The 461373-nt window shown below is 73.4% G+C and carries 286 protein-coding genes, 2 tRNA genes and 9 pseudogenes (2 of these 297 running past the window's edge); 153 read left to right on the forward strand and 144 right to left on the reverse strand.

From position 1 onward, the window contains the following. From ACQPYE_RS14940 to ACQPYE_RS14950, 3 genes are all read left to right on the forward strand, one after another. On the forward strand, positions 1-483 hold the 3' portion of the coding sequence (locus tag ACQPYE_RS14940) for a MarR family winged helix-turn-helix transcriptional regulator (RefSeq protein ID WP_498721791.1). 15 nt of this gene lie to the left of the window's left edge; 483 of the gene's 498 nt are visible here — the last part of the coding sequence; the start codon falls outside the window, past its left edge; its stop codon occupies positions 481-483. Positions 484-585: 102 nt separating this feature from the next. After that, the gene (locus tag ACQPYE_RS14945; protein WP_498721792.1) at positions 586-1044 is read left to right on the forward strand and encodes a DUF4383 domain-containing protein; all 459 of its coding nucleotides are present in this window, start codon (positions 586-588) and stop codon (positions 1042-1044) included. Positions 1045-1064: 20 nt separating this feature from the next. Next, positions 1065-1511, forward strand: a complete 447-nt coding sequence (locus ACQPYE_RS14950; protein ID WP_498721793.1) for a DUF6292 family protein — start codon at positions 1065-1067, stop codon at positions 1509-1511. A gap of 203 nt (positions 1512-1714) precedes the next feature. Here ACQPYE_RS14950 and ACQPYE_RS14955 read toward each other — a convergent pair whose 3' ends face one another. Continuing rightward, complete coding sequence (locus ACQPYE_RS14955) at positions 1715-2902, reverse strand: glycosyltransferase (RefSeq protein WP_498721795.1); 1188 nt, start codon at positions 2900-2902, stop codon at positions 1715-1717. A 222-nt stretch (positions 2903-3124) separates the two neighbouring features. On the opposite strand from ACQPYE_RS14955, the gene ACQPYE_RS14960 reads away from it, so the two are divergent. After that, positions 3125-3367 carry an acyl carrier protein gene (locus tag ACQPYE_RS14960; protein WP_498721796.1) on the forward strand — a complete coding sequence of 81 codons (243 nt, stop codon included), beginning with the start codon at positions 3125-3127 and terminating at the stop codon, positions 3365-3367. 11 nt (positions 3368-3378) lie between these two features. Beyond that, positions 3379-3879 carry a metallophosphoesterase family protein gene (locus ACQPYE_RS14965; RefSeq protein ID WP_498721797.1) on the forward strand — a complete coding sequence of 167 codons (501 nt, stop codon included), beginning with the start codon at positions 3379-3381 and terminating at the stop codon, positions 3877-3879. A 142-nt stretch (positions 3880-4021) separates the two neighbouring features. Here the strand turns inward: ACQPYE_RS14965 and ACQPYE_RS14970 are convergent, their stop codons facing one another. After that, positions 4022-4663 (reverse strand): class I SAM-dependent methyltransferase, encoded by a 642-nt coding sequence (locus ACQPYE_RS14970; protein ID WP_498721799.1) that lies wholly within the window; start codon positions 4661-4663, stop codon positions 4022-4024. Between the two features lie 207 nt (positions 4664-4870). Here ACQPYE_RS14970 and chrA point away from each other — a divergent pair, with 207 nt between their 5' ends. Continuing rightward, positions 4871-5998, forward strand: a complete 1128-nt coding sequence (gene chrA / locus ACQPYE_RS14975; protein WP_498721800.1) for a chromate efflux transporter — start codon at positions 4871-4873, stop codon at positions 5996-5998. Between the two features lie 28 nt (positions 5999-6026). On the opposite strand, the gene ACQPYE_RS14980 is transcribed toward chrA, so the two are convergent. The 6 genes and pseudogenes from ACQPYE_RS14980 to ACQPYE_RS15005 all read right to left on the reverse strand — a co-directional run bounded on the left by ACQPYE_RS14980 (position 6027) and on the right by ACQPYE_RS15005 (position 36516). Next, positions 6027-6218 carry an MbtH family protein gene (locus ACQPYE_RS14980; protein ID WP_123742152.1) on the reverse strand — a complete coding sequence of 64 codons (192 nt, stop codon included), beginning with the start codon at positions 6216-6218 and terminating at the stop codon, positions 6027-6029. Then, a complete protein-coding gene (locus ACQPYE_RS14985; protein ID WP_498721801.1) occupies positions 6215-7432 on the reverse strand; it encodes an MFS transporter in 1218 nt (405 codons plus the stop codon). The genes ACQPYE_RS14980 and ACQPYE_RS14985 overlap by 4 nt, the downstream gene beginning before the upstream one ends. After that, the gene (locus tag ACQPYE_RS14990; protein ID WP_498721802.1) at positions 7429-26313 is read right to left on the reverse strand and encodes a non-ribosomal peptide synthase/polyketide synthase; all 18885 of its coding nucleotides are present in this window, start codon (positions 26311-26313) and stop codon (positions 7429-7431) included. Before ACQPYE_RS14990 ends, ACQPYE_RS14985 begins: the two co-directional genes overlap by 4 nt. Before the next feature lie 6 nt (positions 26314-26319). Further along, positions 26320-33975: pseudogene (locus tag ACQPYE_RS14995) on the reverse strand (amino acid adenylation domain-containing protein); the annotation flags it as partial. 82 nt (positions 33976-34057) lie between these two features. Then, on the reverse strand, positions 34058-35329 hold the full coding sequence (locus tag ACQPYE_RS15000; protein ID WP_498721803.1) for a serine hydrolase domain-containing protein: 1272 nt from the start codon (positions 35327-35329) through the stop codon (positions 34058-34060). Between the two features lie 572 nt (positions 35330-35901). Beyond that, entirely contained in the window at positions 35902-36516 is a 615-nt protein-coding gene (locus ACQPYE_RS15005) for a GTP pyrophosphokinase (RefSeq protein WP_498721804.1), read from the reverse strand. A 208-nt stretch (positions 36517-36724) separates the two neighbouring features. Here ACQPYE_RS15005 and ACQPYE_RS15010 point away from each other — a divergent pair, with 208 nt between their 5' ends. Next, entirely contained in the window at positions 36725-37570 is an 846-nt protein-coding gene (locus tag ACQPYE_RS15010) for an EamA family transporter (RefSeq protein ID WP_498721805.1), read from the forward strand. 42 nt (positions 37571-37612) lie between these two features. Here the strand turns inward: ACQPYE_RS15010 and ACQPYE_RS15015 are convergent, their stop codons facing one another. The 4 genes from ACQPYE_RS15015 to ACQPYE_RS15030 form a co-directional block, all read right to left on the reverse strand. After that, positions 37613-38143 (reverse strand): hypothetical protein, encoded by a 531-nt coding sequence (locus tag ACQPYE_RS15015; protein ID WP_498721806.1) that lies wholly within the window; start codon positions 38141-38143, stop codon positions 37613-37615. 135 nt (positions 38144-38278) lie between these two features. Continuing rightward, positions 38279-38779 carry an ATP-binding protein gene (locus ACQPYE_RS15020; RefSeq protein WP_498721807.1) on the reverse strand — a complete coding sequence of 167 codons (501 nt, stop codon included), beginning with the start codon at positions 38777-38779 and terminating at the stop codon, positions 38279-38281. 467 nt (positions 38780-39246) lie between these two features. Beyond that, positions 39247-40200, reverse strand: coding sequence for a TIGR03617 family F420-dependent LLM class oxidoreductase (locus ACQPYE_RS15025; protein WP_498721808.1), 954 nt, complete (start codon positions 40198-40200; stop codon positions 39247-39249). A 228-nt stretch (positions 40201-40428) separates the two neighbouring features. Then, entirely contained in the window at positions 40429-40974 is a 546-nt protein-coding gene (locus ACQPYE_RS15030; RefSeq protein ID WP_498721809.1) for a YceI family protein, read from the reverse strand. 91 nt (positions 40975-41065) lie between these two features. On the opposite strand from ACQPYE_RS15030, the gene ACQPYE_RS15035 reads away from it, so the two are divergent. The 3 genes and pseudogenes from ACQPYE_RS15035 (at position 41066) to ACQPYE_RS15045 (ending at position 43425) form a co-directional block, all read left to right on the forward strand. After that, positions 41066-41560, forward strand: coding sequence for a MarR family winged helix-turn-helix transcriptional regulator (locus ACQPYE_RS15035; protein ID WP_498721810.1), 495 nt, complete (start codon positions 41066-41068; stop codon positions 41558-41560). A 103-nt stretch (positions 41561-41663) separates the two neighbouring features. Then, positions 41664-41987 (forward strand): annotated as a pseudogene (locus ACQPYE_RS15040) (universal stress protein); the annotation flags it as partial. A gap of 94 nt (positions 41988-42081) precedes the next feature. Continuing rightward, positions 42082-43425: an MFS transporter gene (locus tag ACQPYE_RS15045; protein WP_498721812.1), complete on the forward strand. Its 1344-nt coding sequence runs from the start codon at positions 42082-42084 to the stop codon at positions 43423-43425. Between the two features lie 1049 nt (positions 43426-44474). Here ACQPYE_RS15045 and ACQPYE_RS15050 read toward each other — a convergent pair. Together ACQPYE_RS15050 and ACQPYE_RS15055 are read right to left on the reverse strand one after the other, a co-directional pair. Next, positions 44475-44630: pseudogene (locus ACQPYE_RS15050) on the reverse strand (DapH/DapD/GlmU-related protein); the annotation flags it as partial. Between the two features lie 422 nt (positions 44631-45052). Beyond that, positions 45053-46096, reverse strand: a complete 1044-nt coding sequence (locus ACQPYE_RS15055; protein WP_498721813.1) for a LacI family DNA-binding transcriptional regulator — start codon at positions 46094-46096, stop codon at positions 45053-45055. Between the two features lie 289 nt (positions 46097-46385). On the opposite strand from ACQPYE_RS15055, the gene ACQPYE_RS15060 reads away from it, so the two are divergent. Next, a complete protein-coding gene (locus ACQPYE_RS15060) occupies positions 46386-47168 on the forward strand; it encodes a sugar phosphate isomerase/epimerase family protein (RefSeq protein ID WP_498721814.1) in 783 nt (260 codons plus the stop codon). A 45-nt stretch (positions 47169-47213) separates the two neighbouring features. Here the strand turns inward: ACQPYE_RS15060 and ACQPYE_RS15065 are convergent, their stop codons facing one another. After that, complete coding sequence (locus ACQPYE_RS15065; RefSeq protein ID WP_498721815.1) at positions 47214-47588, reverse strand: glycerate kinase; 375 nt, start codon at positions 47586-47588, stop codon at positions 47214-47216. Between the two features lie 176 nt (positions 47589-47764). Between ACQPYE_RS15065 and ACQPYE_RS15070 the strand changes: the two genes are divergently transcribed. The 3 genes from ACQPYE_RS15070 to ACQPYE_RS15080 are packed head-to-tail and all read left to right on the forward strand — an operon-like array spanning position 47765 to position 50534. Beyond that, entirely contained in the window at positions 47765-48676 is a 912-nt protein-coding gene (locus ACQPYE_RS15070; RefSeq protein ID WP_498721816.1) for a DUF6807 domain-containing protein, read from the forward strand. Further along, a complete protein-coding gene (locus tag ACQPYE_RS15075; RefSeq protein ID WP_498721818.1) occupies positions 48673-49419 on the forward strand; it encodes a cupin domain-containing protein in 747 nt (248 codons plus the stop codon). Before ACQPYE_RS15070 ends, ACQPYE_RS15075 begins: the two co-directional genes overlap by 4 nt. Next, positions 49416-50534 carry a Gfo/Idh/MocA family protein gene (locus tag ACQPYE_RS15080; protein ID WP_498721819.1) on the forward strand — a complete coding sequence of 373 codons (1119 nt, stop codon included), beginning with the start codon at positions 49416-49418 and terminating at the stop codon, positions 50532-50534. The genes ACQPYE_RS15075 and ACQPYE_RS15080 overlap by 4 nt, the downstream gene beginning before the upstream one ends. 46 nt (positions 50535-50580) lie before the next feature. Here ACQPYE_RS15080 and ACQPYE_RS15085 read toward each other — a convergent pair whose 3' ends face one another. Both ACQPYE_RS15085 and ACQPYE_RS15090 read right to left on the reverse strand, forming a co-directional pair. Then, the gene (locus ACQPYE_RS15085; RefSeq protein ID WP_498721821.1) at positions 50581-52578 is read right to left on the reverse strand and encodes a hypothetical protein; all 1998 of its coding nucleotides are present in this window, start codon (positions 52576-52578) and stop codon (positions 50581-50583) included. A 77-nt stretch (positions 52579-52655) separates the two neighbouring features. Continuing rightward, positions 52656-54059, reverse strand: a complete 1404-nt coding sequence (locus ACQPYE_RS15090) for a hypothetical protein (protein ID WP_498721823.1) — start codon at positions 54057-54059, stop codon at positions 52656-52658. Positions 54060-54230: 171 nt separating this feature from the next. Between ACQPYE_RS15090 and ACQPYE_RS15095 the strand changes: the two genes are divergently transcribed. After that, positions 54231-54608, forward strand: coding sequence for a helix-turn-helix domain-containing protein (locus ACQPYE_RS15095; RefSeq protein WP_498721824.1), 378 nt, complete (start codon positions 54231-54233; stop codon positions 54606-54608). 9 nt (positions 54609-54617) lie between these two features. On the opposite strand, the gene ACQPYE_RS15100 is transcribed toward ACQPYE_RS15095, so the two are convergent. The 3 genes from ACQPYE_RS15100 to ACQPYE_RS15110 all read right to left on the reverse strand — a co-directional run bounded on the left by ACQPYE_RS15100 (position 54618) and on the right by ACQPYE_RS15110 (position 57070). Further along, positions 54618-55208, reverse strand: coding sequence for a ClpP family protease (locus tag ACQPYE_RS15100; RefSeq protein ID WP_498721825.1), 591 nt, complete (start codon positions 55206-55208; stop codon positions 54618-54620). After that, positions 55205-55831 (reverse strand): ClpP family protease, encoded by a 627-nt coding sequence (locus tag ACQPYE_RS15105; RefSeq protein WP_498721826.1) that lies wholly within the window; start codon positions 55829-55831, stop codon positions 55205-55207. The genes ACQPYE_RS15100 and ACQPYE_RS15105 overlap by 4 nt, the downstream gene beginning before the upstream one ends. 156 nt (positions 55832-55987) lie before the next feature. Further along, positions 55988-57070, reverse strand: a complete 1083-nt coding sequence (locus ACQPYE_RS15110; protein ID WP_498721827.1) for a polysaccharide deacetylase family protein — start codon at positions 57068-57070, stop codon at positions 55988-55990. Between the two features lie 412 nt (positions 57071-57482). On the opposite strand from ACQPYE_RS15110, the gene ACQPYE_RS15115 reads away from it, so the two are divergent. Next, a complete protein-coding gene (locus ACQPYE_RS15115; RefSeq protein WP_498721828.1) occupies positions 57483-58226 on the forward strand; it encodes a carbonic anhydrase family protein in 744 nt (247 codons plus the stop codon). Between the two features lie 41 nt (positions 58227-58267). Here ACQPYE_RS15115 and ACQPYE_RS15120 read toward each other — a convergent pair whose 3' ends face one another. Then, positions 58268-59776, reverse strand: a complete 1509-nt coding sequence (locus tag ACQPYE_RS15120) for an IMP dehydrogenase (protein WP_498721829.1) — start codon at positions 59774-59776, stop codon at positions 58268-58270. Between the two features lie 235 nt (positions 59777-60011). Here ACQPYE_RS15120 and ACQPYE_RS15125 point away from each other — a divergent pair, with 235 nt between their 5' ends. Further along, on the forward strand, positions 60012-60887 hold the full coding sequence (locus tag ACQPYE_RS15125) for a hypothetical protein (RefSeq protein WP_498721830.1): 876 nt from the start codon (positions 60012-60014) through the stop codon (positions 60885-60887). 21 nt (positions 60888-60908) lie between these two features. Here the strand turns inward: ACQPYE_RS15125 and ACQPYE_RS15130 are convergent, their stop codons facing one another. The 4 genes from ACQPYE_RS15130 to ACQPYE_RS15145 all read right to left on the reverse strand — a co-directional run bounded on the left by ACQPYE_RS15130 (position 60909) and on the right by ACQPYE_RS15145 (position 64279). Then, positions 60909-62018 (reverse strand): glycoside hydrolase family 53 protein, encoded by a 1110-nt coding sequence (locus tag ACQPYE_RS15130; protein ID WP_498721831.1) that lies wholly within the window; start codon positions 62016-62018, stop codon positions 60909-60911. 166 nt (positions 62019-62184) lie between these two features. Then, on the reverse strand, positions 62185-62532 hold the full coding sequence (locus tag ACQPYE_RS15135; protein WP_498721833.1) for a Cif family virulence factor: 348 nt from the start codon (positions 62530-62532) through the stop codon (positions 62185-62187). A 1-nt stretch (position 62533) separates the two neighbouring features. Then, a complete protein-coding gene (locus tag ACQPYE_RS15140) occupies positions 62534-63247 on the reverse strand; it encodes an SDR family NAD(P)-dependent oxidoreductase (RefSeq protein ID WP_498721834.1) in 714 nt (237 codons plus the stop codon). A 108-nt stretch (positions 63248-63355) separates the two neighbouring features. Then, on the reverse strand, positions 63356-64279 hold the full coding sequence (locus ACQPYE_RS15145; RefSeq protein WP_498721836.1) for a LysR family transcriptional regulator: 924 nt from the start codon (positions 64277-64279) through the stop codon (positions 63356-63358). Positions 64280-64429: 150 nt separating this feature from the next. Here ACQPYE_RS15145 and ACQPYE_RS15150 point away from each other — a divergent pair, with 150 nt between their 5' ends. From ACQPYE_RS15150 to ACQPYE_RS15165, 4 genes are all read left to right on the forward strand, one after another. After that, positions 64430-65773 (forward strand): MFS transporter, encoded by a 1344-nt coding sequence (locus ACQPYE_RS15150; protein ID WP_498721837.1) that lies wholly within the window; start codon positions 64430-64432, stop codon positions 65771-65773. 99 nt (positions 65774-65872) lie between these two features. Next, entirely contained in the window at positions 65873-66544 is a 672-nt protein-coding gene (locus ACQPYE_RS15155; RefSeq protein WP_498721838.1) for a GntR family transcriptional regulator, read from the forward strand. A 180-nt stretch (positions 66545-66724) separates the two neighbouring features. After that, positions 66725-67624 carry a DUF6801 domain-containing protein gene (locus ACQPYE_RS15160; RefSeq protein ID WP_498721839.1) on the forward strand — a complete coding sequence of 300 codons (900 nt, stop codon included), beginning with the start codon at positions 66725-66727 and terminating at the stop codon, positions 67622-67624. A 238-nt stretch (positions 67625-67862) separates the two neighbouring features. Further along, entirely contained in the window at positions 67863-69062 is a 1200-nt protein-coding gene (locus ACQPYE_RS15165; RefSeq protein ID WP_498721840.1) for a cytochrome P450 family protein, read from the forward strand. On the opposite strand, the gene ACQPYE_RS15170 is transcribed toward ACQPYE_RS15165, so the two are convergent. Beyond that, positions 69049-70152 (reverse strand): serine hydrolase domain-containing protein, encoded by a 1104-nt coding sequence (locus tag ACQPYE_RS15170; RefSeq protein WP_498721842.1) that lies wholly within the window; start codon positions 70150-70152, stop codon positions 69049-69051. The genes ACQPYE_RS15165 and ACQPYE_RS15170 overlap by 14 nt on opposite strands. Before the next feature lie 156 nt (positions 70153-70308). Between ACQPYE_RS15170 and ACQPYE_RS15175 the strand changes: the two genes are divergently transcribed. Next, positions 70309-72006: a cholesterol oxidase substrate-binding domain-containing protein gene (locus ACQPYE_RS15175; protein ID WP_498721844.1), complete on the forward strand. Its 1698-nt coding sequence runs from the start codon at positions 70309-70311 to the stop codon at positions 72004-72006. A 6-nt stretch (positions 72007-72012) separates the two neighbouring features. Here ACQPYE_RS15175 and ACQPYE_RS15180 read toward each other — a convergent pair whose 3' ends face one another. Next, the gene (locus ACQPYE_RS15180; RefSeq protein ID WP_498721845.1) at positions 72013-72321 is read right to left on the reverse strand and encodes a hypothetical protein; all 309 of its coding nucleotides are present in this window, start codon (positions 72319-72321) and stop codon (positions 72013-72015) included. A gap of 147 nt (positions 72322-72468) precedes the next feature. Beyond that, positions 72469-73458, reverse strand: a complete 990-nt coding sequence (locus ACQPYE_RS15185) for an FAD binding domain-containing protein (RefSeq protein WP_498721846.1) — start codon at positions 73456-73458, stop codon at positions 72469-72471. A gap of 283 nt (positions 73459-73741) precedes the next feature. On the opposite strand from ACQPYE_RS15185, the gene ACQPYE_RS15190 reads away from it, so the two are divergent. Beyond that, positions 73742-76051, forward strand: coding sequence for a glycoside hydrolase family 95 protein (locus ACQPYE_RS15190; protein ID WP_498721848.1), 2310 nt, complete (start codon positions 73742-73744; stop codon positions 76049-76051). Between the two features lie 147 nt (positions 76052-76198). Here the strand turns inward: ACQPYE_RS15190 and ACQPYE_RS15195 are convergent, their stop codons facing one another. The 6 genes from ACQPYE_RS15195 to ACQPYE_RS15220 all read right to left on the reverse strand — a co-directional run bounded on the left by ACQPYE_RS15195 (position 76199) and on the right by ACQPYE_RS15220 (position 84462). Continuing rightward, on the reverse strand, positions 76199-78088 hold the full coding sequence (locus tag ACQPYE_RS15195) for a rhamnogalacturonan lyase (protein ID WP_498721850.1): 1890 nt from the start codon (positions 78086-78088) through the stop codon (positions 76199-76201). 284 nt (positions 78089-78372) lie between these two features. Then, complete coding sequence (locus ACQPYE_RS15200; protein ID WP_498721852.1) at positions 78373-79740, reverse strand: DHA2 family efflux MFS transporter permease subunit; 1368 nt, start codon at positions 79738-79740, stop codon at positions 78373-78375. Between the two features lie 108 nt (positions 79741-79848). After that, positions 79849-81075: a cytochrome P450 gene (locus ACQPYE_RS15205; protein ID WP_498721854.1), complete on the reverse strand. Its 1227-nt coding sequence runs from the start codon at positions 81073-81075 to the stop codon at positions 79849-79851. A gap of 93 nt (positions 81076-81168) precedes the next feature. After that, positions 81169-81492 carry a hypothetical protein gene (locus ACQPYE_RS15210; protein ID WP_498721856.1) on the reverse strand — a complete coding sequence of 108 codons (324 nt, stop codon included), beginning with the start codon at positions 81490-81492 and terminating at the stop codon, positions 81169-81171. Positions 81493-81590: 98 nt separating this feature from the next. After that, a complete protein-coding gene (locus tag ACQPYE_RS15215; RefSeq protein WP_498721857.1) occupies positions 81591-83696 on the reverse strand; it encodes a cellulase family glycosylhydrolase in 2106 nt (701 codons plus the stop codon). Positions 83697-84081: 385 nt separating this feature from the next. Beyond that, positions 84082-84462, reverse strand: coding sequence for an allene oxide cyclase barrel-like domain-containing protein (locus ACQPYE_RS15220; RefSeq protein WP_498721858.1), 381 nt, complete (start codon positions 84460-84462; stop codon positions 84082-84084). A gap of 343 nt (positions 84463-84805) precedes the next feature. Here ACQPYE_RS15220 and ACQPYE_RS15225 point away from each other — a divergent pair, with 343 nt between their 5' ends. The 3 genes from ACQPYE_RS15225 (at position 84806) to ACQPYE_RS15235 (ending at position 87631) form a co-directional block, all read left to right on the forward strand. Continuing rightward, positions 84806-85525 (forward strand): SDR family NAD(P)-dependent oxidoreductase, encoded by a 720-nt coding sequence (locus ACQPYE_RS15225; protein WP_498721860.1) that lies wholly within the window; start codon positions 84806-84808, stop codon positions 85523-85525. Between the two features lie 522 nt (positions 85526-86047). Next, positions 86048-86218, forward strand: coding sequence for a hypothetical protein (locus ACQPYE_RS15230; protein ID WP_498721862.1), 171 nt, complete (start codon positions 86048-86050; stop codon positions 86216-86218). Positions 86219-86281: 63 nt separating this feature from the next. Continuing rightward, positions 86282-87631, forward strand: coding sequence for a serine hydrolase (locus ACQPYE_RS15235; RefSeq protein WP_498721863.1), 1350 nt, complete (start codon positions 86282-86284; stop codon positions 87629-87631). On the opposite strand, the gene ACQPYE_RS15240 is transcribed toward ACQPYE_RS15235, so the two are convergent. Together ACQPYE_RS15240 and ACQPYE_RS15245 are read right to left on the reverse strand one after the other, a co-directional pair. Next, a complete protein-coding gene (locus ACQPYE_RS15240) occupies positions 87603-87770 on the reverse strand; it encodes a hypothetical protein (protein WP_498721864.1) in 168 nt (55 codons plus the stop codon). The genes ACQPYE_RS15235 and ACQPYE_RS15240 overlap by 29 nt on opposite strands. Positions 87771-87799: 29 nt before the next feature. After that, complete coding sequence (locus ACQPYE_RS15245) at positions 87800-88456, reverse strand: pentapeptide repeat-containing protein (RefSeq protein WP_498721867.1); 657 nt, start codon at positions 88454-88456, stop codon at positions 87800-87802. Positions 88457-88578: 122 nt separating this feature from the next. Here ACQPYE_RS15245 and ACQPYE_RS15250 point away from each other — a divergent pair, with 122 nt between their 5' ends. The 3 genes from ACQPYE_RS15250 to ACQPYE_RS15260 are packed head-to-tail and all read left to right on the forward strand — an operon-like array spanning position 88579 to position 92335. Beyond that, positions 88579-90051 (forward strand): ABC transporter substrate-binding protein, encoded by a 1473-nt coding sequence (locus ACQPYE_RS15250; protein ID WP_498721868.1) that lies wholly within the window; start codon positions 88579-88581, stop codon positions 90049-90051. Continuing rightward, on the forward strand, positions 90048-91874 hold the full coding sequence (locus tag ACQPYE_RS15255) for an ABC transporter permease subunit (RefSeq protein WP_498721869.1): 1827 nt from the start codon (positions 90048-90050) through the stop codon (positions 91872-91874). Before ACQPYE_RS15250 ends, ACQPYE_RS15255 begins: the two co-directional genes overlap by 4 nt. 29 nt (positions 91875-91903) lie before the next feature. After that, positions 91904-92335, forward strand: a complete 432-nt coding sequence (locus ACQPYE_RS15260; RefSeq protein ID WP_498721870.1) for a PPOX class F420-dependent oxidoreductase — start codon at positions 91904-91906, stop codon at positions 92333-92335. Between the two features lie 53 nt (positions 92336-92388). On the opposite strand, the gene ACQPYE_RS15265 is transcribed toward ACQPYE_RS15260, so the two are convergent. Then, on the reverse strand, positions 92389-95064 hold the full coding sequence (locus ACQPYE_RS15265) for an RNA repair domain-containing protein (protein ID WP_498721872.1): 2676 nt from the start codon (positions 95062-95064) through the stop codon (positions 92389-92391). Beyond that, entirely contained in the window at positions 95064-96740 is a 1677-nt protein-coding gene (locus tag ACQPYE_RS15270; protein WP_498721874.1) for an RNA ligase family protein, read from the reverse strand. Before ACQPYE_RS15270 ends, ACQPYE_RS15265 begins: the two co-directional genes overlap by 1 nt. A gap of 186 nt (positions 96741-96926) precedes the next feature. Between ACQPYE_RS15270 and htpG the strand changes: the two genes are divergently transcribed. The 6 genes from htpG to ACQPYE_RS15300 all read left to right on the forward strand — a co-directional run bounded on the left by htpG (position 96927) and on the right by ACQPYE_RS15300 (position 104059). Then, a complete protein-coding gene (htpG, locus tag ACQPYE_RS15275) occupies positions 96927-98747 on the forward strand; it encodes a molecular chaperone HtpG (protein ID WP_498722916.1) in 1821 nt (606 codons plus the stop codon). 159 nt (positions 98748-98906) lie between these two features. Further along, complete coding sequence (locus ACQPYE_RS15280) at positions 98907-99818, forward strand: SDR family oxidoreductase (protein ID WP_498721875.1); 912 nt, start codon at positions 98907-98909, stop codon at positions 99816-99818. 1 nt (position 99819) lies between these two features. Continuing rightward, a complete protein-coding gene (locus ACQPYE_RS15285; RefSeq protein WP_498721877.1) occupies positions 99820-100713 on the forward strand; it encodes an amidohydrolase family protein in 894 nt (297 codons plus the stop codon). Beyond that, positions 100710-101168 carry a MaoC family dehydratase gene (locus tag ACQPYE_RS15290; protein WP_498721878.1) on the forward strand — a complete coding sequence of 153 codons (459 nt, stop codon included), beginning with the start codon at positions 100710-100712 and terminating at the stop codon, positions 101166-101168. The genes ACQPYE_RS15285 and ACQPYE_RS15290 overlap by 4 nt, the downstream gene beginning before the upstream one ends. A 10-nt stretch (positions 101169-101178) precedes the next feature. Next, entirely contained in the window at positions 101179-102546 is a 1368-nt protein-coding gene (locus tag ACQPYE_RS15295) for an MFS transporter (RefSeq protein WP_498721880.1), read from the forward strand. Positions 102547-102571: 25 nt separating this feature from the next. Continuing rightward, positions 102572-104059: an acyl-CoA synthetase gene (locus ACQPYE_RS15300; protein ID WP_498721883.1), complete on the forward strand. Its 1488-nt coding sequence runs from the start codon at positions 102572-102574 to the stop codon at positions 104057-104059. A gap of 86 nt (positions 104060-104145) precedes the next feature. Here the strand turns inward: ACQPYE_RS15300 and ACQPYE_RS15305 are convergent, their stop codons facing one another. Then, a complete protein-coding gene (locus ACQPYE_RS15305) occupies positions 104146-104928 on the reverse strand; it encodes an IclR family transcriptional regulator (RefSeq protein ID WP_498721885.1) in 783 nt (260 codons plus the stop codon). 146 nt (positions 104929-105074) lie between these two features. Here ACQPYE_RS15305 and ACQPYE_RS15310 point away from each other — a divergent pair, with 146 nt between their 5' ends. Then, the gene (locus ACQPYE_RS15310; RefSeq protein WP_498721887.1) at positions 105075-106244 is read left to right on the forward strand and encodes a 4-hydroxybenzoate 3-monooxygenase; all 1170 of its coding nucleotides are present in this window, start codon (positions 105075-105077) and stop codon (positions 106242-106244) included. Between the two features lie 574 nt (positions 106245-106818). Continuing rightward, positions 106819-108222 (forward strand): endo-1,4-beta-xylanase, encoded by a 1404-nt coding sequence (locus ACQPYE_RS15315; protein ID WP_498721889.1) that lies wholly within the window; start codon positions 106819-106821, stop codon positions 108220-108222. 137 nt (positions 108223-108359) lie between these two features. On the opposite strand, the gene ACQPYE_RS15320 is transcribed toward ACQPYE_RS15315, so the two are convergent. Then, positions 108360-108779, reverse strand: coding sequence for a hypothetical protein (locus ACQPYE_RS15320; RefSeq protein WP_498721891.1), 420 nt, complete (start codon positions 108777-108779; stop codon positions 108360-108362). Positions 108780-108868: 89 nt separating this feature from the next. Between ACQPYE_RS15320 and ACQPYE_RS15325 the strand changes: the two genes are divergently transcribed. From ACQPYE_RS15325 to ACQPYE_RS15335, 3 genes are all read left to right on the forward strand, one after another. Continuing rightward, on the forward strand, positions 108869-109210 hold the full coding sequence (locus ACQPYE_RS15325; protein ID WP_498721893.1) for a PadR family transcriptional regulator: 342 nt from the start codon (positions 108869-108871) through the stop codon (positions 109208-109210). Then, positions 109207-109857 (forward strand): permease prefix domain 1-containing protein, encoded by a 651-nt coding sequence (locus ACQPYE_RS15330; RefSeq protein WP_498721894.1) that lies wholly within the window; start codon positions 109207-109209, stop codon positions 109855-109857. The genes ACQPYE_RS15325 and ACQPYE_RS15330 overlap by 4 nt, the downstream gene beginning before the upstream one ends. 154 nt (positions 109858-110011) lie before the next feature. Further along, positions 110012-111424, forward strand: a complete 1413-nt coding sequence (locus ACQPYE_RS15335; protein ID WP_498721895.1) for a cellulase family glycosylhydrolase — start codon at positions 110012-110014, stop codon at positions 111422-111424. A gap of 142 nt (positions 111425-111566) precedes the next feature. On the opposite strand, the gene ACQPYE_RS15340 is transcribed toward ACQPYE_RS15335, so the two are convergent. Then, complete coding sequence (locus ACQPYE_RS15340) at positions 111567-111872, reverse strand: Rdx family protein (protein ID WP_498721896.1); 306 nt, start codon at positions 111870-111872, stop codon at positions 111567-111569. Between the two features lie 108 nt (positions 111873-111980). Between ACQPYE_RS15340 and ACQPYE_RS15345 the strand changes: the two genes are divergently transcribed. Together ACQPYE_RS15345 and mmuM are read left to right on the forward strand one after the other, a co-directional pair. After that, positions 111981-112580 (forward strand): phosphoribosylanthranilate isomerase, encoded by a 600-nt coding sequence (locus ACQPYE_RS15345; protein WP_498721898.1) that lies wholly within the window; start codon positions 111981-111983, stop codon positions 112578-112580. Between the two features lie 127 nt (positions 112581-112707). Beyond that, positions 112708-113607, forward strand: coding sequence for a homocysteine S-methyltransferase (mmuM, locus tag ACQPYE_RS15350; RefSeq protein ID WP_498721899.1), 900 nt, complete (start codon positions 112708-112710; stop codon positions 113605-113607). Positions 113608-113672: 65 nt separating this feature from the next. Here the strand turns inward: mmuM and ACQPYE_RS15355 are convergent, their stop codons facing one another. Further along, the gene (locus ACQPYE_RS15355; protein WP_498721900.1) at positions 113673-114416 is read right to left on the reverse strand and encodes an SDR family oxidoreductase; all 744 of its coding nucleotides are present in this window, start codon (positions 114414-114416) and stop codon (positions 113673-113675) included. Between the two features lie 84 nt (positions 114417-114500). Between ACQPYE_RS15355 and ACQPYE_RS15360 the strand changes: the two genes are divergently transcribed. Continuing rightward, positions 114501-115163 carry a TetR/AcrR family transcriptional regulator gene (locus ACQPYE_RS15360; RefSeq protein WP_498721901.1) on the forward strand — a complete coding sequence of 221 codons (663 nt, stop codon included), beginning with the start codon at positions 114501-114503 and terminating at the stop codon, positions 115161-115163. 126 nt (positions 115164-115289) lie between these two features. Here the strand turns inward: ACQPYE_RS15360 and ACQPYE_RS15365 are convergent, their stop codons facing one another. Continuing rightward, complete coding sequence (locus tag ACQPYE_RS15365; RefSeq protein ID WP_498721902.1) at positions 115290-116243, reverse strand: alpha/beta fold hydrolase; 954 nt, start codon at positions 116241-116243, stop codon at positions 115290-115292. A gap of 606 nt (positions 116244-116849) precedes the next feature. Between ACQPYE_RS15365 and ACQPYE_RS15370 the strand changes: the two genes are divergently transcribed. Together ACQPYE_RS15370 and ACQPYE_RS15375 are read left to right on the forward strand one after the other, a co-directional pair. After that, complete coding sequence (locus tag ACQPYE_RS15370) at positions 116850-118244, forward strand: MFS transporter (protein ID WP_498721904.1); 1395 nt, start codon at positions 116850-116852, stop codon at positions 118242-118244. Between the two features lie 203 nt (positions 118245-118447). Beyond that, positions 118448-119173: an SDR family NAD(P)-dependent oxidoreductase gene (locus ACQPYE_RS15375; RefSeq protein WP_498721905.1), complete on the forward strand. Its 726-nt coding sequence runs from the start codon at positions 118448-118450 to the stop codon at positions 119171-119173. A gap of 3 nt (positions 119174-119176) precedes the next feature. Here ACQPYE_RS15375 and ACQPYE_RS15380 read toward each other — a convergent pair whose 3' ends face one another. Next, positions 119177-120433, reverse strand: a complete 1257-nt coding sequence (locus tag ACQPYE_RS15380; RefSeq protein WP_498721906.1) for a glycosyltransferase 87 family protein — start codon at positions 120431-120433, stop codon at positions 119177-119179. A gap of 271 nt (positions 120434-120704) precedes the next feature. Here ACQPYE_RS15380 and ACQPYE_RS15385 point away from each other — a divergent pair, with 271 nt between their 5' ends. Genes ACQPYE_RS15385 through ACQPYE_RS15395 form a run of 3 tightly spaced genes read left to right on the forward strand, consistent with a single transcriptional unit; the run spans position 120705 to position 123341 of the window. After that, positions 120705-121919, forward strand: a complete 1215-nt coding sequence (locus tag ACQPYE_RS15385) for a cytochrome P450 (RefSeq protein ID WP_498721907.1) — start codon at positions 120705-120707, stop codon at positions 121917-121919. Positions 121920-121947: 28 nt separating this feature from the next. After that, positions 121948-122148, forward strand: a complete 201-nt coding sequence (locus tag ACQPYE_RS15390; RefSeq protein ID WP_053719766.1) for a ferredoxin — start codon at positions 121948-121950, stop codon at positions 122146-122148. Further along, a complete protein-coding gene (locus tag ACQPYE_RS15395) occupies positions 122145-123341 on the forward strand; it encodes an NAD(P)/FAD-dependent oxidoreductase (RefSeq protein ID WP_498721909.1) in 1197 nt (398 codons plus the stop codon). Before ACQPYE_RS15390 ends, ACQPYE_RS15395 begins: the two co-directional genes overlap by 4 nt. 37 nt (positions 123342-123378) lie before the next feature. On the opposite strand, the gene ACQPYE_RS15400 is transcribed toward ACQPYE_RS15395, so the two are convergent. Both ACQPYE_RS15400 and ACQPYE_RS15405 read right to left on the reverse strand, forming a co-directional pair. Beyond that, on the reverse strand, positions 123379-124017 hold the full coding sequence (locus ACQPYE_RS15400) for a hypothetical protein (protein WP_498721911.1): 639 nt from the start codon (positions 124015-124017) through the stop codon (positions 123379-123381). 254 nt (positions 124018-124271) lie between these two features. Beyond that, positions 124272-125144: a poly(ethylene terephthalate) hydrolase family protein gene (locus tag ACQPYE_RS15405; RefSeq protein ID WP_498721912.1), complete on the reverse strand. Its 873-nt coding sequence runs from the start codon at positions 125142-125144 to the stop codon at positions 124272-124274. 626 nt (positions 125145-125770) lie between these two features. Between ACQPYE_RS15405 and ACQPYE_RS15410 the strand changes: the two genes are divergently transcribed. Both ACQPYE_RS15410 and ACQPYE_RS15415 read left to right on the forward strand, forming a co-directional pair. Further along, complete coding sequence (locus ACQPYE_RS15410; protein ID WP_498721913.1) at positions 125771-126748, forward strand: cellulase family glycosylhydrolase; 978 nt, start codon at positions 125771-125773, stop codon at positions 126746-126748. 162 nt (positions 126749-126910) lie between these two features. Then, entirely contained in the window at positions 126911-127999 is a 1089-nt protein-coding gene (locus ACQPYE_RS15415) for a histidine phosphatase family protein (RefSeq protein WP_498722917.1), read from the forward strand. 39 nt (positions 128000-128038) lie between these two features. Here ACQPYE_RS15415 and ACQPYE_RS15420 read toward each other — a convergent pair whose 3' ends face one another. After that, the gene (locus ACQPYE_RS15420; protein WP_498721914.1) at positions 128039-128554 is read right to left on the reverse strand and encodes a hypothetical protein; all 516 of its coding nucleotides are present in this window, start codon (positions 128552-128554) and stop codon (positions 128039-128041) included. Between the two features lie 136 nt (positions 128555-128690). On the opposite strand from ACQPYE_RS15420, the gene ACQPYE_RS15425 reads away from it, so the two are divergent. Continuing rightward, on the forward strand, positions 128691-129518 hold the full coding sequence (locus tag ACQPYE_RS15425; protein ID WP_498721916.1) for a peptidoglycan DD-metalloendopeptidase family protein: 828 nt from the start codon (positions 128691-128693) through the stop codon (positions 129516-129518). A gap of 47 nt (positions 129519-129565) precedes the next feature. On the opposite strand, the gene ACQPYE_RS15430 is transcribed toward ACQPYE_RS15425, so the two are convergent. The 11 genes from ACQPYE_RS15430 to ACQPYE_RS15480 form a co-directional block, all read right to left on the reverse strand. Beyond that, positions 129566-130309: an NPP1 family protein gene (locus ACQPYE_RS15430; protein WP_498721917.1), complete on the reverse strand. Its 744-nt coding sequence runs from the start codon at positions 130307-130309 to the stop codon at positions 129566-129568. Positions 130310-130727: 418 nt separating this feature from the next. After that, complete coding sequence (locus ACQPYE_RS15435) at positions 130728-131222, reverse strand: hypothetical protein (RefSeq protein ID WP_498721920.1); 495 nt, start codon at positions 131220-131222, stop codon at positions 130728-130730. Positions 131223-131546: 324 nt separating this feature from the next. Further along, entirely contained in the window at positions 131547-133010 is a 1464-nt protein-coding gene (locus ACQPYE_RS15440) for a sensor histidine kinase (RefSeq protein WP_498721922.1), read from the reverse strand. Then, entirely contained in the window at positions 133007-133696 is a 690-nt protein-coding gene (locus ACQPYE_RS15445) for a response regulator transcription factor (RefSeq protein ID WP_498722918.1), read from the reverse strand. Before ACQPYE_RS15445 ends, ACQPYE_RS15440 begins: the two co-directional genes overlap by 4 nt. Beyond that, positions 133693-134097, reverse strand: coding sequence for a hypothetical protein (locus ACQPYE_RS15450; RefSeq protein WP_498721923.1), 405 nt, complete (start codon positions 134095-134097; stop codon positions 133693-133695). Before ACQPYE_RS15450 ends, ACQPYE_RS15445 begins: the two co-directional genes overlap by 4 nt. After that, positions 134052-134876 (reverse strand): streptophobe family protein, encoded by an 825-nt coding sequence (locus tag ACQPYE_RS15455; protein ID WP_498721924.1) that lies wholly within the window; start codon positions 134874-134876, stop codon positions 134052-134054. Before ACQPYE_RS15455 ends, ACQPYE_RS15450 begins: the two co-directional genes overlap by 46 nt. After that, positions 134876-135670, reverse strand: coding sequence for an ABC transporter permease (locus ACQPYE_RS15460; RefSeq protein ID WP_498721926.1), 795 nt, complete (start codon positions 135668-135670; stop codon positions 134876-134878). Before ACQPYE_RS15460 ends, ACQPYE_RS15455 begins: the two co-directional genes overlap by 1 nt. Next, positions 135667-136575, reverse strand: coding sequence for an ABC transporter ATP-binding protein (locus ACQPYE_RS15465; protein ID WP_498722919.1), 909 nt, complete (start codon positions 136573-136575; stop codon positions 135667-135669). Before ACQPYE_RS15465 ends, ACQPYE_RS15460 begins: the two co-directional genes overlap by 4 nt. Positions 136576-136813: 238 nt before the next feature. Next, positions 136814-138649, reverse strand: a complete 1836-nt coding sequence (gene asnB / locus ACQPYE_RS15470) for an asparagine synthase (glutamine-hydrolyzing) (RefSeq protein WP_498721927.1) — start codon at positions 138647-138649, stop codon at positions 136814-136816. A gap of 418 nt (positions 138650-139067) precedes the next feature. Beyond that, positions 139068-140333, reverse strand: a complete 1266-nt coding sequence (locus ACQPYE_RS15475; protein WP_498721928.1) for a LacI family DNA-binding transcriptional regulator — start codon at positions 140331-140333, stop codon at positions 139068-139070. 308 nt (positions 140334-140641) lie between these two features. After that, positions 140642-141079, reverse strand: a complete 438-nt coding sequence (locus ACQPYE_RS15480; RefSeq protein WP_498721930.1) for a hypothetical protein — start codon at positions 141077-141079, stop codon at positions 140642-140644. A 237-nt stretch (positions 141080-141316) separates the two neighbouring features. Between ACQPYE_RS15480 and ACQPYE_RS15485 the strand changes: the two genes are divergently transcribed. The 14 genes from ACQPYE_RS15485 (at position 141317) to ACQPYE_RS15550 (ending at position 179888) form a co-directional block, all read left to right on the forward strand. Further along, positions 141317-142288 (forward strand): magnesium transporter CorA family protein, encoded by a 972-nt coding sequence (locus tag ACQPYE_RS15485; RefSeq protein WP_498721932.1) that lies wholly within the window; start codon positions 141317-141319, stop codon positions 142286-142288. A gap of 41 nt (positions 142289-142329) precedes the next feature. Continuing rightward, positions 142330-142668 (forward strand): DUF4342 domain-containing protein, encoded by a 339-nt coding sequence (locus tag ACQPYE_RS15490; RefSeq protein ID WP_498721934.1) that lies wholly within the window; start codon positions 142330-142332, stop codon positions 142666-142668. 1101 nt (positions 142669-143769) lie between these two features. Further along, positions 143770-146460: an aldehyde dehydrogenase family protein gene (locus ACQPYE_RS15495; protein WP_498721936.1), complete on the forward strand. Its 2691-nt coding sequence runs from the start codon at positions 143770-143772 to the stop codon at positions 146458-146460. 30 nt (positions 146461-146490) lie between these two features. Further along, the gene (locus ACQPYE_RS15500) at positions 146491-148233 is read left to right on the forward strand and encodes a thiamine pyrophosphate-binding protein (RefSeq protein WP_498722920.1); all 1743 of its coding nucleotides are present in this window, start codon (positions 146491-146493) and stop codon (positions 148231-148233) included. A 26-nt stretch (positions 148234-148259) separates the two neighbouring features. After that, positions 148260-149510 carry a beta-ketoacyl-ACP synthase II gene (gene fabF / locus ACQPYE_RS15505; protein ID WP_498721937.1) on the forward strand — a complete coding sequence of 417 codons (1251 nt, stop codon included), beginning with the start codon at positions 148260-148262 and terminating at the stop codon, positions 149508-149510. Between the two features lie 34 nt (positions 149511-149544). Continuing rightward, the gene (locus tag ACQPYE_RS15510) at positions 149545-160488 is read left to right on the forward strand and encodes an amino acid adenylation domain-containing protein (RefSeq protein ID WP_498721939.1); all 10944 of its coding nucleotides are present in this window, start codon (positions 149545-149547) and stop codon (positions 160486-160488) included. Beyond that, the gene (locus tag ACQPYE_RS15515; protein ID WP_498721941.1) at positions 160485-171398 is read left to right on the forward strand and encodes a non-ribosomal peptide synthetase; all 10914 of its coding nucleotides are present in this window, start codon (positions 160485-160487) and stop codon (positions 171396-171398) included. Before ACQPYE_RS15510 ends, ACQPYE_RS15515 begins: the two co-directional genes overlap by 4 nt. Continuing rightward, positions 171398-175282 (forward strand): amino acid adenylation domain-containing protein, encoded by a 3885-nt coding sequence (locus tag ACQPYE_RS15520; RefSeq protein WP_498721943.1) that lies wholly within the window; start codon positions 171398-171400, stop codon positions 175280-175282. The genes ACQPYE_RS15515 and ACQPYE_RS15520 overlap by 1 nt, the downstream gene beginning before the upstream one ends. After that, positions 175279-175491, forward strand: a complete 213-nt coding sequence (locus ACQPYE_RS15525) for an MbtH family protein (protein ID WP_498721944.1) — start codon at positions 175279-175281, stop codon at positions 175489-175491. The genes ACQPYE_RS15520 and ACQPYE_RS15525 overlap by 4 nt, the downstream gene beginning before the upstream one ends. Positions 175492-175520: 29 nt before the next feature. Then, a complete protein-coding gene (locus tag ACQPYE_RS15530; protein ID WP_498721946.1) occupies positions 175521-176294 on the forward strand; it encodes a thioesterase II family protein in 774 nt (257 codons plus the stop codon). Between the two features lie 11 nt (positions 176295-176305). Then, entirely contained in the window at positions 176306-177283 is a 978-nt protein-coding gene (locus ACQPYE_RS15535) for a TauD/TfdA family dioxygenase (protein WP_498721947.1), read from the forward strand. Positions 177284-177286: 3 nt separating this feature from the next. Beyond that, positions 177287-178096, forward strand: coding sequence for an enoyl-ACP reductase FabI (gene fabI, locus ACQPYE_RS15540; protein WP_498721949.1), 810 nt, complete (start codon positions 177287-177289; stop codon positions 178094-178096). Between the two features lie 41 nt (positions 178097-178137). After that, entirely contained in the window at positions 178138-179091 is a 954-nt protein-coding gene (locus ACQPYE_RS15545) for an ATP-binding cassette domain-containing protein (protein WP_498721950.1), read from the forward strand. Then, on the forward strand, positions 179088-179888 hold the full coding sequence (locus ACQPYE_RS15550; RefSeq protein WP_498721952.1) for an ABC transporter permease: 801 nt from the start codon (positions 179088-179090) through the stop codon (positions 179886-179888). Before ACQPYE_RS15545 ends, ACQPYE_RS15550 begins: the two co-directional genes overlap by 4 nt. A gap of 82 nt (positions 179889-179970) precedes the next feature. Here the strand turns inward: ACQPYE_RS15550 and ACQPYE_RS15555 are convergent, their stop codons facing one another. Beyond that, complete coding sequence (locus ACQPYE_RS15555; protein WP_498721953.1) at positions 179971-180180, reverse strand: hypothetical protein; 210 nt, start codon at positions 180178-180180, stop codon at positions 179971-179973. Positions 180181-180210: 30 nt separating this feature from the next. Next, on the reverse strand, positions 180211-180528 hold the full coding sequence (locus tag ACQPYE_RS15560; RefSeq protein ID WP_498721954.1) for a hypothetical protein: 318 nt from the start codon (positions 180526-180528) through the stop codon (positions 180211-180213). Positions 180529-180736: 208 nt separating this feature from the next. On the opposite strand from ACQPYE_RS15560, the gene ACQPYE_RS15565 reads away from it, so the two are divergent. Together ACQPYE_RS15565 and ACQPYE_RS15570 are read left to right on the forward strand one after the other, a co-directional pair. Continuing rightward, entirely contained in the window at positions 180737-181894 is a 1158-nt protein-coding gene (locus ACQPYE_RS15565; protein WP_498721956.1) for a sensor histidine kinase, read from the forward strand. Next, positions 181891-182538 (forward strand): response regulator, encoded by a 648-nt coding sequence (locus tag ACQPYE_RS15570; RefSeq protein WP_123742030.1) that lies wholly within the window; start codon positions 181891-181893, stop codon positions 182536-182538. Before ACQPYE_RS15565 ends, ACQPYE_RS15570 begins: the two co-directional genes overlap by 4 nt. A 53-nt stretch (positions 182539-182591) precedes the next feature. Here the strand turns inward: ACQPYE_RS15570 and ACQPYE_RS15575 are convergent, their stop codons facing one another. From ACQPYE_RS15575 to ACQPYE_RS15640, 14 genes and pseudogenes are all read right to left on the reverse strand, one after another. Continuing rightward, positions 182592-183293 carry an SDR family oxidoreductase gene (locus ACQPYE_RS15575; RefSeq protein ID WP_498721958.1) on the reverse strand — a complete coding sequence of 234 codons (702 nt, stop codon included), beginning with the start codon at positions 183291-183293 and terminating at the stop codon, positions 182592-182594. Then, a complete protein-coding gene (locus ACQPYE_RS15580) occupies positions 183290-183691 on the reverse strand; it encodes a MaoC/PaaZ C-terminal domain-containing protein (RefSeq protein ID WP_498721959.1) in 402 nt (133 codons plus the stop codon). Before ACQPYE_RS15580 ends, ACQPYE_RS15575 begins: the two co-directional genes overlap by 4 nt. After that, positions 183688-184134: an FAS1-like dehydratase domain-containing protein gene (locus tag ACQPYE_RS15585; protein ID WP_498721960.1), complete on the reverse strand. Its 447-nt coding sequence runs from the start codon at positions 184132-184134 to the stop codon at positions 183688-183690. The genes ACQPYE_RS15580 and ACQPYE_RS15585 overlap by 4 nt, the downstream gene beginning before the upstream one ends. Positions 184135-184323: 189 nt before the next feature. Beyond that, the gene (locus ACQPYE_RS15590; RefSeq protein WP_498721961.1) at positions 184324-185094 is read right to left on the reverse strand and encodes a DUF899 family protein; all 771 of its coding nucleotides are present in this window, start codon (positions 185092-185094) and stop codon (positions 184324-184326) included. A gap of 125 nt (positions 185095-185219) precedes the next feature. Continuing rightward, positions 185220-185543 (reverse strand): annotated as a pseudogene (locus tag ACQPYE_RS15595) (metalloregulator ArsR/SmtB family transcription factor); the annotation flags it as partial. Between the two features lie 5 nt (positions 185544-185548). After that, on the reverse strand, positions 185549-185980 hold the full coding sequence (locus tag ACQPYE_RS15600) for an SRPBCC domain-containing protein (RefSeq protein ID WP_498721963.1): 432 nt from the start codon (positions 185978-185980) through the stop codon (positions 185549-185551). Positions 185981-186087: 107 nt separating this feature from the next. Continuing rightward, on the reverse strand, positions 186088-186606 hold the full coding sequence (locus tag ACQPYE_RS15605; RefSeq protein WP_498721964.1) for a hypothetical protein: 519 nt from the start codon (positions 186604-186606) through the stop codon (positions 186088-186090). A 135-nt stretch (positions 186607-186741) separates the two neighbouring features. Continuing rightward, entirely contained in the window at positions 186742-188274 is a 1533-nt protein-coding gene (locus tag ACQPYE_RS15610) for a thiopeptide-type bacteriocin biosynthesis protein (protein WP_498721965.1), read from the reverse strand. Continuing rightward, on the reverse strand, positions 188271-189371 hold the full coding sequence (locus ACQPYE_RS15615; protein WP_498721966.1) for a hypothetical protein: 1101 nt from the start codon (positions 189369-189371) through the stop codon (positions 188271-188273). Before ACQPYE_RS15615 ends, ACQPYE_RS15610 begins: the two co-directional genes overlap by 4 nt. Next, the gene (locus tag ACQPYE_RS15620; protein ID WP_498721968.1) at positions 189368-191038 is read right to left on the reverse strand and encodes a TOMM precursor leader peptide-binding protein; all 1671 of its coding nucleotides are present in this window, start codon (positions 191036-191038) and stop codon (positions 189368-189370) included. Before ACQPYE_RS15620 ends, ACQPYE_RS15615 begins: the two co-directional genes overlap by 4 nt. After that, a complete protein-coding gene (locus ACQPYE_RS15625; protein ID WP_498721969.1) occupies positions 191035-192582 on the reverse strand; it encodes a hypothetical protein in 1548 nt (515 codons plus the stop codon). Before ACQPYE_RS15625 ends, ACQPYE_RS15620 begins: the two co-directional genes overlap by 4 nt. Next, on the reverse strand, positions 192579-193655 hold the full coding sequence (locus tag ACQPYE_RS15630; protein WP_498721970.1) for a lantibiotic dehydratase C-terminal domain-containing protein: 1077 nt from the start codon (positions 193653-193655) through the stop codon (positions 192579-192581). The genes ACQPYE_RS15625 and ACQPYE_RS15630 overlap by 4 nt, the downstream gene beginning before the upstream one ends. Beyond that, positions 193652-196069, reverse strand: a complete 2418-nt coding sequence (locus ACQPYE_RS15635; protein ID WP_498721973.1) for a lantibiotic dehydratase — start codon at positions 196067-196069, stop codon at positions 193652-193654. The genes ACQPYE_RS15630 and ACQPYE_RS15635 overlap by 4 nt, the downstream gene beginning before the upstream one ends. A gap of 63 nt (positions 196070-196132) precedes the next feature. After that, positions 196133-196309, reverse strand: coding sequence for a thiazolylpeptide-type bacteriocin (locus ACQPYE_RS15640; protein ID WP_498721974.1), 177 nt, complete (start codon positions 196307-196309; stop codon positions 196133-196135). Between the two features lie 325 nt (positions 196310-196634). On the opposite strand from ACQPYE_RS15640, the gene ACQPYE_RS15645 reads away from it, so the two are divergent. Beyond that, positions 196635-197420 (forward strand): AfsR/SARP family transcriptional regulator, encoded by a 786-nt coding sequence (locus tag ACQPYE_RS15645; RefSeq protein ID WP_498721976.1) that lies wholly within the window; start codon positions 196635-196637, stop codon positions 197418-197420. On the opposite strand, the gene ACQPYE_RS15650 is transcribed toward ACQPYE_RS15645, so the two are convergent. After that, positions 197407-198579 (reverse strand): ROK family transcriptional regulator, encoded by a 1173-nt coding sequence (locus ACQPYE_RS15650; RefSeq protein WP_498721978.1) that lies wholly within the window; start codon positions 198577-198579, stop codon positions 197407-197409. The genes ACQPYE_RS15645 and ACQPYE_RS15650 overlap by 14 nt on opposite strands. Positions 198580-198825: 246 nt before the next feature. Here ACQPYE_RS15650 and ACQPYE_RS15655 point away from each other — a divergent pair, with 246 nt between their 5' ends. After that, positions 198826-200187 (forward strand): cellulase family glycosylhydrolase, encoded by a 1362-nt coding sequence (locus tag ACQPYE_RS15655; protein ID WP_498721979.1) that lies wholly within the window; start codon positions 198826-198828, stop codon positions 200185-200187. A gap of 47 nt (positions 200188-200234) precedes the next feature. On the opposite strand, the gene ACQPYE_RS15660 is transcribed toward ACQPYE_RS15655, so the two are convergent. The 11 genes from ACQPYE_RS15660 to ACQPYE_RS15710 all read right to left on the reverse strand — a co-directional run bounded on the left by ACQPYE_RS15660 (position 200235) and on the right by ACQPYE_RS15710 (position 216292). After that, positions 200235-201095 carry an NYN domain-containing protein gene (locus tag ACQPYE_RS15660; RefSeq protein WP_498721981.1) on the reverse strand — a complete coding sequence of 287 codons (861 nt, stop codon included), beginning with the start codon at positions 201093-201095 and terminating at the stop codon, positions 200235-200237. 72 nt (positions 201096-201167) lie between these two features. Beyond that, positions 201168-202094 (reverse strand): RNA polymerase sigma-70 factor, encoded by a 927-nt coding sequence (locus tag ACQPYE_RS15665; RefSeq protein ID WP_498721984.1) that lies wholly within the window; start codon positions 202092-202094, stop codon positions 201168-201170. Next, positions 202091-203245, reverse strand: coding sequence for an NAD(P)/FAD-dependent oxidoreductase (locus tag ACQPYE_RS15670; RefSeq protein WP_498721985.1), 1155 nt, complete (start codon positions 203243-203245; stop codon positions 202091-202093). The genes ACQPYE_RS15665 and ACQPYE_RS15670 overlap by 4 nt, the downstream gene beginning before the upstream one ends. A gap of 280 nt (positions 203246-203525) precedes the next feature. Next, positions 203526-204587, reverse strand: a complete 1062-nt coding sequence (locus tag ACQPYE_RS15675) for a cellulose binding domain-containing protein (protein ID WP_498721988.1) — start codon at positions 204585-204587, stop codon at positions 203526-203528. 440 nt (positions 204588-205027) lie between these two features. Beyond that, positions 205028-205663: an SDR family NAD(P)-dependent oxidoreductase gene (locus ACQPYE_RS15680; RefSeq protein ID WP_498721990.1), complete on the reverse strand. Its 636-nt coding sequence runs from the start codon at positions 205661-205663 to the stop codon at positions 205028-205030. Next, entirely contained in the window at positions 205660-206049 is a 390-nt protein-coding gene (locus ACQPYE_RS15685) for a DUF6114 domain-containing protein (protein ID WP_498721991.1), read from the reverse strand. The genes ACQPYE_RS15680 and ACQPYE_RS15685 overlap by 4 nt, the downstream gene beginning before the upstream one ends. Next, the gene (locus ACQPYE_RS15690; protein WP_498721993.1) at positions 206046-206630 is read right to left on the reverse strand and encodes a DUF6230 family protein; all 585 of its coding nucleotides are present in this window, start codon (positions 206628-206630) and stop codon (positions 206046-206048) included. Before ACQPYE_RS15690 ends, ACQPYE_RS15685 begins: the two co-directional genes overlap by 4 nt. Positions 206631-206753: 123 nt before the next feature. Then, positions 206754-207743 carry an SDR family NAD(P)-dependent oxidoreductase gene (locus tag ACQPYE_RS15695; protein WP_498721994.1) on the reverse strand — a complete coding sequence of 330 codons (990 nt, stop codon included), beginning with the start codon at positions 207741-207743 and terminating at the stop codon, positions 206754-206756. Beyond that, positions 207740-209017 (reverse strand): cytochrome P450, encoded by a 1278-nt coding sequence (locus ACQPYE_RS15700; RefSeq protein ID WP_498721996.1) that lies wholly within the window; start codon positions 209015-209017, stop codon positions 207740-207742. Before ACQPYE_RS15700 ends, ACQPYE_RS15695 begins: the two co-directional genes overlap by 4 nt. Then, the gene (locus tag ACQPYE_RS15705) at positions 209014-211386 is read right to left on the reverse strand and encodes an SDR family NAD(P)-dependent oxidoreductase (RefSeq protein WP_498722921.1); all 2373 of its coding nucleotides are present in this window, start codon (positions 211384-211386) and stop codon (positions 209014-209016) included. Before ACQPYE_RS15705 ends, ACQPYE_RS15700 begins: the two co-directional genes overlap by 4 nt. After that, positions 211328-216292 carry a beta-ketoacyl synthase N-terminal-like domain-containing protein gene (locus tag ACQPYE_RS15710; protein ID WP_498721997.1) on the reverse strand — a complete coding sequence of 1655 codons (4965 nt, stop codon included), beginning with the start codon at positions 216290-216292 and terminating at the stop codon, positions 211328-211330. The genes ACQPYE_RS15705 and ACQPYE_RS15710 overlap by 59 nt, the downstream gene beginning before the upstream one ends. A gap of 340 nt (positions 216293-216632) precedes the next feature. On the opposite strand from ACQPYE_RS15710, the gene ACQPYE_RS15715 reads away from it, so the two are divergent. From ACQPYE_RS15715 to ACQPYE_RS15755, 9 genes are all read left to right on the forward strand, one after another. Further along, positions 216633-216800, forward strand: a complete 168-nt coding sequence (locus tag ACQPYE_RS15715; protein ID WP_498721998.1) for a hypothetical protein — start codon at positions 216633-216635, stop codon at positions 216798-216800. A 70-nt stretch (positions 216801-216870) separates the two neighbouring features. Continuing rightward, positions 216871-218040: a thiopeptide maturation pyridine synthase gene (locus ACQPYE_RS15720; protein ID WP_498722000.1), complete on the forward strand. Its 1170-nt coding sequence runs from the start codon at positions 216871-216873 to the stop codon at positions 218038-218040. A gap of 187 nt (positions 218041-218227) precedes the next feature. Next, positions 218228-219436, forward strand: coding sequence for a vanadium-dependent haloperoxidase (locus ACQPYE_RS15725; protein ID WP_498722001.1), 1209 nt, complete (start codon positions 218228-218230; stop codon positions 219434-219436). 231 nt (positions 219437-219667) lie between these two features. Beyond that, positions 219668-220429: a GntR family transcriptional regulator gene (locus ACQPYE_RS15730; protein WP_498722003.1), complete on the forward strand. Its 762-nt coding sequence runs from the start codon at positions 219668-219670 to the stop codon at positions 220427-220429. A 203-nt stretch (positions 220430-220632) separates the two neighbouring features. After that, positions 220633-220860: a 4Fe-4S dicluster domain-containing protein gene (locus ACQPYE_RS15735; protein WP_123741971.1), complete on the forward strand. Its 228-nt coding sequence runs from the start codon at positions 220633-220635 to the stop codon at positions 220858-220860. Positions 220861-220871: 11 nt separating this feature from the next. Further along, entirely contained in the window at positions 220872-222221 is a 1350-nt protein-coding gene (locus ACQPYE_RS15740; RefSeq protein ID WP_498722004.1) for an ABC transporter substrate-binding protein, read from the forward strand. Beyond that, positions 222218-222988 carry an ABC transporter permease gene (locus tag ACQPYE_RS15745; RefSeq protein WP_498722006.1) on the forward strand — a complete coding sequence of 257 codons (771 nt, stop codon included), beginning with the start codon at positions 222218-222220 and terminating at the stop codon, positions 222986-222988. Before ACQPYE_RS15740 ends, ACQPYE_RS15745 begins: the two co-directional genes overlap by 4 nt. After that, entirely contained in the window at positions 222985-223650 is a 666-nt protein-coding gene (locus ACQPYE_RS15750) for an ABC transporter ATP-binding protein (protein ID WP_498722007.1), read from the forward strand. The genes ACQPYE_RS15745 and ACQPYE_RS15750 overlap by 4 nt, the downstream gene beginning before the upstream one ends. Then, entirely contained in the window at positions 223650-226313 is a 2664-nt protein-coding gene (locus ACQPYE_RS15755; RefSeq protein WP_498722009.1) for a fumarate reductase/succinate dehydrogenase flavoprotein subunit, read from the forward strand. The genes ACQPYE_RS15750 and ACQPYE_RS15755 overlap by 1 nt, the downstream gene beginning before the upstream one ends. A gap of 128 nt (positions 226314-226441) precedes the next feature. Here ACQPYE_RS15755 and ACQPYE_RS15760 read toward each other — a convergent pair whose 3' ends face one another. Beyond that, positions 226442-227827, reverse strand: coding sequence for a pectate lyase family protein (locus ACQPYE_RS15760; RefSeq protein ID WP_498722011.1), 1386 nt, complete (start codon positions 227825-227827; stop codon positions 226442-226444). A gap of 341 nt (positions 227828-228168) precedes the next feature. Between ACQPYE_RS15760 and ACQPYE_RS15765 the strand changes: the two genes are divergently transcribed. Next, on the forward strand, positions 228169-229512 hold the full coding sequence (locus ACQPYE_RS15765) for an alpha/beta hydrolase (protein WP_498722012.1): 1344 nt from the start codon (positions 228169-228171) through the stop codon (positions 229510-229512). Here the strand turns inward: ACQPYE_RS15765 and ACQPYE_RS15770 are convergent. Then, positions 229470-230636 carry a serine hydrolase domain-containing protein gene (locus tag ACQPYE_RS15770; protein WP_498722013.1) on the reverse strand — a complete coding sequence of 389 codons (1167 nt, stop codon included), beginning with the start codon at positions 230634-230636 and terminating at the stop codon, positions 229470-229472. The two genes, ACQPYE_RS15765 and ACQPYE_RS15770, sit on opposite strands and share 43 nt — an antisense overlap. Before the next feature lie 148 nt (positions 230637-230784). Further along, a complete protein-coding gene (locus tag ACQPYE_RS15775; protein WP_498722014.1) occupies positions 230785-231063 on the reverse strand; it encodes a hypothetical protein in 279 nt (92 codons plus the stop codon). A gap of 166 nt (positions 231064-231229) precedes the next feature. Here ACQPYE_RS15775 and ACQPYE_RS15780 point away from each other — a divergent pair, with 166 nt between their 5' ends. Then, positions 231230-231511: a hypothetical protein gene (locus ACQPYE_RS15780; protein WP_498722017.1), complete on the forward strand. Its 282-nt coding sequence runs from the start codon at positions 231230-231232 to the stop codon at positions 231509-231511. A gap of 17 nt (positions 231512-231528) precedes the next feature. On the opposite strand, the gene ACQPYE_RS15785 is transcribed toward ACQPYE_RS15780, so the two are convergent. From ACQPYE_RS15785 to ACQPYE_RS15795, 3 genes are all read right to left on the reverse strand, one after another. Then, on the reverse strand, positions 231529-232716 hold the full coding sequence (locus ACQPYE_RS15785; RefSeq protein ID WP_498722019.1) for an MFS transporter: 1188 nt from the start codon (positions 232714-232716) through the stop codon (positions 231529-231531). Next, positions 232713-233489: a DeoR/GlpR family DNA-binding transcription regulator gene (locus ACQPYE_RS15790; protein ID WP_498722021.1), complete on the reverse strand. Its 777-nt coding sequence runs from the start codon at positions 233487-233489 to the stop codon at positions 232713-232715. Before ACQPYE_RS15790 ends, ACQPYE_RS15785 begins: the two co-directional genes overlap by 4 nt. A gap of 63 nt (positions 233490-233552) precedes the next feature. Continuing rightward, positions 233553-235064 carry a discoidin domain-containing protein gene (locus tag ACQPYE_RS15795; protein WP_498722023.1) on the reverse strand — a complete coding sequence of 504 codons (1512 nt, stop codon included), beginning with the start codon at positions 235062-235064 and terminating at the stop codon, positions 233553-233555. A gap of 325 nt (positions 235065-235389) precedes the next feature. Between ACQPYE_RS15795 and ACQPYE_RS15800 the strand changes: the two genes are divergently transcribed. Continuing rightward, positions 235390-236304, forward strand: a complete 915-nt coding sequence (locus ACQPYE_RS15800; protein WP_498722024.1) for a hypothetical protein — start codon at positions 235390-235392, stop codon at positions 236302-236304. Between the two features lie 72 nt (positions 236305-236376). Here the strand turns inward: ACQPYE_RS15800 and ACQPYE_RS15805 are convergent, their stop codons facing one another. Then, entirely contained in the window at positions 236377-237867 is a 1491-nt protein-coding gene (locus ACQPYE_RS15805; protein WP_498722026.1) for a cellulose binding domain-containing protein, read from the reverse strand. A gap of 397 nt (positions 237868-238264) precedes the next feature. Between ACQPYE_RS15805 and ACQPYE_RS15810 the strand changes: the two genes are divergently transcribed. Next, positions 238265-241447, forward strand: coding sequence for a LamG-like jellyroll fold domain-containing protein (locus ACQPYE_RS15810; RefSeq protein ID WP_498722029.1), 3183 nt, complete (start codon positions 238265-238267; stop codon positions 241445-241447). A 145-nt stretch (positions 241448-241592) separates the two neighbouring features. Here the strand turns inward: ACQPYE_RS15810 and ACQPYE_RS15815 are convergent, their stop codons facing one another. Beyond that, on the reverse strand, positions 241593-242381 hold the full coding sequence (locus ACQPYE_RS15815) for an MOSC domain-containing protein (RefSeq protein ID WP_498722030.1): 789 nt from the start codon (positions 242379-242381) through the stop codon (positions 241593-241595). Between the two features lie 401 nt (positions 242382-242782). Continuing rightward, positions 242783-243454: an AIM24 family protein gene (locus tag ACQPYE_RS15820; RefSeq protein ID WP_498722031.1), complete on the reverse strand. Its 672-nt coding sequence runs from the start codon at positions 243452-243454 to the stop codon at positions 242783-242785. A gap of 115 nt (positions 243455-243569) precedes the next feature. On the opposite strand from ACQPYE_RS15820, the gene ACQPYE_RS15825 reads away from it, so the two are divergent. Then, positions 243570-244265: a class I SAM-dependent methyltransferase gene (locus tag ACQPYE_RS15825; RefSeq protein ID WP_498722032.1), complete on the forward strand. Its 696-nt coding sequence runs from the start codon at positions 243570-243572 to the stop codon at positions 244263-244265. 36 nt (positions 244266-244301) lie between these two features. Here the strand turns inward: ACQPYE_RS15825 and ACQPYE_RS15830 are convergent, their stop codons facing one another. Further along, positions 244302-244571 (reverse strand): helix-turn-helix domain-containing protein, encoded by a 270-nt coding sequence (locus tag ACQPYE_RS15830; protein WP_498722033.1) that lies wholly within the window; start codon positions 244569-244571, stop codon positions 244302-244304. Positions 244572-244655: 84 nt separating this feature from the next. Here ACQPYE_RS15830 and map point away from each other — a divergent pair, with 84 nt between their 5' ends. The 5 genes from map to ACQPYE_RS15855 all read left to right on the forward strand — a co-directional run bounded on the left by map (position 244656) and on the right by ACQPYE_RS15855 (position 248433). After that, entirely contained in the window at positions 244656-245474 is an 819-nt protein-coding gene (gene map, locus ACQPYE_RS15835; RefSeq protein ID WP_498722035.1) for a type I methionyl aminopeptidase, read from the forward strand. 237 nt (positions 245475-245711) lie between these two features. After that, positions 245712-245784 (forward strand) — tRNA-Gly (locus ACQPYE_RS15840). Positions 245785-245794: 10 nt separating this feature from the next. Further along, positions 245795-245866: transfer RNA gene (locus tag ACQPYE_RS15845), tRNA-Ala, on the forward strand. Positions 245867-245890: 24 nt separating this feature from the next. Then, positions 245891-247285, forward strand: coding sequence for an SDR family oxidoreductase (locus tag ACQPYE_RS15850; RefSeq protein WP_498722037.1), 1395 nt, complete (start codon positions 245891-245893; stop codon positions 247283-247285). Positions 247286-247290: 5 nt separating this feature from the next. Then, positions 247291-248433, forward strand: coding sequence for a leucine-rich repeat domain-containing protein (locus ACQPYE_RS15855; RefSeq protein ID WP_498722038.1), 1143 nt, complete (start codon positions 247291-247293; stop codon positions 248431-248433). 76 nt (positions 248434-248509) lie between these two features. Here ACQPYE_RS15855 and ACQPYE_RS15860 read toward each other — a convergent pair whose 3' ends face one another. Further along, positions 248510-249235, reverse strand: coding sequence for an SDR family oxidoreductase (locus ACQPYE_RS15860; protein WP_498722040.1), 726 nt, complete (start codon positions 249233-249235; stop codon positions 248510-248512). A gap of 83 nt (positions 249236-249318) precedes the next feature. On the opposite strand from ACQPYE_RS15860, the gene ACQPYE_RS15865 reads away from it, so the two are divergent. After that, entirely contained in the window at positions 249319-250188 is an 870-nt protein-coding gene (locus tag ACQPYE_RS15865) for a LysR family transcriptional regulator (protein WP_498722042.1), read from the forward strand. A 125-nt stretch (positions 250189-250313) separates the two neighbouring features. Next, the gene (locus tag ACQPYE_RS15870) at positions 250314-250874 is read left to right on the forward strand and encodes an EF-hand domain-containing protein (protein ID WP_498722043.1); all 561 of its coding nucleotides are present in this window, start codon (positions 250314-250316) and stop codon (positions 250872-250874) included. Between the two features lie 212 nt (positions 250875-251086). Here the strand turns inward: ACQPYE_RS15870 and ACQPYE_RS15875 are convergent, their stop codons facing one another. After that, positions 251087-252097 (reverse strand): LacI family DNA-binding transcriptional regulator, encoded by a 1011-nt coding sequence (locus tag ACQPYE_RS15875; protein WP_498722044.1) that lies wholly within the window; start codon positions 252095-252097, stop codon positions 251087-251089. A 166-nt stretch (positions 252098-252263) separates the two neighbouring features. Here ACQPYE_RS15875 and ACQPYE_RS15880 point away from each other — a divergent pair, with 166 nt between their 5' ends. The 8 genes from ACQPYE_RS15880 (at position 252264) to ACQPYE_RS15915 (ending at position 266116) form a co-directional block, all read left to right on the forward strand. Beyond that, a complete protein-coding gene (locus ACQPYE_RS15880; RefSeq protein WP_498722045.1) occupies positions 252264-253505 on the forward strand; it encodes a sugar ABC transporter substrate-binding protein in 1242 nt (413 codons plus the stop codon). A 5-nt stretch (positions 253506-253510) separates the two neighbouring features. Beyond that, positions 253511-254389: a carbohydrate ABC transporter permease gene (locus ACQPYE_RS15885; protein WP_498722047.1), complete on the forward strand. Its 879-nt coding sequence runs from the start codon at positions 253511-253513 to the stop codon at positions 254387-254389. Between the two features lie 47 nt (positions 254390-254436). Beyond that, a complete protein-coding gene (locus ACQPYE_RS15890; protein WP_498722922.1) occupies positions 254437-255198 on the forward strand; it encodes a carbohydrate ABC transporter permease in 762 nt (253 codons plus the stop codon). 11 nt (positions 255199-255209) lie between these two features. Continuing rightward, on the forward strand, positions 255210-256910 hold the full coding sequence (locus ACQPYE_RS15895; protein ID WP_498722048.1) for an amylo-alpha-1,6-glucosidase: 1701 nt from the start codon (positions 255210-255212) through the stop codon (positions 256908-256910). A gap of 681 nt (positions 256911-257591) precedes the next feature. Continuing rightward, positions 257592-258647 (forward strand): LacI family DNA-binding transcriptional regulator, encoded by a 1056-nt coding sequence (locus ACQPYE_RS15900; RefSeq protein WP_498722049.1) that lies wholly within the window; start codon positions 257592-257594, stop codon positions 258645-258647. Between the two features lie 64 nt (positions 258648-258711). Next, the gene (locus ACQPYE_RS15905) at positions 258712-261633 is read left to right on the forward strand and encodes a beta-xylosidase family glycoside hydrolase (protein WP_498722050.1); all 2922 of its coding nucleotides are present in this window, start codon (positions 258712-258714) and stop codon (positions 261631-261633) included. A gap of 33 nt (positions 261634-261666) precedes the next feature. Next, entirely contained in the window at positions 261667-264027 is a 2361-nt protein-coding gene (locus ACQPYE_RS15910; protein WP_498722051.1) for a family 43 glycosylhydrolase, read from the forward strand. A 211-nt stretch (positions 264028-264238) separates the two neighbouring features. Beyond that, complete coding sequence (locus tag ACQPYE_RS15915) at positions 264239-266116, forward strand: CBM96 family carbohydrate-binding protein (RefSeq protein WP_498722052.1); 1878 nt, start codon at positions 264239-264241, stop codon at positions 266114-266116. A 52-nt stretch (positions 266117-266168) separates the two neighbouring features. Here ACQPYE_RS15915 and ACQPYE_RS15920 read toward each other — a convergent pair whose 3' ends face one another. Then, on the reverse strand, positions 266169-266531 hold the full coding sequence (locus ACQPYE_RS15920) for a winged helix-turn-helix transcriptional regulator (protein ID WP_498722053.1): 363 nt from the start codon (positions 266529-266531) through the stop codon (positions 266169-266171). Positions 266532-266609: 78 nt separating this feature from the next. Between ACQPYE_RS15920 and ACQPYE_RS15925 the strand changes: the two genes are divergently transcribed. The 13 genes and pseudogenes from ACQPYE_RS15925 (at position 266610) to ACQPYE_RS15985 (ending at position 295461) form a co-directional block, all read left to right on the forward strand. Further along, the gene (locus ACQPYE_RS15925; RefSeq protein ID WP_498722054.1) at positions 266610-267617 is read left to right on the forward strand and encodes a zinc-dependent alcohol dehydrogenase family protein; all 1008 of its coding nucleotides are present in this window, start codon (positions 266610-266612) and stop codon (positions 267615-267617) included. Positions 267618-267951: 334 nt separating this feature from the next. Then, positions 267952-269247, forward strand: a complete 1296-nt coding sequence (gene ccrA, locus ACQPYE_RS15930) for a crotonyl-CoA carboxylase/reductase (RefSeq protein ID WP_498722055.1) — start codon at positions 267952-267954, stop codon at positions 269245-269247. 5 nt (positions 269248-269252) lie between these two features. Continuing rightward, positions 269253-270797, forward strand: coding sequence for an acyl-CoA carboxylase subunit beta (locus ACQPYE_RS15935; RefSeq protein WP_498722923.1), 1545 nt, complete (start codon positions 269253-269255; stop codon positions 270795-270797). Continuing rightward, the gene (locus ACQPYE_RS15940) at positions 270797-270994 is read left to right on the forward strand and encodes an acyl-CoA carboxylase epsilon subunit (RefSeq protein ID WP_498722056.1); all 198 of its coding nucleotides are present in this window, start codon (positions 270797-270799) and stop codon (positions 270992-270994) included. Before ACQPYE_RS15935 ends, ACQPYE_RS15940 begins: the two co-directional genes overlap by 1 nt. 11 nt (positions 270995-271005) lie before the next feature. Continuing rightward, positions 271006-272004: a 3-oxoacyl-ACP synthase III family protein gene (locus ACQPYE_RS15945; RefSeq protein WP_498722057.1), complete on the forward strand. Its 999-nt coding sequence runs from the start codon at positions 271006-271008 to the stop codon at positions 272002-272004. Between the two features lie 80 nt (positions 272005-272084). Beyond that, positions 272085-272975: a 3-hydroxybutyryl-CoA dehydrogenase gene (locus ACQPYE_RS15950; protein WP_498722924.1), complete on the forward strand. Its 891-nt coding sequence runs from the start codon at positions 272085-272087 to the stop codon at positions 272973-272975. A gap of 14 nt (positions 272976-272989) precedes the next feature. Further along, on the forward strand, positions 272990-281122 hold the full coding sequence (locus ACQPYE_RS15955; protein ID WP_498722058.1) for a type I polyketide synthase: 8133 nt from the start codon (positions 272990-272992) through the stop codon (positions 281120-281122). A 124-nt stretch (positions 281123-281246) separates the two neighbouring features. Continuing rightward, positions 281247-285803, forward strand: a pseudogene (locus tag ACQPYE_RS15960) (type I polyketide synthase); the annotation flags it as partial. Between the two features lie 70 nt (positions 285804-285873). After that, positions 285874-289722: pseudogene (locus ACQPYE_RS15965) on the forward strand (type I polyketide synthase); the annotation flags it as partial. Continuing rightward, a complete protein-coding gene (locus ACQPYE_RS15970) occupies positions 289719-291185 on the forward strand; it encodes an FAD-dependent oxidoreductase (protein WP_498722059.1) in 1467 nt (488 codons plus the stop codon). The pseudogene ACQPYE_RS15965 and the gene ACQPYE_RS15970, both read left to right, overlap by 4 nt. A gap of 63 nt (positions 291186-291248) precedes the next feature. Next, positions 291249-292898, forward strand: a complete 1650-nt coding sequence (locus ACQPYE_RS15975) for an acyl-CoA dehydrogenase family protein (RefSeq protein ID WP_498722060.1) — start codon at positions 291249-291251, stop codon at positions 292896-292898. Between the two features lie 8 nt (positions 292899-292906). Then, positions 292907-294181 carry a cytochrome P450 gene (locus ACQPYE_RS15980; protein ID WP_498722061.1) on the forward strand — a complete coding sequence of 425 codons (1275 nt, stop codon included), beginning with the start codon at positions 292907-292909 and terminating at the stop codon, positions 294179-294181. Between the two features lie 14 nt (positions 294182-294195). Then, the gene (locus ACQPYE_RS15985) at positions 294196-295461 is read left to right on the forward strand and encodes a cytochrome P450 (RefSeq protein ID WP_498722063.1); all 1266 of its coding nucleotides are present in this window, start codon (positions 294196-294198) and stop codon (positions 295459-295461) included. 265 nt (positions 295462-295726) lie between these two features. Here ACQPYE_RS15985 and ACQPYE_RS15990 read toward each other — a convergent pair whose 3' ends face one another. Then, positions 295727-296443 (reverse strand): TetR/AcrR family transcriptional regulator, encoded by a 717-nt coding sequence (locus ACQPYE_RS15990; protein WP_498722064.1) that lies wholly within the window; start codon positions 296441-296443, stop codon positions 295727-295729. 173 nt (positions 296444-296616) lie between these two features. Between ACQPYE_RS15990 and ACQPYE_RS15995 the strand changes: the two genes are divergently transcribed. Together ACQPYE_RS15995 and ACQPYE_RS16000 are read left to right on the forward strand one after the other, a co-directional pair. After that, positions 296617-298038, forward strand: coding sequence for an MFS transporter (locus ACQPYE_RS15995; protein ID WP_498722065.1), 1422 nt, complete (start codon positions 296617-296619; stop codon positions 298036-298038). A 391-nt stretch (positions 298039-298429) separates the two neighbouring features. After that, on the forward strand, positions 298430-301021 hold the full coding sequence (locus tag ACQPYE_RS16000) for a helix-turn-helix transcriptional regulator (protein WP_498722066.1): 2592 nt from the start codon (positions 298430-298432) through the stop codon (positions 301019-301021). Between the two features lie 199 nt (positions 301022-301220). Here ACQPYE_RS16000 and ACQPYE_RS16005 read toward each other — a convergent pair whose 3' ends face one another. Beyond that, positions 301221-301766 carry a winged helix-turn-helix transcriptional regulator gene (locus ACQPYE_RS16005; protein WP_498722067.1) on the reverse strand — a complete coding sequence of 182 codons (546 nt, stop codon included), beginning with the start codon at positions 301764-301766 and terminating at the stop codon, positions 301221-301223. Between the two features lie 195 nt (positions 301767-301961). On the opposite strand from ACQPYE_RS16005, the gene ACQPYE_RS16010 reads away from it, so the two are divergent. Then, the gene (locus tag ACQPYE_RS16010) at positions 301962-303173 is read left to right on the forward strand and encodes an MFS transporter (RefSeq protein WP_498722068.1); all 1212 of its coding nucleotides are present in this window, start codon (positions 301962-301964) and stop codon (positions 303171-303173) included. 160 nt (positions 303174-303333) lie between these two features. Here the strand turns inward: ACQPYE_RS16010 and ACQPYE_RS16015 are convergent, their stop codons facing one another. Further along, complete coding sequence (locus tag ACQPYE_RS16015; protein WP_498722069.1) at positions 303334-304578, reverse strand: cytochrome P450 family protein; 1245 nt, start codon at positions 304576-304578, stop codon at positions 303334-303336. Between the two features lie 379 nt (positions 304579-304957). Here ACQPYE_RS16015 and ACQPYE_RS16020 point away from each other — a divergent pair, with 379 nt between their 5' ends. The 3 genes from ACQPYE_RS16020 (at position 304958) to ACQPYE_RS16030 (ending at position 307589) form a co-directional block, all read left to right on the forward strand. After that, positions 304958-306301 (forward strand): cytochrome P450, encoded by a 1344-nt coding sequence (locus ACQPYE_RS16020; RefSeq protein WP_498722070.1) that lies wholly within the window; start codon positions 304958-304960, stop codon positions 306299-306301. A gap of 114 nt (positions 306302-306415) precedes the next feature. Next, positions 306416-307033 (forward strand): hypothetical protein, encoded by a 618-nt coding sequence (locus ACQPYE_RS16025; RefSeq protein ID WP_498722071.1) that lies wholly within the window; start codon positions 306416-306418, stop codon positions 307031-307033. A 64-nt stretch (positions 307034-307097) separates the two neighbouring features. Further along, positions 307098-307589, forward strand: a complete 492-nt coding sequence (locus tag ACQPYE_RS16030) for a nucleotidyltransferase domain-containing protein (protein ID WP_498722072.1) — start codon at positions 307098-307100, stop codon at positions 307587-307589. Between the two features lie 27 nt (positions 307590-307616). Here the strand turns inward: ACQPYE_RS16030 and ACQPYE_RS16035 are convergent, their stop codons facing one another. From ACQPYE_RS16035 to ACQPYE_RS16055, 5 genes are all read right to left on the reverse strand, one after another. Beyond that, positions 307617-309014 carry a glycoside hydrolase family 10 protein gene (locus ACQPYE_RS16035; RefSeq protein ID WP_498722073.1) on the reverse strand — a complete coding sequence of 466 codons (1398 nt, stop codon included), beginning with the start codon at positions 309012-309014 and terminating at the stop codon, positions 307617-307619. Positions 309015-309039: 25 nt separating this feature from the next. After that, positions 309040-310398 (reverse strand): extracellular catalytic domain type 1 short-chain-length polyhydroxyalkanoate depolymerase, encoded by a 1359-nt coding sequence (locus tag ACQPYE_RS16040; protein WP_498722074.1) that lies wholly within the window; start codon positions 310396-310398, stop codon positions 309040-309042. A gap of 6 nt (positions 310399-310404) precedes the next feature. Next, positions 310405-311811, reverse strand: coding sequence for a glycoside hydrolase family 10 protein (locus ACQPYE_RS16045; protein ID WP_498722075.1), 1407 nt, complete (start codon positions 311809-311811; stop codon positions 310405-310407). Between the two features lie 447 nt (positions 311812-312258). Further along, positions 312259-313545: a cellulose binding domain-containing protein gene (locus tag ACQPYE_RS16050; RefSeq protein ID WP_498722077.1), complete on the reverse strand. Its 1287-nt coding sequence runs from the start codon at positions 313543-313545 to the stop codon at positions 312259-312261. Positions 313546-313629: 84 nt separating this feature from the next. After that, positions 313630-314997, reverse strand: coding sequence for a glycoside hydrolase family 10 protein (locus ACQPYE_RS16055; protein ID WP_498722078.1), 1368 nt, complete (start codon positions 314995-314997; stop codon positions 313630-313632). A 610-nt stretch (positions 314998-315607) separates the two neighbouring features. Here ACQPYE_RS16055 and ACQPYE_RS16060 point away from each other — a divergent pair. After that, entirely contained in the window at positions 315608-318007 is a 2400-nt protein-coding gene (locus tag ACQPYE_RS16060; RefSeq protein WP_498722080.1) for a glycoside hydrolase family 9 protein, read from the forward strand. Positions 318008-318013: 6 nt separating this feature from the next. Here ACQPYE_RS16060 and ACQPYE_RS16065 read toward each other — a convergent pair whose 3' ends face one another. Beyond that, a complete protein-coding gene (locus ACQPYE_RS16065; RefSeq protein ID WP_236594954.1) occupies positions 318014-319030 on the reverse strand; it encodes a LacI family DNA-binding transcriptional regulator in 1017 nt (338 codons plus the stop codon). A gap of 114 nt (positions 319031-319144) precedes the next feature. Between ACQPYE_RS16065 and ACQPYE_RS16070 the strand changes: the two genes are divergently transcribed. The 4 genes from ACQPYE_RS16070 (at position 319145) to ACQPYE_RS16085 (ending at position 323377) form a co-directional block, all read left to right on the forward strand. Then, positions 319145-319762, forward strand: coding sequence for a DUF7711 family protein (locus ACQPYE_RS16070; RefSeq protein ID WP_498722082.1), 618 nt, complete (start codon positions 319145-319147; stop codon positions 319760-319762). Between the two features lie 106 nt (positions 319763-319868). Beyond that, on the forward strand, positions 319869-320639 hold the full coding sequence (locus ACQPYE_RS16075) for a rhamnogalacturonan acetylesterase (RefSeq protein WP_498722083.1): 771 nt from the start codon (positions 319869-319871) through the stop codon (positions 320637-320639). Positions 320640-320869: 230 nt separating this feature from the next. Further along, on the forward strand, positions 320870-322063 hold the full coding sequence (locus tag ACQPYE_RS16080; RefSeq protein ID WP_498722084.1) for a rhamnogalacturonan acetylesterase: 1194 nt from the start codon (positions 320870-320872) through the stop codon (positions 322061-322063). Between the two features lie 36 nt (positions 322064-322099). Further along, positions 322100-323377, forward strand: coding sequence for an RICIN domain-containing protein (locus tag ACQPYE_RS16085; RefSeq protein WP_498722085.1), 1278 nt, complete (start codon positions 322100-322102; stop codon positions 323375-323377). A 53-nt stretch (positions 323378-323430) separates the two neighbouring features. Here the strand turns inward: ACQPYE_RS16085 and ACQPYE_RS16090 are convergent, their stop codons facing one another. From ACQPYE_RS16090 to ACQPYE_RS16125, 8 genes and pseudogenes are all read right to left on the reverse strand, one after another. Continuing rightward, positions 323431-325197, reverse strand: a complete 1767-nt coding sequence (locus ACQPYE_RS16090) for an ABC transporter ATP-binding protein (protein WP_498722087.1) — start codon at positions 325195-325197, stop codon at positions 323431-323433. 210 nt (positions 325198-325407) lie between these two features. Beyond that, entirely contained in the window at positions 325408-327651 is a 2244-nt protein-coding gene (locus ACQPYE_RS16095; protein WP_498722088.1) for a rhamnogalacturonan lyase family protein, read from the reverse strand. A gap of 486 nt (positions 327652-328137) precedes the next feature. Next, on the reverse strand, positions 328138-328311 hold the full coding sequence (locus tag ACQPYE_RS16100; RefSeq protein ID WP_498722090.1) for an acyl-CoA carboxylase subunit epsilon: 174 nt from the start codon (positions 328309-328311) through the stop codon (positions 328138-328140). Positions 328312-328328: 17 nt separating this feature from the next. Then, positions 328329-329900 (reverse strand): acyl-CoA carboxylase subunit beta, encoded by a 1572-nt coding sequence (locus ACQPYE_RS16105; RefSeq protein WP_498722091.1) that lies wholly within the window; start codon positions 329898-329900, stop codon positions 328329-328331. Beyond that, positions 329900-336088: pseudogene (locus ACQPYE_RS16110) on the reverse strand (thioester reductase domain-containing protein); the annotation flags it as partial. The pseudogene ACQPYE_RS16110 and the gene ACQPYE_RS16105, both read right to left, overlap by 1 nt. A gap of 39 nt (positions 336089-336127) precedes the next feature. Beyond that, positions 336128-341332 (reverse strand): annotated as a pseudogene (locus tag ACQPYE_RS16115) (type I polyketide synthase); the annotation flags it as partial. Between the two features lie 39 nt (positions 341333-341371). Beyond that, positions 341372-354829: an SDR family NAD(P)-dependent oxidoreductase gene (locus ACQPYE_RS16120; protein ID WP_498722092.1), complete on the reverse strand. Its 13458-nt coding sequence runs from the start codon at positions 354827-354829 to the stop codon at positions 341372-341374. A 500-nt stretch (positions 354830-355329) separates the two neighbouring features. Then, a complete protein-coding gene (locus tag ACQPYE_RS16125; RefSeq protein ID WP_498722093.1) occupies positions 355330-358581 on the reverse strand; it encodes an ATP-binding protein in 3252 nt (1083 codons plus the stop codon). Positions 358582-358940: 359 nt separating this feature from the next. Between ACQPYE_RS16125 and ACQPYE_RS16130 the strand changes: the two genes are divergently transcribed. After that, entirely contained in the window at positions 358941-361262 is a 2322-nt protein-coding gene (locus tag ACQPYE_RS16130) for an ATP-binding protein (protein WP_498722094.1), read from the forward strand. Between the two features lie 75 nt (positions 361263-361337). On the opposite strand, the gene ACQPYE_RS16135 is transcribed toward ACQPYE_RS16130, so the two are convergent. Then, positions 361338-362870: an aspartate aminotransferase family protein gene (locus ACQPYE_RS16135; RefSeq protein WP_498722095.1), complete on the reverse strand. Its 1533-nt coding sequence runs from the start codon at positions 362868-362870 to the stop codon at positions 361338-361340. Between the two features lie 25 nt (positions 362871-362895). After that, positions 362896-364089 (reverse strand): acyl-CoA dehydrogenase family protein, encoded by a 1194-nt coding sequence (locus ACQPYE_RS16140; RefSeq protein ID WP_498722096.1) that lies wholly within the window; start codon positions 364087-364089, stop codon positions 362896-362898. Between the two features lie 337 nt (positions 364090-364426). On the opposite strand from ACQPYE_RS16140, the gene ACQPYE_RS16145 reads away from it, so the two are divergent. From ACQPYE_RS16145 to ACQPYE_RS16160, 4 genes are all read left to right on the forward strand, one after another. Then, the gene (locus ACQPYE_RS16145) at positions 364427-366610 is read left to right on the forward strand and encodes an alpha/beta fold hydrolase (protein ID WP_498722097.1); all 2184 of its coding nucleotides are present in this window, start codon (positions 364427-364429) and stop codon (positions 366608-366610) included. A gap of 15 nt (positions 366611-366625) precedes the next feature. Then, positions 366626-367105, forward strand: a complete 480-nt coding sequence (locus ACQPYE_RS16150) for a flavin reductase family protein (RefSeq protein WP_498722098.1) — start codon at positions 366626-366628, stop codon at positions 367103-367105. Between the two features lie 79 nt (positions 367106-367184). Further along, complete coding sequence (locus ACQPYE_RS16155; RefSeq protein WP_498722099.1) at positions 367185-368045, forward strand: NAD(P)H-binding protein; 861 nt, start codon at positions 367185-367187, stop codon at positions 368043-368045. Positions 368046-368339: 294 nt separating this feature from the next. Next, positions 368340-369950, forward strand: a complete 1611-nt coding sequence (locus ACQPYE_RS16160; protein ID WP_498722101.1) for an FAD-binding oxidoreductase — start codon at positions 368340-368342, stop codon at positions 369948-369950. Positions 369951-370091: 141 nt separating this feature from the next. Here the strand turns inward: ACQPYE_RS16160 and ACQPYE_RS16165 are convergent, their stop codons facing one another. Continuing rightward, the gene (locus ACQPYE_RS16165) at positions 370092-370478 is read right to left on the reverse strand and encodes a MarR family winged helix-turn-helix transcriptional regulator (protein WP_498722102.1); all 387 of its coding nucleotides are present in this window, start codon (positions 370476-370478) and stop codon (positions 370092-370094) included. Between the two features lie 119 nt (positions 370479-370597). Between ACQPYE_RS16165 and ACQPYE_RS16170 the strand changes: the two genes are divergently transcribed. The 3 genes from ACQPYE_RS16170 (at position 370598) to ACQPYE_RS16180 (ending at position 373816) form a co-directional block, all read left to right on the forward strand. After that, entirely contained in the window at positions 370598-372223 is a 1626-nt protein-coding gene (locus tag ACQPYE_RS16170; RefSeq protein WP_498722103.1) for an MFS transporter, read from the forward strand. A 113-nt stretch (positions 372224-372336) separates the two neighbouring features. Beyond that, the gene (locus ACQPYE_RS16175) at positions 372337-373341 is read left to right on the forward strand and encodes a zinc-binding dehydrogenase (RefSeq protein ID WP_498722104.1); all 1005 of its coding nucleotides are present in this window, start codon (positions 372337-372339) and stop codon (positions 373339-373341) included. A gap of 142 nt (positions 373342-373483) precedes the next feature. Continuing rightward, a complete protein-coding gene (locus ACQPYE_RS16180) occupies positions 373484-373816 on the forward strand; it encodes a YciI family protein (protein WP_498722105.1) in 333 nt (110 codons plus the stop codon). Between the two features lie 18 nt (positions 373817-373834). Here the strand turns inward: ACQPYE_RS16180 and ACQPYE_RS16185 are convergent, their stop codons facing one another. The 11 genes and pseudogenes from ACQPYE_RS16185 to ACQPYE_RS16235 form a co-directional block, all read right to left on the reverse strand. Beyond that, entirely contained in the window at positions 373835-375205 is a 1371-nt protein-coding gene (locus ACQPYE_RS16185) for an oxygenase MpaB family protein (protein ID WP_498722106.1), read from the reverse strand. Between the two features lie 136 nt (positions 375206-375341). Further along, positions 375342-375926, reverse strand: a pseudogene (locus ACQPYE_RS16190) (LLM class flavin-dependent oxidoreductase); the annotation flags it as partial. Positions 375927-376026: 100 nt separating this feature from the next. Beyond that, positions 376027-376236, reverse strand: coding sequence for a tautomerase family protein (locus ACQPYE_RS16195; RefSeq protein WP_498722108.1), 210 nt, complete (start codon positions 376234-376236; stop codon positions 376027-376029). Between the two features lie 9 nt (positions 376237-376245). Next, positions 376246-377076, reverse strand: a complete 831-nt coding sequence (locus ACQPYE_RS16200) for a hypothetical protein (RefSeq protein WP_498722109.1) — start codon at positions 377074-377076, stop codon at positions 376246-376248. Next, positions 377076-377693: a hypothetical protein gene (locus ACQPYE_RS16205; RefSeq protein WP_498722111.1), complete on the reverse strand. Its 618-nt coding sequence runs from the start codon at positions 377691-377693 to the stop codon at positions 377076-377078. The genes ACQPYE_RS16200 and ACQPYE_RS16205 overlap by 1 nt, the downstream gene beginning before the upstream one ends. 44 nt (positions 377694-377737) lie before the next feature. Then, positions 377738-378781: a 3-oxoacyl-ACP synthase III family protein gene (locus tag ACQPYE_RS16210; RefSeq protein ID WP_498722112.1), complete on the reverse strand. Its 1044-nt coding sequence runs from the start codon at positions 378779-378781 to the stop codon at positions 377738-377740. Beyond that, positions 378778-379449 carry an HAD family hydrolase gene (locus ACQPYE_RS16215; RefSeq protein ID WP_498722113.1) on the reverse strand — a complete coding sequence of 224 codons (672 nt, stop codon included), beginning with the start codon at positions 379447-379449 and terminating at the stop codon, positions 378778-378780. Before ACQPYE_RS16215 ends, ACQPYE_RS16210 begins: the two co-directional genes overlap by 4 nt. Position 379450: 1 nt before the next feature. Next, the gene (locus ACQPYE_RS16220) at positions 379451-380263 is read right to left on the reverse strand and encodes an AfsA-related hotdog domain-containing protein (protein ID WP_498722114.1); all 813 of its coding nucleotides are present in this window, start codon (positions 380261-380263) and stop codon (positions 379451-379453) included. Positions 380264-380474: 211 nt separating this feature from the next. Continuing rightward, the gene (locus tag ACQPYE_RS16225) at positions 380475-381677 is read right to left on the reverse strand and encodes an MFS transporter (RefSeq protein WP_498722116.1); all 1203 of its coding nucleotides are present in this window, start codon (positions 381675-381677) and stop codon (positions 380475-380477) included. Continuing rightward, positions 381674-382072 carry a carboxymuconolactone decarboxylase family protein gene (locus tag ACQPYE_RS16230; RefSeq protein ID WP_498722117.1) on the reverse strand — a complete coding sequence of 133 codons (399 nt, stop codon included), beginning with the start codon at positions 382070-382072 and terminating at the stop codon, positions 381674-381676. The genes ACQPYE_RS16225 and ACQPYE_RS16230 overlap by 4 nt, the downstream gene beginning before the upstream one ends. Beyond that, on the reverse strand, positions 382069-383070 hold the full coding sequence (locus ACQPYE_RS16235) for an aldo/keto reductase (RefSeq protein WP_498722925.1): 1002 nt from the start codon (positions 383068-383070) through the stop codon (positions 382069-382071). Before ACQPYE_RS16235 ends, ACQPYE_RS16230 begins: the two co-directional genes overlap by 4 nt. A gap of 150 nt (positions 383071-383220) precedes the next feature. On the opposite strand from ACQPYE_RS16235, the gene ACQPYE_RS16240 reads away from it, so the two are divergent. Then, positions 383221-384111, forward strand: coding sequence for a helix-turn-helix transcriptional regulator (locus tag ACQPYE_RS16240; protein WP_498722118.1), 891 nt, complete (start codon positions 383221-383223; stop codon positions 384109-384111). Positions 384112-384157: 46 nt separating this feature from the next. On the opposite strand, the gene ACQPYE_RS16245 is transcribed toward ACQPYE_RS16240, so the two are convergent. Both ACQPYE_RS16245 and ACQPYE_RS16250 read right to left on the reverse strand, forming a co-directional pair. Further along, on the reverse strand, positions 384158-384991 hold the full coding sequence (locus tag ACQPYE_RS16245; protein WP_498722119.1) for a hypothetical protein: 834 nt from the start codon (positions 384989-384991) through the stop codon (positions 384158-384160). Between the two features lie 144 nt (positions 384992-385135). Next, positions 385136-385393 (reverse strand): hypothetical protein, encoded by a 258-nt coding sequence (locus ACQPYE_RS16250; protein ID WP_498722121.1) that lies wholly within the window; start codon positions 385391-385393, stop codon positions 385136-385138. A gap of 119 nt (positions 385394-385512) precedes the next feature. Between ACQPYE_RS16250 and ACQPYE_RS16255 the strand changes: the two genes are divergently transcribed. Next, the gene (locus tag ACQPYE_RS16255; RefSeq protein ID WP_498722122.1) at positions 385513-388839 is read left to right on the forward strand and encodes a glycoside hydrolase family 32 protein; all 3327 of its coding nucleotides are present in this window, start codon (positions 385513-385515) and stop codon (positions 388837-388839) included. An 89-nt stretch (positions 388840-388928) separates the two neighbouring features. Beyond that, positions 388929-389963: a LacI family DNA-binding transcriptional regulator gene (locus tag ACQPYE_RS16260; protein ID WP_498722124.1), complete on the forward strand. Its 1035-nt coding sequence runs from the start codon at positions 388929-388931 to the stop codon at positions 389961-389963. Between the two features lie 57 nt (positions 389964-390020). On the opposite strand, the gene ACQPYE_RS16265 is transcribed toward ACQPYE_RS16260, so the two are convergent. From ACQPYE_RS16265 to ACQPYE_RS16285, 5 genes are all read right to left on the reverse strand, one after another. Then, positions 390021-391451 carry a glycoside hydrolase family 32 protein gene (locus ACQPYE_RS16265; RefSeq protein ID WP_498722125.1) on the reverse strand — a complete coding sequence of 477 codons (1431 nt, stop codon included), beginning with the start codon at positions 391449-391451 and terminating at the stop codon, positions 390021-390023. Between the two features lie 23 nt (positions 391452-391474). Then, positions 391475-392374 (reverse strand): carbohydrate ABC transporter permease, encoded by a 900-nt coding sequence (locus ACQPYE_RS16270; protein ID WP_498722126.1) that lies wholly within the window; start codon positions 392372-392374, stop codon positions 391475-391477. Between the two features lies 1 nt (position 392375). Then, positions 392376-393230 carry a carbohydrate ABC transporter permease gene (locus ACQPYE_RS16275; protein WP_498722127.1) on the reverse strand — a complete coding sequence of 285 codons (855 nt, stop codon included), beginning with the start codon at positions 393228-393230 and terminating at the stop codon, positions 392376-392378. A 153-nt stretch (positions 393231-393383) separates the two neighbouring features. Then, positions 393384-394682 (reverse strand): extracellular solute-binding protein, encoded by a 1299-nt coding sequence (locus ACQPYE_RS16280; protein WP_498722128.1) that lies wholly within the window; start codon positions 394680-394682, stop codon positions 393384-393386. Between the two features lie 84 nt (positions 394683-394766). Continuing rightward, complete coding sequence (locus ACQPYE_RS16285) at positions 394767-395798, reverse strand: LacI family DNA-binding transcriptional regulator (RefSeq protein ID WP_498722129.1); 1032 nt, start codon at positions 395796-395798, stop codon at positions 394767-394769. A gap of 375 nt (positions 395799-396173) precedes the next feature. Between ACQPYE_RS16285 and ACQPYE_RS16290 the strand changes: the two genes are divergently transcribed. From ACQPYE_RS16290 to ACQPYE_RS16345, 12 genes are all read left to right on the forward strand, one after another. Beyond that, positions 396174-396614 (forward strand): hypothetical protein, encoded by a 441-nt coding sequence (locus ACQPYE_RS16290; RefSeq protein WP_498722130.1) that lies wholly within the window; start codon positions 396174-396176, stop codon positions 396612-396614. Continuing rightward, positions 396611-397921, forward strand: a complete 1311-nt coding sequence (locus ACQPYE_RS16295; RefSeq protein WP_498722132.1) for a sensor histidine kinase — start codon at positions 396611-396613, stop codon at positions 397919-397921. Before ACQPYE_RS16290 ends, ACQPYE_RS16295 begins: the two co-directional genes overlap by 4 nt. A gap of 436 nt (positions 397922-398357) precedes the next feature. Continuing rightward, positions 398358-399911: a pectate lyase family protein gene (locus tag ACQPYE_RS16300; RefSeq protein ID WP_498722133.1), complete on the forward strand. Its 1554-nt coding sequence runs from the start codon at positions 398358-398360 to the stop codon at positions 399909-399911. Positions 399912-400475: 564 nt separating this feature from the next. Then, positions 400476-415871, forward strand: coding sequence for a type I polyketide synthase (locus tag ACQPYE_RS16305; RefSeq protein WP_498722134.1), 15396 nt, complete (start codon positions 400476-400478; stop codon positions 415869-415871). Continuing rightward, positions 415861-426381, forward strand: coding sequence for an SDR family NAD(P)-dependent oxidoreductase (locus ACQPYE_RS16310; RefSeq protein WP_498722136.1), 10521 nt, complete (start codon positions 415861-415863; stop codon positions 426379-426381). The genes ACQPYE_RS16305 and ACQPYE_RS16310 overlap by 11 nt, the downstream gene beginning before the upstream one ends. Next, a complete protein-coding gene (locus ACQPYE_RS16315; protein ID WP_498722137.1) occupies positions 426378-436061 on the forward strand; it encodes an SDR family NAD(P)-dependent oxidoreductase in 9684 nt (3227 codons plus the stop codon). The genes ACQPYE_RS16310 and ACQPYE_RS16315 overlap by 4 nt, the downstream gene beginning before the upstream one ends. Beyond that, on the forward strand, positions 436058-436513 hold the full coding sequence (locus ACQPYE_RS16320) for a nuclear transport factor 2 family protein (RefSeq protein WP_498722138.1): 456 nt from the start codon (positions 436058-436060) through the stop codon (positions 436511-436513). Before ACQPYE_RS16315 ends, ACQPYE_RS16320 begins: the two co-directional genes overlap by 4 nt. A 270-nt stretch (positions 436514-436783) precedes the next feature. Beyond that, the gene (locus ACQPYE_RS16325; RefSeq protein WP_498722139.1) at positions 436784-437848 is read left to right on the forward strand and encodes a cellulose binding domain-containing protein; all 1065 of its coding nucleotides are present in this window, start codon (positions 436784-436786) and stop codon (positions 437846-437848) included. A 232-nt stretch (positions 437849-438080) separates the two neighbouring features. Continuing rightward, a complete protein-coding gene (locus ACQPYE_RS16330) occupies positions 438081-438896 on the forward strand; it encodes an ABC transporter permease (protein WP_498722141.1) in 816 nt (271 codons plus the stop codon). Further along, the gene (locus ACQPYE_RS16335) at positions 438893-439936 is read left to right on the forward strand and encodes a taurine ABC transporter substrate-binding protein (RefSeq protein ID WP_498722142.1); all 1044 of its coding nucleotides are present in this window, start codon (positions 438893-438895) and stop codon (positions 439934-439936) included. The genes ACQPYE_RS16330 and ACQPYE_RS16335 overlap by 4 nt, the downstream gene beginning before the upstream one ends. Then, complete coding sequence (locus ACQPYE_RS16340; protein WP_498722144.1) at positions 439929-440696, forward strand: ABC transporter ATP-binding protein; 768 nt, start codon at positions 439929-439931, stop codon at positions 440694-440696. Before ACQPYE_RS16335 ends, ACQPYE_RS16340 begins: the two co-directional genes overlap by 8 nt. 16 nt (positions 440697-440712) lie before the next feature. Next, positions 440713-441552 carry a TauD/TfdA dioxygenase family protein gene (locus ACQPYE_RS16345; protein ID WP_498722145.1) on the forward strand — a complete coding sequence of 280 codons (840 nt, stop codon included), beginning with the start codon at positions 440713-440715 and terminating at the stop codon, positions 441550-441552. A 73-nt stretch (positions 441553-441625) separates the two neighbouring features. On the opposite strand, the gene ACQPYE_RS16350 is transcribed toward ACQPYE_RS16345, so the two are convergent. The 4 genes from ACQPYE_RS16350 to rhaI form a co-directional block, all read right to left on the reverse strand. Continuing rightward, positions 441626-442936: an RICIN domain-containing protein gene (locus tag ACQPYE_RS16350; RefSeq protein WP_498722146.1), complete on the reverse strand. Its 1311-nt coding sequence runs from the start codon at positions 442934-442936 to the stop codon at positions 441626-441628. A gap of 274 nt (positions 442937-443210) precedes the next feature. Beyond that, complete coding sequence (locus tag ACQPYE_RS16355; RefSeq protein WP_498722147.1) at positions 443211-444662, reverse strand: rhamnulokinase; 1452 nt, start codon at positions 444660-444662, stop codon at positions 443211-443213. Next, positions 444662-446701 (reverse strand): bifunctional aldolase/short-chain dehydrogenase, encoded by a 2040-nt coding sequence (locus tag ACQPYE_RS16360; RefSeq protein WP_498722149.1) that lies wholly within the window; start codon positions 446699-446701, stop codon positions 444662-444664. The genes ACQPYE_RS16355 and ACQPYE_RS16360 overlap by 1 nt, the downstream gene beginning before the upstream one ends. Positions 446702-446759: 58 nt before the next feature. Continuing rightward, positions 446760-447920, reverse strand: a complete 1161-nt coding sequence (rhaI, locus tag ACQPYE_RS16365; RefSeq protein WP_498722150.1) for an L-rhamnose isomerase — start codon at positions 447918-447920, stop codon at positions 446760-446762. 210 nt (positions 447921-448130) lie between these two features. Here rhaI and ACQPYE_RS16370 point away from each other — a divergent pair, with 210 nt between their 5' ends. The 5 genes from ACQPYE_RS16370 (at position 448131) to rhaS (ending at position 454069) form a co-directional block, all read left to right on the forward strand. After that, a complete protein-coding gene (locus ACQPYE_RS16370; protein WP_498722926.1) occupies positions 448131-449141 on the forward strand; it encodes a LacI family DNA-binding transcriptional regulator in 1011 nt (336 codons plus the stop codon). Between the two features lie 235 nt (positions 449142-449376). After that, positions 449377-450891 (forward strand): sugar ABC transporter ATP-binding protein, encoded by a 1515-nt coding sequence (locus ACQPYE_RS16375; RefSeq protein WP_498722151.1) that lies wholly within the window; start codon positions 449377-449379, stop codon positions 450889-450891. Then, positions 450888-451925, forward strand: a complete 1038-nt coding sequence (locus ACQPYE_RS16380) for an ABC transporter permease (protein ID WP_498722152.1) — start codon at positions 450888-450890, stop codon at positions 451923-451925. Before ACQPYE_RS16375 ends, ACQPYE_RS16380 begins: the two co-directional genes overlap by 4 nt. Further along, positions 451915-452937: an ABC transporter permease gene (locus tag ACQPYE_RS16385; RefSeq protein ID WP_498722153.1), complete on the forward strand. Its 1023-nt coding sequence runs from the start codon at positions 451915-451917 to the stop codon at positions 452935-452937. Before ACQPYE_RS16380 ends, ACQPYE_RS16385 begins: the two co-directional genes overlap by 11 nt. A 49-nt stretch (positions 452938-452986) precedes the next feature. Continuing rightward, positions 452987-454069, forward strand: a complete 1083-nt coding sequence (gene rhaS / locus ACQPYE_RS16390; RefSeq protein ID WP_498722154.1) for a rhamnose ABC transporter substrate-binding protein — start codon at positions 452987-452989, stop codon at positions 454067-454069. Positions 454070-454118: 49 nt separating this feature from the next. Here the strand turns inward: rhaS and ACQPYE_RS16395 are convergent, their stop codons facing one another. From ACQPYE_RS16395 to ACQPYE_RS16405, 3 genes are all read right to left on the reverse strand, one after another. Then, positions 454119-455513 carry a family 43 glycosylhydrolase gene (locus ACQPYE_RS16395; protein ID WP_498722155.1) on the reverse strand — a complete coding sequence of 465 codons (1395 nt, stop codon included), beginning with the start codon at positions 455511-455513 and terminating at the stop codon, positions 454119-454121. A gap of 230 nt (positions 455514-455743) precedes the next feature. After that, the gene (locus ACQPYE_RS16400) at positions 455744-456787 is read right to left on the reverse strand and encodes a family 2 encapsulin nanocompartment cargo protein polyprenyl transferase (protein WP_498722156.1); all 1044 of its coding nucleotides are present in this window, start codon (positions 456785-456787) and stop codon (positions 455744-455746) included. Positions 456788-456822: 35 nt separating this feature from the next. Beyond that, entirely contained in the window at positions 456823-458001 is a 1179-nt protein-coding gene (locus ACQPYE_RS16405) for an ROK family protein (RefSeq protein WP_498722157.1), read from the reverse strand. A 106-nt stretch (positions 458002-458107) separates the two neighbouring features. Between ACQPYE_RS16405 and ACQPYE_RS16410 the strand changes: the two genes are divergently transcribed. The 3 genes from ACQPYE_RS16410 to ACQPYE_RS16420 form a co-directional block, all read left to right on the forward strand. Next, complete coding sequence (locus tag ACQPYE_RS16410) at positions 458108-459235, forward strand: Gfo/Idh/MocA family protein (RefSeq protein ID WP_498722159.1); 1128 nt, start codon at positions 458108-458110, stop codon at positions 459233-459235. Next, the gene (locus ACQPYE_RS16415) at positions 459232-460734 is read left to right on the forward strand and encodes a sugar ABC transporter ATP-binding protein (protein ID WP_498722160.1); all 1503 of its coding nucleotides are present in this window, start codon (positions 459232-459234) and stop codon (positions 460732-460734) included. The genes ACQPYE_RS16410 and ACQPYE_RS16415 overlap by 4 nt, the downstream gene beginning before the upstream one ends. A 125-nt stretch (positions 460735-460859) precedes the next feature. Further along, positions 460860-461373 carry the 5' portion of an ABC transporter permease gene (locus tag ACQPYE_RS16420; protein ID WP_498722927.1) on the forward strand. It continues 374 nt past the right edge of the window, so 514 of the gene's 888 nt are visible here — the first part of the coding sequence; the start codon lies at positions 460860-460862; its stop codon lies off the right edge, out of view.

A 461373-nucleotide genomic window follows, 5' to 3' on the forward strand; every position in this document is an offset into this window, starting at 1 on the left:
GTGGCCCGGATCCAGGCCGAATGGGCTCGGGAACGGCCGGACCTCGACGTCACGCCCCAGGGCGTGATCGGCAGGCTGCACCGACTCGCGGCCGTGCTGACCGAGCAACTGGCCGTGGTGTACCGGCGGCACGGGCTCGGTGAGGGCGAGTTCGACGTGCTGGCCGCGTTGCGCCGCGCGGGCGCGCCGTACGAGCGCGCGCCGGGGGAGCTGGCCCAGTACACGATGGTGACCACGGGCGCGATCACCAAGCGCATCGACCGGCTGGAGCGGGACGGCCTGGTGACGCGGAGGGCGGGGCAGGACGACGCCAGGCGGCGCGTGGTCGCGTTGACCGAGGCGGGCAAGCGGGTGATCGACCAGGCGTTCGCCGAGCACATGGCCAACGAGCGGCAGCTGCTCGACGCCCTCGACGCCGACGACGCCGGGCACTTGGAGCGGATCCTCACCACCTGGCTGGCCCGCTTCGAACCGCCGCGCTGACCGCCGCGCCCACCGCCGTCGCACCGGCGTCGTTTGCCCGCACGCGCGTCGGGTAGTCGGACGGCAACCGAAGTGGGTATCCGCGAGGCAACGGGAGTCGACATGTCCAGACCCGGCACAGCGACGACACGCACACCGGTCCAACTGGCGGCGACGGTGGTGGGCGCGGTGTTCCTCGTGGTGGGGATCGCCGGGTTCATCCCGGGCATCACCACCGACTACGACACGCTCCAGTTCGCGGGGCACGAGTCGCAGGCCAAGCTGCTCGGCGTGTTCGCCGTGTCCATCCTGCACAACATCGTGCACCTGGCGTTCGGCGTCCTCGGCCTGGTGATGGCCAGGACGTTGCGCAACGCGTTCCTGTACCTGGTCGCGGGCGGCGTCGTCTACCTGCTGCTGTGGTTGTACGGGCTCATCATCGACCACGACAGCTCGGCCAACTTCGTGCCGCTGAACGGCGCCGACAACTGGCTGCACCTGCTGCTGGGCATCGGCATGATCGCGCTCGGCTTCGCGTTGGGCCGACCGGCTCGGTCGAACCGGGCCGCCGGCAACGGGTAGGTCGGAGGGAGGCGACGACTGTGGCGACCGTTGATCCCGGTTCGGGGTCGGAGCCCAGGTCCGGGTCCGGGTTCGAGGACACGCCGACCGGGGGGCTGCAGCGGTACGTGCGGGACGTCGTGGTCGAAGTGGGGTCGGCGCGCGGGTGCTGGCGTGCCGACCCCGGTCCACCCGCGACGGCGTACCTGGTGGTGGACGGGGACCTGCCGTCGTTCCCCGGCCGGGACTTCACCCTGCTGTGGGACGAGGAGTACGGCTGGGCCGCCGCCGTCCGGACCCGGCCGGCCGAGCCGCCGGTGGTGATCACCTACCGGGGCGGCGACGTGCTGCCGCCGGTGCCGGAGGTGGCCGCGTACGTGGCGGCGCTGAGGCGCGGCGACCACCCCGGCGACCCGAGGCCGATCCGGCTGCGCGCGTACGGCACACCGGACGACCTGACCGACCGCCTGCGCACCTACCGACCATGACCGGCCTGTCGGGCGTCCGGCTCCGACTGACCGACAGGTAGACGTCGGGGTCCGGCGATCGGTGGCTGACCGGTCGCCGGCGCCGGCCGGTCGGCGTTGGCGTTCGGTGGTGGCTGACTGGCCGGTCGGCGTTTCGTGCCGGCTGACCGGCCAGTCAGCGTTCGTGCCTGGTGGCGCTCGGCACCAGGGTGGTGTGGCCGGTGCTAGCCGTCGTTGACCGAGGCCTCCAGCGTCTCCGGCCGGCCGGTGGCCTGGCGGTACAGGCGGACCGTCTCGGTGGCGATCCTGGTCGTGCTGTACCTCGCCTCGACGCGGTCGGTGGCGGCGATCCCGTAGGCGTCGCGGCGGGCGTCGTCGGACAGCAGGGGGCGCAGCGCGCGGGCCAACAGTCGCGGGTCGTGCGGTGGCACGAGGAGACCCGTGACGCCGTCCACGACCGTGTCCGTCGAACCGCCCACGCTCGCGGCCACCACCGGCACGCCGCACGCCATGGCTTCGAGCGGTGTGACGGCGGCGTGGTCCGAGGCGACGCCGTCCGCCCCGGCGCAGACCACCACGTCGGCGGACCGCAGCAACGCGGGCATCGCCACCTGGGGCACGCGGCCGACCAGCCGGACCCGGTCGCCGACGCCCGACGCGAGCGAGTGCTCGCGCAGCCTGCGGACGTCCTCGGCCCGCCCGCCCACGACGACCAACTCCGTGTCCCACACCGCTCGCAGCGCCGTGATCACGTCCTCGGCGCCGATCGGGGGCGAGACCAACCGGTGCCGCAGCGGCCGGTTCAGCCGGGGCCCGTCCGGCTTGAACCGCTCGACGTCCACCCCCGGCGGCACCACGGCGACCCGTGTCCGCGGCACGCCCATGCGCACCAGGTGCGCCTTCTCCTCCGTGCACTGGGCCACGACCCGGCTCGCCTCGCGTCCGATCAGCCGTTCGGTGGACAGCCGCGCCTCCGGCACGCCCTCGTCGCCCGCCTGCCGCGCCACCACGCCCAGCGAGTGGAACGTCTGCACCACCGGCACGTCGAGGCCGTTGGCGGCCAGCACCGACGCCACGCCCGACGTCCAGTAGTGGGCGTGCACGACGTCCGGCGGGTCGGCCCGCCACTGCGAGCGCAGGAACCGGGTGAACTCGTCCAGGTGAGGCAGCAGTTCGTCCGGGTGAATCGGACCGGGCGGCCCGGCGGCGACGTGCACCACGTCGTAACCGAGCCGGGTGCTCACCACATCGGGTGATCGGGGGGAGTCGCGCCGGGTGTGCACGACGACGTCGTGCCCGGCCGCGACCAGTGCCGCCGACAAGTCGGCGACGTGGACGTCCTGACCGCCCTCCTCGGCGTCGCCGAGCACGGGCAGCGGGCTCGCATGCGCCGAGACGACCGCGATCCTCATGGTTCCTCCAGCCAATGAAATGGCTCGCGCCAGACCAAGGCTGTCGTCTCAACCCGGTTCGCACGCTACAAGCAACCCACGACCCCTGCCACTCAGCGCGACCACGTCCGAGTGGCGGGTGGTGCGGTCGGTGGTGAGTTCGGCGGAGTGGTCGGCGCGGTGGATTGGCGGCGCGGTTGGCGGGTATGGCACAGGGCGAACCGACCAGACCGAGGAGGGGCCATGGCCACCGGCGAGACCGGATTCGACGACGTCAGCTACGACCTGATCTCCGTGCAGTACCACGCTCTCAAGGCCGGCCATGACTACGGCCAGTACGTCCGCGACGCGGAGAACGCGGGCAAGCAGGAGATCGCCGCCTTCTTCCGCCGGGTGATGGAGGAGGACTCCGCGCGCGCCAAGCAGTGCCACGAGTTCCTCAAGGAGCTGAGCGGGAGCGCCGACTCGGGCCCGGCCATGAGCTGACCCGACAGGTCATGCGGGTAGTCGTGCTGTCGGACACCCACGCGCCCCGGCGGTGGAAGTCCTGTCCGCCGGGGGTGGCGGAGCACCTGCGCCACGCGGACGTCATCCTGCACGCGGGTGACGTCTGCGTGGCGTCCGTGCTGGACGAGTTGGCCCAGTACGCGCCGGTGACCGCGGTGTGCGGCAACAACGACGGGCCGGACGTGGTCGAGTGGGGCGCGCCCGACACCGTCGAGCTCGACCTCGCCGGGCTGCGCGTGGCGATGATCCACGACAGCGGCCAGGCGACGGGACGTGCCGCGCGCATGCGCCGCCGGTTCCCGGAGGCGGACCTGGTGGTGTTCGGCCACTCCCACATCCCGGTGGACGTCACCGGTGACGGTGTGGGCGGTGTGCGCGTGTTCAACCCGGGCTCGCCCACCGACCGCCGTCGCCAACCGCACGGGACGATCGGGTTGCTCGACGTCGTGGAGGGGGAGTTGGTGTCGGCCCGGATCGTGCCGGTGACGTGAGGCGCGGGGCGCTCCCCACGCGGCTCACGCCCCCGCGGCCGGCGGAGCCTGGAGAAGGCGACCGCGGCGGTCCGGTCCGTGCGCGCCGGCGACGACGCCCAGCTCGTCCCCGGCGCGCGGGGAACGACGCGAACCGCGTCGGTCAGGACTTGGACCGGGCGATGAGCACTCCGCCGGGCACCTCGTCGTCCGGGCCGAGGAGGACCTGCGCCTCGATGGCGAAGCCCGCGTCGCGCAACCAGCCGGCCACCCGCTCGACCGGACGCCGGTGGACGTGCAGGGACATCGGGTGGCCGCCGTAGCCCTCGGTCTTGAGGCGGACGCGGTCGCCCACGTGGAAGCCGAGCATGGCGACGCCGCCCGGCCGGAGCACGCGGTGGAAGTGGGCGAGGGCGGTCGGCACTTCGGCGTCCGGCACGTGGATGATCGAGTAGAACGCCAGCACGCCGCCGACCGAGGCGTCGGCCAGGTCGAGGTCCGTCATCGAGCCGACGTGGAACCGCAGGTCGGGGTAGCGCTGTCCGGCGAGTTCGACCATCCGGGGTGAGAGGTCGACGCCGAACGCGTCCAGGCCCAGGCCGTGCAGGTGGGACGTGATGAGGCCCGGTCCGCAGCCGATGTCGGCGACGGGTCCGCCGACCTCGCGGACGGCCTCGGCGAACACGGCCAGGACGCCGCGCAGGAGCGGGGCCTTCGCCAGCGCCTCGCGCGCGAAGTCGAGGTAGCTGTCGGCCACCGTGTCGTAGGAAACCCTGGTGTCGGTCATCCAGTCGTCCGCGCGCACGGCGGTCACGGTAGCGGGACGTGGTCGGCTCCGGGCCGGCCGGGCGAAGGGCCGGGTGGGCGAAGGGCCGGGTGGGCGAAGGGCCGGGTGGGCGAAGGGCCGGGTGGTTCGAGGGCGGTGAGCGGGCCGGGTGGAGGATGGGGTGGTGCGACCTCCAGGTTCGGGAGCGGCTGCGGTGGGTTCGTCGGTTGGTCGGGTGGTCGTCCCGTGAGCGGTCGGGTCGGGTTGGGGACCATCGTCCGCGAGTGGGGGCGGATCGGGTGCGTCGGGTTCGGTGGGCCGCCCGCGCACATCGCGTTGCTGCGCGACCTGTGCGTGACCCGGCGGGGGTGGCTGTCCGATCGCGAGTTCGAGGACGGCATCGCGGTCACCAACCTGCTGCCGGGTCCCGCTTCGACCCAGCTCGCGATCCTCTGCGCGTGGCGGTTGCGCGGCGCGGTGGGCGCGGTGGTCGGCGGGGTGTGCTTCATCGTGCCGGGGCTGCTGCTGATCCTGGCGTTGGCGGTGCTGTTCCTGGCCGACGACGCGCCCGCGTGGGTGACGGGGGCGGCGGCGGGCGCGGGGGCGGCGGTGCCCGCGGTGGCGGCGCACGCGGCTTGGGGGTTGATCCCGGGCAGCTACCGGCGGGTCGGCACGGCGCGGGTGGCGCGGGCGCGGTGGTGGTCGTACCTGGCGGTGGGCGCGGTGGCGGCGGCGGTGACCGGGCCGTGGTTGGTGCTCGTGCTCGTCGCCGCCGGGCTGGTGGAGGTCGCGGCCCGGACGCGGCCCGGCCGCGCGGCGAACTGGCCCGTGGTGCTGGCCCTGCCCGCCGTGGGCGGGGGGTTGGGCGCGTTGGCGTGGGTGGCGGCGAAGGTCGGCGCGCTGTCCTACGGCGGCGGCTTCGTGATCATCCCGTTGATGCGGCAGGACGCCGTGCACACGTACGGGTGGATGACCGACGCGCAGTTCCTCAACGCGGTGGCGCTCGGGCAGATCACCCCGGGACCGGTCGTGCAGACGGTCGCGGTCGTCGGGTACGCCGCCGCCGGGCTCGGCGGCGGGCTGCTGGCCGCGTTCGTGGCGTTCGCGCCGTCGTTCGCGATGGTCATCGCGGGCGGCCCGAGGTTGCTGCGCCTGCGGGACGACGACCGGGCCCAGGCGTTCCTGACCGGCGCGGGCGCGGCGGCCATCGGCGCCATCGCGGGCTCCACGGCGCCGCTGGCCTGGTCGCTGTCCGAGCCGTGGCAGTTCGTCCTGCTCGGCCTGGCCGCGCTGTGGCTGCTGGCCCTGCGCCGGGGCGTGGTGAGCGCGCTGGTCGCCGCCGGCGTCGTCGGCGCCCTGGTCCCGCTGTTCTGAGCGGGACCAGGGCACCGACGACCGGACCTCAGTCCATCGCCGCGCGCAACGACGCCGGCCGCATGTCGGTCCACACCTGGTCGACGTGCGCCGAGCACTCGTCCTTGGTGCCCTTCGTGCCCTCGAACCGCCACCCGGCGGGCACGTCGTGGTGCGCGGGCCACAACGAGTACTGACCCTCGTCGTTGACCAGGACCTGGTAGGTGATGTCGTCCCTCATGCCTTGTTCTCCTCTTGTGCTTTCGCGTACCCGCGCAACGTCGGGCTGACTGTGACGAAAATAGTGATCGACAAGATGCCCACCGCGCACACCACGACGGCGGTGCGGGCCGACAGCGCCTCGGTCAGCAGGCCGCCGACCAGCGGGCCGACCGCACCCGCGCCACCCACGACGACACCCATCACCCCGCTGAGCCGTCCGCGCAGCTCGTCCGGGGTGAGCAGCAACTGGTGGGTGCCGATCGTGGTGTTCGCGGTCGGCGCCAGGAAGCTCATCAGGGCGAACAGCACCCCGACCAGGTAGGCCGACTCGACCAGCAGCGCGCACGGCACCAGCAGGGTCAGCACCCAGAACACCGACGCGATCGATCGGTGCGGCCCGAGGACGCGGTGCAGCGTCGGAGCGGCCAGGGCGCCGAGCACGCCGCCGACGCCGAGCATCGCCGCCATCACGCCGATCTCGCCGAACGACGCGCCCCGGCCCTCCACCAGCACGATGACGACCACGTAGAACGCGGTGAAGAACAGGTTCAGCACCACCGCGCACAGCGCCGTCACCCGGATCTCCCGCCGGCCCCACACCCACCGCAGGCCCTCGCCGATCGACCGCAGCAGGGGCGGGTGCGACTCGACCGGCGCGGCCGGCGGCACCCGCAGGAACAGCAGCGCCACGAACGCCACCACGTGCGTGAGCAGGTCCACCAGGAACGGCAGCCAGCGCGCCACGCCGACCAGCACACCGCCGAGCGCCGTCCCCGACATCTGCCCCAACGACGACCGCGCGCCGTTCATCGCCACCGCCGTGGCCAGTTGCGACTCCGGCACCAGCCGGGGCAGGCACGCGTCCTCGGCCGGTTCGAACAGCGCCCGGCACACGCCCAGCACCGCGGCGACCGCCAGCACGTGCGGGATCGTGACCGCGTCGGCCCACACCGCCACCACGAGCCCGCCCAGGGTGAGCACCCGGACGGCCTCGCAGCACAGCATGATCCGGCGGCGGTCCCACCGGTCGACCAGCGCCCCGGCCGGCAGGCCGACCAGGAGCTGCGCGGTGGCGTCCACGGTGAGCACCAGGCCGGCCAGCACCGGCGACCCGGTGATCGCCAGCACGAGCAGCGGCAGCGCGATCATCGAGGCGCTGAACCCCACCTCGGCCAACGCCTGACCGCCCCACAGCAGGGTGTAGTTCCGGTTGCGCGCCAGCGACGTCGTCACACCGCACCCCGGCAGTCCGCGGCGATGGCGCGCAGCGCGGCGGCGAAGTCGGCGGCCACGCCCTCGATCTCCGCGCCGGAGTGCACCGAGGGGTGGTAGTACCAGGTGAAGCCCAGCGTCTTGCCGGCGTCGCCGACCACGTCGAGCACGTGGTGACCGGCGTCGGCCGGGTCGTGCTCCAGGCCGACCGACGGCCGCACCTCCCGGTACAGGCCGGTCGACTCGGCCGAACCGCCGTCGAACTGGCCCAGGTAGTTGAACGACACCGCGGGCCGCCCGCCGTCGGGCACCAGGCCGTGCTGGCGCAGCGCGCCGTAGCCGAACCCGTTGCCCGGCACGGCCCGCAGCTGCCGCCGCACCGCCTTCACCCGGTCGCGCCACCCGCCGTCGGGCACCTCCAGCGTCACCGGGAACATCGTGGTGAACCAGCCGACGGTCCGCGAGAGGTCCACGTCCAGCACGTCCTCGCGCCCGTGGCCCTCCAGGTCCACCGCGACCCGCGACGTCCCCGTCCACCTCGACAGCGCCCACGCCAACGCGGCCAGCAGCACGTCGTTGATCCGGGTCCGGTAGGCGGCGGGGGCGCCGCGCAGCAACGCGTCGGTGTCCTCTTCGGACAGCTCCACGGTCACCGCTTCCGGCGTGCCGGTCGGTGTCGGGAACGGCGGGAACGACTGCTCCCAGTGCGCCACCTCGTCGTCCAGCGCGCCGCCGAGCACGTGCGCCTCCAGCCGCCGCGCCCACTCCTGGTACGAGGTGGTCTTGGCGCCCAGGTCCTCGCCCCGGTAGGCGGTCTCCAGGTCGTCCAGCAGGATCCGCCAGGACACCCCGTCCACCACCAGGTGGTGCGCCACCAGCAGCAACAGCGGCCGGTCGGACTCGGATCGGCCATCGGCCCGGAACAGCACGGCGCGCAACAGCGGCCCGGTGGCCAGGTCGAACGACGCGTGCACCTCGTCGGCGACCTCCTCCAGGTCGGCCACCCCGTCCACGACGGTCAGCACGTCGACGTCGCGGACGTCGTCGTTGTGCTGCCGCCACTTCCCGTCGACCGTCGTGAACCGCAGCCGCAGCGCGTCGTGGTGCGCCATCAGCACGCCCAGCGCCCGCCGCAGCGCCGCCACGTCCACCGCCGGGTCCAGCTCCACCAGGTGCGACTGGTTGAAGTGGTGCGGGCTGCGCCGCCGCGAGTTCAGGAACCAGTGCTGGATCGGCGTCAGCGGCACGTCGCCCACCACCGGCGCCCGGTCGGCCGACGACGCGTCCTCCACCGTCACGTGCGGCGCCAGCGACGCCACGGTCTGGTGCACGAACAGGTCACGGGTGGCGAACCGGTGACCGCCCTGCCGCGACCGCGCCACCACCTGCATGCTCAGGATCGAGTCGCCGCCGAGGGAGAAGAAGTTGTCGTGCGCGCCGACCTTCGGCACGCCGAGCACGTCGGCCCACACCGCCGCCAGCGCCTCCTGCACCGGCCCGGACGGCGGGACGTACCCGTCGCCGACGAGCGCGCCGAAGTCCGGCTCGGGCAGCCTGCCCCGGTCCACCTTGCCGTTGGGGCTGATCGGCAGGGCGTCCACCGGCACGAACAGCGACGGCACCAGGTAGTCGGGCAGCGCGTCGCCCAGGAACTCCCGGACCTCCTCGACCCGGAACCGGGCGGCCACCACGTACGCGACCAGCCGTTTGTGGCCGCGTGCGTCCGCCCGCGCCACCACGACCGCCTCGCGCACGTCGGGGTGGCGCAGCAGGGCCGTCTCGATCTCGCCGAGCTCGACCCGGAACCCGCGGATCTTCACCTGCTCGTCGGCCCGGCCGACGAACTCCAGCACACCGGTCGCGTTCCAGCGCACCACGTCACCCGTGCGGTACATGCGCGACCCGGGCGGGCCGAACGGGTTGGCCAGGAACCGCGAGGCGGTCAGCCCCGGCCGGTCCAGGTAGCCGCGGGCCAGGCCGACACCGGAGACGTACAGCTCACCGGCCACGCCGACCGGCACGGGCCGCAGCTCCGCGTCGAGCACGTGCACCCGCGTGCCGGGGATCGGCCGGCCGATCGGCGGCGTGCCACCGGGTTCCAGCGGCCCGCTCCACGACGTGACCACGGTCGACTCGGTCGGCCCGTAGGCGTTGACCATCCGACGCCCCGGCGCCCAGCGGCGCACCAGGTCCGCCGAGCACGCGTCACCGCCCACCACCAGCGTGCGGAACGTCGGCATCGCCACGTCCGGCACGGTGGCCAGCGCGACCGGCGGGATCAACGCGTGCGTCACGCCGAACTCGTTCACCACCTCGGCCAGCTGGTCGCCCAGCAGCGGCCCCGGCGGCGGCACGACGAGCGCCGCGCCCGCGGGCCACGCCATGCACAGCTCCAGCACCGAGGCGTCGAAGCTGGGGGAGGAGAACTCCAGCACGCGGTCGCCCGGCGTCACCTCGAAGTGCGCGATCTCGGCCGCCGAGAACGTGGCCAGGCCGGCGTGCGACACCACCACGCCCTTCGGCCGCCCGGTCGACCCGGACGTGTAGATCACGTACGCCGGGTGCTCCGGCCGCACCGCCACCCGCGGGTTGCCGTCGGGCTGCCCGGACACGTCGACCGGACCGTCCAGCACGACCAGCGGCCGGGCGTCGTCGAGCATGAACGCGATCCGCTCGGCCGGGTAGTCCGGGTCGACCGGCAGGAACGCGGCGCCGGCCTTGAGCACCGCCAGCTCCGCCACCAGCAGGTCCGCCGACCGGGGCAGCCGCAGCGCGACGATCCGCTCCGGACCGGCGCCCAGGCCGATCAGGTGGTGCGCCAACCGGTTGGCGCGGGCGTTCAGCTCGGCGTACGTCACGTCCGCCGCGCCCGTCAGCGCCACCGCGTCCGGCGTGCGCTCGACCTGCGCCTCGACCAGCTCCACGAACCCGGGGCCGTCGACGGCCGGGCCGGACGAGCCCCACGCCGCCAGCAGCTCCCGCTCGGCGTCGGGCAGCACCGGCAACGCCCACAGCGGGCGGTCGGCGTCGGCGGCGATGCCGGCCAGCAGCACGCCGAGGTGCTCCACCAGCCGCTCGACGGTGCCCGCGTCGAACAGGTCGGTGTTGTACTCCACCGAGCCGTGCAGCCCGCCGTCGTCGTCCTCGGTGAACTCCACCGTCACGTCGAAGCTGCTGGTCACCGCGGTCTGCTCGACGTCCTCCGCGTCGAGCCCGGGGAAGCCCGCCGCCTGCGGCGCGTTCTGCAACGCCACCACGGCCTGGAACAGCGGCGTGCGGCTGGTGTCGCGGTCGGGTTGGACCGCGTCCACCACCCGTTCGAACGGCACGTCCTGGTGCGCGAACGCGTCCAGCACGGTCTTGCGGGTGCGGACCAGGAACTCGCGGAACGTCGCCGACGGCTCGATGCGCGCCCGCAGTGCCACCGTGTTGACGAAGAACCCGACCAGGTCCTGCGTCTCCGGGCGGTCCCGCCCGGACGCCACCGTGCCGATCGCGAAGTCGTCCTGCCCGGACCACCGGTGGAACAGCACCTCGCACGCCGCCACCAGCGACATGAACACCGTGCCGTCCACGGCCCGCGCCAGCTCCCGCAACCGTTGCGCGACCTCGGCGGGCACGGTGAACTCGGTCCGCGCGCCGGGGGTCGTCTGCACGGGCGGTCGCGGCCGGTCCGCGGGCAGCTCCAACGCGGGCACGCCGGTCAGCTCATCGCGCCAGAAGGCGAGCTGGGCGTCCAGCGGCTGTTCCCGCTGCCAGGCCGCGAAGTCGCCGTACCGGATGGCTGGCGGCGGCAGGTCCCGGCCGCCGTACAGCGCGGCCAGGTCGGTCATCAGCACACCGCCGGACCAGCCGTCGGTGATGATGTGGTGCATCGTCAACGACAGCACGTGGTCGTCCGGCCCGCGGCGCACCAGCACCGGCCGGAACAGCGGCCCCTCGGCCAGGTCGAACGGCGCCGGCGCGGGCATCTCGTCCACCACCGGCAGCGTGACCTCGACCGGCCGCACCACGGCCACCGGCAGCCCGTCCACCGCCGGGAACACCGTCCGCAGCGCCTCGTGCCGCTCGACTAGGGCCACCAGCGCCCGCTCCAGCCGCGGCACGTCCAGTCCGTTGCGCAGCCGCACGGCCAGCGGCGTCACGTACTCGGTGCCGCCGGGCTGGAACTGGTCGAGGAACCACAACCGCTGCTGCGCGAACGACAGCGGCGCGGCGCCCTCGACCCGGGGGATCACCGCGTCGTCCGAGACGGACCCGGACAGCCGGGCCGCCAACGCCGCCACGGTCGGGTGGTCGAACAGGTCGCGCGGCGACACGGCGAACCACGACCGCAGCCGCGACACCACCCGGATGCTGGAGATCGAGTCGCCGCCGAGGGTGAAGAAGTTGTCCTCGGCGCCGACCTCGGACAGGCCCAGCACCTCGGCCCACACGTCCGCGACCCGTCGTTCGGCCTCGGTGCGCGGCGCGACGAACCCGCCGTCCGCCGACGCCTCCCGTGCCGGCGCGGGCAGCGCGGCCCGGTCCAGCTTGCCGTTGGCGCTGAGCGGCAGCCGCTCCAGCACCACGTACGCGGTCGGCACCATGTACTCGGGCAGCTGCCGCCCGGCGTGCTCGCGCAGCTCGGCGGCGGTCACCCCACCCTCCGGCACGCAGTAGGCGACCAGGCGGTTCTCCCGCATCACCACGGCGACGTGCGCGACGGCGTGGTGCGCGGCCAGCACGGCCTCGACCTCGCCCAGCTCGATCCGGAACCCGCGCAGCTTCACCTGCTGGTCGGCGCGGCCCACGAAGGCCAGCTGGCCGTCGTGCCGGACCCGGACCAGGTCGCCGGTGCGGTACATGCGCGACCCGGGCGTGCCGAACGGGTCGGCGACGAACCGCTGCGCGGTCAGCCCCGGCCGGTCCAGGTACCCGCGGGCCAGGCCGGCGCCGGTGACGTACAGCTCGCCGGTGCCGCCGACCGGCACGGGCCGCAGCGCGTCGTCCAGCACGCGGACCGAGGTGCCGGGGATCGGCCGGCCGATCGGCGGCGTGCCACCGGGTTCCAGCGGCCCGCTCCACGACGTGACCACGGTCGACTCGGTCGGCCCGTAGGCGTTGACCATCCGCCGGCCGGGCGCCCACCGCCGCACGAGGTCGGCCGAGGTCGCGTCACCGCCCACCACGAGGGTGCGCAGGGTCGGCAGCCCGTCGTCCGGCACGGTGGCCAGCGCCGCCGGCGGGATCAGCGCGTGGGTGACGCCGCGGTCGGTGGCGAACGCGGCGAGCTCGTCACCGAGCAGCGGTCCGGGTGGCGGCACGACCAGCGTCGCGCCGGTCGGCAGCGCCAGGCACAGCTCCAGCACCGAGGCGTCGAAGCTGGGCGAGGAGAACTGGAGCACCCGGTCGCCCGGCGACACGGCGAAGTGCTCCGCCTCGGCGGCGGAGAACGTGGCCAGGCCGGCGTGCGTCACGACCACGCCCTTGGGCTTGCCGGTCGAACCCGACGTGTAGATCACGTACGCCGCGTGCTCGGGCCTCAGCGCCACGTCCGGCGCCTCGGCGGGCAGCCCGGACACGTCCGGCAGGCCGTCGAGCACGAGCGCCGGCCGGGCGTCGCCGATCATGTAGGCGATGCGCTCCTCGGGGTAGGAGACGTCGACCGGCAGGTAGGCCGCGCCGGCCTTCAGCGTGCCCAGGACCGCGACCACGAGGTCCGGCGACTTCGGGATCTTCAGCGCCACCACCGCCTCCGGCCCGACGCCCGCCGCGACCAGGTGGTGCGCCACCCGGTTGGACCGCTCGTCCAGCTCCCGGTAGGTCAGCTCGACGCCCTCGCCGAGCACGGCGACCGCGTCCGGCGTGCGTGCGGCCTGCGCGGCGAACAGCGACGGGATGGTGTCGGCCGCGGACGCCCCGGACTCGGGGCCCCGCCACGACGCGAGCACCCGGTCGAGGTCGGCCTCGGACAGCCACGGCAGCTCGGACACGCGTCGGTGCGGGTCCGCGCCGATCGCGTCGAGCAGCCGGGCCAGCCGGTCGGTCAGCGCCGAGACCGTGCCCTCGTCGAACAGCCGGGGGTCGTAGCCCAGTTCGAGGCGCAACGACTCGCCGTCCACGTAGGCGCGCACGGCGAGCGGGAACGTGGTGGTGTCCAGCCCGTCGACCCCCTCGACCGACGGCCCGTCGTCCGGGCCGTCCTGGCCGACGGGGTAGTTCTCGAACGCGAGCAGGCTGTCGAACAGGCGGGTGGTCCCGGAGTCCGACCTGATCCCGGCCAAGCCCTGCACCTGCGCCAACGACACGAAGTCGAACCGCCGCGACTCCATCTGCGCTTCCTGCAGGCCGCGCAGCCACGTGATCACGTCGGCGTCGCCGTCGACCGACACCCTGGTGGGCACGGTGTTGATGAACATGCCGATCATCGACTCGATGCCGGGCAGCTCGGCGGGCCGGCCGGACACCGTGCTGCCGAACACCACGTCACGCTGACCGGACGTGCGCGCCAGCAGCACCGCCCACGCGCCCTGGACCAGCGTGTTCACCGTCAGGCCGTGCGTGCGGGCGACCGCGTCCAGCCGGTCGGCGGGCAGGTCGAGCGAGACCTGCGCGGACGACTCGGCGCGGTGCGCCTGCGCGGGCGGCCGGTCGAACGGCAGGGGAGTGGGATCGGTGAACCCGGCCAGCAGGGCGCGCCAGTGCGCCTGCGCGGCGGTCGGGTCCTGCTCGCCCAGCCACGCCAGGTAGTCGCGGAACGGCCGGCGCGGTGCGGGCTCGACGCCCGCGTACTCGGCCAGCACGTCACCGAACACCTGCGGCGTGCTCCACCCGTCCAGGATCAGGTGGTGCGAGGTCCACAGCAGGTCGACCTCGGTGTCGGACACGCGTCCGATCGCCAGCCGCATCAGCGTCGGCCCGGCCAGGTCGATCCCGGCCGCGGCGTCGGCGGCGACCAGCTCGTCGGTCACGTCCGCGTAGGTGACCGGCACCCGCACGTCGCGCCGCACGACCTGCACCGGCTCGTCCAAGCCTTCCCAGACGACACCGGAGCGCAGCACGGGGGTGCGGTCCACCACCCGCTGCCACGCCTCGCCCAGCCCGCGCGGGTCGGTCACCCCGGTCAACCGCACCCGCATCTGGTTGAAGTAGGCCGTGCTCTCGTCCACGAGGTCGTGGAACAGCATTCCCGTCTGGAGCGGGGTGAGCGCGTAGACGTCCTCCACGTCCAGGTCGACGATCCGGTCGACCTGCTCCTGGGTCAACCTCGCCAGCGGGAAGTCCGACGGGGTGCGACCCCAGGCGTCGGACCGGGCGCAGAACTCCGCGATGCCGCGCAGCGCGTCGAGCATCCGGTCGGCCAGCGCCCGCACCTCGGTCTCGTCGTGCGCCTCGGTGGAGTAGTCCCACTCCACCACCAGCTCGCCGCCCGACACCGCGGCGGTGATGTCGAGCAGGTGCGGGCGGGTGAAGTCGTCCGGCACCTCCCGACCGTGGTCGGCCTCGGCGACCCCGCCGTCCCACTGGCCCAGGTAGTTGAAGCACACCTGCGGCAGGACGCCGGTCAGGCCGCGGTCGTCGTACCGCAGCGCCTCGTAGCTCAAGCCCTTGTCGGGCACGGCGCGCAGCCGCTCCTTCACCGCCTTGAGCGCGGCGCCCCAGTCACCCTCGGGGACCTCCAACCGCACCGGGAACTGGGCGGTGAACCAGCCGACGGTGCGCGAGAGGTCCACGCCGTCGAACAGCTCCTCGCGGCCGTGGCCCTCCAGCGCCACCAGCGCCCGCCCGCCGAACGCCGAGGCGAGCGCCGTCAGCAGCACGTCGTTGACCTGCGTCCGGTACGCCTCGGGCACGTCGCGCAGCACCGCGTCGGTCTCGGCGCGGCTCAGCCGCACCTTGACGGAACGCGCCGTGTCCGCCCGGGTCGGCACCCGCTCCTCGACCGGCACCGCCTCCCAGTGCGGCAGGGCGGCGTCGAACCCGCCGGCGCGGACGTGCCGGTTCAGCCGCCGCGCCCAGTCGGCGAACGCCGTCGACTTCGGGCCGAGCGTGCCGCCGGCCAGCAGCACCTGGAGGTCGGACACGATGATCCGCCACGACACCACGTCGACCACCAGGTGGTGGGCGGTCAGGAACAGCCGCCCGCCGGGGAACAGCACCGCCCGCAGCAACGGGCCGTGCCGCAGGTCCAGCGACGCGCGGGCGCGGGCGCCCTCGGCGCGCGGGTCGTCGGTCGCGATCCGGAACACCTCGGCGCCGGTCGTCCCGGTGCTCCCGGCCTCGGCGACCTGCTGCCACCACGTGCCGTCCACCAGGCTGAACCGGGTGCGCAGCGCGTCGTGGTGGGCGATGAGGGCCTGCACGGCGTCGCGCACCGCGTCGGGCTCGGCCTCGCCCAGGTCCACGACCACGGACATGGTGAAGTGCGCCTGAGGTTCCCCGTCGACCGCGGCGCACTCGCCGAAGAACCAGCGCTGGACCGGGGTGAGGGGGACGGGACCGGTGACGGCTTCGTGGACCTGGCCGGTGTGCTCGGTGGCCACCAGGGCCAGGTCCTCGACCGTCTGCCGCAGGAAGATGTCCTTCGAGGTCAGCTTCAGCCCGGCCTGACGGGCCCGGGACACCACCTGCATGCTCAGGATCGAGTCGCCGCCCAGCGCGAAGAAGTTGTCCCGCGCGCCGACCCGCTCGACACCGAGCACCTCGGCCCAGATCTCCGCCAGCCGCGCGGGCACGCCCGGCTCCGGCGCGACGTAGCCGGCGTCGTCGGCGAACACCGGCGCGGGCAGGGCCCGCCGGTCCACCTTGCCGCTGGGCGTCAGCGGCAGCGCGTCCAGCGCCACGAACGCCGAAGGCACCAGGTAGTCGGGCAGCCGCTGCTTCAGCCACGACGACAGGTCGGTCGCACCGCCGACGGTGTAGCCGACGAGCCGGTGGTGGCCGTTGTGCTCGTGGGCGACCACGGCCGCCTCGGCGACCTCCGGGTGGGCCAGCAGCACGGCCTCGACCTCGCCGGGTTCGATGCGGTAGCCGCGGATCTTGACCTGGTCGTCGGTGCGGCCCAGGTATTCGAGGGCTCCCGACCGTGCCTGGTCGTCCGCTCCGCCGACCGCGACCCACCGCACGCGGTCGCCGGTGCGGTACATGCGGGCGCCGGGCTCGCCGAACGGGTCGGCGAGGAAGCGCTGGGCGGTCAGGCCGGGCCGGTCCAGGTAGCCGCGCGCCACCTGCGGACCCGACAGGTACAGCTCACCGGGCACACCGACCGGCAGCGGCCGGAGGTCGTCGTCCAGCACGTGCGCGGTGAGGTTGGCCGTCGGCCTGCCGATCAGCGCCCGGTCGCCGGCGACCCGCGTGGCGACCGAGTCGACGGTCACCTCGGTCGGGCCGTAGTAGTTGAACGCCGCGGTCCGCGACCCGGCCAGGTCGCGCCACAGCGGGGCGGGCAGCGCCTCGCCGCCCAGCATCACCACCGCGGGCGCGTGCTCGCCGTCGAGCAGCCCGGCCGGCAGCAGTTGGCCCGCGTAGGACGGCGTCAGGTCGAGCATGCCGATCCGGTGCTCGCGGACGTAGGCCACCAGGGCGTCGGGCTCCAGGCGCACGTCGTCGACGATCACGTGCAGCTCGTGGCCGGCCGCCATCAGCAGCGGCCCTTCCCACGAGGTGTCGAAGGAGAACACGGCGGTCAGCGCGACCCGCAGGCGACCGAAGCCGCCGAACGCCTCCCGGTGGTCGTGGAACAGGTTCGCGAGCTGCCGGTGCTCGACCACCACGCCCTTGGGCAGGCCCGTGGACCCGGAGGTGTAGATGACGTAGGCGGCCTGCTCCGGCAGCACCGGCGCCTCCGGCGCGGTGGCCGGGTACCCGGCCAGGTCCGGCACCGCGTCCAGCACCAGCACCGGGTTCGCGTCGGCGAGCAGGTACTCGACGCGGTCGGTCGGCAGGTCCCGGTCGACGGGCAGGTAGACCGCGCTCGCCTTGTGCACGGCCAGGATCGCCACCACGGAGTCCGCCGAGCGCGGCAGGGACACCGCCACGACCCGCTCCGGACCCGCGCCGTGCGCGAGCAGGTGGTGCGCCAGCCGGTTGGCGCGGGCGTCGACCTCGGCGAAGGTCAGCCGCGTCGGTCCGCACACCAGCGCCGTCGTGTCCGGGGTGCGGGCGGCCTGCTCCGCGAACAGCACCGGGAACGGCGTGCCCGGGACGGCCATCGGCTCGCCCCGCCCGTCCGGTTCGTCGCCGAGCAGCAGGGGCACCTCGGCCAGCGGCCGGCCCGGGTCGGCGGTGACGCCCGCCAGCAGCGCCACCAGGTGCCGGGACATGCGGTCGATCGTGTCGGCGTCGAACAGGTCGGTGCTGTACTCGACCGCGCCGCGCAGCTCGCCGCCGGACTCGCCGAACTCGAACGTCACGTCGCAGGTGGAGGTCAGCAGCGGCAGCGGGACCTCCTCGACCCGCAGGCCGGGCAGGTCCGGCAGCGCGTCGCCGGTGTTCTGCAGCAGCACCATCGCGTCGAACAGGGCGTTGCGGCTCGGGTCGCGGTCGGGGCGCACGGCGTCGACCACCCGCTCGAACGGCACGTCCTGGTGCGCGAACCCGTCGTGCACGGTGGTCCGCACGTCGGTCAGGAACTCGTCGAACGACCGCCGCAGGTCCACTGTGGACCGCAGCACGACGGTGTTGACGAACAGGCCGACCACGTCGTCCAGCTCGGCGCGACCGCGCCCGGACACCGCGGTGCCGACCGCGATGTCGTCCTGCCCGGTGTAGCGGGCCAGCAGCGCCTGCGTGGCGGCCACGAGCGCGGTGAACAGGGTGTCACCGCGGCGCGCGGCCAGCGACCGCAGCGCCTCGGCGACCGCCGCGGGCACGGTGAACTCGTGCATCGCGCCCGCCGCGCCGCGGACGGCGGGGCGGGGCCGGTCGGTGGGCAGCTCCAGCGGCGGCAGCCCGGTCAGCTTCCCGGCCCAGTAGTCGGTCGGAGGCGCCTCGTGCCAGGCCGCGTAGTCCAGGTACTGCACGGGCAGCGGCGGCAGCTCCCGGCCCGCGTACAGCGCGCCGAGGTCGCGCGCCAGCACGCCGCTGGACCAGCCGTCGGTGACGATGTGGTGCAGGGTCAGCACCAGCACGTGCTCCTCGGGCGCCACGCGCACCAGCCGCGTCCGCAGCAGGGGTCCCCGCCGCAGGTCGAACGGCGTGCTCACCTCTTCGTGGAGCACGTCCTGCCAGGAGCCCTCCTCGACGGTCAGCGGCACCTCGTGCGGCTCGCCCACGATCTGCGCGCCGTCGTCGAACGTGGTGCGCAGCGACTCGTGGCGGGCCACCAGGCCGACGAGCGCGCCGCGCAGCGCGCCGACGTCCAGCGGGCCGTGCAGGCGCATCGCCATCGGCGTGACGTACTCGGTGCTGTTCGGCTCGAACTGGTCCAGGAACCACAGCCGCTGCTGGGCGGTCGACTGCGGGTGGACGCCATCACGCGGGATCACCGGGATGGCGTCCACCGCGGTCGTTCCGGAGATCGCGGTGGCGAGGCCGGAAACCGTGGGGTGTTCGAACAGCGCGCGCGGCGAGAGTTGCACCCCGAAAGCCGCGCGCAACCGGGAGGTCACCCGGATGCTGAGGATGGAGTCGCCGCCGAGGGCGAAGAAGTCGTCCTCGGCGCCGACCTCGGTCACGCCCAGCACGTCGCCCCAGACCTCGGCGACGACGCGCTCGGCGTCGGTGCGCGGCGCGACGTGCTCGCGCACGCGGGTGGGCTCGGGGTCGGGCAGCGCCCGGCGGTCCACCTTGCCGTTGCGGCTCAGCGGCAGCTCGTCGAGCACCACGACCGCCGCCGGGACCATGTAGTCGGGCAGTTCGCGCCCGGCCAGCTCGCGCAGCCCCGCCACGTCGGGCGAGGTTCCCCCGGCGGCGACGACGTAGGCGACGAGCCGCTTGACGCCCCGCTCGTCCTGGCGGGGCGCCACCACGACCTCGGCGACCGCCGGGTACCCGGCCAGCACGGCCTCGACCTCGGCGAGCTCGACCCGGAAGCCGCGGATCTTGACCTGGTCGTCGGCCCGGCCGACGAACTCCAGCTCGCCGCGCGCCGTCCACCGCGTCAGGTCACCGGTGCGGTACATGCGCTCGCCGGGCACGCCGAACGGGTCGGCCAGGAACCGCTGCGAGGTCAGCCCGGGCCGGGCGAGGTAGCCGCGGGCCAGGCCGGCGCCCGAGACGAACAGCTCGCCCACGACACCCGGCGGCACGGGCCGCAGGTCCTCGTCGAGCACGTAGGCGCGCATGCCGTCCAGCGGCGTGCCGATCGGCACCGGCTCCGGCACCGGGTCGGCCGCGGTGAGCACCCGGCGGGAGGCGAAGGTGGTGGTCTCCGTGGGGCCGTAGCCGTCGACCACGGTGATGCCGGGGCAGGCGTCCAGCACCCGGCGCACCGCCGCGGCGGGCACCACGTCACCGCCGGTCCACACCTCGCGCACGGTCGCCAGGCAGTCCGGCGCCTCCTGGGCGACCGCGCGGAACAGGCCGGCGGTCAGCCACAGGGCGGTGACGCCGCCCTCGGCCACGACCCGGCGCAGCGACTCGGCGTCGAGGTCCTCGGGCGGGGCCACCACCACCGCGCCGCCGCGCAGCAGCGGCACCCACAGCTCGTAGGTGGAGGCGTCGAACGCCGTCGGGGAGTGCAGGAGGACCCGCTCGTGGCCGCGGTCGAAGGCGCGGTCGGTCGCCAGGGCCGCCACGTCGCGGTGCCGCACCGCCACGCCCTTCGGCGTGCCGGTCGAGCCGGACGTGTGCATGACGTACGCCAGGTTCTCCGGGTGCACGGCGACGCCGGGGTCGGTGTCCGGCTCGTCGGGCGACTCGCCGAGGAGCACCACGGGCCCGGCGTGGACCTCGCGGGCCACGTCGGCCCAGTGCGCGTCGGCCAGCAGGACCGAGGCCGCGGTGTCGGCCAGCAGCAGTCGCAGCCGCTCGCGCGGCGCGCGGACGTCCAGCGGCACGGAGGCGCCGCCCGCCTTGGCGACCGCGAGCTGGGCCACCACCAGGTCGACCGACCTGCCGGCCAGCAGGCCGACCCGGTCGTCGGGGCGGACACCCCGCCGCACCAGGGCGTGCGCCAGCCGGTTGGCCCGCGCGTCCAGTTCGGCGTAGTCGAGCGTGGTGTCCCCGCTCACCACCGCGGGGGTGTGCGGCGCGTTCCGGACCTGGGCGGCGAACAGGGCCGGGATGGTCGTCACCGGGCCGCCCGCGCCGGTGTCGTTCCAGTCGACCAGGACCGCGCGCAGCTCCTCGTCGGTGGCCATCGGCAGGGCGCGCACGGGTCGTTCGGCGTTCTCGGCGATCCCGCGCAACAGCACACCCAGGTGGGTGACGAGCCGGCGCGCGGTGGCCTCGTCGAACAACGCGGGGTCGTACAGCAGCCGGGCGCCGAGGCGGTCGGTCAGGTGCGCCACGAGCGTGAGGGCGAAGTTGGTGCCCTCCTCCACGTGCACCTCGCGGACCCACACGCCGGTGGTCTCGGTGACCTCGCTGAGCGGGTAGTTCTCGAACACCACCGCGCTGTCGAACAGCCGCGTGCCCGTCCACTGGCCGATCTGCGCCAAGGACACGAAGTCGAACCGCCGCGACTCGCTCTGCCCGGCCTGCAATTCCCGCAGCCACGCGACCGCTGGGGCGTCGCCGTCCACACCCACCTTGACGGGCACGGTGTTGATCAGCATGCCGATCATCGACTCGACGCCGGGCAGCTCGGCGGGCCTGCCGGACACCGTGCCGCCGAACACGACGTCGCGCTCGCCCGAGTGCCGGGACAGCAGCAGCGCCCACAGGCCCTGCACCACGGTGTTGACGGTCAGCCCGTGACGCCGCGCGGTGTCGCGCAGCACCGCCGACTCGTCGGTGGTCAGCTCCAGCCGCACCACCCCGGTCCGCCGCACGCGGTGCTCCTCGGTGGGCAGCCGGTCGAACGGCAGCGGGGTCGCGCCCTCCACGTCGGACAGCACCGACCGCCAGTGCGCCTCGGCCTCGGCCGGGTCCTGCTCGGCCAGCCAGCCCAGGTAGTCGCGGAAGGGGCGGCGGGCGGTCGGCGCGGGCACGTCACCGGTGGTGATCGCCCGGTAGTGCTCCAGCACCTCGGCGAACACCTGAGCGGTGCTCCAGCCGTCCAGCAGCACGTGGTGCGAGGTCCACACGACCTCGACCCGGTCGTCGGCCAGCGGGGTGATGCCCACCCGCATCAGCGGTGCGACCGAGAGGTCGAGCTCCGCCGGGTCGAACCGGTCGGACAGCTCGTCGGCGCCCGTCACCGCGAGCTCGACCCGCCGGCGCACCACCTGCACGGGCTCGTCCACGCCCTCCCACACCACGGAGGTGCGCAGGACCGGCGTGCGGTCGACCACCCGCTGCCACGCCCGCGCCAGCGCCTCCGGGTCGTCCACGCCGTCCAGCACGAGCCGCATCCGGTCCACGTAGGCGCCGGGCTCGACCAGGCTGTGGAAGACCATCCCTGCCTGCAATGGGGTGAGCGGGTAGATGTCCTCGACGTCCGGACCCGCGATGGCGTCGACCTGCTCCTGGGTGAGCCGGGCCAGGGGGAAGTCGCTCGGCGTGTGCCCGCCGGCGTCCGGACGCGCGCAGTGCGCCACGATCCCGCGCAGGCCGTCGAGCACCCGCTCGGCCAGCCGCCGCACGGTCGGCTCCTCGTGCAGGTTCGCCGAGTAGTGCCAGGTCAGCTCCAGCTCACCACCGTCGACCAGGCCGGTGACCTCCAGCAGGTGCTCGCGGGTCGTGCCGGGGTCGACGTCCGACCCCGCGCCGCGCCGCGCCCGGTAGAAGCCGCCGTCGGCCACGTCGAACCGGCCGTGGTAGTTGAAGGAGATGGCGGGCAGCGGCCCACCGCCCGCGCCCCCGTGGTCGAGGGCGCCGAAGCTGAGGCCCTTGTGCGGCACCGCGCGCAGCGACTCCTTGACCGCCTTGAGGGTGCGCCCCCAGTCGTCGGCGTGCGTGCGCAGCACCACCGGGAACTGGGCGGTGAACCAGCCGACGGCGCGGGACAGGTCCACGCCGGGCAGCACCTCCTCGCGGCCGTGGCCCTCCAGCGCCACGCTCACCTCGTCCCGCCCGGTCCACTCGGCCAGCGCCCGGCCCAGCGCGCTCAGCAGCACGTCGTTGACCTGCGTCCGGTACACCGGCGGCACCGCGGTCAGCAGCGCTTCGGTGGTCTCGCGGTCCAGTCGCACGGACACCTCGCGGGCCGAGCCCGCGGTGTTCGCGCCCTCGCGGTCCACCGGCAGCGGTCGCGGCTCGGGCAGCGCGTCCCAGTGCGCCCGCGCGTCGTCCAGCGCGCCGGAGCGGACGTGCTCGTCCCAGCGGTGGGCCCACTGCGTGAACGGTGTGCCGACGGGTTCCAGCGGCAGACCCCGGTAGGCCCGTTCGAGGTCGCCGAGCAGCACGCGCCACGACACGCCGTCCATCACCAGGTGGTGGACGACCAGCAGCAGCTCCGGTCGCCCACCCGGGAAGAACACCGCGCGCAGCAGCGGCCCCGCGGTGACGTCCAGGCTCCGCTGCACCCGCTCCGCGACGGCCTCCACGTCGGCGCCGTCCTCGACGCCGAACACCTCGTCCCGGTCGGCGCCCGCGGGCGCGACCTCCTGCGCCCATCGGCCGTCGACCTCGCGGAACCGCAGGCGCAGGGCGTCGTGGTGGTCGACCGCGGTCCGCACGGCGGCGCCCAGCGCCTCGGCGTCCACGCCCGGCTCCAGCTCCAGCAGCAGCGTCATGGTGTAGTGCGGCAGCGGGCCGTGCCCGTCGAAGAACCACCGCTGGATCGGGGTCAGCGGCGCGGGGCCGGTGAAGACCCGTTCCGGTTCGGCCTCGGCCTCGGTGGAGACGACCAGCGCCAACTCGGCGACGGTCTGGTGCCGGAACACGTCCCGCGAGGTCAGGCGCAGCCCGGCCTGGCGGGCCCTGGACACCAGCTGGATGGACAGGATCGAATCGCCGCCCACGGCGAAGAAGTTGTCCTCGACCCCGATGCGCTCCGCGCCGAGCACCTCGGCCCAGATGCGGCACAGCTCGGCCTCGACCGGCGTGCGGGGCGCGACGAAGTCGCGGTCGCCGACGACCTCCGGTGCCGGCAGGGCGGCCTTGTCCAGCTTGCCGTTGGGGGTGAGGGGGAGGTGGTCCAGCGCCACGAACGCCGACGGCACCTGGTAGTCGGGCAGCGACCGGCGCAGGTGGGCGCGGAAGTCCACCGGCCCGTCGGAGACCACGTAGGCGACCAGCCGGGTGTGGCCCTGGTCGGTGCGGGCGACCACGGCCGCCTCGCGCGCCGCCGGGTGGGTGAGGATCGCGGCCTCGACCTCGCCGGGCTCGATGCGGTAGCCGCGGATCTTGACCTGGTCGTCGGTGCGGCCCAGGTACTCCAGCGTTCCGTCGGTCAGCCACCGCACCTTGTCGCCGGTCCGGTACATGCGCGTGCCCGGCTCGCCGTGCGGGTCGGCCAGGAACCGCTGCGCGGTCAGGCCCGGCCGGTCGAGGTAGCCGCGGGCGACCTGGGGACCGGCGATGAACAGCTCGCCGGGTAAGCCCACCGGCGTCGGCCGCAGCTCTTCGTCCAGCACCCGGGCGGTCAGGTTGGCCACCGGGCGCCCGATGACCGGCCGGTCGCCGGACACGACCGTGGTCACCGCGTCGACCGTGGCCTCGGTGGGACCGTAGAAGTTGTAGACGCGCACGTCCGTACGCGCCAGCTCGCGCCACAGCGCCGCGCCGAGCGCCTCGCCGCCCAGCGACAGCACGTCCGGCACGTGCCCACCCGCCAGCAGCCCCGCCGGCAGCAGCTGCCGGACGTAGGAGGGGGTCAGGTCCATGAAGTCGATCCGGTGCTCCCGGACGTAGGCGACCAGGGCCTCCGGTTCCAGCCGCACCTCGTCGGGGATCACGTGCAGCTCGTGCCCGTCCGCCATCAGCAGCGGACCCTCCCACGACGTGTCGAACGAGAACACCGCGGTCAACGCCACCCGCATGTGGCCGCGGACGAAGTCGGTGACGTGGTTGTGGAAGAGGTTCGCCAGCTGCCGGTGCTCCACCACGACGCCCTTGGGCAGGCCGGTGGAGCCGGAGGTGTAGATCACGTAGGCCGCGTTGCCCGGCCCGAACGCCACCTCGGGCCGGGTCGGGTCGCACGCCGAGGCGTCGACCGGTTCGTCGATGACCAGCACCGCGCCCGAGTCGTCGAGCATGTGCCGCCGGCGCGCCTCCGGCAGACCGGGGTCGACGGGCAGGTACACCGCGCCCGCCTTCATGATGGCCAGGATGCCGACGACGTACTCCGCGCCGCGCGGCAGCGACAACGCCACCACCTGCTCGGGCCGGACACCGCGGGCCACCAGGTGGTGGGCCAGCCGGTTGGCCCGCTCGTCGAGTTCGGCGTAGGTCAGCCGCTCGTCGCCGCACACCAGCGCGGTCGCGTCGGGGGTGCGGCCGACCTGCGCCTCGAACAGCTCGGGGAACGTGGTCGCGGGCACCTCCAGCAGGCGACCACGTCCGTCCGGCTCGTCGCCGAGCAGCAGCGGCACCTCGCGCACGGGCCGGTAGGGGTCCGCGGTGACGCCGTCGAGCAGGGCCAGCAGGTGCCTGCCCATCCGCTGGATCGTGTCCGCGTCGAACAGGTCGGTGCTGTACTCGACCAGGACGTGCAGGCCGTCGTCGGTCGGGGTGAAGTCGATGCTCAGGTCCAGGATCGCCTGGTCGCGGGTCAGCGGGTGCTCCTCGACCCGCAGGCCCGGCAGCTCGGGCAGCGCGCGACCGGCGTTCTGCAGCGCCACCATCACGTCGAACAGCGGGTTGCGGCTCGGGTCGCGGGTCGCGCCCACCGCCTCGACCACCCGGTCGAACGGCACGTCGTCGTGCGCGAACGCGTCCAGCGCGGTGCGGTTGACCTCCGCCAGGAACTCGGCGAACGACCTCGACGCGTCCACAGTGGACCGGATCACCACGGTGCCGACGAGGAAGCCGACCACACCGGCCAGCTCAGGCCGGTTGCGCCCGCTGGTGACCGTGCCGACCGCGATGTCGTCCTGCCCGGAGTAGCGGGCGAGCAGGAGCTGGCACGCCGCCATCAGGGTGGTGAACAGCGTGGTCTCGTTGACGCGGGCCAGCTCGGCGAGGTCGTCCGCCAGCCGTGCCGGCACGGTGAACTCGTGCAGGGCGCCCGCGGTGGTGCGCTCCGCCGGCCGGGGCCGGTCCGCGGGCAGCTCCAGCGGAGCCACGCCCGCGAGCCGGTCGACCCAGAAACCGGTGTCCACCGGTCTGCCCCGCTGCCAGACGGCGTAGTCGGCGTACTGAAGCGCGGGCGGCGCCAGGGTGTCACCCCGGTACAGCGCGCCCAGCTCGTCGGCCAGCAGGCCGAGCGACCAGCCGTCGACCACGATGTGGTGCGAGGTGAGCAGCAGCACGCGCGCGTCGGCCGACTCGGTCAGCAGCGCCGCCCGGAACAGCGGGCCGCGGCGCAGGTCGAACGGCTGGTCCAGCACCTCGCGCAGGTCGTCGACGGCGACCAGGTCCACCTCGACCCCGTCGTGCACGACCTGCACCGGGCGCCCGTCCACCTGGTCGAACGTCGTGCGCAGCGACTCGTGCCTGCGGACCAGCCCGCGCACGGCCTCGGTCAGCCGGGCCACGTCGACCGGACCGGTGATCCGCAACGCCATCGCGCTGGTGTACTCGGTGCTCTCGGGCTGGAACTCGGCCAGGAACCACAGCCGCTGCTGACCCGCCGACAGCGGCAGCGGCGCGTCCCTCGGGGCGGGAGGGATCACGTCGGCCACGGGGGCGCCCCGACCGGCGAGCCGCGCGCGCAGCTTCTCCCGCAGGTGTTCCGGCAGCGCGGAGATGCGGTCGTTCTTGGAAGTGGTCATTACGGGTCACGCCTCCGTGTCGGCAGCGAGTGCTTCGAGGTCCGCCAGGACCAGTTCCTCGACCAGTTCCGCCAGGGAGGCGATGGTGCGAGTGGTCAGGACGTCCCGCGGTGAGAGGTCGACGCCGAACGCCGCCTTGGTGCGCGAGGTGATGTGCAGGCTGCGGATGGAATCGCCGCCCAGGGTGAAGAAGCTGTCCTCGACACCGACCCGCTCGACGCCGAGCACCTCGGCCCAGATGTCGGCGATGGCCTGCTCGGTCTCGGTCCGGGGCGCGACGTACTGGTCGGACGTGACCGCGTCGCGCTCGGGCGCGGGGAGCGCGACGCGGTCGAGCTTGCCGTTCACGGTCAACGGCATGCTTTCCAGTGCGACGAACGCCGCGGGCACCATGTGGTCGGGCAGGACCCTGGCGGTGTGGTCGCGCAGTTCCGAGGCCGTAGTCGGCTTGTCCGGCACGTAGTACGCGACCAGGCGTTGTTCGTCCGCCACTACAACGACCTGGGCGACGCCGGGATGCGCGGCGAGCACGGATTCCACCTCGCCCAGTTCGATCCGGTACCCGCGGATCTTGACCTGCTGGTCGTTGCGCCCCAGGTAGTCGACGGTGCCGTTGTCGTTCCACCGGGCCAGGTCGCCGGTGCGGTACATGCGGGTTCCCGGCGGGCCGAACGGGTCGGCGAGGAACCGCGACGCGGTCAGGCCCGGTCGGTCGAGGTAGCCCCGGGCCACGGCGGGACCGGCCACGTACAGCTCACCGGGCACCTCGGGCGGCACCGGGTTGAGGTCGTCGTCCAGCACGTAGACCCGCAGGTCGGGCATGGCCGCGCCGATGCTGCCGTCGGCCTCGGTGTAGGTGACGTACACGGTGGTCTCGGTGGGGCCGTACATGTTGACCAACTTGCCGGGGCCGTGCCAGCCGTCGAGCTTGCGGACCTCCAGCGCCTCGCCGGCGAAGACCACGCACCGCAGGCTGAGCCCGGTCGGCCGCTCCGGGATGAGCCGGTAGAACGCCGACGGCGTCTGGCACAGGACGGTCACGCCCTCGTCGGCCAGCAGCCGGGCGAAGTCGCGCGGTGCGCGGGCCACCTCGTGCGGCACGACCACGAGCCTGCCGCCGTGCAGCAGCGGCGCCCACAGCTCGAACACCGAGACGTCGAAGGAGTAGCTGTGGAACAGCGTGACCACGTCGTCGGGGCCGAACCCGAACCAGTGGTCGGTGGCCGAGAACAGCCGCACCACGTTGCCGTGCGGGACCACCACGCCCTTGGGCCGTCCGGTCGAACCCGAGGTGTAGATCACGTACGCGGCGTTGCCCGGCAGCAGCGCCGTCGTCGGCGCGGTCGCGGGCAGGCCGGTCAGGTCCGGCACCTCCGACAGGGTGGCCACCGGCGCCGCGTCCGCGATCGTGGCGGCGATCCGCTCGGCCGGGTACGCCGCGTCCAGTGGCAGGTAGGCCGCGCCCGACTTGAGCACGCCCAGCACCGCGACCACCTGGTCCAGCGAGCGCGGGAACCGCAGCGCGACGATCCGCTCCGGCCCGGCGCCGAGCCCGATCAGGTGGTGCGCCAACCGGTTCGCGCGCTCGTCCAGCTCGCGGTAGGTCAGGTGCTCGCCGTCGCAGGTCAACGCCACCGCGTCGGGTGTGCGGGCGGCCTGCGCGGCGAACAGCTCCGGGAGGGTGGTGGTCGGCTCGCCGACCGCGGCGCCGTTCCAGTCGAACAGCACCCGGCGGATCTCGTCCTCGGCCAGCCACGGCACGTCGGCCACCGGCCGGTCGGGGTCGGCGACCAGGCCGACCAGCAGCCGGCGCAGCCGTTCACCGAGCCGTTCGACGGTGGCCCGCTCGAACATCGCGGGCTCGTAGCCGAGCAGCAGGCCCAGCCGTTCCCGCGGGTAGGCGGTGGCGCTGAGCGGGAAGCTCGTGGTCTCGACCGCGGCCAGCTCCCGCAGCCCCATGCCCTCGGCCACGTCGGCCGGGTAGTTCTCGAACACCACCACGCTGTCGAACAGGTTCGTGCCGCGCTCGACCGCGCTCCAGCCCTGGATCTCGGTGAGCGGGACGTGCTCGAACCGCCGCGACTCGACCTGGGCGTCCTGCAACGCGCGCAGCCAGTCGGCCACCGGCGCGGCGCCGTCGACCCGGACCCGCACCGGCAGCGTGTTGATGAAGATGCCGGTGATCCCGTCCACGCCGGGCAGCTCCGCGGGCCGGCCGGAGACCGTCGCGCCGAAGCACACGTCACGCCGGCCGCTCGACCGCGCCAGCAGCAGCGCCCACGCGCCCTGCACGATCGCGCTGGGCGTGACGCGGTGCTCGCGGGCGAACTCGTACAGCCGCCCGGACTCGTCGTCGGTCAGCTCGACGGACAGCCGTGCCGAGGACGTGCCGTGCTCGGCCGGGTGGTCGGCGGGCAGCGGGGTGGGCGAGTCGAAGTCGCCCAGCACCGCGCGCCAGTGCGTCCGCGCCGCGTCCTGGTCCTGCTCGGCCAGCCAGGCGACGTAGTCGCGGAACGGCTGCCGTTGCACCGGCTCACCGCTCTTGAGCACGTCGGAGAGCACGTGGAAGATGCTCCAGCCGTCCAGCAGCACGTGGTGGAACGTCCACAGCACCTGCACGCTGGTCGGTGACAGGCGGGCGATGGCGACCCGCATCAGCGGAGGCACGGCCAGGTCGATGCCCTCGGCCCGGTCCTCGGCCAGCAGGTCGCGCATCCGGTGGGCGCGGGTCGCCTCGTCCAGACCGCTCCAGTCCAGGAACGTGAACGGCACTCGCACGTGCTCGTGCACGATCTGCAACGGCTGCCGCACGCCCTCCCACAGCACGCTGCTGCGCAGCACCGGCGTCCGGTCGACCACCCGCTGCCAGGAGGCGGCGAACGCGGCCGAGTCGGTCACGCCGTCCACCACGAACGTGGTCTGCTGGAAGTACACGCCCTTGTCGCCGAGCCCGTGGAACACCATGCCCGCCTGCATCGGCGTGAGCGGGTAGGCGTCCTCGCCGGTGATCCGGTCCACCTCGGCCTGGGTCAGGCGCGCCAGCGGGAAGTCCGACGGCGTGCGCCCGCCCGTGCCCGGCTCGGCGCAGTGCGCCACGATCCCGCGCAGCGACGCGGCGAACGAGTCGGCCAGCAGCGCGACCGTCGCGTGCTCGTGGGTGTTCCCGCTGTAGTAGAAGGTGAACTCCATCTCGTCGCCGCGCACCTGGCCGACCACGTCCAGCAGGTGCGGTCGCGGCGCGCGCGGGTCCGCGGACAGCTCCAGGTCGCGCTGGTCGGCGTCGAACCGGCCCAGGTAGTTGAACGACACCCGCGGGTCGCAGGCGGGCGCGGTGCGCGCGAGGTGGCGCAGCGCGCCGTACCCGATCCCGCGTCCCGGCACGGCCCGCAGCTGCTCCTTCACCGACTTCAGCGCTTCGCCCCAGTCGCCGTCGGGCACGTCGAGCGCGACCGGGAAGACGGTGGTGAACCAGCCGACCGTGCGGGACAGGTCCACGTCGGCGAACAGCTCCTCGCGGCCGTGGCCCTCCAGGTCCACCAGCACGCGGGGCCGGCCGGTCCAGTCGGCCAGCACCCGGCCCAACGCGGTCAGCAGCACGTCGTTGACCTGCGTGCGGTACACGCCGGGGACGTCGCGCAGCAGCGCCGCGGTCTCCTCGGCGGTGAACCGCACGGTGACCTCGCGCTGGGAGTCGACGGTGTTCGGGCCGTGCCGGTCCACCGGGACGTCGGTCGGCGTGGCGGCCACGGCCCTCCAGTGGTCCAGCTCGGCGTCGAAGCCGTGCAGCGCGTGCTCGGCGAGCCGGGTCGCCCAGTCGCGGAACGAGGTGGTCTTGCGCCCGACGCGGACGGTGTCGCCGGCGCGGGCCTGGCGGTAGGCCGTGGTCAGGTCCTCCACCAGCACGCGCCACGACACGCCGTCGACCACGAGGTGGTGCGCGGTGAGGCGGACCGACCCGTCGTCGAGGATCTCCGCCCGCAGCAGCGGTCCGCGGGTGAGGTCGAAGTGGGCCGGCGCCACCGGGTCGGCGTGCGTGACGGGGCCGACCACTTGGCGGTCGCCCTCGAACCGGGTGCGCAGCGCGTCGTGGTGCTCGACCAGCGCGGCCAGGGCGGTGCGCAGCGCGGGCACGTCGAGGTCGGCGTCCAGGTCGAGGACGACGGACTGGTCGAAGTGCTCCGGTCGCACGCTCTGGCTGTCGAGGAACCAGCGCTGGATCGGGGTGAGCGGCGCGTCGCCGGTGACCACGCCCTGGTCGGCGGCGGGCGGCAGGTCGCGGGTGACGTGCGGCGCGATCGCGGCGACGGTCTGGTGCGCGAAGATGTCCCGCGAGGTCAGCACCAGGCCCGCGCGGCGGGCGCGGGTGACCACCTGGATGCCCAGGATCGAGTCGCCGCCGAGGGCGAAGAAGTTGTCCCGCACGCCGACCCGGGCCGCGCCGAGCACTTCGGCGAACACGCCGGCCAGCACGGCCTCGACGGGCGTGCGCGGTGCGACGTAGCGGATTTCGGCGCGTTCGTCGGGCGGTGCGGGCAGTGCGGTGCGGTCGAGCTGGTCGAGGCCGACCACCGTCGTGGGCACGGCGTGCGCGGGCAGCACCTGGCCGAGGAACGCTTGCAGCGCCGAAGGGCTGACGGGCGGGGTCACGTAGGCGACGAGCCGCTTGTCCGCCACGACCACGGCCGCGTCGGCGACCTCGTGGTGCCGCAGGACCGCCTGCTCGACCTCGGCCAGGTCGACCCGGAAGCCGCGGACGCGCACGGTCTCGTCCGGCGGGAAGTCCAGGGGCACCAAGGCGCGCAACGGCCGGTCCGGGTCGTCCACCACCTGGCGCAGCAACGTCTCCAGGTCCGCGCCCAACGACTCGATCGTGGCCGCGTCGAACAGGTCGGTGTTGTACTCGACGGTCAGCGCCAGGTCGTCGCCGCGCGGCCAGAACTCCACCACCAGGTCGAACCGGGCCACCGGCCGGGGCAGGTCGTGCTCGGCCGCGGTCAGCCCGCCGAACGACGCCTGCTTCAGCAGCGGCTGCTGCAACGCCACCACGGCCTGCACCAAGGGCGTGCGGCTGGGGTCCGGGTCGGGGCGCACTGCCTCCACCACCCGGTCGAACGGCACGTCGTCGTGCGCGAACGCGTCCAGCGCCGTGTCCCGCACCTGGTCCAGGAACGCGGTGAACGGCAGGTCGGGGTCGACCCAGGAGCGCAGCACGAGCGTGCGGACGAAGAAACCGACCGCGCGTTCCAGGTCGGCGCGTTCGCGACCCGAGCTGACCGTGCCGACCGCGATGTCCCGCTGCCGGCTGCGCGCCGACAGCAGCACCTGCACGGCGGCGGTGAGCGTCATGAACAAGGTGGCGTCGTGCGCGCGGCCCATGCCCGCCAGCCGGCGGACCAGGTCGGTGGGCAGCGGACGCCGCAGCACCGCACCGGACGTGGTGCGCAGCGGCGGCCGGGGGCGGTCGGTGGGCAGCTCCAGCGCCTCGATGCCGTCCAGCCGTGCTTGCCAGTACGCCGGGTCGCCCTCGGGCCGGTCCCGGTCCCACGCGCTGAAGTCGGGGTACTGCACGGCGGGCTCGGCGGGCTGCCCGCCCGCGTACAGCTCGGCCAGCTCCTCCAGCAGCACCTGCACCGACCAGCCGTCGGTGACGATGTGGTGCTGCACCAGGACCAGCAGGTGCTCGTCCGGGCCGAGAGGTCTGAGCGCGGCGCGGGTCAGCGGGCCGTGCCGCAGGTCGAACGGCTCGTCCAGGCCGAGGTCGGCGGTGGTGGCCCGCCCGGTCAGCACCCGCAGCGGGATCGTGCCGTGCGCCGCGACGACCTGCACCGGCTCGTCGCCCACCACGTCGAACGTGGTGCGCAGGGCGTCGTGCCGGCAGGCCAGCGCGTCCAGCGCCTTCGCCAGCCTCGGCACCTCCAGCGGCCCGGTCAGCCGGATGCCCACGGCGGTGTTCTGCTCGGCCGTGCCGTCCAGCGAGAACAGCCGGCGCTGCGCCGCCGACAGCGGCAGCGGCCCGGTCCGCGGTCCGCGGGGTATCGGCGTGCCGTCCTCGGCGGGCAGGACTTCGGCGAGCGCGGCGACCGTGCGGTGGTCGAACATCGCCCGCACCGGCAGCCCGCCGAGCCGTGACAGCGCCCGCACGGCCAGGATCGAGTCGCCGCCGAGGGCGAAGAAGTCGTCGTGCGCGCCGACGTGCGGCACGCCGAGCACGTCGGACCACACCTCGGCGACGCGGCGTTCGGTGTCGGTGCGCGGTTCGACGTGGTCGTCCGGGACGTCCCCGACGACCGGGTCGGGCAGCGCGTCCCGGTCCAGCTTCCCGTTGGGCGTGAGCGGGAACGCTTCCAGCGCGACGAAGGCGGAGGGCACGAGGTAGTCCGGCAGGCTGCCGACCAGGTGTTCCCGGAGCCCTGCGACGTCACCGACCACGTACGCCACCAGCCGCTTCGGCTCGCCACGCGCGATGACGACGGCGTGCTCCACCCCGGGCCGCTGCCGCAGCAGCGCCTCGATCTCGCCGGGCTCGACCCGGAAACCCCGGATCTTCACCTGGTGGTCGGCGCGGCCGACGAACTCCAGCTGGCCGTCCGCGCGGGTGCGGACCACGTCGCCGGTGCGGTACATGCGGGCGCCGGGCTCGCCCACCGGGTCGGGCAGGAACCGCTGCGCGGTCAGCCCGGGCCGGCCGAGGTAGCCCCGCGCCAGGCCGATGCCGGTCACGTACAGCTCGCCCTCGGCGGCGGGGCGCAGGTCGTCGTCCAGCACGCGGACCTCGGTGCCCGGGATGGGCCGGCCGATGGGCGGCGTGCCGCCCGGCTCCAGCGGCTCGCTCCACGACGTGACCACAGTGGACTCGGTGGGCCCGTAGGCGTTGATCATGCGGCGACCGGGCGCCCACTTCGCCACCAGGTCGGGCGGGCAGGCGTCACCGCCGACGACCAGGGTGCGGAACGAGGGCAGCGCGACGTCGGGCACGGTGGCCAGCGCCACCGGCGGGATCAGCGCGTGCGTGACGCCGAACCCGGCGATCACCTCCGCGAGCTGCTCGCCGAGCAGCGGCCCGGGCGGCGGCACCACGAGCGCCGCGCCGGCGGGCAGGGCCATGCACAGCTCCAGCACCGAGGCGTCGAAGCTGGGCGAGGAGAACTGGAGCACCCGGTCGCCCGGTCGCACGTCGAAGTGGGCGATCTCGGCGGCGGAGAACGCCGGTAAGCCCCGGTGCGGCACCACCACGCCCTTGGGGCGGCCGGTCGACCCGGACGTGTAGATCACGTAGGCCGGGTCCTCGGGCCGGATCGCCACCTCCGGCGCGGTGGCGGGCCGGTCGGCGAGGTCGGCGGGGTGCGGCAGGTCGGAGAGCACGAGCAGCGGCTCGGCGTCGGAGACCATGAAGGCGATCCGGTCGGCCGGGTAGTCCGGGTCGATCGGCAGGTACGCGGCGCCGGTCTTCAGCACCGCGAGCCGCGCCACCACGTTGTCCACCGAACGCGGCATGGCCACGGCCACCACGCGCTCCCGCCGCGCCCCCTTGGCGACGAGCACGTGTGCGAGCCGGTTCGCGCGTTCTTCGAGTTCGCGGTAGCCGACCGCGCCCTCGGCCGATATGACCGCGGGTGCGTCCGGAGTGCGCAGCGCCTGCGCGGCGATCAATTCCGGCAGTGTGCGGGCGTGCGTCATCGCGAGAAGTACCTTTCTGGCTCGGGGGCGCGTGCTACCCATTACGGGTGAGGTTCAAACGTGTAATTCAAGACACTTTCGCGGCTTGCCTGCGCGCCAGCCGGCCGCCGATCTGGATCCACCGGATCCCGCCATCGCCCGGGTCCCGCAGGAAACGCCCGGTCTGGTTGGTGTCGCCGGTGTCCGAATCCCGCATCGCGAACACCAGGCCGTCGAACAACGACAGGTCCGCGAACGGCTCGCCGTCCACGGTGAGCGCCAGGCGCTCCCGGCCCACGGCCCGCACGGCGTATTCGACGTCCCCGTTGCGGAAGCTGCCGGTGCAGTCCGCCGGCGGGGCGATGCGGTGGTGCAGACCGCTCATTCCGTCGTAATCGGCCACCGGCAGGCCCGCGGCGACCAATTCCGGCACGAGCTCGCGCCACAGGCCCCACCCGCTGCTGCCGTTGGTGGTCAGCGCCACCGCGGTGCCGTCGGCCGGGTTGATCCGCAGGTGGCACGACGTGCCGTCGGCGGTGCCGTCGTGGCCGACCCAGCGGACGCCGTCGCGCTGGAAGAGGGCGAGGCCCAGGCCCCAGCCGTCGGCCATGCCGAACGGCTCGGCGTGCCGCACGGGCTCGCGCATCAGCTCGAGGTCGTCCGGGGACATGATGTGCGGCGCGGCGCCGCCGAGCATCCGGCCGAACGCCACCAGCTCCGTCGCGCTCACGGCCAGGGCGCCCGCGGGGGCGTCGACCGGTGCGAGCGACTGCGCCACCGGCACCACGCGGCCCGTGGCGGCGTTGACCGCGTGACCGGTGACCACGTCGGCGTCGGGGCTGGTGGTGAACCGGGCGCGCACCCCGAGCGGGCGCAGCAGGACCGCTTCGACCGCTTCCGACCAGGACATCCCGGTCGTCACCTCGATCAGGTGGCCGATCAGGGAGTAGCCGATGTTGGAGTAGGAGAAGCCCGCGCCGGGCTCGTGCAGGGGGTGCAGCTCGCGCAGCGCCTGCCGGACGTGGTGGCGCAGGGACGTGGTGCGCACGTCCTCCGGGGCCGACGGCAGGCCGCCGGTGTGGCTGAGCAGGTGGCGCAGCGTCAGTTCGCCGGCCGCCACCCCGGGCAGGTGGTCGGACAGCGGCGCGTCGAGTTCGAGGTCCCCGTCGGAGACCAGGGCCATGGCGACGGTCGCGGTGAACGTCTTCGTGATCGAGCCGATGGGCACGGCCGCGTCCGCGGCCAGGCCCACCTCGTGCGTCCAGGTGCGTCCCTCGTGGTGTACGGCGAGCTGCGCCCCGGGCACGAGGTGCTCACGGGTCAACGTCGCTAATCGGGTGGAGATCCGGTCGGTGTCCATGCGTGATCCTTCGAGAATGAGCCACGGTGTCGATGAGTAGCCGGGCGCAAGGGCAACGTTGACGGTCGCCGGGAGATCGTCGCGACCGCCGAACGGAGCATTTCACGAAAGGTCATTCCCTATTTTGAGGAGTCTGTAACCAGGTGTTAGAAGAGACACTTCCGGGATTCACTCGAACGGACGGTTTGGACCGTGGGGTCTCGTATATACGTGCAGTACGCGAGGGTTATTCGCAGTCGCGTGTCAACACGTGTGGTGGACGTGAGGTGGGGATTGCGCGCGTCCGGAGACGGTCCATCGGGGGCCCATGAAATAACTTCGTAGTCCGTTCAGACGGATTTTCGACGATATTTCTGGGATGGCCGTAACCTTCTCCGCCCGGCGTCGTTTGACGTTACTCGGACGTAGTGCTCTCGGCGGTCGCGCAGTGACCTCCGACACGTCCTTGATTAACTCTGCGAGTCCTACGTTCAGCGCGCGCGAGTCCTACGCTCAGGACGCGAGAGTCCTACGTTCAGGGCGGGAGAGTCCTACGTTCGCGTACCCCGAGTTCAACGCTCGGGGCGGCGCGGTCAGTCGCGCTGGACCTCGTGGTGCAGCGCCTGCATCCGGGCGTCCAGCTCCGCGGCGATGGCGGCGGTGGCGGTCAGCTCCTCGACGAAGCCCGCGGGCACCTGGTCGTCGTACTTGTAGTAGAGCTTGTGCTCCAAGGTGGCCCAGAAGTCCATCGCGATGGTCCGCAGCTGCACCTCGACCTTCACGTGCTCCACCCGGTCGGACAGGAACACCGGGATCCGCACGATCAGGTGCAGGCTGCGGTAGCCGTTGGGCTTCGGCGCGGCGATGTAGTCCTTGGTCCGCAGGATCTCCACGTCGTTCTGCCGGGCCAGCATGTCGCGCACCCGGTACACATCGGACACGAACGGGCACACCACTCGCACGCCCGCGACGTCGTCCAGGTGCTCGGCGGCCAGCGCCAGGTCCGCGGCCAGGCCCTTGCGCCGCAGCTTGTCGAGGATCGCGTCGGGCCGCTTCACGCGGTGCGTGACGTGCTCGATGGGGTCGTGCCGGTGGACGAGGTCGAACTCCTCGCTGAGGATCCGCAGCTTCGTCATGAGCTCGTCGACCGCGAACTTGTAGACCACGAGGGACCGCCGCAGCAGGTCATCCGCTACGCCGATGTCCATGATCCCCACGATACCGGCAGGCCGGTCGTCTACGATTCCGGCCGTGGACACCCACTGGCACGTGGTCCTTCCGCCGCCGTGCGCCTGACCGGGCGCACTCGCTGACGCACGCCTCCCCGCCTGCCTGACCCGACCGGCTCGACCGGTCCCGGTCACGCGGTGCGCCCGTTCGCGTCCTCTTCACCCTCGTCTCGCGAACGGAGACCTCGTGTCGACCTCTGCCGTGGAAACACGTGCTCGTTCCCCCCGCGGACCGCTGCCGATCCTGGCCGCGTGCGTCCTGTGGGGCACCACCGGCACCGCAAGCTCGATGGCGCCCGCCTCCGCACCGGCCGCGGCCGTGGGCGCGGCGGGGCTGGTGGCAGGTGGTTGCCTGCTGTTCCTGACCGCCCGCGGCACGCGCGCCGTGCTGCGGACCGCCGACTGGAGGTTGTTGTTGCTCGGCGCGGTGACCGTGGCGGGCTACGTGCTCGCGTTCTACCCGGCCGTCGCGCGCACCGGTGTGGCCGTGGGCACCACCGTGGCCCTGGCCGTCGCGCCGATCGTGCTGGGGCTGCGGTCACGGCCGCTGCCCACGTCGGCCGCCGTGGTCGGCTGCACGGCGCTCGTGCTGGGCGACGGCGACGCCCGCGTCGACCTCGTCGGAGTGGCGTTGGCGTTGCTCGCGGGCTTGTCCTACGCCGTGTACTCGGTGGTCTGCGCGCACCTGATCGGGCTCGGGCACCCGTCCCGGGCCGTGGTCGGCGTGGTGTTCGGCGGTGCGTCGGCGTTGACGTCGCCGGTGCTGGCCGTGGTGGGCGTGGGCTGGGTGGCGAGCTCGTCGGGGCTGGCGGTGACCGCGCACCTGGCCGTGTTCACCACGTTCGCCGCGTACCTGTTGTTCGCACGGGGACTTCGACACACGGGCGCGGCGGCGGCGACCACGTTGACGCTCGCCGAACCCGCGGTGGCGGCGGTGCTGGGCGTGGTCGTGCTGCACGAACGGCTGCCGCTGGTGTCCTGGTGCGGGATGGGCGTGCTCGCGGTGGCGTTGGCGGCGCTCGCGCGGAAGTGAGGTGAGGGGCCGGCGTCCCGGGCGGGGCGCCGGCCCCGGGCCTCACTCGTGCGGGGTCAGCTCCCACTCCTGGCTGCCGTCGTCACGGGGCAGCTGGATGTCGACCCGCGGCGGGTAGACCCACGCGGGGGACCTGTCGAGCCGCAACCTCTCGTCACCCTGGACCGAGGAGATGTGCACGCGGTCGGGCGCCGAGCCGACGCGGACGGACCACGAGTGGGGGTAGGGGGTGGCGACGACGAGCCGGTGCTGTTCCGGCGAGCCGCCCCCGAGCCCCAGGTAGAGACCGCTGTGCAGGTTCCTGATGAGCTGGGTGGTCCGGCTGTCCCGGACGATCTCCCACTCCTGATGACCGGGTGCGCCGAACGGTGGCAGGAGGACGGTCGGCGACCCCTCCTGGACCGAGAGGTGGGTCAGCAGGGCGTCCTCGTCGCCCTGGAACGCGATGCCGTAGACCCCGTCCGGCACCACCGTGGTGGCCGAGGCCGGTGGCGCGGCGGTCAGGCCCGTCACCACGCCGATCACGGCGGCCCACACGACCGTCTTCCTGGTGGCGCGTCGGAGGATCATCATCAACGGTCCCTTCCCTGGGGTGCGCTCCTCGCGGTGACGAGAGGCACCACAGGCATACCGCCATTCGGCTGCCGGGGCAGTAGGTCGAATGGTGGTAGTGCCGGTGCGGAAGTGGGAACTGTCGGTGACGGAGCGCTAGTCGGGCCGGTGCGCCCCGCCGCCCAGGCCGTAGAGGATGCGCTGGATGACCTCCGGGTCCACGTCCGGCTCGTCGCCCAGCGCCTCGGCGGCGGGCGAGCGGCGTGGCTCGCGGCGGGGGAGCGGCACGGCCGAGGCGTTCATGCCCGACGGCAGGGCCAGTTCGCACCACACCAGGTGGCCGCCAGCGGTGAGGTCGACCAGGCCCGCGCGGGAGCCGACCAGCTCCGGCGGCAGCGCGACGCGGTTGCCCTCGACCTCGACCACCAGGTGGGCGCCGGTCAGCCGCAGGCGCACGAGCAGGAAGCCGGGCGCACTCCGGTCGGCGACGTCGACCGCGGCCCCGACCAGTCGGCGGACCGTCTGCGCGGCCTCGTCCTGCATCGCGCGCAGGCGCCATTCGCCCAGCGAGAAGCGGACGAACAGGTCCGCCACGTTCACCGCGGTGGGCAGCGCGACGAGTCGAAGGTCGTCGACCTGTTCGGTCTGGGCGTTCACACCGATCCTCCTCGCCTGCGTCCGGCGCGTGCTGCGCCAGATGGTGCCATGAGTGCGTCCGATATCACCCACGTGGTCTACCGACCGTGAGCGGACTGTGTCCGCACCGAGTTCTACCGCTTCAGTGCCAATCGAAGCAAAACTCTGGTTCCACGGTCTACTACGGGTGGAGACGGCACGTGGTTCAGGCAGGTTGCGACGGCACGGCAGAAGTTACCGAAATGCGCGGTGAAATGGAATGACGCTCAGATTCGCTCGGCCTGGTGACTTGCCCCACGCAGAGTAGGTGCGGCATGAGGGCGTGGTGAAGCGGGGTCGACGCCGTGGCGGCGGGTGATCAGGGACCGTTCCCGACCGCTGGGGATCGACCGAGGACGACGCGGGCTGGGCGGAGGCGGTGGGTGGGACCGCGCGGCCGGGGGTGGAACTGCGCCGGACGCACGGCGACGAGCCGGGCGGGCGGCGCCTCACCCGGTCCTGACGGCCACCGGCACCGGCGTGGCGCTCCGGGTGACCAGGCCGCCGTAGCGGCGGGCGTACTCGGCGCGCGCCTCGGCGGGCGTGCCGACGACGGCGAAGGCGTGCAGCACCTCATCGGGCACGAGGCCGGTCATCTCGTTCCACCGCCCGCCCAGGGACAGCTGGTGCAGCTCCTCGTGCAGGTCGCCCCAGCCGTGCAGGTCCAGGACCTTGCGGTAGGCCGGGGTGGAGCCGTAGAACGCGATCAGCCGCCGGATCTTGACCACCGACCGGTCGTCGTGGGCGATCAGGGAGGGGCCCTGGATCTCCAGTGGCCGCAGGCCTTCCGCCCTGGCCCGGCCGCGGGCGAGCGCGGGCAGGGTCACCTCGCGCAGGTACCGCTCGGTGGTGAAGCTGTGGCAGAGGAAGCCGTCCGCGACCTCGCCGGCGACCTCGGTCATCCGCTCGCCCACCCCGGCCAGCCACACGGAGGGGTTGCCGAAGGGGTTGGGGCCCGGGTCGAAGACCGGTGTCATCAGCGTGTGGGTGTAGAACTCGCCGCAGAACCGGAGCTGCTCCCGGGTGGCCCAGCTGTGCCAGATCGCGCGCAGCGCGAAGACGAACTCGCGCATGCGCGCCGCGGGCCGTGACCACGGCATGCCGAACCGGTTGGTGACGTGCGCTTCCACCTGGGTGCCCAGGCCCAGGTGGAAGCGGCCGCAGGAGAGCAGTTGGAGGTCGTTGGCCGCCATGGCGGTGGTCATCGGGTTGCGCGCGAACGCCACCGCGACGGCCGTGCCCAGGTCCAGCTCCACCTCGCCCGCGACGCGGCCCAGCGCGACGAACGGGTCGCGAGAGGTCTCGGCCACCCAGAACCCGTCGCAGCCGTCCTCCTCGGCGCTGCGCGCGAGGTCGAGCACCCTCGTGGGGTCCGGGCCGGCTTCCACTCGGTCCGTTTTCATGGCGTGGAAGCTACTGGCGCGCCGTGCGGCCCAGGCGGTCATCGAGCGGGCACGGCGCGATGATCGCCTGATCGAGCGACGGGACGGCGCCGGGTGACGCATCGGCGGGCGTCCTCGGCGGCACGGTCGGCGGCGTCCTGGTCGGCACAGCGGTGTTCCGGTCGGGCCACGGCAGAAGGCCCGCCCACCCGGGAATCGGGTGTCGGCGGGCCTTCCGGGAAGCGTGGGTCAGACCTGCTTGACGGCCTCGATCTCGAGCAGGATCGTGATCTTGTCGCCGACGACCGCGCCCGCCGGGCCGCCGGTCACGCCGAACTCGCGGCGGTTGATCTCGGTGGAGGCGGAGAAGCCCGCGACCTTCGCGCCCTCGAACCCGTCGCCGAAGCCGTTGATCTCCAGCTCCAGGGACACGGTCTTGGTCACGCCGTGCAGGGACAGCTCGCCGTCGACGAGGAAGCCCTCGCCGTGGGCGCGCACGCCGGTGGAGGTGAAGGTCAGCTCGGGGAACTTCTCGACGTCCAGGAAGTCCTCGCCCTTGACGTGGGCGTCGCGCTGGCCGTTGCGCGTGTCGACCGAGGTGGCGTCGATCTTCGCGGTGACCGTGGACTCCAGCGGGTTCTCGGCCGTCACGATCGTGCCCTCGAAGGTGCCGAAGTGGCCGCGGACCTTGGACACGCCCAGGTGGCGGACCACGAAGGAGACGTCCGAGTGCACCGGGTCGATCGCCCACGTGCCCGCGAGGTAGCCGGGGATCTGCACAGTCTGCGAGGTCATTGATGGTCCTTCTGGGTTGGTCTGGTTGAACTCTCAACAGAACATAGCGCATCCTGGTTGAAGGTTCAACAACGACCGTATGATGGGAGGCATGAGCGACGTGCGGTGGCTGAGCGCCGAAGAGCAGCAGGTGTGGCGTGGCTTCATGACCGCCGTGACCAAGTTCACCGAACACCTCGACCGGCAGTTGCAGCGCGATTCCGGGATGCCGATGGCGTACTACGAGATCCTGGTCGCGCTGTCCGAGGCGCCGGAGCGCTCGCTGCGGATGAGCGAGCTGGCGGCGGTGTGCCACTCGTCGCGGTCGAGGCTCTCCCACGCGGTGGCCCGGCTGGAGAAGGAGGGCTGGGTCGAGCGCCAGGCCTGCCCGTCGGACCGGCGTGGTTCCAACGCGGTGCTCACGGACGTCGGGTTCGGGGTGCTGGAGGCCGCGGCGGCGGGGCACGTGACGGCGGTGCGGGAGCACTTGTTCGACGTGCTGACGCCGGCGCAGCTGCGATCGTTGGCGGAGATCAGCCGGGCCGTCGACGAGGGCTTGACGGTCGAGTGCGCGAAGGCGCGGCGGGAGGAGTTCGCCGACCTGTGAGACCGGCCCGCCGCTCGAACCGGGCGGGGGCGCCCAGGCCGGCAGGTCGTCCGGTGGGCGGCGGAGGAAGGCGCCCGGCGCCGGGCGCCGGGCGCCCCTCGAACTCGTGCACGCCTACCTGCTGCCGACGCGCGGCTACCCCGAGCTGGTGCTGACCGGGCACGAGGTGCGGGACGCGTTCGAGCGGCAGGGCGGGCAGTGGCCGGCGGAGGCGGCGGACTCCGTGCGCGACCTCGTGCCCGAGGTGAAGACGTCGCTGGTGGTCGACCAGCCCGCCGCCGCGATGATCGCCGCGTCCCGGCGCGCCCGGCTCGTCGTGCTCGGCTCGCAGGGGCTCGGCGGCTTCGCCGGGATGCTCCTCGGCTCGACCAGCCAGGCGCTGGTCCACCACGCGCCGTGCCCGCTGGTCGTCGTTCGGGCGGACTGACCCACCGCACCCGCCGGCCGAGGTGATCTTCGGGCATGATCGCACCGCGAGGTGATCGCCTCGGTCCGTACCGGCGACGCGGCGGGGGAGCGGAATGGTCGCAGTGCTCGGCGGTCTGCGGGACAACCGGGACCTGGCGGTGCTGGCAGGCGGGTCCGGGGTGGCCGGCCTCGGCGCGCAGCTCACGCTGATCGGGTTCACCACCGAGCTGGCCGGGGCCGGCGCGTTCGCCGTGGCCGGGCTGTTCGTGGCCGTCGCGTTCGGCGCGGTGCTCGGCACGCCGCTCGCCGACTGGGCGGTCGACCGGGCGCCCCACCGGCTGCTGCTCGTCGTCGCGGTCTTCGCGCAGGTGCTGCTGCTGGTCGGCCTGCTGCTCGGGTACGGGCGGCTGCCGGTGCTGTACGGCCTGGTGGCGTTGCTGGGCGTGTGCGGCGCGGTCGTGCGGACGTGCGCGTCCGCCCTGATCCCCGTGGCCACCGGTGAGGACGGCGCGGCACGCGGCCACGCGGCGTTGTCGTCGGCGCGGAACACCGGGGCCGTGGCCGGCATCGTGCTCGGCGGCGTGATCGCGGTCGGCCCGGGCGTGCAGTGGGCCGTGATGCTCGACGCGGTGTGCGCGTTCACGCACCTCGCGCTGGTCGTGGTGTGGCTGCGGGCGGACCGCGACCCGAGGCGGGACGACGGCGGCACGGCCGCGCCGAGCGGCCAGTGGAGCGGCTGGGTGCTGCTGCGCAGCGACCGGCTGCTGCTGGGACGCGTCGTCGCGCAGGCCGTGGTGGGTGTGGCCGTGGCGATCGCGCTGGTCAACCAGGTGTTCCTGGTCCTGGGCCCGCTCGGCGGCAACGCGTTCACCTACGGCGCCGTGCTCGCGTGCTGGAGCGCGGGCCTGCTGCTCGGCGCGAACCTGACCCGCCGCGTCACCACCACGCGGGGGCTGGTCGCGGCCTTCGCCGCCGCGAACCTGGTGCTGGCGCTGGCGCTGGCCGCACCGGCCCAGCTGCCGCACCTCGTGGTCAACGCGGTCGCGTGGCTGGTCGCCGGCGCGTGCGGCTCGGTGCAGAACGTGACGCTGAACGGCCTGGTCGAGGCCAGGACCTCGGACGCGGTCCGGGGACGGGTGGTCGCCACCGCCGGTGCGGTCACCACCTGCTCGGGTGTGGTCGGCCTTGTGGTGGCGGGCGTGGTCGTCGGCACGGCCGGCCCCCTGTCGGCGCTGACCGCGGCGTCGGGGTTCGCCCTGCTGGCAGCGCTGATGGCGGTGCTTGCGGTGCTGCGCCGCGACCACCTGCGCGCTTCCGTCGTCGCACCGGACTTCGACCACACGCCCGACTCCAGCCGCACGCCGGACTCGGACCGCACGCCCGACTCGGACCGCGCGACGGACCGTCAGGGGACGCTGGTCGCGGGCTCGGGCCGGTGGACGCCGCGTGGCCGGTAGGGCAGGGCGTCGGCCAGGCCGAGCAGGTCGGCGAGCAGCCACACCACCGCCAGCCACATCTCGGTGCCCTGGAGACCGGGTGCCGTGGCGGGGAGACCGGCGGTCGTGGGGTGCGGCGCCTGGAAGCCGAAGCCGGCGCCGTCGGACCAGTGGCCCAGCGCGTCGGTGAGCAGTCGCCGCGCGACGTCGAGGACCTCGCCGGCGCGGTGCCCGGTGTGGCGGGTCAGCCAGAGCGGGTGGGCGACGTCGAGCACGGTGCAGGCGTCCTGCCGCTCCGGGCGGAAGAAGCGGGCGTCGCGGACGTGCTCCAGGACCGTGTCGATCACGCGTTCCGGGTGCGGCACGGGCAGGCCGAACTGGGCGAACGTGCCGCGTGAGGCCCGGTAGCAACCGTTGACGAGTTGGCGCAGGCCGTCCTCGGGCGACGGCCGGCCCCACATGCCGGTGCGGGGGTCCGCGTTGACGACCAGCCAGCCGAACAGGGCCTCGGTCGCGCCGGGTGCGTTCGGGGTCCCGCGTCGCCGGTTCCAGTGCAGGGCGGTGCCGAGGGCGTCCACCCAGGCGCCGGCCGACCAGGCGTTGGTGGTCCACGGCTGCCGTGCCAGCCCGGCGACCACCTCTCCGGCGTCCGCCCGGGACACCACGTGGATCGGCTCGGGGAAGCCGCTGCCCAGCAGGTCGAGCGCGTAGCCGACGCACAGGACGTGGTAGGCGGCGTCCGGGTCGGCCAAGCCGTCCACCGGGTGCGTGGCGCCGTCGGGGCGGAGCCTGCCGACCAGGCCGGTTCCCGGGTCCTGCCAGCCGCGCAGCCGGTCGACCTGGGCCCGGGCGGGCAGCTGGTCGGGCGCGCGACCGAGCAGCAGGTCGGCGACCTCGATCGCGTCGCACTGGGCGCGGACGGTCGGCGCCGATCCCGGCTTGTCGGTGAACAGGCCGAGGTCGGCGTCCCAGCAGCGCGCCAGCACCCCCTGCCCCTGGGCGCGGGCGGTCTCGGCGAACGCGGTGAGCCTGCCGACGAGGTCGTCCCCGCGCGGTGCGGGCGCGGGCACGCGCCAACGCAGGACCTTGGCGGGGTTGCCGCCGACGATCGCGCCGGGCGGGACGTCCTTGGTCACCACGGCGCCGGCGGCGATCACCGACCGGTCGCCGACCGTCACCCCGTCGAGGACGACGACGTGCGACCCGATCCAGACGTCGTCGCCCACGGTGATGCCGACCGAGCGCAGCGGTTGCCGGAACACCTCGGTGTCCGGGTCGTCGACGGTGTGGTTGAACGCGAGGATCGAGGTGTGCGCGCCGATGCGCACGGCGTCACCCAGTCGGATGTCGCCGCGCACCACCGCGTACGGGTTGATCGAGCAGTCGCGCCCGGCGCGCAGCGACCCGCTCAGGTAGGCGCCCGCGGCGACGTAACCGCCGGGACCGAGGCGCAGCTCGTCGTTCTGCACGGAGGCCAGCTCGGAGAGGAAGCAGCGCTCGCCGATCTCGTAGCCGCGGTGCTCGACCAGGTGCCGCCGGACGTCGAGCTGGCGTTGCCGCGCCTGGTCGTCGGCCTCGTCCCAGAAGGACCAGGGCGAGTAGTCGAAGTGGGTGCGGTCGAACGGGCCGCCGACGCCGGGGAGGCCGGTCACGGTCGGGCGCCGGAACGCACGAGGGGACGCACCGAGTCGCGGACCACGATGTGGGTGCCGAGCATGACCCGTTCGGGCGGGCCCGACTTGTCCCGTGCGCGGTGGAGCGCCATGCGCACCGCGGTGCGGCCCAGCTCCTCGTGCGGCACGTGGACGGTGGTGAGGCCGATGTCGGCCGCCGGTGGCAGGTCGTCGAAGCCCACCAGGGAGATGTCGTCGGGGATGCGCAGGCCGTGCTCGATCAACGCCTGGCGCGCGCCGGCGGCGATGAGGTCGTTGCCGGCGAAGACGGCGGTGAAGTCGGCCGGCCCGGCGGCGAGCCGTTCGCCGATCATGCGGTAGCCCTCGTGCCGCTCCATGCCGCCCTCCACCTCGAGGCCGGGGTCGTGGTCCACGTGGTGGTCGGCCAGGGCCTTGCGGTAGCCGGCGACGCGGCTCTCCGGGGTGGTGTGGTTGTCGCGCCTGCCCAGGAACAGGATGCGCCGGTGGCCCGCCGACAGCAGGTGGCTGGTGATGGCGTGGGCGCCGCCGGTGTTGTCGTACTCCACGACCAGGGCGGGCACGTCGGGACCGAGCGGCGGGCGTCCGCACAGGACCAGCTGGGACCCGGCGAGCGCCAGCGCGCGGGCGTACTCGGCCATGCGGTCGCGGTACGCCTCGTCCGCCACGACGTTGCCGACCAGGATCACGCACTCGGCGTGCTCCTCGCGCATGAGCTGGACCGTGGCCAGCTCCCGCTCGGGGTCGCTGCCGGTGGTGCCGACGATGCAGAGCTTGCCCTCGATCGCGGCCTGGGTCTGCACGCCCTGCGCGACGTGGGCGTAGTGCGGCGACACGACGGAGTTGACGATGATGGCCACGCTGCGGCTGCTCGCGCCCGCCAGCCCGCGCGCGTTGGCGTTGGCCACGTAGTCCAGCTCGCGCACCGCCCGCAGCACCCTGGTGCGCGTGGCGGGCGCGCCGGGGTAGGTGCCGGAGAGGATGCGGGAGACGGTGGCGACGGACACCTTGGCGTGCGCGGCCACGTCCCGGATCGTCATCGCTCGCGGCCCATCGCTGTCGGACGCCGCTCGCCGAACCATCCCGCCTCCGTCTGCCCTGGTACGCCTCGCTGGTAAACGTTTGCACCCGATGCTTCCGGTGGACTGTCCCGCTGTCAATCACCATTCCGGCCGACGGCCGGGCGGATCCGGCCTCGCCCGACCGCTTGGCTGAAACCGCATACTCCTGGCGAGCGGTCTCTTGACAGGAACTGCTTCTCATGCTGACATTTACGACATGTAAACGTTTTCATTGCTTCATCAGAGTCCCGCTGGAGGTGGTGCACGGGTGAGCGGGTGGCGGTTCGCGGTGAGCACGCTCGGCGCGCCCGGCGTGCCCGTGGCGGAGAGCGCGCGCGTGGCGGCCGAGCACGGCTGCCACGGCCTGGAGGTCCGCGTGCACCCCGACGAGGAGGTCCACCTCGGGATGTCGCCCGTGCGGGCGGCGCGGGCGCGTGACCGGATCGCCGACGCCGGGGTGGCGGTCGCCTGCCTCGCGGGCTACCCGAAGGTGTGCCGGCCGGGACCGGACGGGCCGGTGGTCGGCGAGCTGCGGGCCCTGGTGGAGTTGGCGGCGCTGCTCGGTGCGCCGTCGGTGCGGGTGTTCCCCGGCGGTGAGCGTGCCGGCGCCGACGGGCGGGCGTCGGAGCGGATCGCCGCCGTGCTGCCCGACCTGCGCTCCGCCGGCGTCCGGCTGCTGGTCGAGACGCACGACTCCCACCCGACCGGCGAGGCGGCGAGGCGACTGGTCGCGCCGTTCGGCGACCCGGGGCGGGTGGCGGTGCTGTGGGACGCGGTGCACCCGTGGCGCGCGGGCGAGCCGCCGGAGCGCACCCGTGCGGTGCTGGGGGAGTACTTGGGGTACTTCCAGGTCAAGGACGTGGCCGCCGCCGACCCCACCCCCGTCCCGCCGGGTGCGGGCGACGTGCCGTTGACGCGGTGCGGTCGGCTGCTGGGGGACTGGTCGGGGTGGGTGTCGCTGGAGTGGGAACGCGCCTGGCACCCCCACATCGCGCCCCTCCCGGCGCCACTGCGCGCGGCGGCCGGCTGGTACGCCCGCTGGCGACCGTGACCCGCCGGCGGTGACCGCTGACCGGGGAACGCGGTGGCGACGTGCTCACCCAGGCGTTCCAGGAGCGGTTCGGCGCGGGTCAGGCAGGTGACGACGTCGGGCTTCACCTCGCTCAGCCGGGGGTGCAGGCCCGGACGTCTCGGCCGGCTCCACGACCGCGACCCCGGCGCGGACCGCGTAGCGAGCGTCGACCGGACGTCCCAGGGGATCGGTCGACCTCACCGGCACCGCGGTGAAACCGGCGGCGAGCAGGGGGTCGAGCGTGTCCTCACCGCCATCGGCGACCGGGCGCTCGTGCACGACCGCGCCGTGGCGGCGCAACCCCCGCGCGACGGCGGCCGTGGCCCGTCGTGCGGACAGCGAGCCCTTGAACGAGTCCAGGGCCACGAGGTGGACCGACTGCGGCGGGAGTGCGGTCACCGACCTGTGGAAAGCGCTTTCCGTAGTGGTGTCAAGCGCGGAAGCGACCTTGACTGGGTGTGAGCCGGGCCGGAATACTTGCCGGAAAGCGCTTTCCGAGCACAGGGGGTCCGCGTGGAAGAGGTCGTCATCGCGATCCGGGACCAAGGCGGGCCCGACGAGCCGGAGTCGTCGCGGTGAGCGCCCTGGCCGTGCGGCACGACATCGGGTCCGCGCTGACCCTCCGCGCCGGTGACGTCGACCTCGCGCGCTACGTCTACGTGCCCGACACGCCGGAGCTGGAGTCGCCCAAGCCGTTCCTGCACCCGGTCCGCACGCGGGCGGGGCGGGTGGTGAGCCTGTTCCGGCCGCACGACCACGTCTGGCACAAGGGGATCGCGTGGTCGTTGCCGAACGTCGGTGACGAGAACTTCTGGGGCGGTCCGACGTACGTGCACGGGCGGTCCTACGTGCAGCTGGACAACAACGGCACCCAGCTGCACCGGCGGGTGGTCGACGTCGGGGTGCAGGCGGAGACGGCCAGGTTCACCCACGAGTTGGACTGGATCACCCAGGCCGGGGACACGGTGATCACGGAGCGCCGGACGATCACCGCGTCCCTGCTGTCCGACGCGGCGTGGGCATTGACGTTCGACACGACGATGACGAACACCTCGGGCCGGGAGATCGCGTTCGGCTCGCCGACCACGCGCGGCCGGGAGAACGCGGGGTACGGGGGCCTGTTCTGGCGCGGGCCGCGCTCGTTCACCGGCGGCACGGTCGTGACGCCCGACGGAGCCGGTGGCGACGAGGTGCGCGGCCGGCGGGCCGGGTGGATGGCCTTCGCGGGGCGGCACGACGGCGACGACGCGCGATCCCTGGTCCTGATGGTCGACCACGAGGCCAACCCGCACCACCCGCCGCGGTGGTTCACCCGGTCCGAGCACTTCGCGTGCCTGAACCCGGCCCCGTTCTTCAGCGAGGAGCTCGTCGTCGCGGCCGGGGACGCCGTGCGGTTCCGCTACGGCATCGGGGTGGCCGACGGCGGCGAGGAGGACGCCGCCGCGCTGGCCGATTCGGTGCGGGGCGTGTTGGGTGAGTCGGTGTGAGCACGTTCCCCGGCGGGACGTCGTTGTCCTTCCTCGACGTCTACGACGACGCGGCGCCTGACGGTGTGGTGGGCGGCAGCCCGCACGTGCACCTGGCGTCGACCGAGTGCTACGTGGTCGTGGGCGGCGAGGGCGAGCTGCACGCGGTGACCCTCGACGGCTGCCGCGAGATCCCGCTCGCGGCCGGTTCGGTGGTGTGGTTCACCCCGGGCACGATCCACCGCGCGGTCAACCACGGCGGTCTGCGGGTGGTCGTGGTGATGGGGAACGCGGGGTTGCCCGAGGCGGGCGACGCGGTGATGACGTTCCCTCCCGAGGTCGTCGCCGACCCGGACCGCTACCGGGCCGCGGCGACGTTGCCGGTCCGGGACACCGAGGCCGAACGCGCCGTCGACGCCCGCCGACGCCGTGACCTGGCGGTGGCGGGTTTCGCTCGGATCCGGGACGCCCTCCGGGACGGCGACCGGGCTCCGCTGCGCGAGTTCTACGCCGCGGCGGCGGCGTTGGTCCGGGACCGGGCCGGCGCCTGGTCGGGGATCGTGCGCGACGGGCCGCTGAACCAGGCCGAGGCCACCCTCGCCATCACGGAGGACGTGTCGCGGGGCGTGGTCGCGCACTTGGCGCGGGCGGCCGTGACCAGGGCGCCGGCACCGGAGCGGGTGTTCGGCATGTGCGGCCGGCTGCGCCCGGTCGACGTGGGCTTCCACCTGTCAACCGCAGCGGACGAGGAGCACCTCTCGTGACCAGTCGTAGCTACACCTGCGCGATCGTCGGCACGGGCGCGATCGCCGGCGCGCACGCCGAGGCGGTCCAGCGGCTCGCCGGGCGGGCGCGGCTCGTCGGCGCGGTCGACCTCGACGCGGACCGGGCCGCCGCGTTCGCCGCGACCTGGGACGTGCCCGCCTACCCGACCCTGACGGCGCTGCTCGAGGACGGGCGACCCGACCTGGTCCACGTGTGCACGCCACCGGGCACGCACCTGCCGCTCGCGTTGGAGTGCCTGGCGGCGGGCGCGGTGCCGGTGGTCGAGAAGCCGCCGGTGCTGTCGTTGGCCGGTGTCGACCGGCTGCGCGCGGCGGAGGAGGCGACCGGCGTGCCGATGGCCACCGTGTTCCAGCACCGGTTCGGGTCCGGCGCGGTGCGGTTGCGGCGGCTGGTGGCCGAGGGCGCGCTGGGCCGGCCGCTGGTGGCGTCGGCGAGCACGTTGTGGTTCCGCGACGACGACTACTTCGCCGTCCCGTGGCGCGGGAAGTGGGAGCTGGAGGGCGGCGGGCCGACGATGGGGCACGGCATCCACCAGTTCGACCTGCTGCTGTCGATCCTGGGCCCGTGGAGCAGCGTCACCGCGATCGCCGCGCGCCAGGCCCGGCCGACCGACACCGAGGACGTGTCCGCCGCCCTCGTGCGGTTCGAGTCCGGCGCGGTGGCCACCGTGGTCAACTCGGTGGTCTCGCCGCGCCAGACCAGCCAGCTGCGCTTCGACTTCGAGCGGGCCACCGTCGACCTGGAACACCTCTACGGCTACGCGGACGCGAACTGGACGTTCACCGCCGCGCCCACGGCGCCCGACGTCGTCTCGGCGTGGGACAGCGGTCCGGCCGACACGCCCAGCGGCCACACCGCCCAGCTCGCCGCCGTGCTCGACGCCCTGGACACCGGCGGGACCCCACCGGTGTCCAGCGCCGACACCAGGACGACCATGGAGTTCGTCGCCGCCGTCTACGCGTCGGCGTTCACCGGCGGCACGGTCGACCAGGGCGAGATCACCGACGGCCACCCGTTCTACGACAGCATGGCCGGCACCGGCGCGCCCTGGCTGACCGCGTCCGACCTCCGGTCCTTCCGGTCTTCCCGGTGACGCGGGCCGTTCGTGACGGGCGCGGGGTCTGCCGCGCCCGTCGGGGTCAGGCGACCTTCGGGTGGAGCTGGGTCTCCCGGCCGGTGACGGCGTCGATCGCGAAGACCCGTTCGACCCGGGGGTTGGCCTGGAGGGTCGGGAAGTCCGCCAGCTCCACCGGGTCGTCGTCGGCGCGGTTGGGTCCGACGAGGACGTAGACGTCGCCGCTCGCGCTGCGCGCCGGGCTGGCCGCGACGTCGTCCGACAGTTCGCGTTCGGGCCGCCCCGCCTCCCCGGGGTCGGCACCCGGCTCGACGCGACCGTCCAGGTTCGTCATGAACTCGGCCAGGTCCATGAGGGAGTGCCGCTGACCCTCCGCGTCGATGGTGTCGCCCGCCCAGAAGAAGGAACCCTCGCCCTTGGTGGCGAGGATGTCGCGGATGTTCTCCTGCCAGCGCTCGCCTTCCTCCGCCGGGAGGTCGCGCAGGTCGAGGCAGGGCTTGCCGTCCACCGAGGTGATCGGGAACCCGTGCTGGTCACGCTCGCCCCGCACGACATCGTCCGCACCGCCACCGTGCCCGCCTTCGGCACGATCACCGCCGTCGTGGTCGCGGTGCTCGCCGCCTTCGCGATCACGGCCGGGGCGCTCGTGGTCCGAGCCGTCGCGACCACCCCGCTCCCCGGAGGACTGCTCACCGGGACGACGATCGTCGAGGTCCGGCGCCGACGGCGTTCCCGCACCGCCACCCGACGAGCCACCGGCCGTGCCCGTGCCGCCACCTGTGCCGAGGTCCGGGATTCCGGTTTGCTTGAACAGGTCTTTCGGCACTTCGGGGATCGGCGGCATGGGTGGAGGGGTGGTGCCGCCGGTCGGCGTCGTCGCGCCGCCGGTCGACCCGCCGCTCGTGCCGAGGTCGGGGGTTCCGGGCTGCTTGAACAGGTCCTTGGGGACCTCGGGGATGGGCGGCATGGGCGGCGGGGTCGTGCTGCCGGCCGGGGTCGTCGCGCCGGGGGTCGTCGGCGAGGGTGATCCGCCGCCGGTCGATCCGCCACCTGTGCCGAGGTCCGGGATTCCGGGTTGCTTGAACAGGTCCTTGGGCACTTCGGGAATGGGTGGCGTCGGCGGCGGGGTGGTGTTGGCCGAGGGGGTGGCGCCGCCGCCGGAGCCGTTGGGGACGGGAGGCGGGTCGGGGATCTCGGGGAAGTCGGGGATCGGCGCGGCTTGCGGAGTCGTGGCTTGTGGTGGCGGGGCCGAGGTCCGGGCGGCGGCGGTGTCGGGTGCTCCGGCGGAGCCGGCGCCGTTGGCGGTGGGCGCTCCTGCCGGGGTGGACGGCTTCGTCGGGGAGTCGGCGGTGGGGGTGCCGGGCATCGGGGGCGTCGGGGGCATCTGGCCGGTGGGGGTGCCGGCCGCCTGACCGGTCGGTGCGCCGCCGCCCTGGCCCGTGGGCGTGCCGCTGCCCTGACCTGTGGGCGTGCCGCTCTGGCCGGCGGGGGTTTCCGTGTAGGCCGAGGCTTGCGTGGTGCCGTTCGCTCCGGGGACGTCGGTCGTCGGCGGGACCTGCGGGCCGGGGGTCGGGGAGGCGTTGCCCGAGCCACTCCCGGAACCGCCGGGGATCTCCTGGGTCGGGGTGACCGGTGGACCCTGGGGCGTCGGGGTGCCGGCGGAACCGCCTGCCGGTGCGCCCCGGGGCCCTTCGGTGATCATGGCGGGTTCGACCGTGGCGAACTGCTCGCCGCTGGCGCGGTCGGCCTCCTGCTGCGTCTGCGCGGTGGCCTTGAGGCCGTCGCCGACGAGCCCCAACGTCGCGGCGGCCTTACCCGTGAGTTCGACCGACCTGGTGTTGGAGGCGTTGAACGCCTCGACGGCGAACGTGCCCGCGGTGCCGAAGGCGTTGCCGGCGAGGACTTGGCCGGACAGCTTGGAGGAGACCTCCTCGTAGCCCGTGCGCAGGTCGCCGGCCTGCTGCTGGAGGGTGTCCATCGCGGCCGGGTCCATCGTGAAGCCGGAGTCGCCGCCGGGAGGTGGTGGCGTGCTGATCGTGGTGGGTGTCAGGTTGGTGACCATGGCGTTGCCTCCGCGGAACGCAGGGAAGTGGACGGGGCGGGGAGTTCTCGGCCGGACGGTCCGGGGACCGTCCGCGCCTACTCGGTCTCCACGACCCGGGTTGCCTGCGACAGCGGCTCGGCCTGCACGTGGACCGCCCGCATCATGGGTTCGGCTTGGACGGCATGGCGCGCCTGGAGCGGCTCTTCCACGCGGCTCGTCTGGAGGAACGGCTCGGCCTGGACGGCGTGACGTGCCTGGACCGGCTCGTCCACGCGACTCGCCCGCACGAAGTGGGTGGGCTCGTCGGGCAGGAGCCGACCGGTGAACCGCTCGCTCGCCACGGCCTGCACGGGTCGCAGCGCCGCTGCCTCCTCGACCACCATCGCCCGAGTGGCCTGCATCGGCTGGAGGGCTTCTCTTTCCTCGACGGCCATGGCGCGAGTGGCTTGCATGGGCTGGAGCGCTTCCGACTGCTCGACGGCCATGGCGCGGCCGGCCTGCATGGGCTGGAGCGCTTCCGACTGCTCGACCGTCATGGCGCGAGTGGCCTGCATGGGTTGCAGTGCTTCCGACTCTTCGACGGCCATCGCCCGAGTGGCCTGCATGGGGCGGAAGGCTTCTGTTTCCTCCACGGCCATGGCGCGAGCGGCCTGCATGGGGCGCAGCTGACCCTGAACGGTCTGGTCCTCGCGCAGCAGGCGGGTGGACGCGGTGTGTGCCAGGGCCGCCTCCGAACCACCGCTCGCGGCGGCCTCGAACCGTTCCCACGCCCGGCCGACCTCGTCGGAGAGCTCGTCGAGCTGCTTGACCCGGTCGACCTGGCGGGTCAGGGCGGCGTTCAGGTCGTTCATCTTCGCCGCGATGCTCGCGCCGAGCTGGGTCGCGCTGTCCACCACCGAGGCCAGGAACATCGCGATGGACGCGCCGAAGGTGATCGGCGCGAAGACGTAGGCGCTGATCGCGCCCGGCACCAGCGAGTTCGAGTAATGGCCGACGGTGTGCAGCAGCGCCTCCCGCAACGCCCGCACCATCGCGCCGCTGTTCTCGACCACCACGCCCTTCGCCGCCACCGCGCCGGCCAGCGAGTCCAGCTCCCCGCCCAGGGTGTCCATGCTGGTCTGGTAGGCCTCCTGCGCCTTGCCCGTCCACCCCTGGGGTGTGGCCAGCGTGTCGCGCTGCGCCCCGGCCAGCTCGCGCATCCGCTCCGCGGCCGAGCGGATCGCGTCCACGGTGGCCTGCACGCTCTGCGGGTCGCCCTGCAACTGGTCGATCGGCTCACGCAGGAAGGTCACGTAGTCGACCGCCCACCCCGCGACGCCCCGCAGGCTCGCGAACGGGTCCTCCGGGAACTGCCCGCCGGTCGGCCTGCCCACCACGGAGTCCGGCTCGGCCGCCGCCTCCGCGCCGATCGCCTCGATCCGCTGGTCGACGTCGGCCCTGGCCGCGATCTTCCTCCGCGCGGTGCGCGTGGGGGCCAACGCGGCGGTTCCTGTTGCCATGAGCCGGACCTTCCTCGACAGCGCTGGGGTTCGAGCCGGACTGGATGCCTGGCCCTGGCAGTCAAATGACCACCGCCAACGTCGCGCCAACGTTGTGCTAACGATCAACGCGGTGTCCGCCGGCAGCGGAACCGCTGCCGGCGGGAGCCCGACCTGCGTCACGATGGCGACATGGCGGACATCCTCCCTTTCCACCAGAAGCGCGCGCGGGACCGCACGCCCGACCACGGGCCGGAACCGCTGTGGCGCGACCTGCTCGGCCGGAGCCTGCGAGCGGTGCGGGAGGAACGGGGCAGCCGCCTCGTCGACGTCGCGGAGCGGGCCGGCATCTCGCCGCAGTACCTCTCGGAGATCGAGCGCGGCCGCAAGGAACCCTCCAGCGAGATGATCGCCGCCGTCGCCGGCGCGCTCGGCGTCGAGCTGGTCGACCTGCTCGCCGACATCGCGGGCGACATCACGGGCGACGTCCGTCGCCGGCGCGGCACGGGCCCCGCGGTCGGACGCCCCGTGGTCGGACGCCCGGCGGGGCCCGTGCTCATGGCCGCCTGAGGCGCGGTCTCAGGCGCGGTGTTCGAGGACGCGGTCCGCGAGCCCGTAGCGGATGGCCCCCACCGCGTCGAACACCCGGTCGCGGTCGGTGTCGTGCCGCAGTTCCGCGACCTCGCGACCGGTGTGCAGCGAGAGGATCGACTCCAGCTGGGACCGCACGCGCACCACCTCGTCGGCCTGGAGGATGAGGTCCGGGATGGTGCCGCGACCCTGCGCCGCGGGCTGGTGCAGCACCACCCTGGTGTGGGGCAGCACGAAGCGGTGCCCGGCCTCGCCCGCCGCCAGCAGCACCGCGCCGGTCGCCACCGCCTGGCCGACGCACGTCGTGGACACCGGCGCTTTGATGTAGCGCATGGTGTCGTACAGCGCGAGCATCGCGGACGGGTCGCCGCCCTCGTTGTTGATGTAGAGGTTGATCTCGCGGTCCGGGTTGTCCGCCTCCAGGTACAGCAGCTGGGCGATCAGCGCGTTGGCCACACCGGAGTCGATCGCGGTGCCGAGGTAGACGATCCGCTCGGAGAGCAGGTGCGAGTAGACGTCCATGATCCGCTCGCCGCCCAGGCCGCGGGTGATGACGTTGGGGATGGTGTAGGTGCTCACGCGCGGACCCCCGTCCGCGAACCGAGGCCCAGCTCGTGCGTGCGCACGGGCACGACCTGGTCGAGGCGCTCGACGACGTGGTCGATGAAACCGTAGTCGAGCGCCTGCCCGGTGGTGAACCAGCGGTCGTGCAGGGAGTCGGTGAAGATCCGGTCGATCGGCTGGCCGGTGTCCTCCGCGATGAGCCCGAGCACCGTGTCCCGGGTGTGCCGCAGGTCGTCCGCCTGCACCTGCACCTCGACGGCCGATCCGCCGATCCCCGCCGAGCCCTGGTGCATCAGGATGCGCGCGTGGGGCAGGGCGTAGCGCTTGCCCGGTGTGCCCGCGGACAGCAGGAACTGCCCCGCGCTGCACGCCAGCCCCAACGCGAGCGTGGCCACGTCGCATGGCACGAGCCGCATCACGTCGCGGATCGCGAGCATCGCCGGGACCGAGCCGCCCGGCGAGTGGATCCACAGCGCGACGTCCTTCTCGGGGTCCTCGGCGGCGAGGGACAGCAGCTGCGTGGCCAGCACGGTCCCGTTGTCGTCGTCGAGCGGGCCGTCGAGGACCAGCACCCGCCGGCTGAAGAACCGGTCCCGCAGTCGGTGGTCGAACAGGGGTTGCTTGTCGTTGTCGCTCATGCCCCCGACCATGCCGCCGCGCCGGTGCGTCGCGCGGGTCTCGCTGCTGTGGGCAGATCAGCCCTCGGCAGTCGGTGAGGGCTCGGTGCCGCGCGCGGGCGGAGACCGGTGCGCCCCTCGACGAGCGGGAGGCGCACCGGCGGGTGACATCGCGGGTCAGGGGCTGGTGCAGCTCAAGGTCGCGGCTGCCGAGGTGCCGTTGGCGATGAACCCGAAGGTGGTGGAGGCGTTGGCGCCGAGCGAGCCGTTCCACGAGGCGTTGCGGATCGCGGCCTGGCTGCCGGAGCCGACGGACACGCCGCCCCAGACCTGGGTGATGGCCTGCCCGGAGGGCAGCGTCCACCGCACGGTCCAGCCGGAGATCGCCGAGCCGGCGGTCACCGTGACGTCGGCCTGGAAACCACCCTGCCACGAGTTGACCGTGCGGTAGGAGGCGGCGCACGCCCCGGTCGGAGGCGTGGTCGTCGTGGTCGAGGTGCTGGTTGTCGTTGTCGTCGTGGTGGTGCTGGTCGGCGGGGTGTCGGTCGGTGCGACGGCCCGGCCGGTGGAGGGGGAGATCATGCCGGCGCAGAGGTTGCGGGCGGCGAGGTTGGTGGCGATCTGCGGGATGGCGTTGATGGTGGTCTGGTAGCCGTCGTGCATGAGGATGACGCCACCGTTCTGCAGGGTGGAGGCGGCTTGCACGATCTGGGCGGTGCCGGCGTTGTTCCAGTCCTGTGAGTCGACGCTCCAGAGCACTTCGGTGAGGCCGAACTGGGCTTCGACGGTTTTGAGGGTGCTGTTGGTCTCGCCGTAGGGCGGGCGGAAGAGTTTGGGTGCGGCGCCGGTGGCCGTTTGGATGGCCTGTTGGGTCTGGGAGATCTCCGAGGTCATCTGGGCTTGGCTGAGTTGGGTCATGTGGGGGTGGGACCAGCTGTGGTTCTCGACCCACATGCCGGCGTCGCGTTGGCTGCGGGTGAGGGCCTGGTTGGCTTGGACGTTGTTGCCCTGGTTGAAGAACGTGGCGCGCAGTCCGGCCGAGCGCAGTGCGTTGAGCAGTGCGGTGGTGGTGGCGGCCTTGGGTCCGTCGTCGTAGGTCAGGGCGACGTAGCCGCTGGAGCAGTCGGCGGCGCTGGCCGCGTTCGGCAGCACGACGGCCACCGCGCCGAGCAACCCGACCGCACCGACCAGCGCGGCGACGCGGCGCCGCACGCCACGTGTCATCGGCCTGCCGGCACCGGTGGCAGCAGTTCTGGACATCACTTCCTCCAAGGGGTCGAACCGGGAGCGACCGGGTCGAGGCGTCGCCGACCGAAAGTTGCGATACATCAGGTGTGCTATTTCGGAAGCTAAGGCCGCCCAATCGCCGGAGTCAAGCGTGGGGTTCACCTATAGAGACGCAAGGCCGCAGGTAGAGCTGAGTGCCCTGGCCGGCCGGAGGTTTCCGAAACTATCGGAGTCGGTCCGCTTTGCCGCATTCTGGCCGGGTTCTCCTGGGTGGACAACCGCGTCACACCGCCGTGACGAATAGCACAAGCGGTTTCGTCTTTTCTGGCCCATTAGGGTGATTTGTTGACCTATTGAGCGTCACTCGAACGGGTGAAGGATGGTGCGGTCCCGCCGGGCAGGACGAACTCCGCCCGGTTTCCAGGTCCCCGAAGGGCTGCACCACGTGGCTAGAAAAGGCATTGTCGCCCTCGCCGTCCCCGTCGTCCTCAGCGCGCTGCTGACCGCCGGCGTCGCGCCGGCCCGGTCGCAGGCGCCGTCGCAGAGCCCGATCGACATCACGCCGGCGTCGATCCGCCTCGACCCGCACCTGCCCCCGTTGCAGATCTCCTACGGCCACCACGCCGCCGGCGACCTCCACTACGTCCGCAAGGACGCCGCCGCGACCGACGGCTGCGCCGTGCGCGACCACGAGGAGACCGAGGAGTTCGAGGTCGAGCCCGGCGCCGGCCACGTCACGCTCTCCGGCGTCCGGTACGACCTCGTGCAGCTCCACTTCCACACGCCGTCGGAGCACCGGTTCGCCGGGCACGCCGACCCGCTGGAGATGCACCTGGTGCACCGCAGCGCGGCGGGCGCCCTGCTGGTGATCGGCGTGCCGCTGCGCGTCGGCCCGGCGTCCACCGCGGACGAGGTGCTGGCGCGCCTCGCGCCCGAGTGCGGCGAGGAGGTGCACCTCGGCGACATCGACCTCGACACCCTGCTGCCGGTGAACCGCGCCACGGCCCGCTACACCGGTTCGCTCACCACGGCGCCGTTCACCGAGGGCGTGCGGTGGTTCCTGATGGGGGAGAAGACGGTCACCCAGGCGACCGTCTCCCGCTTCCAGGGCCTGTTCTACGCGGGCAACGCGCGCCCCGTGCAGCCGCTGAACGGCCGCACCGTGCAGGTCGAGCTGCCGCACCTGTGACGGGTCCGGTGGCGGCGCCGACCGCGCCGCCACCGGGCACCTCAGTCCAGGGTGGTGTCGGCGCTGTCGCGCACGGCGACCGCGGCGGCGTTCTCCTGGTAGCTCTGCTCCGACACGAGGGTCACCCGCGCGGTGGACTGGAAGACCGGGATGGTCGCCGCGCCGCAGGACGCCATCGTGGCCTTGATCTTGGCCACGGTCAGCGCGAGCGCGTCGCCGAGGTCGCCGACGTACGGCACGTAGCCGTCGACGCCCTCCTCGAAGTGCAGCTTGTCCTCGCCCTGGTCGTAGCGCTGCCAGTTGCGGGCGCGGCTGGAGCCCTCGCCCCAGTACTCCTTGAAGACCGAGCCGCCGATGCGCACCTTCTTGCCCGGCGACTGGTCGAACCGCGCGAAGTAGCGGCCCATCATCACGAAGTCCGCGCCCATCGCCATCGCCAGGGCCATGTGGTAGTCGTGCAGCAGGCCGCCGTCGGAGCAGATCGGCACGTACTCGCCGGTGCTCCGCGCGTAGGCGTCACGCGCCTCGGCCACGTCCATGACCGCGCTGGCCTGGCCCCGGCCGATGCCCTTCTGGTCGCGCGTGATGCAGATCGAGCCGCCGCCGATGCCCACCTTCACGAAGTCCGCGCCCGCGTCGGCCAGGAACCGGAACGCCTCGCCGTCCACGACGTTGCCCGCGCCGATCGGCACCTCCGGGAACTCGCGCTTGACCCACCGCAGCGCCTCGGCCTGCCAGTCGCTGTAGCCGTCCGACGAGTCCAGGCACAGCACGTCCGCGCCGGCCGCGACCAGCGCGGGCACCCGGTCGCGGTAGTCGTGCGTGTTCACGCCCGCGCCGACCCGGAACCGCTTGGCCGCGTCCACCACCGCGCCGGGGAACTGCTTGTGGTCGGCGTAGTCCGAGCGGAACACGAGGTGCTGCAGGTGCCCGGCGCCGTCCACGACCGGCAGGCAGTCGAGGCGGTCCTCCCACAGCAGCGTGTTGGCCTCGGAGAGGGTGATGCCCTCCTTGCCGCAGGTCAGGGTGTCCGCGGTGCGCATCCGGTCGGCGACCGGGAGGTCGAGGTCGTGCCGGTCGGAGTGGAAGTCGCGGGAGGTGACCAGGCCGACGAACCGGCCGTGCGGCGTGCCGTCCTCGGTCACCGCGGCGGTGTTGTGGCCGGTGGTCTTCATCAAGCCGACGAGGTGGCGCAGTGCGTCGGTCGGGCGGACCGTCGTGTCGCTGACCACGAAACCCGCCTTGAAGTTCTTCACGAACCGCACCGCGTCCGCCTGGTGCTCCACGGACTGGTTGTGGTGCAGGAAGCTCAACCCGCCCGACCGGGCCAGGGCCACCGCCAACCGGGGCGAGCTGACCGCCTGCATGATCGCCGACGTGAACGGCGCCGACAGCCGGATCGGCGACGACCCGCCGACGGCGTGCCGCACCAGGGGCGTGCCGAGGTCGACCTTCGCGGGTGTGCACTCCGCCGTGGTCCGGTTGGGCAGCAACAGGAACTCGTTGAACGTCCGCGACACACCGGGCACGATCTCGACCACGAGCAGCATCTCCGAATCGCCAGGCCGGGCATCCCCGGCTCCGCCTTGTGGGGCGCAGCCTCCCACACCGCGAGGGGCACGCCGTGTCGCGAGCGCGCCGGCCGCCGCCTATGCTCGACGGATCCCCGCCGCGCCGTACCCGCCGGTCGTGCCGCGTGCACGACTCCCGCGACCGGCCGTGTCGAGCCGGCCCTCTTGTCCCCCTGTCGGGGGACCACACGCCCACTATCGAGGATCGGAACACGTGACCTTGCCCTACGGGTCGGACGACGACCACGCCGCCGACCGCTTCATCAACAACGCGCTGCGCAGCCGTGACGAGGAGACCTGGCGACTCCTGGCCTCCGACGCCCGCGTCGAGCAGACCGACCGGGTGCTGCGGGCGATGCTCGACCGGATCGCGGCGACGCGCGTGCACCGCACGGCCGAGCGCGCCACCGCGCGGGCACGGGCGCTCGACGGGGAGATCAGCCAGGCCGAGTACCAGCGCGACGCCGCCGAGGACGCCAACCGCGCCACGAAGACCGCCCACTTCGAGACGTTGGTGCGCGAGCACCACCGGCTGATCGCGGCGGCGGCCCGGCGGCTGCGCGGCGACGACGTCCGCGACGAGCTGACGGACCTCGTGCTCGCCCTGGGTTCCGCCGTCGACGCCCACCGGTCCGCCGTGCTCGCCGGCGGGTCCGAGCCCTCCGAGGCCGACCGGGCGCTGTGGGCGCGGCTGGCGACGCTCGACGTGCCGGACACCTCCGACGGCGAGGGCCGCACCTCGGTGGAGGACCTGGTCCAGCGGCACTCGTCGCGGCAGGACGACTTCGGGCGCGTGCTGGCCGGGATCGTCCTGGACGTGGCGGGTGACGCGACGTCGGTGCCGCGCGCCGCGCTGCTGACGGCGTGGAAGAGGGAGGTCGCGCCGATGCTGGCCGCGGCGCAGAAGAACGAGTTCGCGGCCAAGGGCAAGGGCTCGCTGGTGACCGAGAAGCTCCGCAAGACCATGGGCCACCTGGAGCGCAAGGGTCTGGTCAAGCGTTCCGGCACGGCGGACGAGCAGCGGCTCGACGTGCTCGACCGGCCCGGCCTGGAGGCCCTGGCGGGCGGGAACGGGGAACCGCCGGCGTGACGGTCCCCCCGCCGCGTCGGGTCACGGCGTCCAGCGGATCTCGGGGTTGAGGCGGCCGGACCAGTCGAAGGTCGCCATGTTGTCCCAGCCGTTGCCGCTGTTGGCGATGTCGGCCGGGTCCCAGCCGTTGCCGGGGACGGCGTACCAGGTCGGCTCCCAGTAGAAGACGCCGATGGCGCCCGCGTTGCGCGCGGTGTTCTGCACGTGGGCGAAGTTCCTCGCCTGGCCCGCCCAGGTCAGCGGGTAGTCCGCGCAGCCGGAGGTGATGGAGTTGCCGGTGCCGTCGGCGTTCCCGCTGGTGAACGGGTAGGCCGTTTCCGCGAGCACGACGTCCTTGCCGTAGCGGGAGCGCACGTCGGTGATGACGTTGTGGAGGTTGCCCAACGTGCCGTGCCACATGCAGTAGTACGACAGCGCGGTGATGTCCCAGGCCACGCCCTTGGCCCTGATGCCGTCGTAGAACCAGCGGGCGTGCTCCAGGCTGTCGGCGTTCGCCGTGTGGATCATGACCTTGGTGCCGCCGTTGCACGCCTTGGTGGCGTTGTAGCCGGCCTTCAGCAGCAGGCTGAGGTTGGTGAAGTCGTTGTTGACGACCTTGCCCTCGTTCCACAGCATGCCGACGTTGATCTCGTTGCCGATCTGCACGCTGTCCGGCGTGGTGCCCTGGGCCTTGAGGCCGGCGCACACGTCGTGGGTGTAGTTGTAGACGTCGGTCTGCAACTGGCCGATGGTGTGGCCCGACCAGGCGGCCGGCTTGTACTGCTTGCCGGGATCGGCCCAGGTGTCGGAGTAGTGGAAGTCGACCAGCAGCTTGAGGCCCTTGGCCTTCACCGTCCTGGCGTAGGCCAGGACCTTCGCCTTGTTGTTGTAGCCGCTGCGCGGGTTGTTCCAGACGCGCAGGCGGACGTAGTTGACGCCCGCGCCCTTGAGGATGTCGAGCGGATCCCGGGCGGCGCCGGACGCGTCGTAGTACTTCGCGCCGAGGTCGAGGGCGCGTTGCGCGGTCGAGACGTCCGCTCCGAGCATGCTCAGCGAACCGGCCGCGGAGACCGGCGGGGTGAGCGTGGCCAGCGGGAGCACGGCGGTCGCCAGGGCGAGGGCGGTCTTGACCGCCCGGGTGGGTCCGGACATCCGATCTCCTTTGATCGAGGGTACGGCGCGGCGGCGATGGACTGTGCACGTGCACAACATGAAAGCGCAGAACTTGGCCCAGCTCAACCTTTCACTGGAGTTGCCTGACTGGGAACGTGCACAGCGGTGGCCCGCTCGTCCGGACGAGCGGGCCGCACCGGCTGCCTCAGTCGAGCTCGGAGACCTGGTAGTGGCTGATCAAGCCGTCCTTCACGACCACGCCGAGGTGCGCGCGCAGCGTGGGCCGGTCCACGAAGGAGAAGTCCACGTCCAGGTAGCCCAGCACCACGCCGTCGGCGAGGTCGCGGGTCTCCCGGATCCGGTACCGCGCGGTCAGCCCGAGCGGCTGGGAGGCGTAGTACCCGGCCACCGCCTCGCGGCCCACGCCGTAGGGGCGCAGACCTTGGAAGATCGCGTCCTCGGCGAAGTTCGCGGCCACGCGTTCGGGTTCGTGCGCGTCCACGGCCTCCTTCCACCGGTCCAGGACGTCCCGCAGGACCTCGTCGGCCGCCACGTCAGTGCCCCGCGTTCTGGCCGCCGTCGACGTGCAGGACCTCGCCGGTGACGAAGCCGGCCTGCTCCAGGAAGGCGACCGCCTCGACGACCTCGTCGATCTCGCCGAGGCGGCCGACCGGGTGCAGCGCGGCGAGGAAGTCGTGCGTCTCCGGCGCGTGCATCGGCGTGCGGATGACGCCGAGCGCGACGGCGTTGACCCGGATCTTCCTGGTCGCGTACTCGGTCGCGAGCGACTTGGTGACGGCGGTCAGACCGCCCTTGGTCAGCGCGGCCAGCGCCGACGGGACCTGGGACAGCGCGTGGTCGACCAGGCTGGTGGACATGGTCACCACGTGACCGCCCTCGCCGCGGTCGAGCATCGCCGCGATCGTGCCGCGGGTGATGTCGAAGAAGCCCCGCAGGTTGGTGCCCGCGACGGTGGCGAAGTCCTCGTCGGTGTAGTCGGTGAACGGCTTGGCGACGAACACACCCGCGTTGTTCACCAGCGTGTCGACCCGGCCGAACCGCGCGAGGGCCTCTTCGACGACGCGCGTGCCGTCACCCGGCTGCGACAGGTCGGCCCGCACGGTCAGCACCTCGGGGTCGTCCGACGCGTCGATCGAACGGGAGGTGGCGACGACGGCGTAGCCGAGCTTGCGGTAGGCCGGGACGAGGGCCGCGCCGATGCCCTGGGAAGCGCCCGTGATGATCGCGACCCGCTGGTTGGTGGTCATGTCGGATACCCGCTTTCGACGGATTCGAAGTAGCCGTGGACCTTGCTCCTCGATCCTGCGCGCGGATGGTCTGACCTGCCACGACTTGTTTCCTCCCGGCTGGGAGGCTCAGCCTCCCAGCGCCCGGTGGGGGTCGTCCGCGGGCAGCCACACGCCGTCCCGGCGCAGGCCGAGGTCGCCCACGTCACGCGTGACGGCGTCGGCGACGGCCAGCACGGAGGGCCGGACCTCGTCGTCGCGGCGGACGAGGGACCACGTCCACATCACCTCCGGGTCGACCACCGGGCGGTGGACCAGGTCCGGCGGCAGCGGCGTGGTCTGGCCCTTGGGCGAGTTGAGCACCGGGGTGGTGCACTCCCGCACGTGGTCGAAGAACGCCGGCCCCGTGACCGCGCCGTTGTGGATGCGCACCACGCGGGCGCCGGTGTCGCGGGCGAACTCCTCGGCGAACTCGTTCCAGGACGACCACGACGTGACGTCGTCGTCCACGAGCACGGCGGTGTCCGCGGCCCGCACCGGACCGGTGTCCGCGCCGGTCGACACGGCGTAGAGCCGGTCCGCGCCGAGCAGCCGCGCGGTCAACCCGTGGTGCGCGAGATCGGCGGCGCGCACCCAGCACACGGCCAGGTCGAGGCTGCCGTCGGCGACCCGGGCCGCCTGCGCGTGCGACGGCACGACCCAGGTGTCCACGTACAGCTGCGCGGCCCCGGCCGTGCGCGTGGTCAGGTCGGGCGGCAACCAGTTGACGTAGCCGAGGCGCACCGGATCGGCCCCGGACAGCTGCCGCGCCCGGCGACGCAGCTCGTCGGCCCGGTCGAGCAGCGCGCGTGCCTCGGGCAGCAACGCGGCGCCGGTCGCGGTGAGGGCGACCGTCCGGCGGTCGCGGGCGAACAGCGGCACGCCCAGGTCGCGTTCGAGCGCCTTGATCTGCTGCGACAGCGACGGTCCGGCGATCAGCAAGCGGGCCGCGGCGCGACCGAAGTGCAGTTCCTCGGCGACCGCGACGAAGTACCGGAGCTGCCGCAGTTCCACGGGACCGCATCCTAGGAGGCGGATCGCCGGCACGAGAGGCCGACCGGCTCGCGTCGTGGTCGTGGTGGGCGACTGACGCCCGACCTCCGGGCGCGGTCGCGGGACCCGCGCCGGGTTGACGGGCGACCCCGGAAGTCCTTGGATCCGATCATGTCGATGGGACCGACCGCCATGGGTGACCGGGTGCTCGCCAAGGTCGCCGTCCGGATCCTGCCGTTCCTGGCGCTGCTCTACTTCGTCAACTACCTGGACCGCGTCAACATCGGGTTCGCCGCGCCGAACGGGCTGAACGACGAGCTCGGGCTCACCGCGACGGCGTTCGGGTTCGCGTCCGGCGTCTTCTTCCTCGGCTACCTGCTCCTGGAGGTGCCGAGCAACCTCGCCCTGCACCGGTTCGGCGCGCGCCGCTGGCTGGCCCGGATCATGATCAGCTGGGGCGTGGTGGCCACCGCCATGGCCTTCGTGCCCAACGCGGCCACCCTGGTGGTCCTGCGGTTCCTGCTCGGCGTCGCGGAGGCCGGGTTCTTCCCGGGGATCATCCTGTACCTGACGTACTGGTTCCCGGCCGCGCAGCGCGCGAAGGCGGTCGCGCTGTTCATGGTGGCGGTGCCCGTCTCCTCGGCGATCGGGTCCACCGTGTCCAGCCTGCTCATCACGCACGGCGACGGCGTGTTCGGGCTGTCCGGCTGGCGGTTCATGTTCCTGGTCGAGGGCGTCCCGGCGATCCTGCTCGCGTTCGTCACCTGGTTCTACCTGACCGACCGGCCGGAGCGGGCCGCCTGGCTGACCGAGGACGAACGCCGCTGGCTCGCCGGGGAGCTGGAGGCCGAGCGCCGCGCTAAGGAGGCCGAGCACCACTGGCCGCTGCGCAAGGCGTTGCTGCACCCGCGCGTCCTGGGGCTGGCGTTCGTCTACTTCGCCATCGCCTACGGCCTGTACGCGCTGGGGTTCTTCCTGCCGACCATCATCGCCGGGTTCGGTCAGCAGTTCGGGACGAAGCTGACCGTGCCGCAGGCCGGGCTGGTGACCGCCGTCCCGTACGCGGTCGCGGCGACGGTCATGGTGTTCTGGGCGCGTCACGGCGACCGGGTGGACGAGCGGAAGTGGCACGTGGCGCTGCCGATGCTGGTCGGCGGCTGCGCCATCCCCGTCGCGCTCCACCTCGGCAACCCCTACGCCGCGATGGCCGCCGTCACCGTCTGCGCGGTGGGCGTGTGCTGCGCGCTGCCGACGTTCTGGGCGCTGCCGTCGAACTTCCTGTCCGGCACGGCCGCGGCGGGCGGCATCGCGCTGATCAACTCGCTCGGCAACACCAGCGGGTTCGCCGCGCCCTACCTCACCGGCTGGCTCCGCGACCTCACCGGCAGCCAACGCGCCGGCATGTGGCTGGTGGGCGGGTGCATGGTCGCCGGAGCGCTGCTCGCCCTCGCGTTGGGCGCCACACCGCGGTCCGGCGACCCACACCGCGGTCTCGGCGACCCGTCGGCCCGGTAGCGGGGACCACCGGACCGTCGGGCTCCGTCCAGCGTGCGCGTGCAGGTTATACTCTATAACCAGCCGTCATGGCCTCTCAGACCCCGGAAGTGGTGAACGGTGGCCGACCCGACCGGGCCGTACGAGACGAAGAGCGAGTACGCCTACGGCTACCTGCGTCGGCAGATCCTCGGTGGCGAACTGGCGCCGGGGGCGGGCATCAACCAGTTCACGCTGGCCAAGGCCATCGGGATCAGCACGACGCCGCTGCGGGAGGCGCTCAAGCGCCTGAAGAGCGAGGGCCTGGTCGAGCTGGACGCGCACCGCGACGCCCGGGTCACGCCGTTGCGGGCGGAGGAGGCCCGGGACCTGGTGGAGCTGCGGCGTGCGCTCGACCCGCTCGCCGTCGCGCTGGCGGCCGAACGGCGGACCGCCGCCGACATCGCGGCGATCCGCGAGGCGGCGGAGGGGCTGCGCGCGCTGCCGGGCGACCCCGACCACGAAGAGCTGCTGGCCCACCGGCGCTTCCACGCGGCCCTGTACCGGGCTTCGCACAACGTGCTGCTGGTCGAGACGCTGGACGGCCTGTGGGACAAGGCCGACCGCTACCGCAGGATGGCGCTGGAGGTCGACCGCGGTGACGCGGCGCGGGCGCGGAAGGACCACGAGCACGGCGCGCTGGTCGACCTGGTGGTGGCCGGTGACGCCGAGGGAGCGTCGGCCGTGATGCGCGAGCACGTCGACACGAGCCTCGGCGCACAGGCCGCGTGGCGCTTGCGCGAGCAGCGCTGACGGTCCCCGCCGGCCGGAACCGTTGCGGCGCGGGCACGACGGGCTCACCGGTGACTTCGGCGCCGGGGTTCGGTGCGGGGTTGGCGGGCCGGCGCGGCGCGAGGACGATCGACCCGGCACCGCCGATCGTGTGGTGGGAGCGACGCGCACCGTCCTCCCACCGCGGCAGAGGGGAGCACCATGCGAGGAGCGAGGAACCTCCGGGGCGTCGTGATCGGGACGGCGGCCGTGGCGTTGTTCTGCGCCGGGGTGTCGACCGGGACCGCGCACGCCGCGTCGGGGACGCCGGTGGGGCTGGCGCTGGACTACACGTGCGCGGTCGCGTCCGGGCCGGAGCTGACCGTCACGGCCGACGTCACGTTCGTGCTGCCGGACGAGGGGATGGCGGGCGGCGACGTCCCGCACTACGAGCCCGCGTTCATCGACGTGGACCTGGCGCTCGGCGGTGACCGGGCCGGGTTGGCCGCGCGCGGCGGGGTGCGGTTGGACGGCGACAGCACCGCGACGCTCGCCGCGAGCTTCACCGGTCCGGTCACGGTGCGGAGCGAGGCCGTGCTGGCGTTCGCGCCGACGTGGGTCACCGCGTCGGGCGGCGGGCTGCCGCTGGCGGCGGCGGGCGGGTTCCCCGCGCTGCTCCTCCAGCAGGCCGGCGACTACGCCATCCACCTCGGCGACCTGGCGCTGTCGCTGCGGCCCGAGCGGGCCGACGGCACGCCGCTAGGGACGATCACCGCCACGTGCACGCCCGACCCCGCGCAGAGCGCCCTGCTGGGCACGCTGACGTCCGAGTCGAGCATCGTCGAGCACCCGGTGCGGCCGTCCCGGCTCCAGGTGACGGCGGTGACGCCCACCAGCGTCTCGTTGTCCTGGCACGCGGTCCCGTGGTGGTTCGAGACCTGGGGCTACGAGGTCCACCTCGACGGCGTGAAGGTCGCGTTCGTCACCGGGAAGCAGGCGACGATCACCGGCTTGGCGCCCGACAGCCAGCACCGGGTCAAGATCGTGACCCGGGACGTGCGGAGCTTCTCGTCACCGCCCAGCCAGGGCCTGGTGTTCGCCACGCCGCCGGTCCGCGGCTGACGGCGGACCCGGGCGGCGGCCCGCCCTGACCGCGGATCAGCGCCACCGGGGTCAGGGCGGACGCCGAGTCGCCGCACCGGAACGCGTACAGCAGGCAGTCGCCCACCCGCCAAGCGGCCATGCGCGAACCCAACGGCGCGGAAAGCGACCGCACGGACCGCTGCCGACCTGGGTGCACCGGCCGCACAACCCGCACAGCCCATTGTACGGGCAGTGATCATGCGGTAGCGATGAGCGCATGGAAACCTACGTGCTCGACCCGACCGGTCGCGACATCCAGTCGGAGGCGGCGGAATTACGCGCCCGCGGCCCGGCGACGCCGGTCGGACTCCCGGGCGGCGTGCGGGCGTGGTGGGTCGGCGACCTCGGCCTGCTGCGCGGCCTGCTCACCGACCCGCGCGTTTCCAAGGACGCCCGCCGGCACTGGCCCGCCATGGCGAACATCCCGCAGGACTGGCCGCTGTACCTCTGGGTCGCGGCGCGCAACATGTTCACCGCCTACGGCGCCGACCACCGCAGGCTGCGGCTGCTGATCTCCAAGGGGTTCACCGCCCGGCGCACCGAGGCGTTGCGCCCGCAGGTGCGGGAGATCGCGGCCGGCCTGGTCGACCGGCTCGCCGCCGGACCGGACCTGGCCGACGTGCGCGCCGGGTTCGCCTACCCGCTGCCGATCGAGGTCATCTGCCGGTTGATGGGCGTGCCCGACGACGCCCGCGCGGAGCTGCGCCACATCGTGGACAGCCTCTTCGCCACCACGACGACGCCCGAGCAGGCGATCGCCAACCAGGGCCGGCTCTACGAGATCCTGCACGACGTGGTGGCCGCCAAGCGGGCCGCGCCGGGCGACGACCTGACCAGCGCCCTGATCGCCGCCCGTGACGAGGGCGACGCCGGGCTGGCCGAGGCCGAACTGGTCGACACCCTCCTGCTGATGATCGCCGCCGGCCACGAGACCACCGTCAACCTCCTCGACCAGGCCATCACCGCGCTGCTCACCCACCCCGACCAGCTCCGCCTGGTCCGCTCCGGCGAGCGCGCCTGGGGCGACGTGATCGAGGAGACGCTGCGGTGGCAGGCCCCGGTGGCGAACCTGCCGCTGCGCTACGCCGTCGAGGACATCGAGCTGGACGGCGTGACGATCCGCCGGGGCGAGGCGATCCTCGCGGGCTACGCCGCGGCCGGGCGCGACCCGGCGCACCACGGCGACACGGCCGAGCGGTTCGACCTCACGCGCGCGGACAAGACGCACCTGTCGTTCGGCCACGGCGTCCACCACTGCCTCGGCGCGCCGCTGGCCCGGCTCGAGGCCGAGGTGGCGTTGCCCGCGTTGTTCGACCGCTTCCCGGACATCGCGCCCGCCGTGCCCGCCGACGAGCTGGCGCCCGTCCACTCGTTCATCTCCAACGGCCACCGCACGCTGCCGGTCACACTGCGGTAGCCAGCCCCTGGTAAGCGGCGAGCACGAGACCGAGACCCCGGCTGTCGCCCAGCGCGCCCTGCTCCAGCATCTGGTTCATCGCGTACGCCACCGTCAGCCGGGTGTCCAGGTCGACCACCACGACGGAACCGCCCCACCCGCCCCAGGAGCACGTCCGCCCCTCGACCCGGTAGCCGAGGCCGTACCGGATCGGCACGTCCAGGTAGCGGTCCACGCCCCGGAACTGCTCCTCCAGCACGCGGCGGCACCCGGCCTCCGACAGCAGCCGCACGCCGCCGACCGCGCCGCCGGACGCCAGCACCGACTGCACCAGGCCGACCGAGCGCGCGTTGCCGTGCCCGCCCGCCGACGGGATCTCGGCCCGGCGCCACGCGGCGGTGTTGGCGTCCCGCGCCACGATGGAGGGGTTGGGCTCCTCACCGTCCAGGCCGGGCGCCGGGGCGTCGGACGCGCCCGGTGGCGGGATCACGGGCGCGACCCGGTGGTCGTGCTCGGCGGGCAGGCCGATGTGGAAGTCCGCGCCGAGCGGCCCGGCCACCTCCTCGGCGAAGAACGCGCCCAGGCCGCGGCCGGTGACCCGGCGGACCACCTCGCCGATCAGGAAGCCCTGCGTCAACGGGTGGTAGCAGCCGACCGCGCCCGGCGCCCACCGGGCGGGCTGCGCGGCCAGCCGCGCCGTCGCGTCCTCCCAGTCGAACAGCTCGGGCACGGTGATCGGGTCGGTCCACGTCGGCAGCCCGGCGGTGTAGCCGAGCACGTGCCGCACCCGCACGCCGCCCTTGCCCGCCGCGGCGAACTCCGGCCAGTACTCGGCGACCGGCGCGTCCAGGTCGATCACGCCCCGGTCGGCGAGCATCAACGCGCACAACGCCACCATCGTCTTGGTGGTGGACCAGACGTTGACGATCGTGTCCCGCTCCCACGGCGTGGTGCGCTCCGCGTCGACATGGCCGCCCCAGAGGTCGACCACCGGCTCGCCGTCCACGTACACGGCGACCGACGCGCCGACGTCGTCCGCGTCCAGGGAAGCCGCGAACGCGTCGCGCACGGGGCCGAACCGGTCATCGCACGTGCCCTGGATCTCCGCCACCGCCGGAACGTAACGCCACCCGCCCGGGTCGGGCGACCGGTTTGTTGCCCAACCGCGCGGTGGCCGACCCGGGCCAGGACGATCACGCTGCGCTGTTCGGCGCAACCTCCCCCCGGCGACGCGCAGCGCGCCACCGGCGCACCTAGGGTCTGGTTCATGAGCCACTCCGGCGATGCCATCTCCCGCCGCAACTTCCTCGGGGCCTCGGCCGTCGCGTGGTTGCCGGTCGGCGCGCTGCTACCGGGTGAGGGCGCGGGCGACCCGCCGCCCGCGTTCCCGGCGGGGATCGACCTGTACCGGCAGTCCTACCGGAACTGGGCGGGCGAGATCCACACCGACGACCTGTGGACGTGCGCCCCGCGCACCCCGCAGGACGTGGTGCTGCTCGCGAACTGGGCGCACGGCCAGGGCTTCACCCTGCGGCCACGGGGTTTCCGGCACGGGTGGTCGCCGCTGACCGTCACCGCGGGCACCACCGGCGCGGACCGGGTCGTGCTCGTCGACACCACCCGGCACCTCACGGCCATGGCGCTGCTGCCGAACGCGGTGCGGACGCAGACCGGCGCGTCGATGGACGACCTGCTGGCGTTCCTGGAGGACGCGGGCCTCGGTGTGACCAACACGCCCGCGCCGGGCGACCTGACCGTCGGCGGCGTGCTCGCGATCAACGGCCACGGCACGTCCGTCCCGGCCGTCGGCGAGACCCGGCCGCCGGGCCACACCTACGGCTCGCTCAGCAACATGATCATCTCGCTGACCGCCGTCGTCTGGGAGGGCGGCGAGTACCGGTTGCGCACGTTCCAGCGGCACGAGCCCGAGTGCGCCGCGTTGCTGACCCACGTGGGCCGCGCGTTCCTGACCGAGGTCACCCTCCGCGTCGGCGCGAACCAGAACCTGCGCTGCGTCAGCCGGGTCGACATCCCCACCAGCGAGCTGTTCGCGCCGCCGGGCAGCGGCGCGACCCGCACGTTCGCGAGCTTCCTCGACCAGGCCGGCCGGGTCGAGGCGATCTGGTTCGCCTTCACCGACCGCCCGTGGCTCAAGACGTGGAGCGTCGCGCCGACCAAGCCGCTCACCTCGCGCCACGTCGTGACGCCGTACAACTACCTGTTCTCCGACAACGTCCCCAAGCCCGTGTCCGATCTCGCGGACCTGCTGATCACCGGCGCGTGGGCGCTCACCCCGACCTTCGGCCAGTTGCAGTACACGACCGCGACCGCCGGGCTGACCGCCACGCTCACCACGGACCTGTGGGGCGCGTCGAAGAACCTGCTGCTCTACGTCAAGCCGACCACCCTGCGCGAGACCGCCAACGGGTACGCGGTGCTGACCAGCCGGGCGGAGGTCCAGCGCGTGGTCAGCGACTTCGCCGCGCACTACGAAGACCTCCTGCTGTCCTACAAGAGCCGAGGCCTGTTCCCGGTCACCGGCCAGGTGGAGATCCGCGTCGGCGGCCTGGACGACCCGGCGCACGTGGGCGTGGCGGGCGCGCGGAAGCCCGCGCTGTCGGCCGTCCGACCGCGCGAGGACCACCCCGAGTGGGACGTCGCGGTGTGGTTCGACGTGCTGACGTTCCCGACCGCCCCGGGCGCGGCGGCGTTCTACCGGGAGCTGGAGCAGTTCTTCTTCAGCCACTACACGGGCGCGTACGCGACGACCCGCGCCGAGTGGTCCAAGGGCTGGGCCTACACCGACGAGGCGGCCTGGGCCGACCACACCGTGCTCACGTCCACCGTGCCCGACAGCTACCGGCAGGGCCCGGACCCGAGTTGGGACGCGGCGCTCGCCACGCTCGACGCCCACGACCCGCACCGGGTGTTCAGCAACCCGTTCCTGGACGTGCTGCTGCCCTGAGAGTCCTTACCGGGAGACCTTGCCCAGTTCCTTCAGCACGGCCTTCAGCTGCGCACCGCGGAGCTTCCCGGAGAAGGTCCAGGTGTCGACCACGTCTGCGGCCTTGACGACGCTCATCTGGTCGAGCCGGACCCAGTAGACGCCGATCGAGGTCTCAACCTCGACGGCGCGGGCGCGGTCCGCCGGCTTGGGCCTGGTCGAGTCGAACCGGGCGATCCGCACCGCGTCCGCGCCGTCCAACGCCAGTCCGGCCTCGAGGACCGCGACCTTCCGGTGGTTGTGCTTCATGATCGTGCCGACGTGCTTCGTAGCCATCCGGCGAGCCTCCGAGTGAGGGGGAGCTTGCACCGTAGGCACTACGCCGCGTGGTTGGCGACATCCGAACGGACTAACTCGTCACCGTTCAGGCGGCAGAGAACGGGGTCGAGGGTCAGCGGTAGGTCACCGATGCGCGGCTCGACGTCATCGTTCCTCCCGGCTCAGGCCGCGCAGCGCCGACACCACGAGGGCGCGGGTCAGCGGGACCTTGAAACCGTTGCCGGCCAACGGCTCCGCGCCCGCGAGCTCCGCGTCGACCGCCCGCCGGAACACCTCCTCGTCGGCCGGTGAGCCGAGCACCACCTCCTCCGCCCGCCGAGCCCGCCACGGCTTGTGCGCGACACCGCCGAGCGCGATCCGCGCGTCGCGCACCACGCCGTCCTCGATCCGCAGCACGGCCGCGACGGACACCAGCGCGAACGCGAACGACGCCCGGTCGCGCACCTTCCGGTACGTCGACCGCGTGCCCGGCGGCAACGGCGGCAGGTCCACCGACGTGATCAGGTCCGACGGCGTCAGCACGGTGTCGCGATGCGGCTCTTCGCCGGGCAGCCGGTGCAGCCCGACCAGCGGGACCACCCGCCGCCCCGCCGCGCCGAGCACGACCACCCGCGCGTCGAGCGCCGCCATCGCCACCGCCATGTCCGACGGGTGCGTGGCCACGCAGTGCGCGGACGCGCCCAGGATGGCGTGGTGCCGCGTGCAGCCGCCGATCGCCGAGCACCCGGTGCCCGGCTCACGCTTGTTGCACGGCGCGGTGAGGTCCCGGAAGTACGCGCACCGGGTGCGCTGGAGCAGGTTGCCGCCGGTCGTGGCCAGGTTCCGGATCTGCCCGGACGCGCCCGACCGCAGCGCCAGCGCCAGCACCGGGTAGTCCCGCCGGACCACGGGGTGCGCGGCCAGGTCGGCGTTGCGCACGGTCGCGCCGATCCGCAGCCCGCCGTCCGGCAGCCCGGCCACGGTGTCCAGCGGCAGCCCGCTGATGTCGACCAGGACGTCGGGCGCGGCGAGGCCGCGCCTCACGTGGTCGACCAGGTCGGTCCCGCCGGCGAGGAACGCGACGCCCGCCGACCCGGCCGCGGCGGCGACGGCGCCCTCGGCGTCGGACGCGCGTCGGTAGTCGAACGGCATCACCGCGCACCGGCCGGCACCGCGAGCGCCGGGCGCGTGATCGCGCGCCGCCCGTCCACGCGCGGTTCGACCCCACCGTCCACGGCCCGGCTCCTCCGACTCGGCGTCCTCTTGGACTTCCCGTGCCCGGCCGGGTCAACCGACGATCCGTCGAACGGTTCAGCCCTCCGATGTATGAAGAGATTTCGTGCGCGATTCAGGCTTTCGCGCGGCGAGGGGTATCGACACTTCGGATGTCTTGTTATCTTCGCCACCGAAGACCGACGCAGACGAGGCGGTAGCCGAAGTGGACCAGCGGACGCTCACGCTCTGGTACGACGAGCCCGCCACCGACTGGGAGACCGAGTCGCTGCCCATCGGCAACGGCGCGCTCGGCGGCGGCGTGTTCGGCGGCGTGGCGGGGGAGCGGATCCAGCTCAACGAGAAGACGTTGTGGACCGGCGGCCCCGGCTCGGCGGAGGGCTACGACTTCGGCAACCCGACCGACCCGCGACCGGACGCGCTGCGCGAGGTCCAGGAGCTGATCGAGCGAGACCACCGGGTCGCGCCGGAGGCCGTCGCGGCGATCCTCGGCCGGCCGCGCCGTGGTTTCGGCGCTTACCAACCGTTCGGCGAGCTCGTCCTGGCCCTCACCGACCCGCCCGCCGAGGGCGCGGAGTACCGGCGTGACCTCGACCTGTCCCGCGCGGTGGCCTCGGTGTCCTACCAGGCGGACGGCGTCCGGTACACCCGCGAGTACTTCGCCAGTGCGGCCGACGGCGTGCTCGTGGCCCGGCTCTCCGCCGACCGGCCCGGCCGGATCGGGTTCACCGCCTCGATCACCGCGCCGGACAACCGATCGCGGCGGTTCACGGCGAACGACGGCCGGGCCACCTTCACCGGGGCCCTGCACGACAACGGCCTGCGCTTCGAGTCGCAGTTCCAGCTGCTCAACCAGGGCGGCACGCGCACCGACAACGCCGACGGCTCGGTCACCGCGACCGACGCCGACAGCGTGGTGCTGGTGTTCGCCGCCGGCACCGACTACGCCGGGCACCACCCGGCCTACCGCGGCCCGGACCCGCACGACCGCGTCCAGCGCACCGTCGACGCCGCGTCGGCGAAGGGGTGGGACCGGCTCCTCGACGCCCACCTGCGCGACTACCGCGCGTTGTTCGACCGGGTGCGCCTGGACCTCGGCCGGCAGCCGGTCGACGTGCCCACCGACGAGCTCCTGCGCGGTTACGCCACCGCGCCCGCCCCGGCCCGGCGGGCGCTGGAGGTCCTCTACTTCCAGTACGGCCGCTACCTGCTGATCTCCTCGTCACGGCCCGGTTCGCTGCCCGCGAACCTGCAAGGGGTGTGGAACGCCTCGGTCACGCCGCCGTGGAACGCCGACTACCACGTGAACATCAACCTCCAGATGAACTACTGGCCCGCGGAGACGACGAACCTCGCCGAGACCACCGGGCCGCTGTTCGACTTCGTGGACGGGCTGCGCGAGCCGGGCGCGGTCACGGCCCGGCAGGCGCACGGCGCCCGCGGTTGGGTCGTCAACAACGAGACCAACCCGTTCGGCTTCACCGGCGTGCACGACTGGCCCACCGCGTTCTGGTTCCCCGAGGCGGGCGCGTGGCTGGCGCGGCACCACCACGAGCACTACCTGTTCACCGGCGACCGCACGTTCCTGCGCGAGCGGGCGTACCCCGTGCTGAAGGAGCTCGCCGAGTTCTGGCTCGACGGGCTGAGGGTGGACCCGCGTGACGGCGGGCTCGTCGTCACGCCGAGCTACTCGCCCGAGCACGGCGACTTCTCCGCGGGCGCGGCGATGTCGCAGCAGATCGTCCGGCAGCTGTTCGCCGACGTCGTCTCCGCCGCCGACGACGTGGGTGACGTCGCGTTCGGGGCCGAGGTCCGCGAGGCGCTGGACCGCCTCGACCCCGGCACGCGGATCGGCTCCTGGGGCCAGCTGCGGGAGTGGAAGGAGGACTGGGACGACCCGGCCGACACCCACCGGCACGTGTCGCACCTGTTCGCGTTGTTCCCCGGCAACGGCATCAGCCCGCTGGAGACCCCGGAACTCGCCGCCGCCGCGCGGACGTCGCTGACCGCGCGCGGTGACGGCGGCACCGGGTGGAGCAAGGCCTGGAAGATCAACTTCTGGGCGCGGCTGCACGACGGCGACCACGCGCACCGGGTGCTGGCCGAGCAGCTGACCGGCAGCACCACCGCGAACCTCTGGGACACGCACCCGCCGTTCCAGGTCGACGGCAACTTCGGCGCGACGGCCGGCGTGGCGGAAATGCTGCTGCAGAGCCACGACGGCGTGGTGCACGTGCTGCCGGCGTTGCCGGGGGAGTGGCGCGACGGTTCCTGCACCGGCCTGCGGGCACGCGGTGACGTCACGGTCGACGCGCGCTGGTCCGACGGCGTGGCACGGGAAATCGCGCTGACCACCGGCCAGGACGGCACCGTCACCGCGCGCAGCACCCTGTTCGGCGGCGACTTCCGACTCGTGGACGCCCGGACCGGCCGCCGGGCGCCGGCGCGGACGGACGGCGACTCGATCACCTTCACCGCTTCCGCCGGCCACCGCTACGTCGCCACCGCCCGCTGAGCCGCTACCGGGTGAGTCGCCCCGGTGAACTCGGCGTCCGACGGGTAGTGCGGCGTGGTGTCCTCGCCGGCCGTCGAACAAGGCGGTCCCGTGCCCGACGGCCGGGCACGGGACCGCTCACTCGGTCACGTGGTCACGCCGGACGCCTCAGCCGATGGGGAAGCTCGGGTGCGGCGGCTGGTTGTAGGCGGTGTTCTGCCAGGCCACGGCGACCCGGTACTGCCGGTCCTGCATCAGCGACGGCCGTGAGATGCCGGTGGAGTCCGTGGTGGCGTAGATGCGCAGCTTGGTGTTGTCCGACGTGCGCCAGATGACCTCCTCGCGCCAGTCGCCGAGGATGTCGGCCGACAGCGCGGGGGTGGACTTGGTGCCGTTGTTGGAGGCCACCCCGGACCCGGTCAGCAGCCGCGTGTCGCCGCTCGTGCCGTACTTGTCGATGTGGGTGCCGTCGAGCAGCTCGCGCTGCGCGTCGCCGTCCCACCAGATCACGAAGTTCGCCGACGACGGGATGCGGCCCACGCTGGAGCCCGAGGCGTTGAGCAGGTTCGACGGCGCGCCACCGCCGGTCGCCCAGAACTCCGCGCCCGCGTTGCCCGCGTAGATGTCCGCGGCCACACCGCGACCGGGGCCTTCCGCGCCGGTGTTGTTCGGCTTCGAGAAGATGATCGCGCCGGTCCGCGCGTCGTGCAGCTCGAACCCGGTGCCGCCGCTCTCGTGGATGTCGAACACCTCCAGCCCGGCCCGGCTGGGCACGAAGTCGCCCACGTGCAGCGCGTCACCGTGCCCGAGCCGCGTGGTGTAGAGGCCGGAACCGTTGTCGTCCACCGTCATCGCGCCGTAGATGATCTCGTCCCGGCCGTCCGCGTCGACGTCGGCGACGGACAGGTTGTGGTTGCCCTGGCCCGCCCACGTCGAGCCGTTGGTGGAGCTGTTGCTGTCGAACGTCCACCGCCGGGTCAGCTGGCCGTTGCGCCAGTCCCACGCGGAGATCACGGACCGGGTGTAGTAGCCGCGGGCCATGATGATGCTCGGCCGCGAGCCGTCCACGTACGCCGTGCCCGCCAGGAACCGGTCCACCCGGTTGCCGTACGAGTCGCCCCACGACGACACCGTCCCGCGCGGCGGCACGTAGTCCGCGCTGGCGAGCACCGCACCGTCGCTGCCCCGGAACACCGTCAGGAACTCCGGCCCGGCCAGGACGTAGCCCGACGAGTTGCGGTGGTCGGCGCTGGAGTTGCCGATCACCTGGCCGGTGCCCGAACGGGTGCCGTCGGCGGTCTTCACGACCACCTCGGCCCGGCCGTCGCCGTCGTAGTCGAACACCTGGAACTGCGTGTAGTGCGCCCCGGCGCGGATGTTGCGGCCCAGGTCGATCCGCCACAGCCGGGTGCCGTCCAGCCGGTAGGCGTCGATGAAGACGTTGCCCGTGTAGCCGGCCTGCGAGTTGTCCTTGGCGTTGGTCGGGTCCCACTTCAGCACGATCTCGTACTGGCCGTCGCCGTCGAGGTCGCCGACACTGGCGTCGTTCGCGGTGTAGGTGTAGTTCTCGCCGGACGGCGTCCGACCGCCCGCCGGGATCTGAAGCGGCACGTCACGCGTGCTCGCCGCGATGCCGACGTCGTCCGTCGTCGCGGTGAACCGCAGCGAGGGGTCGGCGTCGGCCGCGGTGACCTGCTCGACGCCGTCGACGACCGGCCGGACGGTGTAGTCGGCGTTCGCGGGGGCGCCCTGGTCGACGTGGTTGGACGACCCGGCGATCGGGGTCGCGTTCACCTTGACGCCGTCGCGGTAGAGGTTGAAGGCGGTGCCCGGCGCGTCGCTCGCGAGCACCCGCCAGCTGATGTAGTTCCCGGCGCCGGTGTGGACGCTGACGACACCCCGGTTCAGGCGTTCGCCCTGCTGTGTCCCCGCGCTCTGCGGTATCCCCGTGCCCGGCGCCGATGTCGCGGCCGGGGCGGACACCGCGGCCGACGTCGACACCGACGCGGCCACGAGGACGGCCGCGGCCAGTCCGCGACCGATGGTCTTTGCGCGCACGCTACCTCCACCTGTGCGATAACTCCGTTGTTATGGCGTGGAAAGGACACGCGGTGACCGGACCGGTCGACCACGTGCGGCGGCGACGATCTCACGATCGGCCGCGACTCCGAGTAGCGGCCTGGATGGGGACCGTACACACGCCCTGGGGCGCGCGCAACGGTCTGAAACGTATCAGTGTGTCGGTGTCAGCATCTGGCTACAGCGGCGCGGCGGACCGGGGAAGCCGTTCCTTGACGGGTCACCGGAGCCTGGATAGCGTGACCGGCAGAGAATGAAACGCTTCATGGCCGACGCTGCGCCTTCGGGAGCATCGCGCCGAAGACCACGCCCACCACCGTCAGCCCGGCCGCGACGGCGATGGCCACCCGGAAGCCGTCGGTGAACGAGGCCGCCGAGGCGTACGTGCCCGACGCGCCGAAGGCGGCGGCCAGGACGGCGATGCCGAACGCCGCGCCCAGCTGCCGCATCGTGCCGAAGGCGCCGGATGCCTTGCCGATGTCACCGGGCGCGCTGGTGCTGACCACCGCCTTGGTCACCGCCGGGATGGCCAGCGCGAAACCGATGCCGCCCAACGTCATGGGGCCGACCAGCGACAGGTAAGGCGAATCACCGGCCGCCACGAGCGCCAGCCACGCCAGACCGACCGAGTACGACGTCAGGCCGGCCACGACGAGCGGGCGTTCACCGAGCCGGTCGGCGAGGGCGCCGGCGCGCGGCGCGATCAGGAACGGCGCCAGACCCCACGGCAGCAGGCGCAGCCCGGCCTCCAGCGGATCGTGCCCGAGCGCGACCTGGAGGTACTGGGCGATGAAGAAGATCGCGCCGGTCAGCGAGCCGTTGAGGAGGAAGATGACGGCGTTGCCCGCGGCGAACGCGCGCGACCGGAACAGGTGCACGGGCAGCATCGGCGTGGCCGCACGGGTCTGCCGCCGCACGAAGAGCCCGGCGAAGACCGCGCCGCCGACGAGCGCGCCGACGACCTCGGCGCTGCCCCAGCCCGCCGCCTCGGCGCGGACCAGGCCCCAGACCAGGCCGACCGCGGCGACGCTGAACAGCAGCAGGCCGGGCAGGTCGATCGCGACGCCCCCGCCGAAGCTCTCCTTGACGCGGGCCAGCACCAGCGGGATCGCCACGACACCGATCGGCACGTTGAGCCAGAAGATCCACTCCCAGGCCAGGGCCTGGGTGAGCACACCGCCGATGACGGGGCCGAGCAGCGCCGCCAAGCCCGTGACGCCACCGTAGATGCCCAGCGCCCAGCCGCGGCGGTGCGGCGGGAACGTGGCGTTGAGCAGGCCGAGCGCCAGCGGCATGACGACGGCCGCGCCGACACCTTGAACGGTGCGCGCGGCGATCAGCGCGCCGGCCGACGGTGCCAGCGCGCACGCGACCGAGGCCAGCGAGAACAACGCGAGCCCGCCCGCGAACAACCGCCGACGGCCGAACCGGTCGCCCAGCGACGCGCCCGTCATCAGCAGGACGGCGAAGCTCAACGTGTACGCGTTGACGGTCCACTCCAGGTCCGCCAGCGACGCGCCCAGGTCGCGTTGGATCGCGGTCAGGGCGGTGGCGACGGCCAGCAGGTCGAGCACCACCACGAAGGAGCCGACGGACGCCAGCACCAGCACCCACCGCTGTCCCGCGCTCACGGCCCGATCCTCTGCCACTGACGGCTCCTGTCGGACGACGCGGCACCCCGGCACCGAGCATGCCGCCCGACCGCCCGGAAGTCTTCTTCCCCGGTGCCGTCGTCGGGACTACCCGGCCGTTCCCGACCAGGTGACCGGCAGCTCGTGCACACCGTAGATGTTCATGTCCGACTTGAGCCGCACCTCGTCGGCGGGGACGGCGAGCGCCAGCGTCGGGAAGCGGCGCAGCAGGCCGCCGAAACCGGCGCGCATCTCGATGCGGGCCAGCTGCTGCCCGAGGCACTGGTGGATGCCGTGGCCGAAGGCCAGGTGGCCGCGCGCCTGGCGGCGGACGTCCAGCGTGCCGGCGTCCTCGAAGCGCAGGGGGTCGTGGTTGGCGGCCAGCAGCGACACGACCACGGTCGAGCCCTTAGCGATCGTCTCACCGCCCAGCTCGACGTCCTCCGTCGCGTAGCGGTAGAAGATGTCGGCCACCGACAGGTAGCGCATCAGCTCCTCGACGGCGCCGGGCAGCAGCTCCGGGTCCTCCCGCAGCGCCGCCAGCTGCTCGGGGTGCTCCAGCAGCGCGAACGTGCCCAGCGACAGCATGTTGGCGGTGGTCTCGTGGCCCGCCAGCAGCAGCAGGAACGCGATGCCGGTCAACTCCTCGACGGAGAGGTCGTCGTGGCGGGCCAGGTCGGACAGCAGGTCCTCGGCGGGCTCGGCCCGCTTGCGCGTGACCAGCCCGGTGAGGAACGCGTTCATCGCGCCGAACGCGGCCATCTTCTCCTCGATCGCGATGTCCCGCTCCAGGAACCTGGCCGAGTCGGCCTGGAAGTTCTCCCGGTCCTCGTAGGGCACGCCGAGCAGCTCGCAGATCACCAGCGACGGCACCGGCAGCGCGAACGCCTCGACCAGGTCGACCGGCGGCGCCAGGCGCGCCAGCTCGTCCAGCTGCCGCTCCACGATGTCGGCGATGTGCTCTTCGAGCTGCTTCATGCGCTTCACGGTGAACGCGCCGGTGAGCCTCCGCCGCAGCCGGGTGTGGTCCGGCGGGTCCATGCTGATGAACAGGCCGGGCATCTGCGGCGACGGCTCGGTGGGCGCGGGCATCCCGGGCGTCTCGTACGGCACGTGGATGACGCCGAGGTCCTGGCGCGAGCTGAACCGGGTGTCGGCCATGAGCCGGCGGACCGCGTCGTAGCCGGTGACGAGCCAGCCCTCGTGACCGTCGGGGAACAGCATCGGGCTGACCGGGTGGGCCTCGCGCAACTCGGTGATCCGGCTGGGCGGGTCGAAGGGGCCCGCATCGCGCTCCATGGGCAGACCGTGCGGGATGGGAACCGTCCGGCTCATCGGGTGTCCTCTCGTGGTGGCTGTCGCGACCACGATCACCGGCCGGCCGGACACCGCGCTGACACCGGCCTGACACGGCCCTGACACCGCGTCCTAGGTGGTCGAGGCCCACTGCGAGAGGACGGCGAAGAACACCGCGAAGGCCACGAGGACGACCACGAAGCCGAGCGTGCCCGCCAGTACCAGCCCGGTGCCGACCGAGTTCCACGGCGGCCGGAAGAACTTGAGCACGCACCCCAGCACGGTCGAGCCGACCGCGACCCCGATGAACGCGTACGCGTACTCGCCACCGCGCCAGCCCGCGTCCGCGAAGTACCCCGCCTGGAACGCCGCGAGCACCGCGACCTGCGCCGCGAACGGCGCCAGGAAACCCGCGAACGCCACTCCGGGTCGTTTCCGCCGCTCGACGTCGATCACGCGGCCAGTCTCGCCGACCACCCGATGCCGCGCATCAGTACGACTACGCACGCCGGCGGTCCGGAGCGAGGTGCTCCGGGCCGCCGGCGTGCGAGCGGTCAGGCGAGGGTGCCCGTGACCGACGTGCCGGACTTGGTGACGTAGTAGGTCACCGTGGCGCCGCTCCAGTAGTGGAACGTCAACGTGACCCGCGAACCGTCCGTGACCTCGGCGAAGAACTCGGGCTTCAGCGTCGTGGCGCTCGCGGTGTAGTCGGGCGCGAACGTGACGTCGAACTCCTTGTACGAGGTCCAGTTGTGCGGGCCGGCGTTGCTGCCGTCCGCGTACTTGGCCTCCATCGTCGCCAACTGGTCGCCGCGGAACTGGGTCGGGATGGCGAACGCGCTCGTCGTCCCGGTCGCGTTCTGCAGCACCGGCTTGTCGTAGGTGACCAGGTTGATCCGCCACGGCACGCCCGCCGAGAACCGGGCCGACAGCGTCGCGTTCGTGCCGTACGCCCGCGAACCGCTCAACCGGGTGATCGCCGCCGCCGTGATGGTCAACTGGTCGCCGCTCACCGAGTAGTCCGTGCCGCGCACCAGCTCGGTGCTGCCCTGGCGCAACCCGACGAACGACGTGCCGTTCAGGTTGAGCGTCAGCGTCTTCGCGGTGATCGCCGACGACTTGGCGCTGAACACCTGGTCCGACGACGCCGTGCCGGACCGGGTCGTCCAGCTCGACTTGATCTGCGCGATCAGCTCCGGGTCGCTCCACTGGAACGACGTGCGGCCGAAGTGCTGGCCGTTGTCCCACAGCATGGTGGTGATCTTCTTCGTCCGGGCGTAGTGGCCCAGGAACTCGAAGAACTTCAGCTTCTCGCCCTGCTGGATGGTGCCCGTGTGCCGGTCGAAGCCCAGCAGGCCGTACTCGCCCAGGATGACCGGGACGCCTCGCGCCACGAACGCGTTGGCCACGCGGTCGAACGAGTCGGTCAGGTCCTTCTGCACGGCCGCGTCGAACTTCGTGCCGCCCGCGACGTTCACGCTGAACGGCCAGTAGCCGTAGAAGTGGAACGTGGCGATGAGGTTCGGGTCGTTCAGGGTGGTGAACGTGGCCACCAGCTCGTCGACCCGCGCCTGCTCCGACGACGTGTGCAGGGTCGGCAGGACCAGCAGGCGGGTGGCGTTGTTGCCGCCCGAGCCGCGCACGATCCGGTGGAACGACGTGTTCAGCTCGTGGAGCAGCTGCGCGTTCTGCGCGTCACCCGAGCTGTTGGCGAACTGCGGCTCGTTGACGCTCTCCAGCATCAGCTTCGGCGAGGCGTCCCGGAACGCGGTCGCGATCTGCGTCCACGCCGCGTTGTAGCGGGCCAGCACGTTCGTGCGGTCCGTCGGCATGGCGTTGATCCACTGCCACGAGTCGTGGTGGATGTTGATCATGACGTAGAAGCCGTCCGCCAACGCCCAGTTCACGACCTCCTTCACGCGCGCCAGGTACGCCGCCTCGATGGTGTAGCCGGGCGCGCCGCCCTGGTGCGCGCTCCACGTCACCGGGATGCGGATGCTCTTGAAGCCCTGCGCCCGGACGTTGTCCAGCAGCGCCTCGGTGATGCGCGGGTTGCCCCACGACGTCTCGTCGGCGCCCGTGGCGTCGAGCGAGTTGCCCAGGTTCCACCCCGGCTGCATCTCCGCGACCCGCGCCATGGCGTCACCCGCCGGCGGGTTCGTGGTGGTGGTCGTGGTCGTGGTGGTCGTCGTAGTCGTTGTGGTGCTGGTGGTCGTCGTCGTGTCACCGGTGCAGGTGACGCCGTTGAGCGCGAACGACGACGGGTTCGTGTTCGTGCCCGTCCACGAGCCGTTGAAGCCGAACGACACCGAGCCGTTGGTCGGGATGGAGGCGTTGTAGCCGACGTTGACCGCGGTGACCTGGCTGCCCGACGCCGTGACGGTGGCGCTCCACGCCTGGGTGACCGTCTGACCGGACGGGAACGCCCACGTCAGCCGCCACCCGTTGGTGATCGGGTCGCCCAGGTTGGTGATGCTGACGTTGCCGCTGAAGCCGCCCTGCCACTGGCTCGGCACCGAGTACACGACCCGGCACCCCGCCGCCGCCTGGGCATCGGTCACCGCGACCACGCCCATGCCCGCGAGCAACGAGGCCATCCCGGTGGCCAGCAGGCCAACCCGCCAACGGATTTTTCTCAGCTTGTCTCGCATGTCGGCCATGACGCTCCTCGTAATCGCGTGCGGCAGCGGGAGGGGTGGGAACCGAACGCGCGCGAGCGGTGGGCCGTCGCAGTGGGATATCTCCGGATGCGCCGGTCGCCGCCCCGCGCACCCGCACGCCACGACCGTGGGAACCGGGCGTGGCGGCGTGTTCCAGCGCTGCCTCGCCATGATGTTGGCGGTAACGGATGGGTGACGCAAGGGTTTCGACGCGAATCGACTCCGGATGCGTCCCCGCCAATTCGCAATCGCCTCCGGAAGTCGACATCATTCGACGCTGGCGCCGTCCGCCGTTCGACGAATCCGTCGAACGAATTCGACATCGGACCACGCCAACACCTCACCCGACCGCCGCCGCCCCTCTCTCCTGTCTGCCTGCCGTCTCCTACTGCTCTGCGATGGTGAAGACGAACCTGTAGCCGACGTCCTGCGAACCCGACCGCTTCACCTCGCCTTCACCGCGTGCGACGGTGTAGGCGCCGGTGCCGCCCGTGATGGCCACGGCCGTGTCCTCGAAACCCGCCGCTATCGACTTGTACTTCCGCATGCCGGAGAGGTGGAGTTCGCCGTCGGGCAGTCGGAACGTCGACGTGCAGTGCGCGGTCACCTCCGGCGGCACCGCCGTCGAAACGGCGATCGCGGCGCAGTGCGAATAACCCTCGCCGATCCGCGTGGCGCCGTCGGCTTGGAACAGTTCGCCGCCGCTGACGAACCCGAGGCCGACCGCGGGCGCGACCGGCGCCGAGATGAGCGTTCGCTTCGTCACCACTTCCAAGGTCGTCTGCCGGGTCGTTTCTCCGGCGCGAACCTGGTCCGCGCCCACGAGACCGCCTACGAGCGCGAGGACGAGCCACGGGTTGACCTGCACGACGACACCTCCGGGTTGCGTGATGAAACCGTGTGTGCGTCGGAAGGTAGTTCGCCGCTGACCGCCACCCTCGGTCAACTCCACGTTGGGTTGAAGAATGGGCCACCAACGTGTGAGATCACTTCACCCGACCATGGTTCTGGTCACAAATGTGAATCGGGTCATGAATGTGAACCACATCGTTGATCATTGGTCCGAGAAGCGGATCGACCCCGGTCAATTCCACTGATAAGAAGCAGGCATGACGAGAACAGCGGTCGTGACCGGTGGTGGGACGGGTATCGGCAAGGCGGTCGCCACCGAACTGGTCAAGCGGGGTTTGGACGTCGTGGTCACCGGCAGGCGGGAGGACGTGCTGACCGCCGCCGCGGCGGAGATCGGCGCACGGGCGGTCGTGTTCGACGCCGCCGACCCCGAGCAGGTGCGGGAAGCGCTGGCCGAACTGCCCGACCGGGTGGACGTCCTGGTGAACAACGCCGGCGGCAACATGGCCCGCCGCCGTCCCGCGCCCGAGGGGCTGGCGGACGTGCGCGAGCTGTGGCTGGCGAACTTCGAGTCCAACGTCCTCAGCGCCGTCCTGGTGACCACCGCCCTGGAACCGCGCCTGGCCGACGACGCCAGGGTGGTCACGATCGGCTCCATCGCGGCCCGGCGCGGCTCGGGCAGCTACGGCGCGGCCAAGGCGGCGATCGAGGCGTGGACCGCCGACCTGGCGTTCGCGCTGGGCGGGCGCGGGATCACGGTCAACGTCGTGTCGCCCGGCGTCACCGAGGAGACCGAGTTCTTCGGCGGCACGCTGTCCGAGGAGCGGCGCAAGAAGCTGGTCGGCAACCCCGCCAACGGCCGCACCGCCACCCCCGCCGACATCGCCGCCGCGGTGACCTTCCTGACCTCCCCGGAAGCCGGCCACCTGACCGGTCAGGTCATCGGCGTCAACGGCGGCGCAGGCCTCGGCCGCTAACCCACCCCACCTCGCCTCCGCTCACCCCGCCTCCACCTGCGTCCGCGCCTGCCCACCCCGCACCACCCACCTCCGCGCCTTGCCCGCCTGCCTGGCCCGCGCCCTGACCCGCCCAGCCCTGCGCCCTCGCCTCGCCCTCGCTCCGGTTCAGCCCGCCCTGGCCCGGCTGGTCGGTGGTCTCGGCAGGTCGGGTGGTGACCGTGGTGGCGCTTCGTCGGGTGGTTGGGTGGTTGGGGTCGTGTCGGGCGGGTCGGGTGGGGCGTCGTACCGGGGTCGTGTCGGGGTATCGGGGCGGGCGGGGTGGGGTTGGGCACCTGTGGTCGCCGCCGGCCGGCCGTTTTATCCGGCTAACGTGAGTAATGCTGTTTGGGTTGTCGTAGGTTGCGTTCTTCGCCCGGTCGAGTGATCGGGGCTTGGCGTGGAGGTCGTCGCCCTGCGGCCGAAACCCTGATCTGCCAAGAGCCTGACCTACCGTGCGCCCATGCGGGTGTGTGTTCTGCGGATCTTCCACTGATCGACCACATGGTGGAGGAGGGGTGCCTCAAACCGCCCTACCGGGACGTGCTGCCGGCGGACCACGACTTCGATCGGCTCCTCGCCCGCTGCGCCGACTACCGGATTCCGGACTACACCTGGGGCGGCGAGGAACCCCTGCCGTGGCGGCGAAACCCCTGCCGCACCACGGAGAACTGAGTACGGTGTGGGTCAAAGCGAAGGGATTTCGCAAAGTTTCACGCCATCCGGGGGGAGCAGGCGATGGACATCAACCACTGGCGTCGGCGTTTGGCGGAGCTGTGCGAGGCGCACCGGGTACCCGGCGCTTCACTGGCGGTCCTGGTCGACGGCGAGATCCACGAGTGCGCGACCGGCGTGCTGCACCGCGGCACCGGCGTCGAGGCGACCGCGGACTCGCTGTTCCAGATCGGCTCGATCACCAAGCTCTACACCGCGACCCTGATCATGCAGCTGGTCGCCGAGGGCGCGCTCGACCTGGACGCGCCGGTGGTCTCCGTGCTGCCCGGGTTCGCCGTGGCCGACGCCGTGGCGACCGAGACCGTGACGCCCCGCCACCTGCTGACGCACACCAGCGGCATCGACGGGGACTTCTTCCGCGACACCGGGCGCGGCGACGACTGCGTGGCCGCCTATGTCGCGGCGTGCGCGAACCTCGGCCAGAACCACCCGCCGGGCGCCACGATGTCCTACTGCAACAGCGGGTTCACCGTGCTCGGCCGGATCGTCGAGGTGCTCACCGGCCAGGTCTGGGACGACGCCCTGCGCGAACGCCTGCTCGACCCGCTGGGCGCGCACGACACGATGACCCTGGCCGAGGACGTGCTGAGGTTCCGCTCCGCGCTGGGCCACCTCGGCGAACCCGGCGACGAGCCCGTGCCCGCGCCCATGTGGGGCCTGGCCCGCTCCGCCGGACCGGCCGGGACGATCAACGCCACCGCCGCCGACGTCGTCCGCTTCGCCAAGCTGCACCTCGACGGCGGTCGCGCCCCCGACGGCACGGTGATCCTGCCCGCCGAGCACGTGGCCGCGATGCGCCGGCCGCTCGTGCAGCTGCCCGCGAGCCAGGCGCACCGCATGTGCTGGGGCCTCGGGTGGATCGTCTACGACTGGCCCGGCGGCCCGGTGATCGGGCACGACGGCGCGACGGTGGGGCAGAAGGCGTTCCTGCGGGTCGTGCCCGGCGCGGGCGTGGCGGTCGCGCTGCTGACCAACGGCGGCGTGCCCGCCGAGGTCTCCCAGCGGTTGTTCACCGAACTGCTGGCCGAGCACGCCGGTGTCGTGGTGCCGGACTTCGAACCGCCCGCCGAGCCGCCGGCGCTGGACGTCTCCCGGTACGTCGGCTCCTACGTGCGCGAGGGCTACGACGTGGAGGTGACCGAGCGGGACGGCGTGCTGCACCTGCGCGGCGAGAGCGTCGGCGAGCTCGCCGAGATCAACGCGGTGACCAACGCGGTGCTCGTGCCGGTGGAGGAGGGGTTGTTCGCCGCACGGCGCAACGAGCACGAGCCGTGGGTGCCGGTGGTGTTCTACGCGCTGCCGGACGGCTCGCCGTACCTGCACTTCAGCATGAGGGCCACCCCGAAGAGCTGAGGTGCGCCAGGCCGCCGTCGCGGCGACCGATCAGCGGCTGGTGGCGCTGCCGGCGGAGGAGCCACTGGTGCGGCAACGGCTTGTGCACGACCTGCACGACCTGGCGCAGGCGGACGCGGAGGGCCACCTTCCGGATCACGCTGCCCGTGCCCTGAGCCCCGCCGTGGGTCAGCTGTCCTTGATGGTGATCCCGAGCGTGTGGGCGAACGCCGGCGCGAGGTCGATCGCCTGGGTGGAGGTGATCGTCGCGCCCCGCAGCGAGGCGAAGCCGCTGCGGATGCCCAACTCGGCGGCGTCGCGGAGGTCCACCTCCTTCAGCTTCACGTCGTCGAACCGGAGGTCTTCGAGCGTCGAGCCGGGGAACGTGACGTCGGTGAGCCGGGCGTCGGTGAAGTCGACGTCGCGCAGGACGCAGCCGACGAACGCGACGTCGCGCAGCACGGCGCCGCGCAGGTTGACCGAGACGAGCTTGCAGCCGTGGAACGCGACGCGGCTCAACCCGGCCTCGAACATCGCCACCCCGGCGAACGCGCTGTTCACGACTTCCGCGTCGAGCCACCCGGTCTCGGCGAGGTCGGTGCCGATGACCTGGACGCCGTGCAGCCACACGTCGTTGAACCGCGCGCGCCGCAGCGACCCGTCGGTGAACCGGACGGTGGACAGCGCCGACTCGCTGAACCGCGCGTTGCCCGCGGTGAGCTCGGGGAACTCCCGGTCGGCGATGTGGACGACGTTGTAGTCACCGCCCGACTCCAGCGGCCCGCCGTCGTGGTCTTCGAGGTAACCGGTGAACGGCAGGTCGGCGAGCGCCCGGGGTTCCGACATGCGGGGATGGTAGCCGGCGGTCGACCGGTCCCTCCCGCGTGGCGGTGCCCACACCTCATACCGATAACGATAATCATGTTGCTAGGTTCGGCGTGCTCTGTCACCGAACGCTGGGACGACCCGTGCGCCACCGCTCCTCCACCGCCCTCGCGGCGTGTGCCCTGCTGCTGACCGGGTGCTTCGCCCCTGGCGCGGAACCGTCCGACGGGCGGATCAAGCTCGCGATGCTGCAACCGCCCCGGTCGGGCCTGACCCCGTTCAGCGACGACGCGTTCAAGCTCTCGCGCTGGTCCACCGCGGAAACGCTGGTCACCCTCGACGCGGCCGGCGACGCCCGACCCGGCCTGGCCACCGGGTGGCGGCGGATCTCCGAGCACGCCTGGGAGTTCACCGTCCGCCCGGGCGTGACCTTCCACGACGGCACCGCGTTGACCGCGGCGGCCGTCGCCAACACCCTCACCCGTGCCACCACCGCCTCGCCCAAGCCGCGGATCCTCGACGGCGTCGAGCTGACCGCCGAGCCGGCGGGGGAGGACGTCGTCGTCACCACCGCCACCCCCGACCCCCTGGTGCCGCAACGGCTCTCGTCGCCGCAGTTGGCGATCCTCGCGGAGAGCGCCTACCGCGCGGACGGCGTGGTCGACCCGGTGGGCACCGGCACCGGGCCGTTCCGGCTGGTCGCGGTGAACGGCACGACGACGGCCACGCTCGACCGCCACGACGGCTACTGGGGACCGAAGGCCGCCGCCGAGGGCATCGACGTGTCGTTCGTCCCCGACGGCGCCGCGCGTGCCGCCGCGATCCGCAGCGGTGAGGCGCACATCGCGGAGGCCGTGCCGGTCTCGCAGGCGGCGCTGCTCGACCAGGCGACGATCACCGAGGTGCCGATGCCGCGCACCAACACCCTGTACCTGAACACGGCGGCGGGACCGTTCCGGGACAAGGGGCTGCGCGCCGCCGCACGGGAGGCGATCGACGCGGCCGAGATCGTCCGGAGCGTCTACGAGGGCCGGGCGGACGTCGCCGAAGGGCTGCTCGGACCGGCCCTGCCGTGGGCCGCCGCCGGACGCGTCCCGCTCGCCGACCGCGTCCAGCCCGCCGAGCCCGGTGGCGTCGCGATCACCCTGGCCACCTTCTCCGACCGTGCCGAGCTGCCCGAGGTCGCCTCGGTCCTGCAACAGCAGTTGCAGGACGCGGGGTTCACCGTGACGCAGGTCGTGCGCGAGTACGCGCACATCGAGGAGGACGCGCTGGCCGGGAGGTTCGACGCGTTCATCCTGTCCCGGGCGACCGTGCTGGACTCGGGCGACCCCGTCGCGTACCTGCGGTCGGACTTCACCTGCGCGGGCTCCTTCAACCTCGCGCGGCTGTGCGACGGTGACGTGGACGCGACCGTGCGGACCGCCGCCGCCACCGAGGCGGGCGACCAGCGCCGCGCCGCGATCCTGGCGGCCGAGGCGGCGGTGCTGCGAACCGACGCGGCGATCCCGATGCTGCACGAGCGCGTGATCCAGGGTGACGCGACGTCGGTGGTCGACTCGGCCAAGGACCCGCGCGAGCGAACGCTGGTCACGTCCGCCACCCGGCTGCGGTGACCACCCCGGTCTCCCGCTTCACGCGGCACAGCGCGCTCGTCTCCCGCGTCGGACGGCACGGTGCGTCGGTCTCCCGGGTCGGTGGGGTCGTCGCGGTCGTCGCGGTGATCGGGCTGCTGCCGTGGTTGTCCGGGCGCGACCCGGCGCTGTCGGTGCTGCGCGCCCGTTCCGCCGAGCAGGAGCCGACGGCGGAGGCGCTGGGCGCGGTGCGCCGCGAACTGGGCCTGGACGCGGGTCCGGCGGCGTTGTTCGGCGACTGGCTGGGCGGCGCGCTGCGCGGCGACCTCGGCCGGTCGTGGGTCGGGGGCGGCGAGGTGCTGCCCTCGGTGCTGGCGGCGCTGGGCGTGTCGCTGGCGTTGACGGGCGCGGCGCTGGTGGTGGCGCTGGCGCTGGCCGGCGCGCTGTCGGCGTCGTCGTTCGTGCGCGGTGCGAGGGGGACGGCACGCGCGCGCACCGGTGCTCCGGCGGCCGTCCTCGCCGCGTTGCCCGAGTTCCTGGCAGCCGCGGTGCTGCTGGTGGTGCTGTCGGTGTGGCTCGGCTGGTTCCCGCCCTACGGCTGGCAGGGACCGCGGCACCTGGTGCTGCCCGCGTTGGCGCTGGGACTCCCGGCGGGCGGCATCCTGGGGAGGCTGGTGGACGACGCGCTGCCCGCCGTGTTCGAGGAGCGCTGGGTCGTGCTGTGGCGGTCGTGGGGGTGCTCGCCGCGGGTGATCGGCCGGGCCGCGGCACGTCGTGCGCTGCCCGCCGTGCTGCCGCAGTTCGGGCTGGTCGCCGTCGGGTTGACCGGGGGAGCGGTCGCGGTGGAGGTGGTGTTCGCCGTGCCGGGCCTCGGCCGGACCGCGCTGGGTGCGGCGCGGGCGCAGGACCTGCCGCTGCTGCAAGGGTCCGTGCTCGTCCTGGTGCTGCTGGGGCTGGTGGGCGGTGCGCTCGTGGCCGGTGTCCGGCGGCGGATGCTCGGCCGGGCGTTGCGCGACGAGGCCCTCTCCGCTGCGCCGCCCGTGACGGCGCCCGTCGGTCGGCTGCACCGCGTGGTCGTCGTGGTCAGCGCGGTGGCGTCGGCGGTGGTGGTCTGCTGGGGGCTGTCGCGGGAGCCGCTGCGGGTGGACCCGGCCGCCCGGCTCGCGCCACCGGACTGGGCCCACCCGTGGGGCACCGACGCCCTGGGCCGTGACGTGCTGGCCAGGGTGGGGCACGGCGCGGCGGCCACGCTCGGCGCCACGGTGTCGGTGTGCCTGTGCTCGTTCGCGGTGGCGGTGGTCGTCGGCTTCCTGCCCGGCCTGGCCGAGGGCGCCGCCGAGACCGCCAACGCCGTGCCGCCGGTGATCGCGGGCATCCTGGTCGCGGCGGTCGTCGGACCGGGCACGGTCGGCGCGTCCATCGCGGTCGGTCTCGTCTCCTGGCCGCCCCTCGCCGCCCACGCGGCGGCCCTGGTCCGGGAGAACCGCGCGGCCACGCACGTCACCGCGTTGCGGGCACTGGGCGCCGGGCCGTCCTGGATCGTGACCCGGCACGTCCTGCCCGCGGTCGCCGGTCCCGTCGCCCGGCACGCCGTGCTGCGCCTGCCCGGTATCGCGTTGGCCTTGGCGTCGTTGGGTTTCCTCGGCCTGGGCGCGTCGCCGCCGACGCCGGAGTGGGGCCTGATGCTGGCCGAGTCCCTGCCGTACCTGGAGCGCGCGCCGTGGGCGGCCCTCGCCCCGACCGCGATGCTGCTGCTCCTGGCCACTTCGGCGGTCTCGCTCTCGACCCTGACGGGGCGACGGCGTGACCAGTCCACTCAGGACTCCCGATTGTTCACCCGGAAGAATGGCGCGAAACGGGAATAGGCGGCTGTGGACCACGGGTTGGTGCGGGCATGACCGACACAGGGTTCGACCCGCACGCGCTGCTCGCGAAGAGCCGGATCGGCGTGCTCGCGACGATCAAGGCCGACGGCCGCCCCCAGCTCTCCCCGATCATGCCCTCCTACGACCAGGCCGCGGGCGTCATCCGGGTGTCGACCACGGACCGGACCGCCAAGGCCGCGAACCTGCGCCGCGACCCGCGCGTCGCGCTGGAGGTGACCAGCGAGGACGGCTGGGAGTGGGCCACGGTCGAGGGCACGGCCACGCTCACCGGTCCGGGCACGGACCCGCACGGGCCGGAGGTCGAGGCGCTGGTGGAGTACTACCGCCTCGCCGCGGGCGAGCACCCGGACTGGGACGAGTACCGGTCGGTCATGGTGTCCGACCGGCGGGTGCTCGTGACGATCGAGGTCGACCGGGTGTACGGCCAGAAGGCCAACTGACCGCCTCGCCCGTGCGGTCCACCGGGAACCGCACGGGCGTTCGCCGGGCCGGCTCAGCGCAAGGTCGGCACGTCGCCGTTGCCCACCCGGACGACGTCGACACCGCGCAGCCCGCTCCGCCACGAGGCAACCACATCGGCGAGCACGGCGGCGGACACCGGGTGGCGGCCCAGCCCGATGGCGTACCGCACCGCGTCCGGCGTCCGCTCGACCGGCCGCGGCCACGCGTGCGCGTCCGGCGTCCCGGCCACCTCCAACGCCGTCAGCAACGCCCGCACCCGGCCGCGTACCGGCCCGACCACCTCGTGCGGCACGGTGAGCAGCGCCCACGCGGCGTGCGTCCGGTGCGCGTCGGGTGGCGCGGTCAGCCCGGGAGCGCCGGCCGACACGATCTCCCACGCCCGGTACAGCTCGGCCGTCAGCAGGTCCCGGAAACCCGGGCCGACCTGCTCGGTGCACGACCGCACGGGCGCGGTCGGCGTCATGATCGTCACCGGCGCGCCGGTGCGGCCCGGCGACGTCGTCAGACCGATCGGGTCGCGCCAGTCCCACGCCGCCCACGTCGCGAAGAACCCGGTCGGCAGATCCGGCCCGTCCCACTCGCGCACGGTCCGCGCCGCGAGCACCGACCACCCCAGCCCCGGCACGCCACCGAACGGCGCCGAATCCAGACCACGCGCCCGCGCCCACGCCTTGACCACCCGCGCGAGCCGCGCGAAGTCCTCGGCCCGCCCACCGACCGCCGCCGTCACCGCCTCCGCGTCACCGACGGCGCTCAACGCCACCCCGTCGTCGGCGGCCACCGCGAGGTCCACCCCGAGCCCGTCCACGACCAGGCGGAACCCGGGCGACCGGGCGCCGACCACCGGCCGCACGACCACCCCGGGCAGCGCGGCGGCCACCCGTCCGGCCACCGCCGCCGGCTCCGCGGCCTCGGCGACCAGGTCCAGGTCGGCGTCGGGCAGCCCGCAGCCCATCCGCCGCGAGCCGACGACGTGCACCGCGTCCAGCGCGGCCGACAAGGCGCGGGTGACGCGGTCGGCCACCGCGTCCAGCGACGGTCCCGGCGCGGTGGCCGGCTCCTCGAACCACCGCACCTCGCCCGTGCCGAGCGCGACCGCCGCGCGGGGCAGCACGGGACCGTCGCCCCGCCTCGACAGCAGCACCACCTCGTCCACCCGGTCCGACCGCGCGCCGATCCGCTCGGCCGCCTGCCGGGACCCGCCGACGGTGAGGTGCGGGGTGAAGTCGTGCCCGGTCCGGCAGGCGGGGAACCGCCGCCGCACCGCGTCGTGCAGCGCCGTCCACGGCGTGCGACCGGCCGCGGCCGGGTCGAGCCACACCACGCCCCGCCCGAACTCCCGCACGCCGTCCACCCGCACCGGGAACGGCGGCACGCCGGCGACCGCCTCGGCCAGCAGCGGCACGGCCCGGTCGAAGTCGGACTCCGGCACGAACCCGAACAGCAGCGTCACGTGCGGCGGCCACCGGTCGGCCCGGCGGTCGTGCTCCCGCCGCACCCGTTCGACCTCCTCCCACGGCCCCGGCAGCCACACCACGGCGGTCCGCGGCGTCGGCGGCGAGTCGAGCACGTCGGCGGCCGGCACGACGGCCGCCAACCGCGCCAGCACCCCGTAGTGGTCGGAGGCGAACAGGCCGTCGACGGGCCGGTCACCGACCAGTTCCGCGCCGACGCACCTCGATCCGCCGCGCACGAACACCCGGTCCAGCCGCGACCGCCGGCCGGTCAGCGAGGACACCGCGGCCAGGGGGTTCACCACCGGGTCGAACGTCGGCGGCTCGTCGTCACACGCCTCCAGCCACGCGTCGCGCATCCCGAGCGCGGCGGCCGGCCGCCGGCCGCCGTCGTTGAAGTCGCCGACCAGCACCACGTCGCCGGCCACCCCGGCGAACGCCTCCGCGACCCGCCCGAGCTGCGCGCGCCGCTTGGCGGGCCCGTTCGCGGTGTGGTCGCTGGTCAGGTGGGTGGCCGCGACCACGAGCGGTCCACCGCCGGTCTCGACCACGACCGCGCCGACGGCCTTGTGCGCGCCGAGGGGGAACCGGGCGGCCTCCAGCACGGGCAGCCTGCTCAGCAGCAGCAGCCCGGTGCGGTCGACGTCCGGTCCGGTCGGGTCCACGTCGAGCGTGTAGCGCGCACGCACCCACGGCTGGGCGAGGAGCGCGGCGAGCAGGTCGGGCTCGACCTCCTGCAACGCGATGACGTCCGCGTCGGCCGCGGCCAGCTCGCCGAGCATCAGGGGACGGCGGCGGGCCGTGTCGATGCGGTCGCTGTCGTAGCGGTCCCACAACACGTTCCAGGTGAGGACCGTCGTGGGTCGCACCGCCTCCGACGTCACGGGCGAGGTCGCGTCGGTCGGGGTCGTGGCGGCGGGGGTCGTGTCGGCGGGCGACCAGCCGTGCAGCGGATCCCAAGCGTGCGGGGTGCTCGCCGTGAACACCGGCGCACGCAGGCGGCGCGGCGCGCGCACCCGTCCCGCGCCCGACTCGCCGACGCGGTCGAGCCCGGTGGCCCGGTCCCACACCACCTCGCCGTCCGCCTCCACGAACAGCACCCGGTGCCACGGCACCTCGCCGCCCGGCGTGAACGAGGGCAGCGCGACCCGCTCGGGCCCCGCCCCGCGCCGCCGCACGCCGAGCACGAACCGCGCCGGGTCGAACCGCGGGTCCCAGCGGACCTGGTGGTAGACCTCTTCACTGGTGCGCATCACGACTCCCCGGCGGCGTCCACGTCGTCCACGGCGCCGCCCGCGCCGACGTACCAGGTCCGGTGGGCCTGCCACGGGTACGGCGGGCTGAACCGGCGGACCTGGGCTTCGAGCACCGGGGCGGGCACGGCGTGCGACCGCGACCCGTTGCGCCGGGCGACCTCCCGTTCGTCGACCAGCAGCACCGCGTGCGTCACCATCGCATCGTGCCGCCGCGCGACCGCGTGCACCAACGCCCGTTGCGGCCCGACCAGCGAGGTCGCGTCCCAGACCACGGTCCGGTGCGCGCGCAGCGCCGCGTCGAGCCGGTCGAGCCCCGCCCGCAGCACCCGGCCGTCGGCCCGCTGGTCCGCCCGGTCACCCGCCTCCTCGCGCAGGTCGTCCAACGACACCCGGGCGTCCGCCGCCACCCCGGCGGCGAACGTCGACTTGCCGCTGCCCGACAACCCCACCAGGTGCACCAACGACGGGAAGTCGCCGGAACGCCACCGCCACGTCGCGGGGACGGCCTCCGCCACGTCCAGCACCCGGCCGGCCCGGATGCTCGCGTCCCGCGCCTCGGCCCAGCACCGGTCGGCGGCCGGCCCCGTGCGACCACCCGTGCCCGACCGCTCGCCCAGCCCCGACCGCAACCGGTCGAACGACCCGACGTCCTCGGCGTGCAGGGCGGACCAGGCCACCTGGTCACGCGCGTCCGCGTCGGGCGTGACGGCGGCCGACACGGCGTGCAGCGCGTCGAGGTCCACCGCCGTGGCGAAGCGCAGCAACCCGGCCCGCCGCGCCTCGTCCGGGAACGGCTCGTGCAGCAGCCGGTGCAACCCCACGAGATCGCCGACGCGCCGCGCCACCCCGACCCCGAGCGGACCCGCCAGCAGCGACACCACCCGCCCGCGCCGAAGCCGGTGCGCCGCCGCCGCCAGCACGCCCACCAGCCGGGTCTCCCCGCTCAGCTCCGCCGCCACGGCCGCGGCCGGCTCGACGTCACCCTCGATCCCGACCGCGTCGAGCAGCGCGGACACGTCGAACGGCGCGCCGGACCGCACGTCCCACAGCACGGCGCCGGGCCCGAGCCCGTTCGCCACCACCGGCGCCGTCATCCAGTGCGCGTCGGTCCGCACGTGGTGCGGGCGCACCCACTTCGCCACCCGCCGCCCGAACTCGGCCCGCCCGAACCCCTCGGCGGTCCGCACCACGAACCCCTCCTGCCGCGCCGGGTCGACGCGCAGCCGGCGCAACGCCCGCTCGTCGAACACCCCGCGCCACAGCACCGGGGGAACCGGCACGCCCAGGTCGCGCAGGAACCGCGCGGTCCGGTCCCAGTCGAGGCAGTGGTCGCCGTCCCACACGGAGAACCCGTAGAACCAGCTCTCCAGCTCCGCGTACCCGATCGAGTGACGTGCGTAGACGTTCTCGCCGCAGATCCGCCACCCGCCGGGCAACCGCGCCCCGATCCGCCCCTGGAGCCCCTTGACCCACGACCGGGACGGGTGGTGCCCCGAGTCGAGCGACCGCGCGTGCACCCCGTCCGCGTACAGGGTGGTGTTCTCGCCGTCGAGCTTCTCGGTGACCACCACCTCGCGACCGCGCCACGCGGCGAGGTCGGCGACCCGCACGTCGTCCGCCGCCGCGCCGGGCGACCACGGCAGGTGCGGCGTGCGCGGGTACGGCGTGCGCATGACCCCTCCGACCACTGGATTCGGGTGAACCATAGAGATCGCCCGGCCGGGTCATCGACCGGTTTTCGGCGGTGTCCCGGCCGGCCGGGCGACTGGATACGATGACGATTCGACGAAGGTCGAAGAGAAAGGACGAACGTGGAGACGCTCGAGTTCCAGTCGGAGGCGCGTCAGCTCCTGCGGCTGATGATCCACTCGGTCTACTCGAACAAGGACACGTTCCTGCGGGAGCTGGTGTCCAACGCCTCCGACGCGCTGGACAAGCTCAGGCTGGAGACGTTCCGGGACAAGGACCTGGTCGCGGACACGTCCGACCTGCACGTCGCCATCGACGTGGACCGGGAGGCGCGCACCCTCACGATCCGGGACAACGGCATCGGCATGACCCGCGAGGACGTGATCGGGCTCATCGGCACGATCGCCAAGTCCGGCACCGCCGAGTTCCTGCAGAAGCTGAAGGAGTCGAAGGACTCCGCCGCCTCGCAGGACCTCATCGGCCAGTTCGGCATCGGCTTCTACTCCTCGTTCATGGTCGCCGACAAGGTCACGCTCGTGACCAGGCACCCGCGCGGGGAGGGCGTCCGGTGGGAGTCCGCCGGCGAGGGCACCTACACGATCGAGGATGTCGAGGACGCGCCGCAGGGCACCTCCGTCACCCTCCACCTCAAGCCGGCCGACCCCGAGGACCACCTCGCCGACTACACGTCGACCGCGAAGATCACCGAGGTGGTCAAGCGGTACGCCGACTTCATCACCTGGCCGATCAGGATGGCGAAGGAGGACGGCGCGGAGCCGGCCACGATCAACTCGCGCAAGGCGCTGTGGGCGCGGCCCGCCTCCGAGGTCACCGAGGACGAGTACGCCGAGTTCTACCGGCACGTCAGCCACGACTGGAACAAGCCGCTCGAGACGATCCGGATGCACGGCGAGGGCGTGTTCGAGTACCAGGCGCTGCTGTTCATCCCGTCCCAGGCGCCGCTGGACCTGTTCATGCGCGAGCGCAAGCGGGGCGTGCAGCTCTACGTCAAGCGCGTCTTCATCATGGACGACTGCGAAGAGCTGATGCCGGAGTACCTCCGGTTCGTCAAGGGCGTGGTGGACGCCCAGGACCTGACGCTCAACGTGTCGCGCGAGCTGCTCCAGCACGACCGCCAGATCCAGCAGGTGCGCCGCCGGTTGGTGAAGAAGGTGCTCTCGACCGTCAAGGGCATGATGGCCGACAAGCCCGAGTCGTACGAGACGTTCTGGCGGGAGTTCGGCGGCGCGGTCAAGGAAGGCCTGCTCGCCGACCCCGACAACCGCGAGGCGATCCTCGACATCGCCTCGTTCGCCTCGACTGCCGACGCGGAGAAGCCGACCACGCTCGCCGGCTACGTCGAGCGGATGAAGGACGACCAGCGGCACATCTACTACATGACCGGCGACTCGCGGGCCACGGTGGAGAACTCGCCGCACCTGGAAGCGCTGCGGGCCAAGGGCTTCGAGGTGCTGATCCTCACCGACCCGATCGACGAGATGTGGGTCGACGCCGTGCCGGGGTACCGGGACAAGACGTTCCAGTCGATCGCCAAGGGGCAGGTCGACCTGGAGACCGAGGAGGAGAAGGCGCAGGCGCAGGAGCGGCAGAAGGACTTCGCCGACTTCCTGGCCTGGCTGACGACCACCCTGGCCGACCAGGTCAAGGAGGTGCGGCTGTCCTCGCGCCTCACCACGTCGGCCGCGTGCGTCGTCGGCGACGCGCACGACCTGACCCCGACCCTGGAGAAGATGTACCGGGCGATGGGCCAGGAGCTGCCGCCGGTCAAGCGGATCCTCGAGCTCAACCCCGACCACGCCCTGGTCTCGGGCCTGCACCAGGCCTTCGCCGACCGCGGCGGGGACGACGCGTCGCTCGCCGAGTCGGCCGAGCTGCTGCACGGCATGGCGCTGCTCGCCGAGGGCGGCGACCTGCCCGACCCGTCCCGCTTCGTCCGGCTGATGTCGGACCACCTGGAGCGGGCGCTGTGAAGTCGTGACCGGCGCGGTGGCCCCCACCACCGCGCCGGTCACCGTTCTCGCGGTCGGCGGCTGCGCCGACCGGTCCCCACCTCGACCGCGGCTTCCGCGCCGAACTGATATTGGGCAGACTCTGGACCGCCGTCACGAAACTGCCGTATGTTCGCCGTCATGGAGCTGCGAGGGAAGGTCGCCCTGGTCACCGGCAGCGGCCGTGGCCTGGGCCGGGCGTACGCCGAAGCCCTGGCCCGGGCGGGCGCGGCGGTCGTGGTCAACGACGTGGACGCCGAGGCGGCGGGCGCGGTGGTGGAGGCGATCGTGGCCGGGGGAGGACGCGCGGTCGCCGCGGTCGCGCCGGTCGGGCCGACCGCGACCGCCGACCGGCTGGTCACGGCCGCCGTCGAGGAGTTCGGCGGGCTGGACGTCCTGGTCGCCAACGCGGGCATCCTGCGCGACCGGGTGCTGTGGAAGATGTCGGACGACGACTTCGACGCCGTGCTCGACGTGCACCTGCGCGGCACGTTCACCTGCGCCCGCGCGGCGGCGGTGCGGATGCGGGAGCAGGGCCGGGGCGGCAGCCTGGTGCTGATCTCGTCACCGGCCGGCCAGCGCGGCAACTTCGGGCAGACCAACTACGCGGCGGCGAAGGCGGGCATCGTCGCCATGGCCCGCACGTGGGCGCTGGAGCTGGCTCGCGCGGACATCGCGGTCAACGCCGTGGTGCCGGTCGCCGCGACCGGGATGACCCGGACCATCCCGGCCTTCGCGCCCGTCATCGAGGAGGCCGAGCGCACCGGCGCGCCGTTCCCGGACTGGCTGCGCCGGGACGAGGGCCTGGGCACGGTCGAGGACGTCGCGTCGCTGATCGTCTACCTGGCCTCCGACGCGGCCCGGCACATCACGGGCCAGGCCATCGGCATCGGCGGTGACCGGCTCGCCCTCTGGTCGCACCCCCGGGAGAAGGCGGTGGCGCTCGCCGACGGCGGGTGGACCACGGCCGCCATCGCCGAGTCGTGGGCCACCGGCGTCGGCGCGGAACCGGAGACCTACGGCATCCCCGCGCCCACCCCGCCGGCGGCGTGACGTGGTCCTCGCCCTGGACGACCTCGTGGCCATCGACGTCCACACCCACGCGGAGGTGTCGAGGGACGGCCACCCGTCGTTGAGCCCCGAGCTGCTGGCCGCCTCCGCGAAGTACTTCGGCGCGCACGGCCACCGCCAACCGACCGTCGACGAGATCGCGGCGCACTACCGGGAGCGGCGGATGGCGGCGGTCGTCTTCACGGTCGACGCCGAGCACGCCACCGGCCACCCGCGCATCCGGAACGAGGAGGTCGCGGAGAACTGCGCCGAGCACTCCGACGTGCTGATCCCGTTCGCGAGCGTCGACCCCTGGAAGGGCCGGGCGGGCGCGCGGGAGGTGCGCGGGCTGGTCGAGCGGCACGGCGTGCGCGGCTTCAAGTTCCACCCCAGCCTCCAGGGGTTCGCGCCGAACGACCCGATGGCCTACCCGTTGTACGAGGTCATGGAGGAGCTCGGCGTGCCCGCGGTGTTCCACACCGGGCAGACCGGCATCGGCGCGGGCGTGCCCGGCGGCGGCGGGATCCGGCTGAAGCACTCGAACCCCATGCTGGTGGACGACGTCGCGGTGGACTTCCCGGAACTGCGGATCGTCCTGGCGCACCCGTCGTTCCCGTGGCAGGACGAGGCGCTGGCGGTGGCCACGCACAAGCCGCACGTGCACATCGACCTGTCCGGGTGGTCGCCCAAGTACTTCCCGCCGACGCTCGTCCGCTACGCCGACTCGCTGTTGCAGGACAAGGTGCTGTTCGGCTCGGACTACCCGGTGATCACCCCGGACCGCTGGCTGGCGGACTTCGCGGCGCTCGACCTCAAGCCCGCCGTCCGCCCCAAGATCCTCAAGCACAACGCGGCCAGGCTGCTGGGCCTCGGCACGACGGACTCGGAGCGCACATGACCACCACCGTCAACGGGTCGGCGGAACTCCTCGCGCTGGCCGGGCACGACCTCGGGCGCACCGGCTGGCGCGAGATCGTCCAGGACCGGGTCGACACCTTCGCCGACGCCGCCGACGACCACCAGTGGATCCACGTCGACCCGGCACGGGCGGCCGAGGGGCCGTTCGGCACGACCATCGCGCACGGCTACCTCACGTTGTCGCTGATCATCCCCATGTTCGGGGAACTGCTGGCGGTCGAGGGCGTCCGGCTGAGCGTCAACTACGGGCTGGACAAGGTGCGCTTCCCCAGCCCCGTGCGCGTCGGCGACAAGATCAGGCTCGCGGGCCGCGTCGTCTCGGTGGACGAGGTCGCGGGCGACGGCGTCCAGCTGGTGCTGGACTTCACCGTCGAGATCGACGGCTCGGACAAGCCGGCGTGCGTCGCGCGCGCCGTGTACCGGCACTACCCCTGAGGGGGCCACCATGTCGAACCCGCCTCACCCCCCGGACTTCCCCGACACCACCGGCGTGCCCGATGGGCCCGGCGCGTCCGGCGCGTCCGGCGCGCCCAACGTCCAACTCCGCCGCGCCGTCGCGTCGAGCTTCGTCGGCAGCGTGATCGAGTACTACGACTTCCTGCTCTACGCCACCGCGTCCGCCGTGGTGTTCAACAAGGTCTTCTTCTCCTCCCTCGACCCGCTCGTGGCCGTCATCGCCAGCTTCGGCACGTTCGCCACCGGCTACCTGGCCCGCCCGGTCGGCGGGGTCCTGTTCGGGCACTTCGGCGACCTGCTGGGCCGCAAGCGGATGCTCGTGCTGACCATGGCGCTGATGGGCGTGGCCAGCTTCCTCATCGGGCTGCTGCCGACCTACGCCCAGGTGGGCTGGCTCGCACCGGTCGGCCTGGTCGTCCTGCGCGTGGTGCAGGGCATCGCGGTCGGCGGCGAGTGGGGCGGCGCGGTGCTGATGTCCGCCGAGCACGCCACCCGCAGGCGCGGGCTGTGGGCCGGGTTCACCAACGCCGGCGCGCCGTGCGGGATGGTGCTGTCGACGGTGGCGCTGACGGCGACCGCCGCGCTGGTGGGCGAGCGGGCGTTCCTGGAGTGGGGCTGGCGCATCCCGTTCCTGATCAGCGTCGTCCTGCTCGGCGTCGGGTTGTTCGTGCGGCGCCGGGTCGAGGAGACGCCCGCGTTCCGGGCCGTGCGGGACGCGGGCGGCAAGCGCCGGGCGCCGGTGGTGGAGGTGCTGCGCGACCACCCGCGCGTGCTGCTGCTGGGCATCGGGGTGGGGCTGGCCGCGTTCGTCTCGCAGTCGACGTTGACGACGTTCGTCCTGGCGCACGGCGTGGCGGCCGGTCACGCGCGGCAGACCGTGCTCAACGCGCTCACGCTGTCGTCCGCCTGCGCCGTCGTGGGCATCCTGGGGTGGGCGGCGGCGTCGGACCGCTTCGGCAGGCGGCCGGTGGTGGTGGCGGGCGCGGTCGCGATGGGCGCGTACGCGTTCGTGCTGTTCCCCTTGGTGGACAGCGGTGACGCGGCGTTGCTGACGGTCGCGCTGGTGCTGGGCCAGGGCGTGATCCACCCGATGATGTACGGGCCGCTCGCGGCCCTCTACAGCGAGCTGTTCAGCACCGGGCACCGCTACACGGGCGCGTCCCTCGGCTACCAGGTCGCCGGGCTGGGCGCGGGCCTCGCGCCGCTGTTGTTCGCCGCGATCCAGCGGGCGACCGACGGGCGGGGGTTGACGCTCATCTCGTCGACCATCGCCGCGTTCTGCGTGCTCACCGTCGTGTGCGTGCTGGCGTTGAAGGAGACCGGCACGCGTGACCTCAGGTCGGTCGCCGCTTCCTGAGCCCTTCGCTGACAGGAGGACCGAAGTGCGGAACTCGGGGCTCGGCAGTTGGCCCTACCGGCGGGCGCTGATGTCGCCGGGACGGGTCGCGATCGTCCACTCCGGACAGCTGACCTACGCGGAGCTGGCCGTGCGCGTCACGCGCCTCGCGCACCGGCTGCGCGCGGCGGGCGTGGGCGGGGGTGACCGGGTCGCCTACCTGGGGCCCAACCACCCGTCGTTCGTGGAGGTGATGTTCGCCGCGCACGTGCTGGGCGCGATCTTCGTGCCGGTGAACTTCCGCCTCACCACGCCCGAGGTGGAGCACGTGCTGGCGGACTCGGCGCCCTCGGTGCTGGTGTGCGCGCCGCACTGGGCGGACGTCGCGCGTTCGGCCTTCTCCGGCGTGGTCGTCGCGGTGGACCCGGACTACGAGGAGTGGTTGGCGGAGGGGCCCGCCGCCGCGATCGACGAGGCGGTGGCGCCCGAGGACGTGGCGCTCATCCTCTACACGTCCGGCACGACCGGTCGGCCGAAGGGCGCGATGCTCACGCACGCGAACCTGATCTGGAACACCTACAACCTGTTGGTGGGCGTGGACGTCACCAGCGACGAGCGCACCCTGGTGTCCGCGCCGCTGTTCCACGTCGCCGCGCTCGCGCAGACGTTGCTGCCGACGTTCATCAAGGGCGGCACGGCGGTGATCACCTCGTCGTGGGACGTCGACCAGGTGTACGACCTCGTCGAGCGGGAACGGGTGACGCTGACGTTCGGCGTGTCCACGATGTACGCCGACCTGGCCGCGTCACCGCGCTGGGCCACGGCCGACCTGTCGTCGTTGCGGCACCTGCTGTGCGGCGGCGCGTCCGTGCCCGACTCGCTCATCCGCGCGTACCAGGAGCGGGGGCTGACGTTCTGCCAGGGCTACGGCCTCACCGAGACCGCGCCCGGCGCGACGTTCCTGGAGGCGGGGGAGAGCGTCCGCAAGGCCGGGTCGGCCGGGGTGCCGGTGTTCTTCGGCGAGGTCCGGGTCGTGCGTGACGACGGTGTGGACGCGGGGGCGGACGAGCCGGGGGAGGTGCTGGTGCGCGGCCCGAACGTGACCCCCGGCTACTGGCGCGACCCCGGCGCGACGGCCACCGCGTTCGCCCGCGACGGGTGGTTCCGCACCGGTGACGTCGGGCGGCTCGACGACGAGGGCCACTTGCGCGTGGTGGACCGGGTGAAGGACATGTTCATCTCCGGCGGCGAGAACGTCTACCCGGCGGAGGTGGAGAACGCGCTGGTCGCCCACCCGGACGTGGTGGAGGCCGCGGTGGTGGGCGTGCCGGACCCGAGGTGGGGCGAGGTCGGGCGGGCGTTCGTGCGGTACGCCGACGGCGGCGGGCCGTCGGAGCAGGCGCTGCGGGCGTTCCTGCTCACCCGGCTGGCCAAGTACAAGGTGCCGGTGCACGTCGACGTGGTGGACCGGCTGCCGCGCACCGGCTCCGGCAAGGTCCGCAAGTCCGAGCTGCGCCGACTCCCCCCACCCTAGAACTCGCGCGAGTCCTACCTTCACGCCGCGAGAGTCCTACGTTCGGAACGCGCGTGTCCTACGTTCGCGTACCCCGAGTTGAACGCTCAGGTCACGCGGACCGCGCGGTGAGCCAGGTCGTCGAGCCGTCGTCCGATCGCCTCGGCGGCGGCACGCAGGTCCGGCACGAGGCGGTGCAGGTCGGTGCGTACCGAGCGGACCACGATGCCCAGCGCGCCGGGTGGTTCGTGGCCGTCCGTCGGGATCGCCACGGCGACCGAGCACGAGCCGAGGGTCATCTCCTCGCTGGTCAGCGCATACCCGCGGGACGCCGTGGCACGCAGTTCGCGCGCCAGCCGCGCCCGTTCGGTGATCGTGTAACGGGTGCAGCGGAGCAGAGGGCGTTCGAGGTAGCCGCGCACGAACCCGGGGTCGGCGCGGGCGAGCAGGGCCTTGCCGACACCGGTCGCGTGCAGCGGCAGCCGCGCCCCGACGTGGGAGACGATGGGCACCGAGCGGTGACCGGCGAGCTTCTCCACGTACAGCGCGTCGAACCCGTCGTGCACGGCGAGGTGGACGTTCTCGCGCGTCACCTCGTAGAGGTCCTGCATGAACGGCAGGGCGGCCTCCCGCAGCCGACCGGCCACCGGCGCCAGCGTCGCCGCCTCCCACAGCCGCAGGCCGATGCCGTAGCACCCGTCCGCGTCACGTTCCAGCGCACCCCACGACACCAGTTCGCGGACCAGCCGGTGCACCGTCGCCAACGGCAGGTCCGCGCGCCGCGCCAGCTCGGTCAGCCTGAGCCGCGGGTGCTCGGCGTCGAACACGCCGAGCAACGCCAGCGCCCGCCCGGCCATCGACCGCCGGGGCGCGTCGCGGTTGACCGCCATGCGGCTCCTCCCTCGAACACCGGACTTCCGGACGCTGGAACGCCGGGCACCGAACGTAACCTCGCGTCCGGTTCGGAATCGCCGCCACTTTCACCCAGTGGAAGTCGATCCTGGCGAACGGCCGCACGTCGCCCTTGGCTTGACCCATGCGAACGAGAGTCGGAATCGTCGGCGCGGGTCCCGCCGGCCTGGTGCTGTCCCACCTGCTCGCCGAACGCGGCATCGACTCCGTGGTGGTCGAGACGCGCGGCCGTGCGGCGATCGAGCAGACGATCCGCGCCGGCGTCCTGGAACAGGGCACGGTGGAACTGCTGACCGCGATGGGCGTCGGCGCGCGTGCGCTGGCCGAGGGCGCGCGGCACGAGGGGATCGAGCTGCGGTTCGGCGGCCGGAGTCACCGGGTGGACTTCAGCGGGCTCACCGGCCGGGCGGTCTGGCTGTACCCGCAGCACGAAGTGCTCAAGGACCTGATCGCGGCCCGGCTCGCGGCCGGGGCGGACATCCGCTTCGAGGCGAGCGACGTGGCGTTGCACGGCATCACGTCCGACGAGCCCGTCATCTCCTTCACCGACGCCGACGGCACGCCGGTCGAGCTGCGCTGCGACGTGATCGCCGGCTGCGACGGCTCGTCGGGCGTCAGCAGGCGGTCCATTCCCGACGGCCACCGCACCGACTACTTCCGCGCCTACCCGTTCGGGTGGTTCGGCATCCTGGCCGAGGCCCCGCCGTCCTCGAAGGAGCTGGTCTACGCCCACTCCCCACGCGGGTTCGCCCTGATCAGCACCCGGACGCCCCGGGTGCAGCGGATGTACTTCCAGTGCGACCCCGGCGAACGCGCCGACGACTGGAGCGACGACCGGATCTGGGCCGAGCTGAACGCGCGGGTCGCGGGCGACGGGTTCAGCCTGGCGGAGGGCCGCATCTTCGACCGGGGCGTGATCCCGATGCGCAGCTACGTGTGCGAGCCGATGCGGCACGGCCGGCTGTTCCTGGCCGGGGACGCGGCGCACGTCGTGCCGCCCACCGGCGCGAAAGGACTGAACCTCGCCGTGGCGGACGTCGTCGTGCTCGCCCGCGCGGTGGAGGAGTACTTCGGCACCGGGTCCACCGGGTCGTTGGACGCCTACGGCCCGACCGCGGCCCGGCGGGTGTGGCGGGCGCAGCACTTCTCGTGGTGGATGACGTCGATGCTGCACACCGACCCGGCCGGCTCGCCGTTCGACGTGAAGCGGCAGCTCGGCGAGCTGGAATCGCTCATCTCCAGCACGGCCGCCGCCACGCACCTCGCCGAGGCGTACACGGGCTGGCCGCTGTAGCCACACCCCGGCACGGGTCCGCACAGCTGCGATCGGCGTAATCCGACTGCCGGTAATCGGACCACGGTGAACGATAAAGTTGCGAATCTTCTTTCGAACAGTTTCGAAGGTCGTCGAAGATGGGGCCCGACGCCCGACAACTTCGGTCAGTATCGGTTCAGGTGGCCTGAACCTGGTGTCCAGACAGGGCTTTCGATCCGACCGGCTGAACTGCGCCGAGTCGTTGTGGACTGGTTCGACCGCCCGTTGACCCGTCAGACTGTTGCCTGCGGTCCGGTACGGGTTCGCCGGGTCACCGTGTTTCGGTGCTTGCCAGACCTATCTGTTTCGGTTAATACTTCTAAAAGTTTCAGGCCGGACGCGGTCGGGTGCCGCCCCCGACGGTTCTCGCCTGCGCTGCGCACGCTCTGGAGGACCGACTCAACGACCTGTCGTTGGCGTGGAGGAATCCTGCGGCACCGGGCCCTCCTCCGCCAAGTGCGCGGATCCGGACCACCCCGCCCAGGCGGTCCGGGTCGCCCCGGCAACCAACCACCACCTGCCGAACCCGCAGGTGCTCCGAGAAGGTGCAAACATGAAGCTGACATCGAGGTCAGTGTTGCGAGCGACACTCGTGTCGACGTTGGTGACCGCCACCACGGGTGCCGCGGTGCTCCTGGCGACGTCGGCCAGCGCCGGGACCACGCTCGGCGCCTCGGCGGCCGAGTCGGGCCGCTACTTCGGCACGGCCGTCGCCGCGAACAGGCTCAGCGACTCGACGTACGTCGGGATCCTCAACCGTGAGTTCAACATGGTCACGGCTGAGAACGAGATGAAGATGGACGCCACGGAGCCGAACCAGAACCAGTTCAGCTACGCCAACGGCGACCGGATCGTCAACCACGCCCGGGCCCAGGGGATGCGGGTGCGCGGTCACGCGTTGGCGTGGCACTCGCAGCAGCCGGGCTGGATGCAGAACATGTCGGGCACCGCGCTGCGCAACGCGATGCTGAACCACGTCACGCAGGTGGCCACCTACTACCGGGGCAAGATCTACGCCTGGGACGTGGTGAACGAGGCGTTCCAGGACGGTAGTTCGGGTGCGCGTCGTGATTCGAACCTGCAGCGGACCGGCAACGACTGGATCGAGGCGGCGTTCCGGGCGGCGCGGGCGGCGGATCCGGGTGCGAAGCTCTGCTACAACGACTACAACACCGACGACTGGACGCACGCGAAGACCCAGGCCGTCTACCGGTTGGTGCAGGACTTCAAGCAGCGTGGCGTGCCGATCGACTGTGTCGGCCTCCAGTCGCACTTCAACAGCCAGAGCCCGGTGCCCGGTAACTACCAGACCACGCTGTCGAGCTTCGCGGCCCTGGGCGTGGACGTGCAGATCACCGAGTTGGACATCGAGGGCTCCGGCTCCGCGCAGGCGTCGAACTTCGAGCGCGTGACGAAGGCGTGCCTCGCGGTGACGCGCTGCACCGGCATCACGGTGTGGGGCATCCGCGACACCGACTCGTGGCGCGCCTCGGGCACCCCGCTGCTGTTCGACGGCTCGGGCAACAAGAAGGCCGCCTACACCTCCACGCTCAACGCCCTCAACAGCGGCGGTTCCACCGTGCCCACGTCGACCACGACGTCCACGACGGACCCGACCGACCCCACCACCACGACCACCACTACGACGACGACGATCCCCGGCAACGGCGGCTGCACCGCCTCGGTGTCGCTGAACTCGTGGAACGGCGGCTTCGTCGCCACGGTGAAGGTCACCGCCGGGTCGTCGGCGATCAACGGCTGGACGGTCACGACCGACCTGCCGTCCGGCGTGTCGGTCACCAACGCGTGGAGCGCCGAGCGCTCCGGCACCTCCGGCACCGTCCAGTGGCGCAACGTCAGCTACAACGGCCGCGTCGCGGCCGGGATGTCGACCGAGTTCGGCTTCCAGGGCACGGGTTCGGTCTCGGGGATCTCGCCGAGGTGCACGGCCAGTTGATCACGGCCGGTTGATGCGCCCGGCTGATCGCGGCCGGCCGATCACGCACGGCTGATCACGACGGGCGAAGCCCGGTGCGGGGACCCGCGTCGTCCCCCACCGGGCTTCGCGCTGTCGGCTCTTCCTCGACGCGCACGTCACGCCCCCGTCGTGGAACCGGGGCGCACGATCATCAGCACGACCACGACCGCCCACAGCAGGTTGAACACGCCGGTCGTCATGGCGAGCCGCTTCGCCACGCCCGTCGCGCCGTCGAGCGCCCGCCGCTGCGCGGGCAGGATCGCCAACGCCAGCAGGCCCGCCGCCACCGCCGTCAACACCAACGACACCAGCAGCCACGCGTCACCGAGCACGCCGAGGCTCGCGCCGGTGGCGATGCCGAAGACCGGCACGGCGATGCCGACGGCGGTGTACGTGCGGCACGTCCGGTGCAGGAACACGGCGACGCCGGTCGGCGACTCGCGCGCGAAGCGGGGGAACAGCGAGGCGGCCACCGCGATCGGCCCGACGGCGAGGATCGCGGCGATCACGTGGACCGACAGCAGCAACTTGGTCACCGGGGAACTCCTTGGTGCGTAGACAGCCAACATATGTCGGCTGCCAATAGGTACCACAGCTACCTAGATGGTGTGTAGGCTGCCAACCCATGAAGGCGGACGCGGTGCGCGGGCACCTGGACGCGATGGTGCTCGCGGTGCTCGAACCGGGCCCGCTGCACGGCTACGCGGTCATCACCGCGGTCCGGCACCGCAGCGGCGGCGCGCTCGAACTGCGCACCGGCACCGTCTACCCGGCGTTGAACCGGTTGGCGCGGCTGGGATTGCTGCGCAGCCGCCGGCAGCCCGTGTCCGGCCGGCCCCGACGCTGCTACGAGCTCACCGACGCGGGTCGGCGGCACCTGGCGGAGGCGCGGTCCACGTGGCGGGACTTCACCGCCGCGATCGGCGCCGTCCTCGACCTGACGCCGTCCGCGCGGCACGCCACGTGAGCACCGCGCGGCACGTCGACCCGGTCGAGGACTACCTGGAGGCGCTGACCGCCTCGCTGCACGGCCCGGCGCGGGCGAAGGCCGCGATGATGCGGGAGGTGCGCGACGGCCTGGACGACGCGGTGCAGGCGCAGACCCGCTTCGGCGTGCCCCACGCGCAGGCCGTCCGACGCGCGGTGCGGGACTTCGGCGCGGCGGAGGAGATCGCGCCGTCGTTCCAGCGCGAGCTGACCATCGCCCAGACCCGCCGCACCGCCCGCGTCGCCGCCGTGACCGTGCCGGTGCTGGTGGTGTGCCAACTCCTCGTGCACACCGCCGTCGGCGACTGGCGGTCGGGCGCGCTCGCCGTCCACCTGGCCGCGCTCGCCACCGCCGCCGGCCTGCTCGCCGTGACGGCGCTGGTGGCCACCGGTCCGCTCACCCGCGTGCTGCCCACGCCGCACCGGCTGCCGCTGGTCGTGGCCTGGACCGCGTCCGCCGCCGCCGTGGGCATGGCGCTCGCGGCCGTCGCGCTGGGCGCCACCTCGGCCCTCTCGACCGACTGGCCGCTGACCGCCCTCGCCGGCGTGCTGGCCACCGCATCGCACGGCGTGGTCGCCGCGTCGGCCCGCGAGTGCCGCCGGTGCGCCCAGGCCGGGTTCCGCTGATCGGGCGCAGGCCGGGCGACACGGAGCGTCACGGAGCGTCACGGCGGAATGTCAGGGTGTGAGACAGGCTCTGTACGGACGCGCGGGTTCCGGTGTACGTTCCCGACGGGTCTGGGAGCGCTCCCAGACATCCTTCGAGATGAGGAGGGGCTCAGTGAAGCGCTCCACCGCACTGCTTGCGGCTTGCGCGGTGGCCCTCGGCTCAGCGGCGACGATGCTGCCGAACGCCGTGGCCGCCGCCCAGGGCTGCAAGGTCGACTACGCCGTCACCAGCCAGTGGTCCGGCGGGTTCCAGGGTGGCATCAAGATCACCAACCTGGGTGATCCCATCAGCGGCTGGTCACTGACCGTCGCGTTCCCGAACAGCTCCCAGCGGGTCGTCCAGGGCTGGAACGCCACCTGGACCCAGTCCGGTTCCACGGCCACCGCGACCAACGTCGACTGGAACCGGACGCTGTCCACCGGCGCGTCGACCGACCTGGGCTTCGTCGGCTCCTACTCGGGCAGCAACCCGACGCCGACGTCGTTCGCGCTCAACGGCGTCGTCTGCACCGGTTCGACCACGGGCACGTCCACCACGACGACCACCACGACGACCACGACCACGACCACGAACCCGCCGGTCGGTCGCAACCCGGTCGAGATCAACGGTCAGCTGCGGGTGTGCGGCGTCAACCTGTGCAACCAGTACAACCGCCCGGTCCAGCTGCGCGGCATGAGCACGCACGGCATCCAGTGGTTCGACAAGTGCTACAACAACAACTCGTTGGACGCGCTGGCGAACGACTGGAAGTCCGACCTGCTCCGCATCGCGATGTACGTGCAGGAACAGGGCTACGAGACCAACCCGACCGGGTTCACCAACCGGGTGAACAGCCTGGTCGACATGGCCGAGGCCCGCGGCATGTACGCGATGATCGACTTCCACATCCTCACGCCGGGTGACCCGAACTACAACATCAACCGGGCCAAGACCTTCTTCGCCGCCGTCGCGCAGCGCAACGCGAACAAGAAGAACGTGATCTACGAGATCGCGAACGAGCCGAACGGCGTGAGCTGGGCGTCGATCAAGAGCTACGCCGAGCAGGTCATCCCGGTGATCCGCGCGGCCGACCCGGACGCCGTCGTCATCGTCGGCACGCGCGCCTGGTCCTCGCTCGGCGTGTCCGAGGGCTCCAGCGAGTCCGAGGTCGTCAACAACCCGGTCAACGCCACGAACATCATGTACGCGTTCCACTTCTACGCCGCGTCGCACAAGGACAACTACCGGGCGACCGTCAGCCGCGCCGCGCAGCGGTTGCCGCTGTTCGTGACCGAGTTCGGCACCGTCCTGGCCACCGGCGGCGGCACGTTCGACCGGGCGAGCACCACCGCCTGGCTGGACCTGCTCGACCAGCTCAAGATCGGGTACGCGAACTGGACGTACTCGGACGCGAACGAGAGCAGCGCCGCGTTCCGCCCGGGCACCTGCAACGGTGGTGACTACGCCGGCAGCGGTGTGCTCACCGACTCCGGCGCGTTGCTCAAGAGCCGGATCAGCACGCCGGACAACTTCCCGACCAGCTGACCCGCGCTCCACCGAGGACGGGGCCTCGCGTTCGCGCGCGGGGCCCCGTTTTCTTGTGTCGCTCGATCGGGTGACCCGGCCGACGAGGGGGCCGGATCTCCGTCACGAGACGGTGGACGCCTTGGCCGAGGTCGCCGCTCACTCACCCCGTTCCTGACCCGTCGGCGTCCTTCTTGCGGTCGGTGTGCCCGAGGTCGCGGTCAGGGGCGATCCGGTCCCGCACGAGCTGCTTCAACGCGGCGAGCTCCGGGAACCCACCCTGCTCCTTGCGCGACCACAGCGTCTCGTCCCCGAGCCTGACGTCGAACACCCCGCCCGTGCCGGGCACCAGCGCGACCTCGCCCAGCTCGGTGGTGAACGTCGTCAGCAACTCCTGCGCCGTCCACCCGGCCCGCAACAACCACCGGCACTGGGTGCAGTACTCGATCTCAAGGCGGGGCTCTCTCACCGTCACACCCCCAGTATCGCCGGTAGAGGTGAAGCGAGCGCCCCCGCCGCCGGGCGGCCTCGTCCACTCGCCACCCGTGTGGGGAGGTCACCGCTACTGTTCTGCGGCATGTACGTGAAGTTGTGCGGACTGCGCACGTCGGGCGATGTCGCCGCCGCGGTGGACGCGGGGGCGGACGCGGTCGGGTTCGTGCTCAGCGCGAGCGTCCGGCAGGTCGATCCCGGGACCGTGCGGCGGCTGGTGCGTGAGGTGCCGTCGCACGTGCTGTCCGTCGGCGTGTTCAGCGGGGTGGCGGCGGGGGACGTGCGGCGGCTCGCCGAGGAGGCCGGCGTCGGCGCGGTGCAGTTGCACGGTGATTACCCGCGTGCCGCGTTCGACGAGGTGGCGGCGGCCGGGGTGCCGCTGGTCCGGGCGGTCGCGTTGACGGCGGACACCGACGTGCGGGTCGGCGCCTACGGCGAGCGGATGCTCCTGCTGGACTCGCCCCAGGCCGGTTCCGGCCACCGGTGGGACCTCTCCGCGCTCGACGGAGCCCGGCCGGACGGCCACTGGCTGCTGGCGGGCGGTCTGGGCGTGGACAACGTCGCCGAGGCCGTCGCCCGCGCCCGGCCGTGGGGTGTGGACGTGTCGAGCGGCATCGAGGTGAGCCGCGGGGTCAAGGACCACGGGCTCATGCGGGAGTTCGTCGCCGCCGCGCGTTCCGCGTGATGGCTGCCGCCTGACGGGCAGGACGATCGCCGACGGGTGTTCCGGGCCGTCGTGGACGTGGCCGCTGCCAAGAGGACGGACCGCGAGCGGACCCTCGACGGGGGTCGGGGTCTGTAGGGTCGAGCCCGTGTCCGAGGAACGGTTGTCCGACGTGCTCGCCCGCCGGGTCGTGGTGGTGGACGGTGGCCTGTCGACCGCGCTCACGGCGGCCGGCCACGACCTGTCCGACTCGCTCTGGTCGGCCCGCCTGTTGATGACCGACCCGGACGCCCTCGTGGCAGCGCACCTGGCGTACTTCCAGGCCGGTGCGGAGGTGGCGATCACGTCGAGCTACCAGGCCACGTTCGAGGGCTTCGCCCGACGCGGGCTCACCGGGGCGGAGACGGCCGGGCTGCTGCGGGACAGCGTGGCGCTGGCCCGGCGTGCCGCGTCCGAAGTGGATGGACCGCGGTGGGTGGCGGCGTCGGTCGGTCCGTACGGCGCGATGCTGGCCGACGGCTCCGAGTACCGCGGCGGGTACGGGGTGGGCGGGGGAGCGCTGGAGTCGTTCCACCGGCCCAGGATCGAGGTGCTGGCCGAGGCGGGGGCGGACCTGCTGGCGGTCGAGACGATCCCCGACGTGGCGGAGGCGGAGGCGGTGCTGCGGGTGGTCGCCGGGTCGGGCGTGCCGCTGTGGCTGTCGTACAGCGCGCGGGGCACGCGGACGTGTGCCGGTCAGCCGTTGGCGGAGGCGTTCGAGGTCGTGCGGGGGGTGCCCGAGGTGGTCGCGGTCGGCGTCAACTGCTGCGACCCGGCCGACGTCGACGAGGCCGTGGCCACCGCCCGGCGGGTCACGGGCAAACCCGTCGTCGTGTACCCGAACAGCGGCGAGAGCTGGGACGCCACCGCCCGGAGCTGGACCGGCACGCCGGCCTTCGACCCCGCACGCGTGGCCGGGTGGGTGGCGGGCGGCGCGCGGTTGGTCGGCGGCTGCTGCCAGGTCGGTCCGGGGACGATCCGCGACCTGGCCGCCGCGCTGACGGGCTGACGGGCTGACGAGCTGACGGGCCGCCACGCTGACGGGGCTGACGGGTTGACGGGCCGGCCGGGCGGTCAGCCGCGGCCGATGAACGGCATCGTGGTCGCCATGACCGTCATGAACTGCACGTTCGCGTCCAGGGGCAGGCCGGCCATGTAGCGGACCGCGTCGGCCACGTGGGTGACGTCCATGGTGGGCTCGGGCGCCGTCGAGCCGTCCGGCTGGGGGACGCCGCCGCTCATCCTCTCGGTCATCGGGGTCGCCGCGTTGCCGATGTCGATCTGGCCGCACGCGATCCGGTGGCGCCGGCCGTCCAGGGAGATCGACTTCGTCAAGCCGGTGATGGCGTGCTTGCTCGCGGTGTACGGGGCGGAGCCCGGGCGCGGGGTGTGGGCGGAGACGGAGCCGTTGTTGATGATCCGGCCGCCCTGCGGGTCCTGGTCGCGCATCACCCGGAACGCGGCCCGCGCGCACAGGAACGCGCCGGTCAGGTTCGTGTCCACCACCGTCGCCCACTGCTCCAGCGCGACCTCCCCGAACGGCGTCGAGGCGACGTTCGTCCCGGCGTTGTTGAACAGCACGTCGACCCGTCCCCACCGCTCGCGCACGGTGGCGAAGAGCGCGTCGACCGACGCCTCCACCGTGACGTCGGTCGGCACGACCAGGACGTGCCCGGCCGGCGCCCGGTCGGCGGTCTCGGCCAGCGCGTCCGCGCGTCGCCCGGCGAGTGCCACCCGGTGGCCGGCGTCGAGCAGCGCGCGGGCGACCGCGCGCCCCACGCCCGAACCGGCGCCCGTCACCACGGAAACCTGGGTCATCGCGTTCTCCTCCCGAGTCGGTGCACAAGGTCTACCAGCGTCGATCGCGCGAGGTCACCCGGGCGAGGCGGTACGGTGTTCGCCGTGGTGGCGGACATCGGCAGGACACCCAGGGCGGCGCAGGTCGGGGCGACGCGGCAGCAGATCCTCACCACGGCGGAACGGCTGTTCGCCGAGCAGGGCCTCTACGCGGTGTCCAACCGGCAGATCAGCGCCGCCGCCGGGCAGGGCAACAACACCGCCGTCGGCTACCACTTCGGCACCAAGTCCGACCTCGTGCGGGCGATCATGCTCCGGCACACCTCCCGCATCGAGTCGCTGCGGCAGGACGCGGTGGCCGCCGTGGACGGGTCGCGCGACGTCCGCGACTGGGTGGCCTGCCTGGTCCGCCCGGTGACCACCTACCTGGCCTCGTCGGGCGACCCGACCTGGTTCGCCCGGTTCAGCGCGCAGGTGATGACCGACCCCGCGTTCCGGGTGGTCATGGCCGAGGAGGCGCTGGCCGAGGACTCGTTGCGCCACGTGGTGGACAACCTGATCGGGCTCCTGCCCGACATGCCGGCCGACGTGCGCGAGGACCGTGCCGCGATGGTCCGGCACCTCATCGTGCACGTGTGCGCCGAGCGGGAACGGGCCCTCGCCGAGGGGACCGAGACGCCGAGGTCGACGTGGGACGAGACGGCGAACGGCCTGGTCGACGCGATCACCGGGCTGTGGACGGCGCCGCACACCGCCGACACCCGGTAGGCAGCGGCGGGGAAGCGGTCCGCCTGCGGGAAGGGCCGCGCGTCCGGGGCGGCTCCACCTGGGCGACTCCACCGGGGCGGCGACCGGGGGAGCGGAACGACCGGCGACCGGCCTCGGCTTCCCGAGTCAGGCGAAGAACTCGGTGAAGTGGTCGATCACGGTCTGCGGTGACTCCTCGACCAGGTAGTGGCCCGAGTCGGGGACGACGACGATCCGCACGTCCGTCGCCTGGTTGGGCAGGGTCGCCCGCATCTGCGCGGCGAAGGCGCCACCGGCGAGGTTGGACACCATGCCCAGGACCGGCGCCGTCACCCGGTCGTAGTCGGCGAGGTCCACCACGTCCTGCCCGAACGTGCCGTACCAGGCGTTGCCGCCCCGGATGTTGTCCGGGTCGTCGTAGTGGTGCGCGTACACGGCGCGGTCCAACTCGCCGACGGCGTCGCGGTCCACCAGGAAGTTGTCGAAGATCCAGTCGACGAGCAGGCGGGAGCGCCCCGCGAGGAGCCGCTCGGGCAGCCCGGCGACCTGGTTGAACGCGAACCACCAGGGGTGGTACGGCTGCCCGGGCAGGGGCACCATGCGCAGCTCGTACACCGACTCGTCCGGGTGGAGGATGTCGAGCATGGCGATGCGGTCGGTGGCCTCGGGGTGGTTGGCCGCGAAGCTGAACGCGATCTGGGCGCCGATGTCGTGGCCCGCGAGGTCGGCCCGGTCGTAGCCGAGGGCCCGCACCAGGCCGAGGACCACGGTGGCCATGCTCTTCTTGTCGTAGCCCCCGGCCGGTTTGGCGGAGGTGCCCATGCCCGGCAGGTCGGCCGCGATGACGCGGTGCCCGGCGGCGGCGAGCGCGGGCATGATCTTGCGGAACTCCCACCAGGTCTCCGGCCAGCCGGGCAGCAGGACCAGCGGCTTGCCCGTGCCGCCCGTGACGTAGTGCAGGCGCAGACCGTCCACGGTGACGTGGTCGCTGCGGAAGTCGCCGCCCAACGATCGGGCCAGCTCGGCGTCGGTGGGCACGGCGGCCCCCGGTGTGCCGGCGAAGGTGTTCGTCGAAGTCTTCAGCTCATTGTTCCTCGTCACGTCGTATTCCTCTTCCCAACGTCCGGGCACGCCGGCGGCCATCGCGTTCCGCGATTTCGCCGGGTATTCCAAGCGGCGTGGGCGAACGTCTCTGTTCGGGTTCCGGTAATACGATCGTGTATTACGGAACCGGCCAGTGCTTCTTCCAGGTTGCCCTTCGTCGGAAAGGTGTGTCGTCCAGGGGTCGGTGTCTGTTAAGGGCGGAGGAGTGCGGTGTCGCGCCATTCGGTCGGCACGCGACGCCGGGTGGTTGTGGCATCCGGGTGATGCGGATCGGCATCACATCGGAGCGTGGCCGGTCATCGAGGGGATTTGCGCTGGTCGCCGCCGAGAGATGAGTGCAACTCACGAGTTGCGCGTCTTGCGCACGTTGTGCAACCATTCGATTGCTTTCAGTGTCGATCAGTGCCGGCCGGCTCCCGCCCCGTCGTGAGGACGACCACCCACCACGCGGGCACGTCGACCCTCCGCCGCGCGAATCGCGGCGGACGCGCCCTCGACCCCGAACGCCATCCGCGACGACGCGGGCAGCCTCGTCGACCGACCACGGCCGGCCCGACGACGTGCCGCTGTCGACCACACCGGGTCCTGGAGAGGAACCACCTCTTGACTGCCGACACCACCACCTCGCCGGCCCGCTTCACCGGCCGGGAGCGGCTGATCCTGCTGATCCTGCTCGGCTCCGGGTTCATGCTGTCCGTCGACTTCTCCATCCTCAACGTCGCGCTGCCGCAGGTGGGCGAGGGCGTCGGGTTGGACCTGGCGGCGCTGCCGTGGATCGCCTCCGCCTACGCCCTCCCCGCCGCCGGCTTCACCCTGCTGTTCGGGCGGTTGGCCGACCTGTTCGGCAGGCGGCGGCTGCTCCTGGGCGGCATGGTGCTGCTGACCGGCGCGTCGCTGCTCGGCGGCTTCGCCACCAACCCCGAGATGCTGCTGGGCGCGCGTGCGCTCCAGGGGCTGTCCACCGCCATGACCATCCCGGCGGCGCTGTCCCTGCTGACCACGACGTTCAAGGAGGGCGCGCGGCGTGACCGCGTCCTGGGCCTGAACGGCGCGCTGCTGTCCGCCGGCTTCACCGTCGGCGCGCTCATCGGCGGCGCCATGGTCAGCCTGCTGAGCTGGCGCGCGGCGTTCTTCATCAACGTCCCCGTCGCGGTGCTGATCCTGGTGGCGACGCCGATGCTGATCAGCGAGAGCAGGACGCCGGAGCGGGTGAAGCTGGACGTGCCCGGCGCGGTCGCCGTGACCGGCGGTCTGCTGGCCGTGGTCTACGCGATCGTCGAGCGCAGCGTCGTCGCGGCGGTCGTCGGCGTCGTGCTGCTGGCCGCGTTCTGGCTGATCGAGCTTCGTGCCGCCGCCCCGTTGACGCCGGTGCGGATCCTCAGGCGCCCCACCGTGAAGTGGGGCAACTACGCCGGTCTCGTCATCCTCAGCATGGAGACGGCGATGATCTTCCTGATGACGCTGTACCTGCAGCACGTCCTCGGGCTCACCCCGTTGCTCACCGGTCTGGTCTTCGGCGTGCCGGGGCTGGCGGCGGTGTTCGCGGGCCCGGTCGCCGGGCGCTTCATCGGCCGGTACGGCTACCGCAAGGTGTTGGTCACCAGCATGACCGTGCAGGCCCTCGCGACGGTGCCGCTGGTGTTCGTGGGCACCGACCGCCTCGGCCTGCTCATCCTGCTGCCGGCGCTGTTCATCGGCTTCTTCGGCCACGTGGCGTCCATCGTCGCCTACACCGTGACCGGCACGTCCGGCCTGCCGAACGAGGAGCAGGGCCTGGCCACCGGCCTCACCTCGATGACCCAGCAGGTCGCCATCACGATCGGCATCCCGGTCCTGAGCGCCATCGCCGCCACCCAGAGCACCGAGCTGGCCGGCATCCACCTGGCCCTGACGGTCAACGTCGTCTTCACGTTCGCCGGCATCGCGCTCGTCTGGTTCGGACTGCGCCCGCGCGTCGAGGTCGAAGCCGAGACCCCGGCGCCGGCCGCGGTCCGGTAGCGAGTGCGGTCGGCATTTCCCGGAAGGTCGCGGCGACGGTTCACCGGCCGTCGCCCGGCATTTACCGACGCATTCCCGGTGGGTGCGGAACAATGCCGTCCGGTGGTGCCGGGAGCAAGCCGCGAGTAGTTCCCGACAGGCCTCCGCCATAACGTGGGGTGAGCGGGCCGGTTCCGGCCGGCGCTCCCCACGTGAGGAGAAGCATGGACATCACCGGCAAGGCGATCCTGGTGACCGGGGCCAACCGCGGCATCGGGAGGGCGTTGGTCGAGGAGGCGTTGGCACGGGGTGCCGCGCGCGTGTACGCCGGCACCCGTCGACCACTGTCGCACCCGGACGAGCGCGTCGTGCCGGTGATCTTGGACGTCACCGACGCCGCGCACATCCGGGCGGCCGTCGAGCAGGTCGGCTCCCTCGACGTCCTCGTCAACAACGCCGGTGTCCTGGAGTTCGACGACCTGACCGACCGGGAGCTGCTCGACCGGATGCTCGCGGTCAACTTCTACGGCGTGCGCGACGTGACCATGGCGTTCCTGCCCAAGCTGGTCGAGGGCGGCGGCGCCGTCGCGAACAACATCTCGGTGAACGGTTTCGTGGCGCTGCCCCTGAGCGCGTCGTACTCGATCTCGAAAGCGGCGGTGCTCGCGCTGTCGCAGTCGCTGCGCGCCATCCTGGCGTCCCAGGGGGTGAGCGTGCACTCGATCCTCACCGGCCCGGTGGACACGGACATGACCGCGGGGCTGGAGATCGCCGAGAAGGCGTCACCGGAACTGGTGGCGCGCAACATCCTCGACGGGATCGGGGAAGGCGCCGAGGACATCTTCCCCGACCCGTTGTCGCAGGGCCTGGCCGACGACTGGCGCGCCGGCCTGCACAAGGAGCTCGAACGGCAGTTCGCGACGGTCTACGAGGCCGCGAAACGGGGGTAGCGCTCAGGAGGGGGACGTCAGCGGACCGGGCGGGCGCTCGCCCCGCCGCAGCGCGACGGCGAGCGCGGCGAGGAAGACGATGCCGGCGACCACCGTCAGGCTGTTGAGCACCACGACCGTCGTCAGCATCCCCGCCGTCACGACGCCCGCGGAGGTCTGGGTCGGCGCGATCACCGCGATCAGGAACGTCAGCACGCCCGAGGCGGCCAGCACCAGCCACGTCAGCGCCGCGCCCGCCACGTGCGCGGCGTTGCGCCGCCAGGCCCACCACACCCAGACGGCCAGACCCGGGGCCGCCCACACCCAGTGGAACGGCCACGAGACCGGTGACACCAGCAGGCCGGTCAGCGCGCAGGTGAAGACGCCGACCGCCTCCTGACCACGCCGGCTCGCCCACGCGGCGACCCCGAGCCCGACGGCGCCGATCGGGACCGCGAGCACCAGCCAGAACCACTGCGCGTTCAGCACCCCGGGCAGGTGCGCGAGCACACCGCGGATCGACTGGTTGAACGGCGCCGCGCCCGGCGTCATCATCCGCCCGATGTCCACCACGAGCCCGCCCGCCCACCGCGCCGACGGACCGGGCAGCACGAGGAAGCCGACGAGCACGGTGGCCGCGAACGTCCCCGAGGCCACCGCGGCGGCCCGGGCGCGGCGGGTGAACAGCAGGTAGGCGATGAAGATCAGCGGGAGCAGCTTGATCCCCGCCGCGATCCCGATGGCGACGCCCTGGAAGCGCCCGGTCCGGCGGGTCAGGTCGGCCACCAGCAGGAGCAGGAGCAGGATGTTGATCTGACCGACGGCGAAGTTCAGCATCACCGGCGCCAGGGGCAGCGCCGCCGCCGCGGCCAGGAGGGCGAACGTCGCCCGCCGGTCCCGCGACCGCGGCGCCACCAGCCCGAGGGCCAGCCAGATCGCCGTCTCAAGCGCGAGCACGTTGACGAAGGTCCACCCGGCGAACGCCACCGGGACGCTCGCCAGGCCCAGCACGGCCAGCACCACCGCGCCGAACGGCGGGTAGGTGAAGGGGTACCCCTCCACGGTCGCGACGTCGTAGGGCGAGATCCCGTCCAGCACCGCCGAACCGGCCACGTGGTAGACCCGGAAGTCCGGTCCGATCAGCCACAGCGGGTCGGGCCGCGCGATGGCGGCGACGAGGACAACCGTCACGGCCGCCGCGAGGGCGAGCGCGGCCACCACGATCCCGGCGGAGGGGCGGGTCGTCGTCGCGGTGTGCTCCGGGACGTCGGTCCTCGTCATGGGGTCATTCCTCACGTCGCCGGGACCAGGGGCGCGCCACCGCGGACTCCGGGCGCCGCTCCACCTGGCCGAGCGCGCGTGATTCCACTCCCGCGGTCCTGCTCCGTTCCTCTCTACCCGGTCCCGGTTCGCACCGACTACCGCTGACCGGGCGACCGCGGCCGGTGCCGAACCGATGCCGACGCGCGATCGGGAGACCACGTTGCGTCGCGGCCCGATCGCCGGCAGTCTTAAGTCAGTTGATTGAATCAAGTCAGAGGAGGCGGTCCCGGTGGCGCTCGGAGACACCGACCACGTGCTGGACTACCCGATCCCCGGTCCGGCCGCGCTGGAGCCGCCCGCGGCGTGGGCCGAGCTGCGGCAGGGGTGCCCGGTCGCCCACGTCCGACTGCCCAGCGGCGACGCGGCGAGGCTGCTGACCCGCTACGAGGACGTCAAGCAGGTGCTGGCGGACCCCCGGTTCACCCGCAACCTCGACGCGCCGGACGCGGCCCGGATCGCCGCGAACGAGTCCGGCGGCGTGTTCAACAGCGGCCTGGGCAAGGCCATGCGCGAGGAGTACCACCAGCAGTGGCGGCGCATGGTCGGCAAGTGGTTCACCGCCAAGCGCATGACGGCGCTGCGGCCGGGCATCGAGGCGATGGCCGAACGGCTGGTCGACGACATGGTGGCGGGCGGCGCGCCCGCCGACCTGAAGGCCGCGCTCGGGTTCCCGCTGCCGGTGTGGGTCATCTGCGACATGCTCGGCGTGCCGGAGAGCGACCGGGACAAGTTCGCCTACTGGTCGAACACCCTGCTCAGCCTCACCCGCTACACGCAGGCCGAGATCGACGCCGCCCAGGCCGAGTTCGCCGCCTACATGAGCGCCCACATCGCCGCGACCAGGGCAGACCCGGGTGAGGACCTGATCAGCGAGCTGATCACCGCCGCGGCCGGCGCCGGCCACGTCATGCCCGACGAGGCGCTGCTGGCCACCTCGCAGGGCCTGCTGGTGGCCGGGCACGAGACCACGGCCAACATGATCGGCAAGATGGTCGGGATGCTCCTGGCCGACCGGACGCGGTGGGAGGCGCTGCTGGCCGACCCGTCACTGGTGCGCACCGCGGTGGAGGAGGCGTTGCGCGCCGACGCCAACCCCGGGTTCGGCATCCCCCGCTACATCACCGAGGACGCCGAGATCGGCGGCAGCGTCATCCCGCGCGGCACGACCGTGGTGTGCAACCTGGCCTCGGCCAACCGGGACGAGGACGCCTTCGCCGACGCCGCCGAGCTCGACCTGGCGCGCACCCCGAACACGCACCTGGCGTTCGGCTCGGGCGCGCACTCGTGCCTGGGGCAGTCGCTGGCCCGCACCGAGCTCCAAGCCGTGCTGGACGTGCTGCTGCGCCGCCTGCCGACGCTGGAACTGGCCGTGCCCGCGGCCGAGCTGGAGCGCGTCGACGGCCTCGTCATCGGCGGCCTGCAGGAACTGCCCGTCCGCTGGTGACGGCCCACGAACCGAAGGAGCGCGACAGATGAAGGTCTCCGTGGACGAGGACAAGTGCTGCGGGGCGGGCTCGTGCGTGCTGGCCGCGCCCGACGTGTTCGACCAGCGGGACGAGGACGGTGTGGTGGTGCTGCTCGACCCCGAACCCGCCGAGCACCTGCACGCCGCCGTCCGCGAGGCCGCCGACGTGTGCCCGGCGGCGGCGATCCTGCTGGGCGACCGGGCGTGACGTCGCTCCCCGAGGTGTCCGACGTGCTCGTCGTCGGCGCCTCGGCCGCCGGCCTGGCCACCGCCGAGGCGTTGCGCCGCAAGGGTTTCACCGGCGGGCTGACGCTGCTCGGCGACGAGGAGCACCCGCCGTACGACCGGCCGCCGCTGTCCAAGCAGGTCCTCTCCGGCGCCTGGGAACCCGAGCGCGCTCGGCTGCGCGGCCAAGCCGTGCTCGACGAGCTGGGCGCGGAGTTCGTCCTCGGCGACCCGGCGGTGTCCCTGGACCTGCCCGCGCGCGCCGTCCGCACCGCGTCGGGGACCGTGCTGCGGGCCGACGCCGTGGTCGTCGCCACCGGCGTGCGGCCGAGGACCCTGCCGGACCAGGCGGGGATGGGCGGCGTGCACGTGCTGCGCACCGTGGGCGACGCGGTGGCGTTGCGGGCCGACCTGCTCACCGCCTCACGGCTGGTGGTCGTGGGCGACGGCGTGCTCGGCGCGGAGGTCGCCGCCACGGCGCGCGGCCTCGGCCTGGACGTCACCCTCGCCGGACCGCAGCCCGCGCCGCTGGCCGCCCAGCTGGGGCCGCTCGCGTCCGGCCTGCTCGCCGAACTGCACGCCGGGCACGGTGTCCACCTGCGCCTCGGCGCCGCCGTGCTCGGCCTGACCGGGCGGGACGGGCGCGTCACCGGCGTGCGCCTGGACACCGGCGACGTGCTGCCGGCCGACGTCGTCGTGGTCGCGCTGGGCGCCGTCCCCAACACCGACTGGCTGCTCGGCAGCGGCCTGCCGCTCGACCACGGCGTGGTGTGCGACGCGAGGTGCCGTGCCGCGCCCGGCGTCTACGCGGTCGGCGACGTGGCGCGGTGGCACCACGAACACCTGGGCTCGTCGCTGCGCCTGGAGAACCGGACCAACGCCACCGAGCAGGCCGGGGTGGTGGCCGACAACATCCTGGGCGCGGACCGCGCGTACACCCCCGTGCCGCACTTCTGGACCGACCAGTTCGACGCCAGGCTCCAGGTCTTCGGCTCGCTGCCCGTCGACGCGGAGGTGTCCGTCGTGGACGATGACGTCACCGCGCGCCGGTTCGTCGCGCTCTACCGGCGCGCCGGTTCGCCGGTCGGCGTCCTCGGCTGGAACATGCCCAAGCAGGCACGCCTGCTCCGGCAACGCGTGCTCGGCCAGGTCGTGGCCGCGGGAGGACGACCATGACCGTGCGACCGCCGAGTGCCCGTGCGGCGGCCGGGGGTCACTTGGACCAGGTGATGGGGGACTTGTCGTAGCCGTCGCCGTTGGCGTAGCTCGCGGCGGCGACCGCGGCGCCCTCGCGGGCTCCCTGGAGCACGCACGTCTCGTACTTCGCGCCCACCGTGGTGAAGTCCTTCTTCGCCGTCTCCGACTCGCACTGCTTGGTGTCGCCGCTGATGATGACGCCGGTGCCCTTGCCGTCCGCGCCGAGCGCCCGCAGGCTCAGCGAGCTGTAGGACAGGTCGGTGCCGCCGACGTTCTCCACGGTCACCCTGATGTAGAACGGCGTGATGCCCTTGGCCTTCTCGCCGAACGCGGCCAGGTCGGCGTTGGCGCCCTGGTCGATCGCGGTGACGGTGATGGCGATCGTGCCGTTCTTCTCCGTGCCGTACTTGAACGGGATCACCGCGCGGTCGCCGACCTTGAGCTCCGTGCCGGGCGCGGTGACGTCGCTGACGGGGGCGTCGTCGGCGGGGGCCGGGGCCGTGCTCTTCGACGTGGTGCTCGTGGTGGACTCGGTGGTTTCGGTCGCCTCGGTGGTGGCGGCGGGCGCGGCGGTGCCCGTGGTGGCGTCACCGCACGCCGTCAGCAGCAGCGCGAGCGCGCCCACGGATGCGACCAGCGTGCGATTGACCTGCATGAACGACACTCCTCGAACTGAACGGGGCCGGCGCGTGCGCGCGGGGGCGGTGCGCGGCCGAAGTCGCCCTGACCGCACGGCCGACCGTAGCCGCACTCGGGCCAACCCACTGTGGTCCGTTCGTACCACAAGCCCCGCCCGCTGCCTGCCGCCCCGACTGCTGCCTGGGCCCGCCGCCCGCCGCAGCGACCGCCGTGTCAGCCGCCGGCCGCCGTGCCGACCGCGACGGGGCAGCACGACGGTCGTGCTCGGGGTCAGGTCAGGTTCTTGCGCAGCACGTCCCACTCGGTCGCGCACAGCCCGCAGCCCGCGCCCACGAACTGGGCCTTGCTCGCCTGGTCGCCCTTGAGGTGCCACTTCAGCCAGTGCCCGCCGACCCGGCCGAACTCGCCGCCGTTGGGCTGGTCGAACGTGCCGAAGTGCCCGACGTCGAGGTTGCCCATGAACGCGGGCAGCCCGGCGGGCAACCGGCCCCAGTCGTCCACCGCGTTCTCGTAGGCGATGTCGGTCGGTCCGCCGATGAAGTAGGCGATCGGCACGCGCAGTCGCTGCAACAGGTAGTTCTGCGAGTCGTTGAGCAGGCCGCTGTTCCACAGCGCGGTGGTGGTCAGTCGTGGGTCGGACGCGACCTCGTAGGTCTCGATGCCGCCGCACGACTGGCCCATCACGGCGATCTTGGTGGTGTCGATCCGGCCGTAGTACTTGCTGCTGCGCCGGGAGTTCTCCGCGATCGTCCAGTCGATGGAGTCGGTGAGCATCCCGGAGTCGGTCGAGCCGCTGCCGCCCGGTCGGCCGTTGGCGATGACCAGGAAACCGTGCGAGGCCCACTCGGTCAGGATGTTCTCGAACCACGTCCCGTCCGCACGGCACGCGCCGTTGCCCCAGGCGACGATGGGCAGCTTGACGCCGGCCGGCAGGGTGTTGGGCCGGTAGATCGTGTGGTTGGTCAACCGCAAGGTCGTCTCGTAGCCCGCCGAGTAGGGACCCGAGCCGCCCAGAACCGAGGGTGGCCCTCCGACTCTGACCCCGGCCCCCGTTCCGGCCGCCGCGCCGATCGTGCCGGTGGTCGTCGCGGTCAGCACTCCGGCCAGGGCGAGGACGGTGAGGATCGCACTGCGCAATCGCATGGCTTCTCCATCGGTGGCGTGGGTGGATTGGTGCGACGCCACCGGAATCTGGCGCACCGCACCCACCCACCGCCAGCGCTGGCGCGAGGGACGGGCAAAACCACCGATACCCCACCACCCGCCCCCGGCACGGAACCGAACCGCCACACGTCACCGCACGGGTGGTCCTACCCATTCGCGACCAACGGCCGCCGCAGCAGGCGTTCCACAACGTCCGGCTCTCCCGACGGTGGGGCCGTGCCGAGTCTGCTGTTGGGACGGAGGAGTGATTCGCCCACTCGATCGGGTCAGGAGTGCAACCTGTGACAACCCGAATCGCATTACTCGTGTTAGCCGGATAAAACGGCCGGCCGGCGGCGACCACGGGTGGGCCGGTGCGGATCGGTGGAGTCAGGAGGTCGGCCTCCTCGGGTCGTAGGTCGTAGGTCGTAGGTCGTGGGTGCGGGGTGGTGAGCGCAGCAACGGCTTAACCGATTCACGTAAGGCGGTACAGTACGTCCGATCGAGCGTGAGACTTGACGCTTAACCGGTTAACTGATTCCATTCGTCTCCGAACCGAGTGTGTCCCGCCGCCGTCCCGCCGGTTCGGATGTCAACGATGTCAACGACGACATGGTGAGGTAGACGTGGTCAAGCGATGGGCTTTGGTCGTGGTGGCGGTGCTGCTCGCGTCGTTGCTGAGCACCCCGGCGGCGTCGGCCGCGAACGGGTTCTACGTCGGCAACGGGCGGTTGTACGACGCGAACGGCAGCGAGTTCGTGATGCGTGGGGTCAACCACGCGCACGCCTGGTACCCCGATCGGACGACGCAGGCGCTCAAGGACGTCAAGGCGCTGGGCGCCAACAGCGTGCGGGTCGTGCTGAGCACGGGCGCGCGCTGGACGTGGACCAGCACCTCGACGGTCTCCTCGATCGTCTCGCAGTGCAAGGCCAACAAGCTGGTGTGCGTGCTCGAAGCGCACGACACCACCGGCTACGGCGAGCAGGGCGGTGCGGTGACGCTGAACCAGGCCGTGGACTACTGGCTGGGCGTCAAGAGCGCGCTCGTCGGCCAGGAGAAGTACGTCATCATCAACATCGGCAACGAGCCGTACGGCAACAACAACTACGGCAACTGGACCAACGACACCCGCAACGCCATCTCGCGGCTGCGGTCCAACGGCTTCACCCACACGCTGATGGTGGACGCGCCCAACTGGGGTCAGGACTGGTCGAACACCATGCGCAACAACGCTTCCACGGTGTTCAACGCCGACTCCCAGCGCAACACCGTCTTCTCGATCCACATGTACGGCGTTTACGACACCGCGTCCGAGGTGACCTCGTACCTCACCGCGTTCGTCAACGCCCGGCTGCCGATCGTGATCGGCGAGTTCGGCGACAACCACTCCGACGGCAACCCCGACGAGAACACGATCATGGCCACGGCCCAGTCGCAGCGCCTCGGCTACCTCGGCTGGTCGTGGAGCGGCAACGGCGGCGGTGTCGAGTACCTCGACATGGTCTCCGGCTTCAACCGCGCCAGCCTGACCAACTGGGGCAACCGCATCTTCAACGGCTCGAACGGCATCAGGTCGACGTCCCGGCAGGCCACCGTCTACTGAGGACAGAGCGCCGAACGGGGACAGGGGCGGGGACCGGGAGGTCGGTTCCCCGACCCGATCGTCAGATGGGGGAGGCGGTCTGTGCGCGTGGCCGGTGGTGGTCGTGATTGCGCTAGGTTGGCCGGGGTGGAGACGGGTGATGATGTGAGTCGGCGGTTCGCTGTGCTGATCCGCGGCCTGCCGGGCACGGGGAAGACGACGACGGCGGCCTTGCTGAGGGACGCGTTGCCCCCTTCGGTCCGGGTGTCGAACGATTCCGTCAGGTACATGGCGCACCCGCGCGACTTCACCGCCTTCACCCTGGAGGCGTCCGAACTCGCGTGCCTCGACCTCGCCCTGTCCTATTGCGACAGCGGGTTCCTGCCGGTCGTGGACGGGGTGTTCGAGGACGTCGACTTCCTGGCCGGCCAGGAGTTGCGCTTCGAACGGCGCGGTTACCGGCTCATCACGGTCTCGCTCGCCGCCGACGTCGAGGACCTGCTGCACCGCAATCGGCTCCGCGACCCGTTCCAGCGGGTGGACGAGGACCGGGTCCGCCGGTTGCACGCGGCGTTCCGGCCGGTCGGCGTGTCCCTCGGCATCCGCGGGAAGCTGCCCGAGGAGGTCTGCGACGACGTGCTCGACATCATCGAGCAGGCGCGGACCGACGTGCCGTCGGTCGAGGTGGGCGACCACGAGGTCGACGTGCTCTTCCTCCGCCACGGCGCGCCCGAGCACCCGCACGAGGTGCACCCGGACCCGTTCGCGACCGGGTTGTCCGCGCTCGGCCGGGCCGAGGCCGGCGTCGCCGCCGCCGCGGTCCGGAGGTTCGCGCCGGACGTCGTGCTCAGCTCGGACTTCGCGCCGGCCTGGGAGACCGCCCGACTGGTGACCGCCGGACTGGACGTGACGGTCGAGCGTTGCGAGGCGTTGCGGGAACGCGTCATCGGCGACAGCGACCTGGCGGACATCGCGCCGGACGAGTCCTGCGAAGCGGCTCGCCGGCGCGTGTGGTCGTTCTTCGACACACTGCCCGCGCGCTACGGCGGCAAGCGCGTCCTGGTCGTCGGCCACGCCGGGCCGCACTCGTGGTTGGTGGCACGGGCCGCCGGCGTGGACCTGAAGGGCGCGGACCTGAAGGGCGTGCGCCGGTTGCGCTGGGACACCGGCTGCTTCAGCCGGTTCACACTGTCGGCCGAGCAGACCCGGCTCGAGGCGATGAACCTGCCTCCCGTCGCGGTGGTCCCCGGCCGGCGGCTCGGCGCCGTCTGACGTGCGGGCACCCTCGTGCACGACCGTCGCGGGCGGGTGTCACGGTCGGTGGATGGTGAGGGTGGTCGGGCCCGTCACGCTCGCCACCCCGCCGATCAGGCACTGCGCGACGTTCGGCGTCACCAGGGTGATCACCTGCACCGCGCCGGCGGGCGCGAAACCACCGGAGGTGATCACGCCGGTGTTCGTCACCACGACCTGACCGGCCACGGCGTTGGAGGTGACGTTGTACTGGAACTCGCTGGGCGCCACCGTCCCGCCCCAGGTGAACGTGCGCAGCGCCGACCCGGAGTCGAACAGCACCAGGCAGGACGCGGTGAGGGTGAACTCCTCGGCGTACGTCGCGGTCACCGCGCCCGCGTTCGTGCACGTGGGGTAGACGCCGCTGACGGTGACGGTGACCGGCCGCGAGGTGAGGGTGAGCGGCGGGTCGAAGGTGGTGACCTCCGTGCCGACGCAGGTCTGCTCCACGGTCAGGGCGTGCGCGGGGACGGCGGACAAGCCGGCGGCCAGCACGGCGACCAGGGCGCAGTGGACGAGTCGTGACAGTCTCATGGTCGGACCTTCGCCACGGCCGCGCCGCCGTTAGCCGATCAAGGCGGGCACCACCCGCTCGACCGGACCGCCCACCCGAATGGCCGTCGGTCGAACGCACGATGTCGCTGTGCCGCACCGTCCCTACGTTCGGTTGATGACCAACGACTGGATCGGCAGACGGGCACTGCTGCGCGGGACGGTGGCGGCCGGCGTCATCACGGTGGTGGGCGCGGGCACGGCGAGTGCCGCTGTTCCGGGGTTCTACCACCCCTTCAGCGGCTACCCGATCACCGGCACCTGGCAGGACCACCTGAACAGCGGCTCGCTCGGTGGAATCGACTTCGGCATGGCCGTCGGCACCCGGCTGCCCGCGGCGGGCGGCGGCGTGGTGACCAACATCCCGTACAACGGCACGGGCGGCCACACCGTGACCATCCAGCACGACAACGGCTACCGCACCCAGTACCTGCACCTGTCCCAGTTCCTGCTGGCCAACGGCACGCGGGTGGGCATGGGCGGTGTCGTCGGGCTGTCCGGCGGCGCGGTCGGCGCACCGGGGTCGGGCTCGTCCACCGGGCCGCACCTGCACTGGCACATGATCAACCCGAGCGGCACGCGCATCAACCCGCTGCTCTACGTCGGCGGTGGCGGCGGCTCCGGGTTGCCGAAGACGACCACCGAGCAGGACGGCGTCCCCGGCCCGGTGATGTGGAAGCGGGCGCAGAACTGGCTGCGCCTCGAACAGGGGTACACCGGGCCGATCGACGGCGTGCCGGGGCCGAACACCTACGCGGCGTTGCAGCGGGCGATGCGGGCTTACGGGTACGGGGGTCCGATCGACGGTGCGCCCGGTGCGAACACGTGGGCGGCGGTGCAGCGGTTGGCGGCGCGGTGGGGCTACGCGGGCCCGATCGACGGGGTGATGGGCCCGAACTCGTGGCGGGGCTTCGCCCGCTTCCTCAACCAGGACAAGTACGACTGAACCGCCGGTGACGCGGGGACCCCGCCGGACGGGGTCCCCGCGCCGGATCAGGCGTTCGGGTCGAACGGGATGCCGCTCGGCTTCGCCTGCGCGAGGTTGTAGTTGAACGCGCTGTCCTTGATGGCCAGGCTCGCGCTGCCGAAGTTCGCGTTCACCAGGATGTCGCGGATGCCGGCGGGGAAGCGGTCCCAGCTGACCAGGTCCGGGTACTGCCACGCGCCGTAGTGGTTCTCCGGCTGCTCGCTCGCGCTCGCGAGGCGGAAGCAGTGCGTGCTCAGGCCGTCCTTGTGGTAGACGATCTTGGGGTGCGTGCCCTCCCAGGCGACCTGGGAGCGCGGGTAGGTCGAGTACTTGCCGTGGGCGGACGTGGAGACGTACTGGGCCTGGTCGCCGCTGACCCACACGACCACGTGCTCGATGTCGTGGCGGTGGCCGCAGCAGTCGATGCCCGGCACGGCCTGGTCCTTCTCGAAGTACAGGTCGTAGAGGTAGGCGCACCAGTTGTTGTTGCACTTGGAGCGCGAGTACGAGTTCGTGTTGTCCAGGTCGGACTGGTCGCGGCACTGCCCGTTGAGGGCGCCGGAGTTCTTCAGCCCGGTGGCGACCGCACCGGACGGCGAGATCGCCGGCGTCGGGTAGCAGCCGTCGGTGTCGTAGTCGAACGCCGGCTGCCACTTGCCGTCCTCGGCGGCGTGGTTCGCGGGCAGGGCCTGCGGCGGCTCGGCCCACGCGGCTCCGGGCAGGAGCACCGCGAGCAGGGTCGCGCCCACCAACGCGCTCAGCAGTCTCACGGCGGTCCGTCGAGCGCGCGAAAGGGCGGGGGTGCGTGCCGAGGCGTGGGCAGGATTGCGGGAGAGGGTGCGGCTAGCGGTGCGGGGAAGGGTGTGAGCGGTGCGGGACGGGTCGGTCAGCTGGGCGGTCACGACGACCATGCCCTCCATCCGGTGTCGAGTGGCACGGCGGCGGAGCGGCCGGTGTCGCGGAGATCATCGGCCGGCACCGAGGTTCCCGGCAGGGGCGTGACGTCGTCAACCCGCCGATGGTCGCACCGAAGCGAACAGGGGGCGAACATCGGCGGACCCGGGTGGCGGAGGCCGGCACCCGGGCCGCGACCTCGGTCGGCGGGTCGTCAGTGGAGCGGGTCGTCAGTCGGGCAGGTCGTCAGGTGAACGGGCCGTCAGGTGAACGGGCCGTCAGTCGAAGGGATCGTCAGTTGAACGGGTTGTCGTAGAACGCGCCGCCGAAGACCGGGGTGGCGGTCGAGCCCGAGAAGTGGAGCCCTTCGTAGACCAGCCCGATGTTCTGCACGACCCCGGCGTACGGCACGTCGACGTTGACCACGCCGGACATGCCGTGCCCGCCGCCGCAGACCGCCGGCCGGTAGCCGTCGTGGTGGGAGTACCACTGGTGGAAGGCGCCGTTGACGTTGACCGTGAGCTTCGTGCTCGTGTAGCTGGACTGGCGGCACAGCGTCAGGTCCAGCCGGTAGAGCGAGTTGCCGTCGTCGAACCGGACCGAGCCGACCAATCGGCCGACCAGCGTGGTGTAACCGCCCGAGGAACCGCTGAGCTGGATGTCCACCGGTTGTGCGGGACCGTAGGTCGCCTGAGCGGGGGTGGCCGTCAACGAGACGCCGAGGACCACGGCGGAGGTGAGGGCGAAGAGGGTGGTCAGGTGTCTGCGCAAGCCGCTGCTCCGAGACATGCGAGCACTCCTAGTGTTCGGGGTGGGCCGCGCTCGTCACCGTGAACGCGGCGGCGGATGGTGGTTGGGGCTTGGAGCAGGGTGAACGCCGAACCGGCGGCTCACCAGCCGCTGTCCAGGCGCAACTGTGAAGTTGGCCTGTTCGCGGCAGCGGTGTGCCACCACCGGGAGCCCGAGGCGCTCGCACGAGTGGACCGGGTTGCGGAACGTTGCGCAAAAGCGCGTCGCGGAAGGGGCGGTTATTCGCGTCGGCGATGGAATGCCGCGGTGCCGGTGCCGGTGCCGGTGCGGGTGCGGGTGCGCCGACGTGCGGGTCCGGGTTCGTCAGCTCTGGTCGAGCAGCGGCAGGGTGAGCCGGAAGCGCGCGCCTTCGCCGAGGGTCGTGGCCAGCTCGACGTCGCCGTCGTGCGCGCGGGCGAGGGAGCGGGCGATGGCCAGGCCCAGCCCGGCGTTCGCGCCGCCCGTGCGGTGGCGCGAGTGGTCGGCTCGGTAGAAGCGGTCGAAGACGCGCGCCGCCTGCTCGGCAGCCAGGCCGGGGCCCTCGTCGGCCACTTCCAGCACGGCGCGGCCGTCCGCCGTGCCGACGCGGATGCGGACGGCGGTGCCCGGCGGGGTGTGCGTGGCGGCGTTGCCGACCAGGTTGGCGACCACCTGGCGCAGGCGGTCCTCGTCGGCGTGCACCGGGGCCGGGCCGGGCGGTGCGGCGCCGTCGAGGCCGGTGAGCTCGACCGCCCGGGACGGGTCGAGGGCGCGCAGGTCGTGCCGGGCGTCGTTGGCCAGGGTGCGCAGGTCCATCGGGGTGCGGTCGAGCTGGCCCTCGGGCGCCTCGTCGAGCCGGGCGAGCAGCAGCAGGCCCTCGGTGAGGGCGGTGAGCCGGGTGGCCTCGCGGTCGATCCGGCGCATCGCCTCGTCCACGTCGGCGCGACCGGGCATCGCGCCCATCCGGTAGAGCTCCGTCGAGCCCTTGATGCCGAACAGCGGTGTGCGCAGCTCGTGGCTGACGTCCGACAGGAACGCGCGCATCCGGGTCTGCACCGCGGCCCGGTCGGCGAAGGCCTGTTCGAGCTGGCCGAGCATGGTGTTGAGCGACGCCGCGAGGTGTCCCACCTCCGTGGTCGGCGCGGCGAGGACGGGCACGCGTCGGGTGAGGTCGCCGTCGGCGATGGCGGCGGCGGTGTGCTCGATCCGGCGCAGCGGGCGCAGGCCGCGGCCGAGCGCGAACCAGCCGACCGCCGTCAGCAGCACGAGCAGCACGGCGCCGCTGACCAGGCTGGTGGCCCGGAGCCGGGCGACGGTGGCGTCGGCCTCGGCGAGCGGCGCGGCGGCGATCACCGTCCCGCCCCAGCCGGTGGTCGGCCGGGCGACGGCCCGCCACCGCGTCGAGCCGGACGCGGCACGCAGGTCGACGGCGTCGCCGCCGGCAGGGACGGTGCGCAGCCCGTCCCGCGAGGGTGCCGTCGCGAGGTCCAGCCCGCTGGTGTGCAGGCCGCCCGCCACCTCGCCGTCCTCGTCCAGGTACACCAGGTACGGCGTGCCGACCAGGTCGAGGGCGGGGTCGACGAGTTCGGGGTGGCGACCGGGGGCCGCGGCGCCGGGCGGCCCGGTGGTCGACACGCCGGAGACGATCGCGGCGAGCGAGCGCAGCTGGTCGTCGATCCGGGCGAGCTGGTAGCGCTCCAGCTGGTCGGAGACGACCGCGCCGATGAGGCCCAACCCGGCCAGCAGCAGGCCCGAGGTGAGCAGCAGGAGCCTGGCCCGCAGCGAGAACCGGCCCAGCAGCCGCCTCACCCCGTCGGCTCCCGCATCACGTAGCCGACGCCGTGCACGGTGTGGATCAGCTTGGGGTCCTCGACGTCGACCTTGCGCCGCAGGTAGGAGATGTAGGTGTCGACGATGCCCGCGTCGCCGCCGAAGTCGTAGCGCCACACCCGGTCGAGGATCTGGGGCTTGGACACCACGCGCCCGGCGTTCTCCATCAGGTAGCGCAGGAGCCGGAACTCGGTGGGCGAGACGCGGACGGCCCGGCCCGACCGCGTCACCTGGTGCCCCTCGGCGTCGAGCGCGAGCGCGCCCACGGTCAGCACGCCGGCCTGGTGACCCGAGGTGCGGCGCAGGATCGCGCGGATCCGGGCGATCAGCTCCTCCAGGTCGAACGGCTTGGTCACGTAGTCGTCCGCGCCGAGGGACAGCCCGGTGACCTTGTCGGCCTGGCGGTCCCGCGCGGTGAGGAACAGGACCGGCACCGGACCGCGCCGGCCCTCCGCGCGCCGCTCGCGCAGCCGCCGGACCACCTCGAACCCGTCCACGTCCGGCAGCATCACGTCGAGCAGCACGAGGTCGGGCGGCTCCGCGACGGCCGCGGCGAGCGCCTCCGCGCCGGTCGCCGCGGACGTCACCCGGAACCCGGCGAACCTCAGCGTCGCGGACAGCAGCTCGCGCACGGTGGCCTCGTCGTCCACCACCAGCAGTGTCATCGCCCGACCCGGTCCGTCCACGCCGGCCAGGATACGGACGCCACCCTGAGGACACCGTCGACGAGCAGGCTGCCCGAGAAGCCCGCCGCCGCGCCGGCCGCGATCCCGAGGCCCAGCGCGACCAGGGGGTCCGCCGCCAACCGCGCGTCCAGGACGGGGAAGGAGAACCCGAACGCGCCGACGCCCAGTTCCACCGACACCCGCGACAGCAGCGCCGACACGCCGAGCGCCGCTCCCACCACCGGCGCGAGCCGGAGCGCGAGGCGCGCGGCACGACGCGGCGGCGTGCCGTCGCGACCACGGGACAGGGCGGCGACGACACCGAGGCCCAGCAGCACGACGACCGCGACCCACGTCAGCGGCCCACCTGGAGCCGGCGGCCCGACCCGTCCAGGACGCACGACAGCGCGCCGTCCGAGGTCACCGCCCACGGCACGCCCAGCCCGAGCGACACCGCGCCCGACACCACCAGCGGCAGCACGAGCAGCACGGCGCCGGCCGCCGCCGCGCCGGCGAACACCCACGCGCCGACCAGGCACACGACGGTGAGCGCGGCGGCCGTCCACAGCACGCCCCGCACCGCCACCCGGAAGCGCGCGACCGCCCGGAACCGCGCGACCAGCAGGCACACCCCGACGACCACGAGCACCCAGCCCAGCGCGCCCGCCAACGCGGGCCAGACCGGCACGGCGAACCCGGCGCCGAGCGCGTCGACGGACCCACCCCGGCCGAACGGCCCCATCGCCGGGATCCCGCACACGGCCGCCCCGGACCCACCGCCCGTCACGCCTCCCGGCAGCGTCACCGCGCCCCTGGCCGACCACGCCACGGCGGCGAGCCCCGCCGGGAACGCCACGGCCGCCGCCGCGCCGCGGGCGGGCAGACCGTCCCGACGCCGCAGCAGCAGCCACCCGAGCACCACCGCGCCCGCCAGCGAGACGCCCAGCGGCATCACCGCGACGCCACCCCGCACGGTGAACGGCAGGTCACCCGCCGGAACCGCGCCGACCTCCGCCGAGCCGCCCACGGCCAGCGCGACCACGGCCGCCGTCAGCCCGCCGAACCCGCCGATCCGGTCGGCGTCGAGCAGGGACAACCCGGCCGCCGCGACACCCGCCATGGCGGCCAGGGCCGCGACCGCCGCCACCACGCCCCGGCCGACCTCCTTCGGCGTGCCCATCACACGTCACGCCGGTGGAAGAGGGCGAACGCGGCGACCAGCACGGCGGCGACGCCGAGGCACATCCCGCCCAGGTTCAGCCAGGGGTGCGGGTAGGCGGGGTCCGGCACCGTCGCGAGCACCGCGACGGCTCCCTTGCTCGGCCAGAAGTCGAACAGGCCCTGGAGCCACGACGGGAACAGGCCCGACAGCGCGGGCACCAGGAACACGATCCCCACCAGCGTGGCGAGCGCGCCCGCCGTGGCCCGCGTGATCGCGCCGAGACCGACCGCCAGCAGCGCGATCACCGCGAGGTAGAGCCCACCGCCCGTCACCGCGGGGAGCACGCCGGGATCGCTGAGCCCCGCGTGGGGCGCGCCCCGCCCGGCGAGCACCGCCTGGCCGAGCAGGAAGGCGGCGAACATCAGCGACTGGCCCGCCACCGCGGCGACGGCGGTCGCCACCGCCACCTTGGCCGCCAGCAGCCGGCGCCTGCGCGGCGTGGCGGCCAGCGACGTCCGCACCAGGCCGGCCGCGTACTCCGAGGTGACGACCAGGATGCCGAGCACACCGATGATCAGCTGGGCGACGACGTACGTGGTCAGGCTGAGCTCGGTCGGATCCCACGCGAGCCGTTCCGCGGCGGACGCGCCGCCGTGCTCCGCGCCCGCCGCGCTCATCGAGAGGAACGTGATGCCGAGCCCCACCGCGAACAGGCACGCCAGCGTGTGCCAGGTGGAACGCAGGCTGCGGAGCTTGACCCACTCCGCGCGCAGGGCGTGGCCGAACCCCGCCCGCGTCACGGGCCGGCTCACGCCGCCGCTCCCTGGAACTCGACGCTGTCCGCGGTCAGCGCCATGAACGCGTCCTCGAGCGAGGGCCGCTGCGGTGTGAGCTCGCTGAGCGCGATGCGGTGGTAGGCGGCGAGCTTGCCGATCTCCTCGCTCGTCAGCCCGGAGACGACCAGCGAGGACTCGACCCCGTCCCGCACGGTGGCGCCGGACGCGGTCAGCCGCAGCGCGAACGCGGCCGGTTCGGACGTGCGGACGAGCACGCCGCCCTGGCCGTGGTCGCGCAGGAACTCGTCCACGCCGGTGTCCGCGACGAGCCGGCCGCGACCGATGACGACCAGGTGGTCGGCGGTCTGCGCCATCTCGCTCATGAGGTGGCTGGAGACGAGCACCGCGCGCCCCTCGCGGGCCAGGGACCGCATGAGGTCCCGGATCCAGCGGATGCCCTCGGGGTCGAGCCCGTTCACCGGTTCGTCGAAGATCAGCACGCGCGGGTCGCCCAGCAGCGCCGCCGCGATGCCGAGCCGCTGCCTCATGCCGAGCGAGAACCCGCCCGCCCGCTTGCCCGCCACGCCTTCGAGCCCGGTGCGGGCGAGCACCTCGTCGACCCGCCGCCGGGGCAGGCCGTTGCTCAGGGCGAGCGCCAGCAGGTGGTCGTGCGCCTTGCGGGCGCCGTGCACGGCCCCCGCGTCGAGCAGCGCGCCGACCTCGGTCAGCGGCACGGGCAGGTCGCGGTAACGGCGCCCGCCGACCGTGGCGGAACCGCTCGTGGGCGCGGCCAGACCCAGGATCACCTTCATGGTCGTGGACTTGCCCGCGCCGTTCGGCCCGAGGAACCCGGTCACCTGACCCGCCTCGACGGTGAACGACAGGTCGTCCACCACGGTGTCGGGCCCGTAGCGCTTGGTCAGGTTCCGCACGTCGATCATCGTCATGGGACCGAGCCTGGCGCGCCGGCCTGACCGATCCCGGTGTGCTCCTGGGAGAACCCTGGGAATCCGCCGCCCCCGACCCGGCACCGCGCACTACCGGGCCGGCGCACTCACAGGGAACGCGCGGGTTCGGGGTCGCTCGTCGGTGACCCGGCATCGCGACGGCCGACCCGCAGGGGACACCCGGACCCGGGTCGTCGGCGTGCCGCGCGCCGACGACCCGGGCCGGTGGTACTCATGCGAGCGAGAGCCGCGGGTTGTTGATGTCCATCCACACGCCGAAGTCGATGGCCCGCTCCATCCCCAGCCGGGTCGTGCGCTGGACCGCGTCCGCGTCCTGGTCGCTCGCGTCCTCCAGCCACTTCCGGTTCACCAGTTCGAACACGCCGTGGTCCTTGCGGGACAGCAGGTCCTTGCACTGGGCCTGCAACTGCCGCACGTAGTACGGGTCCTGGGTCGACGGGTAGGGGCTCTTCACCCGCCAGGCGACCGACTCCGGCAGCAGGTGCTTGACCGCGCCGCGCAGCAGGCTCTTCTCCCGGCCGTCGTAGTGCTTGAACGACCAGGGCGCGTTGTAGACGTACTCGACCAGCCGGTGGTCGCAGAACGGCACCCGCACCTCGAGCCCGACCGCCATGCTCAACCGGTCCTTGCGGTCGAGCAGGAACCGCAGGAACCGGGTCAGGTGCAGGTTGATCATGATCCGCATCCGGTACTCGTGGTCGTCCTCGTCGTCACCCCGCTTCACGTCGCCCACCGCGGTGTCGTACTGGTCGCGCCGGAACTCCTCCAGCTCCAGCTCGTCGAGCAACGGCTGGTTCAGCCCGTGGCCGTCCTTGTCGAGCGGGCCGATGTTGAACGCGATCCAGGGGAACGCGCGGGCCTTCTGCACGTCGGGGCTGTGCATGTGCCGGTACCCGCCGAAGATCTCGTCGGCCGACTCGCCGGACAGGGCCACGGTCGACCGCTTCCGGATCTCCTTGAACAGCAGGTACAGCGACAGGTCCATGTCCCCGAGGGTGATCGGCACGTCCCGCGCGGTCAGCACGGCCCGGCGGACCTCGGGATCGGCCAGCGTCTTCGGGTCGAGCACGAGGTCGGCGTGCTCGGAGCCGACGTGGTCCGCCACGTCGTGCACGTACTGGGTGTCCGCGGTGTCGTGGAACTCGTTGGGCGTGAAGTTCTCGGCCTGGCCGATGAAGTCGACCGAGAACGTCCGCACCCGCTCGTCGCCCATGTGGGCCGCGGCCAGCGCGGTGAGGGTGCTGGAGTCGAGGCCACCGGACAGCAGCAGGCAGCGCGGCACGTCCGCGACGAGCTGCCGCCGCACGGTGTCGTCCAGCAGTTCGTGGACGCGCCCGACGGTGGTCTCCAGGTCGTCCTCGTGCGCGCGGGTCTCGAGCCGCCAGTAGGTGCGCTCGCGCACGCCGTCGACGTCGACCGTGACGACCGTGCCGGGCTCGACCTGGCGCATGCCCGCCCAGATGGCGTGGCCGGGCGTGAAGACGAACGCCAGCGACTCCCGCAGCCCGTCGGCGTCGACCACCCGCTTGGCGATCGGGTTGGCCAGGATCGCCTTCGGCTCCGAACCGAACAGGATCCCGTCGGGTGTCCGGTAGTAGTAGAGCGGTTTGATGCCGAGCCGGTCGCGGATCATGACCAGCTTGCGGTCCCGCGCGTCCCAGATCGCGAACGCGTACATGCCGTTGAGCCGGTCGGCCAGCGCCGCGCCCCAGCGCAGGTACCCCCGTAACACGACCTCGGTGTCGCTCGACGTCGTGAACCGCTCACCCAGCTTGGCCAGCTCGTCGCGCAGTTCGACGAAGTTGTAGGCCTCGCCGCTGTAGACCAGCGACACCTCGCCGTTCGGCGTCCGCACCGACATCGGCTGGGCGCCGCCGGGAAGGTCGATCACGGCCAGCCTCCGGTGCCCGAGGGCGGCGTGCCGATCGACCCACGTGCCGTGGGCGTCCGGGCCGCGACAGGCCATCGTCCCGGTCATCGCTTCGAGCGTCTCGCTCTCCCGGGTGAGGTCGCGATCGAACGAGACCCAGCCGGTGATTCCGCACATCCGTGTTCCTCCTGTGGTGTTCCGGAGAGATTCGGCAATCCCGCGCCGTCGACCCGAGCGGCCACGGCTGCGCGAAGACCGCCTCGCGACGGTTCAAGGCACCCCGGACGCGCAGCTCCGCCCATCACGACGACGGCCTCGGCGCACCGGGAGATGCTCGGGTGACCTGCTCGTGAGCGGCCTGATACCCCCGTCCGGCCCCTCTCGCACGAGCTGTCTCAACATACATTTTTTACGGAATAGAAGCTCGTGCGTTCGACGGCAAACCCGTAGGGACGGAGAAATTCGCGGTGAGCTCGACTATTTTTCGCGAGGCGGGTCAGGCAGCGGGTCCGAGAAATCGAAAGCTTTCGAATAATTCTGGAAACGCTTCGTTCGCTCACTCGTTCGGCACAGTGCGGATGCCGAGGGGGTGGACTCACTTCGGCGGCGCGGTGCTCTCGCGGACGACGAGGGTGGTGGCCAGCTCGACCCGGCTCTGGGCGGGCGTCCGGCCGGCGGCCAGGGTCAGCACCAGCTCCGCGGCGGCGGCGCCCATCTCGACCATCGGCTGCCGCACGGTCGTCATCGGCGGTCCGCACCAGCGCACGGCCGGTATGTCGTCGAAGCCGACCACGCTGAGGTCCTCGGGGATGCGCAGGCCCGCCTGCCGGGCCGCTTCGTAGACGCCGAGCGCCTGCAGGTCGTTGCCGCACAGCACGGCGGTGGGCGGGTCGGGCAGCCGCAGCAGCTCGCGGGCGTGGTGGTAGCCCTCCTCGAAGGCGAACCACTGCCCGACGCGCACCAGCCGCTCGTCCAGGGGCACGCCGTGCTCGGCCATCGCCGCCCGGATGCCGCCGAGCCTGGCCCGCGCGCACATCCGGTCGGCCGGACCGGCGATGACCGCGATCCGCTCGTGACCGAGGGAGAGCAGGTGCCGGGCCGCCGCGATGCCCCCGCTCCAGTTGGCCGCGCCGACCGACGGCACCGAGTGCTCCGGCTCGCCCGTCGGGTCCAGGGCCACCAGCGGGATGCCGCTCGTGGCCAGCAGGGCGTGCTGCTCACTGGTGAAGCCCAGGTGGACGACGACCACGCCGCACGGCTGACGTGACAGCAGGTCGTGCGCCCACGACCGGCCGGTCGCGGACTGGCGCGCGGCGTCGGTGAAGCCCACGGCCAGCCGGTGCGCGCCCGCGACCCGCTCGACGCCGTGCATGACCTCGACCGCCAGGTAGCTCTGCATGCCGAAGAAGACGACCTCCACGTTCGGCGACCGCACGACCGCCTCCGGCCGCCGGTAGCCGTGCTCCCGCAGCGCCGCCTCCACCCGCCGCCGCGTCGTCGCCGCCACGCCCGTCCGCCCGTTGAGCACCTTCGACACCGTCGGCGCGGACACGCCGGCCAGCCGTGCGACGGCCGCCACGGTCAGCTCGCCGCGCTTGCGCCCACGCGGTCGCACGTCCGCGAGCGCGCCCGGCCGCTCTTCCGCCCGCGGGTTGCGCACCGCGTCCACCTGGTCGAGCAGCCGGGTCCGGACCGCCTCCGCCTCCCGGTCGGCCGCGGGCCCGGCGGGCACCGTCTCGGTCAGGTACCGCCGCTTGCCCGAGCCCGGGTCGACCCCGGCGTACACCCGCACCCGCAACGACCCGCTCGGCAGCCGTTCGACCTCGCCACGCGCCTGCCGCCGTGCACCGGGGGTTCCCATGGAGCCACGGTACCGCAAAGATAGCTCCACGGCGACCGATGACTAGCTCCACGAAACCGACTTCTCCGCACCTGTGTTTAGCTGGTGTCGGGTGCGTCGTCCGATTCGCTGGTTGCGTGCGATCGCGAGTACCGGGTGGACTGGACCGTGGCTCCTGACTTCGGCTACGCGTGGGCGACGAGGACCTCTCCGGGCTGGACCCGTCCTGCCTGACGAGTCGTTGCGGGCCTGGCTCGTCGACGCCGCGCGACCGCCGTCCGGAGCGCCGGGTGGCGTCCGGACGGCGGTCGGGCATCACTGCGACGGGGTCAGTCCCGCCAGTGGTTCTGCGGCGCGCTGCACACCCTGGCGTTGGTGGTGTTCCAGCAGACCGTGACCTTGGTCCGGTCGAACCCGCCCACCCTGTCGGGATCGCCCAGGGTGATCGGGAAGTCGCGCGGGCCGTTGTACACCGTCCGGGTGTCGCTGTCGATCTTGGTCGTACCGGCGTACGCCTCGAAGATGGCCGTCACGTACCCGCCCGGGAGATCGTTGACCACCGTGCCGGTGATGTTCGCGCTCCGGTTGCTCCAGGTGATCCAGCCGAGGGTGTAGCCCTCGCAGTCGTCGACTTGGGGCACGCACACCGCGAAGTAGTCCTCGGCCCAGGCGGCCTCGGTCTCGGCGGACGCGGCCGGGACGCCGACCACCGCACCCAGGCTCAGGGCCAGTGCGACGGCCGCGACCACGCGTCGAATTCCGATCATGTGCTTCCCCCTGTGTTCTCGGACTTCCAGTTCCGGTCCCGAGCATCACCGGGAGCGCTAACAAGTCGCTAAGCGCCCACCCTGGACACGATGGCGGTCCGGGAGGGGCAGAGCGCGGCGCAGGGCGCGACCACCGGTTCGGCCGGCCACGGGCGACCGGGCGCACGGCGCGGTCGTGTCTTCCGGCACCCGCTGTCGCACCCGCGGCCGGGGACGTCCGTCGCTACTGTGGGTCGGGTGCCACGAAACCGCCTGTACCGCGACGGCGCGCTCGCGGAAGAGGACTTCCCGGTCGCCGACCTGCCCCGGTTGCTCCGGGACGAGAGCGCCGTCGTCTGGCTCGACCTGTGCGGCCCGGCCGAGTCGGACCTGGCGGTCATCGCGGGTGAACTGGGCCTGCACGAGACGTCCGTGGAAGACGCCCTGGAGGCCCACGAGCGGCCCAAGCTGCACCAGTACGACACGTACCTGCTCGTGAACGCGTACGCGGTGACCTTGGACGAGGCGTCGGGCCGGTTGACGACGGCGGAGCTGTCGGCGTTCGTGACGGCGCGGGCGTTGATCACGGTCCGCAACGACGAGCGGTTCGACGTCGACGCGCTGACCAGGCGGTGGGACGAGTCGTCGGACCTGGCCGGGAGCGGCGTCGGGTTCCTGCTGCACGGGCTGCTGGACGTCGTGGTGGACAGCCACTTCGACGCGGTGCAGGCGCTGGACGACCACATCGAGGGCCTGGAGGACCTGGTGTTCGCCGAGCTGCCGAACGACCCCGACACGCAGCGGCGGGCGTTGGCGATGCGCAAGTCCCTGGTGACGCTGCGCCGGGTCGTGCTGCCGATGCGCGACGTGCTCGGCGCCCTGATGCGCCGTGAGCACGCCGTGGTGGACCGCCGGATGACGCCGTACTACCAGGACGTCTACGACCACGTGCTGCGCGCGTCGGAGTGGACGGAGTCGTTGCGGGACATGGTCGCGACCATCCGCGACATCCAGCTCAACCTGCAGGGCAACCGGCTCAACCTGATCATGAAGAAGGTGACCGGCTGGGCCGCGATCATCGCCGTGCCGACCGCGGTGACCGGCTTCTACGGCCAGAACGTGCCCTACCCGGGCTTCGACCGGGTGTGGGGCTTCTGGGCGTCGACGGTCGCCATGCTGGTGCTGTCGGCCGGGCTGTACCGGCTGTTCAAGCGTCGCGACTGGATCTGATCGACCGGCACGCGGGAGGATGGCCGGCGAAGGGGGTCGACATGACGGAGCAGGGTGACCGTCAGGCGCCGGGTGTCGAGGCGCTGACGGACAAGATCAGGCAGCTCGTGCACGAGGGCAACACGCGCCGGGTGGTCGTGCGCAACGACAAGGGCGAACCGGTGCTGGACATCCCGGTGACGGCCGGCGTGGTGGCCGCGGTCGCCGCGCCGGTGGTGACGGCGGTGGCGGCGTTCGCGGCCATCGTCGGCCCGTGGACGGTGGGCGTGGAGCGCCCGGAGCCCACCGCCGCCGAGACCGGCACCGATCTCGCGACCGACACCGATCTCGCGACCGACAGTGCGGCCGGGACCGACGGCGTGCCGCCGGCGAAGGGCTGAGGACAGCCGGGTAGGCGAACCGGGGAGGGGTGGCCGGCCGCGTGCCGGCCACCCCTTTTCCACGTCCGGGTCGCCGCGGCTCCGCTGTCCTTTTCGGTCACGTGCTTCGGAGATGCGCAGGTCGGTGGCCGGTCGGCCCGGCTGCGCCGTCTCGATCGGTGACGTGCCGGTTCACAGCACTCCGCGGAGAACCTGTCGACTGAGTTAACGTGAAGATCGACTGAGTGACCGTCGATCGCGCCGTCTATACGGCACCTATATCACCATGTTACGACGGTACTCGGACGTGCCGCAAGTCCGAAGGCGTTCAACCGCCCGTTCGGCTCGATTTGACACCCCTTCCAGGTCTGGCTAGTTTGCCGCGCCCGACAATGTGAAGAGCGTTCTGGTTCAACGTTTTGAGACGGATTTGTCAGCGTGCTGCGCCAATCGGCTGATTGTGATCGACCGACCTGTTGGCCAAGGTGGTCGGTGCTGATGAACGGGAACTGCTCGATGCTTGTTAGAAGCTGACGATCCCGTTCGGTGATCAGTCACCTCCACGATCTGCGCAGATCAAGGAGGTGACGGCACACCCCTCAGTACTGGGGCGGGGTGCGCAGTACCGTGACGCGTGGTCCGCCGGCCGCGCGCGAACTTCCAACGAGGACAACGGCAGTGAATACGATCTCCTGTCCCAGGGGCCCGTTCACCGCCGTTCCCGAACTGTTCGGGAACGCGGTGCGCGGGGCGGGCAAACGTGAGTCGGGCACTACCGGCGGTGACTCGGGTGGCGCGGTCGACACCGCGCCACCGGGCACCACGCCGAGTCGTGCGCAGCGGTCGCACCCGTGGCACGTGTCGTGTCCGACGCGTGCGCCACGTGCGGCGCGACCCTTCTCCTAGCGCCCCCGCGCGAATTTCCGGCACCCCGCGAGCGGTCGCGGGTGAAATGTGCCCCGAAAGCCTCGGCTCACGTTCTGGTTCGTGAGCCGCCCACGCCTGTCCGGGCGGTATTGGCGAATGCGTTCCCGCACGGGGTTTTCGCGCGCCGCCGGACCGGGTCCATTCCGCGTCAACGCCCCGGTGGGTGTCCGATGAACGAGGAACGAGGGCAGAGCCATGCTTGTGAACGAACACGGCGGGGAAACACCCCTGGCACACGTCACCGAGCGCTGCCACGCGCTCATCGGCGTGCTGCGTGAACGCGGGGTCGTCGACGGCGACCGGGTCGTGCTGTCGGCGCGCAACTCCGACGACTTCGTGGTGCTCCTGTTCGCGCTGGTGGAGCTGGGCGTCTCGGTCGGCCTGGTCGACCCGGGCCTGCCACCCGCGCAGGCCGCCGAGCACGTGGTCGACTCCGGCGCCCGCTGGTTCGTCACCGACGCCGACCAGGCCGACCCCGCGTTCGACCGCATCGCGGCCGGCCTGCTCGACCTGCACGGCCTGGTGAAGACCGCGCGCGACCTGCCGGTGACCGAGGCCCCCGAGCTGACCTTCGACCGGTGGGGTCGTCGGCGCGACGCGCTCGTGGTCTGGAGCTCCGGCAGTTCCGGCAAGCCCAAGGGCGTCGTGCGCTCCGGCGCGTCCGTGCTGCGCAACGTCGAGCGCACCCAAGCGCGCATGGGCTACGTCGAGTCCGACGTGCTGCTGCCCCTGCTGCCGTTCACCCACCAGTACGGGCTGTCCATGCTGCTGCTCTGGTGGAACGCCCGCGCCACGCTCGTCATCGCCCCCAGCCGGCGCGTCGACCAGGCGTTGGACGTGATCGCCCGGCAGCGCGTGACGGTCGTGGACGCCGTGCCCGCCACCTATGACACGATGCTGCGCGTCGTGGACCGCCGCGACACCCGCGACCTCGGCTCGGTGCGCATGTGGTGCGTCGGCGGCGAACCGCTGCGCGACGAGCTGCGCGCCCGCTTCGAGACCCGCTTCGACGCCACGCTCCTGGACGGCTACGGCAGCAGCGAGGCGGGCAACATCGCGCTGTCCTCGACCGAGGACCCGGCCTACTGCGGCACGCCGCTGGACGGCGTCTCGGTGGAGGTGCGCGACCCGCTGGGCAACCACGTGCCGCCGGGCGAGATCGGCGAGGTCGTGGTCCGCACCCCCGACATCATGGTCGGCCTGCTCGAACCCGGCGGACGCGTCCGCGAGGTCGAGCGGCAGGAGTTCCACACCCGCGACATCGGTTACCTCACGCCCGCCGGTCAGCTCCGCGTGCTGGGCCGCAAGTCCGCCGTGCACCGCTTCGGCCACACGCTCTACCCCGACGCCATCGCCGAGAAGGCCGGCGCGTGCGGCGCGCCCGTGCGGGTGATCCCCGTCGAGGACGAGCAGCGCGGCACCCAGCTCGTGTTCGTGATCACCGACCCGACCGGGCAGCCCGTGGCGCACTGGAAACGTGCGGTGTCCCGGTTCGTCGCCGCGCACGAGCAGCCCAACCGCGTGGTCGTGCTCAAGGAGCTCCCGCTGGGCGGCAACGGCAAGGTCGACCTCCAGGCGCTGCGCGACATCGCCGCCTCGACCGTGGCCCTGGAAGGCGTCAAGGGCGTCTTCCCCCGGGGCCACGGCGACGCCGACCCGTCGGCCATCCCGTTCCCCGACCGGCTGGCCCGGCTCACGGACCTCGCCCAGCTGCTGCGGGAGCGCCGCACCGAGGTCATGTCCCTGCTCACGCAGGTGATGAGCTACAAGACCGCGTACGGCGAGATCGACGCCTCGATCGCCGCCCTGGAGGGCGCCGCGGCCGAGATCGCCCGGTACCGGCCGCCCGCGATCGGCCAGATCGGCGTGCTGATGCCGTCGAACATCCCGCTCTACAGCTACGTGCTGTACCTGGCGATCCCCAGCCTCTACAGCGAACGCGTCGTGTTCCGGCCGTCGCGGCGCATCTCCGACCAGCTGCTCAAGCTGCACGAGCTGCTCTCGGGCGTGCACCACCTGCCGATCGTGCTCGACGACGGCGACCAGCGGGAGTTCCTGGAGGGCGAGGGCGCGCGCTCGGACGTGCTGGTGTTCACCGGCACGTTCAACAACGCCGAGAAGATCCGCGCCGGGCTGCGCCGCGACCAGCTGTTCCTCTACTTCGGCCAGGGCGTGAACCCGTTCGTGGTCGGCGCGGACGCCGACATCCCCAAGGCCGTGGACGGCCTGCTGCGCGTGCGGATGCTGAACTCCGGGCAGGACTGCTTCGGCCCGGACGTGGTGTTCGTGCACACCTCGATCAGCGCCCAGTTCTGCAACCTGCTGTGCCGCCGGGTGGACAACCTGCGCTACGGCCGGTTCGACGACCCGAACGCCGACTACAGCCACATGTTCTACCTCGACGCGTTCGACGCCTCGCTGGACTACCTGCGCTCCGGTCGCGAGCACCTGGCGGCGGGCGGCGAGGTCAACTTCGTCGACGACCACCTCAGCCCCACCGTGCTGATCCGGCCCGCCGACACGAAGATCACCCCGCCCGAGCTGTTCGCGCCGATCTTCAACGTGGTGCCGTTCACCTCGGCGGACTGGTTGCACCAGATGCTCGACCACCAGTACTTCCAGGAGCGGGCCATGGCCGCCACGGTCTACGGCGACCTGCCCGAGACCGTCGAGCTGCTGCGCCGGCGGCACACGGTCAGCGTGGACGAGACCGTGATCGACATCGAGGACGGCAACGCGCCGTTCGGCGGCACGGGCATCCGCGCCAACTACGCCGCGCTGGGCCGCAAGCGCCACGCCGAACCGCTGCTGATCTCGAAGGCCGTCGCGGACCACCTGGGCGCCGACCGCCTGGCCGCGTCCGACGCCACCGGCCGCACGGCCTGACGGCCGCCGAAGGAGATGGGTGTGATCGAGATGGAACCGCCGACCCCGGACGACGTGCCGGCCATCCACGTCGTGGGCGAGCAGCGCCCAGGCCACCACGTCCGGGGCGCCTGGCACGCGGCGGCCCGGCTGCTCGCCGAAGCGGACGTCGAGGTCGTGTTCGGCCTGCCGGACGACGACCTGGACGCGCTCGGCGCGCTGCACGCCGCCGGTGTCCGGCTGGTCGTGTGCCGGGACCAGCGCAACGCCGTGTTCATGGCCACGGGCTACGCGTTGCGCTCCGGTTCGCTCGGCGTCGCGCTCGTCGGCAAGGGCCCGGCGGTGACCAACACCGTGACGGGCCTGCTGGAGGCGGCGTCGTCCGGCGCGCCCGTGCTGCTGCTCTCCGGCGGCACGGCGGCCGAGCGGCGGGGCAGCGGCGCGTTCCAGGAGCTGGACCAGCAGGCCGTCGTCGCGCCCCTGGTGAAGTCCGCGACCCGGGTCGAGCACCCCGACCGGGTGGCGCCCGCCGTGCGCCGCGCCGTCCTGGTGGCCACCTCCGGCGCGACCGGGCCGGTGTACGTGGAGCTGCCCGACCACCTGCTGAAGGTGGACGTGCCCGTGCCACCGCCCGCGCCGCCCGTCGAACGGCCGGCGTCGGTCCCGGCGTCCGGCGACTCGGCCGCGCTGGACGTGCTGCGCCACGCGCGCCGCCCGATCGTGCTGGTCGGCGGCGGGATGCGGCACCGCGACGCGGGCGGCGTGGTGGAGCGGTTCGCCGAACGCGTCGGTGCGGCCCTGTCGTGCACGGCCAGCGGGCGCGGCGTGGTGGACGAGTCGTCGGTCCGGTTCATCGGGCTGGCCGGCCTGTACGCGTCGGACCGCGCCAAGGCGCTGTGGGCGGAGACCGACTGCGTGGTCGTGCTCGGCAGCAGGCTGGAGGAGACCGCGACCTACGGCTGGCCGGCCGCGCTCGGCACGACCGTGCCGGTGGTGCAGGTCAACGTGGACCCGGCGGGCGTGGCCACCCAGTACGCCGGGCCGGTCGTGCTCGGCGACGGCGCGGACGTGTGCGCGGCGTGGCTGGAGCAGGTCGTGGACCACGCGCCCGTCGAGTGGTCCAAGCGGGTGGACGAGGTGCACCACGGGCTGCGCGCCGACCACCGCCGCGAGCTGGCGGACCTCGCCGCGAAGCCCGGCCTGCACGTCGTGGAGGTGCTGGCCGCGCTCGACGCCGAGCTGCCCGCCGACCGCGTCCTGGTGCAGGAGAACGGCTTGCAGGACATGTGGTCCTACAGCTTCCCCCGGTTCGAGTGCGCGCACGGCGCGGGCTCGGTCGTGCCGTCCGAGCAGACCAGCCTCGGGTTCGGCGCGGCGGCGGCGATCGGCGTGAAGGCCGCGTCCGGCGACCGGCCGGTGGTGGCCTTCGTCGGCGACGGCGCGTTCGGCCTGTTCGACGCCGACCTGCCGACGGCCGCGGCCCTCGGCTCCGGGCTGCTGTACGTGGTGCTGCGCAACGGCGGCTACGGCTGGCTGCACTCCCAGCTCGGCCCGCACAACGAGGGCCTGGCGGGCACGGCGTTCGTGGACCCGGACGCCGTCACGGCCCGTGCGCCGCGACTGCGCGGCGTGCACCAGGTGACCGTCACCAAGGAGTCGTTGCACGCCGACGTCGCCGACGCGTGGCGGCGCTCGCGGGAGGGCGAGGTCGTCGTCCTCAACGTCCCCACACGCCTGGAAGACGCGCTGTTCGCCGACCACGAGCTCGGCGGCGCCTTCCCGGTCGCCGACTGATCACGACTCCAAGCGAGGAGCAGCACATGGCTGAACGGCACGGCAGGCGGGTCGTCATCACCGGCTGGGGCGTGGTGTCCCCGGTCGGCCTCACCGCCGACGAGACGTGGGACGCGCTGGTGGCCGGGCGCAGCGGCATCGGGAACGTGACCGTCATCGACGCCTCCGACCTGCCCACCGACCTGGCGGGCGAGGTGAAGGGCTTCGAGCCGAAGAAGTACCTGAACCACAAGCAGCTGCGCCGCATGGACCCCTACGCGCAGTACGCGTTCGCCGCCGCGGCCGAGGCCGTCGGCACGGCGAAGCTGGAGATCACCGAGGACAACGCCCACCGCGTGGGCGCGCTCATCGGCAGCGGCTACGGGCCCATGCACTCGCTCGGCGAGCACGTGGTGGCGCTCAACGCGAAGGGGCCGCGCGCGGTCAGCCCGTTCGCGCCCATCACCGGCGCCATCGACAGCGCGGCGGGCGAGATCAGCCTGGCGTTCGGCGTCACCGGGCCGACCCGGGCGGTGAGCAGCGCGTGCGCGACCGGCACCGACGCCATCGGCGAAGCGGCCCGCTGGGTGCGCTACGGCGTGGTCGACGCGGTGATCGCGGGCGGCGCGGAGAACATCCTCACCCGCGTGGACATGGCGGGCAGCGGCAACGCCAAGGCCCTGTCCACCCGCACCGACGCGCCAGCCGAGGCGTGCCGGCCGTTCGACGAGGACCGCGACGGGTTCGTGATGGCCTCCGGGTCCGGGATCGTCGTGCTGGAGTCCGAGGAGCACGCGCTGGCGCGCGGCGCGACGATCCTGGCCGAGGTCGCGGGCTACGCCGCCACGTCCGACGCGCACCACTGGACCGCGCCGCACCCCGAGGGCCGGGGCGCGCGGGCCGCCATGCGCGGCGCGTTGGCCGACGCGGGCCTCACGCCCGAGGACGTCGGCTACGTCAACGCGCACGGCACCAGCACCGTGTTCAACGACCAGTCCGAGCTGGACTCGATCCGCGCGGTGTTCGGCGAGCACGCCGAGCGCGTCCCGATCAGCTCCACGAAGTCCATGACCGGTCACATGATCGGGGCGGCGGGCGCGGTGGAGGCGATCGTCGGCGCGATGGCGATCAACCGCGGGCTCGTGCCGCCGACGATCAACTGCCACCGGCCGATCGACCGCGCGGTCAACTTCGTCGCCCACGAGGCGCAGGCGCACGACGTGGACGTGGTCATGAGCAATTCCTTCGGCTTCGGCGGTCACAACGCCGTGGTCGTGCTGCGCCGGTGGCAGGGCTAGGACCACGGGGCCAGGGCTAGGGAGGACCAGGGACATGAGCGAGGACAGGCGGCGGTGGCCGCTCTCCCCGGGGCAACTGGGGATCTGGTACGGCCAGCGGTTGAACCCCGACAACGTGTTCGTCATGTCGGAGTACCTGGAGATCCACGGCGCGGTGGACGTGGCGCTGTTCGAGGAGGCGTTGCGCCGCACCGTGCTGGAGGCCGAGACCGTCCAGGTCCGGTTCACCGAGGACGCCGACGGCGTGTGGCAGTTCCTCGCCCCCGACCCGCACCTGCGCTTCTTCGACCACACCGACCGCGCCGACCCGGTGGGCGACGCCGTGGCGTGGATGGAGGACGACCTGTACCGGCCGATGGACCTGGAGCGGGGCCCGCTGTCGGTCGACGCCCTGTTCCGGGTCGAGGCCGAGCGGTACCTGTACTACCAGCGCAACCACCACGTCATCGCCGACGGCGTGAGCGGGCGCATCTTCACCGACCGACTGGCCACCGTGTACTCGGCCCTGGCGGCGGGGGAGGACGTGCCCCCCAGCGCGTTCGCCACCCTCCAGCAGTACCTGGACGACGACGCCGCCTACCGCGCCTCCGACGCCTACCGCCGCGACCGGGAGCACTGGCGGACCCGCCTCGCCGACCGGCCCGCGCCCGTCGGCCTCACCTCCGGCACCGCGCCCGCCAGCGCCCGCCCGGCCCGCGCCACCGCGCACGTCGAGCCCGCGTCGATGGCCCGGATGAAGGAGCTCACCCGGGCCAACGCGTCCACCTGGCCGATGGCGCTGACCGCCGCCACCGCCGTCTACCTGCACCTGGTCACGGGCGCGCGCACCACGCCCGTCGGCTTCCCCGTCATGGCGCGCAAGAGCAAGCTGCTGCGCGACACGCCGGGCATGGTCAGCAACATCCTCGCGCTGTTCGTGGACCTCGGCCCGGAGTCCACGTTCGTCGACGTGCTGCGCCGCACCACCGCGGAAGCCCGCACCACGCTCAAGCACCAGCGGTACCGGCAGGAGGACGTGCTGCGGGACCTGGGCCTGGTGCGCGGCGCGGGGCAGCTGGCGAACGTCGTGGTCAACATCATGCCGTTCGACTACAACGTCACCTTCGGCGGACACCCCGTCACGGCGCACAACCTGTCCAACGGCGTGATCGACGACGTGGAGATCACCGCCTACGACCGGTCCGACGGCAACCCCGTGCGGATCGACCTGGACGGCAACGAGTTCCTCTACGGCGAGGAGGAGGTGGCCGGCCACCTGGACCGGCTGCTGCGGTTGCTCGACCGGCTGCTGGCGGAGCCGGACGCGCCGCTGGCGTCGTTCGACCTGCTCGACGCCGTCGAGCTCGACCAGGCGCTGGACGGGTGGAACCGCACCGACGCGCCGTTGGACGACGCGGACGGCGTGGTGCGCCGGGTGCGGGACCACGCCCGCCGCACGCCCGACGCGGTGGCGGTGGTGGACGACGAGGGGCCGACCACCTACGCCGAGCTGGCCGGGCGCGCCGGTGCGCTCACCCGCCGGTTGCGGGAGGCGGGGGTGGAGCGCGGTGACGTGGTCGCGCTGCCCACCGCGCCGGGCCGGGACTTCGTGGTGTCGGTGCTGGCGGTGTTCGGCGCGGGCGCGGCCTACGTGCCGGTGGACTCCGACGCGCCGGTCGCCCGTGGCCGCGCGCTCGTGGCCGACAGCGGCGCACGGCTCGTGCTCGCCTCGCCCGCCGTCGCCTCCTTCGCCGCCGAACTAGGCGCGGACCTGCTGCCGGTGTCCGACGAGGTGGCGGACGAGTGGCCCGAGCCGGTCGGTGCGGGGGACGACCTGGCGTACGTGCTGTTCACGTCCGGGTCGACCGGGAAGCCCAAGGGGGCCATGGTCACCCACCGCGGCATGGTGAACCACCTGCTGACCAAGGTGGAGGACTGCTCCCTGTCCGAAGTGGACACGGTGGTGCAGAACGCGCCCCTCACGTTCGACATCTCCATCTGGCAGATGCTCGCCCCGCTCGTGGTGGGCGGCACGGCCCGGGTCGTCGCACGGGAGTTCGCGGCCGACCCGCGCGCCCTGTTCGACCGGGCCGACGCCGAACGCGTGGCCGTGCTGGAAGTCGTGCCGTCACTGCTGCGCGCCGCACTGGACCTGTGGGACGCGGACGGTGGCCGGCCGGGACTGGCTTCGCTGCGGCTGCTCGTCGCCACGGGCGAGGCGCTGCCCGCCGACCTCTGCGTCCGCTGGCTCGACGCGTTCCCCACCATCCCGCTGATGAACGCCTACGGCCCCACCGAGTGCGCCGACGACGTCACGCACGCCTTCATCACCTCGCCCGACGACGTGGCCGACGGCGTCCCGATCGGCCGCGCGCTGCGCAACACCCGCCTGTACGTGCTGGACGACCGGCTGCGGCCGGTGCCCGTCGGCACACCCGGCGAGCTGTACGTCGGCGGCGAGGGCGTCGGCCGCGGTTACCTCGGCGACCCGGGCCGCACGGGCGCGGTGTTCGTGGCCGACCCGTTCACCCCGCGCCCCGGCCGCCGCATGTACCGCACCGGCGACTACGTGGTGCGCCGCGCGGACGGTTCGCTGGTGTTCCTGGAGCGGCGCGACCACCAGGTGAAGGTCCGGGGTCACCGGATCGAGCTGGGTGAGATCGAGGCGGTGTTCGCCGGGCACGTCGGCGAGGTCGCGGTCGTCGTGCGCGAGGACCGGCCCGGCGACAAGCGGCTCGTCGCGTACGTGACGCCCGCCGACGTGGACCCGACCGCGCTGCGGGCGACGGCCGAGGAGCGGTTGCCGGGCTACATGGTGCCGTCGGCGTTCGTCGCGCTGGCCGCGCTGCCGCTGACGCCCAACGGGAAGCTCGACCGGCACGCCCTGCCCGCGCCCGACGCCGGCGCGACCGGCCGCGCGCCGCGCACGCCACTGGAAGAACTGCTGGTGGCCGTGTTCGCGGACGTGCTCGGTGTCGAGCGGGTCGGCGTGGACGAGGGGTTCTTCGACCTGGGCGGGCACTCGCTGCTCGCCACCCGGCTGATCAGCAAGGTGCGGTCCGCGCTCGGCGTGGAGCTGTCCTTGCGGTCGGTGTTCGACCACCCCACGCCCGCCGGGCTCGCCGAGGTCGTGGACGGCGCCGCCGCCGCCCGCTCACGGCCCGTCGCACGGCCGCGCCCGGACCTCGTGCCGCTGTCGTCCGCCCAGCGCCGCCTGTGGTTCCTGCACGGCATGGACGAGACCGGCGGCACCTACAACGTGCCGCTGCCGCTGCGCCTGACCGGACCGCTCGACCGGGCGGCGCTGCTGGCCGCCCTCGGCGACGTCGTGACGCGCCACGAGCCGCTGCGCACCCGGTACCCCGAGGTGGACGGCGAGCCCGTCCAGCACGTGCTCGACGCGGCCGACGCGGTGCGCCTGCTGCCGGACCACGTCGAGACCGCGGCCGTCGCGGACCCGGCCGAGGAGATGACCGCCGCCACCGGGCACCGCTTCGACCTCGCGCACGGCCTGCCGTGGCGGCTCTGGCTGTTCGAGACCGGCGCGGACGAGCACGTGCTGCTGCTGGTCGTGCACCACATCGCCGCCGACGGCTGGTCGCTCGCGCCGTTGCTGCGCGACCTCGGCGCGGCCTACCGCGCCCGGCACGCGGGCGTCGCGCCGGAGTTCGCGCCGCTGCCGTTGCAGTACGCGGACTACGCGCTGTGGCAGCGGGACGCGCTCGGCGACGAGGATGACCCGGACGGCGTGCTCAGCCGCCAGGTCCGGTTCTGGCGCGACCGGCTCGCCGACCTGCCCGAGGTGCTGGACCTGCCCGCCGATCGGCCGCGCCCGGACGTGCCGTCGCACCGGGGCGCACGCGTGCCGCTGACCGTGTCCGGCGAGGTGTACGGGCGACTGGCCGAGATCGCGCGCGACACGCGCACCAGCGTGTTCATGGTGCTGCACGCGGCCGTGGCGGCGTTGTTGACGCGGTTGGGGGCGGGTGCCGACATCCCGTTGGGGACGGCGGTGGCGGGTCGTTCCGATGAGGTGTTGGACGACCTGGTGGGGTTCTTCGTGAACACGGTGGTGTTGCGGACGGACACCTCGGGCGATCCGACGTTCCGGGAGTTGCTGGAGCGGGTGCGGCAGACGGACCTGGCGGCGTTGGCGCACCAGGACGTGCCGTTCGAGCGGTTGGTGGAGGTGCTGAACCCGCGCCGGTCGTTGGCCCGGCACCCGCTGTTCCAGGTGATGCTGGTGCTCCAGAACACCCCCGACCCGGACGTCGAGCTGCCCGGCCTGGACGTCGCCGTGGCCGACCTGCGCACGGCCGTGGCCAAGTTCGACCTGTGGTTCGACCTCTACGAGACCCGCGACGACAACGGCGCGGTGACCGGTGTCGCCGGGGCGCTGGAGTACGCGCTCGACCTGTTCGACGAGGCGACCGCGCGGCGCCTGGTGACCCGCCTGGGCACGCTCCTCGCGGCCGTCGCCGCCGATCCCGCCACCTCGCTCGGCCGCCTCGACCTGCTCACCGCCGAGGAACGGCACGCCGAGCTCGTCACCTGGAACGACACCGCCCGCCACGTCGACGCCACGTCCCTGGCCGCCCGGTTCGAGGCGCGGGCCGCCGCCACGCCCGACGCGCTCGCCGTGGTGTCCGACACGGGCTCCCTCACCTACGGGCAGCTCGACGCCGAGGCCGACCGGTGGGCGCACCGGCTCGCCGCCGCCGGCGTCGGCGCCGAGACGCCGGTCGCGCTGCTGGTGGACCGGTCGCCAGCGCTGGTGGTCGTGATCCTCGCGGTGCTCAAGGCGGGCGGCTACTACGTGCCGCTGCACGAGTCGTACCCGGTGGAGCGCCTGGACTTCGTGCTCGCCGACCTGGGAGCGCCCGTCCTGGTCACCGACCGGCCCGAGCTGCCTGCCGGGCTGACCGCGCCCGCCCACGTGGTGCGCACCGACGAGCAGCCGCCCGCCGCGGGTCCGCTGCACCGGGCTACGCACCCCGACCAGCTCGCCTACGTCATGCACACGTCCGGCTCCACGGGTGTGCCCAAGGGCGTCGCCGTCACGCACGCGAACGTCGTGGAACTGGCCACCGACCGGCTGTTCACCACGCCCGCGCACGCCCGCGTGCTGCTGCACTCGTCGCACGCCTTCGACGCGGCCACCTACGAGCTGTGGGCGCCGCTGCTCTCCGGCGGCACGCTCGTCGTCGCGCCGCCCGGCGTGCTGGACATCGCCACGCTCGGCCGGGTCGTCGCCGACCACCGCGTCACCGCCCTGTGGCTGACCGCCGGGCTGTTCCGGCTGGTCGCCGAGGAGGCGCCGGCGTGCTTGGCGGGCGTGCGGGAGGTGTGGACCGGTGGTGACGTCGTGCCCGTCGCCGCGGTGGCGCGAGTCCGCGCGCACTGCCCGGGACTGACCGTGGTCGACGGCTACGGCCCCACCGAGACCACGACGTTCGCCACGCGCTTCGCCCTGCGCCCCGGCGAACCCGACCCGGAGGCCATGCCCATCGGCCTGCCGATGGACAACACGCGCGTGCACGTCCTCGACGCCGACCTCGGCCTCACGCCGCCCGGCGCGGTGGGCGAGCTGTACGTGGCGGGCACCGGTCTCGCGCGCGGCTACCTGGGCCGGGCGGGGTTGACCGCCGAGCGGTTCGTGCCCGACCCGTACGGTCCGCCCGGCGACCGCATGTACCGCACCGGCGACCTGGTGCGCCGCCGGCCCGACGGACGGCTGGCGTTCCACGGTCGGGCCGACGACCAGGTCAAGCTGCGGGGTTTCCGGATCGAGCCGGGCGAGGTCGAAGCCGTGCTGGCCCGGCACCCCGACGTGGCGCACGCCGTCGTCGCCGTGCGCGCCGACCACCGCGGTGAACGCCGTCTCGTGGCTTACGTGGTGCCCGGCGCGGGCGTGGCCGTGGACGGGGCGGCGTTGCGCGCCCACGTCGGCGACGCGCTGCCCGCGTACATGGTGCCGTCGGTGGTGGTGGAGCTGGAGTCGTTGCCGCTCAACGGCAACGGCAAGGTGGACCGCCACGCCCTGCCCGCGCCCACCACCGCCACCGCGTCACCGTCACGGGCGGCGCACGGCGTGGAGGAGGTGTTGTGCGGGCTGTTCGCCGACGTGCTCGGGGTGGGGTCGGTCGGCGTGGACGACGGCTTCTTCGACCTCGGCGGCCACTCGTTGCTCGCCATGCGGCTGATCAGCCGGGTGCGCGCGGTGCTGGGCGTGGAGGCGCCGATCCGGGCGGTGTTCGAGCACCCGACGCCCGCCGGCCTGGCCCGGGTCCTGCACGACGCGGCGCCCGCCCGTGCCCGCGTGACCCCGCGACCCCGGCCCGACGTGGTGCCGCTGTCCGCCGCCCAGCAGCGGCTGTGGTTCCTCGACCGGCTGGACGAGGTGGGCGGCATGTACTCCGTGCCGCTGGCCGTGCGGCTCACCGGCGCGTTGGACGACGCCGCGCTGCTCACGGCGGTGGCCGACGTGGTCGTCCGGCACGAGGTGCTGCGGACCGTGTTCCCCGAGGTCGACGGCGCGCCGCGGCAGGCGGTGCTGGACCCGGCGGCGGCTGTCGCGCTGCTCAGCGCCGCGACCAGGCGCGTCGACACCACCGAGGACGAGGTGACCGCCGAGCTGGCCGGCGCGGTGCGGCACAAGTTCGCCCTGGCCGACGACCTGCCCGTAGCCGTCCGGTTGTACCGGCTCGCCGCCGACCACCACGTGCTGCTCCTGCTGCTGCACCACGTGGCCGCCGACGGCTGGTCGCTGGCGCCCTTGCTGCGCGACCTCGGCGTCGCCTACCGCGCCCGGCACGCGGGCGTCGCGCCGGAGTTCGCGCCGCTGCCCGTGCAGTACGCGGACTACACGTTGTGGCAGCACGACGTGCTCGGCTCCGACGACGACGAGCAGAGCGCCTCGCGCGCGCAGCTCGACCACTGGCGTGCCCGGCTGGCCGACCTGCCCGACACGGTGGACCTGCCGACGGACCGGCCGCGTCCCAGCCGACCGGAGAACGCGGGCGGCTCCGTGCCGCTGCGCCTGGACGCCGACGTGCACGCCCGCGTGGCGCGCCTGGCCGCCGAGCACGGCGCCAGCCCGTTCATGGTGCTGCACGCCGCGCTGGCCGCGTTGCTGACCCGGTTGGGCGCGGGCGTCGACATCCCGGTCGGCACGCCCGTGGCCGGTCGGCGTGACGAGGCGTTGGACGACCTGGTCGGGTTCTTCGTCAACACGCTCGTGCTGCGGGTGGACACCTCGGGCGAGCCCGCGTTCGGCGACCTGCTCGACCGGGTGCGCGACGTCGACCTGGCCGCGTTCGCGAACCAGGACGTCCCGTTCGACCGGCTGGTCGAGGAGCTGGCGCCGCAGCGGTCGCTGGCCAGGCACCCGCTGTTCCAGGTGCTGCTGGTGCTGCAGAACAACGCCGACCCGGACCTCGACCTGCCGGGCGTCACGCCGGAGGTCGTCGACCTGCCCGCCGGATCGGCCAAGTTCGACCTGTCGTTCACGCTGGCCGAGCGGCACTCCGGCGGCGAGCCCGCCGGCCTGCGCGGCGAGCTGGAGTACAGCCGGGACGTCTTCGACGAGGACACCGCGCTCCGGATCGCGACCTGGTTCGCCCGGGTCCTGGACCAGGCCACGGCCGAGCCGGCGCGGCGCGTCGGCGAACTGGACCTGCTCGCGCCGGGCGAGGCCGACCACCTGGCCCGGGGCGCGGCCGGTCCGGTGGGCCCGGCGCCCGACCGGACCGTGCTCGACCGGTTCGCCACGACCCACGGCGACCGGACGGCGCTGGTGGCGGGCGAGGTGCGGCTCACCGGGACCGAGGTGGAGCGGCGCGCCAACCGGCTCGCGCACTCGTTGCTGCGGCGCGGCACGGCGGTCGGCGACGTGGTGGCGGTGGTGCTGCCGCGCTCGGTCGACACGGTCGTGGCGCTGCTGGCCGTGCTGAAGGCGGGCGCGGTCTACCTGCCGCTGGACCCGGACCACCCGGCGGAACGGCGGCGCGCCACCCTCGCCGACGCCCGGCCAGCCCTGGTCATCGAGGGCTCGGCCGCCGCCCACACCCTGCCGGACGTGCCGGACACCGCGCCGACCGATGCCGACCGGACCCGGCCGCTGACCGCACGCGACGCCGCCTACGTCATCTACACCTCCGGTTCCACCGGGCGGCCCAAGGGCGTCGTGGTCGAGCACGGCTCCCTGGCCAACCTCCTGCGGCACCACGAAGAGCACGTCTTCGGACCCGTCACCCGCCGCCTCGGCCGTGACCGGGTGCGGGCGGCGCTCACCGCGCCCGTGGCGTTCGACGCGTCGTGGGACCCGGTGCTGTGGATGCTCGCCGGCCACGAGCTGCACGTCATCGGCGACGACGCCCGCCGCGACCCGGACGCCCTCGTGGCACACCTGCGCCGGGAGCGGATCGACGTCATCGAGACCACGCCGTCCTACGTGGACCACCTCGTCGCGCGCGGCCTGCTGGACGGCGCCGAGCGGTACCCGTCGGTGGTGCTGCTCGGCGGCGAGGCGGTGCCCGCCCACCTGTGGGGGACGCTGCGCGGCACGCCCGGACTGGTGGCGCTCAACCTCTACGGGCCGACCGAGTCCACGGTGGACTCGATGATCGCAGACCTGGCCGACCACCCGACGCCGGTCGTCGGCACGCCGGTGCTCAACAGCCGGGCGCACGTCCTCGACGCGTGGCTGCGGCCCGTGCCGGTCGGCGTGCCCGGCGAGCTGTACCTGTCCGGACCGAACGTCGCCCGCGGCTACCTCGACCGGCCCGCGCTCACCGCGCACCGGTTCGTCGCCGACCCGTTCGCCGGTGGCGGCGCGCGCATGTACCGCACCGGCGACCTCGCGCGCCGCCTGTCCGACGGGCACGTGGAGTTCCTCGGCCGGGTCGACAGCCAGGTCAAGGTCCGCGGCTTCCGGGTGGAGCCCGGTGAGGTGGAAGCGGCGCTGCGCCGCCACGACGGCGTGGACGCGTGCGCCGTGCTGCTCCGCCCGGACCACGGCGGGACGCCCCGGCTCGTCGCCTACGTCACCGCCACGCCCGGCGGGCAGCTGGACACCGCGGCCCTGAGGTCCGCGCTGCGCGCCGAGCTGCCCGACTACATGGTGCCGGCCGCCGTCGTGGTGCTGGACGCGCTGCCGTTGAGCCGCAACGGCAAGCTCGACCACGCCGAGCTCCCCGCACCCGCCGCCCCCGACCCGGCACCGCGGTCCGGCGGCACGCGCACCGCACGCGAAGAGGCGCTGTGCGCGGTGTTCGCCGACGTGCTCGGCCTGCCCGACGTCGGGGTGGACGACAGCTTCTTCGACCTCGGCGGCGACAGCATCGGCTCCATCCAGCTCGTCAGCCGCGCCCGCCGGGCGGGCCTGGTGTTCACCCCCCGCGACGTGTTCGAGCGCAAGACCGCGGCCGAACTCGCCCTGGTGGCCGTCGAACCCGCCGACGCGCGCCTCGTCGCCGACCCGACCGGCAGCGGGCCCGCCGTGCTCACGCCGGTCGTGCGCTGGTTCCTCGACAGCGGCGGCACGCTCGACGGCTTCAACCAGGCCCAGCTCGTCGCCGTGCCGGCCGAACTGGGCCGGGACCGGCTGCTGGGCGCGCTCGACGCGCTGCTCGACCACCACGACGCCCTGCGCTCCCGCCTCGCCCGCGACGACGAGGGGGAGTGGGTCTACGAGATCGCCGACCGGGGCGCGGTGCGCGCGGCCGACGTCACCAGCCGCGTGGACGTGACCGGGCTGGACGCCACCGCGCGGGCCGCCGCCGTCCGCGCCGAGGCCGACACCGCGTGGCGACGCCTCGACCCGGCCCGGGGCCTGCTCGTGCGGGCGGTGTGGTTCGACGCCGGCCCCGCGCACCCCGGCGACCTGCTGCTGGTCGTGCACCACCTCGCCGTGGACGGCGTGTCGTGGCGCATCCTGCTGCCCGACCTCGCCCAGGCGTGGCACGCCCTCGCCGCCGGCCGCGAGCCCGTGCTCGAACCGGTGTGGACGTCGTGGCGGCGCTGGTCGCACCTGCTGCACGACGCCGCGCACGACCCGGCGCGCGCCGACCAGCTCCCGTACTGGACCGCCGTCCTGGACGGCCCGGACCCGCTGCTCGGCGCACGGCCCCTCGACCCGGCACGCGACACCGTGGGCACCGCCCGCACCAGCGAAGTCGCCCTCACGGTCGAGGAGACCGCGCCGCTGCTCACGGAGGTGCCCGCCGCGTTCCACGCGGGGGTGGACGACGTGCTGCTGACCGCGCTCGCGCTGGCCGTCGGCCGGTGGCGGGAACGCCGGGGTCGCGGCGCGGAGACCTCCGTGCTGCTCCAGGTCGAGGGCCACGGCCGGGAGGACGTCGTGCCGGACGTGGAGCTGTCCCGCACGGTCGGCTGGTTCACCAGCGTGCACCCGGTGCGGTTGGACCCCGGCCGGGTCTCCTGGCCGGAGCTGCTGGCCGGCGGTCCGGCTGCGGGCACGGCGCTCAAGCGGGTCAAGGAGCAGGTGCGCGAGCTGCCGGAGAAGGGCGTCGGCTACGGCCTGCTGCGCCACCTCAACGCCGACACGGCGGGCAAGCTCGCGGGCCTGGGCGCCCCGCAGATCGCGTTCAACTACCTGGGCCGGGTCGACACCGCCGCGCCCGGCGGCGACCGGCTGTGGCTGCCCGCGCCCGGTTTCACCGCGCCGGTCGGCCACGACGACCTGCCGTTCGTGCACACGATCGAGGTCACGGCCGTCACCGAGGACACCCCGGACGGCCCGCGCCTGGCCGCCACCCTCGCCTGGCCCGCCGACCTGCTCGTCGACACCGAGGCCGACGACCTCGGCACGGCGTGGCGGGAGGCGCTGCGCGGGCTGGTCGAGCACGTCCGGGGCGCGGCGGCGGGTGGGCTCACCCCCTCCGACGTGGACCTGGTCCCGCTCAGCCAGGACGAGCTCGACCTGCTGGCGGACGACGAAGACGACGAAGACGACGAGAGCGAGGACTTGGACCGATGAGCAAGAAGTCCGCAGTCGAGGACGTCCTGCCGCTGTCGTCGTTGCAGGAGGGATTCCTCTTCCACGCCCTGTACGACCGCGACGGCCTGGACGTCTACACCGTGCAGATGGCCACCGAGCTGACCGGCGCGGTGGACGTGCCCGCGCTGCGCGCCGCCGCCGACGCGCTGCTGCGCCGGCACGCGAACCTGCGCGTCGGGTTCCGCCACAAGGGCCTCGACCGGCCCGTGCAGGTGGTGCGCCGCGAGGTGCGCGCGCCGTGGCGCGAGGTCGACCTGACCGGCGCCGCCGACGCGGAGGCCGAGTACGCCGAGCTGGTCGACTCCGAACGCGCCCGCCGCTTCGACATGGCCCGCGCGCCGCTGCTCCGGTTCGTGCTCGTCGTGCTGCCCGGCCAGGTGCACCGGCTGCTGCTGACCATGCACCACATCCTGATGGACGGCTGGTCCACGCCGGTGTTCCTGGACGAGCTGTTCACCCTCTACGAGCACGCGGGCGACGACTCGGCGATGCCCCGCGTCACGCCCTACCGCGACTACCTGGGCTGGCTGAACCGCCAGGACGCGGCCGGCGCGCTGGCCGCCTACGACGACGTGCTCGCGGGCCTCGACGGGCCGACGCTCGTCGGGGCCGCCGCCGACAACGCCTCCGTGGTGCCCGAAGGCGTGCTGGTCGAGCTGGACGACGAGCTGACCGACGCCCTCACCCGCACCTCCCGCGCCCGCGGCTGGACCATGAACACCCTCGCCCAGGGCGCGTGGGGCGTGGTGCTCGGCCGCTACCTCGGCCGCCGCGACGTGGTGTTCGGCGGCACGGTGTCCGGCCGGCCCGCCGAGCTGCCGGGCGTGGAGACGATGCTCGGCCTGTTCATCAACACGCTGCCGGTGCGCGTGTCGTGGACCGGCGGCCAGCCGCTGGGCGACCTGCTGACCGCCGTGCAGGACCGGCAGGCCGGGCTGATCGCGCACCAGCACGTCGGTCTGGCCGACGTGCAGCGCCGCACCGGCCACGGCGAGCTGTTCGACACCACGATGGTGTTCGAAAACTACCCCGTCGACGTCGACACCGCGCCCGTGCTGGGCGGCGGCGTGCGGATCACCGACTTCCAGGCCCGCGACGCCACGCACTACCCGATCAGCCTCGTCGGCCTGCCCGGCGAGCGGCTGGCGTTCCGGCTGGACTTCCGGCCCGACGTGCTGGGCCGGGCGACCGTGGCCCGGATGGGGGAGTGGCTGCGGCTGGTGCTGCGCGCCATCGCCGCCGACCCCGACCGGCCGGTGGACGCCGTCGACCTGCTCGACGCGGCCGAGCGCGATCGCATCCTGGTCGACTGGAACGACACCGACCACGCCGTGGAGCCGCTGCACCTGACCGCGCTGCTCGACCGGCAGGCCGCGGCCACGCCCGACGCGACCGCCGTCGTGCACGGGACCGACGTCCGCACCTACGCCGGGCTGCACGCCGACGCGAACCGCCTGGCCCGCCTGCTGGTCGAGCACGGCGCGGGCCCGGAAGCCCTGGTGGCGGTGGCGCTCCCGCGCGGCGCCCGCCTGGTGACGACCCTGCTCGCGGTGCTCAAGGCGGGCGCGGGCTACCTGCCGCTCGACCCGGACCAGCCCGCCGAGCGGCTCGCCGACATGCTCGGCGAGACCCGGCCCGTGCGGCTGGTCACCGACGCCGCCCTCGCGCCCGGGCTCGCCGCGCTCGACGTGCCGGCGCTGGTCCTGGACGAGCTGGACGACCACGCGTTCTCCGCCGACCCGCTGACCGACGCCGACCGACGCGCGCCGCTGCGGGTGGAGCACGCCGCGTACGTCATCTACACCTCCGGCTCCACCGGCCGTCCCAAGGGCACGCTGGTCGAACACCGCGCGGCGGTGAACTACCTCCAGTGGTCGGTCGACGCCTACCCGTCGGTGCGGTCCGGCGCGTTCCTGCACTCGCCCGTCACGTTCGACCTCACCGTCACGGGCCTGTACGCGCCGCTGATCTCCGGCGGCGCGGTGCACCTGGGCGACCTGGCCGACGACGGCATCGACCCGGCGAGCCCCACCGCCGGGGGTTTCGCGTACCTCAAGGGCACGCCCAGCCACCTGTCCGTGCTGGACGTCCTGCCGGACACCTACTCGCCGACCGCGGAACTCGTCCTCGGCGGCGAGCCGCTGCCCGGCGCGCAGCTCGACGTGTGGCGCGAACGCCACCCGGGCGCACGCGTCGTCAACGAGTACGGCCCCACCGAGACCACGGTCGGCTGCACGTCGCTGGTGATCGAGCCGGGCGACGAGATCCCGGCCGGGGTGCTGTCGCTCGGCCGCCCGCTGTGGAACACGCAGGCGTACGTGCTGGACGACGCGCTGCGCCCGGTGCCGCCCGGCGTGATCGGCGAGCTGTACATCGCGGGCGAGAACCTGGCCCGCGGTTACGTCGCCCGACCCGGCCTCACCTCCGGCCGGTTCGTCGCCAACCCCTACGGGCCGGCCGGCTCGCGCATGTACCGCACCGGCGACCTGGCCCGGTGGGGCGAGCACGGCGACCTGCTGTTCGCCGGCCGCGCCGACGACCAGGTGAAGATCCGCGGCTACCGGGTGGAGCTGGGCGAGATCGAGTCCGTGCTGTCCCGCCACCCCTCGACCGGCCCGGTCGGCGTGGTCGTGCGCGAGGACCAGCCCGGCGACCAGCGGCTCGTCGCCTACGTGGTGCCCGCCGAAGGCCACGACTTCGACCCGGTCGCCCTGCACGCGCACGTCGCCGCCGCCGTGCCGGACTACATGGCGCCCTCGGCGTTCGTGCGGCTCGACGCGTTGCCGCTGACCACCAACGGCAAGTTGGACCGCCGCGCCCTGCCCGCGCCGGACGTGGCCGGCGGCACCGCGACGACCGGCCGCGCGCCGCGCAACTTCACCGAGGAAGTGCTGGTCGGCGTGTTCGCCACGGTCCTCAACCTGCCGTCGGTGGGCGTGGAGGACAGCTTCTTCGACCTCGGCGGCCACTCGCTGCTCGCCACCCGCCTGGTCAGCCGCGTCCGGTCGGTGCTGGACGTGGAGCTGTCCATCCGCTCGGTGTTCGAGGCGCCCACGCCCGCCGCGCTGGCCGCCCTCGCCGAACGCGCCCGGGGCACCCGCCACGACGTGGAGGTGCTGCCCCGCCCGGACGTGCTCCCCCTGTCGCACGCCCAGCGCCGGCTCTGGTTCCTCGACCGACTGGAGGAGGCGGCGGGCCTGTACAACGTGCCGCTGCCGCTGCGCCTGACCGGGCGGTTGGACCGGGACGCCCTCACGGCGGCGTTCCGAGACGTCGTGGCCCGGCACGAGTCGCTGCGCACCACGTTCCCGGAGGTCGACGGCGAACCGCGCCAGCACGTCCTGGACGCGCCCGCCCTGCCGGTCGTGCACGTCGAGGTCGACGAGGACGACCTGCCCGCCGCCCTCGCCGACGCGCTCGACCACCGGTTCGACCTGGCCGCCGAGATCCCCTGCCGGGTGTGGCTGTTCGAGCTCGCGCCCGACGAGCACGTGGTGCTGTTCCTGGTGCACCACATCGCGGGCGACGGCTGGTCGTTGACGCCGTTGCTGCGCGACCTCGGCACGGCCTACCGCGCCCGGCTGGCCGGCTCGGCGCCGGACCTGCCGCCGTTGCCGTTGCAGTACGCGGACTACACGTTGTGGCAGCGGCGCGTGCTCGGGTCCGACGAGGAGGAGGGCAGCGCGCTCGCCGCGCAGGTCGAGTTCTGGCGCACGCGGCTGGCCGGGCTGCCCGAGGTCCTGGAGCTCCCGGCGGACCGGCCGCGCCCGGCGGTGGCGTCGTACCGGGGTGGGCGGGTGCCGTTGCGGCTGGACGCCGACGCGCACGCCAAGCTCGTCGCGCTGGCCCGGCAGACCCGCACGACCGTGTTCATGGTGCTCCAGGCCGCCGTGGCGGCGTTGTTGACGCGGTTGGGCGCGGGTGCCGACATCCCGTTGGGCACGGCGGTGGCGGGTCGTTCCGACGAGGCGTTGGACGACCTGGTGGGGTTCTTCGTCAACACGGTGGTGCTGCGCACCGACACCTCGGGCGATCCGACGTTCAAGGAGTTGCTGGAGCGGGTGCGGCAGACGGACCTGGCGGCGTTGGCGCACCAGGACGTGCCGTTCGAGCGGTTGGTGGAGGTGCTGAACCCGCGCCGGTCGCTGGCCCGGCACCCGCTGTTCCAGGTGATGCTCGTGCTCCAGAACACCCCGGAGGCCGACCTCGACCTGCCGGACCTCGCCATCGACCTCGAAGAGGTGCCCGGCGGCGCGGCCAAGTTCGACCTGCTGCTCGACCTGCGCGAGACCCACGACCAGGCGGGCCGGCCGGCCGGCGTGGAGGGCGACCTCGAACACGCGCTGGACCTGTTCGACGCGCCCACCGCCCGCACCCTCGCGCGGCGGCTCGTGCGGCTGCTGGAGACCGTCGTCGCCGACCCGGCGATCCGCCTGGGCGACGTGGACGTGCTCGACCCCGCCGAACGCGAACGCGTGCTGCACACTTGGAACGACACCGCGCGGCCCGTGCCGGACGCGTTCGTGGAACAGCTCATCGCCCGGCAGGCCGCCCGCACGCCCGACGCGGTCGCCGTCGTCGGCACCGACCGCACGCTCACCTACGCCGAGCTGGACGCCCGCGCCGACCGACTCGCGGCGCTGCTGGTGGCACGCGGGGTGCGGCCGGAGACGCTGGTCGCGGTCTCCCTGCCACGCACGTCGGACGCGGTGGTCGCGTTGCTCGCGGTGCTGCGGGCGGGCGGCGCGTACGTGCCGCTGGACCCCGGCCACCCGGCCGCCCGCATCGCGTTCGTGCTGGAGGACACGCGCCCGGTGTGCGTGATCATCGACGACGCCACCTCGGCGCGGCTGGGCGTGGCCGCCGACCGGCTCGTCCTGCTGGACGACCCGGCCGTCGCCGAACGCCTCACGCGGCCCGTCGCGCCGCCGGTCCCGGACGTGCACGGCGGGTCGCTCGCCTACGTCATCCACACCTCCGGCTCCACCGGCCGGCCCAAGGGCGTGGCCGTGACGCGGCGCGGCATGGCGAACCTCGTCGCCTGGGCCGCCGACCACTTCACCGCCGACGAGCTGTCCTCGGTGCTGCTGTCCACCTCGCTGAACTTCGACGTGTCCGTCTTCGAGCTGTTCACGCCGCTCACCGTCGGCGGACGGGTGGAGGTCGTGGAGAACCTGACCACCCTCGTGGAACGCGGCGGCTGGACCGGCGGGCTGGTCAGCGGCGTGCCCTCGGTGTTCGCCCAGGTCCTCGCGGCCGGGGTGCGGCTGGACGCGCGGGCCGTCGTGCTCGCCGGCGAAGGCCTGCCCGCGAGCGTCTTCAACGACGTGCGCGCCGCCCTGCCCGCCGCCCGGATCGACAACGTCTACGGCCCCACCGAGGCCACCGTCTACACCCTCCAGTGGGGCACCGCGGCGCCCGACCCGCTCGACGGTCCCGCGCCCACCGGCCGTCCGCTGTGGAACACCCGGGCGTACGTCCTGGACGCCGCCCTGCGGCCCGTGCCCCCCGGCACGCCCGGTGAGCTGTACCTGGCGGGCGAGAGCCTGGCCCGGGGGTACGTCGGGCGCGCCGCGCTGACCGCCGAGCGGTTCGTGGCCGACCCGTTCGGCCGGGGCGGGCGGCTCTACCGCACCGGCGACCTCGTGCGCTGGGGCGTGGACGGCCAACTGGAGTACCTGGGCCGCTCCGACGACCAGGTGAAGCTGCGCGGCTTCCGGATCGAGCTCGGCGAGGTCGAGTCCGCGCTGGCCCGGCACGCCGAGGTGGACCGCGCCGCCGTCGTGGTCCGCGAGGACCGGCCGGGGGACAAGCGGCTCGTCGGGTACGTCACGGGCCGCGCCGTCGACCCGGCCGCCGTGCTCGACGCCGTGCGCGCGGCCCTGCCCGCGTACATGGTGCCCGCCGCGCTGGTCGTGCTCGACGAGTTCCCCCTGAACGCCAACGGCAAGCTCGACCGCCGCGCCCTGCCCGCGCCGGACGCCGCCGCGATCGGCGACGCCGCGCCGCGCACCCCGGCCGAAGAGGTGCTGTGCGCGGTGTTCGCCGACGTGCTCGGCCTGGACCGGGTCGGCGTGGACGACGGGTTCTTCGACCTCGGCGGCCACTCCCTGCTCGCGACCCGCCTGGTCGGCCAGGTGCGTGCGGCGATGGGCGTGGAACTGCCGCTGCGCGCGGTGTTCGAGGCGCCGACGCCCGCGATGCTCGCCGCACGCGCCACCACGGCCGGCGTCGCGCGCCGCGGCGTCACCCGCGCCGAACGGCCCGAGGTGGTGCCGCTGTCGTTCGCCCAGCGCCGGCTGTGGTTCCTCGACCGGCTGGAGGACGCCAACGGGATGTACAACATCCCGATCGCGCTGCGCTTGTCCGGTGACCTGGACGTGACCGCGCTGCGCGCCGCGCTCGGCGACGTGCTGGCCCGCCACGAGTCGCTGCGCACCGTCTTCCCCGACTCCGACGGCACGCCGCGCCAGCTCGTGGTGCCCGCCGCCGAGGCCGACGAGATGCTGACCCGGGCGTTCAGCGTGCGCACCACCGACGCGAGCGTGCTGCGGGAACGCCTGGACGACGCGGCGGCGTGCACGTTCGACCTGTCCCGCGAACTGCCGCTCAAGGCGTGGCTGTTCGAGGTGTCGCCCTCGGAGCGCGTGCTGCTGCTGGTGCTGCACCACATCGCGGGCGACGGCTGGTCGTTCACGCCCCTGACCCGCGACCTCGGCCACGCCTACCGCGCCCGCCTCGCCGGACGCGCGCCGGACCTGCCGGAACTGCCCGTCCAGTACGCGGACTACGCGTTGTGGCAGGCCGACGTGCTGGGCGCGGACGACGACCCCGGCTCGGCGGGCACGGCGCAGCTGGAGTTCTGGCGGCGGCAGCTCGACGGTATCCCCGACGCCCTGGAGCTGCCCGCCGACCGCCGCCGGCCCGCCGTCGCCTCCCACCGGGGCGGCCTGGTGCCGTGGCGGGTGGACGCCACCCTGCGCGCCGACCTGCTGACCCTGGCCCGCCGGACCGGCACGAGCCTGTTCATGGTGCTCCAGGCGGCGATCTCGGCGGTGCTGACCCGGCTGGGCGCCGGCGAGGACGTGGTCCTCGGCACGGCCGTGGCGGGCCGCACGGACGCCGCGCTGGAGGACCTGGTCGGCTTCTTCGTCAACACCCTCGTGCTGCGCACCGACACCTCCGGCGACCCCGCGTTCGAGGAGCTGCTCGGCCGCGTCCGGCAGACCGACCTGGCCGCGTTCGCGCACCAGGACCTGCCGTTCGACCGGCTCGTGGACGCGCTCAACCCCGAGCGGTCCGTGGCGCGGCACCCGTTGTTCCAGGTGATGCTGGTGCTCCAGAACGCGCCCGAGCCCGACCTGGAGCTGCCCGGCCTGAGCCTGGACCTGGTCGACCTCGGCGAGGGCCCGGCGAAGTTCGACCTGTCGTTCGACCTGGGGGAGACCGAGGCGGGCATCGAGGGCACCATCCAGTTCGCCGCCGACCTGTTCGACCGCGCCACCGCCGAAGCCCTCGGCGCACGCCTCACCCGCGTCCTGCGCGCCGTCGCCGCCGACGCCACCACCCGCGTGAGCGCCCTGCCGGTGCTCGGCGAGGGCGAACGCGGCATCGTGCTGGACGTGTGGGGCCGCAACCCCTCCCACCGGGAACGCGGCACGGTCGTCGGCCGCTTCCGCGCGCAGGTCGCGAAGACACCGGACGCGGTGGCCCTGGTCGACGGCGACCGCGAGCTGACCTACGCCGAGCTGGACGCCCGCGCCCGCGCGCTCGCCCACCACCTGCTCGACCACGGCGTGCGCGCCGAGACCCGGGTGGCCGTGCTCGCCCGACGCACCGCCGAGCGGACCGTCGCCACCCTCGCCGCGCTCTACGCGGGCGGCGCGTACGTGCCGCTGCACGACGGCAACCCCGTCGAGCGGCACAACCTGATCCTCGCCGACACCGCCGCCGCCGTCCTGCTCACCGACCGCGCCGACCTGCCCGCCGGCCTCGTCGCACCGGCCCACGTCCTGGACCTCACGGCCGGGTCGCCACCCGCGCCCGACACCGACCTGCCGGCGCCGCACCCGGACCAGCTGGCGTACGTCATCCACACCTCCGGCTCCACGGGCGTGCCGAAGGGCGCGGCCGTCACCCACGCCAACGTGGTGGAGCTGGCCACCGACCCGATCTTCACCACGGGCGCGCACCACCGCGTCCTCGTGCACTCCTCCTACGCCTTCGACGCGAGCACGTACGAGATGTGGGTGCCGCTGCTCAACGGCGGCACGTCGATCGTCGACTCCCCGGACGAGGTGGACATCGCCGGCCTGGCCGCCGCGATCCGCCGGCACGACGTGACCGCGCTGTGGCTCACCGCCGGTCTGTTCCGGGTCGTCGCGGAGGAGGCCCCGGAGACCCTGGCGACCCTGCGCGAGGTGTGGACCGGCGGTGACGTGGTCTCCGAGCACGCCGTGGCCGCCGTGCGCCGGGCGTGCCCGGACCTGGTGCTGGTCAACGGCTACGGCCCCACCGAGACCACCACGTTCGCCTCGCGCCACGCGGTGCTGCCCGGCGAGGTGGCCGCGAGCCCGCTGCCCATCGGCGCCCCGATGGCCGGCACCGCGCTGCGCGTCCTGGACCACCGGCTCCAGCCCGTGCCGCCGGGCGTGACGGGCGAGCTGCACGTGGCGGGCGGCAAGCTGGCCCGCGGCTACCTGGCCCGGCCGGGGCTCACCGCCGAGCGGTTCGTGCCCGACCCGCACGGCGCGCCCGGCGACCGCCTGTACCGCACGGGCGACCTGGTCCGCTGGTCCCGCGACGGCAGGCTGGAGTTCGTCGGCCGCACCGACGGCCAGGTGAAGCTGCGCGGCTTCCGGATCGAGCCGGGCGAGGTCGAGGCCGTGCTGACCGGCCGGGCCGGCGTCCGCGGCGCGGCCGTCGTGGTCCGCGAGGACCGGCCCGGTGAACGCCGCCTCGTCGCCTACCTCGTGGGCGACGACGTGGACGTGGCCGAGGCGCGGGCCGTCGCGGTCGCCGCGCTGCCGGACTACTCGGTGCCGTCGGCGTTCGTGGTGCTCCCGGAGCTGCCGCTGACCGTCAACGGCAAGGTCGACCGCCGCGCCCTGCCCGCGCCGCGACGCGAGGCCGCGCCGGTCGCCGTGCCGCGCACGGTCGTGGAAGAGGCCCTGGCGGCTGTGTTCGCCGACGTGCTCGGCGTCGAGCGGGTCGGCGTGGACGACGGGTTCTTCGACCTGGGTGGCGACAGCATCATGTCCATCCAGCTCGTCAGCCGCGCCCGCACCGCCGGCTGGGTGTTCACCCCGCGCGACGTGTTCGAGCTGAAGACCGTCCGCCGCCTCGCCGACGTCGCCGCGCCGTCGGCCGGGCAGGACGACGACGTGGCCGACCCCGACGGCGTGGGCGAGGTGCCGCTGCTGCCGATCGTGGAGTGGCTGCGCGCCGGCGGCGGCCCGGTCGACGGGTTCAACCAGTCGCACGTGGTCGCCACGCCCGCCGGGCTCACCACCGGGCACCTGGTCGACGCCCTGGCCGTCGTGCTGGAGCACCACGACGCCCTGCGCACCCGGCTGCGCCGCGATGACGACGGCTGGGCGCTGGAAGTCCTGCCGCACGGCGCGGTGCGAGCCGAGGAGCAGCTGACCCGGGTCGACGTCGCCGGCCTCGCCGAGGACGAGCTGGCGGCCGTGATCACCGGGCACACCGAGGCCGCCCGCCGCGCCCTGCGGCCCGACGACGCGGTGGTGCTGCGCCTGGTGTGGTTCGACGCCGGGCCCGACGCGCCCGGCCGGCTGCTCGTCCTGGCGCACCACCTGGTCGTGGACGGCGTGTCGTGGCGGATCCTGCTGCCCGACCTCGCCACCGCCGCGACCGCCGCCCGGCTCGGCGTCACGCCCGAGCTGCCGCCGGTGCGCACGTCGTGGCGGCGCTGGGCCACCCGCCTCGCCGAGGTGGCGACCGAACCGCGGTGGGCCGAGCAGCTGCCGCACTGGCTGGCCACCGCCGACACCGCCCAGCCCGCCCTGGGCGCCCGCCCGCTCGACCCGCGCCGCGACACCCTCGCCACGGCGCTGACCACGGTGGTCGAGGTCGACCCGGACGTGACCACGGCGTTGCTGACGACCGCGCCCGCCGCGTTCCGCGTCAGCGTGGACGACGTGCTGCTCACCGGCTTCGGCCTGGCCGTGCGCGAGTGGCTGGCCCGACGCGGCGAACGGCTGCCCGACGGGCTGCTGGTGGACCGCGAGGGCCACGGCAGGCACGAGGACGCGGTCGCGCCGGGCCTCGACCTGTCCCGCACGGTCGGCTGGTTCACCAACCTCTACCCGGTGCGGGTGGACGTGCCGCCGCTGCGGTGGGACGACGTGCTGGCCGCCGGCGAACCCGTGGGCACGGCGCTCAAGCAGGTCAAGGAAGGGCTGCGGGCGGTGCCCGACCACGGCCTCGGCTACGGCCTGCTGCGCCACCTCAACCCGGACACCGCGGGCAAGCTCGCCGCCTGCCCGGCGCCGCAGGTCGGGTTCAACTACCTGGGCCGCACGAGCGTCGGCGCGACCGGCCGCGACTGGACCCCGTTGACCGACGCGGGCGGCGCGGTCGGCGACGACGGGCTGCCGTTCGCCCACGTGCTGGAGGTCAACGCGTTCACCGAGGACGGCGCGGACGGGCCCCGTCTCGTCGCCGCCCTGTCGTGGCCCGCCGCCCTGCTCGACGAACCGGACGTGGCCGCGCTCGGCGGGCTGTGGCGCGACGCCCTGACCGCGCTCGCCGCGCACGCCCGCGACCCGCGCGCCGGCGGCCTCACGCCCTCGGACGTGGCGCTGGTCCCCCTGTCGCAGAAGAACATCGACCGCTTGGAGGCCATGATGAGGAAGGCACGCCGGTGATGGGTGACACGAGCGCACCGCGCATCGAGGACATCCTCCCGTTGGCCCCGTTGCAGCAGGGCCTGCTGTTCCACGCCCTGCACGACACCGACGGCCCCGACTTCTACACCGTGCAGGTGGCCGTCGACCTCTACGGCGAGCTCGGCGCGGACGCGCTGCGCGACGCCGTGGAGGCGCTGGTGCGGCGGCACGCCGGACTGCGGTCGGTGTTCGTCCACGAAGGGCTCGACCAGCCCGTCCAGGTCGTGCTCGACCACGTCGACGTGCCGTGGGAGGTGGTGGACTGCTCGACGCTGCCCGTCGCCGAGGCGGAGGCCCGGTTCGAGGAGCGCTACGACGCCGAACGGCTGCGCCGCTTCGCGCTGCACGAGGACGTGCCGCTGCGGTGCGTGCTGTTCCGGATGCCGTTCAAGGACTTCCGGCTCGCGGTCACCGTGCACCACATCGTGGTCGACGGCTGGTCGCTGCCCGTGCTGCTGGACGAGCTGTTCGAGCTGTACGACCGGCACGGCGACGAGAAGGGCATGGCGCCCGTCGCCCCCTACCGCGAGTACCTGGCGTGGCTCGACGCCCGCGACCACGAGGTGTCCCGCAAGGCGTGGGACGCGGTGTTGCACGGCGTCACCGGACCCACGCTGGTCGGCGGCCCGGGACGGCCGGGCGAGCAGGAGCCGCCCGCGCACGTGCGGGCGAAGCTCGGCGAGGAGCTGACCGGGCGGCTGTCCGAGCTGGCCCGCGAGCGCGGCTGGACGGTCAACACCGTCGTGCAGGCCGCGTGGGGCCTCACGCTCGGCGTGCACACCGGCCGCACCGACGTGGTGTTCGGCGGCACGGTGTCCGGCCGGCCGCCGGAGCTGCCGGGCGTGGAGCGCATGATCGGCCTGTTCATCAACACGCTGCCGGTGCGGGTGAGCTGGTCTCCCGACGACACCGCCGCCGACCTGCTCGACGCGCTCCAGTCGCAGCAGACCGGCCTGCTGGAGCACCAGCACGTCAACCTCGCCGACCTCCAGGGCCGGGTCGGTCGGGGACCGCTGTTCGACACGACCCTGGTGTTCGAGAACTACCCGGCCGGCGGCGACGACAACACCGAGCTGGCCGGCGGCGCCTTCCTGATCGACGTGGAGGCCCGCGACGCCACGCACTACCCGGTGACGCTGGTGGGCGTGCCCGGTCCGGACCTGGCCTTCCGGCTGGACCACCGGCCCGACCTGGTGGACGCCGCCACCGCCCGCCGCCTGGCGGACTGGCTGCTGCGCACCCTGGCGGACCTGGTCGAGCACCCGGACCGGCCGCTGAGCGAGTGCACGCCGCTGGACGGTTCCGACCGCGACCGCGTGCTGCGCGCGTGGAACGACACCGCGACACCGGTCGAGGACGTCACGCTCACCGACCTGCTGGACCGGCAGGCGGCCACCTCGCCGCACGCCACCGCCGTCATCGACCACGACCGCGTGCTGGACTACACCGCGCTGCACGGGTCCGCCGACCGCCTGGCCCGCCGCCTCGTCGCCGCCGGCGCGGGACCGGACGCGCTGGTGGCGGTGTCCTTGCCGCGCTCGGCCGACCTGGTCGTGACGCTGCTGGCCGTGCTGAAGTCCGGCGCGGCCTACCTGCCGCTGGACACCGACCTGCCGGCCCGGCGGCGCGCCGTGCTGCTGGCCGGGGCACGGCCGGTGTGCGTGGTGACGGACGACGCGGCGGCGTTCGACGGCCTGCCGGTGGTGGGGGTGCACGGCGACGACGTGCCGGACGTGACGGCACGCCGGGCCTCGCCCGACGACCTGGCGTACGTCATCCACACCTCCGGCTCCACGGGCACGCCCAAGGGTGTCGGCGTGCCGCACCGGGGCATCGTGAACCGCCTGCTGTGGATGCAGGACCGCTACCGGCTCACCCCGGACGACCGGGTGCTGCTCAAGACGCCGTACACGTTCGACGTGTCGGTGTGGGAGTTCTTCTGGCCCCTTATCACGGGCGCGGCGGTCGTGGTGGCCAAGCCGGACGGGCACCGCGACCCGGCCCACCTGGCGCAGGTGATCAACGACCACGGCGTCACGACCGCCCACTTCGTGCCGTCCATGCTGGACGCCTTCCTGGTGCGGCCGGTGGCGTGCCCGACCTTGCGGCGGGTGGTGTGCAGCGGCGAAGCGCTCCTGCCCGCCACCCGGGACCGGTTCCTGGCCGCGTACTCCGCCGAGCTGCACAACCTCTACGGCCCCACCGAGGCGTCGGTCGACGTCACGTCGTGGCAGTGCGCCGCCGACGACCCGCGCGTGCCCATCGGCAGGCCCGTCTGGAACACCCGCGCGTACGTGCTGGACGCCCGCCTCGCGCCCGTGCCGCCCGGCGCGCCGGGCGAGCTGTACCTGGCGGGCGTGCAACTGGCGCGCGGCTACCTCGGTCGCCCCGGCACCACCGCGACCCGGTTCGTCGCCGACCCGTACGGCCCGCCCGGATCACGCCTGTACCGCACCGGCGACCTGGCGCGCTGGGACGAGGACGGCGCGCTCGTGTACCTGGGCCGTGCCGACGACCAGGTGAAGCTCCGGGGCGTCCGGGTCGAGCTGGGCGAGGTGGAGGCCGCCGTGGCGCGGTGCGCCGGGGTGGCGCACGCGGCCGTCGCGGTGCGCGAGGACGTGCCGGGCGACCAGCGGTTGGCCGCGTACTACGTGCCCGAGCCCGGCGCTTCGCCGGACCCCGACGAGGTGCGCGGGCACGTGGCCGCCGACCTGCCCGCGCACCTCGTGCCCGGCACGTTCACCGTGCTGGAGGAGCTGCCGCTCAACGCCAACGGCAAGCTCGACCGCCGGGCCCTGCCCGCGCCCCGGGGCGTCGCCGCCGGCGGACGCGCGCCGCGCACCCTCGCCGAGGACCTGCTGTGCCGCGTGTTCGCCGAGGTGCTGGGGGTGGACGCGGTCGACCCGGACCGGGGGTTCTTCGCGGCGGGCGGGCACTCGCTGCTGGCCGTGACGCTGGCCGACCGGGTGCGGTCCCGCTTCGACGCCGACGTGACCGTGCGGACGGTGTTCGAGTCGCCCAGCCCGGCCGAGCTGGCCCGCCGCCTCGACGGCGACCCGACCGCGACCGGCGTGGACGCGCTGGGCCCGGTGCTGCCCCTGCGGGTGGGCGGCGACGCGCCGCCGCTGTTCTGCCTGCACCCGGCGTCCGGGCTGAGCTGGTGCTACACCGGGCTGCTCGGCGCGCTCGACCCGGACGTGCCGCTCTACGGCCTCCAGGCCGACCTCGCGGTGTGCGACCCCGGCACGATCGGGCAGCAGGCCGCCCGGTTCGTCGGCCACATCCGCGCCGTCGCGCCGCACGGCCCCTACCGGCTGCTCGGCTGGTCGATGGGCGGGCACCTCGCCCACGAGGCCGCCGTCCTGCTCCAGGAGGAGGGCGAGGAGGTCGAGCTGCTGGCCGTGCTCGACTCCTACCCCCGCGTCGGCACGACACCGCTGACCACCGAGGAGGTCTTCGCCGACGCGTTCGCCGGCACCGGCCTGAGCCCCGAGGACCTGGCCACGCCCGAGGGGCACGCCCGCGCCGTCGCCGTGGTGCGCAACGAGCTCGGCGGCTACGAGCAGACCACCGACGACCTCGCCCGGGCCGTGCTCGACACCTACCTGGCCAACGGCCGCGCGCTGTCCGCCCACGCACCGCGCCGCTTCGACGGCGACCTGCTGTTCTTCCGCGCCACCGACGCCGCCGACCACCCGGAGCGCGACCCGGGCCGGTGGGCGCCCCACGTCACCGGCGCCATCCGCGTGCACGACGTGCCCGCACCCCACGAAGAGATGACTCGTCGAGACGTCCTCGACGAGGTCGCCAGGGCGGTCGACGCCGCCGTGGCGACGCCGCGACCCGAAGGAGACCCGCGATGAGCACCAACCCGTTCGAGGACGAGAACGGCACCTACTTCGTGCTGGTCAACGACGAGAACCAGCACTCCCTCTGGCCGCACTTCATCCCGGTCCCCGACGGCTGGCGCGTGGTGTTCGGCGAGGCGGGCCGCCAGGAGTGCCTGGACCACGTCGAGGCGAACTGGACCGACATGCGCCCCCAGAGCCTCGTCGACGCCATGGGCGCCTGAGCGGACCCGTCCACGACAAGGAGGCGCGCATGGCGGCCACGACCACCGCCGACCGCTGGCTGCGCACGCGCACGCCCCGGCCGTCGGCCACGACCACCCTGGTGTGCCTGCCGCACGCGGGCGGATCGGCGAGCTACTACCGCGACTGGGGCGCGCGGCTGCCCGCGTCGGTCGAGGTGCGCGTCGTGCAGTACCCCGGCCGGGAGGAACGCCTCGTCGACGAGCCGGTGGACGACATGGCGGCGATGGCCGACGTGCTCACCGCCGTCCTCGCGCCGCTGTTCGACCGGCCCGTCGTGCTGTTCGGCCACAGCATGGGCGCGGCCATCGGTTACGAGGTGACCCGGCGGTGCGAGGAGCGCGGCCACCCGCCCGCGCTGCTCGTCGCCTCCGGGTTCACCGCGCCGCACCGCCGCACACCCCACGACCTGCACACGCGGGACGACGACGCGCTCGTCGCCGAGATCACCCGCGTGTCCGGCGCCGACGCCGCCGCGCTGGCGAGCCCCGACCTGCGCGAACTGCTGCTGCCGATGATCCGCGCCGACTACCGGCTCATCGAGCGGTACGCGCCCACCGCGCCGGACCCCGTGAGCACGCCGCTCGTGGTCTACCGGGGCGACGCCGACCCGGACGTCGACGCCGGGGGCGGTGCGGCGTGGCGCGACCTCGCCGCGTCCGGCGAGCTGCGCGAGCACCGCGCGTTCGACGGCGGCCACTTCTACTTCCGGCACGACCCGACCGCCCTGCTCGGGGCGATCTCCGCACACCTCGGGCGGGTCCGCCCGGTGACGACTCACTGAGGGTGAGGGACATGTTGTTGGCCAACGAAGACACGCTGACCACCGCCACGCTGGACGCGGTCGAGCACGAGTGGCTCGACCGGATCGCCCGCGACCTGCTGGACGTGGCGGGCGGGCGGCTCGACAGCCCCGAGTGGGTGGCCGCCGCACGCCGGGCGTGGGAGGACGCCCCCGCGTCGCTGCGGCACGCGCTCAAGGAGTTCCGCCGCGACTCGGGCGCGGGCGGCGCGCTGCTGCTGCGCAACCTGCCGGTGGACGACGACCTGCCGCCCACGCCGAAGGCCGAGGGTTCCGTGGTGCGCGAGGCGACGGTGTCCGCCGCCGTGCTCGTGCTCGTGGCGCACGGCCTGGGCGACCCGGGCGCGTTCCGCGCGGAGAAGTCCGGCGCGCTGGTGCAGAACGTGGTGCCGGTGCCGGGCCGGGAGGAGGTGCAGGGCAACGTCGGCTCGGCGCACCTGACGTTCCACACCGAGAACGCGTTCCACCGGCACCGCCCCGACTTCGTGCTGCTGGTGTGCGTGCGCCCGGACCACGAGCGGATCGCCGAGCTGCGGCTGGTGTGCTCGCGCCAGGTGCTGCCGAAGCTGGGCGAGCAGGCCCGCGCGGCGCTGTCGTCGGCGGAGTTCGTCACCGCGCCGCCGCCCTCGTTCGGCGCGACGTCCGGCGAGGTGCCGCCGCGCGCCGTGCTGCACGGCGACCCGGACGACCCCGACCTGTGCGTGGACCAGGCGGCCACCGAGCCCGTCACGGAACGGGCGGTCGCGGCCATGGCCGAGCTGGGCGAGCTGTTCGACAACTCGTTCAACGCGCTGCGGCTGACCGCGGGCGACCTGGCGATCGTGGACAACCGGGTCACCGTGCACGGCCGGTCGGCGTTCACCCCGCGCTACGACGGCGCGGACCGCTGGCTGCAACGCACGTTCGTCTTCGCCGACCTGCGCCGCTCCCGGGGCCACCGCCCCGACGACGGCTACGTGCTGGAGAGCTGAGCCGTGGACCTGCTCAAGGGCAAGACCCTGCTCGTGACGGGCGTGCTCACGCCCAACTCCATCGCCTACCACGTGGCACGCCTGGCGCAGGAGGAAGGCGCGAACGTCATCCTCACCGCCTACGGCCGGGTGCGGCTGGTGGAACGGCTCGCGCAACGCCTGCCGTCGCCCGCGCCCGTGGTGGAGCTGGACGTCACCGACGCCGACCACCTCGCCTCCCTGCCGGCCCGGCTGGGCGCGCACGCGGACCGCGTGGACGGCGTGCTGCACTCCGTGGCCTACGCGCCGCCCGAAGCGCTCGGCGGCAACTTCCTCACCGCGCGCTGGGACGACGTCGCGCCCGCGTTCCACGTCTCCGCCTACTCGTTGCAGGCGCTGGTGCGGGCCGTGCGGCCGATGCTCGGACCGGGCAGTTCCGTGGTGGGGCTGGACTTCGACGCCTCGCAGGCCTTCAACGAGTACGACTGGATGGGCGTGGCGAAGGCGGCGCTGGAGTCCTGCGCCCGGTACCTGGCGTCCTACCTGGGTCGTGACGGCATCCGCGTCAACCTCGTCGCCGCGGGGCCGCTGCGCACCACCGCGGCCGTCGCGATCGGGCCGGGCGGCGACGAGGCCGCCCGCCGCGAAGGTGAGCGGTGGCACGGCAAGTCGCCGCTCGGCTGGGACGACCGGGAGTTCACCCCCGTGGCCCGCGCGTGCGTGGCCCTGCTGTCGGACTGGTTCCCCGCGACCACCGGCGAGATCGTCCACGTCGACGGCGGCGCGCACGTGGTCGGGGACCGGCCCGGCGTGCCCGCGCCGGCGGAGTCGTGATCGTGGGGGACGCGGGTGCGCCACCACGCGGAGGAGCGACGGTGACCGCGGCCGTCGAGGCGCGAGGCGTCGTCAAGTCGTACAAGGCGCACCGCGCCCTCGACGGCGTGGACCTGACCGTGCCCACCGGGACGGTGCTGGGGCTGTTGGGCCCCAACGGCGCGGGCAAGACCACGATGGTCCGGGTGCTGACGACGTTGCTGAGGCCGGACGCGGGTGACGTCCGCGTGGCCGGCTACGACGTGGTCTCGCAGTCCGCCGACGTGCGCCGCTCCATCGGCCTGTCCGGGCAGTACGCGGCCGTGGACGAGAGCCTGACCGGGTACGAGAACCTGTACCTGGTCGGCAGGCTGTACGGCTTCAAGGCCGTCGCCGCCCGGGCGCGTGCCCGGGAGCTGCTGGCGTTGTTCCGGTTGGAGCAGGCGGCCTCCCGGCTGCTGCGCACCTACTCCGGGGGGATGCGGCGGCGGCTCGACCTGGCCGGGGCGCTCGTCGCCCGGCCGCCGGTCGTCGTGCTGGACGAGCCGACCACGGGCCTCGACCCGCGCTCCCGCCTCGACACCTGGGAGATGGTGCGGCGGCTCGTGGACGACGGCGCGTCCGTGCTGCTCACGACCCAGTACCTGGAGGAAGCGGACCAGTTGGCCGACTCGATCGTGGTGATCGACCGGGGTCGGGTGGTGGAGCGGGGCACGTCCGACGAGCTGAAGGCCCGCGTCGGCAGCGAACGCCTGGAGATCGTCGTCGCCGACCACGCGGACCTGCCCGCGTTGACGCGCGTGCTCGCCGAGGTGGGCGCGGCCGAGCCCGTGGTGGACGACCACCTGCGCCGGGCGCACGTGCTCGTGCACGTCGGCCCGAAGACGCTGATGGAGGCGTTGACGCGGCTGGACGCGCTGGACGTGCGGGTGCTCGACGTGTCGCTGCACCGGCCCAGGCTCGACGACGTGTTCCTGATGCTCACCGACCGCGCCGACGAGGGGGAGGACTCGTGACCGCAGTGGCCAAGGTCGCCGTCGACGGCTGGATGATCGCCTGGCGCAACCTGCTGCACGTGCGGCGCAGCGTCGACTGGGCGTTCGCCGCGGTGGTGCAGCCGGTGATGTTCGTGCTGCTGTTCGGGTTCGTGTTCGGCGGCCTGCTCGGCGGCGCGGCGTACCGCGAGTACCTGCTGGCGGGCATCCTGGTGCAGACGCTGGCGTTCAACTCCGCGTTCACCGTCATCGGCCTGTCGACCGACCTGCGCAAGGGCTTCATCGACCGGCTGCGGTCGCTGCCGATGTCCGGCGTGTCGGTGATGGTCGGCCGGACGCTGTCGGACCTGGCGGTGAGCGTCGTGGCGATGCTCGTGACGTGCCTGTGCGGGCTGCTCATCGGCTGGCGGGTGCGCGGCAGCTTCCTGGACGCGGTGCTGGCGTTCCTGGTGCTGCTGGTGTTCGCCTTCGCCATGTCGTGGATCGGGGCGCTCATCGGGTTGGTCTCGCCGAGCCCGGAGGCCGCGCAGAGCGCCGGGCTGATCTGGCTGACCCCGCTGACGTTCGTGTCGTCCGGCTTCGTGCCGGAGGAGTCCATGCCGGGGCCGCTGCGGGTGATCGCCGAGTGGAACCCGCTGACCGCCGTGATCAACGCGGTGCGCGGGCTGTTCGGCAACACGGTGCCCGGGCTGGACGTCGTGTCCGGCTCCTGGCCCGACGACCACGCGCTGGCTTACGCGTGGCTGTCGTCGCTGCTGGTCGTGGCGGTGTTCGTGCCGCTGAGCATGCGCGCCTACCGCCGGGTCGCGGCTCGGTGAGAGAAGATGGCGGTAGGTGGGACGGGCGCCCGTCCCACCTACCGCGCGGCGGCCAGGGGAGGCCGCCGAGTCCCGGTCGACGTCACCGCCGCCGGGTGGCGACCATCGACCGGTACACCGCGGTGATGACGAGGATCAGCACGCCGACCATCGCCACCGTGATCGCGACGTTGGCCACGTCGGACACCTTGCCGCCGATGAAGTACTGCTTGATCAGGTTGGCTCCGACGATCAGGACGACGTACACCCACCACGGGGCCCACCGACCGTCGTTCACCTTGCCCTCAGCCACTTGTCCTCCTCGCCGGGCGCGGGCACACCCTCAGCACAGTTCCTTGATTTTCGCGGCGCCGTCGGCGATGTCCTCGGATTTGTCCGACAACAACTGGCGGGCCGCGGCCAACACCTTGGCAGCTCGCGACGACTCGTCCATGTTCCCGGCGATGTCGTCGATTACCGAACCCAATGTCTTCGCCGCTTCGCTCTTGCCGTCGGGACCGGCGGACACCCATCCGTTCGCCACGTGGCACAGCAGGGTCGTGCGGCCTTCATCGGTGTTGTCGCCAGTCGAATTCTGGTTGGCGACCGGGTCGCAAGCGCTCAGCGCGAAAGCCGACACCACCGCCAGTGCTACCGCCACGCTTTTCATGGTGACATCCGCTCCTCTCGGTGTGGTCGGCGGGCCGCACGCCTGCCGTGAGAACATCATCGCGAAGCGGACGGGCGTGCGGCATCGGCGGTCGGAGCGATCACGGGTCATCACTTCGGCCGATGCGAGCCGCGGTGGCGTGTGCTGTGATCGCGCGGTGCAGGCCGGCATAACTCGCGCCGTCTCCGGGCTCCGGAAGTTGCCGGAGTGGCAGCACGACGCCCTCATCGTGATCAGCTCGTTGCTGGTCGGTTCGGTGTTGTTCGCCACCGGCCTGTACCCGTTGTTCCGCCTCGACGACCCGATTCCGCTGTGGGTGCGGGTGCTGTTGTTCGGCGGTGTCTGCGTGGTCGAGGCGTTCCGCCGGATCGCGCCGGGAACGGCCCTCGCGGTCGGCACGGTGTTCCTGCTCGTGGACTGCTTCATCGGGGTCAGCACGCCGACGCTCGTCGTGTACGCCGACCTGCTCTACGCGGCCACCCTCTACGGCCCGCGCCGGCTCAGCCGCGACATGGTGCCGATCGCCGTGCTGACGTCGATCAGCACGATCACCGCGACCGTGCTGCTGGTGCCGGGGTGGCGCGCCACGGTGCTGGCCGCGTTCGCCGTGCTGCCGTTCCTGCTGATCCCGGTGTGGTGGGCGACGAACGTGCGGCAGCACCAGCGGATGGCCGAGGTGGAGCGGGCGAACGCCCGGCAGCTCGCCAAGATCGCCCAGCTGGACCGGACCGCCGCGGTCGCCGCCGAACGCGCGCACATGGCCCGTGACCTGCACGACGTCATCGCCGGGCACCTGTCCGCGATAGCCATCCAGGCCGAGGCCGCGCTGTCGTTGAAGGACGAGGACCCGATGACGCGAGTGGTGCTCAAGTCCGTGCGGGAGAACAGCGTCAGCGCGTTGGACGAGATGCGTGCCATGATCAACCTGCTGCGCGCCGACGTCACCGACCCGGACGAGCCGACCGCGCCCGCGCGGCTGGCCCAGCTGTCCCGGCTCATCGAGTCGGCGCAGGCGGGCGGCATGCGGCTGGACGTCCGGGTGGAGTACGACGACACCGAGCCGCTGCCCGCCGCGGTCGACCTGACCGCGTACCGCATCGCGCAGGAGGCGCTGACCAACGCCATGAAGCACGCACCGCGCACGAGCGTCGTCCTGGACCTGCGCCGCACCGACACCGAGATGGTGCTGGAAGTGGTCAACGAGCTGCGTGACGGCGGTGCCGGGGGAGGGTTGGGCACCGGGCTGCTGAACATGCGGGAACGCACGGCGGCGGTCGGCGGCTCGCTCACCGCCGGACCGTCCGACGGCGCGTGGAAGGTCCGCGCGGTGCTGCCGCTGCCCGGGGTGGAGCGGTGAGCATCAGGGTGCTGGTGGTGGACGACCACGCGGCCATCCGCGCGGGTCTCGTGCTGATCCTGGGCAACGCCGAGGGCATCGAGGTGGTCGGCGAGGCGGGCGACGGCGCGACGGCGATCAGCCAGGCGCGGGCGCTGCGGCCGGACGTGGTGCTGATGGACATCCGGATGCCCGGTCTGGACGGCATCGCCGCGACGAAGGCGTTGCACGGCGACAGCGTGGCCCAGGTGCTGGTGCTGACGACGTTCGACCTGGACGAGTACGTGTTCGCCGCGCTGCGCGCGGGCGCCGCGGGCTTCCTGCTGAAGTCGGTGGACGCGCCGCGGCTGGTGGAGGCGGTGCGGCTGGTCGCGGCGGGCGAGAACGTGCTGGGCCCGGAGATCACCCGCAAGCTGATCAAGGCCTACGCCGAGGCGCCGGTGAAGACCCAGCCGGTCCTCGACAGCCGCCTCGACCAGCTGACCGAGCGGGAGCTGGACGTCCTGCGCTGCCTCGGCCGCGGTCTGTCGAACGCCCAGATCGCGCACGAGCTGTTCATCAGCGGCGCGACGGCGAAGACCCACGTCTCCCGGATCCTGACGAAACTGGACCTGCGCTCCCGCGTCCAGGCCGCCATCTACGCCCAGGAGAACGACCTGGTGTGAGCCGCGGGGTCAGCCGGTTTTCACCAGCCGAGGTGCGCCGGGTCTCACCGGCTTCACCAGCCGAGTGCGCCGCCGCCCGTGACCGGGATCGTCGCGCCGGTCACGTAGGTCGAGCCGGCGACCCAGCGCACCACCTCGGCGATCTCCTCGGGCCGGGCCAGGCGGCCGAGTGGGACCTGGTCGATCAGCGCCTGCCGCTGCCGGTCCGTCAGCGCGGCGACCATGTCGGTGTCCACCGGGCCCGGGGCGACGACGTTGACCCGCACGCCACGCCGCCCGTACTCCAGCGCCACGGACCGCGCGAACCCCTCCAGCGCCGCCTTGGCCGCCGCGTAGTTCGCCTGACCGGGCGACCCCGCACGGGCCGACGCCGACGAGACCAGCACGATCGACCCCGTCCGCGCCTTCGCCATCGCGGGCAGCACTCGCTGCACCACCCGGAACGCGCCGAGTTGCGTCACCTCGATGATCTCCCGGTAGTGCTCCTCGGGCATCCGCGCGACCAGCCCGTCGCGGGTCACGCCCGCGTTCAGCACGACCACCTCCGGCGCGCCCTGGTGCGCGGTGACCTCGGCGACGGCGTCGGCCACCCGCCCGGCGTCGGCGAGGTCCAGCGCCACCCCGAACACCCCGTCGACCGGCACGCCCGAACCGCGGTGCGTGCCCGCCACCCGGTCGCCGGCGCGCGCGAACTCCCGCGCCACCGCCTCGCCGATGCCCCGGCTCGCGCCCACGACCAGCACGGACCGCGTCATGACGCCAACTCCACGACCGCCTCGCCGCGCGCGACCGCGACGCCGTCGTCCCGCGTCGCCGTCACCTGGACCCGCGCCGTCCCGGCCGCCACGTCGACCGACGCGACCTTCCCGCCGCACGTCACCCGCGCGCCCAGCGGCGTCGGCGCGGTGAACCGGGCCTTGAACGACCGCAGCGCGCCCGCCGCCGGCCACGACGTGACCAGCCGGCCCAGGTGCGCCATGACGAGCATCCCGTGCGTCACGACCCCGTCCAGCCCGCCCTGCCGCGCCGCGTCGTCGTCGAGGTGCACGGGATTGTCGTCACCGGACGCGACTGCGAATTCCCGAAGCTTCTCCCGGGTGATCGCGGGCACCTCGGTCACGGGCAACCGGTCACCGACCGCGGGCGCGTTCACGCCGTCTCCCCTTCCTCGATCACGAGCACCTGTCGCAAATCCACCAGGTGTTCGCCGGCCCGGTGCACGGACGTCTCCTGCACGATGAACTCCAACCGCCCGCCCATCCGCCGGTACACGTCGGCGACCACGCTCTCGAAGCGCAGTTCCTCACCGGCGTGCACGCTCCGGTGATAGGTGAACGACTGCTCGGCGTGCAACACGCGCAACGGGTCGAGGCCCATCTCGACCAACAACCCCTCGCCGCGGGCCTCCAGTTCCAACCCGAACAACATCGTCGGCGGCAACACCACTTCCGGATGACCGGCGGCCCGGGCGGCGTCGATGTCGACGTGCACGGCACCGTTCTCGCCGATGGCCCGCGCGAATGCGACGACCCGTTCCCGGGGCACCTCCAGCACAACGGGATCGAGTCGTTTTCCGACGAATTCCGCAGCGATCATCGGCGCACCGTACCCGCGCCCGCCGCCGCGCCGCGAGGGTGCGCGCGAATACCGCGACGGTTTACCGAAATCTATATTTTCACGATATTCCCGACAATCGTTCACCGGCCGCGCCGGGTGGACGACCAGCCCGCCGGCGCGGAACGACCCGGTCCACGCGCACCGGGTCGTTCCCGCGCGGCCGGGTCGTCAGTGGCAGCAGTCGCCGTGCTCCGCCGACGCGGGGGCGGAGACGGATACCGAGACCTTCTCGCCCTCGGCGGTCTCGGGCGCCCACCGGTCCACGGGGTCGACGTTGGGGTACGAGTCGCGCCACTGCCACCACGTGTACGCCGGGGTCTGGGGGTAGCCCTCGGGCGAGTCCTCCCAGTGCTCCTGCCTGCCGAGCGCGGTGATGTCGAGGTAGCTGAACGTGCTGCCCAACGCCTCGTCGCCGCGTTCGTTGACGAAGTAGGTGCGGAACACCCGGTCGCCCTCGCGGATGAACGCGTTCGTGCCGTGCCACTCGTCCACGCCGAAGTCGACGTCGAAGTCGTCGAGCATGCTGACCCAGGGCATCCGCCAGCCCATCCGCGCCTTCAACCGCTGGATGTCGGCCACCGGTGCGCGCGAGGCCAGCACCAGGTTGGTGTTGCGGGCGTTGAGGTGGGCGACGTGCCCGACCTGGTCGGCCGTGATGAACGAGCAGCCGTGGCACGCGTAGTCCGGCCAGCCGCGCACACCGGGCTCGTAGAACGCGCGGTAGACGATGAGCTGCCGGCGGCCCTCGAACAGGTCCAGCAGGCTCATCGGGCCGAGCGGGGTGTCGAACGAGTACTCCTTCTCCACCTCGAACCACGGCATCCGCCGACGTGCCGCGGCCATCGCGTCCCGTGCCCGGGTCAGCTCCTTCTCCTTCACCAGCAGTTCCTGGCGAGCGTCCTCCCACGCCGACGCGGAAACGACCGGAGGGGTTTTCATCGAGGGTGTCCACCTTCCAATTTCAGGGTGACGCGCACGGTCCGGCCCGCCGTCGAGGTGGGTGGACCGTGATCAGCCGCGGGTTCTTCGGGTGCATCCGGTGGGACCGCGGTGGGGACGTTGCGGTCGAGGTGGTCCTTCAGCGCGCTGAGCGGTCCGTCCCAGTCACGCGCCAGTGATGCCAGGTACTGCTGTGCCACCCGCATCGGCGCGGAGCGCAGGCGGAACCGCACCCGGCGTCGTTCGCCGGGTTCCGCCAGCACCAGGCCCACGTCGGTGAGCAGGGCGAGGTGCTTCGCGATCGCCTGCCGGGTGATGGGCAGGCGATCGGCCAGGTCCGTGGCCGTGGCCGGGCCGCTCGCGGCCAGCGCCGCCAGGATGGCGCGCCGGGTCGGGTCGGCCAGGGCGGCGAAGACCTGCTCGGCCACCGCCTCGATGTCCGGTGGCATCGACGTCAAGCGGGTTCGAGGTGGCCGACCAGCTCCTCCAACTCGCTCGCCCAGCCCTGGTTGTGCGCGTCGTACGCCTTGCCGTGACCGTCCTCCGGCAGTTGCGCGAACCCGCTCTCCACGACCTTGAGCCGCGTGCCCGCGCCGATCTCCTCCAGGGTGAACTCGACGTACGTGCGGCGCGGGTCGTCGACCGGCATGCCGAACACCGGCCACGTGAAGGCGAACACGGTGGGCTCCTCCACCCGTTCCACCCGCAGTTCGACCGTCGGCCCGCCGGTCCAGGTCATCCGCGCGGCGCCGCCCGGACGCAGGTCGATCGTCGCCTCGTCGCCGAACCACTCGCCCAGTCCCTCGGCCGTGGTGATCGCGGCCCACACCCTGGTCGGCGGTTGCGCGAGCTCCACGACCCGCTCGATGCGATCAGGAAAACCCATGACGGCCCCTCGCGAGTAGCAAATCCTACAATCGCGAGGTTATCGCAACCATTCGGTTGCGTCCACGTGGCGGGCGGTCTCGATCGGGTGATGCACAGGATCGCTGGTCAGATCCCCACGGTGAGGGCGCCGACCAGGGACAGCCGGGAGACGCCGGTGGTGGCGCAGCTGATCGGGTCGGGGTTCAGCGCGGTCAGCTGCACCTTCGCCGGTTCGGCGGCGAACGTGCCGGAGCTGATCGAGCCCAGCAGCACGATGACGATGTTCGCGCCGACCCGGCTGGACGTCCGGTTGTACGAGTAGGTGCTCGGCGTGACGGCCGGATCGGTCCACGTGAAGACCCGCGTGCCGGCGCCCTGGTAGAACAGCGCCGTGCAGGTGTAGTCGGGCAGGGTGGCGGTCTCGGTGTAGGAACCGGTGGCCGCGGCGCCGTTGGCGCAGTTGAAGAGTTGGCCGTTGACGGTGACGCCGACCGTCTTCGGCGTGTTGGTCACCGGCTCGCTGAAGGTCACCACTTCGTTGACCAGGCAGAGCTGCCCGTCGGCCGCGTTCGCCGTCGGCGTGACGCCGGACAGCGCCGCGGCAGCGGCCAGGCAGGCGACGGCAGCGGCCTTGCTCGCGTTCATCCGGGACCTCCGAAGTCTCGACAACGGGACGTGGTTTGTCATCGGCCGGACCTCGCGGCCCGTTACCGGTCGTGCGCCGACCGTGTGGGCGCGGGGCGCGCGCCGGCTCGTCCAGCCGACCAGCCGGACCACCGGTCAGCCGGTGGCGGCCAGCGGCATCAGGTAGACCAGCACGTCGTCCACGCCGTCCAGGCACAGCACGTCGTGCGCCATGTCGTCGTAGAAGCCGCCGATCATCCCCAGCGCCAGCCCCGACGACGCGGCCACCAGCGCCAGGTTCTGCGCCAGGTGCCCCGCCTCGGTGAACGCCAACCGCAGCGCCCGCAGGCCGTAGGCCGCCCGCAGCGCGCCGACCCGCGCGTAGAGCGCCAGCACCGCGGGCGTCGTGGCCGGGTCCACCCGGCCTTCCCCCTCGCCGAACCACATGGAGCTCGCCCGCACGTCGTCCACCGGCGGCGCGGGCGCGACCTGGACCAGGGTCCGCCCCACCTCGTCCACCTCGTACACACCCGGCTCCAGCCCGGTCACCCGCCACGCCACCACCCGCAGCCGCGCGCTGTGCCGAGCCCCCGCGCTCGGGTACGGCCTGCGCCCGTCCGGCAGGGCGCCTTGCGCGGACCACAGCAGGGTCGCCAACCGCGCGGCGTCGAGCGGGCCGGCCAGTTCCGCGCCACGCGCGGTGCGCCGGGTCAGCAACGCGTCGGCCAGACCGCCGGCCACGGGCGCGGCCTCGGGCAGCGGCACGGCCGGCCACCACGGCAGGAGCGGCGACGTGAGGTCGACCTTGCGCGGACCCTGGTCCGGCACGCCGGAGTGGAACTTGCTGGCCGCCAGGTAACGCCGGTCGGCCGCCGCGGCGCCGTCCTCGTGGAACGGGGTCGGCCCGTCCGGGGCCTCGGCCGTCATCGCCACCAGCCGGCAGACCGCGCGCTCCTCCTCCGGGTCGAGGCCGAGCCGGTTGCACAGCATGTGCAGCTGCGAGGCCCAGGCGTAACGCGGCAGGTCCGCCGCCCGCACCTGGTCCACCCAGTACGCCACCGCACCCGTCGCGTGCGATTCGAGCCGGTCCCACCGGGCCGCCAGGTGCGTCGCGCGCGCCTCGTGCAGCTTCCGCGCGGCGACGTGGGAGCCGAGCGCGGGCGGTGCGACGGGTTCGCGCGCCTGCCGCCACCCCGTCGCCAGGGAACGCAGCCACGACGCCGCCTCCACCCGGCCCAGCCCCAGCGCGATCGTCGTGGCCATCACCAGCTCCACGGCCGCGGTGAACCGCGACCCCGCCGACCGCAGCACGGCCACCGCCACCTCGGTGCTGCGGCAGAACACGTCCTCGGCCACGGGCAACGCCGCCGGCCCGCCGTACCGCTCCACCTCCGGCTCGTACCGCGTCTCCCGGACGTCACCGTGCGGCAGCCAGTCGGGGCCCGCCTCCAGCACCGGGTGATCGGCCTGCGCCACCAGCGCGCGCACCCGGTCGGCCAGGTCGACGGTCGCGTCACGCGCCCGGACGCGCAGGTGCGGCCCCTCCTCCCAGTACCGCACGTAGAACCAGTCGCCGACCCGTCCCGCCGCGCGGTGCCCGTCCAGCTCCGGCGCGAGGACGCCGGCGATGAACGCGTCGACGTCCTCGACCGCCCACGACAGCCGCACGTGCAGGCTGGTCCAGGTCATCGCGCCTCCAGCGGGGTGAGGTCGTAGGTGAAGCCCGCGCCGCGCGAGCGCCCGGCGAGCAGCAGGTAGAGCAGCACGTGCGACGCGGGCGCGCCGACCAGGGCCTCCAGCGGACCGTCGTCGGTGCTGCGCGCCGGCCGGCAGAACGCCCCGCCGGACGCCGCGGCCGTGCACACGTGCTGCGCCGTCGCACCGGCCGCGCGCAGCAGGGCGCGGTAGCCGTCCGGTCCGTCGGACGCCACCGCGGCGGCCGGGTCGCCGGTCGTCACCAGCGCGAGGTTCATCGAGGCGACGTCGATCGTCCCGGGCGGGTGGCCGAACACCGGCCGCAACCCGGCCACCGCCGGTCCGGGCGACACCAGCCGCAGCCCGCCGGTCACGTCGTACCAGCCGTCGGCGACGCCCTCGACGTTGCGCACGGCCAGCCGGTGCCGCAGGTCGTCGCGCACGGGCGAGCCGGCCGGTGGGTCGGTGACGGCCTCGACCACGGCGTCCAGCACGCGGGCGGGCAACGGCCGGGGATCGGCCGCGATGCCGCGCGGACCCACCCCCGAACCGCGACGCGGAACGGGACCCGGGCCGGGTGCTGGACCCCCGTCGAACGCCACGGTGACCGTCAGCCCGGCGACGCTCGCCGCCATCCCGAGCCGTGCCGCGTGCTCGACCAGCGCCGCCGCGACGTGCCCCACCTCCAACTCCGTGAGCACGTCGCCGAAGTCGCGGTAACCGGGGGAGAGGCGGTCGCGCCGGCGGACCAGTTCGACCCGCACCGGCCCGTCGACCACCGGCGTCCCGTCGCCGACCAGCGCCCGCCGCACCGGGTCGAGCGTCCACCGACCGCCCACCACCAGGTCGACGGTGGCGGCGGCCCGTGCCGACGGGTACGCCCGGTGGTCGTTGTACTGGTTCCACGGCTCCCACCGCAGCGGTGTCGCCACCTCGGTCAGCAGCCGTGCCAACGCCGCGCCGAAACGTCCCCGCAAGGCCGTCAGCGGCACGCGCGGCCCCTGCGGAGCCGCCGTGCGCGGCGACGTCCCGGGCTCGACCACCCGCCCCGGACCGTGGGTGTACGCGGCGAGCAGCGCGTCGGCGTTCACGGGAACGGGTGGGGCAGCGGGGCGCCGGCGAGCCGCAACCTCGGCAGGCCGTGCGTGCGCCGGTTCAGCTCGCCGAACGTCATCGGCACGGCGCCCGGCACGATCACCTTCGCCGAGTGCAGCCCGAGCCGGTCGCGCACCACCGGGTCGCTCTGGTCGACCGCGATCACCTCCAGGTCCAGCGCCGCCCACTCGCGCACGTAGTGCTCCAGCAATGCGTCCAGGTCGTCCAGCGGCACGTCCGGCACCGCCAGGTCCACCTCCGGTCCGGGCACCAGGAAGTCGTACCGCTCGACGGCCTCCGCCAACCCGTTGACGTTGACGTGGTCGTCCATGCTCCGGATCCGCCGCGGCTCGCGCAGCAGCCCTCGCAGCCGATCCACGTCGTAGTCGCCGGGCTCGACGCGGTAGCGCTTCGCACCCGCCTCCACGTCCATCGCCACCTCGGCCGCCGCCGACCACATCGCCGAGACCGGGTCGAGCCCGGCCCCCGCCGCGAAGAACGCGTGGGGGTGCCGGGGGGAACGCGCCAGTGACAGCACCGACGGCACGCCCAGGTCGTTGGTGGCGTCGTAGAGCTCCAGCCGGTAGCCGAGCTGTTCCAGCCGGTCCGCGATGTGCGCGGTGGAGTCGTCGCGCACCCGCAGGCTCCGCAACGGCGTCCGCTGGTACCAGGCCATCAGGAACGCGTCCCGCTCGGCGACCTCGAACAACCCGTACAGCACCGCCTCGGTGAGGCTGTTGCCGGTGCCGCACCCGTTGGACGTCTCGTCCAGGAACCGCGCGCCCTCGCCGAGACCCCAGTAGGCCACGTGCTCGGGCACGGCGATCGGCCGCCCGCGGGTGTACGACCAGCCGTGCACCCACCGGGTCCGCACGTCCGGGTGGTACGGCACGACGTGCGGCGACTCGTGGTCGGGCAGGCCGAGTCGGGTGGGGTCGAGCGCGCGCTCGCCCAGCTCGGCGTACGAAGCCTCCAGGACCGTGGTGACGCGCCGGGGCCGCAGGCCCGCGTGCCGTTCCACCGCTTCGTACAGCGCGACCCGTTCGGCCTCGGCGTAGTCGGTGGTGCGACCGAACCCGGCCTGCCCGCCGCCCAGCTCGGCGCTCACCGCCGCCACGGTCAGGTCGCCGATGCGGTGCATCCCGCCGACGGGGCCGTGCCTGAGGTCGAACAGCTCGCGGCGCAGCGCGTCGCCCTCGGTGAGCGGGTTCGGCCCCCGCACGGTGCCGGGCACGACCGGGACGGGCCGACGCACCACTGTCTCCGGGCCGTCCTCGGGCACGGGGCCGCACGTCGCGCAGCCGCCGGACCGGGGCCGGACCCGGTGCTCGCCCACGGTCGCCAGATCGGTCCGCACCGCCAGCACCTTGTCGCGGTGGGCCTCCGGATCGGCCAGCACGCGCTCGACCAGCACCTCGATCAACGGGCGCAGCGCCGAGGACGCCAGGCCACCCACCCTCATCCGCCGATCGCCACGCGGCACGGACGCGCCGAGCGTGGCCAGCCGCGCGTCCTCGGCGCAGCTCACGCACACGCCGTCGGACACCGGCCCGATCAGCACCAACGCGCCGTCGAACCGCACCGGCAGCACCGGCCCGTCCGCGCCGACGCCGACCAGGTCGCCGATCGCGTAGTCGGTCAGCTCCACCACCCGCACGGTCACCGTCCCGCCTCCGACACCGCGAACGCCACCAGTCCGGCGGCTTCCAGCACCGGACCGAGGTGCACCGGCTCGACGTCCGCCCCGAGCCCCCGCAGGTCCTCTTGGAACGCCTCCTCGCCGGCACGCAGCCCGTACGGCCAGTGCCAGTCCCGGTTCGTCCACGGCGCGGCGGCGCCGTCGGGCTCGGCGAACGGCGCCGCGCCGCACAGCACGACGGTCTCGGCGACCCCGGCCTGCGCCCGCCCGGCGGCGGCCATCGCGGCGAACGCCACGGCGTCCGCCGGTTCGGCCTCGACCGCCCAGGACAGCTCCGCACCGTCGGCCCGCACCACCGCGCGGACCACGCGTGGACCGAGCCTGGTCACCTCGACCTCGGCGGGCAGGGCGAACCGGAGCGCCACGGCCTTCCACCAACGCCGGGCGGTCGGGTCGGCGGCCCACTCGTCCTCGCCGACCGGCGTGCCCGCCAGGGGCCGCACGGCCGTGCGCAAGGCCAGGCCGAGCGCGTGCACCCGGTCCGCGCCGAGCGCCGCACCGTCCGGCGCGAGCGCACGCGCGGCGCGGAGCAGGGCGTCGAGCCGGGAGGCGTGCTCGGTGGCGCCGAAACCGACCACGTCACCGGACGCGGCCAGCTTGACCGGCAGCTGCGGCAGCTCGCCGGGCAACGGGGTGGGCACCGGCCCCAGCTCCCGGTCACCCAGGACGTCCAGCACCGCGCCGCCGGGCTCCCGCGGCCGGACCTCGGACAGCCACGGGTGGTACTCGGCGTGCAGCGGGTCGACCCGCGCGACCAGGACGGCCTGGTGCGGCGGCCCGGTCGGCGGCACGTCGCTCCACATGTCCACCACCTCGGTGGACGGGTCCGGCAGACCGCCCAACGCGCACACGAGCCGGTGCGCCGCGGCCGATCCGACCAGCGCGGCCAACACCTCCGGCGGTGCGCCCGGCGCGCCGGCCAACCGCCGCGCCACCGCCGCCGCGTCGGCCTCCACGTCCGCGACCGCGCCCGGCGCGACCACGAACCCGACGTCGGCGGCACACCCGGCGGCCACCGCGTGGGTGTCGACGGCCAGGAGCAGCCCGGCGCCGGGCCGGATCGGCGCGACCGCGACCCCCGCGGCGACCAGCGCGCGGTGCGCGTGAGCGGCCAGAGCTCCGTCACCGGTCACGGTGACGGTGGCCGACCGGAGCCGCCGCCACGCCTGCACCGGCGCCGGCGCGACGGCTTCCAGCCAGGTCGCGATGTCCTCGGGCGGGGCGTCCCCACCCCAGTGGGCGGGCACCTCCACCAGCATGTCGTGCTCGTGCAGTTGGCCGATGAGCAGCTCCAACGCGCGCGCCACGGCCGGCGGCGCGTTCTCCGGCACCGCCAGCTGCGCCGGCGGCACGCCCTGGGCCAGCGGACCGGCCAAGCGCTCCCAGATCGTCCACAGGCCCTTGCCGCCGTCGAGGGAGAAGCTGGAGCGCCACCCCCGCACGTGCAGGCCGGTAGCGGTCGGCGTCGCGTGCACGATCGGCCGCAGCCGCACCAAGTTCCCGCTCATCGGGCCACCTTCGTCATCTGGGCCACGTGCTCGGACCAGCCGATCCCGGTGATCCGCTGCACGGCCCGCACGACCAGACCGGCCGCCAGGTAGCGCTCGGCGGGGGTCACGTCGCACACGGCCAGCAACTGGTAGAGCATGTTGGTGCCGAAGCGGTACACGGTCACGGGCCGCTGGTAGTCGGGGTGGTCGAAGTCGACCTCCCGCAACCGGTCGTGGTAGTCGCTGATCCGGTCGGCGTGGTCGCGGTGCCAGCGCCGGATCGCCTCGTCCTCGCCCATCTCCAGGGCGCGCTCGCCGAGGTGCGCCGAGTACTCGGTGGGCAGTTCGCCCCGGTCGTACACCTCCTCGACCACCGCGCGCGTGCCGTCCGTCCACGCCACCCACGGCGTCGCGACCGAACCCTCGGCCACCCCGCGCACGGTCTCCACCACGTTCTCGGCGTTGCGCTCCCACACGCCGTCGAACCGGCCGCGCAGCACGCCGTCGGGATCGCTGTGCAGCAGGAAGCTCTCCAGGTGCGACAGGAACGAGTGGTAGCCGTTGACCAGCCCCGCCGGGAACCGGCTCGCGTGCGCCGTCATCGCCACCACCGCCAGCCGCACGCGCGACTGGCTCGTGCCGTCCGCGGCCACGGCGTCGCGGATCGCGGGCACGCCGAGCCGCAGGCACCGGGTGCGCAGGTCGACCAGCACGTCGGAGACCAGCAGCTCCCGCAGGGCGGTGAGGTCCGTCGGCTCGACGACGACGGTGTTGTCCGGGTGGATCGGCTCGTACGGCGGTGGCACGAGCTCGGCGATCCCGTTCTGCCTGGCCTGGGCGAGCAGCACGGCGACGTCCAGGTCCACGGTGGAGGGACGGGTGGCGAGGTGGGCGCGCAGGCGGGTCGCGAGCTGTTCGGCGACCTCCGGCGGTCCGTCCAGCCGCACCCGCACGTGCGGCCCGTGCAACCAGTGCCGCTCCACGTGCCCGGTCGCGCCGGAGCGCTCCGCCTCGGCGAGCGCGGGCAGCACGGCCTCGCGGAGCAACGGCGCCTTCACCGGGTTGTGGTAGTAGCAGACGACGTCGGTCACGAGGCCCTCCAGTACGTTTCCGCGATCAGTTCGACCACCCGGCCGCCGTCGGCGCCGGGCACGGGCAGCGCCTCGGTCAGCCGCACGCCGTCCGGGAACCGCGCCAGGAGGCGTGGCAGGCAGCGCAGGTGCAGCGGGTCGCCCAGGTCGGCGTACTGCGGTTTGCCCGCCGTGAGCGCGTGCCGGTAGGCGTCGGCCGACATCGGGGCCCGGTCCGGCCCGACGAAGACGTGCTCCGGCAGGCCGTGCCGGGCGCGCAACCGGGCGACGTCGAGCGCCGCCCGTTCCTCCGCCCCGATCGACGGCGGCGCGGTGAAGTCCCAGGAGCGGCGCGCCAGCACCACGTCCCCGTAGGTCAGGCGACCACGAGCGGTCACCCCGTCGTCGGTGGTGGTGGCGGTGCGCAGCCCGTCGAGGTCGACCCACCCGCAGGCGAGGTCGGAGTACAGCGGCACCTGCCGGTCCGGCAGCGCCAGCGGGATCAGGAAACCCAGGTACAGCACGTCGAGCGGGACGCCGCGGTGCGTCAGCCGGACCTCGTCGGTCGCGGGGTCGTGCCGCACGTCCAGATCGTCCGCCGCCAGGTCGGCCCACCGGGCGTCCTCGCCGACCTCGCGCGCCCCGAGCAACGGGTGCAGGTTGGCGTTGAAGCCCTGCACCGGGCGGAACTGCACGGGGTTCGTGGTGTGGCGGCGCACCTGGTGGGTCACCGCGTCGCGCGCGCCGGGCAGCAGGTCGAGGAAGCGGCTGGTGAACTTGCCGAACCCGGCGTAGACGCGGTTGACCACGAGCCGGCCGTCGTGGGTCGGCTGGGCGAAGAAGCCGTACGAGCCCGTGCGGCGGGTCGCCCACGCGGGCAGCAGGTGGGCGGCGGAGGCCAGCACGTCGTCGGTGACCACGCCGTCGTGGATCTGCCCGGCCAGCTTGTCCCGGGTCTCGATGACGGCGCGCACGTCCGGGTCGGCCAGGCCGTCGACGTCCATGGACTCCTGCCACGCCTGCGACAGCGTGCCGGAGCAGTCGGCGAGGGTCGCGACACCGCCCACGCCGAACCGCGCCACGAACCTGGTCCGGATCAGCCGGCGCAGCAGCACGTGCTGGTCGAACGCCACCAGCAGCGGGGTCAGCCGGGGCAGCGCGGGCGCGGCGCCGGGCGGCACCGGCACCGGTTCGGGCAGCACCACGTCCTCGACCACCGGCGTCACGCCGGTCAGGTCCGCGCCGACCCGCTCGCCGAGGTCGCGCCACCCGGTGGAGAGCTCCGCGAGCACGGCGGCGCGGCGCGGCGGGTCGGCGGCGGCGAACGCGGCGGTGGTCGCGGCCAGCGCGGTCAGCCGACGGGCGGTGCCACCGTCGGTCGGGGCCAGCCAGGAGGCCAGCGCGCCCACCGCGTCCGGGTCCTGCGGGTGGATCGGGGAGACCGGCACCAGCAGCCCCAGCTCCAGGGTCTTCGCCACGAACCCGCGGGCCGTGCGGTCCGCGTCCGGGGTGGTCAGCTTCGCCGCCAGCGCCGCGGCGATCCGGTCCGGCGCCAGCCCTCCCGGGCCGGCCTCGCGCACGACCTCGACCACGAACCGCAAGGGCCGGGTCGCCGCGACGTCGACCTCCTCCTCGCGGACCACCGCCGCCCGTCCGACACCCTCGACGGGCACGTCCCGCCGGAACAGCAGGCGGCCGTCGCGTTCGCGCAGGGCCGGCGCGAGCCGGTGCGGCAGCCTCGGCCCCAGCGCGTCGACCAGCCTCGTCACGAGCAGGCGGTGCGCCGCCGGGTGCGACACCGGCTCCGCCGCCGGCCACGGGCCGTCGCCCCACACGCCCCAGCCGACGTGCGTGTACCAGGACAGGGGACTGGTCTTGGACGTCGCGCGCAACGCGTACCGCAGCACGGTCGGCTCCGCCTTGCGCGCCTTGCGGTCGGGCTCACCGCCACCGCGCGCGGTGCGGTCCAAGCCGTGCAGCAGGTCCGGGCCGGTCAGCGCGCTCGCCCGGCGCAGCGCGTCGCTCGCGCACACCTCCGCGAGCCATCCGCGGGCCGCGGCCAGGTCGTGCGGCCACGCCGCCAGCGCCGCGTCCACCGCGCGTGCCCGCTCCTCGTGCGCCGCGAGCCACTGCGCCAACCGCGGCACCCTGGCCGGCAAGGCGCCCAGGTCCGCCGGACGCGGGACGCGGCCGTTGTGCACGTCGCGGCGCAACGGCAGCACGACCGCGCGGTGGAACGCGGGGGAGTGGCCGTCGGCGCTGTCGTGCAGCGCGTCGGCGAGGTCCGGCGCCAGCGCGGCGATCCGGATCTCGGCCGCGACGACCGCGTCCAGGCTCGCCCGGAAGTCCGACCCGGCCGGCCGGGGGTGCGGCAGCGCGGCCACCCGGACCAACGCGTACGGCGCGAGTTCGGTGGTGGTGCGGTCACTGGCCATCCGGTGCTCCTGTGGTGTGGGCCGGGAGCGCCCGCGAGCGGACGCCCCCGGCTCCGGCTCGACTCAGCCCAGCGTCGGCAGCGTCGGCAGTTGGGGCTGCTGACAGCAGCAGCACGAGGTGCTGCTGCACGAGCACGCCGCCGCCGAGGCGCCGGTCTCCGGGAGCGCGACGGCGTCACGCATCGCGGTGACGGCCAGGTCGCCGAGGTCGAGTTCCGAGTCGTCGAAAGTCAGGTCCATCGGTCACGTCCTTTCTGGAGGAGTGCGGTGGCGCCGGTCGGCGCGCGCCGCGTCGGTCGACCCGCACCGGGATCGTCCCCGGCCCCGCCGTGCCGACCGGACCGCCGCGCGCGTGGCGTTGCGGTACTCCGAATCGGGATCCGGTGGGGCCATCGGGTGCCCTCTCCGCGGTGCGGGCGCCGCGCCGCACGCTTTCACCTGCCGGTATACGTCCGGTATGTATTGCGGTGACCGATGGATCCAGCCGTGCGGCTCCCCGTCGCGCACCGGTGGCCGACCTACCGTGTGCGGTGACCGATGGGGGTTCGAAGTGGGGAGATTCGGGGTGTCGACCTGTTCGACGTCACGTGTGCGGCGGGAGATCGTCATCGAGCTGTTGGCCGGGCCCGCGGTGTGCGGTCCGGAGAAGACCGGGGTCGTGCCGGGAGGGGTGAAGTCGCGGACGTTGCTGGCCGCGCTGGCGCTGGACGCGGGTTCGGCCGTGTCGACCGAACGCCTGATGGACTACTTGTGGGAACGGGAGCCGCCGCGCAGCGCGCTCAAGAACCTCCAGCTGTACGCGTCACGGCTGCGCCGCTGCCTGGACGCCGCGAACGCGGGCTTCTCGCGCCTGCTGGTCCACGTCGGCCACGGCTACCGGCTGGACGTGCCGCCCGAGGCGGTGGACGTGCTGAGCGCGGGCGGGCTGCTCCGCTGCGGCGTGGACCGCCTGCGGCGGGGTGATCCGCACGGCGCGGTCGCCTCGCTGACCGCCGCGCTGACGGGGTGGCCGGTGGACGGGCTGGTCGGGCTGGTGCCGTCCGGTCCGGCCACGGCGGTGGCGGCGTTGTGGCGGGAACGCCGGATCGCGGCCGTGGAGCACCTGGCGACCGCCAAGGTCGAGCTCGGCGCGTGGGAGGAGGCGGCCGACATCCTCGCGCCGCACGCGTCCGCCCACCCGACCCGGGAGTCGTCGCAGGTGCTGCTGATGCGCGCGCTGGCCCACCTGGGCGACCGCGTGGGCGCGATCGACACCTACCGCCGGTTGTGGCGGGTGCTGGACGCGGACCTGGGCATCCGGCCCGGCCGCGAGGCGCGGGCGGTGTTCGAGGGGTTGCTCACCAACGTCTGACGCCGGCCGCCCCCGGCCGCTCGGTGATGGCGCCGGTGATCGTCTCCTTGATGGCGAGCGCGGCGCCGGACCGGGCCCACTCGCTGAAGTCGAACGGCCGCACGTCCAGCTCGATCAGGTCCGGGTCGTCCTCGTAGGTGTCCTCGATCCCGTCGTGCACCAGCGGGGACGACACCTCGTACAGCGGCAGGCCGTCGCCGGTGAGCAGCACCTTCTGCGGGTCGATGACGTTGGCGACGGTGCCGATGAGCACGCCGAGCGCGTAGCCGGCCTCGTCGAACACCTGCCGGGCCTGCGGGTCGCCGGCGCGGACCCGGTCCAGGGCCTCCTCGTAGGTCGGGTGGCCGGTCAGCCGGCGCAGCAGGACGTGCGTCATCAGGTAGCTGGAGATGCAGCCGCGCCGGCCGCAGCCGCACTGCGGGCCGTTGGCGTCGACGAGGGTGTGGCTGAAGTGGGGCGGCAGGCCGTGCGAGCCCGCCACGAGCGTGCCGCCCACGATCAACCCGGTGCCGACGCCCGCGCCGACGGTGATCACCGCCAGCGACCGCAGCCCCGCGCCGGGACCGAACCAGTGCTCGGCGGCGGTGAGCGCCTGCACGTCGTTGTCCACGGCGGTGGGCACGCGGGTCGCCCCGGTCACCGCCGCCTTGAGCGGGACGTCGACCCAGCGCAGGAACTCGTCACGGGCCACCACGCCGTCGAGCACGACCCCGCCCAGCGTCACGCCGATGCCGGTGACGCCCGGGAACCGGCGCGCGACGGCGGCGATCTGGGCGACGACCTCGTCCGGGTCGCCGGAGCGCAACGGCTCGTCGGCCGTCGCGACGGGGGTGGCGGTCAGGTCGGTGACCGTGGCGAAGAGCCGTTCGGCGGTCAGCTTCACGCCGAGGAACCGGTGGGCCGCGCCGCGCACGTGCAGCATCTCCGACGGACGGCCGGCCGAGGCGCGCGGTCTGGTGTCGCCCTCGACCAGGAGTCCTTGCGCCACCAACGACTTCGTCACCCTGGTGAGGGTCGGCCGGGACAGGCGCAGGCGGGCGGCGATCTCGGCCCGGGACAGCGGGCCGTGGATCAGCGCCTCCAGCAGGACGTCGCGCGCGACCTCGGAGAGCTTCGGCCAGGAGGAGGTGATGAGGCGGGTGGCGGCGTCGGAGGTCACCGCTCGAACATAGCGGCGATGTGGGATCGCTCCCAGAGGTCGACCCATCGGACGATCACCCAGCGCGATGTTGCGCAACTCGGATCTTGACGCCCGGACGGCCTTGACCGTAGCGTGGGCGTATAAGTTCCGTTCGGAAACTAATGGTGTGCCCTTCAGGTGTCACTGAGCGAGAGCTTTTCTGGGAGCGCTCCCAGGATTGTTGGAGCCGGTAGGGACGTCGACTCAATGAGGTGTCGAGAAGCCATGAGAAGCAGAATCGCCGTCATCGGTGCCGCGCTGTCCATCGTCGCGGGCTTGAGCGCGACGGCCCTGTCGCAGGCGCGGGAAGAGCCACGAGCCGCCGCGGTGGGCTTGCACGTCAGCGGCACGAAGATCGTCGAGGCCGACGGGCGGCCGTTCGTGATGCGCGGCGTCAACCACCCGCACGTCTGGTACACCGGTCGGACGAACTCGTTCGCCGACGTGAAGGCGTTGGGCGCGAACACGGTCCGGGTCGTCCTGGGCACCGGCAAGCGGTGGGGGCCGTCCACGGACACCGCCGCCGTCATCGACCTGTGCAAGCGCAACCGGATGATCTGCGTGCTGGAGGTGCACGACACCACCGGGTACGGCGAGGAGGCCGCGGCGGCGTCGCTGGACGAGGCGGCGAACTACTGGATCAGCCAGAAGAACGTCCTGGTCGGCCAAGAGGACTACGTCGTCGTCAACATCGGCAACGAGCCGATCGGCAACGTCGACGCCGCCCAGTGGACCGACGCGACCGCCAACGCCATCAAGAAGCTGCGCGCCAACGGTTTCCAGCACCTGCTGATGGTGGACGGGCCGAACTGGGGCCAGGACTGGCAGCACGTGATGCGGGACAACGCGCAGAAGGTCCTCGACGCCGACAGCGCGCGCAACACGGTGCTGTCCATCCACATGTACTCGGTGTACAACACCCCTTCCAGCATCACCGACTACCTCGACCGCTTCCAGACCAACGGGTGGCCGCTGGTGATCGGCGAGTTCGGCTGGCGGTTCGCCTCCGGCGAGGTCGACCACGAGACGATCCTGAGCGAGGCGGGCAAGCGCGGCCTGGGCTACCTGGCCTGGTCGTGGAGCGGCAACAGCGACCCGATCCTGGACATGGCCCTCGACTTCGACCCCGCCCGGCTCACCACCTGGGGCGAGCGCATCTTCAACGGGGCCAACGGCATCAAGTCCACCGCCGTGGAAGCGTCCATCTTCGGCGGCACCCAGCCGACGAGCACCACTACCACCACCACCACCACGACCACGACCACGACGACCAGGCCCGGTGGCGGACTCGCCTGCACCGCCGGGTACACGGTCACCAACCGGTGGCCGGGCGGCTTCCAGGCCGAGGTCAGGGTCACCGCGGGCGCGTCGGCGATCAAGGGCTGGACCGTCACCTGGACGTTCGCCGACGGGCAGGCCGTCACCAACGCCTGGAACGCGGTGGTCACCAGCAGCGGGTCGACCGTGACGGCGCGCAACGCGAGCTACAACGGCGGTCTCGGCGCGGGAGCCGGCACCTCGTTCGGGTTCACGGCGTCGTCGGGCAGCGCGAACAACGCCCCGACGGCGTCCTGCGTCGCGAGCTGACCGGCTCCACCGGTGCGCGGACGTGCGGGCGTCCGCGCACCGGTGGCCTACTCGAACCGGATCGACTCCGCCCGGGGGTACTTCCGGCCGGGCGACGGCACCGGCGAACCGGTGAACGACACCGGTGTGCCGGTGGGCAGCATGGCGAGGCCCGTGGGCAGGTCGTCGCGGGAGGCGTACCACGACCCGCCGCGACTGTCGGTGATGAACCCGTGCGGCTGCCCGGGCTTCCACCCGGTCACCGTGCCGCGACGGCGACCGCGAGGCGTGCCGGCGGGCGAGGCCACCACCTCGGTGGAGCGCACGAACGGACGGCTCAACGGGTAGCCGAGGCGGTCGGCGGGCGCGAACAGGTCGTCGAACGCGGGCGTCAGGGTCGCCGCCGCCCGCAGCGGCGCGGCCGTGCGCGGCGTCCAGGCGGGTTGCAGCTCCGGCGCCGACCGGTCGTCCACCACGGGCACCACCACGTTGACGCCGCGACCGGTCAGCCGGGTGGCCAGCGGCGTGAAGTCGGCGTCGCCGGTGATCAGCACGACCCACTGCAGCGGCACGGTGGTCGCGAGCTCCCACACCTCGAGTGCGAAGTGGACGTCGACGCCCTTCTCCTTGCCGCCGTGCAGCGGCAGGTCGTGCCGGGTGACCCCGGCGGCGGCCAACGCCGCATCGAACGACGCCGCCGGTGTCTCGATGCGCCCGCGCACGTAGTGCGCCTCGTGGACCACGCAGTCGTCGAGGGGGACCCCCGTCCGGGTGTGCAGGTGCCAGCGCACGGCGTCGTGCAAGCCGTCCAGCGAGATCCGCGCCCGACGCGGATGGGCGGTGGCGTAGAAGTCGCTCAGGTAGGCGAACCACGTCCCGTCGTAGAACACCCCGATGCGCACGATCTCCCCTGCTGGTTGGGCCGTCACCCGAAGGGATACACCATGGCGACGACCACACCGGAACCCGACCCCGCCGCGGCGGGGGAGCCCGCGCCCCGGTCAACGGCTCGCGGGCCCGGCCTGTGCCTCGATCCGGTGGACGGTGCGGGCGGTGACCGCGCCCAGCTTGTCCGGGTTGGCCACGTTGTGGATGGCGGTGATGCGGCCGTCCTGCGCCAGGTCGAAGGTGACGGTCGCGACCACCCGGCCGCCGCCGCTGAACACGATCCCCGTGCCACCGTTGAGCTCCACCACCTCGGCGGTCATGTCGGCGGGCAGGACCCCCTGGTACGGGCGGGCCGCGATGCCGGCGAACCAGGTCGCCACCCGGTCCCGGCCGATGACCGGGCGCAGCGCCTGCCTCACCTTGCCGCCGCCGTCGGTCCACAACGTCACGTCGGGCGCCAGCAGGTCCATGAGGGTGTTGATGTCCCCGCCGGTCGCGGCGGCGAAGAACGTGTCCGCCACCTGACGCTGCCGGGCGCGGTCGGCGTGGAAGCGGGGCCGCCGGGCCTGGACGTGCGCCCGCGCCCGGTGGGCCGCCTGCCGCACGGTGTCCTCCGACCGCTCGACCGCGGCGGCGATCTCGGCGTGGCTGAAGCCGAAGGCCTCCTTCAGCACGAACACCGCGCGCTCCAACGGGCTCAACGTCTCCAGCACCACCAGCAGGGCCATCGACACCGACTCCGCGGCGTCGGTGTCGTGGGCGTCGGTGAGGATCGGCTCGGGCAGCCACGGCCCGACGTAGGTCTCCCGCCGCCGGGTGGCCGACCGGAGCCGGTCCACCGCCAGGTTCGACGCGATCCGCACCAGGTACGCCTTGGGGTCGGCCACCCGCGAGCGGTCGGCGGCGGACCACTTGAGCCACGCGTCCTGCACCGCGTCCTCGGCGTCGGCGGCGGTGCCCAGGACGCGGTAGGCGACCGAGAACAGCAGGTTCCGGTGCTCGTGGAACACCTGCTCCGCGGTCACCCGCTCCCCGGTCATCGGGTGTGCCGGCCGCCGCGCGGCCACACCGAACCGAGCGCGGGGAACCGGGCGATCCGGCCGAACGTCGGCCACGGGGCGCTGGTCACCGCCTCCTTGTACCAGACGGCCCGGCGACCGCTCAGGAAGATCGGCCGCGGGCTGCCGTCCGGCTTGGTGAACTGCACCACCGCGTCGTGGCGGCCCAGGCTGATCGGCGTGTGGTAGTAGCCGAACCGGAACGGCTCGGGCTGCTCGCCCCGCAACTCGCGCGCGAGCGAGGCGGCGACGTGCCCGCCGGTCGGCATACCGCTCTGGCAGGTGCCGTGCAGCGGCCCGAACCCCTGCTCGACCGCCGCCGCGTCGCCGATCGCGTAGACCTCCGGGTGCGTCACCGACCGCAGCGCCCGGTCGGTGACGACGCGGCCCCGGCCGTCCACCTCGAACCCGGCGACGGCCGCCAACGGCGGCACCCGCACCCCGCTCGTCCACAGCACGGCGTCGGCCGCGATGCCCTCGCCGTCGGCCGGCTCCACCGAGTCCGGCAGCACCTTGACGATCTCGGCGCCGGCGCGGACCGCGACGCCGAGCCGGTCGAGCGCGGCGCGCAGGTACGCCTTGGCCTTCGGGCCCAGGCCGGCCCCCGGCTCCTCGCGGCCGGCCAGCACGACGTCCAGGTGGGGGTGCTGCTCGGCGATCTCGGCGGCGGCCTCGACACCGGTCAACCCGCTGCCGCACACGACGACGGCGCCCTCGAGGCCGTCCAGTCGCCGGGCCAGCGACCCGGCGTCGTGCGCGCTGTCGAGCGTGTACGCGTGGTCCTCGACGCCGGGCACCGCGGTGGTGTCGGCGACCGCGCCCAGCGCGTAGACCAGGCGGTCGTACTCGATCACCCGCTCGTCGTCCACGCGCACGGTCCGCGCCGCCGCGTCGACGCCGGTGACCCAGCCGGCGACGAACTCCACGCCCGTGCCCGTCAGCAGTTCCGGGATTCGCAGGTCGGCGACCTCCTCGCCCGACGCGACCTGGTGCAGCCGCAGCCGCTCGGTGAACCGGTCGGTGGCGTTGACGAGCGTGATGCGGACGTCGTCACGGCCCTTGGTCCGACCGGCCAGGCCGACCGCCGCCATCATGCCCGCGTAGCCGGCCCCGATGATCACGATCTTGTTCATGGCGCGCCCTCTTCCCCGTGCTCCTCGAACTGACGACCACCAGACGAGGCGGGTCGATCGGAACGTGAAGCGAAGTGGCGCAGGTCATAGTCCGGTGGGGTGACCGCGATGCCCGTCAGCGCGCGCACAGGATCGCGATCCCCACAGGTCCCGGTCCGGCGACATCAGGGGTGACGCGGAGATCCTCGACCGGTCGCGTCCCCTACGGGCTGATCCGAGTGGTGTCGACCACCGCCGGCCGTGACCCGGCCGTCACGGTCGGCGGTGTCCGGACCTCGGCTCACGGGCTGACGCAGGTCAGCTCGCCCGGCGGGTTGGCGTTCGGCCCGTTGGCCACGTAGCCGAACGTGGTCGACGCGCTGCTGCCCAGCGAGCCGTTGTACGGCGCGTTGCGCACCGACACGGCTCCGCTGGTCCCGGTGCTCACCCCGCCCCAGAGGCTGTTGACGGTGTGGCCGGACGGGAGGGTCAGGCGGACCGTCCACCCGTTGAGCGCCGCGGTGGAGGTGTTGGCCACCTTCACCTCGGCCTGGTAACCGCCGCCCCACGCGTTGACCACGCGGTAGGTCGCGGTGCACGCCCCACCGCCAGGCTGGCTCGTGGTGGTGGTGGTCGTCGTAGTTGTCGTGGTAGTTGTCGTGGTCGTGCCGGGGTCGTCGACGCTGCCGGGGACGGACAGCAGCGCGTTGTGCCAGGCGGTGGCCATCTTCGAGTAGCCACCGGCGTTGGGGTGCACGCCGTCGGCGAGGTCGGCGGTGGTCAGCGCGCGGTACATGTCGACCAGGTGCACCTTCTTGCCCGCGTTGGCCCTGCTCTGCACCATCGGGGGGATCGTGGCGTTGAACGCCCGGACGGTCGCGTCGCCGGACGACAGGGGCACGATCGTCGCGACGAACAGCTCCGCGTTCGGCGCCAGCGCGGTGATCCGGTCGACCAGGGTGGCGAGGCGTTGGGGCGCGCCGCCCGGGTCGCCGCCGTACATGTCGTTGGTGCCGATGTGCAGCAGGATGGTGCGCGGGGTGTAGGTGCGCAGCCAGGTGGTGATGTTGCTGTCGACCTGGGCGATGGTCCAGCCCGAGTGGCCTTCGTGGTTGCGGTCGCCGAGGTTGGTCGGGCCGTTGGTCATCGACCCGACGAAGTCGACCGTGCGGCCACCGGCGACGAGCTTCTGCCACAGGTCGACGCGGTAGCCGCCGGGGACGTTGAAGCCGTCGGTGATCGAGTCGCCGAGCGGCATGACCTTCACGCCGCTGTCGGCCTGCGCGGTGCCGACGGCGAGCACCGCGCCGGCCACCAGGGTGAGCGCGGCGGCGGCGCTCGCGAGCAGGTGCCTTCGTTTCATGGACCGGACCTCCGGGGAAGGTGAGCTCGGTGGGTGGGTCGGCGGCGTTCGTCAGGCGGCAACGCGGTCCTGCCCGGTGCGGGCGAACGACGGCGGTTCGCCGATGTCGCCGGTCTGGTGGGCGGCCTCGAAACGTTCCGGAGTGTGCGTCGGGACAATTCCGTTTGGCAAGGCAATCGAGACGCGGCCACGACCGGTCGCCGTGCGTCGCGTGCAGCCGATTGCCGGTGTGCCGCCACTGCGCCGCCCGACCCGGCGGGCGCTCGGTCGAATGCCCGATCGATTCGGTGAACTGCGCGATCGTCCACCCGCCCACGCCTCGAAAACGTTGCGGTGGACCGAGTGCGGCGCGGTCACGCGACCGTGCGCTGAGCCGTTCGGGCTAGCCGGGGGCTTTCGGCCGGGCCGCGAGATCGACGTCTCGTTTCGGGATTTTCAGCTCAATGGCCGATGGCACGGCCCGACTTGAGCCACCAGGGCGCGATCTGGCGCGGCCGCAGGGTGATGGCGTCGCAGATCAGCGTGACCGCGTCGGCTCCGACGAGTCCGGTGTAGACGCTCGTGGTGGCGACGCCCCGGCCTTTCCGGGCCAGGCCGCGGAACCAGGTGTCGAACGCGGCCTTCGACGCGCGGTGGCCGCCCCAGCGGGCCGGCAGGGGCAGGCGGAGGTGCGCGGGGGAGACGTTGATCAGGTGGGCCGAGCCGTCGGTCCCCAGCGCGGGGAGCAGGCCCCGGATGAGCGTCGTCGGGCCGGTGTAGTGGGTGTCGATCGGGTACGGGGGGTCCCGGCGGGACGGCTGCCTCGGCGGCGTGCCGGCGGTGTGGATCACGATGTCGAGGCGGTCGTGCTCGTCGAGCAGCCGTTCGGCGAGCACGCGCATGGCGGCGGGCGTCGCCGGGTCGGCCCGGTAGACCGACACCTCGCCGGTGGGCCGGTGGGCGGGGTGGGTGGCGACGAGGACCCGCGCGCCCGCACGGGTCAGGTGACGCGCCGCGGCGTCGGTGGCGCCGCAGGACGTCCCGGTGAACAGGATCGTCCTGCCGGACACGGCGTGCCGGAGCCGGGCGTCGTTCACGCGCGGCCTTCCGCGGGTGACTCGACCGGGCTCACGTCGCGCGCGCCGCCGTCGGGCACCCACGCCAGCGCCAGCGCGCCCCCGGCGACGGCGAGCAGGAAGCCGAGCAGGAACCCGCCGAGGTTGGCGCCCACCAGGCTGAGCAGGCCGGCGATGAGGGCGGCCACGCCGGCGAAGTGCCTGCGGGCCGGGTCGAGCAGCAGGGTCGCGCCCGCGACGACCAGCACGCCGCCGAGCAGCCAGCTCCCCGGCGCGCCGGCGCCGGCGAAGCGCAGCGCGCCGGGCACGGCGCCGACCACGAGGACCAGTTCCAGCCCGGCGGCGGTGGTGAGCAGGCCGGCGACGAACGGGCAGGAGCGCCGGAAGCGGGTGACGCGGCCGTTCACCGGCCCTCTCCGTCCGGTGTGGACGAACAGCCCTCGTCGCCGGTGTGGTAGCCCAGGTCGAGGTCCGCGATCGTGAACGTGCCGGCGGTGACCGCGCCCGCGGTGATCTCGAGGTCGGTGAGCGTGGTCCGGCCCGCCTGGTAGCCCGGCGTGCCGCCCGCGTCCGCCAGCGGTCCGAGCAGGAGCTGGCCCACGTCCAGGCCGCCGGTGATGGCGCGCACCTCCAGCACCAGGTCCGTCGTGCGCACGTGCGGCGCCCGCAGCACGGTCGTCACGCGCCCCACCACCGGCAGGTCGGCCGTCATCGACTGGCACAGCCCGGACAGCTCGGCGGTGGGCAGCCGCGCCAGCAGGGTGGGCAGGCCCGGGTCGCCGGCCGAGGGGCCGGGCACGATGAGCAACCCGTCGGACTCCACCCGGTCCACCGTCACGGTGAAGGGACTGCCGCTGGTGAACGACACCCCGATCACGCCCTCGGCGATGCCGCCGAGGACCACCGCGCAGGCGACCACCGTCGGCACGAGCACGGCGGCCAACCTCGGCCAACTCGTGCGACCCGTCGGACGATCACGCTGTTCCATCGACACTCCTCGGCTCGCGCCTGTCGGGGCCGGGACACCGGACCTCGGTCCGCGGCCATGATCCGCGCCGGCCCGGGTGACCGGCCATTACCCGGGCGCGTGACCCGTGCTCACTCCCCGTGGTCACGGCTGCTCGGACCCGTCGAGCCGCACCCGCCGGAACACCGATCGGTGCTCGACCAGGGCCGGCGGCGACTCGGGGATCGACTCCGGCAGTGACTCCCGCGTCGGCTCCGGGAGCGGCCGGCCCACCGACGCGCGGGCGGCCGGCGTGTCGCGACCGCGGCGGTACCACCACGCGAGGACCGCCCGCAGCGGCCGGGAGACCAACCCCGCGCCCAGTTCGGCCGGCAGGCACCACCACGGACCCAGGCTGTGCCGCCGCGTGCACACGGCGGCGCACACGGTGTGCGCCGCGTCCAGGACGTCCAACGCCGGCACCCGGCGCGTGGCCAGCAGCGGCGCGCTCATCCTGGTGTCCACCAGCCCGAGGTAGACCGGCACGACCCGGACGCCGTCACCGGCGACCTCCGGCGCGAGCGCCCGCAACCACACGTCGAACGCCGCCTTGGACGCCTGGTAGCCGCCCCACCGGGGGAACGCCGGCATCCGCGTGGCGAAGGTGGACACCGACACGATCCGGCCGTGCCCGGCCGCGCGCATGGCCGGCAGGAGTTCGAGCGTGAGCCGCAGCGGGCCGAGGTAGTTGACGTCGGTGAGCCGCCGGAAGTCGTGGAACCGCCGCCCCGACAGCTCGACCGAGCGGCGGATCGACTTGCCCGCGTTGTTGACCAGCACGTCGACCGGCCCGTGCTCGGCGAGGATCCGCTCGGCCACCTCGCGCACGGCGGTGAAGTCGGCGAGGTCGACCGGGTAGGCGTCGGCCCGCCCGCCGCGCGCCCGGATCTGCTCCACCAGCTCGACCAGCAGGTGTGCCGACCGGGCCAGCACGAGCACCGTCGCGCCCGCTTCGGCCAGCATCCGCGCGGTCTGCCTGCCGACGCCGTGCGAAGCGCCGGTGACCACCACGACCCGGTCCCGCACCGCCCGGCGCAACCGGGCCGGGCGCACCCGTGAGCGGGAGAAGAGCAGCCGCCCGAGCACCCGGCTCACGCGAACCGCAGCGCGTGGTGGTCGGCCGTGCGGGGCAGCGGGCGATCCGGCGTCAACCGGACGCCGCCGACCTGCCGCAGCCCCTGGTCGAGCAGCGCCGAGAGCAGGGTGGCGCTGGTGAACAGCACCAGGTGCTGCCCGGGGCACTCGGCCGGACCCCGGCTGAACGGCGCGAGCGCCCAGTCCCGCGCCGCCCGCCCGTCCAGCCACGCCTCCGGCTCGAACCGGTCGGCCTGGGGCAGGCGGCTGTCGTCGCGGTGGAAGTAGGAGCTGTGGTAGACGACCGCGGTCCCCTCCGGCACGGTGCTGCCGTCGGACCAGGTCGTGCGCCGGGTGGTGTCGCGCAGGATGGCCAGGGTCGTCGGCCACAGCCGCAACGACTCCCGCACGCACGCGCGCAGGTAGTCGTGGTCGGTGCGGGCGCGGTCGGGGTGCCCCGCCAGCAGCCCCAGGGCGAGGAAGGTGGCGATCGGCGCGGCGTCGAAGGCGAACAGCCAGTGCTGCGCCTGCGCCTGCGGCAGGGTCAGCGTCGTCTGCGGCGCGTCGGCGACGCACGAGGCCAGCCCGCCGGACCCGGCGTCGAGGTAGCCGAGCACCCGGTCCCACAACCGCCCGCGCACCGCGTCGCGCCGCGGGCGCAGCCGGAACCAGTTGGCGTCGGCGCGCAGCGCGTCGAGCAGCGCGGTGAGCTGGTCGTCGTCCTGGGCGACGTCGCCCAGCACGACCCGCCGCACGATCCGCCGGTAGGCGCGCGCGAACTCGTCCCAGGTCAGCTCCGCCCCGCGCCCGGTGGTGCGGTCGATCAGCGTGGCGGCCTCGGCGCGGACGGCGGCGTCGAAGGACGGGCACAGCCGGTGGTCGGTCTCGGGGTAGTCGAGCACGGACTCGTTGAAGCGGCGGCGCTCCTCCCGGATCAGGCCGCGCGAGAGCAGCACCGCGCCGGGCTCGAAGTGGCCGAGGGCGGCGACCTTGTCCCGGCTGGCGGCGGTGAGCGAGACCGTGGTCTGCGCCAGCGCGTGCCGGGCGTCCTCCGGTGACAGCAGCAGCAACACCCGGCGGTGCAGCACCTTGACCAGCAGCGGTCCCGTGCCGTGCTTGTCGCGCAGCCGGCGCAGCAGCCGGCACGCCCAGTCGTTGGTGTCCCACCGCGCGGCCAGTCCCACCGCCCGCCGCCGGCGCAGGATCGCTCCTTGGGCGAGCGTGGGCACGAGCACCAGCGCGCCGAGCGCGATCGTGTCCACGAGCGAGGCCCGTGCCGGTCGACGTGAGGTCATGAGGAGGTCCTTCCGGGACGACGCAGGCCGAGGCGCAGGTGGATCAGCTCGGTGATGTCGGCGACCGTGCCACCGGACCGGGCGAGTTCCAGGGGAGGTATCTCGACGTCGAAGCGGCGGCGTGCGGAGACCAGCAGCTCGGCGGCCATCAGCGAGTCCATGCCGTAGTGGTCGACGCGGCGGTGGTGGTCGATGGCGGCCGGGTCCATCCGCAGCACCTCGCCGAGCAGCGAGGTGACCTGCCCGGCGATGAGGGCGACCGCCTCCTCCTCCGGCAGCTGGGCGAGGCGGCGGATCAGCTCCTCCTCGCGCTCGCCGGCGCCCACGTCCGACTGCCGGACCAGCGCGCCGAACCGCGGCGTGCGCAAGGTGGGCATCAGGGTGCTCAACCTCGGCCAGTTGAACCGGCCGACGAAGGCCACCGGATGTGCCGAGGCCGGCAGTTCCCCCACCGCGTGGAGCGCGTCCGCCGGTGTGATCGGGTCCAACCCGAGCGCGGACATCGCGGCCTCCATCCCGGTGCGGGCGACGTAGCCGGTCTCCCCGATGGCGCCCCACGCGATGGTGGTGCCCGGCAGGCCGTGGGCATGGCGGCGGCGCGCCAGGGCCTCCAGGAACAGGTTGCCCGCGACGTAGGGCGCCTGCTTGAGGTTGCCGACGAGCGCGGCGGCCGACGAGTAGAGCAGGAACAGGTCCAGGTCGAGGTCCCTGGTCAGCTCGTCGAGCACGACCGCGCCGCCGAGCTTCGGGCTGAGCACGGCGTGGAGGCGATCGTCGTCCAGCTCGGTGAGCGGCGCGTCGTCCAAGTGCATCGCGGCGTGCACGACACCGCGCAGCGGCGGGTCCAGTTCGGTGATGATCCGGCGCATCGCCACCGGGTCGGCGGCGTCGGCGGCGTGCGCCGTGGCGTGCGAGCCGCGGGCGGTGAGTTCGGCGAGCAGCTCCGGCGCTCCGGGCGAGTCCGCGCCACGTCGTCCGACGAGGGCCAGGTGCCGGGCCCCGCGCTCGGCCAGCCACCGCGCGGTGGCCGCGCCGAAACCGCTCAGCCCGCCGGTGACCAGGTACGTCCCGTCGGGATCGAGGCTGGGCGCCGCCGGCGTGCCCGTCGCCGTCACCGGTTCGGCGCCGGGGTCGAAGGACACCACGACCTTGCCGACGTGCCAGGAGTGCTGGAGCTGCCGGAACGCCTCGCCGATCCGCCCGGCCGGGTGGACCGTGTGCGGCAGCGGTCGGTAGCCGGTTCCGCCCATCACCTCGGCGAGCAGCTGCTCGCCGACCACCGGGTCGGTCGACAGCGCGGACAGGTCGACGCCGAAGAAGGCCAGGTTGTTGACGAAGGGGCGCAGCGGGAGGTCGTTGTCCTCGTACATGTCGCGCTTGCCGAGCTCGACGAACCGGCCGCCGGGGCGCAGCAGCTCCAGACCGAGGGCGATCGCCGGGCCGGCCAGGGAGTTGAGCACGACGTCCACCCCTCGCCCGCCCGTGATGCGGCGGACCTCGACGGCGAAGTCGAGGCTGCGGGAGTCCAGCACGTGCTCGACACCGAGGGTGCGCAGGAGGGCCCGCTTGACGGGGCTGCCGGCGGTGGCGATCACGGTGGCGCCGCGGGCCTGGGCGTACTGGAGCGCGGCCAGCCCGACACCGCCCGCCCCGCCGTGCACCAGCACCGTCTCGCCCGCCTCCAGCCTGGCCAGCCGGCCGAGGCCGTAGACGACGGTGCCGAACACCACCGGCATCGTCGCCGCCTCGGTGTCGGTCATCGACCCGGGGATCGGCATCAGCGACCGCGCCGGGGCCACGACCTCGGAAGCGAGCGAGCCCGGCGCGAGCCCGGCCACCCGGTCGCCCACGGCGAACCGGGTCACCCCGGCGCCGACCGCCGTCACCACGCCCGCGCACTCCAGCCCGGGCGCGTGCGGGCCGGTGAACCCGTAGCTCTCCGCGGGCAGGAACCCGGTGGCCTGCATGACGTCCCGGTAGTTCAGCGCGGCGGCCCGCACCGCGACCCGCACCTGGTCCGGCCCCGGTTCGGGGCGTTCGACCGCGCGCCAGCCGAGTTCGTAGGACAAGCCGGGCGAACGCACCTCCAGCCGGTACGCGACGGGATCCGGCAGCGTGTCGGGCAGGTCGACCTCGCGCGGCGTGAACCGGCCATGAGGGGTGAGCGCGATCTCGTCCTCCGCGCTGGGGGCGAGCAGTTCCCTGGCGAGCCGCTCCGCGGAGTCGCCGGTACGGGCGAGGGAGACGCGGCGCACCGCCACGTCGGGGCACTCGTTGGCCAGCACCCGTGCCACGCCCCAGACCGCCGCGTCACCGGCCGCCTCGACTTCGGTCGGGATCGCGCCGCAAGGCCTGGTCACCAGCCACACGGCGCCCGCGCCGGGTTGTTCGGCGATCGACCGCAGCAGCGCGGCGCACCGCGTGGTCCGCTCCAGGAGCGGCGCTGCCGGGTCGCCGAGGATCAGCACGGGGTCCGTGCCGTCCGGCGTCCACCCCCGCGGCCGGTCGGACCCGCGGCTCGGGACAGCCGGCCACGTGCAGCAGCCGTGCGGTGTGCTCGGCCAGCGACGTCTCGGCGGGGGTCTCGGCGAGCAGCGTCCAGCGCTGCGCCGGGTCACCCGGCGGCAACGGGGGCCGGTTGCGGTCGGTGTGCGGCGCCGTCGCCATCAGCACCGAGAAGTCCCGGTGGAGCCTCCCGGTCCCGACGCCGGTCTGGACGACGTCGGTGAAACCGGTGCGGTGCAACAGGTCCGGCCACCGGTCGCGGTCGAGCAGCACGGTGTCCGGCCGCAGCTCCCGGTCCTCGGCGTGCCAGAAGCCGTCCGACAACCCGAAGACCGGTGCGAGCACGACGGGGTTGTGCGATTCGCAGGCGATCAACCTGCCGCCGGGCGCCAGGAGGGCGGCGACGTTCGTCAGCGCCCGGGTCAGGTCCTTGGCCGTGTGCAGGGCGTTGGCGGCGAGCACGATGTCGAACGCGCCCTCGCTGAACCCCTGCCCGGTCACCGGCCGATCCGGGTCGAAGGTGCCGTACTCCACCCATTCGTGGTCGGCGAACCGCTGTTCGACGCGGGAGGCGGAGTGCGACGACACGTCGGTGAACGTGTAGCGGGCGCGGTCGGCGGGCAGCACGGGCAGCACCGCGGCGGTGAGCCCGCCGGCGCCCGCGCCGACCTCCAGGATCCGCAGCGGCCGGTCCGCCGGCCAGTTCCGGACCACGTGCCGCACCAACTCCTGGACCACCAGGTTGTGGAAGCGGCAGACCGGTCCCAGGTCGGCGGACTGGGCCAGCAGCCGCTGGTTCTCGTCGGTGGCCAACCGCTCCAGTGGGTCGGACCCACCCCGGAGCAGCCCGGCCACGTCGTGGAGGACGGTGAGGGTGACCAGTGCTTCCGCCGCGGACGACGGTACTTCCGCCAAGACCTGGCGCAGGAGCCCGTCCGCGTCCGGGACGTTCTCGGAGAACCGCCACCTCCCGGGGGCGACCGCCCGCAGGAGACCCGCGTCCACGAGCGTCGGCAGCAGCAGCTCCACGAATCGGAGGTGCTCGGTCAGCACGCCCGAGGCCACCAGGTCGTCGAGGGAGAACTCGACCGCGCCCGGCAGCGAGCCGCGCACCGCTTCGGCGATGCGGTGCGCCACGGCCGACCCGGTCAGCTCGGCGGCGCGTGCCAGTCCGGCTTCGGAGGTCTTCCGCAGTTCCTCGATCCTGGGCCGTGCGGCGGCCAGCAGCGCGCCCGCGCCGGGCAACGGGCTCGGCGGCGCCGGCTCGTCGTGGTGCGGCGCGGCGCGCAGCACGGTGTGCCCACGCCGGATCTCCGTCCTGTGCACACCGGCCATCCGGCGCAGCCGGGCGCCTTCGACCTCGACGGTGACGGTGCCGTCGGGGTCCAGCACGGTGATGTCCCAGCACGCCTCCGCCGCGGTCGGCATCCGCTCCCGGACGTGCACCAGGCCTTCGGGCGCCGGCGTGCGCCAGACTCGCAGCGCGTCGAACGCGGCAGGCAGGAACGCGTGCACTCGCAGTTCGCCGCTGATCAGGGGTGCCCCCGCCTGGATGGCCCCGTCGAGCAGCACGGGGTGCAGCACGAAGTCGCACACCGGGCCGTCGTGCCGGTAGGAGGCCAGCACCCGACCGCCGCCGACGAGCAGTTCGGTGAGCACCTGGAAGGCGGGACCGTAGCTGAGGCCGTGCCCGTCCAGCTCGGCGTACTGGTCCGGGCCGTCGACGCGGCGGGTCAGCCCGGCGCGCAGGGCTCCGACGTCCTGCGGCGCGGGCGCCCGGCCGATCAACCGGCGGACCCGACCTCGGACGTGCGGACGGGGATCGGGATCGGCGCCGTGGGTGCTGGTGATGGTCACGGTGCCGGCGCGGGGGTCGACCGAGACCTGCGTGTGCACGCTCGCCGCGTCCGGCCAGGGCACCACCAGGGGGCGGCTGATCTCCAGGTGCCGCACCTCGACCGGGTGGCCGAGGGCCCGGTTGCCGGCGGCGAGGGCCATCTCCACGAAGCCGGCGGCGGGCATCACCACCGAGCCGGCCAGCCGGTGGTCGACCAGCCAGGGCACCCGCACCGGCTCGACCGGGCCGTGCCACAACGGCTGCGGCGACGGCAGCCGCTCGCCGAGCATGGGGTGGTGGACGAGGCCGTCGCCGCTGGTGCGCAGCCAGTGCTCGGGAGTGCCTTCCCAGTGCCGCTCCCGCTGCCAGGGGTAGGCGGGCAGGTCGGTGACGCGCCCGGGGGTCGGGAAGTAGCGGTCGCGGTCGGCCCGGCCGCCCGCCGCGAGCACGGTGGCCACGGTGGTGCGGGTGGCGGCCGGGCCGTCGGCGTCGCGGTGCAGGGTCGGCACGACCGCGGTCGGGGTCCGCGGTCGCGCGGCGGCGAGCTTGCGCAGGTAGCCGCGCAGCACGGGGTGCGGGCCGATCTCGACCAGCACGTCCACGCCGTCGGCGAGGGCGTGGGTGACGGCGTCGGCGAAGCGGACCGGCTCGCGGACGTTGCGCCACCAGTAGTCCGCGCCCAGCTCCGCGCCGTCGACCGCGGCGCCGGTGACGGTGGAGATCAGGGGGATGGTGGTGGCGGCCGGGGCCAGGCCGGACAGCGCGGCGCACAGGGGTTCGCGGACCGCGTCCATCGCGGCGGTGTGGAAGGCGTAGTCCAAACCGAGGTCGGTGCAGGCGACCTCGTGGGCTCGCAGGTCGGCGACCAGGGCCGCGACGGCGTCCGCCGGTCCCGCGACCGTGACGTCCCCCGGCGTGTTGATCCCGGCGACCTCCGCCGCCGGGTGCAGCCGCCGCAGCTCCTCGGGGGACAGCGGCACCGCCGCCATCCGGCCACCGGCGGTCGGCGCCTGGGCCCGGCTGCGCTCGGCGATCACCCAGGCGGCCTGGTCCAGGGACAGCGCGCCGGCGGCCCAGGCGGCGGCGACCTCGCCGACGCTGTGGCCGAGCACGGCCGCGGGCACGATGCCGTTGGCGCGCAGGACCTCCGTGACGCCGACCTGGACGGCGAACAGCAGCGGCTGGGCGACCTCGGTGGCGGCCAGCTCGTCCTCGGTGACCGTGGTGAGGCGGTCCAGCACGGACCAGCCGAGGTACGCGGTGAGCGCGGTGTCCACCTGTTCCACGGCGACCCGGAAGTCCTTGTCGGACAGCAGGTCCGCGCCCATGCCGGCCCACTGCGAGGCGTTGCCGGAGTAGACGAACCCGACCCGGCCCTCGCCGACGGCCTCGACCGGCGTCGCGTCGGGCAGCAGGCGGGCGGCCTCCGCCGGGGTGCTGGCGAGCACCGCCCGGCGGTACCGGTGGTGGCCTCGGCGCACGCACGTCGTGTAGGCGAGGTCGTAGAAGTCACCGGCGCGGCCGAGGTGGTCCACGAGGTCGGCGGTGGCCTGCTCCAACGCCTCCGGCGAGCTCGCCGACACCAGCACCGGGCGCGGCTCGTCGCCCCGGGGCTCGACCGGTTCCGGCGCGGGGGGCGAGGCCAGCACGACGTGGGCGTTGGCGCCGCCGAAGCCGAAGGAGTTGACGCCGGCCACGATCCGGTCGTCGCCGGGGATCGGCCGCGGCGCGGTGGCCACCTCCAGGCCGAGGCCGGTGAAGTCGATGTCCGGGTTGGGCGGGTCGGCGTGCAGCGACGGCGGGATCAGCCGGTGCCGCAGCACCAGCACGGCCTTGAGCAGGCCGACGATGCCGGAGGCCGGTTCGAGGTGGCCGACGTTGCTCTTGACCGATCCGATCGGCAGCGGCCCGGTGGTGCGGTGGCGGCCCAGCGCCCGGCCGATCGCGGTGCACTCGATCGGGTCACCCACGGGCGTGCCGGTGCCGTGCGCCTCGAAGTAGGCGACCTCGTCCGGGTGCAGCCCGGCCCTGGCGTAGACCGCGCGGAGCAACTCCTCCTGGGTCTCGGCGTTGGGCAGGGACAGGCCCGCGGTGCGGCCGTCGCTGTTGCTGCCGCCCGCCAGGACCACGGCGTGGACGCGGTCGCCGTCGGCCCGGGCGTCCGCGAGCCGCTTGAGCACGACCAGCCCGCCGCCCTCGGCGCGCGCGAACCCGTCGGCGTCGGCGGAGAACGCCGCGCAGCGGCCCTTCCTCGACAGCATCGACGCCTGCGAGAAGCCCACGTAGTGGTAGGGGCTGACCAGCGCGTTCACCCCGCCGCACAGCGCCACCCGGCTGGTGCCGCCCAGCACCGCCCGGCACGCCTGGTCGAACGCCACCAGCGACGACGAGCAGGCGGTGTCCACGGCCATGCTCGGTCCGCGCAGGTCGAGGCAGTAGGAGATGCGGTTGGCGGCGATCGAGGACGCGGCGCCGGACATGGTGTAGGCGTTGATCCGGCGCGGGTCGACCATCTGGAGGCCGCCGTAGGCGTTGTCGGAGATGCCGACGAACACCGCCGTGTCGCTGCCCGCGACGGCTTCGCGCGCGATACCGGCGTCGTCCAGCGCCTCGGCCGCCAGCTCCAGCAGCAACCGGTGCTGCGGGTCCATCTGGCCGGCTTCCTTCGGGGAGATGCCGAAGTGCACCGCGTCGAAGCCCGCGAGGTCGTCCAGGTACCCGCCCGCCGTGGTGTAGCCCTTGCCCGGTCGCGGCAGGTCCCGGTCGGTGAACCGGTCGAGGTCGAACCGGTCCGCGGGCGCCTCGCCGACCAGGTCCCGGCCGTCGACCAGCGCCCGCCACAGCCCGTCGAGGTCGGCGATCCCGCCCGGCAGCCGGCAGGCCGCGCCGACGATGGCGACGGAGTGGTCCTCGTGATGGTTCCCAGTGTGCACGCCTCACCCTTCGCCACCGCCGGCCCGGTCCGCCCACAGCCTTGCCGGCCGCCGCACGGGCCCGCCAACGCAGACCGCCAGGTTCACCCGGACCGGTGTTCGAAGGCCGGCGGTCACGCCTCCACCTCGGCCCGCAGTCGGCCCGCCGTGTCGTCGAGGACCGGTTCGCCGCCCGCGAGGCGGCACCACCTGGTCGGCGCGGTGGGGCGTCCGCGAGGTCTGCCCGGGCAACCCGCACGGGTGATTTGTCGTCGGATACCGGATCGGTCGTGCTGCACTGGACCAGGTGTCCGCGATCCCGTTCGCGGACAACGACGATCCCGACTCCGGAAGTGGTCCGATGAGTGTGCCCGAGCCCGTGCCGGTCCTGGTCGAGACGCTCGGTGCCGTGCCGCCGGTGGGTCCGGAAGAGCTCACGCAGGGGTACGGGCTGACCGAGCTCGGCGCGGCCGGCGAGGACGGTGAGTGCGAGTGCGGTTGCGGCTTGGGGCGCGAGGTCGTTCCTTGACCGGGAGACCGGGGTGCCGCGTCGGCGTCGGACGTCGTTGCGCTCCACCACACGACGAGGTGGCACCGCTGTGACCGTCGAGACCGAACGCACCCGCCGGGACACCCGGACCACCTGGCACGGCCTGCACGTCCACTACTACGACCCGGACAAGGACCGGCTCATCCTCGACGCGGTGCGCCCCGTCTTCCAGCACCTGCGCTCCCGCGTGGCCGGCCTCTACCTCACCCGGCACTGGCGCCAAGGCCCGCACCTGCGCCTGTTCGCCAAGACCGACCCGGAGACGTGGGCACGCGTGGTCCGGCCGCGCATCGAGGCCGTGGTCGGCGAGTACCTGGCCACGCACCCGTCCACGGCGGAGCCCGACTTCGAGCACGACCTGGCCCAGCACCGGCTCCTGGCCCGACGCGAGCGGGAGCGCGGGCCGCTCGTGCCGTGGTTCCCGGACAACTCCATCCACGAGCAGCCCTACGACACCCGGCCGCACGTGATCCGCAGCGCGGAGACCGGCGAGCTGATGGCCGCGTTCGCGTCCGAGAGCACGAACCTGCTGTTCCGGATGCTCGACCGGGTCCGCGCGGGAGACGACGCGAAGGAGCTGATCGCGCTGGAGCTGGTGCTGGCCACCACGGTCGCCGCGTGCCCGCCCATCACCGCCGGTTTCGCCTCCTACCGCGCCCACGCCGAGGGGTTCCGGTACTCGTGCGCCGACCCGGAGGCCGTCCGCGCGGCGTTCGACGCGCACTACGAAGCGCACCGGGAGGCCCTGGTCGCCCGGACGCGGGCCGTGCTCGCCACCCTGGAGGGCAGCGCGAACACCTCGCCGTACGCCCGCCGGTGGGCCGCCCGGTGCCACGAGTACGGCCGCCGCGTCGACCCGCTGATCAAGCGCGGCCTGGTCTTCCCCCCGATGCCGGCCGAACCGCCGGCCGAACCGCCGGCCGAGCCGTGGGCCGAACCGTCCGCCGACCCGCCTCGCCCCCGGCCTGTCGCCCCGATGCACGCGCTGATGTTCGGCAACCACGCCTACCGGGACACCGTGCTCCGCACCCCGGACTTCCTCCGCTACCGGTTCCTCCTCACCTGCACCTACCTCCAGGTCAACCGGCTGGGCCTGACCCCGTTCCAGCGCTTCCGCACCTGCCACGCGGCGGCGAACGCGGTGGAGGAGATCCGCGGCGTCTCCGCCGCGGACACCGTCCGGACCTACGCGGAAAGCCACCCGAACCCGGTGACCTGACCGAGCCGGCGGGCTCACCGGGCAGGAGCACGAGATCGGCGAACCGGCCCGCACCGGGCACGGCAACCTGCTCTGACACCGACATTTCGGGTGGCGCCCGGGGGGAACAGTAGCGGGGCGGTGGGGGCCGCTCCCGCCATGTGGGCGGCATGGACAGCGCATCCGTTGCGTCCCAATGCTCTCGGGCATGAACAGAGTTCTGGTCTTGGTGCTCGCAGTGGTCTTCGCGGCGGTGGGCGCGACCCCGGCGGGCGGGTCGCCGCAGCGCCGGGTGGACGTGGTGGCCGAGTGGTTCGACGTGACGGCGGCGACGGTCGCCGCGGCGGGCGCGTCCGCGCAGTCGACCAACAGCCGGACGTGGGCGATCGGCTGGCTCGCCGCCGCACGGGCCGCGCACGACATCCCCGGCGCACAACGCGACCGGGTCGACGCGGCGGTGGCGTCGGCGGTGCACACCGCCCTGGTGGCACTGGCCCCCGCCCGCGAGGCGGAGTTGGACGCCGCCTTGCGCACGACGCTCGACCGCCTCCCGCCGAGCGGGCAGCGCGACCTCGGCGTGGCGGACGGTCTCAGGGAGGCGGGCGACCTGCTCGCCGAACGCGCGGGCGACGGCCTCGACCCGGCCTCGGTCAACGCGCCGTTCGAGGTGCCCGCGCCGGCGCCGGGCGTCTGGCAGCCGACGCCGCCCTCGCTCACGCCGCCGCAGCAAGCGGGCAACCGGCTGGCCCGGCCGTTCCTGCTCGCCCGCCCCGACCAGTTCCGCCTGGCGCCGCCGCCCGCCCTCGGCTCACCACGCGACCAGGCGGACGTGGCGGAGGTGCGTGCCTACGGGGCCGTGAACAGCACCGTGCGCACGGCGGCGCAGACCGCGACCGCGCAGTTCTGGCTCCAGGGCTCGCTGGTCGGCTACACCGAACCGCTGCGCGCGGCCGTCGACCGGACCGGCGGGTCGACCGCCCGCCGGGCCGCGCTGATCGCGGCGTTCCACGTGATCCTGGTCGACACCCAGATCGCGACCTCGGACACGAAGTACGCCCACCTGCGCTGGCGGCCGGTCACCGCCATCCGGACGACGGTCGATCCACAGTGGACGCCGCTGCACGCCACGCCCGCGCACCCGGACTACCCGAGCGGCCACAACACCTACGCCGGTGCGGCCGAGGTGGTGCTGACCGCGTTCGCCGGACCGTCCGCCCGCCGGCCGTTCACCGCCACCAGCCCGACCGCGCCCGGCGTCACCCGGACCTACCAGCGGTGGGCCGAGCTCACGAAGGACAACGTGGACGCGCGCGTCTGGTCCGGCATCCACACGCGCACGGCGGACGAGGCGGGAGTCGTCCTCGGTCGCCGCGTCGCCCAGTTCGGCCTGAGCCGGTTCGCCTCGCTCCTGGGCTGAGACCGAGCCCGATCGCGGTGCTGCCCGGCTGGTGGTCGATATCGTCCACCAGCCGGGCACTCCTTGACACCGGCGCGGTTCGCGGCCTCCCGAGGCGGAGAACGGCTGTCCACGATGTGGACGTGGTCGGAGGTGGCGGAACAGCGCCGTTGTCCCAGGAAACACGGCGATTCAGGTGGCGTAATGCGGTCGTTACCGAGCAACTCGGGACGGGACCGCAGACTGTGCCGCATGAGCAGCCCCCGACCGAGTCCCACGGAGCGGCGCCTGCGCGCCGACCGGGCGCGACAGGCTGCCGACGTCATCCGCCAGCTCGTCGTGCAGCGCGCCTTCCCCGACGGCGTGCTGCCCGACGAGCGGTTCCTCGCGGCGGAGTTCTGCGCGTCGCGCAACGGCATCCGCGAGGCGTTGGACCTGTTGCGCGAGGAAGGACTGATCGAACGCGTGCCCGGCGTAGGCACGGTGGTGGTCGCGCAGAAGTACGCGCACGGACTGAACCAGCTGATGGGGCTGGCCGAGACGTTGCACGAGCACGGCGAGGTCGGCAACGACGTGCGGACCGCGGGTCTGGTCCGACCGCCCGGCCCGGTGGCGCAGCGGCTGCGGCTCGCCGAGGGCGAGCAGGTCGTCTACGTGGAACGGCTGCGCAGGCTCAACGGGCTGCCGCTGTCGCTCGACCTGACCTACCTCCCGCGCGACGTCGGCGAACCGCTGCTGGCCGAGGACCTGGAGAACCAGGACATCTTCTCGCTCATCGAGCGCACCACCGGGCTGCGGCTCGGCGCGGCGGCGGTGACGCTGGAGGCGGTGAACGCCGACCTGCACTCGGCCGCCGTGCTGGAGGTCCCGCGCGGCTCCGCCCTGCTGGTCGTGGAACGGTTGAGCCACCTCGCCGACGGCCGCCCGGTGGACCTGGAGTTCATCCGGATGCGCGGCGACCGGCTCACCATGCGCGCCGAGCTGCGGCGCACGCCGTCGGGGGAGGCGCGGTGAACGTCGCACCGCGGTTCCGACTGCACGTGGACCTGCGCCGCCAGGCCAGCGCCCTCTGTCGCTGACCCACCGCACCTCACGCCGCGTCCACCCCGGCGCACCCACCGCTCCCCGCACACCCACCGCTTCCGCCGCGTCCGCTCCGGACGTGGCGCGGTTCCGCACGCCCCCGCCCACCCGGTGACGAATCCCAGGAGAACTCCGTGGCCCTAGTGAACAACCGCGCCGACGTGCCGGTGACCATCGACCAGTCGCTGTGCATCGAGGGCTGCCGCCTGTGCGTGGACGTCTGCCCGCTCGACTCGCTCGCGATCAACCCCGAGACCGGCAAGGCGTTCATGCACGTGGACGAGTGCTGGTACTGCGGGCCGTGCGCGCTGCGCTGCCCGACGGGCGCGGTCGAGGTCAACATGCCCTACCTGCTGCGCTGAGGGGAACGACGATGCTCAAGCGAATCCTCGGCGCGGCACTGGTCGCGGTCGCGTCGACCTCGTGCGTGGCCGGCGCGGCTTCGGACGACGAGGTGACCGTCGTGGTCGGCTACCAGTCCAAGACCATCAACACCGTCACCGCGGGCACGCTGTTGCGGGAGTTGGGGCACTTCGAGCGGCGGCTGGCCGACCTGGGCCGCCGCACCGGCAAGCGGTACGAGGTCACCTGGCAGGACTACGACACCGGCGCGCCGATCACCGCGCAGATGCTCGCCGGGAAGGTCGACATCGGCTCGATGGGCGACTTCCCGCTGCTCATCAACGGATCACGCGCGCAGAAGCAGGGTGACGACGGCACGCGGATGGTGTCGGTCACCGGCTACAACGCCCGCGGCGCGCTGAACATGGTCGTCGTGTCGCCCGACTCCACCGCGACCACGCTCGCCGACCTCGCCGGCCGCAAGGTGTCGACCAGCGTCGGCTCCGCCGGGCACGGCACTCTCGTCCGCGCGCTCGGCGACACCCAGGTCACCGTGGAGAACCAGCAGCCGTCGGTCGGCGCGTCCGCCCTCCAGGCGGGCAACGTCGAGGCGCTGGCCCAGTTCGTCGCCTGGCCGGGGCAGCTGGTGTTCGCGAAGCAGGCCAAGCTGCTCTACGACGGCGCGGAGCTCGACTTCCCGACGCTGCACGGCGTGGTGGTGCGCGACCGGTTCGCCCGGGAGCGGCCGGACGTCCTGGCGGAGTTCCTGCGCGCCCAGGACGACGCGACCCGGCACCTGCACGAGAAGCCGCTCGACGCCGCGCACGTCGTGGCGAAGGCCACCGGTCTGCCCGTGGAGGTCGTGTACCTCTACAACGGACCGAACGGCATCGCGACGTTCGACCTGAGCCTCAAGCCGGTGCTGCGCGACGCGTTGCGGCAGGACGTGCCGTTCCTGAGGTCCATCGGCAACATCGAGGAGTTGGACGTCGACCGGTTCATCGACGAGGGCCCGCTCCAAGCCGCCGTCGGCGCGGGCACGGCGGACACCGCCAACCCGGCCCGGATCACCGGCCGGGACAGCGCGTGCGAGGTGGACGTCACCGATCCCGCCACGGCGAGCGAGGTGTGGTTCGAGGGCGAGGAGGCGACCCGCCCGGCCGCCGACCCGACGTGCCTGCTCAAGCTGATCAACCAGGTCGGGAAGGAGGTCCGCGTGGCGTACGTGCCCGATGCCGTGACCGGGACCAGGTGGTTCGCCGACCACGCGTTCTGGGTGCGCGGCGACGACGGCTCCCTCCGGCCGCACACGACCCGTGCGGCGGCGCGTGGCGACGTGCTGGACTTCTCGCAGGCCCTCGCCGCGGCGGGCACGCCGTGACCGCGCGGTGGGTGGTGCGGATCGCGTCGTTGGCGTCCGGTCTGCTGCTGTGGCAGGTGCTGACGGCCACGGAGACGGTGGCGTGGCTGCGGTTCGACCGGCTGCCGACCGTGGTGGAGGTGGCGCGCCGGCTGGTGGAGGAAGCCGCCGCCGCCCAGTACTACACGGACCTCGGCGCCAGCCTGGCCCGCATCGCGGGGGGCTTCCTGCTGGCCGCCGCGCTCGGCATCCCGCTCGGGATCGCGGTGGCCCGGTCGCGGGTCGTCGGCGACGTGCTCCAGCCGCTGCTGGAGGTGGTGCGGCCCATCCCGGCGATCGCGCTGGTGCCGATCGCGATCCTGCTGTTCCCCAGCGACGAGCAGGGCATCGTGTTCATCACCTGCACGGCGGCGTTCTTCCCGGTCCTGGTCAGCACCCGGCACGCGGTGCGCGCGCTGCCGACGATGTGGGAGGACGCGGTGCGCACGATGGGCGGCGACCGGCGGCACGTGCTGCTCAAGGTCGTGCTGCCGGGCACGTTGCCCGGCGTGTTCGGCGGCCTGTCGGTGGGCATGGGCGTGGCGTGGATCTGCGTTATCTCCGCCGAGATGATCTCCGGCCGGTACGGCGTCGGCTACCGCACCTGGCAGGCCTACACGATCGTGGACTACCCCGGCGTCATCGTCGGCATGGTCACCATCGGCCTGCTCGGCTGGCTGACCTCCTCCGCCGTCGAGCTGGCCGGCCGCCGCGTCACGCGGTGGCTGCCGAGGGAGGCACGGGCATGAGCGTGCGGGTGGAAGGGCTGGCCGTGCGCTACGGCGCGGCCACCGTGCTCCGGTCGTTCGACCTGGACGTGGGGACGGGGGAGATCCTGGTGGTCGCGGGGCCGTCCGGCTGCGGCAAGTCGACGTTGCTGCGCGCCGTCGCGGGCCTGGCGCCGATCGCCGCCGGCCGGGTCCTGGTCGACGGCCAGGAGGTGCGCGGCACGTCGAAGGACCGCGCGATGGTGTTCCAGGACGACGGGCTGCTGCCGTGGCGCACGGCCCTGCGCAACGTCGAGCTCCCGCTGGCGCTGCAAGGCGTGCCGCGGGCCGAACGGCGCGCCCGCGCGTCGGCCTGGCTGGACCGGGTCGGGTTGGCCGGGTTCGACCGGCACCTGCCCCGTGAGCTGTCCGGCGGCATGAGGCAGCGTGTGCAGCTGGCCCGGACGCTGGCCCAACGACCGAAGGTGGTGCTCATGGACGAGCCGTTCGCCGCGCTCGACGCGCAGACCAGGGCGGACATGCAGCGACTCGTGGTCGAGGTGCTGCGGGAGGCGGGCACGACCACCGTCTTCGTCACCCACGACGTGGACGAGGCCGTGCTGCTCGGGGACCGCGTGGTGGTGCTCGGCGCGGGCGAGGTCGACGTCCGGCGAGAGGCGATCCTGGCGGCGGTGATGGCGTGATGACGACACCGCTGGAGATCCCCGAGGTGTCCCGGCGCGTCCACCTGGAGTGCGACGTGCTCGTGATCGGCGGCGGCACGGCCGGCTCGATGGCCGCGATCACCGCCGCCGAGCACGGCCGGGACGTGCTGCTGCTGGAGAAGGCCCACGTCCGGCACTCCGGCGCGCTGGCGATGGGCATGGACGGCGTCAACAACGCCGTCATCCCCGGCAAGGCCACGCCCGAGGACTACGTCGCCGAGATCACCAAGGCCAACGACGGCATCGTGGACCAGCGCACCGTCATGCAGACGGCGACCCGCGGGTTCGCCATGGTGCAGCGGCTGGAGCGCTACGGCGTGAAGTTCGAGAAGGACTCCTACGGCGACTACCACGTGCGCCAGGTCCACCGCTCCGGCAGCTACGTGCTGCCGATGCCGGAGGGCAAGGACGTCAAGAAGGTGCTGTACCGGGTGATGCGGGAGCGCCGGATGCGCGAGCGCATCCGGATCGAGAACCGCGTGATGCCGGTGCGGGTGCTGGTGTCCGAGGGCCGGGCGGTCGGCGCGGTCGGCTTCAACACGCGCACCGGCGAGTTCGTCACCGTCTCCGCGGGCTCCGTCATCCTGGCCACCGGCGCGTCCGGGCGGCTCGGCCTGCCCGCCAGCGGTTACCTCTACGGCACCTACGAGAACCCCACCAACGCGGGCGACGGCTACTCCATGGCCTACCACGCGGGCGCGGAGCTGTCCGGCATCGAGTGCTTCCAGATCAACCCGCTGATCAAGGACTACAACGGGCCGGCGTGCGCGTACGTCGGCAACCCGTTCGGCGCCTACCAGGTCAACCGGCTGGGCGAGCGGTTCGTGGACTGCGACTACTGGTCCGGGCAGATGATGGCGGAGGTGGCCCGCGAGATCGCCTCGCCGCGCGGCCCGGTGTACCTGAAGGTGACCCACCTGCCCGAGGAGTCGATCGCCGCCCTCGAAGGGATCCTGCACACCACCGAACGACCCACCCGCGGCACCTTCCACGCCGGGCGCGGGCACGACTACCGCACCCACGACATCGAGATGCACATCTCCGAGATCGGCCTGTGCGGCGGGCACTCGGCGTCCGGCGTGTGGGTGGACGAGAACGGCGCCACCACCGTGCCGGGGCTGTACGCGGCGGGCGACCTGGCGTGCGTGCCGCACAACTACATGATCGGCGCGTTCGTGTTCGGCGACCTCGCCGGCGCGCACGCGTCGCGGCACGGCGGCACGCCCGGGCCGCTGCCCGAGGACCAGGTCGCCGCCGCGCACGAGCTGATCTACCGGCCGCTGCGCAACCCGGACGGCCCACCGCAGCCGCAGGTGGAGTACAAGCTGCGCCGGTTCGTCAACGACTACGTGGCGCCGCCGAAGACCGGGGCGAAGCTGCACGTCGCGCTGGAGGCGTTCGCCCGGATGGAGGGCGAGATCGCCGCGATGGGCGCCACGACGCCGCACGAGCTGATGCGGTGCGCCGAGGTGACGTTCATCCGGGACTGCGCCGAGATGGCCGCGCAGGCGTCCCTGATGCGCACGGAGAGCCGCTGGGGCCTCTACCACGAGCGCCTGGACGTGCCGGAGCGCGACGACGAGACGTGGTTCCACCACCTCAACCTGCGCAAGAACGACGCGGGCGAGATGGAGTTCGTCAAGCGGCCGGTCCACCCGTACCTCGTGCCGGTGGACGGCGTCGAGCACCGGACCGGGCAGGTGGAGCACCTCGGGTCGCTGTCGGTGCGGACGGCGGAGGTGGTCGGCGCCCGGCACGCGGGCGGTGTCGCCGGCTCGCCCCGGCTGCTGGAGCTGGTGGCGCTGGCCGAGGAACAGCCGGACCTGGCCGCGTTGGAGCCGTACCTGGGCGACGCGGACCCGGCGGTGCGGCGCGCCGCCGTCGTGACCATCACCGAGGTGGTGCCGGCCGGCTTCGAGTTCGCCCTCGTGCGCGCGATGGCCGACGACCGGGACGAAGTCCGCTCGGCCGCCGCGGCGGGGCTCAGGGAACTGGTCGAGGTCGTGCCGCGCGGTGACGACCTGCGGCGGGCGTTGGAGGGGTCGCCGGCCCGTTCGGTCGCGCTGGAGGTGTTGTGGGCGCTCAAGCTCGGCGCCACCGACGTGTACGCCGAGGCGTTGGCCGACCCCGACGCCTCGGTGCGGTCGGCGGCGATCCGCGGTCTCGTGTCGCTGCGCGAGCACGCGCTCGTCGCCACGGCCGCCGCCGACCCGCGCCGGGAACTGCGCGTCCAGGTGGCCAAGGGCCTGGGCACGGTGGGCGATCCGGCTGCGGCCGACCCGCTCGGCGTGCTGGCGGGCGACCCCGATCCGCTGGTGCGCGCGGCGGCGCTGGAGGCGATCGGGCGGATCGGCCGCCCCCCGGCGCTGCGGGACCTCGCCGCCGCCGCGCTCGTCGATCCGGCCTGGCAGGTGCGGGTGGGCGCGGCGTGGGCGGTCGACGACGCGGACCTCCTCCTGCCGTTGCTGGACGACCCGAACCTCGACGTGCGCAAGGCGGCGGTCCGCGCGGTGACCCGGTGGGCGCGCCTGCCCGCGGTGGCCGAACGGCTGGCGGCGGCTGCGCACGACAGCGACGCCGACGTGCGCGCCTATGCCCGCCACGCGCTGGAGGAGGCGTCCGCCACCGCGCCGAGCCCCTGACCCGTCAAGGGCGCTCAGCGGTCCTCGACGTCACCGGCACGGCCCGTCGGTCATCGGGGCGGCCGGCCGGAACAGCGGAGGGGCGGCGACCGGCGGGTGCCGGTCGCCGCCCCGTTCCGGGCGTGGGGTCAGAGCTTGCCCGCGCCGGAGCCCGCCGTGACGGACGACTTCACCGTGCCGACGGCGTCGGCGGTGTAGCTGTACGGGATGGCGGCCACCGTGCCGTTGACCTCGCAGGGGCCGGAGTTGGTCAAGGAGTTGTCGCGCGCCACCAGGCGTCCGGGGTCGGAGTCCGCGTAACCGCTCGCCGACCAGCACGCCTGCTGCACGTTCTCGAAGACGTTGCCCTCCACGAGGAGACCGGCGTCCATGAGCGACGCGATGGCGTACGAGTCGGCGTTGTTGTTGACGTTGGTGTAGTAGTTGTTGAACACGTGGACCGTCTCGCCGAAGCGCACGCGGGGGCTGCGTTCGAAGGTGCGGTCGAACCAGTTGTGGTGGTAGGTGACCCGCAGGTGGCCGCGGTCCTCGCCGCCGTTGCCGTCGGAGTGGCCGACGAGCGAGGTCTTCCAGTGGTTGCGGATGACGTTCCACGACACGGTGATGTAGTCCGCGGCGTGGGTGATGTCCAGCATGCCGTCGTAGTAGTCGGGGCTGTCCTCGATGGTGCTGGACATGGTGTTGTGGTCGATCCAGACGTGCGTGGCGCTCTCGATCGCGATCGCGTCGCCGCCGACCTTGCCCCGGATGTTCAGGTTCTGGATGATCACGTTGGCCGGGCTCATGTCCTCGATGTTGAGCGTGGTCCCGGAGACGCCCGAACTCGACCCGACACCGCGGATCGTCTTGTTCGCGCTGATCTCGACGGTGCCCGTGCCGCTGAGCATGCCGTTGACCAGGATGGTCTTGGCGCCGGCGGACTGCGCCTGCGTGCGGAAGTCGGCGAAGGTGCCCACGGTGACCGTGGTGCCGCCCGCGCCGCCGGTGGTGCCACCGGCCTGCGCGGCCCAGCCGACGAGCCCGCCGGGCGGTTGCGGGTCGACGCCACCGGCCTCGACGTCCAGGTAGTCGACGTTGGGCAGGCCCGCCGAGCCGGTCGGGTTCAGCCGGATCGTGTTGCTGCCCGCGACCAGCGGCACGCTGACCGTCTTGGTCACCCAGGTCGACCAGGCGCCGGTGCCCTCGAACGACGGCGTCTGGACCGCCGACCCGTTCACGAGCAGGGTGGCGGACCGGGCCGCGGTGGTCCCGTTGGCGAACCGGACGCCCACCGTCGCCGTGCCCGCCGCCGCGGCGCTGACGGTGAACTGGAGGTAGCCGCTGGTGGAGTTCGCGCCGTTGCAGAACCCGCTGCCGGAGTACCCGGTCCAGTCGGTGTCGATGGCGCCGGAGCAGACCGCCGGCGAGCTCTCCGCCTCGTACCGGGTGGGAGCGGCCTGCGCGGTGGACGACGCCACCGCGACCAGCGCGCCGGCTAACAGGCCGACGCAGGCAATCATGGGTTTCACGCGCATAATAAGTCTCCGTGGCGTAGGGAAATAGCCGATTCCGACGCAGTGGAAGACACAGTGCCCCCTGGTGCTTCATTGCGCCGCAGGACGGGAAATCGCTTTCCCTTTGGATGCTATGAGGTCCGCAACGGCAGGTCAACGGTGCTGCCGCGAAAAGGCCCGCTGGTCACGCTTGTGAACAAATGGTCGGGGGTCGGTCATACTCGTGAACCGGTGGCGTGCTTTTGCGCGGCCGGTGCACAGATATGTGAATTCACGCCGGACCGGCGAACAGCCGATACAGGGGTTGCGCCGGGCGCGTCGGCCTCGCGAGACTGCACGTCCGCTCACGGTTGGGGGACTCCATGCGGACGTTGCTCGTCACCGCGCTGGCCGCGAGCCTGCTGCTGGTGGCGCCCGAGGCGGAGGCGACGACGATCGCCTGGCACCCCTGCCCGGACCAGCCCGCGGCCGACTGCGGCACGGTGTCCGTCCCACTGGACTGGGCCGACCCGCGCGGTCCGCGCGCGGACCTGGCCGTGTCACGGGTCCGCGCCACCGACCCGGCACGTCGGATCGGCGTGGTGTTCGTGGACGCGGGCGGTCCCGGCGGGTCCGCCGCGGAGTTCGCCCGCGCCCCCTACCTGAGCGCCGGGGTGCGGGCCAGGTTCGACGTCGTCGGCTTCGACCAGCTGGGCACGAACGGCAGCTCGGCGATCCGCTGCTCGTTCGACGTGGTGGCGCGCGACCCCGGCGACGACCCGGCGGACGAGGCCGAGTTCGCCGCCCTCGCCGAGTACAACCGCGCCGTGCGCGACGACTGCCGCGCCGACCACCCCGTGTTCGACCACGTGGACACCGCCCGTTCGGCGCGGGACCTGGACGCGGTGCGCAAGGCGTTGGGCGAGCGGCGGATCAGCTTCTACGGCATCTCCTACGGCACGCTGCTCGGCCAGCAGTACGCGGAGCTGTTCGGCCGGCGGGTGCGCTCCATGGTGCTGGACGGCGTGATCGACCACAGTGCCGAGCTGCCCCGGCTGCTGCTGGACCGGGCGCGGGCCGTGGAGGAGGCGTTCGGCGTGTTCGTGGCGTGGTGCGCGGAGAACGCCACGTGCGCGTTGCACGGCCAGGACGTCCACGCGGCCTGGGAGCGGGCGCTGGTCGAGGCCGACGCGATCGGCTGGGGCCGGGGCGAGCTGATCCACGGCGCGTTCTCCGCGATCCGCGGCGGGGAGTGGGAGGGCCTGGCGTCGCTCATCGCCGACGTCGGCGGCACGCGGGTCTCGTTCGAGCCGAACTACGACTCCCTGCGCCACGCCGTGGTGTGCCAGGACTTCGCGCTGCGGTTCGCGGACTTCGCCGGGTACCGGGCGTCGCGGGAGGCCGAACTGCGCGCGGCGCCCACGCTGCGCGGCACGTTCCTCGGCCACCAGGAAGCCGCCACGTGCATCGGCCTCACCGACCGCCCGACCAACCCGCCGCACCGCCTCGACGTCGACCGGGCGCCGCCGCTGCTCCTGCTGACCAGCCGCTACGACGTGGCCACGCCCTACCGGTGGGCGCAGGCCGTGCACCGGCAGGCGAGGGGCTCGCACCTGGTCACGTTCGACGGCCCGGGCCACGGCGTCTACCACGCCAACGAGTGCACCCGGACCGCCGCGGACTCCTACCTGCTCGGCGCCGCGCCCGCCCGCGACGCGACCTGCTGACCCGACGGGCAGAACTCGGCGAACACCGCTTGGAGCGCGGCGTCCTGGGCCGGGACCGAGGTCAGGTTCGTGGTGACGCCGACCGTGATCTGCCGCCGGGCGTCGGGGGAGTGCATCGTCCACGTGTGGTAGCCGGGCACCGAGCCGTTGAAGCCCCAGACCTCCGGCGCGGCGCAGCCCGTCGGCAGCGGGATCCGCATGAGGCCGAGCCCGAACTCCAGACCCGGGATGCCGCTGGGCACGGTCTGGCGCATCTCGGCCGCCTGCGCCGCCGGCACGAGCCCGCCCGCGAGCAGGGCGCGGAAGAAGCGGTTCAGGTCGTCGACCGTGGACACCAGGTTGCCCGAGCCCCAGAACCGGGACATCTCGTAGTCCGTGACGTCGGTCGGCGCGGCGTCGGGGCCGTGCAGCCACTCGTAACCGCGCGCGGCCGGCCGGTCGACGTGGGGGTGGCGGTAGGGGAGGTAGCTGTCCCGCATCCCCGCCCGGTCCAGCACGCGCCGCTGCAACTCGGCGTTCAACGACCGGCCGGTGAGCTCCTCCACGAGCTTGCCGAGCACCGCGTAGTTGGTGTTGGAGTACTCCACGCCCCGTCCCGGCGGGAAGGACAGCGGCTTGCCCTCGGTCCCCAGCCGGATCGTCTCGTCCGGCGGCTGGTGCCGCCACCGCGTCGTGTCGACCTCCGCCGGGGTGGCCCACCGCTCGGTGAACGGGATGCCGCTGCTGTGCTGGAGCAACTGGCGCACGGTGATCGGTTCGGGGTATGGCAGCAGTCCGGGCAGCCGGTCCTGGATCCGGTCCTCCAGCCGGACCCTGCCCTCGCCGACCAGTTGCAGCACGGCGGTGGCGACCACGGTCTTGGTGATGCTGCCGGCCCGGAACTGCCCGCGCGGCTTGGGCGCGGCGCGGTCGACGAGGTCGCCGACCCCGCTGTGGCCGTACCACTGGCCGCCGGCGTCGAGGACGCCCGCGTAAGCGCCCGGCGAACCGACGGCCACCGCGCCGTCCAGCGCCGCTTGGAGCCCGATGCGCACCGGCGCGGCCGTGGCCGGTGCGACCACCGCACCGGTGAGCAGGACCGTGCCGGCGGCCAGGGTGGACGCCCGGCGCAACACACGATTCATGGAGATCCCCCAGGATCCGTCAGCGTCGTGAACCAACGCTGAGCACCCTAGGGAATTCCGGTTCCGCCGGTAACCGGTTGTCCCGCTATATGTTTTCTATATTCGACTTCGACGTTTCGACTTCCACGCGCTTGCCCGCGCTTCGGCGCTAGGCGTCGCCGCGCATCGACCGGCGGATTTCTTCGAGCTTGTCGATCCCGGCCTGCCGCCGCGCCTCGAACTGCTCCTCGACCGCCTTCGCCGCCGAGGTGTCCCCGGCGAGTTCCTCCGCGCCGATACCGGTGGCGACCCGACCCTCGATCCGGTCGCGGACGTGCTCGAACGTGGGCACGCCGTCCTCGGTGTAGTCGGCGGGCGGCACCACCACCGGGGCCGCCTCGTACTCGACGATCTCGGCGTCGACCACCGGTTCCCGTTCCCCGCTCATCGCCACTCCGTTCACTGTGCCGACCCCGAGGCTACCCCGCGAGGATCACCCGGGCCGGTGCGGTGGGCACGCCGGTTTCGCCGGGCTGGTGCTGGAAGACGACCACGTCACGCTGTGGTGGAAGGGTGGCGTTTAGGGCCGGGGCGACGTCTACACCGGCGAGTACGTGTGCCGGTCCGGCATCACCAGCGCCCGCACGACCGGCGCACCGGTGTGCGACATCAAGGTCCTCTTCTTCTACGCCGACCGCGAGGACCTGGTGGAGGGCGAGCAGGTGAACGGCCAACCGGCCGCGCGGGTGGGCGACAGCGGCGGACCCGTGTACGGCCCCTCGTCGTCGGGCGGCGTGATCGCCAAGGGCACCGTGACGAGGGCGGCGGGCGCGCGGATCGGCTTCCAGGACTTCCGCACCGCGAACCGCGACTTCGGCGTCTACATCCCGCTCTGACCGCGTCCGTCGGGTGGTCAACGCGACCCGATGTGCTCCTCCGAGGACGCCGACGCCGGGCGTGGCGCGAGGACGTTGGCGAAGCCCACGGCCAGCAGGCACAACGCCACCGGCACGAGGAACGCCACGTTCAGCGGGATCCAGTGGGCCAGGCCGCCGATCAGCGCCGGGCCCGCGAGCAGACCCACGTAACCGAGGCCCACGACCCGCGCCATCAACGCGCCGGACGACCGCTTGTCCAGGTTGCCCGCGGCCGAGAAGAGCTGCGGCACGCTGCCCGACAACCCCAGGCCGAACAACGCCCACCCCGCGAACGCCGACCACACCCACGGCGAGAACACCACGAGCAGGAGACCGAACGCGGCCAGCGCCGCCCCGTACCGCACGATCGCGACGGGCCCGACGAGCGCGGCGACCCGGTCGGTCGCGAACCGGCCCACGGTCATCGCCACCGCGAACGACCCGTAGGCGAACGCCGCCGTGCTGGTGGACGTGCCGAGGACGTCCTCGGCGTGCAGCGCGGCCCAGTCGTTGGCCACGCCCTCGGCGAGCATCATGGCGAACGCGATGGCGCCCAGCAGCCACACCAGCTTGGTCGACGGCTTGGCCGCCGGCGCCTCCGACGCGGCCTCCGCCGGCTCGGGACGGCCGTCCACCAGGAACCGGCCGGTCACCAGCGACACCACGATGGTGAACACACCGCACGCGCTCAACGTCACGGCCGTGGGCACGTCGGCGCCCAACGTGGCCGCGCCCACCAGAGCCGCGATGGCGCCGCCGATCGACCACATCGCGTGGAACGACGCCATGATCGGCCTCGGGTAGGCCCGTTCCACGACCACGGCGTGCGAGTTCATCGCCACGTCGATCGTGCCGTTGCCGAAGCCGAAGCACAGCAGGGCCAGGCCCAACGTCCACCACGACGTGGCCAGGCCCGGGAAGAACAGGGCGATGCCGAGCAGCACCCCGGCCGCGGGCAGCAGCTTGCGCTGGCCGAACCGGTCGGCGAGCGGACCGGCCACCTGCATCCCGAGGAACGCCGCCGCGCCGAGCACGAGCAGCAGCCCGCCGAGGGCGCTGTGCGAGATGCCGGTCGCGCGTTCGACGTTCGGGATGTGCACCACCCACAGCCCGACGGCGAACCCGTTGATGGTGAAGTAGACCCACGTCGCGACGCGTGCGGCACGGGGCAGGGCGGTCGTCACAGGTTCTCCAGTCGTTCGGCTACGTGCACGAGCACACCGCGTGCGGCCAGCTCACGGCGCACGTCGGCGGGGGAGTCGGAATCGGTGACCAGCACGTCCGGCCGGTCGGCGGGGCAGACGTGGGCCAGCGCGGTGCGGTCGAACTTCGTGGCGTCGGCGAGCGCGATCGTGCGACCGGACACGGCCATCGCCTGCTGCTTGACCTCGGCGTCGGCCAGGTTGTGCGCGGTGAGCCCGGCGGTCAGGTCGAACGCGCACGGGCTGAGCACGGCGACGTCGAACCGCAGGGCCCGCAGCGACGCCAGCGCCAGCGGGCCGACCATCGCCAGCTCGCCGGGCCTCGGCTCGCCGCCGGGCAGCAGCAGCCGCACCTCGGGCGCGTCGAGCAGCTCGCGCACCGCGTGCAGGGACAGCGGCATCACGGTGACAGGGCGACCACGCAGCAGCTTGGCCACCTCGACCGCCGTCGTGCCGCTGTCCAGCACGATCGTCTCGCCGTCCCGGATCAGCCCGACGGCCGCCGCGGCGATGGCGCGCTTCGCCTCGTTCGCGGTCGCGGTGCGGGCGGTGAACGGCGGCTCGACGCCCGCCGGGCTCAGCGGCACCGCCCCGCCGTGCACGCGGCGCAGCACACCGCCCGCCGCGAGCAGGTCCAGGTCACGGCGGATGGTCATCTCCGACGCGCCGGTGGCCGCCGCCAGCTCCGCCACGGCGACCTGCGCGCCGGAGCGGAGCCGTTCGATGATCACCCGGTGGCGATCGGTGCTCTTCACGTGCGCAACCGTCGCAAATTATGTGCGATCGAACAAGTGGTTTGTGCTTACGATCGCATCCACTCAGGTCGAGTAGGCCTCCAGCTCGTTGACCCGCACGTAGCCGGGCTGGTGGGCGGGGCCCTGCGAGGCGCTGATCCGGACCAGGCGGGTGGTCCGGACGGGGAAGGTGACGGAGACGCCCAGGGACGTGTTGTCCGTGACGTCCGCGACGGTCACGAACGCCGCGCCGTCCCAGACCTGCACCCGGAACGCCCGGATCGGGTAGCCCTCGCTGGTGTGGACGGCGACCCGGCGGACCGCCTCGGCGCTGCCGAAGTCGACCTGCACCCACTCCGGGCTGCCCGGCGGCCACGTGCCCGGCGCGTTGGCCCAGCTGCTCGCGCCGCCCACCCGGGTGTCGCGGACGCAGTCGTTGACGCGATCGGGGGAGTAGCCGACGTGGGTGCCGGACGCCGACGCGGTGCTCGCGCACGCCAGGTTGCCCGTGACGCCGTCACCGCCCTGGCCGCACGTGGTGAACCGGACCGAACCGGTGTCGTGCTCGCGGTGCGCGGAGTCGGTGAACCACACCACGGCGTGGCCCGCGTTGTCGTCGCGCTTGCGCCACGTGACGGTCGTGGTGATCGTGCCGCCGGCGGTCGGGATGGACAGGGCCACGTCGACCTGCGGGCCGCCGTCCTCCTCGTACCACTGGTAGGCGAGCACGTCACCGTGCACCGAGCGGTCCCACGTGGTGACGAAGACCCCGGACGCCTGCCACGAGCCGATGTCGTCCTGCGCCACGCCGGGCAGCACGACCCGGCGCAGGACGGCGCCCGTGCTGGTGACGACCAGCACCCGCAGCTCCCGCTCGCCCTCGAACCAACTGCCGAACGCGGCGCGGTCCGGCACCCGCCACTGGTGCAGGTGCTCCAAGCCCTTGTCGCGGCGCACCCCCGTCGGCTCGCACACCGACTGGTCGCGTACCTCCTGTCCGCCTGCTTCCTCCGCCTGGGGGGCCGGGAGGGGTGAGGTCGGTTCGTGGACCGACAGCACCCACACCTCCTTCGTGGCGGCGTAGGCCTCGTCGATCGCGTCCGGCAGCTGCCGGACACCCCCGGTGGGCGAGAGGGCGAACCCTGGGGCGCTGGTGGCCCGTTCGTCGGCGGGTGCCACGGTGAGCACGACGTCGTCACCGGTGGTGATGCCCTCGTCGGCGTACGGGATGTGGACCTGCGCCTCGTAGGAGAAGCCGTTGACGCTGCGCAAGCTCGCGACCGCGGTCTTCAGCTCGACCCACCACGGCTCGTGCGGGTTGACGACGTAGGAGTCCTCGGCGGCTTCGACGACCTCTCGCAGCAGCGCGTCGGTGTCGCCGTGGGACCGGGTCCGGGCCAGGTAGCGCACGAGCGCTCGGAGTCGGCCGTCGGCCGACGCGGTCAGCACCGGCTGGACCAGGGCCCGCAGCTCCTGGTTGATCACGACGTCGTCGGCGGCGGGCGCGGCGGCTGCGGGCAGTGGTGCGACGGCCGCGAGCGCGGCGCCGACGAGCAGTGCGGTGAGCGTGGCGGCGATGGATCTTGTTCGTCCCATGGACGAGGACCTCCCCGGGTTGCGTGGTGGCAACGCTCCCTCCCGCGCCGGGAACCCACCATCCGCCGACCCGGTCAGGGCGGTTGCCGGCGAGGCCGTTCGGCGTTCGAGGGGCAGGGGTGCTCATCACGACTCCAGATTGATGATTGATTAGTCACTCACTAGTCGCACAGCTCATCGCGTGGTGGAGAACCTGTCAAGCAGAGCCGAGAATGCGACCGGTTCTGGCTGGTGAGTGTTCAGTTACTCTTGCCGGTTCGGTAACGGTCGCGCGAACCACCCCGATGACCTGCGTACAGCCGTTCGGCGCAGAGGAGTGGGCGTGATGGTGGAGAACTCGGCGTTAGGTCTCGTCATGCTGGAGGCCGGGGTCCCGGTCGTCGTGACGGGCGAGGAGGACCACCAGGCGTGGCTGGCGAGGTACCCCGTCGCGCCAGGCGGGCAGCGGCGCGTCGCGGTCGGGTTGACGTGGTGCGTGATCGGTTCGGGCAAGCACCGCGGCCAGTACGCCATCGAGGTCCGGTTGGACGGGCAGCGGATCGGTGAGCTGACGTACCTGATGTCCCGGCGCTACGCCGACATCATGGGCCAGGTGATCGACGCCGGTGGCGTGCCGGGGTGCGAGGCGGTGGTCCGGGTCGGCGACCGGGGCCTGGAAGTCGTGCTCTACCTGCCGCGTGACGCCTCGGGCGTCGTCGTGCCGCCGCGGCCGGCCGTCTTCGCGCCGCCGGCACAGCGGAGATCACGCCGTCCGATGTGGATCGCCGCCGGGGCCGTGGTGCTCTTGTTCGTCGTGATCGGGGCGCTCGCGGACGAAACGCCATCCACCGAGGACACCGCTGCCGCCCTCACCACGAGCGCGACCGGCACGACGACCACCGTGCCGACCACGACCACCACAGCCGTGCCGACCACGACGACCACCACCACAACGACGACCACTACGACCACCACCACCACGACAACGCCCGTCGCCGAGCCTGCCCCGGAGCCCAGGCCCAACCCCGAGCCTGCCCCGCAACCCAACCCGCAACCCGACCCCGCGACCCAAGCCCCGCCGCCGCCCGCGCCGAACCCGGGCTGCCACCCCAGCTACGAGCCGTGCGTGCCCATTGCGAGCGACGTCGACTGCAAGCCCGGCAAGGGCAACGGTCCCGTCTACGTGACCGGGCCGATCAGGGTGATCGGCCCGGACGAGTACGGCTTGGACGCCAACGGTGACGGCGTCGGCTGCGAGTAGGCGGGCGCCTGCCCGGCCCGCGTCAGCCGCGGTGCTGGGAACGGCGGGCGTGGGGGGAACGGGCGACCGGCGTCACCAGGCGATCGGGAGGGTGGCGATGTAGTCGGTGAGCAGGGTGTTGATCAGCCGGTGGTCGTTGAGGGAGAAGTGCCAGTCGCAGCCGAGCCGGTCGAGCCTCGGGTCCTCGTAGTTCCAGAAGCGGACCCGGCCGTCGCCGCGGGCGTTGCGGTCGGTGACAACCTGCTCGGCGGCCTGCGCGAAGAGGCTCGTGGCGCTGACCACGATGACGGTGTCGGGGCCGTACTGGGTGCGCAGCTTGTCGAGGAAGCCCTGGTACGCGGACTTGTAGGCGGCGGTCAGGCTGTCCGGGGTCCACTGCTCGCCGGGGTTGATCGCGGTGGAGAAGTCGTTGGTGCCCAGGCCGACCACGACCAGCTGGGGCCGCCACGTGGCGGGGTTGCGCCACACGTCGCCGGGCACGTTCTGCAGGCCGCGCTCGTAGAAGGTGCGGAAGGTGGTGTCCGGCTCGCCGCCGTTGTAGTTGCGGACCATGCCGCGACCGGAGTGGGCGTTGACCTGGTAGTCGGCGCCGAGGGCGCGGGCGGTGAGCGGACCGAACGCGAGGTCGGTGTTGGTGTTGCGGTCGACGCCGCCGTTGGCCGAGCAGTCGCGCGTGGTGGAGGTGTTGCCGTAGCCGGCGGTCAGCGAGTCCCCGATGAACTCGATCTGGCGGGTGCGCGCGGTCGGCTTGGCGAGGATCTCACCGCCGGCGGCGGGCAGGAACCCGCCGAACTGGCCGCTGGCCCAGGCGCTCTCGGTGCGCTTGACCAGTCGCACGGTGTGCTCGGCGTTGGTCAGGCCGTTGATCCACCGGGTGATCCGGCCGGGCGTGACGAGCGTGGCGACGGTCTTCCCGTCGACCTGGACGTCGTAGTCGTTGGCGGTGTCGTCCAGCACGATGCCCACGCCGGTGCCGCGGAAGCGGCTCTCGAAGTAGATGCCGGGCCACGTGTACCGCGCGGCGGACTCGGTGGCCCGGACCCGGCCGACGGTGTGCGACTGGCCGAGGACGTCGGTCACCGGCGGTGTGGACGTGGTCGTCGTCGTCGTCGTGGTGGTCGTGGTGGTGGTGGTCGACGTGACGGTGGTCCCGGTGCAAGGGGTGCCGTTGAGGGCGAAGTCGGCGGGCACCGGGTTCGAGCCGGTCCACGAGCCGTTGAAGCCGAACCCGGCGCTCGCGCCGGTGCCGAGGCGGCCGTTCCAGCCCAGGCTGTCGACCTGGACCCGCGCGCCGGACTGGCTTGCCGTGCCGTTCCAGAGCTGGGTGATCTTCTGGCCGGCGGCGAACGACCACGTCAACCGCCAGCTCGGGACCGGGTCACCGAGGTTGGTCACGCTCACGTTCGCGCCGAAGCCGCCCGACCACTGGTTGGTCACCTGGTAGGCGACCCGGCAGCCGGTGGCCGCCTGGGCGGGCGCGGTGACGGCCGCGGCGGTGAGGGCCGCGGTCACGCCGACGACGACCGCGCCGGCGATCGCCGACCGAAAGCGGGTGGTGTGCACGTGATCCTCCACGAACAGGTTCGACAATGGACCTGGGAGCGCTCCCAGGGACGGTAGCGAACAAGTTGCGCAGCGAGAAGGGCTGGAGCGGATCCGGGCCGGAGCGTATCGATTGGCACCTGGCCCAGGCCCGGTTCGAAGACGGCGCGGCTCGGCGGCCTGTCCTTCGTGCGCGACGGGCGGTCACGCGCCGGTGTCCGAGCCGCCCTCGGCGACGGTGTGGCGTCGGTCTGAGCGCCGCCGGTCTGGGACATGGTCCGAACCTTTGTTCAGGGTTGCGCGGTGCGGTCGTGGGAGCGCTCCCAAACTGGGCCTTGTTGTTGTCTTCTGCTGGTGTTTGTGGATAGATGAACGATGTTTGTGATGGGCCTCATAGTCGAGCCCTGAGGAGAGTTCCATGCCCCGTGCCGCCGGACGGCTGTCCGCCCTGTTCTTGGCACTCCTGCTCACCCCCGTCATCGCCACCACCGCGACCGCCGCCGCCCCGCTCGCGCACGGCCTCAAGGGCGAGTACTTCCGGATGTCCGCACCCGGCGCCCGCGACTTCGCCGAGTCCGGCGGCGCCACCCTCGACCCGAACGTCGACTTCGCCGACCTGACCGGCGTCTTCCAGCAGCTCACCGGCCGCACCGAGCACACCGCGGCCCGCTGGACCGGCAGCCTCACCGCGCCCGCCACCGGCGACTACACCTTCCACGCCATCGGCGACAACGGCTTCCGGCTGTTCCTCGACGGCGCGCCGGTCATCGACCACTGGGTCGGCGACTGGGACGTCGAGCAGCACAGCGCGCCGGTCCACCTCGTCGCCGGCGAGCGGCACGACTTCCGGATGGAGCTGTTCCAGGACGTCGGCGGCGCGAACCTGCGCCTGCGCTGGTCCACGCCGACGCTGGCCAAGCAGCCGGTGCCCGAGACGGCCTTCCTCCCGCCGGCGGACTTCCCGGTCTACCCGGTCGGCCTCACCGTGTCGCCCGACGGCAGGCGGCTGGAGGCGGCCTTCGACCGGCAGGTGCACCACCTCGGCGACGTCGCGTCGCACCTGAAGATCGAGGTCGACACCGTGCCGTTCCCGATCGAGTCCGCCGCGCTCGACCGCCGCGACCGCACCAAGATCGTCGTGCGGCTCGGCGCGACCATCCAGGAGCCGCAACGAGTCCGCGTCACCTACGACGGCGACGGCGGCCTGGTCGTCGGCGCGGAGACCGTGCCCCGGATCATCCGCGGCGCGACCAACACCTCCACCCGGCGCTTGCTGACCGAGTGGGGTGAGCGGGTCGACGAGGACCACCCGCTGCCCGAGTACCCGCGCCCGCAGCAGAAGCGCGACGAGTGGCTGAACCTCAACGGCCAGTGGGAGTTCTCCGCCGCCACCGAGGGGCAGCAACCCGCGTTCGGCCGCACGCTCCCCGAGCGGATCACCGTGCCGTTCCCGGTGGAGTCCCAGCTGTCCGGCCTGGAACGCCACGAGGACCACATGTTCTACCGCCGCCGGTTCGAGGTGCCGCGCGACTGGCGGGTCGGCCGGGGCCAGCGGCTCAAGCTGAACTTCGGCGCGGTCGACCACCACGCCCGGGTGTGGGTGGACGGCACGCCGGTCGCCGAGCACACCGGCGGCTACACCGCGTTCACCGCCGACATCACCGACGCCCTGCGCGGTGGCGGCGGGCACGAGCTGATCGTCGCGGTCACCGACACCACCGGCGACAACCAGCCGATCGGCAAGCAGTCCCGCAACCCCGGCGGCATCGTCTACACGCCGTCCTCGGGCATCTGGCAGACCGTGTGGCTGGAACCCGTGCCGGACAGGGCGATCGACGACGTGACGACCACGCCGGACATCACCAAGGGCACGCTCGCCGTCCGGGTGTCGTCCTCGACCGCCTCGCCGAACGCCGAGGTGACCGCCACCGCGCGCGACCACCGGGGCAAGGCGGTCGGCACGGTCACCGGCGCGCCGAACGCCGACCTGACCCTGCCGGTGCCGAACCCGCGCCTGTGGAGCCCCGAGGACCCGTACCTGTACGACTTGGACGTGTCACTGGAGGACGGCCGCGGCGAGGACGAGGTCGAGAGCTACTTCGGCATGCGTTCCATCGGCGTGCGGGACGTCGCCGGCTTCCCGAAGCTCGTCCTCAACGGCGAGCCGGTGTTCTCGCTGGCCATGCTGGACCAGGGCTTCTGGCCCGACGGCCTGAACACCGCGCCCAGCGACGAGGCGTTGGCGTGGGACATCAAGGCCCAGAAGGACCTCGGGTTCAACGCGCTGCGCAAGCACATCAAGGTCGAGCCCGCCCGCTGGTACTACCACGCCGACCGGCTGGGCGTGCTGGTGTGGCAGGACTTCGTGAACGTCAACGTCACCGACGAGAGCGGCCAGCGGGCGTTCCTGACCGAGGGCCGGCGCACGGTGGAGCAGTTGCGCGACTCGCCCGCCGTCATCGGCTGGGTCGTGTTCAACGAGGGCTGGGGCGAGTGGGACCGGGAGGAGACCGGCCGCATCACCGAGTCGGTCGAGGCCGCCGACCCGTCCCGGGTCGTCAACGCGCACAGCGGCGTCAACTGCTGCGCGTCGAAGGGCGACTCCGGCAAGGGCGACGTGATCGACCACCACGACTACAACAACACCGACCCGGCCTGGCCGGACGCCACCCGCGTGGCGATGGACGGCGAGCACGGCGGGTTCACCCTGCGCACCCCCGGCCACCAGTGGCCCGGCGCACCGGCCGTGATCTACAGCGGTGTGGCCGACAAGGCGGCGCTGACCGCCAAGTACGTGTCGAACACCGCGACGCACTACCTCGACGCGGCCGGCGCGGAGCTGTCCGGGTCGGTCTACACGCAGATCACCGACGTGGAGACCGAGCTGAACGGCCTGTGGACCTACGACCGGCGTGAGATCAAGGTCGACCCCGGTCCCGTGCGCGAGATCAACAAGCGGGTGGTCGCGGCCGGTGCGGCGGCGGCCGAGCGCACGTACGACGGGAAGGGCGCGTGGCCGTTGGACGGCAACGGCGACGACACGAGCGGCGCGCCGAACCCGGTGTCCCTCAACGGGGACGCGGCGTGGACGACCGGCGTGCGCGGGCAGGCGTTGGCGTTCGACGGCAACGGCGACTACGCCGAGACCGCCGGGCCGGTGCTCGACACGACCGGCTCGTACTCGGTGTCGGCGTGGGTGCGGCTGGACTCGCTGCCCGGCAACTACGCCACCGCCGTCAGCCAGGACGGCCGGCGCGTGGAGAACCCGTTCTACCTCCAGTACGGGCAGGGGAGGTGGGCGTTCAGCGTGCCCGGTGGCAGGCGGGCCACGCTCGCCGCCACACCGGAAACGGGCCGCTGGTACCACCTGGTCGGCGTGCGCGACGAGGCGGTGGGCGAGACGCGCCTGTACGTCGACGGCGTGCGTGCCGCCGCGATCCCGATCGGGCCGGACGAGGTGGGCACCGGGCCGTTGGCCATCGGTCGCGCCAAGTACGCCGGTGTGCGCGGCGACTTCTGGCACGGCTCGGTCGACGAGGTCCGCGCCGTGGACCGCGCCCTGACCGACGTGGAGGTGGCGGAGCAGCACGCCGCCCGCTGAGCGCACCCCCTTCCGGTCCGACCTCGGACCGGAAGGGGCGGTGGCCGGCACTTCCGCCTCGGGCCGGTGGTGTGGCCGAGTGGGGGAGCGCCTGCGTCTCGGCTCGTCATTCGGCACGGCGGCGGCCTACGCGTGGAGCGGGGCGTCATCGCCATTCGGTGACGGTGACGGTGTCGCCGACGGCGATCTCGCCGGGCGTGAGCACGGACGCTTTGAGGCCGAAGCTGACGCCGTCGGGTTCGCGGCGGTAGTCGGCCAGGGTGCGCAACGGCTCGGGGCCGGCGCGGACGCCGGTCGTCTGGTCGACGAGGGTGACCGCGCAGCGGATGGCCAGTTCGCCGAAGCCGACCTCGACGCCGCCGAGCGCCATCCGGGCCACCCGGTCCTCGGTGTGCGGCTCGGGCCAGCCGCTGATCACGACGTTGGGCCGGAACCGGTCCATCGGCACCGGAACGGCTCCCCGCCGCGCGATCCGCTCGTTCAGGCCGTCCAACGTGGACCGGGACAGGACCAGCAGCGCGGTCGGGTCGGCGCCGTTGCGGGCCCGGTTCGCCCGCGCCGGTTCGCGCACCAGGCGGACCGCCTTGCCGATCGCGCCGGACAGCCACTGCGCCGCCTCGTCGCCCTGGTCGATGCCGGACCCGGGCCACTTCTCCACCTCGACCGGCCGGGCCGGGCCGTCGGCCGCCACGTCCAGCACCAGCTCGCCGGCGCCGGGCGCGCTCAACGCCAGCTTCGCGCCGTCGTGCAGCACCTCGACCCGGACCGCGGCCAGCCGCGGCGCCTCGCCCTGCCAGACGATCCCCCCGTCCGGCCCGACCGGCGCGAACAGCCGATCGTGGACCAGCCCGGTCCGGGTGACCTCGGCCCGCTCCACCACCACCCCGCCACAACCCTTGATCGGGTACAACGCCAGCGCGGAAACGGTTGCCATGCGGTCGAAAGTACCTGCCGACGCCGGCGCGGCACCACGATTTCCGACGGATCTCCGGACGCGCGCCGGGAGAGCCGTTGCCGAGGGGACTCGGCCACGCACCCGCCCGCCGCCGACGCCTCCGCCCGGGGCGCGGCCGCCGAGCTGGTCCTGGTCTTCTACGGCCGCGTCCCGGTGGACACCCTGGAGCTCGACGGCGACCGACGCCTGTTCGACCGGTTGGTGGCCTGGGAACCCGCCTGAGCGGGGGGCGCCGCACAACTCGACGCCCGCCACCGCGTCCGGACGGGCGCGGGCGCGGCACTCCACCCGGCCCGCGCTCCGCAGCACCGGTCACACCCGGCCGCCTCCCGTGGCGTGTGAACACGGTGACCGGCGACCAGGGCCCGTCGCGGCGGGCGTCACTGCTTGGGCGGTGCGGGGTGGCCCTCCGACGCCTGCACGACCACGATGCCCTGGCCCGACAGCGCGAGCTGGTACGCCTCACCCGAGCCGCGCCCGATGGCGGCGCCGAGCTTGGCGGTCCTGCGGATCGAGGACTGCAACGAGGTGGACCACAGGACGGAGGACTGCATGTCGACGAACGTCGGCACGTCCACGTTCAGCACGACCGGCGTGCCGAACGCGGTGACGGCGAGTGCGCCGGTGCCGGTGAACGTCGTGTTGAACAGGCCGCCGCTGAGCATCGACGCGCCCTCGACGCGGTTGATGTCCCACGTGAGCGTGCTCTCGAACGCGAGCACGTTCTTGCCGTTGACCGTCACGCCCTCGTTCTCCAGGTACAGCACGAACACCTCGTCGGCGTCCTGCGCGAGGAACACGTCACCGCTGCCGGACACCTTCATCAGCGACATCCCCTCACCGGTGAGGGCCTTCTTGAACAGCTTGCCGAGGCCGCCGCTGCCCTCGTAGGCGAAGTCGACATCGCCCTGGTAGGCGACCATCGACCCCTGCTTGGCGAAGAAGAACCCGCCGCTGCCGGTGAGGTCGACCTTGAGCATGCGGTCGTTCTGCAGTTGGAAGCTGCCGGGCTCGACGGACCGCTCGGCGTGGTTGAACAATGAGCTGCGCATACCCCCGATAGTGCAGGTGATCACCGGCGGTCGCAGCACCGGGGTGTCGACCGGCGCGCTGATCGGCCGCGGTAATCCGATTGCCCCGTTCCCGGTCCGCACTAGGCTGCCGCCAATGACCGAGAAGGCGCTGACCGCGGCCGGGCAGGACTGGGAAGAGCAGGCGCGGAACTGGATCGCGTGGGTGCGCAAACCCGGTTTCGACTCCTATTGGCGTTATCGCGACGCGTTCTTCGCGCTGGTGCCGACCGCCGGTCGGGCCACCCTCGACCTCGGCTGCGGCGAGGGCCGGGTGTCCCGCGACCTCGTCGAGCGCGGGCACCGCGTCACCGGCGTCGACGCTTCGCCGACGCTGCTGGAAGCGGCGCGGCGGGCCGACCCCGGGAGCCGGTACCTCCAGGCCGATTCGGCCGACCTCCCGTTCCCGGACAACAGCTTCGACCTCGTCATCGCCTACTGCGTGCTGATGGACGTCGACGACGTGCCGGGCACCGTCGCCGAGATCGGCCGCGTGCTCGAACCCGGCGGCAGGCTCTGCCTGTCGATCACCCACCCGATCACCAACACCGGCAGCCGCCGTGACGGCGTGTTCGTCCTGGACCGCCCCTACTTCGGCCGCCACCGCTTCGAGGACGAGGTCGAGCGGGACGGGATGCGGATGAAGTTCCAGGGGTGGAACCACCCGCTGAGCGCCTACACCACGGCCATGGAGGAGTCCGGTCTGCTCATCGAGGCCCTTCGGGAGCCGCGGGTCGGCGAGGACACGTTCCCCTGGCACCTGTGGATCAGGGCGGTGCGCGTGACGGGCTGACCTCGGCCACGTGGTCCGGGACGCCGCCCGCGCCGGCTAGGAGACGGCTTTCAGCGGTTGGCCGGCGCCGCGCCAGGTGGCGGCCAGCTCGTGCAGCGGCAGGTCGAGCGCCTCGCTGAGGCAGACGATCGTGCCGAACCCCGGTGACGGCAGGCGGCCGGTCTCGATCTTGCGCAGGGTTTCCGGCGAGATGCCGGCCGCCTGGGCGACTTCCGCCGGGTCGCGTTCCGCTCGCGCGCGGCGCAGCAGGACGCCGAGACGCCTGCCGGCTTCGATCTGCTCTGGGGTGAGCGGTTGGCGGACCATGCCCCCAGGATAGGGTTGGGATAGTTATACCGGCAAGTGCTACGGTGTCGGTATAACTATCCCAACACCGGGCGCGAGGTAGTCGTGATCGAGTTGAAGACGCCTGCGGAGATCCGCCGCATGCATGTGGCCGGGCGTTTCGTCGCCGAGGTGCTCGACGAGGTCGGCCGGCTCGCCGACGTGGGCGTCAACCTGCTGGACCTGGAGCACCACGTGCGCGGCATGATCGAGCGGCGCGGCGCGGAGTCGTGCTACTGGGACTACGCGCCGTCCTTCGGCAGCGGACCGTTCCGCAACGTCATCTGCCTGTCCGTCAACGACGCGGTCCTGCACGGCCTGCCGCACGACTACGTGCTGCGCGACGGTGACGTGCTCAGCGCGGACCTCGCGGTCGGCGTCGACGGCTGGGTGGCCGACTCGGCGCGCACGGTGATCGTCGGCACGCCCGCCGAGGAGGACCTGCGGATCATCCGCGCCACCGAGGAGGCGCTGGAGGCGGCGATCGGGGTGGCGCGGCCGGGCAACCGCCTGGGTGACATCTCGGCGGCCATCTGGGCGGTGGCCCGCGATCACGGCTACCCGGTCAACACCGAGTTCGGCGGCCACGGCATCGGCCGGACCATGCACGAGGACCTCCACGTGTCCAACAAGGGCCGGTCCGGTCGCGGCCTGAAGCTCCGGCCGGGGCTGACGCTCGCGCTCGAACCCTGGTTCACGCGCACGACCGACCGGATCGTCTACGACGACGACGGCTGGACCATCCGCTCGGCGGACGGCTCGCGCACGGCCCACTCCGAGCACACGATCGCCATCACCGAGGACGAACCCCTGGTGCTCACCCGGCGCGACTCGGAGGAACCCGCGACGACGGCCGGTCCCGCCGGGTCGCTCCGCTCCGAGTGAGCAGTGGCCGGTGACCAGTGGCCGGTGACCCCGAACCCGCTCACCTCGCCGACCGCCGGTGCCGTCGAACGTGGCACCGGTCCGCGCCACCGCGCCGTTGACGCTGATGTCGGCCGGACGGTTGGTGGAGCCCTCGGCGTACCGGGTGGCGAGGGCGCGGTTCGCCAGGTGTTCGTCAGGTGCGCCCGGCCTCGGGTCGGGGTGGTGCGAGCTCGGCGATAGGATTCCTCGCAATGCCCGGGTCGTAGCGCAGAGGCAGTCGCTCCGCATGCCTGTGCGGATCACGCCGGTTCGAATCCGGCCGCCCGGGCAGGCCGACCGGTCCCGTAGCGCAGAGGCAGGCGCCCCGCCTCCGCAAGGCGGTCACACAGGTTCGAATCCTGTCGGGACCACGACGACCGGGGGAGACGGGCGGGATGGACGAGGACGAGCAGGCGGTGTTCCACGCGGCCGTCGCCAGGCTCCGGGCACTGCCCGCCGACGATCCCGTGCGGCTGCGCGCGGAGCGGGTGGCGGAGTCGTTCGTCCGCGACGGCAAGCAGCGGCGCAGGAAGGCGCGTGCCGTGGAGCGCGCGGCGGTCGACGCGGCGGTCGACGCCACGACCGCCACCGGTGGCCGTGATCGCCGTGACGACGCCCCGCTGCGCGTGGACCCGACCGCGACGGCACGCCCGCTCGCCCGCACGCGCCGGTGCTACGTCTGCAAGGCGGGCTACCGGCTGGCCGACGCGTTCTACCACCGGCTGTGCCCGACCTGCGCGGCGGAGAACGCCGAGCGCCGGGCGGCGCGCACGGACCTGGCCGGACGCCGCGCGCTGCTCACCGGCGGCCGGGTGAAGATCGGCTTCCACCTCGCGCTGATGATGCTGCGCGACGGCGCGGAACTGATCGTCACCACGCGCTTCCCGCACGACGCGGTGCGGCGCTTCGAGGCGGCGCCGGGCAGCGAGGCGTGGCTGGACCGGCTGTCGGTCGTCGGCGTCGACCTGTGCGACCCGCGCCAGGTGCTCGGCCTGTGCGAGTCGCTGCGGGACGAGGGCCGGCCGCTCGACATCCTGGTCAACAACGCGGCCCAGACCGTGCGCCGACCGCCCGGGTCGTACGCGGCGCTGGTCGGCGGCGAGACCGGCGCGCTGCCCGCGAACGCCCGCCTCGCGCCGGGTTTCCGCCCGATGTCCGCGCTCGCGACCGGCCACCACGCACTCACCCCCGTGCCGTCCGGGCTGACCGGGCTGACCGGGCTGACCGGGCTGACCGGGCTGACCGGGACAGCGATGACCGTGGCCGGGGCGGTGGTGGACGAGGCCGGGTTGCTGCCCGACACCGCGCCCGCCAACTCCTGGTCGGCGCGCATCGGGGAGCTGGATCCGACCGAGCTGCTGGAGGCGCAGCTGGTGAACGCGCTCGCGCCGACCCTGCTGTGCGACCGCCTGCTGCCGCTGCTGCTGGCGTCCACCGCCCCGCGTCGCTACGTCGTCAACGTCTCGGCGGTCGAGGGCCGGTTCGCGGTGCGGAACAAGACCGCCGGCCACCCGCACACCAACATGGCCAAGGCCGCGCTCAACATGCTGACCCGCACCAGCGGCCCGGACCTGGCCCGGCGGGGCGTCTACATGTGCGCGGTGGACACCGGGTGGATCACCGACGAGAACCCGGCGCCGAAGAAGGCCCGGCTCGCCGGACGCGGTTTCCGGACGCCGCTGGACGTCGTGGACGGCTCCGCGCGCGTCTACGACCCGATCGTGCGGGGTGAAGCGGGCACCCCGGTCGCCGGCGTCCTGCTCAAGGACTACCGGGAGGCGCAGTGGTGAGCCCCGTGGGACCACGTCCGGCGGGCGACCTCGAACCGCTGCTGTCGTGGCTGCGCACCGGCGGCACGACGGACCGGCGGCTGGACTTCCCGGCCGGCACCGCGCTCCCGGACGGTCGCCTCGACCTGTGCAAGCAGGCGCTCGGGCCGACCGGGGCCGGGCTGGTCGTCGACGCGCTGCGCCCCGGCGTGGTCCGGCACCTGCTGCTGGGCACCGACGGGCTCGGCGACCAGGGCGCGGCCGAGGTGGCGGGTCGGGCCGTCGAGCGCGAGGTGGAGACGCTGTACCTGGGCTGCAACGGGATCACCGCCGGTGGGGCCTGCGGCATCGCGGACAACCTGCGCGCGTCACCGCAGGCGGCCCGGGTCACCGGGATCTGGCTCAAGCGCAACCCGCTCGACGGCGGCGCGGGCGAGGCGGCGGCGGGGATCGTCGAGTCCGCCCGGTCGCTGCGCACCCTCGACCTGGTCCAGACCGGTCTGGACGTGCCGGGCCTCGCCGTGCTGGTGGACGCGCTGGTCACCGCCGCCGCGTCCGGGCGTCGGGTGGAACGGCTCTACGTCGGCGGCAACCCGCTCGGCGCGGAGGGGGCGGCGCACCTGGCCGCGCTCCTGCGCGCGGACGTGATCAGCGAGCTGTACGTGTCCGCCGCACGGCTCGGCGACCGGGGAGCGGAGACCCTCGCGGACGCGCTCGTGCCGGGCGGGCGGCTGCGGCGGCTCTCCGTCGCGAGCAACGGCATCGGACCGGTCGCCGCCGCCCGGCTCGTGGTCGCGGCGGTGGCGGCCGACGTCGAGGTGTTCGACCTCGGCCGGGTGAGGGCGGCGGGCATCCTCGGCGCGCGGGACAACCGGCTAGACGAGACCGCCACGGCCACGATCGCCACCGCGCTCGCGGCCCGGCCGCACCGGTTGCGGCACCTCGTCCTGAGCTCCACCGGATTGCGCAGCGGCGGGGCGCACCGGCTGCTCGACGGCGCGCTGCGGGCGGTCACGCCGACGCGCTTCGCGCTGGGCAAGGGCATCGCGACCAGCGTCCGGCGCAGGTTGGACGCGTTGAGCGCGGACGTCCCGGACCGTCCCGCGCCGCACGCCGACGTGTCCGCCGTGCTCAGCGTGCACCGGCAGCCGCCGCCCGCTCCGCTCTGACGAGCCGGCCGCGCACCGTCCCGAAGCCCGGTCGGTCGCATTCGAGGGCGGTGGGTCGGACCGGCAACCGACCCGGTCACCAGGGGACGGCGCCCTCGTCGTCGAAGAAGCCGCCACGCGGACCGTCGTCCGGCAGGGTGGCGAGCCGGATCGCGATCGCGGCGCCCTGCTCGGGCGTGCGCGGCGCGGCGAACCCGGTGAAGTCGGTCGCGACGTAGCCGGGGCAGGCGGCGTTCACGATGACGTTCGTGTCCGCGAGCCGGCGGGCGTACTGCGCCGTGACGCTGTTGAGCATCGACTTCGACGGCGCGTACGCCGCCATGACCGGGCCGGTCCGCAGCGTGAGCGAGCCCATGGTGCTGGACATGTTGACGATGCGCGGCGAGCCCGCGCGGCGCAGCAGCGGGAGCATCGCGTTCGTCACCCGGACCACGCCGAGCACGTTCGTGTCGAGGACGGTGCGGACGACGTCGAGGTCGAGCGTCGTCGGGTCCTGCGCGCCACCGTCGAACCGGCCTGAGATGCCGGCGTTGTTGACGAGCACGTCGAGCCGTCCCGCCGTCCGCTCGACGGTCGTCGCCGCCGCCGTGGCGCTGTCCTCGGAGGTGACGTCGAGGGCGACCCCGAACGCGTCGACGCCCGCCGCGCGCAGCCGTTCGACGGCGTCCTCGCGCCTGCCCTCGTCGCGCGTGCCCACCGCGACCGTGAAGCCGATCGCACCGAGGCCCTGTGCGATGGCGAAACCGATTCCCTTGTTCGCGCCGGTGACCAGCGCGATCTTCGTGTCGTCCACCCCGCTCATGCTCGGCGCGGCGCGCCGCGGTGTCCAAGATCGATCCGGTAAGCCGTGATACTCGCCGGGTATCACGGCGGTAGGCTTCCTCCGTGCCCGACCTCGAGACCCGCGAACTCCGGTACTTCGTCGCCGTCGCGGAGGAGCTGCACTTCGGCCGTGCCGCCGATCGGCTCGGGATCGCGCAGCCGCCGCTGTCCCGCGCGATCCGCCGGCTGGAGCAGCGGCTCGGCGTGCGGCTCTTCGACCGGGACCGCCGCGGCGTGGCGCTCACCGACGCCGGCGGGGTGATGCTCCGCGAGGCCCGAACGGCCCTCGACGCGGTCGCCGCCGTCGCACGTCGGACCCGCCGCGCCGGGGACCCGGAGCGACCCCTGGTGCTGGTGACGAAGGCCGGAGCGGCGCACGAGCTGCTGCAACGGCTCCTCGACGCGCAGGCCCGCGAACCCGGCGCGGCGCCGGTCGAGGTCCTCCTGTGCGAGGTCGGCGAGCAGGCGGGGCTGTTGCGCGACGGGAGCGCCGACGTGGCGCTCATGCACCGCCCGTTCGACGACCTCGTCGGCTTCGACACCGCGGACCTCCACGTCGAGGGCCAGGTCGCGCTCCTCCCCGCCGGGCACCCGCTCGCGGCCCGCGACCGGCTCGCGCTGGCGGACGTCCGCGACGTGCCGGACCTGCCGATCGCCCGCTGGCCCCGGCTCGACGGGTCCTACCCGGACGGGCCGGGACCGGAGGTGCGCACCCAGTCGCAGCTCGCCCAGCTCGTGGCGCTCGGCAAGGCGCTGCTCGTCATCCCCGCCTCCAGCCGTGCCTGGCAGTGGCCGGACCACGTCGCGGTGCCCGTCGTCGACGCGCCGGACGTCACCACGGTGCTCGCCTGGCCGGCCGGCAGCCGCTCCAGGGCGATCGCGTCACTCGTCCGCTCGGCGTCCGGGTTCCGCGTCGCCGCGCGGGCGGACTGAGGGCCGGTCGCCACATCCACTCGATCGTGCGCCCCGGCGACCCGTTCGGGCGTTGTCCGCCGGCTCCCGGCGGCACCATCCTGTGTGCCGTCCAGGTCACCCGATCACGTGCGTACGGAGGTTTCGTGCCGGTCAACGACATGCTCAAGGCGAAGATCAACCACGGCTTCGCCCAGTTGGACGTCGACGGGGACGGCCTGCTCACCGAGCAGGACCACGTCCTGATGGGCAAGAGGGCCGCGGCGGCACTCGGGCACGCCCCCGACTCGCCGCCGGAGCAGCGCATCGTCGACGCCTACCTGCGGATCTGGCGCGAGCTGCACCTGCCGCACATCCCGGGCGGCGGCACGTCCCTCTCGCGCGAGCAGTTCGTCGCCTCCACCGGCTCCCTCGCCGACGACCCGGACGCCGCGCGCGACAGCGTCGGCGCGCTGGCCGAGGCGTTCCTGGCCATCGCCGACATCGACGCCGACGGCCGCGTGAGCCCGGAGGAGTACCGCGCGTTCCAGCGCGGGCACTTCCCCGGCCTGACCGAGGCCGAGGCCGCCGAGGCGTTCGACCACCTCGACGCGGACGGCGACGGCTACCTCACCGCCGAGGAGTTCACGCGCGCGTCCGTCGAGTTCTGGTCCAGCACGGACCCGGACGCGCCGGGCAACTGGTGGATGGGCCGCCCCGCGCTGTGATCCGGCCGCGGGCCGGCTCCCGGCCCGCGACCGGTCGGCGCGCCACCGGTGACGGAGAAGTCGACGCTGAGCGCGGGGGACCGGCGGCGCCGTGATTGCGCTCGTCGGGTTCGGGGTGCACGATCTGCTCCTTGTCGTCCGCGGTCGTCCACAGTCGTCCGCAGTGGACGAACCGGTTCGACCACCGGTGGGCCGTGCGGGCGCGAACCTCGCTAGCGGAGGCGGGCGCCGGTGCTCGACCGCAGGGAGACGGCCGGTTCCAGCAGGGCGTTGCGAGGCGTCGCGGCGGGGTCGGCGATCTGCTCGACCAGCAGGTCCACGGCGAGGCGGGCCATTTCCTCGGCGGGCACGTCGGCCGCCGTCAGCGGTGGGTGGAAGCCCTCGGCGAGGCGGCCGGCGACGACCCCGGTGATCGAGAAGTCGCGCGGCACGTCGAGGTGGGCCCGGTGCAGGGCCTGCTGCAAGCCGGGGAGCGCGGCCTCGTTGATCGTCACCGCCGCCGTCACCTCGGGCCAGCGCCGGCGGATGTCCTCGAAGCACGTCAGGCCGGCGGCCGGCTCGTCGGCGCAGTACACCGTGCGCGCGGTCAGCCCCCGCGCGTCCGCCGCCTCCAGGAAACCGGCCGACGACCGCAGGGCCGGCCCGTAGCCCGCCGCCACCAGCTCGTCGGACCGGTTGATCAGCACCACCTCCCGGTGGTCGAGGTCGGCGAGGTGGTGCACGCAGCGCCGGATCAGCGCCGCGTAGTCCACGTCGACCCACCAGGACGCGCCGGGGTGCTCGACGTGGCCGATGGTCACGAACGGCAGGCCCGCCTGCTCCAGCCGCGCCACGCGCGCGTCGTCCAGCAGGATCTCCATCAGGATCACGCCGTCCACCCGGCGTCCGGTGACGATCCGCTCGAACGACCGGTCGTGGTCGCCGCCGCTCGGCGACAGCAGCACGTCGAGGTCGTGCGTGGCGGCGGCCTCGACGACGCTGGCCACGAAGCCCAGCTGCGCGTCGGTGAGCCGGCTGCTGGCCGGCGGTATCACCAGGCTCAACGTGCGGGTCCGCCCCTCGGCGAGCGCCCGCGCGCTGGCGTTGGGCCGGAAGCCCAGCTCGTCGATGACCTCGTTGATCCGCCGGGCGGTCGCCGTGGACACCGGGCGCTTCCCGCTCAGCGCGTAGGACACCGTGCTGCGCGACACGCCCGCCCGCTTCGCGATCTCGCCGATGTTCATGCGCTCTCCGTTCAACCGGTTCGACAGAGTGTCGATGATAGGCCCGTAAGACCTTGCACGGCTCCTCCGGGGAGGCTACGTTGGCCGGACGTCGCACGGGTCGAACCGGTTCGACTCCGAAGGTCTTGACGGGTCGTCAGCGCAGCCGCCAGGAAGGACCACCCCCGTGAACCCCCCACCGATCGCCCGACGGTTCGCCGTCGCCCTGGTCGCCGCCGGTCTGGCCCTGTCCGCCTGCACCTCGTCCACCGGGGACCCCGGCGACGGCGCGGGCGGCAAGTTCGCCGTGTGGGACCCGTACCCGCAGTTCGACGACGGCTCCCAGTGGGTGGAGGTGGTCGAGGACTGCGGCGCGCGGGCCGGTGTCCAGGTCGAGCGCCAGGCGTACGACACGTCGGACCTGACGAACAAGGTCCTGCTCGCCGCCCAGCAGGGTGTCGCGCCGAACGTCCTGGTCGTGGACAACCCCGTGGTGTCCACCCTCGCCGAGGCGGGCGTGCTGAAGGCCAACCAGGACACCGGTGCGGACGCCTCCCAGGCGTCGCCGAACCTCATGGCGGCGGGCGAGTCGGAGGGGAAGACCTACGGGGTGCCGATCGGCGCGAACACCCTGGGGCTCTACTACAACGAGGCGGTCCTGACGGCGGCCGGCGTCGACCCGGCATCGATCGACGACTGGGCCTCGCTGGACGCGGCGCTGGCGAAGGTGGTGGCGTCCGGAAAGAAGGGCATCACGTTCTCCGCGATCGGCACGGAGGAGGGCACGTTCCAGTTCCTGCCGTGGTTCTGGGGTGCGGGCGCCCAGCTCACCGACCTCTCCTCGGCGCAGGCGGTGGCCGCGGTGGAGCTGTGGAAGTCGTGGGTGGACAAGGGGTACGCGCCGAACTCGGTCATCGGCAACACCCAGACCACGAGCTGGCAGGAGTTCGCCACCGGCGAGTACGCCTTCGCCGAGAACGGCACGTGGCAGCTGGGCAACGCGGCGAAGGCGGGTTTCGAGCACGGTGTCATCCCGATCCCGGCCCGCGACGGCGGCGTCGCGCCCGCGCCGACCGGCGGCGAGTTCGTCACCGTGCCCACCCAGGACGACCCGGGCCGCGAGGCGACCGCGGCGAAGATCGCCAACTGCCTCACCGGCCCGGACACCGTGCTGGCCACCGACACCGCCCTGACCTACGTCTCCGCCGTCGCGTCCGTGCGGGAGCGGCAGGTCGCCGAGAACCCGGAGCTGGCGGTGTGGGCGGACGCGGTGCGGGCGGCCAAGGGGCGCACCGGCGACAACCTCGGCACCCGCTACCCGCGCATCTCGCAACCGCTGTGGAACGCGGTGCAGGCGGCGCTCACCGCCGCCAAGACGCCGGCGGACGCGCTGAAGGACGCCCAGGCCGCCGCGGCCTCGGCGAAGTAGGGCACATGCGCAAGAACCTCGTCGGGTGGGCGTTCCTGAGCCCGATCGTGGCCTACCTGCTCCTCTGCTACGCGTACCCGCTGGTGACGGCCATCGACCTGAGCGTCCGCGACTACACCGTCCGGTCCTTCGTGCGCGGTGGCGCCCCGCTGACGGGGTTCGCGAACTACCTGACCGTGCTCGCCGACCCCACCTTCCGGACCGCGCTGCTCAACACGGTGCTCTTCACCGCCGTGTCGCTGGTGCTCCAGTACGGCATCGGGCTGGCGCTGGCGGTGTTCTTCTCGCGGAGCTTCCGGCTCTCCGCGACCCTGCGGGCGCTGTTCCTGGTGCCGTGGCTGCTGCCGCTGATCGTGTCGGCCTCGACGTGGGCGTGGATGCTCAACAGCGAGGCGGGCGTGGTCAACGCGCTCCTCGGCCTCGTGGGCGTCGACGGCGTGCACTGGCTGACGTCGCCGGACTGGTCCCTGGTGTCGGTGACCATCGCCAACACCTGGATCGGCATCCCGTTCAACCTCGTCGTGCTCTACAGCGGCCTGCGCGACATCCCGACCGAGGTGCACGAGGCGTCCGCGCTGGACGGCGCGAGCTCGTGGCAGTCGTTCCGGCACATCACCTTCCCGCTGCTGCGGGCGGTCTCGACGGTCACGGTGCTGCTGGGCCTGGTCTACACGCTCAAGGTGTTCGACCTCGTCTGGATCATGACGCGCGGCGGGCCGAGCGGGTCGTCCACCACCCTGGCCACCTGGTCCTACGAGCTCGGCTTCGGCAACGCGCTGCCCCACTTCGGGCCCAGCGCGGCGGTGGGCAACGTGCTCATCCTGATCGCGCTGGTGGCGGGCCTGGTGTACGTGCGGGTGCAGCGCGAGCGGGAGGCGTCGTGACGCGGTCGTGGTGGCGGACCGGGGTGGGCCTGCTGCTCACCGCCGTGATGCTGTTCCCCGTCTACTGGATGGTCAACGTCTCGCTCACCCCGGCGAACCGGCTGCGCAAGTCGCCGCCGGACCTGTTCCCCGTCACGCCCACGTTCGAGGGGTACGCGCGCGTGCTGGACGAGCAGCTGCCGTACTTCGGCACCAGCCTGCTGCTGGGGGTGGGCACCGTCGTGCTGACGTTGGCGCTGGCCGCGCCCGCCGCGTACGCGTTGGCCAAGCTGCGCCCGCGCGGTCGCGGCCCGCTCGTGTTCGTGCTGCTGGTCGCGCAGATGATCCCCGGCATCGTGATGGCGCTGGGCCTCTACGGGATGTTCGTGCGCCTCGGCGTCACCAACACGGTGTGGGGACTGGTCTTCGCCGACTCCACCATCGCGGTGCCCTTCGCCGTGCTGATCCTCACCTCCTTCATGTCGACCGTGCCCGACGAGGTCGTGCAGGCGGCGCGGATCGACGGCGCGGGCGCGTTCCGCGTGTTCTGGTCGGTCGTGCTGCCCGCCAGTCGCAACGGGATCGTCACCGCCGGGCTGTTCGCGTTCCTGTGGGCGTGGTCGGACTTCCTGTTCGCCGCCACCCTGGACAGCGGCGGCGCGCTGAAACCGCTGACCCTCGGCATCTACCGCTACATCGGCAACAACAACCAGGAGTGGAACGCGATCATGGCCACGGCCGTCGTCGCGTCCGTGCCCGCCACCGCGCTGCTCGTGCTGGCCCAGCGCTTCGTCGCCGCGGGCATCACGTCCGGCGCGGTCAAGGACTGAAGGGGAAGCCTGTGGACGACTTCTCGGTGCGGGAGATCCCGTTCAGCCACCCGGGGGCGTGGTTCGGCCTCTCCCCGGTCACCGCGCTCGCCACGTACGCCGACGACCTGCACCTGGTGTCACACCGCAACGGGATGCACGCGGTGCTGTCGTTGGTCCCGCTGCCCGGTGGCGCGGACGTGACGGCCGATCCGGCGGTGCTGACGTGGACCTCGGGGCGGGGGAGGGCCGAGGCCGCCTTCGAGTCGCCCTCCGCGCTGCGGATCACCGGCCACGGCCTCGGCCTGCGCGTCGCCGCCGCGGACCCGACCCTGACGCCGTTCACCGGAACCTACTTCTTCCACGACCCGGTCACCTCGTCGCACGTGTTCACCTCCTACGAGACCGGGCACCGCTACCGCGTGACCGTCCTCTCTGGACAGTCCCGGGCGGTGGGCGCCGCCGCGCTGGGCACGGCCGAGCGGGCGGTCCTGGTCGGCGAGGACGGCGGCGGGTGGGAGATCGCGGTGGAGGAGTTCACGACGGCCCGCCGCGCCTTCTCCTCCGACGCGACGTTCACCGAGGTGGCCGCGGCGGCACGGCGGTCGTTCGAGCGGTTCACCGACGCGGTGGCGCCCTGGCGCGGCGACCGCACGCCGGCCGCCGAACTGGCCTGCTACGTGCTGTGGTCCGCGACCGTGGCGCCGGCCGGGTTCATCACGCGGCCGGCGGTGCTGATGTCCAAGCACTGGATGGACAAGGTGTGGAGCTGGGACCACTGCTTCAACGCCCTGGCACTGGCGCCGGGCGCGCCGGAGTCGGCCTGGGACCAGCTCCAGGTGGTGTTCGACCACCAGACCGAGGAGGGGGCGCTGCCCGACTCGATCACCCACGCCGAGGTGCTGCACAACTTCGTCAAGCCGCCGATCCACGGCTGGGCGGTGAGCCGCCTGCGCGAGCGCCTGCCCGGTGGGCTGCCCGCCGCCGAGCTGCCGCGCCTGTACCGGCAGCTGGCGGCGTGGACGACGTTCTGGCTTGACCACCGCCGCGTGCCGGGCGAGCCCTTCGCGCACTACGAGCACGGCAACGACAGCGGTTGGGACAACTCCACCGTGTTCCGCGGGCAACAGCTCGTGCAGACCGCCGACCTGGCCGCGTTCCTGGTGGTGCAGCTGAGGGAACTGGCACGCCTCGCGGGCGAGATCGGCGACTCGGCCGCCGTGACGCGCTGGACGCGTGAAGCCGACACCATGCTCACCGCGATGGTCGAGCGGCTGTGGGACGGCGCCAGGTTCACCGGACGTGCCCTCGACGGCACGCCGCGCGCCACGGCGAGCCTGCTCGACCTCGTGCCCGTCGTCCTCGGCGCGGAGCTGCCCGCGGACGTGCACGCCAAGGTGGCCGCGGCGGTGGCCGCCCACCTGACCCCGGTCGGCCTGGCCACCGAGCTGCCCGACTCGCCGTGGTACGAGGCCGACGGCTACTGGCGGGGACCCGTGTGGGCGCCGGCCACCGTGCTGGTCGAGGACGGCCTGCGGCGTGGTGGCGCGGTGGCGCTCGCCGACGAGGTCAGCGCGACCTTCCGCGCGGTGTGCGAGAAGTCCGGCTTCGCCGAGAACTTCGACGCGCTGACCGGGCAGGGCCAACGCGACCGCGCCTACACCTGGACCGCGAGCGCCTACCTGGTGCTGGCCGGTGACGCCGAGCGCCGACGGCGCGACCCCGCCTCCTGAACAGTCGGCGGACGAGCCTGAACCATCGGGTGCGCCGCTCGTTCGGGCGGCCCCGCGCCCATCGATGTGCGCGTTCACAACGAGGGTGAACCGCGTGCCTCTTTGGTTAGGCCAGATGGCGTAGCGCGACCACGAACCTGCTGCTCGCAGTGCTGGATTCGGCTTGGGGGATGGTGTATGGCCGGTTCTGGCAGCTAGGTGAGCGTTCACATGTTCCGCCCGTCATAGCGTTGACTCGCTCTGGGTGCGGCGCTACATTGACCCGAAAGTTCAGGTGTAAAGACCAAAACATTCAGCCAGGACGCTCGTCGGGTGCGCAGCCCGGCGGGACCGCTGCCCGGCTCGTCCCGAGTGGACGACGCCGAACACCGAACACCGAGCACAGCGCCGGGACAACGCAGTCCAGGAGGTAGCCCATGTTCCCCGTCGATGAGAGCGCTCGTCGGTGCGTCGACCGCGGTCGACGCTTACCGGGATCCGGCTCGCACGGGCGGAGCGCCGCCCCGGGACCGCTGTGCTCCACCTCCCCGGTCACGGCGCCCACCCGTCCCTGAGGGTTCGGCGCACGTCTCCCAGGTCCATGGTCCAAGCCGGCACGGCGCCAAGGGCCGGCAACGCCCGCCTCGCCGGCGGTGCGGTGCCGGAACACGCCGTCCGGAGCCTCGTGTGCGGGAGATCCCGGTGAACCGACAACGGGTCACGCTGGCCGACGTGGCGAAAGAAGCCGGCGTCTCGGTCACGACGGCCTCGCTCGTGCTGTCCGGCCGGAGCCGCGACCTGCGGATCTCGACGGCGGCCGAACTGCGCGTGCGGCAGGCCGCGAAGGACGTGGGCTACCGCTACCGCCGCAAGGTCCTGTCCGCCGGCCTCGGCGCCGGCTTCACCCACACGCTCGGGTTCATCTCCGACGCGGTGGCCACGTCCGGTCTGGCCGGGGACATGATCCGCGGCGCCGTCGACACGGCCCGCGAGCACGGCGCGCTGCTGTTCGTCGGCGAGACGGACGGCGACCGGGAGTCGGAGCAGGACCTGATCAGGGCCATGCTCGACCGCCGGGTCGACGGGATCGTGTACGCGGCGACGCACACCAGGCACCTCTCCGTACCCGACCAGATCGAAGGCGGTCGCGCCGTGCTGCTCAACGCCCTGCCCGACCGGCCGTCCCCGCTGCCGGTCGTCGTGCCGGACGAGGTCGAGGCGGGTCGGACCGCGGCACGCGCGCTGCTGGACGCCGGGCACCGCGACGGCATCCACCTCGTCGGCGCGGGCGTCGGCCCCGACGACGTGCCGCCGGACTCGGTCACGGCCGCCGAACGCCTGATCGGCATCCGCGAGGTGCTCGACGCGGCCGGCGTGGAGATCGCCGGCGCGCGGGCGTGCCGGTGGTGGCTGCCGGAGCACGGCTTCGCCGCCACCAAGGCACTGCTGGAGCGCGACCGCCCCCGGGCCCTGATCTGCTTCGACGACCGGCTCGCGTTCGGCGCCTACCAGGCCCTGGCCGACGCCGGCCTCGCCGTGCCGGCCGACGTCTCGGTCGTCTCCTTCGACGACCACCCGCTCGCCGGGTGGATGCGCCCCGCGCTGACCACCATCGCCGTCCCGCGCTACGAGCTGGGCGCGAAGGCCGTCGAGGTCCTCCTCGCCGAACAGCGCTTACCGGCGCCGACCGTCCACCGCGTCCCCATGCCGAGGCGGGACCGCTCGTCCATCGCGTCGCCCCGTCCAGCGGACCGGTGACCGGCGCGGTCCCCGTTCAGCGTCACCACGACCGACTCCGCCACGACCGCACCCTGGAGCCGCCATGCCTCCGCTCGCCCACCCGCGCCCCCGTCTCCGGCGGCTGACGCGCGGACTACCCGCCGCCGCCGCGACGATCCTGCTGACCGCCGGCCTGGCCCCCGCCGGCGCCCAGGCGGCGGACGGGTGGACGCCCGGGTCGTCGTACACGTCGACGGACCAGGGCGACGGGACCTACTCCGTGCCGCTGCTGAACTCCGACGTGCCGGACGTGAGCGTGGAGCGGGTGCCGGCGGCCGAGAACGACGAGGGCCGCGACCTCTACTACATGATCAGCACGACGATGCACCTGAGCCCGGGCGCGCCGGTCATGAAGTCCTACGACCTGGTCAACTGGGAGGTCGTCAACTACGTCTTCGACCGGTTGGACATCGGCGACCCGTTCTCGCTGCGCAACGGCCAGAACTCCTACGGCCAGGGCCAGTGGGCGTCGTCGTTGCGCTACCACGACGGGACGTTCTACGTCGCCTTCAACACGAACAACCTGGGCGGCTCCTACCTCTACCGCACCGACGACATCGAGGACGGCGCGTGGACGCGGTTGCCGCTGGGGCGCGCGTTCCACGACCCGTCGCTGTTCTTCGACGAGCGGGACGGCGGCACGCCCTACATCTTCTACGGGTCGGGTTCGACCAGCGCGGTCAAGCTGAGCGACGACCTGACCCGGGTGGTGGCGGAGTACCCGGGCATCCTGCGGCCGGCCGACTACCCGGGGTCCCCGTTCCTGGGCGGGTTGTTCGAGGGCGCCCAGGTGCAGTACATCGACGGCAACTACTACATCGTGATCATCACGTGGCCGTCCGGGCAGGGACGCCAGGTGGCGCTCTTCCGCTCGCCCGAGCTGCTCGGTCGGCACGCGACCGCCGACGGCGCCAACCCCTACCAGGCGCGCGGCGCGCTGAACTCGAACGGCTTCGCCCAGGGCAGCCTCGTGCCGATCTCGCGCGACGGCGGTCGGACCGACTGGTACGGCATGTTCTTCCGCGACTCGTTCCCGGTGGGCCGCATCCCGGCGCTGATCCCGGCCACGTGGCAGGACGGCTGGCCGACGTTCGGCGCCGCCGGGGTGGTGCCGGTGAACGGGGTGTTCGACAAGCCGATCCGGCTCAGCCCGGCGCAGGAAACCCTGGAACGGCAGAAGAGCCTGGTCGCCTCCGACGACTTCGCCAACGACGCCCCGCACAAGGCGTACATGGACGAGCGGTGGACCATCCCGTCCCCGCCCGACGTCGACGAGTCGCTCCTCGGCGTGGAGCTGGTGCGCAACCCAGGGTTCGAGTCCGGCGCGGTGTCGCCCTGGGCGGCCCAGTTCGGCGCGCGGCTCGCCCTGGAGCCGGCCGACGGCGCCACGGCGCTGAGGGTGGCCGACCGGACCGTGAACGGCTCGGGCCCGAACCAGCAGCTGGACGGCGTGCTCCAGCGCGGCGTGACCTACGCGGTGTCGGCGAGGGTCCGGCACGCGGCGGCCCCGGCGAGCGTGCGGTTCAACCTCGTCGCCGACTGGGGCGCGGGCGTGCAGGTGATGGCGTCCGGGGACGTCCCGGCCGGCCGGTGGACGACGGTCTCCGGCCGCTTCACCGTCCCCGCCACGGCCGCGGTCGACAAGGTGAAGTTCGCGGTCGAGACGCCCTGGGCGAACCCGCAACCGCCGTCGTCGAGCGTGGAGTACCTGCTCGACGACGTGTCGGTGATGGGGCAGCCGGTGACCACCGAGCACCCGACCGAGGCGGAGGTCGGGCCCAACGGCTCCCGGCTCGGCCTGGCGTGGGAGTGGAACCACGCCCCGGACAACCGCCACTGGTCGCTGACCGACCGCGAGGGCTGGCTGAGGCTCACCACCGGCAAGGTCGTCACGGGCGACTACCTCTACGGCAAGCTGTCCAACCGGGCCGGGCTGACGTGGTTCGAGGAGGCGCGCAACACGCTCTCGCAGCGGACGTTCGGCCCGAGGGGCTCGGCGGAGACCAGGCTCGACTTCGCCGGGATGAAGGACGGTGACGTCGCGGGCCTGGCGATGTACAACCGCGGGTTCTCCTACGCCGCGGTGAAGCGGGTCGACGGGCGCACCACGCTCGGGGTGGTCAACCGGGTGCAGCCGTTCCCGGTGACGTTCGACCGGGCGGCGGCGGAGAGCTTCGTGCCCGGCACCGAAGTGCCGCTCGGCGACACCACCGAGGTCCACCTCAAGGGCGACGTGGAGTTCGACGCGCCGACCGGCCAGGGCTGGACGACGTTCTACTACAGCCTCGACGGGGTGGCCTGGCACGCGCTGGGCCGGCGCGTCGGGCCGCAGACCCTGGACGGCAACCTGGCCCACTTCATGGGCCACCGGTGGGGCCTGTTCAACTACGCGACCGAGCACGCCGGCGGGAACGTCGACTTCGACCACTTCCTGCTCAGCGACACCCTGACCGCGCAGGGCGAACCGCTCGACACCACCGCCCTCGACGCCGCCGTCACCCACGCGTCCACTTTGGACGAGCACCACTACCCAGCCGAGACGTGGTCCGCCATGCGAGCGGCCCTGGGCAAGGCCCAGGCCGCGCGGGAGTCCGCTCTCGGCACGCAGAACCAGGTCGACGCGCCCGAGCGGGCGTTGAGCCTGGAGCTGGCCCGGCTCGGGGTGGCGCGGGTCCCGGTGGCCGTGGAGGCGTCGGCGCGGACCCGGTGCGCCGGACCCCACGTGAAGCTGACCGTCGAGGTGGTGAACCGCGAAGCGGTGCCGGTGGACGTCTCGGTCACCACGCCGTACGGCGCCAAGTCGTTCCGCGACGTCCCGCCGGGCAAGACCCGCTCGCACCCGTTCACGACCCACCGGTCGAGCGTGCCGGCCGGATCGGTGTCGGTCACGGCGTCGGCGACGGTCGACGGAACCCCGCGCTCGGTCGTGCTCGAAGTCGGGCACGACGCGCGCGCCTGCAAGTAAATCCGCCGAATCGCACAGCACAAGGAGAACCCCGTGGATCGACCACGTCCGCAGCGGTCGGGGCGGCGAAGAGCCGCCGTCCTCGCCGCCGTCGGCGCCCTGTTCGCCGCCGGCCTCGCGGCCACCCCGGTGGCGACCGCCGCCGAGCCGAACCTCATCACCAACCCCGGTTTCGAGGACGGCCTGACCGGCTGGACCGCCAACAGCGGCAACGCCACCGACGGCGCCGTCCTCGCGCCCACCGCCGACGCCCACAGCGGCGCCGGCGCGGTGCGGGTGACCAACCGGAGGACGACCGGCTCGGGCCCGGCGCAGGACCTGGCCGGCAAGGTCCAGGCAGGCAAGACCTACACCGTCACCGCGCGGGTGAAGTACGACAACCCGGACAGCCCGGCCACCAAGCAGTTCTTCGTGACCATGCACTACGGCGGCTCCACCTACACCAACCTCGGCACCGGCACGACGCCGCGCGGGCAGTGGGGCCTGCTCCAGGGCACCTTCACCATCCCGGCCGCGCAGGGCGTCGCGACACCGCGGATCTTCGTGGAGACGCCGTGGACGGCGGACCCGGCGGCGGCGCCGGCGGTCCACCTGATGGACTTCGCGGTGGACGACGTCACCCTGCGCGAGTTCACCCCGTCGACCACCATCGAGGTGCTGGGCAAGAACCCCGGCGAGGGCAACCCGCTGATCTCGCACAAGTTCGGCGCGGACGGCAACGCCTTCGTCCACGACGGCCGGGTGTACCTCTACATGACCAACGACACCCAGGTCTACCAGCCCGGACCCGACGGGACCTCGCCGACCAACACCTACGGCGGGATCAACACCATCACCGTCATCTCCTCCGACGACCTGGTCAACTGGACCGACCACGGCGAGATCCCGGTCGCCGGGCCCAACGGCCTGGCGAAGTACGCCTCGCAGTCGTGGGCGCCGGCCGTCGAGAGCCGCGTCGTGGACGGGAAGGAGCAGTTCTTCCTGTACTTCGCCAACAACGGGGCCGCGACCGGTGTCCTGGTCGGCGACTCGCCCCTGGGGCCGTGGCGCGACGAGCGCGGCAGCCTGCTCGTCACCAGCCAGACGCCGGGCGCTTCCGACGGCCGCAACTGGCTGTTCGACCCGGGCGTGTTCGTGGACGACGACGGCCAGGGCTACCTCTACTTCGGTGGCGGCGGCAACGACGGCTCCAACTCCGCCGAGAACACCAACCACCCCAAGTCCACCCGCGTCATCAAGCTCGGCGCCGACATGATCAGCACCGAGGGCTCGGCCGAGACCATCGACGCGCCGTTGATGTTCGAGGCCGGTCACGTGTTCAAGCGCGACGGCAAGTACTACTACTCCTACTCGTCCAACTTCGGCTTCGGCGGCCCGATCGACCCGAACGGCCCGCCGACCGGCGCCATCGCCTACCTCGTGGCCGACGACCCCATGGGGCCGTGGACCCCGGCGAACTACGCCGGCGTCATCTTCAAGAACCCCGGCGTCTACTTCGGCGCCGGCGGCAACAACCACCAGTCCGTCTTCGAGCTCGGCGGTGAGCACTACTTCACCTACCACGCCCAGACGCTGAACCGCCGCATCACCGGCGGCGCGACCCAGGGCTTCCGCAGCCCGCACATCGCGAAGCTGGAGTTCAACGCCGACGGCACCGTCAAGGAGGTGCTGGGCACCTTCGACGGCGTCGAGCAGATCCGCCACCTCGACCCCTACCGGACCGTCGAAGCGGAGACCATCGCCTGGCAGCAGGGCCTGGCCACCAAGCGCCTCACCGCGCCGAACGACGTGCCGCAACTGGCCCTGCACGACGTCGACAACGGTGACTGGACCTCGCTGTCCTCCGCCGACTTCGGCACCGGGGCCACCGGCGTGTCGGCCCGCGTCAAGCCGCTCACCCCGGGCACGACCATCCAGGTCCGCCTGGACGACCGCACCGGCCCGGTCGTCGCCACCATCCCGGTCGACGCGCCGGTCGGGGAGTGGACCGACGTCGAGGCCGGCCTCGACGGCGTGACCGGCGTCCACGACGTGTACTTCACCTTCGCCGGCCCCGACGGCAAGGACCTCGTCGAGGTCGACAGCTGGCAGTTCGCCAAGCCGGCGCTGGAGGTCGCGGCCGAGGCCGACACCCGCTGCGCCGGCCCGCACGTCAAGCTCACCGTGCACGTCACCAACAACGAGTCCGTCCCCGTCGACATCGACGTCGAAACGCCCTACGGCGTCAAGTCGTTCGACGACGTCCGGCCGGGCAAGACCCGCTCCCACCCGTTCAACACCCGCAAGTCGACCATCACCGCGGGCACGGCGACCGCCACCGCCACGGCGACGGTCGACGGGCGCCAGGTGTCGACCGACGTCGCCATCCCCTACGAAGCACGCACCTGCCGCTGACCCGAGCCGGGGGCGGCCCGGAAACTCCCGGGCCGCCCCCGGCCCCTGTCCGCCCTCCACCGGCGGCACCGCACCGCCTGGTCGAGCGGTCGCCCCTCGACGGTCCGGCCGGCGGTGATCGGCGAAAATGCCCTGGCCGCAACGGCGGTGTGCGCGAAGATGTCCTGCGGTCGGCCCGAACGGGGCCGGCCGTCATGACACAGGGGGGACCATGTCGAAGCGAAGATCGCTGCTCGCGCTCTGCGGGGCCGTCGCCGTCGCGCTCACCGCGCTGCCGGGGACCGCGACCGCCGCGCCTCACCACACCCGGCTCAGCCCGGTGCTGGCCGCGCACACGGACTCCGCCGCGCCGCACACCGCGTTCCCGTGGGCCGGCCAGAACGTGCCGCTGGGCGCGTCGAAGCCGGACGGCCGGCCGCACGTGTCGCGCGTCTACCTGACGTTCGACGTCGCCGCGCTCGCGGGCGCGGTGGTCAGCGCCGCGACCCTGAACCTGCGGGAGGGCGCGGTGGCCGACTGCGCCAAGCGCGCGATCGAGGTGTGGGAGACGAAGACCGCCACCGCGAACCCGACGTGGGCGGACGCGCCGGAGCGCAGGCGCTGGGTGGCCGACTTCACCGCCACCGGCCTCTGCGTCGGCTACCCCTCGTTCGACGTGGCGGCGGTCGTGCGCGACGCGCTGAGCCGGGGCAGGTCCCGGGTCACGCTCGAGATCGCGGTGCCCAGGCAGTTCGAGCGCGACGTCACCTACGGCCGCACGCTCGACGGGTACCACGGGGCCTCGCTGACCGTGCGGCACAACCGGGCTCCGTCCATCGTGGAGCAGCACCGCTACAACGGTGGGCTGGCGTGCGCCACCACCGCCCCGTACCCGACGTTGAACCGGCACTTCGTCGTGCTGGAGGCCCTGCCCGCCGACCCCGACCCGGACGACCAGCGGGGTTTCGGGGGCGCGGTCGACTTCGCGCTGTGGCCGCAGGACGACCCGGCGACCCGGACCGAGCAGCGCGCGCAGCACATCGGGACCGACCGGGTGGCGCGGTCGGAGTTCTGGGCGGGCCTGCTCACCGACGGACGCACGTACTCGTGGCAAGCCCGCGCCACGGACGGCGTGGACACCTCGCAGTGGTCCGAGCCGTGCCACTTCACCGTCGACGGCACCGCACCGCCCACGCCCGCGGTGACCTCCGCCAACTACCCGCTCGACGAGTCCGGGTGGGCGCCGGTGGGCGAGCAGGGCGTGTTCACCTTCGACGGCGGTGGCAACGAGGACGTCGCCGGCTTCGAGTGGACCTGGGGCGAGTTCTCCGTGTCCGGCTGCACCCACGGCGAGCTGAACAGGCTGATCTGCCCCGACCGGTTCGCCGGCGGGAACACCGTCCGGGCCGACCGGCCCGGCGGCACGGCCACGGTGAACCTCACCCCGCCCGGCTCGGGATTGCAGAGGCTGCGGGTCAGGACCGTCGACGTGGCCGGCCTCGACTCCGAGCCGCTCCCGGTCCAGATGTTCGTGCCCAGCAGCTACCCCGAGGTGTCCGTCGTCGGCGAGCCGCCCCGGTTCGGCCACGACGTCACGCTGAGGTTCACGCCGCACGCGGACGTCGCCGACCGCACGGTCGACTTCACCTACGAGTTCGACGGGCAGGAGCAGCGCGTCGTCCAGGCCGGCCCGGACGGCACGGCGACCGTCACGTTCCGCGCCGACCGGGAGAACGGCCACCGGGTGGCCGTGCGCAGCCGCAGCGACAACGGCTGGACGTCGGACCAGACGTCCTGGTCGCTGAGCTTCCCGCCGTGGCCGGGCGTCACCTCGGAGGCCTACCCCTCCGACGGCAACCCGCACGGCGGGGAGGGCGTGCCGGGCACGTTCACCTTCACGCCACCGCCGACCTGGTCGGGGGTCGCCGCGTACCGGTACTCCTTCGACTGGCTGGAGCCGCACACCGAGGTCGCGGCCGGCCCCGACGGCACCGCGACCATCACCTGGACGCCGCCCGGCCCCGGCTGGTACAGCCTGAGCGTCTACCCGGTCCGGCCCGACGGGAGCGTCGGCGACCACGACGCCACGTACTCCTTCGGCGTCGCCTGACCCACCCGGCCCCTCCCCGTCCCGCGACGGGGAGGGGTTCGGCGGTCTGGGGTCAGGGCCGGTCGTCCTCCTGGAAGTCGACGATCGCCCCGCCGTTGTCCCGCGCCCAGTCGGTGAGCACCTTGATCGGCTCGACCAGCGTGCCGCCGAGTTCGGTCAGGCGGTACTCGACGCGCGGGGGCGCCTCGGCGTACGCGCGCCGCTCGACCAGGCCGTAAGCCTGGAGCCGGCGCAACGTCTGGGTGAGGACCTTCCGGGAGATGCCGCCGATGAGCTCGGCCAGGTCACCGGGTCGCCGCGGTTCCAGGCTGAGCGCGAACAGCACGATCACCGCCCACTTCTCGGCGAGGATCTCGACCGCCAGGCGGGTGGGGCAGTCGGAGAGGAAGACCTGCCCGCCGGCGTCGTTGTGCACAGGTCGAAAGTTACCAGCGGGTGCCTATCGGCTCCTTAGCGTTCTTCCCGAACCCACCGGGAGCTGAAGGAGCCACCCATGCCACGAGTAGTCGTGTTCGACCAGACCGGCGGTCCGGAAGTGCTGCGCGTCGTCGAGGAGCCGGCCGTCGAGCCCGCGGCGGGCGAGGTGCGGGTCCGGATCGAGGCGTTCGCCGTCAACCCGCTCGACCGGATGGTGCGCGCCGGCGAGGCGCCGCGACCCGTGCGGCTGCCGCGCGCCCGGCTGGGCGTCGAGGGGACCGGCGTCATCGACGCGCTCGGTCCCGGCGTCACCGGGCTCGCGGTCGGCGACCCGGTCATCCTCGCCGCCGTCCCCGACTTCGAGACCAACGGCGCCTACGCCGAGCACCTCGTCCTGCCGGCGAACCGGGTGGTGCCCCGGCCCGCCGGTCTGGACGTCCTCGGCGCGGCGGCGCTCTGGGTGGCGCACTTCACCGCGTACGGCGCGCTCGTCGGGAAGTCCGGGATGCGACCCGGCGACCACGTCCTGATCACCGCGGCGTCGGGCGGTGTCGGCCGCGCCGCGATCCAGGTCGCCAACCAACTCGGCGCCGTGCCCATCGCGGTCACCCGGCACACCGCGAAGCAGGAGGCCCTGCTCGCCGCGGGCGCCGCCGCCGTGATCGCCACCGACCGCGAGGACGTGGCCGAGGCCACCCGGCGGCACACCGGTGGAGCGGGCGCCGACATCGTCCTGGACGCCGTCATGGGCCCCGGCCTGGCCGAGCTGTCCCTCGCCGCCAAACCCGGCGGCACGCTGGCCACCGTGGGGTGGCAGGACCCGAGGCCCGCGTCGTTCCCGCTGAACCCCTCGCTGACCATCCACCGCTACATGGCGTTCGCGGACATGGTCGACCCGGACACCACCAGGCGCGTCGCCGCGTTCCTGGCCGCCGGCGTCCGCACCGGCGTGCTGCGGCCCGCGGTCGACCGGGTGTTCGACCTCGACGACGTCGTCGAGGCCCACCGCCACCTGGAGGGCGGAACGGGGGCGGGCAAGATCGTCGTGACGGTCCGGGACCGGGCTCCGGCGCGGTCGGCGTAACAGTGTCGCCGAACTTGAGACCCAGGTCACAGCGGTTTTCGCACGTGCGCCGGAGGTCGCCGGCACGCCCTTGCGAAGTCCCGAAGACCACCCCGGCGGACCCGACCCCTGTGCCTCCTCGGTAACGGGCCGCTCACGTCCCGTGTCGGCCGGATGACATTCCCGGTGACCAGGCCCAAGGCGACCGGCCGCTCGGTCGGTCGCCTCTAGCCCGGCCGGAGTCGGACCCCGGTCACGGCGCCCGACCGGCCGCTCGCGGGGGTCGGGGCTAGGGGAGCCCTAGGGGTTGGCCCTGTTCACCGGCCGGTCGTAGCTTTGCGCCATGGCTGGTGGGATGGAATTGAATTCCATCACCGCCTCGGCGCCTCCCACCGAATACCTCGCCGCGCACGTCGTCGCCGACGACGCGGAGATGTTCGGTGTCGCTCAGGACAAAGACGTCCGGAAATCGCTCAGGGTCGGTCGGGTGCCCATGCCCGAGATCGCCCCCGACGAGGTGCTCGTTGCGGTGATGGCCAGTTCGATCAACTACAACACGGTGTGGTCGGCGACCTTCGAACCGGTCTCGACCTTCGAATTCCTGCGGAAGTTCGGCAAGCAGGGCGGGTACGCGGCGCGGCACGACCTGCCGTACCACGTGCTCGGCTCCGACGCCTCCGGCGTGGTCGTGCGGGTCGGCGACGGCGTCCGGCACTGGAAACCGGGCGACCACGTCGTGGTGAGCTGCGTGCAGGTCGACGACCAGCAGCCCGCCACGCACGCGGACGGCATGCTCGGCGCCGACCAGCGCATCTGGGGCTTCGAGACCAACTTCGGCGGCCTCGCCCACTACGCGGTGGTGCGCGCCAGCCAACTGCTGGTCAAACCCGCCCACCTCACGTGGGAAGAGGCGGCGTCCGCGCCGCTGTGCGCGAGCACCGCCTACCGGATGCTCGTCAGCGACAAGGGCGCCCGCGTCAAGCAGGGCGACGTCGTGCTCATCTGGGGCGCCACCGGCGGTCTCGGCGCGAACGCCGTGCAACTGGTCAAGAACGGCGGCGGCATCCCGGTCGGCGTCGTCGGCTCCGAGGCCAAGGCGGAGGTCGCGCGCGCACTCGGCTGCGACGTCGTCATCAACCGCGCCGAAATAGGCCTCACCACACCCCGCGACGGGCAGCACGCCATCGAAATGGGCAAGGTCCTCGGCCGGGCCATCCGCCGGGAAGTCGGCGAAGACCCCCACATCGCATTCGACTACATCGGGCGCGCCACGTTCGGGATCTCCGTTTTCGTCGTCCGCAAGGGCGGCACCGTGGTCACCTGCGGATCGAGCACCGGGTACCAGCACGAATTCGACAACCGCTACCTGTGGATGAACCTCAAGCGGATCATCGGCAGCCACGCGGCGAACCTCCAGGAGCAGTGGGAGTGCAACCGGCTGTTCCAGCTCGGCCACATCGTGCCCGTGCTGTCGGCCGTCTACCCCCTGGAAGACGTCGGCGAAGCCGCCCGCCTGGTCCAGAACAACGAGCACGTCGGCAAGGTCGGCGTGCTGTGCCTGGCGCCGGAACCCGGTCTCGGCGTGACCGACCCCGACCTGCGGGCACGCATCGGGGAAGACCGCCTCAACCTCCTGCGGGTGACGCCGTGACGAGCATGCGGGAGCGGGTCGACGAGCTCACCGCGCTGCGCGAGTCGGTGCACCAGGGCACCGACCCCTCCGCCACCCGCCGTCAGCACGACAAGGGCAAGCTCACCGCGCACGAGCGGATCGCGCTCCTCGTGGACGAAGGCTCCTTCCACGAGATCGAACCGTTCCGCAGGCACCGCGCGGTCGGGTTCGGCATGGAGGACCGCAAACCGCACAGCGACGGCGTCGTCACCGGCTGGGGCGTCGTCGAAGGCCGCACGGTCTTCGTGTACGCCCACGACTTCCGCGTCTTCGGCGGCGCGCTCGGCGAAGCGCACGCCGAGAAGATCCACAAGGTCATGGACCTCGCCGCCGCCGCGGGCGCACCGCTGGTCGGCCTCAACGACGGCGCGGGCGCCCGCATCCAGGAAGGCGTCACCGCCCTCGCCGGCTACGGCGGCATCTTCCGGCGCCACAGCCGCAACTCCGGCGTCATCCCGCAGATCTCCGTCATGCTCGGACCGTGCGCCGGCGGCGCCGCCTACTCGCCGGCCCTGACCGACTTCGTCTTCATGGTCCGCGACACCTCGCAGATGTTCATCACCGGACCGGACGTCGTCCAGGCCGTCACCGGCGAGCAGATCGACATGAACGGGCTCGGCGGCGCCGACGTGCACGCCGCCGTCTCCGGCGTGGCCACCTTCGCCTACGACGACGAGGAGAGCTGCCTCGCCGACGTGCGCTACCTGCTCTCCCTGCTGCCGGCCAACAACCGCGAGCTGCCGCCCACCGCCCACTCCGGCGACCCCGCCGACCGGACGACCGACGCGCTGCTCGACCTCGTCCCCTCCGACCCGCAGCAGTCCTACGACATGCGCGCCGTCATCGCCGAGATCGCCGACGGCGGCGAGTACTTCGAGATTAGCCCCACCTGGGCCGGCAACATCCTGTGCGCCCTGATCCGCCTCGACGGCCACGTCACGGGCGTCATCGCCAACCAGCCCGCCGTCCTCGCCGGCGTCCTGGACATCCACGCCAGCGAGAAGGCCGCGCGGTTCGTCCAGATGTGCGACGCGTTCAACATCCCGCTGGTGACCCTGGTCGACGTGCCCGGTTTCCTGCCCGGCGTCGCCCAGGAGCACGGCGGCATCATCCGGCACGGCGCCAAGCTCCTCTACGCCTACTGCAACGCCACCGTGCCCCGCGTCCAGCTCATCCTCCGCAAGGCCTACGGCGGCGCCTACATCGTCATGGACTCCCGCTCCATCGGTGCCGACATCTCCCTCGCCTGGCCCACCAACGAGATCGCCGTCATGGGCGCCGAAGGCGCGGCCAACGTCATCTTCCGCCGCGAGATCGCCGCCGCCGACGACCCCGCCGCGATGCGCGCCCAGAAGATCAAGGAATACCGGAGCGAGCTGCTCCACCCCTACTACGCGGCCGAGCGCGGCCTGGTCGACGACGTGATCGACCCGAGGCACACCCGGCTCACGCTGATCAGGGCACTGGACATGCTGCGTGGCAAGCACGCGGACCTCCCGTCCCGCAAGCACGGAAACCCGCCGGTCTGATGACCGCGCGACAGACATCCATCCAGGTGATCCGGGGCGGAGTCCCAGACGACCGGGAACTCGCGGCGCTCACCGCCGTCGTGCTCGCCCTCGCGGCGGGCGCGCGGCGGAGCGCCGGCCCTCCGGAACGCCCCCGAGCGGGGTGGAACCGCATTCCCCCAGTGCGGTTCCACCCGGCCGGGTCCTGGCGCTCGTGAGGAGTGGACACGTGCACCGCAGACAGCCCGTCGGGATCCTCGGGACAGGCTCGTACCTGCCCAAGGAGGAGATCGGCAACGCCGAGATCGCGGAGCGGGTCGGCGTCACCCCGGAGTGGATCGAACGCAAGACCCACATCCGCACCCGCCGCTTCGCCGCACCCGGCGAAGCCACCTCCGACCTCGCCGTGCACGCGGCCACCGCGGCGCTGGAGCAGGCCGGGCTCGACGTGGACCGGGTCGACTACCTGATCGTCTCCACCTCCACCGGCGACCACCCGCAACCACCCACCGCGTACGTCGTCCAGCACGCCCTCGGCGCGTACCGGGCGGCCTGCCTCGACGTGAACGTCGTGTGCAGCGGATTCGTCTACGCGCTCGCCCTGGCGCACAGCCTGGTGACGCAGAAACCCGGCGCGCACGCCCTGGTCGTCGCCGCCGACGTGTACTCCCGCATCCTCGACCACTCCGACCGGCGCACCGCCATCCTGTTCGCCGACGGCGCGGGCGCGGCCGTCGTCGGACCGACCGCCGACGGCGGTGGCGGCATCATCGGGTTCGACCTCGCCAGCCGCGGCGACGAGCACGGCCTGATCCGCGTCGAAGCGGGCGGCAGCAGGCTCCCCGCCTCCGCCGAGACCATCGCCGACGGCAGCCACTACTTCCGCATGGAGGGCCGCAAGGTCCGGGAGTTCGTCGAACGCGAAGTGCCGCCCGCGCTGGCCGGCCTCGCGCACCGAGCGGGCGTCGACCTCGCCGACGTGCACCACTTCGTGCCGCACCAGGCCAACGGCGTGATGATCGACGACCTCGTGCGGCTGTGCGGCCTCACCTCCGCCACCACGCACCGCACGGTCGAGAAGTACGGCAACACGGGCAGCGCGTCGGTCGCCGTCGCGCTCGACGAAGCCAACCGCACCGGCCAGCTGGCGCCCGGCCAGCTGGTGCTGCTCGCCGGGTTCGGCGGCGGCATGGCGATCGGATCCTGCTTGATGAGGTGGGCCTCCTGATGGGCGCGACAGTCGAGATGGGTGAGACGGGCGTGGCGGTCGAGATGGTCATGACGGGTGAGATGGCCGTGACGGGTGAGATGGCCGTGACCGGTGACGTGGTTGTGACGGGCGAGATCAAGAAGATGGGCGTCGTCGGCTGCGGCACCATGGGCGCGGGCATCGTCGAGGTCGCCGCCCGCGCCGGGCTCGACGTCCTGGTCGTGGTGTCCCGACCCGCGTCCGAGGCAGCCGGCCGCGCGAGGCTGACCAGGTCGTTGGCCAAGGCCGTGCACAAGGAGAAGATCACCGAGGCCGAGCGCGACGCGGCGCTGTCCGCCGTCGTGTTCACCACGGACCTCGCCGACCTCGCCGACCGGCAGCTCGTCGTGGAGGCCACCACCGAGGACGAGGACGCCAAGCTCTCGGTGTTCCGCCACATCGACGCGGCCGTCGAGGCGCCCGACGCGATCCTCGCGTCGACCACGTCGTCCATCCCGATCTCGCGGCTGGCCAAGGTCAGCTCACGACCCGACCACGTCATCGGCGTGCACTTCTTCAACCCGGTGCCCGCCATGCCGCTGGTGGAGCTGATCGGCTCGCTGCTCACCGACCCCGACGTGTACGCCCGCACCGAGGCCTTCGTCGCCGGGACCCTGCGCAAGCAACCCGTGCGCTCCGGAGACCGGGCCGGGTTCATCGTCAACGCCCTGCTGATCCCGTACCTGCTGGCCGGGATCCGCATGGTGGAGAGCGGCTTCTCCTCCGCCGAGGACGTCGACAAGGCGATGACGCTCGGCTGCGCGCACCCCATGGGCCCGCTGGCGCTGGCCGACCTGATCGGGCTCGACACGGTCTCCGCCATCTCGGCCGCGATGTACGGCGAGTTCCGCGAACCCCACTACAGCCCACCGCACCTGTTGCTGCGCATGGTCGACGCCGGCCTGCTCGGCCGCAAGACCGGCCGCGGTTTCCACATCTACCAGCCGTGACGGGTGGAGGAACGATGAGCAACGCGGACCCCTTCCCGGGCCTGCCGGCGGACCTGCCCGCCGACTTCCCCGATGACGCCGTCGCCGTCATCGGGCTCGCGTGCCGCTTCCCCGGCGCGGCCGACCCGGACGAGTACTGGCGACTGCTGCGCTCCGGCGGGGACGCGATCGGTGCCCCACCCGCCGACCGGGGACTGCCGCTGTCGGTGCGCGGTGGTTTCCTGGACCGGGTCGACGGGTTCGACGCGGCGTTCTTCGGCATCTCCCCCCGCGAAGCCGCCTCGGTGGACCCCCAACAGCGCCTGGCGCTCGAGCTGGCCTGGGAAGCCCTGGAAGACGCCGGCCTCGTACCCCCCGGCACCCGCCGCCCATCGCACGACCGGGTGACGAATGGCCGAAATGACAACCAAACAGGCCTCTCAAAGCATGCCGTTAATGACGGACGCGGCAACGGGGCAGACGAAGGCCACCCGCTCCCGGCCCGACCGGACTCGACCGACGCGGGCTCCGGTGTCGGGGTCTACCTCGGTGCGATCTGGGACGACTACTCGCGCCTGGCCGGCGAGATCACCCAGCACACCGCCACCGGCGGCAGCCGGGGGATGATCGCCAACCGGGTCTCGTACCTGCTGGGGTTGGACGGGCCGTCGATGGTCGTCGACACCGGCCAGTCGTCGTCGCTGGTCGCCGTGCACCTCGCGGCCGAGGCGCTGCGGCGCGGTGAGGTGACGGTCGCGCTGGCCGGCGGCGTGAACCTCAACCTGCACCCGGACACCTTCGAGGTGAACCGGAAGTTCGGGGCGCTGTCCGCCGACGGGCGCAGCTACACCTTCGACGCCCGCGCGAACGGCTACGTGCGCGGCGAGGGTGGTGGTGTCGTCGTGCTCAAGCCGCTGGCGGACGCGATCCGTGACGGTGACCGCGTCCACGCCGTGCTGCTCGGCGGCGCGGTGAACAACGACGGTGGCGGGACGACGCTCACCGCGCCCTCGCGTGAGGGGCAGGAGCGGGTGTTGCGCAGCGCGTACGCGCGGGCCGGGGTGGATCCGGGGTCGGTGGCGTTCGTCGAGCTGCACGGGACCGGCACGCCGGTCGGCGATCCGGTCGAGGCGGCGGCGCTGGGTGCGGTGTTCGGTGTCGGGCGGGGCGAGGCGTTGCCGGTCGGGTCGGCGAAGACCAACATCGGCCACCTCGAAGGGGCGGCGGGGATCGCCGGGCTCATCAAGGCGGTGTTGTGCCTGCGGGAGCGGGAGTTGGCGCCGAGCCTCAACTTCGCCACGCCCAACCCCGCGATCCCGTTGGCGGAGCTGCGGCTCCGGGTGAACGACCGGGTGCTGCCGCTGGAGGGCCTGGTCACGGCCGGGGTCAGCTCGTTCGGCATGGGTGGCACGAATGCGCACGTCGTGCTGTCGGCGTGGGGTGACGGGGCGGGCAAGCTGGCCGAGTCCGTCGAGGACGGTGAGGCCGGTGAGCGGCGCGAGTCGGCGGCCGGGACGGAAGCGAGGGCGGGAGCCAAGGCGGGAGCCGAGGCGGGAGCCGAGGCGGGAGCGGGAGCCGAGGCGGTTCAGTGGCCGGTGCCCGTGTTGTTGTCCGGCCGGACGCGGGATGCGTTGGCGGCGCAAGCGGAGCGGGTCGCGGGCGTCGGTGAGTCGGTGGCGAACGTGGCGCACTCGCTCGCTACCACCCGCACGCACTTCGAGTACCGCGCGGTCGAGTGGGTCACCGGGCTGGACGGGCTGCGCGGGTTCGACGCCACCGGGCGCGGGCCGGTGGTCGACGGTGGGTTGGCCGTGCTGTTCACCGGCCAGGGCAGCCAGTGGGCCGGGATGGGGCAGGCGCTGCACGCGCGGTTCCCCGTGTTCGCCGAAGCGTTCGACGCCGTGTGCGCCGGGTTCGACCTCGGCCGGCCGTTGCGGGACGTCGTGTTCGGCGAAGACGACGAACTGCTCGCACGGACGAAGTTCACCCAGGCCGCGCTGTTCGCGTTCGAGGTCGCCCTGTTCCGGTTCCTGGAGCACCACGGCGTCACCCCCGACTTCGTGATGGGTCACTCGATCGGTGAACTCGCCGCCGCGCACGTCGCCGGTGTGCTGAACCTCGCCGACGCCACCGCACTCGTCACCGCCCGGGGCACGCTGATGCAGGCCCTGCCGACCGGCGGCGCGATGGTCTCCGTCCAAGCCACCGAGGACGAGGTGCGCGCCGCGCTGGAGGACGGCGTGACGATCGCCGCCGTCAACGGCCCCGTCTCCACCGTCGTCTCCGGTGACGAGGCCGCGGTGTCGGCGGTCGCCGCGAAGTTCGAGAAGGTCCGCAGGCTCAACGTCAGCCACGCCTTCCACTCGCACCTGATGGACCCGGTGCTGGCCGACTTCCGCCGCGTCGCCGAGAGCCTGACCTTCCACCCGCCGCGCATCCCGGTCGTGTCCAACCTGACCGGCGGGGTGCCGGGTGCGGAGATCACCACCGCCGACTACTGGGTGCGGCACGCCCGCGAGGCCGTCCGGTTCCTCGACGGGATCCGGTGCCTGGAGGACCGGGGTGTCCGGACGTTCCTGGAGGTCGGCCCCAAGGCCGTGCTCGCGGTGATGGGCCGGGACTGCGTGCGGCGGTCCGACTCGGCGTTCGTGGCGACCGCGCGGGCCAACCGGTCCGAGACCGACGCCGTGCTCAACGCCCTCGGCGACCTCCACGTCCGCGGCACGCGCGTCGACTGGACGGCGTTCACGCCCGGCCGCCGCGTCACGCTGCCCACCTACCCGTTCCAGCGGAGCAGGCACTGGCTCGGCGAGACCTCCGCCGAGCCGACCCGCACCTCCGCCGAGCCGACCCTCACCGCCGATGGGCCAACCCACACGACCGACGGGCCTGCCCGCACCACCGACAGCCCGACCCGCACGACCGCGGTCGAGGACGTCGAGACCCTGGTGCGCAACGAGATCGCCAAGGTCCTCGGCGCCGACCCGGCGTCGGTCGAGTTCGGCCGCACGTTCCAGGCGCTGGGCTTCGACTCGGTGATGGGCGTGGAGCTGGGCGACCGGCTCACCGCGGCGACCGGCGTCCGGGTGCCCACCACCCTGGTGTTCGACCACCCGACCGCCGACGCGGTGACGCGGTTCCTGCGCGCGGAGCCGGAAGGGGCGCCCCTCCGCCAGACCGCGACCGCCGACCAGGACGACCCGATCGCCATCGTCGGCATGAGCGTCCGCCTCCCCGGCGGCATCGACAGCCCCGAGGACTTCTGGCGGCTGCTGGACGAGGGCGGTGACGCCATCGGCACGTTCCCGACCGACCGCGGCTGGGACCTCGCCACCCTGCACGACCCCGACCCGGAACGCCTCGGCACCTCCTACACCCGGCACGGCGGCTTCCTCGCCGACGCCGCCGGTTTCGACGCCGACTTCTTCGGCATCTCCCCGCGCGAGGCGCTGGCGATGGACCCGCAGCAACGGCTGTTCCTGGAGACCTCCTGGGAGGTGTTCGAGAGCGCGGGCATCGACCCGGAGTCGTTGCGCGGCAGCGACACCGGCGTGTTCGCGGGCGTGATGTACCACGACTACGGCACGGGCAACGCCGCCGCCGGCCTGGAGGGCTTCCGGATGACCGGCGGCGCGGGCAGCGTCGTCTCCGGCCGCGTCGCCTACACCCTGGGCCTGGAGGGACCGGCCGTCAGCGTCGACACGGCGTGCTCGTCGTCGTTGGTGGCGCTGCACATGGCGGTCCGCGCGCTGCGCGGCGGCGAGTGCTCGCTCGCGGTCGCGGGCGGTGTCACGGTGCTGGCCTCGCCGTTCACGTTCGTCGAGTTCTCCCGCCAGCGCGGGCTGTCGCCGGACGGCCGCTGCAAGTCCTTCGCCGCGGCGGCGGACGGCACCGGCTGGGCCGAGGGCGTGAGCACGGTGCTGCTGGAACGGCTGTCCGACGCCCGCCGCAACGGTCGGCGGATCCTGGGCGTCGTCCGCGGCACGGCGGTGAACCAGGACGGCGCCTCCAACGGCCTCACCGCGCCCAACGGCCCGGCGCAGCAACGCGTCATCCGCCAGGCCTTGATGGACGCGGGCCTGCGACCGTCCGACGTGGACGCCGTCGAGGCGCACGGCACCGGCACCCGGCTGGGCGACCCGATCGAGGCGCAGGCGCTGCTGGCCACCTACGGCCAGGACCGCGCGGAGCCGCTGTGGCTGGGCTCGGTCAAGTCGAACATCGGCCACACGCAGGCCGCCGCCGGTGTCGCGGGCGTGATCAAGACCGTGCTGGCCCTGCGGCACGGCGTCCTGCCGCGCACCCTGCACGTGGACGAGCCGTCGCCCGAGGTGGACTGGACCGCGGGCCGGGTCGAGCTGCTCATCGGCGCGCGGCCCTGGCCCGAGGTCGACCGGCCCCGGCGCGCGGCGGTGTCGTCGTTCGGCATCAGCGGGACCAACGCGCACGTCATCGTGGAGCAGGCGCCTGCCGAGGAGGAGGACGAGCACCACGACCTCCCGGGCCTCCCGCTCATCGTGTCCGCCCGCACGCCGGGCGCCGCCGCGGCACAGGCAGAGCGGCTGACCGCGTTCCTGGCCGACCACCCCGGGCAGCGCCAGGTCGACGTCGCCCACACCCTGGCCTCGCGCGCCGCCCTGCCGCACCGGCTGGTGCTGCGCGACGGGCGGGAGGTCGCGAACGGCGTCGCCGGCGGCAAGCTCGCCCTGCTCTTCACCGGGCAGGGCAGCCAGCGGCTCGGCATGGGCCGTGAGCTGCGCGAGCGCTTCCCGGTGTTCGCGTCGGCGTTCGACGCGGCGTGCGCGGCGCTGGACGCCGAGCTGGACCGGCCGCTCAAGGACGTCGTCGACGGCGACCCGGACGCCCTGGACACCACCGCCTACACGCAGACCGCGCTGTTCGCGTTCGAGGTGGCGCTGTTCCGGCTGCTGGCGAGCCTCGGCGTGGCGCCGGACTTCGTGGCGGGCCACTCCATCGGCGAACTGGCCGCCGCGCACGTGGCCGGGGTGCTGAGCCTGCGGGACGCGGCCTCGCTCGTGGCGGCGCGCGGCCGGCTCATGCAGGCCCTGCCGGCCGGCGGCGCGATGGTCTCCGTCCTCGCCACCGAGGCCGACGTCCGCGCCGCGCTGGAGGACGGCGTGGCGATCGCGGCGGTCAACGGACCGGCGTCCACGGTCCTCTCCGGCGAGGAGCAGGCGGTCCTGCGGGTCGCCGCGCGGTTCGCCAAGAGCAGGCGGCTCCGGGTGAGCCACGCGTTCCACTCGCCGTTGATGGACCCGATGCTGGCGGACTTCCGGCGCGTCGCCGAGGGGCTGACCTACCACGAGCCGACCGTGCCGGTCGTCTCCAACGTCACCGGGCAGCCCGCCGGTGACGAGATGCGCACGCCCGAGTACTGGGTGCGGCACGTCAGCCAGGCGGTCCGGTTCGCCGACGGCGTCCGGGCCCTGCGGGAGGCGGGCGCGACCACGTTCCTGGAGGTCGGGCCGGACGCCGTGCTCACCGGCATGGGGCAGGACTGCCTGCCCGACGACGAGGTCGGCTTCGTGCCCGCGCTGCGGCGCGACAAGCCCGAGGCCGCCACCCTCGTCGACGCCCTGGCCAAGGTCTGGGCACGTGGTGTCCCCGTGGACTGGACCGCGCTGCTGGAGCCGACGCGGCCCAAGCCGGTCCCACTGCCCACCTACCCGTTCGAGCACCGCCGGTTCTGGCTCACCGCGCGGAGCGGCGAACGGGCCACCGGGCACCCGCTGTTCGGCACGGGCGTCCCGCTGGCCGCCACCGAGGGCCTCGTGCACACGGCGAAGCTGTCCGTGGCGGAGCACCCGTGGCTCGCCGACCACGCGATCATGGGCACGGTCGTGGTGCCCGCCGCCGCGATGGTCGACCTCGCCCTGGTCGCCGCCGACGAGCTGGGCTGCGCCGGGATCGAGGAGCTGACCCTCGAAGCGCCGTTGGTGCTGCCCGACCAGGGCGCGGTGGACGTGCAGCTCACCGTGGACGCCCCGGACGCGGCCGGGTCGCGCGCGTTCCAAGTGCACTTCCGCTCCGCTGACGGGCCGTGGACCAGGCACGCCCAAGGCTCCCTCGGCCCGGTGCCGGACGCGCCGGACGCGCCGGTGACGGCCTGGCCGGCGGACGCCGAGCCGGTCGACCTGGCCGGCTGGTACGCCGACCTGGCCGCGGGCGGCTTCGACTACGGTCCCGCGTTCCAGGCGCTGCGGTCGGCCCGCCTGCGCGGTCGCGAGGTGTTCGCCGAGGTCGAGCTGACCGAGGGCCTGGACGCCGCGCGCTTCGCCCTGCACCCGGTCGTGCTGGACGCCGCGCTGCACGCGATCGGCCTCGGCGCCCTGCCGCCGGCGCCGGGCCGGACCCGGCTGCCGTTCGCGTGGAGCGGGGTCCGGCTGCACCGGGCGGGCGTCGCCGCGGCACGGGTGCGCGTCGCGCCGGTCGGCGACGACGCCGTGTCGATCCTGCTGACCGACGAGCACGGCGCGCCGGTGGCGTCGGTCGAGTCGCTGACCGTCCGGGAGGTGTCGCCGGACCGGCTCGTCCGCGCCGACGACGCCCTCCTGGAGGTGACGTGGACGCCGAGCCCGTCGGGCCGCCGGACCGGACCCCTGGCGGTCCGGCGGCTCGCCACCACCACCGGTGACGTCCCGCGGGCCGTGCGGGCGGCCGTGGACGAGGCGCTGGCCGTCGTGCGGGAACGGCTCGCCGGCGACGACGAGACGCCGCTGGTGCTGGTGACCCGCGACGGCACCGGGGACGCGGTCGACCTGGCCCACGCCGCCGTGTGGGGCCTGGTGCGCTCGGCGCAGACCGAGCACCCGGGCCGGTTCGCGCTGCTGGACACCGACCGGGACGTCACCGACGAGGAGGTGGCCGCGTTCGCGTCCTCCGGCGAGCCGCAGCAAGCGTTGCGCGGGGACGTCGTGCTCCGGCCGCGCCTGGCCGGCGCCGTGCGCCGGCCCGCCGACCGCACCTGGGACCCGGAGGGCACGGTCCTGGTGACCGGCGCGACCGGGGCGCTGGGCGCACTCGTGGCCCGGCACCTGGTGGGCGAGCACGGCGTGCGGCGACTGCTGCTCGCCTCCCGGCGACCGCAGGACCCGGTGCTGGTCGCCGAGCTGACCGCCAACGGCGCGGACGTGCGCACGGTCGCGTGCGACGTGTCCGACCGCGACGGCGTGCGGGCACTGCTCGCCGGTGTCCCCGCCGAGCACCCGCTCACCGCCGTGGTGCACGCGGCGGGCGTGCTGGACGACGCGCCGATCGGGGCGCTGACCCCGGCGCGGGTGGACACCGTGCTGCGACCCAAGGTCGACGCCGCGTGGCACCTGCACGAGCTGACGCGCGAGCTGGACCTGAAGGCGTTCGTGCTGTTCTCCTCCGCGTCCGGCGTGGTCGGCGCGGCGGGGCAGGCGAACTACGCGGCGGCCAACTCGTTCCTCGACGCCCTGGCCCGGCAGCGCGCCGCCGCCGGGCTGCCCGCGACCTCCCTGGCCTGGGCGCCGTGGGCGGAGCTGGGCATGGCGGGCACGCTCGACGGGGCGCACCTCAACCGGCTCGCCCGGATCGGCATGTCGGCGCTGTCCACGACGGACGGCCTGGCCCTGTTCGACGCCGCGCTGGCGCTGGCCAACCCGGAGCTCGTGCCGCTGAAGGTGGACCAGGCGGTGCTGCGCGCCCAGGGCGAGGACCTGCCGCCGCTGCTGCGCGGTCTGGCGCCGGCCCGACCCCGCCACGTCGAGCGCACCGTGCCGGACGTCGCGTTCGGCGACCGGCTGGCGGGCATGTCGGCCACCGAGCGGGTCAAGGCCGTGCTGGACCTGGTGCGCGCCGAGGTGGCGAAGGTGCTCGACCACCCGGACCCGGCGGGCGTGGACGTGCGGCGCGGCTTCAAGGAACTGGGCCTGGACTCGCTGACCTCGGTGGAGCTGCGCAACCGGCTCAACCGGGCCTCGGGCCTGCGGCTGTCGCCCACCGTCATCTTCAACTACCCGACACCGCGCGAGCTCGCCGAGCACCTGCGCGCCGAACTGCTCCCCGAGGCCGAGGCCGAGGAGCGCACCACCCCGCCCGTCGAGCGGGTCGACGGACCGGACGTCGACGCGCTGGACGTGGCCGACCTGATCCGACTGGCCCGCGCCAGCATCGAGGACTGAGCCCGCCGGCAGACCGGCGGAGTAGTGGGGGAGTGGGATGACGAACACCGAAGCCGTGGTCGCCGCGTTGCGCGACTCGGTCAAGGAGATCGCCCGGTTGAAGGAGGTCAACGCCAGGCTGGCCGCGTCGACCGGTGAACCGATCGCGATCATCGGGATGACCTGCCGGTTGCCCGGCGGCATCACCTCGCCGGAGGACCTGTGGCGGGCCGTCGAGGCGGGCGCCGAGGGCGTCGGCGGGTTCCCGACCGACCGCGGCTGGGACCTCGCGCACCTCTACGACCCCGACCCGGCGCGGACCGGGACGTCGACCTCCGACCAGGGCGGGTTCCTGTACGAGGCGGCGGAGTTCGACGCCGCGTTCTTCGGGATCTCGCCGCGCGAGGCGCTGGCCATGGACCCCCAGCAGCGGCTGCTGCTGGAAGCGTCGTGGGAGGCCGTCGAGCGGGCCGGGATCGACCCGCTGTCCCTGCGCGGCAGCCGGACCGGCGTCTTCGCCGGGCTCATGTACCACGACTACGCCACCGGGATCACCGAGCTGCCCGAGGGCATCGAGGGTCAGCGGCTCACCGGCGGCGCGGGCAGCGTGCTGTCCGGCCGGGTGTCGTTCACCCTCGGGCTGGAAGGCCCGTCGCTGACCATCGACACGGCCTGCTCGTCGTCCCTGGTGGCCTTGCACCTGGCCGCGCAGTCGCTGCGGGCGGGGGAGTGCTCGCTCGCCCTGGCGGGCGGTGTCACGGTCATGTCCACGCCGGCGACGTTCGTCGAGTTCTCCCGCCAGCGCGGCCTGTCGCCCGACGGCCGGTGCAAGTCGTTCGCCGCGTCGGCCGACGGCACGGGCTGGGCCGAGGGCGTGGCCGTGCTGCTGGTCGAGCGGCTCTCCGACGCCGAACGGCTCGGCCACGACGTGCTCGCCGTGCTGCGCGGGTCCGCGGTCAACCAGGACGGGGCGTCCAACGGGCTCACCGCGCCCAACGGGCCGGCGCAGGAACGCGTCATCAAGGCCGCGCTCAAGGGCGCCGGCCTGTCCACCGCGGACATCGACCTGATCGAGGCGCACGGCACCGGCACCCGGCTCGGCGACCCGATCGAGGCCTCCGCGCTGCTGGCCACCTACGGGCGCGGTCGCGCCGAGCCGGTGTGGCTGGGCTCGGTCAAGTCGAACATCGGCCACACCCAGGCCGCCGCCGGCGCGGCCGGTGTCATCAAGGTGGTCCAGGCGATGCGGCACGGCGTCATGCCGCGCACCCTGCACGTGGACGAGCCGTCGCCGTTCGTGGACTGGGAGTCCGGCGGCGTGGCGCTGCTGACCGAGTCCCGGCCCTGGCCGGCGGGCGACCGGCCCAGGCGCGGCGCGGTGTCGTCGTTCGGGATCAGCGGCACCAACTCGCACGTCGTGCTGGAGGAGTACCGGCCCGCCGAGGACCGGCCGGAGCGGGAGGCGCCGGGGACACCGCGGGTCGTGCCGTTCCCACTCGCGGCCAAGAGCCCGGAAGCGCTGCGGGCGCAGGCGGCACGGCTGCGCGACCACCTCGACGCCCGGCCCGACGCGGACCTGCCCGACCTGGGCTTCTCGCTGGCCACCACGCGCGCCGGCCTCGACCACCGGGCCGTCGTGCTCGCCGCTTCCCGGGACGAGCTGAGCGCCGGGCTGGCGGCGTTCCCGGCCGGCGCGGCGCGCGGCGAGGTGACCCGGGGCGGCGGGCTCGCGGTGCTGTTCACCGGACAGGGCAGCCAACGCCTGGCCATGGGCCGCGACCTGCACGCCGGGCACCCGGTGTTCGCCGCCGCGTTCGACGAGGTGTGCGCGCTGCTGGACCGCGACCTGGACCGGCCGCTGGCCGAGGTGGTGTTCGGCGACGGCGACCTGCTCGACCAGACCCGCTACACCCAGGCCGGTCTGTTCGCCGTCGAGGTGGCGCTGTACCGGCTGGTGGAGAGCCTGGGCGTGGTGCCGGACTTCGTGGCGGGCCACTCCATCGGCGAACTGGTCGCCGCGCACGTCGCGGGCGTGCTGTCGCTCCCGGACGCCTGCACGCTGGTCGCCGCGCGCGGCCGGCTGATGCAGGCGTTGCCGACGGGTGGCGCGATGGTGTCCGTGCTGGCGTCGGAGGAGCAGACCGCCGACCTGGTGTCGGACCGGCTCGCGCTGGCCGCGGTGAACACGCCCGGCTCGGTCGTGCTGTCCGGTGACGCCGACGCGGTGGCCGAGGCGGAGGCGGAGCTGGCGGCGCGCGGCCACAAGACCCGGCGGCTGCGCGTCAGCCACGCGTTCCACTCGCACCTGATGGCGCCGATGCTGGACGAGTTCCGACGGGTCGCCGCGGGCCTGGCCTTCCACGCGCCGGACATCCCGATCGCGTCGAACCTGACCGGCGGCGCGGTGTCGGCCGAGGAGATCACCTCACCGGACTACTGGGTGCGGCACGTCCGCGAGGCGGTGAGGTTCGCCGACGGCGTGCGGTGGTTGCGCGGTGAGGGCGTGACGACGTTCCTGGAGCTGGGCCCGGACGCGGTGCTGACCGCCATGGGCCGCGAGACGCTCGCCGACGACCCGGAGGTGGGGCTGACCGCCGCGCTGCGCCGCGACCAGGACGAGCCCCGGACGTTGCTGACCGCGCTGGCCGAGGTGCACGTGCGCGGTGTGGACGTGCGGTGGGACCGGCTGCTGCCCGGCGCGCGGCGCGTCGACCTGCCGACCTACCCGTTCCAGCGGGAGCGGTACTGGCTGGCCGCCGAGACCGGTGGCGCGTCGGAGACCTGGCGCTACGAGGTCGCCTGGACCGCGCTGCCCGAGCTGCCGGCGCCGGTCACCGCGCGCCGGTGGCTGGTGCTGCTGCCGGCCGGCGGCCACGGCGCGGAGGCGTTCGTGGAGGCCTTGGCCGCGCGCGGGCTGCGGACCGTCGCGGTCGTGGTGGACGCGGGGGCGGTCGACGGCGCGGCGCTGGCCGAGCGGCTCCGGACCGTGGACGGGCAGCCGTTCGACGGCGTGCTGTCGCTGCTGGCCCTGGACGGCCGGCCGGGCGCCGGGGTGACCGGAACGCTGGCGGTGCTCCAGGCGGCGGCCGTGCTGGACTGGGACTCCCCGGTGTGGGTGGCCACCAGGGGCGCGGTCGCGACCGGTCCCGCCGAGCCCGCCGCCGACCCCGTGCAGTCCCAGGTGTGGGCGTTGGGCCGGACGGCCGCGCTGGAGCTGCCCCGCCAGTGGGGCGGCCTGGTGGACGTGGCCGACGAGGCGGGGTTGGCGGCGCTGCCCGCGGTGCTGGAGCACGCCGGGGACGAGGACCAGGTCGCGATCCGCGGCACGGACGTGCTGGCCCGCCGCCTCGTGCGGGCCGCGGCGGGCCGGGCGGCGGGCGCCCGCTGGACACCGCGTGGCACGGTGCTGGTGACCGGGGCCGACGAGGCGATCGCCGCGCCGGTGGCCCGGTGGCTGGCCGGCGCGGGCGCCGAGCACCTGGTGCTGGTCACCTCCGACGGCTCGACCCCCGCGTTCGCGGCGGAACTGGCCGGCGTGGAGGTGACCGTGACCTCGCGGGGCGACGCGCTCGCGGAGGAGCCGGCAGCCGGGACGACCCCGGCAGCCGGCGCGCGGGGGCCGGTTCCCCCGGCGCCGCGTCGGACGGCCGGCATCGGGGGGACCGGGGCCGCGTGGCCCGATCCGCTCGCCCTGCCCGTCGACTCCGTCGTGCACATCGCGCCGGTGGGCGGCACCACGCCGCTCACCGACATCACACCGGCGGACCTGCTGCCACCGCGGTACGTGCTGGACGGTTCGCTCGACGCGTTCGTGGTCCTGACCTCGATCGCGGGCGTCTGGGGCAGCGGCGGGCAGGGCGCCGCCGGTGCGGCCAGCGCCTACCTCGACGCCGTCGCCGACGGTGTGCGGCGCGGCGGCGGGAAGGGCATCTCCCTCGCGTTCGGCCCCTGGGCGCTCGCCGCGGACACCGGCGAGGAGGTCGAGCGGCGCGACCGGCTCACCCGGCTCGGCCTCGTCCCGATGGACGCCGACCGGGCCGTCTCGGCGTTGGCCGACGCGGTCACCCACGCCGGCGCGGGACTGGTCGTGGCCGACGTCGACTGGACGCGGTTCGCACCCACCTACACCGCCGCACGCCCCAGCCCGCTGTTCACCGCCCTGCCCGAGGTCGGGAAGGCGCTGGCGGCGGACGACGGCGACGGCGGCGGGAGCCTGGCCGAGGCCCTCGCCGGGATGACCGATCCCGAGCGGGAACGGCACCTCCTCGGGATCGTGCTGACCGAGGTCGCCGCCGTCCTCGGCCACGGCTCGGGCGATGCCGTCGAGCCGCGCAAGGCGTTGCGGGAGATGGGTTTCGACTCCCTGGCCGCCGTGTCGTTGCGCAACCAGCTCGCCGCCGTGTCGGGCGTGCCGCTGCCCACCACGCTGGCGTTCGACCACCCGACGCCGCTCGCGGTCGCCGAGTTCCTCGCCACGCAGGTCACGCCGCAGGCGCCGACCGTGTCCGTGGACGAGCAGCTGAACAACCTGCGCGCGGCACTGGCCGCGGCGCCCGACGAGCACGCGCGGGCGGCCCTCGTGGGACGGCTGCACGACTTCCTCACCGAGCTGACCTCGACACCCGCCGCCGCCACCGCCGTCATCGGCGACGACACCAGCGACGAGGACCTCTTCGCCCTGCTCGACACCGAACTGGGCTGACCGGCCGCGACCGCAAGGAGGAGTGAGTGCCATGTCGGACGAACAGAGGCTCCGCGAGTACCTCAAACGCGCGACCGTCGAGCTCCAGGAGACGCGTCGGAAGTTGCGGGACGTGCAGGAGCGGCACAACGAACCCATCGCCATCATCGGCATGGCGTGCCGGTTCCCCGGCGGCGTGACGTCGCCGGAGGAGCTGTGGAAGCTGGTCGAGTCGGACGGGGACGCCGTGTCGGCGTTCCCGGACGACCGCGGCTGGGACGTGGAGGGCCTGTACCACACCGATCCCGACGAGCTGGGCAAGTCCTACGTCAAGGAGGGCGGGTTCCTCCACGACGCCGCCGACTTCGACGCGGAGTTCTTCGGCGTCTCGCCGCGCGAGGCGCTCGTGGTGGACCCGCAGCACCGCGTGCTGATGGAGGTGACCTGGGAGGCGCTGGAGCGGTCGGGCATCGACCCGACGACCCTGCGCGGCAGCCGGACCGGCGTGTACGCGGGCGCGGTGACCAACGACTACGCCGCGCTGCTGGCCGGCTCGCCCGACGACGTCGAGGCCTACCGGATGACCGGCGCGGCGCAGAGCGTGCTGTCCGGCCGGGTCGCCTACGCGCTCGGCTTCGAGGGTCCCGCCATCACCGTCGACAGCGCGTGCTCCACGTCGCTGGTCGCGCTGCACCTGGCGATGCAGGCGCTGCGCCGCGACGAGTGCTCCCTGGCCGTCGCCGGCGCGGCGACCGTGATGGCCACCCCCGTGTCCTTCGTGGACTTCAGCCGCCAGCGCGGGTTCGCGCCGGACGCGCGGGCCAAGGCGTTCGCCGACGCCGCCGACGGCACGATCTTCGCCGAGGGCGTCGGTGCGCTGGTGGTCGAGAGGCTGTCCGACGCGCTGCGCAACGGCCACCCGGTGCTCGCCGTCGTGCGCGGCAGCGCGATCAACCAGGACGGCGCGTCCAACGGCCTCACCGCGCCGAACGGCCCGTCGCAGGTGCGCGTGATCGAGCAGGCCCTCGGCAGCGCCCGGCTCACCGCCGGCGACGTGGACGCGGTCGAGGCGCACGGCACCGGCACCATGCTCGGCGACCCGATCGAGGCCCAGGCGCTGCTGGCCACCTACGGCCGGCGCACTGCGGCCGAGCCGCTGTGGCTCGGCTCGGTCAAGTCGAACCTCGGCCACACGCTGGCCGCCGCGGGGTTCGCGGGCGTCATGAAGATGGTCATGGCGATGAGGCACGGCAGGCTGCCCCGCACCCTGCACGTGGACGCGCCGACCTCGCACGTGGACTGGGACAGCGGCGCGGTGCGCCTGCTGACCGAGCCGCGCGACTGGCCCGACACCGGGAGGCCGCGGCGGGCGGGCGTCTCGGCGTTCGGCATGAGCGGCACCAACGCGCACGTGATCATCGAGCAGTTCGTCGAGGAGGCCGAGGACCTGCCCGCGTCCGACGCCGTGCCGCCGCTGCTGGTGTCCGGCCGCAGCGCCGGCGCCCTCGCCGCGCAGGCGGGCAAGCTGCGCGACTACCTCGACGCCACCGACGTGCCGGTCGCCGACGTGGGCTTCTCCCTGGCCACCACGCGTGCCGCGCTGGAGCACCGGGCCGTCGTGCTCGGTCCGGACCGGGCCGCGCTGGTCGGCGCGCTGGACGCGCTGTCGCGCGGCGAGTCGGCCGACGGCCTGGTGTCCGGCGGCGTCACCGACACCGGCCGCACGGTGTTCGTCTTCCCCGGCCAGGGGTCCCAGTGGGCGGGCATGGCGCTGGAACTGCTGGACAGCAGCCCGGTCTACGCGGCCCGGCTGCGCGAGTGCGCCGACGCCGTGCAGCGGCACGTCACGTGGTCGGTCGAGGACGTGCTGCGGCAGCGGGAGGGCGCGCCCGCGCTCGACCGCATCGAGGTGCTCCAGCCGGTGCTGTTCGCGGTGATGGTGTCGTTGGCCGAGCTGTGGCGCTCCCACGGCGTCGAACCGGACGCCGTGGTCGGGCACTCGCAGGGCGAGGTCGCCGCCGCGTGCGTGTCCGGCGCGCTGTCCGTCGAGGACGGGGCGAAGCTGATCGTGCTGCGCTCACAGCTGTTCGCCGACGAGCTGGTCGGCCACGGCGCGGTCGCCTCGATCGCGGCCGGGCGCGCGGAGGTCGAGGCGCTGCTGGACGACCGGCTGTCCATCGCCGGGGTGAACGGGCCGGGCGCGGTGACCGTCTCCGGTCCGGTGCCCGCCCTGGAGGAACTGGTCGCCGAGCTGACCGGGCGCGGGATCAGGGCGCGGGTCATCGCCTCCACGGTCGCCTCGCACGGCCCGCAGGTCGACCGGCTGCGCGACCGGATCGCCGAGCTGCTGTCCTTCGTCAAGCCCCGCAGGGGTTCCGTGCCGCTGTACTCGACGGTCTCCGGCGAGGTGCTGGACGGCTCCGAGCTGGACGCTGGCTACTGGTTCGAGAACTGCCGCCGCCCGGTGAACTTCGAGCCGGTCGTGCGGGCGCTGCTGGTCGACGGGTTCCGCACGTTCGTCGAGTCCAGCCCGCACCCCGTGCTCACCACGGGCGTGGACGGGACGGCCGAGGAAGCGGGCATCGACGCGGTCGTCGTGGGCACGCTGCGGCGGGACGCGGGCGACCTGCGGCGGTTCCACACGTCGCTGGGCGAGGCGTACACCAGGGGCGTCCCGGTCGACTGGTCCGCCCTGTTCGCCCCCATCCCGGCGCGCCGGGTGGACCTGCCGACCTACGCGTTCCAGCGTCGCCGCTACTGGGCGCGTGGCGCCACCAGCCCCGCGGTGGCCGACCGGTCCGCCGCCGGCGGCGCCGGCGCGCTGGACGTGGTGGGCGTCGACCCCGCCGAGCGGGCCAGGCTGGTGCTGGAACGGGTGCGCGTGGAGATCGCGACCGTGCTCAAGCAGCCCGACCTGGGCGCCGTCGTGATGAACCGGCCGTTCCTGGAGATGGGCCTGGACTCGCTGACCACGGTCGAGCTGCGCAACCGGCTCAACGCGGCGACCGGCCTGCGGCTCACCGCCCGCGAGATCCTGGAGCTGCGCACGCCCGAGGCGCTGGTCAAGCACCTGCGGTCCCGGTTGGAGGGGACCGCGGTCGACGAGCGGCGGTCGGAGACGACCACGTTGTTCGAGCGGGCGCGGGCGGCGGGCGACGCGGCGGCGTTCACCGAGGCGCTCATCGCGAGCAGCACCGAGCGGGCCGCGTTCGACTCGCCCGTCGGCGCGACGGCCGCCGACCCGCTCCGACTGGCCACCGGGCCTCGCGGCCCCAAGCTGATCTGCCTGCCGACCGCGCTGGCCGACTCCGGGCCGCACCAGTACGCGGCGTTCGCCAAGCGGTTCGCCGGGCAGCGGGACGTGGTCGTGCTGACCATGCCGGGCTTCGCGGCGGGCGAACTGGTGCCGGCGAGCTTCCCCGTGCTGGCCGAGCACGTCGCCGAGGTCGTCGCCGACATCGCCGACGGCGAGCCGTACGTGCTCGTCGGCTACTCCTCCGGCGGCCTGGTCGCGCACACGGCCGCGAAGCTGCTGGAGGAGCGCGGCACGCCGGCCGCCGGGCTGGCGCTGCTGGACACCTACCCGTGGGACGCGGCGATCATCACCGCGATCCGGCCGCAGCTCTTCGCCGGCGTCGCGGCGCGGTTGACCGAGGTGGACGACACCCGGCTCACCGCGATGGGCGCCTACCTGCGGCTGATGGACGAGTGGAAACCCGCCGGTATCAAAGCGCCGACGTTGTTGGTGCGGGCCGACCGCCCGATGCGGGAGTGGCCCGAGGAGATCACCTCCGTCGACGGCTGGCAGTCGTACTGGGCGGAGCCGAGCACGGTGGTCGACGTCGAGGCGGACCACTTCAGCGTCATCGACGCGAACGTCGACGGCGCCGTGCGCGCGGTCGAGACCTGGTTGGACGACGAACTGATGGAGCGGTCGTGAAGTCGAGGACGACGGTGGTCATCGTCGGTGCCGGTCCGTGCGGTCTCACCGCCGCCGTCGAGCTGCTCGGGCTCGGCGTGCAGGTGCGGCTGCTGGAGGCGTCGACCGAGAAGATGACCGGCACGCGGGCGTTGCAGCTGTGGCCGCCCGCGCTGGACATCTACGAGGGCATCGGCATCCGCGAGGAGGCCGAGCGGCTGGGCGTCACCGTGCGCACGAACGTCTACAACATGGCGGGCGGCAAGGTGCTGCGCGTCGCGCTGGGCGCGGAGAACGAGCCGCTGCTGCTGCCGCAGGAGCACACGGTGCGGCTGCTGGAGGAAGCGCTGGAGGCCGCCGGCGGCAAGGTGGAGCGCGGCGTGCGGTTCGAGGACCTCGTGCCGGGCGAGGACTCGGTGACCGTGCAGGTCACCGGCGCGTCGGGCACCGAGCTCATCGAGGCCGACTGGGTGATCGGCGCGGACGGCGTGCGCAGCGCCGTGCGGGAGCGGCTGGACGTCGGGTTCCCCGGCCAGCGGGTGCCGACGAACCTGATCCTCGCCGAGGGCCGGATCGAGGGCGACTTCGAGGAAGGCGCGGTGCACTACTTCCTCGGCCGCGGCGGCTCGCTGGTGTTCGCGCCGATGAGCGGCGGCCGGGTGCGGGTCTCCGCGCCCATCCCGCCCGACCTGCCGATCGACGAGACCGGTGTGCAGCGCCTGCTCGACGACCGCGGACCGGGGAACCTGAAGGTCGTGTCGCTGGACCACATCGGCACCTTCTCCAGCTCCGAGCGCATCGCGTCGTCGTTGCGGCGCGGCCGGGTGTTCCTCGTGGGCGACGCCGCGCACACCCACTCCCCGCTGGGTGGCCAGGGCCTCAACCTGGGCCTTCAGGACGTGCACAACCTGACGTGGAAGCTCGCCGGAGTGGTCCGCGGCAGGTTCGGGGCGCAGGTGCTGGCCGGCTACGAGGTCGAACGGCGGCAGGCGGCCGAGCAGATCGTCGGCATGACCGGCCGGATGATGAGGATGTTCATGCTCAAGCCCGCCGCCGCGCGGGTCCGCAACGCGGTGTGGGGCGGCCTGGAGCGGACCGGCGCGCTGCGCCGCTGGTTCGTCCCGCTGCTCGCGGGCTGGGGCGTGCGCTACACCGACGAGCTGCTGCGCGTGGGCGCGAAGCGCGGTCGGGCCAAGCCGGGAACCCGCACGCCGCACTGGGTGCCCGCCCGCGACACCGACGGGCGGCTGCGACTGCTGACGACGGGCGACGCCTCGGCGCCGCCGGTCGCCGGGGCACGGGCGCTGGCGGAGCGGAACGGGTCGCTGGTCGCGCACGACCACTTCGCCGGCCGCGCCGAGGGCTTCCTGGTGCTGCGCCCGGACGGGTACGTGGCGGCGTCCGGCACGTCCGTCGCGGACCTCGCCGAGGTGGAGACCCGGATCAGGGCGCTGGCCACCGCGGCGGCGGGAGGACCGGGGTGACGAGGTCGAGCCGCCGGGCCGAGCCCGGCCCACCAGGGTCACCCGACGAGTTGTGGAGAACCGATGGGCGTTGAGTCGCTGGAGACCGGGCTGCTGACGGGCCGGCTGGACGTGGGCCTGCTCGGGGACTTCCCCGAGCAGGACGCCGCCGACCGGGCCGCCGGTGACGCGTGGGTCGCCCGCACCCGGGCGTTCGTGGCCGAGCACGTGCCCGACCCGGACGGGGTGGACGCGACCCGCGCGTTGCCGGTCGGGCTGATCGACGGGTTGCGGCGCGAGGGATTGCTCACCGCGGCGTTCGCCGAAGAGCTCGGCGGTGCGGCGCTGTCGCCGTACAACGTCCTGCGCGTGGTGGCCGCCGCGTCGGCGAAGTCCGTGCCGGTGGGCCAGATCATCGCCATCCAGGCCGGTGTCGGTGTGGGCGCGCTGCACCCCGCGCTGCCCCGAGGGCCGTTGCGGGACATGGTGCGCGACCGGATCAGGGACGGCGCGCTGTCCGGGTTCGGCGACACCGACCAGGCGGGGCAGAACAACCGGCTGCCAACGATGACCGCCACGCTCGACGGCGACCACTACGTGCTGCGCGGCGAGAAGCTCTACACCGGCAACGGTCCCGTGGCCGACCTGCTGGCCGTGTCGGCGACCGTCGAGGGCGGCATCGGCGTGTGCTTCGTGGACACCGCGAGCGAGGGCTTCTCCGTCGAGTCGGTCGTGGAGTTCGTCGGCAGCAACGGCCTGCCCAACGGCGCGCTGGGCTTCGACGGCGTCCGAGTGCCCAAGGAGCACGTCCTCGCCGGCGCGGAGGGCCAGCTGCGGCTGCCCGCGATGATCAACTCGATCGCCTTCCTCGGCCGGGTCTACTTCACCGGCGCGCCCGCGTTGGCCGTGGCGCGCAACTGCCTGGAGTGGTCGCGCTCCTTCGTCAACCGGCGGATGATCGACGGTCGGCCGCTGGGGGACTACGACCGCGTCCAGCGCATGGTGTCCCGCGCGATGGCCGACGTCTACGCGATGGACAGCGTGGCGCGGTGGAGCCTGATCGGCGGCGGCCTCGCGGACCGGTGGCTGGAGCGGTTCGTCGCGAAGAACGTCCTCACCCGCACGGCGTGGAAGCTGGCCGATCGCACGGTCGCGCTGATGGGCGCGGAAGGCCTGGAGACGGCGGCGAGCAAGCGGAGGCGCGGCGCGCCGGTCCTGCCCGCCGAACGCGCGCTGCGCGACGCCCGCGGGTTCCGGATGGCGGGCAACGTGGACTTCCAGCTCGACAGCCAGGTGGCGCAGCTGCTGCTCGCGGCCTACTACCAGGGCGAGCGACCGACCCCGGGCGAGACGGCGGTGGACACCTCGGCGCTCGACCTGTCGCCGCGCAACCAGGTCCACCTGGACGCCGTGGCCGAGCAGACCAGGTGGTTCGCGCAGAGCTGCGCCGAGGCGACGAGGACGGCGCGGGCCGAGCTGTTCGCCGACGAGGAGTTCCTGGTGACCTCCGGCCGGATCGCGGCCGAGCTGGTCGCCGCGTCCGCCGTGCTGGCGCGCACCGCCGCGCTGGGCACGGCCGAGGCGCAGGACCTGGCGGACGTGCACTGCACGGCCGCGCTCACCCGCCTGGCGGGCCTGTGGCGGCGGCTGAGCCCGGACGGGCGGCCCGAGCACCACAAGATGAGCCGGGGCTGGCTGACCGGATCGACCTTCGAGTTCCTCACCACCACGTGAAGGCGAGCATGACCACCGAACACCTCACCCGCGCCGACCCCCTGCCCGACGTGCTCGGCGGGATCGACCTGACCGACCACGACAACTTCGCCGACGGCGTGCCGTACGACCTGCTCGCCCGGCTGCGCGCCGAGGCGCCCGTGCTGTTCCACCCCCACGGCTCGTCGCGCGACGACGGTTTCTGGGTGCTGACCAGGCACGCGGACATCGAAGCCGCGGCGGCCGACCCGGCGTTCTCGGCGCAGGGCGGCGGCGGGCGCGAGGGCGGCGGCACGCACCTGGAGGACCTGCCCAGCGGAATGCTCACCGGCGTCCTGCTGTTCATGATGGACGACCCGCGGCACGAGCTGATCAAGCGCGTGCTGCACCCGTTCGTCACCGGTCGGGCGATCGCCGGGCTGGAGCCCGCGCTGCGCGCCCGGACCGGGGAGCTGGTCGACGCGGCCGTGGCCGCCGGCCGGGCCGAGGTGGTCACCGCCATCGCCGAACCCCTCGCCCTGCAAGCGATCACGTCGCTGCTGGGCGTGCCGCCGGAGGACTGGCCGCGGCTGCTCGACCAGGTGCGGGCCGTGCTCGGGTTCACCGACCGCCGCACCGGCCGCGCGACCGATGAGTCGCGTGCCGTGTTCGACTCGATGCGCGAGTACTTCCGGCGGTTCGTGCTGGCCAAGCACGCCGACCCGCGACAGGACCTCGGCTCGGTCATCGCCGTCGGCGAGGTCCCCGGCGACGAGCCGCTGTCCGAAGTGGAGCGGGACACGCACGCGGCGGTGCTGTTCGTGTCCGGCTACGAGCAGCCGCGCAACACGATCGCGGCCGCGATCCGGGTGTTCGCCGAGCACCCGGACCAGTGGGCGCTGCTCAAGGCGGACCGGTCGCTGCTGGCCGGCGCCGTGGAGGAGGTCCTGCGCTGGGCGCCCGCCAACCCGTACAACCGGCGGACCGCGACCAGGGACGTCGTCGTGCGCGGGCAGCGTATCCGCGCCGGCGAGAAGGTCACCTTCTGGTGGCCGTCGGCGAACCGCGACCCCGAGGTGTTCGCCGCGCCGGACGTGTTCGACATCCGCCGCGGCCCCAACCCGCACATGGCGTTCGGCTCGGGCACGCACGCGTGCTCCGGGGACGAGTTCGGCCGGCTCCAGCTCCGGCTCGTGCTGACCGCGTTGCTCGACCGGGTCGCCGAGATCACCCCCGACGGACCGGTCGTGCACGCGCCGAACAACAAGCACACGGTGCTGCTCGACGCACCGGTCCGACTCGTCCCCACGGTGCAGGAAAGCTAGAGAGGAAGTCTTCGATGACCCAGACCACGCCGCCACCCCCGGCGCCCGACGTCCTGACCTACAGCCCGGAGACCGCGGCCAGGATGCTGCCGTTCGACGTCTTCGACGAGGAGTTCCACCAGGACCCGTACCCGCACTACCGCCGGCTGCTGGCCGAGCACGGCGGCCTGCTGCACACCTCGGCGGACTCGCTCGCGGTCTTCGGCTTCGACGAGGTCTCGGCGGTCATGAAGGACCCGCGGTTCGGGATCGGCCACGGGAAGAAGTCGATGATCTCCGACCAGTTCGTGGAGAACCAGAAGGACGGTGAGTCCGGCCGCATCCTCATGTTCATGGACCCGCCGGACCACACCCGGATCCGCGGCCTGGTGAACAAGGCGTTCACCCCGCGCACGCTGGACGACCTGCGCCCGCACGCGCTCGGGTTCGCGGCCGACCTGCTGCGCGAGGCCGCCGGCTCGGGCTCCGACGAGGTCGACCTGATGGCGGCGTTCGCCCGGCCGCTGCCCGCCCTGGTGCTCAGCCACCTGCTCGACATCCCCGAGCGCTACCACCCGATCTTCTTCGCCAGCGCCAAGGAGTCCGGCCGCGGCCTCGACCCGGGCTTCACCCTGACCGACGAGCAGAAGGTGGGTCGCGACTTCGCCCGCGACATGTTCATCAACGCGGGCATCGAGATGGCCGAGGACCGCCGGTCGAACCTGGGTGACGACCTGATCAGCGAGCTGGTGCGGGCGGAGCAGGAGGGCGAGCGGCTCACCGAGTGGGAGCTGGCCATGCTGCTGATGAACCTGCTCGCGGCCGGCTTCGGCGCCACCACGGCGATGATCGGCAACTCCGTGCACAACCTCCTGGAGCACCCCGACCAGCTGGCGTGGCTGCGGGCGAACCCGGACCGGATCGCCCAAGCGGTGGAAGAGCTGCTGCGCTACGACACCACGCTCCAGATCACCACCCGGATGGCGCTGGAGGACGCGGACGTCCTGGGCGTGCCGGTCGCCGAGGGCAGGCACGTCATCGTGATGCTGGGCGCGGCCAACCGCGACCCCCGGGCCTACGACCGCCCGGACGTGCTCGACCTGTCCCGCCCGGTGGCCCGCAACCTCGGCTTCGGCCACGGCATCCACTTCTGCGTGGCGGCGCCGATCGCCAAGATGATCACCCAGGTGGCCCTGACGGCGCTGCTGGAGTACGCGGTCGAGCAGGGCGAGCAGGAGATCGAGCGCTGGCCCGGCACGTTCCTGCGCGTGATCGGCGCGCTGCCGGTCAAGCTCGGCTGAGCGCGGTCGGTCGCGGAGGACCGTCGAAAGTGAGGGACACGCCCCGGCCTCGTGCCGGGGCGTTCCTGTGTGCGCCGCGGGTCCCTGGATCCGCGGAAGCCTTCGCGCCGGCACGAGGTGGCCGGGTCTGTGCCGGTGTGGCGTAACCGGGGGACTTCGCGCTCGCACGCGCGACCGGTCCGCGAGGCCCGGCGCCGGCGCGACCTGATCGGGTCCGCGGGGCCGGCGCCGGGCGCGGGCTGACCGTGCGCGGGGACCGCGGTGGCTAGCGCGAGGCGACCGGGTCGGCGCCGAGGGTCCTCGTCAGGTCGAGCATCTCCGCCCGGAACAGCTTGGCCGGGTCGACCAGCTGCGACCGCAGGTGGCCGTAGATCTCCAGGGCGACCTGCCCGTGCATCCGGCCCCACGTCCGCAGGGCGAGCGCGACCGCCGCCGGCGGCAGGTCGGGGAACAGCTCCTGGACGCGGCGGGCGTAGGCGTCGCCGAAGTCGGGCCAGTCGTACGGTTCGGCGGCCGGGTGCTCGGGCACCGGCCAGCCCGACTCGACCAGTCGCAGCAGCACCGCGCACGCGCGGTCTTCGGCTTCCCGAACCGCGCCGTCCTCCGGCGCCTGGTAGCCGGCGACGGGGTCGCCGTAGATCAGGCGGAACTCCTCGGGGTGCGAGATCGCCCACTGCCGGTACGCCGTCGCGACGGCCAGGACGCGGTCCGCCGGATCGGTGTCCGGACCGCCCGCGCCCGCCGCTTCCATGACGTCGGCCAGGGACGCGTAGGAGTCCGCGATCAGCGCGGTGATCAGGTCGTCGCGGGTGTCGAAGTAGCTGTAGATCGCGCTGGCCGTCATGCCCATGTCCCGGGCGATCGCGCGCAACGACACCGCTTCCGCACCGCCCGCGGTGAGGTGCTTCAGCGCGATGGTCTTGATCTCCGAGCTCGTCTCCGCCCGGATCCGGTCCCGCCGTCGTGGCGTCGGTCGTCCCATGCTTGACACCTTACCCCGTACGTATAGTATCCGGAGTGCAAGAACTGAACGGCGTTTAGTGAATGAACGCCATGTAGTCCACCTCGCGTCGACGACGCCGCGGTCAACCCCTTCCCGGCCCTGAGCGCAGCCGCGCGCGGGGGCAGCCCTTGTCACGAAGAGAGTTCCTAGCTGTGGTCGCTACCGATAACCCGACATCGAGCAGGTCCGGTCTCCGGCTCGCGCTCCTGGCGCTGGCGCAGTTCATCATCGCCATCGACTACAACAACGTGTATGTCGCGTTGCCTGAGATCGGCAGCGCACTCGGCTTCTCGGACCAGTCGTTGCAGTGGGTGGTCAGCGCGTACGCGGTCGCGTTCGGCGGCTTGCTGCTGCTGGGCGGTCGTGCCGCCGACCGCCTCGGCGCCCGGCGCATGTTCATCGGCGCCCTGCTGGTCTTCGGGATCTCGTCCCTCGTCGGCGGCCTGGCCACCGAGCAGGGCGTCCTCGTCGCCGCCCGCGCGGTCCAGGGCCTCGGCGGCGCGCTGCTGTTCCCGGCCGTCCTGACCCTCATCGTGACCCGCTTCCCCGAGGGCAAGGAGCGCAACCGCGCCCTGTCCGTGTGGGGCGCCACCGGCAGTGGCGGCCTCGCGGCCGGCGCGCTGCTCGGCGGTGTGATCACGCACGGCATGGGCTGGCAGTGGGTCTTCTTCATCATCGTGCCGGTCACGGTCATCGCCGCGATCGCCGCGCCGAAGCTCATCGCCCCCGACGCGGAGGTCCAGCAGCGCGGCGGCTTCGACCTCCCCGGCGCGCTGGTGGTCACCGTCGGCGTGTCGCTGGTCGTCTTCGGCCTCGTCAGCGGCCCCGAGGTGGGCTGGGACTCGATCCGCGCCTGGGGCGCCATCGCGCTCGGCGTCCTCCTGGTGATCACGTTCTTCGTCATCGAGCGCACCACCAAGGACCCGCTGGCGCCGGTCGCGCTGTTCCGCAACCGCAGCCTGGTGACCGCCATGGCGGTGGCCTTCCTGCACCACGCCGCGCTGAGCTCCGGCTACTTCATCTTCACCATCTACATGCAGAACACCCTGCAGTACAACGCCCTCGAGGCGGGTCTGGCGTTCCTCCCGCTCGGCGTGTTCGCCATGATCGCGGGCGGCAAGGTGGCCTCCACCGTGCTGACGAAGTTCGGCGTCGGCGCGGGCCTCGCGGTCGGCATGATCATCTACGCGGTCGGCCTCGGCGCGCTCGTGGCGGGCATGAGCGCGGGCGGCAGCTACTGGGCCGTGCTGCCGGGCGTGGTGCTGTACGGCTTCGGCGGCGGGCTCGCCTTCACCGCGATCTTCGTGGCCGCGTCGTCCGGTGTCGACGCCTCCCAGCAGGGTGTCGCGTCGGCCCTGGGCTCCACCGCGCTGCAGATCGGCGCGGCGGTCGGCCTGGCGATCATCCTGGTGATCGCGAACGCCGGGTCGTCGTTCCTGGACGGGCTGAAGATCGCGGGTTACGTCGCCGCGGCGGGCGCGCTCCTGGGCGGCCTGCTCGCGTTCAGCCTCAAGAAGCCCGCTCCGGCGCCCGTCGAGGAATCGCCGGCCGTCACGCCGGAGGCCGCGATCTGAGAGGTCTGACGACGAACGGGTGAACACCGCTTCGCGAGTTCGCGTCCGGGGTGGCGGCTGACTGGTCGTCATACCCGGACGCTTTCGCGGGACGGGCGGATACCTCGGTGGCAAAGGGAAAGCCGAGCGGTTGTCGACCGGCGGAGCCGGGCCGAAGCGCTATCCGGCGGCCCGTCGCGATCGTGGTGGAGATCATTATGCTGGGGTGACAGCGGGGTCGCTCAGGCGGGTGGCGCGCGCGGTGCGCGACCCCGCCGGCAGGTCACCTCACCGGGGAGTATGGCGCGGCCCGGCGACTGGGCGTTCGCCGTGGCCACGCCCCCTGTGGTGGCCGTGGGTAAGTCGAGGCAGTCTTCGGCGCGAATCATCGAAGTGGTCTGGGGGACCAGTGATGTTCGAACGGGAAACGCAATTATCCGACTTACGCGGGCTGTTCGCCGAATGCCGACGAGGCAAGGGGCGAATGGCGGTAGTCAGCGGGCCGGTGGCCACCGGCAAGACCGAACTCCTCGACCAGTTCGCCGAGGAGGCGGTGGTCGGCGGCGCGGTGTTCCTCTCGGCTTCGGGGTGCCGGGCCGAACGCGCCGTCCCCTTCGGCGTGCTCGGGCAGCTGTTCCGCAGCGCGAACCTGTCGGCGGAGGCGTCGACGCACGTGTCGTGGCTGCTCGCCGAGGCGGCGCGCAGCTCGCCGGTCTCACCGGTCGTCCACCACGGGCTGTGCATGGCGCTGCTGGACCACGTGGAGAATTCGGACGCGCCGCTGCTGATCGGTGTCGACGACGCGCACAACGCCGACGACGAGTCGTTGGAGTGCCTGTCGTCCGTGGTGCGCCGGGTGCGGTCCGGCGGCGTGATGATCGTGCTGAACGAAGGGCTCTTCGCGGGCGAGCGGCACCCGCTGCTCCGCGCCGGCCTGCCGCGCGCGCCGCTGTGCCGCCGCATCCGGCTCGAACCGCTGTCCCGCAACGGTGTCGCGGCGCTGCTCGCCGAGTCGCTCGGCCCGGCCCGCGCGCTCGACCTGGCCGCGGCCTGCCACGCCACCACCGGCGGCAACCCGCTGCTGGTCCGCGCGCTGGCGGAGGACAACGGCGGCACCGGGCCGGGTGACGAGCTGGTGATCGGCCCGGCGTTCACCCACACCGTGCTGAGCTGCCTGGACACCTGCGAGGTCATGCGGGCGGTCGCCCGCGGCCTGGCGGTGCTCGCCGAGCCGTGCCTGTCCCTGCTGCTGGGCAAGCTGGCGGACGTGGCGCCGGAGTCGGCGGTCCGCGCGACCCTCGCGCTCAACGAGTGCGGCGTCCTCGACGGTGGCTGGTTCCGCCACCCGATGGCCCGCGCGGCCGTGCTCGACGGCATCCCCCCGGCCGAGCACACCGAACTGCACCGCCGCGCCGCGACGCTGCTGCGGACCGAGGGGTCGGGCGCGGCGAGCATCGCCCGCCAGCTCGTCCAGGCGGGCGCGGCCGTCGAGCCGGACCTGATCCCCGTGCTGCACGAGGCGGCGGAGCAGGCGCTGGCCGAGGACGACATGGACCACGCCCGCGCCTGCCTGTGGCTGGCCAGGCAGTCCGGCGGCGACGAGCGGCAGCGGGCCACGACGACCGCCATGATCGCCCGGGTCCAGTGGCGCGTCGACCCGGTCGCCGCGGCGGCGCACATCGGCGAGCTGACCGAGGCCGCCCGCGCCGGCCACCTCACCGAGCGGTACACGGGCATGGTGGTCCAGCTCCTGTCGTGGTTCGGCCACGCGGAGCGGGCGAAGGCACTGGTGGCCCCGGCCGCCGGCGGGACCACCGGCCCGCACCTGCTCGCCCTGTCCGAGCTCGTGCCGACCGGCGGCGACCGGCGGGGCGCGAAGGGCCTGGCGACCGCCGAGCGCGTGCTCCAGACCGGCAGGGTGGAGGAGCACACCCTCGTGCACACCGTCGGCGCCCTCACCGCGCTGATGGCGAGCGGCCGGCTGGCCGACGCCGAGTCGTGGTGCAAGCGCCTGGTCGACGAGGTCTCCGGCCGCCACATGCCGACGTGGCACGCCTTGCTGAGCGCGATCCGCGCCGAGATCGCCCTGAGGCGCGGTGAGCTGGGTGAGGCCCAGCGCCACGGCAGGCTCGCGCTGGACCTGCTGCCCACCGAGGGCTGGGGCGTCGTCATCGGCCTGCCGGTCGGCACCCTGGTCCGCACCCACCTGGCCGCCGGTCGGGTCGAGGACGCCTCGGACCAACTCCGCACCCCGGTGCCGGACGCCGTGTTCCAGACCGCCATCGGCCTGCACTACATGCGGGCCCGGGGCCTCTACTACCACGCGACCGGTCGTCACAGGGCGGCGCTGGACGACTTCCAGTCGTTGGGCGAGCTCATGGCCAAGTGGGGGGTCGACTCGCCGACGCTCGTGCCCTGGCGCACGGACGCCGCGCAGACGTGGCTGAGGCTCGGCGACCCGGACCGCGCCCGGCAACTGGCCGAGGAGCAGGGCGAGCTCTGCGAGCCGGAGGACGCCCGGCTGCGCGCCGTGTCGATCCGGATCGTCGCGGCCACGACCGATCCGAACCGCCGGGTCGTCATGCTCGGCACGGCCGTGGAGGCCCTGCAGGGCACCGGTGATCGGCTGGAACTGGCCCACACCCTCTCGGACCTGGGGTGGGCCTACCACGAGCTGGGCAACTTCAGCCAGTCCCGGTTGGCGTTGCGCAGCGCCGGGCTGATCGCGAAGCAGTGCGACGCGCCGGCCCCCGGCCGGACGTCCCAGCCCGCGACGTCCGCGCTCGACCTGGCGCCCGCGGACGGCCGGTCGTTGAGCGACGCCGAGGCCAGGGTCGCGATGCTGGCCTCGTGGGGGTACAGCAACCGGCAGATCGCCACCAAGCTGTTCATCACGGTGAGCACGGTGGAGCAGCACCTGACGCGCACCTACCGGAAGCTGAAGGTGAACCGGCGCTCGGAACTGGCCAGGGGCCTGTACTCCGGCGCGGTCGAGTCGATCTGAGCACCTCTCCACCCCCGGCTGGTACCCCGCCGCTCGCTCGACGGGGTACCAGCCGGGGGATGGCGGCGTGAGGGGCCGGTTCTTCACGTCCGGTAGACGTTGCCGTCACTCGGTCGGGTGAATTCCTGGCTTGGACTTCGACACCCCGGAAGCGCGTGCGCCCGGGAGCGGGGAGCCGGTTCGAGTCGGCGCGCCCTCCTCAGGCCCGGACCGGCTTGTCCTCGTGGTCATGACGGCTGGGCGAGGTGTCGGCCGCCCGGTCGAGCACGGCCGCGCGCATCCGGGCCGCGACGGTGGGACCGCTCGGCGCCGGCCGCAGGCGGGCGTGCGGCCCGAGGTGGGTTTCGCGGAGCTCGTCCATGAAGGCTTCCCACACCGGCTCGCCGCCGGCGGCGAGCACCTCCGCGCGGGCGGCGTGCTCGTCGGTCACCGCCAGGTGGCGGATCCCCCAGACGTTGAGCTGGACGAAGACGGGCACCAGCTGGATCGCCTGCTCGGTCAGGCTGTAGGTGACCTTCTGCTTGTGCGAGGGGTCGTCGGACTTGGTGAGCAGCCCGTGGTCGACGAGCGCGGCCAGCCGGTCGGCGAGGACGTTCGAGGAGATCCGCTCCGGGAGTGCGAGCAGCTCCCGGAAGTGCCGGGCGTCGGCGAAGATCACGTCCCGGAGGACCAGCAGCGTCCAGCGGTCGCCGAAGATCTCCAGCGACAGGCTGATCGGGCAGCTCGACCGCGTGTCCTTCCGCACCGCACACACCTCCGCACGTTTGCTCGCACCCGCCATTGTGCCCTAGTGTGCAACCGGTTGCGGAAAAAGAGCAGTTTGCGGCTCGGGTACGGCGCTGGGCAACCTGCCCGACGTGGTGTCGCGCACCGACTCGACGTCGCGGCGAAGCCCCCGCGACGACGAGAACCACGCAGGAACCCCCGAAGGAAGGTCTCCATGAGTACCCAGCAAGCGGCACCAGGTCGGAGTGGCACAACCCTGGTCCTGGTCACGCTGTTCTTCGGCGTGTTCGTGATGGGCTGTGCGGAGATGCTCGTGGTCGGTGTGCTGGACCTGATCGCGGCCGACCTCAGCGTCTCCGTGTCCGCCGCCGGCGGGCTGGTGACCGCTTTCGCGCTGGGCATCGCCATCGGCGGCCCGGTCCTGACCATGCTGACGATGAAGATCGACAAGCGGACCGTGCTGATCGGCGCGCTCGCCGTGTTCATCGTGGCCAACCTGGTCCTGGTGCTGGCCGACGGGTACGTGTTGTTCCTCGCGGCGCGGTTCGTCGCCGGCGCGGTCGAGGGCCTGTTCATCGGTGTCGCGTTCGTGGCGGGCATGGCGATCGTCCCGCCGGAGCGCGTGGGCCGGGCGATCGCCCTGATCATCTCCGGTGTCACGGTGTCGGCCGCGCTGGGTGTGCCGCTGGGCACGCTGGCCAGCCAGGGGTTCGGCTGGCGCGGCTCGTTCACCGGGATCATCGTGCTCTGCGTGCTCGCGCTCATCGCGACGTTGGTGCTGGTGCCCTCGGTGGCGGGCTCCGGGTCCGGCGCCCCGGCCGACGCCGGCCAGGCCAAGTACGCCTTCGCGCCCCGGGTGCTCTTCATGCTGACCGTGAACGTCGTGGTGTTCACGTCGTTGTACACCGCCCTGACCTACATCGTGCCGTTCCTGCAGAACGTCACGGGCATCACCGGGGCACTGATCAGCGCGTTCCTGCTGGCCTACGGCGTGGCCACCGCGGTGGGTTCCTTCGGTGGCGGCCGGTTCGCCGACAAGAACGCCTCGGGCACGTTGATCGTCGGGACCGCCGGCACGGCCGTCGCCCTGCTGGTGCTCTACCTCGTCGGCTCGAACCCCATCCTCGTGGCGGTCGTGATGCTGTTCTGGGGCGTGCTCACCATGAGCATGGCCCCGTCGCTCCAGCTCCGCGTGGTGAGCCTGGCCGGACCCGGTGGCCGGGTGGCGTCCTCGCTGCCCGCGTCCGCGGTCAACATCGGCATCGCGGCGGGCTCGGCCGCCGGCGGGGTGGCGATCAGCGGGTTCGGCCCCTCGGCCCCGATCATCACCGCGTCGGCCATCGCGGCGGTGGGCATCCTGCTCGCCTGGGCCACCAGCTACCTCAAGCCGCCGGTGATCGAGAAGGCGACGGAGCCGGCGGCCTGATCCGGCCTCGCGGCCACTGTGGATCGAGCTCGCTCCCGGTGCGGAGGTGCCCCAGGTCGATGACCTGGGGCACCTCGCGCGGTACGGGTCCGCTGCGCGGCAGGAGGGCGGCGGTTGTCCACACAGGACAGATCCGGTCTGTGCGAAACGCCGGGGGCGTTCAGTCCCCGCTCGGCGTCAGCACCACGGGCAACGCCGCGTGGCCGTTGGAGATGAACGACCCCAACGGGCGCAGTTCCCCGGCCGGCACCGCGAGCCGCATCCGCGGGAACCTGGTGAACAGGGCGGGCAGGCCGACGGCGGCTTCCAGCCGGGCGAGCGGCGCGCCCAGGCAGTGGTGCGTGCCGTGGCCGAACGCGAGGTGGTCGCGGCGGGTGGCCCGGGTCGGGTCGAACTCGGTGGCGGTGTCGCCGTGCGCCTTCGGGTCGCGCCCGCCGGCGGCGAAGGCGATGACGATCGGGTCGCCCTTCGGGATGAACACGTCGCCGAGGTCGATGTCCTCCACCGCGTAGCGCAGCGGCAGGTTCGTGATCGGCGCCTCCAGGCGCAGCGACTCCTCGATCACGTCCTCCCACGGCACCGAGCCGCCGAGCGCGGCGGCGCGCTGCGCGGGGTGCGTGAGCAGCAGGGTGATGCTCTGGTCGAACAGGTTGACCGTCGTCTCGTGGCCGGCGGTGAACATCAGCATGATGGTGGCGACCAGCTCCTCCTCGCTCATCTGGCCGCCGTCCTCGTTCTGCGCCTGGATCAGGCCGGTGGTGACGTCGTCACCGGGCCGGGTGCGCTTGACCGCGACCAACTCGTGCAGCAGCCGGTCCACCTCCAGCGCGTTGGCCATGACCTGGTCCGGCGTGGCGGAGGTGTCCATGACCTCGTGCACCGCGGTCAGCAGCGGACCGCGGATCTCCTCCGGCACGCCGAGCAGCCCGGAGATCATCTGCACGGGGAGCGGGTAGGCGAACCGCTCGCGCAGGTCGACCACCTCTCCCGCGGGCACTTCTCCGAGGCCCGCCAACAGCTCCGCCGTGCTCGCCTCGATGCGCGGGCGCATCGCCTGCGTGCGACGGGCGGTGAACGCCTTGGCGACCAGCTTGCGCAGCCGGCCGTGCTCCGCGCCGTACGCGCTGATCATGTTGCGCTTGGCGACCCACATCGAGAGCGACCAGGTCCTGGCCAACTCGCTCTCGCCGTTCTCCCAGGCGGGCCAGTGCTGGTAGGTGTCGCGGGACACCCGCCGGTCGGTGAGCAGCTGCTTGATCAGCGCGTGGTCGGTGACCCACCACGCGATCACCTGGCCGGGCAGCTCCACCTGCACCGCGCGGCCCAAGGCGCGCAGGCGTTCGGACTCACCGTGGATGTCGCGCCCGGTCGTGTCGATGACCGGGTGGCTCGTTTGGCTCGTCATGCTGACTAGCTCCCGTCTCAGAGGATCCGGCCGGTACTTCGCCGAGCCGTCCGGCATGATGGGCCACCGGTCCCGTCACCGGAAGCCTAGCCACAACAAGGGATCCGGTCGAGGAAAGACGGCACGGGGGTACGGCTCCGCGCCGGTGGGCAAACGAGTGACAACGGCCGGCGCACGGGCTCCGACCTGTCGGTCGTCCGTTCCGTTGGGTTAGTCTTCTCGTTTGTGGGAAAGGGAGTTCAGGCGGGACACGAGGCGGTGCGGTCCGGAAGGTGAACCCGGACGTCCGACGGCGTCGTGCGGACAGGGATTTCCCGCCACCGAGGCGATCGCGACCGGCGTGGCGGGCGGAGCAGTCCTCACCGGGGGAGATCTCGTCATGGCAACTGCCGAAGCACCCAGGGCGCCGGGTTGGCTGCCGCTGCTGGGTCACACGATTCCACTGCTGTCACAGCGGACCAGGTTCACCTCGTCGCTGCACCGCTACGGCGACATCGTCGAGGTTCACATCGGTTCGCAGCCCGGGTACGTGCTGACCGACAAGGCGCTGGTGCACCAGGTGCTCGTCGCCGACGCGGGCAACTACGAGCGGGGTCGGGTCTTCGACAAGCTCCGGCCGTTCATGGGCAACGGGCTCGTCACGTCGACCGGCCGGCAGCACCGGCGGCAGCGGCGGTTGATGCAGCCGGCGTTCCACCGGCGCGAGCTCGCCGGGTACGTCACGAGCATGTCGGAGGCCGCCACGGAGATGGTGGACTCGTGGCGGGCCGGGGAGGCACGCCCCATCGACGACGACATGCAGGCCGTCGCGGGCACGGTGGTCGCCAAGGCCCTGTTCTCCGACAGCCTCGACACCCCGGCGCTGCGGGAGTTCCTGCGCTGCAACAGGATCCTCGTCGCCCACAGCACGGTGCGGGCGATGTCCCCGGCCGTGATCGGCGCGCTCCCCCTGCCGGTCAACCGCCGGTTCGACCGGGCGGTCGCGCACGTCCGGCGGGCGGTGCGCGAAGTCGTCACCGAACGCCGCGCCAACCCCGAAGAGCACTCCGACCTGCTGTCGATGCTGTTGGCGGCGCGTGACGAGGACACCGGCAAGGGCATGACCGACGAAGAGGTCCACGACGAGATGATCACGCTGTTCGTGGCCGGGGTCGAGACGGCGTCCCGCGCGCTGGCCTGGGCGTTCCACGAGATCGGTCGGCGGCCGGACATCGAGTCCCAGCTGCTGGCCGAGGTCGACGAGGTGCTGCGGGGCCAGCCGGCCGGGATCGAGGACGTCCCGCGCCTGACCTACACCCGTCGGGTGATCAACGAAGTGCTCCGGTTCTACGGGCCGTGGTTGCTGATGCGGCGGCCCATCACCGACGTGGAGCTCGGCGGCGTCAAGTTGGCCGCGGGCACCGAGCTCATCGTCAGCCCGCACGCGCTGCACCACGACCCCCGCAGCTTCCCCGACCCGGACCGCTTCGACCCGGACCGCTGGCTGCCCGAGCGCGCCGCCGAAGTGCCGCGCCACGCCTACATCCCGTTCGCCGCCGGCGTGCACCAGTGCATCGGCAGCGCGTTCGCGCTGACCGAGATCACCGTGGTGATCGCCACCGTGCTGGCCCGGGTGCGCCTGGCGCCGGTGCCCGGCAAACCGGTGCGGGAGTTGGTGACCAACGTGCCGGTGCCGAGCCAACTGCCGATGACGGTCGTGCCACGAACCCACGCCGAGGTGTGACGGCGACGGCGGGGTGGTGCTCTCCGGTAGGTGACGTCGAAGGGCACGGCGGCGTTTGGCGCTTCACCGGAACGGGGACCCGCGTACTCGCGGAATGAGTGCGGGGGAGGCGCGGTGGACGAGGAGGTTCGGCGGGCGCGTGACGAGGTGGTCAACGTGGTGGCGGCGCGTCCGGTCGGGACCGTGACCGGCCACCGGGTGTTGCCACGCGCGCACCTCCGGCGCGACCTGGGGCTGTCGGTGGCGGCCGGCGTGTCGGACCTGTCGGCCGCGGTGGCGGTGGTGGCGGTGGGACCGGACGCGTGGTTCACCACCGCGGCCGGTGTCGCGTTGGCGGCCACCGGCGTGAACGCGGTCGTCGAGGCCTTCCAGGAGTCGCGCCGGCGCCGGGGAGAAGTCGCGCGCATCCGCGAGCACGGCGCGGACGAGGTGGACACCCTGGTGCGGCTGCGAGCCGACGCCCCGTGGCCCCGGTGGGCCGTGGTGGTCCGGGTGCTGTGCGAACTGCTCCTGCTCACCGCGGTGGCGACGGTCCTGGTCTGGTCGGCGGGGACACCCGCCCGGGTGGTCGTGGTGACCGCCCTGGCCTGCCACCTCGTTGCCACCGTGCTGGGTTACCGGTACGCCCGCCGCCGCGAGCGGTGGAGGAGGGACTTCCTGCGCGAGGAGGACGTCGTCCTGCCTCCGCTGCCGGACCGCTGGCGCGGGCTCGTGCCACGCCGACCGGAGTAGCCCGCGCGGTCGCGAGACGGCCCGGTAGGCTCTCCGGTCCGGACGCAGCAGGGGGAGGACGGCCGTGACCGGCGACGACGTGCTGGAGGTCCTGGACGTGCTCCGGCGGGCAGGCGGCGACGTCTGGATCGGCGGCGGCTGGGGTGTCGACGCGTTGCTGGGCAGGCAGACCCGCCCGCACCGCGATCTGGACCTCATGCACCGCCGCGAGCAGGAGCAGGCGGTCGTCGCGGCCCTCGTCGAGGCGGGCTTCGCCGAAACGCTCGACTGGCGTCCCGTGCGCTTCGTCGTCGCGGACGCGAAGGGGCGTGAGATCGACCTGCACCCCCTCGACTTCGCCCCCGACGGGAGCGCCACGCAGTCCTCCCCGGAACCCGGGCGCCCGTTCACCTACCCGGCGGCCTGCTTCGTCACCGGCACGATCCAGCGCAGCGCCGTGCCCTGCCTGTCCGCCGAGCAGCAGGTCTACTTCCACCAGGGTTACGAGCCCACCGACCGGGACCGCCACGACATGGCACGGCTCCGCGAGGCGTTCGGGATCGCCACGCACTTCTGATCCCGGTCGGTGGGGACTCCCGGTGGGTCAGGAACCGCCGCAGGTGGGTGACGGCGGCGAGTTCCGGCTGGTCGAGGTGCCGACGAAGCCGAAGGTCGTGCTGGCACCGGCCGCGATGCCGCCGTTGTAGGACACGTTCTTCGCGGTCACGGACGCGCCCTGGGCGGTCAGCGCCACGTTCCACGACGAGCTGATGGCCTGCCCGTCGGTGAACGTCCAGGACACCTCCCACCCCCGGACGGCCTCCGCGCCGGCGCTGACCGTGACCTCGGCCTGGAAACCGCCCTGCCACTGGCCGGTGATCCGGTAGGTGGCGGTGCAGCCCGTCGGCTGAGGATCGGTGGTCGTGGTCGTAGTGGTGGTAGTCGTTGTGGTGGTTGTGGTGGTGGTCGGGTTGCCGAAGGCCGTGCTCATGGCGTTGTAGGCGGGCTTGGGCTGGAGGTTGCCGTCGAACGGCAGCGCCGCGCCCTCGCCGGGGAACACGCCGGGGATCCACGAGTGGTTGTCGCTCAACCCCCACGTCGTGATGCCGACGCACCTGGCCACGCCCAGGCAGGCGTTGACGACCTGGGTGTAGTCCCGAGCCTGCTGGGCGAGCTTGGCGCTGTCGGCCGGGGTCTTCATCCGGATGTCCAGCTCGGTGATCGCCACGTCGACACCCAGGTCGGCGAACCGCTGGAGGTTCTGCCGCAGGGTGGACGGCACCTGGCCGACGATCAGGTGCGCCTGGAAGCCGACGCCGTCGATGGGCACGCCCTGCTGCTTGAACGCCTTGACCATGTTGTAGACGCCGTCGCTCTTCGCGCCGATGCCGTCGGTGTTGTAGTCGTTGTAGTACAGCTTCGCTCCGGGGTCGGCGGCGCGGGCGGTGCGGAACGCCTCCGCGATGTAGCCGTCACCGAGCTTCTGCTGCCAGAACGACTGCCGCCGCGTGCCGTCCTCGGCGAACGCCTCGTTGACCACGTCCCAGGCGAACAGCTTGCCCTTGTAGTGGCCCATGACGGTGTTGACGTGGTTGACCATCGCCGAGCGGAGGTCGGTCGCCGAGAGGTTCTGCGCCCACGTCGGGGTCTGGCTGTGCCAGACCAACGTGTGGCCGCGCACCTTCTGGTTCGCCGCGACCGCCCCGGCGACCACCTGGTCGCCGCGGGCGAACGTGAAGCTGCCGCGATTGGGTTCGGTGGCGTCCCACTTCATCTCGTTGCCGGGCGTCACCACACCCGCCTCCCGTGCGCTCAACGCGCGGTAGGCCGAGTTGTTGAAGTCGCCCGCGGTCATGGCGTTGCCGAAGTACCGGCCCTTGGCCGCGGCGAGGTCGCGCAGGGGTGAGGCGGCCGACGCCGCCGGGGACAGGACGAGGGTCAGCGCGGCGGCGGACGCCAGTGCCACCGCCACCGCCCCGAGCCTCTTCGTCTTGCTGGTCACGGAACCTCCTGTTCGGAACGGTCCATCACGCGGTGTGGCACCGGGTGTTGTTGAGCGTGAACGCGGTGGCGGCGCCGCTGTTGCCGGTGTGGCCGGCCTGGAAGCCGATCGACACCGACCCGTTCGCCGGGATCTGCGCGTTGTACTCGGCGTTGCGCGCGGTCACCTGCCCGCTGGTGGGGGAGTAGGCGGCGCTCCAGCCGCCGGTGATGACCTGTCCACTCGGGAGGGTGAACTCCAACTGCCAGCCGTTCAGCGCGAAGCTGGTGTTGTTCGTGATGGTGAGGGTCTCGGTCAGGCCGTTGCTCCAGGCGTTGACGACCGCGGTGACCCGGCACGAGTCGGTCGGGCCCGGGATCGTGGTCGTGGTGACCGGCGTCGTGGTGGTCGTGCTCGTGGGTGTGGTGGTTGTGGTCGTTGTTGTGGTGGTGGTTGTGGTTGTCGTGGTGGTTGTGGTGGACGGGCGGTCCAGGCCGAGGAAGCCGATGGAGTACGCGAGCATCCCGTTCTGCGGGAGGGTGTGGCCGGTGCCCTGGATGCTGATGCCCTCGATGGCGTTGCCGTAGCGGGTGCGCGTCCAGCTCGACTGCGGGTAGTCGGTGGACGTCGGCGTCCGGCTCAGCCCGTGGAGGTTGGTCCACTGGTCCAGTTCCTCGCCGAAGTTCGGGTAGGCGAGCGTGGTGTCGGTGGAGCCGTGCCAGAACTGCATCCGCGGGTACGGCCCGGTGTAGCCGGGGTACATGGCCCGCGCCTGGTCGCCCCACTGCTGCGGGGACTTCAGGAGGTTCCCGCCCGAGCACTGGCTGTTCCACAGCGACCCGTTGGTCGTCGCGAAGCACCCCGCCGGGACGCCCGAGTACGCCGCGCCCGCGCTGAACACGTCCGGGTACTGGGCGGCCAGCACGTTGGTCATCATCGCGCCGGAGGAGAAGCCCGCCACGACGATCCGGGCCGGGTCGGCGTTGTAGCGCTGCCGCGCGTGGGACACCATCGCCATGATGCCCGTCGAGTCGCCGCCACCGTTGCGGCGCAACGCGTTCGCGGTGGACACGTCGAAGCAGCGGCCCTCACGGGTGGCCTCCGGGTAGACGATCACGTACCCGTAGCGGTCCGCAGCGGTGACGTAGTCGCGGCCGTTGCCGTTGTGCACGGCGCTCGCCGAACCGCCGCAGTAGTGCACCATCAGCAACAGGGCCGGCCGGGTGGCCAACCGATCGGGCGCGTAGACGTACATGTTCAGCCCGGTCGGGTTGGCGCCGAAGTCGGTCACCCGCGTCAACGACGCCGCGTTCGCCGGTTGCGCGACCACCGCGAGCGTGAGCGCGGCGATCAGCGGCAGCACGGCCGCCACCACGGCGGCGATCCTGGTCCTCACGATCGTCATCCCGGGTCAGCTCCCCGCGCAGGTCGGGTTGAGCCCGGTGCCGCTGCCGGTGCCCTGGAAGCCGAACTCCGTGGACTGCCCGGCCGCGATGGCGCCGTTGTAGTCGACGTTGCTCCAGTTCACCGTGCCGGTGTCGCCGCTGCGGTTGGCGCTCCAGGAGCCGGTGACGGTCGTGCCGGACGGCAGGGAGGTGGTGACCCTCCACCCGCGCAGGCCGATCGACCCGGCGGTGACCTTGACGGTGGCCACGAAACCGCCGGTCCAGGAGTTCAGCGACACGGACGCGGTGCAGCTGATCGGGAGGGGCCCGCTCGTCGTGGTCGTCGTGGTCGTCGTGGTCGTGGTGCTCGTCGTCGTGCTTGTCGTGGTGCTCGTCGTGGTGGTCGTGGACGTGTTGGTGACCGTGGTGCCACCCTCGTTGAGGGCGTTGAGGACGGAGGTGTAGGCGGCCTTCTTGTTCCCGCTGCTGTCGAACAGCAGGGGGTTCTGGCCGGTGCGCCAGGAGTCGCTGTCGCGGATGCCCCAGACGGTGATGCCGGTGCACCGGGTGACGGCGAGGCAGGCCCTGGTGACGGCGCCGTAGGCGGTGGCCTGGGTGGAGCCCGAGATGTCCAGCTCGGTGATCTGCACGTCGACGCCCAGGTCGGCGAAGCGCTGGAGGTTGGCCTGGTAGTCCGATGGCGCGGAGTTGCTCAGGTGGGACTGGATGCCCACGCAGTCGATGGGCACGCCGCGGGCCTTGAAGTCGCGCACCATGTTGTAGATGCCGGTGCTCTTGGCGTTGATGCCGTCGGTGTTGTAGTCGTTGTAGCAGAGCTTGGCGTTGGGGTCGGCGGCGCGGGCGGCACGGAAGGCGGCCTCGATCCAGTCGTTGCCGGTCCGCTGGAGGTTGGAGTCACGCCGGCCGCCGGAGTTGCCGTCGGCGAACGCCTCGTTGACGACGTCCCAGGAGTGGATCTTGCCCCGGTAGTGGGTGGCGACCTGGGTGACGTGGTTCATCATGGCGCTGCGCAGGTCGGAGCCGCTGAGGTTCTGCGCCCAGCCCGGCTGCTGCTGGTACCACAGCAGGGCGTGGCCGCGCACCCGCTTGCCGTTGTTGAGCGCCTGGTTGAGGATGCGGTCGCCGTTGGTGTAGTTGAACTGGCCGCGGTTGGGCTCGGTGGCGTCCCACTTCATCTCGTTCTCGGCCGTGACCATGCTGAACTCGCGGTTCAGGATGGTCGTGTAGGTCGAGTCGCCGAGCTTGCCCGCCGCCACGGCGGTGCCGTAGTACCGGCCCGTCTGCGCGGCGGCGGCTCCCAGCGTGGTGGCCGCGCTCGCCGAGGAAGCCATGATCAACGTCGCGCCGAGCGAGGCCGCCACGGCGGTCATCACGAGCGCGGCTCGGGGCGCTGACTTCGCTGTCAGGTTCATGCTCCACCCTTTCGGGAGGTCACCCGGGTGTGCCCGGGTGGTGGGCAGGACGATCGGACGACACCCGGCGAGGTCGGGCCGGAACGGGCGTTCGCGTGGCGCACCCCGCAGCGGTGGAACGGGGTGGAGCCCCGGTCGGGAAGGTGCCGAGCAGGAGTCTGACAGTCGAATGTTCACGCTCACAAGAGAGCGTTGTGGAATTACCCGGGATATTGCGCTGTTTGGCGTAGTGAAATCAGGGAGCGCTCCCAATTGCCTCCTGAGATGCGTTCTGGGCGTTTAGTTGCATTCGAGGCAGAGTTGATGTTGCTGAAGTTAGCGCTAACATCTTTAGCAAACGCGGTCGAGCTGTCCGCAGGATCGGGTGGTCCGGGCACGCCGAACGGCCGACACCGGCGCGCGTCGGACCACGCGCGCCGGTGCCGGCCGCCACCCCTCGTGCGGGGATCAGAAGTTCTTCTTCGCCACCACCCAGGGAGCCTTCGCGGCCAACCCGGACGGGCTGAGGACGTAGGCGCGCGCGGTCTCGTTGCCGTTGAGCACCATGTCGAGGAACTGCACCACCGTCGTCATGCCGTCGGTCAGCTGGCTGCCGGTGATGAACCCGGTGTGCCCGGCCTGCGGGTGCCGGGCCAGCACGGCGGGGACGCCCGCCAGGTCGTAGGTGGCCTGGTTGTTGGCGTAGGCGACGTCGGAGGAGCCGCCGTCCATGAACAGGGCCGGCGTGTGCAGCTTGCCGACTTCCGAGCGCGGGTAGCCGAAGGAGCCGTCGGCGAAGAACCCGCTGTTGAGCGAGACGACACCGGACACGCGGCGGTCCTGGCCGGCGACCATGGCCTCCAGGCCACCGCACGAGTGACCGGCCGTGGCCACCTTGGTCAGGTCGAGGCGCCGGTGCAGGACCGCTCCGGAGCGGTCCTGCTCCCGCTCGGCCCACGTGATGGCGTCCGTCAGCAGGGAGGGGATGGGCGACCCGCTGGGCACGCCGTTCGGCGAGCCGTCCACCGAGCCGGTGTCCACCACGACGAAGCCCTTCGACGCGACGAACGTCAGGATGCGCGTGACCTCGCTGTTGTTCGTGTGCGCGCACGCGCCGTTCCCGAACGCCAGCACGGGCAGCGGGCGCTCGACCGCCTGGGGGTTCGACGGGCGGAACACGGTGAAGCGGTTGTCGCCGTAGGCGCCTTCCCGGGTGACGGAGAAGTTGTTCTCGATCATGGGGCGGGTCGGCTGGGGCGTCGTCGTCGTAGTGGTGGTCGTGGTGGTCGTGGTGGTGGTGCTCGTTGTCGTGGTGGTGCTGGTCGTCGTGGTCGAGCCGGTGCACGCGGTGCCGTTGAGGGTGAACACCGCCGGGGACGTCGGGCGGGAGCCGGACGTGGCGTTGAAGCCGAACGACACCGTCGCGCCGGTGGCGAGGCCGCCGTTCCACGCCGCGTTCGCGGCGGTGACCTGTGCGCCCGACTGGGTGTGCGTCCCGTTCCAGGACTGCGTGATCCGCTCGTCACCGGGGAACGTCCACGACAGCCGCCACCCGTTCACGGGATCGCCGAGGTTCGTCACGGCCACGGTGGCGTTGAACCCGCCCGGCCACTGGGAGGCGACCGAGTAGTCGACCCGGCAACCGGCGGCGGCCGACGCGGCCTGCGTGCCGATCAGGGCGCCGCTCGTCGCGACGAGCGCCACGGCGGCCACCAGCGCGGCTGACCGCGTCGCGCGGGAATCGTTCCTGGGCATGGCATTGCTCCTTCCACTGCGGCGGCGGCTCGGCGGTGCGCGAGGGGGTGCGGGAGGGCCCGTGACGAGCCCTCCCGCACCGGTTCAGCCGACGCGGCAGGAGAGGCTGGGCCAGCTCCAGTTGCCGCCGTGCTGGATGGTGAAGCCGAAGGAGTTGCCGCTGCCGTTGGGACGCGCGGTCATGACGTTGGCGCTCTCCCAGGTGGCGGTGGTGTTCCAGGTCGCGATGATCCGCTGGGGCGAGGTGACGGTGACCGTGACGATCCAGTTGCTGCTGCCGGAGACCGTGACCTGACCGTTGAAGCGGTCACTCCACTTCTGGCCTTCGGAGTAGGTCGCGGTGCAGCCGCCCGGGTTCTGCGACGTGGTCGTGGTCGTGGTGGTGGGCCCGGTCGGGTCCGTGGTCGTCGTCGTGGTCGGCCCCGTGGGGTCCGCGGCGTTGAGGGCGTTCAGCGTGGAGGTGTAGGCGGCCTTCTTGTTGCCGGAGCCGTCGAAGAGCAGGGGGGTGCCGGAGGCGCGCCAGGAGTCGGTGTCGCGGATGCCCCAGACGGTGATGCCGGTGCAGCGGGTGACGGCGAGGCAGGCTTGGACGACGCCTTGGTATTGCTGGGCTTGGGTGGTGCCGGAGCCTTCGATGTCGAGTTCGGTGATCTGGACGTCGACGCCGAGGGCGGCGAAGTTCTGCAGGGTGGTGTGGTAGTTGGAGGGGACGGGGTTGCCGCTGTTGAAGTGGGCTTGGAAGCCGACGCAGTCGATGGGGACGCCGCGGGACTTGAAGTCCTGGACCATGCGGTAGACGCCCTGGGTCTTGGCGTGGGACCAGTTGTCGGTGTTGTAGTCGTTGTAGCAGAGTTTGGCGGCGGGGTCGGCGGCGCGGGCGGCGCGGAAGGCGGCTTCGATCCAGTCGTTGCCGGTGCGTTGGAGGTTGGAGTCGCGTCGTCCGCCGCCGGAGCCGTCGGCGTAGGCCTCGTTGACGACGTCCCAGGCGTAGATCTTGCCGCGGTAGTAGGTGGCGACCTGGGTGACGTGGTTGAGCATGGCGTTGCGCAGGGAGGTGCCGGACATGTTCTGCATCCAGCCGGGTTGCTGGGAGTGCCAGGCGAGGGCGTGGCCGCGGACGCGTTTGCCCTGGCCGCGGGCCTGGTTGACGATGCGGTCGGCGTTGCCGTAGCTGAACTGGTTCTGGTTGGGTTCGGTGGCGTCCATCTTCATCTCGTTCTCGGCCGTGACCATGTCGAACTCACGGTTGAGGATCCCGACGTAGGTGGAGTCACCGAGCTTGTTGGCCGCGACGGCGGTACCGAAGTACCGACCGCTCTGCTGGGCGGCGGCGGCGAGGGTCGAGGCGGCGCCGCTCGCGGGCGAGGCCACCAGGAGGGTGGCGCCCGCAGCGGCGGCTACCAGGGTCGACACGAGCGCTACCCGTGCGACTGACTTCGCTGTCAGCGTCATGTTCGGGGCTTTCTGGGGAGCACCCGCGACACGCGGGTGGAGGGCGGATCGGATTCGGGCGGCGGTTGGTGGTCCGCTCGGTGCGTGGCCGGGGAGCACGCGTAGCCGCACACCGTTCGGATCGAAACGTTAAGCAGTATTAACCGAAACTGTTTGGCCGATCAAGGCTTGTCTGAGCTCGGCCTCACGGGCAGGTTTACATCCATGAACGCCGACGAACCGGTTAAGCGTGATCTTCGAGCGCTGCCGAAATCCCAGGTGAACCGCCGTTTGCGCCGGGTGTTCCCGGTTGGGGCCGCACGGTGTCGAACAGGGCGTTGACGGGGTGTTATTTCGCAAATATTCGAAACTATATTCGCAAATTTCGATGCTTCGGACGGTTCGGGTGAGCCGAGGCGGTAGTCGCCGACGCTGTCGGCGGGGTCTCGGCCGACGCAGTAGCCGTACGAAAATTTCTCTCTGTAGTGAGAACGTTGACCAAAACACTCCTGGTGGTTCACCATGCAAGCCGAAGGCGCTCTTCTGGGAGCGCTCCCGGTCCGCAACACTGTCGTTCTGGATCGAGAACGTTTCGGCCAGGGTGGCGGCATGGTCCAAGGAGGATCTGTCCGTGCGCACTCATCATCGACTTCGTCGCGAGGTGGCGTTGGCGGCGGCCCTGGCACTCGCCGCGGCCACCCTGACGCCGTCCGCCGCGCTGGCGGCTCCCGACGCCGGTCCCGCGGTCAAGGTCAACCAGGTGGCCTACGTGCCCGGCCTGCCGAAGCAGGCCACGGTGGTCAACGGCTCGGGCTCGCCCGCGGCATGGGCGCTGCGCGACGCTTCCGGGGCGACCGTGGCCTCGGGCCAGACCAGCGTGCGCGGCGCGGACCCGTTGTCGGGCGACAGCGTGCACATCGTCGACTTCTCGTCGTTCGACACGCCGGGCACGGGTTACGTGCTGTCGGTGGCGGGGGCGAGCAGCAACCCGTTCGACATCTCGGCCGACCCGCTCAAGCGCCTGCGGTACGACTCCCTGGCGTTCTTCTACCACCAGCGCAGCGGCACGCCGATCCAGGCCGAGCACGTCGGCGCGCGGTACGCACGGCCCGCCGGGCACCTCGACGTCGCGCCGAACAGGGGCGACAGCGGGGTGCCGTGCCGGGTGTCGTGCGGCTACACGTCCGACGTTCGGGGTGGCTGGTACGACGCCGGCGACCACGGCAAGTACGGCGTGGACACCGGGATCGCCGCCTGGCAGCTGATCAACGAGTACGAGCGCACCCTGCACGTGACCGGCGCCGACCGGGCGGCGCTGGGCGACGGGAAGCTCGCCATCCCCGAGCGCGGCAACGGCGTGCCCGACATCCTCGACGAGGCGCGGTGGGGCGTCGAGTTCCTGATGAAGATGCAGGTGCCGCCGGGGCGGACCGACGCGGGCATGGTGCGGCACAAGGTCAGCGACGAGAACTGGACCGCCCTGCCGATGCGCCCGGACCAGGACCCCCAGCCACGCCTGCTGTCGGCCGTCACGACCGCCGCCACGCTCAACCTCGCCGCCGTGGCCGCGCAGGCCGCACGGGTGTGGCGCGGCATCGACGCGGAGTTCGCCGCCCGCGCCCTGACCGCCGCCCAGCGCGCCTACACCGCGGCCAAGGCCAACCCGACGCGCTACGCCGATCCGAACGACGGCAACGGTGGCGGCACGTACGTCGACAACACCGTTACCGACGAGTTCTTCTGGGCCGCCGCCGAGCTGTTCACCACCACCGGCGGCGGTGACTACCGGGCCGACGTGACCGGGTCGTCCCTCTTCCGGGGCAGGGGGTTCGACCAGGGCGGGTTCGACTGGTGGTGGACCTCGGGCCTGGGCGACACGACGTTGGCGCTGGTGCCCAACGGCCTGTCGGCCTCGGACGTGTCGGCCACCCGCGCGGCGTTCGCCTCCTACGGCGACCGGTTGCTCGACCAGGCGTCGGCCCAGGGCTACCCGGCGCCGGCGAGCGGCTACTACTGGGGTTCCAACGGCGTGGTCGCCAACGCGGCGAACGTGCTGGCGCTGGCGCACGACTTCACCGGCCAGGCCAAGTACCGGGCGGGCGTGTACCAGACGCTGGACTACCTGTTCGGGCGCAACCCGTTCAACCACTCCTACGTGACCGGCTACGGCGAGCGCGCCACCCGCAACTCCCACCACCGGTTCTGGGCCAACCAGCTGGACCAGTCGCTGCCGATCCCGCCGGCCGGGTTGCTGGCGGGCGGTCCCAACACCGACCTCCAGGACCCGGTGGCGCAGCAGCAGCTGGCGGGCTGCAAGCCCCAGAAGTGCTACCTGGACGACATCAACGCCTGGTCGGTCAACGAGGTGGCGTTGAACTGGAACGCCGCGCTGGCGTGGCTGTCGGCGTGGGCGGCGGAGAAGGCGGGGCCCGGCTCGCCCGCGGACACGACCGCGCCCAGCACGCCGTCCGGCCTGACCGCCTCGGCCTCGGGCGGCTCGGTGTCGCTGTCGTGGGGCGCGTCGACCGACGACGTCGGCGTGACCGGCTACGACGTCCTGCGCGCCACCGGCACGTCCGGCACGTTCACGCGGGTCGCCACGGCGCCGGGCACGTCCCACACCGACAGCGGCCTGGCCGGGGGCTCCTACCGGTACCAGGTGCGGGCGCGGGACGCGGCGGGCAACACGTCCGCCGCGTCGTCGGCGGTCCCGGTCACCGTGCCGGGCGGCGGCGCCGGCTGCACGGTCGCGGCCACGACCCAGAGCCAGTGGGGCACCGGCTACGTCGTGCAACCGGTGCGGGTGACCAACACCGGGACGTCCGCGATCACGTGGGCGGTGACGTTCACCCTGCCGTCCGGCGACTCGGTCATCGGGTCGTGGAACGCGGCGGTGACGACCAGCGGCCAGACCGTGACCGCGCGGGCCCCCCGCTCGCTGGCGCCCGGGGCGACGGCCGAGTTCGGGTTCCAGGCGGCACGCCCCAACGGCGGCGCCGCGCTGCCCTCGGGGTACACCTGCACGGGCTGACCGGCGTCACGGCGGCGGCGCGGTGCTGCCCCGGACGACGAGCTTCGTCGGCAACTCGACGCGGTCGTTGTCCGGCTCACCGCCCGCCGCCAGGGTCAGCAGCATCCCGGCGGCCTCCGCGCCCATCCGCCGCAAGGGCTGCCGCACGGTGGTCAGCGGCGGATCGGACCACTGGGTGAACGCCAGGTCGTCGAAGCCGACCACGCTCAGGTCGTGCGGCACGCGCAGGCCCGCCTCGCGCGCGGCGTCGTACACGCCCAGGGCTTGCAGGTCGTTGGCGGCGAAGACGGCGGTGGGCGGGGTGGGCAGCCGCAGCAACTCGCGCGCCGCGTCACGGCCACCGTCGTGGTAGAGGGGCGCGGTCCGCACGAGCTTGCGGTCCTGCGGCACCCCGGCCGCGTCGAGGGCCGCGCGGTAGCCGTCCAGTCGGGCGCGGCAGCACAGGAACTCCGACGGGCCGTTGACCATGGCGATGCGGCGGTGGCCCAGCCCGATCAGGTGACGGGTGGCGACCAGGCCGCCGTTCCAGTTCGTCGCGCCCACCGACGGGATCGAGTGGGTCGGCTCGCCGGTGGGGTCCAGCGCGACCAGCGGGATGGCGCGGCTGCCCAGTTGGGCCAGTTGCGCCTCGCTGAACTCGGCGGAGACCGCGATGACGCCGACCGGCCGGCGGGCCAGCATCTGCCGCGCCCACGCGCTCTCCGGGGTGTGGCCGCCCTGCATCTCGGTCAGCGTCACCGCCAGGCCGTCCGGGCGGACCGCCTCCTCGACCCCGCGGATGATCTCCAGCGCCCACAGGCTGTCCAAGGACTGGAAGACCACCTCGACGATCGGGACCGCCTCGGTCTTCTCGTTCTTCTGGAAGCCGTGCTCGCGGATCAACTCCTCGATGCGCCTGCGCGTCCCGTCGGACACCCCGGGTCGCCCGTGGATCACCTTCGACACGGTCGAGGCGGACACCCCGGCCAGGTCCGCGATCCGGGAAACCCGCACCTCACCGCCCGCGCGCCCATCCACAGCCACGAACGGCAGCCTACGCGAAGCGGCCCCGGCGACCGGTCATCACCGCCCGCCGCGCCCACAGCCGACCACTTAGGACGGTTCACGCGCCGACCGGGCGTGGGCGATGATGGGGACGTGAAGTGGACCACGGCGGTGCGGCATGTCGAGGAGTTGGCGGTCAAGTGCGAGGAGGTGGCGGGCCTGCCGAAGTCGTTCAGCCCGTTGCGGGTGGTGCAGCTGTGGGCCGCGGGTGAGGTCCTCGGTGAGCCGCGCGACGTCGAACGGGTGACCGTCGCCGTGGTGGTCGACCTCCCGGTCGAGGACGTGCCGTGGTTGGGCGAGCCGCACGGCGCCGAGCACTGGGCCAACGCGACGAGGGTGTCGCGCAACCCCATCAGGGCGTTGTGGCGCTCCGCGCACGCGCCGGTCTGGAACCACCACGTCGAGCGGCCGGCCCTGGTCTGGGACGCGGCGGACGGGCCGGCGCGGGAGTCGCTCGCGGCCCTGGCGGAAGGACGCGGCGAGGACGTGAGGCTGCCCGCTCCCGGCGAGGACGAGTTCCGCGCACGGCTGCGCGCCGAGCTGGGGGTGAGCTTGCGGGCGCTGCGCCGCCACACCCGCGCGTACGAGGAGAAGCGGTGGGCGCCGGGCAAGCTCACCGCGGTCTCGGACGCGCTGTGGCGCGTCAGCGACGGCTACCTCGACCTGCTGGACGCCGTGGACGACGACAGCCGCGCGGTTCCACCCCGATGAGCCGATCGGCCTGCGAAGAACGACCGGCGCGCGTCTCGCGGTGCGCGTCGGTCGACCCCGCCGGTCCTGACACGCACCCGGCCACGCCCAGGGGAGAATTCCGCGCATGTCCCTGGCAAACCCGACGCGGCGACGGCTCGTCACGCCCGTCCGCGTCTACATCGCGGGAGATTCGACCGCGTCCACCTACGTGTCCTCACTGGCTCCCCAGGCCGGATGGGGCCAGGCGTTGCCGCTGTTCCTGACCTCGGACGCGGTGGTGGTGAACGTGGCCAAGGCGGGCGCCTCCTCCAAGAGCTTCGTCGACCTCGGCCGGCTCGACCACGTCCTGGCCCGGATCGAGCCGGGCGACCACCTGCTCATCTCGTTCGGGCACAACGACGAGAAGATCGAGGACCCGGCCCGCCGCACCGAGCCGTCCACGACCTACAAGTCGTACCTCTCCCACTACGTCGACGAGAGCCGCGCCAAGGGGGCCGTCCCGGTTCTCGTCACGTCCGTGGAACGCCGCCGCTTCACCGGCGCGGGGGTGATCTCCCCGACGCACGGCGCTTATCCGGCGGCGATGCGCGAGCTCGCGGTCGCCGAGCGCGTGCCGCTGGTCGACCTGACCGCGTCCAGCACGGCGCTGTGGAACCGCGCCAGCGTCGAGGGCACGAAGGAGCACTTCCTGCACCTGGCGGCCGGGCAGCACCCCGGCCACCCCGACGGCGTCCAGGACGACACGCACTTCCAGGCGTCCGGCGCGATCGAGGTCGCCCGCCTCGTCGCCTCCTCGCTGCGCGACCAGGGCGTCCTGCCGGCCACCGCCTTCCGCCAGTTGACCGCCCCCGTCCCCGCCGGCGCGATCGTCTGGCCGACGACCCCGCCGTACTGAGGACCGCCCGCGGCTGAGCGGCCCGACCGCCGCGACCCGCCGGAGCCTGTCGATGCGCACCCTCTCGAATGCGTTCGACGGTCGTTCCCATACGAGATGCGACCGTTGACGGTAGTTCGAGATCAACGCAACTATTTCGCCGGAAAAGTCCTCTCGACCTGGCGGCCAGGCCGCCGCGTCGACTCCAGGCGAAAGGCACGCACATGACATCGTCGTCATGCGGTGCGGTCATGCGTTCGGCACTGGTGCTCGTGACCGGCGCGGTCGCGGCGCTCGCGCCGACCGCGCCGTCCGCCCAGGCCGCGGCCGTCGACACCACGGCCACGTACGTGGTGGTGGCTCGGCACAGTGGCAAGGCGATGCAGGTGGGGTCGACGGCGGAGGGTGCGCGGGTTTCCCGGTACGACGTGAACTCGGGCGCGGACCAGCAGTGGCAGCTCGTCCGGCTCGGCGCCGTCCCTGGCGACCTCGTGCCGGCCGGCTGCACCGGCGCCGGCCCGGTCACCTGCCACTACGACGTCGCCCCCGGGCACTACGACGTGACGGTGCGGTTGGGCAGCTCTTCGCGCGCGGCCAACACCGGCGTCACCGCCGAGGCCCGCCGCCGGGTGCTCGCCGCCGTCGACACCGGCGTGGGCCAGTTCGCCGACCGGGTGCTCACCGTCAACGTGCGCAACCCCGAAGGGCAGCCGACGGGCCAGGGCGGCACGGGCACGCCGGGGTTGACGCTGGTCTTCGACGGGCGCTCGCCCGCGGTCGTGGCGGTCACCGTCAAGCAGGTCAGGCCGGCGGCACTGTTCCTGGTCGGCGACTCGACGGTGTGCGATCAGCCGACCGCCCCCTACACCGGCTGGGGCCAGCAGCTGCCCGCCCGCCTGCGTGAGGGCCTGTCGGTGGCGAACTACGCGGACTCGGGCGAGAGTTCCGGTTCGGTGCTGTCCAACGCCGCGTTGTTCCCGGCGGTGCGGTCGCAGACGCGTGCGGGTGACACGGTGATGATCCAGGTGGGTCACAACGACAAGCGGACCTCGGCTGCCGCCTTCCGCGACAACCTCACCCGCATGGTGCGCGACGTGCGCGCCGCGGGTGGTGCGCCGGTGCTGGTGACGCCACCGGTCCGCCGGTTGTTCGACTCGGCCGGCCGCCTCACCGGCACCGCCTGGCACGTCAACGAGGTCGGCGCGAACCTGCCCGAGGAGATGAAGGCCGTCGCACGGGCGCAGGGCACACCGCTGGTCGACCTGACCGCGCTGTCCGCCGCCCTGGTCCGGCAGCTCGGCGTCCCGGCGTCCGAGCAGCTCTTCCTGACCCGGGAGAAGGGCGACAACACCCACTTCTCCGACTACGGCGCGACCGCCATGGCGAACCTGCTGCTGGACGAGGCGGTCCGGCTGGGCGTCATCCGGTCGACCCAGGTCCGTTGACGTCGTGACCTTTGCCGAGAACGACATGGAGGATCGATGAGGACTTCTTCGCGGAACAGGTTCACGGCGGTCGCGGCGGCTGTCTTCGCCGCGATGGCGGCGGTGGTGGCGCCGGCGCAGGCCGCACCGGCGCCCGCGCCGTGCGTCGCGCCGCAGGCCGCCGGCGCGGGCGCCGCCGTCGCGCCGTTCAAGGTGTGGTTGGCGGGTGACTCGACGATGGCCAACGGCGGCAGCGCGTGCCCGGTGGGCTGGGGACGGGAGTTCGACCGGCTGTTCAACGACGACGTCACCGTGGTCAACAACGCGGTGGGTGGTCGGAGCATCCAGACCTGGCTCTACGAGTCGAACGTGAAGAGCACCAAGGATTCGGCGGGGGAGTGCGTGGTGAGCCCCCGCACCTACGCCTCGCGCTGGGCGGACATGCTGTCGACCAACGGGATGCAGGCCGGTGACTGGCTGATCGTCCAGTTCGGCATCAACGACGGGGACCCCAACTGCCCGCGTCACGTCGGCACCGCGCGCTACCGCGAGTTGTTGGGCACGATGGGCCGTGAGGCGAAGGCGCGTGGTGTGAAGCCGATCTACGTGACGCCGGTGTCGGCGATCCGGTGTTCCGGTTCGACGGCCGTGGCCACCCGCGGCTTCGTGAACGAGACGGTGGCCCAGGCGCAGGCCGACCAGGTGCCGGTGATCGACCTGCACCAGCGCAGCATCGCGCTGTACAACTCGCTGCGCCTGTGCCCCAACAACGGCGACTACGGTCAGGGCGCGGTCGGCGCGTTCTTCTGCAACGACCACACCCACTTCGAAGCCGCCGGCGCCGCCCGCATCGCGGAGACCGTCGCCGCGGCACTGCGCGAACAGAGCATCGGTCTCGCCTCCTCCCTGCGCACGGCCTCGTCCGCCTACAGCCTGGTCGCGCAGCACAGCGGCAAGGCGGCCGACGTCAGCGAGGCGTCCACCGCGGCCGGCGCCAAGCTCGTCCAGTGGGCGCCCAACGGCCGGCCCAACCAGCAGTTCGAGTTCGTCGACACCGGTGACGGCCACGTCCGCGTCAAGGCCGGGCACAGCGGCCTGGTCCTCCAGGTCTCCGGCAACGCCAACGGGGCCGACATCACCCAGCAGCCCGACACCGGCGCCACCAGCCAGCAGTGGCGCGTCGTCGACCACGGCGGCGACGTGATCAGCCTGGTCAACCGGCAGTCCGGCCTGGCCCTGGACGTGTGGGAGAAGTCGACCGCCGACGGCGCGCGGATCTCCCAGTACACCTACAGCGGCAGCCCCAACCAGCGCTTCGCCCGCCTGCGCGGCTGAACCCCGAGCGGTCGGGGACGCCTCGCGCGTTCCCGGCCGCGGGTGGGTGGGCGTCAGGCCGGTCGGCCCGCGTGCAGCCGGGTGTAGGCGCCTCCGCCGCGCAGCAGCTCGTCGTGGGAGCCGATCTCCTGGATCGCGCCGTCCCGCATGACGACGATGCGGTCGGCGTCCTGGATGGTGGACAGGCGGTGGGCGACGACGAAGGTGGTCCGACCGCGCACGAGCCTGGCCAACGCCTGCTGGACCAGGGCCTCGGAGTGGGTGTCCAAGGCGGAGGTGGCCTCGTCGAGGATCAGCAGGCGGGGGTCGCGCAGCAGGGCTCGGGCGATGACCAGGCGTTGCCGCTGGCCGCCGGACAGGTGGGCGCCGCGGTCGGCCACCGAGGTGTCGAGCCCGTCGGGCAGGCGGTCGACGAACTCCAGGGCGTTGGCGTCGCGCAGCGCCGTCCTGATCGCGGCCTCGTCGGCGTCGGGCATGCCGAAGGCGACGTTCTCGCGGACCGAGCCGTCGAACAGGATCGGCTCCTGCGGCACCACGGAGATGAACCGCCGGTAGGTGCGCAGGTCGAGTTCCGCCATGTCGGCGCCGTCGAGGAGGATCCGGCCCGCCTGGGGTCGGATGAAGCCGATGAGCAGGTTGAGCACCGTGGACTTGCCCGCGCCCGAAGGGCCGACCAGCGCGATGGTCTCGCCCGGCGTGACGGAGAGGGTGAAGTCCCGCACCGCCGACCGGCCGGCCCCGTCGTAGGTGTGGCCGACGGCCTGGAAGTCCACGGCCCCGCGGACCTCGGTGACCACCGCCTTGCCCCTGTTGTCCTCCAGGGCGGGGGTGCGCAGCACCTCGCTCGCGGAGCGGATGGACTCCAGTCCCTTGGAGATGACCGGCGCCAGGGTCATCAGGGTGGCCAGGGAGGTGGTGGAGGTGGTCAGGAAGGCGCTGAGCATGACGACGTCGCCCGCGCTGACGCCCCAGGCGCCGTGGTAGGCGACCAGCGCGGAGGCGGTCAGGAACAGCACGCCGAGGATGTTGAGGAACACCCACGACAGCGAGGCGACCCGGCCGTTGAGCAGGTCCAGCCGCAGCCCGGAAGCCAGGACGCCGCGCAGGGTGTCGTCCATCCGCCGCAGGGCGTGGCGCTCCAGGCCGTGCGCGCGGGTCACCGGGATGAGCTGCGCCATCTCGTTGACGCGGGCGGCCAGGCGTTCCACGTCGTGGCGGAAGACCTCGTTGTGGTCGCGCAGGCTGGTGCGCAGGCGCATCACCACCAGGGACGCGAGCGGCACGATCACCAGCAGCAGGGGCAGGAAGTGCGGCGCGCGGACGCCGACGATGGTCAAGCCGCCGATCAGGACGGTGATCGCGCTCATCCCGGTGTCGGTGGTCTGCTGCGCCATCTGCTCGACGGTCTCGACGTCGCGGACGACCTTCGCCTGGAGCACGCCCGCGCTGGTCCGGTTGTGGTAGCCGATGGACAGCTCCTGCAACCGGGTGCACAGGGCCGACCGCAGCTCGGTGCCCGCCCGGCGCACGCTCCCGTGCAGCAGGCGGACGTAGAGCAGGTGCAGCGGGTAGTTGACGACCAGGATCAGCATGATCAGACCGGTGGCGACCCACATCCCGTCCAGCGGCACGTGCAGCACCACGGTGTCGACGATGGTGGCCGTGACCAGGGGGAGCAGCCAGACCGGGCTGTGCTTCACGACGAAGACGGCCAGCGCGCCGCCCAGGCGTCGCCGGTGGGGGCGGAACAGGCGGCCGAGCGCGCGCAGGGCGCCGTCACCCGGGTCGCGGTGTCCTCGCGGGGTGTCGGACGAGGTCACCGGGAGTGCTCCTTCATCGGCGGGAACCGGGCGCCACCGGCGACCCGACGGCCACTGGAAAGCGCTTTCCTCGATTCTCTGGAGTGATGCGGGCACTGTCAAGGCCGGTCGGGGTGACATCGGTGACCGGGCACGGCGGCGGCTCGTGGGTGCTCGCGTGTGCCCGAGCCCATCGGCTCGGGCACACGCGAGCGCTTCACCAGGAGGGTGTCAGCCGGCGTAGTGCACGTCCGGCCACGGCGGGGTGGTCATGCCGCCGCCGATGTGGAAGCTCGGGTGTGGTGGCTGGTTGTAGGCGGTGTTCTGCCAGGAGATGGCGACCCGGTACTGGGTGTCGTGCATCAGCGTGGGGATGCGCCGGTCGGTCTGGTTCGGGGTGGAGTAGATGCGCAACGCGCGGTTGTCGCTGGTCGGCCAGACGACTTCCTCTCGCCAGTCGCCCAGGATGTCGCCGCTCAGCGACGGGGTGGACTTGGTGCCGTTGTTGGAGTGCACGCCCGCCGCGGACAGCAGGCGGGTGTCGCCGCCGGTGCCGTACTTGTCGACGTGGGTGCCGTCGAGCAGTTCGCGGCTCGGGTCGCCGTCCCACCAGGCCAGGAAGTTGGCCGATGACGGCTTGCGGGCGATCCCGGTGCCGCGGGTGTTGCGGATCTGCGTGTCGGCGGAGGACCAGGACTCCGCGCCGGGGCTGCCGGCGTAGATGTCGGCGGACACGCCGCGGCCGTTGTCGCCGGCCGGCGCGGTCTGCCACAGCACCTGGCCGGTGCGGGCGTCGGCGAACCACGTCGCGGGCTGGTTGCCGTTCTCCGAGACCTTGTAGTACTCCAGGCCCGGTCGGGACGGGTCGAGGTCGCCCAGGTGGGCGGCGTCGCCGTGGCCGAACCGGGCGTTCCACAGGCCGCGGCCGTTGTCGTCGATGGTGGCCGCGCCGTAGACGATCTCGTCCCGGCCGTCCTGGTCGACGTCGCCGATGGTGAGCGAGTGGTTGCCCTGACCCGCGTAGCCGGAGTTGCCGGAGGCGTTGGAGTCGAACGTCCAGCGCTTGGTGAGCGTGCCGTTGCGGAAGTCCCAGGCCGCGATCACCGCGCGCGTGTAGTAGCCGCGCGCCATGATCAGGCTGGGCCGGGCCCCGTCGAGGTAGGCGGTGCCCGCGAGGAACCGGTCGACGCGGTTGCCGTAGCTGTCGCCCCAGGAGGAGACGGTGCCGCGCGGCGGGTCGTAGTTCACCGTGGACATGGCCGCGCCGGTCTGGCCGTTGAACATGGTCAGGAACTCCGGCCCGGTCAGGACGTAGCCGCCGGAGTTGCGGTGGTCGGCGGAGGCGTTGCCGATCACCGTGCCGCGACCGTCACGGGTGCCGTCGGCGGTCTTCATCGCGACCTCGGCCCTGCCGTCGCCGTCGTAGTCGTAGACCTGGAACTGGGTGTAGTGCGCACCCGCCCGGATGTTGCGACCCAGGTCGATACGCCACAACCGGGTGCCCTGCAACGTGTAGGCGTCGATGAAGACGTTGCCCGTCACGCCCGACTGCGAGTTGTCCTTCGCGTTGGTGGGATCCCACTTCAGCACGAACTCGTAGTCGCCGTCACCGTCCAGATCGCCCACGCTGGCGTCGTTCGCGACGTAGTCGGAGCCCGGCGGCTGGATCGGCACGTCCCGGTAGCCGGAGCCGAACCCGAGCGACGCCGGCGAGGCCGCCTGCTCGGTCCCGTTCACCACGGCCCGCACGGTGTAGGAGGCGTCCGCCGCCGCACCACCGTCCAGGTAGTTGGTGGACGCGGTGACGGGGGAGGAGTTCAGCCTGGTCCCGCCCCGGTACACGTTGAACGCCACGTTCTGCGGGTCACCGGCCAGCAGACGCCAGCTCACCAGGTTGCCCGACCCCGAACGGACGCTGACCACACCGCGGTCCAACCGCTCCACCTGCTTGCGACCCGTCGGATCACCCGGCTCCGACCCGGGATCGGTCGTGGCCGTTGTAGTAGTCGTGGTTGTGGTGCTTGTGGTGGTCGACGTCGTGGTGGTCGACGTGGGGTCGACACCGCCCGTGCAGACCGTGCCGTTGAGGGTGAAGGTCGACGGCGTGCCGACGTCGCTGCCGGTCATCGTGCCGTTGAAGCCGAACGACGCCGTGCCGCCGGTGCCGATCTGCCGGTTGTAATCCACATTGGAGGCCGTCACGCTCGCGCCGGAGGCCGCGAACGTCGCGCCCCACCCCTGGCCGAAGCGCTCCGAGCCGGGGAACGCCCAGGCGAGTCGCCACCCGTCCACCGGATCGCCCAGGTTGGTGATGGTCACGTTGGCGGTGAACCCGCCCTGCCACTTGTTCTGCACCGCGTAGTCGACCTCGCAGCCGGGAGCGGCGGATGCCACTCCCGCCACTGCGAGGCCGCCGGTCAGTGCGCTGATCGCCGCCGCGGCGGCGACCATGCGCACCCGCGAGTTCGAGAGCACCGTTGCTCCATTCGCTCAAAGGTCCTGGGAGCGCTCCCAGAAACGATCCGGTGAATCCTGTCGGACGAAAGCAGGCGATGAGGCCGTCATCAGCGGTGAAACGATTCAATTTTACCGCGGCAGAACCTCTGGAAAGCGCTATCCAGATGGCGGTCCTCGCAGTCGACGCACTTGCCCTGCTGCCTTGGCTGCCGCCGGATGTCGTTCTTGCTCAAGATCTTCCGACACCGGGGCAGTGGATCCGACCGTACGAACGGCACCGTCCCGGTGTCAACGGTCTGGCCGAAAAATTTTCGAAGCACCACCGAGGGCGCCGGGCGTCGTCGAACGCCGTGGCAGGTCGGCGATGAGCTGATCGTCCGCACTGGTGGGCGACCGCATGGCGTAACGCGGCTGCACCGCAGTTCTGGGAGCGTTACCGGAAAAACTCCCGCCCTGGGTCGCCGGTGTCGGCCCCGGACCGCGGGGCCGACCACCCCGGCACGGTCAGCGGGACCAGGCGGTGGGCACCGCGTACCCCCTCGTCTCCCACCACGTCGGCCGGCGCGGTTCGGGCACGGGTGGGGCGGCGGGGGTCGTCGCCAGCAGCACGACGGTGAGGGCGGCCAGTTCCTCCGCCGTGGGATCGCCCTTCAGCACGCGGAACAGCGGTGTCGTCATCTGAGCGCCTCCGGGGATCAGTAGGGCGGGTTGCCGTGCTTGCGCAGCGGCAGGGCCCGGGTCTTGCGGCGCAGCATGGCCAGGCCGTCCGCCAGCACCCGCCTGGTGTCCGCCGGGTCGATCACGTCGTCCACCAAGCCCCGTTCGGCCGCGTAGTACGGGTGCATCAGCTCCTGCTCGTACTGCTTGATCTTCTGGTCGCGGGCCGCCTCCGGGTCGCGGGCCGCCGCGATCTCCTTGCGGAACACCACGTTCGCCGCGCCGGCCGCGCCCATCACCGCGATCTCGTTGGTAGGCCAGGCGAACGACAGGTCGCAGCCGATCGAGCGGGAGTCCATCACGATGTACGCGCCGCCGTACGCCTTGCGCAGGATGACCTGCACGCGCGGGACGGTGGCGTTGCAGTAGGCGTAGAGCAGCTTCGCGCCGTGGCGGATGATCCCGCCGTGCTCCTGGTCGCTGCCCGGCAGGAAGCCCGGGACGTCGACCAGCGTCACCAGCGGGATGCTGAACGCGTCGCAGGTCTGCACGAAGCGCGCCGCCTTCTCCGCCGCGTGGATGTCCAGCACACCCGCGAGCGCCGCCGGCTGGTTCGCCACCACGCCCACCACGTGCCCGTCGATGCGGGCCAGGCCGCACAGCACGTTCGTCGCCCACGTCCGGTGCACCTCGAACAGGTCGCCGTCGTCCACGATGGACTCGACCACGCGGCGCATGTCGTAGGCGCTCGACGGGTCGGCCGGGACGATGTCGAGCAGCTCGGCGGTGGCGCGGTCGGCCGGGTCGGACGGCGGCACGGCGGGCGGCTCCTCCCGGTTGTTCGCCGGCAGCAGGGTGATCAGGTGGCGGACCTCGGCCAGGCACTCGACCTCGTCCTGGTACACGAAGTGCGCGGCGCCCGACACCGAGCCGTGCACCGCCGCGCCGCCGAGCCGGTCGTGGGTGATGTCCTCGCCGGTCACCGCGCGCACCACGTCCGGGCCGGTGATGTACATCTGGGAGATGCCCTCGACCATGAACACGAAGTCCGTCAGCGCCGGCGAGTAGGTGGCGCCGCCCGCGCACGGCCCGAGGATCACGCTGATCTGCGGGATCACCCCCGACGACCGGACGTTGCGGCTGAAGATCCCGCCGTACCCGGCGAGCGCCGTGACGCCCTCCTGGATGCGGGCGCCCGCGCCGTCGCTCAGGCTCACCAGCGGCGCGCCCGCGGACACCGCCAGGTCCATCACCTTGTGGATCTTCTCCGCGTGCGCCTCGCCCAGCGAGCCGCCGAAGATGCGGAAGTCGTGGGCGTAGAGGAACACCTGCCTGCCCTCGACCAGGCCCCAGCCGGTGACCACGCCGTCGGTGGGCGGACGGCGGTCCTCCAACCCGAACGAGGTCGAGCGGTGGGTGCGGAACCGCTCGATCTCGTGGAACGTGCCCGGGTCGAGCAGCAGGTCGATGCGCTCCCGGACGGTCAGCTTGCCGCGCGCGTGCTGCGCCTCGGTCGCCTTGGCCGACGGTCCGTCGACGGCGGCGGCCGAGGCCTCGCGCAGCTCGGCGATCCGCGCGAGCATGCTCGGTTTCGGCTCGGTGGTGGTCATCACGCGCCCCTGTTCGTGGTTGCGGCGGGCGTCCCGCTGGGTGTGGGGAACCAGCCCGCGTCGATGAAGAACCGGACGTAGGTGTCGAACAGCTCCGCGCCGAGAGCCGGGCACACGACCCCGGAGCCGGTCAGGTCGCGCTCGGTGCCCGAGACGTCCATGGCCGGGTAGAAGCCCTCCGGGTCGTCGGTCATCAGCTCGAACGCGTGCAGCAGCGGGACCAGCGCGTTGTCCCGGTCGGCGCGGACCCGGTCGCGCCAGGTGTCCCGGTCGACCACGTCGAACTCGTACCCGGCGGCCCGCAGCCGGTCCACGAACTCCGCGAGGTCCATGGCGGACTCGTTGTGCAGGTGGTAGGTGCCGCCCGCGCCCCGGTTGCCGAGCTCCACGACGGCCGCGCTGACGTAGTCCACGGGCAGCAGCCGGATCGGCGCGCGCAGCCCCTCGGGCACGGCCCGCGCCTGGATGAGGCCCTTGATGCTCAGCCAGACGAAGTCGCGGGTCTGGCAGGCGCCGGTCCGCTGGTCGCCGCTGACCACGTCGACCCGGTACACCGACACGGGCAGGCCGCGTTCCCGCGCCTGCGCCACGAGCTGCTCGGCCACCCACTTGGTGCGCAGGTAGCCGCTGGGCAGCTGTCGCGGCGGACCGGTCGGGTCGTCCACGCGGGTCGGGCCGCCGTGCGCGGCGCGTCCGGCGAACACCCCGACCGTGGACACCACGTGCACCGGCACGGTGCGGTGGCGGGCAGCCAACCGGAGCACCTCGGTGGTGCCGCCGACGTTGGCCGCGCGCAGCGTCTCGTACGGGTGCAGCCAGTGCACCGAGGCGCCCGCGTGGTAGACGACGTCGACCGTGCGCGCCAGCTCGTCGAAGACGTCGTCGGGCAGGCCGAGACCGGGCTCCGCGAGGTCGCCCGCGTGCACCCGGACCCGGGACAGGTCCACGTCCCCGGTGAGCCGGAACCAGGCCAGTGCCTCCGCCAGTCGCCGCCGGCCGTGCTCGGCGTCGTCGGCCCGCACCAGGCAGTGCACGACGTCGGCGGGCGTGCGGCGCAGCAGGTCCCGCAGCAGGAACGCGCCGAGGAACCCGGTGGCGCCGGTCAGCAGCACCTCCCTCGGCGGACCGTCCACCACGGTGGACGAGGGGCGGACGTCCTCGGGCAGGCGGGCGTCGGCGGCGAAGTCCGGCCCGGTGTCCTCGGGCGCGTCCTCGGCCAGGCCGTCGCCGAGGAAGGCGGCCAGCCGCGCGGCCGTGGGGTGGTCGAAGGCCACCGTGGCGGGCAGGGTGCGACCGGTGACCGCGCTCAGCCGGTTGCGCAGCTCGACCGAGGTCAGCGAGTCGAAGCCGAGCTCGGGCAGCGGCCGGTCGGCGAGCGACGCGTCGGTCGAGCCCAGCCCGAGCACCTCGCCCACCTGCGTCAGCACGAGGGTGAGCAGCGCGGCGGCCCGTTCGTCCGCGGGCAGGGCGCCCAGGTCGGCGAACGACGGCCCGACCTCGGTGTCCCGCGCGGCCGGGCGGGCGGTGGTGCGCAGCAGGCCGCGCAGCACGACGGGCACGTCCGTCGCGGTGCGCAGGGGGTTCAGGTCGACCGGTGCGGCCACCACCGCGGCGACCCCGGTGCCCAGCGCCGCGTCCAGCAGCGCCGGACCGCGTTCGGTGGTCACGGGCCGGAAGCCGCCGGCCGCGATGCGCTTGCGGTCCACGTCGGTCAGCTCGCCGGTCAGGCCGCCGGCCCGGTCCCACAGGCCCCACGCCACCGACGTCCCGGCGAGGCCTCGGGACGCGCGCAGCGCCGCGAGGCCGTCGAGGAACGAGTTGGCCGCCGCGTAGTTGGCCTGGCCGGGGCCGCCGGCGAGGGCCGCGATGGAGGAGAACAGCACGAACCCGGCGAGGTCCAGCCCGGCGGTCAGCTCGTGCAGGTGCCACGCCGCGTCCACCTTGGGCCGCAGCACCGCCGCCAGCCGGTCGGCGGTCAGGTTCGTGACCAGGCCGTCGTCGTTGACGGCCGCCATGTGCACGACCGCGGTCAACGGGTGCGCGGCCGGGATCTCGGCGAGCCGGGCGGCCAGGTCGGCGCGGTCGGACACGTCGCACGCGGCGACCGTGACCTCCGCGCCGAGGTCGGACAGGTCCGCCACCAGTTCCCGCGCGCCGTCGGCGTCCGCGCCGCGCCTGCTGAGCAGCAGCAGGCGCCGGACGCCGTGCTCGACGACCAGGTGGCGGGCGAACAGCGAACCGAGCGAGCCCGTGCCGCCCGTCATCAGCACGGTGCCCTCGCTGACGTCCGGGTGGTCGTGGATCGGCGCCACCGGCCGCAACCGGGGCACGCGCACCCGCCCGCCGCGCAGCAGCACCTGCGGTTCGCCGGACGCCACCGCCGCGTCCAACGCCGTGCCCGGTGCGTCGGGTTCGACGTCGACCAGCAAGATCCGGCCGGGCGCCTCCGACTGCGCCGAGCGGACCAGGCCCCACACGGCGGCGCCGGGCAGGTCGGTCACCCCCTCGCCGACCGCGCCGCTGGTGGCCACCACGAGCGGGACGCCGGTGGTGCGGTCGTCGGTCAGCCAGGCGCGCAACCGCTCCAGCACCAGGGCCGTGACCTCGTGCGTCGCCGCGGCCGGGTCGCCACCCACCGCGTCGACGCGCAGCACCACGGCGTCCACGGTGGACGGGTCGACGCCCGGCGTGCCCCAGCGCAGCGCGGGGGCGTCGTCCACGACGACCGGCGTCCACACCGTCTCGAACAGCGCGCCGCCGCCGCGCTCGGCGGGAGCGATGGTGTCGGGTCGGGTGGACACCGCGTCGACGGTGGCCACCACCACGCCGGCCGGGTCGGTCAGCACCAGGCCGGTGCCCTCGGCCGACCGGGTGATCCGGGCCCGGACGGTCGACGCGCCCGCCGCGCGCACGCGCACCCCCGACCACGTGTCGGCCAGGCCGGGCGCGGTCAGCCGGACGGCGGCGGCCAGCAGCGCCGGGTCCAGCACGACGCCCGCCGGCGGGGTCGTGGCCAGTTCGGCGAACACCTCGGCGCCCCGCCGCCACGCGGCGACGACCACCGGGTCGTTGGAGGCCAACGGCTCGGCGTCCTCCGGCGGCCACGGCGTCGCCTCGACGGGCCGGACCGCCCGCACCGCCACCACGCCCGCCGCGTGCCGCACCCACGCCGCCGCCACGCCGTCCGGTCGCGAGTGGACGGTCAGCTCGCGGCGGCCGTCCTCGTCGGGCGCGCCCACCCGGACCTGGAGCTGGAGCGACCCGTGCGCGGGCGGCGCGAGCGGCGCGTCCACGGTGAGGCGGTCCAGCGTCGTGCAGCCGAACTGGTCGCCCGCCGCCACCGCCAGCTCGACCAGGGCCGTGTCGCCGTCGGTCAGCCACGGGTGGGTGCGGGCCGACACCAGTGCCGTGAACAGCGCCTCGTCCTGGTCCGCGACCGTCAGCGCGGTGCCCAGCAGCGGGTGGCCGACGGCCGCCAGCCCCAGGTCGCCCGGGTCGGACGGGCCCGCGTCCACCCAGTACCGGGTGCGCTGGAACGGGTAGGTCGGCAGCGCCACCGGGCGCGGCCGGTGCTCGCCGAGCATCGCCGACCAGTCCGGCACGACGCCGGCCAGGAACAGCGCGCCCACGAGGTCGGACACCGCCAGCGCGTCGTCACCGTCCCGGCGCAGCGAGGCGATGGCGGTGTGCGGGCCGTCGAGCACGCGTGACACCAGCGGGGTGAGCACCGCGTCCGGCCCGAGTTCGACGAACACGGTCGCGCCGCGCTCGGCCAACGTCCGCACGGCGTCGGCGAACCGCACCGCCGAGCGCATGTGGCGGGTCCAGTAGTCCGCGCTCCCCAGCGTCGCCGCGTCCACCGGCCGACCGGTCAGCGTGGAGACGATCGGGATCGTCGGCTCGCCGAACGACACCCCTTCGCACACCGCCGCGAACTCCTCCGCCACGCCGTCCACGTGGGGGGAGTGGAACGCGTGGCCGACTTCCAGCCGCCTGGTGCGCCTGCCCTCGGCGGCGAACCGGTCGGCCAGCGCCAGCACGGCCCGCTCGTCGCCGGACACCACCACCGAGTCCGGCGCGTTGACCGCCGCGATGTCGACCGTCGTCCCGTCGACCAGGGCGCGGACCTCGTCCTCGCCCGCGGCCAGCGCGACCATGGCGCCGTGGTCGGGCAGCGACTGCATCACCCGGCCGCGCGCGGCGACCAGGGTCGCGGCGTCCGGCAGGGTGAGCACCCCGGACACGTGCGCCGCCACCAGCTCGCCGACCGAGTGGCCCGCGAGCAGGTCCGGCCGGACGCCGGACGCCTCCAGCAGCCGGAACAGCGCCACCTCCACCGCGAACAGCGCCGGCTGGGCGTACTCGGTGCGCGCCAGTCCCTCGCCGGTCCCGATGACCTCCCGCAACGGCCGTGCCAGGTGCTTGTCCAGCTCGGCGCACACCGCGTCGAACGCCGCGCCGAACGCCGGGAAGTCCTGGCCCAGCGCCAGCGCCATCCCGACCCGCTGCGAACCCTGGCCGGTGAACAGGAACGCGGTGCGCCCCGGCGCGGGCACGGCGGTGACCGGCGCGGTGCCCTCGGCCAGCGCCCGCAGCCCGGCCCGCAGCTCGGCGGGCCCGTGCCCGGTCACCACGGCACGGTGCTCCAGCGCCGCCCGGCGGGTGCCCAGGGCGTGCGCCACGTCCAGCGGGTGCGCGTCCGCGGTCACCTCCAGCAGCCGCGCGGCGGCGTCCCGCACGGCCTGCGGCGACCGCGCCGACAACACCCACGGCACGGCGCCCGGCTGCGTCCCGGACGGCGCGGGCGGCGTCGGCTCGGCCCGGTCCTCGACGGGCGGGGCCTGCTCCAGGATCACGTGGGCGTTGGTGCCGCTCACGCCGAACGCCGACACGCCCGCCCGGCGCGGCGCACCGGTCCGCGGCCACGCGCGCTCCTCGGTGAGCAGCTCCACCGCGCCCGACGTCCAGTCGACGAGCGGGGACGGCGCGTCGACGTGCAGCGTGCGCGGCATCCGCCCGTGCCGGATCGCCAGCACCGCCTTGATCACCCCGCCGACGCCGGCGGCGGCCACCGAGTGGCCCAGGTTGGACTTCAGCGAACCCAGCCACAGCGGCCGGTCGCGCTTGCGGCCGTAGGTGGCCAGCAGGGCGTGCGCCTCGATCGGGTCGCCCAGCCGGGTGCCGGTGCCGTGCGCCTCCACCAGGTCCACCTCGGCCGGCGAGAGCCGCGCGTCGGCCAGCGCCCGGCGGATCACCTCCTCCTGCGACGGCCCGTTCGGCGCGGTGAGGCCGTTGGACGCCCCGTCCTGGTTGACCGCCGACCCGCGCAGCACGGCGAGCACCTCGTGCCCGTTGCGCCGCGCGTCGGACAGCCGTTCCAGCAGGACCACGCCCACGCCCTCGGACCACGACGTGCCGTCGGCGGCGGCGGCGAACGACTTGGACCGCCCGTCCGGCGCGAGGCCGCGCTGCCGGGAGAAGTCGATGAACCCGCCGGGCGTGGCGGTGATCGTCGCGCCGCCCGCCACCGCGAGCACCGACTCGCCGCGCCGCAGCGACTCGGCCGCCAGGTGGATCGCCACCAGCGACGACGAGCACGCCGTGTCCACGGTGATCGCCGGACCGGTGAACCCGAACGAGTACGCGACCCGGCCCGACGCGACGCTGCCGAGCTTGCCCGTCAGCAGGTAGCCCTCCAGCTCGGCGGGGCCCGCGGTGCCGAGGTAGCTCTGCTCCACCAGCCCGGCGAACACCCCGACCGGCGCGCCGCGCAGCGCGGTGGGATCGATCCCGGCCCGCTCGAACACCTCCCACGACGTCTCCAGCAGCACCCGCTGCTGGGGGTCCATGGCCAGCGCCTCGCGCGGTGAGATCCCGAAGAACTCCGCGTCGAACTCGCCCGCGCCGTCCAGGAAGCCGCCGTGGCGGGTGTAGGACGTGCCGGGCGCGGTCGGGTCGGTGTCGTAGAGGCGCTCCAGGTCCCAGCCGCGATCGGCGGGGAACTCCGAGATCGCGTCCCGGCCGGCCGAGACCAGCGACCACAGGTCCTCCGGCGAGCGCACGCCGCCGGGGAACCGGCAGGCCATGCCGACGATCGCCACCGCCTCGCGGTCGCCCGCCTCCAGTTCGGCGATGCGGGCCTTGGCCCGCTTCAGGTCGGCCGTCACCCGCTTCAGGTAGTGGACGGCCTTCTCCTGCTCGTTCACGGGGTTGCACTCCTCGTCGGGTCAGCCGAGCGGGCTGTCGAGTTCGCGGTCGATGAACGCGAACAGCTCGTCGGTGGAGGCGTCGTCCAGGTCGGCGGCCGGTTCGTCCTCGGTGGGCCCGTCCCCGGCGGCCAGCCAGCGGGACAGGGTGGTGCGCAACCGGGTGGTGATCACCGCGCGCCGCTCGTCCTGGCTCGGGACGCCGTCGAGCACCGCGTCCAGCTCGTCCAGTTCGTCCAGCACGGTCCGGCGCGCGTCGTCGGCCGGGAACCGCTCCAGCAGGTGGTCGGCGAGCGCGGCGGCCGTCGGGTGGTCGAACACCACGGTGGCGGACAGCGTGACGCCCGCCGCCGCGCCCAGCCGGTTGCGCAGGTCGATCGCGCTGAGCGAGGTGATGCCCAGGTCGGTCAGCGGCCGGTCGGCGGGGACGGCCCGCGGGTCGGCGTGCCCGAGGGCGCCGGCCGCCGCCCGGCGCACCACGTCCAGCACGACCGCGCGCCGGTCGGCGGCGTCCAGGCCGGCCAGGCGACCGGCCAGGTCCCCGGGCGCGGCGGGCGCGCTCGTGCCGGTGCGCAGCACGACCGGCACCCGCGGCCGCGACCGGGCGGCGAGCACGTCCAGCGGGGTGGCGACGACCGCGGCGGCACCGGTGGCCAGGGCGGCGTCGAACAGGGCCAGGCCCTCCGCCGCGTCGACCTCCCGCAACCCGTCCTCGGCGAACCGGGTCCGCACGGCCTGGTCGAGCCCGGCGGTCACCCCCCGGTCCCAGCCACCCCAGGCGATGGAGGTGGCGGGCAGGCCCAGTGCCCGGCGGTGCTCGGCGAGCCCGTCCAGGAAGGCGTTGGCCGCCGCGTACGCGCCGTGCGCCGGGGCGCCCAGCACGGCGGTGACCGAGGAGAACAGCACGAACCGGGTCGCGTCGCCGACCAGCTCGTGCAGGTGCCAGGCGGCGTCCGCGCCGGGGCGCAGCGCGGCGTCCAGCGCGGCGCGGTCCAGTGTGGCGACCGTGGCGGTGGTCAGCGCGTTGGCGGCGTGCACCACGGCGGTGACCGGGCGCTCGGCCACCGCCAGCGCGGCCTCCAGGGACGCGCGGTCGGCGCCGTCGCACGCCACGACCCGGGCCGTCGCGCCCAGTTCGGCCAGCTGCGCGACGAGGTCGGCGGGGTCGGCGCCCCGGCGGTTGAGCAGCAGCAGGCGCCGCACGCCGTGCTCGGTGACCAGGTGGCGGGCGACGAGCGAACCGAGCGCGCCCGTGCCGCCGTAGACGACGGTGACGCCGTCGGTGTCCCAGGAAGCCGGTTCGCCGCGGCCGGCGGGCACGAGCCTCGGCACGAACGCGACGCCGTCGCGCAGCGCGACCTGCTCCTCACCACCCCCGGCCAACGCCCGCAGCGCCTCCGTGTCGGCCGGTCCGTCGACGAGGACCACGCGGCCCGGCTCCTCGGACTGCGCGGACCGCACCAGGCCCCACACGGCGGCTTCGGCGGGGGAGACGTGCTCACCGGGCCGCGCGGCGACGGCGCCCGTGGTGCGCACCAGCAGCCTCGTGCCCGCGAACCGCTCGTCGCCGAGCCACGCGTGCAGGGCGTCGAGCACCGCGCCGACGCGGTCGTGGGCGTCGGCGGACTGGTCGACGGGCCCGTCGGCGGACGTCCTGGGCACGGTCAGCACCACGGCGCTCGCCGTCGTGCCGACCTCCGACAACCCGCCCAAGTGCGGCAGCCCGTCAACCGGCTCGCCGACCGCCACCACGTCACCCGCCACGGGGGCGGGCAGCGCGTACCCGGTCCAGTCGACGATCCGCAGCGCGCGGGCGGCGGTCGCGGCGACGTCGGCGGTCCCGGCGTCCACCAGCGTGACCACCGCCGTCGCACCCGAGTCGAACAGCACACCGACCGGACGCGCACCGACTCCACCGATGTGGTCGGCGCCGAGCTCGCCCGTGCCACCGACGTCGCCGCCCGTGCCACCGACGTCGCCGCCCGTGCCACCGACGTCGCCGGCCGGGCCGACGACGGCCGTGGTCGGCGCGTCGTCCTTGCCGGCGCGCAGGTCACGCCAGCGCAGCGGCACGCGTCCGGGCAGCAGGTCGGCGAACGCGGCCCGCCACACCGCCGGGTCCACCAGCCAGCGCGGGTCGGCCCCGGCGGCGACCTCGACCGTCGTGCCGGACACGTCGGGCAGCGACTCCTCGATCCGGTCCAGCACGCCCGCGCCCAGGGCGGTCCACTCGCCGCCGGCGTCGACGTGCACCGTGACCGGCCGCCCGCCGTCCGGCTCGGCGCCGCCGACGCGGACCTGGAGCGGGGCTCCCTCCTCCGGCGACCCGACCAGGTCCAGCACCCGGACGCGCGGGTACTCCAGCGCCACCCCCGAGCGCAGCACGGCGTCGGCGACCGCGAACACCCGGTCCGCCGGTTCGCCACCGGCCGGGATCGCGCCGGTGAACAGCCACTCGTCGGTGCCCGCGACCGGGTGCGCGTCCACCAGCACCGGGTGGTCCACGCCCGCCGCGCCGCGCCGCGTGCCGGGCAGCGTGCCGGGCAGCGGGTCCAGCCAGTAGCGGCGGCGGTCGAAGGCGTAGGTCGGCAGGGACACCCGGCGGGCGCCCGAGCCCGCGAAGTGCGCCGTCCAGTCCACGGCGACCCCGCGCACGTGCAGTTCGGCCAGCGCGGCGACGAAGGCCTCGTCCTCGGGGCGGTCGGCCCGCAGCGCCGCCACCGCGTCGACGTCGGCGGACCGCGCGGCCGGTGCGAGCACGGCGTCCGGTCCCACCTCGACCATGGTGGTGAAGCCCGAGGCGACCAACGCGGACACCGCCGCGCCGAACCGCACCGGCTGCCGGACCTGGCCCACCCAGTACTCCGGGTCCTGCCACTCGGTCTCGACCGGCGTGCCGGTCACCGTGGACACCACGGGGATGCGCGGCCGGTCGAACGCCAGTCCCGCCACGACCTCCCGCAGCGCGGGCAGCGCGGAGTCCATGTGCGCGGAGTGGAACGCGTGGCTCACGGTCAACGCCTTGGTGCGGTGGCCGGCCGCCCTCAGCTCGTCGGCGAGGCCGTGCACGGCGTCCGCGTCGCCGGAGACGACCACCGCCGCCGGGCCGTTGACCGCCGCCAGGTCGACACCGGGCCGATCGGCGAGCAACGGCGCCACCACCTCTTCGGGCACGGCCAGCGCCACCATCGCCCCGCCCGGCGTGGCCGCCTGCATCAGCCTGCCGCGCGCGGCGACCAGCTCCGCCGCGTCGGCCAACGACAGCACGCCCGCCACGTGCGCGGCGGTGATCTCGCCCAGCGAGTGGCCCGCGACGGCGGCGGGGGTGACACCCCGGGCCGCGAGCAGGCGCACGAGCGCGACTTCGACCGCGAACAGCGCGGGCTGCGCGAACTCCGTGCGGTCCAGGCGTTCCGGGTCGGCCATCACCTCGCGCAGCGGCGCGGACAGGTGCGGGTCCAGCAGGTCGCACACCTCGTCCAGGGCGGCGCGGAAACCGGGGTGCTCCTCGGCCAGCCGCGCGCCCATGCCGACGCGCTGCGCGCCCTGCCCGGTGAACAGGAACGCCACGCCGCCGTCACCTCGCTCGCCCCGCGTCAGCTCCGGGGCGTCGCCGCCCTCGGCCAGCGCGGTCGCCGCGCGCAGCAGGTCCGCGGGGTCCGCCGCGACGACGGCCGCGCGGTGCGCCAACGCGGACCGGGTGGTGGCCAGCGCGGCGGCGACGTCCAGCGGGTCCAGCCCCGCCTCCACGGCCGCCACGACGGCCTTCGCCTGACCGGTCAGCGCGGCGGGCGTGCCGCCGGAGAACACCCACGGCAGCACGGCGTGACCGCGCACGTCGCCGGCGGGGGCCGGGTCGGCGTCCGGGGCCTGCTCGATGATCACGTGCGCGTTGGTGCCGCCGAAACCGAACGACGACACCCCGGCCCGGCGGGGCGCGCCGGTCTCCGGCCACGCGGTGCTGCCCCGCAGCAGGCTCAGGCCCGAGGTCTCCCAGTCCACGTGCGGCGTCGGGGACTCCGCGTGCAGGGTGCCGGGCAGCACGCCCCGGCGGATCGACTCGACCACCTTGATCACGCCGCCGACGCCGGCCGCCGCCTGCGCGTGCCCGATGTTGGACTTCAGCGAACCCAGCAGCAGCGGCCGGCCCTCGCGCTGCGCGCCGTAGGTGGCGGCCAGCGCGTTGGCCTCGATCGGGTCGCCGAGCGTGGTACCGGTGCCGTGCGCCTCGACGGCGTCCACATCGGACGGTCGCAGGCCCGCGTCGGCGAGCGCGGCGCGGATCACCCGCTCCTGCGCCCGGCCGTTGGGCGCGGTCAGGCCGTTGGACGCGCCGTCGGAGTTCACCGCCGACCCGCGCAGCACGGCGAGCACCCGGTCGCCGTCGCGCCGGGCGTCGCCCAACCGCTTGAGCAGCAGCAGACCCACGCCCTCGGACCAGCCCGTGCCGCCCGCGTCCGCCGAGAACGACCGGCACCGGCCGTCGGGTGCCAGCCCGCCGAGGCGGGAGAACTCCACGAACGCCACCGGCGTCGACATCACCGTCACACCGCCCGCGAGCGCCAGGTCGCACTCACCGCGCCGCAGCGCCTGCGCCGCCAGGTGCAGCGCGACCAGCGACGACGAGCACGCGGTGTCCACGCTGATCGCCGGGCCCTCCAGCCCGAACCGGTACGCCACCCGGCCGCACGCGATGCTGCCCGCGCTCCCGCTGAACAGGTAGCCCTCGAACTCCTCCGGCGGCAGGCCGGGGCGCGCGCCGTAGTCGCTGTACATCACCCCGGTGAACAGGCCCGTCCGCGAGCCGCGCAGCGACTCCGGCGCCAGCCCGGCCCGTTCGAACGCCTCCCACGCGGTCTCCAGCAGCAGCCGCTGCTGCGGGTCGGCGGCCAGCGCCTCGCGCGGCGACATGCCGAACAGCTCCGCGTCGAACAGGTCCGCGTCGTGCAGGAACCCGCCCTCGCCCGCGCTGGACGTGCCCGGCCGCCCGCTGCCGTCGAGCAGGTCGGCCAGCGGCCAGCCCCGGTCCTCCGGGAACGGCGACACCGCGTCCACGCCGGCGTCCGCCAGCTCCCACAACTGCTCCGGGGTGCGGACGCCGCCGGGGTAGCGGCACGCCGCGGACACGATGGCGATCGGCTCCCGGGCGCCCTCCTCGACCGCCCGCAGCCTCGCCTTGGCGTCCTGCGCGTCCGCGATCGCCCGTTTGAGGTACTCCCGCAGCTTGCCCTCGTCTGCCACGTCTCTTCGCTCCTTCGTGGGTGCTCAGTTGCGGGTCGGTTGGTCGAGGCCGTCGACGAGGGCGAACAGGTCGTCGTCGGAGGCGGAGTCGAGGTCCGGCCCTGTCGCGGGGACCGGTTCGGCGGCGCGCAGCAGCGCCCGCAGCCGTTCGGCCAGGTCCGGGTCCAGCGCGTCGGGCGCGGCGGCCACCGCGTCGGCGAGCAGGTCCACCGCGTCGGCCACCGCGAGCGACCCGCCCGGTGCGCCGGTGTCGTCCGGCGCGACCAGGGTCGCCAGGTGCGCGGCCAGTTCCGCCGGGGTCGGGTGGTCGAACACCAGCGTGGTGGGCAGCCGCAGGCCGGTGGCGCCGGCGAGGCGGTTGCGCAGCTCCACCACGGTCAGCGAGTCGAACCCGAGCGCGGTGAACGGCGACCGGTCGGTGACCGCGCCCGTGCCGGAGTGCCCGAGCACGCCCGCCACCTCGCCGCGGACCAGGTCGGTCAGCACCCGCAGCCGCTCACCCGCGTCCAGCCCGGCGAGCCGTTCGGGCAGGGACCGGGCGCCGGTCGTAGCGGTCGCGACGGCCTTGCGCACGGGCCGGGGCCGTCCGCGCAGCACGGCGGGCAGGCCCTCCTTCGGCCCGCGCAGCCGTGCGGCGTCCAACCTGGTCACGGCCACGGCCGGGTCGTCGAGCGCCAGGGCGGCGTCGAAGAGCGCCATGGCCTGCGCCGAGGCCAACGGTTCGAGCCCGATGGACGCGAGCCTGCGCACGTCCACGTCGGTCAGGTCGCCGGTCAGCTCGCTGCCCTGCGCCCACAGGCCCCACGCGAGGGACGTGGCGGGCAACCCGGCGCCGCGCCGCAGCCTGGCCAGGGCGTCCAGCGCGGTGTTGGCCGCCGCGTACGCCGCCTGCCCGGCCGTGCCCAACCAGCCCGCGACCGACGAGTACAGGACGAACGCCGCCAGCTCCCGGTCCCGGGTCAGCTCGTGCAGGTGCCACGCCGCGTCCACCTTGGGCCGCAGCACACCCGTGAGCTGCTCGGGCCGCATCGAGGTGAGCACGGCGTCGTCCAGCACGCCCGCCGTGTGCACCACGGCCCGCAGGTCCGGCAGGTCCGCGACCAGCGCGGCGGCGGCCTCCCGGTCGGACACGTCGCACGCCACCACGCGGGCCCGCGCACCCGCCGCGGCCAGCTCGGCGACCAGTTCCGCCGCGCCCGGCGCCTCCGGGCCGCGCCTGCTGACCAGCACGAGGTCGTCCGCGCCGTGCTCGACGGCCAGGTGCCGGGCCAGCACCGCGCCCAACGTGCCGGTGCCACCGGTGATCAGCACGGACCCGCCGGACCACACCTCTGCCGCGTCGTCGTGGGCGGTGGATCGCGGTTCCCGGCCGGCCGGCGCGGTGGCGGGCGCCACCCTCGGGACGAGCACCACACCGTCGCGGACGGCGAACTGCGCCTCGCCGGTCGCCAGCGCCGCCCCGAGCACGTCGGCCCGGGGGTCGGGCAGTTCGGCGAGCACCAGCCGGTCCGGGTGCTCCGCCTGCGCGGCCCGGACCAGGCCCCACACGGACGCCGCCACCGGGTCCTCCTCGGTGCCGCCGGCGGTGGCCACGACCAGCCGCGCGTGGGCGTACCGGTCGTCGGTGAGCCACTCCCGCACCGCCGCGGCGACGTCGGTCAGCCGCGTGCGCACCCGTTCGGGCAGGTCGCCGGGGACGTCGGTGTCCACCGGCAGCACCACCGCGTCGGGCACGTCGTCCAGTTCCGCCAGGTCGGAGACGACGACGCGCGCCACGTCACCGCCGTCCAACGGCAGCGTGGTCCACCGCAGGGCGTGCAGCCCGTCGACGGTGGTCGTCGTGCCCGCCGGCCGCAGGGTCAGCTCCGCCACCGACAGCACCGGTGCTCCCGTCGGGTCCACGGCGGTCAGCGCGACGGACGCGGCGCCGTCGGCGGTGCGTTCCACCGCCAGCCGCACCCGCAGCTCACGGGCGCCGGTGGCGTGCACGGCCAGACCCGACCAGGTGAACGGCAGCACCGCGGGCACGTCCGCGTCGACGACGGTCGGCACCAGCGGGTGCAGCGCCGCGTCCAGCAACGCCGGGTGCACCAGGAAACGGGGGTCGGCGGCCTCTTCGGGCAGCGCCACCTCGGCGAACAGCTCGCCGTCCGCGGTGAAGGCCCGGCGCAGGCCCCGGAACGCGCCCCGGTAGTCGAACCCGTGCTCGGGCAGCCGCTCGTACACCCCGGCCAGGTCGACCTCCACCGCGCCGGCGGGCGGCCACTGGGCGAGCCGGTCCACCGCGGCGGGATCGGGCTCCTGCCCGCTCGTGCCGACGAGGGTGCCGCCGGCGTGCGCGGTCCACTCGTCATCACTCCCGTCCGGTCGCGAGTGGACGGACAGGGCGCGTGCGCCGTGCTCGTCCGGCGCGCCCAGCACCGCTTGCACCACCACGGCCCCGTCCCCGAGCACCAGTGGCGCGGCCAGGGTCAGCTCGGCCACCGCCGTCCCGGTGCCGGCCGCGATCGCGGCGGCGATCTCGGCGAACGAGGTGCCCGACAACAGCGCCGCGCCGCGCACCCGGTGCTCGCCGAGCCAGTGGTCCCGGGACGCGCTCAACCGTCCGGTGTAGACGGTGGTCCCGGAGTCGGCGACGTGCACGGCGGCGCCGAGCAGCGGGTGACCGGTGCCGGCCAACCCGAACCGGCCCGCGCCCCTGGTCGAGGTGTCCGCCAGCCAGTGGCGGGCGCGCCGGAAGGCGTAGGACGGCAGCACGACCGGCTCCGTCGTGCCGAACAGCGCGCCGGCCGCCGGGTCCGCGCCCCGCACCCACAGCCCGGCCACGGCCGACGCGACGGTCTCCGCCTCGGGCCGGCCGGACCGCAGCACGGGCGCCGCGCTGCCGACCCCGTCCGGCAGGCACGCGTCGACCAGCGCGGTCAGCACCCCGTCCGGGCCGAGTTCCAGGAACTCGGTGACGCCCAGCGCCGCGAGGGTGCGCAGGCCGTCGAGGAAGCGGACCGGCTCGCGGATGTGCTCGGCCCAGTACGCGGGCGAGGTGAGCTGCGCCGCGGTGGCCGGTTCGCCGGTCGTGTCGGAGACGACCGGGATGTGCGGCTCGTGCCAGGTCAACCCGGCGGCGACCCGCTCGAACTCGGTCAGCACGCCGTCCATGTGCGGTGAGTGGAACGCGTGGCTGACCTCCAGCCGCTTGACCCGCCGACCGCGCTCGCGCCACGCCTCGCCGATCGCGTCCACGACGGCCGCGTCACCGGACACCACCGTGGAGGTCGGCCGGTTGACGGCGGCGACGGCCACCGCGCCCGCCCGGTCCGCCAGGTCGGCGAGCACCTCCTCCTCGGACGCCTCGACGGCGAGCATCGCGCCGTCGTCGCGGGCCGACTGCATCAGCCGGCCGCGCGCGGCGACCAGCGCGCACGCGTCGGGCAGGTCCAGCACGCCGGCCACGTGCGCGGCGACGACACCGCCGATCGAGTGGCCCAGCAGGTGGTCCGGCCGCACGCCCAGGTGCTCCAGCAGCCGGAACAGCGCCACCTCGACGGCGAACAGCGTGACCTGGGTGTAGGCGGTCTGGTCCAGCAGCGCCGCGTCCGCGGAGTCGGGCGCCGCGAACAGCACGTCCTTCAGCGGCCGGTCCAGCAGCGGGTCCAGGTGGGCGCCGATGTCGTCGAGCGCGGCGGCGAACACCGGCGACGTGGCGTACAGCTCGCGGCCCATGTCCGCGCGCTGGCTGCCCTGGCCGGTGAACAGCAGGGCCAGCCGCCCGCGCGGCGCGTCGGAACCCGTGACGACCCCCGGCGCGTGCTCGCCACGCGCCAACGCCTCCAGCCCGGCGGTCAACGAGTCCTGGTCGGAGCCGACCACGGCGGCCCGCGCGGCGAGCCGCCCGCGCCCGGTCATCAGGGCCGCGCCGACCGCCGCGACGTCCGCCCCGGTGAGGTCCCGTCCCGCGACGAACCCGGCGAGCCCGGCGGCCTGGGCGCGCAACGACCGGTCGTCGGCCGCCGAGAGCACCCACGGCACCGCGGCCACGGCGGGGGAGTCGTCGCCGCGCACGGGCTCCGGCTCGGGCGGGGCCTCCAGCACCACGTGCGAGTTGGTGCCGCTGATGCCGAACGACGACACGCCCGCCCGCCGCGGCCGGTCGACCTCCGGCCACGGCCGGGCCCGGTCCAGCAGCGCCACCGCGCCCGACTCCCAGTCCACGTGCGGCGACGGCGCGTCCAGGTGCAGGCTGCGCGGCAGCGTGCCGTGCCGCATCGACATGATCATCTTGATCACGCCGCCGACGCCGGCCGCCGCTTGCGCGTGCCCGATGTTGGACTTCAGCGAACCCAGCCACAGCGGCTCGTCGCGGTCGGCGCCGTAGGTCGCGAGCAGTGCCTGCGCCTCGATCGGGTCGCCGAGCGTGGTGCCGGTGCCGTGCGCCTCGACGGCGTCCACGTCGGACGGTCGCAGGCCGGCGTCGGCGAGCGCGGCGCGGATGACCCGCTCCTGCGCGGGGCCGTTGGGCGCGGTGAGGCCGTTGGACGCGCCGTCCTGGTTCACCGCGGTGCCCCGCACCACGGCGAGCACCTGGTGCCCGTTGCGCCGGGCGTCGGACAAGCGCTCCACCAGCAGCAGCCCCACGCCCTCGCTCCAGCCGGTGCCGTCGGCGGAGGCGGCGAAGGACTTGCACCGACCGTCGGGCGCGAGCCCCCGCTGCCGGCTGAACTCGACGAACGTCGTGGGGCTCGACATCACCGTCACGCCGCCCGCCAGCGCCAGGTCCGTCTCGCCGCGGCGCAGCGCCTGCACGGCCAGGTGCAGCGCCACGAGCGACGACGAGCAGGCCGTGTCCACGGTGAGGGCGGGCCCGCCCAGGCCGTAGGTGTAGGACAGCCGCCCGGACACGACGCTGGACAGGTTGCCCGCCAGCAGGAACCCCTCGTACTCCTCCGGCGCGTCCGCCAGCCGCGAGGCGTAGTCGTCGTACATCACGCCGACGTACACGCCGGTGTTCGACCCGCGCAGCGTCGCCGGGTCCACCGACGCGCTCTCGAAGGTCTCCCACGCCGTCTCCAGCAGCAGCCGCTGCTGCGGGTCGGTGGCCGCTGCCTCGCGGGGCGACATGCCGAAGAACGCGTGGTCGAACCGGTCGGCGTCGTGCAGGAAACCGCCGTGGCGGGTGTAGGAGGTGCCCACGTGGTCGGGGTCGGGGTCGTACAGCGCGTCGAGGTCCCAGCCCCGGTTGACGGGGAAGCCGGAGACGGCGTCCACGCCGTCGGCCACCAACTTCCACAGGTCCTCCGGCGAGGCGACACCGCCGGGGAAGCGGCAGGCCATGCCGATGATCGCGATCGGTTCGTCGGCGTCGGCGGACGTGGTCGCCCGCACCTCCGTCGTGGTCGTGCCGCCGACGCGGGAGAGCAGGTGCTCCGCCAGGGCGGCCGGGCTCGGGTGGTCGAACACGGCGGTGGCCGACAGCCGCACGCCCGTCGCGGCGATGACGCTGTTGCGCAGCTCCACCCCGGTCAGCGAGTCGAACCCGAGGGCGCGGAACGCCTTGCCGGCGTCGACCGAGGCGCCCGAGGCGTGGCCCAGGGCGGCGGCGGTCAGCGCGAGCACCTCGGCCAGCACGGCGTCGCGGCGTGCTCCGGGCGCCAGCGCGGCCATCCGCTCGGCCCAACCCGAACCGGCCGTCCCGCCGGTGGCGGCGGCCCGGCGCCTGCGCCGGACCAGGCCGCGCAGCAGCGGCGGCACCGGGTCGACGGCGCACCGGGCGGGGTCGAACACCACCGGCACGGGCGTCGGGTCGGCACTGCCCAGCACGGCGCCGAGCAGGGCGGCGCCGCGCTCGGGGGTGATCGGGTCGATGCCGCTGCGAGCCCACCGGGCCACGTCGGCGTCGCCGAGCGCCGCGCCCATGCCGGTCGTGCCGTCCCACAGGCCCCACGCGGGGGCGGACGCGACGAGACCGGTGGCGGCGCGGTGCGCGGCGAGCGCGTCCAGCCAGGTGTTGGCGGCGGCGTAGTTGGCCTGGCCCGCCGTGCCCAGCAGGCCCGAGACGGAGGAGAACAGCACGAACGCGGCCAGGTCCAGGTGGCGGGTCGCCTCGTGCAGGTGCCACGCCGCGTCCACCTTGGGCCGCAGCACGGCCGCGAGCCGTTCGGGCGTGAGCGTCGGCACGGTGCCGTCGGCCAGGACGCCCGCGGTGTGCACGACGGCCGTCAGCGGGTGCTCGGCCGGGACGCCGTCGACCAGCCCGCGCACGGCGGACGCGTCGGCGACGTCGGCGGCGACCACTCGCACGTGCGCGCCCAGCCCGGTCAGCTCGGCCACCAGGTCGCCGACACCGGGTGTGTCGGCGCCGCGCCGCGAGGCCAGCAGCAGGTGCCGGACACCGTGCGCCGCGACCAGTTCGCGGGCCACCAGGGCGCCCAGTCCGGCCGTGCCGCCCGTGATCAGGACCGTGCCGCCTTCGGCGAGCCGGGGCTGGTCGGGCGCCGCCGTGGCGCGGGCCAGGCGCGGCACCAGCAGCCTGCCGGCGCGGACGGCCACCTGCGGCTCACCGGTCGCCAGCGCCGAACGCACCGCGGCGTCGTCTTCAGGGCTTCCGGTGTCCTCGGTGTCGAGGTCGACCAGCACGATCCGGTCCGGGAACTCGGACTGCGCCGCGCGCACCAGGCCCCACACGCCGGCCTGCGCCAGTCCCGGCACCGCCTCGCCCTCGCCGGTCGCGACCGCCCGCCGGGTCGTGACCACGAGCCGGGTGTCCTCTTCGGACAGCACCCGCCGCACGCCGGCCAACACCTCGGCGGTGATGGCGTGCGCGGCGGCGGGGCCGTCCCCGGCGTCGACCGGGGCGGGCAGCACCACCACGTCGACCGGCTCCGCGTCGGCCGACACCAGGCCCACCGGGGTCCACCGCACGGTGTGCAGCTCGGTGGGCGCCTCGGTGGTCTCCCCGGTGGTCTCCGCGCGGACGGGCAGCAGCGACAGCGCCCCGGCGTGCAGCACCGGCGTGTTGGCCGGGTCGACGGCCAGCAGCTCGACGCCCTCGTCGGTCGTGGTCAGCCGGACCCGCAGCCGGGCGGCGCCCGTCGCGTGCAGCGCGGCGCGCGACCAGGAGAACGGCAGCCGCACCGTGCCGTCGGCGCCCGCCGCATCGAGCACCAGCGGGTGCAGCGCGGCGTCCAGCAGGGCCGGGTGCAGCCCGAAGCGACCGACGTCGTCGGTGGCGCCGGCAGGCAGCTCCACCTCGGCGAACAGGGTGTCGCCCCGCCGCCACGCGCCGCGCAGCGCCCGGAACGGGCCGGAGTAGTCGTAGCCCAGCGCGGCCAACCGGTCGTAGGCGTCGGTGACGTCCTCGGGCGTGGCGCCCGGCGGCGGCCACTCGGCCGGCATGTCCGGGACCGTCCCCGGGTCGTCGGTCAGGAACCCCTCGGCGCACCGGGTCCAGGCGCCACCCTCCCGGGCGTGCACCGAGAACGGCCGGTCACCGGTCGCGGACGGCGGCCCGACCTGCACCTGCACCCGCACCGCGCCGTCCGGGGGCAGCACCAGCGGTGACGTCAGGGTCAGCTCGCCCACGCCGCGCGCGTCGACCCGGTCGGCGGCGGCCACCGCCAGGTCGAGCAGCGCCGTCGCGGGCACCAGCACCCGGCCGGCGATCCGGTGCCCGGCGAGCCACGGGTGCGTGGCCACCGACAGCGAGCCGGTGAGCAGCACCTCGTCCCGGCCGGCCGGCTCCACCACACCGCCGAGCAACGGGTGGTCGGCGGTGTCCACGCCCGCCGCGCCGCGCGGCGCGGGCGCCAACCAGAAGCGCTCGCGGCGCAGCACCGTCACGGGCACGTCCGCCGGCCGCGTGCCCGGGAAGAACCCGGCGAGGGAAGGCGTGCGGCCCAGCACGTGGGCCCGCGCCACGCCCTCGGCGAACGCGACGGCCTCCGACCGGCCGCCGCGGACCAGGGCCAGCGCGGTCGAGTCGGGCCGCCGCACGGACTCCGCGACCATCGCGGTCAGCGCCGAGTCCGGGCCGACCTCGACGAACGCGGTGACACCGTCCGCCTCCAGCGTGCGCACCGCGTCGAGGAAGCGGACCGTGCCGCGCAGCTGCGCCGTCCAGTGGTCGGGGGAGGCCAGCTCCTCGTCGGCGAGCACCCGCCCGGTGGCGGTGGACACGACGGGCAGCCGGGCCGGCGCGAACGGGATCCCGCTCGCGACGGCGTGGAACTCGGCGAGCACGCCGTCCAGGTGCGGCGAGTGGAACGCGTGGCTGACCCGCAGCACCTTCACCGACCGCTCGCGCGCCCGCCAGCCCTCGGCCACGGCGCGCACCCGCTCCGCGTCACCCGCGACGACCACCGAACCGGGGCCGTTCACCGCGGCGACGACCACGCCGGTGCCGTCCAGCGTGGGCAGCACTTCCTCCTCGGAGGCGCGGATCGCCGCCATGGCACCGCCGCGCGGCGCGGACTGCACCAGCCGGCCGCGTGCCGCCACGAGTGCCGCCGCGTCGGGCAGCGTGAGCGCGCCGGCCACGTGGGCGGCGGTCAACTCGCCGATCGAGTGGCCCGCCACCGCGTCGACGACCAGGCCGTGGTGCTCGGCGAGCCGGAACAGCGCGGTCTCGTACGCGAAGAGCGCGGGCTGGGTGTAGCGGGTCTCGTGCAGCAACGCCGAGCGCGGGTCGTCCTCGTCGGCGGACATCACCTCGCGCAGCGGCACGTCGAGGAGGCCGTCGAACGCGGCACACGCCTCGGCCAGCGCACCGGCGAACACGGGGTGCGCGGCGGCGAGCTCACGCCCCATCCCCGCGCGTTGCGCCCCTTGGCCGGTGAACAGCACGGCGGTCAGCCCGCCGTCGGGCGTGCCGGTGACCACGTTCGGCGCGACCCGGCCGGCGGCGACCACCCGCATCCCCTCGGCCAGGGCCTCGCGGTCCTCGCCCACCACGACCGCCCGCCGCGGCAGCACGGCCCGAGCGGTGGTCAGGGCGAGACCGACGGCGGCCGGGTCGCCCGGCGCGTCCGCCACGGCGGCGGCCTGCGCCCGCAGGTGCTCGTCGTCGATCCCGCTCACCACCCACGGCAGCGGCCCGACCGGTCGAGCGGCCGGGGCGGGCTCGTCGTCCTCGTCGGCGGACTCCACCACGAGGTGGGCGTTGGTGCCGCTGATCCCGAACGACGAGATCGCGGCCCGGCGCGGGCGGTCCACGGCGGGCCAGTCGGTCGTCGCGGCGACCAGGTCGACCGAGCCCGAGGTCCAGTCGACGCGCGGGCTGGGCGCGTCCACGTGCAGGGTCGCCGGCACCACCCGGTGGCGCAGCGACAACACCACCTTGATCAGCGCGGCGACCCCGGCGGCGGCCTGGGCGTGACCGATGTTGGACTTCAGCGAGCCGAGCAGCACGGGCGTGGCGCGATCACGGCCGTAGGTGGCGAGCAGGGCGCCCGCCTCGATCGGGTCGCCGAGCGCGGTGCCCGTGCCGTGCGCCTCGACCACGTCCACGTCGGCCGGCCGCAGGCCCGCGTCGGCCAGCGCGGCGCGGATGACCCGCTGCTGCGCCGGGCCGTTGGGCGCGGTGAGGCCGTTCGAGGCGCCGTCCGAGTTGACCGCCGAGCCGCGCAGCACGGCCAGCACCCGGCGCCCGGCGCGGCGCGCGTCCGACAGCCGTTGCAGCACCACGAAACCGACGCCCTCGGCCCACGAGGTGCCGTCCGCGGCGGCCGCGAACGGCTTGCAGCGGCCGTCCGCGGCCAAGCCGCCCTGGCGGTCGAACTCGACGAACATGCCCGGTGTCGCCAGCACGGCCACACCGCCGGCCAGCGCCGTCGACGTCTCGCCCGACCGCAGCGACCGCATCGCCAGGTGCACCGCGACCAGCGAGGACGAGCACGCGGTGTCGACCGTCAGCGCCGGACCGGCCAGCCCGAGCCGGTAGGCGACCCGGCCGGACACCACGCTGTTGGTCGACCCGGTCAGCACGTGGCCCGCCACCTCGGGCGGCGCCTCGTGCATCGGCGCGCCGTAGTCGCCCTCGGTCGCGCCGACGAACACGCCGGTCCGCGTGCCCGCCAGCGAGGTGGGCGCGATCCCCGCCCGCTCCAACGCCTCCCACGCGGTCTCCAGCACGAGCCGCTGCTGCGGGTCCATGGCCAGCGCCTCGCGCGGGGAGATGCCGAAGAACTCGGCGTCGAAGTCGGCCGCGCCGTCCAGGAACCCGCCGAGGCCGGTCGCGTCCCAGCCCCGGTCGGTCGGGAACGGGCCGATCGCGTCGCGCCCGGCCAGCAGGAGGTCCCACAACTCGTCGGGCGACCCGACGCCGCCGGGCAGCCGGCACGCCATGCCGACCACGGCGATCGGCTCGTCGGCCGAGGCCGCCGCGACCTCCTCGACGTCCTGGTCCGCGCCCGCCAGCTCGGCCGCGAGGTGCGCGATGAGCCGGTCAGGGGTGGGGTGGTCGTAGAGGACGCCGCCGGGCAGCGGCAGGCCGGTCGCGTCGGCCAGCGCGTCGCGCAGCTCCACCGCCATGAGGGACGTGAAGCCCAGGTCGCGGAACGGCGCCGCGGTCTCGATCGGCTGGTCGGGCGCCTGGCCCAGGACGGCGGCGACGTGCCCGAGGACCAACCGGGCCAGGTCGCGTTCCGCACGGCGGGGCGCTTCCTGCCGCACCCCGGCGGGTGGCTGTTCGATGCGTGCCGGTTCGGGTCGGGCGCCGGTGAACTCGCGGGCGGCGCCCAGGTCGTCCACCCAGTGCCGGGTGCGCTGGAACGCGTAGGTCGGCAGCGGGACCGTGCGGGCGTCCGGGTGCACCGCCGCCCAGTCCAGGTCGACACCGCGGACGAACAGCTTCGCCAGCGCGGAGGCGAGGGTGACGGCCTCCGGGCGGTCGGCGCGCGTCGCGGCGACCGCGACGGTCCCGGCCTCGGCGGACTCGGTGACCATCGGCGTGCAGGCGGCGGCGGGCCCGATCTCCAGCACCGTGCGGACACCCTGGGACTCCAGCGCGCGCACGGCGTCGCGGAACCGCACCGCGTGGCGCGCCTGGCCCACCCAGTACTCGGCGGTGCGCAGCTCGTCACCGGCCACCGCGCCGGACACCGTGGACACCAGCGGGATCTCCGGCGACCGGAAGCCGGTCGCCTCGGCGATCTCGCGGAACCCGTCGAGGGCGGGTTCGAGGTGGCGCGAGTGGAACGCGTGCCCGACGGCCAGGCGCTTGGTCCGGGCGCCGCGCGCGGCCAGCACGTCGGCCACCGCCGTGACCGCGTCGACCGTGCCGCTGACCACCAGCGAGCGCGGGCCGTTCACCGAGGCGATGTCCACTTCGGACGTCAGCTCGGCGGGCAGCGCCGCGTACTGCTCCTCGGTGGCCTCCACGGCGACCATCGCGCCGCCCTCGGGCAGGGCCTGCATCAGCCGGCCGCGCGCGGCGACCAGCGCGCACGCGTCGGGCAGCGTGAGCACACCGGCCACGTGCGCCGCGGCGAGCTCGCCGATGGAGTGCCCTGCCACCACGTCCGGGCGCAGGCCCCAGGACGCCAGCAGCCGCACGAGCGCCACCTCGAACGCGAACAGCGCGGGCTGGGTGTACTCGGTGCGGTCGAGCGCGGTGCGGTCGGCGAGCACGTCGTCGAGCGGGCGCTCCAGGTGCCGTGCGAACTCGGCGTGCACCTCGGCCCGGGCCCGCGCGAACACGGGGTGCGCGGCGGCCAGCCCGTCACCCATGCCCACCCGCTGCGCGCCTTGCCCGGTGAACACGAACGCCAGGCCGCCCTCGGTCGCGGACCCGGTCGCCACGTTCGCCGCGGGCACCCCGTCGGCGAGGGCGGACAGGCCCGCCAGCAGCTCGTCGCGGTCCGCGGCGGACACGGCGGCGCGGTGGCGGAACGCGGTGCGGGTGGTCAGCGTGGACCGGGCGACGTCGGTGGAGGTGAGCGCCTCGTCGCCCGACAGCGCCGCGCGCAGCGCCTCGGCCTGCGCGGGCAGCGCGCCCTTGGTGGGCGCGGACACCGCGGTCACGCTGACGACCGGTGCGTCGACGGAGGTCCCGTCGGCCGGCGCGGTGTGGGGGATGTCGGCCGACGGAACCTCCTCCGACGCACCACCACCCGCGCCGGACCCTGATCCGGTCGCGGCTCCGGTCGCGGATCCGGTCGCGGATCCGGTGGCAGGTCGTGGTGGTGGGCCGAGTACGACGTGGCAGTTGGTGCCGCCCATGCCGAACGAGCTGACACCCGCGTACAGCGGCCGGTCGGGGTGGGGCCAGGGGCCGGTGGCGCGCTGCACCTCGATGTTCAGCTCGCCGAACGGGATCGCCGGGTTCGGCGTCGTGAAGTTCAGGCTGGCGGGCAGCTCCCGCCGGTCGATCGCCAGCACCGCCTTCACCAGGCCGGCGATGCCCGCCGCGCCCTCCAGGTGGCCGATGTTGGTCTTCACCGAGCCCACGCGCAGCGGGTCGCCGTCCCGTCCCCGGCCGTAGGCGGCGCCGAGCGCCTCCGCCTCGACCGGGTCGCCGACGGGCGTGCCCGTGCCGTGCAGCTCGACGTACTGGACGTGCGCCGGGTCGATGCCCGCGCGCCGGCACGCCGTGCCGATCACCTGCGCCTGCGCCCGCGCGCTGGGCACGGTCAGCCCGGGGGTGGCGCCGTCGTTGTTGACCGCGCTGCCGTGGATCACCGCGAGCACGCGGTCGCCGTCGGCCTCGGCGCGCTCCAGGGTCTTGAGCACGACCACCGCCGCGCCCTCGCCGCGCACGTACCCGTTGGCCCGGCTGTCGAAGGTGAAGCAACGGCCGTCCGGGGACAACCCGCCGAAGGCCTCCGCGCCCATCGCGCCCTCACCGGTCAGGTTGAGCGTGACACCGCCCGCCAGCGCCAGCTCGGCCTCACCCGTGCGCAGCGCCTGGGCCGCCGTGTGCAGGGCGACCAGCGACGACGACTGCGCGGTGTCCAGCGTGAGGCTCGGACCGCGCAGGCCGAGGAAGTAGGAGACCCGGTTGGCGATCAGGCCCCGGTGGGTGCCCGTGTTGGTGTGCTGGGTGATCGCGTCCGCGCCGCGTGCGTGCAGCAGGGTCGTGTAGTCGTCCCGCAGCGAACCGATGTAGACGCCGGTCGCGGTGTCGCGCAGCGTGCCCGGGACGATCCCGGCCCGTTCCAACGCCTCCCAGGCCAGTTCCAGCACCAGCCGCTGCTGGGGGTCGGTCGCGGCGGCTTCACGCGCGGAGAGCCCGAAGAACGCCGCGTCGAAGTCGGCCACCGCGTCCAGGAACGCGCCCGAACGCGGCGCGCCGGTCCGGTCCCGCACCGCCGGGTCGCCCGATGCCGACTCCCAGCGGTCGTCGGGCACGTCGCCCACCGCACTGCCGCCCGAGGTCAGCAGGCCCCAGAACGCTTCGGGATCGCCACCGCGGGGAAACCGGCAGGAGAGCCCGACGATGGCGACTGCCGCACCCCGAGCGGTGTTGTCGTCCTGTCCCGTCACCTCGCGCACGTTCGCGTCACTCCTTCGACAGCGCTGGTTAGTCGAATCGAATGGGAATAGCCACGCACGTCGGCGGTGGATTCCGCTCGAATGCGGTTCAGGTTGCCAGCGCGGGTGCCTGCCGGGGTAATACCCCACTCACTGGGTAGTAATGGGTCCGAAGGCTGACCGGGGCATTACCGAGTGGTGAGAGCACATTCGTCCGGTGATTCGGGAAGCCGTAGGCCGGGGAGGTTTCGACAGCCGCACGACGGTAATGGGGACCCGGCCGTCGGTAAACTCCGGGCGGCCGAGGCCGAACGGCTGTTGAATTGCGTCACCGAGATGTTCGCCGGTCCGTTGTGCGGGATGCGCTGGACAATGGCCCGGAAGTGTGTCCTCGGCCGGCCACCTCGGGTGACCGTCCTGGATCGCGACGCGGCACGCCACCCGCGGCCCTCCGCACCCGCCGCCGACCGCTCTCCGCCGCCGCACATCCGACCCTCGTGCGGCGGCGGTGCGCGGGGTGGTCAGAGCAGGTCGACGTGGGTGGAGAGGAAGTCCTTGTCGGCTGCCGCGCGGTCGCGTTCGGCGGCTTCGCCGGCGGCGGTCAGCTCGCCGAACAGCGCCACACCGAGCACGTCCCGCGCGGCCGAGGTGATGCGGTCCACGTCCTGCCGCTCCTCCGCGGGTAGGGGCGCGTCCAGCGCGTCCCGGACCGCCCGCGCGACGCCGAGCAGTCGTGCCGCGGTGTCCGGGCTGCCACCGACCCGGTGCGCGCCGGCCAGGCCCTCCACGGCCAGCGCCACGGCCCGCCGGTCACCGGTCGCCAGCGCCGCGTCCAGCCCCGACCGGTGGTGGACGTGCGCGGTGGCCGCGTCGCCGCGCTGCTCGGCCACGAACCCCAGCTCGGCCAGCGTCAGCGCCAGTCCGTTGAGCGCGTTCATCCGCTCCATCCGGGGCACGAGCCGCTCCAGCAACGCCTCCGCCTCGTCCAACCTGCCCTGCCGCCGGTAGCTGATGGCGAGCCCCGTCTCGGCGAACGCCTGCCACGGCATGTTGGCCTGCTGCTTGGCCAGCGCCGCCGCGCGTTCGTGCAGGTCGTCGGCGGTGGGGTAGTCGCCGGCCAGCAGCGCCATGCGACCCAGCATCGCCAGCTTGCGCGCGGTCTCGCCCCACAGCCCCAGGTCGGCGGCGATCCGCAGGCCCTCCTCGTGCAGCCGGGTGGCCCGCCTGCGGTCACCCCGGATCTCGGCCAGCACGCCCAGCAGGTCGGTGGACCTCAGCAGCCCCCACCCGTCGCCGAGCGCCTCGAACAGCTCCACGCACTCCGTCGCGGCGGTGTCCAGCGCGCGCAGGTCGCCCCGGCCGGTGGCCAGCGCCGCGTCGGTGGCCACGGAGGCCGCCGTGCCCCACCGGTCGCCTCGCGCCCGGAAGTGCGGTAACACCACGGCGTTGAGCTTCTCGCTCTCGGTGAACGCGCCCACCGTCCAGCGCGCGTACGCGAGGAACCACCACGCCCGAGCCAGCCCGTCGGGCGCCGCGGCCAGCTCTTCGGGGTCGGGCGCCACCGGGCCGGGTGGCTCCGCCCCCGTGGTCAGCAACGCGAAGCCGCGGTGCCAGACCAGCGTCTCCGCCCGGTTCAGCGTCGGCCCGACGGCCTTCGTGGCGTCGAGCACCAGCTGCAACCGCCGGTGCGCCTCCGACAGCCGCCCGCGCAGGAACCAGTACCAGGTCTGCGAGTTGACGTGCCGGATCACCAGGTCGCAGCGCCGCAGCCGCAGCCACGTGTGCAGCGCGCGCTCCAGGTTGGCCGCCTCCACGTCCAGCCGTTGGAGCACGTCGTGCTGGCACGGCCCGTACAGCTCCTCCTTCGAGGCGGCGACCAGCCCCGTGTAGTGCTCGGCGTGGGCGGTGTGGGCGGCCTCGGCGTCGCCGGACTCCTCCAGCCGCTGCCTGCCGTACTCGGCCATCGACTCCAGCAGCCGGTAGCGCTGCTTGCCGGCGTGCTCGTAGACCACCACCAGCGACCGGTCCACGAGCCGGCTCAGCAGCGGCAGCACGTCGGCGGGCTCCATGGCGCCCACCGCGCACGTGTGCTCGGCGGCCTCCAGCTCGCAGCCCTGCGCGTGGGTGGACAGCCGGGCCAGCACGAGCCGTTCCGGCTCCGTGCACAGGTCCCAGCTCCAGTCGATCATCGCGCGCAGCGTCTGCTGCCGGGCGGGCACGCCGCGCCGCGCCACGCCCAGCACCCGGAACCGGTCGTCCAACCGCGCCAGCAGCTCGTCGAGGCCCAGCGCGCGGACCCGGGCCACCGCCATCTCGATCGCCAGCGGGATGCCGTCCAGCCGGCGGCAGATCGCCGCCACGGTCTCCAGGTCGCCCGGCCGGGGCCGGAACCCCGGCACCGCCGACGCCGCCCGGTCCAGGAACAGCTCGATGCTGCTGAACCGGGGGATCACCGCGGCCGGCGCGCCCGGCGCGGGCAGGTCGAGCGGCGGCACCTCGATCAACTGCTCGCCGACCACGCCCAGCAGCTCGCGGCTGGTGGCGAGCACCCGGAGGCCGGGCGCGCCGGCCAGCAGCACCAGCACCAGCTCGGCGCACGCGGCGAGCACGTGCTCGCAGTTGTCCAGCACCAGCAGCGTCCGCTTGTCCCGCAGGATGGACACCAGCCGCTCAGTCGCGGCCGGCGGCTCCGCGCGGCGGTCGAGGGCCGGCTCCTCGCGCAGGTCCAGCGCCGCCGCCACCGCCTCGGCCAGGTCGTCCGCCCCGCCCGCGCCGGCGGGCGGCAGCCCGGCCAGCTCGACCACCCACGTGCCGTCGACGGAGTGCTCGTCCGGCCCGCGCGCCACCTCCGTGGCGAGCCTGGTCTTGCCCACCCCGCCCGGACCGACGAGGGTCACCAGGCGGTGGGCGGCGAGGGTCTCCCGGATCAGGGGCAGCACCCTGGTGCGGCCGACGAGCCCGGTCAGCGGCACCGGCAGGTTGCTGCCGCGCACGGTCACCGGCCGGTCCGCGCCCGCCTGGAGCTCCCGGTCCTGCTGGAGCATCGCGTGGTGCAGCCGGACCAGCTCCGGGCCGGGGTCGATGCCGAACTCCTCGGCCAGCTGGCCGCGCAGCGTGTCGTAGAGCCGCAGCGCCTCCACCGCCCGCCCGCTGCGGTACAGCGCGAGCAGGTGCGCCGCGCGCAGCCGCTCCCGCAGCGGGTACCGCTCGACCAGCTCCGTCAGCTCACCGATGATCGACTGGTGCTCGCCCAGCCCCAGCCGGGCGTGCGCGCGTTCCTCCAGCACCACCAGCCGCTGCTCCTCCAGCCCGAACGCCAGCGCCGAGATGGACGGGTCGTCGGCGAACCCGTCGAACGCCGTGCCCCGCCACAGCGCCAGCGCCCCGTCCAACGCCGCCACCCGCTCGGCCGGCGGCTCCAGGGCCAGCGCGCGGGCCGCCAGCTGGTCGAACAGCCGGAAGTCGACGTCCTCGGCGGGCACCGCCAGCACGTACCCGGCCGGTGTCGAGCCGAGCAGCGCCCGCCCGCCGTCGCACGCCTGGTCCAGGGCCCGCCGCAGCTGGGAGACCTTCACCTGGAGGGACGCGGTCGGGTTCGCCGGCGACGAGTCCGGCCACAGCAGCTCGATCAGCCGGTCGGCCGACACGGCGCGTTCCTGCCCGGCCAGCAGCGCGGCCAGCAGGGCGCGGACCTTCGCCTCCCTGACCGGCACGACCTCGTCACGCTCCGTGCGCATCTCCAGTGGTCCGAGCACCCCGAAGCGCACTCGCACGCGGTCGCTTATGGCACACCCCCAAACCGGTTCGCGCCCTGCCCCCAAGAGCATCGAAAGTCGATCGAAAGTGTCCCACAAGCGCGTTGGGTCAGTGTGGTGGACGGAGGTACCTGCCGGGTGCGCGCAGAACTGCGACGGAGTGTCGGCGGATCGCCTGGCGAGGGCTCTGACCGGCCGGAACACCGGTCGGGAGCAGGGTCTTCCCCGCGCAGCGGGCACCACGGCACGGCGTCACCGGATATGTCGGCCTCGGCACCAATTCGGTCCGGGGTGTTCCGTCATGCTCGCCGGGGGAGGAAGTGCGCATGAGATTTCGTGTACTGGGGCCGCTTGAGTTAACGGATGGCCGCGACCAGGTGGACGTCCACGGCACGAAACAACGCGCGGCGTTGGCGTACCTGCTGTTCAACGCCAACCGCGTGGTGTCGACGAGCGAATTGCTGGACATCCTCTGGCCATCGGGCGAGACGCCCAACTCGGCGCGCAAGATCCTGCACAACGCGATCTGGGGACTTCGGGGTGTGCTGACCCCCGAAGTACCGGCCGCGGATCGCGTGTCATTGGTCACACGGCCGCCCGGTTACGTGCTCCAACTGGAACCCGAGCTGATCGACCTGCACCACTTCCACCACCTGGCGGCCGAGGGTCACGCGCAGTTGAGCGCGGGCCTGCTGGACCGGGCGGGTGAATCGCTCGCCCGCGCGCTGGGGCTGTGGCGCGGCGCGGTCCTCGCCGACCTCGTGGAGGCGGGGTTCGGCTGGCCGGAGCTGGCGGCGGTGGAGAGCGCCCGGGTGGACGCCCTGGAGGACTACTTCGACGCCGAACTCGGTCGGGGCAGGCACCACGCGGTGCTGCGCGAGATCGAGACCACCGCGGAGCAGGAGAACCTGCGCGAGCGGCTGTGCGGTCAGCTGATGCTCGCGTTGTACCGGTGCGGCAGGCAGACCGACGCGCTGGACGTCTACAAGCGGATGCGCGACCGCCTGGTGGAGGACCTCGGCCTCGTGCCCGGTGTGGCGTTGCAGGAGCTCCAGAGCGCCATCCTGCGCCACGACGAGTCGCTGCGCCTGGAACCGCGCGAGCCGGTGGTGGCGGGTCGGGTCACCGCCGCGCGCGTGGCGGCGGGCGGCGGCACGTCGAACGGCCTGCGCGCGGTGGTGAACACGGCCGACCGCCCTCCCCAGCCACTGTCGTCCGTGCCGGCGTCGCGCAAGCAGGTCCACGTCGTCTCGGTCCCCGCGCCGGCCGGGCACGGTGACGTCGCGCCGGCGCCGCGCCGCGAGGAGCTGAGCGTGCTCATGGCGCAGGTGTCGGTGACGGCCGAGGGCGAGCGGGACCAGGTGCGGCTGGACCGGGCCATCGCGGCGTTCCGCGCCACGTTCCAGCACGTGGTCGAGCTGCTCGGCGGCACGATCGCGGCGGGCTCGGGCAGCGCCCCGATGGCGTGGTTCGCGGGCCGGGAGGACCTGGCGGCGGCCCAGCGCGTGGTCTCGGCGGCGCTGGCCGTGCTGGCGCCCGCGAACGACCGGATCTCGGTGCGGGTGGCCGTGGCGACCGGCGACGCGGTGCTGTTCACGCTGCCCAGGTCGGTCGACGACCGGCTGGTGATCACCGGCCCGGTGGTCGACTCGTGCCAGGCGCTGCTGGCCCGCACCGCGCCGGGCACCGCGCGGGCGTGCGCCACGACCCGCGGGCTGACCGGCGGTTCGGCCGCCTACGGTCCGCCCTCGCCGGGAGCGGGCGGCAGCCGCATCCGGTCCGCGCACTGGCACTCGGTGGCCCACCAGTCCATCCCGATCGTGGACCGGGACTGGGAGCTGGACATGCTGAGCGGCATCATCGACCGGTCGTGGCACCGCGACGTGTCGCAGCTGATCACCGTGCTCGGCGGGCCCGGGGTGGGCAAGAGCAGGCTGGTGCTGGAGTTCGAGCGGCGGGCCATCGCCAAGTGGGACACCATAGAGTTCCTGGTGGCCGGCCCCGACTCGGCGAGCTCGCCCTACGGACCGCTGCGCGACCTGCTGCTGACGCTGTGCGCGACGGACCAGTCCGTGTCCCGGGTGGAGGCGCTGCGCGCGCTGGCCACCACCCACGTGGTGGACCTGGCCGAAGCCGAGCAGGTGGTGGCGGCGCTGACCGACGTGGTCACCCGCACCGACGACGTCCCGCCCACCCCGGCGTCGGTGACCTCCGCGCTGGCGGCGGGCGCCGTGCTGCTGCGGGCGGTGGCCGCCGAGCGCCCGCTGGTGGTGTTCGTCGACGACGCGCACGAGCTGGGCGACCCGGTGCTGGACTTCCTCACCGGGCTGATCGCCGACCCCGGGCACCCGACGCTGATCCTGATGCTCGCGGCCCGGCCCGAACTGCTGCGCCGGCGGCCGGACTGGGGCGCGGGACTGCCGCACGCGACCACGATCACGCTGACGCCGCTGTCCGACTCCGCGATCGACCGGTTGGCCGACATGGTCGTCGCGGGCGTGCGCCGGCGGCGGATCGCCACGCCGCCGTGCCGCATCCGCACCAGCCTGACGGACCAGGACCGGCTACCGCACCGGCGCGCGGCGATGCGGGTGCTGATGCTGGTCGACGCCCTGCCGGTGCCGGCGGGGCACTCGTTCACCACCCCGGCGCCCGCCGTCGTCCCGGTGCTCCCGGACTGCGACGAGCTGGTGGCCTAGGCACGGCCGGTCGTCCGACCCCGCGGACGACGCGGGGCCCGCCCGGCAGCAGGGCGGGCCCCACGACAGCGCGGGTCAGCCGGAACCGAGCAGCGCCTCGCCGTCCTGGGCGCGCAGCACCGCGCACGCGTCGCGCAGGCCGTCGGCGAGCTGGTCGACCTCGGCGTCGCCGATGAACACCGACGGCTCGAACCGCAGCGTGTTGGGCGAGCTGGCGGTCGGGAACGTCCGCACCCGGTGCCGGCGCAGCAGCAGGCCCGCGATGGCGTACCCGAGGGTGCCGCCCGCGTCGTGCTCGCGGATCGCCGCGTCGGCGGACCCGGACTGGTCGGCGAACTCCAGGCCCAGCATCAGACCGCGGCCGCGCACGTCGACCACCACGTCCGGGAAGTCCGCGCGCACCGACTCCAGGGCGGAGGTGATCCGCGCCCCGCGCTCGGCGGCCCGCCGGTACAGCGCGCCGTCGTCGGCCTCCAGCAGCTCCAGCACCTTGAGCGCGATGGTCGTGGAGAACGCGTCCTTGGCGAAGGTGGAGCTGTGCACCAGCTCGAACTCGCCGCGGTAGCGGGACGCGCGGACCAGCATCACGGCCGCCTTGGCGATCCCGCCGCCCAGGCTCTTGGCCAGCGCGTAGTAGTCGCCGCGCAGACCGACCGCCGAACCGGCCAGGAACGTGCCCGTGCGCCCGAGGCCGCTCTGCACCTCGTCCACCAGGACCGGGCAGTCGACCTCGGCGCAGGCGGCCTGGATCAGCTGCGCGGAACGCCGGTCCAGCACGTGGATGCCGCCCTCGCCCTGCACCGGCTCCACGGCGAAGGCGCAGAACACCGGCAGCGGTCGGGGCACGAGCACCACCCGGCCGTCGCGCACCTCCACGTCGAGCAGGTCGACCCGGTCCTCGTCGAACAGCTTCGGCAGCGACGTCAGGTCGTCGACGGCCACGAACCGGGTCGTCAGGCCGAGCGCGGCGAACGGGTTGCGGTAGGCGGTGTTGTGCGTGAGCTGCACGCTGCCCACCAGCTTGCCGTGGAAGCCGCCCTCCAGGGCGAACAGGACCGGCCGGGTCGCCGCGCGTTCCGCGTTGGTCGCCTCGACGCGCGCCGCGAAGGACTCGAAGTCCTCGTCGCACACCGCGGTGCCCGCCTCGACCGCCGCCCGGGCCGCCTCCACGTTCGCCGTGATCGCCGACCGCAGCGCGCCGACCTTGAGCACCCGGTCCAGCTCGGCGTGCTTGACGGCGGCCTCGACCGCCTCGGCGCCGCTGTTGGCGAAGATCGCCGAGTACGGCTCGTCGTCGCCGTGCTCGCGGTGCAGCACGCGGTTGAGCTCGCGCGCGAGGTCCCGGGCGTACGGGTGGCGGGAGAACTGCGCGTGCACCGGCACGCCGCCCGCGAGCAGGTCACGCGCCAGGGCCACGAGCTCCGGGTGGTTGTGGCCGAGCAGCAGCGAGCCGTAGCCCCCGGCGAAGTCCACCACGGCCACCTCCCGCCCGTGCTCGTCGAGCCGGTACAGGTGGTCGCCGGCGGCCCGCGTGTAGTGCGCGTCGAGGTGCACCGATTCCAGCCAGCCCAGCAACAGGGGCTCGGCGAGGTCCAAGTCGTCGTCCATGGTGGATCGTGGCTCCAGTCCGGGGTCAGTGGTACTGGGTGATCGTGGGTCCGACGTCGAGCAGCGCGCGGGCGTAGTCCTCGGCGATCATCGGCGTGCCGAGCATCGCGTGCCGGCTGCCGACCTCGAGGTCGCGCCAGTAGACCTGCAACGGGTTGGCCATCGCGAAACCGCTGGTGCCCGCGACGTCCAAGGCCTTCTGCACGCCGTCACGGGCGCTGCGCAACGCGGAGGAGGAGTGCATCCGGGCACGGGCGCGTGCCAGGCGCGGCATCTCCTCGCCGGGCAGCACCGCGTCGAACTCGTCGGCCACGTGCAGCATGTGCAGCCGGGCCGTGTCGATCAGGTGCGTCGCCTCGGCGAAGTACAGCTGGATGGTGGGGGAGTCGGCGGCCCGCCGGTAGCTGGAGTAGATGATCCCCTTGCCCCGGTCCAGGTTCTCCCGGACCAGGTCGAGCACGCCGCAGGCGCCGCCGACGAGCGCGGACAACGAGTGCAGGTTGCCCCGCACCAGGTCCGTCGGCGACAGCAGCTCCTCCAACCGGCTCAGGTCCTCCTTCTCCACCACCTGCGCCAGCATGTCGGGCACGAACACGTCGGCGACGGCCATCTTGTGCGTGCCGGTGCCGCGCATGCCCGCCGCGTCCCACGTGCGGCTCACCGTGGCGTCGGTCAGCGGCACCAGGCAGGTGATCGCGCCGATCCGGCGCTCGCCCTCGTACAGCGGGATGCCGATGAGCAGGGCCCAGTCGGAGATCTCGCAGCCCGACGCGTAGGGCGCGGTCGCGGTGACCCGCAGGCCGCCCGGCACCCGCTCGGCGCGCGAGTCCGGCGTGCAGCCCGCCGACAGCATGATCGCGTCGGGGTTGTCGCCGAAGACCTTGTCGGTGGCCTCCTCGGTCAGGATCAGGGTGAACTCGGTGGACGCGGCGTGGTTGGCCACGATCCAGCCGGTGGACGCGCAGCCCCGACCCACCTCGGCGATGATCTCCACCTGGGTGCGCATGCTCGGGTGCAGCCCGCCGTAGGAAGGCGGCGTGGTGAGCCGGAACAGCTCCGCCTCGCTGAGCGCCTTGAGGTTCTCCGGGGTCGGGTTGCCCAGCTCCTCGGTCCGTGCGAGGTTGGACCGCAGCAGCGGCACCAGGTCGCGGGCGCGGGCGACGAGTTCCCCCGGTGGTGCCGAGTTCCGGTGCGCGGACTCCTGCTGCGTTGCTGTCATGGCTGCTCCTTCTCTGACCGGTGGTGTGCGACGGCCGGACGGCGGGCGCCGTGCGCTTGTTCGTGCCGGAACGGCGTCGGGACGGCGTCGGGACGAAGCGGCCCACCTCGAGCGGGTCTGCCTCCGCGGACGCGACGAGAGTAAGTCGGCCGCCGGTGACGAAGGTCATCCCTGGCTCTACGGGCGGTCATTCCGCGTCGGGGTCGGGGCGAAGAGACGGGGATGAGCGGGCAGTTGTCCAGGGCCGGCAACGTTCCGGACGGGCTCGTTGTCCGGGCGGGCTCCCGCCGCCGGCACAACCGGTCCACACCGAACCGATCGACGCGGAGGAGAAGTCGTGGGAAATCCAGGTCGTGACCGTGCGGTCGTCCTCGGCGCGGGCATGGCGGGACTGTTCGCCGCCCGCGTGCTCGCCGAGTCGTTCCGGGAGGTGGTCGTGCTGGACCGGGACGAGCTGCGCGACACCGACGAGCCCCGCAAGCGCGTGCCGCACGGCCGGCACGTGCACGGGTTGCTGGCCAAGGGACTGGAGGTCATCGAAGAGCTGTTCCCCGGCGTCACGGCGGACTTCACCGGTGCCGGCGCCGCCGAGGGCGACCTGACCGGTGACGTGCGGTGGGTGTTCGACGGCGCGGCGCTGCGGCAGCCCGTGTCGGGGCTGCGCATGGTCTCCGCGAGCAGGCCGCTGCTGGAACGGGTGGTGCGCGCCCGGGTCGAGGCGCTGCCCAACGTGACCGTGCGCGGCGGCAGCGACGTGCTGGAGCCGACCACGGTCGGGACCGACGGCGGTCGCCGCGTCACCGGGGTGCGCGTGCGGACCGGCGAGCACACCGAGGACGTCGCCGCCGACCTGGTGGTGGACGCCGGTGGCCGCAGCGCCCGCACCCCGACGTGGCTGTCGTCGTGGGGCTACGAGCCGGTCGAGGAGGAGACCTTCAAGATCGGCGTCGGGTACACGACCCGGCACTACGACATCCCCGCCGCCGCGATGGGCGGCGACGTGTCGATCCACGTGGTCGCCACGCCCGCGAGCCCGCGTGGCGCGGTGTGCGCCCGGGTCGACGGGGGCCGGGTCGTGGTCACCGCCTACGGCATGAACGGCGACCTGCCCAGCTCCGACGAGGAGGGCTTCACCGGCTTCCTGCGTTCCCTGTCGGCCCCGGACGTGGCGGACGCCGTCGCGCAGGGCACCCCGGTCGACGAGTTCGCCACCTACCGCTTCCCGGCGGGCCTGCGCCGCCGCTACGAGCGCCTGACCGCGTTCCCCGAGGGCATGGTGGTCATCGGCGACGCGGTGTGCAGCTTCAACCCGACCTACGCGCAGGGCATGACCGTCGCGGTGCTGGAGTCGCTGGTGCTGCGCGAGCACCTCGCCCGGCCCACCCTGGACGCCGTCGCCTACTTCGCCGACGTGGCGGCGAAGGCCGTCGACGGCTGTTGGGCGATGGCCACCGGCAACGACCTGGCCCGCTCCGGGCAGGTCGACCCCGACGACCCCGCCGCGCGGGCCGCCGCCGCGGTCCTGGCCGCCGCGACCCGCTACGACGAAGTGGCGATCGCCTACATCCGCGTGGTGAGCCTGGTCGACCCGGCGCAGTCGCTGGCCGGACCGGACATCGCGGCCCTCGTCGAGCGGCGGGACACCGGGCGCGTCGAGCGGATCCCCGTGCGGGACCTGGTGTTCGACGTCCGGCTCGCGGGCCCGGAGGACGGCGACCCGGTCGTGCTCCTGCACGGCTTCCCGCACAACTTCCGCTCCTGGCAGGACGTCGAGCCGCTGCTGCACGCCCAGGGCCTGCGGACCATCGCGCCCAACCAGCGCGGCTACTCGGCGGGCGCCCGCCCCCAGCGGGTCGAGGACTACCGGCTGCCGCTGCTCGCGGGCGACGTGCTCGACCTGCTCGACGCGCTCGGCGTGTCGTCGGCGCACGTCGTCGGCCACGACTGGGGCGCCATCGTCGCCTGGTACCTGGCCGCCCACCACCCCGAGCGGGTGCGCACGCTGACCGCCACCGCGTTCCCGCACCTGGACGCCTACCAGGACGCCTACAAGGTGGACGCCGAGCAGCAGCTCGCCTCGTCCTACATCGACAGCTTCACCGCGCCCGGCTCGACCGAGGCGTGGCTCGCCGACGACGCCGCCCGGCTGCGCGGCCTGCTCGCGTTGCACGACAACGCGCTCACCCCCGAGCAGCAGGCCCGCTACCTCCGCTTCCACACCCAGCCCGGCACGTTCCACGCCGCGCTCGACTGGTACCGCACGGGCGTGCTGCTCGACGGCTCCAGCCGGCTGGGCAAGATCACCGTGCCGACGACGTTCATCTGGAGCGAGGCCGACGCCTCGGTCAGCACGATGGCCGCCGAGCGCACCGCCGACTACGTCGGCGCCCCCTACCGGGTGGTGACCCTCCCGGCCCCCGCTTCGCACTGGCAGCCGCAGGAGTTCCCCGCGCTGGTCGCCGAGGAGGTCGTGGCGCTGGCGCGCGGCGACCGGCCGAACCCGTCCGCGACCGACGCCTGAGCATCGGAGCGCAGCATGCCCACGGATCCCAAGACGTTCACCTCCGCCATGGCGTCGGTCGCCGGGCCGGTGGCCGTGGTGACGACCATCGACGAATCGGGCCGACCGCGGGGCTTCACCGCCAGTTCCTTCTGCTCGCTGTCGCTGGACCCGCCGCTGGTGCTGGTGTGCCTGTCCCGCACCTCGTCGTCCCACCCGGCGTTCGCCGCGGCCAAGTCGTTCACCGTCAACGTCCTCGCGCACGACCACGCGGAGCTGGCCCGGCACTTCGCCCGGCCGAGCGAGGACAAGTTCGAGGGCGCGGTGATGACCGAGTGCGAGCGCGGGCTGCCCGGCCTGGTGGACGCGGCGGCGCGGCTGGCGTGCTCGGCGCACGCCGTGCTCGACGGCGGCGACCACAGCATCCTGGTGGGGCTGGTCGAGGAGGCGGTCACCCTCGACCGGACCCCGCTCATCTACCACAACCGCGCGTTCACCCGCCCGCACCGCGCTTGACCCGCTGTGAACTGCTCCGATTACCGGCCGGTGACCGCCCGGCGCGAGCGGTGCGCGCGACGTCGATACGGTCGGGGCCGTGGAGAGAGCAGCAACGACCGCAGACGCCCCGATCCTCGTGGTCGGCGGCACGGGCAAGACCGGCAAGCGAGTGGTGTCGCACCTGCGGGCGCGCGGCGCGACCGTCCGCGTGGCGGCCCGCCGCAACGCCGACGTGGCGTTCTCGTGGACCGACCGCGACACCTGGGCGCCGGCCCTGGCCGGGGTCCGCGCCGTGCACGTCGTGCCGATGGACGACGTGTCGCCGACGGGGGAGTTCGTCGCCGCCGCGATCGACGCCGGCGTGCGCCGCTTCACCCTGCTCTCGGCGCGGGGCGTGGACGTGCCCGGTTACTACGGGGTGGACAACCCGGGCACCGCGACCCACCTCGACGGCGAGAAGGCGCTGCGGGAGTCCGATGTGGACTGGACGGTGCTGCGGCCGGGGTGGTTCATGCAGAACTTCGACGAGGGCTTCTTCCGCGACGACGTGCTGCGCGGTGAGCTGCGGCTGGCCGCGGCCGACGGCTCGGCGGCGTTCGTCGACGCCGAGGACATCGGCGAGGTGGCGGCCGCGGCGCTGACCGAGGACGGTCACTCGGGTCGGGTCTACGACCTGACCGGGCCGCGTGCCCTGACCTTCCACGAGGCGCTGGCCGAGATCGCCGAGGCGTCCGGCCCGCGGGCGGAGTACGTGCCGCTGTCCGAGGAGGAGTTCGTCGCCGAACTGGTCGAGGCGGGCTGGTCGCCGTCGGACGCGGCGGGGTGGTCCGACGCCCTCGCCCCGATCCGCCGCGGCGACGAGGGAGTCCTCGCCGACGGCGTGCGGCAGGCGTTGGGGCGCGAACCGCGCGACTTCACCGCGTTCGCCGCCGCCGCGCGGGACGCTTGGCGCGCCTAGGAGTCGCCCGCACACCAGCAGTCCGCCTTCCCGAACGGGGGCGCCCGGTCCGCCGGGCGCCCCCGTTCGCATGGTCGGGGAAGCTCGCCCGGTCCGATTGCGGATAGTCAGTCCGTTTCGCCCGATCGGGGCCTGTCTCCGGTGACAGTCGGGGAGGGTGGACCAACGTGCCGCGAAAGGAGTTGACACGCAGTCACATATATACCTTCGGGTTCGCTCGTTCGGATTACCGGCCAGTGAGAGGCGTCTGGTTAGTTTTGGCCGCCCAATCGCTTCGACCGGAGGTCAACGAGCATGTCCGCACTGTCCCGCCGGAACTTCCTCCGGCACACGGCGGTCACCGGGGGTGTCGCGGTCGCCCTGCCGTCACTCGGCGCGGCGGCGGTGGCCGACCCGGCGCCCGCCGCCCCGGGCGCCGACGTCCCCATGACCGTCTTGCGCGACGACCCCCGCTACGCGGGCCTGCTCACCGGTTCGAACCAGCGCTGGGTCGCCTCGCCCGAGTGCGTCCGCCTGGTGCGCTCCGCCGACGAGGTGGTCTGGGCGGTGCGCGAGGCGCTGCGCAGCGACCGCCGGATAGCCGTGCGCAGCGGCGGCCACTGCAACGAGGACTTCTCCAGCAACGACGCGCCGGTGCTGATCGACCTGGCGCTGATGGACGACGTCTCCTACGACCCGGGCCGCAAGGCGTTCGGCATCCAGCCCGGCGCCAACCTGGGCACCATCTACCGGAAGCTGCACCGGGGCTGGAACGTCACGATGCCGGGCGGCACGTGCCCGACGGTGTGCGCCGGCGGCCACATCGCGGGCGGCGGGTACGGCGCCCTGTCCCGCCTGCACGGCCTGACCGTCGACCACCTCCACGCGGTGGAGGTCGTGGTGGTCGACCGGAACCGCCGCGTCCGCAAGGTGGTGGCCACCAGCGACCCCGGCGACCCGAACCGCGAGCTGTGGTGGGCGCACACGGGAGGCGGCGGCGGCACGTTCGGCATCGTCACCCGGTACTGGCTGCGCACCCCCGGCACCGCCGACCTGCCGCCGGAGCGGCAGCTGCCCACGCCGCCCCCGAACCTGATCGTGTCCGACGTCGGCTGGTCGTGGGCCGACCTCGACGAGCGCTCCTTCACCCGCATCCTGCGCAACTACACCGGGTTCTTCGAGCGCAACTCCGGGCCGGACTCGCCGTACACGGCGTTGTTCAGCCAGCTCAAGCCCGCGCACAAGGCGGCGGGCGGGTTCACCATGAGCACGCAGGTCGACGCGTCCGCGCCGAACGCCCAAGGGTTGCTCGACACGTTCCTCGCGGCTGTGGGCGAGGGGACCGGCGTGCGGTACAAGGTGAACGACCGCACCACCGTGCCGTGGACGTACGCGGTCAAGGAGTGGTTCGGCTTCGTGCCCGCCGCCATGCCCCGGTGGAAGGCGAAGTCGGCGTACCTGCGCAAGGCGTTCCCGCAGGAGCAGGCGCGGGCGTTCTACCGGCACCTCACCCGGGACGACTACGACAACCCGGCGGCCACCGTGGTGATCGCCGCGTACGGCGGCCGGATCAACGCCGTCGGCGACGGCGAGACCGCCACCGCGCAGCGCGACTCGGTCGTCAAGATGCTCTACGTCTCGCTGTGGACCGACGCGGCGCAGGACGAGAAGCACGTGCGGTGGGTCCGCGAGTTCTACGCCGACGTCTACGCCGCGACCGGGGGAGTGCCCGCGGTCGGCGGCGTCACCGACGGCTGCTTCATCAACTACTCCGACGCCGACATCGCCGACCCGGCGATCAACACCTCGGGCACCCCGTGGCACGAGCTGTACTTCAAGGACGGCTACCCCCGGCTCCAGCGGGCGAAGGCGACCTACGACCCGCTCGGCCTGTTCTCCCACGCGCTGGCGGTGCGCGCCCGCTGACGACCGGTCACCCGGTGTGCCGGCCGTGCGCGCCCGCCGCCGACGTGGTGCCGGCGTGATGAGTCGCGGATGACCGCCGGGTGATCCGGGTGGTGTTGCATGGGGGTGTGGGTTCGACCGGTGGTGGCGTGCGCGGCGTGATCAGCGCGCCGGGTCGGGGTCGAAGTGCTCCACGAGCACGCCGAGCCGGGTCGCGGCGGCCTCGGCGTGGCGCTTGCGGCCCAGGTCCGTGGCGCTCACGTCGACGATGCGCCGGTCGCTCTCGCACAGCTTGCGCTCGACCAACCCGTCCCGCTCCAGCCGGGCGACGGTCCGGGACAGCGCGCTCTGGCTGAGGTACATGTCCTGGGCGAGGTCCTTCATCGGCCGGTACTCGGTGCCCGGCTCGATCAGCCGGTCGAGGGTCTCGAACTCGTTCAGGTTGAGGCCGTGGGCGGTCTGGAGCACCTGGTCCAACTGGCTGGCGACGTCGTTGTACGTGGTCAGCAGCCTCCGCCAGGTGGCGAGCACGTCGGTCGCAGCCTCCATGACCAGAGGTTAACATGCGCTAGCAATTCGTGTCATGACATATAATGCCTTGACATCATATGTCATGACACATTACTTTGGGTCATCAAGCGAACGCACTCCGGAAAGGAACCCGTCCGATGTCCACGAACGCGGCACCCGCCGACCAGCCACGTGCCGGGCTGCGGCAGTGGTTCGGGCTGGTGATGCTCCTGCTGCCGACGGCGCTGATGACGGCCGACCTCGGCGTGCTGTGGCTGGCCACCCCCTACCTCACGGCAGACCTCCAGCCGACGAGCTCCCAGTTGCTGTGGGTCACCGACAGCTACGGCTTCATGACGGCCGGCTTCCTGGTCATCATGGGCACGCTCGGCGACCGCATCGGCCGTCGCAAGCTGCTCATGATCGGCTCGGTGCTGTTCATCGGCGCCTCGCTGATCACCGCCTACGCGCCGACCGCCGAGATCCTCATCCTCGGGCGCGGTCTGCTCGGCGTGGCGGGCGCGTCCGTGCTGCCCTCCACCCTGTCGCTGATCAGCCACATGTTCGTCGACCCCCGGCAGCGGGGCACCGCGATCGCCGCGTGGGTCACCGCGCTGTCGGTCGGCCTCGGCATCGGCCCGGTGCTCGGCGGCCTGCTGCTCAACACCTTCTGGTGGGGCTCGGTCTTCCTGATCGCCGTGCCGATCATGGTGCTGGCGCTGGTGACCGCGCCGATCCTGCTGCCCGAGTACCGCGACCCCAACGCCGGGCGCCTGGACCTGCTCAGCGTGCTGCTGTTCCTGCTCGGCATCCTGCCGGTGGTCTACGCGATCAAGCACGCGGCGGAGAGCGGCTTCGACCTCGCGTTCGGCGTCGCCGTCGTGGCGAGCGTCCTGTTCGGCACGCTGTTCGTGCGCCGCCAGCGCTCCCTGCCCGACCCGATGATCGACATCAAGCTGTTCTCGAACCGCACGTTCACCATGGCGCTGGTCACGCTGCTGCTCGGCATGATGGCGCTCAACGGCGTCGAGTACGTCGTCCCGCAGCTGCTCCAGCTGGTCAGCGGGATGTCGCCGATGGAGGCGGCGCTGTGGCTGCTGCCCAGCGCGGCGGGCCTGATGATCGGCTCGCAGCTCACCCCCCTGTTCGCCCGCTTGGCGCGCCCGGCCTACGTCATCGGCGGCGGCCAGGTCGTCGCCCTGGTCGGCTACGCGATGATCTGGGCGACCGGCGAGGGCCACGGCGGCGGCGTGCTGGCCTCCCTCGGCCTCACCGTCGTCATGTTCGGCGTCGCGCCGATCTCCGTGCTGTGCACCGGGATCGCGGTCGGCTCGGTGCCCGCCGAGAAGGCGGGCGTCGCCGCGGGCACCGGCCAGACCAGCTACGACCTCGGCTTGGCGCTCGGCATCGCGATCGTCGGCAGCGTCTCGGTCGCGGTCTACCGCTCCGACGTCGCGGGCACCCTGCCCGCCGGCCTCACCGAGGACGCCGCCACGCAGGTCCGGGACACGCTGGGCAGCGCGGTGGCCGTGGCCGACACGCTGCCCCAGCCGCTGGGCGGCGAGGTCGCGACCGCGGCCCGGGACGCGTTCCTGAACGGCTTCCACGCCTCGGCGATCTTCAGCGGCGCCGTCGCCCTGGTGCTGATCGTGCTGGTGGTGACGCTGCTCAAGGACGTCCCGGCCACCCCCCGCGCCGCCGAGCCGGAGGAACCCGCCCAGGACCACGCTGCCGACTCCTCCGGTGCGGCAGCCGACGATCGGGAGCGGATCGAGCGCGTCTAGTCCCCCAGCTGGACGTAGCCCCCGCGACCGTACCGGGAGCCGTGGACCCGGTGAGACCCCAGCTCGCCGCGGTCCACGGCTCCCTCGGACCCAGACACACGAGGAAAACCAGCATGATCACCGCTCACGAGGTCCGGCTCGTCGCCCGCCCCGACGGCGCGCCCCGTCCGACGGACTTCCGCCTGGCCGAGGTGGAGGTGCCCGAGCCGGGCCCCGGCCAGGTCCTGGTCCGCAACACCTGGCTGTCCATCGACCCGTACATCCGGCTGATGCTCAACGACAGCGACTCCGAGGTCTTCCCGCCGTTCGCGCTGGACGGTCCCGTCGAGGGAGCCGCGATCGGCGAGGTCGTGGCGACCGGCCTGGCCGGGGTCCCGGTGGGCGCGACGGTCGCGCACTTCCAGGGGTGGCGCGAGTACGGGCTGCTGGGCGAGGACGAGATCCGGGTGGTCGACGTGGACGACGTGCCGCCGCAGACCCACCTGGGGCTGTTCGGCCTCGCGGGCCTGACGGCGTACGCGGTGCTGACCGACGTGACGCCGGTGGAGCCGGGCGACACGGTGTTCATCTCGGCCGCCGCCGGCGCGGTGGGCAGCGTGGCCGGTCAGCTCGCCCGGAAGCTCGGCGCCACCAGGGTCATCGGTTCGGCGGGCGGTCCGACGAAGGTCAGGACGCTGGTGGAGCACCTGGGCTACGACGTGGGCATCGACTACCGCGAGGAAGACCTCGCCACCGCCCTCTCGGCCGCCGCGCCGGACGGCATCGACCTGTACGTGGACCACGTGGGCGGAGCGCACCTGGACGCCGCGTTGGCGGCCTTGAAGCCGAGGGGCCGCGCCGCGCTGGTCGGCGCGATTTCCGGCTACAACGAGAAGACCGCCACCCTGTCCACCGACAACCTGTTCCCGGCCGTGGAGAAGGAGCTCACGTTGCGCGGCATGCAGGTCACCTCGCACCTGGACAAGCTCCCGGCGTTCACCGAACTCGCCAAGCCGTGGCTGCGGGACGGCACCGTCCGGATGCCGGAAACGACGACCGAGGGCATCCACACCGTCGTCGAGGCCTTCATCGGCGTCCTGAACGGCGCGAACACCGGCAAGACCCTGGTCCGCCTCTGATCGTGCGGTCAGTCGTGGTGACGCCCGGGCCGGCGAGTGTTCGACGGCCGGGATGCGCACGACCGCACCGAGCCGGTGCGGGGGTGGCAAGCTCGCTCCGACCGATGTCCGCGGGGTCCGCGGCGACCGGAAGGGGAGTGCCATGCCGAAATTCGTGACGATCGGGTACGGCGACCAGGAAGGGTACGACCGCACCGACGCGGCGGTGCGGGACGAGGCGCACGCGCACGACGCCCGGTTGCGTGCGATGGGGGTCGTCACGGGGATCGCCGGCTCGCCGACGCAGGTGCGGAACCACGACGGCGCCGGCGTGACGGTGGACGGCGGGCCGTTCATGTCCTCGGCTCTCCCGGTCGCCGGGTTCGCGATCATCGAAGCGGCCACGCTGGAGGAGGCCGTCGAACTCGCCTCGGCGACCCCGTGCGCGGTGGCGCACGGGGTGGTCGAGGTCTGGCCCTTGCGGGAGGCGCCGTAGGCCCGGGGCGTCCCGGGGTCAGGCGCGGCCGAGGAGGTGGCGGGCGGCGGGCAGGTCGCGGTGGCCGGTGAGGAAGTCCTGGACGGCCGTCTCGAACTCGGCGCTGTTCAACGTGCCGTCGCCGTTGTGGTCCAGGTCGCGCAGGGCCGCGACGAGCTCGTGGCGGCGTGGGCTGTGGTCGAGCAGCCGGGTGTACTCGGCCGCCCGGACCTCGCCGTTGGCGTCGCGGTCGATCAGGTGGCGGATGGTGGCGGCCACGGCGCCGTAGCCGCGCTCGGGGTCGGGTGGACCGGGGTAGCGGTCGTCGGTCAGGGCCTTGCGGTAGCGGGCGAGGGTGACGGCGCCGTCGCGTGGCGTGCCGGTGGCGGTGCACAGCTGCGCCCACCACGACTCGAAGGCGTTGTGGGTGGCGGTCTCGTCGTGCTCGTCGAGGTCGAGGTGGGTGCTGAGCTCCCGCGCCATGGCCAGCAGGTCGCTCCACCGCAGCACGCCGTCGCCGGTCTGGTCCAGGACGCTGGTGAAGAACGACTCCGGGGTGGGCGCCGCCAGGGACGACGGCTTGACGGCGTTCGCCCTGATCGACGCGGAGGCGAACGGCAGGTAGCGCCACGGCTTGGGCAGCAGGTCCGTGGCCAGCCGTGCCGCGCGGTGCACGCCGAGCACGAGCAGGTCCGCGCCGGGCACCACGGTCAGGCGCAGGCGTTCGCGGTAGACCTCGGGCAGCGTGGCGACCGTGGCCTGGACGACGGCGGAGACCACGAGGTGCCGCACCGGCGCCCAGACCAGCGCGGGGATCGGCAGGCCGGGCGGTGGCGGGACCCGGTGGATGCTGCCCGACAGCAGGTCCCGGACCGTCGCGTTGTCCTCCAGCACGTCGGCGACCGTGCGGTCGAAGTACTCGCGGAAGTCCTCGGGCGTGGCGGGCATGTCGTCCTCGGCCAGGCCGAAGACCTGACCGAGGCGTCGCCACTCGGTGTAGAGCCGGGCGGTCTCCTCGGGGGACAGGGGGTCCCCTCCCAGCCGCTGCGCGGTCAGCACCGCGTCGTACAGGGTCAGGTGCACCCACGCCCGCGCCTGCACGTCCGCGGCGGTGAACTCCCGGCCGCGGTCGTCGGTGCCCTGCATCCGGCGGTGCAGGCGTTCGAGCCGGGCCAGCTCGCGGCGCTGCTCCGAAGCACTGCCGTAGACGTAGGTCTGCAGGCTCTCCAACGTGCGGAACAACCGCCGCCACGGGCGGGCGTTGTAGACGGAGAAGCGGCTCACGGCCGCGCCGATCGCCGGGTGGGCGGCCTGAAGCAGCAGCGACCGGTGGATCACCAGCAGCAGTCGCCACTGCCCGAGGCGGTCCCACGTGGCCGATCCCGGTCCCAGCGGCACCTCGGCCGTCATCCGCCACCTCCGAACAGGTTCGAACCCACAAGACCGGGCCCACGCTAGCGGCACGCGGGCACGACGAGGACACGTTCCGCGACGGTCCACCCGATGTGATGCCGGGCCCCGCGCACCGCGGCGGAAGGGTGGCCGGTCAGCCGAGCTCGGCCAGGCGGCCGGTGATCGGGGCGAGCACGCGGTCGACCCAGCGTGCCTGGTCGCCGTCCGGCGACAGCAGGACGACGGTGTCGATGCCCAGGTCCGCGTAGCCCGCCAGGGCCTCGGCGCACCCGTCGGCGTCTCCGGGCAGGTCCCCGAGGTGCACGACGGTCTTGCGGATCGCGTCGTAGTCGCGGCCGAGCTCGTCGCAGTGGCGGCGCAGCACGTCGAGCTTGTGCGGCACCTCGGCGGGCGACGGGAGCAGCAGGTTGCAGGCGTCGGCGTAGCGGGCGACCAGGCGCAGGGTCTTCTGCTCGCCGTTGCCGCCGATCATGATCTCGGGGCGCGGCGTGCTCACCGGCGCGGGCACGCACAGCGTCTCGGCCAGGCGGTAGTGCTTGCCGTCGAACGGGCCGTTGTCCGCCGGGTCCCACATCTGCAGGCAGATCCGCAGCGCTTCCTCCAACCGCTCGAAGCGCTCGCCCAGCGGCGGGAACGGCACGCCCAGCCCCCGGTGCTCGCGCTCGTACCAGGCGGCGCCGATGCCCAACGTCGCGCGACCGCCCGACAGCACGTCCAGCCTGCTCTGCCACCGACGGCCGCGACGCTAGCGGCTGGAGCGCGCTCCAGGTCAACCCCGGGGTGACCGGTGGGCCGTCGCGGTGACGGCCCACCGGTGGTCACGTGCGGCGGCTCAGCGTGGCGAAGTCCGGGTCGGCGCCCAGCACACCGCCCTCGGCCCAGCGCTCGCGCGGGACCTCCTGGACGTAGACGGTGATCTTGTCCATCGGCGCGCCCGTCACCTCGCGCACCGTCTTGGTCAACTCCTCCACCAACCTGCGCGTCTGGTCGTCCGAACCGGGCCAGGTGGTCACCGACACGATGGGCATGGGTCCTCCTCAGATCTGGGTGGTGTCGACGGTCGTGTGCTCGTGGAACCCCGGCGCGGTCAGCTTCAGCTGGGCGTGGACGTCCCCGCCCAGGCCGAACTGCCCGATGGCGCCGCCGTAGCTGCGCTGGTAGCTCATCCACAGCACGATGACGTTCACGACCCGGTTGCGCCCCGGGCGGTCGTGCGCCGGGAACGGGTCGGGCAGGGTCGCCGAGTAGCGGGCCGCGCCGCGCCGGTCGGTGGTGAAGACGTTCGGCACGCCGAGCGGTCCGGGCCTGGTCGGTCCCGCCGGGTCCAGGTCCCGCTCGCGCAGCGACATCACCGTGTACAGGCTGTTCGGGACCAGGTCGGCGAAGTCGAAGTCGAAGTCCGCCCGGCCGCGGTCCGGCGACACGCGCACGGTCACCTCGCCCCGCGCCCGCAGCCACTGCCCGAGGGTGATCGGCTCGGTGATCTTGGGTCCGTCCTCGGCCCGCAGGTCGGGGATCGGCACCCGGTGCAGCGGGTAGCTCGGCACGTCCCGGGCGCCGGGCGGCTGGTCCGGCGCGAACGTCATCGGGTAGTTGTTGCACGGCAGCGGCACCGGCAGGGTGTGCAGCACCATGTCGTCGTCGTCCCGGGTGAGCGGGCGCACGACGGCGTGCGGCAGGTGCCGGCCGAACTCCGGCACCGGGCTGTCCGCGCTCACCAGGACCGACTCCCACGGCGAGGTCACGCCGCCGGCCGCGGTCGCCCGGTTCACCCGGCCCACCACGACGAAGTCGCCGTCCGCGTTCATGATCTCGCTGGGCGGGTAGAGCGGCCCCTGCGTGGTGACGCTCAGCGCGACCGTCGTCATCACGCCTCCACGCGCTCGTAGATCGTGGTGTAGAGGCCGCGCTCCCCGCCGGCGATGTAGTCGGCGCCGGCCTGGCGCACGATCTCCTGGTACCGGGGACTGGTGAACACCGCGCCGTACCGCTCGGGCGTGGTGTCGAAACCGGACACGAACATCACGCCCGGCTCGGTGCTCAGCAGCGAGTGGTAGGCGAGGAACACCTCGACCTCGGCGGCGTGGCGCACGACGTCGAAGATCGTGCTCTCCCGCCACCGGCGGTAGTCGGCGAACACGGCGGGCGGCACCTCGATGTGCCGCAGCTGCACGTAGCGCGTCGTGGGCACGGCGGCGTCCGTGGACTTCGGGGCCTCGACGAACCGGAGCACCTGGCGGCGGAAGTCGCCGACCACGTGGGGCGCCAGCTCGGCGAACTGCCGGTCGAACAGCTCCACCTCGGCGGCGAGGCCGGCCAGGCCGTCCAGCGGGGTCAGCTCCATCAGCGTGTCGCCGGCCAGTGCCCGGTACAGCACGCTGCCCGAGCCGGAGTCGGCGCGCAGCCGAGCCCATTCCTTGGCCGCGCTGTCGAGCGCGCCCGGTGCGGTGTCGACCTCGGTGACCAGCAAGGTGATCGCGGGCATGGCAGTTCCTCTCTCAGTGGGGTGGTGGTGCGACCGCCGGTGGGTCACCAGCGGATGAGGGACAGGCCCATCGACATGCCGCCGCCGAACGCGGCGAGCACGACCAGGTCGCCCTCGTCGAACCGGTGCTGCGCGTCGGCCAGGGTGATGGGCACCGAGGCGGCGCCGGTGTTGCCGTAGCGCTCGACCGTGTAGTGCGCCCGGGCCGCCGGGAGGGCCAGCCTGGTCTCCAGCTCGGCGAGCATGCGGCCGTTGGCCTGGTGGGGGACGAAGTGCCGGACGGCGTCCTCACGGCACCCGGCCTCGGCCAGGAAGGTCCGCACGGCCGCCGGGACCTCCCGGTCGACGAACTCCCGGACGCCGCGGCCGTCCATGGCGAAGTAGTGCTCGCCCGCCGCGAGGGACTCCTTGGACGTCGGGATGCGGCTGCCGCCGGCCGGCACCCGGATCATCCCGGCGTGCTGGCCGAAGCTCGCCAGCGAGGAGGCCACGATGCCGCGGCCGGCGGGCGTCGGCCCGAGCACGACCGCACCCGCGCCGTCGCCGAACAGGACGGCGGTGCGGCGGTCGGTCGGGTCCAGGATGCGGGAGTAGACGTCCACGCCGACCACGAGGGCGTGCCCGCCGTCGGAGATCAGCCGGCGCGCGGTCTCCAGCGCGAACACGAACCCGCTGCACACCGCGTTCACGTCGAACGCGGCCGCGCCGACGGCGCCGATCTTGTCCTGGAGCACGCAGGCGGTCGCCGGCTGCGGCGAGTCGGGCGTCGACGTGGCGACGACGATCACCGACAGGTCCGCGGCGGTCAACCCGGCCCGGCTCAACGCCTCCTCGGCGGCCGGCGCCGCGAGGTCGGAGGCGGCCTGCCACGGCGCGGCGCGGCGGCGGGTCCGGATCCCGGTCTTGCGCTCGATCCAGGACTCCTCCACCCCCACCTCGACGGCCACGACGTCGTTGCCGACCTCCTGGTCGGGCAGGTAGCTGCCGCAGCCCAGGACACCGATCCCGGTGGCCCGCGCCGACTTCCGGTGGAACGGGACGCCGACCGGTTCGGCCAGGGCACACCCGCAGAAGCAGTCGTCCTTCACGCCGCCACCCCTTCCAGTCGCAGCCACCGGTTGCGGTCGGCGTGCCTGCCGAGCTCGGGGTCGACGCCCACGGCGACCGGGTGCCCGACCTCCAGCAGCAGCGGCAGGTCGCTGGCGTGGTCGCCGTAGCCGAAGCTCAGCGGCAGCGAGATGCCCTCCCGCCGGGCCAGCTCGCGCACGGCCTGCGACTTGACCGGGCCGATGACCGACCGGTCGACCTCGCCGGTGAGCAGGCCGTCGGGACCGGTGGCGGGCACGGTGCACAGCACGTGGTGCGCGCCCAGGGCCTCCGCCAGCGGCTGCGTGCACGCCGGGAACGAGCCGCTGACCAGGACCACGCGGTGGCCGGCGAGACGGTGCCGCACCAGCGCGGCGACCACCTGCGGCTTGACGAAGCCCGTGCTCCGGCGGCTGCGGGCGAACCACTCCAGCCCCTGCCGCCGCACCAGGTCGGCCGGCACGTCGCGGTAGATCCGGTAGTACTCCTGGTTGGCGGTGTGCCGGGACACGCCGCCCGCGCCCACGAGACGCTCCCACTCCGCGAACCGCGCCGCCTGGCCCACCCGGGGGGTGCGCTCGTCGGCCAGGTGGAACCGCAGGAAGTCGAACATGCTCTTACCGGTGATCAGTGTTTCGTCGATGTCGAAGAACGCGCCGACCCGGGTCATATCACCACACCTTCCCGGTCGCGCTGTCCGCCACCAGAGCCTGCACCGCGGAGGTCGCCCGGCGCAGTTCCGACCGCTTGATGCGGTGGTCGTCGAACGCCGCGAAAGAAATGTCCGCGCGCGCCGCGGAAATACCGGCCTGGGTGATCCCCATGGTCACCTGGAACGTCATCCGCTCGGGATCGGAGACGTCGGACCCGATGATCTCGCAGGTGATCTCGGCGGGCAGCGGGAACAGGAAGGACTCGAAGGTGACCGACATCGAGTTCCACACCACGTAGTAGTGGCGGTCCGGGTGGTGGACGCCGTGCTCGGCCTCGAAGACCGCGATGAACATCTGGCGCATCGCCTCGGTGACGATCATGCCCTGCACGTGCTGCCCGGTCTGGTGGTCGAGCAGCAGCTCGTTCTCGCCGTGCACCACCAGGCCCGCCTGCCGCCGTCCGTCGGGCAGGGCGCGCAGGTCGGACAGCAGGACGTTCTGCTCCCGGTGCTTGTGCACCAGCGACCTGGCCACCGGCGTGCCGGCGGCGGCCACCACGGGCACGCCCCGGGTGTCCTCCCGGAGGGCGAGCGCGGCGTGCAGGTAGTCGAGCTCGTAGCTGCCGAGGCCCTGCCCGACGACGATCGCGTCGGGCACCGGCGCACCGCGCCGCAGGTCGCCGACCAGTCGGCTCAGGGTGTGCACCCCGGGCACCGCCCCCATGCCGGTGAACCTGTCGCCGACCAGGCAGACGACGTTGTCCGTCGGGTCCCGGTCGGCCTCCGCGGCGCGGTGCCCGGATAAGTTGACAGCGGTGTTCGCGCTGGACATCAGAAGTTTCCCCTTGGGTGCTGCGTTGATTGTCGGCAATGCTTCGCGACGAATGTCGGTTGATTCAGGCGGCGGGCCGACGCGGCACCGATCCGAGCCGGACCCGATTCGGGGGAACTGTCCCCGTCGGGATCTCCGGACCTCACCATGATGCACGCGCCGGCGGTTGGCCACAAATCGGATATATTCGCTTACCGGGCGAATAGTCGAGCTATTCCGCGGTTCGGTGCGCTTTTCGGGTGACGAGTACCACGATCAGCGCCGCGCCGACGAGGATCGCGCCGATCCACGTGACCGAACGAACTCCGGAGGAGTGCACGGCGAGTCCGCCGCCGAGCGCGCCGAGCGCGATGGCGCCGTTGAACACCGCCACGTACAACGAGGACGCCGCGTCGGTGGCCTCGGGCGCCGAGCGCAGCACCCAGGTCTGAAGGCAGACCGGCAGCGCCGCGTACGACAGGCCCCAGGTGACGAGCAGGACGACGGCCGCCACCGCGGAATCCGCCCCTGTCAGCGACAGCACCAGCAGTGACGCCGCGAGCAGGCCCACGCCGCCCAGCAGCGCCCGGCGCAGCCCTCGGGCCACGGCGCCGCTCGCCAGGAAGTTCCCGGCGATCCCCGCCGCGCCGAACACCAGCAGCAGCACGCTGACCAGGCCCGGCGAGATGCCCACCACCTCCTGGAGGTACGGCGTCACGTACGTGTAGGCCAGGTAGTGGCCGATCATGGTCAACGCCGCCACGCCGATCGCCACCAGGAACGGGCCGTTGCGCAGCAGCGCCGGGATGGCCGCGAGGCTCCCGCCGTTGCGGGCGGGCATCGACGGCAGCAGCACCAGCACCGCGAGCATGACGAGCAGACCGAGGCCGGCCGCCGCCAGGAACGCCACCCGCCAGTCGGCCACCTGCCCGATGGCGGTGCCCAGCGGCACACCCACCACCGACGCCACGGAGATGCCGCCCAGCACCACGGACAGGGCCCGCACCGCGCTGGCGCGGTCCACCAGGCGCGTGCCGACGGCGGGCGTGGTCGACCAGAACACGCCGTGCGCGAAGGCGATCAGCACCCGGCCCAGCATCAGCACCGCGTAGTTGGGCGCCACGGCGGACACGAGGTTGCCCAGCACCAGCAGGCCGAGCAGGCCCACCAGCAGGCGGCGGCGGTCCATCCTGCGGACCAGGGACGTCAGCGGTGCGGCGGTCACCGCGGCGATGCCGCCGTAGACCGACACCACCAGCCCGGCGACGCCGATGGGCACGCCCACGCCGGCGCCGATGGACGGCAGCAGCCCGATCGGCAGCAGTTCGGTGGTGACGAACAGGAAGGTGCCCAGACCGAGCACCCACACGGCGGGCCACGACCGGGGTTCGGCGTCGGTGGGCGGCGCGGCGGTGGGCTGCGATGTGGTGGTCACGGGGTGCGCTCCTGCTCCGGGATGGCCGCGTCGGCGTCGGCGAACAGCTGTTCGGCCCGGTAGAGGGCGTTCAACGACCGCGGGATGCCGACGTAGGGGCTGAGGTGGACGAACAACGCGACGATCTCCTCGCGGGTGGCGCCGGCCCGGAGCGTCGCCGGGATGTGGGTGTCGAGCTGCGGCTCGCACCCGCCCTGCGCGGCCAGCAGGGCCAGGGTCACCAGCTGCCGGGTGCGCAGGTCCAGCTCGGGGCGGCCGACGACCTCGCCGAACGCGAATTCCACGATCGTGTGGCCGAACCGCTCGTCGAGCGAGGCGACCGAGGCGATCACCGCGTCCGGGTCGATGCCCAGCACACCCATGACCCGCCGGCCGACGGCGTCCCGGTCGCTCATGCCCGCGCCCCGAGGGCGTCGGGGTCGGCGGTGTTCGGCATGGTGGCCGCCGGGTAGCGGTCGCCGTGCACCCGGTCCGGCGCGAAGGCCGCGTCGAGCGCGGCCACGTCGAGGGCGCTCAGCGAGATCGCCGCCGCCGCCAGGTTCTCCCGCAGGTACTCGAGCCGCTTGGTGCCCGGGATCGGGATCACGTGCTCGCCCTGCGCGAGCACCCACGCCAGCGCGACCTGCGCGGGTGTGGCGCCGTGCCGCTCCGCCACCGCGGTCACCGCGGTCAGCAGCGGCAGGTTGGCCGCCAGGTTCGCGTCGGTGAACCGGGGGTTGACCCGCCGGAAGTCGTCCTCGGCCAGGCCGTCGCGGTCGCGCAGCGCGCCGGTGAGGAAACCCCGTCCCAGCGGTGAGTACGCCACGAGGGCGGCGCCCGACTCGCGGGTGGCGGCCAGCACGCCGTCGGCGATCACGTCGCGCGTCCACAGGGACAACTCGCTCTGCACCGCGGCGATCGGGTGCACGGCGTGCGCGCGGCGCAGCGTCGCCGCGCTCACCTCGGAGAGCCCGATGTGCCGGACCTTGCCGGCGCGCACCAACTCGGCCAGCGCGCCCACGGTGTCCTCGACCGGCGTGGCCGGGTCGAGCCGGTGGACGTAGTAGAGGTCGATCGTGTCGATCCCGAGCCGGCGCAGGCTCGCGTCGCACGCGGTCCGGGCGTACTCCGGGCTGGAGTCGTGCCAACGGCGGCCCCCGTCGCGGCGGATGCCGAACTTGGTGGCCACGAACGCGTCGTCGCGCCGGTCGCGCACCGCGCGGCCGACCAACTCCTCGTTGTGGCCGTCGCCGTACATGTCGGCCGTGTCCAGCACGGTCACGCCGGCGTCCAGCGCGGCGTGCACGACCTCGACCGACCGGGCGTCGTCCCGGCTGCCGTAGAACTCGCTCATGCCCATGCAGCCCAGCCCGAACGCGCCGACCGGGCGGTTGCCCAGCTCGCGCACCGGCAGCCCGGTCTCGGGGTGTGTGTTCGTTTCGGTCACGGTGTCGATCGTGCGGCGTCCGGAGCCGCACCGGCAGGACGCGTTCCACCCTGGGAGTCCGGTGCCTGGGTGCGCCACTGCCAGGCTGACCGGCCGCACCCGTGGGACCATGGGCGCATGGCCCAGCAGACGGATCTCAGCACGTTCCTGCGGTCGCGGCGGGCCAAGGTCCGGCCGGCCGACATCGGGTTGACCGACGGGCACACCCTCCGGCGCACGCAGGGCCTGCGGCGCGAGGAGGTCGCCGCCTCGGCCGGTGTCAGCGTCGACTACTACACCCGGTTGGAGCAGGGGCGGGAGCGCAACCCCAGCATCGCGGTGCTGGAGTCGCTGGCCTCGACCCTGCTGCTGGAGGGCGAGGAGCGCGACCACCTGTTCCGGCTGGCCGCGCACTCCGGGAAGCGCACCGCGCCCGCGCCGGCGACGACCCGCCGGGTGCGCCCGGCCGTGCGGCAGCTGCTGGACACCGTGTCCCCGTCACCGGCGTACGTGCTCAACCGCTGCAACGACATGCTGGCCGCGAACGCCGCCGGTCTCGCGCTGCTGGCCGGACTGGACTCGTGGCCGCCCGCCCGCCGCAACACCATCCGCTACATCTTCCTGCACCCGACCGCGCGAACGCTGTTCGTCGACTGGGACACGATCGCGCGCAACGCCGTGGCCCACCTGCACGCCATGGAAGGCGTCCTGCCCGGCGACCCGGCGCTCAAGGCGCTGGTCGAGGAGCTGAGCGCCAAGAGCGAGCAGTTCTCCAGTCTGTGGCACCAGCACGACGTGCGCAGCCTGTCGACCGGCCGCAAGGTGCTCGACCACCCCGGCGTGGGCCGGATGACCCTGACCTACGAGGTGCTGGACGTGCTCACCGACCACCAGCGCGTGGTGGTCTACCAGGCGCCGGCCGGCACCGTCGACCACGACTCGATGATGCTGCTCAACCTGATGAACCCGGAACCCGACCCGTCCGCCACCGACCGGCCGCGCTCCCACTGGCACTCCGACCAGCTCTGACCTCCTGACGCGCGGCACCGGCGGTGCGGGCCGGTGATCACGGCTCTCAGTCGGGCATCCCGGACGCCATGGCCAGCAGCAGCACCATCATCGAGCCGCACACGAGGGTCGTCACGGCGCTCGCCGCGGCGAGTCCGACCCGTTGGCGGGTCGCCCCGGTGATCTTTCCGCTGACCGCGAGTTGCCACCCGAGCGCGAGCAGGGCGGGGAACAGCACCGAGTGCGGGATGAGCAGGACGTGGTAGGAGAGGCTCGCCGGGTCCCACGGCGCCACGACCAGCGTGACCGGGAAGTAGAACGTCCAGTAGACGATGAACGTCACCACCGTCCTCGTCGCCCGGTGCTTCACGGCCGGGCGGGGCTCGCGGGACCAGGTCCACGCCAGCACGCCCGCCGCGATCGTCGTGGCCGCGAGCAGGCCGAGGGCGAACAGGAACCACGGGCCGTCGAAGAGCCACGACCACCACGGGTACTCGGCGCGGATGTCCGCGGCGGCGGTTTCCGGGACGACCAGCGACTCCAGGTGCACCCGGTGCGAGCCGGGGCCGTAGTCGAAGGAGCGGGTGCAGGCGGTGTCCCGCGAGTCGTAGGTCGCCGTGCACGACAGCACCCTGGTGGGGGCGGTGTCCAGCCGGACGCCGAGCACCTTCCCGTCGACGGTGGTGGTGCAGGTGGCCACCCGTCCGGCGTCCTTCACGCAGTCGATGTCGTGGTGGCTGATGGAGAACTGCGCGGTGGTGATCTTGTACAGGCCGTCGGTGGCGCGGGCCGGGGAGACCGGCGCGATGGCCAGCGCCACGAGGAACAGCAGTCCGGGCACCAGCAGCGGTAAGTAGCGCAGGGGTCCGGCGGTGGTGCGTGGGATGACGGGCGTCGTCACGGTGGTCCCCCTCGGGTCGCTTCCGGAATCGACGCGCGACGCCGGCCCGTTAGCCGCATCCCGGGACGCACCCGGAAACCACCCGTACGCCGCACCGACCTCCGGTTCGCCGACGGTGCCGACGGGTGCCCCGCCACCGCGCGGTCAGCGTCGGTAGGCGCCCATGTCGTGGACCGGGAGGCGGTCGATCCGGGCCACCATCTCGTTGTCGTCGTGGCCGATCGCGACGGGAAGTTCCTGCCAGTGCGCGAGGTCGCGGCTGACCGCGTGGCCCCACGAGATGTCGCCCCACGAGTTGCCGTTGGGGTGGGCTGCCCTGCGTTCCTGCTCGGAAAAGCGGTGCGGTGGGGCCGGTAACGCGGGCTGATGGTAAATCGAATTATCAAGGCGAACAAGGGACACTTGGGTGTAACGAAACGGTAAAGTTGCCTCGTTACCACCTTGTTTACCTCAACCGCCTACCTCCAGCATCGGCGCTCACAAGGTTTCGATTTATCACCTCAACGTCGAGGAGGCGTCACATGGCACGTCATGCCGCCGGCGGCCTGGTGCGTCACGCCAGGCTCCTGCTGGTCGCCCTGATAGCGGCCACGTCGCTCGGTCCACCGCTCGCGTCCCAGGCAGCCGCCGCGGAGCCCGGGGTGCTCACCAACGCCGGGTTCGAGTCGGGGAACCTGACCGGGTGGACGGCACAGGGACAGGCGTTCTCGAACGCCGTGTCCTCCGAACCCGGCTGGGGCTGGGGTTGTTGCTTCAACCAGCAGGGGACCTACCACCTGTGGGGTTTCAAGAGCGGTGGTGACGCGGCCACCGGCACGCTCACCTCCGACCCGTTCACGTTGACCGGCACCGGCGTGGTCAGCGTCCTGATCAGCGGCGGTCGCAACGAGAACACCCTGTACGCGGCGCTTACCACGGCCGACGGCACGGTCATCCAGAAAGCGACCGGCACGGACGACGAGGCGTACCGCAGGGTCACCTGGGACGTCCGCGACCGGCTCGGCCAGCAGCTGCGGATCAAGCTGGTCGACCAGGCCACCGGCGGCTGGGGGCACATCAACCTCGACGACGTCCGCGTCGGGCTGGACCAGCCGGCCGGCGGCGGCGTCGCCAACACCGGGTTCGAGTCGGGGAACCTGGCCGGGTGGACGGCGCAGGGGCAGGCGTTCGCCACCGCGTTGACCACCGACACGAGCTGGGGCTGGGGTTGTTGCTTCAACCAGCAGGGCGCCTACCACCTGTGGGGTTTCAAGAGCGGTGGTGACGCGGCCACCGGCACGCTCACCTCCGACCCGTTCACGCTGACCGGCACCGGCGTGGTCAGCGTGCTGGTCGGCGGCGGCCGGGACGAGGCCGCCCTGTACGCGGCGCTGACGACGGCCGACGGCACGGTGCTGCACAAGGCGACCGGAGCCGACGGCGAGGCCTACCGCAGGGTCACCTGGGACGTCCGCGACCGCCTGGGCCAGCAGTTGCGGATCAAGCTGGTCGACCAGTCCACCGCCGGTTTCGGCCACCTGAACTTCGACGACGTCCGCATCGGGCTCGACCAACCCGTCGGCTCCACCGCGGCCCACTGGGACTTCCGCGAGGGATCGGGCGCCTCGACCGTCGAACGGGTCAGCGGCCAGGCCGACCCGATCAGCTACGTGTTCAACCAGGCGGTCTACAAGCCCAAGAGCGATCCGCTGTGGCAGCCCGCGAACGACGGCAAGGGCGTGCTGTCCAAGGCACTGCTGTTCGACGGCTACTCGACCTGGGTCAGCCGCGACGCCGGGGCGGTGCAGTTGGCGCAGGACGCCCTGACGGTGGAGGCGTGGGTCGCGCCGCAGGGCTTCGAGTGGGGCGACGAGGGCAAGGTCTCCGCGATCGTCAACCAGCAGGAGCAGACCGCGAACCGGGGCTTCTCCCTGGGCGTGGGACGGCACGGCGCCGTGAAGTTCGGCATCGGCACGGGTGACGCCTGGCGCGAGGTGGCCACCCCCGCGTCGGCCGCGTTGCGCACCGGCGCGTGGGCGCACCTGGTGGGCACGTTCGACCCGGCCCGGGGTCGGGTGCGGCTCTACCTCGACGGCGCGCAGGTGGCCGAGGCCGCCATCCCGACCGGCGCCCGGCTCCAGCAGGCCGGTGTGCCGCTGCTGATCGGCAAGCACAACCAGCCGGTGATCATCAACGGCACGTTCGCGGTGAACATGTTCAGCGGGCTCGTCGACGAGGTGAAGCTGCACCGCAAGGCGCTGAGCCCCGCCGAGGTCGCCGCCGACCACGCCGCGGCCCTGGCCACGTTCGCCGGCGGGACGATCCCGGCCGCCGACATCGTGCAGGACCGCGCGCGCTACAACGGGGACAAGTACCGCCCCGGGTACCACTTCACCGCGCCCAACCACTGGATGAACGAGCCGCACGCCCCGATCTTCGCCAACGGGCAGTACCACCTGTTCTACCAGCACAACGTGCACGGCCCGTACTGGCACAACATCAGCTGGGGCCACGCGGTCAGCAAGGACCTCGTGCACTGGCGCGACCTGCCGGTCGCCTTGGCGCCGACCGCGGGCAGCGTCGCCCCGGACGGCGTGTGGTCCGGTGGCGCGACCCTCGACCAGAACGGCGACCCGGTGCTGTTCATGACCGCGGGCGACGACTCCAAGCGCCCCAACCAGGCCACCGGCATCGCCCGCCCGGTCGACCCGGACGACCCCGACCTCGTGCGGTGGCGGATGGAACCGCGCCTGGTCACCGAGCAGCGGGCCGACCTCGACGTCGGCGCCGGTCGCAAGGTCCGGTTCGGCGAGTTCCGCGACCCGCACGTGTGGCAGGAGGGCAACACCTGGTTCCAGCTGGTCGGCTCGGGCGTGCAGACCACCGGCGGCGCCGACGTCGGCGGAACCGCGCTGCTGTACACCTCGACCAACCTCACCGACTGGGCCTACGCCGGCCCGCTCATGACCGGTGACGTCGTCGCCCACCCCAAGACCGGTCAGGTCTGGGAGCTGCCGGTGCTGCTGCCGCTGGGCAAGGACGCCTCCGGACGGCAGAAGCACGCCCTCGTGGTCAACCCGGCGTTCACCAGCGCGAGCCCGCACAGCAGCAAGAACACCTTCTACTGGGTCGGCAACTGGGACGCGGACGCCCGCCGCTGGACCCCCGACACCACCACGCCGAAGCTGTTCGACTACGGCGAGCACTTCACCGGACCCAGCGGCACGGTGGGCCCGGACGGTCGGTCCCTGCTGTTCAGCATCGCGCAGGACCGCCGCACCGAGCAGGCGCACCACGACTCGGGCTGGGCGCACAACGCGGGCCTGCCGGTGGAGTTGGGCGTGCGTCCCGACGGCGACCTCGGGATCAACCCGGTCCGCGAGGTGTCCGCCCTGCACGCCGGCGCGCCGCTGCTGGACGTGAAGACCCCGGCGGGCATCGACGCCGTCAACAACCAGTTGGCCGGGGTCAAGGGCGACATGCTGCACGTCCGGCTGACCGTGAAACCCGGCCCGGCCCAGCGCTTCGGCCTGGACGTGCTGCGCAGCCCCGGCGACGAGGAGCGCACCCGGCTGTTCCACGACGTCGGCAGCGGCCAGTTCGGCGTGGACCGGACGCGCTCGGGCAACCGGTCCAGCCTGGAGGCCGACCTCGGCGTCCACAGCGGACCGCTGGCGCTGGAGGGCGGCAAGGTCACGCTCGACGTCTTCGTCGACCGGTCGTCGGTCGAGGCGTTCGCCAACTCGCACAAGTCGATCACGACCCGCGCGTACCCGCACCGCGACGACTCCCTCGGGCTGCGGCTGTTCGGCGACGGGGCGGTGATCGAGTCCATGACCGTCTGGCGCATGGGCGCCATGACCGGCTGACCCGCCCGTCCGGCGCCGCGCGGGAGCACCCGCGCGGCGCCGGACCCGTACTGTTCGCGGGCAGCAGGGCGAGTGGACGAGGGGTGACGATGACGAGTGGACGACGGGTGACCATGGCCGATGTCGCCCGCACGGCGGGCGTGTCGCCGACGACGGCGTCGTTCGTGCTGTCCGGGCGGGAGGGCGTGCGGATCTCCGAGGCCGCCCGCGCCAGGGTGAGGGACGCGGCCGAGGCGCTCGGCTACCGTCCCAACGCGACCGCCCGCAGCCTGCGCACCAAGAGCACCAGGACCATCGGCTTCGTCTCCGACGGGATCACCACGACCCCGTTCGCGGGCGACGTGGTCCGCGGCGCCTTGGAGGCGGCGGCCGAGCGCGACCACGCGCTGATCATCACCGAGACCGGCGGAGCGGGTTCCTCCGAGTCCGCGGTGGTCAACGTGCTGCTGGACCGGCAGGCCGACGCGGTGATCCTGGCGACCATGTTCACCCGCTACGTCGTGCCGCCGAAGGAGCTGCACGGACGCCGGGTCGTCCTGCTCAACTGCCTGGCGCCGGGTTTCGACGCGCCGTCGGTGGTCCCCGACGAGATCGAGGCCGGCCGGGCGGCCGGGCGCGTGCTGCTCGACGCCGGCCACCGCTCGGGGATCTGGGCGATCGGCGGCCACCAGGCCGTGCCCGCCACCCCGGAGGGCATCTTCGCGGGCATCGAGCGCATGCGCGGTCTGCAGGAGGTCCTGCGCGCGGAGCGGGCGATGCTCGACGGGGTGGTGGAGTGCGAGTGGAACGCCGAGGACGGGTACCGCGAGGTCCGGGCGCTGCTCACCTCGGGCGTCCCACTGCGGGCGCTGGTGTGCTCGACCGACCGCGTCTCCTTCGGCGCCTACCAGGCGCTCGCCGAAGCGGGCCGGTCGGTTCCCGGGGACGTCTCGGTCATCTCCTTCGACGACCAGGACATCGCCTCGTGGCTGCGGCCCGCGCTGACGACCCTGGCCCTGCCGCACTACGAGATGGGACGCCGCGCGGTGGAGCTGGTCCTGGACGGGGAAGCGCAGGCCTCCGCCGTGCACCGGGTGGCGATGCCGCTGCGCGCACGCGGATCGGTCGCCGCGCCACGTCCCTGAACGCCGACGAGGGCCCGGTCGGGATGATCCCGGCCGGGCCCTCGCGCGACGGTGCGGTCAGCTCGCGCGGGTGCGCAGCCCCTCCTGGTCCGCGGTGGTCGGCAGGCCGCCGGCGGTCAGCTCCCAGACGTCGACCACGTGGTCCAGCGCGCCGAAGGCCCGCAGCCGCCACGGGGTGGGCCCGGTCGGGTAGCACCGCAGCGTCACCGTCTCGCCGCTGTCGAGGAACACCTCCACGATCGAGCCGTCCACGATCACCCTGAGCTCCACCGGGCTCCGCTGCCCGGACAGCGGGACCGGGTAGCGCCCCGTGCGGGCGCGGGGGTCGAGCGAGGCGTGGTCGCGGTCCACGACCAGCTCGCCCGCGACCGGGTCGACGACGAGGTCGAGGTGTTCGCCGGCGGCGGTCTCCAGCCGCAGGCCGCACGGCTCGTCCGAGCGCGGGCGCAGCCGGGCGGTGAGGTCGAACGCCGTGCCCACCTCGCCGAGTTCGGCCGGACCGGGATCCGCCGCGGCGGACCAGCCGGTGGCGTGCACGACCTTGCGCCCGCGGTACCCGAGGACCTCGGTGGCGGGTTGCTGGCGCACCGTCCCGTCCTCGGCGAGCGAGAGCTCCCGGGGAACGGTGAGGACGCCCGCCCAGCCCGCCTCGCGCGACCACTGCTGGTCGCGGGCCTCCCACGACCAGCCCCACAGCAGCCAGCGGCCGTCGGGCGCGGGCAGCAGGGCGGGCGCGTACAGGTCCGGACCGTGGTCGAGGGGCCGGTGACCGGTGGACGCGAACCGGCCGGTCCGCTCGTCGCCCACGTAGACGCGCGTGCTGCGGGGGCCCGCGACCGCGTCCCACAGGCTGACGACCAGCACCCCGCGGTCACCGAAGGTGGCGTACTGGGGGCACTCCCACCCGGTCCAGCCCTCCGCGCCCGTTCCGTCGGCGAAGAACGGCCCGAGGTACCGCCAGTCCGCGAGGTCCGACGACTCGTACAGCAGCGCCGCGCCGCGCTCGCCGGTGACGCTGGCGCCGACGAGCATCCGCCACCGGTCGCCTTGGCGCCAGACGTAGGGGTCGCGGTACATCGACGTGCCCTCGGGCGGCGTCGGGATCACCAGCTCGGGGTGCTTGTGCCAGGTGAGCCCGCGGTCCCGGGACTCCGCCGCGGCGATGGGCTGCCACCAGCGATCGGTGCGGTAGGCGGAGTAGAACGCCAGCATCCGGTCACCGTCGGAGACCGCGTTGCCGGAGAAGCAGCCGTCGGCGTCGTCGCCGCCGGGGGTGGGCGCCAGCGCCACCGGCAGCTCCTCCCACGTGACGAGGTCCGCGCTGCGGTGGTGTCCCCAGTGGATGCCGGTGTGGTCGGGGCCGTTCGGGTTGTGCTGGAAGAACACGTGGTAGTGGCCGTCGTGGAAGGCGAGCCCGTTGGGGTCGTTGATCCAGTTCCGGGGTGGCCTCAGGTGGACCGTGGGCAGGTGGGGGTCGGGAGTCGACAACGGAGTCCTCGAGGTCGGAGCGGTCAGCCCTTGACGCCGCTGGAGGCGATGCTGTTGATGAAGGACCGCTGGAAGGCCAGGAACAGCGCGAGCACGGGGACGGTGATCATGGACGAGTACGCCATGATCTGGCCCCAGGAGACGTTGAGCTGGAAGAAGTACTGGATGCCGACCATCACCGGGCGGAGTTCCTCGTCCTGCACCACCATGAGCGGCCACAGGTAGGAGTTCCAGGCGGGCAGGAACGTCAGGATCACCACGGTCGCGATCGCCGGGCCCGACAGCGGCATGACGATCCGCCGGTAGATGCCGAACCACCCGGCTCCGTCGATCAGCGCGGCCTCGTCCAGTTCCTTGGGGATGCTCTGGAAGTACTGGTGGAACAGGAAGATCGAGAACGCGTTCGCGACGAAGGGCAGGATCTGCACCCGGTAGGTGTCCAGCCACCCCTCGGTGAGGGTGAGGCGGAACCCGTTCAGCTCCAACCAGGGCAGCTTGTCCACCCACCACACCATCGGCAGCGCGAAGGTCTCGAACGGCACGATCAGCGTGGCGATGATGACGGTGAGCAGGACCTTGCGGCCGGGCCAGCGCATCCTGGACAGCGCGAAGGCGGCCAGGCTGTTGACCAGGACGCCGAGCACGATCGTGATCGCCGAGACGCCGAGCGAGTTGAGCAGGAACCGGACCGCCGGCACGCGGTCGAACACCGCGGTGTAGTTCTCCAGCGACAGGCTGCCGACCGGCAGGAACGCCCGGGGGCTGCCGAGGTCGCCGAAGATCTGCTGGTCGGGCTTGAACGACGAGACCAGCATGAACACCACGGGGAACGCGAAGAACGACGCGAGCACGACCCGCAGGGCGTACCCGGGCAGCCGGCGCGGCGCCGCCGGGGGAGCGGACCGGGGTGACGTGGTCGACATGTCAGTCCTTCTCCCTGGTGAGGTGGCGCTGGACGAGCGAGACGATCAGCACCAGCACGAAGAACACCAGCGAGATCGCCGAGGCGTACGCGGTCTGCTGCTGCTGGTACCCGCTGCGCACGGCCTGGTGGACCAGCGTGGTGGTCGAGTCCAGCGGCCCGCCCTGGGTCATCACGTTGACCTGCGTGAACAGGCTGAACGCCGAGATGGTGATGGTGATCAGCACGAAGGTGCGGGTCGCCCGCAACCCCGGCCAGGTCACGAACCGGAACCTCGTCCACCGGCCCACGCCGTCGATGGAGGCGGCCTCGTGCAGCTCGGTCGGGATGGTCTGGAGCCCGGCCAGCCAGATGATCATGTGGAAGCCCGCGCCCTGCCAGACGGACATGAACACGATCGCGGCCAGGGACGTCGATGGGTCGTTCAACCAGTCCGGTCCCTGGACCAGGCCGAACGTCACCGCGTCGATGATCCTGTTGAGCAGGCCGTCCTTCTGGTACAGGAACGTCCACACGATCGACACCACCACCATGGAGGTGACCACCGGGATGAAGTAGACGGTGCGGAAGAAGTTCGTGCCGCGGAACCGCCCGTTGACCAGGAGGGCCAAGCCGAGGGCGAGACCCGCCTGGACGGGCACCACGACGGCCGCGAAGGTGAACGTGTTGAGCACCGAGCGGAGGAAGACCGGGTCCTCCGCCAGCATGGCGAAGTTGCGCAGCCCCACGAAGCGGGCGGGGGTCGGCGAGATCAGGCGGGCACTGGTGAAGGCCAGGGCGAACGCCAGGACGACCGGGATGACGAAGAAGACGAGCAGCAGCAGCACCGCGGGACCGGCCATGCCGATCGCGGTCACGCCCTCCCGGAGGCGGGCGGTGCTCCGCGTGCTGCCGCGGGCGCGTCGCAGGCGGGGGAGAAGGGGAACAGCGGCGGTCAACGAGACCTCCGGGCGAAGCGGGCGCGCCCGGTGAAGACGACCGGTCTCCACCGGGCGGGCGAGGCGGAGCCGTCAGCCGGCGTAGAAGTCGTTCAGCTCGAGGTTGGCGTCGATCTGCTTGACGGCCTCGTCCAGCGCGGAGTCGGGATCGGCGCCCGCCACGATGTCCTTGGCGGTCTTCTCGAACACCGACGCGATGTAGGGGTACGCGGGCGTCGCGGGGCGCACCACCGCGAAGTCCCTGGCCGAGCGGACGAAGGACTCGTACCGGCCGCCGGGCTCGTAGCCGGGGATCTGGGCCGCGGCGGCGTCCGTCGCGGGGATCGTGCCGGTCGCCTTGGCGAACGCGGTGAAGTACTCGGTCTTGCGGGCGAACTCCAGGAACGCGCGCGCGCCCTCGGGCTTCGCGCAGTTCGAGCTCATGGCCCACTGCCAGGAGGCCCCGCCGATCTTGGGCCCCGCGCCGAAGTCCACCGGCGGCAGGATCAGCAGGTCGTCACCCAGCTTCTCGACGTTCTTGGCCGCGTCCCAGCTGCCGTCCCACTCGATGGCGGACTTGCCGTTGAGGAAGTCGTCGTTGGGGCTGGACCCCGACTTCTGGGCCATGTGCCCGTCGGTGACCAATGAGCGGAACCACTTCGCCCAGTCGAGCGCCTCGGGGCCGTTGAGCGCGCCTTCGGCGGTCTTGTAGGAGGAGCGGTCGACCAGGTCGCCGCCGAAGCTCTGCAACTGCGGCGAGTACGCGTAGGGCCACCACTCACCGCTGCCGCCGGTGCCCATCTCCAGCGGGTGCTCGAACTTGCCGCCGGCCTTGAGGTCGGCCAGCGCGGAGGAGAACTCCGCCCGGGTCCACGGCTCGTCCGGCGTCGGGACCCGGATGCCGTGCTCGTCGAGCACCGACTTGCGGGCGAACATGGTCAGGGCCACGTCGTAGAAGCCGAAGGCGTAGACCTTGTCCTGGTACTTGCCCACGGTGCTGGGCAGCTGGTCGTCCAGGGGGACTTCGCCACCCGTGAGCTCCAGCGGGGCCAGGTACCCGCCCCAGGCCCAGTTCGGCACGTTGGGGCCGTCCACGTCGAGGATGCACGGCAGCTTCTTCGCCGAGGAAGAAGCGACGACCGCGTCGTTGTAGGAACCCTGGGGGAACGCCTCGATCTCGACCTCGTACGTGGTCTGGCTCGCGTTGAAGTCGTCGACCACCTTCTCCACGACGTCGTACTCGGCGGCGTTGCCCGCGTTGTGGGTCCACAGCTTCAGGACTCCGCCGCGGGCGTCCGAGCCGCCGCCGTCGCCGCCGCAACCCGCGAGCGCGGCCGTCGCGGCGACGACCACTAGACTCGCTGCGGCGAGACGTCTGGTCTTGGCATTCATGGTTCCTCCATCGTGCTGGGCTGGTTCTCGTCGGGCGGCCGGTGCAAGCGGCCGCCCACTCGTGTCGCTCCGCCGTTCCAGTGGTCAAGACCGGTGCGGCGGGGCGACCGAGTCCCTGCTCACCAGGGGGCAGTGCAGCACCTCCTGGAGCGCGGGGCCGGTGGTGGTGTCCGACTGGTCGATGAGGCCTTGCAGACGTGCCACCGCCCGCGCGCCCATCTCGTAGTGGGGCAGGGCGACGGTGGTCAGGGCGGGGTGGAGGTTCTCGCTGATCAGCTCCTGGTTGTCGAAGCCGATCACGGACACCTCGGCCGGGATGGCGAGGCCCAGTTCGCCCGCCGCGCGGTAGGCGCCCATCGCCATGCGGTCGTTGAAGCAGAACAGGGCCGTGGGCCGGTGCGCGGACCCCAGCAGGGCGCGGGCCGCGCGGTAGCCGCCGGGCGCGTCCGACCGGTCCGCGACGACCAGCTCGGGGTCGAACCCGATGTCCCGCTCCGCCAACGCCGCCCGGTACCCGGCGAGCCTGCCCCGCGTGGCGGGTATGTCGTCGGTGTTGGTGAGGAACCCGATCCGGCGGTGGCCGTGCGCCAGGAGCTCGCGGGTGGCCGTCAGCCCGCCCTGCTCCTCGTCGGGCACGACCGAGGGGACCGCGGGGTCGTCCGCCCTCGCGTCCACCAGGACGGTGGGCACCGAGCGCAGCTGGTGCGGCACCTGCACGACCCGGTGGTACATCGACGCGTAGAGGATGCCGTCGACGCCGTGCTGCACCAGCAGCGTGATCGCCTTGCGCTCCAGCTCCGGGTCGCCCCCGGTGTTGAGCATGAGCAGCAGCAGGCCGAGTTCGGCGCCCGCGTCCTGCGCGCCCTGGATGATCTGCCCCGCGTGGGGGGTCGTGGCGATCTCGTCGCCGACGAAGCCCACCGTGTAGGTGCGGCTGGTTCGCAGCCCGCGCGCCATGCTGTTCGGGCGGTACCCCAGCTCACGGGCCACGCGGAGCACGGTGGCCCGGGTGTCGGCGTTGATCCGCTTGCCCTCGACCTCGTTGAGGATGTGGGAGACCGTGGTCGCGGAGACACCGGCCGCCGCCGCCACGTCCTTGATCCCGATGCGCTTCACCCGCCACCTGCCAAATCGTTTGGGCACTTGGTTCGGTGAAGGATTCATCAGGATGAAGCGGCTGTCAACGGCCTGTTACGCACCCGTGTCCGACGCCGGAGGCGCGAGCTCGCCCCTGGCGGCGGTGGACGAGGGCGTCCTGCCGGACGACTGGGCGGTGTCGTTCGCCTCGCCGGGTCGACGGGCGCGACGCCGGCGCCGCGGCGGTCCCTGCGGCGGATTTCGTGATCGGCACACCATCACACGAATGGGTATTCACTCGTTCGTGGTAATCCCATGCGGGGATGCCCAAGGTCGGTCCGGGGTTGGACGATGGAACGGCCGCACGCTGCTTTTCTCATTCCCGATGTGCACGGATTCGCCAGGGGGTAAACCATGACGGCAGCACACGTCGCCGTTTCCATCGAGGCGAACGCCACGGCGCGGAGCGGGGGAGGCCACGTCGCCGCCGGCTGGCTGGTCGAACCGGACCGGGTCGTGGTGCCCGACCCGCCGCCCGGCTTGCTGGACGGCAGCCTCGACGTCACGGTCGTGCTCGCCGGGGCCGACGAAGGCCCGGTCGAACGCATCCCGTCGACCGGGGTGAACGCCCTGCGGCTCGCCGGCGCGGAGTTCGCCGTCCTCGACCTCGCCTCGGCGTCCCGGCACGCGCCGAACGCGGTGATGCCCGAGCCGGTGGCGCTGGAGGCCGCGATCGTCGCCCACGGCGGTGACGTGCGCGCGGCGTTCGAAGCCGCGGGTTCCGTCGTGCCGACACCGCCGGGCGCCAAGGCGTGCGCGAAGCACAACATCGTCAACTGCGGTCGCTGCTCATGACGTGGAGGCGGTTCGCGCCGGTGGTCGCGGACGTCGCGCTCGCCCTGGCGGCGAGCGCGATGGACGTGGTGCTCTACTCGCACATCCCGCTGCGGCCGGAGGAACCGGACTTCTGGTTCGCCCTGTCGTACCTGGGTCTGGTGTTCGGCGTGCTCGTGGTGCGGCGTCGACACCCGGTGGCGGTGTTCGTCGTGGTGCTGGCGGTGGCCGCGCTGTCCTCGTCCGTCAGCGGCTTCGACTTCCGTCCCGAGATCGCGGTGTACCTCGCCCTGTTCACCGTCGCCGAGCGCTGCCGGGTGCGGGTCGCGGGCGTGGCGCTGGCCGGCGCGCTGCTCTACGCGTTCTCCACCTCCACCCCCGACCTGGACCCCGGCGGGCTCGAAGACGCCCTCGTGGACATCGCGGCGGCGGCGTACCTGACCCTGTTGCCGCTGTCGGTGTGGGCGACCGGCCGGTGGGTCCGGACCAGCCGGGAGCACGCGCGGGCGCTGGAGGAGAGGCGCCGGCTGGAGGCGCGCCAAGCGGTCACCGAGGAGCGCGGCCGGATCGCGCGGGAACTGCACGACGTGGTCTCCCACGCGGTCACCGTGATCGTGCTCCAGGCCGCGGGCGGTCGACGGGTGCTCGACCGCGACCCGACCCGGGCCGCGCGCGCGTTCGACACGATCCAGCACCTGGGCGAGAACGCGATGGGGGAGCTGCGCCGGATGCTGGAGGTCCTGCACGCCGAGGGGGAGCCGGCCGGGCCGCGGCTCGGCGCGGACGACATCCCGGCCTTGCTGGACTCGTTCCGGGCGGCGGGACTGCACGTCGAGTCGCGCGTCACCGGCGACCCCCGGCCGGTCGAGCCGACCCTGGGCCTCGCGGTGTACCGGGTGGTCCAGGAAGCCCTGACCAACGTCACCAAGCACGCGGGCCCGGGCACGTCCGCGGAGGTGCTGCTGACCTGGTCCGCGACCCGCGTCGAGATCCGGGTCGGCGACGGGGGCGGGCCGGGCGCCGCCCACCGCGGTCCGCTGTCCACCGGCCACGGCCTGGCCGGTCTGCGCGAACGGCTGGCCGCCCTCGGCGGTGGCCTGAGCACCGCCCGGACGCCCACCGGCGGGTTCCTGCTCAACGCCGTCCTGCCGCTCGCCGACTCCGTCGACCCGGAGGAGGGCCACCCGGCGCCCCTCCGGCGGTCGGAGCCCGGCGTCCGGCCTCCTCGTGGACGTCGTGGCCGGGGCGGGCGAGTCGTCACCACCGGAGCGCGGACACGTCCGGAGGAGGAGGTCGCGCCGGGCGTCGAGCCCGGGCACCCGCGATGACCGGCCGGGCCGGTTGACGTCGGCCGCGTGCCGCCCGGCGGTCACCTGCCTTCCGGCGGGCCGTCGGCGTGACCGGACCGGGGTTATCGCCGGGTCGTCGCCGCGATCAGGGTCGAGGAGATGAACGCCCGCTCGGGACTGGTCGGGACGAAGAGCGTGTCGATGCCGCTCAGGTGCCGGTTCATCCGGGCCATCGGTGGTGGCGTCGGGGGCCGTCGGTGACGAAGTCAACCCCCGGTGCGGGTCGTGGCCGGCGCCGGGGGAAATGCGGGGAATTCGTTGTGGTGGGCGTGCCGATCGTGGATGGCGTTGCCCGCGCCCATTCATGAATGTGAATGTTGTTGCCTGTTGCGCACAGTTGCGCAATGCTGCCTGGGAGCGTTCCCAGAAGTTAGGTGACCGCTGTCCACGAGTGCTGTTCGCAAGGAGGCGACGCATGAGTCCGCGATTTGGCAGACGCACGAAGGGCCGGGCCGCCGGTATTGCCGCGGTCATGTCGGTGGCGGCTTTGACCGGGGGTTTGGTGATGGCCGCCGGCACCAGCGCCAGCGCGGCGGCCGGGTGCCGGGTCGACTACCAGGTGATCAACCAGTGGCAGGGCGGGTTCGGCGCCAACGTCACGATCACCAACCTCGGTGACGCGGTGTCGGGCTGGACCCTGGAGTGGAGCTTCGCGGCCGGCCAGCAGGTCACGCAGCTCTGGGGCGGTGAGTTCGCCCAGTCCGGCAGCGCCGTGACGGTGCGCAACGCGAGCTACAACGGCTCGCTGTCCACGGGCGCGTCGGTCACGCCGGGCTTCAACGGCTCGTGGACCGGCAGCAACCCCGCCCCGACCTCCTTCAAGCTCAACGGCGTGGCCTGCACCGGTTCGCCCACCGACACCTCCACGTCGACCACGACCTCGACGTCGACCTCCACGTCGACCTCGACCACCACCTCGACGTCGACGACGACCTCCACCACCACGACCACCACCACGAACCCGCCCACCGGCGCGGCGACGGGTTACGCGTCGCAGAACGGTGGGACGACGGGCGGTCAGGGCGGGGCGACGGTCCGGGCCACCACGGGCACCCAGATCCACCAGGCCCTGTGCACCCGGGCGTCCAGCTCGACGCCGATCATCATCGAGGTGTCGGGGACGATCAACCACGGCAACACCGCGAAGGTCTCGGGCAACAGCTGCTCGACCGCGGCCGGTGTGATCGAGCTGAAGCAGATCAGCAACGTCACCATCGTCGGCGTCGGTGGCGGTGCGGTGTTCGACCAGCTGGGCATCCACATCCGGGATTCGCGCAACATCATCATCCGGAACGTGACGGTGCGGAACGTGAAGAAGTCCGGTTCGCCGACGTCCAACGGTGGTGACGCGATCGGGATGGAGAGCAACGTCCGCAACGTCTGGGTGGACCACGTGGACCTGTTGGCGTCGGGTGGGGAGTCGGAGGGTTTCGACGGCCTGTTCGACATGAAGGACAACACGCAGTACGTGACGCTGTCCTACAGCAGGCTGCGCAACTCGGGCCGCGGCGGGCTGGTCGGGTCGAGTGAGAGCGACGTCTCGAACGGCTTCATCACCTATCACCACAACCTGTACGAGAACATCGACTCGCGGACTCCGTTGCTGCGAGGTGGGATCGCGCACATCTACAACAATTACTACGTGAGCCTCAACGAGTCCGGGATCAACTCGCGGGCCGGGGCGAAGGCGAAGGTGGACAACAACTACTTCAAGAACTCGCGTGACGTGCTGGGCACGTTCTACACCGACCAGGCCGGCTACTGGCAGGTCAGCGGGAACGTCTTCGACAACGTGACCTGGTCGGCCCCCGGCAGCGATCACAAGCCCGCCGGTCCGGACGTCAAGTCGACCACCACGGTCACCGTGCCTTACAGCTTCCGGCTCGACCAGGCCAACTGCGTGCCGACCGTCGTGAACCGCACGGCGGGCCCCAGCACCGGCCTTCAGGAATCAGACGGCAGCTGCTAGCAGGGTTTCGTGCGATTCGGTCGAGCTCGGTGATTCGACCGCCCGCGGTCTGGGCGGGTTGCCCGAAGGTGTGGCAGCCCGGCCAGGCCGCTTCTTTTGTGGAGAATGCGCGGGGCGCACGTCGTGCCGGCATCGCGCGAGCCGCGGGGGCGGACCGCGGCGCATCGGTTGTTGAGCATTGAAAGAAGAGCTCGCGACGTGGAATGCGCGAGGGGTCGCCGCCCGGTCGGTCGCGACCCGGGTTCGCGCCACGTCGTCCACAGTGGACCTTCGACTGGCGGTCACGTCGGACCTGCGGCGACCCGCGCCCTGGTCCGCCGGGAAGTGCCACTTGGCATAATCGCCGGAATATGAACCGGGTCACACCCGGGAATTATCGGCAAGGCTTCGGGTTGGCGAAGTGGTTTGGGGGTTGCGAGGCGCGGAATCGATCTGGAAAGTTGGGGGTCGGGGAGGCGGCACGGGGGATGGTGGGGAATTCAACAACGGCGTCACGTGCTTCGTGGCCACCCTTGGTTGATTAGCGACTCGCATCGGCAAAACGTGCACGGGGGTGCCTGGCTGATGGGTAATGGTGTTCACGCGGAGCCCGTGGCGGTTGTCGGGCTGGCCTGCCGGTTACCCGGCGCGCCTGATCCGGCCGCGTTCTGGAGACTGTTGCGGGAAGGGCGCAGCGCCATCACCGATGTGCCCGTCGGCCGTTGGCCGGAACACCGCCGTGGCGGGTTCCTGACCGATGTCGAACTGTTCGACGCGGAGTTCTTCGGCATTCCACCCCGCGAGGCGGCGGCGATGGACCCGCAGCAGCGGCTGACGCTGGAACTGGCCTGGGAGGCATTGGAGGACGCGCACGTCGTGCCCGCGTCCCTCGCCGGCACGGCCACCGGCGTGTTCGTCGGCGCGATCGCCGACGACTACGCCAAGCTGACCGCCGAGCCCGACCGCTACACCGTGCCGGGCAGGCACCGGGGCATGATCGCCAACCGGGTCTCGCACCTGCTGGACGCCCGCGGCCCGAGCCTGGTCGTGGACACCGGTCAGTCCTCCGCCCTGGTGGCCGTGCACCTGGCGTGCGAGAGCCTGTGGCGGGGCGAGACGACGCTCGCGCTGGCGGGTGGCGTGAACCTGAACCTGCTGTTCAGCGGCACGGTCGGGCTGGAGCGCTTCGGCGCGCTGTCCCCGGACGGCGTCTGCTACACCTTCGACGCCCGCGCCAACGGTTACGTGCGCGGCGAGGGCGGCGGGTTCGTCGTGCTCAAGCCGTTGTCCCGCGCGCTGGCCGACGGGGACGACGTCCACTGCGTCATCCGCGGCGGCGCGGTGAACCACGACGGCGGAGCCGGGCCGCTGACCGTGCCGGACGCGGACGCGCAGGAAGCCGTGCTGCGGCGCGCGTACGAGCAGGCGGGCGTGCCCGTCGAGGACGTGCAGTACGTGGAGCTCCACGGCACCGGCACACCTGTCGGCGACCCGGTCGAGGCCGCCGCGCTGGGCGCGGCCCTGCGGGCGTCGCGCCCGCTGGTGGTGGGCTCGGCCAAGACGAACGTCGGACACCTCGAAGGCGCGGCCGGCATCGTCGGTTTCCTCAAGACCGCGCTGGCCATCCGGCACCGCGAGCTGCCCGCGAGCCTGAACTTCGCCACGCCCAACCCGCGCATCCCGCTGGACGAGCTGAACCTGGTGGTGCAGACGGGGCTGACGCCGTGGCCCGACGAGGACCGGCCGCTCGTGGCCGGTGTCTCGTCGTTCGGCATGGGCGGCTCGAACTGCCACCTCGTGCTCGCCGAAGCGCCGACCCGGGCCACGACCCCGGTCGGACCGGAGCGCCGGGGCGGCTCGTCGCCGCTGCTGGTGTCGGCGCGCTCGGAGCCGGCCCTGCGCGCTCAGGCGTCCCTGCTGGCCGGAGTGGACGCCGACGAGGCCGACCTCGCGCACTCGCTCGCGTCCGGGCGCACCGCCTTCGAGCACCGCGCCGTCGTGTTCCCCGGTGGTCTGGCGGCACTGGCGGCGGGCGGTCGTTCGCCGGACGTGGTGCGGGACGTGGCCGGGCCGGGCCTCCGGGTCGCGCTGATGTTCGCCGGCCAGGGCAGCCAGCGACCCGGCATGGGCGCCGAGCTGGCCTCGGCGTTCCCGGTGTACGCGGCGGCCTTCGACGAGGTGTTGTCGCACTTCACCATCCCGTTGCGCGACGCGATGGCGTCGGACTCGGTGCACCGCACGGAGTTCACCCAACCGGCGCTGTTCGCGCTGGAAGTGGCGTTGTCCCGGCTGTTGGAGCACTGGGGCGTGCGGCCGGACTTCCTGGTGGGGCACTCGATCGGCGAGCTGAGCGCCGCGCACGTGGCCGGCGTCCTGTCGCTGGCCGACGCGACGAAGCTCGTGCAGGCGCGGGGCGCGCTGATGCAGGCGTTGCCCGCCGGTGGCGCGATGGTCGCGGTGCAGGCGGCCGAGGCCGACCTGCTCGCCGCGATGGCGGGGCGGGAGGACCGGGTCGGCGTCGCCGCGGTCAACGGTCCTGCCGAGACGGTGATCTCCGGTGACGAGGACGTCGTGCTGGAGATCGCCGCCGACTTCAAGGCGCGTGGGCACGGCACCGCCCGGCTGAAGGTCGGCCACGCGTTCCACTCACCTCGCATGACGCCGGTGCTGGCCCGGTTCGCCGAGGTCGCGCAGGGCCTGGTGGTCCACCCGCCGACCATCCCGATCGTCTCCACGGTCACCGGACGACCGGTCACGGCGGCCGAGCTGGCGTCGCCGGAGCACTGGGTGCGCAACGTGCGCGGTTCGGTGCGCTTCCTCGACGCGGTGCGCTCCCTGGACGCGGCGGGCGTGACGACGTTCCTGGAGGCGGGGCCGGACGGTGTGCTCACCGGCATGGTCGAGGACTGCCTGGACCCGACGCCGGACACCCGGCTGGTGCCCACGCTGCGCCGCGACCACCCCGAGGAGCGCTCGGTCCTGGAGGCCGTCGCCCGGCTGCACGTCGCCGGCGTGGCGGTGGACTGGACCTCGGTCCTGCCGCGCGGCAGGCGGGTGCCCCTGCCGACCTACGCCTTCCAGCGGACGCGGCACTGGGTGAGCGAGGCCGTCGAGACCGTCGCCGCACCGGCCGCCGACCTCCTCGGCCTGGTCGTGGCGCAGACGGCGGCCCTGCTCGGGTACGCCGAGGTAGCGCCGGACCGGACGTTCCAGCAGCTGGGCCTGGAGTCGCAGGGTGCGGTGGAGCTGGTGCAGCGGCTCTCCGCCGCGACCGGGCTGGCCGTGGCGCCCGCCCTGGTGTTCGAGCACCCCACGCCGACCGCGCTGGCCGCCCGGCTCGCGGTCGAGCGGCCCGTCGTGGCGCGGTCGTTCGCACCGGGAGCCGCGCCGGACTCCTCGGGACCGGCCTTGTCCGGACCGGTGCCGTCCGGATCTGTGCCGTCCGGATCTGTGCCGTCCGGACCGGTGCTGTCCGGGCCGGTCGCGTCCGCGCCCGTCGTGGAGCGCGTGCCGATGCCGCGGGCCGAACCGGACGAGCCCATCGCCATCGTCGCGATGGGGTGCCGCTACCCGGGAGGCGTGCGGTCGCCGGAAGACCTCTGGCGGCTGGTGGCGGACGGGGTCGACGCGGTCGGCGGCTTCCCGACCGACCGGGGCTGGGACGTGGACCTGCCGTTGGCGGAGGGCGGTTTCCTCTACGACGCGGACCGGTTCGACCCGGCCTTCTTCGGCATCTCGCCGCGCGAGGCGCTGGCCATGGACCCGCAGCAGCGGTTGCTGCTGGAGGTGTCCTGGGAGGTCTTCGAACGCGCGGGCATCCCGCCGGCGTCGCTGCGCGGCGACCGGGTGGGCGTGTTCGTCGGCGCGATGTCGCAGGAGTACGGGCCGCGGCTGCACGAGACCGCCGACGACCTCGCCGGCTACCGGCTCACCGGCAGCACGGCGAGCGTCGCGTCCGGGCGGCTGGCCTACACGTTCGGGTTCGACGGCCCGGCGATCACGGTGGACACGGCGTGCTCGTCCTCGCTGGTCGCGCTGCACCTGGCGGTGCAGTCGCTGCGCCGGGGCGAGTGCACGATCGCCCTGGCGGGCGGTGTGACCGTCATGGCGACGCCGGGGCTGTTCACGGAGTTCTCCCGCCAGGACGGGCTCGCGCCGGACGGCCGCTGCAAGTCGTTCTCGGCCGCCGCGGACGGCACCGGGTGGGCGGAGGGCGTCGGTGTGCTGCTGGTGGAGCGGCTGTCCGACGCGCGCCGCAACGGGCACCAGGTGTTGGCGGTCGTGCGCGGCACGGCGGTGAACCAGGACGGGGCGTCCAACGGCCTGACCGCGCCGAACGGCCGGTCGCAGAAGTCGGTGATCCGGCAGGCGCTCGCCGACGCCGGTCTCGCCGCCTCGGACGTCGACGTGGTGGAGGCGCACGGCACCGGCACCCGGCTGGGCGACCCGATCGAGGCGCAGGCGCTGCTGGAGACCTACGGTCAGGACCGCTCGACGCCGCTGCTGCTGGGGTCGTTGAAGTCCAACATCGGGCACGCGCAGGCGGCGGCGGGCGTCGCCGGGGTGATCAAGGTGGTCGAGGCGATGCGCCACGACCTGGTGCCGCGCACCCTGCACGTCGACCGGCCCTCGCCGCACGTCGACTGGACCGCCGGGCTGGTGGAGCTGGTGACGTCGCCGACGGCCTGGCCGCGTTCGGACCGGCCGCGGCGGGCGGGCGTGTCGTCGTTCGGGATCTCGGGGACGAACGCGCACGTCGTGATCGAGGAGTTCGCCGCCGAACCCGCGCCGTCGAGCGGTCCGGCCGTGTTGACGCTGTCGGCCCGGACGCCGCGAGCCCTGCGTGCCCAGGCCCGTGAGCTGCACGACTACCTGACCTCGCGGGAGGTCGACCTCGCCTCGGTCGCCGCCGGCCTGGCCGCGCGGACGAGGTTCGACCACCGGGCGGCGGTGCTGGACCCGGGGGCGTTGACCGCGCTGGTGCGGGGCGAGCCGGCGGCGGGGCTGGTGACCGGGACCGCCGCGCCCGCGCGGACCGCGTTCGTGTTCCCGGGCCAGGGTTCGCAGTGGTCGGGGATGGCGACCGAGCTGCACCGCTCGTCACCGGTGTTCGCGGCGAAGCTGGACGAGTGCGCGGCGGCGCTGCGCCGGTTCGTGGACTGGGACCTGCTCGACGAGCTGTCCGGCCCGCTGGACCGGGTCGACGTCGTGCAGCCCGCGTTGTGGGCGGTGATGGTGTCGTTGGCCGAGCTGTGGCGGTCGTCCGGCGTCGAGCCGGCGGCCGTGGTCGGCCACTCCCAGGGCGAGATCGCGGCGGCGGCGTTCGCCGGCGCGCTGTCCGTCGCGGACGCCGCCCGGGTGGTCGCGTTGCGCAGCAAGGCGTTGGTGGCGCTGGCTGGCCAGGGCGGCATGGCCTCCCTCGCGCTGGGCGCGGAACGGGTGCGGGCACGCCTGGACCCGTTCGGCGACCGGTTGTCGGTGGCGGCGGTGAACGGCCCGAACGCCGTCGTGGTGTCGGGCGAGGTCGCGGCGCTGGACGAGCTGGTGGCGTCGTGCCAGGCGGACGGCGTGCGGGCGCGGCGCATCCCGGTGGACTACGCGGCCCACTCGGCGCAGGTCGAGGTGGTCGAGGCGGAGCTGCTGGCGGCGCTCGACGGCATCACGCCGACGTCCGTCCCGGTGCCGTTCTACTCGACCGTGACGGGCGGGCGGATCGACACCGGGACCCTGGACGCCGCCTACTGGTGCCGCAACCTGCGGGAGACGGTGGAGTTCGAGCGCGCCACGCGGAGGCTGGTCGCGGACGGCTGCACGGTGTTCGTGGAGGCCAGCCCGCACCCGGTGCTGACGCCCGCCGTCCAGGACACCGTCAACGCGGCCGGCTCCGGCGCGGTCGCGCTCGGGTCGTTGCGGCGGGACGACGGTGGCCTGGCGCGGTTCCACGCGTCGCTCGCCGAGGCGTTCGTGCGCGGTGTCGACGTGGACTGGGGGTTCGGCGGCGGACTCCTGGCGGACGTGCCGACGTACCCGTTCGAGCGGCAGCGGTTCTGGCTGGACGGTGCTCCCGCTGCCCGACGCCGGTCCGTCGTGGACCGGTACCGGGTGGAGTGGGAGCCGGTCACCCCGCGTGGGACGGTCACCGGCACGTGGGTCGTGCTCGCGCCGGCCGGCGAGGACTTGACGCTGCCCGGCGCGCGGCGCGTCGTGGTCGACGGTCCGGTGGACCGGGCGGAGCTGGCCGCGCGCATCGGCGAGGCGCTGGCGGGTGAGCGGCCGGCCGGGCTGCTGTCGTTGCTGGCCTTCGCCGAGGAGCCGCACCACCGGCACCCGGCGGTGCCGGTGGGGTTGGCGAACACGGTGGCGGCGGCTCAGGCGTGGGGCGACCTCGACTTCACCGCGCCGATGTGGTTCGGGACGCGGGACACGCCGGTGCAGGCACAGGTGTGGGGCCTGGGCCGCGTGCTGGCCGCCGAACACCCGGAGCGGTGGGGCGGTCTGGTGGAGCTGCCGGGGCCGCTCCCCGCGGCCGAGTCCGGTGTGGTGTCCGGGAAGACGGAGTTGGGTGAGCGGCTCGGGGCGGTGTTGGGTGGGGACGAGGACCAGGTCGCCCTGCGTGCCGACGGTGTCTTCGCCCGGCGGGTGGTTGCCGCGCCGCTGGGCGAGCCGGGGGAGTGGCGCACCCGTGGCACGGCGCTGGTCACCGGCGGCACCGGCGCGTTGGGGTCCCACCTCGCCCGCTGGCTGCTCCGCGCCGGTGCGGAGCACGTCGTCCTGCTCAGCCGCAGCGGGCCGGGTGCGGCCGGCGTGGACGGCCTGCGCGCCGAACTCGGGGACCGGGTCACGATCGTCGCCTGCGACGCCGCCGACCGGGACGCCCTCGCGGAGGTCATCGAGACGCACCCGCCGCGCACCGTCTTCCACGCGGCCGGGGTGTTGGACGACGCGGTGGTCGACTCGCTCACGCCGGCCCACCTCCAGAACGCCCTGCGCGCCAAGGCGGTGGCGGCGTGGAACCTGCACGAGCTGACCGGCGACCTGGACGCGTTCGTGCTCTTCTCCTCGGTCGCCGCGACCTGGGGCGCCGCCGGGCAGGGCGGGTACGCGCCGGGCAACGCCTTCCTGGACGCCCTGGCCGGGCACCGCGAGGCCGCCGGACTCCCCGCGACGTCCATCGCCTGGGGACCGTGGTCGGGCCGGGGCATGGCCGCCGGTGTCCGGTTCGACGACTACCGGCCGATGCCGCCGCACCGGGCGCTGGCCGCCCTGGGCCACGCGCTGGCCAACGGCGACACCTGCGTCACCGTCGCCGACCGCCGGGTCGAGGAGGTCGGGGGGACAGCGGCCACGACCCGCACCGCCGACACGTTGACGCTGGTCCGCGCGCTCGCGGCGGAGGTGCTCGGCCACGACTCGGCCGACGCGATCCCACCGGACACGGCGTTCCGCGACCTGGGCTTCGACTCCCTCGGCGCGGTCCGGCTCAGGACGAAGCTGAACGGGGCGACGGGCCTCAAGCTGCCGAAGACCGTGGTGTTCGACTACCCGACCCCGCGGGCGCTGGCCCGGCACCTCGGTGGCGAGGTCGCCCCGACCGCGCCCGTCACCACGACCGGCGGCGACGAGCCGATCGCCATCGTGGCGATGGCCTGCCGCTACCCGGGTGGCGTCACGACCCCGGAAGACCTGTGGCGACTCACCCTCGACGGTGTCGACGCGATCACCGGTTTCCCGACCGACCGCGGCTGGGACCTCGACCGGTTGTTCCACCCCGACCCCGACCACCCCGGCACGACCTACGCCCGCGCGGGCGGGTTCCTGCACGACGTGGCCGACTTCGACCCGGAGTTCTTCGGCATCAGCCCGCGCGAGGCGCTGGCGATGGACCCCCAGCAGCGGCTGCTGCTGGAAACCTCCTGGGAAGCCTTCGAACGGGCGGGCGTCAACCCGGAGTCGCTGCGCGGCAGCCGGACGGGCGTCTTCGTCGGCCTGACCTTCCAGGACTACGCCTCGCGCGTCACGAACCCGCCCCGCGAGCTGGAGGGCTACCTGCTCACCGGCAGCACGGCGAGCGTCGCGTCCGGCCGGATCTCCTACACGTTCGGGTTGGAAGGCCCGGCCGTCACGGTCGACACCGCGTGCTCGTCGTCGTTGGTGGCACTGCACCTCGCGGCACAGGCCCTGCGTCGCGGCGAGTGCGACCTGGCCCTGGCCGGCGGTGTCGCGGTGATGGCGAGCCCGCACGTGTTCCTGGAGCTGGGCCGCCAGCGAGGGCTCGCGGCGGACGGCCGCAGCAAGGCGTTCTCGGCCGCCGCCGACGGGTTCGGCGCCGCGGAGGGCGTCGGCGTCCTGCTGGTGGAGCGGCTGTCCGACGCGCGGCGCAACGGCCACCCGGTGCTCGCGATCGTCCGGGGCACCGCCGTCAACCAGGACGGCGCGTCGAACGGGCTCACCGCGCCGAACGGGCCGTCGCAGCAGCGGGTGATCCGCGAGGCGCTGGCCGGCGCTGGTCTGTCCACTTCGGACGTCGACGTGCTGGAGGCGCACGGCACCGGCACCAGGCTCGGCGACCCGATCGAGGTCCAGGCGTTGCAGGCGACCTACGGCCAGGACCGCTCGACGCCGTTGCTGCTGGGTTCGGTCAAGTCCAACATCGGGCACACCCAGGCGGCGGCGGGCGTGGCGAGCGTGGTCAAGCTCGTGCAGGCCATGCGGCACGGCATCGTGCCGCGCACGCTGCACGCGGCCGAGCCGACACCGGAGATCGACTGGGACGCCGGGTCGATCGAGCTGCTGACCGAGCAGGGCGCGTGGCCGGACACCGGGCGACCGCGCCGTGCGGGCGTGTCGTCGTTCGGCATCAGCGGCACCAACGCGCACGTCGTGCTCGAAGAAGCGCCGCCGGCCACCGGACCGGCCGAAGCGGACGGCCCGGTGACGTGGGTGCTCTCGGCGAAGACGGCGACCGCGCTGCGGGAATCCGCCCGAAGGCTCGCCCGGCACGTCGAGGAGCACCCCGACCTGCGCCCGCAGGACGTGGCCGCCACCCTCGCCACGCGCCCGGTGTTCGAGCACCGGGCGGCGGTCGAGGGTCGGGACCTGGCGGAACTCCTCGACGCCCTCGCCGCGGTCGCCTCGGGCGAGGCGGCGCCGGGTGGGACGGCCGCGGCCGACAGCCGCCCGGCGCGGGGCCGGATCGTCGAACTGCCGACGTACCCGTTCGAACGGCGGCGGTACTGGCTGGACCCGACGCCGAACCAGGACGGCGGGCTCGACCACCCGGTGCTCAGCCGGGCGGTCCCGCTGGCCGGTTCCGACGAGTGGGTCTTCACCGGGCGGCTGGCGCCGGACACCCACCGCTGGCTCGCCGACCACACCGTGTGGGACGCGGTGGTCGTCCCGGGCACCGCGCTGGTCGACCTCGTGGCACGGGCCGGCGCCGAGCTGGGCCTGCCGGTCGTCGCGGACCTCACCCTGACCGCGCCGCTGGTGGTGTCGGAAGGTGTGGACGTGCAGGTGCGGGTCGACGCGGCGCGCCGGATCACCCTCTCCGCGCGGCGCGCGGACGGCTCCTGGACCACGCACGCCACCGGTTCCCTCACCACGGCGGCCGACGTCCCGGACATGCCCGACGAGTGGCCGCCGGCCGGCGCGGAACCGGTCGCGGTGGACGGGCTGTACCCGGGGTTGGCCGAGCGCGGGTACCGCTACGGCCCGGAGTTCCAGGGCCTGCGCGCGGCGTGGCGGCGCGTGTCCCCGGTCGCACCGCAGGTCACCGAGGTCTTCGCGGAGGTCGAGGGCGCGGTCTTCCCGGCGCTGCTGGACGCGGCCCTGCACACGGTCTTCCTGGCTCGCGACGGCGAGGACACCGTGCTGCCGTTCCGGTTCCGCGGCGTGACGCTGAACCCCACGTCCGCGACCCGGCTCCGGGTCCGGTTGGCCGGTGACGGCGTCGTGGCGACCGACGAGACCGGCGAACCGGTGTTCGCGGTGGAGTTCCTGGAGGTCCGGCCGATCCCCCGGGACCGGCTCCGGGAACGCGGCGGCTCGCTGTGCGTGGTGCGGTGGGACCGGGTTGCGACGACCGCCGAGGGCCGGCCGGCCGAGGTGTTCGTGGCGCCCCGGGGTGACGTCCGGGAGGTCACCGCCGCCGTGCTCGCGCGGCTCCGGCAGGACGCGGACCGGTTGGTCGTCGTCACGCACGACGCCGTGTTCACCGCCGACCCCGATCCGGCGCAGGCCGCGGTGTGGGGCCTGGTGCGGTCGGCGCAGACCGAGCGCCCCGGGCGGTTCGCGCTGGTGGACGTGGACGACGACCGGGCGATCCCGATGGCGGTCGCGTCCGGTGAGCCGCAGGTGGCGGTGCGGGACGGCGTCCTGCACGCGCCCCGCCTGGTGCTCGCGCCGCCGGCCGACGGCACGCGCTGGTCGCCCGGCACGGTCCTGATCACCGGCGGCACGGGCCTGCTCGGGCGGCTCGTCGGCGCGCACCTGCGCGACCGGCACCGCGTGGTCCTGCTCAGCCGGTCCGGGACCCCGGTCGAGGGGTTCGAGACCGTGGCGTGCGACGTGACCGACCGCGACGCGGTGGCGGCCGTGCTGGCGGGCATCCCCGACCTGACGGCCGTCGTGCACGCGGCGGGCGTGACGGACGACGGCGTGGTCGACGGGCTCACGCCGGAACGGCTCGACCACGTGCTGCGGCCCAAGGTCGACGGCGCGGTCGTCCTGCACGAGCTGACCCGCGTCCCGCTGGTGCTGTTCTCGTCGGCGGCCGGGTCGCTCGGCTCGGCCGGCCAGGCGGCCTACGCGGCGGCCAACGCCTACCTGGACGCGCTGGCCGAACACCGCCGCGCGCAAGGGCTGCCGGGTGTCTCGCTCGCGTGGGGGCTGTGGGAGCAGCGCAGCGCGATGAGCGAGCACGCGGACGTCCGCCGGTTGGCCGGGATCGGCGTCGGCGAGCTGTCCACCGAGGACGGCCTCGCGCTGTTCGACGCCGCGATCGGCCGGGACGAGCCGGTGCTCGTGCCCCTGCGACCGGCGCGGGACCTCACCCGCGGCCTCCCGCTGGCCCGGGCGGAGGCCAAGCCGGTGGCGGTGAAGGGCTCGCTGCTGGACGTCGTGCGCGGCGCGGCGGCGGCCGTGCTGTCCCAGTCGGTGGACCGCGTGCCCGCCGACCGGGCGTTCGCGGAGCTGGGCTTCGACTCGCTGGCCTCGGTGGAGCTGGGCAACCGGCTGAGCGCGGCGACCGGGCTGCGCCTGCCGTCCAGCCTGGTGTTCGACCACCCCACGCCCGCCGTGCTCGCCGCCCACCTCCAGCAGGCCCTGTCCGGGCAGCGGGCCGCCACCACCGAGGTCGCGGCGACCCCGGTGGACGAGCCGATCGCGATCGTGGCGATGGCCTGCCGGTTCCCCGGCGGCGTCCGCACGCCCGAGGACCTGTGGGAGCTGCTGGCCGAGGGCCGGGACACCGTGGGCGACCTGCCGACCGACCGCGGCTGGGACCTCGGCGCGCTGTACGACCCCGACCCCGAGCGGCGCGGCACCTCGTACACCAGGAAGGGGTCGTTCCTCGACGACGCGGCCGACTTCGACGCCGCGTTCTTCGGGATCTCCCCGCGCGAGGCGCTGGCGATGGACCCGCAGCAGCGGTTGCTGCTGGAGACGGCGTGGGAGGCGTTCGAACGGGGTGGGATCGACCCGGCGTCGGTGCGCGGCTCCCGGACCGGCGTGTTCGCGGGCGTCATGTACCACGACTACGGGGGACGCCTGCGGCACGTGCCCGAGGACGTCGAGGGCTACCTGATCAACGGCAGCGCGGGCAGTGTCGCGTCCGGCCGGGTCGCCTACGCGTTCGGGCTGGAGGGCCCGGCCGTCACGGTCGACACGGCGTGCTCGTCGTCCTTGGTCGCCCTGCACCTCGCGGCGCAGGCCCTGCGGCGCGGCGAGTGCTCGTTGGCCCTGGCCGGCGGCGTGACGGTGATGGCGACCCCGGCGCCGTTCGTGGAGTTCAGCAGGCAGCGCGGGCTGGCGGTGGACGGTCGGTGCAAGTCGTTCGCCGACGCGGCCGACGGCGCCGGCTGGGGCGAGGGCGTCGGGTTGCTGCTGGTGGAGCGGCTGTCCGACGCGCGTCGCAACGGTCACCCGGTGCTGGCGCTGCTGCGCGGGAGCGCGGTGAACTCCGATGGCGCGTCGAACGGTCTGACCGCACCGAACGGTCCGTCGCAGCAACGCGTGATCCGGGCCGCGCTGGCCGCCGCCGGTCTGTCCACTTCGGACGTGGACGTGGTGGAGGCGCACGGCACGGGCACCCGGTTGGGCGACCCGATCGAGGCGCAGGCGTTGCTGGCGACCTACGGCCAGGAACGTGCCACGCCGTTGCTGCTGGGGTCGGTGAAGTCCAACCTCGGCCACACCCAGGCCGCGTCCGGAGTCGCGGGCGTGATCAAGGTGGTGCAGGCGATGCGGCACGGCACGGTGCCCAGGACGCTGCACGTGGACGCGCCGTCCTCGCACGTCGACTGGACGGCCGGCGCGGTGGAGCTGGTGACCGAGCCGACGCCGTGGCCGGTGCTCGGCCGGGCTCGACGGGCGGGCGTGTCGTCGTTCGGCATCTCGGGCACGAACGCGCACGTGATCCTGGAAGAGCCCCCGTTCACGCCCACGCCACCGCCGGTGGTGCTGCCCGCCGTGCCGCTGGTGCTGTCGGCGAAGACGCCGGAAGCGTTGCGCGAGCAGGGAGAGCTCCTGCACCGGCACCTGACCCGCACCGAGCCGGACCTCGCCGACGTGGGCGCGACGCTGGCGGCGCGGGCGAGGTTCGAGCACCGGGCCGCGGTCGTGGACGTCGAGGACCTGCTGCGGTTGCCGGTCGAGCGGGCCGAGGACCGGGAGTTGGCGTTCCTGTTCTCGGGGCAGGGCAGCCAGCGGCCGGGCATGGGCCGCGAGCTGGCCGAGGCGTTCCCGGTGTTCGCCGAGGCGCTGGACGAGGTGTGCGCGCGGTTCGACTTCCCGCTCCGCGAGGCGATGGCGTCCGAGGACGTGCACCGGACGGAGTTCGCCCAGCCCGCGCTCTTCGCCTTCGAGGTGGCCCTGTTCCGGCTGCTGGAGCACTGGGGCGTGCGCCCGGACGTCCTGGTCGGGCACTCGGTCGGCGAGCTGGCCGCGGCGCACGTCGCCGGGGTGCTGTCGTTGGCCGACGCCGCCGCGCTGGTCGCCGCGCGGGGCGCGCTGATGCGCGAGGTGACCGGGCGGGGCGCGATGGTCGCCGTGCGGGCCGGCGTGGAGGAGGTGCGCGACCGGCTCCGGCCGGGGGTGGAGATCGCCGCCGTCAACGGGCCGAGGTCGGTGGTGCTGACCGGCGACGAGGACGCCGTCCTGGCGGTCGCGGCGGAGTTCGGCTCGGCCAAGCGGCTCCCGGTGAGCCACGCGTTCCACTCCGCGCACCTGGACGGGATGCTCGACCGGTTCCGCGCGGTCGCGTCGACCCTGGCCTTCCGGCCGCCCCGGCTGCCGATCGTGTCCACGCTGACCGGCGAACCGGTCGCCGAGGAGCTGTGCTCACCGGACTACTGGGTGCGGCACGTCCGGCACACCGTGCGGTTCGCGGACGCGGTGTCGCGACTGGGCGGCGCGACCATGCTGGAGATCGGACCGGACAGCACGCTCAGCGCGATCGTCGACGCCGTGCCCACCCAGCGCCGCGACCGGCCCGAGCCGATCGCGCTCGCCGCGGCGCTGGGCCTGCTGGACGCACGCGGCGCGGCCGTGGACTGGGCGGTGTACTTCCGCGGCGCACGGCACGTCGACCTGCCGACGTACGCGTTCCGGCGGCGGCGGTTCTGGCTGGCGGAGAGCGCGCCGCTGATCGAGAACGCCGTGACGCTGCCCGACTCGGGCGCCGCGGTGCTGACCGGCGCGCTGTCGGTCGGCAGGCAGCCGTGGCTGGCCGACCACCGGGTGCACGGCCAGGTCGTCGTGCCCGCCGCCGTGTTCGCGGACCTGGCGCTGCGGGCCGGTGAGCACGTCGGCTGCGCGCACGTGGCCGAGCTGACGCTGGAAGCGCCGCTGGTGCTGACCGAGCCGGTGGAACTGCTGGTGTCCGTGGACGCGCCCGACGACGGCGGCCGACGCCCGCTGCGGGTGCACAGCCGGACCACCGGCGAGTGGACCAGGCACGCGACCGGTGTGCTGGACCGCGGTGGCGCCGCCGCCGAGTCGTTCGACTGGCCCGACGGCGCGGACGTGGACCCGGCGGAGGTCCACGCGGCGCTGCGCGCGAGCGGTCTGGAGTACGGACCGGCGTTCCAGGGGCTCCGCGAGGTGCGGCGGGTGGGCGACGAGGTCTACGCCGCCGTGTCCGCGGAGGAGTTCCCGGCGCTGCTCGACGCCGCCTTGCAGGGCCTGGGGCTGGTGGCGGGCGAGGGCCTGCCGTTCGCCCTGACGGGGATCTCGCGGTTCGGCCCGGCCACGTCCGCGCGGGCGCGCCTGACCCCGCACGAGGGTGGCGCGTCGGTCGTGCTGACCGATGAGCACGGCGGACCCGTCCTGGCCATCGAGTCGGTGGTGGTCCGGCCGCAGCGGGGACGGCGGCACGCCGACCTGCACGTGCCGACGTGGGTCCCGGTCGAGGTGACCGAGGTGGACACCGACCGCACGGTCGTCCGGATCGACGCCGACGACCCGCACACCGCCGCGCTGCGGGCGCTGGAGGCGGTCCAGTCGGACGCGGAACGGCTCGTGCTGGTCACCGACGGCTCGCTCGCCACCGCCACGGTGCGCGGTCTGGTGCGGTCGGCGCAGGTCGAGCAGCCCGGCCGGGTCGTGCTCGTCGAGACCGACGGCCCGGTGGTCGTGCCCGCGGGCGAACCCCACGTGGTCGTGCGGGGCGATCAGGTGCTCCGGCCCGGCCTGAAGCGCGCGCCGGCGTCCGAGCAGGACGTGCGGCTCACCGGGACGGTCCTGGTCACCGGCGGCACCGGGGCGCTCGGCCGGCACGTCGCCCGGCACCTGCGCGACGCGCACGGCGCCCGGGTGCTGCTCGCGAGCCGTTCCGGCACGCCGGTGGCCGGGTTCGAGGTGGTGGCCTGCGACGTCGCCGACCGCGCGGGGCTGGCCCGGCTGCTCGCCGAGCACCGGGTGGACGCCGTCGTGCACTGCGCCGGCGTGCTGGACGACGGCGTGGTCGAGTCCCTGACCCCGCGCCGGCTGACCGAGGTGCTGCGGCCCAAGGTCGACGCCGCCCGGCACCTGGACGAGCTGACCGACGTCCCGCTGGTGTTCTTCTCCTCCACGGCGGGCACGCTCGGCTCGCCCGGCCAGGCCAACTACGCCGCCGCCAACACCTACCTCGACGCGCTGGCCGAGGACCGCCGGGCGCGTGGCCTGCCCGCGGTGTCCATCGCGTGGGGCTGGTGGGACGACCCGGACGGCATGGTCGGCCGGTTGACCGACGTGGACCGGGAGCGGATCGCCAGGTCCGGGATGCGCCCCCTGAGCCCGGCCGAGGCCGTGGTGCTGTTCGACGCGGCGCTCGGCCACGGGTCGCCCACGCTGGTGGCGGCGAGGCTGTCCCGCCCCGAACCCGCGCCGAGACCCGTGCTCGGCCTGGCGGAACGGCTCGCGGGCGCGCCGCCGGAGCGGCGCGCGCACCTGCTGCTGGACGTGGTGCGGGCCGAGGTGGCGGGCGTGCTGGGCCACGCGACGGCCGCGGAGATCGCGCCCGACCGGGGCTTCCTCGACCTCGGGTTCGACTCCTTGACGGCCGTCGAGCTGCGCAACCGGCTGGGCGCGCTGTCCGGCGTCCGGCTGCCCGCGACGGTCGTGTTCGACCACCCCACGCCCGCCGACCTGGCGAACCGGCTGGGGCGGGAACTGCTGCCCGAGGAGCGACCGGCGGACGACCTGGCGTCGGCCACCGCCGAAGAGCTCTTCGCGTTCATCGACAACACGCTCAACGTGAAGCGAGGTCCCGGTGGCCGGTGACGAGAAACTGCTCGACTACCTCAAGCGGGTCACCGCCGAGTTGCAGGAGACCCGGCAGCGGTTGGCGGACGCGGAGGAGCCGATCGCGATCGTGGCGATGGCCTGCCGCTACCCCGGCGGCGTGCGGTCGCCGGAAGACCTGTGGCGGCTGGTGGACTCGGGTGGCGACGCCATCACCGGGTTCCCGGCCGACCGCGACTGGGAGGGGGAGGGCCTCGGCGGTTTCCTCCACGACGCCGCGGACTTCGACGCCGGCTTCTTCGGCATCTCGCCGCGCGAGGCGCTGGCCATGGACCCGCAGCAGCGGCTGCTGCTGGAGGTGTCCTGGGAGGCGTTCGAACGCGCCGGCCTGACCGCGGACGCCGTGCGCGGCAGCCGGACCGGTGTGTTCGCGGGCGTCATGTACGACGACTACGCGTCCAGGTTCCGCACGCCGCCCGAGGAGGTGGCGGGCCACCTGGGCACCGGCAGCGCGGGCAGCGTCGCGTCCGGCCGCCTCGCCTACGCGTTCGGGCTGACCGGTCCGGCGGTCACGATCGACACCGCGTGCTCGTCCTCGCTGGTCGCGCTGCACCTGGCGGCGCGGTCGCTGCGCGCGGGCGAGTGCGACCTCGCGCTGGCCGGCGGTGTCGCGGTGATGGCGACCCAGCGGACGTTCACCGAGTTCGCCAAGCAGGGCGGGCTGGCCGCCGACGGCCGGTGCAAGGCGTTCTCGGCCGACGCCGACGGCACCGGCTGGTCGGAGGGCGCGGGACTCCTGCTGCTGGAGCGCCTGTCCGACGCGCGGCGGCACGGCCACCCGGTGCTGGCGGTCGTCAACGGCAGCGCGGTCAACCAGGACGGCGCGAGCAGCGGTCTGACCGCGCCCAACGGACCGGCGCAGGAACGGGTGATCCGGGACGCCCTCGCCGCCGCGGGCCTCACCCCGGCCGACGTCGACCTCGTGGAGGCGCACGGGACCGGCACCCGGCTCGGCGACCCGATCGAGGCGCAGGCGCTGCTGGCCACCTACGGGCGCGACCGGGACGCGCCGGTGCTGCTCGGCTCGGTGAAGTCGAACCTCGGCCACACCCAGACGGCCGCCGGTGTGGCGGGCGTGATCAAGGTCGTGATGGCCATGCGCCACGGCACCGCGCCGAAGACCCTGCACGTCGGCGAGCCCTCATCGCACGTGGACTGGTCGGCGGGCGCGCTGCGGCTGCTCACCGAGGCCGCGCCGTGGCCCGACACCGACCGGCCGCGCCGGGCCGCGGTGTCGTCGTTCGGCATCAGCGGGACGAACGCGCACGTCATCGTGGAACACGCCGCCGCCGAGCCCGCCGAGCCCGCCGAGCCCGCCGAGCCGGTCGAGTCCGCCGAGCCGGCCCCCGGCTCGGGTCAGGTGCCCGGGGTGCTGTCCGCCGAGCCCGGCCGGGCGCCTTGGGCGCTGTCCGCGAAGAGCCCGGCAGCGTTGCGGGAGCAGGCTTCCCGGCTGCTGGACCTCGACGCCGACCCGGCCGACGTGGCGTGGTCGCTCGCGCACACCCGCACGCCGTTCCGCTACCGGGCCGTGGTGCTCGGCGACGTGCGCCCGGGCCTGGGCGCGCTGTCGCGCGACGAGCCTGCCGTGGACGTCGTGACCGGTGAGGCGACCGCGTCCGGCGGGGTGGCGCTGATCTTCCCCGGGCAGGGCGCGCAGTGGTCCGGGATGGGCGTGGAGCTGTACCGGTCCTCACCGGTGTTCGCGGCGAAGCTGGACGAGTGCGCCGCCGCGCTGCGGCCCCACGTGGACTGGGACCTCGTCACCGAGCTGTCCGGCCCGCTGGACCGGCCGGACGTGGTGCAGCCCGCGCAGTGGGCGGTCATGGTGTCGTTGGCCGAGCTGTGGCGGCACCACGGCGTCGTGCCCGCCGCGGTGGTCGGCCACTCGCAGGGCGAGGTCGCGGCGGCGGCGGTCGCGGGCGCGCTGTCGCTCGACGACGCGGCCAGGGTGATAGCGTCGCGCGCCAAGGCGATGTCGTCACCGGCGGTGCGCGGCGGCGTGGCGTCCGTGCCGCTGCCGGTCGACGAGGTGCGCGCCCTGCTGGAGGACGGACTCGGCATCGCCGGCGTCAACGGCCCCAGCTCCACCATCGTCTCCGGCGAGACCGCCGCGCTGGAGCGGCTGCTCGCGCGGGAGGAGCTGCGGGCCAAGCGCGTGCCGGTGGACTTCGCCGCGCACTCGCCGCGCGTGGACTCGATCCGCGAGGAGCTGCTGGCCGCGTTCGCGCCCGTCCGCCCGAGGTCGTCGGCGATCCCGTTCTACTCGTCGGTGACCGGCGCCCTGGTCGACACCACGACCCTCGACGCCGACTACTGGTACCGCAACGCGCGTGAACCGGTCGAGTTCCACCGCGCCACGCAGGCCGCGCTGGCGGACGGGATCGGCGTGCTGCTGGAGTCGAGCCCGCACCCCGTGCTCACGACCGTCCTGGGGGACGGGCCGGTGGTGCTGTCCACCCTGCGCCGCGACGACGGCGGCCCGGACCGGTTCGCGCACGCGCTGGCGGAGGCCCACGTCCGCGGCGTGGCGGTGGACTGGCGGCTGCCCGAAGCGCGGCGGACCGACCTACCGACCTACCCGTTCCAGCGGGAGCGGTTCTGGCTGGCGACCGACCTCGACTACGGCGTCACGTCCGGCCACCCTCTGCTGACCTCCGCGGTGCGGCTGGCCGACGGCGACGGCGTGCTGCTGGCGGGCCGGTTGTCGCTCGACGCGCACCCGTGGCTGGCCGACCACGCCGTGCTCGGGGAAACCGTGGTGCCCGGCGCCGCGCTCGTCGAGCTGGCCGTTCGCGCGGGCGAGCGGGTCGGGTGCCCGGTGTTGGCGGAGCTGGTGCTGCACGCCCCGCTCACGGTGCCGGCCGAGGTGCAGCTGGCGGTGCAGGCGCCGGACGACCGGGGCCGCCGCCGCGTCACCGTCCACTCCCGGCACGGCGACGACTGGACCACGCACGCCACGGGCGTCCTCACGGCGGACGGCGCGCCGCCGCGGGGCTTCGACCGACCCGCCGACGTCGAGCCGGTCGACCTCGCGGGCCGGTACGAGCGGTTGGCCGACCAGGGCTACCACTACGGCCCGCTGTTCCGGGGCCTGGAGGCGGCCTGGCGCTCCGGCGACGACCTCTACGCGGACGTGCGGCTGCCCGGCGACGCGGGCCGGTTCGACCCGCACCCGGCCCTGCTCGACGCCGTGCTGCACGTCCTGGAGACCCCGGCGCACGAGGTGCGGGTGCCGTTCTCGTGGAGCGGCGTGAGGCTGCGCCGGTCCACGGCGACGAGGCTGCGCGTCCGGGTCCGCCCGAACGGCGACGGGCACGAGATCACGGCCGTGGACGAGGACGGCGTGCCGGTGTTCGCGGTCGAGTCGCTGGTCCTGCGGACGGTGGGCGCCGGGCACGCGCGGTCGCCGCTCTCCCGGGTCGAGTGGGTGCCGCTGACCCTGCCGGAGGCGGGCGTCGAGGCGGACGTCCTGCACGTCACCGGCGCCGACGACCCGATCTCCGGCGCGCGGGACGCGCTGGCACAGGTGCTCGGGGCCGTGCGGGAGCACTTGGCGGGTGACCGGCCGCACCTGGTGGTCGTCACCCGGAACGCGGTCGGCGACCACGTCTCGGACCTCGCCGCCGCCCCGGTCTGGGGCCTGGTCCGCTCGGTGATCGCCGAGCACCCCGGCCGGGTGTCCATCGTGGACACCGACGAGGCGTCCGCCGACCTGGTCACCCGCGGGGTGGCCGCCGGCGAGCCGCAGGTGGTGCTGCGCGGTCGCGAGGCGTGGACGCCGAAGGTGGTGCCGCTGGAGGTGCCGCGCACGCCGGACACCGACTGGCACTGGGACGTCACCGAACGCGGGACGCTGGAGAACCTCGCGCCGGTGCCGTCCCCGCGCGAGCCGCTGGGGCCGGGCGAGGTGCGGATCGCGGTCCGGGCGGCGGGCCTGAACTTCCGGGACGTGCTGATCGGCCTCGACCTCTACCCCGGCGACGACGCCAGGATCGGCGGCGAGGCCGCCGGCGTGGTGCTGGAGGTCGGCTCGGAGGTCACCGGCTTCACCGCCGGCGACGAGGTGATGGGCCTGTTCGCGGGCGGCGCGATGGGGCCGGTCGCGGTCACCGACCACCGGATGCTGGCCCCGGTGCCGACCGGGTGGACGTTCGCCCAGGCCGCCTCCACCCCGGTCGTGTTCCTCACCGCGTTCTACGGCCTGGTCGACCTCGCGGGCGCGCGCCCCGGGCAGTCCCTGCTGGTGCACGCCGCCACCGGCGGTGTCGGCATGGCGGCGACCCGGCTCGCCCGCCACTGGGGTCTGGAGCTGCACGGCACGGCCAGTCCGCCGAAGTGGCCCGTGCTGCGGTCGCTCGGCTACCCCGACGAGCGGATCGCGTCGTCGCGCACGCTGGAGTTCGAGCAGCGCTTCGCCGACGGCGTGGACATCGTCCTGGACTGCCTGACCGACGAGTTCGTGGACGCCTCGCTGAGGCTGCTGCCGCGCGGCGGGGTGTTCCTGGAGATGGGCAAGGCCGACATCCGGGACGCGGCCGAGGTCGCCCGGCGGCACCCCGGTGTCGTCTACCGGGCCTACGACCTGGTGGAGGCCGGGCCCGACCGCATCCGGGAGATGTTCGCCGAGCTGGGCGCGCTGTTCGAGGCGGGCGCGGTGACGCCGTTGCCGGTCACCGCGTGGGACCTGCGGCAGGCGCCGGAGGCGTTCCGGTTCCTGGGCCAGGCCCGGCACACCGGCAAGCTCGTGCTCACCGCGCCCGCCGTCGAGTTGGGCGACACCGTGCTCATCACGGGCGGCACGGGCACCCTGGGCACGCTCCTCGCGCGGCACCTGGCGACCGCGCACGGCGTGCGCAACCTCGTGCTCGTCAGCCGCGGCGGTGGCCCGAACCCGCTGCCCGACCTGGACGCCGACGTCCGCGTGGTGGCCTGCGACGTGGGGGACCGCGACGCGCTGGCGGCGCTGCTCGCCGACCTCCCCGGCCTGACCGCCGTCGTGCACGCGGCCGGCGTGCTGGACGACGGCACGGTCGAGTCGCTGACACCCGAGCGGCTCGCCACCACCCTGCGCCCGAAGGTCGACGCCGCGTGGCACCTGCACGAGCTGACCGACGTGCCCCTGGTGTTCTTCTCCTCGCTGGCGGGGGTGCTCGGCGGCGCGGGGCAGGCGAACTACGCGGCGGGCAACGCCTTCCTCGACGCGCTCGCCCAGCACCGCCGCGCCCGAGGCCTCCCCGCGGTCTCCATCGCCTGGGGCCTGTGGGCCGAGGACAGCGGTCTGACCGGCGGGTTGGGCGAGGCGGACCGCGCCCGGCTGGCCCGCAGCGGGTTCGCCCCGCTGACCACGGCCGAGGCGCTGGCCATGTTCGACAGCGCGTTGACGGCGGACCGGCCGCTCGTCGTCGGCGCCCGTGCCACGGCCGTCACGCCCCCGTCGAAGTCCGACCACGGCACCGTGCTGGACCTGGTGCGCGCGCACGTCGCCACGGTCCTCGGCCACGGCAGCCCCGACTCGGTGGACGTGTCCCGGCCGTTCAAGGACCTCGGGTTCGACTCCCTCACCACCGTCGAGCTGCGCAACCGGCTGGCCGCCGCGACGGGCCGGTCGCTGCCGACGACGCTGGTGTTCGACCACCCGACGCCGACCGCGCTCGCCGAGCACCTGGCGGGGGAGCGCCGACCGGTCGTCACCGCGCCGGTGGCCGCGCCGAGCCAGGAGCCGATCGCGATCGTCGGCATGGCCTGCCGGTTCCCCGGCGGTGTCCGGTCGCCGGAGGACCTGTGGCGGCTGGTCGAGGCTGAGGCCGACGTGGTGGGCCCGTTCCCGACCGACCGCGGCTGGGACCTGGCGGGCATCTTCGACACCGACCCGGACCAACCGGGCACCACCTACACCCGCGGCGGCGGGTTCCTCGACGTCGCCACGACGTTCGACGCGGCCTTCTTCGGCATCTCGCCGCGTGAGGCGCTGGCGATGGACCCGCAGCAGCGGCTGCTGCTGGAGGTGGCGTGGGAGGCGTTCGAACGCGCCGGCATCGACCCGGAGTCGGTGCGCGGCTCCACGGCCGGCGTCTTCGTGGGCACCAACGGCCAGGACTACGCCGACCTGTGGCGGGGCGACTGGGACGCGGTCGAGGGCTACATCGGCACCGGCAACTCGGCGAGCGTGCTGTCCGGGCGGGTCGCGTACGCCTTCGGGCTGGAGGGCCCGGCGGTCACCGTGGACACGGCGTGCTCGGCGTCCCTGGTGTCGCTGCACTGGGCGGCGCAGGCGTTGCGGCGCGGTGAGTGCTCGCTGGCGCTCGCCGGTGGCGCGACGGTGATGGCGACACCGGGCACCTACACGGAGTTCAGCCGGCAGCGCGTGCTGTCGGAGGACGGCCGCTGCAAGTCGTTCTCGGCCGCCGCGGACGGCACCGGGTGGGCGGAGGGCGTCGGTGTGCTGCTGGTGGAGCGGCTGTCCGACGCGCGCCGCAACGGGCACCAGGTGTTGGCGGTCGTGCGTGGCACGGCGGTGAACCAGGACGGGGCGTCCAACGGCCTGACCGCGCCGAACGGCCTCGCGCAGCAGCGCGTCCTGCAACGCGCGCTCGACGACGCGGGGCTTTCCCCGGCCGACGTCGACGCCGTCGAGGCGCACGGCACCGGCACCCGCCTGGGCGACCCGATCGAGGCGCGGGCGCTGCTCGCCACCTACGGCCGGGAGCGCACCGAGCCGCTGTGGGTCGGGTCGCTCAAGTCCAACCTCGGCCACTCGCAGGCCGCGTCCGGGGTCGCCGGCGTGATCAAGATGGTGCAGGCGATGCGCCACGGCGTCCTGCCGCGCACCCTGCACGTCACCGAGCCCACCCCGCACGCCGAGTGGGGCGTCGACACCGTGCAGGTGCTGGCGGAGGCCAGGCCGTGGCCCGAGGCGGGTCGCCCGCGCCGGTTCGGGGTGTCGTCGTTCGGCATCAGCGGCACGAACGCCCACGTGATCGTCGAACAGGCCGACGAGGAGACCGCCGAACCGACCGACGACGCCCGACCGGTCGCGTGGGTGTTGTCCGCCAAGGACGACGCGGCGCTGCGCGACCAGGCACGACGGCTGCTCGCGCACCTGGAGGAGACGCCCGAGCACCCGCTGGACGTGGCGTGGACGCTGGCCACCACGCGTGCGCACCTGGAACGCCGGGTCGGTTTCGCCGGCGGCTCGCGCCAAGCCCTGGTGGAGCGGCTCGCCGAGGTGACGGGCGGGCGCGACGACGCGGGGCGGGTGGCGTTCCTGTTCTCCGGCCAGGGCAGCCAGCACCCGGGCATGGCCGCCGACCTGCACGAGGCGTTCCCCGCGTTCGCGCGGGCGTTCGACGAGGTGTGCGCGCACCTGGGGCTGGGCGACGCCCTCGACACCGACGCCGTGCACGAGACCGGGGTCGCGCAGCCCGCGCTGTTCGCGTTCGAGGTGGCGTTGTTCCGGCTGCTGGAGCACTGGGGCGTGCGACCCGACTTCGTGGCCGGGCACTCGGTCGGCGAGATCGCCGCCGCGCACGTCGCGGGCGTGCTGTCGCTGGCGGACGCGTGCGCGCTGGTCACCGCGCGCGGCAGGCTGATGCAGGCGCTGCCGACCGGTGGGGCCATGGCGGCGGTCGTCGCGTCCGAGCAGGACGTGCTGCCGCTGCTGAGCGACCGGGTGGCCATCGCCGCGGTCAACGGTCCGCGGTCGACGGTCGTGTCCGGCGACGAGGACGCGGTGCTCGCGGTGGCGGCGAGGTTCGAGCGCGCCACCCGGCTCAAGGTCAGCCACGCGTTCCACTCGCACCTGATGGATCCGATGCTGGACGGGTTCCGGGCCGTGGTCGAGGGTTTGTCCTTCGGTGAGGCGGTGATCCCCGTGGTGTCGACGTTGACCGGCACGTCCGTCGAGTTCACCGCGGAGCACTGGGTGCGGCACGCCCGCGAAGCCGTGCGGTTCCACGACGCCGTGCGACACCTGGAATCCCTCGGCGTGCGGACGTTCCTGGAGGTCGGGCCCAGCGGCGCGCTGAGCGGCACGGGCGAGTTCATCCCCGCCCTGCGCCGCGACCGGCCCGACGAGGAGACGCTGCTCGACGCCGTCGCGGAGCTGCACGCGCGCGGCGTCGGGGTCGACTGGACGCGCGTGTACGAGGGCCGCCAGGCGCGGCGGGTGCAGCTGCCGACGTACGCGTTCCAGCCCAAGCGCTTCTGGCCCGGCGCCACGGCGCGGCGGCGGTCCGGCGCCGAGCACCCGATGGTCGACGCGGTGGCGGAGCTCGCCGAGCACGGCGGGCTGCTGCTGCACGGGCGGCTGAGCACCGCGACCCACCCGTGGCTGGCCGAGCACCGGGTGTTCGGGCAGGTCGTCGTGCCCGGCACGGCGTTGCTGGAGCTGGCCGGGCACGCGGCGACGCGCGTCGGCGCCGGCCGGGTGGCGGAGCTGACGCTGCACCACCCGCTCGTGGTGCCGGACGGCACGGCGGTCGAGGTGCAGCTCGTGGTGGCCGACCGGGACCTGACCGTCCACGCGCGTCCCGAGGGCGGCGAGTGGACCAAGCACGCGACCGGCGCGCTCGGCGACGACCCCGCACCCGCGGTGTCGCTCACCGAGTGGCCGCCGGCGGGTGCGCGCGAGATCGGGATCGACGAGCTGTACGAGGACTTCGCGGCGGCCGGTCTCGACTACGGGCCGGTCTTCCGCGGCCTGCGCGCGGTGTGGCGCCGGGTGGCCCGGGACGCGGCCGGCGCGGAGGTCGCCGAGGTCTTCGCGGAGGTGTCCGTCCCCGACGGCGAGGGCTACGGCCTGCACCCGGCGCTGCGGGACGTGGCGCAGCACGTCGTGGTGCCCGGCGGCCTGGTGGTCGGCGCCGGGCACGCGTTCCTGCCGTTCGCGTGGACCGACGTGACGGTGCACGGCCGGGGCGCGTCGGCGCTGCGGGTGCGCCTCACCCCGACCGGCCCCGAGTCCGTCTCGCTCGTCCTCGCCGACGACTCCGGCGCGCCGGTGGCCACGGTGGGCGACCTGGCCCTGCGTCCCGCCGCCGCGCCCCGACCGCTGCACCGCGTCACGTGGGCGCGGGAGCCGGTGCCCGACGGGGTGGTGCGGCACGTGGTCCCGGTGTTCGAGGGCGATCCGCCCACCGCCGCCCGGGCCGCGACCGCCGACGTGCTGGCGCGGTTGGGCGCGTGGCCGGCCGACCCGAGGTCGGCGGGCTCCCGGTTGGCGATCGTGGTGTCGGACGACCTCGCGCACGCCGCGGTCCACGGCCTGGTCCGGGCGGCGCAGGCCGAGTACCCGGACCGGTTCCTGCTGGTGCGGGGCAACGAGGTGGTGACACCCCGGTTCGCGCCGGCGCCACCGGCCCCGGACGGCGAGCTGCCCGGCGGCACGGTGCTGGTCACCGGCGGCACGGGTGCGCTGGGCCGGCTGATCGCCCGCCACCTCGGCGACCGGGCGGTGCTGGTCAGCCGGAGCGGGACGCCGGTGGCCGGGTTCCGGACCGCGGCCTGCGACGTGGCGGACCGGGACGCGCTGGCCGCGTTGCTGGCCACGATCCCGGACCTGGCCGCCGTCGTGCACGCGGCGGGCGTGCTGGACGACGGCGTGCTGTCCTCGCTGACCCCGGACCGGTTCGACGCGGTGTTCCGGCCCAAGGTGGACGCCGCCTGGCACCTGCACGAGCTGACCGACGTGCCGCTGGTCCTGTTCTCCTCGGCGGCCGGGCTGCTCGGCGGCGCGGGCCAGGGCAACTACGCGGCGGCCAACGCCTTCCTCGACGGGCTCGCCGAGCACCGGCGCGCCGGGGGACTGCCCGCCGTCTCGCTCGCGTGGGGCCTGTGGGACGTGGGCATGGGCGGGTCGCTGTCCGACGCGCACCGCGAGCGGCTGGGGCGGGACGGGGTCGCGCCGCTCACCGAGGCCGAGGGGCTCGCGCTGTTCGACGCCGCGCTCGGGCTCGACGACGCGGTGCTGCTGCCGGCCAGGGTGTCCGCCGCGACCCTGCGGCCACGCGCGGCCAAGGCCGTCGAGGTCAGGAAGGACGTCGACCCGCTGACGCTGGTGCGGTCGACGGTCGCCACCGTGCTCGGCCACGGCTCGGCGCAGGACGTCCCGGCCGGCCGGCCGTTCACCGACCTGGGGCTGGACTCGTTGGCGGCGGTGGAGATCCGGCGTCGCCTCGACGCGGCCACCGGGCTGCGGCTGCCCGCCACGGTCGTGTTCGACCACCCGAACCCGACCGCGTTGGCCGACCACCTGGCCGAGCGGCTGCGCCCCGACCACGCCGCCGCCGCGCTCGCCCAGGTGGACGTGCTGGCCGAGTCGCTGGCGGCGCTCGGCGAGGAGGACGGCGCGCGGGTGCGGCAGCGGCTGGAGGAGCTGCTGGCCGTGCACGTCGCGCGGGAGGCAGCCGTCGAGCCGGACGACCTCGAACTGGACACCGCCGACCTCGACCAGATGCTCGACATCATCGACCAGGAACTCGGGGCGACGTGATGGCCGACGACGAGAAGGTGCTGGAGTACCTCAAGCGGCTGACGGCCGACCTGCGGCAGACCAGGCAACGGCTCCGGGACACCGAGGAGGCGGCGCGCGAGCCGATCGCCGTCGTGGGCATGGCCTGCCGGTACCCCGGCGACGTGCGGTCGCCGGAGGACCTGTGGCGGCTGGTGGCCGAGGGCCGGGACGCGGTGACGCCGTTCCCGGTCGACCGGGGGTGGTCGGCCGCGGACGTCGCGGCCAGCCACACCCGGGAAGGCGGGTTCCTGCACGACGCGGGCCACTTCGACCCGGCTCCGTTCGACATCAGCCCCCGCGAGGCGCTGGTGGTCGACCCGCAGCAGCGGCTGCTGCTGGAGACCGCGTGGGAGGCGTTCGAGCACGGCCGGATCGACCACACGACGTTGCGCGGCAGCCGGACCGGCGTGTTCGTCGGCGTGATGTACCACGACTACGCCTCCCGGCTGCCGGAGATCCCCGAGCAGGCGCACGCGTTCCTCGGCACCGGCACGGCGGGCAGCGTCGCGTCCGGCCGCGTCTCCTACGTCTTCGGCCTGGAGGGGCCGGCGGTCACGATCGACACCGCGTGCTCGTCGTCGCTGGTCTCGGTGCACCTGGCCGCGCAGGCGCTGCGCCGGGGCGACTGCACGCTGGCCCTGGCCGGCGGCGCGACGGTGATGGCCTCGCCCGGCCCGTTCCTGGACTTCAGCCGCCAGGACGGGCTGGCCCGCGACGGCCGGTGCAAGTCGTTCTCGGCCGACGCCGACGGCACCGGGTGGGCCGAGGGCGCCGGGATGCTGCTGCTCGAACGGCTCTCCGACGCCCGGCGCAACGGGCACCCCGTGCTGGCCGTGATCCGGGGCAGCGCCGTCAACCAGGACGGCGCGTCGAACGGCCTGACCGCGCCCAACGGCCCGTCGCAGCAACGCGTGATCCGGCAGGCGCTCGCCGACGCCGGTCTGTCCGCCTCGGACGTCGACGCGGTCGAGGCGCACGGCACCGGCACGGTGCTCGGCGACCCGATCGAGGCGCAGGCCGTGCTGGCGACCTACGGCCAGGACCGGGACAGGCCGCTGTCGCTGGGCTCGCTGAAGTCCAACCTCGGCCACACCCAGGCCGCGGCGGGCGTCGGCGGCGTGATCAAGGTGGTGCTGGCGCTGCGGCACGAACTGCTGCCGCGCACCCTCCACGCCGAGCGGCCCAGCCCGCACGTCGACTGGTCGGCGGGCGCGGTGGAGCTGCTGACCACCGAGAAGCCCTGGCCGGCCGGGGAGCGCCCGCGCCGGGCCGGTGTGTCGTCGTTCGGGTTCAGCGGCACCAACGCGCACGTGATCGTGGAGGAGCCGCCCGCGGCGCCCGCCACGCCATCCGGGCCCGGTCGGTCCGTGCCGTGGGTGCTGACCGCCCGCACCGGACCGGCGCTGCGGGAGCAGGCCCGGCGGTTGTCGGCCCACCTGGCGGCCCATCCCGAGGTCCGGCCGGTCGACGTCGCGTACTCGCTGCTCACCACCCGCGCGCCGCTCGGGCGCCGGGCCGCGTTGACCGACCTGGACGCGTTCACCGGCGTCGTGGACGAGCCCGTCGAGGGCAAGGTGGCGTTCCTGTTCTCCGGGCAGGGCAGCCAGCGGGCGCGGATGGGCGTCGCGCTGCACGCCGGGTTCCCCGTGTTCGCGGCGGCCTACGACGACGTGCTGACGCGGTTGGGCGTGCGCGACGCGGTGTTCGGGGGCTCGGCCCTCGACCGCACCGACCTCGCGCAGCCCGCGCTGTTCGCGCTGGAAGTGGCGCTGTTCCGGCTGGTCGAGTCGTGGGGCGTGCGACCGGACTTCCTGGCCGGGCACTCGGTCGGCGAGATCGCCGCCGCGCACGTCGCGGGCGTGCTGTCGCTGGACGACGCGTGCACGCTGGTCACCGCGCGCGGCCGGTTGATGCACGCCCTGCCGCCCGGTGGCGGGATGGTCGCCGTCGCCATGTCCGAGGAGGAGGTGCGGCCGCTGCTGTCCGACCGGGTGGGCATCGCGGCGGTCAACGGACCGCGCGCGGTCGTGGTGTCCGGCGACGAGGCGGCGTTGGCGGCGTTCACCGGGCGGCGGCTGCGGGTCGGGCACGCGTTCCACTCGCCGTTGATGGACCCGATGCTGGACGGGTTCCGCGCGGTGGTCGAGGGGTTGTCGTTCGGTGAGGCCGTGATCCCGGTGGTGTCGACGTTGACCGGCACGTCCGTCGAGTTCACCGCGGAGCACTGGGTGCGGCACGCCCGCGAAGCCGTGCGGTTCCACGACGCCATGACCCGACTGACCGCCGAAGGCGTGCGGACGTTCCTCGAACTCGGCCCGGACGGCACGCTCGCCGCGCTGGCCGACGACGTGGTCCCGCTGCTGCGCGGTCGGATCGCCGAACCGGAGGCCGTCGGCCTGGCCGCCGCGCGACTGCACCTGCGCGGCGTCGACCCGGACTGGGACGCGTTCTTCGCCGACAGCGGCGCGCGGGCGGTGGACCTGCCGACCTACGCGTTCCAGCGGCGGCGGTTCTGGCTCGAAGCGCCGCCGAAACCCTGGCTGGACGACGGGATCGAGTCGGCCGAGTCGGACGACGTGCGGCACCTCGGCACGATCTCGACGGCCGACGCGCCGTGGCTGGCCGACCACGTCGTCGGCGGCGCCGTGCTGCTGCCCGGCACCGCGTTCGTGGAGCTGGCGCGGCAGGTCGGCGCCGGGCGGCAGCTGGCGGAGCTGACGCTGGAGGCGCCGCTCCCGCTGGCCGGTCCGGTCCAGGTGCAGGTGCAGGTGGTCGTCGGCGCCGCGGGCCGGTTCACCGTGCACGCGCGGACGGACGGCCCGTGGAACCGGCACGCGTCCGGAACCTTCGGCGGCGCCCCGGCGGCGCCCGAACCGCTGGGCGAGTGGCCGCCGAACGGTGCCGCGGTCGACGTCGGCGACGTGTACGAGCGGCTCGCCCACGGTCCGGCGTTCCAAGGCCTCCGGGCGGCCTGGCGGGTCGGCGAGGAGGTGTTCGCCGAGGTCGAGCTGCCGGTCGAGGCCGGGTTGTTCGGCGTGCACCCGGCGCTGCTGGACGCCGTGCTGCACGCGGCGGGCGGCTCGGACGAGGTGCTGGTGCCGTTCGCGTGGCACGGCGTGCGGTGGCACGCGACCGGTGCGACGAAGCTGCGGGCACGGCTCACCCCGGTGGGCGAGCACGCCCTGGCACTGGCCGCGTTCGACGAGTCCGGCGCGCCCGTGGTCACGGTCGACCAGGTGCGGCTCCGGCCGCTGGCCGGGCTCCGCGACGCCGCCGCGCCGCTGTACCGGGTGACCTGGCGCGCGGGCGAGGCGTTCGAGCCCGACGCCACCATCGACGAGCCCACCGCGGAAGCCGCCGTGCTCAGGGCGCTGGAGCTGGCCCGGGACGCCGGTGACCGCCTGGTCGTGGACACGCGCGACGACCTGGCGGGCGCGGCGGCGCGCGGGCTGCTCCGCTCGGCGCAGTCGGAGGACCCCGGCCGGATCGTCGTGCTCACCGAAGGACGCGAGCACACCGTCGAGCTGACCCGGGTCCGGGCCGCCGACGCGGTGTCGCCGTTCGGGCCTGGTAGCACGGTGCTCATCACGGGCGGCACGGGCGCGTTGGGCCTGCTGGTGGCCCGCCACCTCGTCACCGCGCACGGGGTCCGCAGGCTGGTGCTGGCCGGCCGGCGCGGCGGCGCGGCGCCGGACCTGGACGCCGACGTGACCGTGGTGGCCTGCGACGTGGCCGACCGCGACCAGCTCGCGAGCCTGCTCGACACCCACCCGGTGACCGCGGTCGTGCACTGCGCCGCGGTGCTGGACGACGGCGTGATCTCGTCGCTCACCCCCGACCGGGTCCGGGAGGTGCTGCGCCCCAAGGTGGACGCCGCTCGGCACCTGCACGAGCTGACCGATGTCCCCCTGGTGTTCTTCTCCTCGGTGGCGGGCGTGTTCGGCGGACCGGGCCAGGGCAACTACGCCGCGGCCAACGCCTACCTGGACGCGTTGGCCGAACACCGCCGCGCGCAAGGGCTGCCGGGCGTCTCGCTCGCGTGGGGACCGTGGGGGAGCGGGCTCGCGGGGGAGGTGGACGAGACCGCGTCGCGCCGCATGGCCGCCGCGGGCCTGCGACCGCTGTCCGACGCGGTGGGGCTGGCGTCGTTCGACGCGGCTCTCACCCTGGACGCGCCCGTGATCGCGCCCGTGCTGATGGACCGGCGGCCCGCACCGGCGGCGGTCGCGCCACGACCGGCCCGTGACGTCGCCGACCTCGGCGACCTCGTCCGGGCGGAGGTGGCCGCCGTGCTCGGGTACGACGAGGTGGAGGACACCAGGGCGTTCGCCGAGCTGGGCTTCGACTCGCTGACCGCCGTGGAGCTGCGCAACCGGCTCGCCGCCGCCACCGGTCTGAGCCTGCCGTCGACCCTGGTGTTCGACCACCCCACGCCGGCGGCGCTCATCGCACACCTGCGCGGGACCGGACGCGTCGAGGAGGCGCCGGTCGCCCGGGTGGCCGACGACCCGATCGCGATCGTCGGCATGGCCTGCCGCTACCCCGGCGGCGTCCGGTCGCCGGAGGACCTGTGGCGGCTGCTGGCGGACGGCGGCGACGCGGTGTCCGCGTTCCCGACCGACCGGGGCTGGCACCTCACCGGCGAGGGCGGGTTCCTGCACGACGCGGCGGCGTTCGACCCGGCGTTCTTCGGCATCTCGCCCCGTGAGGCGCTGGCGATGGACCCGCAGCAGCGGCTGCTGCTGGAGACCACGTGGGAGCTGTTCGAACGGGCCGGGATCGTGCCGGAGTCGTTGCGCGGCAGCCGGACCGGGGTGTTCGCGGGCGTGATGTACCACGACTACGGCTCGCGGGTGCGCAACGTTCCCGACGACCTCGCCGGGTACCTGGGCAGCGGCAGCTCGGGCAGCGTCGCGTCCGGCCGGGTGGCCTACGTCTTCGGGCTGGAGGGCCCGGCCGTCACGGTGGACACGGCGTGCTCGTCGTCCCTGGTCGCCCTGCACCTGGCCGCGCAGGCGGTGCGCGGCGGCGAGTGCTCGATGGCCGTCGCGGGTGGTGTCACGGTGATGTCCACGCCCGACACGTTCGTCGAGTTCCGCCGCCAGGGCGGGTTGGCGGCGGACGGTCGGTGCAAGTCGTTCGCCGACGCCGCCGACGGCACCGGCTGGGCCGAGGGCATCGGGTTGCTGCTGGTGGAGCGGCTGTCCGACGCGCGCCGCAACGGTCACCCGGTGCTGGCGCTGCTGCGCGGGAGCGCGGTGAACTCCGATGGCGCGTCCAACGGCCTGACCGCACCCAATGGTCCGTCGCAGCAACGCGTGATCCGGGCCGCGCTGGCCGCCGCCGGTCTGTCCACTTCGGACGTGGACGTGGTGGAGGCGCACGGCACGGGCACCCGGTTGGGCGACCCGATCGAGGCGCAGGCGTTGCTGGCGACCTACGGGCAGGAGCGCTCCACGCCGTTGCTGCTGGGGTCGGTGAAGTCGAACCTCGGCCACACCCAGGCGGCGGCCGGTGTCGCCGGTGTGATCAAGGTGGTGCAGGCGATGCGGCACGGCACCGTGCCCCGGACCCTGCACCTCGACCGGCCGTCGTCCGAGGTGGACTGGTCGGCGGGCGCGGTGGAGCTGCTCACCGAGGCCAAGCCCTGGCCGGTACCCGGCCGCGCCCGGCGGGCCGGGGTGTCGTCGTTCGGGATCAGCGGCACGAACGCCCACGTGATCCTGGAAGAGTCCCCGGACCAACCGGAACCGGCGAACCAACCGGGCCACCTGGACCGACCGCACCAGCCCGGCCGGCCGGACCGGTCTGGGCAGCGACACCGGTCGGATCAGCGGGACCAGGTGGGTGGCGGGCCGGTCGTGCCGTGGGTCCTGTCCGGTCGGTCGCCGGAGGTGGTGCGCGAGCAGGCCCGCCGGTTGCGCGAGCACGCGGCCGACCTGCCGGTCACGGCCGTCGGGCGCACGCTCGCCGCCGCCCGCCAGGCGTTCCCGTTCCGGGCGGCCGTAGTCGGTGACCGGGCGGCCCTGCTCGACGCGCTGGACGCCGTGAACCCCGAACGCGTCGACACCGGCCGGGTCGGCTTCCTGTTCGCCGGGCAGGGCACCCAGCGCGTCGACATGGCCCGCGAGCTGTGCGAGGCCTTCCCGGCGTTCGCCGACGCGTTCGCCTCCGTCCGGGCCGAGCTGGACCGCCACCTGGCCCGTCCGCTGGACGACGTGCTGGGCACCGAGGAGGTGCACCTCACCGAGTTCGCCCAACCCGCCCTGTTCGCGGTCGAGGTGGCGTTGTTCCGGCTGTACGAGTCGTGGGGCGTGCGACCCGACTTCCTGGTGGGCCACTCCATCGGCGAGTTCGCCGCCGCGCACGTCGGCGGTGTGCTCACCCTGCCCGACGCCGCGAAGCTCGTCGCGGCACGCGGCCGGCTGATGCAGGGCGCGCCCGGCGGCGGGGCGATGGCCGTCCTCGCGGCGGCGGAGGAAGAGGTCGTGCCGCTGCTCGCCGACGGCGTGGTCGTCGCGGCGGTCAACGGCCCGCTGGCCACGGTCGTCTCCGGTGACACCGACGCGGTGGAGCGGCTGATCACGGCACTGGGCCGCAAGGCGACCAGGTTGGCGGTCAGCCACGCCTTCCACTCCCCGCACGTGGACCCGGTCCTCGCGCCCTTCCGCGACGTCGTGGCCGGCATCGACTTCCAGCCGCCCACGATCCCGTTCGTCTCCACGCTCACCGGCAAGCGCGCGAGCGACGAGCTGCGCACGGCCGAGTACTGGACCCGGCAGCTGCGGGAGCCGGTGCGCTTCGCCGACGCCCTGGCGCACCTGGAGAACGAGGGCGTGACCCGGCTGGTGGACATCGGCCCGACCGACCCGCCGAAGGTCGTCACGGCCCTGGCGAAGCTGCACGTGCGCGGCGTCGAGGTGGACTGGGCGGCGTTCTTCCCGCCGACGGCGCTCGCGGACCTGCCGACCTACCCGTTCCAGTACGAGCGGTACTGGCTGGACGCCGACGAGATCACCGCGCCCTTCGACGAGCCGTGGTGGGCCGACCACGTGGTGGACGGCAGGCCGATCGTGCCCGGCGCCGCGTTCGTCGACCTCGCGCTGCGGGCCGGGCCGATCGGCGAGCTGACCACCACCGGGCCGCTCGCCCTGCCCGCCGCGGTCCGCCTCGCGGTCCAGGGCGACACCGTCCAGTGCACGGCGGACGGTCGACCGCACGCGATCGGCACCCTCGCGGCGGCGGACGCGGCGGTGGATGCGACACCCGTGCCGCTGACCGAGTGGCCGCCGGACGCCGAAGAGGTCACCCTGACCGGCTTCTACGACCAGGTGGCCGAACTCGGGCTGCGCTACGGCCCGGCGTTCCGCGGGCTCGCGCGGGCCTGGCGGGGTGACGGCGAGGTGTTCGCCGAGGTGGACGTGCCGGTGGACTCGTTCGCGGTCGGGCTGGACGCCGTCCTGCACGCCGCCGCGTTCCTGTTCGAGCCCGACCAGGCCCTGCTGCCGCACGTCTGGCGCGACGTGCGGCGGCACGGCGACACCCGGATCGCCCGTGCCCGCCTCACCCGGCTCGGCGCCGCCGAGGCGCGCGTCGACCTGGCCGACGAGCACGGCCGCCCGGTGGCCTCGGTCGGGTCGCTCGCGTTCGCGCCCATGCCGGTGGACCTGCCGCTGCACCGCGTCGAATGGCGCGAAACGGCCCCGAAGGGCATCGGCGGCACGTCGATCGTCGAGCTGGACGACACCACGACGGTCGAGGACGTGCTGGTGCTCCTCCAGTCCGCAGAGGAGCCGCTCGCCATCGTGATCGGGTCGACGCTCGCGCACGCGCCGGTGCGCGGCCTGGTGCGGTCGGCCGCCCTCGAACACCCCGGTCGGTTCACCCTGGTCGAGACGGACGGCAGCGTGCCGCCGGACGAGGCGGTCGGCCTGGGTGAGCGGGAGGTCCGCGTCCGCTCCGGCCGGCTGTTCACCCCCCACCTCGTCCCCGCCACCCCGACCGCGCCGGGCAGGCTCGGCGGGACGGTCCTCGTCACCGGGGGTTCCGGCGCGCTCGCGGGTGCGCTCGCCGCGCACCTGCTGCGCGCCCACGACGTGACGGAGGTGGTGCTGGCCAGCCGCAGCGGCCACGCGCCCGAGCTGCCCGGAGCCGTCGGCGTCCGCTGCGACCTCGCCGACCGCGACCAGGTCGCCGAGCTGCTGGCGTCCCTGCCGGGCCTGAGCGCGGTGGTCCACGGCGCCGGGGTGCTGGACGACGGCACCCTGCACTCCCTGACCCCGCAACGGCTCCGCGCCGTCCTGGCGCCGAAGGCCGACGGCGCGCGGCACCTGCACGAGCTGACCGACGTGCCGCTGATCCTGTTCTCCTCGGCGGCGGGCACGCTCGGCGCGCCCGGCCAGGCGAACTACGCCGCCGCCAACGCCTACCTCGACGCCCTCGCCGAACACCGCCGGGCACGCGGCCTGCCCGGCGTGTCGCTGGCCTGGGGGCCGTGGGAGCTGGGCATGGCCGCCGACCGCAACCGGTTGGCGCGCAACGGCATCGCACCGCTGACCACCCGGGAAGGGCTGGCGTTGTTCGACCGCGCCCTCACCGCCGACGAACCGGTGCTGGTGCCGATGCGCCGGGTGCACGTCGAGCGGGCCGTGACGGACGAGGACGGGCTGACCACCGTGCGGCGGGTGGTGGCCGAGGTGCTGGGCCACCGCGAGCCCGTGTCGCCCGAGGCGTCGTTGGCCGACCTCGGGTTCGACTCCCTCACCTCGGTGGAGCTGCGCAACCGGCTCACCGCGGCGACCGGTGTCCCGCTGTCGGCGACCGTCGCGTTCGAGCACCCCACGGTCGCCGACCTCGCCCGGCGCCTGCGTCCGGAACCCGCCGCCGACGACGGTCTGGCCGCGTTGTTCGACCAGGCCAAGGCGGCGGGCAGGCTCATGGTCGGCATGGAGCTGGTGCGGGTCGCGGCCCGGCTGCGCCCGACGTTCACCAGCGCCGAGCCACCGCCGCCGATCCGCCTCGCGCACGGCGCCGGCGGGCCCGCCCTGCTGTGCTTCCCGGCCGTGGTGGCGCTGTCCGGCGCGCACCAGTACGCCCGGTTCGCCGAGCACCTGCGCGGCCGGCGGGACGTGACCGTGCTGCCGCAGCCGGGTTTCCGCGCCGGGGAACCGCTGCCCGCCACCGTCGAGGCGGTCGTCGAGACGCACCTGAAGTCCATCCCGGACGGTCCGGTGGCGTTGCTCGGGTACTCGTCGGGCGGCTGGATCGCGCACGAGGTGGCGCGACGCCTGGAGGAGCTGGGCAGGCCCGCCGGGGCCGTCGTCCTGCTGGACACCTACGTCCAGGCGGAGATGACGCCCGAGCTGACCGACGAGTTCGTCGCGGGACTGTTCGCCCGCCGCACGGACACCGACGCCACGTCCCTCACCGCGATGGGCGGCTACTTCGAGGTGTTCCAGACCTGGGCGCCGCGACCGATCGCCACCCCGACCCTGTTCCTGCGCGCCGAGCGGGTGCTGGCCGGTCGGCCGGCCGGCTGGGCGCACGCGGACGAGTTCCGCACCACCCCGGGCGACCACTTCACGATCGTCCAGGACCACGCCGGATCCACCGCCGACACCGTGCACGACTGGCTGTCCACCACCGAGGAGCAACGATGACCACCGTGACGCCCGAACTCGTCGCCGCGGCGTACGCCGCCCTGCTGACCGGCGACCGGGCCAAGATCGCCGAGCACTGGTCCGAGGACCTGCGCTTCCACGCGCCCGGCCAGCACAGGTTCGCCGGGTGGCACGAAGGGCTCGACTCCTTCCTCGACTACCTGACCGGCGTGTTCGTGGCGTCGGGCGGCACGTGGCAGACCGACGTCCTGCACTCGGTCATCGGCGGCGACCACTCCGTGGAACTGGTGCGGGTGCACGCCGTGCGGGCCGGCGCGAAGCCGGACAGCACCTCACCGTTCGACGTCCTGGACATCACCGGCGCGCAGATCAGCCGGTGGGAGGACGGGAAGGTCGTCGAGGGCACCGCCGGCTACTTCGGCGACGGCGCGACCAACGCGAACCAGTGGTGGTCGCCGATCGGCCCGAACGGCGAGCGCCGCGACGTCTGACCCGCTGCCCCCGCCTGATCGACACGCGACAGCCGCCGACCGGTTTCGGCGGCTGTCGCGTCCGCGTGGCGGTCGTCCGGTCGATGTCACCCGGTCCCGTGGTCGAACGCGGTCGAACGGAAGTCCAAGTGAGACGTCGGCCGGCTCCGGTCGGGTGAATCGTTGTCCGGTTGCGGACAGGCGGGATTGACAGGGGAATCGGTGCGCGCCGATGGTTCAGCGAATCGCTCTGGGAGCGCTCCCAGAAAGCCGGAAGCCGAAGGGAACGAGATGTCCCGCAAGCCTGCCCTGCACGCCCTCGTGACGGCCCTCGTCGCGATGCTGGCGTTCGCCGTGGCCCAACCCGCGTTCTCCTCCGCCGCGCCGGCCGCCGCGAGCCCGGTGCGGATCATGCCCCTCGGCGACTCGATCACCGCCGGCCCCGGCTGCTGGCGCGCCTACCTCTGGGACCGCCTGCAGAAGACCGGCTACACCGACATCGACTTCGTCGGCACCCAGCCGGGAGGTGGCTGCTCGGTGCCGTTCGACGGCGACCACGAGGGCCACGGCGGCTACGCGGCCACCGGCATCGCCGAGCAGAACCAGCTGCCGCCGTGGCTGGCCGCGGCCCGGCCCGACGTCGTGCTCATGCACCTGGGCACCAACGACATGTGGGGCAACTTCCGCCCCGTCGAGTCCGTCATCGCCGCGTACTCCAAGCTCGTGGACCAGATGCGGGCGAACAACCCGGACATGAAGATCCTCGTCGCGAAGATCATCCCGATGGCCTGCCCCGAGTGCACGCACGTCGTCGCCCTGAACAACGCCATCCCGGCCTGGGCGGCGGCCAAGACGACCGCGCGGTCGCCGATCACCGTGGTGGACCAGTGGACCGGCTTCGACACGACCACCGACACCGGTGACGGGGTGCACCCGAACGACGCCGGCTTCCGCAAGATGGCCGACCGCTGGTACCCGGCCGTCGCCGCCGCTCTCGGTGGCACATCACCGACCACCACGACGACCACGACCACCACGACCACGACAGTCCCGCCCGTCGGGGCCTGCGCCGCGACCTACCGCGTGGTCGGCCAGTGGAACGGGGGCTTCCAGGGCGAGGTGACCGTGCGCAACAACGCCTCGGCGACGACGGCGGGCTGGTCGGCCACGCTGACCTTCGGCGGCGGCCAGCAGCTCACCCAGGCGTGGAACGCCACCGCCGTGCAGAGCGGGACGACGGCGACCGCGCGGAACCTGAGCTGGAACGGCGCCCTGCCACCGGCCGGCTCGGCGACCTTCGGCTTCCTCGCGAGCGGAACCGGCACGGCCGCGACGGTCGGCTGCACGATGAGCTGATCACCACTCGCACTCCTCGAAAACCGCGATAAGTCGAAGACAGAATTACTCGCAGCACGACAGATCGTGCATCGGGAGGAATGAGGATCCGCGCGTTGATGTCATGAAACTCCGTGCCGCGCAAGCATTGTGGGCGAACCCGTCCACGGAGCGGGAAGGATGATCGGGAGAACCGCTTTTCTGTACATTCACCACCGGTTCCCCACCTCCCCGTTCGGCACGGAGTTCCCCCATGGCGCAGAAAGAACCGCGGCGCGCCGCGTTGTCCGCCACGCACTCGGTCCTGGTGCGCGTGGCGGCGGTGCTCGTGCTGCTCGCGGCCTGGGAGTTGCTGGTCCTGGCGAGGTTCTGGCCACCGGCCGTCCTGCCCGGACCGGTCCAGGTGTGGGACCAGCTGCTCGCCGCCTCCGACAGCGGCAACGGCCAGGGCGGGTACGCGGGCTCGACCGTGCTCGAACGGCTCGGCGTCAGCCTGCGGCGGGTCGGTTACGGCTCCGCCTACGGCATCCTGGTCGGCGTGGGGCTCGGCCTGCTGATGGGCCTGGTCCCGCTGATCCGCGCGGTGGCCGAGCCGTTCGTGACGTTCCTGCGCGCCCTGCCGCCGCTGGCCTACCTGAGCCTGCTGGTCATCTGGTTCGGCATCGACGAGGAACCCAAGGTCTACCTGCTCGTCGTGGCCGCGTTCCCACCGGTCGCGGTGGCCACCGCGGCTGCCGTGACCGGCGTGAACAGGCAGTACGTGGAGGCCGCGCACGCGCTCGGCGCCGGCCGGCTCGGCGTGGTCGGCACGGTGGTGCTGCCCGCGTCCGCGCCCGAGATCCTCACCGGCGTCCGGCTGGCCGTGGGCGTCGCCTACAGCTCCGTCGTGGCCGCCGAGACCGTCAACGGCGCGGACGGCATCGGGGGCATGGTCCTCAACGCCCAGCGCTACAACCAGACCGCGGTCGTCCTGCTCGGGCTCGTCGTCATCGGCGTGACCGGGCTGCTCATCGACACCGCCATCCTCGCGCTGCAACGCGCCGTCTCGCCGTGGCGCGGACGGGCATGAGCGCCGACACCGGGAGCACCGCCTTGTCCGTCACGCGCAGATCGGTCCTGTCCCTGCTCGCCGCCGCCCCGGTGCTGGCCGCGTGCGGGGTCGGCGGCTCGTCCCCGGCGAAGTCCGGTGAGCGCCAGGTCCGCATCGCCTACCAGAACTTCGCCGACAGCACCCTCCTGGTGAAGGACCAGGGCGTGCTGGAGAAGGCGCTGCCCGACCACCGGATCGCCTGGACGTCGTTCGACTCCGGCGCGAGCATCAACACCGCGTTCCTGGGTGGCGCCATCGACCTCGCGGTCATCGGCAGCAGCCCCGCCGCGGCCGGGTTGTGCCCGCCGCTGAACATCCCGTACCAGGTCGTCGAGCTGCTCAACGTGATCGGCGACAGCGAGGCCTTGGTGGTGCGCAAGGCCAGTGGGGTCACCGACATCAAGGGGCTGGTCGGCCGCAAGGTCGCCGCGCCGTTCGGCTCCACCGCGCACTACAGCCTGCTGGCCGCCTTCCAGCAGGCGGGCGTCGACCCGGCGTCGGTGACGCTGGTCGACCTGGAGCCGCAGAACATCCAGGCCGCCTGGCAGCGCGGTGACATCGACGGCGCGTACGTGTGGACGCCGGTCCTCAGCGTGCTCCAGCAGGACGGCCTGACCCTCACCGACAGCGCCCGGCTGGCCGCCGCGGGCAAGCCGACCCTGACGTTCACCGTGGCGCGCAACGAGTTCGTCGAGCAGAACGGCGACGTGCTCGTCGCGTGGCTGGCCGCCACCGACGAGGCCATCAAGAAGATCAAGGACGAGCCCCGAGTGGTCGCCGAGGCCGTGTCACGGCAGATCGGCGCGAGCGTGGAGGACGCGTTGTCCCAGCTCAAGCAGAACATCTACGTCGACCACGCCGAACAGCTCGGTCCCGAGTACTTCGGCACCGCCGACGCGCCGGGCAAGCTCGCCGAGCAGCTGCGGGCCACCGCGGAGTTCCTGCACGGGCAGAAGAAGGTCGACACGGTGCCGGACGTGGCGACGTTCCGCGCGGCCCTGCGGGCACCCCGTGGGTGAGCCGCTGGTGGAGTTGGTCGACGTCGAGCACCGCTACCGGGCCAAGGGCGCCGACGTCCCGGCGCTCGGGCCGCTGGACCTGCGCGTGGACCCGGGGGAGTTCCTGGTCGTGGTCGGTCCGTCCGGGTCCGGCAAGAGCACCCTGCTGCGGCTGGCCGGCGGGTTCGAGCGGCCCGCCGCCGGCGTGGTCCGGGTCCTCGGCGGCACGCCCGTGGCGGGCCGGGACGTCGGCACGGTGTTCCAGCAGCCCCGGTTGTTCCCGTGGCAGACCGTGGGCCGCAACGTCGCCACCGCGCTGCGCTGGGCGGGTGTGCCGCGCGCCGACCGCCCGCGGCGCACCCGCGAGCTGCTGGACCAGGTCGGCTTGGCCGAGCTGGGGCCGCGCCGCACGTGGGAGATCTCCGGCGGGCAGCAGCAGCGGGTGGCCATCGCGCGGGCGCTCGCCGCCCGGCCGCGCCTGCTGCTGATGGACGAGCCGTTCGCCGCGCTGGACGCGCTGACCCGCGAGCGGCTCCAGGAGGACGTCCGCTCGTTGACCGACGGCGAGCGGGGAGTGGTGTTCGTGACGCACAGCGTGGACGAGGCCGTGTTCCTGGCCAGCCGCGTGGTCGTGCTGTCCGACCGACCGGGCCGGGTCGCGTTGGACCTGCCCGTTCCGCTGCCGCGGTCCGGGGTGTCGGCCGACGAGCTGCGCGGGTCGGCGGACTTCGCCGCGCTGCGCGGCGAGGTGGCGGGCGCCGTCCGTGCCGTGGCGGCCTGACCAGTAGGGAGAGATCGTGACGCACATCGAGCCGCTCACCCCCACCCTCGGCGCACGGGTCACCGGCGTCGACCTCAACGACATCACGTCCGCCGAAGCGGCCTCGACGCTGCGGACGGCCCTGGTCGAGCGCAAGGTGCTGGTGTTCCCGAACCAGTCGCTGACCCCGACGGCGCACCGGGCGTTCGCGGGCGCGCTGGGCGAGCTGACGCCGGCGCACCCCGTCGTGCCGGGCCTGGACGCCGACCACCCCGAGATCTACGTGCTGGACGCGAGCGACGGCGGCAAGGCCCCGGTGTGGCACACGGACGTCACCTTCATGGCCCGCCCGCCGCTGGGTTCGGTGCTGCGGGCGGTGACGCTGCCGCCGACCGGTGGCGACACCTGCTGGACCGACCTCGAAGCGGCGTACGCGTACCTGTCCGCGCCGCTGCGCGAGCTGGTGGACAAGCTGACCGCGCTGCACGACGGGCGCAAGGACTTCGAGGAGTACCTGCACGAGCGGCTGGGTGGCGAGGGCAACACGTGGGAGGGGCAGCGCATCCGTTCGCTGGAGCCCGTGGAGCACCCCGTGGTGCGCACGCACCCCGAGTCGGGTCGGCGCAGCCTGTTCGTGAACCCCGGTTTCACCACGCGGCTGCTCGGCGTGACGGAAGCGGAGAGCCGGGCGTTGCTGGACGTCCTCTTCGCGGCGGTGGGACGACCCGAGTTCACCGTGCGGCACCGGTGGAGCGAGGGCGACGTGGTGGTCTGGGACAACCGGAGCACGGCGCACTACGCGGTGGACGACTACGGGGACCGGCGGCGGGTGATGCACCGGATCACCCTGCGCGGTGACGTGCCGGTCGGGGTCTGACGCGCCTTCCGGTGCCGAGCACGTGCTCGGCACCGGAAGGGCGGACCCGCCGAGAAGTCGTGTCGGGACGACCTCAGGCGGTCGTGCGCGACCACTGCTGGTTGGTGCCGGTGTTGCAGGTCTGCTGCTGGATGTCCACGCCGTCGCCCGTGCCGGAGCCGACGACGTCGAGGCACTTGCCGCTGTGCCGCGCCACGATCCGGTGGTAGCTGCCGGTGGCCTGCCACTGCCACTGCTGGTTGGCGCCGCTGCCGCAGGTGTACTGGATGACGTTGGCCCCGTCGGCGGTGGAGCCGCTCGGCACGTCGAGGCACTTGCCGCTGTTCTGGTTGACGATGCGGAAGTAGCCGCTGCCCGCGTCCTGGAACTGCCATTTCTGGTTGCTGCCACCGTTCCAGGTCCACTGCTTGACCTCGGCGTTGTTCGCGGTCGAGGCCGACACGACGTCCATCACCCTGCCGCTGTTGCGGTTGGTCACGCGGTAGGCGGGCGTCGAGCCCGGCACGTCGGAGACCGGCAGGATCGTGCCGTGGCGGCAGCCGGGGCACGTGATCTGGCTCAGGCCCGACCAGGAGTCCAGGTTCGGGCTGGTGGCCGTCCAGATGCCGCCGTTGGTGTACTTGTCGATCCAGATGCGCCAGGAGCCGTCGCCCATCCGCAGCACGGCCGGCCCCTCGTAGCCCGAGCTCCACAGCTGACCCCGGTTGCTCCACCCGCTGGTGAGGCTCGTGCTGGTCCAGTGCTCGATGTACTTGGTGGTCTCGTTCTTGGTGAAGGCGTGGTAGGTGCTGTCCGACTTCACCACGTAGGTGTCGATGTAGTTGTAGCCGAGGCCACCCATCTGCGCCGGTCCGCTCCAGGAGGTCAGCGCGCTGTTCTGGGCGGTGAAGACGTAGGGGCGGAAGCAGTTGGAGCACGTCGTCCGGGCGATGCTCACGATGACCCGGACGGTGCCGCCCTCGACGTAGAACTCGGGCGCCCAGGTGAACCGCGTGTCGGCGACACCGGAGTCGACACTGGCCACGTGCGTCCAGGTGACCAGGTCGGGGCTCGATGCGATGTTGAAGTGTGTTGAGTTCGTGGTCCACGACTGGACGGTGTGCGCGAGGTAGTAGAGCCCGTTGTGCTGGATGACGCTGGGGTCCCGCAGCACCCCGGACGGGCCGCGGTAGTTCGTGTCGGCCAGCACGGAGAAGTTCGTGCCGTTGGTCGAGGAGTAGACCCAGAGCTCCTGGTCGGCGGCGGCGTCGCCCTTGAACGTGGTGTACACGTAGCCCGGGGCGGCTTGCGCGGGTGACACGACGGCTACCGCGGTGGCGGCGACGGTGAGCGCCACAAGGCTCAGTCTGGCCAGCCAACGCCTGGTCCTCGGCGTTCTGTTCACGGATGATCTCCTCGCGGGTGGGGTGCCGACGGAGGTCGACCCGGGACGAGGCGACCGTTGGGCGGGGCGCGGCGTGGACGGGGTGGCGCGTGGACGACGGGGTGGCGCGGGGACGACCGGCGTCACGAGGCGGTCGACATCGGCGTCCCCACTCGGGTGGCTCCGGTGTGACGGGCGCCACCATCCTGTGTGAACGCTAACAGGACGCCGCCTACTCGCTCAAGAGTGAACTGCGGGTTACAGGAATCAACAGAGGAGGGGATGCCACCGCCGGTCACCCGGTCAGGCGCTCCTCGGCGGCCTGCCACGCCCGGTGGTCACCGCTCGGCTCGTACCGGACCAACCCGGTCGAGGACCGCACCAGCTCGCGCAGCTCCCGCAGCCCGCCGGTGACCACGCCCAGCGCCCTGGCCTGCACGAGCGCGTTGCCGTAGGCGGCGGCCTCGACCGGTCCCGCCACGACCGGCAGGCCGCAGGCGTCCGCGGTGAGCCGGCACAGGAGGCGGTTGCGCGCGCCGCCGCCCACGACGTGCACGACGTCGACCCGCCGCCCCGACAGCTCCGCGGCCTGGCGGACCGCCCGGCGGTGCGCCAGCGCCAGGCTGTCCAGCACGCACCGGACGATCGCGGCGGGAGTGGAGGGCGGGGTCTGCCCCGTCCGCGCACAGGCCTCCCGGATGCGGGCGGGCATGTTCCCCGGGGGGATGAACGCCGGATCACCCGCGTCGACCACCGCGGCCAACCCCGGCTCGGCGTCCGCCGCGTCGAGCAGCCCACCGAGGTCCGGGTCGCCCCACTCGCGCAAGCACTCCTGCAACAACCACAGACCCATCACGTTGCGCAGGTAGCGGACCGTGCCGTCCACGCCGAGCTCGTTGGAGAAGTTCGCCGCGCGACCGGCCTCGGTGAGCACCGGGCCGTCCAGCTCGACCCCGACCAGCGACCACGTCCCGGTGGCCACGTAGGCGAAGTCCTCCGTCGCGGCCGGCACTCCGACGACCGCCGACGCGGTGTCGTGCGACCCGACGGCCACCACCGGCACGGGCCCGGTCAGGCCGGTCTCCGCGAGGACGTGGTCGCGCAGCGCGCCGACCTCGGTCCCCGGCTCCACCAGCGGCGCGAACAAGCCGGCGGCGAGGTCCAGGCGCGCCGCCAGCTCCGCCGACCACGTCCGCGTCCGCGCGTCGAGCAGGCCGGTGGTGGAGGCGTTGGTGACCTCGGTGACGCCCGCGCCGGTGAGCCAGTGCCCGAGCAGGTCGGGGATGAGCAGCAACCGCCGCGCCGCGTCCAGCTGCGCCGTGCCGCGGGCCGCCGCCAACTGGTAGACGGTGTTGAACGGCAGCACCTGCAACCCGGTGACCCGGTACAGCTCGGCCGCCGGCACCCGCGCGTGCACGGCCTCGGGCACGCCGTCGGTGCGCCGGTCGCGGTAGTGGACCGGGTTGCCGAGCAACGCCCCGGTGGCGTCCAGCAGGCCGTAGTCGACCGCCCACGAGTCGATGCCGACCGAGTCCAGCCGCGGCCCGGCCGCCCGCAGGCCGTCGAGCACGCCCCGGTACAGGCCCAGCACGTCCCAGTGCAGCGTGTCGCCGAGCCGCACCGGCCCGTTGGGGAACCGGTGCTTCTCGACGAACGTCGCCCGACCGGGCGTGATGTCGAAGGCCATCACGCGTCCGCTGGACGCGCCGAGGTCGACCGCCGCGACCCGGACCGCAGGCCCGGCCATCAGCGCAGGAAGGCGGCGGCGACGCCGGAGTCGACCGGCACGTGCAGGCCGGTGGTCTGGGACAGGTCGCCGGCGGTGAGCGCGAAGACGGCGGCGGCGACGTGCTCCGGGAGCACCTCCCGGCCCAGCAACGTGCGCTTGGCGTAGTAGGCGCCCAACTCCTCCTCCTCGACCCCGTACACGGCGGCCCGCTGCGCGCCCCAGCCGCCCGCGAAGATGCCCGACCCGCGCACCACGCCGTCGGGGTTGACGCCGTTGACCCGGATGCCGTGCGGCCCCAGCTCGGCGGCCAGCAGCCGCACCTGGTGCGCCTGGTCGGCCTTGGTGGCGCCGTAGGCGACGTTGTTGGGCCCGGCGAACACGCCGTTCTTGCTGGAGATGTAGACGATGTCGCCGCCGACGCCCTGCTCGACCATCACCTTCGCGGCGGCCCGCGACACCAGGAACGACCCGCGCGCCATCACGTCGTGCTGGAGGTCCCAGTCGCGCACGGTCGTCTCCAGCAACGGCTTGGAGATCGACAGGCCGGCGTTGTTCACGACCAGGTCCACCCCGCCGAACGCGAGCACCGCCTCGGTGAAGGCCCGCTCCACGGCCGCCTCGTCCGACACGTCCGCGGCCACGCCGATCGCCACGTCCGCGTCGCCGATGCCCTCGGCGACCGCCGCCGCGCGTGCCGCGTCGAGGTCGGACACGACCACGCACGCGCCCTCGGCGGCCAACCGCTCGGCGATGGCCTTCCCGATGCCCGACCCCGCGCCGGTCACCAGCGCCACCCGCGTGGCCAGCGGCTTCGGCTCGGGCATCCGGGCCAGCTTGGCCTCCTCCAAGGCCCAGTACTCGATGCGGAACTTCTCCGACTCCGGGATCGGCCGGTAGGTCGACACCGACTCGGCGCCGCGCATCACGTTGATCGCGTTGACGTAGAACTCGCCCGCCACCCGCGCGGTCTGCTTGGTGCGGCCGAACGAGAACATGCCGACACCGGGCACCAGCACGATCGCCGGGTCCGCGCCGCGCATCGCCGGCGAGTCCGGCGTCGCGTGCCGCTCGTAGTAGGCGCGGTAGTCCTCCCGGTACGCGGCGTGCAACTCCATCAGCCGCGCGATGATCTCCTCCACGCCCGCCGTGCCGGGCAGGTCCACCACCAGCGGCTTGACCTTGGTGCGCAGGAAGTGGTCCGGGCACGAGGTGCCGAGCTCGGCCAGCGGCGCGAGCTTCTCCCGGGACAGGAAGTCCAGCACCACGTCGCTGTCGGTGAAGTGCCCCACCTGCGGGAGGTCGGTCGACGCCAGGCCGCGGACGGCGGGGAAGATCGCCGCCGCCCTGGCCCGCCGCTCGGCCTCGGGCAGCGGTTCGCGGCCGGGCGCCACCGGGCCGAACGGCTCGGCGGACCCGTGCCGGGCCAGGAACTCCTCCGCCGTCCGGATGATCTCCGCGGAGTGCGCCTCGCACTCCTCGGACGTGTCACCCCACGCGGTGATCCCGTGCCCGCCCAGCACGCACCCGATCGCCCGCGGGTTCGCCGCCTTGATAGCCGCGATGTCCAGGCCCAGCTGGAAACCGGGACGGCGCCAGTCCACCCACGCCACCCGGTCGCCGAAGCACCGCCGGGTCAGCTCCTCGCCGTCGGCCGCCGTCGCCAGCGCGATGCCCGAGTCGGGGTGCAGGTGGTCCACGTGCGGCGCGTCGACCAGCCCGTGCATGGCGGTGTCGATCGACGGCGCCGCGCCGCCCTTGCCGTGCAGGCAGTAGTCGAACGCCGCGACCATCTCGTCCTCCCGGTCCACGCCGGGGTAGACGTCCACGAGCGCCCGCAGCCGGTCCAGGCGCAGCACCGCCAGGCCGGCGGGGGTGAGGGTGCCCAGGTCGCCGCCCGAGCCCTTCACCCACAGCAGCTCGACCCGGTCGCCGGTCACCGGGTCGGTGTCGCTGCCCTTCGCGGAGGTGTTGCCGCCCGCGTAGTTGGTGTTGCGCGGGTCGGCGCCCAGCCGGTTCGAGCGGGCGACCAGCGCGGCGGCGGTCGTGTTGTCGGTCATCTGCGGGAAGCTCCTCGTGGGGCGAGCGGTGTCGAGGGGTGTCGGGGGTCGTCGGGGGTCAGAGCCAGCCGGCCTGCGTGCCGCCGACGCGCGCAGCGGCGATCTCGGCGGCGTAGCCGGAAGCGCGGTAGGCGGCCATCGGGTCGCGGGGCAGGCCCTTGGCCTCGCGCCGGTCGGCCAGCGCGCCGCGCACGTCGGTGTGGAAGGCGTCCATCAGGACGTCGTGCGCGCCGATCACGTCACCGTCGTCCTGGGCGGCGGTCAGCGCCCCGGTGTCGACGAGCAGCGCCTTGGCCAACGCCTGCTCGACGTTGAGGACCGACCGGAGCTGGCCCGCGATCTTGTCCTCGATGTTGTGGCACTGGTCGAGCATGAAGTTCACCCCGGACGCGGGGCGGTGCGCGTCGACCGCGACGATCTCGACCATGATCCGGAACAGCTGGAACGGGTCGGCCGACCCCACGATCAGGTCGTCGTCGGCGTAGTAGCGGGAGTTGAAGTCGAAGGCGCCGAGCCTGCCCGCCCGCAGCAGCTGCATGACGATGAACTCGATGTTCGTGCCCGGCGCGTGGTGACCCGTGTCGAGCACGACCTGCGCGCGCTCGCCCAGCGCCTGGCAGTGCAGCAGCGCGGTGCCCCAGTCGGGGACGTCCATCGCGTAGAAGTACGGCTCGAAGAACTTGTACTCCAGCAGCAGCCGCTGGTCGGGACCCAGCGCGGCGTAGATCTCCGCCAACGAGTCGGCCAGCCGGTCCTGCCGGGCGCGCAGCGAGGCCTGCCCCGCGTAGTTCGTGCCGTCGGGCAGCCACAGCTTCAGGTCGGCCGAGCCGGTCTCCGCCATCACCGCCACGCAGTCGAGGTGGTGCGCGACGGCCTTGGCCCGCACCGCCGGGTCCGAGTGCGTCAGCGAGCCGAGCTTGTAGTCGTCGTCCTGGAAGAGGTTCGAGTTGATCGCGCCGATCCGCACGCCGTGCTCCGCGGCGTGGGCGGCCAGCGCCCCGAAGTCCTCGACCCGGTCCCACGGGATGTGCAGCGACACCCGCGGCGCGAGCCCGGTCAGGGCGTGCACCCGCGCGGCGTCGGCGATCTTCTCGAACGGGTCGCGCGGCGTGCCCGGTGTGGTGAACACCTTGAACCTGGTGCCGGAGTTCCCGTACGCCCAGCTCGGCACCTCGACGGTGAACCCGTCGAGTTCCGACAGCACCTCCTGAAGGGACATCACACGCGTTCCTCTCGGCAGCGGGTCAACCGGTGTGGCGCCGACGGTAGCCGACCTTGGAACGTTTCACAACGGACCGGTGTGGAGTGGAATCGGCTGTCCGGCGCACGCTTTCCTTCCTGCTAGGCTTCGCCGAGACGTGGGTGCTTGGACGTTTCACCTCCGAACCGCGTCGATCACGAAGGAGGGTGGGCGGTGTCCGCGCCGAGCATGAAGGATGTCGCCGCGCACGCCGGCGTGGCCGTGGGCACGGTGTCGAACGTGCTCAACCACCCCGAGCTGGTCGCGGAGAACACCCGCAAGCGGGTGCAGGCCGCGATCGCGGAGCTGGGCTTCGTGCGCAACGAGTCGGCGCGCCAACTGCGCGGCGGCACGAGCCGCACCCTCGCCTACGTGGTGCTCGACACCCGCAACCCCTTCTTCACCGACGTGGCCGCCGGCGCGCAGCGGGTGGCGGAGGACGCCGGGCTCGCCATGTTCCTGTGCGACGGCGGTGAGGACCCCACCCGCCAGGCCAGGTACCTCGACCTGCTGGAACAGCAGCGGGTGGAGGGCATCCTCATCACGCCGGTCGACGCGGAGGACCCGCGCCTGGACGCGCTCGCCCGGCGCGGGACGCCCGTCGTGGTCGTCGACCGCGGCGCGGGGCCGGACCGCTGCTCGGTGTCGGTGGACGACGTGCTCGGCGGCGACCTGGCCGCGTCGCACCTGCTCGACGCCGGGCACCGCCGGATCGCCTTCGTCGGCGGCCCGCGCTCGATCGGCCAGGTGGCCGACCGCCTGACGGGCGCCGAGCAGGCCCTGGCCCGCGCCGGCGCCGAACCGCTCACCGTGCTGGAGACGGCACGCCTCGACGTCGCCGAGGGCAGGCGCGCGGGCGAGCGGCTGGCCGGCCTGCCCGCGGCCCGGCGCCCCACCGCCGCGTTCTGCGCCAACGACATGCTCGCGCTCGGCCTGCTCCAGCAGGCGGTCCGGCTCGGCCTGCGCGTGCCGCACGACCTGGCGATCGTCGGCTACGACGACATCGAGTTCGCGGCCGCGGCGGCGGTGCCGCTGACCTCGGTCGCCCAGCCGCGCCAGCTCCTCGGTCGCACGGCGGCGGAACTGCTGCTGGCCGAGGCCCGGCACCCGGAGGGCCACGTGCACCAGCAGCGGGTGTTCGAGCCCGAGCTGGTGGTGCGGGAGTCCACCAGCATGCGCCGGCTGGACGGCGTCGCCTGATCCGGTGACGTCCGGGCCCCGTGCCGGGGTGGCGGTCTTCGTCGACAGTTGCGCAAGTATTGAAACGTGTCATTCCCGATCCTGTGCAGCGATGCTCCGGGGTGAGCATGATGACGCAATGATGACCGCACCCACTCGGGAAACGGTGCCTGCCCACCGTTGACGGTGAGCTCGGATTGCCCCTAGCCTCGCGCATCAGCACCGCATTGAAACATTTCAGTGAAGGAGGTGCCGGGTGGGCCCAGAACACGCGACCCCGCTGCTGGAGGTGCGCGGTGTCGCCAAGTCGTTCGGCGCCGTGGTGGCAGTCCGCGACGTGTCGTTCCCGCTGCACGGTGGCGAGGCGCACGCGCTGGTCGGGGAGAACGGCGCGGGCAAGTCGACGATCGTGAAGGTGCTCGCCGGTGTGCACGAGCCCGACGCGGGCGTCATCGTGCTGGACGGCGAGGAGCGGCGGTTGGTCGGACCCGCCGCCGCGCGGGCGGCCGGCATCGCGGTCATCCACCAGGAGCCGACCCTGTTCCCCGACCTGTCGGTCGCGGAGAACATCTTCCTGGGCCGCCAGCCGTTGAGGCGGTTCGGGCGCGTCGACCGGGCGGCGATGAGGGCCGGGGCGGTGCGGCTGTTCGACCGGCTCGGCGTGCGCCTGGACCCGGACCGGACGGCGCGCGGCCTGTCGATCGCGGACCAGCAGCTGGTCGAGATCGCCAAGGCGCTGTCGCTGCGGGCGCGCGTGCTCGTCATGGACGAGCCGACCGCCGCGCTGTCCGGCGTCGAGGTGGAGCGGTTGTTCGCGGTGACGCGTGCGCTGTGCGCGGAGGGCGCCGCGGTCCTGTTCATCTCGCACCGCTTCGACGAGGTCTTCGCGCTGTGCCACCGGCTCACGGTGATGCGCGACGGCGCGTGGGTGTCCACCGATCCGGTGGCCGACCTGACCGTCGACCAGGTGGTGCGGCGGATGGTCGGGCGGGACGTCTCGACGCTGTTCCCCAAGGAGGACGTCGAGCCCGGTGACGTCGTGCTGGAGGTCGACGGGCTGACCAGGCACGGCGTGTTCGCCGACATCGCGTTCTCGGTGCGGGCGGGCGAGATCGTCGCCCTCGCCGGGCTGGTCGGCGCCGGTCGCAGCGAGGTGGTGCGCGCGGTGTTCGGGATCGACCGCTACGACGGCGGCGAGGTCCGGGTGGCGGGCGGGCGGCTGCCCGCCGGTTCGCCCGCCGCCGCCGTGTCCGCCGGGCTCGCGCTGGTGCCGGAGGACCGCCGCCGGCAGGGCCTGGTCATGGAGATGTCGATCGAGCGCAACGCGACGCTCACCCGGCTGAAGCCGCTGGCGAGACTGGGGCTGCTCGGCGGCGGGCGCGAGCGCCGGTCCGCTCGCGAGTGGACGAAGCGGTTGCAGGTCAAGTACGGGCGCTTGGCGGACGCGGTCGGCACCCTGTCCGGTGGCAACCAGCAGAAGGTGGTGCTGGCCAAGTGGCTGGCCACCGGACCGAGGGTGCTGATCGTCGACGAGCCGACGCGCGGCATCGACATCGGCACGAAGGCCGAGGTGCACAGGCTGCTGTCGCGGCTGGCGGCCGATGGCGTCGCGGTGGTCATGGTGTCGTCGGAGCTGCCCGAGGTGCTGGGGATGGCCGACCGCGTGCTCGTCATGCACGAAGGTCGGATCACCGCCGAGCTCGGCCGCGCCGAGGCGACGGAGGAAGCGGTCGTGTTCGCGGCCACGGGCCGGCAGGGGGCGACCGCGTGAGCACCCGGTCGACGGCGCCACCGGTGGAGGCGGACGGGAGCAGGACCCGGTCCGTCCGCGACCTGTGGTCGGCGCGGGAGTTCGGCATCGTGGTGGCGCTCGGGCTGCTCGTGCTCGTGACCACGCTGGACAACCCGGCGTTCCTGTCGCCGCAGAGCCTGCGCGACCTGCTGCTCGGCGCGGCGATCCTGGTGGTCCTCGCGGTCGGGCAGACGGTGGTGATCATCTCCCGCAACATCGACCTGTCGGTCGGCGCGGTGCTCGGCCTGGTCGCGTTCGCCACCGGCACGCTGCTCAGCTCGGCCCCGGGCACGCCGACCGCGGTCGTGGTCCTGGTCGGCGTCGGGCTGGGCGCGGTGTGCGGTGTGGTCAACGGCGTGCTGGTGGCCGCGGCGCGCGTGCCCGCGCTGGTGATCACGCTCGGCACGCTCTACGCGTTCCGCGGCATCGACCACTCCTGGGCGCGGGGCCGGCAGATCAACGCCTCCGACCTGCCGCGCTCGTTCCTCGGGCTGGGCACGTGGACCGTGCTCGGCGTCCCCGTGCTCGCCGTCATCGCCGTCGCCGTGACCCTGGTCGTGGGCTTCTACCTGCGGTCCTACCGCAGCGGGCGGGAGCTGTACGCGATCGGCTCGGAGCCCGCCGCCGCGCGGCTGTCCGGCATCGCGGTCGGCCGCCGGGTGTTCACCTCGTTCGTCCTGTGCGGCGCCCTGGCCGGTCTCGCCGGTGTGCTGCACGCGGCGCGCTTCGGCACCGTCGACGCGACCGTGGGCACGGGCATCGAGCTCCAGGTGGTCGCGGCGGCCGTGGTCGGCGGCGTGGCGATCTTCGGCGGCAGCGGCAGCGTCTACGGCGCCGCGCTCGGCGCGCTGCTGCTGACCACCATCGGCAGCTCCCTCGCGGTGCTGCGGATCAACCCGTTCTGGCAGCAGGCCGTGGTCGGTGGCCTCATCCTCGCCGCGATCGGACTGGACCGGCTGCTGGCCGTCCGGGCGGCGAACCGCTTGCGAGGGAGGTCGCCCCATGGCGCGTGACGCGGTGGCGGTGGACGCCCCGGAGACGACGACCGCGGGCGTGCTGCGATCGGTGTTGCTCCGGTGGGACACCGTGCTCCTCGTGGTGCTCGCCGCCGTGGTGGTGATCGCCGGGGTGCTGGTCGAGGGGTTCGCGAGCGGGCGGAACCTCCAGTTCCTCCTGCTGGACGTGATCGCGGTCGCGTTGATCGCGCTGCCGCTGACGCTGATCGTCGTCACCGGCGAGATCGACCTGTCGGTGGCCAGCACGCTCGGGCTGTGCAGCGCGGTGATGGGGCAGCTGTGGGTGGCGGGCCTGCCGCTGGAGCTGGTCGTGGTCCTCGTCGTCGGACTCGGCGCGGTGCTCGGCGCGGTGAACGCGGTGTTCGTGACCAAGTTCGCGCTGCCCTCGCTCGCGGTGACCATCGGCACGCTGGCCGCGTACCGGGGCCTGGCGTTCGTGGTGCTCGGCGACCAGGCCGTCGCCGACTTCCCGTTCCGGTGGACCGACGCCGCGAGCAGCACCGTCGCCGACGGCGCCGTGCCGTGGGCCGCCGTGGTCACGATCGTCCTCGCGGTCGTGTTCGGCGTCGTGCTGCACGCGACCCCGTTCGGCCGGTCCCTCTACGCGATGGGCAACAACGCCGAGGCGGCGACGTTCGCCGGCATCCGCGTGGCCCGCGCGAAGTTCTGGCTGTTCGTCGCCTCCGGTGCGGTGTCCGGCCTGGCCGGGGTGTACTGGACGCTGCGCTTCGCCAGCGCGCGGGCGGACAACGCCGCCGGTCTGGAGCTGGCCGTGGTCGCCGCCGTGCTGCTCGGCGGTGTCTCCATCTTCGGCGGTCGCGGCACGGTGGCCGGCGTGCTGCTGGGCGTGCTGCTGCTCGGCGCCGTCCGCAACGCCCTCCAGCTCGCCGACGTCGCCGCCGACACGCTCAACGTCGTCACCGGCGGACTGCTGATCGCCTCGGTCGTGGTGCCGAACGTCGTCACCAGGGCCCGCACCCGATGGCGACGGCGCAGCCGCACCGCCTGACCCTCGGACCACTCGAGACAACGAAGTCACCGCCGAGAGAGGGAGAACCATGTCCACCCAGCCCAAGCGCACCCTGCGCCTCGGCCTGATCGCCACCACCGCGGCGGTCGTGCTGGTCAGCGCCGCGTGCGGTGGCACCACCCGTGGTTCCGAGGACGCGAACCCCACCGGCAACCGGGCCACCGGGCAGGCCGACCCGAACGCGCCGCTGGCCGAGGGCCTCGACGTGGCGTTCCTGCCCAAGCAGGTCAACAACCCGTACTTCACCGTGGCCGACGGCGGCGGCAAGAGCGCCACCGAGGAGTTCAAGGGCAGGTACAAGGAGGTCGGCCCGTCCGAGGCCAGCGCCTCGTCCCAGGTCAGCTACATCAACACGTTGTCGCAGCAGCAGACCGACGTCATCGCGACCTCCGCGAACGACCCGAACGCGATCTGCGGCGCGCTCAACAGCGCCCGGCAGGCGGGCGCCAAGGTCGTCACCTTCGACTCCGACACCAAGCCCGAGTGCCGGGACGTGTTCGTCAACCAGGCGACCGCCGAGGGCATCGCGGCGAACCAGGTCGAGCTGATCGCCGAGCAGATCGGCGGCACGGGCAAGATCGCGATCCTGTCCGCCACGCCGAACGCGACCAACCAGAACGCGTGGATCGAGCTGATGCGCGCGGAGCTGAAGAAGCCCGAGCACAGCAGGATCGAGCTCGTCACGGTCGCCTACGGCAACGACGAGGACCAGAAGTCGTTCCAGGAGACCCAGGGCCTGCTGCGCTCCTACCCCGACCTGAAGGGCATCGTCTCGCCCACCACGGTCGGCGTCGCGGCGGCGGCGCGTTACCTGTCCGGCTCGGAGTACAAGGGCAAGGTGGCGCTGACCGGCCTCGGCACGCCGAACCAGATGCGCGAGTTCGTCGAGGACGGCACGGTCGAGGCGTTCGCCCTGTGGAACCCCGCCGACCTCGGCTACCTCGCCGCCTACGCCGGCGCCGCGCTCGCGTCCGGCCGGATCACCGGCGCGGAGGGCCAGAAGTTCACGGCGGGCAAGCTCGGCGAGTACACCATCGGCGCGGACGGCGTCGTCGTGCTCGGTCCGCCCACCGTGTTCGACCGGGGCAACATCGACCAGTTCGACTTCTGAGCCCGGTGGGCGCGCGGCGCTGGTCCCACGGTCCGCGCGCCCACCGGTTTCAGAGGGTCGGGACGATCGGGGCGATGGTGCCGTCGGCGTTGAACGTCAAGCGGTCCACGGTGGTCTCGCGGTTGGTGCCGCTGCCGCCGGGCACGGCGAAGCGGTGGTAGGCGACGTGCCAGGTGTCGCTGCCGGGAGCCTTGACCACCGAGTGGTGGCCGGGTCCCTTGATGCCCAGCTCCAAGCGCTTCTGCAGCACCACGCCGCGCTTGGTCCACGGGCCGAGCGGGGACGTCCCGGTGGCGTAGGCGACGCGGTAGTCCTCGCTGCGGGTGTCGTTCTCCGACCACATGAAGTAGTAGGTCCCGTTGCGCTTGACCACGAACGAGGCCTCGCGGTAGCCGCTCGGCGTGATGTCGCGGACCTCGGCCGGGTCGAAGGAGACCATGTCGGCGTCGAGCGGCACGACGTAGGCGGTGCCGTTGCCCCAGTACAGGTACGACTGCCCGTCGTCGTCGGTGAGCACCATGGGGTCGATGGCCTGCCCGGAGTACGCGCCCGCGCGGATCAGCGGCCTGCCGAGGGCGTCGCGGAACGGACCGGTGGGGGAGTCCGACACCGCCACACCGAGGTGCTTGCCCGTGTCACCGGACGCCGCGCCGCCGCTGAAGTACAGGTAGTAGCGGCCGTTCTTGGCGACCACGGCGGGCGCCCAGGCGGAGTTGTCGGCCCACGACACGTCCGGCCCGTGGTCGAGGATCATGCCGTGGTCGGTCCAGTTCACCAGGTCCGTCGAGGAGAACGCCTTGTAGTGCGGCGAAGCCCAGCCCGCGTAGCCGTCCGTGGTCGGGTAGAGGTAGTAGCGGCCGTTGAAGTTCGTGATGTGCGGATCGGCGTACAGCCCCGGGATGACCGGCCCCTTGGTGGCCTTCGGGCTCCACGGCGCGGTGAGGCGGAACGAGCTGTCCGCGCGGAACTGGGCCGTGTCCTGGTAGGTGTCCAGCCACAGCTCGTAGTTCCGGTGCCGGAGCCGGCGGTCCGGGTGGCTGAACGACGCCAGCGCCACCGACCCGGACGTCGACCCGGCCACCGCGCAGAACGTCGCGTCCTCGCGGAAGCGCGCGTCGCCGATGTTCGGCTCCAGGCGCACCCGGTAGTCCAGGTGCCGCAGGAACGAGCCGTTCTTGGCCTGGAAGGAGTGGCACGACGGCGAGGCCAGGCCCGAGGTCACGGTGAAGGTCGCGTCCAGCTTGGTCTGCGCCGTGCTCGCCGACGTCACGGGGTCCACCCGGCCGAGGTAGTCCTGGTGCCGGACGTAGCGGCCGGGGAAGTTCACCGACTCCAGCGAACGCGCCCCGGTCGGCAGCACCTCGGCGAACGCCGGTGACGGCACGGCCACCGTCGTGGCGACGAGGCAGGACAGCACCACGCAGGTGCGCGTTCGACGACGCATGGTCGACTCCGAGTTCTGTTCCGCGGGCGAGGGCGTTGAGCCGGGAGAAGGGCACGCTTGTTAGCGTTAACATCACGGTGGGTCGACCAAGGCGACTTCGAGCAGCACGGACGTGAGTCGAACGACGCGGGCAGATGTTTACGCTAACATCGTGGCCCGGTCCTAGTGTGTGAGCAAGACCATGTCGGTGTCAAGGGTGTGCGGGCCGTGACCGGTCCACGCCGGCGTGCTCAGTGGTCGCGGTGCACGATCGCCCGGGCGAGGGCGGCCAGTTCCGCCGCCGCGCGCGGTGCGGACGTGATCGAACCGAGCGAGCGCAGCGCTTGGTCGAGGAGCAGTTCGGCCTGCCGCTCACTCCAGGCGCGCCCGCCGGCCGCCTCGACCAGGCGTGCCGCGCGGGTCGGGTCGGCGGCCACCTGGCGGCCGTCCCCCTCGTACAGCGCGGCCAGCTCCCGGCCGGCCGGTGTGCCGGAGGTCAGCGCGGCGACCACCGGCAGGGACTTCTTGCGGGCACGCAGGTCGCCGTGCGCCGGCTTGCCGGTCACCGCCTCGTCGCCCCAGATCCCCAGCAGGTCGTCGACGTGCTGGAAGGCCACCCCGAGGCGCAGGCCGAAGTCGCGCAGGCCCGCGACCTCGGCGGGCCCCGCGCCCGCGAACACCGCGCCCAGGGCGCAGGCGCAGGCCAGGAGGCCGCCGGTCTTGCGCTCGGCCATCGCCACGCACTCGGCCACCCCGATGTCGTGCCTGCCCTCGAACGCGAGGTCGGCGTGCTCGCCGTCGACCAGGTCGAGCACCGCGGTGTTGAGCGTGCGCACGCCGGTCAGCGCGGCCGGGTGCGCGCTGGCGGCGAGCACGTCGAAGGCCAGCGCCAGCATCGCGTCCCCGGCGAGGATGGCGGCCGGCACGCCGAAGACGTGCCACGCCGCCGGCCGGTGCCGTCGGGTCCGGTCCCCGTCGAGCACGTCGTCGTGCAGCAGCGTGAAGTCGTGCACCAGCTCGACCGCGACGGCGGCCGGCACGGCGGTGGTCGCCGCGCCGCCGACCGCCTCGGCCGCCAGCTGGACCAGCACCGGGCGGATCGCCTTGCCCCCGCCGGCGTCGGTCGGGTGGCCGTGCTCGTCCCACCACCCCAGGTGGTAGCCGGCGACGCGCCGCACCGAAGCGGGCAACCCGTCGACGGCGGCGCGCAGGACCGGCTGCACCATGCCGCGACTCCACGCCACGATCTCGCGGACTGATCGGGCGGCAGCGGTGGCTTCGGGTGGCACGGGCACCTCCGGGTCGGTCGGGTCGGGCGGAGCCGCCGGGGTCAGGCCAGCTGCCGGTCGACCACGTCCGGCGAGAGGACGTGCTGGACGACCATCGCCGCCGCGCCGAGGACACCGGCGTCGTCACCGGCCTGCGAGGGGACGATGCGCAGGTTCCCGGTGGCCAGCGGCAGTGAACGCCGGTAGATCGCCTCGCGCACGCCGGCCAGCAGCATCTCGCCGGCGAGCGAGACGGTGCCACCCACGACGATCAACGACGGGTTGAACATGCTCACGCAGGCGGCGAGGACCTCGCCGATGTTGCGGCCCGCCTGCCGCACGGCCTGGCCGGCTTCGAGGTTGCCTGCCCGGACCAGCGCGACGACGTCGGCGCTCGTGTGCGCCTCGACGCCCTTGGCGCGCAGCGCCGCCGCGATGGCGGACCCGCTGGCGACCGCTTCGAGGCAGCCGGTGTTCCCGCAGCGGCACGGCACGTCGCCGGCGTGCGGTGCGAGGATGTGGCCGAGGTCGCCCGCCGCGCCCACCGCGCCGCGGTGCAGCATGCCGTTGCTGATGAAACCGGCGCCTATGCCGGTGGCCACCTTGATCACGATGAGGTGCTCGGCTTCCGGGAAGCACTTCGTGTGCTCGCCGAGCGCCATGAGGTTCACCTCGTTGTCGACCAGGACCGGGACCCCGAAGTCGGCGCCGATGCGGCCGGGGACGTCGTAGCCGTCCCACCCGGGCATGATCGGCGGGTTGTTCGGCCGGCCGGTGGAGTGCTCGACGGGACCGGGCAGGCCGACGCCCACCCCCGCCACGCGCATCGACCCGAGGCCGGCCTCCTCCAGCAACGACCGCCAGGCGGAGACGAGCCGGGGCAGGACCACGTCCGGGCCCTCGGCGATGTCCTGCTCGAACCGGCCCTCGGCCAGCGGCGTGCCGGCCAGGTCGGTCACCGCGATGGTGGCGTGGGTGGCGCCCACCTCGGCGGCGAGGACGATCCTCGCGCGGGCGTTGAACACGAACCGGCCGGCCGGACGTCCGCCGGTCGACGCCTCACTGCCACCGTCGCTGACCAACCCCGCGTCCAGCAGCGCGTCCAACCTGGCTCGCACGGTCGACCTGGCCAGGCCGGTGACCGCGGTGAGTTCGGAGCGGGTGCGGGGCACGCCGTCGCGGAGCAGGCGCAGCAGCTCTCCCGGAGATGCGGCGCCGACGGTGGAAACGTCTTCTTTCACGACTCAATTGAACCAGAGCCAACAGTCATACGGCGTCAACCGTCGAAACCTGTCCGACTTTTGGTTGACATCCGCCATTAGTCATCTTACGGTTCGCCGCATGACTGTGACCCACCTAACTCACACGGCCGGCAGCGGTCACGCCGGGCCCCGGACGCCGCGCGTCGCCGTGGTGGGCGCCGGCTTCATGGGCCGCGTGCACGCCGAAGCGGCGCGCCGGGCGGGTGCCACGGTGGTTGCCGCGGTCGCGAGCACTCCGGGGAACGCCGACCAGGCCGCGAAGACCGTGGGCGCGGAACGCGGTTACGCCGACTTGGCCGCGCTGCTGGCCGAGGCCGGGGCCGATGTGGTGCACGTGTGCACGCCCAATGTGCGGCACGCGGAGGCGGTGGAGGCCGCTTTGGCCGCGGGTGCGCACGTGATCTGCGAGAAGCCGCTGGCCATCGGTGTGGCTCAGGCCGAAGGTCTGGTCGACGCGGCGGTGGCCGCCGGTCGGGTGGGGACGGTGCCGTTCGTCTACCGGTTTCACCCGATGGTGCGGGAGTTGCGGGCGCGGCTGGCGACGGGGCAGGCGGGGGTGGTGTCGACGGTCAGCGGCGGCTACCTCCAGGACTGGCTGTCGCGGCCGGGTGACGACGACTGGCGGGTGGATCCGGCGGTCGGTGGTCCGTCGCGGGCGTTCGCCGACATCGGTTCGCACTGGTGCGACTTGTTCGAGTTCGTGACCGGTGACCGGATCCACCGGCTGTCCGCGCAGACGGCGACGGTCCAGCCGCGACCCCGGCCGTCGACCACGCCGACCGAGGACGCGGCGGTCGTCCAGTTCACCACCGGGTCCGGCGTCCTGGGCACGGTGGTGGTCTCGCAGGTCGCGGCCGGCCGGAAGAACCGGCTGCACCTGGAGGTCTCGGGCACCGAGTCCAGCTTCGCGTTCGACCAGGAGGACCCGGAGCGGCTGTGGGTGGGCCGGCGGGAGGGCAACCAGGTGCTGCTCCGCGACCCGGAGACGCTGTCGCCGTCAGCGGCCGAGTACGCGCGCCTGCCCGCCGGTCACGCGCAGGGTTACCAGGACTGCTTCGACGCTTTCGTCGCCGACACCTACCGCGCGGTGCTGGGGGAAGACCGGCCCGATGGTCTGCCGACGTTCGCCGACGGCCTGCGCGCGGTCCGGATCACCGAGGCGGTCCTGGCCTCCGCCGCGTCCGCCGGGGCGTGGATCGAGGTGGGCCCATGACCGCCGAGGGCGGTGTCGTCGTCCGGCTCACCGGGATCACCAAGAGCTTCCTCGGGGTGCCGGTGCTGCGTGGCGTCGACCTGGAGTTGCGCGCGGGTGAGGTGCACGCGCTGATGGGTGAGAACGGCGCGGGCAAGTCCACGCTGCTCAAGGTGCTGGCGGGGGTGCACCGACCCGACTCCGGCCGGATCGAGATCGACGGCGAACCGGTCTCGTTCGGCACGCCGCGCGAGGCCCAGGAGGCGGGCATCGCGATCATCCACCAGGAGTTCAACCTCCTGGAGCACCGCACCGTCGCGGAGAACGTCTACCTGGGCCGCGAGCCGGTCCGCCGGGGTCGGGTGGACCGCCGGAAGATGGAGGCGGACACCAAGGGGCTGCTGGACTGGCTCGGCGAGGAGGGCGTCGACCCGGCCGAGCACGTCACCCGGCTGTCGGTGGCGCAGAAGCAGGTCGTGGAGATCGTGAAGGCGCTGTCCACCGACGCCAGGGTGTTGGCGATGGACGAGCCGACCGCCGCGCTGGCCGACCACGAGGTGGAACTGCTGTACGACCTGGTCGAGCGGTTACGCACGCGGGGGATCGCGATCCTTTACGTCTCGCACCGGATGCGCGAGGTGTTCGACCTGAGCCGGCGGGTCACGGTGGTGAAGGACGGCGCGTTCGTCACCACCGCCCCGACCGCCGAGCTGACCTCGGACCAGTTGGTGCGTCACATGGTCGGGCGCTCGTTGGACGCGCTCTACCCCGACCGCGCGATCCCGGACGATCTCGGCGACGTGCGGTTGGCGTTGCGCGGCGCGGGCAACGGCCGGGTCCGTGACGTGACGTTCGAGCTGCGGTCGGGGGAGATCGTCGGCATCGCCGGGCTCCAGGGCTCCGGGCGGTCGGCCATCGCGCGGGCGATCTGGGGCGTCGAGCCGTTCACCACCGGCACGCTGGAACTCGACGGGGTCGTGCGGCGGATCACCGGCCCGCGTGCCGCTGTGCGGCTGGGCATCGGCTACGTCACCGAGGACCGCAAGGGCGAGGGGTTGGCCCTGCGGCAGTCCATCCGGGACAACGCGCTGCTCGTGCGGCGGGCCGCGCTGCCGGGCAGCGGCGGGCGCAAGCGGTCCGACCTCGCCGCCCTGCTGGAGTCGGTGGCGGTGGTGGCGCGGGGTGAGCACCAGGAGGTGCGCTACCTGTCGGGCGGCAACCAGCAGAAGGTGGTGCTGGCCAAGTGGCTGGCCGTGGGGCCGCGCGTGCTGGTCGTGGACGAGCCGACGCGGGGTATCGACGTGGGTGCGAAGCAGGCCGTGCACCGGTTGTTGCGTGAGTTGGCGCGGAGTGGGGTCGCGGTGCTGATGATCTCGTCCGAGCTGCCGGAGTTGATCGGCATGAGCGACCGGATCCTCGTCGTCCACGAAGGCGCGATCGCGGGTGAGCTGCCCGCGGGCGCCAGTGAGGAGGCCGTCATGGGGCTCGCCACCGGGCACGGGATCGGGGAGGTGGCGTGAGCGTCGTGCCGCAGAAGGCCCGGGTCACGCGCGGGGCTGCCCGCACCGCGTCCCGCCGGTTCGCCCCCACGCCGACCGTCACCGTCTACCTGGCGCTGGTCGTGCTGCTCGTGGTCGGCAGTGTCCTGGTCGGTGTGCAGGGCGGTGTGCTGCTCGACCAGGGCGGCATCCTCAACATCCTGACCCGCAGCACCGTGCTGGGGTTGGTCGCGGTCGGGCAGACCATCGTCATCATCACCGGTTCGCTGGACCTGTCCGTGGCCTACCTGGTGGGGCTGTGCTCGTTGGTGGCGGCGGAGACGATGGCGGGCAGTGGCGGGATGGTGGTGCCCGGCGTGCTGCTGGCGCTCGGTGTCGCCGCCGTGGTCGGTCTGGTCAACGGGCTGATCGTCACGGTGCTGAAGGTGAACGCGTTCATCGCGACCCTCGGCGTGGCGTTGATCCTGCGCGGCTACCTGGAGCAGAACTACACGGGGCCGGCGGGCAGCGTGCCGCGCGCGTTCCAGCACCTCGGGTTCGACCGCATCGGCCCGGTTCCGATCGGTGTGCTGCTCATGCTGGCCGTCGCCGCGTCGGCGTGGTGGTACCTGCGGCGGACCCGTGCCGGCTACCACACCTACGCGGTCGGCGGCGACATCG

It is taken from the genome of Actinosynnema sp. CA-299493 (assembly GCF_050946825.1).
In the GTDB taxonomy this organism is placed as follows: domain Bacteria; phylum Actinomycetota; class Actinomycetes; order Mycobacteriales; family Pseudonocardiaceae; genus Actinosynnema.

Excerpts from the sequence above, each read along its gene's own strand:
- ACQPYE_RS16370 (WP_498722926.1), top strand. The coding sequence starts at position 448,131 with ATGAAGGATGTCGCCGCGCACGCCGGCGTGGCCGTGGGCACGGTGTCG.
- ACQPYE_RS15890 (WP_498722922.1), top strand. The coding sequence starts at position 254,437 with ATGCTGTTCCCCGTCTACTGGATGGTCAACGTCTCGCTCACCCCGGCG.
- ACQPYE_RS15850 (WP_498722037.1), top strand. The coding sequence starts at position 245,891 with ATGGACGAGGACGAGCAGGCGGTGTTCCACGCGGCCGTCGCCAGGCTC.
- ACQPYE_RS15940 (WP_498722056.1), top strand. The coding sequence starts at position 270,797 with ATGACCGCGCGACAGACATCCATCCAGGTGATCCGGGGCGGAGTCCCA.
- ACQPYE_RS14960 (WP_498721796.1), top strand. The coding sequence starts at position 3,125 with ATGGCCACCGGCGAGACCGGATTCGACGACGTCAGCTACGACCTGATC.
- fabF (WP_498721937.1), top strand. The coding sequence starts at position 148,260 with ATGGCTGAACGGCACGGCAGGCGGGTCGTCATCACCGGCTGGGGCGTG.
- ACQPYE_RS15755 (WP_498722009.1), top strand. The coding sequence starts at position 223,650 with ATGACGACACCGCTGGAGATCCCCGAGGTGTCCCGGCGCGTCCACCTG.
- ACQPYE_RS15915 (WP_498722052.1), top strand. The coding sequence starts at position 264,239 with ATGTCGAAGCGAAGATCGCTGCTCGCGCTCTGCGGGGCCGTCGCCGTC.
- ACQPYE_RS15390 (WP_053719766.1), top strand. The coding sequence starts at position 121,948 with ATGAAGGTCTCCGTGGACGAGGACAAGTGCTGCGGGGCGGGCTCGTGC.
- ACQPYE_RS16415 (WP_498722160.1), top strand. The coding sequence starts at position 459,232 with ATGACCGCCGAGGGCGGTGTCGTCGTCCGGCTCACCGGGATCACCAAG.
- ACQPYE_RS15875 (WP_498722044.1), bottom strand. The coding sequence starts at position 252,097 with ATGAACATCGGCGAGATCGCGAAGCGGGCGGGCGTGTCGCGCAGCACG.
- ACQPYE_RS16215 (WP_498722113.1), bottom strand. The coding sequence starts at position 379,449 with ATGACCCGGGTCGGCGCGTTCTTCGACATCGACGAAACACTGATCACC.
- ACQPYE_RS15355 (WP_498721900.1), bottom strand. The coding sequence starts at position 114,416 with ATGACCCAGGTTTCCGTGGTGACGGGCGCCGGTTCGGGCGTGGGGCGC.
- ACQPYE_RS16195 (WP_498722108.1), bottom strand. The coding sequence starts at position 376,236 with ATGCCCATCGTGTCGGTGACCACCTGGCCCGGTTCGGACGACCAGACG.
- ACQPYE_RS15985 (WP_498722063.1), top strand. The coding sequence starts at position 294,196 with ATGACCCAGACCACGCCGCCACCCCCGGCGCCCGACGTCCTGACCTAC.
- ACQPYE_RS16385 (WP_498722153.1), top strand. The coding sequence starts at position 451,915 with ATGGCGCGTGACGCGGTGGCGGTGGACGCCCCGGAGACGACGACCGCG.
- ACQPYE_RS15090 (WP_498721823.1), bottom strand. The coding sequence starts at position 54,059 with ATGGCAACAGGAACCGCCGCGTTGGCCCCCACGCGCACCGCGCGGAGG.
- ACQPYE_RS15625 (WP_498721969.1), bottom strand. The coding sequence starts at position 192,582 with ATGAGCGGGAACTTGGTGCGGCTGCGGCCGATCGTGCACGCGACGCCG.
- ACQPYE_RS15770 (WP_498722013.1), bottom strand. The coding sequence starts at position 230,636 with ATGAATCGTGTGTTGCGCCGGGCGTCCACCCTGGCCGCCGGCACGGTC.
- ACQPYE_RS15055 (WP_498721813.1), bottom strand. The coding sequence starts at position 46,096 with ATGACGATCCGGGACGTGGCCGCGCACGCCAAGGTGTCCGTCGCCACC.
- ACQPYE_RS16295 (WP_498722132.1), top strand. The coding sequence starts at position 396,611 with ATGACGTGGAGGCGGTTCGCGCCGGTGGTCGCGGACGTCGCGCTCGCC.
- ACQPYE_RS15455 (WP_498721924.1), bottom strand. The coding sequence starts at position 134,876 with ATGGGCACGCCGAAGGAGGTCGGCCGGGGCGTGGTGGCGGCGGTCGCG.
- ACQPYE_RS15045 (WP_498721812.1), top strand. The coding sequence starts at position 42,082 with ATGGTCGCAGTGCTCGGCGGTCTGCGGGACAACCGGGACCTGGCGGTG.
- ACQPYE_RS15235 (WP_498721863.1), top strand. The coding sequence starts at position 86,282 with ATGGACATCAACCACTGGCGTCGGCGTTTGGCGGAGCTGTGCGAGGCG.
- ACQPYE_RS15640 (WP_498721974.1), bottom strand. The coding sequence starts at position 196,309 with ATGGACCTGACTTTCGACGACTCGGAACTCGACCTCGGCGACCTGGCC.
- ACQPYE_RS15035 (WP_498721810.1), top strand. The coding sequence starts at position 41,066 with ATGAGCGACGTGCGGTGGCTGAGCGCCGAAGAGCAGCAGGTGTGGCGT.
- ACQPYE_RS16135 (WP_498722095.1), bottom strand. The coding sequence starts at position 362,870 with ATGGACGACGACTTGGACCTCGCCGAGCCCCTGTTGCTGGGCTGGCTG.
- ACQPYE_RS16260 (WP_498722124.1), top strand. The coding sequence starts at position 388,929 with ATGACGAGTGGACGACGGGTGACCATGGCCGATGTCGCCCGCACGGCG.
- ACQPYE_RS15610 (WP_498721965.1), bottom strand. The coding sequence starts at position 188,274 with ATGACCTGGACCAGCCTGCACGTGCGGCTGTCGTGGGCGGTCGAGGAC.
- ACQPYE_RS15120 (WP_498721829.1), bottom strand. The coding sequence starts at position 59,776 with ATGCTGCTCGTGGTCGAGATCGTGCCCGGTGTGTCGCGGACGTTCAAC.
- ACQPYE_RS16055 (WP_498722078.1), bottom strand. The coding sequence starts at position 314,997 with ATGACGCTGACAGCGAAGTCAGTCGCACGGGTAGCGCTCGTGTCGACC.
- ACQPYE_RS16335 (WP_498722142.1), top strand. The coding sequence starts at position 438,893 with ATGAGCGCCGACACCGGGAGCACCGCCTTGTCCGTCACGCGCAGATCG.
- ACQPYE_RS16175 (WP_498722104.1), top strand. The coding sequence starts at position 372,337 with ATGATCACCGCTCACGAGGTCCGGCTCGTCGCCCGCCCCGACGGCGCG.
- ACQPYE_RS15520 (WP_498721943.1), top strand. The coding sequence starts at position 171,398 with ATGGGTGACACGAGCGCACCGCGCATCGAGGACATCCTCCCGTTGGCC.
- ACQPYE_RS15860 (WP_498722040.1), bottom strand. The coding sequence starts at position 249,235 with ATGAGCGGGGTGGACGACACGAAGATCGCGCTGGTCACCGGCGCGAAC.
- ACQPYE_RS16290 (WP_498722130.1), top strand. The coding sequence starts at position 396,174 with ATGACGGCAGCACACGTCGCCGTTTCCATCGAGGCGAACGCCACGGCG.
- ACQPYE_RS15130 (WP_498721831.1), bottom strand. The coding sequence starts at position 62,018 with ATGTCCGGACCCACCCGGGCGGTCAAGACCGCCCTCGCCCTGGCGACC.
- ACQPYE_RS15715 (WP_498721998.1), top strand. The coding sequence starts at position 216,633 with ATGAGTGTGCCCGAGCCCGTGCCGGTCCTGGTCGAGACGCTCGGTGCC.
- ACQPYE_RS15030 (WP_498721809.1), bottom strand. The coding sequence starts at position 40,974 with ATGACCTCGCAGACTGTGCAGATCCCCGGCTACCTCGCGGGCACGTGG.
- ACQPYE_RS15825 (WP_498722032.1), top strand. The coding sequence starts at position 243,570 with ATGACCGAGAAGGCGCTGACCGCGGCCGGGCAGGACTGGGAAGAGCAG.
- ACQPYE_RS15725 (WP_498722001.1), top strand. The coding sequence starts at position 218,228 with ATGAACAGAGTTCTGGTCTTGGTGCTCGCAGTGGTCTTCGCGGCGGTG.
- ACQPYE_RS16220 (WP_498722114.1), bottom strand. The coding sequence starts at position 380,263 with ATGTCCAGCGCGAACACCGCTGTCAACTTATCCGGGCACCGCGCCGCG.
- ACQPYE_RS15400 (WP_498721911.1), bottom strand. The coding sequence starts at position 124,017 with ATGCAGGTCAATCGCACGCTGGTCGCATCCGTGGGCGCGCTCGCGCTG.
- ACQPYE_RS15345 (WP_498721898.1), top strand. The coding sequence starts at position 111,981 with ATGTACGTGAAGTTGTGCGGACTGCGCACGTCGGGCGATGTCGCCGCC.
- ACQPYE_RS15315 (WP_498721889.1), top strand. The coding sequence starts at position 106,819 with ATGAAGCTGACATCGAGGTCAGTGTTGCGAGCGACACTCGTGTCGACG.
- ccrA (WP_498722055.1), top strand. The coding sequence starts at position 267,952 with ATGGAATTGAATTCCATCACCGCCTCGGCGCCTCCCACCGAATACCTC.
- ACQPYE_RS16355 (WP_498722147.1), bottom strand. The coding sequence starts at position 444,662 with ATGGCCGGGCCTGCGGTCCGGGTCGCGGCGGTCGACCTCGGCGCGTCC.
- ACQPYE_RS15810 (WP_498722029.1), top strand. The coding sequence starts at position 238,265 with ATGCCCCGTGCCGCCGGACGGCTGTCCGCCCTGTTCTTGGCACTCCTG.
- ACQPYE_RS15700 (WP_498721996.1), bottom strand. The coding sequence starts at position 209,017 with ATGACCTCACGTCGACCGGCACGGGCCTCGCTCGTGGACACGATCGCG.
- ACQPYE_RS15830 (WP_498722033.1), bottom strand. The coding sequence starts at position 244,571 with ATGGTCCGCCAACCGCTCACCCCAGAGCAGATCGAAGCCGGCAGGCGT.
- ACQPYE_RS16140 (WP_498722096.1), bottom strand. The coding sequence starts at position 364,089 with ATGACAGCAACGCAGCAGGAGTCCGCGCACCGGAACTCGGCACCACCG.
- ACQPYE_RS15110 (WP_498721827.1), bottom strand. The coding sequence starts at position 57,070 with ATGTCCAGAACTGCTGCCACCGGTGCCGGCAGGCCGATGACACGTGGC.
- ACQPYE_RS15445 (WP_498722918.1), bottom strand. The coding sequence starts at position 133,696 with ATGACACTGCTGGTGGTGGACGACGAGGCCACCGTGCGCGAGCTGCTG.
- ACQPYE_RS15575 (WP_498721958.1), bottom strand. The coding sequence starts at position 183,293 with ATGACGCGGTCCGTGCTGGTCGTGGGCGCGAGCCGGGGCATCGGCGAG.
- asnB (WP_498721927.1), bottom strand. The coding sequence starts at position 138,649 with ATGTGCGGAATCACCGGCTGGGTCTCGTTCGATCGCGACCTCACCCGG.
- ACQPYE_RS16045 (WP_498722075.1), bottom strand. The coding sequence starts at position 311,811 with ATGAACCTGACAGCGAAGTCAGCGCCCCGAGCCGCGCTCGTGATGACC.
- ACQPYE_RS15990 (WP_498722064.1), bottom strand. The coding sequence starts at position 296,443 with ATGGGACGACCGACGCCACGACGGCGGGACCGGATCCGGGCGGAGACG.
- ACQPYE_RS16360 (WP_498722149.1), bottom strand. The coding sequence starts at position 446,701 with ATGACCGACAACACGACCGCCGCCGCGCTGGTCGCCCGCTCGAACCGG.
- ACQPYE_RS16180 (WP_498722105.1), top strand. The coding sequence starts at position 373,484 with ATGCCGAAATTCGTGACGATCGGGTACGGCGACCAGGAAGGGTACGAC.
- ACQPYE_RS15140 (WP_498721834.1), bottom strand. The coding sequence starts at position 63,247 with ATGACCACCAACCAGCGGGTCGCGATCATCACGGGCGCTTCCCAGGGC.
- ACQPYE_RS15955 (WP_498722058.1), top strand. The coding sequence starts at position 272,990 with ATGAGCAACGCGGACCCCTTCCCGGGCCTGCCGGCGGACCTGCCCGCC.
- ACQPYE_RS16150 (WP_498722098.1), top strand. The coding sequence starts at position 366,626 with ATGCCCACGGATCCCAAGACGTTCACCTCCGCCATGGCGTCGGTCGCC.
- ACQPYE_RS15670 (WP_498721985.1), bottom strand. The coding sequence starts at position 203,245 with ATGAACAAGATCGTGATCATCGGGGCCGGCTACGCGGGCATGATGGCG.
- ACQPYE_RS16200 (WP_498722109.1), bottom strand. The coding sequence starts at position 377,076 with ATGACGACGGTCGCGCTGAGCGTCACCACGCAGGGGCCGCTCTACCCG.
- ACQPYE_RS16305 (WP_498722134.1), top strand. The coding sequence starts at position 400,476 with ATGGGTAATGGTGTTCACGCGGAGCCCGTGGCGGTTGTCGGGCTGGCC.
- ACQPYE_RS15290 (WP_498721878.1), top strand. The coding sequence starts at position 100,710 with ATGACCACCACCGTCAACGGGTCGGCGGAACTCCTCGCGCTGGCCGGG.
- rhaI (WP_498722150.1), bottom strand. The coding sequence starts at position 447,920 with ATGTCCCTTCAGGAGGTGCTGTCGGAACTCGACGGGTTCACCGTCGAG.
- ACQPYE_RS15225 (WP_498721860.1), top strand. The coding sequence starts at position 84,806 with ATGACGAGAACAGCGGTCGTGACCGGTGGTGGGACGGGTATCGGCAAG.
- ACQPYE_RS14980 (WP_123742152.1), bottom strand. The coding sequence starts at position 6,218 with ATGAGGGACGACATCACCTACCAGGTCCTGGTCAACGACGAGGGTCAG.
- ACQPYE_RS15420 (WP_498721914.1), bottom strand. The coding sequence starts at position 128,554 with ATGAGACTGTCACGACTCGTCCACTGCGCCCTGGTCGCCGTGCTGGCC.
- ACQPYE_RS15655 (WP_498721979.1), top strand. The coding sequence starts at position 198,826 with ATGAGAAGCAGAATCGCCGTCATCGGTGCCGCGCTGTCCATCGTCGCG.
- ACQPYE_RS15585 (WP_498721960.1), bottom strand. The coding sequence starts at position 184,134 with ATGATCGCTGCGGAATTCGTCGGAAAACGACTCGATCCCGTTGTGCTG.
- ACQPYE_RS14965 (WP_498721797.1), top strand. The coding sequence starts at position 3,379 with ATGCGGGTAGTCGTGCTGTCGGACACCCACGCGCCCCGGCGGTGGAAG.
- ACQPYE_RS15740 (WP_498722004.1), top strand. The coding sequence starts at position 220,872 with ATGCTCAAGCGAATCCTCGGCGCGGCACTGGTCGCGGTCGCGTCGACC.
- ACQPYE_RS15230 (WP_498721862.1), top strand. The coding sequence starts at position 86,048 with ATGGTGGAGGAGGGGTGCCTCAAACCGCCCTACCGGGACGTGCTGCCG.
- ACQPYE_RS15205 (WP_498721854.1), bottom strand. The coding sequence starts at position 81,075 with ATGAGCCGGACGGTTCCCATCCCGCACGGTCTGCCCATGGAGCGCGAT.
- ACQPYE_RS15150 (WP_498721837.1), top strand. The coding sequence starts at position 64,430 with ATGTCGATGGGACCGACCGCCATGGGTGACCGGGTGCTCGCCAAGGTC.
- ACQPYE_RS15465 (WP_498722919.1), bottom strand. The coding sequence starts at position 136,575 with ATGATCGACGTGCGGAACCTGACCAAGCGCTACGGGCCCGACACCGTG.
- ACQPYE_RS15815 (WP_498722030.1), bottom strand. The coding sequence starts at position 242,381 with ATGGCAACCGTTTCCGCGCTGGCGTTGTACCCGATCAAGGGTTGTGGC.
- ACQPYE_RS16240 (WP_498722118.1), top strand. The coding sequence starts at position 383,221 with ATGGCCCAGCAGACGGATCTCAGCACGTTCCTGCGGTCGCGGCGGGCC.
- ACQPYE_RS16105 (WP_498722091.1), bottom strand. The coding sequence starts at position 329,900 with ATGACCACCACCGAGCCGAAACCGAGCATGCTCGCGCGGATCGCCGAG.
- ACQPYE_RS16300 (WP_498722133.1), top strand. The coding sequence starts at position 398,358 with ATGAGTCCGCGATTTGGCAGACGCACGAAGGGCCGGGCCGCCGGTATT.
- ACQPYE_RS15000 (WP_498721803.1), bottom strand. The coding sequence starts at position 35,329 with ATGGACACCGACCGGATCTCCACCCGATTAGCGACGTTGACCCGTGAG.
- ACQPYE_RS15005 (WP_498721804.1), bottom strand. The coding sequence starts at position 36,516 with ATGGACATCGGCGTAGCGGATGACCTGCTGCGGCGGTCCCTCGTGGTC.
- ACQPYE_RS15405 (WP_498721912.1), bottom strand. The coding sequence starts at position 125,144 with ATGCGATTGCGCAGTGCGATCCTCACCGTCCTCGCCCTGGCCGGAGTG.
- ACQPYE_RS15800 (WP_498722024.1), top strand. The coding sequence starts at position 235,390 with ATGGTGGAGAACTCGGCGTTAGGTCTCGTCATGCTGGAGGCCGGGGTC.
- ACQPYE_RS15510 (WP_498721939.1), top strand. The coding sequence starts at position 149,545 with ATGAGCGAGGACAGGCGGCGGTGGCCGCTCTCCCCGGGGCAACTGGGG.
- ACQPYE_RS16230 (WP_498722117.1), bottom strand. The coding sequence starts at position 382,072 with ATGAGCGACCGGGACGCCGTCGGCCGGCGGGTCATGGGTGTGCTGGGC.
- ACQPYE_RS16160 (WP_498722101.1), top strand. The coding sequence starts at position 368,340 with ATGTCCGCACTGTCCCGCCGGAACTTCCTCCGGCACACGGCGGTCACC.
- ACQPYE_RS15305 (WP_498721885.1), bottom strand. The coding sequence starts at position 104,928 with ATGGCGGTCAACCGCGACGCGCCCCGGCGGTCGATGGCCGGGCGGGCG.
- ACQPYE_RS15765 (WP_498722012.1), top strand. The coding sequence starts at position 228,169 with ATGCGGACGTTGCTCGTCACCGCGCTGGCCGCGAGCCTGCTGCTGGTG.
- ACQPYE_RS15690 (WP_498721993.1), bottom strand. The coding sequence starts at position 206,630 with ATGGAACAGCGTGATCGTCCGACGGGTCGCACGAGTTGGCCGAGGTTG.
- ACQPYE_RS15750 (WP_498722007.1), top strand. The coding sequence starts at position 222,985 with ATGAGCGTGCGGGTGGAAGGGCTGGCCGTGCGCTACGGCGCGGCCACC.
- ACQPYE_RS15675 (WP_498721988.1), bottom strand. The coding sequence starts at position 204,587 with ATGAAACGAAGGCACCTGCTCGCGAGCGCCGCCGCCGCGCTCACCCTG.
- ACQPYE_RS15105 (WP_498721826.1), bottom strand. The coding sequence starts at position 55,831 with ATGAGCGACAACGACAAGCAACCCCTGTTCGACCACCGACTGCGGGAC.
- ACQPYE_RS15175 (WP_498721844.1), top strand. The coding sequence starts at position 70,309 with ATGAGCCACTCCGGCGATGCCATCTCCCGCCGCAACTTCCTCGGGGCC.
- ACQPYE_RS15280 (WP_498721875.1), top strand. The coding sequence starts at position 98,907 with ATGGAGCTGCGAGGGAAGGTCGCCCTGGTCACCGGCAGCGGCCGTGGC.
- ACQPYE_RS15480 (WP_498721930.1), bottom strand. The coding sequence starts at position 141,079 with ATGATCGGAATTCGACGCGTGGTCGCGGCCGTCGCACTGGCCCTGAGC.
- ACQPYE_RS16050 (WP_498722077.1), bottom strand. The coding sequence starts at position 313,545 with ATGCCCAGGAACGATTCCCGCGCGACGCGGTCAGCCGCGCTGGTGGCC.
- ACQPYE_RS14990 (WP_498721802.1), bottom strand. The coding sequence starts at position 26,313 with ATGACCACTTCCAAGAACGACCGCATCTCCGCGCTGCCGGAACACCTG.
- ACQPYE_RS15935 (WP_498722923.1), top strand. The coding sequence starts at position 269,253 with ATGCGGGAGCGGGTCGACGAGCTCACCGCGCTGCGCGAGTCGGTGCAC.
- htpG (WP_498722916.1), top strand. The coding sequence starts at position 96,927 with ATGATCCACTCGGTCTACTCGAACAAGGACACGTTCCTGCGGGAGCTG.
- ACQPYE_RS15925 (WP_498722054.1), top strand. The coding sequence starts at position 266,610 with ATGCCACGAGTAGTCGTGTTCGACCAGACCGGCGGTCCGGAAGTGCTG.
- ACQPYE_RS15265 (WP_498721872.1), bottom strand. The coding sequence starts at position 95,064 with ATGCGCACCAGTGAAGAGGTCTACCACCAGGTCCGCTGGGACCCGCGG.
- ACQPYE_RS16170 (WP_498722103.1), top strand. The coding sequence starts at position 370,598 with ATGTCCACGAACGCGGCACCCGCCGACCAGCCACGTGCCGGGCTGCGG.
- ACQPYE_RS15085 (WP_498721821.1), bottom strand. The coding sequence starts at position 52,578 with ATGGTCACCAACCTGACACCCACCACGATCAGCACGCCACCACCTCCC.
- ACQPYE_RS15950 (WP_498722924.1), top strand. The coding sequence starts at position 272,085 with ATGGCCGTGACCGGTGACGTGGTTGTGACGGGCGAGATCAAGAAGATG.
- ACQPYE_RS15600 (WP_498721963.1), bottom strand. The coding sequence starts at position 185,980 with ATGGGTTTTCCTGATCGCATCGAGCGGGTCGTGGAGCTCGCGCAACCG.
- ACQPYE_RS16100 (WP_498722090.1), bottom strand. The coding sequence starts at position 328,311 with ATGACGACACCGCTGTTCCGCGTGCTGAAGGGCGATCCCACGGCGGAG.
- ACQPYE_RS16010 (WP_498722068.1), top strand. The coding sequence starts at position 301,962 with ATGAGTACCCAGCAAGCGGCACCAGGTCGGAGTGGCACAACCCTGGTC.
- ACQPYE_RS15590 (WP_498721961.1), bottom strand. The coding sequence starts at position 185,094 with ATGAAAACCCCTCCGGTCGTTTCCGCGTCGGCGTGGGAGGACGCTCGC.
- ACQPYE_RS15515 (WP_498721941.1), top strand. The coding sequence starts at position 160,485 with ATGAGCAAGAAGTCCGCAGTCGAGGACGTCCTGCCGCTGTCGTCGTTG.
- ACQPYE_RS15530 (WP_498721946.1), top strand. The coding sequence starts at position 175,521 with ATGGCGGCCACGACCACCGCCGACCGCTGGCTGCGCACGCGCACGCCC.
- ACQPYE_RS15270 (WP_498721874.1), bottom strand. The coding sequence starts at position 96,740 with ATGCGCACGCCGTACCCGCGCACGCCGCACCTGCCGTGGTCGCCCGGC.
- ACQPYE_RS16270 (WP_498722126.1), bottom strand. The coding sequence starts at position 392,374 with ATGTCGACCACGTCACCCCGGTCCGCTCCCCCGGCGGCGCCGCGCCGG.
- ACQPYE_RS16255 (WP_498722122.1), top strand. The coding sequence starts at position 385,513 with ATGGCACGTCATGCCGCCGGCGGCCTGGTGCGTCACGCCAGGCTCCTG.
- ACQPYE_RS15795 (WP_498722023.1), bottom strand. The coding sequence starts at position 235,064 with ATGGGACGAACAAGATCCATCGCCGCCACGCTCACCGCACTGCTCGTC.
- ACQPYE_RS15165 (WP_498721840.1), top strand. The coding sequence starts at position 67,863 with ATGGAAACCTACGTGCTCGACCCGACCGGTCGCGACATCCAGTCGGAG.
- ACQPYE_RS16165 (WP_498722102.1), bottom strand. The coding sequence starts at position 370,478 with ATGGAGGCTGCGACCGACGTGCTCGCCACCTGGCGGAGGCTGCTGACC.
- ACQPYE_RS16330 (WP_498722141.1), top strand. The coding sequence starts at position 438,081 with ATGGCGCAGAAAGAACCGCGGCGCGCCGCGTTGTCCGCCACGCACTCG.
- ACQPYE_RS15905 (WP_498722050.1), top strand. The coding sequence starts at position 258,712 with ATGCCTCCGCTCGCCCACCCGCGCCCCCGTCTCCGGCGGCTGACGCGC.
- ACQPYE_RS15605 (WP_498721964.1), bottom strand. The coding sequence starts at position 186,606 with ATGAACGCGAGCAAGGCCGCTGCCGTCGCCTGCCTGGCCGCTGCCGCG.
- ACQPYE_RS15325 (WP_498721893.1), top strand. The coding sequence starts at position 108,869 with ATGAAGGCGGACGCGGTGCGCGGGCACCTGGACGCGATGGTGCTCGCG.
- ACQPYE_RS15435 (WP_498721920.1), bottom strand. The coding sequence starts at position 131,222 with ATGTCTCGGAGCAGCGGCTTGCGCAGACACCTGACCACCCTCTTCGCC.
- ACQPYE_RS15490 (WP_498721934.1), top strand. The coding sequence starts at position 142,330 with ATGACGGAGCAGGGTGACCGTCAGGCGCCGGGTGTCGAGGCGCTGACG.
- ACQPYE_RS15375 (WP_498721905.1), top strand. The coding sequence starts at position 118,448 with ATGGACATCACCGGCAAGGCGATCCTGGTGACCGGGGCCAACCGCGGC.
- ACQPYE_RS15525 (WP_498721944.1), top strand. The coding sequence starts at position 175,279 with ATGAGCACCAACCCGTTCGAGGACGAGAACGGCACCTACTTCGTGCTG.
- ACQPYE_RS15665 (WP_498721984.1), bottom strand. The coding sequence starts at position 202,094 with ATGACCGGGGAGCGGGTGACCGCGGAGCAGGTGTTCCACGAGCACCGG.
- ACQPYE_RS15980 (WP_498722061.1), top strand. The coding sequence starts at position 292,907 with ATGACCACCGAACACCTCACCCGCGCCGACCCCCTGCCCGACGTGCTC.
- ACQPYE_RS15380 (WP_498721906.1), bottom strand. The coding sequence starts at position 120,433 with ATGACGAGGACCGACGTCCCGGAGCACACCGCGACGACGACCCGCCCC.
- rhaS (WP_498722154.1), top strand. The coding sequence starts at position 452,987 with ATGTCCACCCAGCCCAAGCGCACCCTGCGCCTCGGCCTGATCGCCACC.
- ACQPYE_RS16320 (WP_498722138.1), top strand. The coding sequence starts at position 436,058 with ATGACCACCGTGACGCCCGAACTCGTCGCCGCGGCGTACGCCGCCCTG.
- ACQPYE_RS15310 (WP_498721887.1), top strand. The coding sequence starts at position 105,075 with ATGCGAACGAGAGTCGGAATCGTCGGCGCGGGTCCCGCCGGCCTGGTG.
- ACQPYE_RS15295 (WP_498721880.1), top strand. The coding sequence starts at position 101,179 with ATGTCGAACCCGCCTCACCCCCCGGACTTCCCCGACACCACCGGCGTG.
- ACQPYE_RS15215 (WP_498721857.1), bottom strand. The coding sequence starts at position 83,696 with ATGGCCGACATGCGAGACAAGCTGAGAAAAATCCGTTGGCGGGTTGGC.
- ACQPYE_RS15730 (WP_498722003.1), top strand. The coding sequence starts at position 219,668 with ATGAGCAGCCCCCGACCGAGTCCCACGGAGCGGCGCCTGCGCGCCGAC.
- ACQPYE_RS16000 (WP_498722066.1), top strand. The coding sequence starts at position 298,430 with ATGTTCGAACGGGAAACGCAATTATCCGACTTACGCGGGCTGTTCGCC.
- ACQPYE_RS15180 (WP_498721845.1), bottom strand. The coding sequence starts at position 72,321 with ATGGCTACGAAGCACGTCGGCACGATCATGAAGCACAACCACCGGAAG.
- ACQPYE_RS15500 (WP_498722920.1), top strand. The coding sequence starts at position 146,491 with ATGGAACCGCCGACCCCGGACGACGTGCCGGCCATCCACGTCGTGGGC.
- ACQPYE_RS16075 (WP_498722083.1), top strand. The coding sequence starts at position 319,869 with ATGTCCCTGGCAAACCCGACGCGGCGACGGCTCGTCACGCCCGTCCGC.
- ACQPYE_RS15975 (WP_498722060.1), top strand. The coding sequence starts at position 291,249 with ATGGGCGTTGAGTCGCTGGAGACCGGGCTGCTGACGGGCCGGCTGGAC.
- ACQPYE_RS15425 (WP_498721916.1), top strand. The coding sequence starts at position 128,691 with ATGACCAACGACTGGATCGGCAGACGGGCACTGCTGCGCGGGACGGTG.
- ACQPYE_RS16085 (WP_498722085.1), top strand. The coding sequence starts at position 322,100 with ATGAGGACTTCTTCGCGGAACAGGTTCACGGCGGTCGCGGCGGCTGTC.
- ACQPYE_RS15160 (WP_498721839.1), top strand. The coding sequence starts at position 66,725 with ATGCGAGGAGCGAGGAACCTCCGGGGCGTCGTGATCGGGACGGCGGCC.
- ACQPYE_RS15025 (WP_498721808.1), bottom strand. The coding sequence starts at position 40,200 with ATGAAAACGGACCGAGTGGAAGCCGGCCCGGACCCCACGAGGGTGCTC.
- ACQPYE_RS14955 (WP_498721795.1), bottom strand. The coding sequence starts at position 2,902 with ATGAGGATCGCGGTCGTCTCGGCGCATGCGAGCCCGCTGCCCGTGCTC.
- ACQPYE_RS15775 (WP_498722014.1), bottom strand. The coding sequence starts at position 231,063 with ATGAGCGGGGAACGGGAACCGGTGGTCGACGCCGAGATCGTCGAGTAC.
- ACQPYE_RS15475 (WP_498721928.1), bottom strand. The coding sequence starts at position 140,333 with ATGGGAACCCCCGGTGCACGGCGGCAGGCGCGTGGCGAGGTCGAACGG.
- ACQPYE_RS16205 (WP_498722111.1), bottom strand. The coding sequence starts at position 377,693 with ATGCCCGCGATCACCTTGCTGGTCACCGAGGTCGACACCGCACCGGGC.
- ACQPYE_RS15820 (WP_498722031.1), bottom strand. The coding sequence starts at position 243,454 with ATGCGCAGCTCATTGTTCAACCACGCCGAGCGGTCCGTCGAGCCCGGC.
- ACQPYE_RS15095 (WP_498721824.1), top strand. The coding sequence starts at position 54,231 with ATGGCGGACATCCTCCCTTTCCACCAGAAGCGCGCGCGGGACCGCACG.
- ACQPYE_RS15885 (WP_498722047.1), top strand. The coding sequence starts at position 253,511 with ATGCGCAAGAACCTCGTCGGGTGGGCGTTCCTGAGCCCGATCGTGGCC.
- ACQPYE_RS15635 (WP_498721973.1), bottom strand. The coding sequence starts at position 196,069 with ATGGCCAGTGACCGCACCACCACCGAACTCGCGCCGTACGCGTTGGTC.
- ACQPYE_RS16325 (WP_498722139.1), top strand. The coding sequence starts at position 436,784 with ATGTCCCGCAAGCCTGCCCTGCACGCCCTCGTGACGGCCCTCGTCGCG.
- ACQPYE_RS15245 (WP_498721867.1), bottom strand. The coding sequence starts at position 88,456 with ATGTCGGAACCCCGGGCGCTCGCCGACCTGCCGTTCACCGGTTACCTC.
- ACQPYE_RS15015 (WP_498721806.1), bottom strand. The coding sequence starts at position 38,143 with ATGATGATCCTCCGACGCGCCACCAGGAAGACGGTCGTGTGGGCCGCC.
- ACQPYE_RS16395 (WP_498722155.1), bottom strand. The coding sequence starts at position 455,513 with ATGCGTCGTCGAACGCGCACCTGCGTGGTGCTGTCCTGCCTCGTCGCC.
- ACQPYE_RS15535 (WP_498721947.1), top strand. The coding sequence starts at position 176,306 with ATGTTGTTGGCCAACGAAGACACGCTGACCACCGCCACGCTGGACGCG.
- ACQPYE_RS16280 (WP_498722128.1), bottom strand. The coding sequence starts at position 394,682 with ATGAATGCCAAGACCAGACGTCTCGCCGCAGCGAGTCTAGTGGTCGTC.
- ACQPYE_RS16040 (WP_498722074.1), bottom strand. The coding sequence starts at position 310,398 with ATGACGATCGTGAGGACCAGGATCGCCGCCGTGGTGGCGGCCGTGCTG.
- ACQPYE_RS16020 (WP_498722070.1), top strand. The coding sequence starts at position 304,958 with ATGGCAACTGCCGAAGCACCCAGGGCGCCGGGTTGGCTGCCGCTGCTG.
- ACQPYE_RS16080 (WP_498722084.1), top strand. The coding sequence starts at position 320,870 with ATGCGTTCGGCACTGGTGCTCGTGACCGGCGCGGTCGCGGCGCTCGCG.
- ACQPYE_RS15260 (WP_498721870.1), top strand. The coding sequence starts at position 91,904 with ATGACCGACACAGGGTTCGACCCGCACGCGCTGCTCGCGAAGAGCCGG.
- ACQPYE_RS14945 (WP_498721792.1), top strand. The coding sequence starts at position 586 with ATGTCCAGACCCGGCACAGCGACGACACGCACACCGGTCCAACTGGCG.
- ACQPYE_RS16015 (WP_498722069.1), bottom strand. The coding sequence starts at position 304,578 with ATGACGAGCCAAACGAGCCACCCGGTCATCGACACGACCGGGCGCGAC.
- ACQPYE_RS15760 (WP_498722011.1), bottom strand. The coding sequence starts at position 227,827 with ATGCGCGTGAAACCCATGATTGCCTGCGTCGGCCTGTTAGCCGGCGCG.
- ACQPYE_RS16185 (WP_498722106.1), bottom strand. The coding sequence starts at position 375,205 with ATGACGGCCGAGGTGCCGCTGGGACCGGGATCGGCCACGTGGGACCGC.
- ACQPYE_RS15495 (WP_498721936.1), top strand. The coding sequence starts at position 143,770 with ATGCTTGTGAACGAACACGGCGGGGAAACACCCCTGGCACACGTCACC.